Origin of the sequence: Streptomyces sp. NRRL F-525 (assembly GCF_000716605.1) — a bacterium.
Lineage (GTDB): Bacteria > Actinomycetota > Actinomycetes > Streptomycetales > Streptomycetaceae > Streptomyces.
The window spans coordinates 113413-442186 of the sequence record NZ_JNXE01000003.1; the positions used below are offsets into that span (position 1 = coordinate 113413).

The following is a 328774-nucleotide window of genomic DNA, read 5'->3' on the forward strand; positions in this document are numbered from 1 at the left end:
TCCGCTTCCCACAGGCGGCCGTTGCGGTCGAAGGCGAGACCCTGCGGGTTGCGATGGCCGTACGAGTAGACGTAGTTGCCGAACGGGTTGCCGGGGGCCGGCTTGCCGTCCGTCGTCATGCGCAGGATCTTGCCGTTGAGGGAGGTCTTGTCCTGGGCGAGGTCGGGTGTCTGGGCCTCGCCGGTGGAGACGTAGAGGTAGCCGTCGGGTCCGAAGGCGAGGCGTCCGCCGTTGTGGTAGCGGTTCTTCTTGATGCCCTGGAGGAGGACGGTGTAGCCGGTGAGGGTGGTGCCGTCGTACGTCATGCGGACGACGCGGTTGCCCTCGGACGCGGTGTGCATGAAGTAGACGTAGTGGTTGGTGGCCCACTTCGGGTCGACGGCGACGCCGAGGAGGCCGCCCTCGCCGTTGGTGGTGACCGCGTTGGGCACGGTCCCGACCTGGGTCCGGGTGCCGTCCTTGGCCGTCTTCCAGACCCGGAAGTCGTCCCGCTCGGTGACGAGGGCGCTCTGGCCGTCCGGCATCCAGTAGGTGCCCCAGGGGATGGTCCAGCCGGTGGAGAGCGTGGCGATCGACGAGGGGACACCGCCGTCGGTCGCGCAGGCCTTCGTGGTGAAGGTGACGGTGTTGCTCTGCTCGGAGAGGTTGCCGGCCGCGTCGCGTGCGACGACGTTCAGCGTGTACGGGCTGTCGCAGGCCAGGCCGGTGAGGGTGGTCGAGGTGCCGCTGGTGACCGTCTTGTAGACGGTATCCGCACTGCGGATGTCGTATGCGATCACCGCACGGTCGTCCGTCGACGGACCCCAGGCGAGGTCGACCGTATTCGATGTGATGTCGGCGGTCGACAAAGTACCGGGTTTGGTGGGCGGGGTGGTGTCCGAGCTGGGTTTCGTCGTGCAGTCGACGACCGGGCTGGCGGGCGAGGTGTTGCCGGCCGCGTCGCGGGCGATGACGGTGAGGTCGTAGGTGGTGTTCGGGGCGAGCCCGGTGAGCGTCTTGCTGGTCGAACTCCCGGGCGCCTCACCGATCTTGTTGCCGTGCTCGTAGAGGTCGTACGCCGTGACGCCCACGTTGTCGGTCGAGGCACCCCACGTCAGCGTGAGGCCGTCCTCGCCGATGTCCGGGCAACTCGGCTGGCCGGGACGGGTCGGGGCCTGTGCGTCGGTCGCGGTGCCGACGCTGATCCGGTCGAGGTTGGGGCCGCCGTTCGCGGTGGTCGCGGTCGCCCGGATCTTGTCGGTGCCGGCCGTCAGCGGGACGTTCACGGTCTTCGTCGCCCAGGTGTTCCAGTCGGCGGTGGCCGGGAAGGAGACGGCGGGCGCTACGACCGTGCCGTTGACGGAGATGTCCAACGGGCGGTCCACGGCGGTGCCGTTGGCGTAGCGAACGGCGACCGACGCGGTGCCGGTGGCGGCGGCACTCACCGTGAACTCCACATACGAACCAGTCACGTTGGTGTAGTCGACGAAGCCGGTGCCCGTGTAACCGGTGTGGTTGGTGGCCACGGTGCCCTGGACGACGGTGGCGTCCTCGGCCTGGTAGTCGGTGGTCGCCGCGTGCGCGGTGCCGCCTGTGAGACCGGCGAGCGGCACCGCGAGCGCCAGGGTGAGGGCGAGGGAAAGAGCCGGGGAGAGGCCCCGTGCGCCTCGCGCCGGTGTTCTGCCGCGTGTCATGAGTGCCCCCTCAGGGTGCTGTCGACCGGGTTCACACGGATCAGGCGGGTCTCGCCCGGCCGTAGCGTCGCGCTGTACGAGTCCGCGACGGTGCCCTTGTGGGAGCCGGACCAGAGGTCGGTGACGTCGCCGGAGCCGGTGAAGCCGACCTGCGACCAGTTCACGGAGACCGTCGCGCTGCCGGACGTACCTGTGTTGAACAGGGCGACCACATAGGCGCCGTCGCTCTCGCGCTTGCTCCAGACCTGCTTCACGCCGCTGTTCACCACGCGTTTCGCGGCGACACCGTCCTGGTCGACGCCGATGAGGCGGTCGTTGGTGAGCATCGCCTTGTCGACGGGGTCGAGTTGGGTGACGTCGGTGCCGAGCAGCAGGGGCGAGCCCGCCATCGCCCACAGGGTGAAGTGCGAGCGCCGCTGGTCGGCCGTCAGGCCCACCTGGTCGCCGTTGCCGACCTCCAGGGAGTCCAGGTCGTTCCAGCCGCCCGGACCGGCGTACGGCTGCCAGGAGGCGGCGGTGTTGAAGCGCGCGGAGACGTGCGACCAGTCGGTGAGCGGGTAGCCGCTGCCGTTGGCGCCGGGTCCGCAGTAGCACTCGACGTCGCCCTGCGTGCGCCAACTGTTCGCCAGCGAACGCCAGGTGGCGGCATCGGCGATCGGAAGGTTGTTGGAGAGCGCGAAGTTGATGGGCCGGCCAGTCGCCCGCAGTGCCTTGTCCCAGGCCTGGACGTCCGGGATGTCGGCGCTGCCCACGCCGTCGATCTTCAGGTAGTCGACGCCCCAGGAGGCGAACTGCTTCGCCCACGAGTTCACGAACTCCTGCGCGCCTGGCTTCCCGTAGTCGATGTAGTACATGTTCTTGCAGTTGTAGTTCTTCTCCGTCCTGGTCGTGTCCGCGATGTCCTTCGCGTGGTATGAGGTGCCCTCGATCGGGGTGTTCGCGGTGACCGCGTTCTTGGCGATGCCCGGGGTGACGTAGAAGCCGAACTTCAGTCCCTTGGAGTGGATGTAGTCGGCCAACGCCTTGATTCCGGACGGGAACTTGGCCGGGTCGACGGCCCAGCGGCCGTACGAGTCGACCGTGAAGCCGTTGGCATCGCACTTCTGCCAGAAGTCGTCGAGGTTGACGTACACGAAGCCGTGGTTCTTGAGGCCGCTCGACACCAGGGCGTCCGCCTGGGCCTTGATCTTGGCCTCGGTGGGCGTGCGGCGGACGTAGCTCCAGCTGCTCCAGCCCATGGCGGGCCGGGTGGACTGGCCGTTGTCGGAGGCCACGGCCGGAGTCGGGCCGCTCAGGAGGGGAAGCGCGGAGGCGGCCAGTAGCCCGGCGAGCGCCGCCACGAACGGCCTGGGTCCGATGTGTGTCATGACGATCCCCCAGGGGTCGCGTAGGACGTGCCGATCCAGGCCTCGTCGATCCGCAGCCGCTTGTAGCGGGTGGTGTCGGTGGCGGCGGCCCAGGTGGAGTCGACTTCGAGGCGGACGTAGCGGGCGTTGGCCGCGGTGAGGTCAATGCCCTGGATTCCGCGGCGACTTGGGAGCTGGCCGGTCTTGACGGCGCTCCCCCAGTTCGTGCCGTCGTTGCTCAGGAACACCTTGTAGTCCTTGATGCGCGCCGACTGTTCGGTGTCGGAGCGGGCGTAGGCCACGGAGTCCTCGCGCTGGTTGAGCCCGATGTACTGCGCCCTCTTCGAACTGCCCAGGTCGAAGGTGAGGTTGACCGGCAGGGTCTTGCCGTTGTCCCAGTAGGTGAGGTAACTCCCGTCCCCCGCGGCCGAACCCGCGTGTCCGCTCGCCGAGGCGCTCGCGCTCACGGTGACGCCGGACAGGATGCCCTGGCGGCCGGCGGTCGTGACCTTGAAGACGGTGTCGTACGGGTCCCAGCCGCCGAGACCGCTGAGCGTGAGCACGCCGCCGGACTGGGACCACGAAATCGCCGCGCCGGTACGGAGGTTGGTGACGGAGGCGATGCGGTAGCCGTTGTCGCGGATGCGCAGGGTGCTGGTGCCGGGCGGGGTCAGGACGTGGATGTACTGGAGGTCCGGGTCGGTCCGGCTGATGGTGGTGACGCCGTGGGCGCCGTCGTTCCAGAAGCCGGGTTTGAGGCCGCCGTACAGGTAGCCGCCGCCCTCGGTGCCGTGCAGGGACTCCCAGATGGGGTCGAGGTAGGAGTCGGCGAAGGTGTTGAAGGCGGCCTGGTTCGCCGGGAATTTACCGTTGACCTGGGCGGTCTCCGCCATCAGCGCCTTGACCGAGGAGCCGGCGTTGGTGACGAGGCGGCCGAGGGTGAGCGCGCGGTCGACGGACGGGTCGGAGCCGTCGTACCACCAGGCTCCGGTCGACGGAAGCTTGAAGTCGGCTTCCGTCAGGCGGGGTTGTGCGGTGTACACAGCCTGCGGGTAGTCGTATGCGGGCGACATTCCCGTCTTCTGCTCATTGCTGATCATGTCCATGATCGGCGTGTCCTCGTTGTTGTTGCTGAGCGTGTAGTTCGGCCGCTTCTGGTAGATCTGCTGGTAGAGGTCGTGGCTCTCCCAGTACGCGTTGTCGTTGTCGATCCAGAAGCCGCCGAGGTCTGGATAGCGGTCCATGACCTCGAAGAAGTTGTCGTAGCTGAACTGCCCGAAGCCGTCCCGGGTGGTCAGGTCGACGTTCTTGCCCTTGTAGGCGGAGTAGGCGGCCGAGTCGAGCCACTCGTGGCCGCCCTCGTCGTGCCACTGCGGGTCGTCGGTCATGTAGAGGACGACCTTCATGCCCTTGGCCTTCGCCGCCGTGATCAGTTCGCCGAGGAAGTCCCGCTTCGTGGAGCAGGATCCGGGGATCTTCGAGGGCCAGGGGCGGGCGTAGCCGAGGCGGCTGTGGAAGGTCGCCAGTACGAGGTATTGCGTATGCAGTTTCCGGGCCTCGTTCACCCAGTAGTCCGGAGTCCAGCCGCCGTTGGTGACATCGCTCTCCCAGCCGGTACAACTGGTGTGGGCGGGCGCGGTACGCAGACCCCAGTGCAGGAAGAGGCCGCCGACGGAGTTGCGGAGGAAGTCCTGGCGGGGGTTCTCCAGGTCGAGCGGGCGGGCGTTCGCGGCCGCGCAGTTCTCGGTGGAGCCGGTGCTGGACACGCGCGGCGAACCGGCGCCGCTCACGCAGTAGCCGTTCACGTCCTGGAAGCCCAGGTCGTAGGGCGAGTTGGAGCCGCGCTGGGCGGTGAAGCCCGTGAACCGGATGCCGCTCGCCGCGTTGGCGACGACCGCCGGCCGGCCGTCGTCCGCCGCGAACTTCACGGAGCTGTCGGTGAATTGGACGTTGTCGGCGTTGTGCAGATACCAGCCGTAGGCCGGCCGGGTGCCGATGGCCTTCGGGTTGTAGTCCTTGGGGTCGTTGGCCGGCACGCCGGTGGACATGGTGCCGTTGCCGCCGGGGACGGTGATGTCGACGTTCGTGAACGTGATCCCGCTGATCCGGTGACCGGTCTCGCCCCACAGAGTCGGGCTGAACGAGGGGCTGTTGCCGGTGGCCGTGATGTTGTCGTAGGTGACGTCGCTGATCGAACCGACGCCCGGACTGTTGCCGCAGCGTTTGCGGGTGCCGATCTTCTCCATGATCGGTGAGTGGACGCCGGTCATGGTGATGTCGCGGTAGTGGACGTCGGAGATCTTCGCGCCGTCCATGGAGACCATGCCGAGGCCGGACTTGTCGGCGCCCTCGATCCGGATCTTCTGGAACTGGTAGTCCGAGAAGTCGCCGCAGGTCTCGGAGCCGAACATCAGCGCGTTGCAGCACTTGGCCGACAGATACGAATCGCTCACGCGCACATGGCCGTTGGGGAGTTTGGCGCCGAGCGCGTAGTCGCTCTTGAACACGAGGGCGTCGTCGTTCGCCTTGATGCTGGCGTTCGTGACGGTGACGTTCGTCGTGGAGATGATGTTCCAGCCGTCGCGGTCGCTCGCGGTGTCGATGGTCAGGTGGTCCGAGGTGACGTTCGTGCAGCCGTTGACGAGCGCGGCGAAGTGGCCGCCCCGGCGCAGGGTGAGCCCGTCACCGATACGGAGCCCGTCGCAGCGCGTCAGCGACAGGATCTTGTCGGCCTGGCCGGACTTGGGGTTGCCGGTGATCAGGTTGCCGAGCCCGTCGATGACCCCACCGCCGACGAAGCCGATGTTCGTGAGCCGGTCGCCGTAGATCATCGCGTCGTGGAAGTGGCTGTGCCCGTAGTCCTGGTACTGGTCGTACGGGTTGGCCTCGGGGGCGTCGTAGGTGCCCGCGGACGAGCCCTGGATCGTGGCGCCGGTGTCGACCTGGAGCGTCACGTTGCTCTTCATGTGGATGGTGTTCTTGGACTTGTACGTGCCGGCGGGGAAGCGGACCGTGCCGCCGCCGGCCGAATTGGCCGCCGTGATGGCCTTGTTGACGGCCGGGGTGTCGTTGGCGGAGCCGTCACCCTTGGCGCCGTAGTCGCGGACGTCGTAGACGGTGGCGCGCGGTGCGGGAGGCGTGGCCGCGAGGGCCGACGGGTGGGCGAGGCCGAGGACGACGGCGAACGCGAAGAACACGCTCGCCGCCCAACTCCGTTTGTACAGGGGCGATTTCATGGGGGGTTTCATGGAGCGTGCTCCTCACCCGAGCTGGTAGCCGCGGAGATCGGTGAGCAGGAGATAGGTGTCCTGCAGGGACCCGGAGGTGTCGCCGAGGGAGCGGTAGATGCCCCACTTGGGGCGCACCCGATCGGCCAGGAAGGTGTCGACGCCGGTCCTCGACTTGTCGATCACGGTCGTGGAACCGGACTTGAGGATCCAGCGGACCGAACCGGCCGTGCCGTCACCGACCTTGATCTGGAAGTCGACGTCGGTCCATGTGTCGTGGAGCGGTTCGAGGTCGGTACGGCCGACCAGGACACCGGCGATCGGCAGGTTCAGCTCGATGGTCTGCACGCCGTTCACCCGGCGCAGGGACTGCACGACGATCGGCGAGGTGCCGTTGCCGGGCTGCTTCATCTGCATGATGTGCGTGAAGGTCGTGGTCGCCTTCAGGGAGCCGGGGATGTACATCGAGTACGTGATCCGCCAGGTCTGCCCCTGGGTCCACTTGAGGTAACTGCTGCTGCCGGTGCGCAGACCGGTGACCTCCTGGCGCTGCCGGTCGGTCGACGTGTCGCGGTCGACGGTATGCATGTTGAAGCGCCAGTTGTCCCCGGTGGCGTAGATGTGCGGGTGTCCGGCCGGGTGCGAGTCGGCGCGGTCGTCCTCGACGGTCTCGAAGGCGCCGAGGCCGTCGCCGGTCGCGGTCGGCGCCCACTTCTGCTGCCAGGAGGCCGCGTGCGCGGGGGCTGCGGCCGGGAGGCCCACCGCGGCACCGGCCGCTCCGCCCACGGCGGCCCCGAGAAGGGCCCTTCTGGACGTGCTCATGACACTAATCACCTCGCAGTTGTTCGTTCATGATCAGGAAGGCGCCCAGTCCGTGGAAGTCGTTGGTGGCCCGGGTGCGGGCGACGTAGTACGCGTAGTCGCCGACGTTCGTGCCGATGGAGATGTCCGTGAGGTCGGTGCGGCCGTCGGTGCCGACCGAGAGTTTCGCGAGGACGCCCTCGTAGCCGCGCCGGGCGACGTCGGCGAAGTGCCGGTCCAGGTAGCCCTGTTGGGCGCCGCGCGAGAGGGCGTAGGTGAACATGCTGGAGCAGGACGTCTCGGTCCAGTTGTCGCCGCGGGCGCCCTTGTCCATGACCTGGAACCAGCGGCCGGTCGCCGGGTCCTGGTACTTCTCCAGTCCGGCCGCCAACCGGCGCAGGATGCCGAGGAGTTGGGGCCGTCGCGGATGGTCGGCGGGGAGTGCGTCGAGGACGTTCGTGATGGCCATCGCGTACCAGCCGACCGCGCGGCACCAGTGTTCCGGCGCGAGTCCGGTCACCGGATCGGCCCAGCTCGCGGTGCGCGACTCGTCGTAGGCGTGCCTCAACAGGCCGTTCGCGACCTGGAGATGACTGCCGTAGACGTACAACTGCTTGGCCGCCTCGTCGTTCGTGTAGGCGCTGTCGCCGAACTCCTTGCCGTACTCGACGAGGAACGGGTTCACCATGTAGACGCCGTCCGCCCAGAGTTGATGGGCGCGGCTGCTGCTGTCGGCGTGCCAGAAGCCGCCGTCGCTTGTGCGCGGGTAGGTGTCGAGGCGGTCGCGGATCTTCTTGGCGGCCTTGCGGTAGCGGTCCTGGCCGGTCTCGTGGTGCAGGATCACCAGGAGACGGCCGGCCTGCATGCTGTCGAGGCTGTCGAAGGACTGGGCGATCGAGCCGTCGCTCTTCACGAAACGGTCGACGTAGCTCTTGATGTAGGTCAGGTAGCGGGCGTCGTGGGTGCGTTCGTACGTGAGGTACTGGCCGTAGAGGTAGAGGCCGACCGGGTACGACCAGCCGCCGATGGTGCTCGGTGTGTAGCGGGCCGTGGTGGAGTCGACCACGGCCACGGACCAGTCGGGTGCCGCGGCCGGGCGGCTCGCCGCCACCGCCGTTTCGAGCGGCGGGGCCGCCCCGGTCAGGGTGGCGGTGGCGAGGGCTGCCGCGGTCAGGGCCGTTCGCAGTCGTCGGCGTCTCATGTTCCTCCCTTTCATGGTCTGTCGACCGGGGCCTATTGACCGACCGATCAGTCGGTACTGGGCGAAGAGGCAACCGCTCGCCGCCGCGGGTCCGCATGCCGTGCGCGCCCATGGGCGACGAGGCCTTCACCACACCTTTTCATCCGATGTCTCTGGCATACGATGCACCGTCTACGGAATCCTGGGCAGCGCTCTGGTCGGGTGCGCATACCTGCTCTCCTGAGGAATGGGGGTTCTCGGAGTCACAACAGGCGCCAGCGTTCACATGTACGTATCGCGTTCACGGACGCGTCCGGCGGCGTGTTTCAGGGTTGCGGCACGACGGTCCGCGGTCAATGGTCCGGACCGAAAAAGGTCGGATGCATTTCTCGCCAATCTTCAGCGGACGGCGCCGACCCGCCGATGAGTCCGGACGGATTTCGCAGTCAGGAATGCGACACGGCCCGTGATCGTTGACGATATGAGTACCACCCGACGACTGAAGGATCGAGAGCTCGTGAGCAGCAAGGTCCCCCCGATCATCCTCAACAACGGTGTCGAGATGCCCCAGCTGGGCTTCGGCGTCTGGCAGGTGCCGGACGACGAGGCGGAGCGGGCGGTGGCCACGGCGCTGGAGGCCGGGTACCGCAGCATCGACACGGCTGCGATCTACGGCAACGAAGAGGGCACCGGAAAGGCCATCGCCGCGTCCGGCGTCCCGCGCGAGGACCTCTTCGTCACCACCAAGCTCTGGAACAGCGACCAGGGGTACGACGCCACACTGCGCGCCTTCGACGTCTCGTTGGAGAAGCTCGGCCTGGAGTACCTGGACCTCTATCTGATCCACTGGCCGACCCCGGCCCGGGACAAGTACCTCGACAGCTACAAGGCGTTCGAGAAGCTGTACGCGGACGGCCGCGTGCGTGCCATCGGCGTCTCCAACTTCGAACCCGACCACCTGGCCCGGCTGATCGAGGGCACCTCGGTCATCCCGGCGGTCGACCAGATCGAACTGCACCCGCAGTTCCAGCAGCGCGCCGGGCGCGAGTACCAGGCGGAGCAGGGCATCGCGACCGAGGCCTGGTCGCCGCTCGGCTCGGGCAAGGGCCTCCTGGAGGTCCCGGCGATCGTCGCCATCGCCCAGAAGCACGGCCGCACCCCGGCCCAGGTCGTGCTGCGCTGGCACATCCAGCTCGGCAACGTGGTGATCCCCAAGTCCGTGACGCCGTCGCGGATCAAGGAGAACATCGAGGTCTTCGACTTCAGCCTCGACACCGAGGACCTCGCGGCCATCAGCGCGCTGAACGAGGACCGACGCCTGGGTCCCGACCCGTCGACGTTCAACGCGGCCTGAATCCAAGGCACTTGGCCTGAACCCCAGGTAGCGCGAGCGCCCCGGAGCCTGTCGGCTCCGGGGCGCATCGTTTTTCCCCGCGGCTTTCCGTACCGCTCTCCGTGCCGCCGGCCCACTTGGTTCGTACCAGGGTCTTGACGCGGGCATGCCGTCGGGGCCACCTTGTTGCGCACCCGGTAAGGAAACTTTCCTAACAGAAGGGTCCCCCACAGTGCGCATGCGAACACTGACCCTCGCCGCGGCCTCGGCTGCCGCCCTGCTCGCCGCCGGAGTGCTCCCCGCGAGTGCCTCCGGCGCCACCCCCAAGTCGGCGCAGGAGGGCTCGGTCAGCGCGGCCGACCTGCTCTCCAAGGTGACGTCCTGCTCGCAGATATCGAACGGCAAGTACCGTACGGACGACGAGACTTCGGCCACCATCCCGGTCTGCGGCAAGAACGGCGCCGTGTTCTGGAAGGCCGACATGGACATCGACTGCGACGGCCAGCGCACCTCGAAGTGCAACGAGAACGCCGACCCCTGGTACCAGGACGACACGGCGTTCCACCAGTCCAACGGCCAGCCGCTGAAGGCGGATTCACTCCCGTACATCGTGGTGCCCAGCTCCAGCAGCATCTGGAAGTACTCCAGCTACGGCATCAAGGGCGGCGGCGTGGTCGCCGTCATCTACAACAACAAGGTCGAGTACGCGGTCGTCGGCGACACCGGCCCCACCAACATCATCGGCGAGGCCTCGTACGCCACGGCCAGCGCCCTCGGCATCGACCCCGACCCGGCGACGGGCGGCGCCGACTCCGGCGTGACGTACATCCTGTTCAAGAACTCGACGGTCTCCCCCATCGAGAGCCACAGCGCGGCGGTGTCGCTGGGCGACCAGCTGGCGAAGCAGTTCCTGGCGAACAACTGACGTGCGGATGGGGCCTGTTGCCGCTGTCCGTAGCGACAACAGGCCCCATGCGTTTGTCAGTTGGGCTGCCCGATCGGCCGGACGACGACGGTGTTGATGTCGACGCCGGCGGGCTGGCGGATCGACCAGAGGATCGTGTCGGCGATCTGGTCGGCGGTGAGGAGATGGCCGGGCGGCAGGCTGCCGTTGCCGTCCCAGAACGGGGTCTCCACCCGGCCCGGGGCGACCAGCGTCACGCCGATGCCGAACTCCGTGACCTCGCGCCGGGTGTTCTCCGCGAGCCCGGTCATCGCCCACTTGGTCGCGCCGTAGATGTTGCCGGGGGTGTGCACGAACCCCGCGACGCTGCCGATCAGCACGATCCGGCCGTGCGTCTGCTTCAGCGCGTCGACGGACGCGCGGATCAGCAGGGCGGGACCGAGGACGTTGGTCAGCACCATCTCGGTCCACCCGGCCGGGTCGCCCTCGGCGACCGAATCGTGCGTGGCGACACCGGCGTTGGCGACGACCGCGTCGAGCCGCCCGAACTGTTTGAGCGTCGCCTCTACGGCGGCCTGCACCTCGCCGTACTCGGCGGCGCTCCCGGGAATGGTCAACAGGCCCTCGGGGTGGCCCAGTTGGGCGGCGAAGTCGTACAGGCGCTGCTCGCTGCGGCCGGTGACGGCCACCCGGCCCCCGGCGCCGAGGAGTTGACGGGCGACGGCAGCGCCGATACCGCTGCCGCCGCCGGTTATGAGCGCGACGTGAGAGTTGTCGTTCATGGTGGTGGTCCCCCCGTGGGTCGGTGAACTCCGCGCAGTCGGAGGGGCAGTTCATCACCTTGAGCAGGCTCGAAGTCAAGCCGCCGAGATCACGGGCCCGTTCACTCGGCCCGCACCGCCCTGTGCACGGTGTGCGTGGCGAGCACGAACACGTCGGCGCGCCGGTGCACGCTCGCCGGGTCCTCCGGGTCGACGAGCCGGTCGAGGGTGGCCCGGTCGTCGGCGTCGAGGGCCTCGCCGTAGGTGTCACGCACCCGGGTCAGCCAGGTCGCGGCGTAGGCGCGGACGCGGTCGGGGGCCGGGGCGGGCAGGTCGAGGAGGAAGCTGCGGCTGCCGGTGTGCTTGAGGCCGGCCGACTCCAGGAGTGCGGGCCAGTCCTCGGTCTCGGTGACGGCGCCGGGGAGGTCGGCGCGCATCTGCGCGAACCACTCGGCCTCGATCGCGTCGATCCGCGCCTCCAGGCCCGGGCGCCCGATGCCGAAGTCGCGCGGCAGGAACCGGGAGGGCAGGCCGCCCTCCATGATCGCGAGGGTGCCGCCGGGTGCGAGCCGCTCCGCGAACGCGCCGAGACCGGCCCGCTGGTCACCGAGGTGGTGCAGGCTGCGGCCGGCCCACATGAGGTCGGCCGGGTACTCCAACTGCCCCAGAACCTCGGGCAGTTCACCGGTCAGCGTGCCGAAGCGGTCGCCGAAGCCCAGCCGGTCGGCCCGGGCGTTGGCCCGTTCCAGGAGCGGCTCGGAGAAGTCCACCGCGACGACCCGGGCACCCGGGAACGTCTCCGCGAACAGACACGCGACCACCCCGGGTCCGCTGCCCACGTCGACGATCAGCCCCGGATCGGTCCGCTCCTTCGCGAGCCACGCCATCGCCCGCTCGTACAGCGGCGCGAACAGTTCCGCCTGGGTCTCCAACATCGGACCCATGACGGCCCAGTCGAGGTCGGTGTGGTCGTGGTGGTGGCGATCCCCGCCGGGCTTCTGGTCATGCCCGTGGTCGTGATCAGGCCCGTGGTCGTGCTTGTGCTCGTGCGCCATGGTGGTCACCCTCTCGTCCGCGTGCCGCCAGCCTGCGCCGACGCACCGTCCGGCGGCCACTCGCGTTGCCGAAGCGGCAAAAAACGAGGTGCGGAACAGGGCGTCCGTCGCCGAGCATGCCCGTATGGACGACACGGCCGACGTGATGGTGGAACGCTTCCTCGAAGACGGGTTCGTGAAGATCGAGGGCGCCTTCCCACCACGGGTCGCCGAGCACTGCGCGCGGCTGCTCTGGCAGGAGACGGGCTACGACCCCGACGACCCCGGCACCTGGAAGGACCCGGTGGTGTGGGTGAGCGACATGGCCCAGGGACCGTTCGCCGCCTCGGTCAACTCCCCTGCCCTGCATGAGGCGTTCGACCTCCTGGTGGGCGCCGGCCGCTGGCAGTCCCGGTACTCGGTGGGCAGTTTCCCGCTGCGCTTCCCGCACGCCACGGAGCCGGACGACGCCGGCTGGCACATCGAGGGCAGCTACGTCGCGGAGGGCGCGGAGAACGAGTGGCCGTACGCGAACCTGGCCTCACGCGGCCGGGCCCTGCTGATGCTGATGCTCTACACCGAGGTCACCGAGGAGAACGCGCCGACCCGCATCCGGGTCGGCTCCCACCTCGACGTCCCGCGTGTCCTGGAACCGTACGGCGAGAAGGGCGCCTCGTCGCTCACCCTCGGCCCGAAGGTGGCCGAGGCATCCGCCGGGCGCCCCCTCGCGTACGCCACCGGTCAGCCCGGTGACGTCTACCTATGCCACCCCTTCCTGGTCCACGCGGCCCAGCCACATCACGGCACCCGCCCCCGCTTCATGGGCCAACCGCCGCTGCTTCCGGCGGCCCCGTACGACCTGGACCGGTCCAACGGCAACTATTCGGTCGTGGAGTTCGCGATCCGCCAGGCCCTGTCCAACAAGGTCTGACCCCCACGCCCCGTGTCTTTAGGGGCGCGGGGAACTGCGCGACCGGCCCCCACCGGCCGTCAGTCAAAAATCAGCCCTACAGAGGCGGATACGCATTCGCCATCAGCTGCTGGAACTGCGCCGAGAACCAGTGCCCGGACAACGGCGCATTCGGCAACGCACCCGACAGGTTGTTCCCGTTACGCGCATTCCCCGTATACGTCGGGTCGCACATCCGGTCAAACCCCTTGCCCTCGTCGTTGGCGATGGCGGTGCTGGACCCGTCCGACTCCCCCGGCGGCTTCATCCACACATACGCGTCGATCCCGGCGGCAGGAGCAGCCTGCGGCCGCTCACCCAGACCCGCACCGGACTGGTTGCACCAGTTCCCGACCTGGATCCGCCGGTCGTAGCGCCCACCGTCAACGTACGTGTCCACACTGGTGGTTGCACCCGGACCGGTCGGCCGAGCAGAACCACCCCACCCGTTCCGCGACGTGTCGATCAGCATGCCGATACCGGAGTTGAAGCCCACGGACACCAACTCACTGCGGAACGCCTGGGCGTACGACTGCTCGTCCACGTAGCGGTTCCAGTCGACCCACTTGGACTGCCGCACGGAGACACCGTTGACGCTGTCGTTGATGGTGAAGTTGTTCTCCTTCAGGGCGCTGTAGTTGGCCGTGTTGGTGATGAAGCCGGCCACGTCGTTCACGGTCGCGCCCTCGGCGTTCGCGGCCTGGTAGAAGAGGTTCGCGGAGGGGGCGAAGTTGTCGTCCCAGCCGAGCCAGCCGTGGTGTCCGGCGTCGATGTAGTTGTAGACGTTGGGGATCGCGCCGAGCTTGTTCAGCGCGTAGCCGACGCCCTTCACGTAGTTGCCGTTGGCGAGCATCGTGTCGCACTGCGGGGTGGCAGTGGCCTTGCTGCCGGTGTTGGTCACGAGGTTGGGCAGCGAGTCGATCTCGATCGTGGTGACGATCCGCAGCGAGGCGTACTTGCTGTCGGCGAGGATCGCGGCGATCGGGTCGATGAACTCGGTCTCGTAGCGGCCGATCTCGGTCGGGCCGAGCTCACCGTTCGAGGCCAGGGCCGCGCAGTCGCGCCCGGGCAGGTCGTAGACGACGAGCTGGACGACCTCTTCGCCGGTGCCCTTCTGGGCGAGCGCCGCGTCGAGGTGGGCGCGCAGGCCCATCCCGCCGTTGACGCCGTTGATGGCGGCGATGCGGTCCAGCCAGACGCCGGTGGGCTGGTTGGAGACCCGGCTGCCGCCGGTCTCGGCCGCGGCCTTCGCGGACCACTCCGGGTTCACGTACACCTTGGCGCCCGCGTACGGGTTGTCGACGCGCGTGCCGGGATCGGTACCGCCACCGCCTCCCCCACCACTGCCGTCGTCGACGTTGCAGGTCACACCGTCGAGGGTGAAGGTGGTCGGCAGCGCGTTGGTGCCGCTGTAGGAGGCGTTGAAGCCGAAGCTGACCGAACTCCCGGTCCCCAGGCTCCCGTTGTAGGTCTCGTTGGCCGCCGTGACGGCGGTCCCGCTCTGGCTGATCTTCGCGTTCCAGCCGCTGGTGATCTTCTGGTTACCGGCGTACGACCACTTCGCGGCCCAACTCGACTTGGCGGCCCCGTTGTTGGTGATCGTGACGGCGGCGGTGAAGCCGGTGTCCCACTGGTTCTGCACCTTGTAGTCGACGCTGCACGGGATCGCGGCGATGCCGGTCTCCGCCGAGGGTGCGGCGGCGACCGCCGTCCCCGAGGCCCCGGCGACGAGCACCAAGGCAGCGAGCAACGCTGTTCTGGTACGGCTCATGAGTGCGGGTTTCCTTGTCTGTGAAGGAAGGTGGTTGCGGGTGCTGTTGGATCGGTCCAGGGCGCCTATCCGTTGAGGGCGCGCAGATGGTCGCGCAGCCCGATGCCGTACGCGGTGGGCGTACCGGCGTAGTCGGAGATCAGTGACGGACCCGCGGAACAGTCCCAGGTGTTCCAGGTCCAGCCGAGATACGAGAGCCCGCGGTCGTCGAACCACTTCATGACCTGGTCGACGAAGGCGTGCGAGCAGGTGTTCTCGCCGATCTCCCCTGCCACCAGCGGCACTTGGGCCGCGACGGGGGCGAGTGTGGAGTTCCAGCAGCTCTCGGTCGCGCAGGTGTTGAAGTTGTACACGTGGTACGCGGCGACGAGATTGCCGGTCGGATCGGTGGGCTTGTAGGCCAGCCACTGGCTCAGGTCGTTCGAGTACGCGAGCCCGCCGGCCATGATCACGTTCGTGGCGCCGGTGGACCGTACGGCGTCGACGAGATCCTGCATACCGGCGACCTCGTACCCGATGCCGGGGCAGGTGCCGCCGTCGCGCCAGCACTGCCACGCCTGGGTGGTCGTGGAGGTGGCGCGGTCCGGGAAGGGCTCGTTGAACAGGTCGAACGCGACGGCCTGGTCACCCTTGAAGGTGCTGGCGACCGAGGACCAGAACGACGGGGTGTACTGCGCGTCCGGCATCGGCTTCTGGCAGGTGGCGTGCACGTCGGAGCAGCCCGTCGAGTTGCCGGTGTACTGGCCGTAGGTCCAGTGCAGTTCGACGATCGGGGTCATGCCGTGCGCCTCGACCTTCGCCACCAGGTCCTTGACGGCGGCGATGTAGTTGGCGCCCGCGTACTCGGGCTTGATGTTCGAAAGCCCCAGCCAGCACTCCTCGTTGAGCGGAATGCGGACCGTGTTCGCCTTCCAGTCGGCGATCGCCGCGACGGCCGCGTCGTCCACGGGGCCGTCCCAAATGCCGTAGCCCTGCACGCACATGAACTCGCCGCCGGACCGATTGACGCCGAGCAGACGGCGGTTGGTGCCGTCGGCGTCCACGAGCTTGTTCCCGGAGACGTGCAGTGCGGGTGCGGTGCCGCCGGTCGGCGGTGAGGTCGGAGGCGGCGACGTGGGCGGTGTCGGCTCCGAATCGACGTTGCAGGTCGTCCCGTTGAGCTTGAACGCGGACGGTACGGCGTTGCTCCCCGACCAGTTGGCGAGGAACCCGGCGCTGACGCTCGCGCCGGTGCCGAGCGCGCCGTTCCAGCTCTCGTTGGTCGCGGTGACCGTCGTGCCGGACTGGGACCACTTGGCGTTCCAGCCCTGGGTGACCTTCTGGCCGCTGGCGAAGTCGAAGCTCAGGCTCCAACTGCTCACCGGTGCCATGTTGTTGGTGATCCGCACTGAACCCTGGAAGCCGGTGTCCCACTGGCTGGTGACCGAGTACTCCACCGTGCACGCGGGAGTGGCACCGGACGCCGTGACGACCGGAACGACCAATGCCCCGACAAGGGCGGTCGCGCCGGCGACGGCTAAAAGCATTGAACGCGGGGGGTGTCGCATGAGCGACTCCTTGCAGCTCGGGCACGTCGCACGGACGCGTCGACTGACGGAATCGCTCCCACTGGTGTCCAGGAAGGTAGCGCCAAGTGACGGTAAAGGACAGGGGAGTCACAGACTTTCGCTGACTTTCCCTCAACCCGGGCCCGTCGAATCTTTTCGACTCCGTAAGCACCTTGACGGCTCACACCCCCGTCCCCACGATGGGAGCGCTCCCACTGGTTCAAGGCTTGTTGCTGCTCCGCCCCCACCCCTCCGAGCCGCAAGGAGGAACCAGCACATGCACCCCAGAAGGAGACGCCGTTTGACGCGGCGACTGTGGACCGCTGTCGTGGCGGCCCTCGCACTTCCCGTCTCGATGCTCGCGACGGGCACAACTCCCGCTCAGGCGGCGACAGTTCAGTGCAGCGTGGACTACAAGACGAACGACTGGGGCTCCGGCTTCACCGCGGATCTGACCCTCACCAACCGGGGTACGGACGCGATCAACGGCTGGACCCTGACGTACGCCTACGCCGGCAACCAGAAGCTCAGCAACGGCTGGAACGGCACCTGGTCCCAGTCCGGTTCCACGATCTCGGTGACGAACGCGTCGTACAACGGGACGATCGCCGCGGGCGCGGCCGTCTCGACCGGCGCGCAGTTCAGCTACAGCGGCACCAACGCCGCGCCCACCTCGTTCGCGGTCAACGGCACGACCTGCGCCGGCGCGCACCAGCCGCCGATCACCGTGCTGACCAGCCCGAGCGCGGGCGCGATCTACACGCAGGGGGCCGCGGTCCCGCTCGCGGCGACCGCGGCGGCAGCCGACAACGCGACGATCAGCAAGGTGGAGTTCTACGACGACACCACGCTGCTCGGCACGGACACGAGCTCGCCGTACTCCCTTTCGGCCTCTGGGTTGACCGTGGGCAGTCACTCACTGGTGGCGAAGGCCTACGACAGTCTGGGCGCGTCCGGGGAGTCGACCCCGGTCGGCATCACGGTGGCGTCGGGGCCCGCGGTGGTGGCCTCACCGGCCCAACTCGGCGTCCAGCAGGGCAAGACGGGCACCTACGCGGTGTCGCTGTCCTCGCAGCCGGCGTCGAACGTGACGGTGACGACGGCTCGCGCGAGCGGCAACACGGGGCTGTCGGTCACCGGCGGCGCGTCGCTCACCTTCACGCCGTCGAACTGGAACACCGCGCAGACGGTGACCCTCACGGCCGACGCGTCGGGCACCGGTTCGGCGTCCTTCGAGTCGACGGCGACAGGGTTCACCAAGGCGACGGTCACGGTGACGGAGCTGGCGGCGGCGAACGCGTACGACGCCCGCTTCCTGGACCTGTACGGCAAGATCACCAACCCGGCGAACGGCTACTTCTCGCCCCAGGGCATCCCCTACCACTCGGTGGAGACCCTGATCGTCGAGGCGCCGGACCAGGGGCACGAGACCACGTCGGAGGCGTACAGCTATCTGCTGTGGCTGCAGGCGATGTACGGCAAGGTGACCGGCGACTGGTCCAAGTTCAACGGTGCCTGGGCTCTCATGGAGAAGTACATGATCCCGACCCACGCCGACCAGCCGACCAACTCCTTCTACAACGCCTCGAAGCCGGCGACCTACGCGCCCGAGCTGGACACCCCGAACGAGTATCCGGCGAAGCTCGACACCTCGGTGCCGGTGGGATCGGATCCGATCGCCGGTGAACTGAAAACTGCATACGGTACGGACGATGTCTACGGTATGCACTGGCTGGAGGACGTCGACAACACCTACGGCTACGGTGACACGCCGGGCGGCGGGTGCGAGGCGGGGCCGACGGCGAGCGGGCCGTCGTACATCAACACCTTCCAGCGCGGACCGCAGGAGTCGGTGTGGGAGACGGTGCCGCAGCCGACCTGCGACGCCTTCAAGTACGGCGGTACGAACGGGTACTTGGACCTCTTCACCGGTGACTCCTCGTACGCCAAGCAGTGGAAGTACACCGACGCGCCGGACGCCGACGCGCGGGCCGTGCAGGCCGCGTACTGGGCCGACGTGTGGGCGAAGGAGCAGGGCAAGGGCTCCGACGTCTCCACGACCGTCGGCAAGGCGGCGAAGATGGGCGACTATCTGCGCTACGCCATGTACGACAAGTACTTCAAGAAAATCGGCAACTGCGTCGGCCCGTCCACCTGCCCGGCCGGGACCGGCAAGGACGCGTCGGACTATCTGCTGTCCTGGTACTACGCGTGGGGCGGCGCCAATGACACCAGTGCGGGGTGGGCCTGGCGTATCGGGTCCAGCCATGTGCACGGGGGTTATCAAAACCCTCTGGCAGCTTATGCGTTGAGCTCGTATGCCGATCTGAAGCCCAAGTCCACTACAGGCGCGGCGGATTGGGGTACCTCGCTGTCGCGGCAGCTGGAGTTCTACCGCTGGCTGCAGTCGAGTGAGGGAGCCATCGCCGGTGGGGCGACGAACAGTTGGCAGGGTCGGTACGCGAGTCCGCCGGCCGGGACGTCGACGTTCTACGGCATGTACTACGACCAGCAGCCCGTGTATCACGACCCGCCGTCCAATCAGTGGTTCGGGTTCCAGGCGTGGTCGATGGAGCGGGTCGCCGAGTACTACCAGCAGACGGGGAACGCGAGCGCGAAGGCGGTTCTCGACAAGTGGGTGGCCTGGGCGTTGTCCAAGACCACAGTCAATCCGGACGGGACGTATCTGATTCCCTCGACGTTGCAGTGGTCGGGGCAGCCGGACACGTGGAACGCGTCAAGTCCCGGGGCCAATGCGGGACTTCATGTCACCGTGGCCGACTACACCAATGACGTGGGTGTGGCTGCCGCGTATGCCAAGACGCTGACGTACTACGGCGCGAAGTCCGGTAACGCGGCGGCGAAGACGACCGCGAAGGCGCTGCTCGACGGGATGTGGGGCAACTACCAGGACAGTCTGGGGGTTGCCGTTCCGGAGACTCGCGCGGACTACAACCGGTTCGACGACAGTGTGTATGTGCCGAGTGGGTTCAGCGGGACGATGCCGAACGGGGACGCGGTCAACTCCGCTTCTACGTTTGCCTCGTTGAGGTCGTTCTACAAGAACGATCCGGCTTGGTCGAAGATCCAGAGTTATCTGGCGGGTGGGGCTGCGCCTGTCTTCACGTATCACCGGTTCTGGGCTCAGGCGGATGTCGCCTTGGCCATGGGGTCGTATGCGGAGCTTCTCGAATAGCCCCGCCGGGTGCTCCGCGGGTTGGGTCGTTCTTTGACTGCGGGGCCGTTGTGGCTGGTCGCGCAGTTCCCCGCGCCCCTAAAAGCAAAAGACAGGGCGTTGGACAGCGGCGTTTCTCGGAGAGTGCCCCGAAGTTCCGTGTGCGTGGCCCCGTCACCTGACGGCGGGGCCTACCGGCCGGGCGGCCCCCACCCGCACTGGGGGTCGCCCGGCGCTCGTGTCTTGAATCCCTCTTCGTGAGAGGACCTCCCGTGCGAAGAACCCGAATTCTCACGGCCGTACTCGCCCTCGCCGCCGGGCTGTTGGCGGGTAGTCCGTCCGCCCTCGCCGCGAACGCACCCAGGGCGACGCTCGCGGCCGACACGTACACATGGCACAACGCCCGGATCGACGGGGGCGGGTTCGTGCCCGGCATCGTCTTCAACCGGAAAGAGAAGAACCTCGCCTACGCCCGGACCGACATCGGCGGGGCCTATCGCTGGCAGGAGTCGACGAAGACCTGGACGCCGTTGCTGGACTCCGTCGGGTGGGACGAGTGGGGGCATACCGGGGTGGTGAGTCTGGCGTCGGACTCCGTCGACCCGGACAAGGTGTACGCGGCTGTCGGTACGTACACGAACAGTTGGGATCCGACGAACGGGGCCGTGCTCAGGTCCGGTGATCGGGGCGGGAGTTGGGAGAAGACCGACCTGCCGTTCAAGCTCGGTGGGAACATGCCGGGGCGCGGTATGGGTGAGCGGTTGGCCGTGGATCCCAACAAGGACAGCGTGTTGTATCTGGGGGCGCCGAGTGGGAAGGGGCTGTGGCGGTCCACGGACTCCGGGGTCACCTGGTCGCAGGTGACGAACTTCCCCAACGTCGGTAACTACGTGCAGGATCCGACCGACACAAGCGGGTACGCCAACGACAACCAGGGCATCGTCTGGGTCACCTTCGACGAGTCGACGGGGACGGCCGGCAGCGCGACGAAGACGATCTATGTCGGGGTGGCCGACCAGGCCAACGCCGTGTACCGGTCGACGGACGCGGGGGCCACCTGGTCGCGGGTGGCCGGGCAGCCCACCGGATATCTGGCGCACAAGGGTGTACTGGATGCGGTCAACGGTTATCTGTACATCGCATACAGCGACAAGGGCGGCCCGTACGACGGCGGCAAGGGGCAGTTGTGGCGGTATGCCACCGCTACCGGCGCCTGGACCAACATCAGCCCCGTCGCCGAGGCCGACACCTACTACGGCTTCAGCGGGTTGACCGTCGACCGGCAGCATCCCGGGACCGTGATGGCGACGGCGTACAGCTCCTGGTGGCCCGACACGCAGATCTTCCGCTCCACGGACAGCGGCGGCACCTGGACGAAGGCGTGGGACTACACGTCGTATCCCAACCGTGCGAACCGCTACACCATGGACGTGTCGTCCTCGCCCTGGCTGACCTTCGGCGCGAACCCGTCGCCGCCCGAACAGGCCCCGAAACTGGGCTGGATGACCGAGTCGCTGGAGATCGACCCGTTCAACTCGAACCGGATGATGTACGGGACGGGGGCGACGCTCTACGGCACGGAGAACCTGACCAACTGGGACAGCGGCGGCCAGTTCACCGTGAAGCCGATGGTGCAGGGGCTGGAGGAGACGGCCGTCAACGACCTCGCCGCTCCCCCGTCCGGCGGGGCCCAACTCCTCAGCGCGCTGGGCGACATCGGCGGGTTCCGGCACACGGATCTGACCAAGGTCCCCTCGATGATGTTCACTTCGCCTTCGTTCACGACGACCACCAGCCTCGACTTCGCGGAGGCCAACCCCAACACCGTGGTGCGGGTGGGCAATGTGGACTCGGGGGCGCACATCGCGTTCTCGACGGACAACGGCGCCAACTGGTTCGCGGGGACGGATCCCTCGGGCGTGAGCGGTGGGGGGACGGTGGCCGCGGCGGCCGACGGGAGTCGGTTCGTGTGGAGTCCGGCCGGTGCGGGTGTGCAGTACACGACGGGCTTCGGCTCGTCCTGGGCCGCGTCCAGCGGTATCCCGGCGGGCGCGATCGTTGAGTCGGACCGGGTGGACGCGAAGACCTTCTATGGCTTCAAGTCCGGGCATTTCTACGTCAGTTCGGACGGCGGGGCGACCTTCACCACGTCGGCGGCGACCGGTCTGCCCAGCGGTGACAGCGTGCGGTTCAAGGCGCTGCCCGGCACGAAGGGTGACGTGTGGCTGGCGGGCGGGGCGAGCGACGGGGCGTACGGGCTGTGGCACTCCGCAGACTCCGGTGCCGGCTTCACCAAGCTCGCGAACGTCGACCAGGCCGACACCATCGGCTTCGGCAAGGCGGCGACCGGTGCCTCGTACCAGACGCTCTACACCAGCGCGAAGATCGGCGGCGTACGCGGCGTCTTCCGCTCGACCGACAAGGGCGCGACCTGGACGCGGATCAACGACGACGCGCATCAATGGGGTTGGACGGGTGCGGCCATCACCGGTGACCCGAGGGTGTACGGGCGGGTGTACGTGTCGACGAACGGGCGCGGGATCGTCTACGGCGACTCCTCCGCCGCCGGCGACGGAGGGAGCGGGGGTGGTGGCGGTACCGATCCGACGCCGACCGGCGCCTGCACGGTCACGTACAAGATCACGAACCAGTGGGCGGGCGGCTTCCAGGCCGACGTGCAGCTGACGAACACCGGCTCAACCGCCTGGAACGGCTGGGCACTTGGCTGGTCCTTCGCCGACGGGCAGCAGATCGGGCAGCTGTGGAACGCCGACTGGACCCAGTCGGGCGCGGCGGTGACGGCGAAGAACGTGAGCTGGAACGGCACGGTGGCGGCGGGGTCTTCGGTGGGGTTCGGGTTCACGGGGAGCTGGTCGGGGGTGAACTCGAAGCCGGGCGCGTTCAAGGTGGGCGATCAGAGCTGCGCGGTCGCCTGAACACAGGGTGCTTGCCCTCAGTTGCCGCCTCCGGTAAGCAAGTTGCCGTATCTCCTGGTCAGTTCGGCCACCGTGTGGGCGATGCGGTCGCGCAGTTCGGGCGGTGACAGGATCTCGATGTCGGTGCCCAGGCGCAGGAACTCGCCGTGCGCGTGCTCGACGGACTCGATCGGCACCGACATCAGGGTCCAACCGTCCTGCTCCGTCTGCCCGTTGACGGGCACCGCACGGGCGAGCGTCACCCCCGGCGCCAGCCGCACCACCGCCTCGTTCCGGTACAGGCGGTCGTGGAAGTCCCGTTGGTGGGCCGTCCAGTACGCGGCCAGGTCGAAGTCCTCCGGGCGGGTGAACTCCTCGCCGGAGGCGGAGGGGGTGAGTTCGAGGATCTGGTCGACGCGGAAGGTACGCGGTCCGGGGCCGGCGACGACGTACCAGCGGCCCGCCTTCAGCACGAGGCCGTACGGCTCCAGTCGGCGCTCCACGTCGGTCGGCTCGCGCCAGCGTCGGTATACGGCATACAGGACACGGTTGTTCCATACGGCATCGGCGACTGTATGCAGGAACGGTGTCTCGTCGGCGTCCGCGTACCAGCCCGGCGCGTCCAGGTGGAACCGGCCGCTGATCCGGTCGGCGTGCTCCCTCAGCTCGGTCGGCAGAGCCGCGCGCACCTTCAGCTGGGCGGCGGCGAGCACCGGGCCGAGGCCCAGTTCGGCGGCCGGTCCCGGTGCGCCCGCGAGGAACAGGGCCTCAGCCTCGTCCGCGGAGAGACCGGTCAGGCGGGTGCGGTAGCCGTCGAGGAGGCGGTAGCCGCCGACGTGGCCCGCGTCGCCGTACAGCGGGACGCCCGCCGCGCTCAGGGCCTCGACGTCCCGGTAGACCGTGCGCACCGAGACCTCCAGTGCCTCGGCGAGCTGGGCGGCGGTCATCCGGCCGCGGGTCTGGAGCAGCAGGAGGATCGAGACGAGTCGGCTGGACTTCACTGACACAGGATGTCAGTGAAGCCGTCCTAACGTCCCGCCATGCCCTTCACGGAGAAACTGCTGACCGTGCCACCGCCGATCGAGGTGGCCGGGCGGCACATCAAGCGCTACCACGTCACCGCCGACCCCGAGGGCATCGCACCCGAGGTGGAGGAGGCGGCGTACGCGATCCTGCCGGAGCTGCTGCCGGAGCCGGACGGCACTCCGCCGGCCACGTTCGTCGTGCTGCACCGGGGCGGTGACGACGGTGCCTACCTGAACGCGTACAGCTGGGTGTGGGACAACGTCCTGCACTTCCGGGGCGCGTCGGCGGGTCAGCCGGCGCTGGGCTGCCCGGACCTCGACCCGGCCCACTTCGTCACTCCCGACCTGCCGTGGATCGGCTGTGTCTGGGAGCTGCCGCCGATCCTGCACGAACGGGACGCCTGGGTACGGCACTTGCTCGCGCCCGAAGTGCCGGACCTCGACGCCTACTTGGCCGATTCCCTGCCCGCCGGAACCACGGGAGACCGCGCATGAGCAGCCCGCACGACTTCGACTTCCTGCACGGCGCGTGGGAGGTCGCGAACCGCCGGCTCACCGACTTCCTCCAACCCGGCAGCGGCTGGGAGGAGTTCGCGGGCACGAGCCGTTGCCTGCCGTTCTTCGACGGCGCCGCCAACGTCGACGAGATCGACATGCCGTACCTGGGGTCGAAGGGGCTGACCCTGCGGCTCTTCGACCAGGACACCCGACTGTGGTCCCTGAACTGGTCGTCGAGCGGCACGGGGAAGCTGTTCCCTCCGGTGACCGGGCGGTTCGAAGACGGCCGGGGCGAGTTCTACGGCGACGACACGCACGACGGGAAGGACGTGCGGGTGCGGTTCGTGTGGTCGGGGGTCTCCGCGAGCGGCGCCCGGTGGGAGCAGGCGTTCTCGGTGGACGACGGGGCGAACTGGGTGACCAACTGGACGATGGACTTCACCCGGCCGACGGCTTCCTGAAGGCCAGGATCGTGAACTGGGGGTCGGCGCGCGGCCGTTCCTGGTCCGGCAGCGACTCCAGCTCCCCCGCGAACCGTTCGGTCAGCGGTTCGCCGGGTGGCAGCATCGTGAACCAGCCGCGTCGCAGGTCCGCCCTCGTGCTGCTGGGGCTGCGGCCCTGGCCGTGGCCCCGGAAGCGGGCGGTGCCCGCCGGGTGGAGGCCGTGTTCGGCGGCGTAGGTCCGGACGTGGTCGGCGCTGTCCTGGGCGGGGCGGCGTGGGCGGGGTGCCAGGACGGCGTCGATGTCGCTGCCGACGTCGTGGGCGGCGGCCTTGTCGACCGTCGTGATGTACACGCCGCCGGGGCGGAGCACCCGCGCGCACTCCGCGATGATCGCCCTGGCGTCCTGCGGGCCGTCCACCAGGTGCAGCAGCCATACGGTCGTCACCGTGTCGAACACCCCGTCCGGGAACGGGAGTCGGCGGCTGTCCGCGAGGACGATCGCACCGGGCAGCCGGGCTGCCGCCGTGCGGGTCATCGCGGGTGCGGCGTCGAGGCCCGTCACCCGGAGGCCGGGGCGGGCCGCGGCCAGGCGGCGGGTGACGATGCCGGTGCCGCAGGCCACGTCCAGGAGGGTCCGGGCGGTCTGCGGGACGAGGCCCAGTACCGCTTCGGCGGCCGCGGCGGCGCGGGGCTCACCGCCGCGGGTCGCGTCGTACGCGTCGGCTTCCTTGTCGTAGTCGAGCACGCGCCTCTGCCCCCGTCTCTCCCCGTCTCCCCTCTTCGGCCTCCGCTCAGCTCGCGCCGTGTCCCGGGGCCAAGTCCTCGACCCTGCGCGCCAGTTGGAAGTCCAGCTCGGTGATCGCGCCGCCGACGCTGTGGGTGTTCACGGTGAGGGTGACGGTGTTGTAGCCGAGGGTCAGGTCGGAGTGGTGGTCGAGTTCCTCCTGGACCTGGGCGATGTGGACGACCATCGCGGTGGCCGCGAAGTGGGAGGCGAGGCGGTACGCGCGGGTGAGGCGGTCGGTGTCGACGGACCAGCCGGGGAGTTCCGCGAGGCGGTCCTCGATCTCCTTCTGCGACAGCGGGGCGACGGGCATGGCCGCGCTCCTTCCTCGAGGTCGGGTCTCTGTTCAGCGTGCCACAGGCCGCGCGCCCCGGGCAGGTGGTCGCGTCCCTGGTCAGACGGGTGCCCGGCGGTCAGCCCGGTACGCACTCCGCCGCGAGGTCGTCCGCGAGGACGGCGATCGTGGCGCGGCCCTCGACCTGCTGGACCCAGTCGTGCGGCAGGCCGTGGTCGCCGTAGCGGGCGCCGAGGAGGTTGCCGCAGATGGAGCCGGTGGAGTCGCTGTCGCCGGAGTGGTTGACGGCGAGGAGCAGCGCGGCCCGCACGTCGCTCGCCACGAGCGCGCTGTAGACGCCGATCGCCAGGGCCTCCTCCGCGACCCAGCCCGCGCCGAGAGTCTCGACCTTCTCGGCGGTGGGCGAGCCCTCGGCGGCCAGGTCGAGGGCCTGGTGGAGGGCGGCCGAGGTCTCCTCGTGGCCGGGGTGGCGCTCCAGGAGTCGTAGCGCGCGCAGGACCGAGCCTTCGAGGGAGTCCCCGGCGACCAGGTGCGCGACGATGGCGGCGAACGCGCCCGCCGCGTAGTAGCCGGTGGGGTGGCCGTGGGTGATCTGGGCGCCGCGGGCCGCCATCGCGAAGGCACCGTCGGCGGTGTCGACCAGGCCGAAGGGGGCCGAGCGCATCACCGTGCCGCAGCCCTTGGAGTCGGGGTTGACGCGGCCGGGCTTGCCGTCGAGGGGGAGCCATGGGTCGGGCGCGTACATCTGGGCGACCCCGGACAGGCAGGCGTTGCCGGGGGCGCGGCGGGAGTACAGCCAGGGCTGGGCGAGCAGGCCGGACGTGGCGCTGTCGCCCGGGGCCGGCTTGGACTGGGTCTCCAGCCAGCGTTCGTACGCCTCGCGCAGCAGCGTGGACCAGGCGCCGCCGATGCCCTTCTCCCGTTCCCGCGCGTGGGCCGTGGTGAGCGCCTCGACGGTGAACAGGGTCATCTGGGTGTCGTCGCTGATCAGGCCCAGGGCGCCGTGCGCGCCGGGCGCGTACCCGGTCACCCCGCGCTGTCCGTGGCTCGCGCGGATGCGGTCGAGGGAGGCGAACTCGATCGGGTAGCCGAGGGCGTCGCCGACCGCGCCGCCGAGGAGGCAGCCGCGGACTCTGGACCGGTACATCGCCGTGGCCTCCCCCAGAGAGTTCCCGGCGGCCTGCCCGGAGGGGATCCTCGACTCGTTCACGTGCGTGCTCCTTCGACTACGGTCGTGTGTATGACCATTGTCCCGACCCGCACCGACGCCGCTGACGCCGCCCCGGCCGGCAGGGGTGTCGGCCCGCTGCTGCGTGCCTGGCGGGAGCGGCGGCGGGTCAGTCAGCTGGAGCTGGCGTTGCGGGCCGACTCCTCGGCGCGGCACATCAGCTTCGTCGAGACGGGGCGGTCGCGGCCGAGCGAGGAGATGGTGCTGCGCCTCGCCGAGCACCTGGACGTGCCGGTGCGGGAGCGCAACTCCCTTCTCCTGGCGGCCGGTTACGCCCCGCGCTATCCGGAGACCCCGTTGGACGACCCGGCGTTGGACGCGTTGCGCGAGGGTCTGGAGCGGCTGATTCAGGGCTATGAGCCGTATCCCGCGCTGGTGGTCGACGCGACGTACACCGTCGTCGCGGCGAACCGGGGCATCACCATGCTCCTGGACGGCGTACCGGAGTTCCTCCTCCAACCCCCGCTCAACGCGATGCGGTTGACGCTCCACCCGCAGGGCATGGCACCGCGCATCCGGAATCTGCGTGAGTGGCGCGGGCATCTCCTCGCACAGATGGAACGGCAGATCGCGCTGCACCGCTCCGAGCCGCTGCGGGCGCTGTACGAGGAGGTCAGGGCGTACCCGGCGCCCGAGACGGCCGACGACGGAGCCGAACACCCCCCGCCCGTCCCGCACTTCGCGCTGCCGATGCGGATCGGGCACGACGGCCGGGTGCTGTCCTTCGTCTCCTCGATCGCCACGTTCAACACACCCATGGACGTGACGGTCTCGGAGCTGGCGATCGAGACCTTCCTCCCGGCCGACCCGGCGACCGCCAAGTACCTGCACGCGCTGGGAGACTGACGGATGATCACCTCCGAACCGCTGAGAGAGTGGCCGGAACATGGCACACTGCCCCCAGACTTCGGCGCGTATGGGGAGGCGTGGCTGTGAGTGAACGGCGGCCCGCGCCCACGGTGGGTCAAGTGGTGCTGGGCAGAAGGCTGCAGGAGCTGCGTGAGGCGGCCGGCATCAAGCGTGAGGAGGCCGCGCAGGTCCTGCGGGTGGCCCCGGCGACCGTACGGCGGATGGAGATGGCCGAGGTCGCGCTCAAAGTGCCGTACGTCCAGGTGCTGTTGACGACGTACGGGGTGTCCGAGGAGGAGACTGACGCGTTCGTCGCGCTCACCGAGGAGGCGAACCAGCCGGGCTGGTGGCAGCGGTTCCACGACGTGCTGCCGGAGTGGTTCAGCCTGTACGTGAGCCTGGAGGGCGCCGCCGGGCTGATCCGTTCGTACGAACCGCACTTCGTGCCCGGCCTGTTGCAGACCGAGGACTACGCGCGCGCCGTGCTGGAGGCCGGGACGATCGGGCAGACCGGTCCCGAGACCATCGAGCGGCATGTGTCGCTGCGGATGGCGCGGCAGGGGCTGTTGGAACGGGACAATCCGCCGCACCTGTGGGTCATCATGGACGAGACCGTGCTGCGCCGGCCGGTGAGCATGCGCGGCGAGGTCATGCGCGAACAGCTCGACAGACTCCTGGAGTTCGGCGAACGTGACCGGATCACGCTCCAGGTCGCCGAGTTCGAGAACGGTCCGCACCCGGGGACCTACGCCCCCTTCTCGCTGTTCCGTTTCACCGAACCGGAGCTGCCCGACATGGTGTTCACCGAGTACCTGACCGGCGCCCTGTACCTGGACTCCCGTACGGAGGTCTCCGCGCATCTGGAGGTCCTCGACCACATGACGGCGCACGCCGCGTCCGCACAGCGCACCAAGAAGATCCTGCGGGACTACCGCGAGACCTTCTGAACACGTTCCGAGCACCTCCTGAGCACGGCCCGGGCACAAACACGCGAACTCCCGAGGAGACGACACCGCATGACCGGATCCGACGCCGCGTCCACCCGTATCGACACCAGCCGGCCGCACCCGGCGCGCGTGTACGACTGGTGGCTCGGCGGCAAGGACAACTACCCGGTGGACGAGGAGCTGGCGCGCCGGATCCTCGCCACGGACAGCGCCGCGGTGCGCGGGGCGCGGGCCAACCGCCGGTTCATGCACCGGGCGACCCGGACCGCCGCCGAGGCCGGGATACGCCAGTTCCTGGACATCGGCACCGGCATCCCCACCGAGCCGAACCTCCACCAGGTGGCGCAGAGCGTCGCCCCCGACTCCAAGGTCGTGTACGCGGACAACGACCCGATCGTGCTGCGGCACGCGGAGGCGCTGCTGCACGGTGAGGCCGAGGGCAGCACGGAGTACGTGCACGCCGACGTCCGCGACCCGGACACGATCCTGCGGCTGGCCGGCGAGACCCTGGACTTCACCCGGCCGGTCGCGCTGTCCCTCGTCGCACTCACCCACTACCTGAGCGCGGACCCCGACGGCGACGACGTGTACGGCCTGATCGAGCGGTACGTCGACGTCCTCGTCCCGGGCAGCTACCTGGTCCTCTCGCAGGTCACCCCGGACCTCAGCCCCGCCGCCATCGCCAAGGCCGCCGAACACTTCCAGCGCAGCGGCACCCCCTTCTTCCCGCGCACCCTGGCCGAGTTCTCGCGGTTCTTCGACGGCCTCGACCTGCTCGGCCCGGGCGTCATCCCGGTCTACGGCTGGCGTCCGGCCCCGGAGGACGTGGCCGCCCAGGCGGAGGGCATCGTGCCGGTCTACGGCGGTGTCGCCCGCAAGCCCTGACCCGTACGGCTGCGGTGAACGGGTGCGCTCCCCCGCCCCGCCCTAGGTTCGACACCACGGGCGGGCGAGGGAGCGCGGGTGACGGACGCGCGAACTCCCCCGCCGAGCCGGGAGAGACCACGACGCGAAGGATGCCCGATGCCCTCGGACGCTGTGCTGTACCAGGCGGCCGCGCTCTGCCTGACCTACCCCGACGACGACTTCCGCGCCCGGCTGCCCCTATTGCGCGAAGCCGCCCCGCAGCTACGGGAGTTCGCCGACCACGCGGCCCTCACCCCGGCGGAGGAACTGGCCGCGCACTACGTCCAGGTCTTCGACTCCGGGAACCGGCACACCTTGTACCTGAGCCGGTGGCACGACGGCGACACCCGGCAACGCGGTATGTCCCTGGCCCGCGTCAAGGACCTCTACCGCGCCCACTGCCTGGAGTTCACCGGCGAGGAGCTGCCCGACTTCCTCCCCGCGGTCCTGGAGTTCACGTCCCGCACCGGCAGCCTCGACCTGCTCGCCGAGCACCGCGCCGCCCTGGCCCAACTCCGCTGCCACCTGGCCGACTTCGGCACCCCGTACGCCTCCGTCCTGGACGCGGTCTGCGCCACCCTGCCGGCCGGAAGCTAGGCGGCACCGCCCTTCGCGTCCCGTTCGTCGTCGACGATCTCCGCGTCGACGACACCTTCCTCCTCCTCGTGCTGCCGCGCGGAGTCGGGCTCCTCCGCATTCTCCGCCTGCTCCGTGGGTGCCTGCTGCGCCGCCTGCGCGTACATCGCCTGTCCCATCCGCTGGCTGACGGTGGCGAGTTTCTCCACGCCGGCGCGCAACTCGGCCGTATCGGCGTCGTGTTCCAGCAGCGACTTCACCTCCGCGGCCGCCGCCTCGACCTCGGACCTGATGTCACCCGGAACGCGTTCCTCGTTCTCGTGGATGAACTTCTCGGTCTGGTAGACGAGTTGCTCGGCCTGGTTGCGGGTCTCGGCGGTCTCGCGGCGCTTGCGGTCCTCGTCCGCGTACTGCTCGGCCTCCCGCATCATGCGGTCGATGTCGTCCTTGGCGAGGGCGGAGCCGCCGGTGACGGTCATCTTCTGTTCGCGGCCGGTGGCCAGGTCCTTGGCCGAGACGTGCATGATGCCGTTCGCGTCGATGTCGAAGGCGACCTCGATCTGCGGCACCCCGCGCGGGGACGGTGGCAGACCGGTGAGGTCGAAGACGCCCAACTTCTTGTTGTACGCGGCGATTTCACGCTCACCCTGGTAGACCTGGATGCCGACCGAGGGCTGGTTGTCGGTGGCGGTGGTGAAGATCTCCGAACGCCGGGTCGGAATGGTCGTGTTGCGTTCGATGAGCGTCGTCATGATGCCGCCCTTGGTCTCGATGCCCAGGGACAGCGGGGTGACGTCGAGGAGGAGGACGTCCTTCACGTCGCCGCGGATGACCCCGGCCTGGAGGGCGGCGCCGAGCGCCACGACCTCGTCGGGGTTGACGCCCTTGTGCGGGTCCTTGCCGGTGAGTTCCTTGACGAGGTCGGTGACGGCGGGCATCCGCGTCGAGCCGCCGACGAGGATCACGTGGTCGACGGCGGAGAGCTTGATGCCCGCGTCCTTGACCGCCTGGTGGAAGGGGTTCTTGCACCGGCCCAAGAGGTCGGCGGTGAGTTCCTGGAACCCGGCGCGGGTCAGCTTCTCGTCGAGGTGCAGCGGGCCTTCGGCGGAGGCGGTGATGTAGGGCAGGTTGATCGTCGTCTCGGAGGACGAGGACAGCTCGATCTTCGCCTTCTCCGCGCCCTCGCGCAGGCGTTGGAGCGCCATCTTGTCCTTGCCGAGGTCGATGCCGTTCTGCCCCTGGAACTTCTTGACCAGGAAGTCGACGACCCGCTGGTCCCAGTCGTCGCCGCCGAGATGGGTGTCGCCGTTGGTGGCCTTGACCTCGATGACGCCGTCGCCGATCTCCAGCAGCGACACGTCGAAGGTGCCGCCGCCGAGGTCGAAGACCAGCACGGTCTGCTCCTCGCCGCGGTCGAGGCCGTAGGCGAGCGCGGCGGCGGTCGGTTCGTTGATGATCCGCAGGACCTTGAGGCCCGCGATCTCGCCGGCCTCCTTGGTGGCCTGGCGCTGGGAGTCGTCGAAGTAGGCGGGGACGGTGATCACGGCGTCCGTGACGTCCTCGCCGAGATAGGCCTCGGCGTCCCGTTTCAGTTTCTGCAGCACGCGCGCGGACAGTTCCTGGGCGGTGTACCGCGTCCCGTCGATGGCGCCCGTGTCCGGGAAGCGCCAACTCGTGTCGCCCATATGCCGTTTGACCGAGCGCGCGGTGCGCTCGATGTTCGTCACGGCCTGCCGTTTGGCGACCTCGCCGACGAGCACCTCGCCGTTCTTGGCGAAGGCCACGACCGAGGGTGTGGTCCTCGCGCCCTCGGCGTTGGCCACCACCGTGGCCTCGCCGCCCTCCAGCACCGCGACCACCGAGTTCGTGGTCCCCAGATCGATCCCGACCGCACGTCCCATCGCCGTCCCCTTCCGCCAGGCGCTGCCCGATCTCCAGCTGAGAACTTGAGTGCGGGAATGTCAATGCCGCACCCGTTTTTCCGGGCGCGGCATCGAGACGGGAGGGGAAGCGGGGGTCAGGCGGATTCCACCGTCAGCGTGATCGTCGTCCCCGCGAGGGCCTGGCTGACCGGGCAGTTCTTCTTGGCGTCCTCGGCGGCGGCGGCGAAGCCGGCCTCGTCCAGGCCGGGGACCTCGCCGCGGACGGTGAGGTGGATGCCGGTGATGCCCTCGCCGGGCTGGAAGGTGACGTCGGCCTTGGTCTCCAGGCGGGTGGGCGGGGTGCCCGCGCCGGTCAGGCCGTGCGACAGCGCCATGGAGAAGCAGCTGGAGTGGGCGGCGGCGATCAGCTCTTCGGGGCTGGTCCTGCCGTTGGCCTGCTCGGCGCGCGACGCCCACGTCACCGGCTGCACACCGATGCCTGACGAGTCGAAGGTGACCTCGCCGCTGCCCTTGATGAGTTCGCCTTCCCAGACGGTGTGTGCGGTGCGCGTGGTAGCCACGGTGATTCCTTTCGAAGCGGATGTCTTTCGGAGCCATCCGATCACATTCCGCCTCAGCTCACCCGGAAGACCGGCCCACGGGCGGTGAACGGCAGGCGAGCATTCTGCGGGATCAGATAGGCGTGTTCGCGCCGCACCCGCAGCACGTCGCACCAGCCGTCCGTGATGACGAGGATCGGCGCGCCCGGCGGGAAGTCGTCCGCGCGGTGCAGCAGGTCGATCCCGGGCTGCAGGACCGTACCGCCGCGCCCGTGCACCCGGACCCGGCCCGCGATGTCGGTGACCGACACATAGCCCACGTCGTGCGGGGCCGCGTCGCAGAACACGACCCGGGCGGCCGGTACGTCACGGGCCTCGGCGTACGACGCGATGGCGCCCAGCGCCTTGCCGAGGAGGCCGCGGTCCATGGAGCCGGAGGTGTCGAGGACGACGCCGAAGGTGCAGCGGGCGATTTCCTCCGGCGGGAAGTAGCGGCCCGCGCGCGGGATGTCGGGCGTGGACGACTGGCGGCGCGAGGGTCGGGCGTACGACCGTACGGGCTCGGGGCGGGGCACGAACTCGTCGAACCAGCGGGCGAGTTGAGCGTCCCACGGCAGCGGCGGATGACTGAGCGCGCGGATCTCCTCGACCAACCCGCCGGGCAGGAAGCCGCGTTCGTACTGCTGGTGCAGGTCGAGGCCGTGGGCGAGGCCGCGCCGGTAGAACTCGTCGAGGTCCACGTAGTCGCGCGGGCTGCCGAGCGGGCCGCCGAGGATGTCGCCGACGCCCTTGCCGCGCAGGGTGGCCAGGCGGCGCATCCGGCGCAGGTCGCCGGCGATCCGGTCGTAGACCTCCTCGGCGGAGAGGTCCTTCAACTCCGGGTCGTACAGCAGGCCTTCGGGCATCCGGCCGACGTCCATCTCGCACAGCCAGCCGTTGATGACGTAGTCGGCGGCGATGTTGAAGAGGTAGGGGTCGCGGACGCCGCAGCGGTCGCCGTGGCGCAGGGCGGCGTGCAGCATCTCGTGGGCGAGGACGAACCGCCATTCCTCGTCGTCGAGTTGGCGCAGCGGGTTGACGTAGATCTCGGCCGCGCCCGTGTCGACGGCGGCGACGGAGATGCCGTGGGCGCGGGCGAGTTCGGCGTCGGCGACGAGGGTGATGCCGGCCGCGATGCCGCCGAGGAGGGGGTAGGAGGAGACGAACCAGCTCAACGCCCGTTCCCAGGGCTGGAGTCGGGTGGGTCCGCCGCGCATCGAGGCACGCCGGCCGCCCGCCACGTCCATCGCCGTGGCCACGGTGCGGGTGAGGGCGTTGGCGAAGTTGAGCTGCCAGTCGGGGGCCTTGCCGCCCCGCCAGGTGTCCCACGGCACGAGCAGCTGGTCCGGCTCGCCGCCCGCCGTGCCGCAGCGCTCGTACAGCGGCGGGATGCCGTCGCGGCGCCAGCGGGCGGCGAGTTGGTCCTCGTCACCGCCCGGGTAGGAGGCGGGCAGGTCCTCGGGGGTGACCCCGATGGGGAAGCCGAGCAGGAAGCGGTTGACGACGGCGCAGTTGGCCGCGAGGGCGGGGCCGTCGGGCTGGTCGCGCAGCTTCGCCGCGGCCGGGACATGGCCGAAGCCCAGGTGGATGATGCAGTGCGCGATGGCCCAGGCCCACTCGGCGGGTTCGGCCCGGCGGGTGGGGTGGACGTGCAGCACTCCGTCGGAATCGACGCGCACCAGACCGGAGTTGGGCGTGTGGGCGCAGTCGTCCCGGCGGCAGGTGGAGAAGCCGATGGCGGCGAGAGCGCGGTTGGCCCGCACGAGACGCAGCCCCTCCTCGAAGGCCTCGGCGGCGAGGTCCTTCTTCTTCGGCTTCCCCTTGCCCTGAGGGCGGCTCACTGCCGGGCCTCGACCAGCCGGGGCATGTCACGGGCCGCCTCGACCAGGAACCAGGCGGGCAGCAGCGGATTGCCGTCGGTGTCCGGGGCGATGACGCTCTGCGCGACCTCGACCGAGATCTCGGCGAGCTGCACGAGCAACGACTTGGCGCGGTAAGCGGTTTGGAGCCCGTTGGCCGACAAGTGCTCCTTGCTGACCGGGAGTTCCTTGACGAGCCGGCCCCGGAAGGACTCGGCGAGGTAGTACAGCAGGTCGCGGTCCTCGGGGCGGTGCGGCCAGCGGGCGTCGCCCTTGATGATCGCCTCGATGCCGAACCGGCTGCGCACGATCTTGACGTACCCGCAGAACGCGACCGCGTGGGCCGGGGTCAGCGTGCCGTGCGCGATGACCTTGAGGGTGTCCTCGTCGAGGTCGGGCCCGAAGGAGCCCAGCGCGTCGGAGAGCATGTGCCAGGACCGGGGCGTGGAGAAGGCCTCCTCGGTCTTCGGCGGCTTGGACCACAGATGGTCGGGCCGGTCCGTGAGGTGGTCCAGGATCCACGGGTGAATCCCGTTGGCGGCGGCCCAGTTGAGCCAGTCCTTGGGCGACGCCTCAAGGTGCACGTGGGTCAGCCGGTTGATCAGCGCGGAGGAGATCGGCCGGGCCAGGGCGTTGTCGGTCGCCCGGTTCCCCGCGCCGATCACGATCGATCCCTTGGGGAGTTCGTAGTTGCCGATACGGCGGTCCAGGATCAGCGAGTAGAACGCCTTCTGCACATCCGGTGTGGCCGCGTTGAGTTCGTCGAGGAACAGGCAGTACGGCTCGTCCCGCGCGATCGCCTCCGGCGGACAGAACACCGACCGACCGTCCCGGATCTGCGGCACCCCGATCAGGTCCTCGGGCGCAAGCTGCGTACCGAGCAGACTCACGCACTCCAGGCCCAGCGACTCGGCGAACTCCCTTACCAGGGACGACTTTCCGATGCCCGGCGCACCCCAGATGAACACGGGCCGCACGGTCGCGAGACCGAGCAGCAGCTCCGGTATGCGAGCAGGGGTGACAGTAACGGCAGCCTGCAAAAGAGGCTCTCCTCAAGGGGGTTCGACAAGGACGCAAACGCGCTCCAATGCCCCCAGTGTGTGCCTACGACCCACCCGGCGCAGCCGATTTTCAGGCGGCGCGTTCCGACTGCTCGTCCGTCAGCGGCACTTGGGGCCCGTTGCACTCGCGCAGCCAGCGCCGCAGAACCCGGTGGACCTGCTCGGCGCCGACGAGATCCTCGCCGTCGTCGACCGGTGCGGAGAAGGTGTGCGGCGAGAGCAGGAACGGCTTGGCCTGGGCGCCGCCGAGGCCGCCGTGCGAGCCGATCTGCTCCTCGAAGGCGAGGACTTCGCCCTCGGCGGGGTCGTACCAGGAGTTGACCATGATGTCGGCGGTGTGCGGGAAGGAGTGGGTGCGCCGGACGGCATCCGCGACGCCGGGGCCGAAGTCCGCCAACGGGCCCTGTTTGTCGTCGAGTTCGGCCACCGGGAGTTCCGCGCCGTGTGCCCCCAGCACGACCCCTCCGTGCTCCTCGCTGCGGACGAGGACGAAGCCGACGCCGGGGTGGTTGGCGAGGGTCGTCAGCAGCGCCGGATGCCGGGCGTCGATCTCCTCCTTGGTCATGCGGTGCGGCACGTCCGGGAAGGAGACCAGGCCGAGGTTGCCGGAGGCGAGCACGACCGGCTCGGAGTGGCGGCCGTGCGGTCCGTCGCGTTCCTCGACCGGCCGGCGCAGTGCCGCGCGGACGGCGGCGCGGGCCTCGGCGCCGCTGTGGGTGCGGCGGGCCCGGCGCGGCACGGGCAGCCCGCAGCCCGCGCGGACCAGGTCGCCGAGGGTGAGGCCGTAGCGGCCCTGGAAAGTCTCGCCGGGGCTCTGGCCGTGGTCGGAGAGGACGACGATGCGGTACGGGCGCGGGGCGTGCTCGGCGACGTTCTCGATCAGCGCGATGGACCGGTCCAGGCGTTGGAGCACCTTGGCGGCGTCACGGCTGCGCGGGCCGGAGTGGTGGGCGACCTCGTCGTAGGCCACGAGGTCGGCGTAGACGGCGGTGCGGCCGGCGAGCATGTCGCCCATGACGGCGGCGACGACGACGTCCCGTTCGACGACCGTCGCGAAGGCGCGTACGAGGGGGTAGAGGCCGCCGCGCTTGATCCGGGGGCGCTGCTTGGTGAGGCGGGAGCGGGTCGACTGGCCGATCTCGCGGCCGACCTCGGCGACGAAGGACATCGCGGTGCGGACGGCGTTGGCCGGGTCGGAGAAGTAGGCGAAGTAGCCCGCGCGGGAACGGTTCTCACGCCCCCGGCGGCGGATGGCGATGGACAGGACGAGGGCCTGTTCGTCGGCGCCGCCGCTGAACAGGTTGCCGCGGCTGGCGCCGTCGAGCGTGAGGAGACCGCCGTCGCCGGTGAACTCGACGGCCCGGCGCTGGAGTTCGGCGGCGCTGGTCGGGCGGTTGCAGACCATCACCTCGCCGGTGTCCTTCTCGTACCAGCGGAACGCGGGGATGTCGTGGTTGGAACCGTGCAGGATGCCGAGCTGGCTGGCGCCGGTCTGGCTGGACCAGTCGGTGCGCCAGGGGGTGAGGCGGTGGCTGGGGCGGTCGCCGCCGAGGAGCTTCGCGACGGTCGGCATCAGGCCCTTGGCCACGGCGGCGAGCAGGACGTCGTGGCCGACGCCGTCGAGCTGGAGGAAGACGGTGCCCGGGCTGGACGGGCCGGGCGGCATGGCTCTTCGGCGGCGGTCGGCGAGGCGGTAGAGGCGGCGGCGGTAGGCGTCGTCGTCGCGCACGGCGAGGGCACCGCCGGTGGCGGAGGCGACGGCGGACATCACGGCGGCCACGACGACGGCGGTCTCGGGGGCGACCTGGCCGCGCAGCCCGCCGTCCGGGTTGATGCGCAGGGCGATCAGCAGCAGGGACCCGTTGAGCACGAACACGAGAAGGCCGAGGACGAGCGCGGGCACCAGCAGCAACAGCCGTACCAGCAGCGGCCACACGAGCGCCGACAGCAGACCGAAGGCACCGGCGCCGAACGCGGCCGTGACACCGATCCGGGTGGCGCTGTCGCCGTCCGCCGACTGGAGCTTGAAGTCCGGCAGGATCCCGGCGAGCACCAGCATGGTGAGCGTGGAGACCGCCCACACCGCGATGCTCCGCCCGACCTGACTGGCGAGCCGCCGCCAACGCGCTCCACCCACGCCCCGTACACCTCACGTCCCTGGCCCGACGACCTGGCGGGCCTGTCCCCAGCCTGTCATACGGGACGCGGGCGCCCAGGAACTAGCGGCCGTCGTAGCCCGCCGTCGGCATGGACAGCCGTCGGTGCACGCTGGCCTTCATCTGGGCGTCGTAGCAGGGTTCCGCGCGGCCGACCGTCTCGATCCGCACCCCGCGTCGCGCGCACTCGTCGGTGAACTCCTCGACGGAGGACAGCGCGCTCTCCAGGACCCGGCGGCTGGGGGCGACGAACAGGTCGAGGCCGGGGCGGACGCCGTCCCACAGGGCGCAGTGGTCGGGGCGCAGCCCGCGCACCAGCAGCTCGCGGGCGATCACATAGCCGTGGTCGGCGGCCCAGCGGGCGCACATCGCGTGCTGGCTGCGGGAGTCGACCAGGAAGGGGTCGTCGTCCAGCTCCTCCAGCGGCGTCAGGCTGGCGATCGCCGTGACCCGCAGCCGCGAGGGCATACCCGAGGCACCGCGTACCTGTCCCATGGCGTCCCCCTCACCTCCGGGTTTCGCCGCCGACCCTACTCCTGCCCGTAGGCTTCGGGGGAGTCGCGCGAAGGAGGCAAAGAAGGTGCCGGTGGAGATCACCTGGTGGGGTCACGCCACCTGCACGATCGAGGACTCGGACGTACGCGTCCTCACCGACCCCCTGTTCGCGCGCCGCCTCGCGCACCTGCGGCGCCGTCGGGGCGCGGTGCCGCCGGTCGAGGCCCGGCGCGCGGACCTGGCGCTCGTCTCCCACCTCCACGCCGACCACCTGCACCTTCCCTCGCTCGCCGCCCTCGCCCCGGGTACGCGCCTGCTCGTGCCCCGGGGCGCACTCCGCGCGGTGCCCGGACTGCGCCGGCTCCGGCAGCTGCGGATCGACGAGGTGGCCCCCGGCGACCAGACGATGGTCGGTGACCTGGTCGTACGGGCCGTTCCCGCACGGCACGACGGCCGCCGGCTGCCGGTCGGCCCGCACCGCTCCCCCGCGCTGGGCTACGTCGTCGAGGGCGAGGCGCGCACCTACTTCGCCGGGGACACCGGGCTGTTCGACGACATGGCCAAGGAGGTCGGGCCGGTCGACGTGGCGCTGCTGCCGGTGGGCGGCTGGGGCCCGTATCTCGGCGAGGGGCATCTCGACGCGGGCCGCGCGGCCCAGGCGCTGGCCCGGCTCTCGCCGCGCAGTGCGGTGCCGGTGCACTACGGCACGTACTGGCCGATCGGGATGGACGCGGTGCGGCCGCACGAATTCCACACGCCGGGCGACGAGTTCGTGCGGATCGCGGCCCAACTCGCGCCGTCGGTTTCGGTGCATCGGCTCGGGCACGGGGAGAGCGTGCGGCCGGAGGTCGCTCGGTGAGTTGGATCGCGGCCGCTACGGCCACGACGTCACCCGAATCCGCTCAACAGGCCATCGGGTACCCGTCGTTGTTCCTGCTGGTGTTGTTCGGGGCGCTGGTGCCGGTGATTCCGACGGGGGCGTTGGTGAGTTCGGCGGCTGTGGTCGCGTTTCACCAGACGGCGCCGTTCGCGTTGGCGCTGGTCTTTGTCACGGCTTCGCTGGCTGCGTTTCTTGGGGACGTCGCGCTGTATTGGCTGGGGCGGCGGGGGATGGGGTCGAAGAACGGGTCGCGGTGGTTGGAGGCGATTCGGGCGCGGGCTCCGGAGGATCGGTTGGAGCAGGCGCAGGCGAAGCTTGCGGATCACGGTGTGGCGGTGTTGGTGCTGTCTCGGCTGGTGCCGGCGGGGCGGATTCCGGTGATGTTGGCGTGCCTGATGGCCGAGTGGCCGATCCGTCGGTTCGCTCGGGGGAATGCGCCTGCGTGTCTGGCTTGGGCGGTGACGTATCAGTTGATCGGCATCCTTGGGGGGTCGTTGTTTCCGAAGCCGTGGGAGGGGGTTGTGGCGGCGGTTGTGCTGACTGTAGTGATTAGTGTGGCGCCTAGTTTGTGGCGGCGGGTTCGGGCTGCCAGTTGATGGTTCGTTGCGGGGTGCGGGTCGCGTGTGGCTGGTCGCGCAGTTCCCCGCGCCCCTAAAAAAGGGCGTCTAGTCCAGGACTCTTGAGGCTCCTACCGGCAAGTCCCATAGGTTCTCGCGCGCCAGCTCGGCCTTCTCCCAGGCCGCTCTGACCCTCGTCAGGGGTTCGAGGACCGGCTCTGCCGATAGGACGAAGGTGCCCCAGTGCATGGGGGCCATTCTCCTCGCGCCCAGATCCTGTACGGCCCTCACCGCTTCCTCCGGGTCGCAGTGGACGTCGCTCAGCCACCAGCGGGGGTCGTAGGCGCCGATGGGGAGGAGGGCGAGGTCAATTCCCGGGTAGCGGTGGCCGATTCGGGTGAACCAGTGGCCGTAGCCTGTGTCGCCGGCGAAGTAGACGCGTTGGCCGTCGGGGGCTGTCAGGACCCAACCGCCCCACAGGGAGCGGCAGGTGTCGGTGAGGGTGCGCTTGGACCAGTGGTGGGCGGGGACGAAGTCGAGGCGGACGCCGTCGAGTTGGGCCGCTTCCCACCAGTCGAGCTCGGTGACGTGGGTGAATCTGCGGCGGCGGAACCAGCTGCCGAGGCCGGCGGGGGCGAACACCGGGGTGTGGCGCGGGAGTCGGCGCAGGGTGGGGGCGTCGAGGTGGTCGTAGTGGTTGTGGCTGATGACGACGGCGTCGATGGGTGGGAGGGCTTCCCAGGCGACTCCTACGGGGGTGATCCGGGCCGGGGTGCCGAGGATGCGGCGGGACCAGACCGGGTCGGTGAGGATCGTCAGGCCGCCGATCTGGACCACCCAACTGGCGTGGCCCGCCCAGGTGACGGCGACGGTCAGGGCGTCCACCTGGGGCAACGGCTCGGGGGCGAACGGGAGTTGGGGAATGTCGGCGAGGCCCTCGGGGCGGGGGCGCACGGAACCCTCGCGGGCGAAGCGGGCGTAGGCGTTGAGGCCGGGGAGCGGGGCGGTGAGCCGGTCGTGGAAGGCGCGGGGCCATACGCGGCGTTCGCCGAGCGGGCGGGGGTCGGCGAGGGGCGGGGACGAGGGGGGCAACGGGGGCGTCGGGTCGGTGGGTTGCCGTGTGGTCGTACCGCTGGTGGTCGACTCGGACTGCTGCGTCATCGAGGAGGCTCCCATCGCTGAGCGTCGTCGCGGAGATCGTCGAAGATCGACCTCAAGGACATCAACGCGCGTTGCACGTGTGGCAGTTCCAACGGCAAGGGTGACGTGAGGCATTCCGCGCGTTCGGTGTCGGTTCGGCCCAGCAGCGGTCCGGTGGACAGCCGTACCCGCAGCGCGCCCAGGTCGTCGCCGAAACGGTGGCCGCCCGGCGCGGGCATGCCGAGCCGGGCGGTGAGGAACTCCTCCAGATCCTGCGCGTCGCCCACTCCCTGCGGGGTGAGCGCGTGGCGCAACGGTCCGAGATCGACGTACAGATGACGTCCCGCCTGCGGCGGCCGGGAGAACGCGCCTGCCCCGGTGACGGCGGCGTGCGCGGCGGCGGCCACGCGCGCGTGGAGGCGTACGGCGGTGTCGCGGCGGGTGAGGGCGGGCGGGGGTTCGCCGAGGGCGTGGCCGGCCGCGGCGGCGACCGGGGCCGCGACGCGGGCGCCGAGTGCGGTGAGGACGTCGAGCACGCGCGCGCGGAGCGCCTGCCCTGCGCGGCCCGCGGGGAAGCGGGCGACGGCGGCCGGCCAGCCGGACGGGAGGAGCGCGCCGGCCAGGTCGGTGACGACGGTGACCCTGTCGGGCAGCATCTCGGCGGGGCTGAGCAGCATGGTGGCCCGGGGGGCGTGCAGGGTGTCGCGCCAGGTCTCGTCGCTGACCAGGTGCAGACCCTCGGCCGCGGCGGCCTCGACGGTCTCGTGCATGACCTCGGGCGGCGCCACGGTCGCGGTCGGGTCGTCGGCCACCGAGAGAACGAGCAGCCGCGGGTCACCGCCCTCGTCCCGGACCCGGCGCACGGTCTCCAGCAGGACATACGGATCGGGCACCCCGCCGCACTCGGCCGGGGTGCCCACATGGAACACGGATCTGCCCAACAGGCGCGCGTACGGCGCCCACCAGGCGGCGCAGGGTCTGGGCACGAGTACGTCACCGCCGAGCGCGGCGGTCAGCGCGACCAGCAGCGCGGGGGCACCCGGGGCGGCGGCCACGCGGGCGGGTTCGGCGGGCAGGCCCCTGCGTTCGAAGTAACCGCAAGCGGCGTCCAGCAGTACGGGGGCTCCACCCACCGGCTGTTCCTCGGTACGGGACGCGGCGGCGGCAAGGACGGTGGCCAGTTCCGGCAGCACGGGAAGCCCGTCGTCGGGAAACACCGGCCCATACCGGACGGGCCCCTGGCCTACCGCGTCCGCCTGCCGCATGGTGCCTCCGCGCAGTCCCTCGTGCAGTGCCGTGCCGTGTCCCGATCGCGCGCTCAGTGCCCGGGCGTCCGCCTGCGCAGCCGGTACACGGCCCCGCCGAGGGCAGCGGCGATCAGTACACCACCGGCGACCAGAGCCGGAACGGAGTCGGTGAAGGTCCCGCCCTCCCCGGCCTGCACCCCGCGCTGGATGGCGGCGGGCACACCACCACAGGCATCCCCCCGAGGCTCCTGACAAGGCGGCTGCCCGCCCCCACCCTCTCCCCCGCGCTCGATACTGAAGGTCGCGCTCCAGGGCCGCCCCTGTCCTCCGGGCGGCGCGGGACAGGTCCCGTCGACGGTCCACGCGGCATCCCGCTCGCCCCCGTCCGCGGAGATCCGCGCGGTCCCCCGGTAAGCGGCACCGGCACCCCGGTCGTCGTTGCCGGGCACCCGCTGAAGCTGAACGGTCCCGTCGTCGAACCCCTGGGACGTCGCGTCGATGGTCTCGGCCACGGTCCCCCCGATGGCCTCGCAGGTGACGGAAACGGTGACGCTCCCACCCGCCCGCACACTGCTCGGACTGACCTCGGCCCCCGGATCAGCGGCCAGCGCGGGCCCACCGGCGCCGACCAGCGCGACGACGGACAGAGCAACGGCGATGCGACGCATGAGCGGGTCTCCTTAGACCGAGGACGACGGCAACACCCATCGAAGCCCGGTCCGGTCATCACCGCGCGCGGCCAAGCCCCATTGGGATTAAGGAGACCGGCCGAGCGAGTGAAACACGGGCCGGCTGCAGCTTTTTAGGGGCGCGGGGAACTGCGCGACCAGCCACGACGAGCCCGCACCCGACGTCTAAGCCGCACCTTCCAGAACCTGCTCCCGGATCCGCCGACAACACCGACTGATCAACCGACTCACATGCATCTGCGAAATCCCGAACCGCTCAGCAATCCGGCTCTGCGTCATATCCCCAAAGAACCGCAGGTACAGGATCTCCCGATCCCGCTGGGGCAACGCGGCAAGCCGAGGCCGCACAGCCTCCCGATCAACAACGACGTCCAACGCCGGATCAGCAGCCCCAAGAACATCGCTCAGCGCAAACCCCTCCGAACCGCCAGGGACAACCGCGTCAAGCGACAACGCACTGAAACTCTCCAACGCCTCAAGCCCCACCCGCACCTCCTCCTCGGAGAGACACGCGTGCGCGGCGATCTCCGCCACGGTAGGCCGCCGCCCCGGCAAGGTCTGGGCAAGCTCCTGCCCGGCGACCCGCACCCGGTTCCGCAGATCCTGCACCCGCCGAGGCACATGCAACGTCCACATGTGATCCCGGAAGTGCCGTTTGATCTCACCGGTGATAGTCGGCACGGCATAACTCTCGAACGCGTTACCCCGCTCGGGGTCGTACCGATCCACGGCCTTCACCAGCCCAAGGGCAGCAACCTGGCGTAAGTCCTCGGTACTTTCACCCCGATTACGGAACCGCCCCGCAAGCCGATCGGCCATGGGCAGCCACGCCTCGACAATGCGTTCGCGGACGGTGTCATGCTGCGGCCCGGGAGGCAGCGCCGCCAGCGTGCGGAACGCCTCGACGGTGTCGGGGGCGTCATGGTGGGAATGGCGTTTCGTGCTCGTACGGGTAGGCCGAGTAGGCATGGTGCGTCACAACTCCCTTGAGCATGCTCCGGGTTGGACGGTCACCGTCGGTGGGAACGCGTTTGCGATCCAGCGCTGAACGTTCGCCTGCCCCCGGCCTCAAGGCACAAACACACACCATCTCAAGGCACGGACACCCACCGCTCAGTCCCGCTCGCGTGCCCCCAGCCGGGTCCGGCCGGGGGCCACGAGGCGACGCGGATGGCGGCGCAGATACTCGCCCTCCAGTCCGGCCATACGGTCGTTGTGGGCGCGGAGCGCGTCGTTCGAGCCGTACAGCAGGGTGTCGTGGCGCGTGCGGTGGATGGTCTCCAGCTCCTTCATGAGCTGAGCATCGTCCAGGCGCGCAGGGTCGACTCCGGTCATGGTGTGCCCCGCTCGTCGAGTCTCACGGTCCTGAGTCCACTGTACGAACATTCAGGCCCCGCGGCCTCCGCACCGACGGGACCTATCGCGCCCGCTCCACCCGCCGCTCGTCCCACACCGGCTCGGTCGTCTCCCTGACCTTGCCGTCGCTGCCGAACACCAGATACCGGTCGAAGGACCGCGCGAACCACCGGTCGTGCGTGACGGACAGCACCGTGCCGTCGAACGCCTCCAACCCTTCCTGCAGAGCCTCGGCGGACTCCAGGTCGAGGTTGTCGGTCGGCTCGTCGAGAAGCAGCGCGGTCACACCCTGGAGTTCCAGCAGCAGGATCTGGAAGCGCGCCTGCTGCCCGCCGGACAGCCGGTCGAAGCTCTGCTCGGCCTGGCCGGTCAGCTCGTAGCGGCGCAGCCGGGACATCGCGGGACCCTGGGCCTGCGCGTGCTCCTTCCACAGGATGTCGAGGAGGGTGCGGCCCTGGAGTTCGGGGTGGGCGTGGGTCTGCGCGAAGTGCCCCGGCACGACACGCGCGCCGAGCTTCCACTCCCCCGTGTGCTTCACGTCCTCGCCGGCGAGGAGACGCAGGAAGTGCGACTTGCCCGAGCCGTTCGAGCCGAGGACGGCGACGCGTTCGCCGTAGAAGACCTCCAGGTCGAAGGGCTTCATCAGGCCCGTCAGTTCAAGTCCCTTGCAGGTGACGGCTCTTACGCCGGTGCGGCCGCCCTTGATGCGCATGGTGATGTCCTGCTCGCGCGGCGGCTCGGGGGGCGGGCCCGCCTCCTCGAACTTGCGCAGGCGGGTCTGGGCGGCGGCGTAGCGGGACGCCAACTCGTGGCTGATGGAGGCCGCCTGACGGAGGTTCAGGACGAGCTTCTTCAGCTGGGCGTGCTTCTCGTCCCAGCGGCGGCGCAACTCCTCGAAGCGGGCGAAGCGTTCACGCCGGGCCTCGTGGTAGGTGGCGAAGCCGGCACCGTGGACCCAGGCGTCGGCGCCGGTCGGCGAGGGCTCCACGGAGACGATCTTCTCGGCGGCGCGGGCGAGGAGTTCACGGTCGTGGGAGACGAACAGGACCGTCTTGCGGGTCTCCTTGAGCCGCTCCTCGAGCCACCGCTTCCCGGGCACGTCAAGGTAGTTGTCCGGCTCGTCGAGCAGCAGCACCTCTTCGCTGCCGCGCAGCAGCGCCTCCAGCACGAGCCGCTTCTGCTCGCCGCCGGAGAGCGTGCTCACCTGCCGGAACTGCGCCTTGTCGTACGGCACTCCGAGCGCGGCCATGGTGCACATGTCCCACAGGGTCTCGAACTCGTAGCCGTGCACCTCGGCCCAGTCCGACAGGGCCTGCGCGTAGGCGAGTTGGGCCGCCTCGTCGTCGACGGTCATGATGCCGTGCTCGGCCTTGTCGACCTCGGCGGCGACCTCGCGGATGCGCGGCGGGGCGACCGACACGAGCAGGTCCCGTACGGTGCTCTCGTCGCGGACGGAGCCGACGAACTGGCGCATCACGCCCAGGCCGCCGCTCACGGTGACCGTGCCGCCGTGCGGTTTCAGCTCGCCGGAGATCAGCCGCAGGAGGGTCGTCTTGCCGGCGCCGTTGGGCCCGACCAGGGCGACCACGGCGCCTTCGCCGACCCGGAAGGACACATCGCCGAGCAGCGGCCTCCCGTCGGGGAGGTAGTACTCGAGGTGTGCGGCTTCCAGATGTCCCATGACCACGCATTCTGTGGGGCGGCCTCGCGGCCGGGCAAACCCTTATTGTGCCCGTCAGGGCCTCGCCATGACCTGGCCCGGAGCTTCACCAGGACACGGCCTACGGCTTCTGGTCCTCGTCGAGCGGCTGTCCGGCCGGGCCGCCGTCGGTGTCCGGTGCCGCCGTCCCGACCAGGGCGCCTTCCCAGGACAGGGCCTTCCAGCCGTCGGCCGGGGAGCCGTCCAGGACGACGATGCCGGTGTTGTCGAGGGGGCGGGCGGCGGCGAAGTCCACGTCGATGTTGTCGGCGCGGGCGGACGTCCACATCCGGATCGCGGCGCCGTGGCTGATCATGGCGACGGTGCGGGCGCCGCTGTCGGCGGCCTCCGCGATCACGCCGTCGTAGCGGGCGAGGGCCTCGGCGCCGCTCTCGCCGCCCGGCATCCGCAGCTCCGTGTCACCGGCGGCCCACGCGAACACGATCCGCATGTACTCGTGGCCGGGTTCCGTGTCGCCGGGCAGCATCTCCAGGTCACCGGCGGTGAGCTCGCGGATGCCGTCGCGGACGCGGACGTCGAGGCCGCGGGCGGCGGCGAGCGGGGCCGCGGTCTGCTGGGTGCGGATCAGGGTGGAGGCGTAGAGGGCCTCGATGTCCTCGTCGGCGAGGGCCTCGGGGAGGGCTGCGGCCTGGCGGCGGCCCAGGTCGGTCAGGTCCGCGCCGGGTATGGCCGTGTCGAGGCGGAAGTCCACGTTGGCCGTGGTCTGGCCGTGGCGGATGAGGATCAGGCGCATGCGGGGGTCCTCCGATGGAACGGTCCGCCGACGGTCGGAACGAAGCGGTCCGCCGACGGTGAAGGGCGGTGGAGACGCTCCTCCGACGGTCCGCCGGGCAGCAAACGGCCATTTCAGGGTACCCGGCAGCGCATGAGCCCTGACGTCGACCTCACGGTCCCCCTCCCCGGCCGCCACGCCCTGCGCGAGTGGCTGCTCTCCCTGGACAGCCGTCTCTTCGAGGTGGCGGCGGAGCGGAAGTGGCCCGCGGCCCAGCCCGTGCTGCCGCGGCTGAGCCGGAGTGCCAATCACGGCGTGCTGTGGTTCGCGACGGCCGCGGCTGTGGCCGCCAGCCGTACGCCGCGGGCCCGCCGGGCCGCCGCCCGGGGCATCGCCTCCCTGTCCCTGGCCTCCCTCGCGATCAACACGATCGGCAAGCGGAGCGTGCGCCGTCACCGGCCCGCCCTGGACCCCGTCCCGCTGGGCCGGCAGCTGAAGCGGCAGCCGATCACCACCTCGTTCCCGTCCGGTCACGCGGCGTCGGCGGCGGCCTTCGCGACCGGGGTGGCCCTGGAGTCCCCGGCTTGGGGCGCGGTCGTGGCGCCGATCGCGCTGTCGGTCGCCGCGTCCCGCGTCTACACCGGTGTCCACTTCCCGAGCGACGTGGTGGCGGGTGCCGCGCTGGGCGCGTGCGCGGCGTTCGCGGTGCGCGGCATGGTGCCGACGCGCGGGCAGTTCGTGCCGCCGGCCCGCGGGCGCGCCGAGGTCCCGGCGCTGGAGGACGGCGACGGCCTGGTCATGGTGGTCAACTCGGCCTCGGGCAGCGCCGACCGGGCGGACGCGCTGACGGACTTCCTGCCCGGCGCGGAGGTCGTCGCCTGCCAACCGGCCGACATACACGCCGAGTTGGAGAAGGCGGCGACCCGCGCCCGGGTCCTCGGGGTGTGCGGCGGCGACGGCACGGTCAACGCGGCGGCCGCGGTCGCCCTGCGCCACGACCTGCCCCTCGCCGTCCTCCCGGGCGGCACCCTCAACCACTTCGCCTACGACCTCGGCGTGGAGGGCCCGCGCGATCTGAGCAAGGCGATCAGGCAGGGCGACGCCGTACGCGTGGACGTGGGCCGGTTCAGGTCCGGCGCCACCCGGGGCATCTTCCTCAACACCCTGAGCCTGGGCGTCTATCCGGAGCTGGTGCGCGAGCGGGAGCGCTGGGCGCCCCGGATCGGCGGCTGGCCCGCGGGGGTGCTCGCGGCGCTGTGGGTGCTGCGCGCGGACCGGCATCCGCTGGAGGCCGAACTGAACGGCCGCACCCGCCCGTTGTGGATGCTGTTCGCCGGCAACGGCACCTACCACCGCAAGGGGGTCGCCTCCGGCCGCCGCGTCGACCTGGCGGACGGGCGTCTCGACATCCGGATCGTGCACGGCGGCCGCAGGCCCGCCCTGCGCCTGCTCTCGGCGGCGCTCGCAGGCCCGTTCATGCGCTCCCCCGCCCACGCGGCGGCCCAGGTGCACCGCCTGCGCCTGAGTGGCCTCGCACCGGGCACGCTGCTCGCCTTCGACGGTGAAGTCACGGACGTGGAGGGCGAGTTGACGCTGGAGGAGCAGCCCGAGGCACTGACGGTGTACCGCCCGCTGACGGATTCCCTGATCACCCGTCAGTCCACATCGTAAAACGCAGGTCTCATCATCCGACATGCGCGCGTACCGTTCCTCCTACGCCGAAGAAGACGCGAAGGGGTAGGTAGAGCCATGCCGAAGCCGCAGGAGACCGCCGTCTACACGCACGGGCACCACGAGTCCGTGCTCCGTTCGCACACCCAGCGGACCGCCGCCAACTCCGCGGCCTACCTGCTCGGTTCGCTCAAGCCGCACATGAAGATCCTGGACATCGGCTGCGGTCCCGGCACCATCACCGCCGACCTGGCGGCGCTGGTCCCGGACGGCCATGTCACCGGTGTCGACCACGCGCCGGGCATCCTGGACCAGGCCCGGGCGACCGCGGACCGACGCGGCCTGACCAACGTCGACTTCGCGGTCGCCGACGTCCACGCGCTGGACTATCCGGACAACACGTTCTGCGTGGTCCACGCCCATCAGGTGCTCCAGCACGTGGGCGATCCGGTGCAGGCGCTGCGGGAGATGATCCGGGTGACCAAGCCCGGCGGCTTCATCGCGGCCCGCGACGGGGACTACGCGGTGATGACCTGGTACCCCCTGGTACCGGGGCTGGACGACTGGCTGGACCTGTACCGCCGGGTGGCCCGCGCCAACGGCGGCGAACCGGATGCCGGACGCCGTCTCAAATCGTGGGCACTGCGGGCGGGGCTGACGGACATCACGGCCACCTCCAGCACCTGGACGTTCCACACTCCGGACGAGCGGGCCTGGTGGAGCGGCCTGTGGGCGGACCGTACCGTCGCGTCCTCGTACGCCGGGGTCGCCACCGAGGGCGGCCACGCGACCACCGAGGAGCTCAACGCCGTAGCGGACGCGTGGCGGGAGTGGGGACAGCAGGAGGACGGCTGGTTCGCCGTGCTGCACGGGGAGATCCTGGCCCGCAAGGACGTCTGATCCGCGGGATCGGGGGCACTCGGGCGTCAGGAGGTAACACACTATGGTTCCGATCCTGATCGTCCTACTGCTGGCGCTGGTCCTGTTCGGTGCCGGATTCGCTGTGAAGATCCTCTGGTGGGTGGCGCTGATCGTGCTCGCCGTATGGCTGCTCGGCTTCCTGGTGCGCGGCACCTCGGCCGGCGGCGGCAGGGGTCGTTGGTACCGCTGGTAACCGCACTTCCCCACAACCACACAGACGTCGAGCCGGCGTCACCCGAATCAGGGTGACGCCGGCTCTCGGCGTTCAGCGCACGATCGCCGTCTCCACCAGCAGCCGCCCGGCCGCCGCGATCGACTCCGCGTCGATCCCGGCCGCGTGCAGCTGCTCGGCCGGGCTCGCCGAGCCGGGCATGGTGCGGACGGCGAGCCGGACCAGGCGCGGCACCGGCCGGCCGTCGAAGAAGGCGTCCAGGACCGCGTCCCCGAGACCGCCCTCGGGGTGGTGGTCCTCGACGGTGAGCAGACAGCCGGTGTCCTCGGCGGCCTGGCGCAGGGTCTCGGCGTCGACGGGCTTGACCGAGTACAGGTCGATCACCCGCACCTGGATGCCCTCGCGGTCCAGCGCGTCGGCGGCGGCCAGCGCCTCGTGCACGGTCACCCCGGCGGCCACGACCGTCAGCCGGTCCCGGCTGGAGAACCGCAGCACCTTGCTGCCCCCGACCGGGAACTCCTCGTCGGAGCCGTACACGACCGGCCCGGCGCCCCGCGAGGTCCGCAGATAGCGCACCCCCTCCAGGCCGGCCATCGTGGCGACGAGCCGGGCCGTCTGGTTGGCGTCGCACGGATACAGCACCGTCGAACCGTGCACCGCGCGCATCATCGCCAGGTCTTCCAACCCCATCTGCGAGGGGCCGTCCTGCCCGATCGACACACCCGCGTGCGAGCCGACCAGGTTGATCCCCGCGCCGCTGACGGCGGCCATCCGGATGAAGTCGTACGCGCGCGTGAAGAACGCCGCGAACGTGGAGGCGTACGGCACCCAGCCGCGCGCCGCCAACCCGACGGCCGCGCCCACCAGTTGCTGCTCGGCGATATAGCACTCGAAGTAGCGGTCGGGGTGCTCCTTGGCGAAGAACTCCGCGCGCGTGGAGTCCCCGACTTCTCCATCGAGTGCCACGACGTCCCCGCGGGCGGAGCCGAGCGCGGCGAGGGCCTGGCCGAAGGCGTCGCGGGTGGGGACGTCGTCACCCCGGTCGTAGCGCGGGAGTTCCAGGTGGTCGGCGCGTACGGAGTGCAACGCGCGGGCGTCCAGGGGTTCCCGCACCCGGACGCGGAGGTCGCGCAGGCCGCCGAGTTCTTCGACCGCCGCCTCCGCGTCCGGCAGCGGTTTGCCGTGCAGGCCCTCGCGGTCCTGGACGGAGGCGACGCCCTTGCCCTTGAGGGTGCGGGCGAGGATCACGGCCGGCTGACCGCTGATGGCCTCGGCCTCGCTGTAGGCGCGGTCGACGGCGTCCACGTCATGCCCGTCGACCTCCACCGTGTGCCAGCCGAAGGCCCGGAACCGGCGGGCGTACGCGTCCAGGTCGTGCCCGTGCCGGGTCGGGCCGCGCTGCCCGAGCCGGTTGACGTCGACGATCAGGGTGAGGTTGTCGAGGTGTTCGTACGCCGCGTGCTCGGCGGCCTCCCACACCGAGCCCTCGGCCAGCTCGCTGTCCCCGCACAGCACCCACACGCGGTACCCGGTGCGCTCAAGCCGCTTGCCGGACAGGGCGATGCCGACGCCGACGGGCAGTCCCTGGCCGAGCGAGCCGGTGGCGGTCTCGACCCACGGGAGCCGCTGCGGGGTGGGATGCCCTTCGAGACGGCTGTCCAGCATGCGGAAGGTGAGCAGTTCGGCGTCGTCCACGGCTCCTGCGGCCTTGTAGGCGGCGTAGAGCAGGGGTGAGGCGTGTCCCTTGGAGAGGACGAAGCGGTCGTTGCCGGGGTGGGCGGGGCGGTCGAAGTCGTAGTGGAGGTGGTGGGCGAGCAGGACCGCCATCAGGTCCGCGGCGGACATGGAGGACGTCGGGTGTCCGGAGCCCGCCGCGTCGGCGGCCCGCACACTGTCCACGCGCAGTTGCTGTCCGAGTTCGACGAGTTCACCGGTGTCCATGGGGCTCCTTCGTGGGGGTGGTCCTGCGAGGCATTCCGCGTCCCCCTGAGCAGACCGCCCAAACACGTGCCGAACGCTCACCGGGATCGCCCGAAAGGATCACCAAGGCCCGTCCGCCCCAACTAGGCTCGTCCGTATGGAGATTCTGGGAGCCACGCTGCGTATCTGCGTCGACGACCTGGAGACCGCCGTCCCCTTCTACGAACGGCTCGCGGGTGGCACCGCGCTCCGCTTCGAGCGCGGTGGGGTGTCGGTGGCCGCGGTCGGCTGTTTCCTGCTGATGAGCGGGCCTCCGGCGGAGCTGGAGGTGTTGCGCAAGGTGGCCGCCACCATCGCCGTCAAGGACGTCGACGAGACCCACGCGGTCCTCACCGAACTGGGCGCCCACATCGTCGCGGGCCCCATCGCCTCACCGGCGGGCCGCAACCTGATCGCGATGCATCCGGACGGCATGGTCTACGAGTACGTGGACCGACGGGCCTGATCGGCGGCCGCCGGTCCGTCGGCTCAGGGCGTGTCGGGCCGCATCCTGAAGTCGTAGCGCGTCGGCAGTGGTTCGTCGGTGAGCCGGGACCACAGCCGGCCGATCGACTCCGCGCCCTCGCGCAGATCGGCGACCTCGAACCCCTCGTCGAAGACGGCCCACGCGTCGTCGCGCCGCCCTTCCGCGAGCAGCAACTCGGCCTGGAGCAACAGGAATCGGCCGCGTTCCCGGGTCCCGGGATGCAGCATCTCCCACACCGCCCGGGCATCGGCGGTCCGTCGCACCCGCAGCAGCGCCTCGACGGCCTCCCGCCCGAGCGCGGCCGTCGCGGCGGTCCACCGCTCCCCCGCGTCCCGCCGCTCCTGACACAGATCGGCGAAGGCCTCGTTGTACCGGTCCGCGGCCCGCCCGTGGTTCCCCGCCTCCTGATCCGCTACGGCCAGACAGCGCAGCAACGGCCAGAGGGACGGGGCGAGTTCGAGGGCCCGCTCCCAACTGCGCACCGCCTGCGCCCGGTCGCCGGCGTGCCACTGCGCGACGCCGAGGTGGTACTCGGTGAGCGGGGTCGCGGGCGCGGTCTCCAGCATGTCCCGCCAGTGCGAGGCGACCAGCGTCTCCCCAGGCGGCCGGACCCGGCGCGGCTCGGGCAGGACCCCGCTCCGCAGCAGCTCCACCCAGGGCGCCTGGGCCTCGCCGAGCGTGGACTCCTCGAAGGGCGTGCCGGGCAACTTCCAATCGGTACGCAGGACTTCGAGCGCGCCCCACCCGGAGCCGACCGCGAGGATCTCGCCAGGTTCGGTGTCGGCGTGCGGCTTCCAGGAGGCGTAGGCGGCGTCCAAGTCGGCGCGGGGCAGGGCGGTTTCGAGCCGCGCCTCGGCACCGTCCACGACGGTGGCCCACTCCCCCGCCGCCTCGGCGTCCAGCGGCCCGTACGCCTCCAGCCAGGACACCTCGCTCTCCGGGTCCAGCCGTACATGCTCCAACTGCGTTCGCGCCAGGCCTGCTTGGATCTCGCAGTAGCCACCGGTCCCCGGTTCGGTGAGCCACTCCTGCCAGCGCCGGCCACCGCTGCCCGTTCCCCACACGAACAGTTTGCGCCCGCGCAGCACGTCGGTCGACGTCTGCACCAGCCCGTGCCCGTCCGCGTCGAGCGCGGCGATCCAGCGGCGCCGGCCGTCCGGCACCTCGTAGAAGTAGTCGGCGGCGTAAGGGCTGTTGAGGGGGTAGGACCGGTCCACTCCGTCGTACGAGGGCACGGGCACCCGGCCCAGCCGTCGCTCGTACCCGAAGTGCCAGGCCTCCTCCGCCGGTGCGAGGACCCGGCGTTCCTCCGGTACCGCGATGTTGGACCACCAGTAGGCGGGCGCGGGCCTCTCGTGCGGGTTGCGGACGCGGACGCCGACGTAGAGGAAGTCGGAGCCGTCCGGGAGCCAGAGGTCGACCTGGAAGGGGAGGTCGCGGAGGCGTTCCCACTCCCACAGGCGGAGCATCTCGCCGCCGTCGGGGGCGGGGACGCGAGCCGCATGGAGGGGTGCGCAGGAGAGGGTGGTGTGGCCGGTCGCGCCGATGTTCCACTCGATGCCGCCGGAGAACCAGGCACCGTTGAGGGCGAAGTTCGCGGGCTGCAACACCGGGTTGCGGTACAGGAGTTCACGGTCGGTGGGCTTGTGGACGAGGGAGGCGATGCGGCCGCCGAGGGCGGGGAGCACGGTGGCGCGGAGCCGGTCGTTCTCGATCACGAGGGCGTCGATGCGGCGGGGTGCGCGGTCTCTGTCGTAGCCGTCCCGGACGCGGGTCGGCAGCAGGCTGCGGAGGGGTTCGTAGCCGACCTGGCGGGCCATGTCGCGCGGGAGGTCCTCGCGGTCGCGGTCGTCTATGCGGTGTTCCCCCACTGCCTGAAGGGCGTGGGAGGTGCCCCCACCGTCGAGCGGACGCAGTGGGGGCAGCGGGTTGTCGGGACCCAACTCCGCTGCGGGGAGCGTCAGTACCTCACGTCGGATCGTCGTCACGATCACCATGGAACCCGGCAACGGGTGCGGTGGCCAGGGGCATTGCCAGTCAGGATTCCGCAAAGACGGGGGCTCGCGGGGCGCGGGCGGAAAAATCCGCGTGCGGTCGCCGCCCGCCGACGTACAGTCGGCCGTTCGAGGACATGGACCGAGGAGTGGAACGGCTGATGGGCGAGCAGCACACGTACCGGGTGATCGTCCGGGGCACCTGGGACGCGCTGACGGACGAGGCGCGGGAGCGGCTGCTCGGCGAGGCGGCGGAGCACGGGATGCTGAGCATGCGGTTCACCGAGGAGGGCTCGCTCAGTTACGAACCGGCGCCGCTCAAGCACTTCTCGTGGCGGTATGTGGTGGTCTCGGACGCGGCCGACGGCGACGAGATGGCGGCGGCGCTCGCGGAGGACCGCGCCGAGACCGCGTTGAAGGGCCTCGGCTACGGCTTCCGTGACCTGAAGTCGACGGTCACGGACCTCGACACGATGAAGGTCAACCGGAAGCCAGCATCTCGGCGGTGATCGCCCAGCGCTCGTGGTCCCGCCACGCGCCGTCGATGTAGATCATGTTCGGCGAGAGGCCTTCGAGACGGAACCCGCAGCTGCGCGCGAGGCCGATCGACCCGGCGTTGCCGGGCTGCGCGTTGATCTCCAGCCGGTGCAGCCGCATCGGCCCGAAGGCATGCCTCACCACGAGGTTCATCCCCTCGCGCATCAGCCCGCGCCCGGCCGCGTGCGCGAAGGCGCCGTATCCCAGCGCTCCGCACTGGAACCCGCCCTCGACGATGTTGTTGATGTTGATGAACCCGGCGATGCCCCCGCCGTCCAGCTCGCAGACGAGGAACCCGGCCTTGGCCGGATCCTGGATCAGCCGCCGCGCGTAGGCGGTGTACGCGTCCCCGCTGGCCGGCGGGAACAGCCACGGCTGGTGCAGGTCCTTGCTCTCCCTGGCACGCGCGGTGAACTCGGCACCGTCCTCGTACGTGAAGTGGCGTATGCCCACGCGGGGGCTCTCGGCAAGGTAGCGGGACTCGGTGTGCGGCATCCCGTCACCTTAGTTCGGGGTCAGCGGCGCCGTCGCATGAAAACCCATCCGCACAGGGCGCCGATGACCGCCGTGCCCAGCAGCGCCATCCACAGAGGCATGGTGACCTCGGGGATCAGCAGGCGGATCTTCGTGTCGCGGGTGTTCTCGAAGATGAAGATCAGGGCCAGGACGGCGAGCAGCAGAACCGTGATCCGGGCGGGCGTGAGCACGCGTTCCCGCTGGCCGGTCCTACCGCCGCTCTCGGTGGTCTTCGGGCTCATGACTCCAGGGTGAGCCCGAATCGGCCATCACGCACGGTGAGACTCAGTCCGCGACCACCGGCAGCTCCAGCACCCCGGTGTCCCGCGGCGAGCTGACCACCGTCACCGGCTTGATCCCCCGGTTCCCGGTGTACGCGTCGTCGCTCGCCGCGATCACGAACCGCAGCCGGTGCCCCTTCGCGTACCGGTGCACGATCCCCGGCAGGCTCACCGTGAAGCTCTTCGTGACGTCCGGCACGCGGACGGGGGCGACCAACCTGTGGACCAGCGTCTTGCTGCCGTCGGGCGCGAGGTCGTAGAGCTTGGCGAAGAGGACCAGGTTGTCTCCGGCGTCGCCGGAGTTCTGGACGCGCTGCGCCTTCGGGGAGACGACCTTCAGCGTCGCCTTCGGAGCGCCTACGACATCCGTCGTCCGCGTCAGGGGTGCACTGGTCCACCCCAGGTACGTGCCCGGCGTGTCGTACGGCGCCGGGTCCGGCAGGCCGATCGTCCCGCTCAGCGAACTCTCCGAATGACTCGTGGGGACAAGCCAGTTGGTGTAATTCCGGCTGCCGCGCGCAACCTTCGACCGGTTGTCCACGAGCCTGCCGTCGCCGGAGAGGTACAACTTCTCGTCGAGCGCGGGGAGTTGGTTCGCGGTGGCGTAGGTGGCGGCCGGGTCCTTGATCCAGCCCCGGTAGTAGGCGAACGCCGGCCCGGTGTCCGTGTCCGTCCGCCGGAGCAGGTAGCGGTCGAACCAAGCAAGGATGCGCCTGCCGACGTAACTCGACTCCAAGCCGCCCTTGCTCAGGTCGAGTTCACCGGGGGGCGGGACGGCCGTCGCGTTGCTGTGCCCCTGCGACTGCCAGATCATCTTCGCGGTCGTCCCGTGCGCCTTCAGCGTCTTGTACGTCGCCGTCGCCTCGTTGAGGTTGAACAGGCTGTCGGCCTGCCCCTGGACGAGGAGCGTGGGCGCCTTCACCCGGTTCAGATACGACACCGGCGAGACGCTGTGCAGGAATGCGAGCAGGTCGGCCGTCGCCCTGGCCGGGTAGCTACCGGAGTTCAGGGTGCGGAACATGGCGCAGGCCCTGGTGACGAAGTGCAGGCAGGTGAGGGAGTTGATCCGGGTCGGGTCGAGGCTCGGCACGGTCAGGGGCTGGGTCTCGCCGGTGAGGTAGAAGCTGTTGGCCCACTGCCACTTGAAGGCTCCTGGAACGGTCCGACCGTCTTTGCCGACCGCGTTGTTCGGGTCGAGCGAGTATGCCAGGTCGTGCCAGGTGATCAGCGGGACGAGGGCGTCGACCCGGTGGTCCACGGCCGCCGTCGCCAACTGGACCGCGCCGCCGTACGATCCGCCGATCATCCCGACGCGCGGGTCGCCCTTGGCGTCGAGGGTCACGAAGTCGGCCCTGGTCCCGTCGTCGGCGGCCCGTGTCCCCGCCAGGAAGTCGATCAGCCCCGAGGCGGCCGCCCCGTCGACGCGCGGATCGTCGAGCGAGATGAGACACCCCGACTTTCCGAAGCCCAGCCCGGAGTAGACGAGCCCGACATAGCCGCGTCGCGCGAAGACCTTGCCGATGGCGTCCGTCGAACCGTCCGACTTGCTGCCCCCGAAGCCGTTGGTGGCCAGCACGGCGGGCGCCGGGTTGGAACGGTCCACGCCCACGGGCCGGTACAGGTCGGCGTCGACCGTGCAGTCCCGGCCACCCGCGGGAACGGTGAACTTCAGTGCGGTGACGGTGTATTGATCCGCCGCGGTGGCGGGGCCGCCAAGGGCGAGGGGTGCGGTGAGGGCGAGCGGTGCGGTGAGCGCGAGAGCCAGCGCGGCACGGATTCCGCGGACACGACGGGACACAGGGACCTCCACACTGAGGACAACCCGACTGAGGACAACACGACTTGGTGACCGGGTGGCCGTTCGGCCGACTGGCGGCTGGCGGCTGACGGCTGACGGCTGACGGCTGACGGCTGACGGCTGACGGCTGACGGCTGACGGCTGACGGCTGACGGCTGACGGCTGACGGCTAGCGCAGTGCGGGCTCGTCCAGTGTCAACGTGCCCGCGTCCGCGTCCAGTTCGGCCGCCACGCCGAGCGGTATCGTCAGCGCCCCGTCGCAGTGCCCGAAACCGAACTCCTCCACCACGGGCACACCGAGTCCGCCGAGCCGGTCGAGGAGCACCGGGCGCAGTCGCTCGTACGGTCCGCAGCGGTCCCACGATCCGAGGGCGATGCCCGCGACGCCGTCGAGCCAGCCGCTGCGCAGGAGTTGGGTCAGCATCCGGTCGACGCGGAACGGCTGTTCACCGACGTCCTCGATCATCAGCAGCCCGCCCCGCGCACCGGCCGCCGCGTGCGGGGTGCCGATGTCGGTGGCGAGCAGGGCCAGGCACCCGCCGAGCGTGACACCCCGAGCCCGCCCCGGCACCAGCGCGCCACCCCCGGTGGGAACGGCCCGGATGGTCCGCACGGACTCCGGGTCGAACAGCGTCGCCCTCAAGTGCTCTTGTGCGCGGGCGTTCTTGGTGAAGTCGGCACCCGAAGCGACGGGCCCGTACAGCGTGACCAGTCCCAGCCGGGTGGCGAACGCCTGCTGCAGCACGGTGGGGTCGCTGAAGCCGACGAACGCCTTCGGTCCGGCGGCGCGCATCGCCTCCCAGTCGAGGAGATCGACGATGCGCTGCACGCCGTAGCCACCGCGGGCGCACAGCACGGCGGACACGGTGGGGTCGCACCAGGCGTTCTGGAGGTCGGCCGCGCGGTCGGCGTCCGTGCCGGCCAGGTAGCCCAACTCGCCATGGCGGTCCAGGACATGGGGTGCCACGACGGGGTCGAGGTCCCAGCCGCGCAGGATGTCGAGGCCCGCCTCCAGGCGTTCCTCGGACACCGGTCCGCTGGGTGCGACGACGGCCACGCGGGCGCCGGGGGCGAGTCGGAACGGGCGGACGAGCGGTGTCACTTGGTGAGCTCCAGGGTGGGGACGCCGGGCGGGTCGATGCCGAACACCTGGGCGTACAGGGAGAGTTCGGCCTCCAGGGCACGGATCATGGTGTCGGCTCGGCGGAAGCCATGACCCTCGCCCTCGAACGCGAGGTAGGCGTGCGGGACTTGGCGTCCGCGCATCCGCTCCAGGAAGCGTTCGCACTGGACGGGCGGGCAGATCACGTCGGCCAGGCCCTGCATCATCAGGAAGGGCGCGGTGACTTGGTCGGCGTGCTCGACGGGTGAGCGTTCGGCGTACCGGGCGGGGACCTCGGCGAGGGGGCCGACCAGGCTCTCCAGGTACCGGGACTCGAAGTCGTGGGTCTCCCCCGTGGCCCAGTTGGCCAGGTCGAGGACGGGATAGATGATGGTGCCGCAGGCGTAGACGTCGGTCGTGACGAGGGATGCGGCGCTGGTCCAGCCGCCCGCGCTGCCACCCCGGATCGCGAGCCGGGCGCGGTCGGCGGTGCCTTCGGCGGCGAGGGCCAGCGCTACGGCGGCGCAGTCCTCGACGTCGACGACGCCCCACTGCTCGCGCAGCCGGTTGCGGTACTCACGGCCGTGCCCGGTGGAGCCGCCGTAGTTGACCTCGGCGACGCCGATGCCGCGTGAGGTGAAGTAGGCGATCTCCAGGTCGAGGACGAGGGGTGCGCGGCTGGTGGGTCCGCCGTGCGCCCAGATGACGTACGGCGGCAGTTCGTTGCCTGGAGCGGTCCAACTCGGGTTGTGCGGCGGGTAGATGTGGGCGTGGATGTCGCGTCCGGCGGGGCCGGTGAAGGTGCGGATCTGCGGTTCGGGGTAGTGGGCCGGGTCCACCGGGTCGTCGTGGGGGGCGCCGGTCACGCGGGCCCTGCCGGTGCGGGTGTCGAGTTCGACGACCTCGTAGGCGCTGCGCGGGCTGGCCCCGACGCCGACGATCCGCTCGCTGTTCACCGCGAGGGTGGAGGCGAACTCGGTCCAGGGTCCGGCCGCGTCGACGACCTCGCCGGTCTCCGGGTCCAGGACGCCGAGCAGGGTGGCGCCCCGGCCGTGCACGACGGCGATCGGGCCGCTCTCCAGGGGCGCGAACCAGCGCTGGCCCAGTTTCCACAGCGGGCCGCCGAACTCCTCCTCGCGGGCGCACAGCGGCTGGTGGTCGCGGTAGAGGTTCCACCAGCCGGTGCGGTCGCTGGCGTAGAGCAGTGAACCGTCGAAGCCCCAGTCGACCTGCGCGATCGACTCCTCGGGTCCGCCGGCGACGGTCCGTGGCTCCCCGAACGTGCCGTCGTCCGCGACCTCGGCGAGCAGCAGCTCCGTGCCGTCCCACGGCATCCGGGGATGGTCCCAGGCGAGCCAGGCCGCCTTGCGCCCGTCGGGCGAGACGCGCGGCCCGGACACGAACCGGTGCCGGTCGTCGGTGAGTTCACGTACGGCGTGCCGGTCCTCGGCGGCGGATCCGTCCAGCGGCACGGCGGCGAGCACGCGCCGCACGTCACCGGAGGCCTCGCCGGTGAACTCCTCCAGCACGCACCACACTTCACCCAGGTCCAGGCGCATCTGCGGTTCGGCCCAGCGGAGACCGTCGCCCACCCGCGACACGGGGGTGAGCGGGCTCGGCTCGCTTCCGGGGTCGTAGCGGTACAGGCGCTGGTCGGTGAAGTTCACGAAGACCACGAGGGGTTGACCGTCCTGGACCGTTCCAGCCCAGGGCTGTCCGCCGTACTCCATGACCCTGCTGCGGACGTTCCACGGGGCGGGCAGCACCGGCTCCTCGGAGCCGTCCGCGCGGCGGCGGACCAGGGTGCGGCGGCCGCCCTCGGTGGGCCGTGGTTCGGTCCACCAGGCCTCGTCGCCGACGAAACCGACGTACTCGGGGTGTCCGTCGTGCGCGGCGGCGAGTGCCGCGTCGATGGGCGAAGGCCACGAGCCGTACGCCGAACTCTGCACGTTCTCCCCCACTTGCTAGGCCGTCCTCAGGAAGCGGTCCAGGACACGGACGCCGAAGTGGAGTGCCTCGACGGGGACCCGTTCGTCGACTCCGTGGAACAGCGCCTGGTAGTCGAAGCCCTCGGGGAGCTTCAGCGGTGCGAAGCCGTAGCCGGTGATGCCGAGCCGCGAGAACTGCTTGGCGTCCGTACCGCCCGACATGCAGTACGGCACCACATGACCCTCGGGGGCGAACTCCTCGACGGCCGCGCGCATTTGGGCGTAGGTCGAAGAGTCGAGCGGCGCCTGGAGGGCCACTTCGCGGTGGTGGAACTCCCAGTCGACGTCCGGGCCGGTGAGCCGGTCCAGGGTGGTGCGGAACTCGTCCTCGCCGCCGGGGAGATAGCGTCCGTCGACGTAGGCCACGGCCTCGCCCGGGATCACGTTGACCTTGTAACCGGCGTTCAGCATGGTCGGGTTGGCGCTGTTGCGGACGGTGGGCTCGACGAGCTTCGCCGCCGGTCCGAGCTTGGTGAGGAGTCCGTCGACGTCGTCGAGGTCGGCCTCGATGCCGTACAGGGCGGCGAGTTCGGTGAGGGCCGCGCGGACGGTCGGGGTGAGCCGTAGCGGCCACTCGTGCTCGCCGATGCGGGTGATCGCGGCGGCGAGACGCGTGACGGCGTTCTCGTGGTTGACCTTGGAGCCGTGGCCCGCGCGTCCGTGGGCGGTCAACTTGAGCCAGCCGGTGCCGCGTTCACCGGCGGCGATGGGGTAGATCTCCCGGCCGGTGCCGTCGTGGAAGGTGAACGCGCCTGATTCGCCGATGCCTTCGGTGCAGCCCTCGAAGAGCCCGGCGTGCCGGTCGGCGAGGAATCCGGAGCCGTCCTCGGCGCTGGCCTCCTCGTCGGCGGTGAACGCGATCACGAGGTCGCGTCGCGGCCGTACGCCCAGCCGGGACCAGGCGCGAACGACGGCGAGGATCATCGCGTCCATGTTCTTCATGTCGACCGCGCCGCGTCCCCAGACGACCCCGTCGCGGATCTCCCCGGAGAAGGGGTGCACGCTCCACTCGTCGGCCTGCGCCGGCACGACGTCCAGGTGACCGTGGACGAGCAGGGCGTCCGCCGAGGGGTCGGTGCCCTCGATGCGGGCGACGACGTTGGTACGGCCCTTGGAGCGTTCCAAGAGGGTCGGTTCGAGCCCCCCGCCGGCCAGTCGCTCGGCGGCGTACTCGGCGGCGGGTCTCTCCTGGCAGTCGCCGCCGCCCCGGTTGGTCGTGTCGATGCGGATCAGGTCCGAGGTGAACGTCACGACCTCGGCCAGGGCCCGCTCGTCGATGTCAGCCATACTGCTCCTCCACCGCGGCCGAGACGATCGTGGTGACCGCCTTGAAGGTCCGGATGCCCTCGTACATGGTGTCGTGGGTGTACGCCACCTTCCGCTCGCCGACCCGCGCGACGCCGGGTACGACGGTGGCGGCCATCGCGAGGTGTTCGGCGTCGAATTCGAGGGCGACGGTGAACGGGCCGCCCCGCACCGGTTCCTGACGGACCGCCAGTTTCGCCGCCTCCTTCGCCGCCCCGCGGATGTCGGCGGCCGTCCTGGCCGGCGTCCGGCACACGGCCGCGTACCGCGACACATGGTCCTTGACGGCCACCTTCAGCGCCTCGGGCGCGTACCCGAGGGCGTCCTCACAGGCCACGTCGTCACCCGTGACAAGGACCACCGGTACCCCGTACTCGGCGACGACATGCGCGTTGAGGAGTCCCTCGCTGGCGCGGACGTCGTTCAGCCACACGCCGGTGATGGAGTTGGCGAGGTAGGTGTGGGCGAGGACGCCCTCCATGCCGGCGCCCGCGTGGTAGCCGACGAACGCGATGCCGTCGACGTCGCCGTGCTGCACGCCCTCCACCATGGAGAGGGACTTGTGGCGTCCGGTGAGCATCTCGGTGCGCTCGTCGAGCTGTTCGAGCAGCAGGTTGCGCATCGTCCAGTGGGCCTCGTTGACGAGCACCTCGTCGGCGCCGCCGTCGTAGAAACCGAGGACGGCCGCGTTCACGTCCGAGGTGAACATCGAACGGCACCGCTCCCACTGCGGTGTCCCCGGCAACACGTCGGCCGGCCAGGTGACGCCGGTCGCACCCTCCATGTCGGCGCTGATGAGGATCTTCATGGGGCATCACGTTACGCGCCGACGGGGAATCCGCCAGGAAGAAGCGGCGCGGAATTCAACGACATCGGATCGCGCAAGAATTTGCGTGACTTGCGTTCACTTTCGTTCAGCGGCCGCAAGTGCGCGCAAGCCAACTCCCGTGTCACTCCGGGACGATGAGTGTTTCTGGTGAATATTGCGCTGTTCCAGCTGTAGACCCCTTCCCATCGCTCTGCAATATTTCGATGAAACAACGCAAAAACCTGCCTCTCAGGGGCAGCACGCACCTCGTCACCTCGCACCTTTCTGCTCCTGCACCACGCCCCAGGAACGAGCCGCCCTCGCCGCCCCACCGGCGCGCGAGCCTCCGCAGGAAGTGACCCGTATGACTCGACCCACCCGACACAAGAAGAGATCCCCCAGACGCCGCGCGGCGATCGCCGCGCTCGCCTCCGCCGTGATGGTGCTGGGCCTGCCCGCCGTCGGCGCGCACGCGGCCGGCGGTCCGAACGTCGCCGCGGGCGCGAAGACCACCGCGGGCAGCACCCGCGGCGCGCACAAGGCCACCAACATCACCGACGGCGACACCGACACCTACTGGCAGGCCGGGAAGAAGTCGGCCCAGTGGGTGCAGACCGACCTCGGCAAGAGCGAGCGCGTCCGGCAGGTCGTGCTGCGGCTGCCCGAGGGCTGGCAGACCCGCAAGCAGACGCTGGCGCTCCAGGGCAGCGACGACGGCAAGAGCTTCGCGACGCTCAAGTCGTCGGCGCAGTACGTCTTCAGCCCCGGCGACGACAACACCGTGAAGATCTCGGTGCCTTCGACCCTCGCCCGGTACGTACGGGCCGACTTCAGCGCCAACTCGGTCGCCGGAACAGCCCAGTTGGCCGAGATGCAGGTCCTCACTGCCACCGCCGAGACCGCCAACCTCGCCCTGGGCAAGCCCTTCAGCGAGAGCGGGCACGCCGATGTCTACGGCGCGGCCAACGCCGGTGACGGCAACCAGAACACCTACTGGGAGAGCACGAACAACGCGTTCCCGCAGTGGCTCCAGGTCGACCTGGGCTCGTCGGTCAGGGTCAACCAGGTGACGCTGCGGCTGCCGGGCAGCTGGCCGAGCCGCAGTCAGACGCTCAAGATCCAGGGGTCGACCGACAACCAGAACTTCACCGATCTGACGGCCTCGAAGGCGTACACCTTCGACAGTTCCACCGCCCAGTCGACGACGATCGCCTTCGACGCGACGACCACGCGGTACGTCCGCGTGCTGATCACGGCGAACACCGGCTGGCCCGCCGGGCAGGTGTCCGAGCTGGAGGTCTACGGACCGGCGACCGGCGACACCCAGGCGCCCACCGCGCCGGGCAACCTGAGCTACACCGAACCGGCCACCGGGCAGATCGAGTTGAACTGGACCGCGGCCACCGACGACACCGCCGTGACCGGCTACGACATCTACGCCAACGGGCAGTTGAGGTCGAGCGTCGCCGGCAACGTGCTGACCTACACGGACACCCAGCCGGCCGGCAGCGACATCACGTACTTCGTGCGGGCCAAGGACGCGGCGGGCAACGTCTCCGCCAACAGCAACAGCGTCACGCGCAAGGGCTCGACCGGAGACACCCAGGCCCCGACCGCGCCCGGCAGCCTCGCCTACACCCAGTCGGGCAGCGACGTGAAGCTCACCTGGCAGGCGTCGAGCGACAACGTCCAGGTCACCGGGTACGACGTCTACGCCAACGACCAGCTCCTCAAGTCCCTTGCCGGTGACGCGACTTCGTACACCGACACCCCGTCGGCGACGGCCACGGTCACCTACTACGTGAAGGCGAAGGACGCCGCCGGGAACGTGTCGGTGGCGAGCAACAGCGTCACGCGGGCCGGTAACGGCGCGGGCTCCGACCTCGCGCAGGGCAAGCCCATCGAGGCCTCGTCGTACACCTTCACCTATGTCGCCGCGAACGCCAACGACGGCCAGACAGCGACCTATTGGGAGGGCGGGGGCGGTGCCTACCCGGCCACCCTCACCACCAAGCTGGGCGCGAACGCCGACCTCAGTCAGGTCGTCGTGAAGCTCAACCCGGATCCCGCGTGGTCGACGCGGACGCAGAACATCCAGGTGCTGGGCCGGGACCAGGACGCGACCGCGTTCACGAGTCTCGTCGCGGCGAAGGACTACGTCTTCAACCCGGCGAGCGGCAACACGGTGACCATCCCGGTCTCCGGCGCAGCCGCCGACATCCAGCTCAAGTTCGCCTCCAACACCGGTGCCCCGGGCGGGCAGGTCGCCGAGTTCCAGGTGATCGGCACCCCGGCCGCCAACCCGGACCTCAAGGTCACCGGCATCACCCACTCGCCCGCAGCCCCGGTCGAGTCGGACACCATCAGCCTGACGGCGACGGTCACCAACAGCGGCAGCAAAGCGTCCAAGGCCACCGACCTGAACTTCACGCTCGGCGGCACCAAGGCCGCCACGGCGGACGTCCCGGTGCTCGCGGCCGGCGCGTCGACGACGGTCACGGCGAGCATCGGCACACGGGACGCGGGGAGTTACCCGCTCGGCGCCGAGGTGGACCCGTCCAACAAGGTCATCGAGCAGAACGAGGGCAACAACGTCTACACCGCCCCCGACGCCCTCGTCGTAAAGCCGGTCTCCAGCTCCGACCTGGTCGCCGCACCGGTCGCCTGGACCCCGTCCAGCGCCTCGGCGGGCGACAACGTCACGTTCACCGTGGCGATCAAGAACCAGGGCACGGTCGACTCGGCCTCGGGCACCCACGGCGTCACGCTGACGCTCCTGGACGCCAACGGCGCCACCGTCAAGACACTCACCGGCTCCTACAACGGCACCATCGCCGCCGGCCAGACCACCGCACCCGTCAGCCTCGGCTCCTGGACGGCCGTCAACGGCAAGTTCAGCGTCAAGACGGTCATCGCCGACGACACCAACGAACTCCCGGTCAAGCGGACCAACAACACCACCACACAACCCCTGTTCGTCGGCCGCGGCGCCGACATGCCGTACGACATGTACGAGGCCGAGGACGGCGCGGTGGGCGGCGGCGCCCAGGTCGTCGGACCGAACCGCACCGTCGGCGACATCGCCGGGGAGGCGAGCGGCCGCAAGGCGGTGACCCTCAACTCGACCGGCCAGTACGTCGAATGGACCACCCGCGCGTCGACCAACACCCTGGTCACCCGCTTCTCCATCCCCGACGGCACCGACACCACACTCGACGTCTACGTCGACGGCCAGTTCCTCAAGGCAATCGACCTCACCTCCAAGTACGCCTGGCTGTACGGCGCCGAGACCGCGCCCGGCAACTCGCCGAGTGCCGGTACCCAGCGCCACATCTACGACGAGGCGAATCTCCTGCTGGGCAAGACGGTTCCGGCCGGTTCCAAGATCCGGCTCCAGAAGGACGCGGCCAACACCTCCACCTACGCCATCGACTTCATCAACACCGAGCAGGCGACGGCGACTCCGAACCCGGACCCGGCCGCCTACGTGGTCCCGGCCGGCTTCGCGCAGCAGGACGTGCAGAACGCGCTCGACAAGGTCCGGATGGACACCACGGGCAAGCTCGTCGGCGTCTATCTGCCCGCCGGCGACTACGAGACCTCCAGCAAGCTGCAGGTCTACGGCAAGGCGGTCAAGGTCGTAGGAGCCGGGTCGTGGTTCACCCGCTTCCACGCCCCCGCCTCGCAGGAGAACACCGACGTCGGCATCCGGGCCGAGGCCACCGCGAACGGTTCGTCGTTCACCGGCTTCGCCTACTTCGGGAACTACACCTCCCGAATCGACGGACCAGGCAAGGTATTCGACTTCTCCAACGTCTCCAACATCACCATCGACGACATCTGGGTCGAGCACATGGTGTGCATGTACTGGGGCGCCAACACCGACAACATGACCATCAAGAACTCCCGCATCCGTGACACGTTCGCCGACGGCATCAACATGACGAACGGCTCCACGGACAACCACGTGGTCAACAACGACGCCCGGGCCACGGGTGACGACAGCTTCGCGCTCTTCTCGGCGATCGACGCGGGCGGCGCCGACGAGAAGAACAACCTCTACGAGAACCTGACCTCGACGCTCACCTGGCGTGCGGCCGGTATCGCCGTCTACGGCGGCTACGACAACACCTTCCGCAACATCAGGGTCGCCGACACCCTGGTCTACTCCGGCATCACGATCTCCTCGCTGGACTTCGGCTACCCGATGAACGGCTTCGGGACCGATCCGACGACGATCGAGAATGTCTCCCTGGACCGAACGGGCGGCCACTTCTGGGGCTCCCAAGTCTTCCCCGCCATCTGGGCGTTCTCGGCCTCGAAGGTCTTCCAGGGCATCCGGGTCAACGACGTCGACATCGACAACTCCACCTACGGCGGAGTGATGTTCCAGACCAACTACGTAGGCGGGCAGGCCCAGTTCCCGGTGAAGGACACGATCTTCACCGACATCTCCATCACCAACTCCAAGAAGAGCGGAGACGCGTTCGACGCCAAGTCCGGCTGGGGCATCTGGGCCAACGAGCTGCCGGAACCCGGTCAGGGACCCGCCGTGGGTTCGGCCACCTTCGTCAACCTGCGGATGAGCGGCAACGCGCAGGACATCCGCAACACCACGTCCACGTTCACGATCAACGTCCAGTAACTCCCGCCGACAGAAGCTGAAACGGGGCCGCCCCACCTGACAGGGGCGGCCCCGTTTCGCTGTGCGTCCGTGCCTACCAGCCGACGGCGACCAGGAGCCACTGCGGGTTGGCGTGCGAGATGAACGAGGACTGGCCCGCGACATCGTCGTAAGGGAAGCCGTAGGCAAGCTGGTTGATGGCGTTGTCGTGCCAGAACTTGGCGTAGTAGTTGGCGGGCGCCGCCTTGTAGAACTGCGCCGGGTCGGACTGCTGCGACGCCGGAAGCGTGGCCACATGGCGGTTGAGGGCGGCGCACATGTTGGGGTCGGCGGCCAGCGAGCCCGCGCAGCCGAAGATGTCGGAGGTCGCCGCGTTCACGCCGACCGACTGGGCGTACGAGGTGAAGTAGTTGGCGTTGGCACCGCCCGCGCGGAAGCTCGGGTCGCTGCCGGGCGCGATGATCCGGTACGGCGCCTGGGTCTGCGCCAGCACCTTGAACTGGGCCGGCACCGCGTCGGTGAACCGCTGGAAGGTGGTCGCGCGGTCCTCGGCGAAGGTCGCCCGGTTCTCGCCGACCTCGGTGTCGTAACCGTCCTTGCTGTGCAGGCGCATGGCGAGCTTGAGGCCGAAGGCGTCGACGCGGGTGGTGTTGCCGTTGAAGACGTTGGAGCCGACCGTGAACTCGATGAAGTCGTAGTAGGAGCTGGTCGGCGAGCCCAGGTAGAAGTACATGCGGCCCGCGGAGTTGGCGGGCATGTCCAGGTAGGGCTGCTCGGCGATGGAGTGCGTCTGCCCGTTGAAGCTCCAATACACCTGGCTGTCCGGGTACTTGCCGTTGGTGCGGTTGAGGATCTTCACCTCCACGGCGTTGTTGGCCGCCGGGATGTCGCTGGTGCTGCCCCAGAAGTCGTCGGGCGGGGTGGTGCTGCCGGGGCCGTAGACCTGGAACTCCCAGAGGGAGTAGCCCCATTGGGTGGCACGGGCGGTGCCGTACAGGCGGACGTAGCGGCCGCTGCCGGTGACGGTGAGGTTCTGGGTGCCGCCGGTGGCTGTCGTGGTGGAGTAGACCGTGGTCCAGGTGGTCGCATCGGTCGAGGTCTGGATCTGGTAGCCGGTGGCGTACGCGGCCTCCCAGTTGAGCGAGACGCGGGTGATCTGCTGGACCGTTCCAAGGTCCACCTGAAGCCACTGCGGGTCGGCGAAGGCGGAGGACCAGCGGGTGCCGGTGTTGCCATCGACGGCCGCGCTCGCGGGGAAGGACCCGCTCTCGGTCGAGGACGCGGTGGCGGGCCGCCCCTGGGACAGCAACTGGTCGGCGGCGCGGGCGGGCGAGGGGCTCAGGGCGGCGAAGAAGGCGACGATCAGGACGAGGGCCAGACCGAGAGCCGTACGGGAGCGCACGGCTCCGGTCGGAGGTCTGGCGGAGATGCCGGTGGACGTCTGCATGGAGGGTCTCCTCAGTGGGGTTGGGAGCGCTCTCCCCGGGTTGTAGTCCCGCCCCTGCCAGCCGTCAACAACTGAAGCCGAATCAGCGGGAGTTCGTCGACGCGGGCGCCGATGGCGCGACTTCCGTTCAGGACCCGACCTCAGTCCGCGCTCCGACCCGCCCTGTTCCTCCATCACTTGACGCGTCCGGTACGGACCTTTCCGCAGGTGGCAGAGTGGCCACCGGAACAGAGCACGGCACGCACGGCGAGAACAGCCTTGGGAGAGAAGTCCGTTGAACCCCGGAACCCCGGTCCCCGACAGCTACTACGAGCGCATCGACGAGCACCGCTACAAGCCCACCGCTCACGCGGGCGGCGCCTGGGACCCGGACGAGCTGCACTTCAGCCCGCTCGGCGGACTCGTCGTCCACGCCATCGAGCGCCAGTTGGCGACGCGGCCGGGCGGCGACGGGCTCGTGATGGCGCGGATCAGCTACGACATCCTGGGGCGGCTCGCCCTGGACGAGTGCGAGATCCGGGTGGAGGTCGTCCGCCCCGGCCGCACGATCGAGCTGGTCGAGGCGGTGGTGCTGGTCGCCGACCGGCCGGTGGTGCGGGCCCGGGCCTGGTTCCTCGCCGCGATCGACACCGCCGCCGTCGCGGGCGGCCCGGACCAACGGCTCACCCCTCCCGAGGAGTTGGCCCCCTGGGAGATGAGCGCGCTCTGGCCAGGCGGATACATCGCCTCGGTCGACGTACGACCGCTCGCGCCACCCCGGCCGGGCCGTACGACCGCCTGGGTCTCCACCCGGCACACCCTCGTCGCCGGTGAGCCCAGCAGCCCGCTCGCGTCCTACCTCGCCCTCGTCGACACCGCGAACGGCATCGCCGTACGACAGCCGCCGACCGCCTGGATCTACCCGAACGTCGACCTGACCGTCCACCTGCACCGCCAACCCGTGGGCGACTGGACCGGGTTGGACACGACGGTCACCTTCGGGCCCACCGGACAGGGCCTGACGAGCACCGTGCTGCACGACGTCGACGGCCCGGTCGGACACGCGCTCCAGATGCTCACCGTGCGGCCCGCGCCGGAGCAGTGAGCGCGGGCCCTACCGCGCGGTCCAGCCGCCGTCCACCGTGAGGGTCGTCCCGGTGACGAAGCGGGACGCGTCGGAGGCGAGGAAGACGGCGGCTCCGCCGAGTTCCGATACGTCGCCGACGCGGCCCAACGGCGTGCTGTCGACGATGCGTTCACCCCAGCGGCTGGCCAGCAGGCCGGAGCTGAGGTCGGTGTGGAAGTAGCCGGGCGCGAGGGCGTTGACGCGGACCCCGCGGTCGGCCCATTCCACGGCGAGGGACTTGGTGAGGGCCTCGACCCCGCCCTTGCTCGCGGCGTAGGCGGCGATCCGCTCGAAGCCGGTGCGGGCGTGCACCGAGGAGACGTTGACGATCGAGCCGGACCGCTGGTCCAGCATCACCCTGCCCGCCTCGCGGCAACAGTAGAAGGTGCCTTGGAGGTTGACGTCGAGGACCTGCTGCCAGTCCTCGTCGGTGACCCGCTCGCTCCGGGTGAAGTGCGGGCTCGTACCGGCGCAGTTGACGACCGCGTCGAGGCGGCCGGTGTCGTCGGTGATGCGCCCGACGATGGTCCGTACGACGGTGGAGTCGGCGACCGAGCCGGGCAGGACCAGCACCTTGCCGCCGTGGGCGGCGAGTTCGGCCTCCAGGCTCTCAAGGTCCGTCGCCGTACGGGCTGTTGCCGCCACGGTGGCGCCCGCCTGGGACAGGGCGACGGCGATCGCGCGCCCCAGCCCCTTCCCCGCGCCCGTTACCCACACCGTCCGTCCGTCGAGCCGGAGTTGGGCATTCACGTCATTCACGTCGTTCACGTCCGTCATGGCTCAGCCCTTCGCGGGGAGGTCGCGCAGGGTCCGCTTGAGGACCTTGCCGGACGGGGTGCGGGGCAGCTCGTCGACGATGTCGAAGCGGGCCGGCACCTTGAACTTGGCCAGGCGCGCCCGGCAGAACTCCCGTAGTTCCTCGGGCCCCGCGCTCTCGCCGGGCCTGAACACCACGAAGGCACGCGGGACTTCACCCCAGCGGGGATGGTCGATCCCGACCACCGCGGCCTCCAGGACGGCCGGGTGCTCGTACAGCACGCGCTCCACCTCGGGCGTGGCGATGTTCTCGCCGCCGGAGACGATCATGTCCTTCTTGCGGTCGTCGATGAAGAGGAAGCCGTCCTCGTCGACGTGCCCGATGTCCCCGGTGTGGAACCACCCGTCCCGGATCGCCGCCGCCGTGGCCTTCTCGTCGCGCCAGTACCCGGCGAAGACCTTGGGCCCGCGCAGAGTGATCTCGCCGAGCTCACCGGCCGGAACCTCGGCCCCCGTGTCGTCGACGATCCGCACGCGCGTGTGCGGCACGGGACGCCCGACCGAGCCCAGCTTGGACAGCGCGTGCTCGCGGTCGAGGAAGGTGTCGCCGGAGACGGTCTCGGTCAGGCCGTAGGCATCGGCGAACCAGGCGTTGGGGAACGCGGTCATGATGCGCCGGAGCACCGGTTCGGGGGTCTTCTCGCCGCCGCCGAGGATGAAGCGGACCGAGCTGGTGTCGTACTCCTCGCGGCCGGGGACCTCCAGGACCGCGTTGACCATGGCGGGCGCCAGCCAGACATTGGTGACACGGTGCTTCTCGATCTCCTCCAGCACGGCCTGCGGGTCGAACTTGCGCTGCAGTACGACACCGCCGCCCGCGTACAGGACCCCGAGGGCCGGCATGTCCAGACCGCCCACGTGGTAGAGCGGCCCGCAGACCAGCGTGGTGTCCGCCGCCGTCAGCCCGAAGTGGACGATGTGGGCGAGGTTCTTGGCCTGGAGGTTTCCGTAGGTGATGCGGACGCCCTTGGGCCGTGAGGTGGTGCCGGAGGTGTACATGAGCCGCTGGAGGTCGTCGAGCCCGACGTCCACGGGCTCGACCCGCTCCCCCTTGTGCCGGGCCAGCAGCTCCTCGTAACCGATCCACGGCTCGTCGAGCAGGTCGCCGCCGATCACGACCCGGTGCTCCAGGTCCGTCAGACACCCGGCGCTGCGCTCCACCGCCCCCACGAACTCCGGCTCGGTGACGATCACCTTGGCCTGGGCGTGCCCCAGGATGTACTGCCACTCCTCTTCCGAGAGGCGGTAGTTGAGCGGCAGGAAGACCGCGCCGAGCTGATTGGTCGCGTACACCAGCTCCAGGAACTCCGGCTGGTTGTAGAGCAGCAGGCCTACGACATCGCCGCGCCCGACGCCCAGTTCGGCCAGGCCGGCGGCCAACTGGTTCACCCGTTCATGCAGATGACGGACCGTCAGACTGCGTCCTTCCTGCGTGACGGCCACGGCGTCGGGCCGCTGGGCCAGGTGGTGGTCGAGGATGCTCGCGAAATTGTGCACGGCGACTCTCTCGCTCGGCGGCCGGAAATGTCCCGACCGGTCGGTTGCCCGCTCCCAAGATTTAGTGTACCCCTTGGTCTATAAAACCTGGGAGCCGCACTGTACGACGGAGCGTCCGCGACGACAACCGTCCGCGCACACGCAAAGTCGCTTCGCCGACGAGGAGGGTTCTTCGTGCCACGCATCCGGCTCGACACCGATGGACCGGTGGTCACGGTCCGCCTCGACAACCCGCCGATGAACGCCTTCGACTCCCTCCAGAGAGAGGAGCTGGCCACCTGCGTACGCGGGCTGGCCGACTCCCCCGCCGTACGGGCCGTCGTGCTCCATGGCGGCGAACGGCTCTTCGCCGCCGGCGCCGACATCAAGGCCCTGGCCGCGATGGGCCCGGAGGAGATCCGCGGCTGGAACCGCGCGTTGCAGCGCACCTTCGACGAGGTCGCCCGCCTGCCCATGCCGGTGATCGCGGCGGTCACCGGCTACGCCCTGGGCGGCGGCATGGAACTGGCCCTGGCCGCCGACTACCGCGTGGCCGCAGAGGACGCGGTCTTCGCCCAGCCCGAGGTCCAGCTCGGCATCATGCCCGGCTCGGGCGGCACCCAACGCCTGACCCGCCTGATCGGCCCGTCCCGCGCGAAGAACCTCCTGATGACCGGCCGCAGGGTAAAGGCGGAGGAGGCACTGCGCCTGGGGTTGGTGGACGAGGTGGTCCCTACTGGCTCCGCTTTGAAAGCCGCGTTGACGTACGCCCGCCGTCTGTCCGAGGGCCCACCCGCAGCCCTGGAAGCCATCAAAGAGGCAGTGGACCACGGCACGGACGCGAGCATGTCGGCGGGCCTAGCACTTGAACGCGCCCTGTTCACAGGGGTGTTCGGCACAGGGGATGCAACAGCGGGACTCCACAAGTTCCTGAACCGCAGCTCACCTAAGGGGCGCGGGGAACTGCGCGACCAGCCCCCACCGGCCGACAGCCAAACCACGACATGAAAGGGGCGGAAAACATGGAGGCACTCGTCTGGCACGGTGCACAGGATCTCCGTTACGAAGAGGTGGCCGACCCCCCCGACCCGGCGCCCCACGAGGCCGTCGTAGAAGTGACGTGGTGCGGAATCTGCGGCACAGACCTGCACGAGTACCTAGAAGGCCCCCACATGATTCGCGAGGCCCCGCACCCCCTCACGGGAGCCAAGCCCCCACTCGCCCTAGGCCACGAACTCAGCGGCACAGTAGTCGCGTTGGGAGCGGACCTGCCCGGCGTCAAGGTCGGCGACCGAGTAACCGCAGACCCGGTCTGGCGCTGCGGCACCTGCTTCTGGTGCACGCGAGGCGAATACCACATCTGCCCCAAGAGCGGCTCGGTCGGCCTAGCCTCCCCCGGCGCCTTCGCAGAACGCGTCACCGTCCCACTGGCCGGCCTCACCCGCCTCCCGGACAACGTGAGCGACGAACTAGCCGCCGTGGCCGAGCCGTTGGCGGTAGGCCTGCACGCCGTGACCCGGGCCGGCGTCAAACCGGGCGACAACGTCCTCGTCGTCGGCGGCGGCCCGATCGGCGTAGCCGTGGTCCTCGCCGCCCAAATCGCGGGCGCCGCAGGCCTGTTCGTGAGCGAACCCCTCGCCGGCCGCCGAGAGATGCTGCTCGGCATCGGCGTCACCGAGGCCTTCGACCCGCGCGAGACGGACGTACGGCGTGAGGTGTTCGTGCGAACGAACCGCATCGGCCCGGACGTCGTCATCGACGCGACCGGCGTGCCCGCGCTCGCGGGGCAGGCCGTGTCGATCGTGCGGCGCGGCGGACGGGTCGTGCTGGCCGGGGTCGGACACGGCAGCGTCGAGTTCGACATGGGCCAACTCGTGTTCTACGAGCGGTCGGTGGTCGGCACGCTCGGCTACAACTTCGACATCCCGCGCGTGATCGATCTGATGAGCACCGGGCGCCTGGACGCCTCCGCCCTGATCACCGGCCGTTTTCCGCTCTCGGGAGGAGCCGGTGTCTTCGAGGACCTGGCCGCCGACCGGGCCAAGCACCTGAAGGTGCTGCTGACCCCGAAGGGACTGTGACATGGACTTCGACCTGCCCGAGGAGACCCTCGCTCTCCAGGACATGGTCCGCGAGTTCGCGGCCAACGAGATCACGCCCCACGCGGCCGAGTGGTCCGAGAACGAGATCTTCCCGACCAAGGTCTTCACCAAGCTGGGCGAACTCGGCCTGATGGGCATGCTGGTGCCGGAGGAGTACGGCGGGGCGGGCTCGGACACGGTCACCTACGTCGCGGTGATGGAGGAACTCGGCGCCGCCGACCAGTCGGTGGCCTCCTCGTGGAACGCGCACTCGACCATCGGCACGCTGCCGCTGCTCGCGTACGGCACCGAGGAGCAGAAGCACCGCTGGCTGACCCCGTTGGCCAAGGGCGAGGCGATCGGCGCGTTCGGGCTGACCGAGCCGGACGCCGGTTCCGACGCGGCCGGTATCGCGACCACCGCCCGCCGCGCGAACGGGGGTTGGGTGATCAACGGCACCAAGATGTTCATCACCAACGCGGGCACCGACATCAGCCAGGGCGTCACCCTGCTGGCCACGACCGGCAAGGACGCGGACGGCCGTAAGGGCTACGCGACCTTCTACGTGCCGACCGGTACGCCCGGTTACACGGTCGGCGCCAAGCTGAAGAAGCTCGGCTGGCACGCCATGGACACACGGGAGTTGGTGTTCACCGACTGCTGGGTCTCCGACGACCATCTGATCGGCGAGGAGGGCAACGGGCTGCGGCAGTTCCTGTCCGTGCTCGACGGCGGCCGGATCAGCGTGGCGGCGCTGGGCCTCTCGCTGGCCAAGGCGGCACTGGCTCTCGCGGTCAAACACGCCAAGGAACGGCACCAGTTCGGGCGTCCGCTCTCCGACTTCCAGGCCGTGGCGCACAAGATCGCCGACATCGGTACGGAGTACCAGGCCGCCCGGTGGATGGTCTACCGCGCCGCGTGGCTCGCCGACCAGGGGCGCCCGCACAGCACGGAGGCCGCCATGGCCAAGCTGTACGCCTCCGAGGTCGCCAACCGGGCGGCCTCCCAGTCGCTGCAGATCCACGGCGGCTACGGGTACGTACGGGAGTCGGAGATCTCCCGCTTCTACGCCGACGCCAAGATCCTGGAGATCGGCGAGGGCACCAACGAGATCCAGCGCAATGTCATCGCCAGGGCCCTGGTCCAGGGCGCGTGAGCGGGCGGGATCCGCGGTGCGCGGTGGCGCACCGCGGGTCCGGTCAGCTCGCCACGGCGACCGCTTCCCACAACGCCTCGGGATCGAGGGGCAGTTCGGGCCGGGCCCGCTTGAACTCGGCGGCCAGCGCCTCGACGTCCGGGAGGTCGCCGACGGACGCGGCGAAACCGCGGAACAGGGTCGAGCAGTACTCGCCCGACAGGAACGCGGCGTCCCAGCTGCCGTCCGGCCGCACCCACTGGTAGGTGTGGTTGTGCAGGTTGAGGAACTGGAGGGTGGCCAGGTGCGGTTCGACCGCACGGAAGGTCCCCTCCTCGACGGCCTCCGTGAGCAGGCCGGTGATCAGCAGCTCGAAGTCGGAGCGCTGCCGCAGCACGATCTCCAGTTCCTTGCCGCTGAGGCTGCGGTAGTCGTGCTCGTAGACCCAGATGTGGTCGAGCCTGCGGAAGATGATCGTCAGCAGCGACTCGGACAGCAGCCGCAGCCGCAGCAGCGGGACCTCGTCGAGGGCCGCGATCTCCTTGGCGCGGGCCAGCAGCGGGCCGAGCACCCGCGACTGGATCTCGATCAGCAGGTTCTCCTTGGAGCCGATGTAGTAGTACAGGGCACCCTTGGCGAGCCCGACCGCGCGGCCCAGGTCGTTGATGGAGGTCGCGGCGTAGCCCTGTTGCGCGAACAGGGACGCGGCGGTGTCGATGATCTTCTGGCGTCTGACTTCGAAGCCCGGCCCATGACCCGGCGGTCGTGGCATCTCTTCTCTCCCCTTGCCGTGACGACGTGCGTGCTGTCCCGGGGCCGCACAGGCGCCGGATCGTGGCACGCCTGGGGGAAGCAGTCCCGGGGACGTCGCTCTAGTTTGCTAGACCAAACGGTACATTAAAGCGAGGACCGTATGACTCAGGCATCGCATCACACCGGCACCGGCTCCGCACAGACGGACCGGCTCCTGGAGATGTACCGGCGGATGCGCCGCATCCGCCGCTTCGAGGAGCGGGCGTCCGACCTGTACAAGGTGACGGAGATCCCGGGCTTCCTGCATCTGTCGATCGGGCAGGAGGCGAGCGCCGTCGGCGCCTGCTGGCCGCTGGGCCCGCGGGACGGCATCACCTCCACCCACCGCGGCCACGGCCACGTCCTGGCCAAGGGCCTGGACTCGGCGTCGATGATGGCCGAGCTGATGGGCAAGGAGGCGGGCACCTGCCACGGCCGCGGCGGCTCGATGCACATCGCGGACCCCGGTCTCGGGATCTACGGCGCCAACGGCATCGTCGGCGCCGGGCTCCCGATCGCCGCCGGGGTCGCCACCGCCGCCAAACTGCGCGCGGCCGGTGACGTGGTGGTGGCGTTCTTCGGGGACGGGGCGGTGGCCCAGGGCATGTTCCACGAGGCCGTGAACCTGGCCGCCGTATGGGATCTGCCGGTCGTCTTCCTCTGCGAGAACAACCACTACTCCGAGTTCTCCCCCGAGGCCGAACAGCACCGCGCCCCGCTCTCCGCGCGCGCCGCCGGATACGGCATCGAGTACCAACACGTGGACGGCAACGACGTGTTGGCCGTCGCGCAGACCATGACCGGGATCGTCGCGCGGCTGCGCGCGGGCGGCGGCCCGGTGCTGCTGGAGGCGGAGACGTACCGCTGGCACGGCCACTACGAGGGCGACCCCGAGCGCTACCGCCCCGCCGAGGAGGTCGCCGCCGCCAAGGAGCGCGACCCGCTGCTGGTGGCCCGCCGCCGGCTGGACGCGGCGGCGGCCGACGCCGTGGACGAGGAGATCGACAAGGAGATAGAGGCCGCGATCGATTGGGCGCGGAGCCTGCCGGAGCCCGCCCCGGAGACCCTGCACGACTACGTCTCCGCGCCCCGCGTCCCGATCCCCGAGCCGGCGCCGCTCCCGGCCGACGCCGAGATCTTCCGGTCCATGGACGCCGTACGACTGGCCCTGGAACACGAACTCGCCGCCGATCCAAGCGTGTTCGTCGCCGGGATCGACGTCGGCGCGGGCGGCAACGTCTTCGGACTGACCCGCGGACTCGCGCAGGCCTTCCCCGGCCGGGTGCGGGACACCCCGATCAGCGAGAGCGCCGTCGTCGGTACGGCGGTGGGTGCGGCCATGGCCGGCATGAAGCCGGTGGTCGAGATCATGTACATGGACTTCATCGGCGTCTGCCTCGACATGCTGCTCAACCAGGCCGCCAAACTCCGCTTCATGACCGGCGGCCGGGCCTCGATGCCGCTCGTCGTCCGCACCCAGTTCGGCGCGGGCCGCTCCTCGGGCAGCCAGCACTCGCAGAGCCTGGAGGCCATCCTCGCCCACATCCCCGGCCTGACGGTGGTGATGCCGTCCAACCCGGCTGACACCTATGGCCTGTTGCGCGCCGCCATCCAGGACCCCAACCCGGTGGTCTTCGTGGAGAACCGGCTCCAGTACGGCCTCAAGGGCCCCAAGCCCCCGGCCGACCACCTGATCCCGCTCGGCAAGGCGAAGGTCGTCCGCGAGGGCACCGACATCACCCTGGTCTCCTGGTCACGGATGGTCCAAGACGCCCTGGCCGCCGCCGAGTTGCTCGCCGGGGAGGGCATCAGCGTCGAGGTGATCGACCTGCGCACGATCTCCCCGCTGGACCGCGAGACCGTCCTCGCGTCCCTCGCCAAGACCAACCGCCTGGTCATCGCGCACGAGGCGGTACGCGACTTCGGCGTCGGCGCCGAACTCGCCGCGATGGCCGTCGACGAGGGCTTCTGGCACCTGGACGCCCCGGTCACCCGGGTGGCGCCGCCGCCGGTCCCGGCGCCGTACGCGCCCTCGCTGGAGCGGGTGTGGCTGCCGTCGCGGGACACGATCGCGGAGACACTGCGGCGGATCGCCGCGGTCTGAACGGGACGTACGACGGGAGGGCCCCCGGAATTCCGGGGCCCTCCCGTCGTGGATCAGCCGTCAGACGGTCGCGACCGGCGTGAGCGGACTGCCCTGCGTCCCCGGCAGGTTGAGCGGGGGCGCGGTGAGGAGGAAGCGGCTGCGGTCGTGCTCGCGCAGCCAGGCCGCCAGCTTCTCCAGGTACCACAACTCGCCGAGCGGGACGCCCAGTTTGAAGAGGCAGAGGTTGTGGATCGGGAGCAGCGAGTGCGGGGTGTTGTCCTCGGGGCCGACGCCCACGCCCTCGACGGCGTAGTTGTCCGAGACCAGCGCGGAGATCTGCGACTCGGCGATCCACTCCAGCAGCGCCGGGTCGAACGCGTCGAGGTAGGAGGCCGTGGTGTGGATGCCCACGGGGTCCGGGTTCTTGCCCCAGGCCATCACCGCGGTGTCGAAACCGGTGTGCAGGAGGAGCATGTCACCGGGCTCGACGACGATGTTGTCCGCCGCCATGATCTCCTGAAGCGTCTTCAGGTTGACCGGCTGCCAGGCGTTGCCCAGGTGGTGGGCCAGGTCGACCAGGACGCCCCGGCCCTGGACCCCGTGCTCGGCCATGTGCTCCAGGCCGAGGTGGCGGGCGAAGCCGAGGGTGCCGCTGCCGTCGCCCTTGGCGTCCTCCTGCGGTCCGACGATGTCGGTGTCGGCGCGGAACCCGTTGTAGTAGACGGCCTCGGCGACGCCGTCGCCGTCGGCGTCGTATTCCTGGCCCTGGTGGGCGAGCGCGTCCCACTGCGTCGAGTACTGGAGCCAGAGGGTCACCACGTCGTCGGACCACACATCCGTGAGGTGCGGCGAGAAGTGCTCCCGCCCCCTGATGTTGTAGAAGACGTCCTGCTTGTGCTCGAGGTCCTCGGTGGGCCGCAGGATCGGAGGGTAGCGCCGCTGGTTCAGCTCGCTCCCGCCCGGATAGTCGAGCGGCAGGCTCAGGCTGAAGCTGATCCCGTGCTCGACCTCGCGGACCCCCTGCAGAACCTTCTCGGGGGTGAGCAGGTTGATACGGCCCAGTTCGTCGTCCTCGCCCCAATCGCCCCACGTAGAGCCCGGCGGACGCTGCTTCCAACGCTTCGTCATGATCACGCCTCCTTCGGCGACAGTCCCCGTTGACCAGCCGCCCGCATGTTATTTGTGATTGTACCGATCGGTCAACGAATCCGACGCGCACCCCTCCCTTTATCTTCGACTCATCAATAGACTGAGTGGTCGAAACACCCGACCTTGGAGCGAAGAATGAGCGAATCCACACAGGCGTGGGTCGTGGCAGGCGTACGGGCCGTACTCGGCGCGCACACCCAGGCCCAGGACGCCGGCCGCACCGACGACGTCGTCGCGCAGTACGCGCCCGACGGCGTCCTGGAGATCCCGGGCATGGACCCGGTCGAGGGGCGCGACGCGATCCACGCGGCCTTCAAGGGCTGGGAGCCGGTCCGGCCGCAGCTCCACCTGGTCACCAACACCGTCGTGACGTCCACGGGCGAGGACGAGGCCCGCGCCCTGAGCGACGTGGTCTTCCTCCAGCGCGGCGACGCGGGCTGGGCGGTGGGCGTGGTCGGGCACTACGACGACACCCTGCGCCGGCACGACGGCACCTGGCTGCTGCAGCACAGGAAGACCACGTACCAGGCGTAACTGCCGTCCCCCACAGCCTTCTTGACCTTCCTTCCCGACCCTGGAGTGAGATGACCACCACGATCGACGCGTCCGTCACCGCGGCCGTACAGACCGCCATCGCCGCCTACGCCCAGGCCCTGGACGCCGGACGGACCGACGACATCGCCGACCTGTACACGGCGGACGGTGTCGCCGAGATAGTCGGCATGGCCAAGTTCGAGGGCCGCGAGGCGATCCGGCAGGGCTTCGGCGGATTCGCGCCCCAGGCACCGCAGTTGCACCTGATCGCCAACACCGTCGTCACCTCGGCGACCGAGGACGAGGCGACGGCCACCAGCGACCTGGCGTTCTTCGCACGCGGCGACTCCGGCTGGAGCGTCCAGCTGGTCGGGCGCTACGACGACGTGCTGCGCCGCGAGGACGGCGTCTGGCGCTTCCAGCAGCGGGTGACCACCTTCGCGGAGTAGGAGCAACCCGGACGCCCGTGCCGCCCACGTCCAGGGCGGCATGGGCGTCCGGGCGTTCACGCGTCCGGGGTCTCCGCCTTGGAGAGGACGAACGTCGGGAACTCGTTCTCCTTCACGGCCTTGATCGCCTCCAGGAGCGCCCACCGGCCCGTCGGGTTGAGGAGTTGCTTCACCGGCTTGCCGGGGATGTTGCCGCCGTAGAAGTAGCTGCTCTCCAGGAAGGAGGACATGGTGCTGTTGTTCATGCTGTCCGTCCACTCCTCCTCGGCGGCCTCGGTCACCTCGACGACGTCGTAGCCGTGGTCGCGGGCGTGGACGATGGCGTCGGTGACGATCTCCACCTGGTCGCCCGCGTAGCGCGGGTTGTTGCCGGTGGCGCCGTGCGGGCCGCCGGGGAAGAAGAAGTTGGGGAAGCCGGCCGTGGCGACGCCGAGGTAGGTGCGCGGGCCGTCCGCCCAGTACTCCTTCAGCGGAAGGCCCTGACGGCCTTGCACACCAAGGCGGTTGAGGGCGCCGGTGCCGAAGTCGTAGCCGGTGGCCCAGACGATGATGTCGAACTCCTCGACACCGTCGGCGGTTTCGATGCCATCCTCGGTGATGCGGGTGATCGGCGTCGTGTTGATGTCGACGAGCGAGACGTTCGGCTTGTTGTACGTCTCGTAGTAGCCGGTGCCGAAGGGAGGCCTGCGGCCGCCGTAGCCATGACCCTTCGGGATCAACTTGTCGGCCGTATCAGGGTCCTTGACGATGCTGCGGATCTTGTCGGCCATGAACGCGCACCACTCCGCGTTGACGGTCTCGTTCGACAGCATGTCCATGTAGTGCTCGGTCAGCTTGGTGAAGCCGGGACCGTTCCACCGCTCCTCGTAGAACGCCTGGCGGTCCTCCGGGCTGTCGTCGAGGCCGGAGCGCATGACGATCTGGTGCAGGAAGCCGCTCGGCGAGGTGTTCAGCGTCTCGCGGATGGACTCGAAGTTCGCCTTCAACTCGGCCTGCTCCTCAGGCGCGATGGGCCCGTTGTTGAGCGGCGTGAGCCAGTCGGCGTCCTTCTGATACACCGTCAACTGTGCTACGTCGTCGGCGATCGCGGAGATGATCTGCACACCGCTGGAGCCGGTGCCGATCTGCGCCACCCGCTTGCCGGTGAAGTCGACGGGCGTCTTCGGCCAGCGCGCGGTGTGGTGCTGCGCGCCACGGAAGTCGTCGCGTCCCGGGATGTTCGGGATGAACGGCACCGAGAGGTTGCCGGTCGCGGCGACGACGTAGCGGGCCCGCACCTCGGTGCCGTCGCTGCCCCGGACGGTCCAGGTGCCGGAGGGCTCGTCGAAGACGGCCGAGGTCACCTTGACGCCGGTGCGGATGTCGCGCCGCAGGTCGAAGCGGTCGACGACGTGGTTGAAGTAGCGCTCGATCTCGGGCTGGCCCGCGAACCGTTCCGACCACTCCCACCCCTCCCACAGCTCCTTCGAGAACAGGTAGCCGTAGGTGTAGCTCTCCGAGTCGAAGCGCGCCCCGGGGTACCGGTTCCAGTACCAGGTGCCGCCCACGCCGGTGCCCGCTTCGAGGAGGCGCACCGAGAACCCGGCCTCGCGGGCCTTGTACAGCTGGTAGATGCCGGTGACGCCCGCGCCGACGACCAGCACGTCGACCCGGTCCCGGGCCGCCGGGTTCGAAGCTTCGCTCATTTGCCCTCCAAGGCGACTGGGGCTGCGGCTCGCACATGTCCCTGGTTTGATAGTTCGACCAGTCGGTCGAATATTCAGACCGAGAGTAGATGAGGGGCTGGGCCCGATCAATGGCGATGACGGAGAGAGCTTGGACCAGCCATATCCGTTCAGGCATTGATTGTACCGACCGTTTGATCTAACTTTCGCTTGGGACGAATGCAATCGCATGAACCGGGAGTCGGGCATGAGCGCCGAAGACGTCAAGGAAACCAGCGATCTGCGCGTCGCGGGACTGAAAGCCCTGCGGGCCGCGCTGCCCGGGGTGGTCCCCGCGGAGGGTGATCTCGACATGCGGGACGGCAAGCTCGGCGAGGATCTCGTCGAGATCGGCCTGTCCACCGTGTGGGGCGCGCTGTGGGGCCGCGAGGGCCTCGCCCCGCGCGACCGCAGCCTGGTCACCCTCGGCATCCTGATCGCGCTCGGCGCCGAGACCGAGCTGAAGACCCACGTCCGGGTCGCCCTCACCAACGGTGTGACCAGGGACGAGCTGGCCGAGATCCTCTACCACTCCGCCGGGTACACCGGCTTCCCCCGGGCCGTCGCCGCCCGCACCGCGGCCCGCGAGGCCCTGGGCGAATAGCCGAACCACCGGTGTCCGGCCCTCCGGCACCGCGCACGAGCGCAAGGGAGCGCACATGTCACTTCAAGGGAAGGTCGCCGTCGTCACCGGCGGCGGCCGCGGTATCGGCCAGGCGATCGCCACGGTGCTCGCGGCCAGGGGAGCCGCGGTCGCGGTGTGGGACCTGAACAGCGAGGGCGCCGAGAAGACCGCGGCGGCCATCCAGGAATCCGGCGGTACGGCGATCGCCGTCCCCGGCGACGCGGCCGAGGCCGGCGCCGTGGCCCGGGCAGCAGCCCGCACCCGCGAGGAGCTCGGCCCGGTCACGATCCTCGTCAACAACGCGGGCATCACCGCCTACGAGCCGTTCACGAGCATCTCCGAGGCCTCCTGGGACCGCATGATCGGGATCAACCTCAAGGGCCCGTTCCTCGTCACCAGGGAGCTGGTGCCGGACATGGTCGAGGCGGGCTGGGGCCGGATCGTCAACATCTCCTCGTCCTCCGCGCAGACCGGCGCGCCCGCCATGGCCCACTACGCGTCCTCCAAGGGCGGCGTCATAGCCCTCACCCGGGCCCTCGCGGTCGAGTACATCGGCCAGGGCATCACCGTGAACCACGTGCCGCCCGGCTTCATCGACACCCCCCTGGTCCGCGAGGGTCCGGTCGACGTGGAGGCGGCCGCCGCCACCATGCCGATGAAGCGGGCCGGCGAGCCGGAGGACATCGCCTACGCGGTGGCGTACCTCGCCTCCGAGGAAGCCGCCTACGTCACCGGCCAGACCCTCAGTGTCAACGGCGGGCGCTATCTGGCGTGAGCGCCGCACAGACCATCGCACCAACGCTGCAACGGAGCAGAACATGAGCATCGAGGACGACACCGGGTCCGTGGCCCACGTGCTGGTGGTGGGCGCTTCCGCGTCCGGGCTGACCACGGTGGAGGCCCTCCGGCGCAAGGGGTACACGGGCCGGATCACGGTGCTCGGCGCCGAGCCGCACGCCCCGTACGACCGTCCGCCGCTCTCCAAGCAGATCCTCTCCGGCGCCTGGGAGCCTGCCCGCGCCGCCCTGCGCACCGAGGAGATGCTGTCCGGCCTCGACACCGAGTTCGTGCTCGGCGACCCGGCGGTCGCCCTGGACACCACGACCCGGACCGTACGCACCGAGTCCGGGCGCGAGTTGAGCGCCGACGCGATCGTGATCGCCACCGGCGTACGGCCCCGAGTGCTGCCCGGACAGGGCGAGTTGACCGGTGTGCATGTGCTGCGCACCCTCGACGACGCGCTCGCACTGCGCACGGATCTGCTCGCCGGGTCACGTCTGGTGGTCGTCGGCGAGGGGGTGCTCGGCTCCGAAATCGCCGCCACCGCACGGACGTTGGGCCTGGAGGTCACCCTCGCGGGCCCGCTGACGGGACCGCTGGCCCTCCAGGTGGGCCCGCTGGTGTCGGGGCTGCTGGCGGAGTTGCACACGGAACGGGGGGTGCAACTCCGGCTCGGCAACGGCGTCGTGGGCCTGACCGGCGCCCAAGGCCGGGTCACCGGCGTCGAGTTGAGCACCGGCGAGGTACTGTCCGCCGATGTGGTCGTGGTCGCGATCGGGGCGACCCCGGCGACGGAGTGGCTGGCCGACAGCGGGCTCGAACTCGACAACGGCGTGGTGTGCGACTCCCGTTGCCAGGCCGCGCCGGGGATCTACGCCGTCGGTGACGTGGCCCGCTGGCACCACGAACAGCTCGGCCGGCTGATCCGGCTGGAGAACCGCACCAACGCCACCGAGCAGGCCATGGCGGTCGCCGGGGCGATCCTCGGCGAGGACCGGGCGTACGAGCCGGTGCCGTATTTCTGGACCGATCAGTTCGACGCCAAGCTCCAGGTGCACGGGTTCCTGCCGGCGGATGCCGAAGTGGACGTCGTGGACGGGGAGTTGGCTGCCCGCCGGTTCGTCGCGCGCTACCGCAGCGGGGGCCGGGTCACCGGGATCCTCGGCTGGAACATGCCCAAGCAGGCCAGACAGCGCCGTCAGGAGATCGTCGACGCGGTCCCCTCCCCCGCTCCCGCCCACTGAACGACCCGGAACGATCAGGAGAGTTGCCATGAAGGTTGTCGTCGACGAGGACAAATGCGTCGCCGCCGGGCAGTGCGTCGCCGCCGCCATGGACGTGTTCGACCAGCGCGACGAGGACGGCATCGTCGTCCTGCTGAACGAGAACCCGCCGGCCGAACTGGCCGACGACGTACGGAACGCCGCGGCGGTGTGCCCCGCGCTGGCGATCCGCATCGAGGAATGACCGCCCCTCCCCTCATCGCCCTTCCCCCCACCCTCACCTGGAGGAACGACCATGTCCGAGGCCGAGACGGAACTCGCCGCCCCTGACGCGGAGCTCTTCGACTACCCGGGCGCACGCGACCGCGCCTGCCCGTTCGCCCCGCCCGCCGGGCTGCGCGCCCTGAACGAGACGGCGCCCGTGTCCCGGGGCCGGATCTGGGACGGCAGCACCCCGTGGCTGGTGACCGGGCATGCCGCGCAGCGCGTGATCCTGTCCGACCCGCGGGTCAGCTCCGACGACAAACAGCCCGGGTTCCCGTACCCGAACGAGGCGATGGCGGAGAACGCTCCCCATCACCCGCTGACCATCTTCAACGCCGACGGCGCCGACCACACGCGGATCCGCCGCATGATGACGGCTCCGTTCACACGCAACCGGATGGAGAAGCTGCGGCCGGAGATCCAGCGGTTCACCGACGAGCTGATCGACAAGATGCTCGCGGGCCCGAACCCGGCGGACCTGAACGCCGCGCTGTCGCTGCCGCTGCCCTCGCTGATGATCTGCGCGCTGCTCGGAGTGCCGTACGAGGACCACGAGTTCTTCCAGGAGCACGCCTCGCTGGCGACCCGCAGCGACAAGACCGCCGAGCAGGACCGGGCGGCGAACCAGGCGCTCGGCGGGTATCTGGCCGGTCTGCTCCAGAAGCGGATGGAGGAGCCGAGCGACGACGTCATCTCGGACTTCGCCGGGCGGATCAAGGCGGGCGAGGTCACCCTGCCCGAGGCCGTCATGCTCTGCATGATCCTGCTGATCGCCGGCCACGAGACCAGCGCCAGCATGATCACCCTGGGCACCGCCCTGCTCCTCCAGAACCCCGAGCAACTCGCCCTGCTGCGCGGCACGGACGACCCCAAGGTCGTCGCGAACGCGGTCGAGGAGATCCTGCGCTATCTGACGATCCCGGCGCTCGGGCAGCGGCGGATCGCCGCCGAGGACATCGAGATCGAGGGCGTCACCATCAAGGCCGGCGAGGGCATCGTCGTCGCGCTGCCCGCGGGCAACTGGGACCCGGCGGCCTTCCCCGAGCCGGAGAGGTTCGACATCTCCCGCGAGGCGCGGCACCACCACGCCTTCGCCTGGGGCATCCACCAGTGCCTCGGCCAGCAGCTCGCCCGCATCGAACTCCAGGTCGTCTACGGCACGTTGTACCGCCGCGTCCCGACCCTCCGACTGGCCGTCGGTTTCGACGAGTTGAGGTTCCGCCGCGACGACGCGCTCGCCTACGGCCTGCACGAGCTGCCGGTCGCCTGGTAGCACCCACGCTGTCACCCGCACACAACTGGAGTCACCCATGAGCGAGTTCGGCTTCGAAGGACGCGTCGCCGTCGTCACCGGCGCGGGCCGCGGCCTCGGCCGCGCCTACGCCCGCCTCTTGACGGAACGCGGGGCGAAGGTCGTCGTCAACGACCTGGGCGGGTCGATGGAGGGCGAGGGCTCGGACGCCGGACCCGCACAGAAGGTCGTCGACCAGATCGTCGCCGCCGGCGGGGAGGCCGTGGCCGACACCCACGACGTGTCCACGCAGGCGGGCGGCGAGGCCATCATCGACACCGCGATCCAGAACTTCGGGCGGATCGACGTCCTCGTCAACAACGCCGGAATCATCCGCTACGCGGGCCTGCCGGAGATCGAACTCGACAACCTGGAACGGCACTTGGCCGTCCACCTGCTCGGCTCGTTCAACACGATGCGCGCCGCCTGGCCGCACTTCGTCGAGCAGGGCTACGGCCGGGTCGTCCTGACCACCTCCAGCGGCATGTTCGGCATGGACAACAACCTGTCCTACGCCGCCGCGAAGGCCGGCACGGTCGGTATGGCCCGCAGCGCGAAGCTGGCCGGAGAGCCGCACAACATCAAGGTCAACCTGATCGCACCGGCCGCGATGACCCGGATGGGCGGCGGCCCTGAGGAGGAGCCGGCACAGACCGCGGAGGGCATGCCGTACATGCCGTCGGCGGCCGTCGCACCGATGGTGGCCTATCTCGCGCACGAGGACTGCCCGGTGAGCGGGGAGATCTACACGGCCGGCGCGGGCCGGTTCGCGCGGGTCTTCCTGGCCTCGACGGAGGGGTACGCGCACGAGGGGGGCGACGCCTCGGTCGAGGACGTGGCGAAGAACTGGGACGCGATCAACGACGAGAAGGGCTACTACGTGCCCGCGGACCTGATGGCGTGGTCCGGCTCGTTCCTCAAGCACCAGTTCGGGTAGTGCGGGTGGGGGGAGGCGGTGAGCCGCCCCGCCTCCCCCTGCCGTCTCAGGTGGTACGGCTCGCGATCACCCACTTCGACGGCAGTTCGATGCGCGCGCCGTCGGCGGTGAACTCGGTGGTGATCAGCGGAAGTTCACCGCTCGCGAGAATGGTGAGACCGGCCGCGCGCAGGAGTTCCGGCACCTCGTCGTCGGGCACGTCGCCGGGGGCGATGCCGTGGCGGAGGACCGGGGCGAGTTTCGCGGGCGGGCCCGCCGGGTCCTGGGCCAGCTCGCCGATGATCGGGCGGGCGGCCTCGGCGAGTTCGACGAGGAAGGCGTGGCCGCGCTCGCCGATGAGGGTGGCGATCCCGTCGACCAGCGGCTGCCGGTCGTCGGGCTCGACCTGGTGCAGTACGCCCCTCATGTAGACGTTGGCGTCGCCGAGTTCGGCGTGCAGGGTCTCGACCTCGGTCTTGTCGGCGGCGTCCAGCAGCCGGTAGGCCGCCTGTCCCGCCGGGTCGGCGTGCCGGGCGTGATCGAGGGCCGCGGCGGACAGGTCGGCGCCGACCACATGGCTGAACCGGTCCGCGAGGAACCGGGTTTGAGTGCCGTTGCCGCACCCGAGGTCCACCATCCGCAGACCGGGATCGCGCAACTTCGGCTCGAACAGGGCGAGATGGAGTCCCACCGTCTGCGCGGCCGCCGCGTCCCAGAAGACGGCTCCCTGTCCGTCGGGCGCCTCGCGCCAGAAACCTTCCCAGGCCTCCCGGTACCGACTGGTCACGCTCATGCCCAACTCCCCAGGATGCGAGGCCGTTCCGCCGTAAGTGACGGGCCAGTACGGTCTATCGCGCCCCGGTCCCGCTCACAAGCACACGGCGCATTCCTTCACCGCTCATTCGACCGGTGTACGCCGTTGTGCGCCCCTTGCACCCCCTCGGTCGCACCCGCTTCAGCGGCGCGGCAGGGTGAGTTCGAACCACACGGTCTTGCCCGTGGTCGTACGGCTGGCTCCCCATTCGCGGGCGAGCACGCCGACCAGGTGCAGTCCGCGGCCGAACTCGTCGTCGGGGCCCGCGCCGAGCAGGGACGGCAGGGTGGGATCGTCGTCGTCCACCTCGCACAGCAGCGTGTCGCCGCGTATCAGACGCAGCGCGATCCGGCGGCCGTGCGAGTGCCGTACGGCGTTGGTGACCAGCTCGCCCGCCAACAGGGCGGCGTTGTCGGCGAGTTGGGTCAGGCCCCACGCGTGGAGCTGTTCACGGACCGCCGCGCGGGCCCGGCCGGCCTCGACCGGGTCGAGGGAGAGCCGCCACTCGGCGACGTCGTCGGGCTCGATGCCGTTGAGGCGGGCCATCAGGAGGGCGACGTCGTCCTTGCGGCCGCCGCGGGTGTTGAGGGTGCGGATGATGGTGTCGCAGGCGTCGTCCATGGACGCGGCCGGATGCGCGGCCGACTCGCTCAGGGCCGCGAGTCCTACGCCGATGTCCTCGCCGCGCACCTCGACGAGCCCGTCGGTGCACATCACGAGCCGGTCGCCGGGCGCCACCCGCACGCGAACCGCCTCGAAGGGCACCCCGCCGACGCCGATGGGCGCACCCGTGGGCAGGTCGAGCAGCTCGCTGCGGCCGTCGCCGGCTCGCACGATCACCGGCGGGATGTGGCCCGCGTTGGCGATGTGGAGTTCGCTCGCGATCGGGTCGTAGACGACGTACAGGCAGGTCGCGAGGTACGAGTCGCCGAGGCGCTGCGCCAAGTCGTCGAGGTTGCGCAGGAGTTGGGCGGGCGGGAGGTCCATGGCGGCCATGGTCTGCACGGCGGTGCGCAACTGGCCCATCATCGCTGCCGAGTTGAGGCCGTGGCCCATGACGTCGCCGACGACGAGCGCGGTGCGGGCGCCGGGCAGTTTCACCGAGTCGAACCAGTCGCCGCCGACCCGGCCGAGCAGCGTGCCGGGCAGATAGCGGGTGGCGATGTCGCAGCCCGCCATGCGCGGCGGGATGTGCGGCAGCATGCTGTCCTGGAGGGTCTCGGCGACGGACTCCTGGTAGGTGTACATGCGCGCGTTGTCGAGCACCAGGCCTGCCCGGGCGGCGAGTTCGGCGCCGGTGACCCGGTCCATGTCGTTGAACTCGACGCGCTCCGGGTGGCGCAGCAGGATCATGAAGCCGAGGACGACGTTGCGGGCCTTGAGCGGGACGACGAGCATGGAGCGGCCGGTGATCAGCGGCCGGATGTCGCGCTTCTCGAACTGCGAGGCGATCATGTGCCCCATCTGTTCGCTGATGCGCGGCACGAGGACGGGTTCGCCGCTGGTCATGCACTGGAAGAACGGGGTGTGCGCGGGGAACGGCATGGCCTCGCCGACCGGTACGACGTCGTCCCAGCGGCCGGGTTCGTCGGTGTGCTCCAGGGCGACCCGGTGCCACATGGTGGTGGTGTCGGGCACGCCGTCCGGGAAGCCCTCACCGGCGACGACCTGTTCGCGGAGGTAAGTCCCGGCGACGTCCGTGAACTTGGGGACGACGGCCTTGCTGACCTCGATGATGGTCTGCGCGAGGTCGAGCGAGGTGCCGATGCGTCCGCTGACCTCGTTGAGGAACTCCAACCGCTCGCGTACGGCGGCGTATTCGAGGTCCTCGCCCTCGTCCGCGACGTCCTGCGGGAGGGGAAGTCCCTCGGCCGCGGCGAGGGCGGCGCGCTCGCGGCGGGCCTTGCGCTCGGCGCGGCGGGCGACGCCCCAGTCGGGGGTCACCGGCACCCGCTCGTTCTGGCTGAACTCCAGGACGGGATAGCCCAGTTCGAGGACCTGGGCGACGATGCGGGCGCTCTCGCCGACGCTCATGCTGGGCAGGATCTCGGGGAGCCTGCGGGCGAGTTCGTCGGCGCCGGGGAAGTCGGTGTGCAGGGCGAAGCCCGGTGCTATGCGCTCGAAGGCGCGGTCGGCTTCCGGGAGGTCCTGGCGCAGGCCGCCCGCGTCGGCGGCGAGCACCAGCAGCCGTTCCTGTCCGGGGCCGACCAGGGGGTACGCCCACCACAGGACGTCCACGCGGTCGCGCTCGGGGACGGTGAGGCGGGCGCGTCCGGCGGCCGGGTAGGACAGGCGTCCGTCGAGGGAGGACTCCAGGTCGGGACCGAGTCCGTCGTAGGCCGTGAACCCGCCGTAGGGACTGGGCTCTTCGTCGTCGGGCAGGGCGCCGGAGACGGGGAGCAGGTCGAGGGCCGGCTGGCCGATCGCCTCTTCCTTGGTGGCGCCGAAGAGGCGCCGTGCGCCGCGGCTCCAGTGCGAGACGAGGCCGTCGCGGTCGACGAGGATCACGGCGAGGGGGACCCGGCCCGTCGCGGTGTGTTCGAGCACCACGTCGTCCCCGGCCCCGCGGCCGGGAGGTGTCTCCCGCTCGGTGCCACGGTCCATGGCCCAGGCCCTCTCTCCCCACGGCTCCGCAAGATCTGTACCGCCACTCACCACGCTACGGGGGCGACCGGTGGCGATGTGTGGCATTCCTGGAATTGGTTCCACTCCATCGCACCGGCGTGCGCCTGCGCGCTCCGTGGGGCAGGAGTCAGTCCTCGTGGCCCAGTTGGAGATCGCGCTCGGTGCGTCCCCCGCCCGCCACTTGGAGCACGGTGGCCACGGGCGGGTACCCGGCGGCGATCACCGTGTACTCGCCGGAGGACAGGTCGACGAACCGGAACGTTCCGTCGGGTCCCGTGGTGAGCGTGTCCACGACGTTGCCCGCCGCGTCCAGGAGCGTCACGCGCGCGTCCTCGACGGGCCGCCCGCCGCTCGCCCTGACCGTGCCGCGCAGCACGGCGCCGCCGGCGAGTTCGACGTCCTGGCGGGTCTCGCGGGACGCCTGCACGCTGACGGGGAGCGCGGCCGGGCGGAACGCGGGCGCGCTCGCGGCGAGGGTGTACTCGCCGGCCACCAACTCGCTGATGACATAACCGCCTTCACGCCCGCTGCGCGTACTGGCCACGACCTCGCCGTGCACGTTGGTGAGCGTCACGGCGGCCTCCCGCACCGGGGTGCCGTCCGCGGTCAGCACACTTCCGGCAAGGCGTCCGGCGCCGCCGAGGACGACGTCCAGTTCGACCGGCCGCTCCCCCACGGTCACGGACACCGCCTGCGGCTGGTGCCCGCCGGCCGCCGCGATCAGGACGTACGACCCGGAGCCGGGCGTCGACAGCGCGTACCGCCCGTCCGCGCCGCTGGCGCCGCGCCCGATCTGCTGTCCGGAGACGTCGATGAGGGTGAGCGCGGCCCGGGGTACGACGGTCCCGTCGGGGTGCTGCACCGTGCCGCAGACGGGGATTCCGGCCGCGTACGCCGAGCGAAGCGAGATGGGGGTCCCCCCGGCCGAAGGTTGGGGGAGGGCCTGCGGGATCGGGGAGTTGAGGGGCGCGGTCTCGGACGTCTCGGCGGGGGCGTTGTGGGACACCAGCGGTTTCTCCTTGAGGAAGAAGGCGATGAGCAGGCCGAGGGCGAGCACCGGCACCAGGTAGAGGAAGATCCGCGGCATGGCGTCGGCGTACGCCTGGATGTAGCCGTCGCGCAGGGCCGGGGGCAGCGTGTGGACGAGCTGCGGGGTGATGGACTCGGGGTCGGGGAGACCGGCGCCCGCGCGCGCGGGGATGCGGTCGCGCAGGGCGTCGGTGAGCCGGTTGGCGAAGAGGGTGCCGAAGATGGCGGCGCCGACGCTGCCGCCGATCTGCCGGAAGTAGTTGTTGGCGCTGGTGGCGGTGCCGAGGTCGGCGGGCCGTACGGAGTTCTGCACGGCCAGGACGAGGACGGGCATCACCATGCCGATACCGGCGCCCAGCACGGCCATCCAGACGCTGTACTGCAGCCGGGACGTGTCGACTTCGAGCCGGGAGAGCAGCCACATCCCGAGGGTGGCCAGCGCGCTGCCGAGGAGCGGGTAGATCTTGTACCGGCCGGTGTGGCTGATGAGTTGGCCGGAGATGATCGACGCGCCGACGATGCCGCCCATCATCGGCAGCATCAGCAGGCCCGACTCGGTGGCACTCGCCCCGTCGACCATCTGAAGGAAGGTCGGCAGATAGCTGGCGGCCCCGAACAGCGCGACCCCGATCACCAGGCCCACGAGGGCGGTGACGTTGAAGACGGCGTCCTTGAACAGCCGTAGCGGGATGAGGGGTTCGGGCGCGAAGCGCTCGGCGACGAGGAAGAGCACCGCGGCGGCCACGGCTCCCGCGCCGAGCCCGAGGATGACGTGCGAGCCCCAGGCGTACTCGGTCCCGCCCCAACTGGTCAGCAGGACCAGGCACGTTGAGGCGGCGGCGAGGAGGAGCGCGCCGAGGATGTCGAGGCGCGCCTTGGCAGTCGGCTTCGGCAGTTTCAGTACGACGGTCACGACGGCGAACGTCACCACGCCGAACGGCACGTTGATGTAGAAGCACCAGCGCCAGGAGAGGTGGTCGGTGAAGTAGCCGCCGAGCAACGGCCCCGCCACGGAGGCGAGTCCGAAGGTGGCGCCGATCAGGCCCATGAAGCGGCCGCGCTCCCGGGGCGGCACGATGTCCGCGATGATCGCCTGCACACCGATCATGAGTCCGCCCGCGCCGATGCCCTGCACCGCGCGGAACGCGATGAGTTGGTCCATGGACTGGGCGCGGCCCGAGAGCGCGGAGCCGATGACGAAGACGCCGATCGCGAACTGGAACACGCTCTTGCGGCCGAGGAGGTCGCCGAGTTTGCCGTAGACCGGGAGGCCGACCGTGGAGGTGAGGAGGTAGGCGGTGATGGCCCAGGACATCTTGTCCAGGCCGTGCAGTTCGCCGACGATCTTCGGGAGCGCGGTGGCGACGATCATCTGGTCGAGGGCCGCGAGCAGCAGCGCGAGCATCAGGCCGAGGAACACCAACCGCACGCGGCGCGGGCTGAGTTCGGCCTTCTCGACGGGTGCGGGGACGGGGGTCTCCGGGGGTGCCGGGGCCTGTTCGTCCTGCACCAGAGTCGTCCCGCCCACGTACCGCTCCCCTCGTCGCGCCTGCCGCACAATTCCCGCTTTAGGCGACAACTGCGAGCAAGCGTGACGAGTTACGGCGTACGCCCGGCTCGAACGGAGATCCACTCGAACCGGTGAGGAACGCGGTCAGGGCGTCAACGCGCCCTGGAGGCTTGGCCCTTGAGGCCTACTTCTCGACCTCGGTGGCGAGCCGGTCGAGGACCAGGTCGTAGATCCGGCCGAGGCCCTTGGGGGCGAAGGTGCGCTCGAAGAAGCCGCCGATGCCGGTGGCGCCGTTCCACGTGCTGGTCACGACGACGCGGGACTTGCCCTCACCGGCCGGGGTGACCCGCCAGGTGGTGACCATCGTGGAGTTGCGGTCCTTCTCGACCAGTTCGCCGTCGGTCGGCTCGGTGACCTCCAGGAGGCAGTCGCGGACGCGCTTGCTGGTGGCCTGGAGCTTCCAGTGGACGAGGGTGCCCTCGCCGTCGCCGCCCTCGCGCACCTCGTACTCGCTGAACTGCTCGGGCAGCACCTTCGCGCGCGTGCCGCTGTAGTCGGCGAGGGCGTCGAAGACAGCCTCCGCGTCGGCTGCGACGACCCGCTCGGTAGTCGCCTCGACCTGCGCCATCGGTTTCCTCCAGGACATGAGTCAGGACATCGGTTCTCGGGGTCGGTGCAAGCCAACCACCCCCGCCCACGGCCACCCAAATCGGGGTGCCTCAAGGCGCCGGAAGCGATCGGGAACGGCTCGGGAATGACACTTGCACAGTAATTCGAACAAGTGTTTCACTCGGAGGGCAGGCCTACTTAGGAGGCGTCATGCGCTGGGAGAACCTCACCGCCGATTCCGGCGGCCACAGCCGGACGGCCGACGCCGCGCTGTTCGGCGCGGACGCCGTGGTCAGCCGTACCTTCGACACACCCGAGTTCCGCGGGATCACCTTCCACGAGGTGCGGGCCCGCTCGATCATCAACCGGGTGCCGGGGGCGTCCCGGATGCCCTTCGAGTGGACGGTCAACCCGTACCGGGGGTGCTCCCACGCGTGCGTGTACTGCTTCGCCCGCAAGTCGCACAGCTACCTGGACCTCGACACCGGCCTCGGCTTCGACTCGCAGATCGTGGTCAAGGTGAACGCGCCGGACCTGCTGCGCCGCCAGCTCGGCTCCCGGCGCTGGCTGGGCGAGCACATAGCGATGGGCACGAACGTCGACTGCTACCAGCGCGCGGAGGGCCGCTACCGGCTGATGCCGGGCATCCTCGGCGCCCTGCGCGACCACGCGAACCCCTTCTCGATCCTCACCAAGGGCACGCTGATCCTGCGCGACCTGGACCTCCTGGTGCAGGCCTCCGAGGTCACCGACGTCGGCATCTCCGTCTCCGTCGGCTTCACCGACCCGGCGCTGTGGCGCACGGTGGAGCCCGGCACGCCCTCCCCGGAGCGACGCCTGGACGCCGTACGGACCCTGACCGGGCACGGCATCGACGTCGGCGTTCTGATGGCCCCGGTGATCCCCTTCCTGAGCGACCACCCGGCCCAACTGCGCGCCACCGTAAGGGCGATAGCGGCCTCCGGGGCCAGCTCGGTGACTCCCCTGGTACTGCATCTGCGGCCCGGCGCCCGCGAGTGGTTCATGGCGTGGCTCGGACAGCATCACCCGCACCTGGTGCGCCGCTACGAGCGCCTGTACGCGGAGGGCGCGTACGCCCCGAAGTGGTACCAGCGCCGGATCACCCGTCAGGTCCACGACCTGGCGCAGGAGTACGGCATCGGTCCCGCGCGCGCGGGGATGCCGCGCCGGATCCCCGAGCCGCCGGACCCGGCGGACGAGCCGGTGTCCGAGCCGACGCAGCTCACGCTGATCTGAGGGCGTCGACCTGGGGGGCGCTTCTCACCGATCCCAGGGCGTTCGAGCGCATCCGGCGGCCCAATTGGGTCAAGTATCGGCTGAACAGGTTCTTCCGCCCCGGGATTTCGGGACTATGCGGCGAGGACGGACCGCGAAACCCGCGGCCGCCGCCTCTCCGTCCTGGGAGGACGTATGAGAAAACGCGCAGCCGTACTGTGCGGTGCCGCCGTCGTCGTGGCCGGGACGGTCACCGCTCTCCCCGCCGACGCGAGCACCGCGCGCCCCACGACCGCCGTCCAGGTCGCGAACCTCACCTGGAAGTCCTGCGCCACCACCAATTACCCGACGCTCCAGTGCTCGAGCGTCAAGGTGCCCCTGGACCACGCGAACCCGCACGGCAGGCAGATCACGCTCGCCCTGTCCCGCGTCCCGCACACCGCGAAGACGTACCAGGGTCCGCTGCTGGTCAACCCCGGCGGCCCCGGCGGCAGCGGGCTGACCCTCGCGGGATTCGTCGCGTCCTCGCTGCCCAAGGCGGTGGCGTCCCAGTACGACGTCATCGGCTTCGACCCGCGCGGCGTCGGCAAGAGCACCCCGGCCCTCGACTGCAAGCCCGGTTACTTCAACCCGGTGCGCCCCGACTCCGTACCCAGCACCCCCGCGCTGGAAAAGGCCAACCTCACGCGCGTGAAGGCGTTCGCGGCCGCCTGCGGCAAGAAGTACGCGAGCGTGCTGCCGTACATCGACACGATCAGCGCCGTGCGGGACATGGACTCGATCCGGGCGGCGCTCGGCGCGAAGAAGATCAACTACTTCGGTTACTCCTACGGCACCTACCTGGGCGCCGTGTACGCCAAGCTCTACCCGGAGCGCGTGCGCCGCCTGGTCCTCGACTCCATCGTCGACCCCACCGGTGTCTGGTACGACGACAACCTCGGGCAGGACTACGCCTTCAACGACCGCCAGCAGGCGCTCATGGCGTGGATCGCGAAGTACGACTCGACGTACAAGCTCGGCACCGACCCGGCCAGGATCGAGGCCAAGTGGTACGCGATGCGGAAGGCGCTCGCGAAGAAGCCGGCCGGTGGGAAGGTGGGGGCCTCCGAACTGGAGGACACCTTCATCCCGGGCGGCTACTACAACGGCTACTGGCCTTATCTCGCCGAGGCGTTCGCGGCCTACGTGAACGACAAGAACGCCGATCCGCTGGTCGAGACGTACGAGAACTTCGCCGCGATCGACGCCTCCGGGGACAACGGGTACAGCGTCTACACCTCGGTGCAGTGCCGTGACGCGTCCTGGCCGCGCGACTGGAACCAGTGGCGCAAGGACAACTGGGCGGCCTACGACAAGGCGCCGTTCATGGTGTGGAACAACGCCTGGTACAACGCGCCGTGCGCGTTCTGGCCGACGAAGACGAAGCAGCCGATCAACATCGCCAACGGCAAGCTGCCGCCGGTGCTGCTGTTCCAGGCGACGAACGACGCGGCCACTCCGTACGAGGGCGGCGCCACGGTCCACCAGATGCTGGCCGGTTCGAGCTTCGTGGTCGAGCAGGGCGGCGGGAACCACGGCATCACGCTGAGCGGGAACGCCTGCCTGGACAAGTACCTGGCGACGTATCTGACCAACGGCAAGGTGCCGCGCAGTGGCGGCGAGATCGACGCGGTGTGCCAGAAGACGCCGGACCCGAAACCGCTGACCACGGCGAAGGCGGCGACGAGCACGGCACATGGTTCGACGCTGCACGGCCTGTTGGGCTTCCGCGGCTGAGCCCCGCCTGAACGTCCCTCGGGGGCGGGAATCCTCGTTGTCAGACCCATGGTCCACCATGGACGCATGAGTGGACTGACGAGGATTCCCGCCCCCGACGGCGTCGCCCCCGCGGCGGCCTACACGCACGTCGTGACGGGCACCGGCCGCTTCGTCGCGATCTCCGGCCAGCTCGCCCTGGACGAGGACGGCAAGCTCGTCGGCGAGGGCGACGCGGCGGCGCAGGCCCGACAGGTCTTCGAGAACCTCCGCCGCTGCCTGGCCGCCGCGGGCGCCACGTTCGACGACGTGATCAAACTGACCTACTACGTCATGGACATGTCCCACATGCCGGCCGTCCGCACGGCCCGCGCGGCGCACATACCCGACGACCGGCTCCCCGCCGCCTCGGCCGTCCAGGTCGCCGCGCTGGTGCGACCGGAGTTCCTGATGGAGATCGAGGCGTTCGCGGTGGTCGCCGAGCAAGCCGAGTAATTCGGAAGGGGGCGCGGCTAATTCGGAGGCGGGCCCGGTCGGCACCTCCCTAGGGTGCCGCCATGGACGACGCCGATCCCCTCCGCATCCGCCCCATGACCCTCGCCGACTGCGACCGCGTCTCCGAAATCCGCGTCCTGGGCTGGCAGTTCGCGTACCGGGGCCTCATGCCGCAGCCCTTCCTGGACGCCCTCAGCGCGGCGGCCGACGCCGAACGCCGCCGGGCCCGCTTCGCGGAGAGCGACGGCAGCGTGCTGAACCTCGTCGCTTCAGTGGGCGACGAGATCATCGGCTGGGCCGCGCTCGGCCCGTACCGCGAGGGCGAACTCCGCACCGAGGACGCCGAGTTGTACGCGCTCTACCTCGACCCGAAGCACGTGGGCACCGGCGCGGGGCGGGCCCTGATGCAGGAGGCCCTACGGCGAGCCGCTGCCCTCGGTCACGACCACGTCTACCTCTGGGTCGTCCGGGGCAACGCCCGCGCCCGCCGCTTCTACGAACGGGCCGGGTTTCGGGCGGACGGGGTGGAGGAGCCGTACGAGGTGGAGGGGGTGTTGGTGCCCGAGGTGCGGTACGTCAGGGAGTTGAGCGGGTGAGGGGCCGCCGTGCCGAACGCCCGCGAACCCGGATCCAGTCTCCCCACCGACCGCCCACTCACCGCTGCCTCGGAATCCTCCCCAACGCATACACCGCCGCCTCCGCCAACGCCGGGTGCGCGAGCGCGTCGTTCAGTACCGGTCTGGCGCGCGGGTCGGCCAGTTCGCCGAGGCCCTCGACGCAGGCCAGGGCCACGCGGCGGTACGGGTCGTGCGGGCGGAGGCGGCGCTGGAGGGTGGTGATGAGGGCCGGGACCGACTCGGGGGCGTGGAGGTCGGCCAGGAGGCGGACGGGGTGCAGGGCGTAGGCGACGCGGAGTTCGTTGGTGGCGAGGGCGGCGGCCGCGCGGGCGGTGCGGGGGTCGTCGAGGCGGGCCAGGGCGTACGCGGCGGAGGCGCAGCGGGGTGGGTCGCGGTGGTTGAGGAACAGGACGAGGGACTCGAAGGCACGCCGGTCGCCGGCGAGGCCGAGGCGGAACGCGGCCAACTCCCGGGCCCAGAGCGGCTGTCCGACGGCCGTGAGCACCTCCGCCAGTTCGTCGGGGTCGCCGGTCGCCACGAGTCGCTCGTACGGCACCGCCCCTCCCGACTCCTGCCGTAAGCGCTCCGTGAGTGATCGCAACTCTTCGTCCATGAAACCGAGCCTATGGGTGCCACAGGAAGCCCGGGACCTACATCACAAACTCGGGGGCTGGCGCGCTCGTTACTCACCGGTTAAGCTCAGGTGAGCGAGTTACCCACTCGCGTATCTCCTTACGGCGGCCTGGTGACGCAGCCGCCGTGAGTGCAGTCGGTTCGGTGCCTCGTGTACCGCGGTACGACCAGGCCTGGGACAGGGCCGGTCGGAACTCCCTCTTCTCGCCGGGCGTGTGCGCTCGTTGCCCGGCACCACCCGCACTCCTTCTCGCACCCGTGCGCCCCTCGGCGTACGAGCGCGCTCCCAGTCGTCACCCTCATTCCAGGAGTCCCGCGATGGCAGCTCCCCTGTCCGACGCTCCCCTGTCCCCGTTCAAGACCATTGCCGTCGTCGGTCTCGGCACGATGGGCACCGGTATCACCGAGGTCCTCGCCCGGGCCGGCCGCGAGGTCGTCGGCATCGACGTCAGCGAGGCCGCGACCTCCCACGCCGTCGCCGCCCTGGAGACCGCGACCGCCCACGCCGTGCGACGCGGCCGGCTGACCGAGCAGGAGCGCACCGACGCCCTGGCCCGCGTCCGCACCTCCACCGACCTGAGCGCCGCGGCCGACGCCGACCTGGTCATCGAGGTCGCCCCGGAGTCGTACGAGATCAAGCACCAGATCTTCCGTGAGCTGGACGGGATCGTGCGCCCCGACACCATCCTCGCGACCGGCACGAACGCTCTCTCCGTGACCCGGCTGGCGGCCGATTCGGCCCGCCCGGAGCGGGTGTTGGGGCTGCACTTCTTCAACCCGGCGCCCGCGATGAAGCTGGTGGAGGTCGTCTCGTCGGTGCTGACCGCGCCCGCCGCCGTCGCCGCCGTCACCGAGCTGGCGATCGAGCTGGGCAAGGAGCCCGTCGCGGTCGGCGACCGGCCCGGGTTCGTCGCGGACGGGCTGCTGTTCGGCTACCTCAACCAGGCGGCCGCGATGTACGAGGCGAAGTACGCCTCCCGCGAGGACATCGACGCGGCGATGCGGCTCGGCTGCGGACTGCCGATGGGCCCGCTCGCGCTCCTCGACCTCATCGGCATCGACACCGCGCGCACGGTCCTGGAGGCCATGTACGCCGAGTCCCACGACCGTCTGCACGCCCCCGCGCCGATCCTGAAGCAGCTCAGCGAGGCGGGCCTGACCGGCCGTAAGACAGGCCGCGGCTTCTACTCCTACGAGGCTCCCGGCAGCGCGGCCGTCGTGCGGGACGCGCTGACGCCGGCCGAGGGCGCGCGGCTCACGCCGGGCCGTACGGTCCGCTCGGTCGGGGTCGCCGGTTCCGGGACCATGGCGTCCGGGATCGCCGAGGTCTTCGCCAAGGCCGGGTACGCCGTCGTGCTCGCCGCGCGCAGCGAGGAGAAGGCGCAGGTCGCCAAGTCCCGTATCGGCAAGTCGCTTTCGCGCTCTGTCGACCGAGGGCGGATGACCGCCGAGGCCGCCGCGCAGACCCTGGAGCGGATCACGCCGGCGGGTTCCTACGACTCCTTCGCGGACGTCGATCTCGCCGTCGAGGCGGTCGCCGAGGACCTGGAGATCAAGCAGCAGCTGTTCGCGACGCTGGACAAGGTCTGCAAGCCGGGCGCGGTCCTGGCCACCACGACCTCGTCGCTGCCGGTCGTCGCGTGCGCCCGTGCCACCTCGCGTCCGCAGGACGTGATCGGCATGCACTTCTTCAACCCTGCACCAGCGATGAAGTTGGTCGAGGTCGTCCGTACGGTGTTGACGGGTGATGACGTCCAATCAACAGTTCACGAGGTCTGCGTCAAGATCAAGAAGCATGCGGTTGACTGTGGTGACCGAGCTGGATTCATCGTCAATGCACTGCTGTTCCCGTACCTCAACAACGCGATCAAGATGGTGCAGGAGCACTATGCATCGCTTGACGACATCGACGCCGCGATGAAGCTGGGCGGCGGCTACCCGATGGGCCCCTTCGAGCTGCTGGACGTCGTCGGGCTGGACGTCTCCCTGGCCATCGAGAAGGTCCTGCACCGCGAATTCCGCGACCCGGGCCTGGCTCCGGCGCCGCTCCTGGAGCACCTGGTGGCCGCGGGCTGCCTCGGCCGCAAGACGGGCCGCGGCTTCCGCGAATATGCCCGCCGCTGAGCATCCGGAGGACCTGTCCGGGATCGACGGGGACTGGGGCGGGCTGCTCGACCCCACCGGAGGACCCCTGCCCACGGTGGGCGGGGGAAACCTCCGACGTGCGCGCCAAGCTGCGCACATGCAGTACGTTCGGGTCATGCCCCAGCCCGCCAAGCCCTCCCGTACACCTGCCACGCCCGACGCACCGGAGAGTGCCGCGGGCAGTCGCGCCGCCGCCCAGCGCCTCAAGATGCGGCGCGAGTTGGCGGCGGCCGCGATGGAGCTGTTCGCGACCAAGGGGTACGAGGCGACCACCGTCGACGAGATCGCGGCCGCGGCCGGGGTCGCGCGCCGGACGTTCTTCCGCCACTTCCGCTCCAAGGAAGAGGCGATCTTTCCCGACCACGACGACACCTTGATCCGGGCCGAGGCGGTCCTCAACGCGGCCCCCGCGCACGAGCACCCGCTCGACACGGTCTGCCGGGGCATCAAGGAAGTCATGCGCATGTACGCGGCCCAGCCGGAGATCTCGGTCGCCCGCTACAAGCTGACGCGCGAGGTGCCCACCCTGCGCGAGGCCGAGATCGCGTCGGTGGCCCGCTACGAGCGGCTGTTCACGCGCTATCTCCTGGGCCACTTCGACGAGCACGCGCACGACGACGACGCCAACGACGACCCGCTGCTCGCCGAGGTCGCCGCCTCGGCCGTGGTCACCGCCCACAACCACGTGCTGCGGCGCTGGCTGCGGGCCGGCGGCCAGGGCGACGTCGAGGCACAGCTCGACCACGCCTTCGGGATCGTACGGAAGACGTTCGGCAGCGGTATCGGCGCCGGCCGCACCACGACCCCCAAGCCGGCCACCGCGATGGTGCACCAGCAGGGCGAGGTTCTGGTGACGGTCGCCCGCACCGACGCCCCGCTGGACGAGGTCATGCGGACCATCGAAGAGGCGCTGCGGGACCGCTGAGCCCCCGCCCCTGTGTGATGACGGCCACCCTGCGGGGTGGCCGTTTTGGCATGTCAGAGCAGGTTTTCAGGCACCTTTCAGACGCCGTTCGATCGATCATCGCTCATTTGTTACGTAAAGATTTCACCTGAGAGCGATTCATGGCACTCGGTGCCTTGCGAGGTGACACGCAGTGTCATACGTTGAAGGTGTCCGGGCGGCCGGCGTGCAGAGACCTTTCGTACGTCGGCTGTCCCCGCACCTCACCACTGGGGTGCGCGCCCGGACGCCTGCGTCACAGGCACCCTCCCGCGCCACAAAGCGCTGCCGAAGCACCACCCGCCGAACCGACGGCACCTCAGCACCCACCCTCAGCAGCAGCACCGACGTAACCGTCAGCGCCCCTCCCTCAGGGCGCTCACCGCCGGAGGCAACACCGTGACCGTGAAGGACATCCTCGAAGCGATCCAGTCGCCGGACTCGACTCCGGCCGATTTCGCCGCCCTGCCGCTCCCCGAGTCGTACCGCGCGATCACCGTACACAAGGACGAGACGGACATGTTCGCGGGCCTCACCACCCGCGACAAGGACCCCCGCAAGTCGATCCACCTCGACGACGTCCCGGTGCCCGAACTCGGCCCGGGCGAGGCCCTGGTGGCCGTCATGGCGTCGAGCGTCAACTACAACTCCGTGTGGACGTCGATCTTCGAGCCCCTGTCGACGTTCGGGTTCCTGGAGCGCTACGGCAAGCTCAGCGAGCTCACCAAGCGGCACGACCTGCCGTACCACGTCATCGGCTCCGACCTCGCGGGCGTCGTCCTGCGCACCGGCCCCGGCGTGAACGCCTGGAAGCCCGGCGACGAGGTCGTCGCGCACTGCCTGAGCGTGGAGCTGGAGTCGAGCGACGGGCACAACGACACGATGCTCGACCCCGAGCAGCGGATCTGGGGCTTCGAGACGAACTTCGGCGGGCTCGCCGAGATCGCGCTCGTCAAGTCGAACCAACTGATGCCCAAGCCGGGCCACTTGTCGTGGGAGGAGGCCGCCGCCCCGGGGCTGGTGAACTCCACCGCCTACCGGCAGCTGGTCTCCCGCAACGGCGCCGGCATGAAGCAGGGCGACAACGTCCTCATCTGGGGCGCGAGCGGCGGACTCGGCTCGTACGCCACGCAGTTCGCCCTCGCGGGCGGCGCCAACCCCATCTGTGTCGTGTCGTCGCCCCAGAAGGCGGACATCTGCCGGGCGATGGGCGCCGAGGCGATCATCGACCGCACCGCCGAGGACTACAAGTTCTGGGCCGACGAGCACAACCAGGACCCGCGCGAGTGGAAGCGCTTCGGCAAGCGGATCCGTGAGCTGACCGGCGGCGAGGACGTGGACATCGTCTTCGAGCACCCGGGCCGCGAGACCTTCGGCGCAAGCGTTTACGTCACCCGCAAGGGCGGCACGATCGTCACCTGCGCATCGACCTCCGGGTTCAACCACGAGTACGACAACCGCTACCTGTGGATGTCCCTGAAGCGGATCATCGGCTCGCACTTCGCCAACTACCGCGAGGCCTGGGAGGCCAACCGGCTGGTCGCCAAGGGCAAGATCCACCCGACGCTCTCCAAGGTGTACTCCCTGGAGGAGACCGGCCAGGCCGCCTACGACGTCCACCGCAACCTCCACCAGGGCAAGGTCGGCGTCCTCTGCCTCGCCCCCGAGGAGGGCCTCGGTGTGCGCGACGAGGAGAAGCGCGCCCAGCACATCGACGCCATCAACCGCTTCCGGAACATCTGAGGTCACGTAGATGACTGAGCGCCAGACAGCGCCTGCGGCTGAGGGTGCGCCGGTGTCGAAAGAGACGAAGACAAGGGAGCGCAGCGACCGCGGGCTGAGGAACGTCGACACCGGCACAGAGCACCCTCAGCCGAAGGCGCAAAAAGAAAGGGACCGGCCGTGGCTCATGCGCACGTACGCCGGTCACTCCACGGCAGAGGCGTCCAACGAGTTGTACCGGCGCAACCTCGCCAAGGGCCAGACCGGTCTGTCGGTCGCGTTCGACCTGCCGACACAGACCGGCTACGACTCCGACCACGTCCTCGCCCGCGGCGAGGTCGGCCGGGTCGGTGTGCCGATCGCGCACCTCGGGGACATGCGCCGGCTGTTCCAGGACATCCCCCTGGACCAGATGAACACCTCGATGACGATCAACGCCACCGCCATGTGGCTGCTGGCGCTCTATCAGGTCGTCGCCGAGGAGCAGGGTGTGGACATCACCCAGCTCCAGGGCACGACCCAGAACGACATCGTCAAGGAGTACCTGTCGCGGGGCACGCACGTGTTCCCGCCGGTGCCCTCGCTCCGGCTGACGACCGACATGATCTGCTACACGGTCAACCACATCCCCAAGTGGAACCCGATCAACATCTGCAGCTACCACCTCCAGGAGGCCGGGGCCACCCCGGTCCAGGAGATCGCGTACGCCATGTCCACCGCGATCGCCGTCCTGGACGCGGTGTTCGCGTCCGGCCAGATCCCCGAGGACCGCAAGGGCGATGTCGTCGCCCGCATCTCCTTCTTCGTGAACGCGGGCGTCCGCTTCATCGAGGAGATGTGCAAGATGCGCGCCTTCGGCCGCATCTGGGACGAGATCACCCGCGAGCGCTACGGCATCGAGAACCCGAAGCAGCGCCGGTTCCGCTACGGCGTGCAGGTCAACTCGCTGGGGCTGACGGAGGCGCAGCCGGAGAACAACGTCCAGCGGATCGTTCTGGAGATGCTGGCCGTGACACTGTCGAAGGACGCACGCGCGCGTGCCGTGCAACTCCCGGCGTGGAACGAGGCGTTGGGGCTCCCCCGGCCCTGGGACCAGCAGTGGTCGCTGCGCATGCAACAGGTGCTGGCCTACGAGAGCGACCTGCTGGAGTACGCGGACATCTTCGAGGGCTCGCACGTCATCGAGGCGAAGGTGGCCTCCCTGGTCGAGGAGTCCCTCGCCGAGATGGACCGCATCGAGGAGATGGGCGGCGCGATGGCCGCCGTCGAGTCGGGCTACCTCAAGTCGCAGCTCGTGTCCTCGCATGCCGAGCGGCGGGGCCGTATCGAGTCCGGTCAAGAGAAGATCGTCGGCGTCAACATCTTCAACACGACCGAGCCCAATCCCCTCACCGCCGACCTCGACACGGCGATCCAGACGGTCGACCCGGCCGTCGAGGCGCGGGTCATCGAGTCGTTGCAGCGCTGGCGGGACACGCGCTACCAGCCGCCGTTCAACCACCCGCGCCCGTGCAAGGCGCTGGAGCGGCTGAAGGAGGCCGCCAAGGGCACCGGCAACCTCATGGAGGCCACCCTGGAGTGCGCCCGCGCCGGTGTCACGACCGGTGAGTGGGCCGGGGCCCTGCGCGAGGTGTTCGGCGAGTTCCGGGCGCCCACGGGCGTCTCGTCGGCGCCGGTGGCGGTGCCCGCCGAGGAGGGCTCGGCGATGGCCGAGGTCCGCCGCAAGGTGGATGTGACGGCACGCGAGATGGGCGCCGGGAAACTGCGCTTCCTGGTCGGCAAGCCGGGCCTGGACGGGCACTCCAACGGCGCCGAGCAGATCGCCGTACGCGCGCGTGACGCCGGCTTCGAGGTGGTGTACCAGGGCATCCGGCTCACCCCGGAGCAGATCGTGGACGCGGCCCTCGCCGAGGACGTGCACGCGGTGGGGCTGTCCATCCTCTCCGGCTCGCACGCCCAGTTGGTGCCGGACGTGCTCGAACGGCTCCGTGTGGCCGGTGCCACAGACATACCTGTCATCGCCGGTGGGATCATCCCCAATGGTGACGCCGAAACGCTGCGGGCCGCCGGAGTCGCGGCGGTCTTCACGCCGAAGGACTTCGACATCACCGGAATCATCGGCCGCATCGTCGACGAGATCCGGAAAGCGAACAAGCTCGACCCTCTGCTCGACCCCATGGAGGTCCCCGCATGACCACGCCCGCCCCCGTCAACCGGCTTCGCCCGCGGCGCTCCTGTCTCGCCGTCCCGGGAAGCAACCCGCGCTTCCTGGAGAAGGCGCAGGGCCTCCCGGCCGACCAGGTCTTCCTGGACCTGGAGGACGCGTGCGCGCCGCTCGCCAAGCCCGAGGCGCGGCACACCATCGTCAAGTTCCTCAACGAGGGCGACTGGACGGGCAAGACGCGGGTCGTGCGCGTCAACGACTGGACGACCGAGTGGACGTACCGCGACGTCGTCACGGTCGTCGAGGGCGCGGGCCAGAACCTCGACTGCATCATGCTGCCGAAGGTGCAGGACGCCCAACAGGTCGTAGCGCTCGATCTGTTGCTCACGCAGATCGAGAAGACGATGGGCTTCGAGGTCGGCAAGATCGGCATCGAGGCGCAGATCGAGAACGCGCAGGGCCTCAACAACGTCAACGAGATCGCGACGGCCTCCCAGCGCGTCGAGACGATCATCTTCGGCCCGGCCGACTTCATGGCGTCGATCAACATGAAGTCCCTCGTGGTGGGCGAACAGCCGCCCGGGTACCCGGCGGACGCCTACCACTACATCCTGATGAAGATCCTGATGGCCGCCCGCGCCAACAACCTCCAAGCGATCGACGGCCCTTACCTGCAGATCCGCAACCTCGACGGCTACCGCGCGGTCGCCCAGCGGGCCGCCGCGCTCGGTTTCGACGGCAAGTGGGTGCTGCACCCGGGCCAGGTCGAGGCGTCCAACGAGATCTTCTCGCCGTCCCAAGAGGACTTCGACCACGCCGAGTTGATCCTGGACGCGTACGACTACTACACGTCCGAGGCGGGCGGCAAGAAGGGCTCCGCGATGCTCGGCGACGAGATGATCGACGAGGCCAGCCGCAAGATGGCGCTCGTCATCTCGGGCAAGGGCCGGGCCGCGGGCATGGAGCGCACGTCCAAGTTCGAAGCCCCGGAGGCCTGAGCCCATGCAATTCGGACGCACCTACGAGGAGTTCGAGGTCGGCGCGGTCTACAAGCACTGGCCCGGGAAGACCGTCACGGAGTACGACGACCACCTCTTCTGTCTCCTGACGATGAACCACCACCCGCTGCACATGGACGCCAACTACGCCGAGAACACAACGGACTTCGGCAAGAACGTCGTGGTCGGCAACTACATCTACTCGCTGCTCCTGGGCATGTCGGTGCCGGACGTGTCGGGCAAGGCGATCGCCAACCTGGAGGTCGAGTCGCTGAAACACGTGGCGCCGACGTTCCACGGGGACACGATCTACGGCGAGACCACGGTCCTCGACAAGACGCCGTCCAGGTCGAAGAACGACCGCGGGATCGTGTACGTCGAGACCAAGGGCTACAAGCAGGACGGCACGCTGGTCTGCGTGTTCCGCCGCAAGGTGATGGTGCCGACCGAGACGTACATCAAGGAGCGCGGCGGCGAGCAGCCCGGCCGCCCCCAGCTCAAGGAGCAGGAGAAGTAGCCATGGCGCGACTCGCCCAGACCGCCGGTCTCACCGACATCCAGCGGGAAATCCTGTCCACCGTCCGCGACTTCGTGGACAAGGAGATCCTCCCGGTCGCCACCGAGCTGGAGCACCGCGACGAGTATCCGCAGCAAATCGTCGACGGGCTCAAGGAGTTGGGCCTCTTCGGGCTGATGATCCCGGAGGAGTACGGCGGCCTGGGCGAGTCCCTGTTGACGTACGCCCTGTGTGTGGAGGAGATCGCGCGCGGGTGGATGTCCGTGTCCGGGATCATCAACACCCACTTCATCGTGGCCTACATGCTCAAGCAGCACGGGACGCAGGAGCAGAAGGACCACTTCCTGCCGCGCATGGCGGCCGGTGACATCCGGGGCGCGTTCTCGATGTCGGAGCCCGCGCTGGGTTCGGACGTCTCGGCGATCACGTCGAAGGCGGTGAAGGACGGCGACGAGTACGTCCTGACCGGTCAGAAGATGTGGCTGACGAACGGCGGAACGTCGTCACTCGTCGCCGTACTCGTGCGAAGTGACGAAGGACACCCGGAGGGCACCGCGCCCCACAAGTCGATGACGACCTTCCTGGTGGAGAAGGAGCCCGGTTTCGGTGAGGTCCGGCCCGGGCTCACCATCCCCGGGAAGATCGACAAGATGGGCTACAAAGGCGTCGACACCACCGAGTTGATCATGGACGGCCTGCGGATTCCGGCCGACCGGGTGCTCGGCGGCGAGACCGGCCGAGGTTTTTACCAAATGATGGACGGAGTCGAGGTGGGCCGCGTCAATGTGGCGGCGCGTGGCTGCGGCGTCGCTCAGCGTGCCTTCGAGCTGGGCGTCTCGTACGCGCAGCAGCGGCACACCTTCGGCAAGCCCATCGCCCAGCACCAGGCGATCCAGTTCAAGCTCGCGGAGATGGCTACCAAGGTCGAGGCCGCCCATGCGATGATGGTCAATGCGGCACGCAAAAAGGACTCCGGGGAACGAAACGACCTTGAGGCAGGGATGGCGAAGTACCTCGCCTCCGAGTACTGCAAGGAGGTCGTCGAGGACGCCTTCCGGATCCACGGCGGGTACGGCTTCTCCAAGGAGTACGAGATCGAACGCCTTTACCGCGAGGCGCCGATGCTGTTGATCGGCGAAGGTACCGCCGAAATCCAGAAAATGATCATCGGGCGCAGGTTGCTCGAAGAGTATCGATTCCAGGGCTGATTGTCCGTTTCGGGGTGTTTTCTTCGAGAAGAAGATCACACCCCGTCAACGCTCCTCAGCCGCCGACTCGGCTTCCTGGCTTGCCCAGTTGTGGCCCGCGACCGGTACGATCCCGGGAAAGCCGCCGTCCCCCGTTACAGCGCGGCATCATCCGCTACGAAGGTCATCCATGCCCCACAGCCAAACCTCTGCACCACGCGACAGCCTGGCAGGCGTACGCCTCGCGCGCGGAGCATCGCCGTGGCTCCTGCCGACCGTCGCCACCGCAGCCCTCAGCCTGGTACGTGCGCGCAAGTCCGGCGCCGCCAAGGCCGTGGCCGTACCCGCCACCGCGCTCGCGGCGGGCATGCTGTGGTTCTTCCGCGACCCCGAGCGCGAGATCACCCAGGGCCGGGTCATCTCTCCCGCCGACGGTGTGGTGCAGAGCATCATGCCGTGGAAGGACGGTCGCACCCGCGTCGCCATCTTCATGAGCCCGCTGAACGTCCACGTCAACCGCGCGCCGCTCTCCGGCACGGTGACGTCGGTCGAGCACATCCCGGGTGGTTTCGTTCCCGCGTTCAACAAGGAGAGCGAGAACAACGAGCGGGTCGTCTGGCACTTCGACACCGAGCTCGGTGACATCGAGATGATCCAGATCGCCGGCGCCGTCGCCCGCCGCATCGTCCCCTACGTCCCGCAGGGCACGAAGGTCGAGCAGGGCGAGCGCATCGGACTGATCCGCTTCGGTTCGCGCGTCGACATCTACCTCCCCGAGGGTGTCGACGTGGACGTGGAGGTCGGTCAGAAGACGGTGGCTGGGGTGACTCGCATTGACCGTGGTTGATCCGGAGACACAGGCGGGCTGGGTGCCCGAGGCCGATGAGGTGGACGACGAGGAGGAGATGCCTCTTTCTCTCCGCCTCTCAATAGCGGACACCCTCACCCTCGGCAACGCCACCTGCGGCTTCATGGCGGTGTACTTCACCACCACCGGCATCCTGATCCCGCACCTGACGGGCAACGACGAGTCGACCGGCATGGCCCGCCACAGCGCGGCCACCGCGGTCATCCTGATGCTGTGCGCGGCGGTCTTCGACCTCTTCGACGGCCTCGTCGCCCGCAAGCTGCGCTCCTCCCCCATGGGCGCGGAGCTGGACAACCTGTCGGACCTGATCAGCTTCGGCCTCGCGCCGGCGTACTTCGTCCTCGTCTACGGCATGGTCGCCGACGACGCGCACCAGAGAGTGGCCGCGGTCGGGGCGATCGTGGTGCTGCTGGCGGTGGTGCTGAGACTGGCCCGCTTCTCGTGCGTGACACCACCGAACGGCATGTTCCAGGGCATGCCCTCCCCGTTCGGCGCGCTGACGGTGGTCTCGATCGTCCTGCTCGAACTGCCCTTCGTGGCAACGCTGCTCGCGATCCTGGGCACCGCCTGGCTGATGGTGAGCCGGGTCGAGTACCCGAAGCCGCGCGGTCGCCTCGCGGTCGCGATGCTCGCCTGGATCGTCCTGTCGATGGGCCTGCTGGCATCCTGGGCGTTCGACGCCCCGGGCGGTCAGCTGCTCCTGCAGACGGGCTGCGCGCTCCAGCTGGTCATGGGCGCGGTGATCCCGCTGTTCGCGACGGCCCGCCGCGTGAACAACTTCCGCGGCAACCGGCGTGAGGCGCGGGCGGCACAGCTGCCGTAGTTCTTCAGAGCTGACGAAGGGCCCCGGACCGTTTCACGGTTCGGGGCCCTTCGCTCGTGCGGCAGCGGTGCCCGGCATCGGCACGGGCCGTCCTGGGGGCCACGCCCCCAGACCCCCATCGGCCCTGAAGGGGCCTCGTCCTCGAACGCCGGACGGGCTGGATATGAGCGGCCTGTGTCAACGAAGGGCCCCAGCCAGTCGGCTCGGGCCCTTCCCCGTTCCCTGAGCGGGAGTCAGACCAGGAAGTCCCGCGCGATGTTCTCCGCGACCCTCTCCAGGATCGGTCCGGCATCGGCGATGCACTTCACGACGTCCGGCTCGATCGACGTGAGCGGGTACGCGCGGCGGATGCCCGCGTGGCCCAGGGACTGCGGAGGCAGGGCGAGGCGGCCGCAGACCGCGACGACCTCCTTGCCCTCCGCGCGGGCCGCCGACGCGACGCCTGCGGGGGCCTTGCCGTGGAGGGTCTGTTCGTCGAGGGAGCCTTCGCCGGTGATGACGAGGGTGGCGCCTTCCAGGGCGGAGGCGAAGCCGAGGACATCGAGCATGACCTCGATGCCGGGGCGGAAGCGGGCGCCGAGGAGGAGGGCGCCGTAGCCGATGCCGCCGGCGGCACCCGCGCCGGGTGCGGAGGCGTACTCGGCGGCCTTGGTGCCGATCGCCTCCTCCAGGACCTTGGCGTAGTGGCCGAGGGCCGCGTCGAGGGCGTCCACGTCGTCCGGTGCGGCGCCCTTCTGCGGGCCGTAGACCGCAGGGGCGCCCTTGGGGCCGGTGAGCGGGTTGTCGACGTCGCTCGCGAGGATCAGGTCGACGGTGGTGAGGCGTGGGTCGAGGCCGGTGAGGTCGGCCGAGGCCAGGTCGGTCAGGCCGCCGCCGCCCGGAGGCACCGGTTCGCCCTCCGCGTCCAGGAAGCGGGCGCCGAGGGCGGAGAGCATGCCCGCGCCGCCGTCTGTCGTGGCGCTGCCGCCGACGCCGAACACGATCGTGCGGGCGCCCGCGTCGAGCGCGGCCCGCAGCAGTTCGCCGGAGCCGTACGTCGAGGAGGTGAGGGGGGCGAAGACGCCCTTGGGCAGGCGTTGCAGCCCGCTCGCCTCGGCCATCTCCACGACGGCCGTGTCGCCGCGTACCGCGAAGGCCGCGGTGACCTCGTCGCCGAGGGGTCCGGCGACCCGTATCTCCCGTCGCTCGAAGCCCGCCGCGACGGCCGCGTCCACCGTGCCGTCGCCGCCGTCGGCGACCGGCATCGCCGTCACGTCCAGATCGGGTACGACCCGGCGCAGCCCGGCCGTCACCCGCTCGGCGACCTGCACGGCCGTCAGCGACCCCTTGAACTTGTCCGCGGCGATGAGCACCCTCTGGGTGCCCCTCTGTGCAGCGTTCGCCACCTTGCGATCCCCTTGCTCTACGGGCCCCCGCGCGTTCAGGGGCCAGTCGCGCCGCTGCGACCTTAACCGGCGGACGCCCCCGGCGTCATGCCCCGACCGAACGCTGGGACCGGGCTGAGCACACGCTGTGGGAATCGGGTACACCGGAGGTATGACCCCTCTGGGCACTGAGCCGGCGCTCGCGGACCGCATCCTCGGGGGCTGGCTGGGCCGGATCGCGGGCAACATGCTCGGCAAGCCGGTCGAGCAGGGCGACCTGTGGACGCGCGACCGCATCGACCGCTATCTCCGGCAGGCCGCCGCCCTGCCCCTGACCGACTACCTCCCCGAGCCGCCCGGCGACAGCGACGGCTTCGAACTGCGCCCCGAGTGGCAGCGGTGCGTACGCGGCCGGATCCACGGCAGCTGCCGTGACGACGACGTCGACTACGCCATCCTCGGCCTCGACCTCCTGGAGACCCACGGCTTCGGTTTCAGCACCGAACAGGTCGGCGAACTGTGGCTGCGCAGACTGCCGTACCTGCAGACGTTCACCGCTGAGCGGGCCGCCTACCGCAACCTCGCCAACGGGCTCAAGCCACCGCTGACGGCTACGCACGACAACCCGTACCAGGAGTGGATCGGCGCCCTCATCCGCGCCGACATCTACGGCTGGACGAGCCCGGGTGACCCGCGTCGCGCGTCCCAACTGGCGCGCAGGGACGCGGTGTTGTCTCATTCCGGGAACGGTGTCTACGGCGCCATGTGGGCCGCTGCTCTCATCTCGTCGGCCTTCACCTCACCGACCGTCCGGCACGCGCTGGACACGGCGCTGACCGTGATCCCGCCGGGCTGCCGCCTCGCGCGGACCGTGCGCCGGGTGCTCACGCTGCACGAGACCCGGATGACCTGGGAGGACACGCTCACCACGGTGTCCGAGGAGACGGCGGGGCTCGGCTGGATCCACACGATCCCGAACGCGGCCGTCCTCACCGCCGGACTCCTGTACGGCGACGGCGACTTCACCCGCACCATCACCCTGACCGTCCGCGGTGGCCTGGACACCGACTCGAACGGCGCGACGGCCGGTTCGGTGGCCGGGGTGCTGAACGGCGCGGACGCGATCCCGGGGCAGTGGAAGGACCCGCTGGAGGACACCGTGCGCAGTGCGGTGTTCGGTTTCGACGGGGTGCGGATCACTGAACTGGCGGCGCGGACCGTTCAGTTGGTGGAGACCGCCGATGCCTAGACGGCTCCCTGCGCGATCAGGCTCCGGGCGCAGTCGAGGACGGCCTCGCGCGCGGGGCGCGGTTCCCAGCCGAGGACGCGGCGGGCCTTCTCCGTGCTGTGGCGGTTGCGGCGGCCGAGCGCGGGGGTGATCTCGCGCAGGGACGGGTCCCGGAAGCGGGCGGCGAGGCGGACGGCGAAGTCCGGGAGGCGGCGCGTGGAGACGGTACGGCCGTGCTCGCCGAGGCCGTCGCGCAGGGTGCGGGCGATGTCCTCCATCCACACGAACTCCCCGGTGGCCAGGAAGCGTTGACCGGCGGCCTCCGGTGATTCCATCGCCCGGATGTGGACGTCGACCAGGTCGCGGACGTCCACGACTTCGAGGCCGATGCGGGGGACGCCGGGCATCTTCCCGCTCACCATCCGCGCGATGATGCCGACGGAGCCCATGTTCGCGGTGGTGAGGACCGGTCCAAAGACCGCGCCGGGGAGCACGGTGGTCAGCTCGGTCGGGCCGTCGTAGTCACGCATGAAGTCCCAGGCGGCGCGCTCGGCGAGGGTCTTGGAACGCCGGTAGGGGATGAGGGTCGGATCCTCTGGATCGGTCCACAGCGACTCGTCGGTGATGCCTTCGGAGGCGTACGACGAGGGGCTCGCGGCGTTCGCGGCCGAGGTCATCACCACGCGTCGTACGCCAGCCTCGGTGGCCGCGCGCAGCACGCGCAACGCTCCGCCACGGGCCGCGGCGATCAGCGCGTCTGGGTCGTCCGAGGCGGCGCCGAGCGGGGAGGCGACGTGCAGGACGAGGTCGACGCCCTTGAGCGCGGCGTCCCAGCCCTCGTCTGCGGTGAGGTCGGCGACGGCGAAGCTCAGCCGGCCGGCGGGGTCGGCGACGGTCGCGACGGCGTCGGTGACCGCGCGTTCCTTGCCCGGGGCGCGGACGGTCGTACGGACGTCGTAGCCGCGGCGGAGCAGTTCGGCGATGCACCAGCCTGCGATGTAGCCGCTGCCTCCGGTGACCAGGACGGTTTCGGGCATGACGGTGCTCCCTTGCTCCCTGTGGTGTCGGATGGGGATGTGCCAGAATGGAGAGCGAAACGGAGGCCCCTCCGGTACATCCATCAACGTACCGGAGGACCCTCCGCTTAGCAATCCGACACCGGACGGACGCCCCAGACCCGTGAACCCGAAACCGACCCGCCGCGACGCCGTCGACAACCGGGAACGCATCCTGACCGTCGCCCGCGAGGCGATCGCCGCGTCGAGCAGCGCGTCCCTGACCGCGATCGCCAAGGAGGCGGGCGTAGGCATCGGGACGCTGTACCGCCACTTCCCCACCCGGGAGGCACTGATCCTGGAGCTGTACCGGCACGACATACAGCACCTGATCGACCGCGCGCCGGTGCTCCTCGCGGACCATCCCCCACTCACAGCTCTACGCCTCTGGTTTGACGAGGTCGCCCACTACGGGAGGCTCAAATACGGCGTCGCCGAGGTCATCCACGCGGCGACGGACGGGGGCGCGGACGACGAGTACTTCGCGCCCTTCGTGGCCGCAATCGCCGTACTCCTGAAGGCGGGTGCCGCCGACGGGTCGCTCAAGTCCGGGCTCGATCCGGAGGATGTGCTGCTTCAGCTGAGTGTGTTGTGGCGGCTCGATCCGGCGCGGGGTGGGGAGGCGCGGGCCGGGCGGATTCTGGACCTCATCGTGGACGGGCTGCGGGCGACTCCGTAGCCACCGCGCCGCCGAACGCCTCCGCCGTCACGCCGAACGCGCGCAGCACCAGCCGGTCGCGCAGGCCGTCCGGCAGGAAACGCAGCAGGGCGAGGGCGCGGCCGTCCTTGCCCGTGGTGGTGAGGGTGGCGGGGCGGCGGGCGGTCAGGGCGCGGACGACGGCGTCCACGGCCGGAGCGACCGGGCCGAGCTGCTGGCGGGCGGCTGTTGTGCGTACGGCGTCCAGGGCGCGGGCGTAGTGGCGTCGGGTCGCCGGGGAACCGGCCCAGCCCAGGTCGGCGCTCGCCTTGTCCGCGGTGGCGAAGATGGGGGTGTCCATGGCGCCGGGTTCGACGAGGGTGACCTTGACGCCTTGGTAGCGGAGTTCCGCGCGCAGGGCATGGGTGAGGGCGGCGAGGGCGGCCTTGGAGGCGGCGATCGGGCCGAAGAACGGCGGCGGGACACGGGCCGAGACGGCGCCGATGTTCACGATCCGGCCGCCGGACGCCCGTAGCGCGGGCAGGAAGGCGCGGATGACGGTCGCCTGACCGATCACGTTGATCTCGAACTGGCGGCGCCATGCCTCGGCGGGCGTCAGCTCGACGGGGCCCTGGCCCATGATCGCGGCGCTGTTGACGAGCCCGTCCAGCCGCGGGCCGACCTGCTCGGCCGCCGCGGCGACGGAGTCCTCGTCGGTCAGTTCGAGCCGGACGGGGGTGAAGCCGGCGTCCCGGAGCGCTTCCGCGTCCGCGGGGCGGCGGTGGGCGGCGTACACGGTCCAGCCGTCGGCGTGCAGGGCGCGTGCCACCGCGGAGCCGACGCCGCCGGTCGCGCCGGTGACCAGGACGGTACGGGGAGTGGACGGGGACAGCTCAGCCACAAGGGCCGCCTTTCGGCAGGGAGTTGGGATCACCGCGGACCTGCGGGTCCGGTGTCCCTCCCACCCTGCGCCGAGCCGTTCCCCGTTTGAAGAGTGCAGAATTTACTGGTGCCCGTGACACCACCACCAGAAGCCAAGGACCACGGCCGCAAGGCCCTCGCCACCTTCCTGCGGTCCCGGCGCGAGCGTGCCGACCCGGCGGAGACGGGGCTGCCCGCGGGCGGTCGCCGCCGCACCCCGGGGCTGCGCCGCGAGGAGGTCTCGCTGCTCTCCGGCGTGAGCCTCACCTGGTACACCTGGCTGGAACAGGGCCGGGACATCAATGTGTCCCCGCAGATCCTGCTGGCCCTCACCCGCGCGTTGCAGTTGGACGACGTGGAACGGGCGCACCTGTTCCGGCTGGCGGGACGGACCGCCCCCGAACCGGCCGAGCGGTCCCTCCAAGTCCCGGACGCCGTACGGGCGTTCCTGGACACGCTGATGCCAAACCCCGCCTTCGTCATCGACCGCTGCTTCGACGTCCTGGCCTGGAACCGGGCCCAGGAAGCCATCCTCGGCCCCGCTCTCCTCGACCGGCCGCGCCGCGAACTCAACAGCGCCTGGCTGCTGTTCAGGGAACCGGGCATCCGTGGGCTGATGCCCGAGTGGGAGGCGGAGACGGAGTGGATGGCGGGCCTGCTGCGTCAACAGGCGGCGTACGAACTGGACAACCCGCGGTTCGCGGAGCTGATCGCCGAACTGGTCGCCACCAGCCCGCACTTCGCACGCCTGTGGGAGGCGCACGAAGTGGTGGAGTTCCGCTCCTCCCTGCGCCGCTACCACCACCCTCTCGCGGGTGACATCGAGGTGTCGTTCGTACGGCTCGCGGTGCAGGAGGCGCCCTGGTTGAGCCTGGTCTGTCACTTCCCGGTGCCGGGCAGCGAGTCGGAGAGGCGGCTGCGCGGGCTGGTTACCCTTCCTGGATGACCACTACGCAAGACTTCGCCACGTACCTCGCGGGTCTCCCCCGCATCCTCGCCGGGGCCGCCGCCCTCTTCCGTGACACCGAGGGCCAGGTCCTCCTCGTCGAGCCCAACTACCGTGAGGGCTGGGCCCTTCCGGGCGGCACGATCGAGTCGGACGACGGCGAGACCCCGCGCCAGGGCGCGCGCCGCGAGACCTTGGAGGAGATCGGCCTCGACGTCGAACTCGGCCGACTGCTCGCCGTCGACTGGGTCTACCACGGCCCGGACTACCCGCCGTTGGTGGCCTACCTGTACGACGGCGGGGTCCTCACGGCGAACGACCTCAAGTCGATCCAACTCCAGGAGGAGGAGCTGCTGTCGTGGCGGCTCGTCCCGCGCGAGGAAGTCACGGAGTACCTGCCGGGGTCGTTGGGACTGCGGGTTCTGGTCGCGCTGGATGTGCTTGAAGAGGGGGCGGGGACCGCGGAGTTGGAGAACGGGGTGCGGGTCGGCTGACGCCGAGAGCGAGCAACACCGGGCGCGGCCGGGCAAGTTGACGGACATCGGCCGCCCTGCCGCGCAGGGCTCAGCCCTCGACGCCCCGCGGGTTCAGCCCTCGACGTCCCGGGGTTTCACGTCCACCTCGCGCAGCGCGTCGTCGCGGGCCTCGGCCCTGGCCTCCGTGCGGTGGCCTCGCTCGATGTAGTCACGGACGACGAGTTCGACGGCGTCCTGCGGGTTGCCCACGCCCGCGAGCACCATGACTTCCACGACGAGAGCCGCGTCCAGCGAGACGGTCACCTTGGCCATGCGCGGACGGTAGCACCCGCCGCCGCGTCCCGGACATCCTGACGAAACCAGGAGCAACTCCCCGCCGATGACGAGCCCTTCCCCCGTGGACGACGACCGCGGCTGCCTGCGCCTGGTCCTCGCGGTCCCCCTCGTGCTGCTCACCCTTCTCGCCGTGTACTTCTGCTGGGCGGTGCTGACCATCCGCCCGTCCGGCTCCTGGGACGACGACGCGTACGCCGGCATCGCGCTCGCGTGTGTGCTCGCCATCGGTGCCGCCGGTGCGGTGGTGGGGGTGTGGCTGCTGCCGTCCGTTCGGCGGGTCATGGGGTGGTGGTGGGTGGGGCCGGCCGTCGTGTCGGGCCTGGTCGCGGTGATCCGGTACGTGGGAGCCGGCTGACGACGCGGTGTCCGCCGTCCCGTCGTCGCATGCGCCCGTGGATCCGTTGCCGCGGTGGATCCCTGTGTGCCGTGGATGCGACACAGCCCCGGGCCGCAGCGCACAGCCGTAGGCCTCAAGAACCCTGGAGTTCGTCCGGTCGTCAGGCCTCGGCCTTGGCGACACCGATCGATCCCAGGCCCTCCCCCGGAAAGCCGCTCGCCAGTCCCCATGCCAAGTCCCAGCCCCAGCCCCGCTCTCCGCTCTCCGCTCTCCGAATGTGCGGCAGAACATGATCACCGACGTTGACCCCGCACACCCGGCCTGCGCACAATCTGCGGGCCCAAGAGGGCCGTTGGCGACCAGGGAGGCCCAGCATGTGTGGAGATCGCGGTCACCGCGAGACCATCTCCTCGATCGCGCGAAACCCCGCGGCGCCGGCCGACGTCCTGACCAGGCTGCTGTGCGAGGAAGCCAAGGCGGCATGGAGCACGCTCGCCCGGCGGGCTCTGCCGGACGAGGTGGTCGACGCCATCGTCGCGCACCCCGACCGCACACTGCGGGCCCTGCTCACCGAGAACATCTCGGTGCCGGCGGAACAACGCGCCAGGCTCGTGGACGATCCCGATCCGCGCGTCCGCCTCGGTCTGGCCATGGGACCCGACTGGTTCCGGATCCCCACGCCGCCGCTGCCCCTGTCCGCTCAGCGGCGCCTGCTCAACGATCCCGAACCGAAGGTCCGCCGAAGCGCGGCCTTCTGCCACGACACCGCTCCGAGCCTGGTCGCCGGGCTTGCCGACCACCAGGAAGCGGAGCTTCGACAGGCGGCCTGCCGCGAGTGGGCCTCGCTGTCCGAGGACTCCCGAAGCCGTCTGCTCCACGACGCCGATGACGGAGTCCGCCGGGCGGCCCTGAGCCAGGCCTGCCGCGAGGACGCGGCCTGCACGGACCTCCTTCTCGGCCTTCCCGACGATCCCGACGCGGGAATCGGCGGCCTCGCCAGGTGGAAGGTGATCCGCTACGGCGCCATGAGCGCGGCGACCGCCGAACGGCTCGCGGCAAGCACCGAAGCGACGGACCGGCGGGAACTGGCGGCCAACCTCCACGTTCCCATCGACATCGTCCGGACGTTGGCGGACGACGAGGCGCACAGCGTACGGCTGGCGGTATCGGTACGCCCCGAACTGACCGAGACGGAACGCGACTCCATCGACGTCACCATCAGCCCGTCCGACCGGCTCGACCCCGTCGAATGGGTTCGTCTCTGCGCCGATCCCGACGTCCTGCGCCGATGCGCCAAGTCGGCCAACACGCTGCTGCGGCGCAGCGCCGCCTGCAGTCCGCACCTGCCCGCCGACGCCGTCGACCTGCTCTCGAAGGACGAGGACCACCCCGTACGACTCCTGCTGTGCGAGAACCAGCCGACCGTCGACGGCGAGGTGGTGCTGCAGACGTATCTGGAATGCCGGGTCATCACCAGAGGTGCTCTGCAGGCCCACCCGAACTTCCCGCGCGCGGGCAACGGGCAACGCTTCGCCGACGACCCCGATCCGGAGAGGCGCCGGCTGGCGCTGCTGGACCCTGACGTGCCCGTCGACACCCTGGTCCGGTTGCTTGCCGACCCCGACGATCTCGTACGTGCCAGGGCAACCGCGCACCCCGCGCTGCCGGTCGATCTCATCCTCGAGCGCTGCGAGAATCCGGAGACCTCCGCCGACGCTCTCAGCAACCCGAGCCTTCCCGTGGAAACCATGCACCGACACCTCGACACAGCGGGTGTCCCCAACTGACACGGGCGGCAGGGGCGAGGCGAGAAGCGCACCCCGATATCCGTTCGCTCCGCGTGGGCAGGCGTCCTACTCTCGGCCCATGGACAGGCCTCTCGTAGCGATCCTCAGTGGCGCGGGTATCTCCACCGACTCCGGCATCCCCGACTACCGCGGCCCGAACGGCCTCTGGCGCCGTGACCCCGAGGCCGAGAAGCTCGTCACCTACGAGTACTACATGGGTGACCCGGAGATCCGGCGCCGGTCCTGGCAGATGCGGCGCAAGAACCACACGCTCCAGGCCGAGCCGAACGCCGCCCACCGGGCCGTCGTAGAGCTGGAGAAGTCCGGCGTACCCGTGCGGGTCATCACACAGAACATCGACGGGCTGCATCAGCTCGCCGGGCTGCCCGCGCGCAAGGTGGTCGAACTGCACGGCACCGCGCGGGAGTTCAGCTGCACCAAGTGCCCTGCGCGCGGGCCGATGGCGGACGCGATCGCCCGGGTCGAGGCCGGGGAGGACGACCCCGCATGCCTGGAGTGCGGCGGGATCCTGAAGTCCGCGACCGTGTACTTCGGGGAGCGGCTCGACCCCGTCGTGCTCGGCGAGGCCGTCGCCATCACCAAGGCCTGCCAGGTGTTCATCGCCGTCGGGAGCAGTCTCCAGGTGCAACCTGCCGCCGGGCTCGCCGGTGTCGCCGCCGATCACGGGGCGCGGCTGGTCATCGTCAACGCCGAGGAGACGCCGTACGACGAACTCGCCGACGAGGTCGTACGGGAGCCGATCGGGACCGCGCTGCCCCGGCTGCTCCACGGACTCAGTGGGTGACCCGGAGCTTCGACTGGCCGTGCGGGAGTTGCTCCCAGTCGTCCATGAAGTGGGCGTTCAGGCCGTGTTGGGCGGTCAGCGCGACCAACGTCTCGGTGCGGTAGTAGAAGTCCTCGTGGAGGACGTGGTGTTCCTCGCCCTCCGTGCGGTCGAAGGTGAAGTCGAACCAGCCGCCCGGTGCCAGGACGCGGCCGACGTTGGCGAGGCACTCCTCGATGACCGGAAGCGGGGAGTGCGAGAACACGCTGTGCGCGTGGACGACGTCGAAGTGCGCGTCGGGGAGGAAGCGCAGGGTCAGGTCGTGTACGGGGGTGAGGGTGGGGAGGCGTTTCTGCAGGCCCATCTCCACGAGCGTGTCCTGTGCCGCCGCCAGGATGTCGGGCGAGATGTCGATGCCGTAGTAGTGCCCGGGGTCCAGGTGGCGGATGAAGCGCCAGCCGCCGCGCAGGTTGCCGCAGCCGATCTCCAGCATGCGGTGTCCGGGGCGCAGGCCATGGCCCAGGAGGTAGTCGAACTGCAACGCGCCCAGCGCCAGCCAGCGTTCGCGGCTCGCGCTGCCGACCGCCGCGTCCGGGTCGGCCCGGGTGTCGGAGCGCATCACGGCGCGGTAGTAGGAGACGTGGTCCGGGTGACGGTGACGGAGCCAGGCGTCCCGGGTGGCACGGGCCAGGTGGCGGGGCACGCGGTCGGGGTGGCGCAGGGCGTAGGCGATGCGGTGGCCGAGGGCGGCGCGGTTGGCGGTGAGGTTCTTGGTGGGCACGGGGTGGTCGCCTTCCGAGGTGGGGTGCGGGGTGGTGATGCCAGCCTCGGTGCGGGAGTCGGGTCTCCGGCTCGGTCAACGGGCGGTGATCCGGGGGCGGTTCGGGTGATCCGGATGTCAGCCGATCGGTTGATGCGCCGTCCCGTCCGTCGCGTTAGACACGGAGGATGGGACACACGGAACGGCAGAGGAAACGGCAGAGGGAACGACGGGGGACGGGACACATCGGTCCGGACGAGCGGCTCTTGCCCGCGGTGGTGCACGGCGCGTTCTTTCTGCTGCTCGGCTCGTCGTTCGTGCGCTTCCTGACCCGTGACCAGGGTGGGGCGCGCACCAGTTGGGTGCTCGCGCTGTACGCGCTCTTCTGTCTGCTGTACGTCCTCGGGCAGTTCCTGGCCCCGGCGCCCCGCCCGGGTTCCGCGCCCAGCCCGCGTCATCTCGCCTGGCTGGGCTGGGTGTTCGCCGTCTGGACCGTGCTGCTCGCCCTCGCGCCGAGTGCCACCTGGTGCGCGATGCCCCTGCTGTTCGCCGGCCTGTACGCGCTGCCCGCGCGGTTCGCGGTGCCGCTGGCCGCCGTACTCACCGCGCTCGTCGTCGCCTCCGAGATACGGGTGGCCGACGGCGCGCTCAACCCGAACATGATCGTCGCCCCGCCGGCCCTCGCGGCGGTCGCCACCGCCGTACTGGTGCGGTCGCAGCGGCAGGCGGCCCGGCAGCGCGTCCTGATCGACGACCTGGTCCGCACCCGCCGCGACCTCGCGGCCACCGAACGGCGGGCCGGTGTGCTGGCGGAACGGCAGCGGCTGGCCACGGAGATCCACGACACCGTGGCGCAGGGCCTGTCCAGTCAGCAGATGCTGTTGCAGGCCGCCGAGCGGCTGTGGCGGACGGATCCGGAAGCGGCCCACGCGCACGTGCTCAAGGCCGCCGAGATCACCTCCCGCGGGCTCGCCGAGGCACGCCGGTTCGTACACGACCTGGCACCGGCCGACCTCGTCGAGGACTCCCTGCCCGCGGCGCTGCGCGCGCTCGCCGAGCGGGAGAGCGGGCCGGGCCTGACGGTGGAGTTCCGGCTCGACGGCGATCCGGGGGCGCTGCCCGAGCGGACCTCGGCGGCGCTACTGCGCATCGGCCAGGGCGCGTTGGCCAACGTACGCGAGCACGCGGCCGCGACCCGGGCCGCGCTGACCCTGACCTGCCTCGACGACCAGATCTCCCTCGACGTCGCCGACAACGGCCGTGGTTTCGTTGCCAGTTCTCCCCCGGTGTCCGCACCCGGCCGGGCGCGCGGCCACGGACTGCCCGCGATGCGGATCCGGGCCCGGCAGTCCGGTGGCACGCTGAGCGTGGAGTCGGCCCCCGGCGAGGGCACGGTCGTGTCGGTCGCCGTACCTTTCGTCCCCGTCGGCCCCGGCGTCCGTGATTCCCGTGAGGAGCTCGTCCCGTGAGCGCACCCGTACCCGTACGTCTGCTGCTGTGCGACGACCACGCGGTCGTACGGGCCGGACTGCGTGCGCTGCTGTCCAGCGCGGACGGCATCGAGGTGGTCGGCGAGGCGGGCAGCGGCGAGGAGGCCCTCGCCCTGGCCGCCCGGGTCCGGCCCGACGTGGTGCTGATGGACCTCCAGCTCGGCGACGGCATGGACGGAGTGACGGCCACGAGGAAGCTGACCGCCGGTGACGGCCCCCGTGTCCTCGTCCTCACCATGTTCGACACCGACGCCGACATCACCCGCGCCGTGGAGGCGGGCGCCACGGGTTACCTCCTCAAGGCCGAACGCCCCGAGGAACTGTTCACCGCGATCCGCGGCGCCGCGTCCGGCCGTACGGCACTCTCGGCCCCGGTCGCCGACCGGCTCATGGCGCGGATGCGCAGCCCGCACCCCACCCTGTCCGAGCGCGAGCTCGAGATCCTCGGCCAGCTGTCCCGCGGCCTCGGCAACCGGGAGATCGCCCGGGCCCTCTTCATCAGCGAGGCGACGGTCAAGACCCATCTCGGGCGCATCTACGGCAAGTTGGGGGTGGAGACCCGGTCCGGGGCGGTGGCCGTCGCCCAGGAGCGACGGCTGCTGTCATGACACCGCACCGCCCGGATTGCTAGAAGAGCGCCGCCCCGCTCTCGAAGTCCAGCAGCCGCTGCTTGCGGTCGAGGCCGCCGCCGTAGCCCGTGAGGCTGCCGTTCGCGCCTACGACCCGGTGGCACGGGACGATGATCCCGATGGGGTTCTTGCCGTTGGCGAGGCCCACCGCGCGGGAGGCGCCCGGGTTGCCGAGGGCGTCGGCGAGGTCGCCGTAGGAGCGGGTCTCGCCGTAGGGGATGCGGCGGAGCTGGTCCCAGACCGTCTGCTGGAACGGGGTGCCGTGCAGGCGTAGTTGGACCGTGAACTCCTTCAACTCGCCCGCGAAGTAAGCCTGTAGTTGGGCTGTCGTCTCGGCGAAGGGGGTGTCGTCGGGGGTGCCGAAGTTCTCCTCCGGGGGGCGGTGGCGCTGGTCGACCATGTAGAGGCCGCAGAGGGCGCCGTCCTCGTCGGCGACGAGGGTCAGCGGGCCGTACGGGCTGTCGATCACCGTGTGGTGCTTCATAACCTTGACTTTTCTAGTCCGAATGCCCTTATACCGGCAGGAAGTTGATCGGGTGGCTGTCCGTCGCCCACAGGTACTGGACCGCGTACGCCCGCCAGGGCCGCCAGGCCGCCGCGCGTGCGGTGAGGGCCGCCGGGGTCGACGGGAGGCCCAACTCCTGGGCCGCGCGCCGGATTCCGAGGTCGGTGGGGAGGAAGGCGTCGGGGTCGCCGAGGGCGCGCATGGCAATGACGTCGGCCGTCCAGGGGCCGAAGCCGGGGAGCGAGAGGAGTTGGGCGCGGGTTTCCGTCCAGTCGCTCTCCACTCCCAAGTGGAGGGTGCCGTCGGCCAGTTGGGCGACCAGGGTGGTGAACGTGGTGCGGCGGGTCCGCGGCATCGCCAGTGATTCCGGGTTCACCGCCGCCAGTGACGCCATCGACGGAAAGAGGTGGGTCAGGCCTCCCTCGGGGTCGTCGACCGGTTCGCCGTGCGCGGTGACCAGGCGGGCCGCGTGGGTGCGGGCCGCCGCCGTGGAGACCTGCTGGCCGAGGACGGCCCGTACGGCGAACTCCGCCTCGTCGACCGTGCGCGGGACGCGGCGGCCCGGCGCCTTGTCCACCAGCGGCGCCAGCACCGGGTCCGTCCTCAACTGGTCGTCCACCGCGACCGGATCGGCGTCCAGGTCGAGCATGCGGCGGCAACGGCTGATCGCCACCGGCAGGTCGCGCAGGTCGCTGAGGGTGAGGCGGCAGGCGATGTGGTCGGACTTGGGAGTCAGGGACGCGATGCCGTGGCCGTAGGGGAGGCGGAGGGTGCGGCGGTACGCGCCGGCCCGCCACTCCTCCACGCCCGGTACGGCGGTCGCCGCCAGGTGGCCGAAGAGGTTGTCGGGGTTGAGGGGGGTGCGGAACGGCAGGCGGAGGGTGAGGGTGCCGGGGGTCAACACGGTTGTCTTCGGGCGCCTGTTGCGCAGGTCGCTCGGGGAGAGGGCGAAGACGTCGCGCACGGTGTCGTTGAAGGTGCGGATCGAGGAGAAGCCGGCGGCGAAGGCGATCTCCGCCATCGGGAGGGCGGTCGTCTCGATCAACAGCCTTGCCGTCTGGGCGCGTTGGGCGCGGGCCAGGGCCAAGGGACCTGCGCCGAGTTCGGCGAGGAGCTGGCGTTCGATCTGGCGGGTGCTGTAGCCGAGGCGGGCGGCGAGGCCGGGGACGCCCTCGCGGTCCACGGTTCCGTCGGCGATCAGGCGCATGGCGCGGGCCACCAGGTCGGCCCGCTGGTTCCACTCCGGAGAGCCGGGGCTGGTGTCCGGGCGGCAGCGCTTGCAGGCCCGGAAACCCGCCTGCTGGCAGGCCGCCGCGCTCGGATAGAACGTCATGTTCTCCGGCTTGGGCGGAACGACCGGGCAGCTGGGCCGGCAGTAGATGCGGGTGGTCAGGACGGCCGTGAAGAACCAGCCGTCGAAGCGCGCGTCCTTGGACTGGACCGCGCGCACGCAGCGCTCCGTGTCGGTGTGCATCCCGTTCTGCATACGTCCAGCATCCGATACGGGGCGGACCGGGGCTGGCGGGAATCCGACATCAACCTTGCGTGGCCTGGTCAGGCACGGATCACCGTACTCCCGGCGCGGGCGTCAGGGCTGCGGGCGGGTTATGCGTTTGTGGTGTGACCACCGGCTTTGTAGCGTCGGCTTCCGTGACGCCTCCTCCCCCGTCTGCGCACCCCGCAGACTCCCTCCCGGCCCTGCTCGACGCGGCCCGGAGCGACTACGAAGCCCTTCTCTCGAAGGGGCTCAAGCTCGACCTGACCCGCGGCAAGCCCTCCGCCCGCCAGCTCGACCTGTCCGCCGCGCTGCTCTCGCTGCCCGGCGACCGCTACACCTCCGCCGACGGCACGGACTGCCGCAACTACGGTGGCGCGGACGGGCTGTCGGAGCTCCGGGAGATCTTCTCCGGGTTCCTCCAGGTCCCGGCCGAGCAGCTCCTCGCCGTAGGCAACTCCAGCCTGGAGCTGATGCACGACTGCCTCGTGCACGCGCTGCTCGGCACGCTGCCCGGGGCCGCGCGCCGCTGGGCGGACGAGGAGCGGGTCGCGTTCCTGTGCCCGGTCCCCGGCTACGACCGGCACTTCGCGCTGTGCGAACGGTTCGGCATCGAGATGATCCCCGTACCGATGACCGCCGAGGGCCCCGACATGGACGTGGTCGAGCGGCTGGTCGCCGAGGATCCCGCCGTCAAGGGCATCTGGTGCGTGCCCAAGTACAGCAATCCGGACGGGACTTGCTACAGCGACGACGTCGTACGGCGGCTCGCCGCCATGCCCGCCGCCGCGCCCGACTTCCGGGTCTTCTGGGACAACGCGTACGCCGTGCACCACCTCACCGACGAGGAGGTGGAGATCGCGGACATGCTCGCCGCCTGTGCAGCGAGCGGGCATCCCGACCGGGTCTTCGTCTTCGGGTCCACCTCGAAGATCACGCTGGGCGGTGCGGGCGTGGCGTTCTTCGGCTCCTCCCCGGCCAACGTGGCCTGGCTGCGCGGCTACAGCGCCAAGCGGTCCATCGGCCCGGACAAGGTCAACCAGCTGCGGCACGCGATGTTCCTGCGCGACGCCGACGGGGTGCGCGAGCACATGCGCAGGCACCGTGAGCTGCTGCGGCCGAAGTTCGACACCGTGCTGCGCATTCTCGCCGAGCGGCTGGGCGACACCGGGCTCGCGTCCTGGTCGACGCCCCGGGGCGGCTACTTCATCACCCTCGACGTGCCCGACGGGTGCGCCCGCGAGGTGGTGCGCCGCGCGGCGGACGCCGGTCTCGCGCTGACTCCGGCGGGCGCCACGCATCCGTACCGCGACGACCCCAGGGACCGGACGATCCGTATCGCCCCCTCCTTCCCGGACCTCTCCGAGATCGAGGAGATCATCGAGGGGGTGGCCACCTGCGTGCGGCTGGTGGGGTACGAGAAGAGCTACGAAAAGCCTGTGTCCGAGGGGAGTTGACCCGGTTCGCGCACCGCACACCTGACGCTCTCCAGGTGTGCGGTACCTCACGCCCCGGTTACAAATCGCTCAACCTCTGGTTGCGAAGCGGTGCGCAGTCCACGATGGGCACATGACCCTGGCCGAGCGAGCCATGCAGCGACTGGAAGGCTGGCGCGACCTCAGCGCGGTCCCGGCCAGCTGTGGCACGGGGCGGGCGCTGCGGTCCGCCCACAGCGAGATCGTGCATTTCCACTCCGACCACGATGTGGACCTGCATCTCACCGTCGGGGCCATCCTCCGGTTCCATCACGATCTCAGTGAGTCGACCGCGATCCGGATCATCCCGGGCTCCCGCTGGGTGACGGTCCACCTGGACTGCGAGACGGACGTGGACCTGCTGCTGAGCCTGGTCAGCGTCGCCCTCAAGGCACACGGGGGCGGGCCCCCTTCCGGGAGCCCGCCCATGACCGGCTGCAACTTCCACCGGGTGACGCTCGTGCCACGAGACGGCGATTAGGACCGGCCCCGAAGGACCCGGTCCCCGGAACACCGGACCCGGCCCCTAGAACACCGCCGCCGTGTCGTCCTCGCCCTCCTCCAGCAGGTTCGCCGCCGCGCCGACGATGCGGGGGTCGGGGCTGCCGACCACCTCGTCGTCCTTGTCGGCGTAGTCGAAGCGGGCCAGCACGCTGCGCATGGCCTCGACCCGGGCCCGCTTCTTGTCGTTGCTCTTCACCACGGTCCAGGGCGCGTGCTCCGTGTCGGTCTCCCGGAACATGGCGACCTTCGCGGCGGTGTAGTCGTCCCAGCGGTCCAGGGACTCCAGGTCCATCGCGCTGAGCTTCCACTGCCGTACGGGATCCACCTGGCGGATCGTGAAACGGGTGCGCTGTTCACCCTGTGAGACGGAGAACCAGAACTTGATCAGGTCGATGCCGTCGTCCGCCAGCATCCGCTCGAACAGCGGGGCCTGGCGCATGAAACGGCGGTACTCGTCGTCCGAGCAGAACCCCATCACGCGCTCCACGCCCGCCCGGTTGTACCAGGACCGGTCGAACAGCACGATCTCGCCGGCGGTCGGCAGGTGCTGGACGTAGCGCTGGAAGTACCACTGACCGCTCTCGCGCTCACTCGGCTTCTCCAGGGCGACCACGCGGGCGCCGCGCGGGTTCAGGTGCTCGGTGAACCGTTTGATCGTGCCGCCCTTGCCGGCCGCGTCGCGCCCCTCGCAGACGATGACGAGCCGGCGTCCGGTCTCCTTGACCCAGCGTTGCAGCTTCAGCAGTTCTATCTGCTGGAGCCGCTTGTGCCAGTCGTACTCCTTGCGCTCCATGCGCTGTTCGTACGGGTAGTTCTCCCGCCAGGTGTCCACCGTGCTGCCGTCGGGCCGTACCAGCACCGGGTCGTCGGCGTCGGTGTAGTCGACCCGCAGCCCGGTCAGCAGTTCGGTCATACCGGCCTCCTCTCAAGGGGGTTCAGTGGCTCAGAGGTGATCGGTGGTGATCCGCCGTACTCAGTGGAACTGCGGCACGATCAGATAAATGCCATAGGCCACGACAGCCGCACAGGCGAGAAAGCACAACCCCGCCTGCGTGAGACCGAGGGCGTGCGTGCCGCCGTCCACTTCGCGGGCCGCCTCGACCCGGGCGAGGCCCAGGATGCCCAGCGCGAAGATGACGACCACACCGACGGTCACGCCGACACTCACCGCGAAGACCTCGCCGAGGGCGCTCCAGTCCAGACTCATAGCTCAACTCCCTTGGTTCAGGCGGCCGTACGGACGTCCGAGGACGCCTCGCTGCGGATGGTGACCTCGTGGGTCTCGTTCACGTTGTCCGCGTGCACGGGGTTGCGGCGCGAGGCGATCACGATGAACGCGGCCACGGCGGCGGCGATCAGGGCGATCAGCGCCGTACCGAGGTTGCCGCCGTGCTTGACGACGGTCGCGGACAGACCGCCGACCGCGGCGGCGGCCGGGAGGGTGACCAGCCAGGCGATGACCATGCGGCCCGCCGTACCCCAGCGCACCTCGGCCAGGCGTCGGCCGAGACCCGCGCCCAGGATGCCGCCGGAGCAGACCTGGGTGGTGGACAGCGCGAAGCCCAGGTGGGCGGAGGTCAGGATGACGGTCGTGGAGGCGGCCTCGGCCGCGAAGCCCTGCGGGGACTGGATGTCGGTGAGGCCCTTGCCCATCGTGCGGATGATGCGCCAGCCACCGATGTAGGTGCCCAGGCCGATGGCGAGTCCCGCCGCGGTGATGACCCACACCGGCGGACCGGCGTCGTGGCCGAGCGCGCCCACGGAGATCAGGGTCAGGGTGATGACGCCCATCGTCTTCTGGGCGTCGTTCGTGCCGTGCGCGAGGGAGACCAGGGAGGCCGAGGCGATCTGGCCGAGCCGGAACCCCTTGGTGACCGAGTCCTTGCGGGCCCGGGCGGTGATCTTGTAGGCGAGGTAGGTGGCGAGGAGAGCGGCGATTCCGGCCACGAGCGGGGAGGCCACCGCGGGGATCAGGATCTTCTCCACGACCTTGTCGAAGTGGACGCCGTTGGAGCCCGCGCCGACCCAGACGGCACCGATCAGGCCACCGAACAGGGCGTGCGAGGAACTGGACGGCAGTCCCAGCAACCAGGTCAGGAGATTCCAGAGGATCGCCCCGACGAGCCCCGCGAAGATCATCCCTGGCGTGACCAGGGTGTCGTCGACGATGCCGCCGGAGATCGTCTTGGCGACCTCCGTGGACAGGAAGGCGCCGACGAGGTTGAGGGCCCCACTGATCAGGACCGCCGTTTTGGGCTTCAGTGCCCCGGTGGCGATGGACGTCGCCATCGCGTTGGCGGTGTCGTGGAATCCGTTGGTGAAGTCGAAGGCCAAGGCCGTGACGATGACGACCGCCACGAGGAACGTGATGTGGTCCATCGCTCGATGGAAGCAATCGAAGGCGTACATTCGGCCAACCGGAGGCCAAATCCAGGCATGGCCCGGTCAACGTAGGCGTACATACGGCGCCCTCCGGTCCTCGTTCGCACCTTCCTCCACTTCACACGCACACTTCCTTCTTTTTATGGCATGGCCCGGTCAAATCTGCGAAGCTTCCCCCGCGATCACGCAACAGCTACGCGCGTTCCCGCGGCCGCCCACCGGCACACCCAGTCCGGCCGGGCGTCCACCGAGCAGGCCGGTATCCCGGCCGCCGTATAAGGAGTTCCGTGTGAGATCGACCCCCCACAAGGCTCTCGCCGCCGGCGTCTTCGCCGTCGCCGCGGTAGCCGCCCTCTCGCTCCCCGTCACCCCGGCCGCCGCAGCGCCGGCAGCCGCCCCGCTCGCCGCCGCCTGCACCCCGGCGCAGGTGGTCGCGGGCGGCGACTTCGAGAGCGGCACCTCGTCCTGGACCCCGTCCTCGACGACCGTCATCACCAGCCGCACCGGCCAGTCCGCCCACGGCGGTTCCAGCTACGCCTGGCTGGACGGCACCGGCGGCACGCACACCGACTCGCTCTCCCAGAGCGTCACGATCCCGTCCGGGTGCAGCAGCGCCACGCTCACCTTCTGGCTGCACATCGACACCGCCGAGACGACCTCGTCCACCGCGTACGACAAGCTCACGGCGAAGATCGGCAGCACGACGCTGGCGACGTACTCGAACCTGAACAAGGCCACCGGATACGTCCAGAAGTCGTTCGACGTGTCGTCGTTCGCGGGCCAGACCGTGAGCCTCGCCTTCAGCGGCACCGAGGACTCCAGTCTCCAGACGAGCTTCGTCCTCGACGACATCGCCCTCAACACCTCGGGCGACACGGCCCCGCCGGCCGACTCGACGCGCACACCGGCCGCCCCGGCGTACACCGTCAGCCTGAGCAGCAACACCGCCGGCACGGTCTGGACCGGCCACGAGAGCACGACCTTCACCAACGCCTCGGCCACCCCGCTCACCGAGGTGTACCTGCGGCTGTGGGACAACTACCACGGCACCTGCTCCGCGCCGCCGATCACAGTCACCAACGTCACCGGCGGCACCGCGGGCGCCCTCTCGGTAGCCTGCACGGCCCTCCAGATCGCGCTCCCGACCCCGCTCGCGCAGGGCCAATCGACCACGATCGGCTTCGACTTGGGGATCACCGTCCCGAGCGGCGCGGACCGGTTCGGCTACGACGGCGCGTTCAGCATGATCGGCAACGCGCTGCCGGTCCTCGCGATCAAGGACGGCTCGGGCTGGCACCTGGACCCGTACACGAACAACGGCGAGTCCTTCTACTCCCTGGCCGCCGACTTCAAGGTCACCCTGGACCACCCGACCACCCTGCTGGTCCCGGCCACGGGCACCTCGGTGGACACCCCCGGCACCAGCGGCCGCACGGTGACCACTGCCACCGCGTCCAAGGTCCGCGACTTCGCGTGGGCGGCGGGCCCGTTCACCAAGATCTCGGGCACGTCGACGGCGGGCACCCCGATCAACATCTACTCGGTCTCGGGCATCAGCTCGTCCAACGCCCAGTCGATGCTGACCACCGCCAAGTCCGCGGTCGACGCCCACGCAGGTCGCTTCGGCGCCTACCCGTACGGCGAGTTGGACGCCGTCATCGACAACAACTTCTGGTTCGGCGGCATGGAGTACCCCGGCTTCGTCCTCGACCTCGTCAGCACCACGGCCCTCACCCATGAGATCGGCCACCAGTGGTTCTACGGCATCGTCGGCGACGACGAGTACAACAGCCCCTGGCTGGACGAGGCGTTCACGGACTACGCCACCGACCTCGCCCAGGGCCTGACCGGCACCAACTGCTGGAACAGCGTCTCCTGGGCCTCCTCGGCGGAGAACATCACCAACTCGATGGCCTACTGGGACGCCCACTCGTCCCGCTACTCCACCGTCGTCTACGGCTACGGCAAGTGCGCCCTGCACGACCTGCGCCGCACTCTCGGCGACACGGTGATGGCCAAACTCCTGAAGGACTACGCCACTTCGCACTGGTACGGCGTCTCGACCACGGCCGAGTTCAAGGCGGCCGCCCAGGCCGCGACGACGACGGACCTGACGTCGTTCTGGACGACGCACCGGATCGTCGGCTGATGGAAGGGGGTTCGCCGTGGTGGGCGCTCTCCGGCGTCTCCCGCGGCGAACCTCCGACGCCGACCGGCGGCTAGCGGTATCGGTGATGGCCCGCCCGATCCAGCAATGGCGTCAAAGCATCGGCGCTCACGGCGAAACCCCCGCGCGTGGCCGGTGCCCCGTCGCTGACGCAGAGCAGTCCTATGACCTCGCCGAGGTCGTTGAGGAGCGGTGCCCCGGCGTGCTCCGGAGATGGCCGCAAAGTGGTCCTGACAAGGCGGAGTTGTCGTTCCGGAACATTTTCGAGGCTGTCGACGGCTGCCGACAGAAGTGAGCCGGACGTATCGGAGACGTCCGCCGAGGCGGAGACGTTGACCACCGGCGCCCACACCGGGTCACCGATACGGATGAGCGCGGGGTGACCGAGGCGCAGGGAAACGGGCGGGACGGGAGCGGAGAGCCGTAGGACTGCCACGAAGGCGGACTCCGGGCCGTGGGGAACGATCTCGGCGACGGTGGCCTCGAACCCCTCGCCCCGCACGGTGATCCGGCCTGCGGACACGGGGTGTCGCAAAGTGGTGGCGACCAGTCCGTCGGCCAGGAGGAAGCCGCTCCGCCGGGTTCGGACGGCGTCGGTCCCGGTGATGAGAACGCTGACCAGAGCCGACCGGATCGCGGGCGGACACTCGTCGGGACGCACCGGAGGCAGGGGCCAGACCGGCAGGCGGCCGGCGAAGCCGCGGAGCGTAGTGCGGTAGCTCTCAGAGCGGGTGCGGACGTCATCGGTCTCGGCGATGCAGTGGAGCAGGCGCTCCATGTCGTGCGTCTGGTCAAGGCGCAGCGACAGCCCGTTGAGCGCTGACAGCGCTCCTGCGAAGTCGCCCTCGTCATGACGGTCCCGGAAGCGGGTGAGAACGTCCTGGCGACTGACGGCCGAGCGAATGAGCACGGTGTTCCAGGCGGCCAACCTGGCTCGCAGGTCGGCGAGTTCGCCGTGGGCACGTTCCAGACGCGTGCCGAAGTCCTGGGCAACTCGCACCAACTCGGCGGTCGGTCCCCCGTTCGAGAGTTCGTCGAAGAGGGCGCGCACGGTCTCGCTCAGTCGGCGCGACGCACCGCGGGCAGCGACGAATTCGAGTTCCACCGTCCCGGCCTCGGTGTGCATCGTCGCGAGCGCCTCCTGGGTGGCCGGGTCCAGCAACTCCGGCGGGGTTCGGAACGTCTCCAGCCGGTGCCGGAACTCGTCCCACTCCGCACTGCTGTCACCGTCATCGACGGCGGCAAGCAGGCGACGGAGCCGCTCACGCACCTCGTCGCGCTCCCGGCGCAGCCGCTCACGTGTGTCGAACTGCCGGAGGTGTTCCGCCATCCGGTCAACCTGGTCGGAGGTGAGCAGGGTGGCGTCAAGCACCTGGATCGACTTCCTGCGGCCGGTGTCGAGGTCGTGGGCCGTGACCTCCAGCACAGAACTGGCGTTCAAGTCGAACGACACCTCGATGCGGGGCTTGCCCCTTTCGGCGGGCCTGATTTCGTCGAGTTTGAACTCACCGATCTTGGTGTCGGGGCTGAGCACTCCGCTGAAGACCTCGATCAGGACGTCGGTCTGGTTGTCCTTTCCCGTGGTGAAGATCTGCGAACGGCTGGTGGGAATGTTGGAGTTGGGCCCGATCAGAACCTCGAGCCCGTCGTCCTCCGCCTGCCCGTGAGCCCTGATACCCAGAGCGAACGGCGTGACGTCGACGATCAGGGTCTCGGGCAGCCTCTTGTCGAGTTGGGCGGCGTGCAGCGCGGCTCCGAGCGACACAGCGGTACGCGGATCGCCTGGCGCGGTCCTTGTCCGGCCGAAGGCCCGCTCGAAGACATCCGTCACGAGCGGGGCCAGCATGGGGCCGCCGATGAGGACGAGGTGATCCGGCTTGCCGGAGAGGCTGCCACACTTCTCCACGCAGAACCGGCGCAAGGCGTCCAGCGGTTCGGCCACGATGTCGGCCAACTGCTCCCGGGTCAGTGACACCCGCACGTCCTGCCCGTCGACGAAGGACCGGAGGTGGCATTCGGCCTCCAGCCGTGTGGAGAGGGCGATCTTGATCTCCTCGGCGGCCGTCTCCAGACGCCGACGGGCCGCGGCGGTCGGCGGCACCCGGAGGCCGCGGTCCTCGATCTGCCGGGCGAGGGCTTGGCAGATCAGCGGGTCGAAGTCCCGGCTCCCACAGGCGTTGTCCCCGATGACCTGCTCCACGTGGTAGATGCCGCCGCCGATGTCCATGTCGCTGACATCGAGGGTGCCCGCCCCGAGGTCGACGACGATCACCGAGTCCTCCAGCGCGCCCTGTCGCTGGAAGTTCACCGCGACGCAGGCGGCGGTGGGCTCGTGGATCATCCGTACCAGTTCCACTCCCGCGATGGTGCAGGCGTCACGCGTTGCGCTGCGAGCCTTGCTGGGAAAGTTGGCCGGCACGGTGACGATCGTCCTGGGACGTGGCACGCGGTAACTGTGCTGCTGCTCGGCCCAGTTGAGCCAGTCGGGGACTACCTGGTCCAACTCGGCGCGGGCCAGTTCGGCGACGCGCTCCCGTACGTGGGCTTCGAGGAAGTTCTCCACGGTCTGGCGCGCATGGCGGACCAGGTGTGCGGCGACCTCCTCCGGCCGGTAACTGTAACGGCCCGAGAAGGCGCGGTAGTTGATGGCGGTTCCCATATTGCGCTTGGTATCGCGGATCAAGGCCATGGCCTTGCCTGTCTGGATCTCCTCCATGGTCAGGCCGACCAGTTCGGCGCCCTCCGCGTCCACGCAGAGGGTCGAGGGGAAGTGGTCCCGGCCCTTCCAGGAACAGGCGACGGGCTGTTGGGCGACGGTGTCGTAGATGGCGGCCGCACACTGCGAGGTGCCGAGGTCCAACCCCCAGATCTGCGCAAACCGCTCGTCGGTCTCGCGGCGGGCCTGCGCGATCCAGACCGACACCCGCTCCTCGAACCCCTTGCGCGCGACGGCGTCCAGTGAGTCGAGCGCTTCGCGGATCCGGGCGACCAGCTCCGGTGCCAGACCCGACCTGCCCACGAGGTCACGCAGTTCGGCGGCAGCGCGGGTACGGCTCCCTTTGCGTTCGACCGTCGCCAGGCAGAGCCGCACCAGTTCCTCGATCTTGCCGGTGGCCCGCAACCACTCGGCGAGCCGGGGGTCCTCCAGTGCCTCGGCGCCCAGCTTCCCGCGCAGACACCGCACGGCGCCGACCAGGTCCTTCGCCCCGACCAGGAGGGCGATAGCCTCCTCCCACTCCCCCGCCTCCTCACGCAGTTGGGCGGCACGAAGCAGATCGCCGCCAGCGGTGAGGGCGGCGGCCCGGGCGTTCTTCCCCCGGCCCGTCCGGTCGCCGTGCAGCACCCGGTCGGCCTCGCCGTACCGTGCGGCACGCCGATACAGCTCGTGGGCGTGGTAGATCTTGCCGGCGGCCTCCGCACAACGTGCAGCCTCGGACAGTTCTCCGGCCGCTTCCTCGAAGTCGCTCCAGTCGAGGAGAACCCCCGACCGATTGTCCTCGGCCGCGCCGCGCAGCCGCCGTTCGAAGTCCGTCCGGGCCTCCTTCAGTACGGCATCGCGGCGGTCCGTGATCTCTTCCCGACAGGCCGCCACCGCCGGTGTCCCGTCGCTCAACCTCCGGACGGCTTCGGTCAGTTGCTGTGCCTGTCGCGCCGCATCGGCGTACCTGCGCCCGGCAACCAGATCGCCGAGGGGAAGGAGACAGGCATCGACCAACCTGAGCAGGCGGTCGGGGTCGTCGTCCGGGCAGTTGGCGAGTGCCTCGAAGGGGCGGCCCAGCAGTTCATGGCATTCGCCTGCCTGCTTCAGCAGGCCTCTGTCCTGGAAGTGTGGCAGTGCCTCGCGGTAGCGGCCCGCCCTGAACAGCAGTTCGCCGAGGCGCTGTTGCAGATCGTGTGCCGCCAGGTCGTCGCCCAGCGCACGGGCCAGGCCGAGGCCCTCACGCAGTCCACGCTCGTCGTGCAACGTCAAACAGCAGTCGAGAGCCTGTCGTTGCTCCTCCCGGGTGCCGGCGAGTACGGCGGCGTCGGCTCCCCGGCCGAGGAGGAGGTGGACGCTGAACATCCTGGGCAGAAGATCCTGCGGCAGTTCGCCGAGGAACCCGGCCCACAGCTGCGGACGGTGCTCCAACGGCACCCGGATCGCGTGCTGTTGGAGTGCCCAGCCCCAACCTCCACCTTCCAGAAGGCCCGATGCCTGCCACTGCACGAAGTACCGCACCAACGACTCCGCGTCGTAGCTCTGTGCGAGGTGCCGGATCAACACGTCCCGTGCGAGCCGTTGCAGGCCGGAGAGCCGCAGTCGGCCGGCCAGTTTGATCAGCACGGTCAGCGCGTCGTCGTCCCCGCGTGCGGCGAAGGAGGTCAGCCATGGCTCGTCCTGAGGCCGGAAGGCCCCCGCGTAGTGGGCGTCGGGGATGCGCCGGTCGTAGGTGTCGAAGAGCCGGTCCGCTTCTGCGGGCGCATGACGCAGCGCGAGGCGGAGTGCCTGGCGGTAGTACCGTGCGGCTCGGTCGAATTCCACGGCGCTCAACGTCGAGAAGTCCAGGGTGGCGGCCAGTCGGTCGGCGGCCCGGCGCCTTCGCCGCCCGCCGCCGCCTCGCAGCCAGTCGGCGAGCACGGCGCCACCCCGGGTCATCGCGCCGGTCCTCCGCACGCGAGCGGGTGTCGGCGCCATCAGTGCCACCGGCTCCGGTTCTTGGCGTCGTGGGACCGGAGCCTGGGCTTTTCCCGGGAAACCGGGGAACGGGGGTAGTTCGTCGTCTCCGGGGAGTTCGGCGGTGGGCGGGATGAAGCCGTCGAGCCACGCCAGTCTCGTTGTCGACGCCCCTGCCCCGGCCTCCCCGACCCCCTCGAGAAGCGCCTCGCGTGCCTCTTCCACGGTGAGATCACGCAGGTCCACGGTCCGTACCAGGCCCAGCTCGGACGGCGGCTCATGGCCGTCCGTGCGCACCGGAATCACCTTGCTCACGAGTCCCTGCGCATCCGCCTGCTTGGCGACCTGCCATTCTCCCTGTCCGTAGGCGGAACGCGCGTACTCGTCCGACATGACGGCCAGAATCCGGTCGGCTCCGGCCACTCCGTCCCACAGCGGGAACGCGCGGTACTCGCTCTCCGTGCTCGGACTCGGCCGGAGCAGCACACGGCAGGCACGGCCTTCAGCCCTTCGCAGTTCCCATGCGATCCACTCGGCCCAGTCGCGGTCGCGAGGCGCATAGGAGACGCAATAGCCGCACCGGCGCACTTCGTTGGCAAGAACCCGCAGCGTGGACATCGCGGCCCGCGCCGCGTTCCGTGCCGCAGTCCGCTGCGAACCACCCGCGTCGGCAGTGCCCTTGTGTCCGTCGGCCCGGTCGCTGATGCCTCGGACGACAAGGGCGGGCCGCCCTCCTGCGAGATGTGCCGCGTGGGCGATGCCTGCACCTTCCATCTCGATGGCCACGGCGTCGTTGTAGTTCTTCCGCAGGACCTGCCGGAGCGGGTTGTCGTCGGAAGCGTCGAGAACCACGTCGCCTGCCGCGACCGGTTTGAAGTGGATGGTGTCCAGGCGCGAACCGAGCGCCAGGCGAGCGGCCTCAAGGAGTCCATGGTCCGCCTGCCAGCTTTCGGGCCGGGCCAACAGTCCGTCATCGGTCTGCCGTCCGCCCTGAAAAGCGTGCACCCAGGTGGCGACCACGACGTGCCCGAGCGCCACATCGGGCTTGAGACTGCCGGCGATGCCGACGAACAACATCCCGCGTGGTCGGAACATGCCCCAGGCTCGCTCCGCGATGACCGCGGCGCTGTCGCTGCCCCGGCCCACCGCGGCGATGACGATCCGCCAGGGCGTGCCCTTGAGGAATCCCTCTTCGAACAGGGTGCCGCTCTGGTGTCTGAAGGTCCGGACGCAGACGAGTTCGGCCTTCACCGCCTCGTATTCCACCTGAAGCGCGGTGAGGATGACGATGATGGCGTTGGTGTCTGGCATCGACCCGCATCCGAACGCGTAGGCACCGAGAACGAATTGCCACGGTAGAGCACCGATTCACGCGTTGTGACCCGTAAGCGCGAAAACCGTCACATCACACACAAGAGGAACGTGTCGTTCGTGTAGCCGGCCCGCGCGCTGCTCCCCTCCGACTCAGAGGACATCACCCTGTACGGCCTCCTGTCCCCGGAGACCGCCGCCCCGACGACGGTCAGACCCGTCGTGTAGGTGCCGCCGCCGTCGGCGGTACGGCGATCCCGCCGGCCTCCGTCCGCCAGGCGTCGGCGAGTTCGGCGGGAAAGCGCCGGCCGCTGCGGGTGAGGACGACGCCGGGGGCGAGTTCGACCTCGTCGCCGGGGCGGAAGGACCGGTCGGTCCCCGGTGCCAGGGTCTCCCACGGGCCGGGCACGCCCTTGCGGCCTGCCCCGCGCATCCGTGTCCCGTAGGTGCTGACGTCACGGACCAGGACCGTTCCGCCGCGCGCGGAGACCGCCACGTGCCGACGGCTGACCTGCGCGGCGACCTCCGGCGACAGCAGACTGTGCAGGGCGATGCCCGCCGGTCCCGGCAGCCGTCCGACGTGCGCCTCGGAACCCTCGTCGAGGGTGTAACGGGCCACGCAGGTACGGTCGATGACGACCTTGAGCTGGGCCGCGGCGGGCCTCGGCCCTTCGTCGGTCAGCGGGGTGCCGTGCAACTCGCAGGTGGGGACGCCGCGTCGCATCCGGGGCAGCAGGACGCGGTCGCCCCTGTGGATGTCGTAGAGCGTGCAACGGGGTTCCGGGCAGCGCCAGTTGCGCATGATGACCTGGGTCAGCGGGGTGCGGGCCGGACCAAGCAGGCCCTGCTTCTTGAGGGCCGCGAGTTCCATGCGGTAGGAGATCTCGGCCTCCGTGCGCACTCCCATGTCCATGGGGACGACAGCGACCGAGCCGTCGGGGCGGGGTTCGGGTCTGAGGAACTGCCAGGTGTTCCCCTGGATCCAGGGGTGTTCGACGCGATGGTCGACGTACTGGTCGCCGGTGACGACCCGGGTGCCGGTCATCCGGGCCAGGTCCAGGATGCGTTCGTCGGCGTCGTCGACCTCCTCGACCAGCCCGTCCGCGACCCAACGGCGCAGCCTGCGCACCTCGCCCGGATCGCCGAACTCCCGGTGCCCGCCCAGCAGACTGGTGTCGGCGACCAGGTACACGGAGACGTCGGGGTCGCCGGTGAGTTCCATCAACGCCCGCAGCACGAGCCCGAGTCGGCGCAGCGAGCGCGGCCCCCTGGGGCCGATGGAGGCCTGGCGTACGACGTTGGAGAGTTCCAGCAGATAGTCGGCGCCCTCCGCCGAAGGGGTCAGATGATGTTCCATGCGCACGCCTCACAGTCCGACGGGACCTGCCAACTCCCTTGATTCTCCTCGCTCTTCGCCCATTTCCCTTGATCCCCTCGAATACTTCCCGATGACCGGCTCGCGCCGGTACGATCACACGCCTGGCGAGGGGGGCCGAACATCGTGAACAACGCTGGAAACGCTGACCACTTGAGACCTCTGGGCCCCGACGACCCGCGGGACGTGGCCGGTTACCGGCTGCTCGCCCGGATCGGCGAGGGCGGCATGGGTTCCGTCTACCTCTCCCGTACGCGCGGCAACCAGCCGGTCGCCCTGAAGGTGATCCGCCGGGAGTACGCAGAGGACGAGGAGTTCCGCCGCCGCTTCGAGCAGGAGGCGGCCGCCGCCCGCCGCGTGCAGGGCTATCACATCGTCCCGGTCGTCGACCACGACACCACCGGGCCACAGCCCTGGCTCGCCACCGTCTACGTCCCCGGCCTCGCCCTGGACAGGGTCCTCGCCCTGCACGGGACGCTCCCGCTGCCCACGGTGCTCCAGTTGACCGGCTGCGCGGCGGAGGCACTGCACGCCGTGCACAAGGCCGGGGTGATCCACCGGGACATGAAGCCGAGCAACATCCTCATCGGTTCCGACGGTCCCTGGATCATCGACTTCGGCATCGCGCGGGCCGCCGACGCCACTCAACTCACCCGCAGCGGCGGGCTCATCGGCACCCCGCAGTTCATGTCGCCGGAGCACGCGAACGGGCAGGAACAGACCCCGGCCGCCGACATCTTCTCCCTCGGCCTGATCGCCGCCGTGGCCGCGACCGGCCGCCACCCGTACGGCGACTCCGGGGCCATCACGCTGGCCACGAAGATCGCCAACACCGAGTTTCGCCCGCCGGACCTCACGTCGTATCCCGAACCGGTGCGCACGGTCCTCGAACGCACCCTGGCAGCCGATCCGGCCGCCAGGCCCTCACCCTCCGAACTGGCCGCCCTGTGCGAGGAGTTGGCCGAGCGGCCGTTGCGGGACTTCACCGGCTGGTTGCCGGCGCCCGTCGCGGCGGACATCGCCCGGCAGGAGCAACTCGCGAGCGAACAGGGGGCGTTGGAGGGTGGCGGGGATCCCGCGGGTGCCTCCGCGGAGGCCGACGTGTCCGCGGGTTCGGGTGACTCCGCAGGAGCGGCGGGTGCGACGACCGTACCTCCCGGCGGCGGGTCTCGCGGTGCCGTGCCGCCCAACTCCCCGACGCCCGACGGGTATACGCCCACCCAGACGCCCGCCCACGCCCCGGGGCCCGACCAGCCGACGCAGCCCGCCTCCGGTCCGGCGCCTTCCTCGCCGCCCCCGGCCACGGCAGCGGCCCGCAGCCGGACCCCCCTGGTGGTCGGCGCCGCCGCCCTGGCCGTCGTAGTCGTAGCCACCGCCGCCTGGGTCTTCACCCGCGACGACGGCAAGGACACCTCGGCGCAAGGAAGTAGCGGCGGACAGACCACCTCGTCGTCACCCACCGGCGCCTCCGCATCAGCCGGCGCGAGCGGGACGCCGAGCGGCTACACCGCCGTCTTCACGGCCAAACCCCTCACCCTGCGCGCCCAGTTCACGACGGGCCGCAGCTCGTACACCAACGTCGACCTGGACTCGCCGCGGATCGACACCCACGCTTCCAGCTCGACGACCGGAGCCGAGTTGCAGTACGCGGAGTGGGGCACCGCCCACACGCTGAACCTCGTGACGACCACGGGAAAGAGCGCGGGTCCCACCCCTGAGCAGTGTGCCGAGGGCGCGGCGGCGAACGCGCTGCCCTCCCAACTCGCCGACGCCGACCAGGGCAAGGAGCTGACCAAGGGCACGCTGCTGTGCACCGTCACCGACGAGAAGAACCTGGCGATGCTCAAGATCAAGGACGTCGTCGTCCAGAAGGACGCGTCGGGCATCGAGGCCCGCGACTACGTCACCGAGCTGACCCTCTGGAAGACGGACTGAGAGTCGGGTCCAGCAGCGGCTCACCGGTCTCGCGGGCGGCCCCTTCCGCTCGATTACCCTTCCGCCATGACCAGCAACGGAAGCCGCCCGCGCGATCACTCGGTGCAGTCCGTCGACCGGGCGGTGTCGATCCTCCAGGTGCTGGCCACGCGGGGCCCCAGCGGCGTGACCGAGATCGCCGAGGAGCTGGGTGTCCACAAGTCGACCGTGTTCCGGCTGCTGGCGACGCTGGAGTCACGGGGTCTGGTCGAGCAGGACACCGAGCGCGGGCGGTACCGCATCGGGTACACGATGGTCGAACTCGCGGCCGGGGCGAGCACGGTGAGCGATCTGTCCCTGCTGAGCCGTCCCGTCTGCCAGGAACTGGCCGCGGCCGTCGGGGACACCGTGAACGTGGCGATCCACGACGGGCACGACGTGATCAGCATCGACCAGGCGATCGGCGCGGCGGCGATCACGAGCATCGACTGGGTCGGCAGGCGCACCCCGATGCACGCCACCGGCGCGGGCAAGCTCTTCATGGCGCACATGTCCCCCGACCGGGTCGCGGAGATCCTCGCGCGCGGGGTGGAGAAGTACACCCCGTACACCATCGTCGACCCGGCGCCCCTCGCGGCCGCGCTGGAGGCGATCCGCGAGCGGGGCTACGCCACCACCAGCGAGGAGCACGAGATCGGGCTGGCCGTCATCGCCGCCCCGATCCGTGCCCTGGACGGCAAGGTCATCGCGGCCGTGACCCTGTCGGGGCCGACCTTCCGCATCAACGAGGACACCGTGCCCGGTCTCGCGGAACAGGTGCTGGCGGCCGCCGCGAAGATCTCCTGGCGCCGGGGGCACGTGAAACGCGGATGAGCGCCGCGCGCACGGCGAGTTAACACGGCGGGCTCTTGACGGGTGGGGATTCCCAGCTCCACCATTTGTTTCGTATCGCGGAGCTGTTTCGCATAGCGAAACCATCCGCCCGGAGCTTTCCCGAGGAGCTGCCGTGCCCTCACTCGCCGCTGTGCCCTCACACGTCCTGGATCCCCTGCTCCAGCCCTTCCGGCTCAAGCACCTCACCCTGCGCAACCGGGTGGTCAGCACCTCCCACGAACCGGCGTTCGGCGAGGACGGCCTGCCCAAGGACCGCTACCGGGCCTACCACGTGGAGAAGGCGCGGGGCGGGGTCGGCCTCACGATGATCGGCGGCTCGGCGGTGGTCTCGCCCGACAGCCCGCCGGCCTTCGGCAACCTGCTCCTGTACCGCGACGACATCGTGCCGTGGCTGCGCCGACTCACCGACGACGTGCACGAGGCCGGGGCCGCGGTGATGTGCCAGGTCACCCATCTCGGGCGCCGCACAAGCAACTTCACCGGCGACTGGCTCCCGGTGGTGTCCGCCTCGGCGCTGCGCGAACCCGCGCACCGCGCCTTCCCCAAGGCCGCCGAGCCCTGGGACCTGGACCGGATCGTCGCCGACTACGCGGCCGCGGCGGTCCGTTGCCAGGAGGGCGGCCTCGACGGCATCGAACTCGAGGCGTACGGCCACCTGTTGGACAGTTTCCTGTCCCCCGCGACCAACCTCCGCGACGACGAGTGGGGCGGCGGCCTGGCCAACCGGATGGCGTTTCCGCGCCGGGTGATCCGTGCCGTCCGCGAGGCCGTCGGCCCGGACTTCGTCGTCGGCATCCGGATGTCGCTCGACGAGGCACGCCCCGGCGGCCTCACTCGCGAGGAGGCACTCGCCGCCGCCGAGCAGTACACCGCCGACGGCGTCGACTTCCTCAGCGTCATCCACGGCTCCATCGAGAGCGACGCCTCCCTGGCGAAGGCCATCCCGTCCATCGGCACCCCCCTCGGGCCGTACCTGGACTTCACCGGCGAGATCAAGCGGCGCCTCTCCGTCCCGGTGATGCACGCGGCCCGCATAGCCGACGTCGCCACCGCGCGGCACGCCCTGCGCGAAGGGCTGCTCGACCTGGTCGGCATGACCCGCGCGCAGATCGCCGATCCCCACCTGGTCGCCAAGGTGGCGGCAGGCCAGGAGGACCGCATCCGGCCCTGCGTCGGGGCGAGTTACTGCCTCGACGCGATCTACGACTCCGGCGACACCAAGTGCATCCACAACCCGGCGGTCGGCCGCGAACTCCAGGTACCGCACCTCATCACCGCCACAATCGGCCGCCGCAGAAGGGCAGTTGTCGTCGGCGGGGGCCCGGCCGGACTGGAAGCGGCGCGCGTGCTCGGCGAACGCGGCCACGACGTCGTCCTGTTCGAGGCGGCCGACCGGCCCGGCGGGCAGATCAGGCTCGCCGCGTCGAACCCGCGCCGGGCCGACCTGATCCAGATCGTCGACTGGCGCCTCGCCGAGTGCAAACACCTCGGCGTCGACCTGCGCCTGGGCACCTACGCCGAGGCCGACGACATCCTCGCCGAACACCCCGACCTGGTGATAGTCGCCACCGGCGGCCTCCCCAACCGCAGCTTCCTCACCGCCGGCGAGGACCTGGTCTCCGACACCTGGGACGTGATGACGGGCTCACTGCGCCGACCGCGCGGCGAGATCCTCGTCTACGACGACCACGGCGGCTACCCGGCGATGGACGCCGTGGAGGTGCTCACCGCGCTGCCCGGCGTCCGGATCGAGTACGTCACCCCGGAGCGCACCCTCGCCCCCGACGTCGGCAGCATGAACTCCCCTGCCTACCTAAGGGCGTTCACGAAACACGACGTCACCACCACGCTCGCCCGGCGGCTGCGCTCCGTGCGCCGGACCGGGGACGGGCGGCTCACCGCGACCCTCTACAGCGAGTACACCGAGACGGAGACTGAGCGGACCGTGGACCACGTGATCGTGGAGCACGGGACCCTGCCGAACGACGAGCTGTACGTCGGACTCCTCCCCGGCTCGACCAACCTCGGCGAGGTCGACCACCGCGCCCTGCTGGCGTACGAGGAGCAGTCGGTGGTCCGCAACGAGGCGGGCGACTACCAGCTGTTCCGCATCGGCGACGCGGTGGCCGCCCGCACCGTGCACGCCGCGGTCTACGACGCGCTGCGGCTGTGTCTGCCGGTCTGAGCGTCACCCCGTCTGCACGTCAACTCCCCCGTCGTACCGGAGAGATGAGATGAAGCAAGCGACCCCCGACGTCGGCGACCTCGTTGCCCGACGCCCCGCCGGTCAGAGCCTCGAAGCGCCGTTCTATGTGAGCGGGGAGTTCTTCGACCTCGACATCGAGGCCGTCTTCGCCCGGAGTTGGCTGTTCGTGGCCGCCGAGGCGGAGCTCCCCGAGCCCGGCGACTATGTGACGGTCACCATCGGGTCGTACTCGGTCATCGTCGTGCGCGACGACGACGAGGACGTACGGGCCTTCCACAACGTCTGTCGGCACCGCGGCGCGCGCATCCTGAACGAGGAGCGCGGCTCGGTGGGCAACATCGTCTGCGGGTACCACCGTTGGACGTACGGCGTGGACGGCAAACTGCTGCACGCCGAGTCCCAGGCGCCCGGCTTCGACCCCTCGTGCTTCGGGCTGCGTACCGTGCACGCGCGCACGGTCGCCGGGCTCGTCTTCATCTGCCTCGCCGACGAACCGCCCACCGACTTCGACGAGGTCGCCGCCCGCATCGAGCCGTACCTCGCACCCCACAACCTCGCCAAAGCGAAGGTCGCCACGCAGATCGACCTGGTCGAGAACGGCAACTGGAAGCTGACCATGGAGAACAACCGGGAGTGCTACCACTGCGTGGGCCACCCCGAGCTCCAGGCCTGCTACTTCCCCATCTACGGCTACCAGGAGAAGGACATCCCGCCCGCGCTGCGCCCCGCCTTCGAGCGCTTCCTGCTGGCCGACTCCGAGGCCCGGAAAACCTACGAGTCGCTGGGCCTGCCGTACGCCGAGATCGAGGAACTGGACACCCGGCCCACCGGTTTCCGCATCCAGCGCGAACCCCTCGACCTGGCCGGGGAGTCCTACACCCCGGACGGCACGGCCGCGTGCACACGCCTGCTGGCGGACTTCCCCACGGCCCGCCTGGGCCGACTGTCCATGCACCTCCAGCCCAACTCCTGGTTCCACTTCATGGCCGACCACGCGATCACGTTCTCCACGATCCCGCTCGGCCCGGACCGCACCCTCGTCCGCACCACCTGGCTCGTGCACGCGGACGCCGTGGAGGGGATCGACTACGACCTCGACACGATGACGAAGGTGTGGCAGGCCACGAACGACCAGGACGCGGTGCTGGTGGCCCGCGCCCACCGGGGCATCAGCAGCCCGGCCTATCAACCGGGCCCGTACGGCCCGACGGAGGAACAGGTCGAGGCGTTCGTCAACTGGTACGTGACCCGGCTAAAGGCACACCTGGAGCTCCAGCCATGAGCGAGACCGAAGAGCTGCTGGTCTGCCGTCAGGTGCACCCGCTCACGCACGACGTCACCACGTTCGTGTTCGAGTACGCCGAGCCCCGGCTGTTCCGGCACGACCCGGGCCAGTTCCTGACGCTGACCCTCGACATCGACGGCCGACCGGTCCAGCGCTGCTACACGATCTCCTCGTCGCCCACCCGCCCGTTCCTGCTCTCGATCACGGTGAAGCGCATCCCGGGCGGGCTGGTGTCGAACTGGCTGCACGACCATCTGCGCCCCGGCGACACCGTGCGGGCACACGGACCGCTCGGCGAGTTCAGCACGGCCCGGCATCCGGCGCCCAAGTACCTTTTCCTGTCCGGGGGCGTCGGGGTGACGCCGTCGATGTCGATGACCAGGACGCTGTACGACCTGGCCGACCCCGCCGACGTGGTGTTCGTGCACAGCGCGCGCACCCCGGCGGACATCGTCTTCCGCCACGAACTCGACCTCATCGCCGCGACCGCGCCCAACATCCGGGTGGTCCACATCTGCGAGGAGGACCGCCCGTACGCCCCCTGGGGCGGATACCGCGGCCGCCTGACGATCGAGACGCTCCGGCAGGTCGCGCCGGACTTCCAGGAGCGGGAGGTCTTCACCTGCGGTCCCGCCCCCTACATGGCCGCCGTACGGCAGATGCTGGCGGACGCGGGTCTCGACATGGACCGCTACCACGAGGAGAGCTTCACCTTCGAGACACCGGCCACGCAGGCCGAGGCCTCGCCGACCAGCGCTGCGGATACCGGTTTCAAGGTCGAGTTCACTCGCAGCGGGCGCACCCTCGACTGCGACCCCGACACCTCGCTCCTCGCCGCCGCGTCCCGGGCCGGCCTCAGCCTGCCGGCCTCGTGCGCCCAGGGCATGTGCGGCACCTGCAAGACGACCCTGCTCTCCGGCTCCGTCGACATGCAGCACAACGGAGGCATCCGGCCCCGCGAGATCACCCAGAACAAGATCCTGCTGTGCTGCTCGAAACCGCTGGAGGACGTCGTGATCGACGCGTGAGGACGACCCAACCGGCAGACGGCATACGGCCGTTGGTCAGCCGACCTGCCGATCGAACGCCTCGTACGCCGCCTCGTCGAACAGCACGAACGTGACCTCCTCGACCGACGTCTCCGCCGCCCGAACCGTCTCTACGGCGATCCGCGCCGCGTCGTCCATCGGCCAGCCGAAGATCCCGGCCGAGACGGCGGGGAACGCGACCGTACGGGCGCCGAGTTCGTCGGCGACGCGGAGGGACTCGCGGTAGCAGGAGGTCAGCAGTTCCGAGCGGTCCTCGTCGCGGGAGTACACCGGGCCCACGGTGTGGATCACCCACCGCGCGTCCAGTTCGCCCGCCGTCGTCGCGACCGCCTTGCCCGTGGCCAGGCCCTTGCCGTAGTGCGAGGCGCGGAGCTTCCGGCAGTCGGCCAGGATCGCGGGGCCGCCCCGGCGGTGGATCGCGCCGTCGACTCCTCCGCCGCCCAGGAGTGAGGAGTTGGCCGCGTTGACGATCGCGTCGGCGCTCTGGCGGGTGATGTCGCCCCGGACGAGGGTGATGGTGGTGGTCATGACTGCCTCAGTCTGCGCCAGACGGCCTTCGCCGCGTTGTGTCCCGACATGCCGTGCACTCCGGGGCCGGGCGGAGTGGCCGAGGAGCAGATGAAGACGGCCGGGTGCGGGGTGCCGTACGGGGAGAGCGAAAGCTTGGGGCGCAGCAGGATCTGCAGGCCGGAGACCGCGCCGGTGCCGATGTCGCCGCCCACGTAGTTGGCGTTGCGGGCGGCGAGTTCGGGTGGGCCCGCGGTCGCGCGGGCGAGGACGCGGTCGCGGAAACCCGGGGCGAAGCGCTCCAGTTGGCGCTCCAGGGCGTCCGTGAGGTCGCCCGTCCAGCCGCTCGGGACATGGCCGTAGGCCCAGAAGACCTGCTTGCCGGCCGGGGCGCGGGTGGGGTCGACGATGCTGGGCTGCACGGTGATCATGAACGGCTTGTCGGGGGCGCGGTTCTCGCGGGACGCGGCGCGCAGGGCGGTGCCGATCTCCGTGCTGTCGGCGCCGATCTGGACCGTGCCGGCGGTGCGGGCCTCCTTGGCGGTCCAGGGCACGGGCCCGTCGAGGGCGTAGTCGACCTTGAACACGCCTGCGCCGTAACGGTAGTTGGCGTAGTAGTCGCCGAACCCCGCGATCTTCGCCAGGGCGGTGGGCGAGGTGTCGAAGACGTAGGCGCGGGCCGGGGGGAGGTCGTCGAGGCGCTTGACCTCGTAGTCGATGTGGATCTCGCCGCCGAGGTCCCTCAGGTAGGTGGCCAGGGCGTCCGAGATGGACTGGGAGCCGCCGCGGGCCACGGGCCAGCCACGCGCGTGTGCCGCCAGGGCGAAGACCAGGCCGACCGCGCCGGTGGCGAAGCCGCTGAGCGGGGCCATGACGTGGCCGACCAGTCCCGCGAACAGGGTCTTGGCGCGCTCGTCCCGGAAGCGGCTGGTCAGCCAGGTCGACGGGGGCAGGCCGGTCAGGCCGAAGCGGGCGAGGGTGACCGGGTCGCGCGGCAGCGCTGTGCGCGGCAGGGACATGAAGTCGTGGACCAGCGTGTCCCACTTGGGGAGGAAGGGCTCGACCAGCCTGCGGTACGCGCCCGCGTCACGCGGTCCGAACGACGCGGCCGTCTCCGCGACCGACCGCGACAGCACGGCCGCGCTGCCGTCGGTGAAGGGATGCGCCATGGGCAGCTCGGGGTGCAGCCACTCCAGGCCGTAGCGCTCCAGCGGCAGGGCGCGGAACGCCGGGGAGTTGATACCGAGCGGGTGCGCCGCCGAGCAGGGGTCGTGCCGGAAGCCGGGGAGGGTCAGCTCCTCGGTGCGGGCGCCTCCGCCCACCGTGTCCCGGGCCTCGAACACGGCCACGGAGAAGCCGCGCCGGGCCAGCTCCACGGCGGCCGTCAGTCCGTTCGGCCCCGCACCCACCACGACCGCATCGAGCATCGACGGCACCTTGGGACCCCTTCGTCAGCCGATGGCAACTGGGAGTCAGGATATGCCGCAGGACTGACAACACCGGGGCCAGCCCGTCCAGTGTGCGGAACCCGTGACCCTACGACGCGCTCAGCAGCTCCATCACGCGCCGCGCGGTCGCCGCGTCACGGGCCGCCGTGAACGGCAGCGCGTTGCCTCCGGTGATGCGGAACGGCTCGCCCGTGAGCGTGAGGTGGGCGCCGCCCGCCTCCTCGACGAGGAGCAGGCCCGCCGCGTGGTCCCAGGCGGCCTCCCAGGAGAACGCGACGGCGTCCAACTCGCCCCGGGCGAGGGCGAGATACTCAAGTCCGGCCGAGCCGCACGGGCGCGTGTGCACACCGTCCGCCCACAGGCCGAGCAGCGCGCGCTTCTGGGCGTCCGTCGTGTAGTCCGGGTGGGAGGTGGCCACTTCCAGGTCCCGGGCGGGGTCCGGGGCGCCGGAGCGCAGCCGTACGCCGTCGAGGAAGGCACCGCCGCCCCTGACGGCCGTGGCCATCTGGTCGCGGGCGGCCGCGTAGGTCCAGGAGGCGAGCAGCTCCCCGTGCCGGGCGAGCGCGACCAGGGTGCAGAAGCCGGTCTCGCCGCGCACGAACTGCCGTGTCCCGTCGACCGGGTCGACGATCCAGACCGGGGCGTCGCCCTGTATCGCCTCGTACGTCTCCGGGTCGGCGTGCACCGCTTCCTCGCCGACGACCACGGAGCCGGGCAGGAGGGAGCCGAGCACCTTCGTCAGATACCGCTCGGCGTTGCGGTCCGCGTCCGTGACCAGGTCGTGCGGGCCGCTCTTCTGGTCGACCTCGTGCGCCGCGAGCTGCCGGAAGCGGGGCATGATCTCGGTGGCCGCCGCCTGGCGGATGGCCTCTTCGACGTCGGTGGTGTGCTGTACGAGAAACTCGTCGATGGTTTCGGTGTCTTCGATCATGCCTCCATGAGAGCACGCGTCACTGACAATCCCCACCCGCCCGGTGCACACCGGGTGGAATCACCATGAACACCCGGAGCCGGAGATCACCGGGAGCAGCCGTCCCGCGCCGGAGGGTCAGCGCCCCACGGCGTACCCCTGCATGCCCCGCGGATTCGCCGCCGCCGACAGGATCCCGGCCTCCGGGTCCCGGGCGACCGCGCACAGCCGCCCCTCGGACCAGGCGTCGCCGACGGTCACCTCGTGTCCGCGTCGCCGCAGCTCCTCCACGACCGCTTCGTCCATGCGGGCCTCGACGGTGACGCTTCCGGGCCGCATGCCGCGCGGGTAGAAGGAGCCGGGGAAGCTGTCGTTGTGCCAGTTCGGGGCGTCGATCGCGCCCTGGAGGTCGAGTCCGCCGCGTGCCTTCGCGCGCGTGGCGACCGCCAGGAAGAAGTGCAGCTGCCACTGGTCCTGCTGGTCCCCGCCGGGCGTGCCGAACGCCAGGACCGGCACTCCGTCGCGCAGGGCGATCGACGGGGTGAGCGTGGTGCGCGGACGGCGGCCGGGGGCAAGGGAGTTGGGCAGTCCGGGTTCCAGCCAGGTCATCTGGAGCCGGGTGCCGAGGGGGAAGCCCAGTTCGGGTACCACGGGGTTGGACTGGAGCCAGCCGCCGCTGGGCGTGGCCGCGATCATGTTGCCCCAGCGGTCGACGACGTCGAGGTGGCAGGTGTCGCCGCGCGTGCCGCCGTCGGCGCTCACCCGCGCGACGGTCGGCTCCCCCGCCCCCAACGGATCGAAGCCGGACTCCTTGGGCGCCACCACGCGCGCGTGCCCGCACAGCCTCGGAGCGCGCCCTCCAGGACTCCCGGGCCGCAGCTCGTACGACGCCTTCTCGCCGATCAACTCCCGCCGCGCCGCGTTGTACTCCGCCGACAGCAGCTCGCCCAGCGGTACGGCGTCCTCGCCCGCGTCCCCGTACCAGGCCTCCCGGTCGGCCATCGCGAGCTTGCAGCCCTCGATGAGGAGATGGACGTAGTCGGCGGACTCGTAGGCGGGCAACTCGGCCGGGAGCAGCGCGAGTTGCTGGAGGAAGGCCGGGCCCTGGCTCCAGGGACCGGCCTTGCAGAGCGTCCAGCCGTTCCAGTCGTACGTCGCCGGGGCCTCGTAGGACGCGGACCAGGAGGCCAGGTCGGCGGCCGTGAGGGTGCCGGTGTGGCGCTCACCGCTGGTGTCCATGGCGGGCCGCCCGGACTGCCGCACGAGGGCCTCGGCGATGAACCCGGACCGCCACACCTCCCGTGCCGCCTCGATCTGGGCCTCCCGGTCGCCCGCCCCGGCGACCTCGGCGAGGAGTCGCTTCCAGGTGGCGGCGAGGGCGGGGTTGCGGAACAGCTCGCCGGGCCGGGGTGCCTTCCCCTCGGGCAGGTACACGTCCGCCGACGTGGGCCACTCCGTTTCGAACAGTTCCCGTACGGCCTCGACGGTCGCCCCGACGTTCTCCACGCACGCGTGGCCGTCCTCGGCGTACCCGATGGCGTACTTCAGGACGTCGGCCAGGGACTTCGTGCCGTAGTCCCGGAGGAGGAGCATCCAGGCGTCGAAAGCGCCGGGGACGGCCGCCGCGAGGGGTCCCGTACCGGGTACGAGATCCAGACCGAGTCCCCTGTAGTGCTCGATCGTCGCTCCGGCCGGGGCGACGCCCTGGCCGCACAGCACCCGCACCTCCTCGCCCGCCGGGGCGAGGAGGATGGGCACCTCACCGGCGGGTCCGTTGAGGTGCGGTTCCACGACGTGCAGCACGAACGCCCCGGCGACGGCGGCGTCGTACGCGTTGCCGCCGTCCTCCAGGACGGCCATCGCCGACTGCGAGGCCAGCCAGTGGGTGGTGGACACCATGCCGAAGGTGCCCTGAAGCGTGGGTCGGGTGGTGAACATACGGAAAATCTACAGAACGGCGGAATCCAGGGAACCTAGGCGTTCATGAACTGCCCCGGCTTCAGAGCCCGGTTGCTGATCCGGACATCGCCAATGGTCCCGTGGAAGACCTGGCTGACCGCGCCCGCCCACTGGTAACCGCCCAGCAGGAACGGCATGTTGAGGGTGGTCAGGCCGATCGCCGTGCTGGTCGGGTTGCGGCCCTCCTCGCAGCCGTTGACGTAGAGCTTGCTGACGCGGCCGTCGTTGGCGACGGCGACGTGCCACCACTCCTCCTGCTGGAGGAGGTGGCTCCAGGCGGTCGTGGCGCCGTTCTGGTTGAGCGGGTAGGCGTTCCACTGGAGTTCGATGGAACTGGACAGGCTGATGGTCAGGACGGGCTCGTCGGCGGTCGCCGAGGGGCCGTTCTTGCCCGCCTGTGCTGCCGTGCCCGCGCGGCTGAGCATCGAGGACCAGCCGTTGCGGCCGCCGTCCCAGTCGGCGGGGACCTTGAAGAAGACCTCGAAGGTGAAGCCGTGGGCGAAGGTCTCGCGGTTGAGCGGTGCCTGGTCGACGGTCTGGAGGTACGCGCCGCTGACCGGATTGCCCTGGCCCGCGAACACCAGCCCCGCGTGGGCGGGTTGGTCCGGGTGGTGGTCGCCGGTCCAGGTGAGCGCGTGCGCAGGGGTGCCGGGGACGGTCTTGAGGACGAGGTCGTTGCCGTGGCCCGCCTGGTCCTTGACGACCGTGCCGGAGGCGACATCGCTGCCCGCCGTACCGCCCTCGTCGAACCGCCAGTACGCCAGCGTGCCCGGAAGCAGCATCCGGCGCGCCGGGCGCGACTTGCGCGGCGGGACCGGCGCGAACCCGGCGAAGCGCTTCTCGAAGTCGATCTCCATCGAGAAGTAGTCGACCTTGGAGGTGAGTTCGAGCTCCTTCGCCGCGAGGGCGTTCAACTCGCCCTGCTCCGCCAGCTCGCGGATCCACGGCGAGAAGGTCGCGATGTCGATCATGCCCCGGTCGAGGTCGAAGCGGTAGGAGCGGATCATGCCCGCGCCGCCGTAGTAGCGGTCCTGGTAGTTGGTGATGTGCAGGTGGACGTCGTTCCCCGCGCTGTTCTTCAGCACCGTGCTGCCGGGCGGCCAGTAGTGGCCGTTGAGGGTGAGGAAGATCTGGTCGTTGTCCTTGATCAGGCCGTCCCACAACTGCTGTCCGTAGGCGGAGAGTTCGGCGACGCCGCCGTCGTCCGCGCCGACGATCTCGTGCGTGGTGACGATCACCGGCAGCGTCGGGTTCTCGGCGATGACCGCGTTGGCCCACGCGAAACCCTTCGCCGACAGCCGCCAGTCGAGAGACAGCAGCATCCAACTCCGGCCGCCCGCGCGGAAGATGTGCGCGGTGTTGTAACCGTCCGGGCTGGAGGAGTGGTAGCCGGGCGTCTTCTTCGCGCGCGCCGGGCTGAAGGTGTCCAGGTAGGGGGTACGGCCCCGCTGGTCGTCGGCGGAGACATCGTGGTTGCCGGCCAGCACGCCGTACGAGGCGCCCGCGCGGTCGAGCATGTCGAACACCTTGGTGACCGCCGCGTACTCCCCCGTGAGCCCGTTCTGCGTCACATCACCCAGGTGCGCCAGGAACACGATGTTCTCGTCGTTGCCGCCCGCGCGGCCCGCCGGATCGAGGACGTAGCGGAACGACGCCTCCATCGGCACCGGATGGATGCGGTCCTGGTCGAACATGTACTGCGTGTCCGGCATGACGACGACGGTGAACCGGGGGTTGTCCGGATCGGGGTCCCAACTCCCGCGCGGCGCCGGTGACATCGTTGTCCGACCGTACGGATCGCTGTCGCCCTTTTCCGCGTACGCGGGAGCCGCGCCCAGCATCCCCGCGGCGGCCGTTCCCGCGCCGAGCGCACCGGCCCGGTACAGGAACGTACGGCGGCTCGACGCGGCGACGCCGTCGCCGTCGAGGTCGGCGGTGCGGGGGCACTCACAGCCCGCCGTGTGCCGCTGGTGGTCGTCGAGGCCTCTGTCGCCCGTGGGAGAGCTGTCCATGTCCGCTCCAATGCCGAGTACAGGAACGGCGTCACGCTACGGACGGCCGCGGTACGGCGGGCTTGCGCGCCGGGTACCGGTGGCCGAACGCTCCCCCAACACCACCCGCCCCACTAGGCCGTGTCCGCAAAGTCCCGTCGTCCGCCCGAAGGGCGGGCCCCGCGGCGTCCGGTGCGTGCTCTGGGGGTCCCCCCACGCCTTCAGGGCAGTGGGGGAGTGCCGGGCGGAAGCCCTCGTACTGGTTGTACGTGGGCTTTCGTCCGGTGCGGCGAGTGGGGGCACCTCCCACGCCCTTCAGGCAGTGGGGGAGCGTGCCGGACGTCGCGGGGCAGGCGGGACTTTGCGGACACGGCCTAGGACTTGCGTCGGCCCGCGGTGAGCAGATGGCCGCTGGTGCCGATCAGGGTGGGCTCGGACTCGATGTGCCGGGTCGCCGTCAGGACGGCCTCGCGGCGGTCCGGGTCGTCCAGCCAGTCCTCGATGCCGCCCATCAGCCAGGCGACGCCTTCGAGGCCGTACTGGCCCTCTACGGTGAGCGCCGCGTCCGCGAACTCCTCGGGTGCTTCGTGCGGTTGGGCGAAGTAGGCGGTCGTGAAGTGGCCGCCGTCCTCGGAGTCGTGGCGGCCCTCCTCCATCTCGCGGTCGATCCGCGTGCGGTGCGGTTCGGTGAAGTACAGCTCCTGCCTGAGCATGTCGTGCAGCCCCGCGAAACGGTTGATCGTCGCCGCGACCACCAGCCCGCCCGGCCGCACCACCCGCCGCGCCTCGCTCAACGCCCGTACGCGGTCCGCCCGTTCGGGCAGGTGGTAGAGCGGCCCGAGCAGCAACACCACGTCGTACGAGGCGTCTTGGTCGGGCAGCGCCCTGGCGTCCCCGGCGCGGGCGGTGACCCCCGGCAGCCGGCCCGCCTGCTCCACGTGCAGCGGTACAGGGTCGACGAGTTCAACCTCGTACCCGTCCCGCGCGAGCCACTCGGCGTGGACGCCGCTGCCCCCGCCGACGTCCAGCACCTGCGCGGGAGCCGTCGGCAGCAGGCGCCGCAGCACGTCCTGGGTGCGCCAGAACTCCAGCCGGTCGGAGCCCTGTCTGAGGCGGCCGTCCTCCTTGCCCTGGGCGTAGTAGGCGAGGATCTCCTCGCGCACCCGGACGGCGGGGTCTTGCGCGCGTGTGGTCTCGGTCATCGCCCCAGGGTGTGATCCGGCGTGTCCGGCGCGCAACGGGATTCCGGCGTACGGGCCGTCACCAGCCCCGACTCGTAGGCGAACACGACGAGTTGGGCCCGGTCCCGGGCTCCGAGTTTGGTCATCGCCCGGCTGATGTGGGTCTTCGCCGTGAACGGGCTGATCACCATGTGGGCGGCGATCTCCTCGTTGGTGAGACCGCGCGCGGCCAGCGCGGTGACCTCGCGTTCGCGGCGGGTGAGGTGTTCCAGACCCTCCACGGTGGAGCGGTCCGGAGGGCGGGAGACGAACTCGCCGATGAGGGTCCGGGTGACGGCCGGGGAGAGGAGGGCCTCGCCACCGGCGACGATCCCGATCGCCTGGAGCAGGTCCGCCGGGTCGGTGTCCTTGAGGAGGAACCCGCTGGCACCCGCGCGCAGCGCCTCGAAGACGTACTCGTCCAGGCCGTAGTTGGTGAGGATGACGACCCGGACCGCGGCGAGCGACGGGTCCGCGGCGATACGGCGGGTGGCCTCGATGCCCGTCATCACCGGCATCTGTACGTCGATCAGCGCGATGTCGGGGAGCTGCGCGCGGACGAGGGCCACGCCCTGCTCACCGTCGGCCGCCTCGCCGACCACCTCGATGCCGTCCTCGGCGTCGAGGAGGGCGCGGAAGCCCGCGCGCATCAGCGCCTGGTCGTCGACGACCGCGACCCGGATCATCCCGTCTCCCCCAGCGGCAGTTCGGCCCGGACCGAGAAACCGCCCTCCGCGCGCGGGGCCGTGTGCAGCGTGCCGCCCAACGCCGCGACGCGCTCCCGCATGCCGGTGAGGCCGATGCCCGGCTTCGGCGGACAGTCGGGGTCGGCCGCTCCGTCGTCCTCGACCCGTATCGTCAAGTCGACGTCGCCGTAGTCGAGTTGGACGTTGATCTTCGCCGGTCCCGCGTGCCGGGCCGCGTTGGTGAGGGCCTCCTGGACGATGCGGTAGACCGCGCGGTCGACCGTCGCGGCGAGGGGGCGCTCCTCGCCGGTCACCGCGAGTTCGACGGCGAGGCCCGCCGCGCAGGCCCGCTCGACGAGCAGCGCGGGGGTGCCGGTGGGCTCCTCGGTGGTGCGCAGGATCTCCAGGGTGGCCCGCAGTTCGCGCATCGCCTCGCCGCCCGCCTCCTGGATGGCGAGCAGCGCGGGCGGCACCTCCTCGCCGCGCTTGCGGGCGAGGTGGACGGCAACTCCCGCCTGGAGCTTGACGATCGAGATGCTGTGGGTGAGGGAGTCGTGCAACTCCCTTGCTATGCGCAGGCGTTCCTCACCCGCGCGGCGCAACGCGGCCTCCTCGCGGGTGCGTTCGGCCTCCAGGGCACGCTGTTCGGTCTGGCGCAGATACGCCTGCCAGTTGCGGCCGGCGAGGCCGGTGATCACCGCGCACAGGAACCAGCCGGCCAGCAGCGCGGTCCGCTCGACCACCTGCTGGGTCGTCGGCCCGGTCGCGAAGTACGCCACCAGGAACACCCCGCCGCCCACGGCCGCAGTACCGCGGTGTCCCGCACGAGCCGCCGTGAGCATGGCCGCGAAGACGGGCAGACCGGCGACGGGCCCCGGGTGCGCGTGCAGGACGTAGGCCGCCTCCGCCGCCGCGGTCACCGCGAGGACCGCTCGCGGAGCCGTCTGGAAGAACGCCAGGGCCGCCGACGCCACGGCCATCAGCACATAGTCGAGGGCGGTCGTGTCCGAGTCGAAGGCCGCGACGACCACGACGAGGGCACCGATCACGACCGCGAGGGACGCGTCGGCGAGACGCCTGCGTGGGGTCACATCGACCGGGAACCCGCTCATGTCGGCACACTAGACCGCCGCGCCGACACGGGCGTCAGCCCTGTGGACAACTCCCGCACTACTCCCCCCGTAGTACTCCGCGCCGCCCCGGCCCTCCCCGTCGTAGCCCCAACTGCCTTCGCCCGTACGACGACCCGGACCACCCCGGCCGCGCACGCTGCTGCCATGTCCACACCCTTCCGGCACACCCGGCCCCCGTCGCCCAAGTCCGCCACCGGCCGCACCGCCGAGGTCTTCGAGCAGATCGCCGTCGACTTCGGCATCGAACGGCCCCCGACCTTCGTGGTCCTGTCCTCCGCGCCCGAACTCCTCGCGCCCGTCTGGGCGTTGATGCGGGAGTCGCTGATCGCGGGCTCCGGCAGCCGTACCGGCAAGGAGCTGGCCGCGCTCGGTGTCTCGCTCGCCAACAAGTGCCCGTTCTGCGCGGACGCGCACACCGTGCTGCTGCACGCCACCGGCGACCACGCCCTCGCCGAACACCTGGCCCGGGGCGGCACCCCGGAGAACGAGGTCCACGCGCGCGTGCTCGACTGGGGCCGCCGGACACGCGTCCCGGGCGCGGCCCTGACGCCGTACCCGTTCCCGCGTGAACAGGCGCCCGCCTACCTGGGCACCGCCCTCGCCTTCCACTTCATCAACCGCGTCGTGTCGGCCCTGCTGACCGAACAGCTCCTCCCGGGCAACGCCCAGCGCTTCCGGGCGGTACGCAGCCTCGCGGGCCGCGCCGTCTCCCGCACCGTGCGCCGGACCGCCGTACCAGGGGCGGCGCTCCCCCTGCTCGACGCCCCGGGACCCGGCCCGGACTGGGCGGCCGGAACCCCCGTGGGCCCGGCCTACGACGCGCTGCGTACGGCCGCGCACGTGGGCGCCGAGCTGCTCGACGCCGACGACCGGACGCTCGTACGGGAGACGCTGTGGGCCTGGGACGGTTCGCATCCGCCGGTCGTGCTGCGCGGCTTCCCGAACCGGCGGGAGCGGCCCGCGGCGCGCCTCGCGGTGCTGGCCGCGCTCGCGCCGTACCGGATCACGGAGGAGGATGTGGCCGCCTGGCGCGGGGCGCGGCACACCGACGCGAGTCTGGTGCGGCTCATCGCCTACGGGGCGTTCGCGGCCGTCGAACGGATCGAGACGACGATGCGGGTGGCCGCGACTCGACCGTAGGGAGTGGACATAAGGGGACACACAGCCCGTCGACAGTGAGGCACTGTCACCGCACAGGCACGGAGCGAGTTCATACTTCCGCCTCACAGGCAGTCATGTGACACTGGCCGTCCCCGTCCGCAGTGCGGACCCGCTCCGCACCTGATCCCCCACGAGAAGTGCGACTTGCGTTCTCTTCCTCTGCCGCTCGCTCTCACCGCGCGTCTGTCGCCGGTCGTCGTGCTCGCCGCGATGGGCTGGGCCCTGACGTCCGGTCCGTTCGCCGCGACGACGACCGCCGACCACAAGTCGACGCCCGAGTCCGGCGCCTCGCCCGAGGCCTCGGCCCCGTCGGCGACGACCGCGGCCAAGGCGTACTCCACCTCTCCCGCCCCGTGCGGAAGTGTGGCGGTGGCGACGATCAAGTCGCTGGTGCCGGGCGCGAAGACGGCCGGCAAGGAGATCCCGTCGACGGACACGAAGGTGCGCCGCACCTGCTCGTGGAACGCGCTCAAGGGGTACGACTACCGCTGGCTCGACGTGTCGTACGAGATCACGGAATCGGACGCGGCGGCACAGAAGTCGTACACCGAGACGACTACGGAGAAGAGCGGCGGCGGCGCGGTTCCCGGACTCGGCGACCAGGCCTACTCCATCGTGAACCTCACCACGGAGGACAAGCAGCAGACGCGTGAGGGCACGGTCGTCGTCCGCGCGGGCAACGCGCTGGTGACCATCACGTACAACGGCAGCGACTTCGAGAACAAGAAGGCGCCGAGTACGGACGTCATCAACAAGGGTGCGATCAAGGCCGCCAAGGAGGCGGTGACCGCGCTGGAGGGCGGCAGGGCCAGCTAGCCCCGCCACCCTCCCGTCGGCATTTCCTACGCCTCGACCGGCGTCGCCTTCTTGCCGGTCAGCAAGGTGAGCACCACGTAGAGCACCATCGACGTGCCCAGACCCACGGCCCAGCCGTAGTCGGCGAGGGAGGACAGGGCCGGGATGGGCCGGCCGTCGATCAGCGGGTGGAAGTCGGCGCCGCCGACGGCGAGGACGCCACCCACCACGAAGGCGGCGACGGCCCGCCAGTTCCAGCCGCCGTCGTACCAGTAGCGGCCGCCCTTGCAGTACAGGTCGGCGAGGTCGAGCTTGCCGCGGCGCAGGATCCAGTAGTCGGCGATGAGGATGCCGGCGACCGTGCCGAGCAGACCGCCGACCAGGCCGAGCCAGGTGAAGATGTAGCCCTGCGGGTCGGAGTACAGCTTCCACGGGAAGATCAGCACCGCGAGGACGCTGGTCACGAGGGCGCCGGTGCGGAAACTGATCTTCCGGGGCGCGATGTTGGAGAAGTCGAAGGCGGGCGAGACCAGGTTGGCCGCGATGTTCACGGACAGGGTCGCGACCAGCACCGTCACCAACGCGTACAGCAGGCCCACGACGTTGTCCGTCTTCGCCGCCAGCTGCACCGGGTCCCAGATCGCCGTGCCGTAGACCGCCTGCGAACCGGAGGTGACCATCACCGACAGGAACGCGAACAGGGTCATGGTGGTCGGCAGTCCGAGCGCCTGGCCCCACGTCTGGGCCTTCTGGCTCTTGCCGTACCGGGTGAAGTCCGGGATGTTCAGGGACAGCGTGGACCAGAAACCGATCATGCCCATGAGCGAGGGCCAGAACAGCTTCCAGAAGCTGCCGCCCCAACCGAGCTTCGAGGGCTGGTCGAAGAGCGGGCCGAAGCCGCCGGCCTTGTCGCTCATCCACCACAGCATCACGAACGCGCCGACGAGCACGAAGGGCGCCGCCCAGTTCTCGAAACGGCGGATCGTCTCCATACCCCGGTAGATGATGGCCACTTGGAGCACCCAGAACAGCGCGAACGACAGCCACATCGTCCAGGCGTACCCGCCGATGTGCGAGGCGTTGGCCCAGCTGTCCCCGATCAGCTTGCCGGCGAGGAAGTAGATCGCCTCACCGCCGATCCAGGTCTGGATGCCGAACCAGCCGCAGGCCACCAACGCCCGTACGACAGCGGGGAGGTTGGCGCCGCGCACACCGAACGAGGCACGCGCGAAGACCGGGAAGGGGATGCCGTACTTCGGTCCCGCGTGCCCGGTGAGCAGCATCGGCACGAGCACGATCAGGTTGGCCAGGGCGATGGTGAACACCGCCTGCTTCCAGTCCATGCCGACGGCGATGAGGCCCGAAGCGAGCGTCCAGGAAGCCGTGTTGTGGGCCATGCCGACCCACAGCGCGGAGAAGTTGTACGTGGTCCAGGTGCGCTTCTCGACGGGAACCGGCAGCAGATCGTCGTTGGCGTACGGACCGCTGGGCAGCGGAGACCCCGGGGAGAGCTCCACCCGCCCGTCGGCGAGGGTGACTTGAGCGGTCGGCGGTATGGCCGCGGGAGCGGTGTCGGTCATGGGCAGGCCAATCGGATGAGGTGGGACGGGAGAGGCCGTGCGGGCGAGCCGGGGGGTGCGCGTGGGGAGCGCCCTTGACCCCCTTCCCGGGACGGCGGGAAGGGGGAGACCAACGGGGTGTGCAGGCTAGGCGTTGACCGCCGGGATGACCTTCGCCCCGTACGCGTCGATCGTCGCTTCCTGCGCGTCGTGCATGTCGTAGACCGCGAATTGGTCGACGCCCAACTCCTTGAGGGCGTTGAGCTTTTCGATCTGCTTCTCGGCCGATCCGATGATGCAGAACCGGTCGACGATCTCGTCGGGCACGAAGGCCGTGTCGGGGTTGTCGGAGCGACCGTGGTGCGAATAGTCGTACCCCTCACGGGCCTTGATGTAGTCCGTGAGTTCCTCGGGTACGGCGGCGGAGTGCGCGCCGTACTTGGAGACGAGGTCGGCGACGTGGTTGCCGACCATGCCGCCGAACCAGCGGCACTGGTCGCGGGCGTGGGCGAGCGCCTCGGGCGAGTCGTCCTCGGTGACGTAAGCCGGGGCGGCGACGCAGATCTTGACCTCGGAGGGGTCACGGCCGGCGGCGACGGCCGCGTCCTTGACCGCCTTCACCATGTACTCAGTGAGGTAGAGGTCCGAGAGCTGGAGGATGAAGCCGTCGGCCTCCTCGCCGGTCATCTTCAGCGCCTTGGGGCCGTACGCGGCCATCCAGACCGGGAGTTGGGCGTCCTCCTTGGCCCAGGGGAACTTGATGACCGTGCCGCCGAGGTCAGCCTCCTGGCCGGAGCCGAGCGCCCTGATGACCTTCATGGCCTCGCTGATCCGGGCCAGGGTGTTGGGAGTTCGGCCCGCCACCCGCATCGCGGAGTCGCCGCGGCCGATGCCGCAGACCGTGCGGTTGCCGAACATGTCGTTCAGGGTGGCGAAGGTGGAGGCGGTGACCTCCCAGGTGCGGGTGCCCGGGTTGGTGACCATCGGGCCGACCGTCAACTTCGTGGTGTTGGCCAGGATCTGACTGTAGATCACGAACGGCTCCTGCCACAGCACGGCGGAGTCGAAGGTCCAGCCGTACGTGAAGCCGTTGCGCTCGGCGCGCTTCATCAGGCTGATGACCCGCGAGGCCGGCGGGTCGGTCTGCAGGACGAGTCCGAAGTCCATGTGCGCCACTCCTAGTTGAGGTACTGACTGGTGGAGCGCGGGGTGTACACGCCGTGGCCCGCGTGCCCGGTGTACTCCCGCTCGGTGATGACGAGTTCGCCGCGCGAGAGGACGGTCTCGACGCGGCCGGTGAGGCGCTTGCCCTCGTACGCCGAGTAGTCGACGTTCATGTGGTGCGTCTCGGCGGAGACGATCTGCTCGGCGTTCGGGTCGTAGATGACGACGTCGGCGTCGGCGCCCGGGGCGATGGTGCCCTTCTTCGGGTAGAGGCCGAACATCCGCGCCGGGGAGGCGCAGGCGATCTCGATCCAGCGGCGGCGGCTGATGTGGCCGTCGACGACGCCCTGGTGGAGCAGGTCCATGCGGTTCTCGACGCCCGGCATGCCGTTGGGGATCTTCGAGAAGTCCCCGCGTCCCAGCTCCTTCTGGCCCACGAAGCAGAAGGGGCAGTGGTCGGTGGAGACCACCTGGAGGTCGTTGGTGCGCAGGCCCTGCCAGAGCTTGGCCTGGTGCTCCTTGGGGCGAAGTGGCGTGCTGCACACGTACTTCGCGCCCTCGAAGTCGGGCTCGGCGAGGTTGTCCGTCGACAGGAACAGGTACTGCGGACAGGTCTCGCCGAAGACGGGGAGGCCCTCGTCGCGCGCCTTGGCCAGCTCGGCGACGGCCTCCATCGCGGAGACGTGGACGACGTAGAGCGGGGCGCCGGCGACCTGTGCGAGCTTGATCGCGCGGTGGGTGGCCTCGGCCTCGAGGAGGGCCTTGCGGACCTCGCCGTGGTAGCGGGGGTCCCGCTCGCCGCGGGCCAGCGCCTGCTCGACGAGGACGTCGATCGCGATGCCGTTCTCGGCGTGCATCATGATCAACCCGCCGTTGTCGGCGGCGCGTTGCATGGCGCGGAGGATCTGGCCGTCGTCGCTGTAGAAGACGCCCGGGTAGGCCATGAACTGCTTGAAGGAGGTGACGCCCTCCTGCACCAGCAGGTCCATCTCCTTGAGGGTGTCCTCGTTGACGTCGGAGACGATCATGTGGAAGCCGTAGTCGATGGCGCAGTTGCCCTCGGCCTTGGCGTGCCAGGCGTCGAGGCCCTCGCGGAGGGCTCCGCCGACGCTCTGGATCGCGAAGTCGACGATGGTCGTCGTACCGCCCCAGGCGGCGGCCCTTGTGCCGGTCTCGAAGGTGTCGGCCGCCTTCGTTCCGCCGAACGGCATCTCCATGTGGGTGTGGGCGTCGACTCCGCCCGGGATGACGTACTTCCCGGTGGCGTCGATGACCCTTTCGGCGGTCCAGCCCTCGGCGACGGTCGTGCCGGAGGTGGCGAGGGCGGCGATTCGGCCGTCCTCGATCAGGACGTCGGCGTGGAGTTCGTCGGACGCGGTGATTACTAGGCCGCCGCGGATTACGGTACGGGTGCTCATCGATTGACTCCGCTGGGTTGTGGTCTGGTGCGGGTCTGTGGGGGCTGGTCGCGCAGTTCCCCGCGCCCCTAAAAGACGGGGGCGCGGGAGTGCTGCGTGTTTACGGGGCGGTCAGGGGGCCGTACGCGTCCGGGCGGCGGTCGCGGTAGAACTGCCAGCGGTCGCGGACCTCGCGGAGTTTCGCCAAGTCCAGGTCGCGGACGACCAGTTCGGGCTCCTTGTCGCTGGCTACCTCGCCGACGAACTGGGCCTCCGGGTCGACGAAGTAGGTCGTGCCGTAGAAGTCGTTGTCGCCCAACTCCTCTACGCCGACACGGTTGATGGCACCGACGAAGTACTCGTTGGCGGCAGCGGCGGCCGGCTGCTCCAGCTGCCACAGGTAGGCCGACAGGCCGCGCGAGGTGGCCGACGGGTTGAAGACGATCTCCGCGCCCGCGAGGCCCAGTGCGCGCCAGCCCTCCGGGAAGTGGCGGTCGTAGCAGATGTAGACGCCGATCTTGCCGACCTTGGTGTCGAAGATGGGCCAGCCGCTGTTGCCCGGGCGGAAGTAGAACTTCTCCCAGAATCCGGGGACTTGGGGGATGTGGTGCTTGCGGTACTTGCCCAGGTAGGAGCCGTCCGCGTCGATCACGGCGGCCGTGTTGTAGAGGACGCCGGGCTGCTCCTCCTCGTACATCGGCAGGACCAGGACGATGCCGTGCTCCTTGGCGAGCGCCTGGAAGCGCTTGACGATCGGGCCGTCCGGGATCGCCTCGGCGTACTCGTAGAACGCCTTGTCCTGGACCTGGCAGAAGTACGGTCCGTAGAACAGCTCCTGGAAGCACAGGACTTGAGCACCCTGTGCGGCCGCGTCGCGGACCGCCTGCTCGTGGACCTGGATCATGGACTCCTTGTCGCCCGTCCAGGCTGTCTGGAAGAGAGCGGCACGAATCACTGTGCTCATCGGGACCTCCGGTCGCTAGGTGTGTGAGGAGCCTAGGAAGCCGGGTAGTCCGGTTTGAGGTGCACGGTGTCACGTCTGCGGGCTCGCGGCGTTCCACGGTGTCACCCTGTCGTGGGCGCATGTTTCACCGCCGTTTTCCCAGGTAGTCCCATGTTTCACCCCTGTTGCGCGTCGTGCGCGAGGAGCGCGATGTGCACCGACGCGGCCTGCTCGAAGTCGTCGAGGTCCACCCCGAGCCGCCCCTCTATCGCCTCCAGCCGGCGGTACAGCGCGGGCCGCGAGACATGGTGGAGCTGCGCGGTGCGCGACTTGTTGCGGCCGGTGGCCAGGTAGGTGCGCAGGACGGCGAGCAGGTCCTCGTCGGCCGCGCACAGCAGCCCGTCCAACTCCCGCTCTGCGAACGACTGCACCTGCGGGTCGTCCCTCAACAGCCGGATCAGGCCGCGCAGATGAACGTCCTTGAGGCGTACGACGGCGGGGAGTTCGAGGGCGTCGCTGGAGTCGGCCACGGCGTCGGCGACGTGCTGTGCCTCGCGCAGCCCTGCGGGCACGTCGTCCCAGACGGTGCGCTGCCCGGCGGCGGCCACCACCGCCTTCAACGCCCCCGACTCGGTGCGCAGCCGGCTCGCGAAGTGCGCGGCGAGGGCATCCGCGTCCTGGTCGCGGGGCAGGCTGAGCAGCACGGCGGTGACACCCTCGGCCAGTTCGGCGACGAGTCCGGGGAGCCCCAACAGCCGTAGCACCCGGTCGAGTTGGGCCGTGTCGCCGTCCCGCACGACCATCGGGACGAAGGTGCGCCGGTTGACGGGGAGCCCGGCCGCGCGGGCGCGGGGCAGGAGCTGTCGTGCCGGTACGACACCGCTCGCGAGGTCGGTCAGCAGGCTCTGGGCGGACTGTTCCTCCCAGGTGTGGGCGGAGCCGCCGAGCATGCGGTGCAGGACGAGGGCCTCGGCGGCGCGGTCGGCGAGGAGGCGGCCGGTGGCGGTGTCGCCGCGGTAGCCGCAGAGCATGATCTGGCCCCACCGCTCCCCTCGTCCGCCCAGTTCGGCGCGGATCCAGCCGTCGCCCTCGCTGCCGCCGGCCTGCCGGGAGATCCGCTCCCAGTCGCGCAGCACGTCGTCCACCGCCGACCGCTCCCCCGCCGTGGCGAGGACGCGGTGCGCGAGGTTGGTGACGACGACAGGGCAGGCGCTGTGCGCGGCGACCTCGTCGAGCAGGCTCTGCAGCGGGGCGCCGCCGGTGATGAGTCCGGTGAGCGCGGTCCGTACGGCCTCGGAGAGGCTGACGGCGGCGAACTTCCGCCGTACCAGCCGGGATTGGACCTCTTCCGTCAACTCCGCGAAGGGGAAGGGCCGGTGGAGCACGACCATGGGCAGCCCGCACCGCTCGGCCGCGCGGCGCATCACGTCCGGCGGCGCGGGAAACGCCCGACCGAGCCCCAACACCACGGCGGACGCCTCCGCGCGGTGCAGGGACTGGATGTACTCGGCCTGCGCGCCCTCGTCCCCGGCGAGGAGCACGCCGGTGGTGAGGACCATCTCGCCGCCGGTGAGCATCACGCCGACGTCGGCGGCCTCGGCGACGTGCACCCACCGCACGGGCCGGTCGAGTTGGCTCGCACCGGCCACCACCTCGGGTTCCCCGGCGAGGACCCGTTCCAGGCCGAGGACCTGACGCACCGACAGCGCGGGCTCCAGGGGATCCAGGATGGTGGCCATAGCGATGTTCCCTTTTTGTTCGTACTGCTACTGCTGCTGCGTGCTCCTCAGAGCCCGTTCGAGGATCGCGGCGCCCTCCTCGGCCTCCGCGACGGTCAGGGACAGGGGCGGGGCGATGCGCAGGGCGCTGGTGTTGTGTCCGCCGCCCTTGCCGATCAACAGGCCGCCCTCACGGGCCGCTTCGAGGACGGCGGACGCCGCGTCCGGGTCGGCCTCGTCGGTGCCGGGCTTGACCAGCTCGATGCCGATCATCAGCCCGCGCCCGCGTACTTCCCGTACGCCGGGATGCTGGGCGACGACGGCCCGCAACCGCTCGATGAGGAGGCCGCCGACGCGCCGGGCGTTGCCCTGGAGGTCGTGCTCCAGCAGATAGGTGAGGTTGGCGAGGCCGGCCGCCATGGTGATCTGGGTGCCGCCGAAGGTCGAAATGCTGTTGGAGTCAAGGCAGTTCATGATGTCGGCGCGGGCGACGACACCGCCGATGGACATACCGTTGCCGATGCCCTTGGCGAAGGTGAGGATGTCCGGCGGACCGTTCTCCGCGTGCGCCTGCCAGCCCCAGAAGTGGTCGCCGGTGCGCCCCCAGCCGGTCTGCACCTCGTCGGCGATCCACAACACCCCGCGCTCGGCAAGGACTTCACGGAACGCGGCGTACAGACCGTCGGGCGGGGAGGTGAACCCGCCGACGCCCTGGACGGGTTCGGCGATGAGAGCGGCGGGCGGGCGGACATGACCGAGCAGGTCCTTGAGGTCGTCCACGCAGGCCGCGATGAACTCGGCGTCGTTCAGGTCGGCGTAGGGACCGCGCGTCCGCACGCCCCCGTGGACGTACAGCGTCTGGAGCGGGGACAGCGAGGTCGGGGACCAGCCGCGGTTGCCGGTGATGCCGACCGAGCTGAAGGAACGGCCGTGGTAGCTGTTGCGCATGGCCAGGATCTGGTTGCTCCTGCGGTACGACGTCGCCAGCATCAGGGCGGTGTCGTTGGCCTCGGTGCCCGAGGTGGTGAAGAAGACCCGGGCGTCCGGGATGCCGGACAACTGGGCGACGCGCTCGGCGAGTTCGACCATCGGCCGGTTGAGGTAGAGCGTGGACGAGTGGATGATCCGCCCGGCCTGCTCGCTCACCGCCTTGGTGACCTCGGGGAGCGCGTGCGCGGTCATGGTGGTGAGGATGCCGCCGAAGAAGTCGAGGTACTTGTTGCCCTCGGCGTCCCAGACGTGCCGGCCCTCTCCGTGCGTGATCTCCAACGGGTCCTGGTAGTACAGGGCGAGCCAGTCGGGGAGTACGTCCCGGTGGCGTCCCAGCAGGTCCTTGGTCACGGCTGCACCAACCCTTCGTAGGCGTCGGGACGCCGGTCGCGGTAGAACGCCCACTGTTGGCGAACTTCCTCGATCAACCCGAAGTCCAGGTCGCGCACGACGAGTTCCTCGTCCTTGTCGCTGGCAGCCTCGCCGACGAACTGGCCCCGCGGGTTGACGAAGTACGACGTCCCGTAAAAGTCGTTGTCCCCGTACTCCTCCTGTCCCACACGGTTGATCGCGGCGATGAAGTATTCGTTGGCGACGGCGGCGGCCGGCTGCTCCAGCTGCCAGAGGTAGGCGGAGAGGCCGCGCGAGGTGGCGGACGGGTTGTAGACCAACTGGGCTCCGTTGAGTCCCAGTTGACGCCAACCCTCGGGGAAGTGGCGGTCGTAGCAGATGTAGACGCCGACCTTGCCGACGGCCGTGTCGAAGACGGGCCAGCCCGCGTTGCCCGGCCTGAAGTAGTACTTCTCCCAGAAGCCCTTGACCTGCGGGATGTGGTGCTTGCGGTACTTGCCGAGGAAGGTGCCGTCGGCGTCGATCACGGCCGCGGTGTTGTAGTAGAAGCCGTCCTGCTCGATCTCGAAGACGGGAACGACGATCACCATGCCGGTCTCGCGCGCGAGCTGTTGCATACGACGCACGGTCGGCCCGTCGGGCACCGGCTCGGCCCAGCTGTAGTGCTCGGGTTCCTGGACCTGACAGAAATAGGGGGCGTTGAACACCTCCTGGAACCCGATGATCTGCGCGCCCTGGCGGGCCGCCTCGCGGGCGTGTTCCTCGTGTTTCGCCACCATGGACTCGGTGTCGCCGGTCCAGGTGGCCTGGACCAGAGCGGCGCGTACGACGTTGGCCATGAGCTGCTCCTTCGACGGGACGCCAGAGCCTCTACGCCCGTAGACAAGGCCGTAGAGGGATGAACGTAAGCCTCCGGAGGAGCCTTGCCAAGACCATCGCCGTTAACCCGCGGAGTCGATCCTGTTTCACCCTCCGGTGGACGCCCCGCTGGGCCGCCTAGGCGGATCGATTGGACCCCGTGCAGTACAGCGCCCCGTAGGGGCGCGGGGAACTGCGCGCCCAGCCCCCACGCACCCGCAGCCGAAAAACCACGTACCCAACCGCTAACCCAGCGGAGCGCTCACGCGCTGAAGCCCGCCACCCGCAAGGCATGCACCAGATCCCAGTGACACTCGTCCGAGACCCCCTTCGCGGCCTCCACCAGGAGCGGTACGAGCTGCTGCGGGTCGGCAGCGACACTGCGGGCGGCTTCTTCGGGGGTGCGGACCCTGACGTACGCGTCAAGAAGCGCACGGATCTCCCGGCGGCGCCCCTCCGCGGCCAGCGCGAGCACGGCCTCGCCGATCTCGCCCGCGGGACGGGCCACACCCTGCCGCAGGATCTGCTCGCCGTCCGCCGTACGCCCCGCCGCGACCAACGCGTCCGCCGCGCCGACCAGCCGGTCGGCGGGCAGCGAGGCGGCCTCCCACAGCAGCGTCGCCCAGTCCGCGCCGAGCCCGGCGCGCTGCAGCTCGGCGGCGAGCAGCGGGAAGCGCGCGGCGGGCCAGTACGCGGCCTCCACGAGCAGCGCGTGCGCCTCGCCGCTCCGGCCCTCGCGCCGCAGCCCCACGAGCCGCCGCACGGCCTCCACGGTGCTCTGCCGCGCCTCCGCGTCCAACGGCTCCCGCGTCGGCTGCGCCCGCTCGACCGGCCGCGCGGCCCCGGCGAAACGGGCTCCGCGCGGGGTCCGGCGCGCGGCGGGCGCGGGAGCGGGAAGTTCCGGTACGACGGCTGCGGGGCCCGGGGCCGCGGTGGTGGCGGCGTCGTCCTCGGCCAGGCCGGCGAAGCGGGCGCTGCCCCGGCGGCGCTTGCGCTGCTTGGGACTGGGGGCGGCCGTCTCGACCTCGGCGTCGGCCTGGTCGGGGGTCTCGGTCGCGGGGGCGGCGGCGTCGGGGCCCGCGAGGCCGTCCCACGTGGGGTCCGGATCGCCGTAGCCGGGGTTCGCCCGCTCGAACTCCTCGTAGCCGCGCCGGGCGTCCGGGGTCCGCCCGTCGGCACCCAGGGAGCCGCCGTATCCGCCCTGCGGACCAGTGACCGGCACCTGCTCGGCATCGCGCTGGCGGGGCAGCCTGTGCGGGGCCTGGTCGCGGTCGTACGCGGCGCTGTTCTGGTCCTGAAAGGTGTCGTCGACGCGGAACACGTTGCCGTGCCGGTCGCGGTGGATGGCCTGACTGCCCTGCAGATGGGCGTAGTTGTCCAACTGCTCGATGCGGGCGCGGAGTTCGGCGCAGCGGGCGGTCGCGCGATCGTGGTCGTCACGGGCCCAGGCGAGATCGAGGCGAAGGGCGTCGGCCGCTTCCTGAGTGGTGGCTGTGTTGAGCAACCGCCCCAACTTCGCCTGCGTCTCGGCCGCGTACTTCTGCTCACGGAGCATCACGTCGAGCCGGTCGCCGAGCGCGTCCCGGCTGCCGGGCCGGGCGTCGAACGCGGCGAGCGCGGCGGCGTGCAGGGCTCGAGCGCGCTCGCTCTCCTGGCTCGCGACACCGTGGCCGTACTCCGCCGCGAGGTCCTGGAGAAGCGCCTCCACGACGTCCCAGGGCGGTACTTCACGCCCGCCGAGACAGGCCTGCATGCCATCGGGATCGCGCTGCCAGAACACCCCGCACCAGCCGCCGCCCTGATCCAGGCGCGCCAGCAGTCCGTCGAGATAGTTCGCGAACTCCCGCACCTGTCCGGGGAGTTGATCCACAGCCATGCCCCAACTCCCGCCAGACCGGAATGCTCCGATCCGTAGAAAACACCATTTGTGTTACGACGCGGCTACGGAAGCTTTTCGAGCCGGGCGCAGAGGTCTCGGAGCCTACGCCTCCCTACTGTGCGCCCGCCTGGTTGATGGGTGATCTGGCAACTCCCGGACGGGAAAGGGGAGGACGAGCGAACCCCGGAGAGAGCACGGTCACACTCTCCGCCTCAGGCCGCCAACGGCGCGCACCTGACCACGAGTTCGTCCATGGACAGCCCGAGCGCCTCGGCGAGGGCGGACACGGTGAAGAAGGCCGGCGTCGGCGCCCGGCCCGTCTCAATCTTGCGGAGGGTCTCCGCGGAGATGCCCGCGTGCGCCGCCACGTCCGTCATGCTGCGGCGGCCGCGGGCCTCGCGGAGCAGCCGACCGAGCCGTTCGCCGCGTTCGCGCTCTTCGGGGGTGAGAGGGGTGCGTACCATGCCGTCATTCTAATACCGGTATAGTAATTGGCATGGTGGAACTGAAGACGGACACGTCTATCGATGCGATGTACGAGGCGGGCCAGGTCGTGGCCCGCGCCCTCACGGCCGTGCGGGAGGCCGCCGACGTGGGCGTATCCCTGCTGGAACTGGACGAGGTGGCGCACGACGTGCTGCGCGAGGCCGGCGCGAGTTCGCCCTTCCTCGGCTACCGCCCCGCCTTCGCGCCCACCGCGTTCCCCGCGGTCATCTGCGCCTCCGTGAACGACGCGATCGTGCACGGCATCCCGGACGGCTACCGCCTGCGCGACGCCGACCTGGTCTCGATCGACTTCGGCGCCAAGCTGGGCGGCTGGGCCGGCGACTCGGCGATCAGCTTCATCGTCGGCGAGCCGCGCCCCGCCGACGTCCGCCTGATCGACACCGCCGAGCGCGCCCTCGCGGCGGGCATCGAGGCGGCCGTAGTCGGCAACCGCATCGGCGACATCGCCCACGCGATCGGCACGGTCTGCCGTACGGCGGGCTACGGCATCATGGAGGACTTCGGCGGCCACGGCATCGGCCGCCAGATGCACGAGGACCCGGGCATCCCGAACGAGGGCCGCCCCGGCCGCGGCCTCCCCCTCCGCCACGGCATGGTCATCGCGATCGAGCCCATGCTGATCGCGAGCGGCCGCGACGACTACCACGCGGCCAAGGACGGCTGGACCCTCAAAACGAACGACGGCTCAAGAGCGGCCCACGTGGAACACACGGTGGCGATCACGGAGGCGGGTCCCAGGGTGCTGACCGAGCGCCGCTGAGCTCTTTCAGGGGCGCGGGGAACTGCGCGACCAGCCGCAACGGGCGCGCACTCGACAGTCGACCGAAACCATCCCAAACCTGCACATGCCCCACGCAGTGCCCCGTGCCATGGTGGATTGATGACCAGCGGCTACACAGACCCCGAAAACGACCCCTTCGGCGAGTTCCTGGCCCGCTTCTTCGGCGGAGCAGCCCCCCTTGGCCCACGGCACATAGACATCGGCCGCCTGCTGAGCCAACCGGCCAGGGACCTCGTCCGAGGCGCCGCCCAGTACGCCGCAGAACACGGCAGCCACGACCTCGACACCCAGCACCTCCTCCGCGCCGCCCTCTCCGCGGAGCCCACCCGCGGCCTCCTCACGCGGGCAGGCGCAGACCCCGACTCCCTCGCCGCGGAGATCGACGAGCGCTCAGGACCGGTCCAACCCCCGGAGGGCACCGCCCTCTCCCTCACCCCAGCCGTCAAACGCGCCCTCCTGGACGCCCACGACCTGGCAAGAGCGGGCGGCACCGGATACATCGGCCCCGAACACGTCCTCGGCGCGCTCGCCGCGAACCCGGACTCCGCCGCCGGCCACATCCTGAACGCGGCCCGCTACGCCCCCACAGGCCTGCCACCCGAGACCCCGGACGGCACCCAGACCACCCACCCCGACCAGCCACGCCCCACCACCACCCCCACCCTCGACAAGTACAGCCGCGACCTCACCGACCTGGCCCGCCACGGCCGTATCGACCCGGTGATCGGCCGCGACGAGGAGATCGAGCAGACCATCGAGGTGCTCTCCCGGCGCGGCAAGAACAACCCGGTGCTGATCGGCGACGCGGGCGTAGGCAAGACCGCGATCCTGGAGGGCCTCGCCCAGCGCATCACCGACGGCGATGTCCCGGACGTACTGGTCGGCCGCCGCGTGGTCGCCCTCGACCTGACCGGCGTCGTCGCGGGCACCCGCTTCCGCGGCGACTTCGAGGAACGGCTGACGAACATCGTCGGCGAGATCCGCGCCCACTCGGACGAACTCATCGTGTTCATCGACGAGTTGCACACCGTGGTCGGCGCGGGCGGTGGCGGCGAGGGCGGCTCCATGGACGCCGGCAACATCCTCAAACCGGCCCTGGCGCGCGGCGAGTTGCACATCGTGGGCGCTACGACCCTGGAGGAGTACCGCCGGATCGAGAAGGACGCGGCGCTGGCCCGCAGGTTCCAGCCGATCCTCGTGCCCGAACCGACCGTCCCGGACGCGATCGAGATCCTGCGCGGCCTGCGCGACCGCTACGAGGCGCACCACCAAGTCCGGTACACGGACGAGGCGTTGGTGGCCGCCGTAGAGCTCTCGGACCGCTATCTCACCGACCGCCGTCTCCCCGACAAGGCGATCGACCTGGTCGACCAGGCGGGTGCGCGGGTACGGCTGCGGGCGCGCACGAAGGGCACGGACGTACGGGCGCTGGAGCGCGAGATGGAGCAGCTCGCCCGGGACAAGGACCAGGCGGCGGCCGACGAGGACTACGAGAAGGCGACGCAACTCCGTGACCGAATCGCCGAGTTGAAGGTACGGCTGGCCGAGGCCGGCGGCGAGGACCAGGGCGACGAGGGACAGAACCTGGAGGTCACCGGCGAGGCGATCGCCGAGGTCGTGTCCCGCCAGACCGGTATCCCGGTGAGCAGTCTCACGGCGGAGGAGAAGGACCGGCTGCTCGGCCTGGAGGAGCATCTGCACCGGCGGGTCGTCGGCCAGGAGGAGGCGGTACGGGTCGTATCGGACGCGGTGCTGCGCTCCCGCGCCGGCCTGGCGAGCCCCGACCGGCCGATCGGCAGCTTCCTGTTCCTGGGCCCAACCGGCGTCGGCAAGACGGAACTTGCCCGCGCGCTCGCCGAGGCGTTGTTCGGCAGCGAGGACCGGATGGTCCGCCTGGACATGAGCGAGTACCAGGAACGCCACACGGTCAGCCGTCTCGTCGGCGCCCCGCCCGGCTACGTCGGCCACGAGGAGGCGGGCCAACTCACCGAGGTCGTACGCCGACACCCGTACTCGCTGCTCCTGCTCGACGAGGTCGAGAAGGCACACCCGGACGTCTTCAACATCCTGCTCCAGGTCCTGGACGACGGCCGGTTGACCGATTCCCAGGGCCGCACGGTCGACTTCACCAACACGGTGATCGTGATGACGAGCAACCTCGGCTCCGAGGCGATCACCCGGCGCGGCGCCGGTATCGGCTTCGGCCCGGGCGGCGCCGACGCGGACGAGGAGGCCCGGCGCGAACAGATCCTGCGACCCCTGCGGGAGCACTTCCGCCCGGAGTTCCTCAACCGCATCGACGAGATCGTCGTCTTCCGCCAACTGACCGCCGAGCAACTCCGCCTGATCACCGGCCTGTTGCTGGAACACACCCGCCGCCTCCTGCACGCCCAGGGCATCACGGTCGAGTTCACGGCCCCGGCCGTCGACTGGCTCTCCCGCCAGGGCTACCAACCCGAGTACGGCGCCCGCCCGCTCCGCCGCACCATCCAGCGCGAGGTCGACAACCAGTTGTCGCGTCTGCTTCTCGACGGCAGGATCACGGAGGGCGGCCAGGTGACGGTAGACGTGGAGGGCAATCGCTTGGTGTTCAACAGCCAGAACCAGTCAAGCACCGCTCACTGAGGCGCCCTTTAAGGGGCGCGGGGAACTGCGCGACCAGCCCCCACGCCCCCGCAGACCGCGTACTACGGAGCAGGATCCACCACCTGCGCGGACCCACCACCCCGCCGCACCTTCTCCGCGGCCGCCAACCACTTCCCACCAGGCAGCCGCTGCACACCGGTCGCCGCACCAATCTCCGGGTTCAAAGTAAAGGCGTGCCCGATAGCTTGCAGCTGAGTCTTCAAGTCACTGTTGTAGAGCGCGGGTTCAAGCTCAGTCGTGGCCGCGTTCCGCTGACTGGCACGAGGCGCCGCGATCGCGTCCACCAGCGGCAGCCCCCGGTCGAGAAACTCCGTGAGGGTCTGCAACACGGTCGTGATGATCGTCGCGCCACCGGGCGAACCCAGCGCCACCACAGGCTTGTTGTGCTTGTCGAGAACGATCGTCGGGGAGATCGACGACCGCGGCCGCTTGCCCGGACCCGGCAGGTTCGGGTCATGGACGGCCGGGTTGGCCGGGGTGAAGGAGAAGTCGGTCAGCTCGTTGTTGAGCAGGAAACCCCGGCCCGGCACGGTCATCGCGCTGCCGCCGGTCTGCTCGATGGTGAGCGTGTAGGACACGACGTTGCCCCACTTGTCGGCGACCGTGAGGTGCGTGGTGTTCTCGCCCTCGTACGTCGTCGGCGCGGCCGTCCCCTTGGCGGTGCAGGGCGTCGGGTCGCGCGGATCGGCCGGCGCCAGCGGGCTGGTGAGCACCGCGTCGTCCTTGATGAGGCACGCGCGCGAGTCGGCGAACTTCTGCGAGAGGAGTTCCTTCGTCGGTACGTCCTCGAAGGCGGGGTCGCCGACCCAGCGCCCCCGGTCCGCGAACGCGATCCGGCTGGCCTCGATGTAGTGGTGCAGGTACTGGACCTCGCTTGCCTTCGAAAGGTCCGTCTTCTCAAGGATGTTGAGGGCCTCGCCGACGGTCGTGCCGCCGGAGGAGGAGGGCGCGATGGAGTAGACACCGAGTCCGCGGTACGAGGTCTTCGTGGGCGCCTGGAGCTTGGCGCGGTACACGGCGAGGTCCTTGGCGGTCAGCTTGCCCGGGCGGGCGTTGTAGCCCGAACTCGGGTCCACCTTCGGCTGGTTGACCGTGGCGAGGATGTCCTTGCCGAGGTCGCCGTGGTAGATCGCACCCATCCCCTTCTTGCCCAACTCCTTGTAGGTCTTGGCGAGTTCGGGGTTCTTGAAGGTGGAGCCGACGACCGGCAACGCGCCACCCGGCAGGAACAGCTTGGCCGTGTCGGGGAAGTAGCGGAAGCGGGTCTCGTTGGACGCCGTCTGGCTGCGGAAGGTGTCGTCGACCGTGAAGCCGTCGCTCGCGATCCGCTCGGCGGGTTTCAGGACGGTGCCGAGCTTCTCGCTGCCCCACTGGTCGAGCGCCGTCTGCCAGGTGGCGGGCGAGCCCGGGGTGCCGACGCTGAGGCCGCTGGTGACGGCGTCGGCGAAGGAGAGGGCCTTGCCGTTCTCCACGAACAGGTTGGAGTCGGCGCTCAGCGGCGCGGTCTCGCGGCCGTCGATGGTGTGCACCGTACGGGACTTGGCGTCGTAGTAGACGAAGTAGCCGCCTCCGCCGATGCCGGAGGAGTAGGGCTCGGTGACGCCGAGCGCGGCGGCTGTGGCGACGGCCGCGTCGACCGCGTTGCCGCCCTTCTTCAGGACCTCGATGCCGGCGGCGGTGGCGTCCGCGTCGACGCTCGCGACCGCGCCGCCGTAGCCGACCGCGACCGGAACCTTCGTCGGTGTGCTGCTCGTTGCGGCCGGTGGGGCCGCCGCCCCGACCGACACCATGGCGGCCGACACCGCCAGGACCGACAGTTTCCGTGCGACAGGGCGACGCATCCGTACCTCCAGTCAGGACCGTCCGCGCAGCGTAGCCACATTGCCATGACCCCAACAGACCACCTCGCGCCACTGTCACACGAGTGCCACACGTCGAACACCGGTACGTACCGGCCATGCTGGGCCGCTAACATGCGCGCCCATGAATGACGACGTGCGCAACATCGTTCTGGGCCTGGCCGCCGCGGGCATCAGCGCCGCGCTCGGCTGGCTCGCCCGCACCTACCTGTGGAAGCGCAAACTCCGGCGCAAGCAGGCGTTCTTCGGGCTGCCCGACAACTCCGAGTCGCTGCTCGTGGTGAACCGCGAGGCGGGCGGCGCCGAACTCTCGGTGATGCGGCACGACGTGTTCGCGCTGCTCGAACTCGCCGCCCTGATCAAGGACTGCAACGCGCACGCCCAGGTCGTCGCGCACGACGCGGCCCAGCAGGGCTTCGGCGAACGCACCGAGTTCTGTGTGGGCGGCCCGTCCTCCAACCGCCGCATGGCCGCGCATCTGGCGTCCCTGCTCCCGGGCATCCGCGTCAACGTCGACCCCGAACCGGGACCGGACCGGGGCGCGTTCCAAATAGGCAGCGAGCGCTACCGACTTGAGCCCGGCAAGGGCGAGTACGTCCTCCTCGCCCGCCTCACCGCCGGCCAACTGGGCGGCGCGCGGCCGGTGTTCCTCTTCTGCGGTCAGCGCGCGATCACCAACCAGGCGGCGTCCCGCTATCTCGCCCGCAACCATGAGAAGTTGGCCCGCAAACACGGCGGCAACACCTTCGTCCTGCTGCTGAAGGTGGTCAACTCACAGGCGTACGGCCCCGATGTGGTGGAGCTGGTCGCGGACGTGACACGGGCCGCGGAGACCCCGCTGCCCGCACCGGCTCCACGCAGCACACACCGCGCCTCCTGAGGTCGCACACATGTCAACAATCTTTACTGGTACGTAACTTACTGACGGGTTACCCAAGGTAGGGAGGCGCGGTTACCGTCGGGTCACTTTGCAGTGACACGTGTGAGGAGTGACCCGTGCGAACCCATCGCCAGGCCCTGCGTACGACCGCGGTGGGCGCCGTCTCCGCGACCCTGATCGCCGGAGGCGTTCTCGGGTTCGCCCCCGCCGCGCAGGCCGCCACGAACGGCGTCCGGTTCGTCGACATCACCGGCGACGGCGGTACGAAGCTCGCGGCGAACGTCGTCACGCCCGCTGGCGCGGACGGCTCGCACGACTACCCGCTCCTCGTGCTGCCCACGAGCTGGGGATTCCCGCAGGTCCAGTACCTGGCCCAGGCCGAGAAACTCGCGAACTCCGGCTATGTCGTGGTGAGTTACAACGTCCGCGGCTTCTGGCAGTCCGGCGGCGGGATAGAGGTGGCGGGCCCGAAGGACGTGGCCGACGCGTCCAAGGTGATCGACTGGGCGCTCGCCAACACCCCGTCCGACGCGGGGCACATCGGCATGGCGGGCGTGTCGTACGGCGCCGGCATCAGTCTCCTCGCGGCCGCACACGACAAGCGGATCAAGGCAGTTGCCTCGCTGAGCGGCTGGGCGGACCTGATCGACTCGATCTACTCGGGCCGCACCGAACACTCCCAGGCGACCGCCCTGCTGGACGGCGTCGGCCTCGTGACCGGCCGCCCGAGCGCGGAGACGAGCCAGGTCTTCAAAGACTTCTTCGCCTCCGACCTGTCCAAGGAACAGGAGTTGATCGACTGGGGGAAGGAGCGTTCCGCCGCGACCTACCTCGACCAGATCAACAAGAACGGCGCGGCGATCATGCTCGCCAACGCCTGGGGCGACACGATCTTCCCGCCCAACCAAATCGCCGATTTCTACGGCAAGTTGACCGGCCCCAAGCGGCTCGAACTCCGCCCCGGCGATCACGCCACCGCTGAGTTGACCGGTCTGTTCGGGCTGCCCAACGACGTGTGGACGGACACCGAGCGCTGGTTCGACCACTACCTCAAGGGCGACGACAACGGCATCAACCGCGAGCAGCCGGTGGAGCTCAAGTCCCGTACGGCAGGCGGCTACGAGGGCTATCCGGACTGGAAGTCGGTCGGCGCGACCCGGAAGAAGATCGACCTCGCGGGCACGACCACCATCCACACCAACGTCGACTCGGGCGCGGACGGCGGGATCGTCTTCCTGTCCAGCATCCTCGACCAGGTCGCGCAGGTGCCCCCGGTCGCGTACGTCCCGCTGCTCCCGCGCCGTTGGGCCGCCGTATGGCAGTCGGCGAAGTACGCGAGCGCCCAACAGGTGCGCGGCACAGTGAAGTTGCACACCACGGTCACGGACACCAAGGAGAGCGGCACCCTCGTCGCGTACCTCTACGACGTGGGCCCGCTCGGCCTCGGCAAGCTGGTCAGCAACGCGCCGTACACCTGGCACGGGCAGCAGCCCGGCCAACCGTTCGGTGTGGACCTGGAGTTGTTCTCCACGGCCTACGACGTCCCGGCAGGGCATCATCTCGCCCTGGTCGTCGACACGGTCGACCCGCTCTACATCGAGCACAACCCGACCGGCGCGCAGCTGACCTTCTCCTCGCCCGCGAACGACCCGTCGTACGTGTCGATCCCGCTGCGCGAGCAGTGATCTCCGGCTGCCGCCGGACGGGCAGGTGCCCTCTCTACTACTGCACCCGCGGCAGCAGCGTCCCTGGTTCCGCCGGGGCCACATCCACGGCCCCGGTCTTGGGACTGCGCTGCTCCCGGCGGGACACCCAACCGGCGAACCAGGAGAGCAGCATGCACATCCCGATGTAGATCGGCGAGATCACCATCACCACAGGGATGAACGGCAAATCGTAGTCGAGGTTCGACGCGATCAGCTTCCCGGCATGGAGAAACTCCTCATAGGTGATCAGATAGCCCAGCGAGGTGTCCTTCAGCGCGACCACCAACTGGCTGATGATCGCGGGCAGCATGGCCCGTACGGCCTGCGGGACAAGGACGTACGACATGACGTGGACCTTGCGCATGCCGAGCGCGAACGCGGCCTCCCGCTGGCCGCGTTCGACGCTGTTGACGCCGGAGCGGAAGACCTCGGCGAGCACCGAGCCGTTGTAGAGCGTGAGGCCCGCGACGAGTGCGGGCAGCGGCTGGACCTTGAGCGCCACGAAGATGAAGAAGATCATCACGAGGACGGGCATGGCGCGGAAGAACTCCACGACAACCGTGGACAGCCAGCGCACCGGCCGGTGGTCCGAGAGCCGCCCCACGGCGAGCAGGGTCCCAAGTGCCAGTGACAGTACGGCTGCCAGCCCGAAGGCCTTGAGCGTGTTGCCGAGGCCGCGCAGCAGCAGTTCCTGAATTCCCTTGTACTCGAAGGGCATCCACTTCGTGTACGTGAACTGGTCGGTGTCGAACAGGAGATAGAGGATCCAGCCGATCAGCGCGAGGATGACGACCGTGGACGCGATGCCGTAAAGGCGGTGCCGTTGACGGGTCTTGGGGCCGGGGACGTCGTAGAGGGCGTTGGCGGTGGTCATCGGGCGACTCCCCACTTCCGCTCCAGCACGTTGAACAGCGCGCTGATGGCGAGGGTGATGATCAGGTAGCCGACGGCGATCCAGACGAACGTCCAGACGATGTTGTAGCCGAGTTCGCTCAACGTCCGGTAGGTGCCGAGGAGTTCGGTGACGCTGAACGCGCCGGCGATCGCCGAGTTCTTGGCCAGGGCGATGAGCGTGGAGCCGACCGGCGGGATCACCGAGCGGAACGCCTGCGGCAGGACGACCAGGCCCAGGCTCTGCCCGAAGGACATCCCGAGACTGCGGGCCGCCTCCCCCTGGCCCCTGGGCACGGTGTTGATGCCGGAGCGCAGCGCCTCGCAGATGAACGCCGAGGTGTAGCAGCCGAGCGCCAGGACCGCGAACACCTTGAAGGGCAGCACGAGTCCGAAGCGCGGCAGGCCGAGCAGCACCGCGAAGAACAGCAGGGTCAGCGGGGTGTTGCGCAGCACGGTCACCCACACCGTGCCGAACACCCGCAGCGAGCCGACCGGAGCGACCCGGAAGGAGGCCACGAGGAAACCGAGGACGAGCGCCAACACCGATGCGTAGACGGTCAGTTCGACGGTGCCGAGGAAGCCGTCACCGAAGGTGGAGAAGTTGTCTGTCAGTACGTTCACATCTGCCTCCCTCAGCTCGCCGGGTAGCGGTCGATCGCGGGCGGGGTGGGCGCGGGGACTCCGGACAGGCCGAGCGTCGCCTCGTACGCCTTCTTCCAGTCGCCGTTCTTCTCACGGGCCTCCAACGCGTCGTCGAGGGCGAACCGCAGGGCGTTGTCGCCGTGCGGGACACCGATGCCGTACGGCTCCTTCGAGAAGGGTTTGCCGACGACCTTGAGCTGGTCGGGGACCTTCGCCGCGTAGCCGATGAGGATCGCGTCGTCGGTGGTGACGGCGGCGACCTGATAGGTGAGCAGGTTGTCGACACAGACCGAGTACGTGTCGTAGGCGACGAGTTGGGCCTTCGGGTAGTCGTCCTTGATGCGCTGGTACGGCGTGGAGCCGGCCGCCGAGCAGACGCGTTTGCCGGCGAGGTCCTGCGGGCCGTGGATGTCGTGCTCGTCGGTGCGGACGAGGAGCGACTGGCCGGCCATGTAGTAGGGGCCGGCGAAGCCGACGAGTTTCTTGCGCATGTCGTTGATGGTGTAGGTGCCGACGTAGTAGTCGATCTGGCCGTTCTGCAGGGCGGTTTCGCGGTTGGCGGAGGCGATCGTCCTGAAGTGGATCGTCTTCGGGGCGAAGCCGAGGGAGGCCGACATCATCTTGGCGATCTCGATGTCGAAGCCGGAGTAGGTGCCGGTCGCGGGGTCCTTCTCGCCGAGGTAGGGCTGGTCCTCCTTGGCGCCGACATTGAAGTAGCCACGCTTCTTCGCCCGCTTCCAGGTCTTGGAGTCGGGAAGCTGAAAGCCTTGCGCCACTTGGTAGTTGGGGAGCTTCTCGGCGGCCGGGCCCTTGACGGGCGGGCTGCCCTCCTTGCCGCAGGCGCTCGCGCACAGCACGGCGAGCACGGCGACGGCGAGGGACGCACGGGTCGTACGGAACATGGATCGCACTCCCCCGCTCAATGCTTGAGGATCTTGGACAGGAAGTCCTTGGCCCGGTCGCTGCGCGGGTTGGTGAAGAACTCCTCGGGGGTGCGGTCCTCGACGATGCGGCCGTCGGCCATGAACACGACGCGGTTGGCGGCGGAGCGGGCGAAGCCCATCTCGTGGGTGACGACGACCATGGTCATGCCGTCGTGGGCGAGTTGGCGCATGACCTCGAGGACCTCGTTGATCATCTCCGGGTCGAGGGCCGAGGTCGGCTCGTCGAAGAGGAGGGCCTTGGGTTCCATGGCGAGGGCGCGGGCGATGGCCACGCGCTGCTGCTGGCCGCCGGAGAGCTGCGCGGGGAACTTGGGCGCCTGGTTGGCGAGTCCCACGCGGTCGAGGAGCTCCATCGACCGTTTGTCCGCGTCCTCGCGCCCCCGCTTGCGGACTTTGATCTGCGCCAGCGAGACGTTCTGCAGGACCGTCTTGTGGGCGAACAGGTTGAAGGACTGGAAGACCATGCCGACTTCGGCGCGGAGCTTCGCGAGGGCCTTGCCCTCCTCGGGCAGCGGCTGCCCGTCGAGCTCGATGGTCCCGGACTCGATGGTCTCCAGCCGGTTGATCGCCCGGCACAGCGTCGACTTCCCCGACCCCGAAGGGCCGATGACCACGACCACCTCCCCCTTGCCGACGGTGAGGTTGATGTCCTGGAGGACATGCAGCTCCCCGTAGTACTTGTTGACGTCCCGCAGTTCGATCAACGGATCGACGGCCATGCCCAGCCCTACTCACTCTCAGCTGTGTCGTGGTCGCCGCAAACTATCCAGACAAGAGTGGAGTTAAGGCACGACACGCACTTTTCGGGCATTAGCCGTATTTAAGCCCGCCGTTACTCTTCCGCGACCTCGGCGTACAGCTGTGAGAGTTCGGGCACACCGCTGGCGGCCCACTCGTGTCCGGAGGCCACGACGTCGAACTCGCGCCCGGATTCGAGCCGTACGACGGGCTGGCCGTTCGGCCAGATCGCCCAGGCCGCGCCGGGCACCGTGCGCACGATCACCGTCCCCAGATACAGACCGGCGTCGTTGCCGAGCCAGGACAAGGTCTCCTCGTCGTCCCGCCAACGGGGCACCAGTTGGTCGAGTGCCTCCAACGAGCCCACGGAGTCGTCGAGTTGGACTCCCTCCCGGGCCGCGTGGGAACGGAGCAGTTCGCACTCGGACAGCGGTTCGGCGATGCCCTCGGGGTCGTGCGCGGCGCGCTTCTCGCCCCGGTTGCCCAGGAAAGGGATGTTCATACTCCCAGCGTGTCATTCGTACCGCCGTACGCACCACAGGGCGTCGCGAGTGGCGTGTCAGCCCCCGGCCCTGAAGGGGGAAAACCCTTCTGCCGAGGGCGGGTTGGCCGGATGGTGGGCGCGATGTCCGCTTCGTACGGTCGCAGTATGAATCGGACAGGCAAGTTGATGGTGCTGCCGTCGGTGACCGTCGCCCTGGTGGTGAGCGGTTCGGTGTCCGCGGGGGCCGTGGGGGCGGGGGCCGTTCCGGCCGCGTCGGCGCACGGAGTGCCCGATACGGCGCGGGGGCGGCTGGTGTCGGTGGTGCATCTGCGGACGCTGTCCGCGCGGGAGGTGGCCGCCGAGTTGAGAGGCGACGAGGACGGGGCCTGGGACGCCGGGGCGGTCCGCTACGGCGTCGACACCTACCGGGTGGTGTATCGCACGGTGGACCCGAAGGGCCGCCGCACCACCGCCAGCGGGCTGCTCGCGTTCCCGCGCAATGGTGAACGGCGGCTGCGCACCGTCTCGTTCACGCACGGCACCGAACTCTTCAAGGACGATGTGGCCTCGGTGTCGACCGAGGTGTGGAGCCAGGCACCCGCGCTGACCTACGCGTCGGCGGGCTTCGCCGTCGTCCTCCCGGACTACCTGGGCCTCGGCCTCGGCCCCGGTCGGCAGCAGTGGATGGACGTGCCCTCCGAGACGACCACCGCGCTGGACCTGCTGCGGGCCGCGCACTCCTACGCACCCGTCGTGGGGCGGCAGTTGGGGCGGGACGTCCTCATCACCGGCTTTTCACAAGGGGCTTCGGCGGCGCTCGGACTGGCGCGGGCCCTGCAGGAAGGGGCCGATCCGCGCTTCCGAGCGGCGGCGCTGGCACCGGTCAGCGGCGCGTACGCCTTCCGGGACGTCGCGCTGCCCGCCCTGCTGGACGGGCGCGCGGACCCGAAGGACGGCGTCATCTACACCGCGCTGGCCCTCGCCTCCTTCAACCGGCTCCACCACGTCTACGACAGCCCCGGCGAGGTCTTCCGGGCGCCGTACTCCCGCACGATCGAGGGCCTGTTGGACGGCACGCACACCGGGCAGGAGGTGATGGCCAGGACCCCGGACACCGTGGACGAGCTGCTCACGGCGCACGGGCGGGCGCTGCTCGCGCATCCGACGGGCGGACTGGCCGCCGCGCTGCGCGTCACCGACGGGGTGTGCACCGGCTGGACGCCCCGGGCGCCGGTGCGGTTGTACTACGCCGAGGGCGACGAGCAGGCCGTGAACGGGAACAGCGAGCACTGCCAGGCCTCGTTCCGCGCCCGGGGTGTCGAGGTCCCGCTGGTCGACCTCGGCACTCCGGACTACGGTGGCTCCCGCCACCTGGGGTCCCAGCGGGCGGCGACGGCGGCTGTGGTGCGGTGGTTCGCGTCGCTGCGCTGAACAGCGGGCGGGCTCTTCGGAGTTCGGGTCAGACGTCCAGGTCGACGACCACGGGCGCGTGGTCCGAGGCGCCCTTGCCCTTGCGCTCCTCGCGGTCGACGTAGGAGTCGGTGACGGCCTTCGCGAACGGTTCGTTGCCGTAGACCAGGTCGATGCGCATGCCGCGGTTCTTCGGGAAGGCGAGCTGGCGGTAGTCCCAATAGGTGTACGGGTGGTCGTACTTGAGGGGGCGGGGGACCACGTCGGACAGGCCCGCGTCGCGCAGGGCGGTCAGGGCGGCGCGCTCGGCGGGGGTGACATGGGTGAGGCCCTCGAAGGCGGCCACGTCGAAGACGTCGTCGTCCGTCGGTGCCACGTTGTAGTCGCCCAGCACCGCAAAGGGGCGGGTGCCCTGCGCGTCGTCGGCTACGGCCGCCCTGAGGGCCTCGAACCACTGGAGCTTGTACGCGTAGTGGGGGTGGTCCACCTCGCGGCCGTTCGGCACGTACACCGACCAGACGCGGACCGGGCCGCAGGTCGCCGCGACGGCGCGGGGCTCCTCGGTGCCGTCGTAACCGGGGTCTCCGGGGAGGCCCTTGCCCACGTCGTCGAGCCCTACCCGGGAGAGCACCGCCACCCCGTTCCACCGCCCGGTCGCGTTGACCGCCGCCTCGTAGCCCGCCTCGCGCAGCGCGTCGAACGGGAACTGCGCCTCGGCCAGCTTGGCCTCCTGGAGGCACAGCACGTCGGTGCCGCTGCTCTCCAGCCAGGCCAGGAGCCTCGGCAGACGGGCGGTGATCGAGTTCACGTTCCAGGTCGCGATGCGCATGCCCCACAACCTACCGGGCGGGTCTGACACTCACAGGTCCGCCGCCTCACCGGGCGCCAGCCGCAGGTGCTCCGCGCCGCCGAGCGCGCCGATCTGCATGTCGTAGATCGGCCGGGCGAGGTCGGTGAGCAGGGCGTCGTGGATGTCGTAGGCGCGCTGCGGCTTGACCTCGCGGACGTAGTCGATGACCTCGGAGATCTTGCTCCAGGGGGCCATGACCGGGAGCATCAGGGTCTCTACGGTGTGGTCGGGGACGGTGAGGGCGTCGCCCGGGTGGAAGACGCGGCCGCCGTCGACGAGGAAGCCGACGTTCGTGATGCGCGGGATGTCCGGGTGGATCACGGCGTGCAGTTCGCCGTGCACCTGGACGTCGAAGCCCGCCGCCGTGAAGGTGTCGCCGTGGCCGACCGTGTGCACGCGGCCCGGGAACGCGGTGGAGAGCTGGTCCGCGACCGACTTCAGCGTCCAGATCTCGGCCGCCGGGTTGGCCTCCAGGCCGGCCCGCAGCCGGTCCTCGTTGAAGTGGTCGGCGTGTTCGTGGGTGACCAGGATCGCCTCCGCGCCGACCGCGGCATCCCCCTCGGTGAAGGTGCCCGGGTCGATGACGAGGGTCCGGCCGTCCTTCTCCAGACGGATGCAGGCGTGCGACTTCTTCGTGAGCTTCATGGGTCCATCCTGCCGCGCCGGAACGGTGGACGGGCGGGTGAGGCTGGTGCTTTCGGTGCCCGTCTGAAGATCACTGCGTGAGGTCACTCGGTGGGGGTCGTCTCCTCGCGGATGACCTGCTGGGCGACCTTGAAGGCGCTGTTCGCCGCCGGGACCCCGCAGTACACGGCGGCCTGCATCAGCACTTCCTTGATCTCGACCGGGGTGAGGCCGTTGCGCAGCGCCGCGCGGGTGTGGAAGGCCAGCTCGTCCAGGTGACCTCCGGCGACCAGTGCGGTGAGGGTGACACAGCTGCGCGAGCGCCGGTCGAGCCCGGGCCGGTCCCAGATCTCGCCCCACGCGTAACGGGTGATGAAGTCCTGGAAGTCCCCGGAGAACTCGTCGGCCTGCGCCAGCGCCCGGTCGACATGCGCGTCGCCGAGCACCTCGCGGCGGACCTTGATCCCGGCGTCGTAGGGGTCCGGGCGGCCCATGACCTGCGGCGGTACCGGGGGCGGCGGCGCGATCTCTGCGATCGGCGCGAGCTGCGGCGGCGGGGCGAGGACCGGCTTGACCGGGGTCGCCGCGATGGCGAACTGCCCGGTGGAGTGCTCGTAGGCGGGCTGCCAGGCGGTGGAGAAGTGCCGGACAAGGAGGTCGGTCACGGCGGCGGGCTGCTCGACCGGGACCAGGTGCGAGGCGCCGGGTACGACGGCGAGGCGGGCGTCCGGGATACCGGCGACCAGCGTGCGGGCCTCGGCGGGGCCGGTGACCTGGTCGTCGGAGCCGACGAGGACGAGGGTCGGCACACCGATGCGGCCGAGTTCGGACCGTACGTCGAACGCGGCCAGCGCCTCGCACGCGGCGATGTAGCAGCCGGGGTCGGTGGTGCGCACCATCTGGACGGCCCACTCGGTGATCGCTGGCTGCGAGGCGGCGAACCCGGTGGTGAACCAGCGGTCCGGCGAAGTGCGGGCGATCGGGTCGAGCCCGTTCGTCCGTACGATGACGCCGCGCTGGCGGAACTCGTCCGCCGTGCCGAAGCGGGGCGAGGCCGCGATCAGCGCCAGCGAGGCCACGCGCTCAGGGTGGCGCAGGACCAGTTCGAGGCCGACGGCGCCGCCGAGCGCGCAGCCCGCGTAGCCGAAGCGCTGCACGCCGAGGGCGTCGAGCGTGGCCAGCAGGCGGTCGGCCAGGTCGGAGACCGAGCCGGCCGGGTGCGCGGGCGAGCCGCCGTGGCCCGGCAGGTCGTACCGGAAGACCCGCCACTGCTTCGCCAGCTCGGGCACCTGGCGATCAAACATGTGCCAGGTCGTCCCGAGGGACGGGCCCAGGATGAGAACGGGCGCGTCTTCGGGGCCGTCGAAGCGGTATTGCAGGGCGGGGGTCTTCATGTCGCTCACCGCTCCAACGTAACCGCCGTTTCTTACGGTCCGGCTGTGGGGCCCCCGGTCTCCGCACGCTGCTCGCACACATCCGTGGGGAACCCTCACATCGCCTTCACCGGTTACCGGTGGAGCTGTGTCGAAGGACACGCTGGAACGCTCCGCGGTTCCTCGGCGGTTCCTTGGTCGTACCTTGGCCGCTCAGAGGTCGCCGGGTGCGCCCAGGCCCGTGAGTGCGCCGACCGGGTCCAGGTCGGGGGTGCCTCTGGGCCACCAGTCCTCGTCGCCCGGTTCGGACTCGTAGGCGTACCACAAGCCGTCGCGGCCCAGGCGGAGTTGGACGTGGCCGTGAGGGTGGGTGAGGTGGTTGCGCCAGGGGCGGAAGGCCGGGAGGTCGGCGGCGAGGAGGAGCGGGCGGGCCCGGTCGAAGCGGCCGGCCGGTGGGTCCCAGGCTTCTTCGAGCACCGCGAGCCCCTCGATGCCGCCCTGCCGCCAGGCGGCGACGGCGCGCGCCAGCTCGCCCGTGGTGCGTGCGGCGGCCTTGGCGAGGGAGGCGTAGAGGGCGCGGGTGGTGACGGTCAGCCCCGAACCGGGTCGGGCCGCCGCGAGCCGTACCGCGTCCTGCCACAGCGTCAGGCCGCCCACCGGGTCCCGGCCGGTGCTGAGCAGAGCGTGCGCGCGGGCGGCGGCGTCGGTCGCCAACTGGTCGAGCGCGAAGGGGTCGGGGCCGCCGGGCGCGGCCGGATACACGGGAGGCTGCTCGGGGTGGGGCGGGACGGGCAACGGGGGCGGGAGCGGAGGCAGTCGGCGGTCCCCCCGCTCCACGAGAACATCCGTGGCCCTTACGCCGGGGAGGGGCGCCGGTTCCTGTTCCTGGGCGGCGCGGGCCGCACGGGCCGCGTTACGGCGGGACAGCGCGTCGAGGAGCGGGCGTTCGCCCCGGCCGCGGAGCAGGAGGAGGACGAAGGGGTCGGCGTCGAGGAGGCGGGCGGTCTGATAGCAGAGGGCGGCGGCGTGCTTGCAGGGGTGACCCGAGTCGGGGCAACTGCACTGCGGGGCGAGGTCGCCGGGACCCGGAAGCAACGAAACCCCGCACTCGGCAAGGGACTTGGGCATCTCCTTGTCGAGCAGCGCGGCGATGTGCCCGGGCCGGTCGGCGGCGGCGTCCAGGAACCGCTCCCAGTCGGCGTCGTCCAGCGTCCGCAACCGCACCTGCACGCGGTACGGCCGCGCGCGGCTGCCCTGCACGTACCCGAGCACGAGCCCCGGCGTGACGGTGATCGCGTCGACGTGTCCCTTCTCCGCGTAACTCCGGCCCCGCAGAAGCCGCTTGGGATCCAGAGCGCCTTCTTCCAGCGCGGTGACCCAGGCGTTGCCCCACCAGGTGTCGGCGAAGCGGGTGTTGGCGGCTCCGCCGCCGTCTCCGTCTTCGTCCCTGTCCGAGGGGCGGGGTGAGAAGGCGGGGAAGGTGCGGCGGAGGTCGCTGTCTCGGGAGGGGGAGGCCATGGAGGTGGGGGTTCGGGGGGTTGCGGGGGTGAGGTCGGAGTCAGGGGTGGCGGTGGAGTTGGGGTTGGAGATGGAGATGGAGATGGAGTTTTGGAGAGAGGTCGGGTCGGCGGGGGTCGGCTCGGGCGAGGTGGCCGATGGATGTGACGGGTGTTCGGTGAGGTCGGGTGTGGGGGCGGACGTCGGGGTGAACGCCTCGGAGTGCGAACTCCCCGGTGCAGAGCGGTCGTTGTCCGGCGCGGTCTCGTCGGCGAGCGGTGTCACATCGGTCGGCAGCTCCACCTCGGCCGGCAACCGGAAGGCTCCCGCGAGGAAGTCCCGTAGCTCACGGGCTCCGACCTCACCGGCACGCCCACGCACACCACTCCGCCCCTCGGCCCGGGAAGCGCCGCTCGCCCGAGGCCCCCACCGAGGTACCGACTCCCGTCCCCCGCCCCCTACGTCCTCACGAGCCTTCCGCGCCGCACCACGAGCCGCCCGCAACGCCTCACGCGCGGCATCCGCGGGCCGTGCCGAACCACTGTCCGGGACGGTCGCCGACGCCTGGACATCCGCCGGATCCTGAGGAGTGACCGAACTCTGAAGAGTGACCGAGCGCTGAAGGCCGGCCGACTCGTCCCCCATCGCATCCCCGGACCGCCCTACCTCACCGCCCTCACCTTCGCCGGTTTCACCAACTCCCGCGTCCGGAACGGCCGCCCCGGACCGCACCGGGTCCCGCAGCCGGTCCGCTGTTCCTTGTCCGGCGCCACCGCCAGGGCTGCTCGCCACCACGTCCTGGGCCGAACCGTCACCCGGCGCGTGGGCATCTTCCCCTGAGGCGCCGACAGCGCGCCGCTCAGCGACGGCCCGTCGCAGCGCCGCCCGCGCCGCGTCACCCGGCCGGGTGTGGGGCTCGGAGGCCTTGTCAACTGCCGTACGGTCCGCGCCCTGTACGTGAGAAGACCTGGGCGCACGAGAAGACTCCGAGGGCCGGGCAACCTCCGCATCCACCCCTTGGCCCCCGCGATCACGGGCCGCCTGCAACGCCCGCCGCACTACGTCCGCGGGACGCTCCTCCCCCGCCAAATCCCGTGGCCCGTCCGGCGTTTCGCCCACCGGGCTCTGCGCCGCCTCCGGTCCCCGCAGCACCTCCGGCGTTTCTTCCGCCGGGCCCTGCGATGCCTCCGCTGCTGGGTGCAGCTGCGCCTCCGCTGTTTCGCCCGACGGGCCTCGCGGCCTCTCGCCAGCCAAGTGCCGCTCTGCCTCTGGCACTTCTGCCGCCGACGCTTCGGACATCTGACCCCGTGGCCCCTTCGCCGCCAGGCCCTGCGGCACCTCGGCCATGCCTGCCGTCAGACCCCGTGATGCCTCCGCTGCCGGGTGCCGCAGCGCCTCCGCTGTTTTGTCCGCCAGGCTTCGCGGCCCCTCCCCCGCCAAGTGCCCCTCCGCCTCCGGCACTTCCGCCGCCGACGCTCCGGACATCTGACCCCGTGGCCCCTTCGCCGCCAGGCCCTGCGGCACCTCGGCCATGCCTTCCGCCAAGCCCCGTGATGCCTCCGCTGCCGGGTGCCGCAGCGCCTCCGCTGTTTTGTCCGCCAGGCTTCGCGGCCCCTCCCCCGCCAAGTGCCCCTCCACCTCGGGCATTTCGTCCACCGGGCTCTGCGCTGCCTCCGTTCCCCGCAGCACCGCCGCCGTTCCTTCCGCCGGGCTCTCCGATGCCGTCAGGTCTCGGGATGCCTCCACCTCAGGCTGCCGCCGCGCCGACGTTCCATCCACCGAACCCGATAGCCCCTCCACCCCCAACTGCCGTTCCACCTCCGCGACTTCTACCGCCGACGCTCCGGACACCTCGCCCCGTGCCCCCTTCACCACCAGGCCCCGCAGCACCTCGGCCATGTCTTCAGCCAGGCCCCGCGGCTCCTCCCCCGCCAAGTGCCGTTCCGCCTCCGCCGTCTCCCCCGTCGAGCGCACCGGCACCCCCGCCGCGTCGTCCACCGAGCCCCGCAACACCTCCGGCGCTTCTCCCGACGACGCCACCTCCGACCCTCGCTCGTCCTCCACCTCGGCCGACGCCACGTCCGACCCCGGCCCGTCCTCCACCTCCACCGTCGCCTCGGCCCCCTCCACGCCCTCACCCCCACGACGAGAGTCCTCGGTACCGCGGAACCGCCCCCGCCCCACACCCCCCGTCACGACGGCCTCCGCAACGACACCAGGTCGGACAGGTCCCGGTCCGACAGCTCGGTCAGGGACGACTCGCCGGAGCCGAGGATCGCGTCGGCCAACGCCCGCTTGGATTCGAGCATCTCGGCGATGCGGTCCTCGACCGTGCCCTCGGTGATGAGGCGGTGGACCTGGACCGGCTGGGTCTGGCCGATGCGGTACGCGCGGTCGGTGGCCTGTTCCTCGACGGCCGGGTTCCACCAACGGTCGAAATGGATGACGTGGCCCGCGCGGGTGAGGTTCAGGCCGGTGCCCGCGGCCTTCAGGGACAGGACCAGGACCGGGGTCGCGCCCGCCTGGAAGCGGTCCACCATGCGCTCCCGCTCCGGGACCGGTGTGCCGCCATGGAGCAGCTCGACCGGGACCGCGCGGGCCGACAGATGGGCGGTGATCAGGCGGGCCATGCCGACGTACTGCGTGAAGACGATCGCGGAACCGTCCTCGGACAGCACCGTGTCCAACAGCTCGTCCAGCAGGGCGAGTTTGCCGGAGCGGGCGGTGAGGCGGTCGCCGGTGGACTGGGCTGCCGCGTGGTCCTCCTTCAGATACAGCGCCGGGTGGTCGCAGAGCTGCTTGAGGGAGGTGAGGAGCTTCAGGACCAGGCCCCTGCGGGCGATGCCCTCCGTCGTCTCGATCGCGAGCATCGACTCCCGCACCACCGCCTCGTACAGCGAGGCCTGTTCGCGGGTGAGCGGGACGGGGTGGTCCGTCTCCGTCTTCGGCGGCAGTTCGGGGACGATGCCCGGGTCGGACTTCTTGCGACGCAGGAGGAACGGGCGGACCAGGCGGGCGAGCCGGATCACCGCCTCCTCGTCCTCGCCGTTCTCCACGGCACGCGCGTGCCGGGCGCGGAAGGACTTCAGGGGGCCCAGCAGTCCGGGGGTCGTCCAGTCCAGCAGGGCCCAGAGTTCGGAGAGGTTGTTCTCCACCGGGGTGCCGGTCAGTGCCACGCGCGCGGGGGTCGGGATCGTGCGCAGGGCTTTCGCCGTCGCCGAGTACGGGTTCTTGACGTGCTGTGCCTCGTCCGCGACGACCATGCCCCACGGCTGTTGGGCCAACGTGGGTGCGGCCGAGCGCATCGTGCCGTACGTCGTGAGGACGAAGCCGCCGGTCAGGTCCTCCAGCGTGCGGTCCGCGCCGTGGAAGCGGCGGACGGGGACTCCGGGGGCGAAGCGGGTGATCTCCCGCTGCCAGTTGCCCAGGAGGGAGGCGGGGCAGACCACCAGGGTGGGGGCGCGATGGGCCCGGCGCAGGTGGAGGGCGATGAGGGTGATCGTCTTGCCGAGGCCCATGTCGTCGGCCAGGCAGCCGCCCAGGCCGAGGGAGGTCATGAGGTCCAGCCAGGCCAGGCCCCGGAGTTGGTAGTCCCGGAGGGTGGCGTCCAGTCCCTGGGGTGGCTCGGCGGGCTGGATGCCTGCCGTCAGGCGGTCGCGGAGCGTGGCCAGCGCGCCGACCGGGACGGCCTCCACCGTCTCGCCGTCGACGTCCGCCGTGCCGGTGAGCGCGACGGACAGCGCGTCCACCGGGTCGAGCAGGCCGAGTTCGCGTTTGCGGGCCTTGCGGACGAGGGCCGGGTCGACCAGGACCCACTGGTCCCGGAGGCGTACGACCGGGCGGTGGGCCTCGGCCAGCATGTCCATCTCGGCCTCGGTGAGCGGGTCGCCGCCGAGCGCCAACTGCCAGCGGAACTGGAGGAGTTCCTCGCTCTCGAAGAAGCCCGTGCCGTCGGTCGCGGAGCCCGGCGCCGACCGCACCACGGCCGCCGCCGTCAGGTCCTGGGCGAGGTCCCTGGGCCAGTGGACGGCGACCCCGGCCGCCGCGAGCCGGGTGGCCGCCATGCCGAGCAGCTCGCCCAACTCCTCCTCGGACAGGGCGAGTACGTCCGGCACGTCCAGCTCGGAGAGGCGGTCCAGCGGGGGCCACACGCGCGCGGCCCGCCGTACGGCCAAGGCGGCGTCCACGCGCGCGCGGGGCCCGAAGGCGGTGTCCGCCGTGCCCGCCCACAGGGCCGCCGCGTCGACCACGAGGGTCGGGTCGGCGAGGCTGTGCACCTGGACGATCGCCGCGCCCGCGCTGCGCACCCGGCCGCCGTCGTCGAACAGGTCGTACGCCGACAGGTCCAGGCGGAGCGAGATCCGCACGCCCGCGTCCATCCCGGCGGCGACCTCCGCGGCCCAGTCCTGGGCATCACGCAGCCGCTGCGGCGCACGGGCCGCGAAGGGCATCCCGGAGGTGTACGGCGCGGCCGGGGTGCGGGGCAGGGTGTCCGCGACGGCGTCCAGGAAGGACCGCATCAGCGCTTCCGGCTCGGGCAGCCGCAGCGGGCCCGGGCCCGGCAGCGGGACGGCGTGACCCTCGTACGGAAGGGCCGCCGCCACCGCGCGGACGTGCGCGATGTCCTCCGGCTCCAGCGGGCCCGCACGCCAGGCGTCGTGGCCCGAAGCGGTGAGCCCGGGGAGGAGTCGACCGCGGGACGCGAGCCGCAGCGCGTGCAGGGCGGCGGCGCCCCAGCAGGCCGTGGCGGGATGGGCGGCGGGGTCACGGCGGGCGCGCACCAGCAGGGGCAGCGCCGCTTCGATCGGCAGGGTCAGCGCGGGGGCGGACCTGCGGCGGACCGTGGCGCCCTGTCGCCGTACGACGGTCAGCTCGGTCTGCTCCACGCCCTCTTCCGCTTCGGGGAGTGCGCGCTCGCCGTCGGGGTCCCAGAAGGCGACGCGGCCCTCGCGCGGGACGACGGGGGACGGCAGGAAGACGGCGGCCAGCCGTACGGAGATCTGCTCCGTGATCGCCGTGTCCGTCATACGTCCTGTCACCTCCCGCCCGTCAGTCGTGTCAGCTGTCTTCGACTCTACGGGCGGGGTCTGACAATCGGCCCCGGCGACCGGCCGGGGCGACCTGCTAGGGAACCGTGCGGGAGACGACGTAGACCATGGGGAGCTTGGGGTCGGACAGGTTCACCACGATGTCCTGGGTGGGGGCCGGGTCCTTCTGTTTGTTGACGACGCCCCACCAGGGGCCGGGGCCGGTGAACTTCCAGCCGGTGATCTTCTGGTCGCGGGCGCTGATGGTGACGTCGTTCTTCTTCAGCGTCTTCCGGTCGACGTCTATCCCGGCGAGGAAGGTGTCCAGGCCCGCGTCCGTGGTCTCGAACTGGACGTAGAGGCGGCTGGTCTTCCAGTTGTTGGTCTCGTAGAAGGCGACCTTCTCCGCGGGGTGCGGGACCGGTACCTGGTAGAGGCGCCGCTGGACCTTCGAGGGCCAGCCCACGGTGAGTCCGGTCGCCGAGTACTTGTACTCCTTGTCCTTGCCGCTGTTGCGGCTCTGGTTGGCGGAGATCGCCAGGTAGACGGCCGGTACGCCGATGAGCAGCACGATGATGAGCAGGGTGATCGCCCGGCGGCGGGCCTTGTGGCGGGGGTCCTCGGGTGGTCGGGGCGGCTCGTCCCGGGGCATGGCCTGACGCGGCAGCGATGCGGTCATGCCGTGTCCTGGCTGCCGCGGCGGAACTCGGCGAACCGCTCGTAGCGTTCGTACCGCTCGACCCGGCGGCGCTTGGCGCGGCGGAAGCGGCGGGCGACCAGCCGGGCCAGGTCGGCGGCCCCGACCATGCCGGCCTCGGGGCCGAGCTGGGCGCGCACTATGCGGGCCTCGGGGCGGTAGCCGCGGCCGGTGAGCTGGCGCTTGAACGCGTCCCGCGCGGGGCCGATCAGCAGGTCGTCGGCGGCCGAGACACCGCCGCCGATCACGAAGCAGGAGGGGTCGAGGGCGGCGGCGAGGTTGGCGATGCCAACGCCGAGCCACTGACCGATGTCCTGGAGCAGCTCGATGCACATCGCGTCGCCCTCGCGGGCCAGCTCGGTGATCATCGGGCCGGTGATCTCGCCGATGTTGCCCTTGACGTGCTCGATGATCCCGTACGCCACCGGGGAGTCGGCGGCGGCCAGCTCCCGCGCCTCCCTGACCAGGGCGTTGCCGGAGCTGTACTGCTCCCAGCAGCCGCGGTTGCCGCACGCGCAGCGGTGGCCGCCGGGGACGACCTGCATATGGCCGAACTCGCCGGCGACGCCCCACTTGCCGCGCTTGACCTGGCCGTCCTCCAGGATCGCGCCGCCGATGCCGGTGCCGAGCGTGATCATGACGAGGTGGTCCTCGCCGCGGCCGGCGCCGAAGCGCCACTCGGCCCAGGCGGCGGTGTTCGCGTCGTTGTCCACCAGGACCGGTACGGAGAGCCTGCTCGTGATGCGGTCCCTGAGGGGCTCGTTGCGCCACGACAGGTGGGGGGCGAACAGGACGCGGTTGCGGTCGGCGTCGACCCAGCCGGCCGCGCCGATGCCGACGGCGTGCACGTCGTGCCGGTCGGAGAGGTCCAGGACCAGTTCGACGATGGTGTCCTCGACGACCTTGGGGCTCTTGGACTTGTCCGGGGTCTCCGTGCGGAGCTTCTCCAGGATGTTGCCGTCGGCGTCCACGACGCCCGCCATGACCTTGGTGCCGCCGATGTCGATGCCGACCGTGGGCACGCGGGGGGCCGTCAGGTGCGACCTTCGCTCACGGGTGCCGACGGTCCTGAGTGCGGGGGCACGCCGGGAGCCTATGGGGGCGCTGAAGTTGCCGTAGGTGCTCATCGGGCCCGATTCTGCCTCACCGTGACCGTGGGTGCTGTGCGGGGGCGTGAAGGGGGGTTCGGATCGTTGTCTGGTGCGGGTGCGTCGTGGCTGGTCGCGCCCCGCGGCGGAGCCGCAAATCGAAACAGCCCCGCGCCCCTGAAGAAGGGGCGCGATACTGAGCGCCAACTCATTCGCATTGTCCGGACATTATGACGAACAGCGTGGGTGAAGCGGTGCAATCAGGGACGTACCAGGAGCTGGAACTCGAACGAGTAACGCGTCGGCCGGTACGTATGGCTGCCGAACTCGACCGCGCGCCCCGTGTCGTCGAACGTCGTGCGTTGCATGGTGAGGAGCGGGGCGCCCTCGGGCTCGGCGAGGCGTTCGGCCTCCTCCGCCGTGGCGCCGCGGGCGCCGATGGACTGGCGGGCGCTGTGCAGGGTGATGCCGGCGGTGCGCATCATGCGGTACAGGCCGGTGGCCTCCAGTTGCGCGGTGTCCAGGTCGAGGAGGCCGAGCGGCAGGTGGTTGGAGAGGTACGCCATCGGCTCGCCGTGCGCCAGGCGCAGCCGGTCGATGCGATGTACGTCGCTGTCCTCGGCCACGCCGAGCGCCGCCGCGACCTCGGCGGAGGCCGTCACGACACTGTTGATGAGGACCTTCGTGGCGGGGCGCTGTCCGGCCGCCTCCAGGTCGTCGAAGAGGCTGCTGAGTTCCAGCGGGCGCTTGACCTGGCTGTGCACGACCTGCGTGCCGACGCCCCGGCGGCGCACCAGGAGGCCCTTGTCGACCAGTGACTGGATGGCCTGGCGGACGGTGGGCCGGGACAGGCCGAGCCGGGCCGCCAGTTCGATCTCGTTGCCCAGCAGGCTGCCGGGGGTCAGCGAGCCGTGTTCGATCGCGGCCTCCAGTTGCTGCGACAGCTGGAAGTACAACGGCACCGGGCTGCTCCGGTCCACGCTGAGCTCGAGCGGCACGGTCGGGTCCACATCTGGTTTCGGCACGGGGCCGAGCGTAGCTGTGTGAATGGTTGACGGGAAGTGATGTAGTTCGATTGTCCGGACATACGCATTGACAGCGTGCCTGGTCGGCCCTCAGTTTGTTCCCATGCGCATCGGAGTCATCGGTACGGGCCGCATCGGGACCATCCATGCCAGGACGCTCAGCCGTCATCGCGAGGTCGGTTCGCTGATCCTCACGGACGTGGACCCGGTTCGGGCCCAGGAGCTGGCGAACCGGCTAGGGGAAACGGCGGCACCGAGCACGGAGGAGATCTTCAAGTGGGGCGTGGACGCCGTGGTGATCACCACGGCGACATCGGCGCACGCCGAATTAATCGGGAGAGCGGCACGGTCCGGGCTCCCGGTGTTCTGCGAGAAGCCCATCGCCCTCGACCTGCCGGGCTCGTTGCAGGCGATCGCCGAGGTCGAGACGGCGGGAACGATCCTTCAGATGGGGTTCCAGCGCCGGTTCGACGCGGGCTACACGGGCGCCCGGGAGGCGGTGCGCTCGGGGCGGCTGGGACGGCTGCACACGGTCCGCGCGACGACCTCCGACCAGACGCCTCCCCCGGCCGCCTACCTCCCGATCTCCGGCGGGCTGTACCGGGACACCCTGATCCACGACTTCGACATGCTGCGCTGGGTGACCGGGCACGAGGTCGTCGACGTGTACGCGACCGGTTCGGACGCCGGTCCCGCGATGTTCCGCGAGGCCGGTGACATCGACACGGCCGCGGCGGTCCTCACCCTGGACGACGGCACGCTGGCCACGACGACGGCCGCGCGTCTGAACGGGGCGGGCTACGACGTCCGGATGGAGCTGGCCGGAGAACTCGACCAGGTCGTCGTCGGCCTGGACGACCGCACGCCCATCGCGTCCACCGAGCCGACCGGTCCCCCGGCCGCGACCAAGCCGTGGACCGGCTTCCTGGAGCGCTTCGGGCCCGCCTACGAGGCCGAGCTGATCGCCTTCGTGGAGGTCGTCGTCGGCCAGCGCACCAACCCGTGCGACGGCCGCGAGGCCCTCCAGGCACTGCGCATCGCCGAGGCCTGCGAAGTGTCCAGACGCGAACACAGACCCGTCCGCCTCGCGGAGATCGCGGGCGCCTTCCCCTACAGCTGAGCAGCACAGTCGTGTCGTAGACGGTGATCCCTCCTCAGGCACCTCAGGGGGCCGCTCAGGACGTACGGACCGCCAGCACCGTCCCCTGGGCGACCGCGCAGAGGGACTCCGTGCCGTCGTCGGCGACCGCGAGGACGTCGCAGCGGACGACGGCCTGGCGGCGGCCTGCCTGGACGACCTCCGCGTGGGCGCGCAGGACGCGGCCGGTGGCCGGGCGGACGTACTGGATGGAGAGCCCGCCCGTGAGGACCGCGGGGCCGAGTGCCGTACCGCCGGCGAACGTGAGCGCGTTGTCGGCGGCGTAGGCGAGGACTCCGCCGTGCACGAAGCCGTTCTGCTGCGTCAGGTCCTCCCTGATGTCGATCTCCAGCGTGGCGATCCCGCCCCCGAAGGCGCTCAGCCGCGCACCGATCAGCCTGCTGAAGGGCTGACTCTCCAGCGCCTTCCGAGCCATGGTCAGGTCGAACCCGGCGAACTCGGCACTTGCGGTCACGAGGACGGTCCTCCTACAGGATCCATGACTTTCACGGCAGTTACGGCTGCCGTGACTTCAACGACCGCTGCGGCTAAGGCAGTTGCTGCCGAGGTTGCTGTTGCTACGGCCGTCAGGGCTCCGCCGTCGCTACGACCACCCCGTGCGGCCGTTCTACCAGCGCACCGGCAGCGCCCGCATCCCGCGCATCAGCATGCCCGGGAGCCAGTCGCCGGGCGGCCCGTCCAGAGTGAGGGCGGGAGCGCGCTCCAGCAGGGTGCGTATCGCCGTGCGGGCTTCGAGGCGGGCCAAGGGGGCGCCGAGGCAGTAGTGGATGCCGTGGCCGAAGGCGAGGTGGCCGCGGGCGTCGCGGCGGATGTCGAAGCGGTCCGGGGCCGGAAAGCGGACCCCGTCGCGGTCGGCGGCGGTCAGGCCGACCATGACCGGATCGCCCCGCTCCACCGGGGTGCCGGCGATCTCCAGCGGCTCCGCGGCGAACCGGAACGTGCCGTTCTCCACCGGGCCCTCGTAGCGCAGCATCTCCTCGATCGCGCCGTCGAGGAGGGTCATGTCGGCGCGCAGGGCGGCGAGTTGGTCCGGGTGGGTGAGCAGGGCGTGGATGCCGCTGGTGAGGAGGTTGACGGTGGTCTCGTGGCCGGCGATGAGCAGGATGAAGGCCATGCCCCGCAGTTCCTGCGGGGAGAGCCGGTCGCCGTCCTCGGCGGTGGTGCGGATCAGGTCGCTCAGCAGGTCGCCGCTGGGGCCCGCGCAGCGCTTGTCCTCGATCAGGTCGCCGAGGTATTCGGCGAGCCGTACGAACGCGTCGTACTCGGCACCCGAACTGGTGGGCGCCACCGCCTCAGTGGACAGCTTGCGGAACTCCGCGCGGTCCAGCTCCGGCACGCCCAGGAGCTCGCTGATCACCGTGATCGGCAGCGGGTAGGAGAGCGCCTCGACGAGATCGGCGCGGCCGGAGGGCAGCATGGCGTCGAGCAGGTCGTCGGTGATCCGCTGGACGCGCGGGCGCAGTTCCTCGACCCGGCGCATGGTGAACGAGCGGCTGATCAGCCCGCGCAGGCGGGTGTGGTCCGGCGGGTCGGTGGTCAGCAGGTATCTGCCGATCAGCTCCTCGTCGAGGAACGTCACCCCGATCTTGCCGCCGTCCTTGGCCAGTCGCGGGTCGGTGAGCGCCGAGCGCGCCTCGTCGTACCCCACGATCAGCCAGGTCACGTGGTGCTCGTCCGGCGCCGGCAGCCGTACGCGGTGCACCGGGCCCGACTTCCGCAGCATGGCGTACACCTGGTGCAGGTCCCGCCGGAACGCCTCGCCGAACTCCCCCAGATCGATCACTTCGGTCATGCCTGCCCCCTCCTGGTCGATCCCCCGAGGTCTCCCAGTGCCATGAGAACGGACGGCGGCGGCGACTAGTGCCCGCTCTCCCCGTCCTCTTCGAGCAGACCCGCGTCGTACGCCAACAGGGCGATCTGGACACGGTTGTTGAGGTCGAGCTTGGCCAGGATGCGGGAGACGTGGGTCTTGACGGTGGCGACGCTCATGAAGAGGCCGGTGGCGATCTCGGCGTTGGCGAGGCCCTGTCCGACGGCGACGGCGACCTCGCGTTCGCGGTCCCCCAGGGCGGCGATGCGTTCACGCGCGCGTGCCCGACGGGTGTCGGTGGCGGTGCCGGCCGCGTGCTCCATCAACTGCCGGGTGACCGCGGGCGACAGCACGGGATCACCGGCCGCGACCCGGCGTACGGCGTCGAGGATCTCGGCGGGCGGGGTGTCCTTGAGGACGAATCCGGCGGCGCCCGCGCGGAGGGCCCGTAGCACCTGTTCGTCGGCGTGGAAGGTGGTGAGGACGACGATCTGGGGCGCGTCGCCCCGGGCGCGCAACCGCTCCGTCGCCGTCAGCCCGTCGACCGACGGCATGCGGATGTCCATGAGGACGACGTCCGGGTGGACGCGGTCGACGAGTTCCTCGACCTCGCTGCCGTCGGCGGCCTCGCCGACGATCTCGATGTCGGCGGCGCCGCCCATCATGAAGGACAGCCCGGCCCGCACCAGCGGGTCGTCGTCGACGAGGAGCAGTCTGATCGCAGTCATGGGGCTACGTAACCACGCACGCGTGGCGGGCGGTTACCGGGCCGTGCGAGGCCACCCCAAGGGTCGGCTCACTCAGGGGACGGCTCAGGGGGCGACTCAGAGAGAGGTGACTCTCCCGGGACCTCCATCACCCTTGCGCGGCAGCGGAGTTGCCCCTGACGGGCCGTGGACGACTCAGCCCCAGGGCAGCCACGCCCGCACCCGGAACCCCCCGCCCTCCCCCGGCCCGTGCTCCAGCCGTCCCCCCGCCAACGTCGCCCGCTCGGTCAGCCCGATCAACCCCTGGCCGGAACCGGGGACATGGGGCACCTCGCCCTCCGGGGGCGGGTTGTGCACGGCGATCACCAGGCCGTCGCCCGGGGTGCCGGTGAGCGTCACCGTGACCTCCGTGCCCGGGGCGTGCTTGCGGGCGTTGGTGAGGGCCTCCTGGGCGATGCGGTAGGCGGTGCGGCCGACCGAGGCGGGGACGGCGGCGGGGTCGGTGACCCGGTTGGCGAGGGTGACCTTCATGCCGGCCTCGCGGGACTCGGTGACCAGCGCGTCCAGGGCGCCGAGCGTGGGCTGCGGGCGGCCCGTGTCGTCGGGCTCGCCCGCGCGCAGGACGCCGATGATCTCCCGCAGGTCCTGGAGGGCCTCGTGGGCGCTCTCCCGGATGACACCGGCCGCCCGCGCGACCTCCTCGCGGGGCGCGTCCGGGCGGAACTCCAGCGCGCCCGCGTGCACGCTCAGCAGGGTCAGCCGGTGGGCGAGCACGTCGTGCATCTCGCGCGCGATGGCTTCGCGGGCGAGCCGCTGGGCCTGCTCGGCGCGGAGCTCCGCCTCCGTCTCGGCGCGCCGGGCGCGGTCGCGCAGGCTGAGCATGAGCTGCCGCTTGGAGCGGACGAACATGCCCCAGCCGATGACGGTGAGGGTGAGCAGTTCGGTGAACACGACCGCGCCGGCGTACGGCAGGTCGGGGTCCGGGCGCAGCCAGAAGAACAACGGGGCCAGGGCGAGCTGGACGCCGCCGATCCAGGCGACGTAGCGGAAGGGGCGGTGCACGGCGAGCGTGAACACGGCGACCATGGCGGCACCGCCCGCCGTGTTCGACACGAAGCCGACGGGCACCATCGCGACCGCGAGCCCGACCGGCCAGCGGCGGCGCAGCCACACCGCGCCGCAGGCGAGGACGCCGAAGAACTGGTCCACGACGGCGAGGGAGTGCGGGGTCGCGGTGTCGCTGTCGAGGGTCTGCGCGGCGGCGAGTCCGATGCCGACCGCCAGCAGGAAGCAGCAGGTGTCGACGACCCAGTCGCGGGCGGTACGGCGGGGGCGTCCGCGCCGTTCGACGTCGGGGTCGAGTTCGTCGGCCACGGCGGACGGCAGCAGCCATCGGCGCCCCGCGAACGCCTGCGGTACCTTCGCGGTCCTGTCACCTGTCACGGTCGACAAATCTATGCGGCACCGGGCCCGGTCACCCACCCCGTGCGGGGGAACGGCGACCAAAGTCGCGCCATCACAGACTTTCGGCGGACATACCTCGCCCCGCGGCCCCCGAACGTGAGCGCGAGCGTGCTCAGCGGCGCGAGCGCTCCGGAGTCACGGCATCACGCGTACGGGGTTCGCACCGCGCGACCGCGGCGAGACCATGTCGTCCGATGGAGGTGCTACCGATTCGAGGAAGGACACGAAGTCGGCCATCGAGGTCCGCCTCGGATTGGACGTCGGCAACGGCGAACATCACGCAACCGCACTCACCCCGGCAGGGAAGAAGACCTTCGGCAGTCGCCCGGGACCTGGGCTGTCACGTCGCCTACCTGCCTGGATCGCCGACCCCCGTCCCCCGAGGCCAAGACTCGGGCAGGCCGTTCCGGGAGGAAATTCGTTTCCGTCCGTGGCCCTACTACGAGGAAAGCGCGGGCTGCCAAGCCGCCGGCGGAGTTCATCGACCACGGGCTCCCCCGTGCCCGTGCGCAGATCGCGTGGAGACGGCGCGCGCCAGGTTAACTCCCTGAAAACTCATCGGACTTGGCGGGAAAATCTCCGTAGTTGTCATTGACATGCCACTATCTACGCGCGTCATCATGGGCGCATGAGATTCCCCCCACGGATCACCAGCATCGGCGCATCAGCCGCCGTCCTGTCCGCTCTCCTCGTCGGCGGCACCGTCGCCACCGCGACCCCGGCCGCCGCCGCGGTCGGCAGCATCTGTTACAGCGCCCTGCCTTCCCAGGCGTACGACACTCTCGACCTGATCGCGACGGACGGCCCCTTCCCCTACTCGCAGGACGGCGTCGTCTTCCGCAACCAGGAAGGCGTCCTCCCCAGCCAGGCGTCCGGCTATTACCACGAGTACACGGTCAAGACTCCTGGCTCGTCCACACGAGGCGCGCGCCGCATCGTCACCGGAGAGAAGACCCAGGAGGACTACTACACCTCGGACCACTACGTCACCTTCAACCTGATCAACTTCGGCTGCTGAGCCGATCGGTCAGGTGCGGCGCCTGAAGGAACGACGTGTCCGGCCGTAGATCCGGCCCGTAGGCACCCGGGCGCGTCCGGCCCCCACCGGCTGCACCATCGCTCACCCCTCGCCCCGCGGCTCCCCCCACGTTCATGGGTCGCGGGGCGAGGCACGTCCTGCCGCCGGGGGAAGCCGAAGGCCTCCCGTCGTCCCCGCCGACCGCTCCGGTCCGGCCCGGCCGCGTACGGGGGACTCTCAGGTCTCCCGCTCGGGTACGTACGCCTCAGCATCCAGGCCGAAGGTCCAGGCCACCCCCGCTCGGGCTGTGCGCGTCGACGGAGGGACCCGTAGCCAGTACGTGCGGTGGGTGCCGTCGGGCTCCGGTGTGGAGTTGAGGACCTCCACCATGACCACGGGCTCGTCGTCGGCCAGGTCGATCCGCCACAGCGTGCCCGTCCTGTCCCGGTGCAGGGGGCGGGCTCCCGAATCGGCGAGGTACCGGTCGCAGCCGTAGTACTCGAGCATCACGCGGCGCAGCTCGGCGTTCTCCTCGGCGCGGATGCGTTCCGGGGTCAGCGTGGGCAGTTCGGCCAGGAAGGCGGCCGGAACCGGCATGCCGCGCCAGGCGTGCAGGGCGAAGCCGTCCGGGTAGGAGAGCGCCGGGCCGTCCCCGTGGTCCAGTCGTCCCGCCTCGTCGCGGTGGAGGGCCGAGGGGCGCTCCGAGAGCACCGCGACCCGCGCGAACGGCCACCACCAGCCGGCGCTGCGGCACACTTCGGACAGCGCGTCGATCGGGCCGTCGTCGGCGGGGAACGCCGCGAGCCACGGCGCGTCGTGCTGCCCGAGCACGGCGTCAAGGAGAAGCAGGCGGATCTCCGCGGCCTCCTTGCCGGTGTCGCTCCCGGCCAGCTCCTCGATCACGCCCGTACGGATCCGGTCCACCAGGGCCTGCGTCGACGGCCACAGCCGTCCGCCGGTCGCCGCCCAGTGCGCCGACCAGCCCGCGGGCCCCAACTCGGCGTGCAGCAGCCGCCTCGCGGCCGCCCAGGGCGCGCTGCGCACCGCGTCCCGGACGCTCGGGCCACGGTCCGTCAGCTCCCGGACGAGAGCGACCGCCGCGCGCGGTGAACCCGCCCACACCACGCGCTCCGGTTCCGCGAGCCCCGCCAGCCGGTAGGCCCGCCGGACGCCCTCCTCGGCGCGCGCCCGGTCCGCGGCGCCGGTCGCCGAGGACCACGTCCGCCACTGCGCGAGGTCGGCGGAAGGCCCGAACGGCGTTCCCCCGTCGTCGAGTTGGGCCCCTTCGCCGCCTGGGTCGACGATCACCGTCGCGCCCCCCGCTCCCCCGTCCGACTTCTGGTCCATCGCCCCGTCCACTCCCACGTCCGTCCCACTCACGTGCCCCTCCTCCACTCCTTGCCCGGCGCTCCCGTACCGCCGGTGCGTCCCGGTCGCTCAGTCGGCCACGATCCGTACGGACCCGGGCACGTACTCCCGCTGTCTGACGACCCGGAACCACCCCTTGGGCAGCGCGATCGCCGCGTGCTCCTCGTGCACCACCCGGCCGCCCTGGGGCAGATGGAGCAGCAACGGCCCGTAGGCGCCCGGCTCGCGCACCAACTCCCCCGGCCCGACGACCGCGTGGGCATGTCCCGTCACCTCTCCCAGCGCCAGCACGAGCCGCCCGTGTGCGTCGCGCCGCTCCCTCGGGGCGTGGGCCGCGTGAGCGGGCACCGCGTCCTGCGCGACCGGCACGATCAGCACGTCTCCCTGTCGGTACATGGCTGTCCCCTCACCGCCGGGTGCGCCACGCACCGGCTTCATGACCACGACGTTAGGCGTCACCACTGACAACGGCCCCGGGCCCGCCCCCGCCGAACGGCACTGTCAGTGGCGGTTGGTAGAAATGCGGCACCACAGACCACGCACACTTCCTTCTCAGGAGCGGCCGCATGACCATCGGTGAGCACCTCGACGCGCTGTACCGGCTGCCGTCGTTCACCTTTCCCGGGCCGGACGCCCCGGCCGACCGCCTGCCCGAGCCGGAGTCGGTGGCCTGGCGCATCGGCGCCAACGTGTACGACACCGACGAGGCGTGGACCGACACGTTCGCCCGCTTCCGTGCCGACGTCGACACGGCCCGGGTCCGGGCCCTGATCATCGGCGGCTGGGAGGAGGCCTACGACACCGCGCCCACGCCGATCGTCGAGGCACTCGTGGAGGCCCGGAACGCCTTCCCCGCGCTGCGCGCGATGTTCCTGGGCGACCTGGTGATGGAGGAGTGCGAGATCTCCTGGATCCACCAGTCCGACGTCACCCCGCTGCTCAACGCCTATCCGGCGCTGGAGGAGTTCGGTGTGCGCGGCGGCACCGGCCTCGAGTTCACCGCGCTGCGGCACGGCTCGCTGCGCCGGCTGGTGGCGGAGACGGGCGGGCTGCCCGTCGAGGTGGTGCGCGGCATCGGCGCCAGTGACCTGCCCGCCCTGGAGCACCTGGACCTGTGGCTGGGCACGCCGGACTACGGCGGTGACAGCGAGGCCGCCGACCTGGAGCCGATCCTGTCCGGTGCGCGGCTGCCGCGCCTGCGTCATCTGGCCCTGCGCAACAGCGAGATGCAGGACGCGGTGGCCGCCGCGGTCGCCGCCGCCCCGGTGGTGGAGCGCCTGGAGGTGCTGGACCTGTCGATGGGCGTGCTGACCGACGAGGGCGCCGTAGCGCTGCTGAGCGGGCAGCCGCTGACGCATCTCAAGAAGCTGGATCTGCGCCACAACTACCTCAGCGAGGCCGTCGCGGAGCGCGTCCGGCAGACGCTGGTGCCGGTGGGCGTGGACGTCGACCTGGACCGTGACGACGCCGAGGAGGACACGGAGGACGACGGCACGGTCTGGCGCTACGTCGCCGTCGGGGAGTGACCGCGTCCACCGCGGCCGGGCCGGTCGCCGCCGCGTCGTCCGCCCGCACCGCGCCGCGGTTCGCGGTGGTCGGCAACCCCGAGAACCGCCGGGTGTCCCTCTTCGCGGACGCCGTGCGCGCGGCCGGGCTGCCCGCACCCCGCGTCGTCGCCTGGGCGGACGTCCTGCGCGCGCGGGGAGCGGACTTCGCCGCCGACGAGTTCGTCCGGGTCGACTCCCCTGGTGAGAACGGCGAGGTCGACCGGCTGCTGCGGGGTGCCGCGGAGCCGACCCGGGTCGAGGGCTCAGCCCGCTGGTACACAGGGTTCACCGCCGCGCTGCGCACGCTGCGCGGCGGCATCCCCCTCGCCGACCCGGACGACCTGGCGGTGCTGTTCGACAAGCGGGCGTGTCACGCCGTGCTGGACACGGCCGGAGTTCCCGTCCCGGAGTCCCCGACGTCGGGTCGGCACGGCGCGCGCGTGCACGGCTGGGACGACGTACGGGCGCTGATGCGCGAGCACCGGATGCCCCGGCTGTTCGTCAAGCCCGCACACGGTTCGTCGGCGTCGGGTGTCCTCGCGGTAGAGACGGCGGGCGGCGGCCGGATCAGGGCGACCACGTCCGTCGAGACCGGTCCGGACGGCGCGCTGCACAACTCCCTCCGGGTGCGGCGGTATCACGACGAGCGGGACGTCGCCCGCATCGTGGACGCGCTGGCCCCGGACGGGCTGCATCTCGAACGCTGGGTGCCGAAGGCCTCCCAGGCGGGCCGGGCCGCGGACCTCCGGGTGGTCGTCGTGGCCGGCCGGGCCACCCACGCGGTGGTGCGGACCAGTCGCGGGCCGCTGACCAATCTGCATCTGGGCGGCAGCCGCGGCGATCTCGACGGCGTCCGGCGGGCCGTCACCGCCGCGGGCGCCCGGTGGGCCGACGTCCTGGACGTGTGCGAGCGCGCCGCGTCCTGCTTCCCGCGCACGCTGTGCGTGGGGGTCGACCTGCTGCCGGCGGTGGACTGGCGGCGCGCCTTCGTCGGCGAGGTCAACGCCTTCGGCGACCTGCTGCCCCGGCTCACCGGACTGCCCGGCAGCGGCGCGGAGGGTCTGGACACCTACGGCGCGCAGGTGGCGGCCGTCCTGCGCGCACCGGCCGCGAGCGGCGCGCGTCATCCGTACAGAACAGGAACTGCCCATGCCTGAGCCCGACATGAACGCGATCGTCGGCGACCACGACATCCTGCTGGTCACCCTCGACACGCTGCGGCACGACGTGGCCGTCGAGTTGGCGGCCCAGGGTCGCATCCCGCACCTGGCCCGCCATCTCCCTGACGGACGCTGGGAGGAGAGACACGCCCCGGGCAGTTTCACCTACGCCTCGCACCAGGCGATCTTCGCCGGGTTCCTGCCCACTCCGGCCGAACCCGGCCCGCATCCACGGTTGTTCGCGGCGAGCTTCGCCGGCAGCGAGACGACCGCCGAGGGCACCTTCGTCTACGACACCCCGGATCTCGTGTCCGGACTGGCGGCGGCCGGCTACCGCACCGTCTGCGTCGGGGGCGTGGGCTTCTTCAACCGGCGCGGTCCGCTGGGCTCCGTCCTGCCCGGCCTGTTCCAAGAGGCGCACTGGGAGGAGGAGTTCGGCGTCACCTCGCCGCACTCCTTCGAGAACCAGATCGACCGCGTGGAACACGTGGTGGGCCAACTCCCCGCCGAACAGCGCCTGTTCCTCTTCGTGAACGTGTCGGCGCTGCACCAGCCCAACTGGTTCCACCTGCCGGGCGCGACCCGCGAGGCGGGCGACACCCGCGAGACGCACGCCGCCGCGCTGGAGTACGTCGACCGGCACATCGGGCGGCTGTTCGCCGCGGCAAGCTCCCGGCGCCCCTGCTTCGTCATCGTGTGCTCCGACCACGGCACCGCCTACGGCGACGACGGCTACACCGGCCACCGCCTGGGCCACGAGTCCGTGTGGACCGTGCCGTACGCCCACTTCCTCCTCGACCCCGCCGAGGCCGTCCGATGACCACCGCGCGGCAGACCAGCCCGTACCAGCACTACGTGTACGCGTATCCGCACAAGACGGCGTACCGGCGCCTCCAAGACCGGCCCGCGCTGCGGGAGTTGTGGGCGGCACAGGACCGCGCCGCGCTCTCGCTGTACGTGCACATACCGTTCTGCGAGGTCCGCTGCGGGTTCTGCAACCTCTTCACCCGCATCGGTGCCCCGGACGGCCTGACCGGCGCTTATCTGGACGCCCTGGAGCGGCAGGCGGACACCGTCCGGGCGGCGCTCGGTGACGCGGAGCCGGTGCGGTTCGCGACCGCGGCGTTCGGCGGCGGCACCCCGACCTTCCTCACCGCGTCCGAGCTGGAGCGCCTGTGCGACCTCGCCGAGCGGCGCATGGGCGCCGACCTGCGCGCGGTCCCGCTCTCCGTGGAGGCCTCGCCCGCCACGGCCACCGCGGACCGGCTCGCCGTCCTCGCGGACCGGGGCGCGACCCGCCTCAGCCTGGGCGTCCAGAGCTTCGTCGACTCCGAGGCCAGGGCCGCCGTACGCCCGCAGCGCCGCGCCGACGTGGAGGCCGCGCTCGGCCGGATCCGGGACACCTCCATCCCTGTGCTCAACATCGACCTCATCTACGGCATCGACGGCCAGACCGAGCGGACCTGGCGCGACTCCCTGGACGCGGCCCTGGCCTGGCGGCCCGAGGAGCTGTACCTGTACCCGCTCTACGTCCGCCCGTTGACCGGCCTCGGCCGGCACCACGGGGACACCGGAACCGACCCGGAGTGGGACGCGCAGCGGCTCCGGCTGTACCGCGCGGGACGCGACCACCTCCTGGCGCGGGGCTATGTCCAGCAGTCGATGCGGATGTTCCGCCGGGCCGACGCCCCGCCCCAGAGCGCCGACGACTACGCCTGCCAGACCGACGGCATGATCGGGCTCGGCTGCGGGGCCCGCTCGTACACCTCGGCGCTGCACTACTCCTTCGACTACGCGGTCGGCATGCACGAGATCCGCGGCATCATCGACGACTACGTCACGACGACCGACTTCGCGCACGCGGAGGTCGGCTACCGCGTGGACCGACACGAGGCGCGTCGCCGTCATCTCCTCCAGTCCCTCCTCCAGGCCGAGGGGCTGTCCGTCGCCGACTACCGCGCCCGCTTCGGGAGTTCACCCGATGAGGACTTCGGGGCGGAGCTCGACCGGCTGGCCGGGCGCGGCTGGCTGACCGACGCGGCGGGCGAGTCGCTCGTGCTGACCCCGGAGGGACTGGCCCATTCCGACGCCGTGGGGCCGGAGTTGTTCTCCCCCGAGGTGCGGTCCGCCATGGCCGCCTACGAACGGAAGTGACGGACCGTCATGGATCTCACCGTCCTGTACCGGGGGCCGCTCGCGTCCTGCGACTACGACTGCCCCTACTGCCCGTTCGCCAAGCGCCGCGACTCGACCGCCCAACTCCGCGCGGACCGCGAGGCGTTGGACCGCTTCGCGCGCTGGGCGGCGGACAGCGAGGACGACCTGTCGCTCCTGTTCACACCGTGGGGCGAGGGGTTGGTCCGCTCCTGGTACCGGCGCACCCTGACCGAGCTGTCCCAACTGCCGCATGTGCGCAGGGTCGCGATCCAGACCAACCTGAGCTGCCGGACCGGCTGGCTCGCCGAGGCCGACCTCGACACGCTCGCCCTGTGGTGCACGTACCACCCGGGCCAGACCCCGTACGACCGTTTCCTCGGCAAGTGCCGTGAACTGGCCGACCGCGGGGTGCGCTTCAGCGTCGGCGTGGTGGGCCTGCCCGGCCATCTGGCGGCGGCCCGCCGACTCCGCGACGACCTGCCCCCGCACGTGTACCTCTGGATCAACGCGGCCGAGGGGCACACCTACGAGGACGCGGAGGCCGACGACTGGACCGCGCTCGACCCGCTCTTCCCGTACAGCAGGCACCCGCACCGCAGCGCCGGACTCCCGTGCCGTACCGGCGAGTCCGTGATCTCGGTCGACGGCGCGGGCACGGTCCGCCGCTGCCACTTCGTCCGCGAGGAACTGGGCAACCTGTACGACGGTTCCTACCGGGCGGCGCTGCGCCCGCGCGCGTGTCCGCTGGCCGTCTGCGACTGCCACATCGGCTATGTCCACCTGGAGACCCTGCCCTTGTACGACGTCTTCGCGGGCGGCGTCCTGGAGCGGGTCCCGTCCACCTTCCCCGGGCAGGACACCCCGCGCCCCCTGACGCTCACGGCGCGGCCGAAGTAGGTCCCCATGTCCAGGTCGTGTCCTCAGTGATCCCATCCCTTCTCAGGCGTGTCTCAGGAGTGTCATCGGCTGAGGGATCGCCCCAGGGGCCCCGTGATGGAGGGAGAACGACCGCGGGTCAGCCGCGGATCGGCCATCACGGGGAGAACGAGACACATGATGTTCAAGCGATTCGGGACCATCGCCGCGACCGCGATCACCGGCACCCTGCTCCTGACCGCCTGCAACGGCGTCGACGGAGCGGCCGACGCCACCGTCTCGCATCCGGCGGCCGGGGCGACGGCGGCGGCAGGCTCCATCGGCCGCTACGCCGAGAACGCGCCGGGGGCGCGGTACTTCACCACGATCCTCACCGGTGACAACGAGGTGCCCGTCAAGGGCAAGCCGGCGGTGGGCGACAAGGACGGCAGCGCGGTGGCCCTCATGCGCATCCAGGGCGACGAGGTGTCCTTCGCGTTCGCGTGGACGGGTATCGGCACCCCGACCATGGCCCATCTCCACCAGGGTGCGCGGGGCACCAACGGCGACGTGAAGATCCCGTTCTTCATGGAGAAGCTCAAGGGCGGCACGCCGTTCGTGTTCGGCACCGTGAAGGTCAAGGACGCGGACCTGCTGCGGAGCATCGAGGCGCATCCCGACCAGTTCTACTTCAACCTGCACACCGCCGAGTTCCCGGGCGGCGCGGTCCGCGGACAGGCCGTCGCACTGCCGGGCGCCGTCTCGCTGCCCGACGCCATCCGGCACTCGTCCCTGGCCGGCGTCGTCAAGGGCGCCCAGATCTACGCCTGCACCAAGCAGGACGACGGCTCCTACGCCTTCACCCAGGACAACGTCGACGCGACCCTCCAGGGCGGCATCCAGCACAGCTTCGCCAAGCACGGCCCGGCCGGCCCGCCGCAGTGGATCGCCCCCGACGGCTCCTCGGTGACCGGCACCGTCGTCAACAAGTTCGACAACGGCAAGGGCAACATCCCCCAACTCCTGCTCCGCGCCCAGCAGACCGGAAAGAGTGAGGGACTCCTGTCCAGGACCACCTCGGTCCTACGCCTCAACACCGCCGGCGGCGTCGCCCCGGCCGGCACCTGCGACCCGGCCGAGCAGCCCACGGCCCGCGTCCCGTACACGGCCGACTACCTGTTCCTCGCCACCAAGTAGCACCGACGAGCGGCCCCGGCCGAACCGTCGGAGCCGCGCACAGCCAAGCGATGCGAGTCCCGCGCGGACTCGCATCGCCGTGTGTTCCGTCCCGGTGCCGTCAGGTGCCGCTCACCGCTCGACGTCCGGGAGGCGGACGAGGCGGGCTCGGGGTCACCGTGCGGCGCCGCGCCCCCACGCTGTCCCCACAAGTACGAGCACACCGCCCGCCAGCCCGAACGCGCCGAGCCGCTCCCCGCCGAGCGCTATGCCCGCCGCGGCCGCCCACAGCGGCTCGGTGCCGAGCAGCAGGCTGACCCGGGAGGGCGAGGTCCGGCGTACGGCCCACATCTGCACGAAGAAGGCGAACAAGGTGCAGAACACGGACAGGAACAGCAGCCCGGCCCACTCGCGCGGCCCGAAGTCCGCGGCCGTTTCCCACGGTGTGGTGTCGGCGCCGGTCGACAGGACCGCGAACACCGCGACGGCGGTGGCGAGTTGGACGGTGGTCAGGGGCAGCGCGTCGGCGCCCTGGACCGACGTGGTGCGGGACATGGCGAGGACGTGCAGGGTGCGGGCGAGGGCCGCGAGGAGCATGAGCAGGTCGCCGAGGGACGGGCGGGAGAAGCCCGCGCCCTGGGTCAGCAGCAGCACGCCGAGCACGGAGAGGGCCGCCGCGCCGAGGAAGGCTCGGGAGGGCCGGGTGCGGGTCACGGCGGCCTCGGCGAGCGGGGTGAAGATCATGGTGAGGCTGATGATCAGGCCGGCGTTGGTCGCCGAGGTGTGGACGACGCCGTAGGTCTCCAGGAGGAAGATCCCGGCGAGGATCAGCCCGAGCAGGGCCGCGCCGCGCCACTGGGCGGCCGTCAGGGCGCGCAGCGAGCGGTGGCCCACGACCGCCAGGACGGGCAGGACGAGGGCGAAGCGCAGGACCAGGACGGCGAGGACCGTGCGGGCCGTGGTGATGTCCTTGGACGCGAGATAACTGGCGCCCCATACCACCGCGACCAGCAGGACGGGCAGGTCGGTGAGCCAGGCCCGGCGGGGCGCGGCGGCGCGCGGTACGGCGATCGAGGACATGGGGGCGGCTCTCCCGGTCTCCGGCGATGGGGTGGAGACGACGGTGGCTGCCACACGGAACGATCACCGTACCGGCGCGGATCCCCGCTGACTAGGCGTTTTCCGCATCGGCGTCCGCGTACGAGCCGTAGGTCGGACGGCCCGCGAGGTCGTACGACTGGATGGAGACGCCGGTGCTGGTGACACGCCCGCCCGTGTTCCGGAAGGCCATGGGCTCGGTGCCCTCGGGGAACAGGCGCAGGCCGCTGCCGAGCACGACCGGGAAGGTCACCAGGTGGAGCGTGTCGACGAGGCCGAGCGCGAGGAGGGAGCGGACGAGGGCGCCGCTGCCGTGCACCTGGAGTTCGCCCTCGGTGCGCTCCTTGAGGTCGGTGACCTCCTTGGCGAGGTCGCCGCCGAGGACGGTGGTGCCGGCCCAGGAGGGGTCGGTGAGGGTCGACGAGGCGACGTACTTCGGCAGGGCGTTCAGCTTGGCGGCGATCGGGTCGGCGGGGTCGGTCTTGTCCGGCCAGTACCCGGCGAAGATGTCGTACGTACGGCGGCCGAGCAGATACGCGCCGGAGCGGTCGAAGACCTCGACCACGAACCTGCCGAAGTCGTCGTCGCCGTAGACGAAACTCCAGCCGCCGTGCTCGAAGCCGCCGCGGGTGTCCTCCTCGGGGCCGCCGGGGCCCTGGTAGACGCCGTCGAGGGTGACGAAGAGTGTGGAGACGAGCTTGCCCATGTCGGGTGCCTGCTTCCTGCTGCGGGAGCGGATGGTGTCATCAGCTCAGACCCCGCGGGCCCCCGCAACTCATCGGTCCTCGCTACGGCGTCTCTCGGTTCTTCGCGCTACGACGGCTCAGCCCGCGTGGGTCGAGAACATGCCGCCCGTCGGGCCCTGCTTGTCGCCGCCCTGGGCCTTCTTCAGGGCGTTGGCCAGGCTCTCGATGGTGAGGGACTGGAGGATGACGCGGCCGTTGCCCTCCAGGGTGGCCAGGGAGAGGCCCTCGCCGCCGAACACGGCGTTCATCAGGCCCTGGCGGTTGAGGCCGCCGATGCGCTGGACGCCGTACTGGACGCCCTCCTCGAAGGCGACCAGGCAGCCGGTGTCGACCTCGATGCGGCCGCCGAAGTCGGCCGGGTTCAGGTCGATGAAGTTGCCCGCGCCCGCGATGATCACCGTGCCGTGCCCGGTGAACTTCTCCAGGACGAAGCCCTCGCCGCCGCTCATGCCGGTGCGGCCGCCCTGGAAGGCGATGCCGAACTGGACGGTGGACTCGGCCGCCACGAAGGCGTCCTTCTCCGCGAACCACGCGCGCGTGCCGTCCAGCTCCAGGGCGCGCATCTCCCCGGGGAGGACGCCCGCGAAGCCGACGGTGCCTTCGCCGCCCTGGGAGGTGAAGTACTGGAACGCCAGCGACTCGCCCGCGAGCGCGCGCTGGCCGACCTGCATGGCGGTGCCCATGGCCTGCCGGAGCATGCCGCCCATGCCGCCGCCCGCGCCACCGGCACCCTGCTGCTGGCCGCCGCCCGACGGCCCGCTCAGGCGCGTCTCCATGGTCACGTTCGTCGTCTTGAAGAGGAACTTCCCGGCCTCGCAGTACACGGTCTGGCCGGGGTTCAGGTTGACGACCGCCATCTGCATGGCGTTGCCGACGATCTCTTGCTGAAGGGTCACGAGAGGAGAACGCGGGAGGCGGAGAAAAGAGTTCCTACCGATCGACATCGGTGTCCGTTCGCCGCCAGCACCCGGGTGCGGTGGCCGCTGGGATGGACACATGACGACTCAGGGAACCCTTTTGGGCAAGGCTGCTCTGGTGACCGGCGGCAGCCGGGGCATCGGTGCGGCGACGGCGCTGCGGCTCGCGCGGGACGGTGCGGATGTGGCCGTCACCTACGTGGACGGCAAGGAGGCGGCCGAGAACGTCGTGCGGCGGATGGAGGCGCTGGGACGGCGGGCCGTGGCCCTGCGTGCCGACTCCGCGGACGCCGCCGAGGCGGCAGGGGCGGTGGACCGCGCGGCGGAGGCACTGGGCGGGCTCGACGTGCTGGTGAACAACGTGGGGGTGGGGCTGCTCGGGCCGTTGGACGGGCTGTCCCTCGCCGACGTGGACCGCGTTCTGGGGGTGAACGTCCGCGGGGTGTTCCTGACGTCCCAGGCGGCTGCCACGCGGATGGCGTCCGGGGGTCGCATCATCACGATCGGCACGTGCATGACGCAGCGGGTGCCGGGGCCGGGCGGGACGCTCTACGCGACGAGCAAGTCGGCGCTGGTCGGGCTGACCAAGGCGCTGGCCCGCGAGTTGGGCGGGCGCGGCATCACGGCGAACATCGTGCACCCGGGTCCGACGGACACCGACATGAACCCGGCGGACGGGCCGTACGCGGCCGGTCAGGCCGCGATGACGGCGTTGGGACGGTTCGGGACGGCGGACGAGGTGGCGTCGATGGTCGCGTATCTGGCGGGGGCGGACTACGTCACCGGGGCGGAGTTCGCGGTGGACGGCGGCCATTCCGCGTGAAGCACACAGGGGGCGCACCGGTCCTGTCGGGCCGGTGTGCCCCTACGCGCGTGTGCGTCAGCCGCCCAGCTCCTGATGCCTCGCCGCCAGTGCCGCCGCCCCCTGCTCCGTCAGCGAGCCGAACAGCCGCAGCCGCGAGATCCCGCCGTCGGGATAGATGTCCACGCGTGCGTGCGTCCCGATCGCCGGAGCCGGGAGGACGAAGCGGTGGTTCGTGTCGGGCTGGAGGCGGGTGCGCGGGAGGATCTCGTGCCAGTCGCCGGTCTCGCCGTCCCGTACCGATACCGACGCCCAGCCCGCGCTGTTGCCCTTCAGGTACGCCGTGTCGATCTCCACGGCGCGGATCTGGGACTGGGCCGCCAGGCGGTAGCTGATCCAGTCGTTGCCCTGGTCGCGGCGTCGGCGGGTCTCCCAGCCGTCGTCCATCTTGCGGGAGCGGCCGGGCTGGATGGTGTTGCTCGCGGGTGAGTAGAAGAGGTTGGAGGCGTCCTCGGCGGAGCCGCCGTTCTCCAGGGCGACGACGTCGAACGTGCCCAGCGCCGCGAGCCAGTTGGGGTCGGGGACGACCTCGCCGTAGACCCGCAGGCGGGCGATGCCGCCGTCGGGGTGCTGGTTGACGCGGAGGTGGGTGAAGCGCTGCTCGGTGGCTATGGCGAAGCCGTTCGCCGCGTGGCCGCCGACCGGCGTGCGCGGGACCAGGGGCGTCCACTTCACGTCGTCGGCGAGGAGGTCCTCGGGGGACGGGGAGCCCGGGAGCGAGACGCCCTCCACCGACACCGCCTGCGGGTAATTGCCGCGGAAGTGGGCCGTGTCGACGACGATCCCGCGGATCACGCCGGGCGCGCCGAGGCGGACCAGCGCCCAGTCGTGGTCCTCCGCCGTAGGCCACGGGTGGTCCGCCGAGGCACCACGGCGGCGGCGGGTCTCCCAGCCGTCCATGATCTTGCCCTTGTGACCGAAGTGCTCAGGGTCGAACTCGGCCGGCCCGGGCACCAGCAGGTTCTCGCGCTCGGCGAAGAACTCGTCGTTGGCGGCGATGACACCGGCACCGAGCTGCCGGTCGGCGAGGTTGACGTACTGGGTGAAGGGGAAGTCGGCCGTGCGGTAGTCCGCGTACGGGTCACCGCCTCCGTAGGGGTTCGCGTCGCCGGTGAAACTCGGAATCGCCGTCACTGCTGTGTCTGCCTTTCGGGAGTGGGCCGCTGCGGGTGCGGTGGAGGTGGATCAAGGGGTACGGGTCAGGAGTTGGCCCTTCGGGTCGGTGAACTCGCCGTCCAGCACGATGCGTTCGCCGCGCAGCCAGGTCGACTTCACGACTCCGCAGAGGGTCTTTCCGGCGTACGCCGTGACGCGGTTGCGGTGTTGGAGGGCCGCCGGGTCCACGGTGAACGTCTCGTCGGGGGCGAGGACCGCGAAGTCGGCGTCGCGGCCCGCCTCAATGGCGCCCTTCTGGTCAAGTCCCGCCAGCTGTGCGGTCCTTGACGACATCCAGCGGACGACGTCCGTGAGGTCGTGGCCGCGCTTGCGGGCCTCCGTCCACACCGCGGCGAGGCTGAGCTGGAGGCCTGAGATGCCGCCCCACGCGGTGGCGAAGTCGTCGGTCTTCAGGTCGGCCGTCGAGGGCGAGTGGTCCGTCACCACGCAGTCGATCGTGCCGTCGGCCAGCGCCTGCCACAGCAGGTCCTGGTTGGCGGACTCGCGGATCGGCGGGCAGCACTTGAACTCGCTTGCGCCGTCCGGGACTTCCTCCGCCGTGAGGGTGAGGTAGTGGGGGCACGTCTCGACGGTGATGCGGACGCCCTCCGCCTTGGCGGCGGCGATGAGCGGGAGTGCGTCCGACGAGGACAGGTGCAGCACGTGCACGCGCGCGTTGAGGCGCTTCGCCTGCGCGATCAGCCCCGCGATGGCCGTGTCCTCGGCGTCGCGCGGGCGGCTCGCGAGGAAGTCGGCGTACTTGGGGCCGCCCTGCTGCGGGGCCGCCTCGAGGTGGTGCGGGTCCTCCGCGTGGACGATGAGCAGGCCGTCGAATCCGGCGATCTCGGCCAGGGACAGGGCGAGTTGGTCCTGGTCCAGGTGCGGGAACTCGTCCACGCCGGATGGGGACAGGAACGCCTTGAAGCCGAAGACGCCGGCGTCGTGCAGCGGGCGCAGGTCCTTGACGTTGTCGGGCAGGGCGCCGCCCCAGAAGCCGACGTCCATGTGGGCCTTCTCCGCGGCGACTCGCTGCTTCGTACGGAGGTTGTCGACCGTCGTCGTCGGCGGGAGGGAGTTGAGCGGCATGTCGATGAGCGTGGTGATGCCACCGGCCGCCGCCGCGCGCGTCGCGGTCCAGAAGCCCTCCCAGTGGGTGCGGCCGGGGTCGTTCACGTGCACATGCGTGTCGACCAGGCCGGGCAGCAGGACGTCGTCGCCGAAGTCCTCGAACCGTGCCCCGGACGGGACTTGGGCGTCGTACGGGAGGACGGCCGTGATCTTCCCCCCGGCGACCGCGACCGCCGCCGCGCGTGTCCCCTCGGGAGTGATGACACGTGTTGAGCGCACCACCAGTTCAGCGTCGGACACCCGGACCCCTCTCTGCCACCGTCGTCGCTTCCGTCACTTCCGTTTACTTCCGAGAAACGGGATTTACTTCCACGTAACGGAATTCAACTTTCTGTTGAAGGAGTCTTCACTCCCGCTCCCGTACCGTCAAGGGCACACTTCTCCACGATGCGCCCCATCCGCACACTCTGGACGTTTCCACAAAGCGGAATTAAACTTCCGGCAAGCAGAACGTAGCTACGCACAGGCGGGGAGTCAACCGACCCCCGGGTAGGCTTCAGCCCTTCCCGCCCGTGCCGAAAGGAACGCGCCGTGCCGCCGTCCAGCGTGAGCAGCACCGACTCCACCAAGTCCGCCACGGGTGGTGTCCAGTCCCTCGAGCGCGCCTTCGACCTGCTGGAGCGGATGGCCGACGCGGGCGGCGAGGTCGGCCTGAGCGAGCTCTCCGCGAGCAGCGGCCTCCCGCTCCCCACCATCCACCGCCTGATGCGCACGCTCGTGGTCTGCGGTTACGTCCGCCAGCAGGCGAACCGCCGGTACGCGCTCGGCCCGCGCCTGATCCGCCTCGGCGAGTCCGCGTCCCGGCTGCTCGGCACCTGGGCCCGCCCCTACCTCGCCCGACTGGTCGAGGAGACCGGCGAGACGGCGAACATGGCGCTGCTCGACGGCGACGAGATCGTGTACGTCGCGCAGGTGCCGTCCAAGCACTCGATGCGCATGTTCACCGAGGTCGGCCGCCGCGTCCTCCCGCACTCCACCGGCGTCGGCAAGGCCCTCCTCGCCAACACCCCGGACAACGAGGTGCGCGCGCTGCTAGCCCGCACCGGCATGCCCGCGGCCACCGAGAAGACGATCACCACGCCGGACGGTTTCCTCGCGGCGCTGGAGGACGTGCGCCGCCTCGGCTACGCGATCGACGACAACGAGCAGGAGATCGGCGTGCGCTGCCTCGCCGTCTCCGTGCCCAACTCCCCCACCGCCGCCGCGATTTCGATCTCGGGCCCGGCGGGCCGGGTCACCGAGTCGGCGACCGACAAGATCGTGCCGGTGCTCCAGCAGGTGGCCGGCGAACTGTCGGAGGCACTGGCCAGCCAGAACCCCGCGTGAGCGGCGGGCAGTTCTGGCCGGGCCTCTACACCGACCGGCACGGCACCGAGGCCGTCGTCTTCGAGACGGACGGCCGGGAGCTGATCCGTACGACGATCCGGGGCGTCCGCTTCGAGGGCTCCAACATGGACGACCTCGGCGCGCTCGGCGGCGACCCCCCGGACACCCCGTTCGCCTTCTTCGACGGGGCGTTGTGCTCCTGCCTGTTGGAGTGGGAGGTGCCGCTGTCCGTCGCGGTCGAGGGGCAGGGCGTGCGTACGGCGGTGCTGGACTGCGCGCTACGGCTCGGCGGCCCGGCCGGACCCGGGCGCGGTCTTGACGCGGAGACGCTGACCACGACCCTGCGCCTGGACGGGCACGAGTACCGCAACGCCGAAGGCGACGACGACTTCGAGGACGCGCTGAACGAGATCCAGCGTCAACTCCCGTCAGGGGTACGGCTCCGGGCTTGTATCGCGTGCGCCTGGTCCGACTACCACCCAATAGGACACGGGCTGACGGGCGACCTGGCCTGCTTCCGTACCGCCAAGGACATCTACCGGCTGGTCGAGGGCAAACGCGGCCCGGACAACATCTTCGACGCCTGGGACTCGCGCACCGAATTCGTCCAGGAGACCTGGCTCTGCGGGGAGTTCGAGCACCGGACAGCCACGCACACGGGCTACCGGGGACCTTTCCCGGCGCCCGCGTGGCCGTGAACTAGCCCTGCCCGCCCCGGGGTTGACCGAACAGGTCCACCGCGTTGCGTACGTCCGTCAGACCCCGCGCGAGAGCGCTCACGGAGCCGATCGCACCGGCGATCAGGAGCAACGAGCGGCGCAGGCGCGGGATTTCGGGGACGCCGTCGATGGTCATCGCGGCCAGCGCCGCGAGTTCGTCCTCCGCGATGACACGGTCGGGGAACTCGGCCGGATGCGCGGCGAGTTCGCGGCGCAACCGGGACACCGCGGTCCGCAGTTCCGCCACCCTCGGATCCTCGTCACTGCCGGTCACTGACCTCTGCCCCAAGCTCCGCAACACAGCTCTCCCCCCTCGCACGTCGTCGTGCGCAAGAACTTTGTGATCCCGCCGCGTACCCCGCAACACTGGTCGGGCGCCGAGGGACGCGGGCAAGTAAACGCCACCCGGTGCGGGGCGCGCCACTCCGGGGACCGAAATTAAGTAGGAGGATTCCGTCCGGTCGCCGCCGCGTCAGGTATGCAGGACGCATGACGCGAAACGAAGACCAGGTCGCCGGGCTGCTGCTCGCCGCGGGAGGCGGCCGACGGCTCGGCGGGCGGCCCAAGGCGCTGCTACGGCACAGGGGGCGGCCCCTCGTGGAGCACGCGGTCGGGGTCCTGCGCGCGGCCGGCCTCACCCGCGTCCACGTGGTCCTGGGGGCGCGCGCCGACGCCGTACGGGAGCAGGCGGAGCTGGCCGGGTGCGCGGTCGTGGAGAACCCGGAGTGGGAGCAGGGGATGGGGTCCTCGCTGCGGGCGGGGCTCGACTCGCTCGCCGGGACGGGGGCGCGGGCGGCGCTCGTGTCGCTCGTCGACCAGCCCGGGATCGGCGCGGAGGCGGTGGCGCGGGTGCTCGGCGGATTCACGGACGAGGACTCCCTCGTCTCGGCCGCCTACGACGGGGTACGCGGCCATCCGGTGCTGTTCGGTGCCGCGCACTGGGCCGGGATCGCCGAGAGCGCGACCGGGGACCGGGGGGCGCGGGCGTACCTCAAGGCGCACGCGGACGCGGTCGCGCTCGTCGAGTGCGGGGATGCGGCCGAGCCGTACGACATCGACACTGAGGCGGATCTCATCCACCTTGAGTGAGCGGAGTGGCACCGAGCGCCACTTTGACTCGATCCGGAGAATCTCGACGTCAACAAACCATTGAACTTCCACGATGAGGAAACTAGTATCCACTGTTCAGAAGCGCCCGACGGCCCCTCGGGTGCTCCCAGCCCTACCCGGGTCACCTGGCACCCGGTGCCACGCTGAAGGAAGTGACAGTTCATGTCCGCACCAGCGCCGTCCTCGCCGGTCATCGTCGACGCCGAACCCCTGCCCCGGCAGGACGAGGTCCTCACCGCCGAGGCCCTCGCCTTCGTGGCCGAGCTGCACCGCCGGTTCACGCCCCGCCGGGCCGGACTCCTCGCCCGCCGGGCCGAGCGCCGCGCGGAGATCGCCCGCACCTCCACCCTCGACTTCCTCCCGGAGACGGCCGCGATCCGCGCCGACGACTCCTGGAAGGTGGCCCCCTCCCCCGCCGCCCTGAACGACCGGCGGGTCGAGATCACCGGCCCCACCGACCGCAAGATGACGATCAACGCCTTGAACTCGGGCGCGAAGATCTGGCTCGCGGACTTCGAGGACGCCTCGGCGCCGACGTGGGAGAACGTCGTCACCGGCCAGCTCAACCTGATCGACGCCTACACCCGCGCGATCGACTTCACCGACCCCAACTCCGGTAAGTCGTACGCCTTGAAGGCCGAGGACGAGCTGGCGACCGTGGTCATGCGTCCACGCGGCTGGCACCTCAACGAGCGGCACCTCCTGGTGGACGGTGAGCAAGTCCCGGGCGCCTTCGTGGACTTCGGGCTGTACTTCTTCCACAACGCGCAGCGGCTGCTGGACCTCGGGAAGGGCCCGTACTTCTACCTCCCGAAGACCGAGTCGCACCTCGAAGCCCGGCTGTGGAACGACGTGTTCGTCTTCGCGCAGGACTACGTCGGCGTCCCGCAGGGCAGCGTCCGCGCGACCGTGCTGATCGAGACGATCACCGCCGCGTACGAGATGGAGGAGATCCTCTACGAACTCCGCGACCACGCCTCGGGGTTGAACGCGGGACGCTGGGACTACCTCTTCTCCATCGTGAAGAACTTCCGTGACGGCGGGCCCAAGTTCGTCCTCCCGGACCGCAACGCGGTGACGATGACGGCCCCGTTCATGCGGGCGTACACCGAACTCCTCGTCCGCACCTGCCACAAGCGCGGGGCGCACGCGATCGGCGGCATGGCGGCGTTCATCCCGTCCCGCCGTGACGAGGAGGTCAACAAGGTCGCCTTCGAGAAGGTCAAGGCGGACAAGGACCGTGAGGCCGGGGACGGTTTCGACGGCTCCTGGGTGGCCCACCCCGACCTGGTGCCGATCGCCATGGCCTCCTTCGACGCGGTGCTCGGCGAGAAGCCGAACCAGAAGGACCGGCTGCGCGAGGACGTCGACGTCAAGGCGGCCGACCTGATCGCCGTGGACTCGCTGCACGCTAAGCCGACGTACCCCGGACTCGTCAACGCCGTTCAGGTGGGCATCCGTTACATCGAGGCGTGGCTGCGCGGGCTTGGCGCGGTCGCCATCTTCAACCTGATGGAGGACGCGGCCACCGCCGAGATCTCGCGCTCGCAGATCTGGCAGTGGATCAACGCGGGCGTCGAGTTCGAGAACGGCGAGAAGGCGACTCCCGAGCTGGCGCGGAAGGTTGCCGCCGAGGAGCTGGAGAACATCCGCGCGGAGATCGGCGCGGACGCCTTCGCCGCGGGCCACTGGCAGCAGGCCCACGACCTCCTCCTGGAGGTCGCGCTGGACGACAACTACGCGGACTTCCTGACGCTGCCCGCGTACGAGCAGCTGCGGGGCTGACCCTCAACAGGCGTCAGGATCAGCTCACTTGTCCGAGTGGCCCAGGGACTTTCCCGGGGCCACTCGGTCGCGTACGAGCTTCTTCACGGCCGTGGGTTCGGGGAAGCCCTGCTCACGCCGGTCCCACACCACTTCGTCATTGACGCGGACGACGAAGACACCGCCGGTGCCGGGCTTCAGGGAGAGTTCCGTCAACTCGGTCTCGAAGGTGGTGAGAAGCTCCTGCGCCAGCCAGGCCGCGCGGGGCAGCCAACGGCACTGGGTGCAGTACTCGATCTGTACGCGGTTCTCCACGAGGGCGTCGTCCGTCATCCGAGGTGCACCGACCAATCCTGTTCCGCCGCCGGCTTGCCGTGCAGGTCGGGGACCCGCTTGAGCCAACTCGGGCGGCCCTGCTGTGTCTTCGCCGCGCGGAGGGCCTCCTCGGCGGCGCGTTCCTCCCGGCTGGGGAAGTCGGTGGGGAGCCAGGCCGCAGAGGCCCGCACGCGCGCGTGGAGGTAGGCGACGTACGCCTCCCGTACGGCGTCGGGTGCCGCGAAGCCCGGTTCGCCGGCCAGCCAGGCGTCCGGCACCTCGGCGGTGATCCGGCGCAGCAGCTCCTCGGTCACCTTGGGCGCCAACTCGGCGTCGGCGGCACGGGTGTCGGGGCCGTAATGACCAAGAGCGTGATGACGGAAGTCGTAGGACTTCGCAGGGTCGGCGCCGTCCCAGCGGTGGTGGAAGACGAGGGCGGCGCCGTGGTCGATGAGCCACAGGCGCGGGGGTGCGATGCCGAGCGTGGGCCAGATCATCAGGTTCGAACTGTGCACCGTGCGGTCGACGTTGACGGTCAACGCGTCGAGCCAGACGATCTTCCCGGCCTCCAGCGGGTCGACCGTGCACCGGGCGGCGATCTCCGGGGTGAAGTCCCGGGCGCCCGGCAGAAAGTCCATGCCGAGGTTCAGACCGGCGCTCGCGCTGTGCAGGTCCCGCACCTCCTGGTGGGGTTCCTCGTCGGCGATCTCCGGGTCGAAGTGCACGAGCACCAGCTCGGGGAAGCGCAGCCCGAGGGCGCGGGCCAGCTCCCCGACGATCACCTCGGCGACCAGCGCCTTGCGGCCCTGCGCGGAGCCGCTGAACTTGACGACGTACGTGCCGAGGTCATCGGCCTCGACGACCCCGGGGACGGAACCGCCGGAGCGCAGGGGCTCGATGTAGCGGGTCGCGGTGACCTCTCTCAGCATGTCCGGCATGAAACGAGCATAGAGGCAGGTCAGCGCCAGGAGGGGTGGCCCTCCGGTGTGCTGCCGGTGGTGAGCCTGCGTGCGCCCGTGCCGTCGGCGCGGACGGCCCAGATCGCCGGCTGGTCGAAGGGACCCCGGACGAAGGCCACCCACTTGCCGTCGGGCGACCAGACCGGGTCCATCTCCTGAGCGGCGGTCTGCACCAGCGTCCGGTCGCCCGTGCCGTCCACCTTGACGATGTGGATGTCTCCCCCGGTCCCCACGTTCGGCGCCCCGGCGGTGTAGGCGAAGTACCGGCCGTCCGGGGACCAGACGGGGTCGAGCGCGCGCCGGGCCTGATGGGTGACCTGCTGGGGTTCGGCGCCCGGCCGCGTCGGGTCGACGACGTGGATCTGCCAACCCGACGTCTTCTGGAGGCAGATGGCGATGTGCTTGCCGTCGGGGGACCACGCCGGGTCCTCCACCTTCGCGGTACCGGTGGTCAGTTGCTGCGCGGACCCGTCCGCGACGGTCACGACGAACAGCTGCTGCACCCCGTCCTGCCGCCGCAGCACGGCCAGCCGCTTCCCGTCCGGCGACCACGACACCCGCCCACCCGAGATCGCGGCGACCCGACGGACGTCGGTACCGTCCGCGTTCGCCGTCCAAACGGCCGACTCCTGCCCGGAGTTGCGGGTGAACGCGAACGACTTGTGATCGGGTGCCCACTGCGGCAGCGCGTCGCACGTCCCGGCGATCAGCTGCTTCGGATCGTCCTTGGTGGAGTCGCGCCGCCCGATCACGCTGTGGCACGTCGACGACCCGGGGTCCGTGTCCATCCGCACGAGCAGCGGCGCGTCGGGGAACGCGGCGGCGGTCACCCGCGGCGACGAGGACACGCTTCCCCCGGCGGCGCCCTCGTCCCCACCGGAACCCGATCCCGAACCGGTCCAGGGGTGCCACACCAGCACCCCCGCGGCGACGGCCGCGACCAATGCCGCCGCTACGACTGCTGTCCTACGGCGACCTCGTGCCCCCTCGGCGCCGACCGTCGGCCCACCGCCCACCGGTCCCGCACCACCGGGCGAGCCGGGGGCGGGCCTGGGCGCGAACACGGGCGCGGGACCGAAACCGACGCCGGGGCTGAAGCCAGGGTCCGGACCGAAGCCCTGGGCGGGCGACGACTGGACGGTCCGGGGATGGGAGACCCCGGGCGGCCTCTCGTCCGACGTCGGCGCGGCCGTGGGCGCCTCCGCGACCACCGGCGACTCGGGCGACTCGGGCGACCACTCACCGGCCCCCGGCCGCCTCTCCGCGCCCCTCGGCGGACCCGTCATCCCCGTACGCGGATCCGTCGGCACCCCCGGCACCCGATCCGCCCCGACGCCGTACGCCCCCATCTCCTGGCTCCGTACAAGCGCGGTCGCCTCGGCCGGAAGCCACACATCCGACGGATGCCGGACCGTCAGCCGGTCGAGGAACTCCGACGGGGTGGGGCGGTCCCGCGGATCCTTGGCCAGGCAGGCCGCGACCAGGTCACGCAACTGGTCCGGAACATCCGTGAGTTCGGGCTGCTCGTGGACGACGCGGTACGGCCACGCCGCCGACCCCCCGTCCCCGAAAGGAGCCCGGCCCGCCGCCTGGCCGAGGACGACTCCCAGGGCGAACATGTCGACCGCCGGTGTCAGCGTGCCCCCGGTCAGCTGCTCCGGCGCGAGGAACCCGAGCGTGCCGATCTGGAACCCGGTCTGCGTGAGGGCCATACCGTCGAGGGCCCGTGCGATGCCGAAGTCGATGACCCGGGGGCCGTCCTCCGCGACGATGATGTTGGCGGGTTTCAGGTCCCGGTGGATGACCCCGGCCTGGTGGATCGCCGCCAGCGCCTCGGCGAGACCGGCGGCCAGCACCGTGAGCGTGTCCGCGGGCAGGGGGCCGACCCGGTCGAGGACTGCCTGCAACGTCGGGCCGGGGACGTACGCCGTCACCAGCCAGGCCGGGTCGCCCTGCGGGTCGGCGTCCACGACCGGCGCGGTGTGGAAGCCGCCCACGCGGCGCGCCGCGGCCACCTCGTCGGCGAACCTGCGCCGGAAACCCGGTTCCGTGCTCAGTTCGGGCCGTACGACCTTGACGGCCACCGCCCGGCCCGACCGCGACCGGCCGAAGTACACGACGCCCATGCCGCCCTGGCCGAGCCGTCCGACCAGCCGGTATCTGCCCTCCCCGACAGAGGCGGGATCATCCGCTCGGAGCGGTTTCATGACTCCCCCATCTCGCCTCTCCGGCAAGGCGGTTGGACCTCATCGGCCCCGACCCCCGTCCCCGTCGAGCGGCCGTTTCCAGCCGCGAGGCTCCCCCGATACCGGCCACCAGTCTAGGTGCTCCGCTCATGACGTCACCGGGTTCCGAACGGTTCCCTTCCGCCCCGCCCTTCACCCGGCCAGCGGATTCCGCAACGGCAGATAACGCGCGTCGGCGCCGTCCGCCCCGGTCCAGCGCAACAGCAGGTTCGTCTTCCCGGGCAGCGTGGGCGAGGCGAGGAGTTCGGCGACCTCGGGCAGGTCGTGCCGGGCCAGTTCGGCGCGGACCGCCGGCCATGGGTCCAGCTCCGGGTGCCGCTCGGCGAGCACCCCGGCGATCTCGACGAGATGGTTGACGACCAGGCAGTACACCAGCCGCTCCCACCCCGCCGCCCGTTCCACATCCGCCAGCAGCTTCACGCCCTCCGCGTCCCGGTACAGCGCCTGCACGGGCATCCCGTCCGCGTCGACGGCGACCAGCGTGTTCTGCAGATGCGCTTCGAGTACGACGCCGTGGTCGGCGAACGCCGTGATCGCGGGCGGTACGACCTGCCGCAGATACGCCTCCCACCAGGCCCCCGGGTCACCCGTACCGTCGAGCGGACTGCCCTCGAACCCCTCCACCAGCCCCGCCGCGAGCAACGGAGTCGTGCCGGGCAGGAGGTGGTCGTGCAGGCCGTCGCGGACCAGGACGGCGAGTTCCTCGAAGGCGAAGTCGGCGGTGCGGTAGCCCCGGTCGCTCAGCCAGGCCGCCGGGCCGGGCATCGCGGCGAAGGCGTCCCGGACGGCCATATCCGTGCGGTGAAGTTTCAGCAGGTCGTGACGCCATAGTCGGCGTACGTCATTGGTGATGCGCACATCGAGGCTGAACTTCAGGAACAGGTCCTCGACGGGGTCGTACACCGTGCGGATCGCGGCCGTCGGCCACGCCTCGGTCGCCGTCGTGCCGAGCCGGATCAGCCGCCCGTCCGCGAAGGCGGCTGCCAGGCCCGCGCCCACGAGGTCCAACTGCCAAGGGTGCGCAAGCAGCAGCCGGTACCCGGGCGGGGCCTCCCCGAGCGCGTCCAGCGCCGAGACGTCCCCCTCCTCCACGACCGCGTCCTCGCGCAGCCCGAGCAGCACCAGCGGGAAACGGGCGTACGCCTCCGGGGCGTAGGGCAGCCAGCCGGCGACGGGGCCGCCGCCGCGGGCCTTGGGCGCGGGATGGTAGGGATGGCCGGTGATCAAGGACTGTTCGGAGCGGAGATACGGGTCGTCGGGCGCCGTCGCCCGGTCGCGCGCGGTGAGCAGCGCGGCGACCGCGTCACGGCTGTCCGTCATCTCGGCGGGCAGTTCGTGGTTGGAGACTCCGGTGTGCCGGGTCAGTTCCTCGGCGACGAGTTTCACGAGTTCGGTGTGGTCGACTCGCCGCCAGTCGCCGTCCGCGTACACCTCGGGCTCGGCGGGCCGCCGCTCGCCGAGCACCCGCAGCAGCCGACCGCTCCCCGGCAGCCGGTACACGTGCCGCTCCCCCTGGTCAGGGAGCGGCTGGGCCACCTCCCGCAGCAGACAGTTGAGCAGCGGCGCGGCCGCGTACGCGTCGGCGCGCTCCGCCACGTCGTCGCCCGGGGGTGTGAAGTCGACGCGATCCATTCGTTCCCTAAGTCCGTGTCCTGCGATCGCGATCAGTATGTCTCTCGTCGCACTGTGTCCCACCGCCCCGTCTCTCGCCGCTCCGCCCCTCCCCGTCCCGTCTCTCGTCGTCACCGATCATGACGCCCCGTCCGCACCCGAGGAGTCGACCGTGGACCGTCCCCCGCTTCCCGAGACCGAGGTCGCCGAGGAACTCGCCGCCGTACGGCCCGACCTCGTACAACGGTACGCGGCCGAACTCCCCGGCGCTCGTGCGGCGGTGCTCACCCGGCTGTGGCGCGCGCTCGCCTTCGAACCGCTGCCGTGGATCGCCGGCCGGACGCCGGGCCTCGTCCTACGCCTCTCCGACGGCCGCCGGCTGCGCGGCCCGCACGCCGACCCGTACGCGACCGACGCCTACGTCACCGTCGTCCACCTCGACGACCTCGCCTACGACGATCCGGCGCGCCTGATGACCGACCTCGCCGTGCCGCACGGCACCGCCTTCGCCGCCGAACTCGGGCACAGCGTCGCCTCGTTGGCACTGTCCCGCGCCAACCAGCCCGCCCACTCCGAGGATTGGCCGGTGCACGACTGGGAGTGGGAGCAGCGGATCGTCGACGGGCACCCCTTCCACCCCAACTGCCGCTCCCGGCCCGGCTTCTCGGTGGCCGAGCAGTTGGCCTACGGCCCGGAGCACCGGCCCGTGGTGGCGTTGGGGTCGGTGCCGGTGAGGGCGGAGGAGTGCCTGGTGACCGGGGTGTGGCCGGACGAACTGCGGTCCGCGGGACGGCTGTTGATCCCGGTGCATCCGTGGCAGGCGGCTCATGTGCTGAAGCGCGCCGGCGACGCTCCGCTCGACGCGCATCCGCTGATGTCCCTGCGGACCCTCGCCCTGTCGGACGGACCGCACGTCAAGACCGCGCTGAGCGCCCGGCTCACGTCCTCGGTGCGGGACATCTCCGTCTACTCGATCGGCTTGTCGGCGACCCTGTCGGCGTTCGGGGAGTCGCTCGCGGCGCGCTCGGACGGCCTGTTGCACGTCACCCGCACGCTGGGCGCGGCGACCGCCGACTCCCCCGATCTCGCGGCCGTGTTGCGGGAATCGCCGCAGACGTACGCGGACACGGAAGCGGGCGAGCGGGTTCTGCCGGTGGCCGCCCTCGCGGTCACCGGCCTGCCCCGATCGCCCGCCTGGCTGGCCGAGTTCACGCGTCTCGCCCTCGTTGTCTGTCTGCGGCTGCTGGAGTCCGGTGTGGCCCTTGAGGCGCACGGTCAGAACCTGCTGGTGGTGCTGTCCCGCACGGGTGCCCCTCTGCGCCTGGTCTACCGCGATCTCGCCGACATCCGCGTCAGCCCCAAGCGCCTTGCCGAACAAGGGATTCCGGTACCGGACCTCAGCGGACGCATCGTCACCGACGACGAACTCACCCTGCGCCGCAAGCTGTTCGGCTCCCTGGTGGCGGGCGCCCTCGCGGGCACGGCGGGTTCCGGTACGGCGCTCAGGGCGGCGCTGGCGGCCGTCGTACCGGATCTGCCGCGCACGCCGGACCTGCGCACGCTGCTCCAACAGCCGCTGCCCAGCAAGGCGTTGACGCTGATGCGGCTGTCGCCGGAGCTGCCCGGGGACCAGTGGACCGGGCTCCCGAACCCGCTCGTTTTGGAGCCCGGTCCATCTGATCAATAGGATCCGGCGATGATCACAAGACAACGGCTGGCGGCGGGGATCTGTGCCCTGCTCGCCACCCTCACGGCCGGGGTCGCCTTCCCTGCCGGAGCGGTCGCCGACGAGACGGACTCCACGGCCTCCCCCAAGGTCGAACTCGTGCTGGACGTCAGCGGATCCATGAGCGCCAAGGACATAGACGGCGGCTCACGGATGGCAGCGGCGAAGCAGGCGTTCAACGAGGTGCTCGACGCCACACCCGAGGAAGTGCAGCTCGGCATCCGCACCCTGGGCGCCAACTACCACGGCAACGACCGCAAGACGGGCTGCAAGGACACCGCACAGCTCTACCCCGTGGGCACCCTGAACCGCACCGAGGCCAAGACCGCGGTCGCGACGCTCCAGCCCACCGGCTGGACACCCATCGGGCCCGCGCTGCTGAAGGCGGCGGACGACCTCAACGGCGGTGACGGCACCCGCCGTATCGTCCTGATCAGCGACGGCGAGGACACCTGCCAGCCGCTGGACCCGTGCGAGGTGGCCCGCGAGATCGCGGCCAAGGGCATCGGCCTGACCATCGACACGCTGGGCCTGGTGCCGGACGCCAAGACCCGTGACCAGCTCAGCTGCATCGCGGACGCGACCGGCGGCACGTACACCTCCGTGCAGCACAAGGAGGAACTCTCCGACCGCGTGGGCCAGTTGGTGGACCGCGCCGCCGACCCGGTGGTGACCCCGGTCGCCACCGAGGGCACCGCCCAGTGCACCAGCGCCCCGACCCTCAAGTCCGGTCTGTACACGGACCGCGAGGAGTTCGGCAAGCAGCGCTTCTACCGTGTGGACGTCAACCCCGGCCAGGAGCTGCGCGCTTCGGTGAGCGTCGGCGCCGACCGTGAAGTCAACCCGGACTACGGGGTGTTGCTGCGCGCGGTCACCGTGCACGGCCGCGAGATCGTCCGCGGCGAGGGCACCGGCAACGGCCGAACAGACGTCATCTCCACCGGCCTGCGCTACCCGAAGGCGGAGAGCGACGACGACAACGCCCCCGCCGAGACCGTCTGTCTCCAGGTCACCAACTCCTTCTCGGCGGCCTCCGGGGTGAAGACCACCCCCGGTCTGCCCCTCGAACTCACCGTGGACGTCGTGGACGGGCCCAGCAAGGCGAGCGACGTGGCCTCCTTCGGCCTCGGCCGCGGCTGGTGGCTGCTCGGCGCCCTCGTGCTGACCGGCTTCGTCGCGGGTCTGCTCTGGGGCTGGCTGTCCCGCTGGCGCCTCGCGGTCTGGAGGACCAACTGATGCGGATCACACGTGTGTTGAGCACGGCCCTGCTGCTGGCGGGGCTGGCGGCGGCGCCTGCCATGGCGGACTCCTCGCCGTCCGCGAGCCCTTCCGACGACAGTTCGGCGCCCACCCAGGCGGGCACCTCGTTCCGTACGGCGACGGAGCTCGACCAGGGCCAGCAGGCCACGGCGAGCGGCTCCACAGGTGACTACCTCTACTGGTCGTTCGCCGCGGACGCCGGCCAACGCCCCACCGTCAAGGCGACGGTGAAGCTGCCGGACACCCACGCGGGCCAGACCTGGCAGCTCGACGTCTACGACGGGCTGCGGCGCCGCCAGGCCTGCCAGTACGGGGCCGCGACGCGCACCGCCGCGCAGGACGCGACCTCCCTGGACCTGGCGTGCACGCTGCGTACCGTCCGTGCCTGGTCGGAGACCTGGGCCAACGACCCGCTGCCGGGCACGTACTACGTCCGGCTCACGGTCGTAGATCTCCAGTCCTCGGACCTGGGCCAGCCGGTGAGCACCGAACTGCGGGTGGACTCCAAGGACATCGGCGGTTCGGCGGCGGTGGACGGTTCGCTGGCGCAGCCGCTGACGCCGGGGATCGCGGCCAAGTCGGCGTCCGAAGAGGACAGTTCGTCGTCGACCTCGGCGGCACTGTCCAGCATCGAGCCCGACGGCGGCTGGTCCTCCGGCTGGTGGTCCGACCGCTGGGTGTGGACCGCCGTGGGCGGCGTACTGGCCGCGCTCGCGGGGATCGGCGGGTATGCGCTGACCCGGGGTTCGGGACGACCGAGGCGGGTTCCGCCGCCCGGCGTGTAACTCGGTGACGATGCATCAGAAGGCCCGCCCGCAGCGGGCCTTCTGCCGTTCACGCCTCCCGTAGGGTCTTCGCCAACGTCCCGTCACCGCTCACCTCGACGCGCCCGGCACGCACCGCGTCGAGAAGGCTCAACTCCCCTTGCGCGACGGCCGTACAGGTGTCGACATCGAGCACAAGCCGGGCGTCGGGCTCCCGAGGAGCGACACCTTCGCCGTAGACGAGCCCGCCCTCCTCCAGGCCCGCGTACACGTGGAACTCCCCTTCCTCCAGCCGGACTTCGACCAGCCCCTCACCCTCCAGCGCCCGGAGCAACGGCAACGCGAACCAGTGCGCACGCACGGCATCCGTCGGCCGCCGTTCCCCCAACTCGGGCGCGCCCCACGCCCCGAGAGCTTGCAGCACGGGCAGCAACTCCCGCCCCCGCCCGGTGAGTTCGTAGACGTAGGCGGCACCGGGAGGCGGCAGCCGCCTACGGGTCGTCAGCCCATCCCGCTCCATGTCCTTCAGCCGTGAGGCGAGTACGTCCGTGCTGACACCCGGCAGATCGGCGTGCAGGTCCGTGTAGCGGCGCGGTCCTGCGAGGAGTTCGCGGACGATCAGCAGGGTCCAGCGGTCGCCGACGAGGTCGAGGGCCCGGGCCGCGGAACAGTACTGGTCGTAGCTTCGGCGAGGTGACATGCGACGCAGTCTAGACATGTTGTTGGACTTTCCAAGCTCACACTTGGTAAAACCAAGCAACACACGAAGCCGATGGGGCGAGGGCGCAATGGAGTTCCGGCAGTCGAGCAAGCTCAGCGAGGTCTGTTACGAGATCCGCGGTCCGGTGATCGAGCACGCCAACGCACTGGAGGAGGCGGGCCACAGCGTCCTGCGCCTGAACACCGGCAACCCCGCGCTCTTCGGCTTCGAGGCGCCCGAGGAGATCATCCAGGACATGATCCGGATGCTCCCCCAGGCCCACGGCTACACGGACTCGCGGGGCATCCTCTCGGCCCGTCGCGCGGTCGCCCAGCGCTACCAGACCCTGGGTCTCGAAGTCGACGTGGACGACGTGTTCTTGGGCAACGGCGTCTCCGAGCTGGTCTCCATGGCCGTACAGGCACTGCTGGAGGACGGCGACGAAATCCTCATCCCCGCCCCGGACTTCCCGCTCTGGACGGCGGTGACGACCCTCTCCGGCGGCAAGGCGGTCCACTACCTCTGCGACGAACAGGCCGACTGGTACCCGGACCTGGACGACATGGCGGCGAAGATCACCGACCGCACCAAGGCCGTCGTCATCATCAACCCGAACAACCCCACCGGCGCCGTCTACCCCAAGGAGATCATCGAGGGCATCCTCGACCTCGCCCGCCGCCACGGCCTGATGGTCTTCGCCGACGAGATCTACGACCAGATCCTCTACGACGACGCCGTGCACCACTCGGCCGCGGCGCTCGCCCCCGACCTGGTCGTCCTCACCTTCTGCGGCCTGTCGAAGACGTACCGCGTGGCCGGCTTCCGCTCGGGCTGGCTGGTGGTCACGGGCCCCAAGCAGCACGCCAAGAACTACCTGGAGGGCCTGACGATGCTGGCCTCCATGCGGCTGTGCCCCAACGCGCCCGCGCAGTACGCCATCCAGGCCGCGCTCGGCGGCCGCCAGTCCATCCGCGACCTGACCGTGCCGGGCGGACGACTCCACGAACAGCGCAACGTGGTGTGGGAAAAGCTGAACGAGATCCCGGGGGTCTCCTGCGTGAAGCCGAAGGGCGCCCTGTACGCGTTCCCCCGCCTCGACCCCAAGGTCCACAAGATCCACGACGACGAAAAGTTCGTCCTGGACCTCCTGCTCCGCGAGAAGATCCAGGTAGTCCAGGGCACCGGCTTCAACTGGCCGACCCCCGACCACTTCCGCATCCTCACCCTGCCGTACGCGGACGACCTGGAGGCGGCGATCGGGCGGATCGGGCGGTTCCTGGGCGGGTACCGGCAGTAGAGGACGATTTCGCGACGTTGGAGCAGCGGGCCCATAGCCTGTGAGCCATGGGCGATCTTTTCCTCGTACGGCACGGAGAGACCGAATGGTCCCGGTCGGGGCGGCACACCAGCTCGACCGATGTCCCGCTGACCGCGAAGGGGCGGGAGGAGGCGCGCGGGCTGGTGCCGCTGATCCGTTCGCACCGGGTCGGTGCCGCGTTCGTCAGTCCCATGCAGCGTGCGCGGGAGACCGCCGAGCTGATCGGGCTCGCGGACGTGCGGATCGACGTGGATCTGCGGGAGTGGGACTACGGCGGCTACGAGGGCATCACGACCGTCGAGATCCAGCGCACCCGGCCGGGCTGGTTCCTGTTCACCGACGGGGTCGCGCCCGGGCCGCCGGACCATCCCGGGGAGAGCCCGGAGCAGGTGGGCGAGCGGGCCGACCGCGCCCTGGCCAAGGTGGACGCTGCCCTCGCCAACACCGAGGGCGTGGTCGTCCTGGTGGCGCACGGCCATTTCCTCCGGGTGCTCACCGCGCGGTGGCTCGGGCTGCCGGCGTCGAAGGGCGCGTTGTTCCAGCTCGCGACCGGGACGCTGTGCCGGCTGAGCACGGAGCACGGACGGCCGGTCATCGCCGCCTGGAATGTCAGACCCCCGTCGTAGCCTTCGAATGGGACGCGGCTACGACGTCCCGGGTGGACCGACAGTCGGGGAGGAGCACGCCGTGACACGACCGCCGACCGCCGCGCAGCGGCGTGTCATCGACGCCGCCGATCCCGTCACCGGGCGGCTGCGGGGTACGGAGGCGCAGCTCGCCGCGCTGGTGAAGCGGGGGCTGGCGTTCCGGCATCCGCGTCCGCCGCACGATCACTTTCTGACGCCGGTGGGGCATCGAATACGGGACGCCGCGCCGGAAGTCGACGAGCCCGCCGCTGCCGAAACTCCCGCGACCACGGCCTCGGCCTCCGGGGTGTTCGCCGCACGCATCGGTGGCGAGGAGGAGACGGGCGTCGCCCCCGCTGTCCGTACCCGTGAGGTGCACAGCGCCTGGCAGGGGCTGCTGGAGCTGCGCCGGATGACGAATCCGGACGGTTCCGTGGAGCGTCCGTGCGGCTGGGAGCGTACGCATCTGGTGCGGGCCGCCGCGCTCGCCCTGGAGGCCGCCGGGCACCGGCCCGCCGGACCGGACGCCGAGGGCTACCGGGTGCGGACGACCCCGCAACCGGAGGCGGTCGCCGTACGGGATCCGGACGGGGAGGCGCTGCGTGCCTGTGCCGGGACACTGGAGCGGGCGGGCTGGCAGGTGAGCGAGCACAAGGAGCCGCGCACAGGGGCGAGTTATCTGCTTGCCTCACCGCGACGGACGTGAACGGACCCGACCGGACCTGACGGGCATGCCAAGATCGGTGCGGCAGATCGTCCATCAGTGCGAGAAGGGAACGCAGTGAGCGAGCCGTTTTCCGTCCCGGTGACCGTCCGCGGATACGAGACCGACAGCCTGGGGCACCTCAATCAGAGCGTGTATCTGCAGTACGCGGAGCACGCCCGGTGGTCGCTGCTGACCGCCGCCGGTGCGGGGCAGGCCGAGTTGCTCGGCCAGGGGATCGGGCCTGTCGTCCTGGAGACCACCATCCGTTATCTGCGCGAGCTGCGCGCGGACGAGGAGGTGACGGTGAGCTGCGGGTTCGAGTGGGGCGAGGGCAAGACGTTCCGCGTGCTGCAGACGATCACCAAGGCGGACGGCACGGTCTCCGCCGAGGTCAACTCGGTCGGCGGACTGCTGGACCTCGAGAAGCGCAAGCTGGTCACTCAACCGCAGGAGTTCTTCAGGAAGTTGACCACGGATCCGGGTCTGTTCGGCCTCTGAGCCAAGGGCTGGGCGGCCTACCCGTCGGTCAACTCCGGCCGGTGCTCCGTGTCGTAGGCCGCGCGGGACTCGGCGATGTAGTGCCGGTTCCGCTCCGCCCAGTCCGTCAGCCGGAGCAGGGTCTCGTGCAACTCCCGGGCCACCGGGGTGAGTTCGTACTCCACCTTCGGCGGCACCGTCGGGTGCACGGTGCGGGTGACGAGTCCGTCGCGCTCCAGGTTGCGCAGGGTGAGGGTCAGCATGCGGCGGCTGATGCCCTCGATGCTGCGCTCCAACTCCGTGAAGCGGATGGGTCCGTGGGCCGCCGCGACCAGGATCTGCACGCTCCATTTGCCGGAGACCCTGTCAAGAACTTCACGCACCGGGCAGGCGTGCGCGTTCACTACCTGGGCGGTAACACCGGTGTTCCCTCGGGACATTGAAGTGCCTCCTTACGACGACCTCCATGGTTCCTGACGATGTACCCCGTTACAAGTCGTGCACCTAGTTCCCATGGATATCCACGGAGGTCAGACCGCCATGACGGCACTCACCGGGTCCGAGTCGAAGACATCACGGACGCGTCCGTCGCCCCGAACGTACTCCCGCTGGGCGTCGCTCGTCGTGCTGTGCGCGGGGACGCTGATGACGATCCTGGACGGCAACATCGTCACGGTCGCGATGCCCGCGATCCAGAACGACCTCGGTTTCTCGGGGCCGGGGCTGGCCTGGGTCGTGAACGCGTATCTGATCCCGTTCGGCGGACTGCTGCTCCTCATCGGGCGGTTGGGCGATCTGGTGGGCCGCAAGCGGATGTTCACGGCGGGGCTCGCCGTGTTCACCGCGGCGTCCGTGCTGTGCGGGGTCGCGACGAGCCAGGGCATGCTGATCGCGGCGCGGGCCGTGCAGGGTGTCGGCGGGGCGATGGCCTCGGCGGTGGTCCTCGGGATGCTGGTCGCGCTCTTCCCCGAACCCCGCGAACAGGCCCGCGCCATCGCGGTGTTCAGCGCGGTCGGCGCCGGGGGCGGGGCGCTCGGCACGTTCCTCGGCGGGGCGCTGACCCAGGCCCTGAACTGGCACTGGATCTTCCTCATCAACCTGCCGATCGGCATCGTGGCGTGGCTCGCGGCCGTACGTGTCCTGGCCCCGGAACAGGGCGCCGGACTCGGCAAGGGCGCCGACTACCCGGGGGCCGCGCTGGTCACCGGGGCGCTGATGCTGAGCGTGTACGTGATCGTCGGATCCGGCGACCGCCCGCTCACCGCCACCCTGCTCCTGGCCGCCCTCACCCTGGCCCTCTTCGTCGCGTTCACCGTCCGCCAGGCCCGGGCCGCCCGCCCGCTGCTCCGCCTCCGGCTGTTCCGCTCCCGGATGCTGACCGGGGCGAACGCCGTGCAGATCCCGATGATCGGCACGATGTTCGGCTTCCAGTTCATCGGCGCCCTGTACGTCCAACGCGTCCTGGGTTTCAGTGAGTTGCTCACCGGTACGGCGTTCCTGCCGGCGCCGGTCGCGGTCGGCGCCCTGATGCTCGGCCTGTCGGCACGGACCATCGGCCGCTTCGGCGCGTACCGGGTCCTGCTCGCCGGGCTGGTCCTCATCATCGCCGGAATGGCCCTGCTGGGCCGCGCCCCCGCCGACGGCTCCTACGTCACGGACGTCCTCCCGCCCCTGCTCCTGCTGGCCACCGGATTCGCCGCCGCGATGCCCGCGCTGACCGGGCTCGCGATGTCGGGGGCACGAGAGGAGGACACGGGGCTGACCTCCGGGCTCTTCAACACCACGCAGGTGGTGGGTGGTTCGCTGGGGCTGGCGGTGCTGTCGACACTGGCGGCGGGGCGGACCGACGGACTGCTCGCCAGGGGTGTGGAGTTGGTACCGGCAACCGCGGAGGGGTACCAACTGGCGTTTCGGACGGGGGCGTTGATCGCGGTGGCGGCGCTGGGGTTGGCGGCGGTGGGGTTGCGGTCGGGGAGGGAGCGGGGCGGGGCTGACAGCCCTGCGGGAGGGGGCGGGAGCGGGGCTGACTCCCCTGCGGGCTGGAGCGGGAGCCGGGGCTGACAGCCCCACGGGCGGTAGCGGGGGGCAGCCCCACGGCCGCGCGGGCCCGCGCCGCCGCCCCACCCCGCCCCGCGCCCCGCCGCTCACACCCGGGTCACCCCTCCCCGAACGCCGCCCGATGGTCCAGGACCCACTCCCGGTAGGTCCTCGCCGGGCGCCCCAGCGCCTCCCGGACGTCATCCGTGACGACCTCGTTGCCACCCTTCCGGACGAACTCCCTGCTGATCTCGGAGGCGTCGATGAACGTGTCGCTGAAGCCCAACCCCAGCAGATACTCGCGTGACTCGGCCGAGGACAGGTCCCGCACCTCGACCGGGCGGCCGAGGACCCCGGCGAGGACGGCTGCCTGGTCCGGGACGCTGAGCGCCTCCGGGCCGGTCAGCGTGTAGGTCCGTCCCGAGTGGCCCGGGGTGAGCAACGCCGCCACCGCCACCTCCGACACATCGCGCGGATCGACAACCCCCTGGCCGCCGGTGCCGCTCGTGTTCGGTATCGGGCCGCCCGAACGCACGGACGCCGCCCAGCCGAGCGTGTTCGAGGCGAAGGCCGAGGGGCGCAGGATCGTCCACTCCAACTCGCTGTCCCGCACGGCCTGTTCACCGGCCACGTGCCAGGTGCCAACCGGCCCGATCGCGGGGTCGCCGGCACCGATGCCGGAGAGCTTGACGATCCGGCGTACACCCGCCGACCGTGCCGCCTCGACGAGACCCCGGTCGTGCGCGGAGTCGTCCGGGCCGAACACCCCCACCAGGAAGGCGACTTCGGCGCCGGTCATCGCTGCCTCCACCGAGGCCCGGTCGGCGTGGTGGCCCCGCGCTGTCTCAACTCCCGCCGGGAACTGGGCCTTTGCGGGGTCCCGGGTCAGGGCGCGGACCTTCTCGCCGCGCGCCGCGAGCTGTCGTACGACTTCACTGCCGATGGTGCCCGTGGCACCCGTTACGAGGATCATGACCACCACAGTGGGCGGGCAAGCGGGCTTGGTTCTAGGAGATTCCGGCACGTTCGGGGGCCGTGTCGGGGCCGGTGGCGCGCTTACCGTGGAGGGGTGACGAACGCCGTGGCCCAGTGGGCCGTGCCGCTGCCCGACGAACTGCGCCCGTGGATCGCGCGGGTCGGCGCGCTGCGGCTCGACGCCGTGCCGAAGGAACCGTTCGTGCATCTCCCTGACGCGGACACGAAGGTGGTCGTGCGGGTCGAGGGGAACGGCCGGCGCAGCGTCCTGGTCGTCGGGCCGCGCGTCCGGGCCACGTATCACGCGGGCAAGCCGCTCGTGGCGTGCGTGGAGGTGCGGCTGGCGCCGGGGACGACGTTGCCGCTGCTGGGTGTTCCGGCGGTCGATCTCGTCGGGCGGGCCGTGTCCCTGGGTGACCTGCCCGGCCGGAAGGCCCGCCAACTCGCCGAGGAAATGGGGTCGTTGGACGCCGATCCCGAGCGGACGGTGGAGCGGCTCGCGGAGGTGCTCCCCTCGCGGCTCACCTCCGTCGCGGACTCCTCGCGCACCGAACTCGTCCGGGCCGGCGTGGACGCGATGTCGATCCGCACCGGGCACCTGCCCGGCCCTGTGCCCCACGTGGCCCGCGAACTCGCCGTCAGCGAGCGGCAGTTGCGGAACCTGTTCGCCGAGGGGGTCGGCCTCTCCCCCAAGCACTACGCCCGCATCAACCGCGTCCGCGCCGTACTGGCGCACGCGGCCGAGCTCTCCTGGGCCCAACTCGCCGCCGTCACCGGCTACTACGACCAGTCCCACATGACCTCCGACTTCCGCGCCCTGATGGGGGTACCGCCCCGGTCGTACTTCACGGGACGGCTCCCGGACGCCATGCCCTGCCAAGCGATCCGGCGCGGCTGACGCGGGAAGAAACGCGAGCTGCGAGGTGCCTGAATTCCGGATGCGGGCGCCGGCTCCCACCTGCGATGCTCCGGTGCCATGGCAGCCCGACGCGTCAAACCCAGCCTCTACATCTCCGTCGACATCGAAGCCGACGGCCCGATCCCGGGGCCGTACTCCATGCTGAGCCTCGGCGCGGCCGTCGCCGGGACGCAGGACGCCGACGGGTTCACCGCGGCGGATCCGGAGAAGCTGACCTTCTACCGTGAACTGCGGCCGATCAGCGAGGAGTTCGTGCCGGAGGCGCTGGCCGTGAGCGGGCTCGACCGTGGACGGCTCCAGCGCGAGGGGGCCGAACCCGCCGCCGCTCTCGCCGAGTTCGGCGACTGGGTGCGTGAAGTCGCCCCGGGCGCGCAGCCGGTGATGTGCGGCTACCCGGCGTCGTACGACTGGATGTTCCTGTACTGGTACCTGATCCGCTTCACCGGCGCGAGCCCGTTCGGGCACTCGGGCTGTCTCGACATGAAGACGCTGTACGCGGCGAAGGCTCGACTGCCGCTGCGTGCCGTGGCGAAGGGCACCATGCCGCGTGAGCTGCTGTCGCGGCGGCGGCACACGCACCACGCGCTCGACGACGCGATCGAGCAAGCCGAGCTGTTCGCCAACCTCATGGCGTGGCCCGGGAATTCACAGTGACCTGCTAACACCACCCCACAACTCTCCCAAGTTCACGCGCGATTCTCAGCTGCCTTTCACCGTTGCCGTGTACCGCGCCCGCCTTGGAGAGCCACGTGCCGATCTTCCGAAGAAAAGCCGCCCGCCGCACCCTGCTCGCAGCCCTCGGAACGGCGGCGATCGCGAGCCAGTGGCCGTCCGCGGACGCCGCGACCTCGGGTGGGGCGGGGCTCGACGCACCCGCGAAGAAGGACATCGCGATGCGGCTGGTGTCGAGCGCGGAGAACTCCTCCCTGGACTGGGAGGCGCAGTACGCGTACATCGAGGACATCGGCGACGGGCGCGGTTACACCGGCGGGATCATCGGCTTCTGCTCCGGCACCAGCGACATGCTGGCGCTCGTCGAGCTGTACACGAAGCGGGCCCCGGGCAACGCCCTCGCCGGCTATCTCCCCGCGCTACGAGCCGTCAACGGCACTGACTCACACAAGGGGTTGGCCCCCGGCTTCCCCGCCGCCTGGCGGAAGGCCGCGCACACGTCCGCCGCGTTCCGCAAGGCGCAGCGCGACGAGCGGGACCGCGGGTACTTCGACCCGGCCGTGGCGCGCGCCAAGAAGGACGGGGTGGGCACGCTCGGGCAGTTCGTCTACTACGACGCGATGGTGATGCACGGCCCGGGCACGGACCCCCTCTGCTTCGGCGGCATCCGCGCCCGGGCCCGCGGGCACGCGGCCACGCCCACCGACGGCGGCAATGAGACGACGTATCTCAACGCCTTCCTCGACGCCCGCGTCTGGGCGATGAAGCAGGAGGAGGCGCACAGCGACGTGACCCGGGTCGAGACAGCACAGCGGGTGTTCCTGAAGAAGGGCAACCTCGACCTGGACACGCCGCTCAAGTGGCAGGTGTACGGGGACAGTTACGAGATCGGCTGACGGGCGAGGGGTACGGCCGCCCCGGTCGTACCCCCGACCTGCGCGCGGGCCCGGCCGAGGTGGTGGAAGACCAGGTTCAGCGCCACCGCGGCCACGCAGCCCGTGGAGATGCCCGAGTCGAGGACGATCCGGACCGTCTGCGGGAACGCGTGGTAGAAGTCCGGCGCCGTGATCGGGATGACGCCGACGGCCAGCGAGACCGCCACGATCAGGATGTTGTCGTCCCGCTCCAGACCCGCCTTGACCAGGGTCTGGATGCCGCTCGCGGCGACCGAGCCGAACAGGACGACACCCGCTCCGCCCAGCACCGGGCGCGGTACGACGGCGATGAGCGAGGCGGCCATCGGGCACAGGCCCATCAGCACCAGGAAGCCGCCGCCGGTGGCGACGACGTACCGGCTGCGGATGCGGGTCATGGCGACCAGGCCGATGTTCTGGGCGAAGGCGCTGCACATGAAGCCGTTGAAGAGCGGGCTGAGGGCGGACCCGAGGGTGTCGGCGCGCAGGCCGGCGGCGATGGTCCGTTCGTCGGCGGGGCGGTCGACGATCTCGCCCAACGCCAGCATGTCCGCGGTGGATTCGGTCATCGAGACCACCATCACCACGCACATCGAGATGATCGCGGCGACCTGGAACTGCGGTGCGCCGAAGTGGAAAGGGCTCGGGAATCCGATGACGTCGGCGTCCGCGACGGGGCTGAAGTCCGTTGCCCCGAAGGGGATCGCGAGGAGCGTGCCGATCAACAGGCCCAGCAGGACGGCTATTTGCTTGACGAAGCCGCGGGTGAAGCGGCGGAGGACCAGGACGACGACGAGCGTGGCGGCGGCGAGACCCAGGTACGTCCGCGAACCGTAGTCATGCGCCGAGGGGTCGGGTCCCTGCGCCCAGCCGAAGGCAACGGGCAGCAAGGACACGCCTATCAGCGTTATCACGGTGCCCGTGACGACCGGCGGGAAGAAGCGCACCGCCTTGCTGAAGAAGGGCGCGGCGAGGAAGCCGAGGAGGCCGGCGACGATCACCGCGCCGAAGATGACGGGCAGCGCGTCGGACTTGTCCTTGGTGGAGGCGACGATCGCGGTCATCGGGGCGACGCCGGCGAAGGTGACGCCGTTGACGAAGGGCAGCCGGGCGCCGATCTTCCAGACGCCGAGGGTCTGCAGGAAGGTCGCGAGGCCCGCGGTGAAGAGGCAGGCACCGGTGAGGAAGGTGAGTTCGGTGCCGGAGAGACCGACGGCCGCGCCGACGATCAGCGGCGGGGCGACGACTCCCGCGTACATGGCGGCCACGTGTTGCAGGCCCGTGGTGGCCATCTTGAGTGCGGGGAGTTTCTCGTCGACGGGATGGACGACGGGCTCGGCTACGGCTCGGGCCTCGGGTCGGGTGGTCACGGCGGCTCCTCCGGGCGGGTAACACGTCGGCTCTGACGTGGGTTTCAGGAGGTGGTGCGCGGTCGTGCGGGACCGGGACGGAACCCAACAAGGGGGCGTAGTAAGGCCGTTCCGGGGCGCACATGTCCATGCACGCCCCGGTCCCGGCCACCGGACGAGGGCCGTCCCCCTCGACCGGAGATCTTCAACTCGGCGACGCCGTAAGGCGATTCAGGCCGAGCGTGGTCAGCCCTGCGCGGCGATCCGCGCCAGGCGCCGGGCCTCTTCCCGCGTGGAGCGGGCGATCGCGTCCTCGTCGACGTGCAACAGGCGGCTGTTCTCGACGATCTGACGGCCGTTCACGAACGACGCGGTGACCGGGGCCGCCGCGCCGAAGACCAGCGCGGTCACCGGGTCGGCGATCGAGGCATGGGCGAGGGTGTCCAGGTTCCACAGCACCAGGTCGGCCAGCTTGCCCGGCTCCAGGGAGCCGATCTCGCTTGCGCGGCCCAGGACTTGGGCGCCGCCGTACGTTCCGAGGCGCAGCGCCTGGCGGGCGTTGAGGGCCGCTTCGCGGTGGGCGCCGAGGCGGTTGATGAGCAGGGCGTTGCGCAGTTCGGTGTGGAGTTCGCCGGACTCGTTCGACGCGGTGCCGTCGACGCCGAGGCCGACCGGGACGCCGGCGGCGAGCATGTCGGGGACGCGCGCGATCCCGGCCGCGAGACGGGCGTTGGAGGAAGGGCAGTGGGCGACACCGGTCTTCGTACGGGCGAAGGCGGCGATGTCGGAGTCGTTCATGTGGACGCAGTGCGCCATCCACACGTCCTCGCCGAGCCAGCCGGTGGACTCGAAGTAGTCGGTCGGGCCCATGCCGAACAGCTCCTTGCAGAACTGCTCCTCCTCGACCGTCTCCGAGCCGTGCGTGTGCAGCCGTACCCCGAGCCGGCGCGCCAACTCGGCGCCCTGCTTGAGGAGTTCGGTCGAGACGGAGAACGGCGAGCAGGGGGCCACGGCCACCTGGGTCATCGCGTCGAAGGAGGCGTCGTGGTGCTCCCGTACCGTCGCCTCGGTCGCGGCGAGGGCACCCTCCAGGGTCTCGACGGCGAAGTCCGGGGGCAGCCCGCCGTCCTTCTCGCTGCGGTCCATGGAACCTCGGGCCAGCGTGAAGCGGACGCCCATCTCGCGGGCCGCGCCGATGATCGCGCCGGAGAGGTCGCCGGAGCCCTTCGGGAAGACGTAATGGTGGTCCATCGCGGTGGTCACCCCGCCGCGGGCCATCATCGCGAGGGAACCCTGCGCGGCGGCGCGGACCATCGGCTCGTCGATGCGCGCCCAGGTCGGGTACAGCGCGACGAGCCAGTTGAAGAGGTTGTGGTCGGTGGCCAGACCCCGGGTGATCCACTGGTAGAAGTGGTGGTGGGTGTTGACCAGGCCGGGGGTCACCAGGTGCCCCGACGCGTCGATACGGCGTACGACGTTCTCCAGGCCCTCGGGGGCGCGGCCCGCGCCGAGGGACTCGATGCGGTTGCCGGCGACGACGACGTGCCCGTGTCCGTACTCGGTGTCGTGGGCGTCCACCGTCGCGATCGAACAGTTCTCGATGACGATGCGCTGAACTGCTGCCATGGTTCGTCCTATTCGCTGTATGGAATGGGCACGGCAGGACCCGGGGATTTGAGTACCGCGGCCCGCACGGGACGGGCGGGCCACGGGTGCCGCAGGTGGACCGGCCCAACGGGCGCCGGTCCAGAGGGAGTTGCTCAGAGGTTGGTGAGATCCACCGGTATCTTCGGCTCACAGCCGTCCCGCAGGATCGTCGCCTCGATCAGGCCGTAGGGACGGTCCGCGGCGAAGTACACCTCGTTGTCGTTCTTCAGCCCGAACGGCTCCAAGTCCACAAGGAAATGGTGCTTGTTGGGGAGGGAGAAGCGCACCTCGTCTATCTCGCTGCGGTTGTTGATGATCCGCGAACCCATTTGGTACAGGGTCTGCTGGAGCGACAGCGAGTACGTCTCCGCGAAGGCCTGGAGCATGTGCTTCTTCACCTGCTCGTACGACTTCTCCCAACTGGGCATCTTCTGCTCGTCGGCGGACCAGTTGAAGCGCCAGCGGGCGGAGACCTGGGTGGCCAGGATGCGGTCGTAGGCCTCGGGGAGGGTCGTGTACTTGTCCTTGACGTAGCCCCAGAACTCGGAGTTGGTCGAGTTCATCACGACGAGGTCCTTGAGCCCGGATATGACCTCCCAGTTCTCCCCGTCGTAGGTGATCTGGGTGACCCGGGTCTCCTGGCCCTTGCGGACGAAGGAGTGCTTGACCTCGTCGGCGCCGATGAACTGGGAGTTGGCGTCGGAGGTGTCGATCCGCTCCCAGGAGTACTCCTCGATGCGGATGCGCGCGGTCTTGATCGGCTCCTGGCTGGTCACGAAGTGCCGGGCGAGGTGGATGCCGAACTGCTCGGCGGACTCGATGCCGTGCTCCTTGGCGAACGCGTACACCGTGTTCTTGGTGGTGTCCGTCGGCAGCACGTTGGCGTTCGAGCCGGAGTAGTGGACCTCGTCCATGTCGCCGCTCAGCGACACGGAGACGTTGAGGTCCTTGATGTGGTGGGTGGCGCCGTCCCGCGTGATCTTGACGACTCGGTTCTCGGCCTTGCCGTACTGGTTCTGGCCCAGGATCGTAGGCATGTGTCTGCTAGCTCCCTCGGTATACGGAGTAGCCGAACGGGTTGAGCAGCAGCGGTACGTGGTAGTGCTCGCCAGGCTTCACGGCGAAGGTGATCGCCACTTCCGGGAAGAACACTCCGGTCGTATCGCTGTCCCGATTCGCGGGGGCGTCCTGCTGCGCATCGGCTTGCTTCTTTTCGAAATACGGCTCCACGGCGAAGTCGAGCCGTACGTGTGTGGTGCCCTCCGGCAGCGCGGGCAGGTCCTTGCACCGGCCGTCCGCGTCGGTGGCCGAACCTCCGAGCGGCTGCCACTCCCCCAACGGGCCGCTGCGCGCGGCGAGTTGGACGGCGACGCCCTCGGCGGGGCGGCCGGCGCTGGTGTCCAGGATGTGCGTGGACACCGAGGCGGTGGTGCTGGTGCTCATGCGCGGGCTTCCTCTTCGACGATGCGGGCGAGCCGGATGCGGTTGATCTTGCCCAACTCGGTGCGGACGATCTCGCGTTCGCGCTCCGGCGCGTTGCCGATCCGTTCCTTGACCGCGTCGCGCATCTGCTCGCCGGTGCGGCCGGTGGCGCAGATCAGGAAGACATGGCCGAACCTCTCCTGGTACGCCAGGTTCAGTTCGAGCATCTCCGCCCTGAGGTCCTCGGAGGCGCCCGCCATGCCGCGCTGTTCGCGGGCGGAGGTGGGGTCGCCGGGCTTGGGCCGGCCGATCGGCGGGTGACCGGCCATCGCCTCGGCCAGGTCGTCGGCGGTCAGCTCCGCCATCGCGGAGTCGCTCGCGGCGTACAGGTCCTCGGGACCGGCGTACGGACGGGCGGCCAGCAGCCGCCGCGCCCACGCCGTGGAGGCACACGCCTCGATGAGCGCGGCGAACGCCGCGTGCTCCTCCAGAACGTTGAACCGGACGAGCCCCGGCGGCAGGGAAGTCGAAGTCACGGGGGCCTCCGTGGCCTTGTGCTGAACGGGCTGCCCAGTAGCTAACGCCCCGCGGAACACCACGTCAACACTTTGTTGAAAATTCCGGGTAACAAAGCTCCCGGAGCCCCTCGAAGACCCTTTTCAGGCGTCTTTCTCCCGGTTCAGGTAGTTGTACACGGTGAACCGGCTGACCCCGAGGGCGCTCGCCACGGTCTCGACCCCGTGCCGTACCGAGAAGGCGCCGCGCGCCTCCAGGATCCGTACGACCTCCTGTTTGGCCTTGCGGTCGAGGTCCGCGAGGGGCTTGCCCTTCTTGCGTTCCATGGCGGCCAGGATGTGGTCGAGCGAGTCCGCGAGCTGCGGCAGGCGTACGGCGACCACGTCGGCGCCCTCCCAGGCGAGCACGACGTCGTCGGGGCCGGCCTCGTCGGGCGGGAGCATCTCGCCGCCCATCGCGTCGACCAGCGGTTTCACGGCCGTGATGAACGGCTCGTCCCCGATACCGGTCACCGGTCGCCCTCGCCGATCACGTTGAGCTGGAGCGAGACGCGGGTGGCGCCGGCCTCCAGGGTCCGGCGCAGCAGCGCGTCGACGGCGGTGAGCACCGCGTCGGTACCGCCCTCGGCCGTGTTGCCGAACGGCCCGACGTCCACGGCGTCCAGCTCCGCGGCCTCGATGACCTCCCGGGCCACCAGCGCGTGCGCGGGTGCCTCGTCGAGATCGAAGGGTTCTGTCGTGAACTCCACTCGCAATCGCACTGTGCCCCCAAGGCATCGCTCTGACCTGCGTGTTCCCTCAGCCCTCCGCTCGAGAGGGCACATCGGGGGCACATCGTGCCGTCACCTCATGGAGCGTCCGATCCAGCGCCGCCCTTGTCCGCTTCGCCGGTGCTGATGCGTCCCGGTCACTCCGGGACGACCTTAACGGACTGGCCCGCTGGGGTCGGTGCCCTTGGGGGCCATAAAGAGTGGCTTCCGTGACCGCACGGCATCAGGGGCTCGCGGTGCGTACGACTGCCGGCGAGGTCGCCCTCGGCGATCGCGTCAGCGTCCGCGCGCTTCATCTCCGTGGTGATAGACCCCCGAAGCAACGGGCTCAGGCGGTCGCCGGCACCGGATGCGTCGCCCGCAGCGAGCCGCTGCGGGCATGGAAGAAGTAGGCCTGACCGACCACCAGCAGCAGGTTGGCGCCGGCCAGGGAGAGCCACAGGGCGTGCAGGCCGCCCGCGGCGCCCACGGGGACGGCGGCCAGAGCGAGCAGGCCGTAGCAGACGGCGAAGGCGACCAGGCTGGGCAGCGTGCGCCTGATGCCGATCAGGCCGAAGCCGAAGACCGCCTGGACCGCGTCCGCGACCACCGCGAGGAGGAGCAGGGGCAGCAGGTCCAGCACCTGGTCGTGCAGGCCGGAGTCCTTGGTGAACACGGAGATGACCGGCCCGCGTGCCAGGACCAGCACTGCGGCCAGGGCGGACACCGTGCACACGGCGACTCCCACCCCGGCCAGCGCGCTGCGCCGGATCTCCGTGACGTCGCCGCTCCTCACGGGCTCGGTCATCAGCGGCACGGTCGCCTGGCCGACGGCGACCGCGGCCGTGAACATGAGGTTCACCAACGACAGCGCGATGCTGTGCACGGCCGCGCTGTCGGTGCCGGCCCGGGCAGCGGAGAACGCGAGCACGCCCAGTACCGCGAACTTGATGAGCACGGTCGCCGCGAGCGGGATGCCCACTCCCGCGAGGCGAAGCACCTCCGGCAGCCGCGGTCGCCCGAGGCCCAGGGGCCGTCCCGCCAGCACGGTGTTCCGGCGCAACTGGACGTGCGCGAGGGAGGCGTTGATGGTGCTGGAGGTCAGCATCGCGATGCCGGCCCCGGGCAGGCCGAGTCCGTCGAAGGAGCCGACGCCGCCGACCAGGAGCAGCGAGAGCACCACCGCGGCCGCCGTGCCCGTCATGCCCGAGCGCATCACCGCCCTGCCCTCGCCCAGGCCGACGAGCGCCGAGGTGGCAGTGGCACCGATCGACATCATGACGACGGCGCAGGCCAGGAGGTAGGGGAACACGCCCAGTTGGTCGAGGGTGGTCCCGGGGACCCCACCGACCCGGCCGATGACCGGGACGGCCGCGACCGCGACCGCGCCCAGCAGGCCGACGGAGATGCCGAGCCACATGCTGTTGCGCAGCACTGGAAGCAGCCCGTCGGCATCGTCTTTCTGCGCCGAGACGAACGGCATCACACCGCGCATCGCACCGGACACCGCGGCGGCGGCCGGGCTGAAGACGGCCAGGGTGACGGCGAAGGCCGCGAGCGAACCCGTCGCGTGCCGTCCCAGGACGGCGGTGTCCACCAGCGAGGCCGCCGACGACGCGATCATGGTGAGGTAGAGCGGAAGGGCGGCACCGGCGATCCGCCGCATTCTCCCCTTGTCCGGAACGCCTTCCGAAGCGGCGGACTTCTTCTTGTTCACAGCTCAGCACCTTTCTTGTCCCGCGCCGGCCTTCGAGCAGCGCGGTGTCTGCGAGTTGGTCCCAGGACTGACCGAGCAGGTGGGTGAGGACACCGCAGGAAAACCGATGGGCGACCGCCGCGGAGCGCCCTGGCCGGAACCTGGCGGAATGGATCGTCGCCTGCCTCGACCGGGCCGCCGGCCAGGCGGACACCCACGACCACTGAACCTCCGGCCGGCTCGCCTCAGCCACGCGGCGGGACGGCCGTACCGCGCACGGACGGGACACCCGAGACGTCCTCGGCCGACCGGTCGCCCTCGGCCGCGAGGGACTTCGGTCTCCTGTTGAGAAGCGCGACGCCCGCGAGCGCGGCAAGGCCACCGAGGAGTTCCACGAGCCGCGGCTTCTCACCGAGCCACACATACGCCACGACAAGCGCTGTCACGGGCACCAGGTACAGCGCCGCGGTCGCCGCGGTGACGGTGAGCCGGGCGACGGCATAGCCCCAGACCACGAATCCGGCGGCCGACGGCAGGATCCCGAGGTAGAGCGCGGCCAGGGTGGCGTCGGCCGGGGCAGCCAGTACGGCACGGGCGGTGACCGGGGCGAACGGAAGCAGCAGAGTGGTTCCGGCCACCATGGCGTACGTGGCGACCTCGAAACCGCTGTAGCGGCGCAGCAGGGGTTTGACGGCGAAGTGATACAGCGCCTGGGCGACCGCCGCCGCGAGGACGGTCCAGGCCGCCAGGGTGTAGCCGGTCTCGCCGCCCGCCATGGCGATGACGACCGTCCCGGAGAGAGCGAACAGCGAGCCGACGACCTTGGCCGGTCCGAGCCGCTCGCCGAGAAAGACCGCGGCCGGCAAGGCGCTGATCGCCGGGACGGTGGCCATGATCAGGGCGGCGGTGCCGGCCGGCACATGCGTCTCACCCCAGTTCAGCAGCAGCTGGTACGCGCTCATCCCGGTGGCGCCGACGGCCAGGACACGCGGAAGATCACGGCGCGCCGGCAGACGCACCTTCACCCACGGGAGCACCGCCACAAGAACGGCCGTGGCGACCGCGAGCCGGAACAGCGACAGCTCGGTCGGCCCGTAGCCCCCGAGCGCCACCCGGATCGCAGGGAACGCCGAGGCCCACAGGACGACGGTGACGGCGAGAGCGAGCACGGTCTTGTCGAGTTTCACCACGCCGACTCTGCCCCCTACAATCCATTAGGTCCAGTTACCTTTTCTTCCATGAATCAGTAGGTGAGCTTCTTGTTGGACGTACGTCGGCTACGGCTGCTCACCGAGTTCGCGGCCCAGGGCACCGTGGCGGCCACCGCGGAGACGCTCCATCTCACGGGCTCGGCGGTGTCCCAGCAGTTGGCGGCCCTGGAGAAGGAAGCCGGCGTACCCCTGCTGCTCAAGCGCGGCCGCAGGCTCGAACTCACCGCCGCGGGGCGGCGTCTCATCGATCACGCCCACGTGGTTCTGGGCAACCTGGCCGCGGCGGAATCCGATCTGGCGGCCATGCGGCGCGGTGAGCACAGCAGCGTGCGCATCGCGGCCTTCCCCACCGCGGCCCGCGCCCTTCTCCCCCGGCTCTGGCCCGACCCGGACGCGGCGCCCGCGCCCGACGCCCCGCTCGTCCACGTCGTGGAGCACGAACCCCACGCCGCCGAGACCGCGCTGCGCAAGCATCAGGTCGACATCGCCGTCAGCCACACGTACAGCCTGGTGCCGCGCCCGCTGCCCCCGGGCTGCGAGCAACGCCCTCTGTTCGACGAGCCCGTCCTTCTGGTCCTGCACCCCGCCGACGCCGTCCGCCACGGTCTGTCCGCGGGAGCCGTCGCCGACCTCAGGGACTTCGCCGACCTGCCCTGGCTGATGCCGTCCCCCGAGACCGCCTGTCATGAAATGACCCAACGCGCCTGCGGAGCGGCCGGGTTCGTGCCTCAGCCCGTGGCCGTGGCGAACGACTTCACGGTGCTGACGGCACTGATCGCCCGCCGCGCCGGAGCCGCCCTCGTCCCCCGGCTCGCCCTGCCGACCCCCTCCCCGGACCTCAGCGTCCACAGGCTGAACACCCCGATCCATCGCAGCGTCCGGGCCGTCTACCACATGGGAACGGGACAGCGCCCCGACATCCGCAGCGCGCTCGACAGCCTGGTCTCGGCGGCCGCCTCGGCGACCGCCGGCCCCTGGAGCGGAATCTGACCGAGGACCGCGCAACCGGCCGGCCCCTCAGAAGAACTCACGGTCCCACCCGGGTTCCGGACCCGGCTGCCCGACCGCATTTTCGCCGCACCGGCCGGGACATCCGCACCCCCGCCAACTCCCCCAGTTCCACCCTCCGTTCAACGGCCCACCCGCCCCGCGATCGCACGGCCACGACCTGACGCGCGCGAGCGATCTCCGGGCAAGCCGTCAGCGACCCGGGGTCTCGACACGGCCATCCCCCTTGACAATCCGTGACACGCGGCGGCAATCTTCCATTGAGCAGAAACAATATTCCGCGATACGGAATATTGAATGCCAAGACGGCACCCCGACACGGAAGGGAGCGCGACCCTCATGGGATTCGCAGACCAGCGCTTCAACGTCAACCTGTCGATCCTCTTCACCGAACTCCCGCTCCTGGAGCGCCCCGCGGCCGCCGCCGCGGCCGGCTTCGGCGCGGTCGAGCTGTGGTGGCCCTGGGTCGACTCCCCCACCCCCGAGCAGTCCCAACTCGACGCGCTCAAGCGGGCGTTGGAGGACGCGGGCGTCCAGCTCACCGGCCTGAACTTCTACGCCGGCCAGCTCCCGGGCCCGGACCGCGGCGCCCTGTCGATCCCCGGCGAGGAGTCGGAGCGGTTCCGCGCGAACATCGACGTGGCCGCCGACTTCGCCCACTCCGTCGGCGCCACGGCCCTCAACGCGCTCTACGGCAACCGCGTCGCCGGCGTGGACCCGGCCGAGCAGGACGCGCTCGCGCTGGAGAACCTGGTCCTCGCGGCCCGCGCCGCCGACCGGATCGGCGCGGTCCTGCTGATCGAGGCCCTGAACAAGCCCGAGTCGCCGCTGTACCCGCTCGTCAGCGCGCCCGCCGCCGTGGAAGTCGTGGACAAGGTCAACGCCGCGTCCGGCCTCGGCAACGCGCGCTTCCTCATGGACCTCTACCACCTGTCCATGAACGGCGAGGAACTCCCGTCGGTGATCGAGCAGTTCGCCGCGAAGACCGGCCATGTGCAGATCGCGGACAACCCGGGCCGCGGCGCCCCCGGCACCGGCACGCTCCAACTGGAAGACCTCCTCGACCAGTTGAGGAAGGCCGGTTACGACGGCTGGGTGGGCCTGGAGTACAAGCCCGGCGACCGCCCGAGTGCCGAGGCCTTCGACTGGCTCCCGCGCGCAGCGCGCTGAACTCCCCGACGCAGCAGAGCAGTTAGAGAGGCACCCGCATGAGCAAGCTCCCCAAGGTCGCCTGGATAGGCCTCGGCATCATGGGCTCCCCCATGTCCGAGAACCTGGTCAAGGCGGGCTACGACGTCACCGGATTCACCCTGGAACAGGACAAGTTGGAGCGCCTGACCGCCGCCGGCGGCACCGCGGCCGGCTCCATCGCCGAGGCCGTGCGGGACGCCGACGTGGTGATCACGATGGTCCCCGCGTCCCCGCAGGTCGAGGCCATCGCCTACGGCCCCGACGGCATCCTGGAGAACGCCCGCGCCGGCACCCTCCTCATCGACATGTCGTCGATCACCCCGCAGACCTCGGTCGACCTGGCAAAGGCGGCCGTAGAAAAGGGAATTCGGGTCCTGGACGCTCCCGTGTCCGGCGGTGAGGCCGGTGCGATCGAGGCCGTGCTGTCCATCATGGTCGGCGGCGGGCAGTCCGACTTCGAGGAGGCCGAGCCGATCTTCGACGCGCTCGGTAGGACCATCGTGCTGTGCGGTCCGCACGGCTCGGGCCAGACCGTGAAGGCCGCCAACCAGCTGATCGTCGCCGTGAACATCCAGGCGTGCGCCGAGGCCGTGGTCTTCCTGGAGAAGTCGGGCGTGGACCTCGCGGCCGCCCTCGACGTCCTCAACGGCGGGCTCGCGGGCTCCACCGTGCTGACGCGGAAGAAGGACAACTTCCTCAACCGCGACTTCAAGCCGGGCTTCCGGATCGACCTGCACCACAAGGACATGGGCATCGTCACGGACGCGGCCCGCAACGTCGGCGCCGCGCTGCCCGTGGGCGCCGTGGTGGCCCAGCTCGTCGCGTCGCTGCGCGCCCAGGGCGACGGCGGCCTCGACCACTCGGCGCTGCTGCGGGCCGTGGAGCGCCTGTCGGGCGCGCAGCTTTAGCCCCCCCCAGACCCCGGGCGGCGCCGTCGCTGACAACTGTCCTGTCGCGCCCAGGCGTTGGCGCCGCCCGGAACCATGCCCACCAGTTCAACAAAGTGTTGAGGATTGCTCTCCATGTCGAAGCGCGTGCTCACGACCGAGTCCGGCGCCCCGGTCGCCGACAACCAGAACTCCGCCTCCGCCGGCATCGGCGGCCCGCTCCTCCTCCAGGACCAGCATCTGCTGGAGAAGCTCGCCCGGTTCAACCGCGAGCGCATCCCGGAGCGTGTGGTGCACGCCAGAGGCTCCGGCGCGTACGGCTACTTCGAGGTCACCGACGACGTCACCGGCTTCACCCACGCCGACTTCCTGAACACGGTCGGCAAGCGCACCGAGGTCTTCCTGCGCTTCTCCACGGTCGCCGACTCGCTCGGCGGCGCGGACGCGGTGCGCGACCCGCGCGGCTTCGCGGTCAAGTTCTATACGGAGCAGGGGAATTACGACCTGGTCGGGAACAACACCCCGGTGTTCTTCATCAAGGACCCCATAAAATTCCCGGACTTCATCCACTCGCAGAAGCACGACCCCTTCACGGGCCGTCAAGAGCCGGACAACGTATGGGACTTCTGGGCGCACAGCCCCGAGGCCACGCACCAGGTGACCTGGCTGATGGGCGACCGCGGCATCCCGGCGTCGTACCGCCACATGAACGGCTACGGCTCGCACACCTATCAGTGGACGAACGCGGAGGGCGAGGCCTTCTTCGTCAAGTACCACTTCAAGACCAACCAGGGTGTGCGCAGTCTGTCCTCCGACCAGGCGGCGGAGCTCGCGGGCAAGAACCCCAACTCCCACCAGACGGACCTGCTCCAGGCCATCGAGCGGGGCGTTAACCCGTCCTGGACCCTGCACGTCCAGCTCATGCCGGCGGCGGACGCGGCGGAGTACCGCTTCAACCCGTTCGACGTCACCAAGGTGTGGCCGCACCGCGACTACCCCCTCCAGCGCGTGGGCCGCCTGGTCCTGGACCGCAACCCGGACAACGTGTTCGCCGAGGTCGAGCAGGCCACGTTCTCCCCGAACAACTTCGTGCCGGGCATCGGCCCTTCGCCCGACAAGATGCTCCAGGGCCGCCTGTTCGCGTACGCCGACGCACACCGCTACCGCCTGGGCGTCAACCACACCCTGCTCGCGGTGAACGCCCCGAAGGCGACGACCGCGCGGAACTACGGCCGGGACGGCTTCATGGCATCCAACGCCAACTCCCAAGGCCGCGCGGCGAAGAACTACGAGCCGAACTCCTACGACGGCCCGACCGAGACCGGCCGCGCACTGTCCGCCCCGCTGGCGGTCACCGGCTACACGGGCACGCACGAGGCTCCGCAGCACACGAAGGACGACGACTTCTACCAGGCGGGCGAGCTGTACCGCCTGATGTCGCCCGAGGAGCGGTCCCGTCTCGTCGCGAACATCGCCGGCGGCCTCGCCCAGGTCTCCCGCGACGACGTGATCGAGAAGAACCTCGCCCACTTCCACGCCGCCGACCCGGAGTACGGCCGACGCGTGGAGGAGGCGGTCCACGCCCTGCGCGAGGACTGAAAAGACGGCCCGTGTGTGCCGGACGACCCGGATGAGGGGTGGTCACCGGCACCGCGCGGGCAGGGCCAGGACCGCGGCGGAACGCGAGCCAGTGCGGTGGTGAAGGTCCCGTGGCCTCCTTCTCGACCTGAGGGAAGGAGCCGCCACGGTTCCGTCGCGACCGCCGCGGTCCCAGCCGAACGCTTCTAGAGAGGAACTCCCCAAGGGCTCCCTCTTGAGGCCACAGACCCCGTCCGGCGGCGCGAATGCCCTGTCGCGCCCAGCCTCGCGCCGTCGGACGGCCACCACGGCGAGCGCCGGATACGGACAGTCCCGTATCCGGCGCTCTTCGGCGTTTCCGGGTGCGGATCCGCCGTGGGCACAGCAGCCTGAAGGCATGGCACACCCATCGGAACACCCGCACATCGTGGTCCACCCCCCGGCGCTGGACGGCTCCCGCCGGGTCACCAGCGGCGACGAGACCCTCGGTGTCGCGTCGCACCTGGACGACGTCGTCGAGATCCTGCGCCTGGCCGATCTGGACCGGATCGAGGTCGAGGAGAGCGATCTGATCGAGTGGCAGGGTGGCGGGCCGGAGGACTGGCCGGGCCTGTCGGAACACCACGCCGAGCAGCACGATCAGTGAACCTCAAATAATCCTCTGAACCACCCTCGCGAGGCTTCAACCACCCCTGAACGCGGGCACATTCGTCGCACGAGGCCCGCCGGCACGGGGGCGGCGGGCCCCGTTTCAGGGGGTGCCATGAGCGGTGGTCCGACGATACGGCTCCAGCCTCACGAGGTCGCGTTTCTGCGGGGTGGTTCTCGGGCGGCCGTGACGGTGGCGGTGGTTGCCTTGCATCTGCGGGGTGAGGTGCGGGTTTGGCGGCCGGGGACGGTGCGGACGTCCGGGGTGGCCGCGGGGGCGGGGGTGCTGCCTCGGCTTACGAAGGCTGTGCACTCCGCGCTCTACCGTCCGGCGGGTATGCGGGAGTTGCTCGGGCGGCGGGGTGTGGGTGAGGCGCTCGGTGCGTTGCGTGGGGATCTTGTGGCGGTGGGGTTGTTGCGCAGGGTTCCGCCTCGGCGTACTCGCGCTGCGCGCGTGCTGTTGAAATCCCTGCGTGCCCAACACCCTTCCCCTGCGGGGCGGGAGGGGGTGTCGTCGGATGACGTGCTGCTTGCGGTTGCCCTGTACGGGGATAGGGAGTTGGGGTCGCTTGTGCCGCGTTTTGCTGAGGGGGCGGGGTTGGTTGGGCGGGGTGGGATCGCGGACGAAGGGTTGCCGCAGGGCTGGGGTGGGGGGTCTGGGGGTGGGTTTACTTGTGGGGCCGGGTAGGTCCTGCCTGGAGCTGTTCGTTGCGGGGTGCGAGTTGTGTGTGGCTGGTCGCGCAGTTCCCCGCGCCCCTTTTTGTGGCGCTTCGCGCCTACAAAAATAAGGGGGGCCCATCCGTTCCCGGATGAGCCGCCCCTCCCTGCCCTTGCCGCCTCTTAGACCTTCAACGTCCTGATCGACGTCGGTGCGTGGCCCGGCTCGGTTGCGATCTCCTCGAACTCCACCACGTTGCTGATGTCGTTCGTCTTGCTCATGGCGATGTTGGTGACTCGTTCGAGGATGGCTTCTACGACGACCGGGACCCTGAACTCCGCCGCGAGCTTCTTGGCCTGTTCGAAGGCTGCGCCCAGTTCGGTGGGGTCGGTGACGCGGATGGCCTTGCAGCCGAGGCCCTCGACGACCTTGATGTGGTCGACGCCGTAGACGCCCAGCTCTGGCGAGTTGATGTTCTCGAATTCGAGGTTGACCTGAAAGTTGATGTCCAGCGCTATCTGGGCCTGGCGGATGAGGCCCAAGTAGGCGTTGTTCACAAGGACATGGACGTACGGGATGCGGTGTTGGGCCCCGACCGCCAGCTCTTCGAGCATGAACTGGAAGTCGTAGTCGCCGGAGAGGGCGACCACCGACGCGTCGGGGTCGGCCTTCGCGACGCCGAGTGCGGCCGGGATCGTCCAGCCGAGGGGGCCCGCCTGACCGCAGTTGATCCAGTGGCGGGGGCGGTAGACGTGGAGCATCTGGGCGCCGGCGATCTGGGAGAGGCCGATGGTGGAGACATAGCGGGTCTCCGGGCCGAAGGCCTTGTTCATCTCCTCGTAGACGCGCTGGGGTTTGATCGGGATGTCGTCGAAGTGCGTGCGGCGTTGGAGAGTTGACTTGCGTTCCTGGGTCGACGCCGCCCACTGCGAGCGGTCGGGGAGGGTGCCCGCCTCCTTCAACTCCCTTGCCACCTCCACGAACAGCTCCAGCGCCGCCTTCGCATCCGACGCGATGCCGTAGTCGGGGGCGAAGATCTTGCCGATCTGGGTCGGTTCGATGTCGACGTGGACGAACTTCCGGCCCGCCGTGTAGACGTCCAGCTTGCCGGTGTGGCGGTTGGCCCAGCGGTTGCCGATGCCGAGGACGAAGTCGGACTCCAGGAAGGTCGCGTTGCCGTAGCGGTGCGAGGTCTGGAGGCCGACCATGCCGGCGTTCAGTTCGTGGTCGTCGGGCAGGACGCCCCAGCCCATCAGGGTCGGGACGACCGGGGTGCCGGTCAACTCGGCGAATTCGACGAGGAGTTCGGCCGCGTCGGCGTTGATGACACCGCCGCCCGCGACGATCAGGGGGCGCTCGGAGGCGTTGAGGAGCCCGATCGCCTTCTCGATCTGGGCTCGGGTCGCCGTCGGCTTGTAGGCCGACAGTGGTTCGTACGTCTCCGGGTCGAACTCGATCTCCGTGAGCTGCACGTCGATCGGGAGGTCGATCAGGACCGGGCCGGGGCGACCGGAGCGCATCAGGTGGAAGGCCTGCTGGAAGACGCCCGGGACCTGGGCCGCCTCCAGAACCGTGATCGCCATCTTCGTCACCGGGGCCGCGATCGACGCGATGTCCACGGCCTGGAAGTCCTCTTTGTGGATCACGGCGGTCGGGGCCTGGCCCGTGATGCACAGGATCGGGATCGAGTCGCCGATCGCGGAGTAGAGACCGGTGATCATGTCGGTGCCGGCCGGGCCCGAGGTGCCGATGCAGACACCGATGTTGCCCGGGCTGGTACGGGTGTAGCCCTCGGCCATGTGCGAGGCGCCCTCGACGTGGCGGGCGAGGGTGTGGTTGATGCCGCCGGAGGCCTTGAGCGCGGCGTAGAAGGGGTTGATCGCCGCGCCCGGGACGCCGAACGCGTCGCTCACGCCCTCGCGCTTGAGGATCTCGACTGCCGCGCGGGCAGCGGTCATACGAGCCATGGAGTACTCCTGCTTCGGCTGTCGGAATCACATCACCGGCGCGCCCCGCGGTGAAAACTCCTTGCGAGCTTCTGACTTCCGCATCGTTTTCCGTATTGCGGAATCTAACTTCTACTATCTGGAAGTAATGTAAGTGGGGTGACCAAGGCCGTCAAGAGACGGACAAGCAGGGGTTTTCAGGAGGACTATGGGGCTCATGTCCGAGAGCGTGCCGGTGCGCTGTCCGGCGTGCCGACGAGAACACGTCTACGCCGCGCCGTCGTATCCCTGTGTGTGCGGGGCCCCCGTCGCCCCGCCGCTGGACCAGCGCGGCGTGGCCACGGTCGTGAACCACCGCGTGTGGGACGAGGACTGGATCGCGGTCCGCTGCGCGGCCTGCGGCCGACTGGACGAGTGGCCGTACCCGGAGCTGGGCTGCCCGTGCGGGACGCTGCTGCGGATACCGGTCGCGGGCGCGGAACCGACGTCGGAACCCGCCGCGCGGACCACGAAGGTCGGCGGCGCCGAGGTCGAGGGCCGCCCCGCGTTCCAGCCCGTCACGATCCGCACCGCGCGCGACGCGGTCACCGCCGCCGCGCTCTACCTCCGCTGGCTCGGCTACCGGGACATCCGTCGCGCCGACCAGCGGCCCCCGTCCGGCATCGGCCTCGCCGCCCGCGGCATCCTGGCCCAGGTCGACCCGACCGTACGGCCCGCCTCACTCCGCGACGTCGAGTGCCTGTGGCTGACGGCCATGACGGAGTCCACGGAGTGCGTCTACTTCTCCCTCGCCGGTTACGCCGACGACGCCCGCGCCCGCGCGGACGCCCTCCGCGTCCCCCTGTTCGTCCTCGACCTCACGGGCACGCCCCAGCCAGTGAACGAACTGGCTGATCAACTCGACGCGGCGGGGAGTTAGTTGAGCGATCGGGTCCGGTGCGTGGCGGCCACGGCCGGTTCGTGACGGCGGACGTCGCGCGGCGGGCGGCGGGCACCTGCCGGTCCGCGGGGCTAGGGGCGCTGGCCCACGAAGGCCGTTCGCCGACCCCGGCTACGGGCCGTTGCCACAAGGCCGCGCCACAAGTCGCCGTACTCACCGCACTCGCCGACCTCATCGGACTCGCCGCGCACCCCCGCACCCCCGCACCCGGCACCACCACACCTCCCACCAACTCCCGCCCAGGAAGCCCCACTTCACCGCCCCCGAACAGCCCGCTCCCGCAGCTCGATCTTCCGCACCTTCCCCGACACCGTCATAGGAAAGGCATCCATGACCTGAAGCAGACTCGGAATCTTGTAGTGCGCCAACCTCCCCTCGCAGAACCCCCGCACCTCCTCCAGCGTCAACGGCTCCCCCGGATCCCGCAGGATCACGCACGCCAGCACCTCCTCCCCGTAGCGCTCGTGCGGCACCCCCACCACCTGGACGTCCGCGATCTTCGGGTGGGTGTAGAGGAACTCCTCGATCTCGCGCGGGTAGATGTTCTCGCCGCCCCGGATGATCATGTCCTTGATGCGGCCGACGATCTCGACGTAGCCGTCCTCGCGCATCATCGCCAGGTCACCCGTGTGCATCCAGCGGCCCGCGTCGATCGACTCGGCGGTCTTCTCGGGCTCGTTCCAGTAGCCGAGCATCACGCTGTAGCCGCGGGTGCACAACTCGCCCGCCGCGCCCCGGGGTTGGGTCACCCCCGTCGCCGGGTCGACGACCTTGACCTCCAGGTGCGGGAGGACCCGGCCGACCGTGCCGGTGCGGTGTTCGAGGTCGTCGTCCATCCTCGTCTGGAGCGAGACCGGAGACGTCTCCGTCATGCCGTAACAGATGGAGACCTCCGCCATGTGCATCTCGGCGACCACCCGTTTCATCACCTCGACCGGGCAGGGCGAGCCCGCCATGATGCCGGTGCGGAGGGAGGAGAGGTCGTACGACGCGAAGTCGGGGAGGTTCAACTCCGCGATGAACATGGTCGGGACGCCGTAGAGGGACGTGCAGCGCTCCTGCTGGACCGCCTTCAGGGTCGCCGCCGGGTCGAAGGACGGGGCCGGGATCACGATGCACGCGCCGTGGGAGGTGGCCGCGAGGTTGCCCATGACCATGCCGAAGCAGTGGTAGAAGGGCACCGGGATGCAGACCCGGTCCTGCTCGGTGTACGCGATCAACTCGCCGACGAAATAACCGTTGTTGAGGATGTTGTGGTGGGAGAGGGTGGCGCCCTTGGGGAAGCCCGTCGTGCCCGAGGTGTACTGGATGTTGATGGGGTCGTCGCAGGACAACTCGGCCTCGCGGGACCGGAGTTCCTCCGCACGGTCGGCCGCACCCCTGGCGACCAGCGCGTCCCAGCTCGGGTCGCCGATGTACACCGCCTCCCGCAACTCCGCGCACTTGGGCCGGACTTGCTCGACCATCGCCCGGTAGTCGCTGCCCTTGTGCCCGGCCGAGGCGAACAGGACCGAGATCCCCGCCTGGTTGAGGACGAACTCGACCTCGTGGGTGCGGTACGCCGGGTTGATGTTCACCATGATCGCGCCGATGCGGGCGGTGGCGTACTGGACGAGCACCCACTCGGGGCAGTTGATCGCCCAGATGCCCACCCGGTCGCCCTTCGCCACCCCGCTCGCGAGCAGCGCGTACGCCAACTGCTCGATCTCGGCGGCAAATTGGCCGTAGGTCCAGCGTCGCCCGGACGGTACGTCCACGAGCGCCTCGCGGTCGGGCCACGCGGCGACCGCCCGGTCGAGGTTGGCCCCGATGGTGTCGCCGAGGAGCGAAGTCCCGCTGGTTCCATGGCTGTACGAGTTCATCGGCGAGTCCGTCGGCGCGTTCATCGGAAGTCCTCCTCGCGGTACTCGGCCGCCGACCCCGCGGCCGTAGCCTCCCGCAGTTCGATCCGGCGGATCTTGCCGGAGACGGTCTTGGGCAGGTCGGCGAACTCCAGCCGCCGGATGCGCTTGTACGGGGCGAGGACGTCGCGCGAGTGCTCGAACAGCACCTTCGCGGTGTCGGGCCCCGGCTCCCAGCCCGCCGCGAGCACGACGTACGCCTTCGGTACGGCGAGGCGCAGCTCGTCCGGCGCGGGCACCACGGCGGCCTCGGCCACCGCCTCGTGCTCCAGCAGCGCGCTCTCCAGCTCGAACGGGGAGATCTTGTAGTCGGAGGCCTTGAAGACGTCGTCGGAGCGGCCGACGTAGGTGATGTAGCCGTCCTCGTCGCGGGAACCGATGTCGCCGGTGCGGTAGTAGCCGCCGGCCATCGCCTCCGCCGTACGGTCCGGGTCGCCGTGGTAGCCGGTCATCAGGCCGACCGGCGGATCGGACAGGTCGAGCGCGATCTCGCCCTCGGCCGCGCCCGGCGCACCCGACACCGGGTCCAGCAGCTCCACCCGATAACCCGGACTCGGCCGTCCCATCGAGCCCGTCTTCAGCGGCTGGCCGGGGCTGTTGGAGACCTGCACGGCCGTCTCCGTCTGGCCGAAGCCGTCCCGGATCGTGACGCCCCAGGCCCGCCGGACCTGCTCGATCACCTCGGGGTTCAGGGGCTCCCCCGCCGCCAGCGCCTCGCGGGGCGGGGTGCGCAGCTGGGTCAGGTCGGCCTGGATGAGCATCCGCCACACCGTCGGCGGGGCGCAGAAGGTGGTGACCCCCGCGCGGTCCATCTCGGCCATCAGCCGGGCCGCGTCGAAGCGCGTGTAGTTGTGGATGAAGACGGTCGCCTCCGCGTTCCACGGCGCGAAGAGGTTCGACCAGGCGTGCTTGGCCCAGCCGGGCGAGGAGATGTTGAGGTGTACGTCGCCGGGCTGGAGGCCGATCCAGTACATGGTGGCCAGATGGCCGATCGGGTACGACGTGTGGGTGTGCTCGACCAGCTTGGGGTGGGCGGTCGTGCCCGAGGTGAAGTACAGCATCAGCGGGTCGTCGGCCAGGGTCGGGCCGTCCGCCGTGAACTCCGCGGCGGCGGCGTACGCGTCCTCGTACGTCCGCCAGCCCTCGACCGCGCCGCCGACCGCGATCCGCGTGTACGTCCCGGGCACCTCGTCGAACTTGTCGACGTCCCCGGAGCGCACGATCACCTGCCGGACCCGGCCGCGTTCGACGCGGTCGCGCAGGTCGGCGGGGCCGAGCAGCGGGGTGGCAGGGATGACGACGGCGCCGAGCTTCATCGCGGCCAGCGCCGTCTCCCAGAGCTCGGTCTGGTTGCCGAGCATGACGAGGATCCGGTCCTCGGCGCGGACGCCCTGGGCGCGCAGCCAGTTGGCGACCCGGTTGGAGCGCTCGGACATCTCCGCGAAGGACAGGGCGGCCTCGGTGCCGTCCTCCTCGACGATGCGCAGCGCGGTGCGGTCGTTGCCGGCCGCGATGACGTCGAACCAGTCGAGCGCCCAGTTGAAGTGCTCGGGCCTGGGCCAGGAGAAACCCTCGTAGGCCGTGGCATAGTCCGTACGGTGCGCCAGCAGAAAATCCCGCGCGCTGCGGAACGACTCACTCGCCGTCGTCATCTGTCCTCCTAAGTACCGGACCATTGCCGGGCGGCTCTCTGACATCGTGTAATCCGTGATGTGGGTCTCACTACCCCCGTACGGGGGTGTGTGCAGCAGGGCGGCCGCAATGAAGGGGCAAGCGGGTGGCGACGGACGCGGCAGGGATGGTGGAGATTCAGTCGGCGCTGGTACGGCTCCGGCGCGGTACGGGGCTGCCCGTCGCCTTCGGCGGCCTGGTGGAGACCGGCCGTAGGCAGATGCGCATCAGCGAACTCAGCGGCACGGCGACCCCCGCCCTGCGCGCCCTCGCGGTCACCTCGGGCAGCGGCCTCGGCGGCAAGGCGGTCGCCCTCGCCCGCCCGTACGCCGTCGCGGACTACTCGTCCTCCCACCAGATCAGCCACGAGTACGACACGGCGGTCGCCACCGAGGGCCTGCACGCGATGCTCGCGGTCCCCGTCGTCGTACGGCGCCGCGTGCGCGGTGTCCTCTACGGCGCGCTGCGCACCGCCCAGCCGCTCGGCGACCGGATGCTGAGCGCGGCGATGGAGGCCGCGCGGGACGTCGAACAGGCGCTGGTGGTACGGGAGGAGGTGCGGGAGCTGCTGAGCGCGGCGCGCCCGGCACCCGCCCCCGACCCGGCTGCCAGCCCGGCCTGGGAGCAGGTACGGGAGGCGCACGCGGCGCTGCGGGCACTGGCCCCGCGCATCCCGGACCCGGCGCTGCGGGCCGAACTCCTGGACGCCTGCGGCCTGTTGACGGCCGAGGCCGCCGTCGGGGACGTAGAACTCGCGCCGAGGGAGCTGGACGTCCTGGCCTGTGTGGCGGCCGGGGCGACGAACGCGGTGGCGGCTGAGCGGCTCGGGCTGCGGCCGGAGACGGTCAAGGGGTATCTGCGCTCGGCGATGCGGAGGCTCGGGGCGCACACCCGCGGGGAGGCCGTGGTGGCGGCGCGGCGGGCGGGGGTGCTGCCGTGAGAGGGGCGGACGTAGCCCTGTCGGCGGCCCCTGAGGCGGTTCCCGCGACGACCGGCTATTCATTCATCGGAGCTTTGAATTTCCTCATGCCGCACGGTTGTTATTTCCCTCACGACCCCATCCATCCGAATTTCAAGGACTGATTGCCTAATATTGGCCCGGACACGACACACGAGGGGAGCGGTGACCGTGCGACGGGACTTCAAGGAGCCTGCCAGAACGCGCCCCGACCTGGTCATCGGCCGGGAGGAGATGTTCTCCGCCGCCCGTGACCAGCTCGCCGAGGGTGGCAGTGTGCTGCTCCACGGCCCCGCCGGAATAGGAAAGTCGACCCTCCTGCGGGCGTTGGCCGCGGAATACGGCGAGACGGCGCGGACCGTGTTGCGCTGCTCGGCCACGGAGTCCGAATCCCATCTCCCCTTCCTGGCCCTCGCCGACCTCCTCGGTCTGGTCCTGGACGAGGTGTCCGAGCGACTGCCCGCCGCCCAGCGCACCGCCCTGGAATCCGCGCTCACCGGACGCGGCGAGTCCTCGCTCCAGCGCGACGGACTCGCCCTGCGCCTGGCCGTCCTGTCCGCGCTGCGCGCGCTCGCGGCCGACGGTCCCGTGCTCGTCGTAGCGGACGATCTGCAGTGGCTGGACCCGGCCAGCGCCGAGTTGCTCGGGTTCGCCGCGCGGCGGCTCGGGGACACGCAGGTGCAGATGGTGTTCGCGGTGCGGACCGAGGGTCAGGAGTACGACCGGTATCTGAGCGCGTCGCCGCCGGACACCCTGGCGTTCCGGCTCAGTCCGCTGTCGCGGGCGCAGGTGTCGGCGCTGCTCGACCATCGCGGGTACACCGGGCTGCCGCGTTCCACGGTGCGCGAGATCCACCGTACGAGTGGCGGAAACCCGTTGTTCGCGCTGGAGTTGGGGCGCGCGCTGGCCGAGAACCCGACCCCGCCGAGACCGGGCGAGCCGCTGCTCGTGCCGACGTCACTACGCGCGTTGGTGCTGAGCCGGCTCGACATGCTGCCCGCCGAGGCGCGCCGCACCCTGCTGGTCGCGAGCGCGGGCGCCCGGCCCACGGTGGCCCTGCTGCAGACCGCCGGCCGGGAGAACGCGGAGGCGGAGACCGCCCAGGCGGCCGAACTCGGCCTGCTGGCAACGGAACCCGAGGGTCCCGCCGTACGGTTCGCGCATCCGCTGATCTCCGCCGCGCTGTACGCGGAGGCCCCCGCGCAGGAGCGGCGGGCCGCGCACGCGGCGCTGTCGACCGCGGCCTCCGACCCCATCGAGCGCGCCCGGCACCTCGCCCTCGCAACCACCGGCACCGATCCGGAGGTCGCCGCCCGGCTCGCCGAGGCCGCGACCCTGGCCCGGGACCGCGGGGCGCCCTCGGTCGCCGCCTCGCTCGGGCTGCTCGCCGCCCGGCACACCCCGGGCGACAGCGTGCCGGGCCCGGACGAGCGCCGGTTGCAGGCCTCCGAGGACGCGATCACCGCCGGCGAACTCGACCTCGCCCGGGACATCGCGCGCGAGGTGCTGACCCGGACGTCGGTGCCCGCCGAGCGGGTACGGGCCTGGATCATCGTGATCGACACGGCCGGCCACTCCATGGCAGATGTCGACGCCGTCTTCCCACAGGCCCTCGCCGACGCGGGCGACGACCCCCGGCTGCTCGCCCTGGTCCGCTACCAACTGGCCTGGCGCGCCCTGCTGGTCGAGGGCGACTTCGCCGAGGCCCGCGCGGAGACCGCGCGTTCCGCCGAGCTGGCCGCGCGTGCCGGTGACCGGCGTACCGAACTCCTCGCGCTCTCCTTCCAGGCGCAGACCGAGACCCTGATGGGCCACCCTGACGCCCCGCTCACCATCAAGCGCGCGCTGAAGGAGCCCCAGGACCCGAGGGTGGCGTGCCATCACAACGGCGCCGGATCGGCCCGGTTCCGCTGGCTGGTGATGAGCGATCAGCTGCCCGAGGCCCGCGCGACCATCACCGCGCTGCTGCGCGAGGTGCGGCGGCGCGGGTCGGTGGAGAGCGAGGTGCACTTCCTGCGCGGCTTCGCCGAGACCGAACTGCGCTCCGGGCACTGCGGCCGCGCCCTCGACCTGGCCCGGGAGGGCCTGCGGCTGGCCCGCGACTCCGGGATCGGCCAGACGGCGTCCGCGATGCTCACCGCGCTCGCCGAGGCCTCCGGCGGCGACGTCGAGGAGGCGCTGGCGCTGGCCCGGGAGGCGGTCGAACACGCCGAGGAGGACGGCGACCAGATGTATCTGTCCCGTGCCCTCGGGGCCCTGGGATACGCCCAGTTGGTCGCCGGGGACGCCCACGGGACCGTCCGCTCGCTGCGCCGGGTCCGCGAACTGGAGCAGGCCCTCGGGGTGACCGACCCGGCCCGCGGCCGCTGGCACGGCGACCTCGCCGAGGCCCTCGTCCGCGTCGGCGAGACCGCCGAGGCCCAGGACGTCATCGACGTGACCCGTGAGCGCGCCCTGCGCCTCGGCCGCGAGAGCGTCCTCGCCGTACTCGACCGCGCCGAGGCGCTCGTCCGCGCGGCCCGCGGCGAACACGACGAGGCCGTGGCGCAACTGACGTCCGTCCAGGACCGCCTCGCCAAACTCGGCTACGGCCTGGAGGAGGCCCGCGCCGCCTTCGCGCTGGCGTCGCTGCGCACCGGACAGCCCGGGCCGACGTCGTACGACGAGGCGACCCGGCTGTTCCGGCGCTGCCGGGCGCTGCCCTGGCTGCGCCAGGTGGACGAGGCGGCCGTCACCAGGGCGCCGGAGCCCGCGCCCGTGCCCACGCCCGCGCCGACCCTCGAAGGGCTCGACGGGCTGGCCTCGATGGAGCGTCAGGTCGCCGCGCTCGTCATGGAGGGCGCCACCAACCGGGAGATCGCCGCCCGCCTGTTCATCAGCGTCAAGACGGTCGAGGCGACCCTGACCCGGGTCTACCGCAAGCTGGGGATCCGCTCCCGGGTGGATATCGTCCGACTGGCGGCGGGGCGCCGTCCGAACTGAGGACCCTACGGGTTTACTGTGCGGCGACCGAGGGTTTTCCCTGCCCAACTCCCCTAGGGGGTTCCCTCATTGGGAGCAGGGTGTTCCGGGTTCTAGCTTATGGGTGTGCCGCTCGCCCGGGCATACGGGGGTCGGTCCCGCGACCCCCGTTGCACCCCCCACACCCGCGCGACCCCCACCGGCAACCCAATGAGGAGACTCATGTTCGGGCTCAACCGCGCCAAGAGATCCACCGCAGTCGTCGCAGCAGCCGCCGCTGCCGCAGCGACCGCACTGCTCAGCGCCCCCACCGCTGTGGCAGCCCCCCAGCCCATCGTCGGCGGTTCCACGACCACGACGACGACGTACCCGTTCGTCATGCAGATCACGGACGCCTCGCAGAACCAGTTCTGCGGCGGCACGCTCGTCTCCGCGACCAAGGTGGTCACCGCCGCCCACTGTATGGTCGGCGAGACCACCAGCAGCGTCCGCGTGGTCGGCGGCCGCACGTACCTCAACGGTACGAACGGCACCGTCAGCAAGGTCAGCAAGATCTGGATCAACCCCAGCTACACGGACGCCACCAACGGCAACGACGTGGCCGTGCTGACCCTGTCGACGTCGATGCCGTACACCACGGCGAAGTACGTCGCCTCCACGGACACCTCCGTGTACGCGGCCGGCACCACCGCCCGCATCCTCGGCTGGGGCACCACCTCGGAGAACGGCAGCTCCTCCAACCAGCTGCGGACCGCGACCGTCCCGATCGTGTCCGACTCCAGCTGCAAGAGCTCCTACGGTTCGGACTTCATCGCGACCGACATGGTTTGCGCCGGATACACATCCGGCGGCGTAGACACCTGCCAGGGCGACAGCGGCGGTCCCCTGCTCATCGGGGGCGTCCTGGCAGGGATCACTTCTTGGGGCGAGGGCTGTGCCGAGGCCGGTTACCCGGGGGTCTACTCCCGGCTGACCAAGTTCTCCAGCCTGGTGACCACACAGGTCAACTCGTAACCCGGAAGGACTCCTGAGCACTCCTCAGGGAAAAACCAGGGTGCGTTGCGGGCTTCCACGAGCAGCCCGCAACGCACCCTATCCATGTGCTCCATGTGCTCCATGTGTAATGGGCAGCCCTCGGCCCTGGAGCGAACTCCCCGCCTCCTGTTTCAATGAGCGCCGGATGGGAGTGATCGCATGGTGTCCACGGACCGTTTCCTCGCCTTCGCCGCGATGTCGTTGCTGGTGATCGTGATCCCGGGCCCGAGCGTCCTGTTCGTCATCGGCCGCGCCCTCGCCCACGGCCGCCGCACGGCGGTGGCGACGGCGATCGGCAACGTCTTCGGCTCGTACCTGCTGGTGACGGCGGTGGCGTTCGGCATCGGCGCACTGGTGGAGCGGTCGGTCACGATCTACCTGACGGTGAAGCTGGCGGGCGCGGCGTACCTCGTCTACCTGGGCGTGCAGGCGTTCCGCCACCGCAAGGACCTGAAGGCGTCCGCGATGCGGACGAGCCCCACGGCGGAACCCCGGGGCGACCTCCGCACGGTCCTCGACGGAGCCCTGGTCGGCGTCACCAACCCCAAGGGCGTGGTGTTCTTCGCCGCCGTACTCCCCCAGTTCGTCAACCACTCCGCGGGCCGCGTCCCGCTCCAGATGCTCCTCCTCGGCCTGATCCCCATCTCCATCGGCCTGGTCACGGACACCCTCTGGGGCCTGACCGCGTCGGCGGCCCGCACGTGGTTCGCGGGCTCCGACCGCCGCCTGTCCCTGATCGGCGGCGCGGGCGGCTTCACGATGATCGGCCTGGGCGTGACGGTCGCGGTGACGGGCAGAGCGGACTGAACCCTTCCAGGGTTTGTCAGTTATTGGGTTCTACGGCTGTACGACCGTCCCGAACCGGATGTCGTACGAGGTCCCCTTGTGCAGCGTGTCGAGCATCCGCGCCCCCTCGGCGACCACCTCACCCCGCTGAGCCTTGGTCAGCTTGCCGAAGGGTTCGACGACGAGGTCCGTACCGTCGAGCTTCCACACCCCGGCGAGGAACCCGTCGACGAGGAACGTGCGATGGGCGACGTTGCCCCACCAGGCACGGCCCCAGTACTCGGGCGGTACGACGCGTGTGCGGTCGGCGTGGGAGAGGAGCAGGTTGTCGAACTCCGGCAGGAAACGCGGCGGGGCCGGGGTGTCCGCGTCGGGCCGGGGCGCGTCCGGGAGGTCGAAGAGTTCGACGCCGTTCTGGTCGTGGAAGACGACGAGCCGCGGCCGGAGCCGTTCGAAGGCCTCGCGGAGCCGGGTCAGCCCGGCCCAGGTCTGCATGTCCTTGACGGAGGCGGGCCCGAAGGCGGCGAGGTAGCGGAGGACGGTCGCGTCGGGGGTGGGCGCGGGTTCGGCGGCCCGTCCCAGCCAGTGCTCGGCGGTGGTCAGCGCCACCTGTCCGCTACGGCCCCACAGCCCGCGCGGGGTGACCTGGACGAGCGGCAGCTTGCAGCGGGCGGCGATCCCGAGGGCCTGCGGATCGGCGTCGGGCCACTCGACGAGGAGTGCCTCGCGCAACTCCTTCATGGTGCGCGGCTCAGCTTCGACAAGCTCGCGGGCGCGCACGGCGAGCCGGTCCAGGTCGACGCCGACGAGTCCCTTGCGGAAATTACCGAGTTCGCGGTCGCGGGCGGCCTGTACGAGCGGGCGGAGGGTGAGGCAGTCGGCGGCGGTGTGGGTGTGGATGGTGGAACGCATGGTGACGATCCGGACGACCTCGCGCTCGGCCATCAGCCCGGACAGGTCCTCGGGCACGAATCCGTCGAGGCGGGCGGCGAGGGCGTAGTACGGCGGTTTGACGTTCTGGGCCTGGAGGCCGAGGAGATGTTCGACGGCGGCGTGGGCGGAGAGGGAGGAACGGTGGAGGAGGAGTTGGCGGTGGAGGGTGGCGCGGTTGAGGGAGCGGGGGTCGAGTACGGGGTGCTTCGTCATGGTCGCCGCCTTCGTCGCTCTGGTCGGCCTGGTTGACCCGGTTGACCTGGTCGGCCTGCTCGCCCTGGTGTCCTTCATCGCCTTGGTCGTCGTCACACTCCGCACGCTAACGATGATTGCGGACACCTTCTGTCCGCAACTCTCACCGAATCCCGGACCCCGATCACATGCCCAGGCCGTTTGGCCCCGTATATCCTGCTCGTGCTCCGTGATCACGCAGACGTAGGCCCGATCGAGAGGCACCGCGATGCCCCAGCGACGCGCCCGCCCCACCTCGAGGAACGGCGGAAACGGCCGGAGCGCCAGGATGCCCGGCTGGCGCCGCACGCCGGCCCCGCCCCCGGAGCCGGTACCCGAGACCCCGGCGTCCACCACCGACGCGCCGCCCCCGGAACCGTCCGACGCGGGCAGCGTCGTCCAGGCTGCCCTGTACCGGGACGGCGTGCGCGTCTCGGCGCCGGACACCCTCGCCGACACCTTCCGCGAACTGCGCGAACAGCCGTCCGGCATGGCGTGGATCGGCCTCGCCCGTCCCACCGAGCGTGAACTCCTTTCCCTGGCCGCGGAGTTCGACCTCCACCCGCTGGCGGTCGAGGACGCGATGGAGGCACACCAGCGCCCGAAACTGGAGCGCTACGGCGAGACGCTGTTCGTGGTCCTGAGCGCGGCCCGCTACCTGGACACCACGGAGGAGGTCGACTTCGGCGAGCTGCACGTGTTCGTCGGCCCGGACTTCGTGATCACGGTCCGGCACGGCGCGGCCCCCGACCTCTCCGCGGTCCGCCAACGCATGGAGGAATCCCCGGAGTTGCTGAAACTCGGCCCCGAGGCGGTGCTGTACGCCATCCTCGACGCGGTCGTCGACGGCTACGCGCCGGTGGTCGCCGGCGTCCAGACCGACATCGACGAGATCGAGACGGAGGTCTTCCGCAGCGAGCCTCAGGTCTCCCGCCGTATCTACGAACTCTCCCGCGAAATGGTCGAGTTCCAGCGCGCCACCCGCCCCCTGGTCGGCATGCTGCACAGCCTGATGGCCGGCTTCGCGAAGTACGGCACGGACGAGGAACTCCAGCGCTACCTCCGCGACGTGGCCGACCATGTCACCCACACCAGCGAACGCGTCGACGGCTTCCGCCAGGCCCTCACCGACATCCTCACGGTGAACGCGACCCTGGTCACCCAGCAACAGAACGCGGAGATGCGGGCGTTGGCGGAGGCGGGGTTCGAGCAGAACGAGGAGATCAAGAAGATCTCTTCTTGGGCGGCGATTCTGTTCGCGCCGACGCTGGTCGGGACGATCTACGGGATGAACTTCGATCGGATGCCGGAGTTGCACTGGGTGCTCGGGTATCCCTTCGCCATCGTCTTGATGGCGGTTGTTTGCACCAGTTTGTACGTCATCTTCAAGCGGAAAGACTGGCTCTGAGTAATCGCCTCGGGAGGCGCTCCTGGGAGTGGCTGCTGCCCGGATCGCGGGCTCCGACGGCGCTTCAGAAGCTCCTGGGGAGAATCTGGGGAGAATGAGCCGCGCTCCGGTCTGGGCGGTCTTCCGCCATCGAGCGCGTTGACTTGCCGGAACCTCGCTCTTCAGGCACCTCCCGAGAGCACTGATCGGGCACGGAGAGTAGCCAACTTCCCTTGTGGAACGTCGAAACGGGTGGGCACAGCAGATCGCTGTGCCCACCCGTTTCGTGGGTTGTGCGGAGAGGATGTCTACGCGGCCAGTGCAGGCTGGCCGATCAGGGCGTCGATGGCGCCTCGCCCCTTGCCGCCGGCCTCCGGCATGAAGTGGGCGTAGTAGTCCAGGGTGATGGTCGGGCTCGAATGGCCGAGCCAGCGGGCCAGGGTGACGACGGACTCGCCCGCTTCGAGGATGATCGAGGCGTACGTGTGCCGGAGCACGTGGAAGCCGTCCTTGCGCGACGCCTTCCACCGCTCGCCCTTCTTACGCAAGGGGATGACGCCTGCGGCGGCCAGGGCCAGCTTCCACACCTCGACGTTGAAGATGTTCGCGCGCAGGGCGTTGCCGTACGTCGTGGTGATGACAAGCGGGAACTTCTTCGCCTCCCGTTCGGGCTCCGGACCGCCCCACGGCAGCTCCACCTCGACCGCCGGGTACTCCATGAAGTACCGGGCCAGGGCCGCCGCGACCGACGGAGGCATGTCCACGACGCGGGTCTTGCCGCCCTTCGGCAAGGTGAAGTACAGACGCCCGCCAAGGAGTTGGACCTGCCGACGGATACGCAGGACTCCACGGGCGAAGTCGACGTCCTCCGGCGACAACCCGAAGACCTCGCCCTGCCGCAGCCCGCAGCCCAGCGCGAGCACGACGGCGATGCGGTAGCGCGCGTTGATCGCATCCCGTACGCGCTGCGCGGTCTCCAGGGGCCAGGCTTCCCTCTGGTCCTCCGGCGCCTTGGGCCACCGCACGGACTTGGCCCGCATCGGATTGCGCACCAGACGCTTGTCGTCGATGGCGGTCTCGAAGATGTTCGAGAGCGAACCGAGGATCTGCCGGGCATATCGCGGCGAGCATTCGCTCTCCGGCGTGGCGATGTAGCCACGCAGTACCGCCGGGCTGATGTCCCGCAGGGCAACGGTGCCCAGTTGAGGCTGGATGTGGAGGCGGACGCGTTCGTCGATGCGTTTGATCGTGCCGGGCGCACCGCGAACTCCCGTCTGCCAGAAGCGTGTTACGTAGTCGTCCAGCGTGATGGAGCCGTCGCGGGGATCGACGAACTCGCCGCGTTCGCTGTCGGTGCCGGCCCTGCGCAGCCACGCCTTGGCGTCTTCGAGCACGTCGAACGACTTGTCCCGGACACCCGGGATGCCGGCGACCCGGTACCTGGAGCCCTTGCCGTAGCGGGCGGTGCGTTCCCGCTTGCCGGTGTCGGGGTCCTTCTTTTTCTTGATCCAGCGGTCTTCTATGTAGCCGGCCAAATACTTCCCTCGATGGCAGGTTGCGTACGGTGGGAGTCAGCCGGGTCAGGCGCCCGTGGCGTAGTCCGAGCGTTTCTGCGGTGCGGCGCCCAACGGGCTCAGAGTCGTGTTGGAGCGCGAGTCGGCGTGCTCCTGTTCTCGAATCCAGGCGTCGAGCGCTTCTATTCGGTACATGACGCGACCACGCGGCCCCATCCGGAAACTGGGCGGGCCGCTTCGGCGATGCCGCCAGACATAGAGGGTGTGCGGGGACAGGCCGAGGTATTCGGCAGCATCTTTCACGCTCAGGAATGCCTGGCGCGTTGTGGGGGTGGCATCCGGAACTTGGATGGAACTCGGCTTCGGAGCAGAAGGCGGACGTGCAGGCATGGTTGGCCTCCGTGGGCGTGGCGCGGTGGTAGGTGTGGTCTGCCAGGCGGCGCGACATGGAAAGGGGCTCTCTCTGCCGGGCGCGGTCGGCGAACACCATCAATGGTGCGGAGGATCCCCGGTTTCGGTAACCGGGGATCTCGTGCACTGGCGCACGCCCTCCGGGAAACTCGACCAAGGCGAACCCATCCCCATGGAGCGGCCCGCCAACTGCAGGAGGAGACCGGTATCACCGTCGACCCGAGCAAGCTTCGGCTCGTTCAGGTTGTACAGCACCGCCAGGACGGCGAAGTGGAGCGCATCGGCTTCTTCGTCGAAGCTGTCGAGTGGGCGGGGGACCCAGCAACACCGAACCGGAGAAGTGCATGGCACTGACCTGGTTCACCGTCCACGACCTGCCCAGCAACATCATGGAATACCCAGAGGCCAGCCTGCGCGGATACTTGGACGAGTCCGACAACCTTTCTCACTGAGCACGCCTGGTCGCAGTAACCCCAGATTGACGCCCCCGGCCTTCTGAGAGACTGCAGTTGACGTAACAGATTCGTCGACTGCCGCCTCTCTCAGAGTGACCACGGCCTTGGAGCGGGCCCGGATTCTTCATGGGAGACCTGCACGTGACCGCCGAGCACTCGCCCCGTTCCACCACCGCCACGAAGCACCCCCACATGTGGGTTGTCGCCGCCGAGATCGCCGTCGAGGATGCCGTTGCCCGTGTAGCGGACTCCCGTGGCTCCTTCAACGCAAAGGTCGAGCAGCGCATCGACGCCCTTGACACGTACTGCAAGGGCTGCCGTCGTCCCTTCGCCGAAGTTACTGGCGAAGACGGTGAAGCCCTCGTCGACAACCAGTACTTGATCGACGGGAACCAGTCCGTGCGTACGAAACGCAAGCCCGCCCCAACTCCGCCTCCGGGCGCGAAACATCGCGCAGCCCCCACCTCGCCGACCAGGATGGCGCGGAGGGTTGAAGCGGTGGCATCAGACCGGAGGGGGCGGAAGAGACCGCCGGGGCGGTTTCACGGCTCTGGCCGCTGTGCGGCTGATCGCGGGCGCATGGATTCCGAGCATGGGAAAGATGCCTCTCCAGTCGGGATGCCCGACGGCCGAGGCCTGTCCGCCAAGGGCGCGAGTGCCGGCCGCTGAGAAAGCTTCCGACGTGGAGCCTGTGGATGGCTTTTGGCGCCACGGCCTTCCCTTGGGTAGCCAACTTCCCTCACCGGCGGGCGTATTGCCTCGGACCGGCATTGGTGGCGGGTGTCTTGCGCGTCCTCAACTGACCGGCGGCGTCGGTGCTTCCGGCCCGCAACGGCCGAAGTGCCGCCGCCGTAGGGCCGCCTGGCCTGCGCCCTGCTGCGCCGCCGCGATCATGTCAGCGTCCGGCCGACACCTTGGTTCACCGCTGGGCGCTGTCGCGGACGTGATGCTCCAGGTTGGTCCACCAGCCCGAAAGGTCTCGGGCCGGCATACCCCGAGTCTCGAGCTCGGCCACCAGGCGGGTGAGGAGCTCAAGCTCGTCTCCCATGGCGAAGGCGTACACGAGGCGCTTGAGCACCTCGCGCTGGTCGATTGTGCCGTGCGCGGCGTGGACGTGCTGGTGGAACACGGCACGCCAGTAGGTTTCCGGGCTGCGACCCCCGATGTGTCCAAGTGCGTGGACGGCCGCGAGCGCGACCGCCCGGGGAACGCCCCGTGCGAGGGTGAGGCCCGCGACGACGGCGCGCTGGTCGGGTCCTCCGAGAACGCGCAGGGCGTGCAGTATCGGGATGGCGCGGTCCCCGGTACGCAGGTCCCCGACTCGGCGCAGGTCGGCGGCCAGCGCGGAGGCGACCTGGCGTCCGTAAGGGCTGGCGCGCAGCATCATCGCCGTGTAAAGCCGGACGTCGGCCACCGGGTGGTGGAGGAGATCGTCGATCAGAGTGCCCAGGAGGGTTGCTGCCGGTCCATGTCCTGTGTCGTCAAGACGCCCCAGGACGCGGGAGACGGTGATCACGGCCGTGGCCGGGTCGGTCAGCGAACCGTGCGTCACGATGGCGTTGAGGGCGAAACCGCGCTCGGCCGCCGAAGTGGTGAGGCGGGCACGGTGAGCTGCAGACAGCGGCAATCGGTGCAGTAGTACCGCTGCGGCTTCCACTGCGGAAGGCGGCTGGGAGAGGTGCGGGCCGGTCAGGACACCGTCCACCACGTCCACCAGCGTCCGGGTCTGCTCGGCGGTGAAGTGGCGCTTGCGGGTCTTTCGCGCAGCAGCGAGCAGGGCTCCGTAGCCGGTGTCGGCGGTCGTAGGGTCTGTGAGCTGGCGCAGTACGGCACGCCCGGCGTCAGGATGCGGGCTGCCGTCCAGCGCGCACACCGTCTCGATCAGGCCGACGTGCTCGGGTTGCTGCGCGACGTCAGCGCACACGGCGACGGCCTCAGGTCCCCACAGCGGGTCGGCCAGGAGCCTGCTGAGGGCTTCGAAGCGGCGCATCCAGGCGGTGCCGCCGGCTACCACGGTCTCCTCGAGCAACCGCTGCACAACCGCACGACGGACACGGCCCGGAAAGACCTGTCCGCCTTCGTAGGCAGCCCATCGCGTCAGGTCGTCCCAGTCGGTGCCGGTGAGGACTCCTCCGTCCAGGATCCGGGCGAGCAATTGCTCCACGCGAGGCCCGGGGCTTGTCGAGGGATTGCTGCCGCGGTCCGCGCGCAGGAACGCCGCCGCCGTCATGCCTCCCTCGTGGCGGGCTATGGTCTGGATCGGCGCCAGCAGGTGGCAGGCGCTCAGACCGAGCACGTCCTCGTAGCGGCGGACGGCTGAGGCCGGCACCGGGACCAGGCCGTTCTCCCAGCGCGACAGGGAACTGGGAGAGACACCAGTGGTGTGACGGCGGTCCTCGCGATAAGCGCGGGCGAAGCCCACCAGCTGCCGCAGCGCCGGATCAGCATGGCACAGCCGGTGGGAACGCAACAGCCAGCCTGCCCGCACCTGCCATGGTGTCCAGCCGATGACCGCAGGCACGGCCGGGACCGTATGCGTCATGTTCGCCCCCACCTGTGCCTGACCAAAGTCACTCCACTTTGGACCTGCTGTCCCCGCGGCGGTGAGACCGATTCCGGACACGGCGGACACGCTAGGCATCCCGAAGAGACCCAAAGAATGGGCACTAGCAGAGAGAAGGAGCGGTCGCAACCGCTGTTGCACGGGCGTCGGCGGCCTGGAACACGGCGGCCAGAGGGCGGGCGGCCCGCCTACAAAGGGGACTACTCAATAAACCCGCCCACCGGGACAGAGGTCAACATGCTGAAGCTTCCCCGCATCCGTCGGGCTGTGGCAGCTGCCGCAGCCATCGCCGCCTTGAGCAGTACAGGGGTGGCCCTCGCTACTCCCGCTCAGGCCAGCGGCGCCTCCACCAGCGGTGCGTCCGTGTACTCGGACCAGTGGGAGAACGGCTACCGCGGGTACGTATCCGGGGGCGTGGTCCTGATCTGCTGGGCCGATGGCGTGTGGTCCAACGGGACCAACCGCTGGTTCGCCGTCTACTACGGCTCCGGCTCGGGATTCATCAACGCCAACCTCGTGAGCGGTCAGTACACCGTTGGAGCGTGCTGAAGCACCGTGCATGACGGTCCATTAGCAGGCGGCAGCACGCGTCGGGGGTAGGCGTGCTGCCGCCGCCCTCCTCCTCATGGAGAGGCCGGATGTCGCAACAGCCGCCAGACCGCACCGAGCAGAATCTGAGCATGGCCGACAACATGCTGGGCCGGGAACTCGTGCGGCATGACACAAAAGCCAGTCTGCTCATCGCAGTCGACGGGGGCGTCTTGGCCCTGGTCGCGGCCATCACTCATAACGAAGAGCTGGGTTGGGACGTACGCCTGCCGGGGACATTCGGGCTCGCCGTTTTGGCCGCGTCCATACCGATCTTGCTTCTCTCAATCAGGCCAGTCTTAGACGACCAAGCCGGAGAAGGGTGGGAACTATGGTCGGATTTGGATCGCGATAACCTCATGGTTCATATGAGGACGGATCGGCGCCCAGAGCGTGTCCTCTTTCTCTCGCGGATCGTCCGCCGCAAGTTCCGGCAACTGCGGCTCGCCGTTGACCTCCTGATCACCGGGTTGCTCCTCTTGGCCGTCGCCGCGTTCACCGCAGCAGTGGGGCGTTGAGGTAAGTCGCAGGTACGCTCCGCCGACAGCAACGCGCCTCTACTGAACGGTAGTTGGTGCGATCCAGCAGAGGCTGAGACCGGCAAGCAATGGCGGCCATCCCATCGACGGCGCAGCAGGAAGCCCGCGATGGGGCGAGGTCGTCATCCCTCTGGTACCGAACCGGATCGAACGTGAATCTGGTTGTGCGCTGCCCGTGTCACTGAACCATAAGACGGGCGGCCTTCCACGCGCTGGCCAACTACTCGTAAGCAGTCTGGAATCCGGGGGCGCGGGTGCGCCCCGGTAATCCGGCCTCCGCGACGCTCTTGACCGCAGGGACATCGAGTGCGAGGAGTGCCATCACCCGCTCCAACTCTGTGATGAAGTCGCCTACTGTCCGGGCGTGGTGGAACAGTGGCCGCCGTACGCCTCCATCATCTCCAAGACCTCGCTGTGCCCCGGATCGGTCTCCCGTATAGCGCCCACAGTGCCTCCAGTTCGAAGTCCGACACAACAAGCAGACGGGCCAAGAACCTTTGGGCCTCCCCGTCGGCATGGTCCACGATCCGGCCGATCACGTTCGCCGCGATCCGGAAGGTGACGCCGGCCAGGACGTAAGGTTCGCCTTCCCCACGGCCTGCGCCACTTCGGCGGCCGGCCGAGAAGGCCGTGGAGCCGGGCATCCTGGAGTCACCGCAGATCACCAGGCAGACACGCGGATGATCCACATGCTGTCGCTTCGTCACACCGTCAGGATGCGCACCCGCATCGGCCTTACTGATCGTTTCGGAATGAGTTGCGGGCCTCGTGCTCGACGATCTTGGTCATCAGGGTGTCTCGGGTGCGTGCTGATCTTGTCCCTGACGACCTGTGGAAGCGGATGGCTCCGCTTCTGCCACCCGCTCCCGAACGGCGCCATCACCGCCCCGGGCGGTTACCCGTTCCCAACAGAGTGGCGCCGGCTGGTGTGATGTATGTGCTGCGGACCGGTGTCGCGTGGCGTGATGTCCCTGTGGAGACGGTGGGCTGCTACGGAGTGACGTCCTGGCGCCGGCTGAGGGACTGGACCGAGGTCGTCGTGTGGCCGCAGCCCGAGCACGGCCCAGCCGATACCGAGTAGCGGGGACCTCAGTCGCCGGGGGTGACCGGCCCGGTGTCGGTGTCGGTGTCGAGTGCGTCGAGCACCGCGTCGCCGTTCGCCCTCGCCCACTCGGTCAGTGTGTGGATCGGGTCGATCAACGTCGCCCCGAGCGGGGTGAGTTCGTACTCGACGCGGGGTGGCGCCTCGGCATAGGCGTAGCGGTGGACGAGTCCGTGGGCCTCCAGGCGGCGGAGGGTCTGGGTGAGCATCTTGCGGGAGATGCCGCCGATCAGCTCGACCAACTCGCCATGGCGCACGGGGCCCTTGCTGAGGCCGGCGAGCACGACCACCGTCCACTTGTCGGCGATCAGCTCGACCGTCAGACGCGCCGGGCAGTCCGCGAGAAACGGATCGCCGGTACCGAAACCGCTCATGGTGCCACGGTACCCGCCGAGGCACCTGCCGGTTCCTATCGGAAACCTAGCCTGGGTTCTCTCCTCCTTTTCCACCCCCCCCTTCCCCTTTCCCCTTTCAAAGCCAGGAGAGTCATGAGAGTCATCACCCAGCAGACGCTCGGCGGTCCCGAGGTGCTCAGCGTCGTGGAGGTGCCCGAGCCCCGGCCCCTGCCGACCGAGGTTCTCGTCCGCGTCAGGGCGATCGGGCTGAACCCGTTGGAGGCGCGGCTGCGCGCCGGCGAGTTCCCGCTGATCGGCCGGCCGCCGTTCGTCCTCGGCTGGGACATCAGCGGCGTGGTCGAACAGGCGCCGCAGACATGGCGGTTCAGGCCCGGCGACGAGGTGTTCGGGATGCCGCTGTTCCCCCGGGCGGCGAACGCGTACGCCGAGGCCGTGGCGGCACCGGCGCTGCACCTGGCCCTTAAACCGGCGTCCCTCTCGCACGTCGAGGCGTCGGCGCTGCCGGTCGTCGGGCTGACGGCGTGGCAGGGCCTCGTCGACCTCGGCGGCGTGAGCGAGGGCGACCGCGTCCTGGTGCACGGCGGCGGTGGCGGGGTCGGCCATATCGCGATCCAGATCGCGAAAGCGCTCGGTGCGTACGTCATCGCGACGGCCGGCGCGAGCAAGCGGGCGTTCGTCGAGGGGTTCGGCGCCGACGAGGTGATCGACTACACCTCGGTCGACTTCACCGACGCCGTCCGTGACATCGACGTCGCGCTCGACACGATCGGCGGCGACACCGCCGAGCGGTCGCTCGAAGTGCTGCGCACGGGTGGTCACTTGGTGACGGCGGTCGCCGAGGAGGACGCGAAGCTGATCGCCAGGTACGAGGCAGCCGGCATGCGTTTCAGCGGCATCGCGGTCGACCCCGATCCGGTCGCCCTGCGGGGACTCGTCGAACTCGTCGAACGGGGGATGCTACGGGTCCACGTACAGGAGACGTTCCCGTTCGAGCGCGTCGCCGACGCACACCGGCTGCTCGACGCCGGTCACCTCCAGGGCAAGCTCGTCCTCACCGTGTGATCCCGTCGGGAGGTCGCTCTTCGGGGACCGGGCCGAGCAGTCCCGCCCTCCCGTTCCAGGAGATCGCCGACTACGGCGACGATCCCGAGACCAGGCTTCGTCACTCTCCGGATCTCGCGGCGGCCGAGAACACGCGGAAGCGCAGCTTCTCGGGTCGATGCCACGCCTCAGGCCACGGGGAAGTCGGCCCGGCAGCGCACGGCGGAGGGTGCGCGCCCCTCCCGTACTCCAACACTCCCTTACCGGGCGGACAAAGCGCTGATACTACGGACTCCTGCACGAGGGGGGACGAAAGTGACACGCACCGACACAGGCTCCGACGACGGCACCACGGGCAACGAACCGCAGGGTGAGGACGGCAAGAGCGACAACAGGACCAAGATCACGATCGCGTCCATCGGCGCGCTGGCGGCCGTGGCGGCGGCGGCCGCCGGAGCCTGGTTCGCTCATGACGGTGGTGACACCGGGGGACCGCCGACCAGTTCGTCGGTCGCCGCACCCGCCTCGACTGCGGCCGAAGACCCCTGCGATCTGAAACGGCTCGCCGACTCCTGGAATCAGCCGCCGTCCCAGCGCTACAACGAGACGCTCTTCGCGAACCACGACGCGCCCAGCGTCTACACCCAGGTGGCCGGCCCGGCGAGGAGCCCCGAGATCAGCGTCAAGGGGCAGATGAGCCTCAACATCCCGGCAGGCCAGGTCCTTTACCTCGTCACCCGGCCCGACCCGGATTCGAAGGACGAGTTCGGGCACCCGGGCAACGGCCGTTACTACCCGGGCACGCCCGTCAGCCCCACGTCCAGCGGCTGCTGGGAGGACGACAACCACTCGGTCGGCTACATCGGCGTCGAGGGAATCAGCGAGACCTACCTGCTCGTCCTCGTCGGTTCCGACCAGGCCGCGAAGTTCCCGGCCGACCGCAAGGCGAAGGACTGGGACGGGTACAGCGCGGACGACTGGCGGGCGCTCACCAAGATCGACGTCATGAACTTCCACGTCCCCACGACCTAGTCCCGGAGTGGAGTCGCCGCCCCTTCCGTGAGGTCAGCGCGCCTCGCGGAAGGTCTCGCGGACGTCGCCGACGTGGGCCCCGGGATTTTCGTAGTGGCCGAAGTGGCCGCCCTTGCGGTGGGCGTTGACGTTCACCACGTTGAACATGGCGCGGGTGGGGCCGTTCTCGAAGGCGGCGATGCGTTCTTCGCAGGAGGGGGGGGTGACGCCGGCCGGGGGTTCGACCACGGGCCGGCGGTCGTGCAGCGGTGTCCAGGGGCGGCGGACCGTGTTGCGGTACGTGCGGAGGGAGGTGCCGATGGACTGGGTGACCCGGAAGACGGTCGCCTGGGTGAGGATGAAGTCGCGGGAGAAGACGGCGTCGAAGTCGTTGTTCTTGTCGCTCCACTTCTTCCAGCGTTGAAGCAGCCGGGCGAGCATGCCGATCGGGGAGTCGTTCAGGCCGTGGGTGAGCGTCGACGCGTCGAGCGTGTGGACGGTGACGAGGTTGTCCCGGCCTCGCACTTCGCCGTCGCCGTCGCCGTAGTTCCGGAACACGACATCGGGTTGGAAGTACGGGGCAAAGTTCGACGCGTCCCGCTGCGCGAAGAGGCGGCGAGGAAGTCGGCGACGCGGCAAGGGCCGAGCTCTGCATGACCAGGAAGTCCAACAGTGTGCACGCAAAAAAGGACTATCAAGTCCAGCCTGGGTCAGGAAGTCGGCGCCACGGGCCTCATCGGCTCGATCGCGGCCGCGAGGGCGGCCTCCAGATAGTCGATGCGGTCCGTCATCTGCAGGAGCACCACACCCCCCTGAACAGCAGCCAGAACACTCCTCGCGCAGCCGACCGCCATCCCGCGGTCGGGTAGCAGCGCCCCCGTACCGCGCAGCAGAGCCGCTTCCCACACGGCGAACAGATCCGAGACCATGGTTCGCGCCTCGGAGGAGGATTTGCCGAGCTCGGAGATGAGGCTCCCCAGCGGGCAGCGCCGGCCCAACTCGCCGTAGTGGCGCAGCACCGCCCCGCACCACGCCTGCCAGGACTCCCAGGACGTCAGGTCGTCCAGATAGGGCCGCTGCACCTCCAGCACCTGGTCGGCCTCGTGCCGGGCCACGGCCACGAGCATGTCGATCCGGCCGTCCGGGAAGTAGTGGAAGAGCTGGCTCTTGCTCGTCGACGTCGCCGCCCGTACGTCGTCCAGGGTCACCTCCGCCGCACCCTTCTCCCGGATCAGCAGAGCGGCCGCGACCACGATGCGGTGCCGCGTGGCCATGCCCTTGGCGGTCATACCTCGGTTCATGCCCCCATCATCCCACCTGGCCGACACATTCTGAACTTGACGGTCCACTCCTCACAAACCACTCTGGACTTGAAAGTCCAGTCTTTGCGTCCTACGGTGACACCCGCGCCCTGACTGTCAGGGCAGCCCCCGCCCCGCCGAAGGCAACCTGCCGCTACGGCCGTGCGGGTTCATCGCGGAGCCCCAGGCACCGAACACCAAGCACCAAGCACCAAGCACCAACCAACGGAGTGGATCATGTCCATGCGCCTAGAAGGCAGGACCGCCCTGGTCACAGGGTCGACCAGCAACATCGGGCGGGCGATCGCGGAGGCCTTCGCTCGCGAGGGGGCGTATGTCGCCGTCTCCGGGCGCAGTGCCGAGCGCGGCCAGGAGGTCGTCGCCGAGATCCGCGCACGCGGCGGGCGCGCCGAGTTCGTGCAGGCCGACCTGGACGGCAGCGCCGCCGCCTCGCGGACGCTGGCCCAGGAGGCGACGCGGGTCCTCGGCGGGCGTATCGACGTCCTGGTCAACAACGCCGGCATCTTTCCCCAGACCACCACGGCGTCCACCGACGAGAAGACCTTCGACCAGGTCTACGCCGTGAACGTGAAGGCCCCCTTCTTCCTGACCGCGGCCGTCGCCCCCGCCATGGTGGAGGCCGGCGGCGGCGTGATCATCAACCTCGGTTCCTGGATCGCGCGGCTGGGCATCCCCAGCGCCCTCTACAGCTCCACCAAGGGCGCCGTGGAGACGCTGACCCGGGCCTGGGCTGCGGAGTTCGGGCCGCAGGGCGTACGCGTGAACGCGATCTCCCCGGGTGTGGTGCTGACGCTGGCGCCAGGGGAGAGCCACCCGGCCGAGATCATGATGAAGGGCACCCCCGCGGGCCGGATGGGCACCCCGGACGAGGTCGCGAACGCCGCCGTGTACCTGGCCGGCGACGACTCCTCGTTCGTGCACGGCATCGTGCTCGACGTCGACGGCGGCCGCACCACCGCGGCGGTCATCGCCAACTGACGCCCCCCAACGCCGACTTACCTTCCGGACATAAGGGCCCCGAGTCGTACCCGGCAACTACTGAGGTTGAACTCGTGGTGCCGTAGGGGCTGATGACCGGCCGTCAGACCCGCCCGATCAGCGACACGACACCACAAGCTCAACCTCAACCTCAACCTCACGCAGAAGAGTTCAAGAGGAGGCCGTTGGAGAAGCAGCCGGCCGAAACCCATGCCGCCCGAGGGTCCCTCAGCCCGCCATCAGCGCCGCCAGTGCGCGGTCCATCGCGGCGTTGAACTCCTCCGGCGTCAGCGGCAGGCGGGACTTGACGTCCCGGCTCCACTGGTCGGCGAGGACCTCGGCGGAGCCCGCCTCGACACCGTCGAGCGCCGCGTCGGCCAGGTCCGACGGGGCGATCTTGGCCACGGGCCAGCCCGCCGCCATGTCGGTGTCGGCCAGGCCGAGGTGTACCGCTGTGACGAGCGTGCCCTGCTCGGCGAGCTCCAGGCGGACGCCGGTGGTCATGGCCCAGGCGGCGGCCTTGGTCAGGTGGTAGGCATTGGCGCCGCTGCCCCCGAACCAGGACATGGCGGAGAGGACGTTGACGATCGCGCCCCCGCCGTTCCTGGCGAGCGTCGGCGCGAACTCCCGGATCATTCCCAGGTGGCCGAACATGTTGGTCTCCAGCTCGTGCCGCACCGCGTCCAGCGAACCGGTCACCAGGTTGGTCCCCGTCTGGATCCCCGCGTTGTTGATGAGCAGCGAGACGTCCGGGGCGGCCTCGGCGGCGGCCCTCACGGATGCGGGATCGGTGATGTCGAGGGGCAGCACCTCGACCCCGGGCAGGTCCACGGTCTCCGGTCGGCGGGCCGTCGCGTAGACCTTGCGGGCGCCCCGTTCGAGCAGGCGCTGGGCGAAGGCGCGGCCCAGGCCGCGGTTGGTTCCGGTGACAAGGGCGACGGAGTTGTTGATGTCCATGACCAGTACGCTAAAACCTGACGCTAACGTCAGAGGCAAGTGTCGATCGTCGGAGCCAGGGGTGAGAGGAATCACCATGACTGTCACAGAGGCCGCAACCGAGCGGCTGATCCGCATCGGCGAGGTGGCACGAGGCGCCGGCGTCTCAGTACGCGCCGTGCGCTACTACGAGCAGCAGGGGTTGCTCAGCGCGGAACGCAGCCCGTCCGGCCAGCGCCTGTACCGGCCGGACGCCATCTCCCTGGTCCGCTTCGTCCAGCAGATGTACGCCGCCGGTCTCACCAGCCGGAGGATCACCGAACTCCTGCCGTGCTTCGACTCCGGGCACACCGACGCCCAGCAGCGAGCCATGCTGCGGGCCGAGCGCGAGCGCATCCAGGCCAAGGTCGACGACCTGCAGGCCGCCCTGGACCACCTCGACCAGGTCATCGCGATCACGGACACGCACCCTTAGGCACGGTCTGCCAGACGCCTCATCGGCGAGCGGACACGGTCGCGCTCCACCCGTCGATCAGGTCAGTTGCCGCCGATCCGGGGATCAAGAACCGCTGACGTCCGACCACCAGCCCCTACGACACCCCGAGTTGAACCTCAGCAACCCGGCACCGAGCGCGCCTCCACGCGCCACCCTCTCCTCCCCCAGCCCGAACACCCCCAGGGAGAGCGCGGGTTCAGCGACCCGGCCGCCTCGGAGCCACCCCTCACCCCAAATGCCGCGTAGCCTCCCCCTGCCGCCGCGCCGCCTCCCTCATGAACGACACGATCACCTCCAGCTCCTCGTCCGTGTACCGCTCGCACAACTCCCTCAGCGAACCGACGAGTTCAGCGAAGTAGTGCATATTGCGCGCCGCGAACTCCTCGTTGAAGTGCAGCACCACCTTGCGGCCGTCCTCGGGATGCGGCGCCTTGCGTACGGCCCCCTTCTCCTCCAGGCGGCCGACAAGGGCGGTCACTGACGCGGGCTTGAGGGCGAGGTGACGGGCGAGTTCCCCCGCCGTCATCGGGCCGAGCCGGGCGACCAGGTCCAGCGCCTTCGTGTCGCTGGCGTTCAGGCCCTGCCGTGCGGCGAGCGCCGAGTGGAACAGCACCGCGGCCGTGGAGAGCTCACGCCCGGCGAGCAGAACGTCGTCCACCACTGCCGCCCGGCCGCCCTGACCTGTGGAGACCTCTCGATTTGTCACTCCGGCATCCTAGCCCTACTATTTAGTTAGATCCATCTAAATAACTTAACGTGATGGACGCGCGCCTCAAGAAGCGCGCCGAGAAGCGAACCAAGAACCCAGAGCCCAGACCCCAGAAAGGTCACCCGACATGAAGGCATTGATCATCGGCAGCGGCATAGCCGGACCCTCCGCAGCCATGGCGCTCCAGCAGGCCCGCATCGACGCGGTCGTCTACGAGGCCCACGCCTCCGGTGCCGACGGCGTCGGTGTCTTCCTGACGCTGGGCTCCAACGGCATCGACGCCCTGCGCGTCATCGGCGCCGACGCCCCGGCAGTCGCCGCCGGCTTCCCCACCCCGGCGATCGACATGGTCTCCACCACCGGCAAGGCACTCGGCACGGTCCGCACCAGTCGCCCGGACGGGGACATCACCAGCCGCACCCTCAAGCGCGCCGACCTCTACCGCGCCGTACGCGACGAGGCGTTGCGCCGTGGCATCCGCATCGAGCAGGGCAAGCGCCTGGTCGACGCGCAGGACACCGAAGACGGTGTGCGCGCGGTCTTCGCCGACGGCGGCGAGGAGTTCGGCGATCTGCTGATCGGCTGCGACGGGCTGCACTCGACGGTCCGCAAGCTCATCGACCCCGCGGCCGCCGCCCCCGCGTACTCGGGCCTCATCGGGCTCGGCGGCTACACGCGCGGGGTGCCGGTCGACTCCCAAGTGGGCAGCTACCGCATGGTGTTCGGCAAGCGCGCCTTCTTCGGCTACGTCCCCGCCCCCGACGGCGAGGTCTGGTGGTTCGCCAACCTCCCGCACCGGGACGAGCCGGCCCGAGGCGAGCTCGAAGACGTCGGCGCCGAACAGTGGCGGAGCCGGCTCGTCGAACTCTTCGCCGAAGACACGGGCCCCGCCGCCCAGTTGATCCGCGCGAGCCAGGAGATCACGTCGGCCGGCCCCATGCACGCCATGGTGGACCTCCCGGCCTGGCACCGCGGCCGGATGATCGTCATCGGCGACGCCGCACACGCCCCCTCGCCCACCTCCGGACAGGGCGCCTCCCTGTCCGTCGAGGACGCCGTGGAACTGGCCAGGGCACTGCGCGATCTGCCCACGATCGAGGGCGCCTTCACCGCGTACGACGCGCTGTGCCGCCCCCGCGTCGAGCGAATCGTGAAGCAGGCCGCCCGCGTCAACAACAACAAGGCCGCGGGCCCGGTCGGACGAGTCCTCCGCGACCTGGTGATGCCGGTGCTCCTGCCCCGGCTGGCGAACGGCGAGCAGTCACGGCGGACGTACGGCCACCACATCGACTGGGCCGCTCCGATGGCAGCGGCCGAGGGCGTCGGAACAGCCCGGAACTGATCACGCGCCTACGGCACCCCCGCCTCGAACAGCACATACCCGGCGTACGACCCCGACGCGACCGCCGTGATCCCCAACAGCAGGCACAGCATGGGCAGTTGGAGGGTGCGGAGTCTGACGGCCAGCGGGATGAAGAGGGGGAAGCACGGGAGGAGATAGCGGGAGACGTTGCCGAAGATCTGCTGACTGCCCAGGACCAGGGCGAGGGTGAGCAGGGTGTAGACGATCAGGACGACCGGCGGGCGCAGGCGGATCAGGAGGGGGATCAGGAGTGCGGCCAGCAGGACGGTGAGCGCGGCGATGGTGTCTTCGAAGGGGAACGCGAACAGGTAGTCGAAGCGGCCGACCGCCATGGAGCTGAAGACGTCGGCGGTCTGCTTGCCGTAGTCGAAGGTGTGTCCCCAGGCGCCCTTCTGGAGCGCGAAGTAGCCGGCCAGGTTGCCCATGCGGTTGCCGACCCAGAGGAGGTAGCCGGTCAGGCCGAGCGGCGCGATCGCCATCGCGGTCCATGGGCCCGCGAGGTTCTCCCGGCGGCGGTGGAGTGTCTGGAGCGCGGCGACGATCAGGGCGGCGATGAGGGCGACGGCCGTGGGGCGGTTGAGACCAGCGGCGAAAGTGAGGACGCCCGCGGTGAGCCAGCGGTCGGTCATGACGGCGTGGCAGGCCCAGACGGCGAGGGCGATGTAGAGGGACTCCGAGTACGCCGACCACTCCATGCCGGAGCCGGGCCAGACGGCCCACAGCCCGGCGGCGGCCAGTCCCGCCCGCCGCCCGCCGAACCGGGCCGTGACGGCGTAGATGCCGAGCGCCGCGGCGAACGACGCGACGACCGAGACCAGCATCCCGGAGCCGTACAGACCCAGGCCCGTGACGTCGGAGACGAGTCGCATCGTCGCCGGGTAGAGCGGGAAGAAGGCCGCCGAGTTGCCTTCGAGGGTGATCAGGCCGGTGGCGCCGGGGACTTGGACGAGCGCCGGGTGGTAGCCGTGGGCGGCGATCTGCTGGTACCACCAGCCGTCCCACGTGGCGAGTACGTCCCAGACGTGGGCGCCGCCGCCGAAGCGCGGGTTCCTCGTCCGGAAGCCGCCGTCGGAGTCGAGCAGGTACATGAACACGGAGAAGCCGATGAGCTTCAGCACGCCGTACATCGCGAGCACCGGGCCGTAGTGGCGGGCCGTCCGGCGCAGAAACGCACCAACGTCCCGGTGAGGCAGACCAGTTGCGGGCCGGGCGACGGGCGGGGTCAACGTCGTTGTGTCGCTCATATCGCCGTCTCCTCCGCCGCACCGCGACGCCCGGCCGGAAACACCCAGGCCCGGAAGAGCAGGAACCGTACGAGAGTCGCGGCCAGGTTGGCGGCCACCAGCACGCCAACCTCCGTGGTGCGCGCGGGTGTTGGGGTCGTGCGGTGCAGGAGGGCCAGGGAGCCGCTGGTGAGGGCGAGGCCGACGGTGAAGACCAGGAGGCCCTGGGCCTGGTGGCGGAGGGCGCCGACCCGGCCTCGTAGTCCGAAGGTCAGGCGGCGGTTCGCGGCGGTGTTGGCGAGGGCGCAGAGCAGCAACGCCAGCGCGTTGGCGGCCTGTCCGCCCGTCGCCGGGCGCAACGCGACGTACAGCAGGACGTATCCGACCGAACTCACCGCTCCTACGGCGGCGAAGCGCAGGAGTTGGGCGGCCAGCCCGGCCGAGTGCGAGCCGTCGGCGGCGGCCCGGCGCAGGCCCGCCGTCGGGAGCGTGCCGCGCCCCAACTCCCGTCCTATGCGGGCGATTCCGCGCAGGTCGGCGAGTGCGGTGGAGAGGATGTCGACCCGGCTGTCGGGGTCGTCCACCCAGTCGACCGGTACTTCGTGGATACGCAGTCCGGCCCGCTCGGCGATCACCAGCAACTCGGTGTCGAAGAACCACCCCGAGTCCTTCACCAGGGGCAGCAGCCGCTCGGCGACATCACGCCGTACCGCCTTGAAACCGCACTGCGCGTCGGAGAAGCCGACGGCGAGGGTGGACCTCAACAGGGCGTTGTAGCAACGGGAGATGGCCTCCCGCTTGGGGCCGCGCACCACCCGGGAGCCCCGGGCCAGCCGGGTGCCGATCGCGAGGTCGGAGTGGCCGGAGATCAGCGGGGCGACCAGCGGGAGGAGCGCCGCGAGGTCGGTCGACAGGTCGACGTCGACGTAGGCGAGCACGGGTGCCCGTGACGCCGACCAGGCCGTGTGCAGGGCCCGGCCCCGGCCCTTCTCGGCCAGCCGTAGCCACTCCAACTCAGGTAGCTCGGAAGCCAGTTGGGCCGCTATGCGTGGGGTCTCGTCCGTGCTGGCGTTGTCCGCGATCGTGATGCGGAACGGGTACGGGAACGTCTCCGACAGGTGCGCGTGCAGCCGTCGTACGCTCGGTTCGAGGTCCTTCTCCTCGTTGAACACGGGGACGACCACGTCGAGGACCGGCTCGCTGTGGTGTGCCGACACCGGTGTGCGGAGCGGTAGTTGACCCATCCGACTCATCAGCTTTGTCACGTTTCGTCCAGGTATGGTCGCTGCCGCAGGGCATGCCGGTATCGCCTGTCGGCGGTACTGCGGTCAGGGCTTACGGGTGGGGGTGGTCGGCCGGCCGGGTTATCCGGTGCCCGTCGCGCCCATGGACGCGGAGGTCTCCGTCGCCGGTGATGTCGTGGTCGTACTCGTCGAACTCGTCGAAGTGCCGTGCACCGTCGACGAGTTGGCCGTCCCCGTGCTCGAAGGCGGCGGGGCCGTGTCGGTCGAGGGCGGGCCCGAGGACGAGGTCGCCGAACCTCCGGTCGGGGTCGTGCTGGGTGAGGTGGGTGCCTCGGTGGTGCGGGTGGGTGTGGGGCTGGTGGTCCCGCTCGGGGTCGTGTCCGGTGTCAGGCTCGGGGTGGGCCCCGGGAGCGTCGGGCTCAGGGCGGGCCGGGGCAGCGGGGCCTGCGGCCTGTTGTCCACCTGGTCGTGGGGCAGCAGGAAGAAGCCGAGGCCGATTCCGGCGACGGCCAGGGCGGAGCCGACCGCCTTCTGGGCCACGCGGACCCGGCGCCTGGCCCGGACGCCGGAGCGGAGCCGGGTCCGGTGCCTGGGCTCGAAGGGGGCCGGTTCCTGGGTGTCGCGCATCATCCGCGCGAGCTCCCGCTCGAAACGGTCGTAGCGCTCGGGGTGATCGTGGCGGTCGTAGTGATCGTGGTGGTCCATCAACTCCCCCTCCTCATCCCACCGGTTCGATGACATCGCCGAGGATCCGGCGCAGCCGCGCCACGCCCCGTGACGCATGGGACCGGGCGGTGCCGACCGGACACCCCAGCACTTCGGCGACCTGCCGGTCCGGCAGGTCCTGGTAGTAGCGCAGGACCACGGCGGCCCGTTGCGCGGGCGGCAGTTGGGCCAGCGCCGCCTCCAGCCGCGAGCGCTCCGCCACCACGGCGGACACGTCCCCGGTCTCGGCGCGGTCGGGCAGCTGCTCGACCGGGCGCTCACCCCACCAGCGCCGCCGCGCCGAACGGGCCGCCGCCCGCGCCAGGATCTTGCGGACGTACGGCTCCGGTGCCTCCTCCGCGATTCTCGGCCAGGCGAACCAGAGCTTGACCATGGCCTCCTGGAGCAGGTCCTCGGCGCGGTGCCGATCGCCTCCCACGAGCAGACAGGCCAGATGGAACAACGCCGACCAGCGCGCTGCCACGAACCCGTCGAACCCGTCGGCCCGACTCTGTTCCATCCGTACCGTCCACCGTCCCCGTTTCGGGCAAGCCCCTTACACAGAGAGAAAGGCCGTGGACCCCGTACCGCGCTGCACTTCGGGGCTGTGATCCGGGTTACATCGTTCCGGGGTGCGGGTGGTCAAGAGTCCGTCATGTGCGTTCCCGGCTGAGAGGGGCGGGGTCGGCGGACGTATGGGGAGGGCGAGCAGGCAGTACGCACGATCCCCGACGAAGGGCACCTCCTTGATCCCGCGACGCATTGTCCTGAGCCTCGTCGCAGGCCTCGCCTCCACGCTGCTGCTGGGGGCGTGCGGTTCCTCGGACAGCGCCGGTTCCGGCGGCACGGCCACGGTGGCCCCGGCCGCGTCGGCTCCCACGGCCACGGCGACGGCCGCCTCGACACCGGCCGCCGGCGCCACGACCACGGCGTACACCGTGACGGCCAAGGCGGTCGACGGTGTGGGCACCGTGGTCACCGACCCGAACGGAATGACCCTCTACCGCTACGACAAGGACGAGCCGAACCCGTCCAAGTGGACCTGCTCCGGAGCGTGCGTGAAGACGTGGATACCGGTGATCGTGCCGGAATCCGTGCAGACCTCGGGAGTCGAGAAGAGCCTCCTCGGCACGGTCCACCGCGACGGTCAGCCGCAACTCACCCTCGCCGGTTGGCCGTTGTACCGGTACGTCGGCGACACGGCGGCCGGACAGGCGAACGGCCAGGGCAAGGACGGCGAGTGGTACGCCGTCGCCCCGTCCGGACAGAAAACCGCTGCGACGGGCTGACCCTCAGTCCTTGTAGTCGGGGGCGATCCGCTCCACGAGCCGCAGCAGTGCCGCCCACGCGAACTCGTACGCCTTGTCGTCCTGGAGGTCCGAACTGTCGTCCTCGCCGGTGAGTTGACGGGCCGTCAATTCGCAGACCTCGGGGCCGGGGACGACCAGCGGGGTGCCCGCCGCCGTAGCCGCGGTCTGGATCTCGCAGGCCTTGTCCAGGTAGTACATGCGCAGAAACGCCTGCGCGGGGCTCTCCCCTACGGTGAGCAGGCCGTGGTTGCGCAGGATCATCGCGGGGTGGCAGCCCAAGTCGGCGACCAGGCGCCGCTGTTCGGCGAGGTTGAGGGCGACGCCCTCGTAGTCGTGGTAGCCGAGCCTGCCGTAGAACTCCATGGAGATCTGGTTGAGCGGGAGCAGGCCGTGTTCCTGGGCGGCGACCGCGCAGCCGGCCCTGGTGTGGGTGTGCAGGACGCAGTGGGCGTCGGGGCGGGCCGCGTGGACGGCGCTGTGGATGACAAACCCGGCCGGGTTGACCGGGTGTTGGGAGTCCTCGACCGCGTGGCCGGACAGGTCGATCTTGACGAGGTTCGACGCGGTGATCTCCTCGAAGAGCAGGCCGTAGGGGTTGATCAGGAAGTGGTGTTCGGGGCCCGGAAGGCGGACCGAGATGTGCGTGAAGATCAGGTCGGTCATCCGGAAGTGCGCCACGAGCCGGTAGACCGCGGCGAGTTCGCGGCGCAGCCGGAGTTCTTCCGTGGAGACAGTGGTGGCGTACATGAGGACCTTTCGATGAGCTACGGCACGTGCGGGTGCGGGTGGGAACTTCCGGAACAGCGGGTCAGACCACGCTCAACTCCGGTGCGGTGATGGCCTGTTCGCCTGCCAGGCGGCGGTGCCAGGCCTCGACCACGGCTTCCTCCGTCGGCTTGGTGAGGAGGCTGACGGCGACGTAGGCGACCAGGCCGGCCAACAGGCCGTAGTAGATGGGCTCGTTGGCGAGGAGGCCGTCGGTCACCATGAGGACGATGACCGTGGTGCCGCCCGCGATCATCGAGGCCATGGCGCCGGGGAGGTTGCCGCGCTTCCAGACGAGGCCGCCGAGGATGGGCACCAACAGGCCGCCGACGAGCAGGTTGTAGGCGACGGTGAGGGCTTCGATGACGTCGCCGAGGGCGCAGGCGATGCCCATCGCCGCCACGCCGAGGACGACGATCGCGAGCCGGTTGGAGGCGATCTCGTCGTCCTGCGGACCCGTGGCCGTACGGCGGCGCAGGCGGGCCCAGATGTCGTTGTCGGCGACCGTCGCCGAGGCGATCAGCGCGCCGCTCGCCGTGGACATCATCGCGGAGAGCGCGGCGGCCAGGACCAGGCCCCGGACGCCGGTGGGCAGGGCGTGCCGGACGATCGTCGCGAACGCGTCGTCGGCGCTGGCCAGTTGGGGGTAGAGGGACTTGGTGGCCATGCCGATGACGGCGCCTGCCAGGGCGTAGACCAGGCAGTAGACGCCGGCGACCGTGCCGCCCCAGGACGCGACTTTGTCGGAGCGGGCGGTGAACACCCGCTGCCATATGTCCTGTCCAATGAGCATGCCGAAGGTGTAGATCAGCACGAAGGTGACGATGGTCTGGCCGCCGATGGAGGTCGGGGAGAAGTAGCCGTCCGGGAGTCTGTCCGCCATCTCGGCGAAGCCGCCCGCCCGGACCACGGCGATGGGCAGCAGCAGGACGAGCACGCCGAGGCTCTTGACCACGAACTGCACCATGTCGGTGAGGGTGATGGACCACATGCCGCCGAGCGCCGAGTAGCCGACGACGATCGTGCCGCCGATGACGATCGCGACCCAGCGCGGGACGTCGAAGAGGACGTCGAAGACACTGGCGTACGCGATCGTCGAGGTCACCACCAGCATCAGCGTGTAGATCCACATCACCACGCCGGAGATCACGGCGGCGGTGTCGCCGTAGCGCAGGGAGAGCATCTCGGCGACGGTGTAGACCTTGAGGCGGGCGATGCGGGCCGAGAAGAAGACCGACAGGGCCAGCAGTCCGAGGCCGATCGCGAAGACCATGGCGGCGCCGGAGATGCCGTAGGTGTAGCCCAGGCGTACGCCGCCGATGGTGGAGGCGCCGCCGAGGACGACGGCGGCCATCGTGCCGGTGTACATGAGCGGGCCGAGGCGTCGGCCGGCGACCAGGAAGTCGCTCTTGGACGCGGCGCGTTTCTTGCCCCACCAGCCCACGCCGATGATGCCCAGCAGGTATGCGGCCATGACGAAGTAGTCGACGGTCATCGGAGTCCTCCGGAAGCGGAATGAGCGGAGAGTTCGGAGAGAGTCGGCGACCGGGTGCGGGCCGGGCCGGGACAGTGCCCTGCGGGTGGCATGACGATATCGGCGCACGCGCTGGCGTCGCAGTGGCGGAATGGTCCAATGTGGAGGCGCCTGTTGGATGAATCCGGCAGTCGCCCGTGATGCCCCCGCCCGGGAGGATGTCCCCCTCATGACCGAGCCCACCGACGCCGAGCAGCCCTCCGTACCCCTGAGCGTCCTGCTCACCGACCCCGCCCTGGCCCTGCGCCAGATCGCGGGCCCCGCCGCCGGAGAGCACCGGGTCAGCACGGTCGGCACCACGGAGATCGAGGACCCGTCGCCGTACCTGGTCGGCGGCGAACTGCTCCTCACCGCGGGCGTGCGCCTCCCGGCCGACGCTGAGGGCATCGACACGTATGTACGGGGCGTGGTCGGCGCCGGGGTGACCGCGCTCGGCTTCGGCGTCGTCCCCGTGCACGACGAGGTACCACCGGAACTGGTCGCCGCCTGCGACCGCCACGGACTTCCTCTGCTACGGCTGCCGCCCGCCACCCCGTTCGTGGCGGTCGGTCAGGCCACCTACGCGGCGATCGCCGAGGTCCGCAACCGTGAGCTGCGCGAGATCTCCCGGGCCCAGTCGGCGCTGGCCGCGGCCGCCGCCCGCCCGGACGCGCTGCGGGCGGTACTCACCCAGCTCAGCGGGCACACCGGCGCCTGGGCCGTCCTGCACGACGCGCGGGGCAACGAGTTGTTCAGCGCCGGTCCTAGGCCCGCGGCGCCCACACCGGGACGGGTACGCGATCTCGCCCTGCGCACCATCGCCCGGGTCCGAACGGGCGCCGCCGGCCGGTCAGTTCCCACCGCGGCGGCCGATCACGAGGGCGACACCCATCTGACCGTGCACACCCTGCCCGGCGCGGACGGCACCGCGACGGCCCTCGCCCTCGGCCAGGCCGCCACCACTCCCCCGACTCTGGTGCAGCGCCAAGTCACCAGTACGGCAGCGGTGTTGCTGGCCCTGCTCACCAGTCCACGGCACGCCCTGGGCACGGACACGCACAGCGCGGGCGCGCTGGTACGGCTGATGCTGGGCGCGGCTCCGGCGGAGGTCGCGGGCGATCTCACGCCTGCGGGGACTTCGGAGGCGGGCCACTGGGTCGTGGTCCACGGTCGGCACTCGTCCCCGCGCTCCACTCAGGACGACGGTCCGGCCCAACTCGCCACGCTCGGAACGGCGTTGGGCACGCCCTACCTGTACATCGACGGCTCCGAGCTGAAGGCCCTGGTCGCCAGCGCACCGGACGCCCGCCCCGAAGTACCCGCACAGGCAGCCGACTTGGGCTGGGTGCTCGGGTTCAGTACACCCGCGCCCGCCTCGAAACTGGCGCACGCCGATGTCCAGGCCGGGCGGGCCCTGCAGCGCGCGATCGCGGCGCAGGTGCCCGCCGTCGTCCACACCAGGGACCCGCTCACCGTCCATGGGATCGTCCCGTCCGCCGACGCCCGGGAGTTGGCCCGGACCCGGTTCGCCCCGCTCGACGGTGCCGCGTCTCCGGGTGCCGCGATCCTCCTCGACACCCTGCGAACCTGGCTGACCCTGCACGGGAGTTGGGACCGTACGGCGGCGGCCCTGCACGTCCACCGGAACACCGTGCGGCACCGTCTGGCACGGATCGCCGAACTGCTCGATGTGGACCTGCAGGACCCCGGCGTGCGGATGGAACTCTGGTTCGCCCTGGACTGGTTGCCGGACGAGGACCGCTCTTGATGCCTAGCGGTGGCCGTCGGAGCGCTTGCGGTGCAGGGTGAAGTTCTCGAACACCGACAGGTCGCCGTTCGGCTTGTTCACGTTGTAGTAGGTCACGTGCATGCGGGTGGTGTCACCGGCGTGGTTGCCCGGGTCGACGGTGAACGCGGCGAAGCCGTAGGGGTGTTCGGTGTCCCGGACGCCGATCCAGACCGCCTCCTCCTGGGTGTAGGTGGAGGTGCGCTTGCCGTTGGAGCCGGGGGACGCCGAGACGGACGTGATGACCTTGCCGGTGCCGTCCTTGAAGAAGCTCTGGTTCGTGGTGCCCGAGACTCCGCCGCCGCCGAGGATCATGTGCACGGTGCCGAGGCCGGTGTCGATGTTGTCGGTGGCCGTGGAGACCGGGTTGGGGGTCAGCGTCTCGGTGCCGCTGACGACTCCGCGAACCGCCAGCGAGCGCTCGTAGTTGTGCTCGTGGCCGCACAGGACCAGGTCGACGCCGTAGCGGTCGAAGAGGGGGCCGTACTTCTGGCGCAGGCCGAGGTCGGCGCCGTTGGCGTCCGTGGAGCTGACCATGACCTGGTGCATGGCGACGACGATCCAGTCGGTGTCGCGCGAGGCCCGGGCTGCCTTCAACTCCTTCTCTAGGAAGGCGAGTTGGCGTCCGCCGGAGTAGCCGTTGATGTAGACGTCACCGCCGTCCTGGAGGCAGTTGTCGTCGTTCTGCAGCACGATGACCCGGACCGATCCGGCCGTGAACGCGTAGTAGAGGCCCGCGAGTTCGGCGTCGGTCTCGGTGGACGGGAGCGCGAAGTAGGTCTGGTAGGCGCCGAGTCCGATCGGGCCGTTGGCCTTCTCGATCTCGTGGTTGCCGGCCGCCGGCATCCAGGGGCGGAAGCGGGCCGAACGGGTGTTGTTGGTGAAGAAGTTGTTCCAGGTGCGCACCCGGTCGACGTCCAGGTTGGCGTAGCAGAGGTCGCCGTTGAGGAGGTGGAAGAGCGGGGCGACCTGCTCGATGCCGGTGACGATGTCCTTCGTCGCGGGGGTGGAGTTCGCGTCGAGCCCGACCGTGCCGTTGGCCGCCCAGGTGACCTGCGGGGCGGACTGGTCGCCGAAGCTGGTGAAGGTGAGCGGCTTGCGGCCGCGGGGAGCGGTGCGGAAGGTACCGCTGTCGGGGGTCGCCCCGTCGTGGGTGGCGAGGTAGAGGTAGTCGGTGTCCGGGGTGAGCCGGTTCAGCGCGGCGTGGTGGACGTAGACGGTGCGGCTGGAGGTGCCGTCGACGTAGGTGACCGTGCGGGCCTTGGCGCTGGAGCCGAAGCCGTGCTCCAGCGTGCCGTAGCGCACGACGGGTCTGTTCACCGGTTTGTCGGTGATCCAGGAGACGTTCATCTGGGTGCGCGGGTCCGCGCCGAAGGTGAGGTGCAGGCCCTGGACCGGCGTCGCGCCGGAGGAGTCCGCGGTGAGGTGAAGAGCCGGGGCGGCGAGCGGTGCGGCCTGCGCCGTGCCTGCTCCCAGCAAGGGGGTGACGGCCGCGCCGGCGCCGGCCGTACCGAGGATTCCCAGCGCGTGACGCCGGCTGAACCCCTCGGACGACTGCGTCGGCTCGTCCGGTGTCTCGGTCTGTGTGGTCATGGTGCCCTCCCTGGCGAGCAGTTGAGCTGACAACGTCCGCACATTGGCGCTTCCCGGCGGCCCCCGAGTGAACAGTGCGTTGCCAGACGGTCATCGCGGCACGGGGCGTCGGCGCCGGGACGGATTCTTGCCCCGCGCTTTGCCAGGGACCGCCCCTTCGTTGACACGGGCGGTCGGCCGGACGGGAGCTGGGGAGCCATTTCCGGCCACCGCCCTCGCCGCGTCACGGGCGCATCAAGAATCGGCCCTCCGGCGTCAGACGGGCGCCAACAGGGCGATACGTCCGCTCTGTTCGGCCCTTCGATGGGACACGCAGACGTCTGTGTACGCCGAGGAGTGAGCGACGATGAGCAGTGACGGACGGGTCCGTGCCGTGGTCGGAGTGAGCGGTTCGCCGGGCAGCCTGGCGGCGCTGCACCGGGCGGTGCGGGAGGCCCGCCGCACCGGCGCCGAGCTGCTGGCGGTGCTCGCCTGGGAGCCGCCCGGCGGTGAACTCGCCCACGGGCGCTCGATGTTGGCGGCCCCGGCGTCCCACCTCCGACGCGACGCGGCCGACCGGCTCCTCGCCGTGCTCGACACGGCCTTCGGCGAGACGGGTCCCGGGGTCCCGTTCCAGGGTCTGGTCGTCCGGGGCACGGCGGGCCGCGCCCTGGTGGAGACCGCCGACCGTCCCGACGACCTCCTGGTCATCGGCGCGGGTCCGCGCGGACCGCTGCGCGCCCTGTTCCCGTCCGTCGCCCGCTACTGCGTCGCCCACGCCGCGTGCCCGGTCCTGACGGTGCCGCCGTCGCCCCTGGAGAGCGAGTTGGCCGCCCTGCACCGCCGTATCTCACTGGGGCGGGCGGTGGACGCGCGGGAGCTGACGGAGGGCGGGGGCTGACCGGCCACCCGCGCCCCCGTCAGCACCGCGTTATGGCTGTGGCGCTCCCCGTCAAGCATCCGTCAGCGAGGCACCCGTACCCCCGCCCGGCGGGCATAGCTTCGAGGAAGCGCCAGGTCAGACCGACCGGGCCCCGCACATCGCCCTGTACAAGGAGCCGCACGATGTCTCCAGTCGAACCCGCCGAGAAGACCCCCGCGGATCCCGCCGCCGAGGACCCCGAACCCGCCGAACCCGTCCCGGCCGGGCTGCTGTTCGTCCCCGTCCGGTCGGGACCCGCGGGCTGCACGGCCCGTTTCTTCCGCACCCCCCTCGGTGGCCGTACGGCGGTCGGTTTCACCTCGGCGGCGCGGCTCGCCGCCACTCTGGGCGCCGAGCAGGCCTGCATCCGGCTCTCCGAACCCGCGCTGCGCGCCCTCGCCGCACCGCTCGGCGTCACCGCGCTCACCGTCGACCCGCAGTTCTCCGCCCCCGCCGCCGACCGTACGGCGGCCGCCGAGCGGGAGCGGGCGAACTCCTGGCGCCGCTGGCACCCCCAGCACGTCGGTGCCCTGCGCGTGACCGGCGCCGCGGCCGTCGTCGCGTGCCTGAACCTGCTGATCGGCTGAGGAGACCCGCCCATGTCCATCCTGGACGCCCCCGTTGTCCCGGTCGCCGACACCCACGACCTGTCCGTCTGGCCCGGCTCCACCCGTCCCTCCCCCACCGGCGACCTCACCGTCGGCGGTGTCTCGCTCGCCGAGGCCGCCGACCGGTTCGGCACCCCCGTCTACGTCCTCGACGAACAGGAGATCCGCGACCGCTGCCGTACGTACCGCACGGCGTTCCCGGACGCCGATGTCGTCTACGCGGCGAAGGCGTTCCTGTGCCGGGCGATGGCCCACTGGGTGCGGGAGGAGGGGCTCGGCCTCGACGTCTGCTCGGCCGGAGAGCTCGCGCTGGCCGTCACCACGGGCTTCCCGCCGGAGCGGATCGTGCTGCACGGCAACGCCAAGAGCCCCGAGGACCTGCGCACCGCGCTCCGCCTCGGGGTCGGCCGGATCGTCGTCGACAGCACCTCGGAGATCGCCCGGCTGGCCGCGATCACCCCCGCCGACACCCGCCAGAAGGTCATGGTGCGCGTCGTCCCCGGCATCGCGGCCGGCGCCCACACCAAGATCCGCACCGGCACCGACGACCAGAAGTTCGGCCTCTCCATCACCGACGGCTCCGCGCAGCACGCCATCACCCGCATCCTCGACCAGCCCCACCTCGAACTCGTGGGCCTGCACTGCCACATCGGCTCGCAGATCGCGACGACGAAGCCGTACGTCGCCGCAGTGCGCCGTATGGTCGGGCTGTTGGCCCGCGTCCGCGACCAACACGGCGTCACCCTCCCGCAGTTGGACATCGGCGGCGGGCACGCCATCGCGTACCGCCCCGGCGAGGAACGCCTCGACATCCGGGTCCTCGCGGGCCGGGTCCGCGCCGAGCTGGAGGACGGCTGCGCCCGCGCGGGGCTGCCCGTACCCCGGCTCACCCTCGAACCGGGCCGGGCGATCGTCGGCCCCGCCGGGGTCGCCGTGTACCGGGTCCTCGCCGTGAAGCGCACCGGCGACCGCACGTTCGTCGCGGTCGACGGCGGCATGAGCGACAACCCGAGGCCCGCGCTCTACGGCGTGCGGTACGCACCCCGGCTCATCGGGCGCCCGGCCACCGCGCCGCCCCGCCTGGTCACCGTCGTGGGCCGGCACTGCGAGGCGGGCGACATCCTCGCGGACGAGGTGGCGCTCCCCGGCGACGTACGCCCCGGGGACCTCCTCGCCGTACCGGCGGCGGGCGCCTACCACCTGTCCATGGCGTCCGGCTACAACCTCGTCGGCCGCCCGCCGGTCGTCGCGGTGGCCGACGGCATCGCGCGGGTGCTGGTCCGCCGCGAGTCGCTGGACGACATGAACCGCAGGGACATCGGGCTGTAGCCCCTGGCAGGGAGGACAGCACGGAACCCGGGAACCGGTCTAGACCGCGCGGAGAGGTTAAGGTCACAGCCACGTCCTCTGCTGCTCACCTGCACATTTGCCCTAGCATCCGAGCATGACGGTCCTGCCCGACGACGGGCTCTCGCTGGCCGCCGAGTTCCCTGACGCGACGCATGAGCAGTGGCAACGCCTGGTGGAAGGCGTACTGCGCAAGTCGGGCAAGGAAGTCTCGGGGGCCGCAGCGGAAGACGCCCTGTCCACCTCGCTGGAGGACGGACTCCGTGCCCGTCCTCTGTACACAGCCGACGACTCCGCGCCCGAGCCCGGCCTCCCCGGTTTCGCCCCCTTCGTCCGGGGCGGCCGCGCCGAGGGCAACACCCTCGGCGGCTGGGACGTACGGCAGCGGCACACGACCGCCGACAACACCGCGGTCCTCGGCGACCTGGAGAACGGCGTCACCTCGCTGTGGCTGGTCACGGGCGAGCGCGGCATCCCGGTCGCGTCCCTCGGCGCCACCCTCGAAGGCGTCTATCTCGACCTGGCGCCCGTCGCCCTCGACGCGGGCGGCGAAGTCGAGCCCGCGGCAAGCGAGTTGCTACGGCTGTACGAGGAGCGAGGCGTCGCGCCCGAAGCCGCCCGCGGCACCCTCGGCGCCGACCCGCTGGGCTTCGCGGCCCGCACCGGGAACGAGGGCTTCCCCTTCGCACCGGTCGCCGCACTCGCCCGGCGCTGCGCCGAGGGGTACCCGGGTCTGCGCGCGCTGACCGTGGACGCGCTGCCGTACCACGAGGCCGGCGGTTCGGCGGCGCAGGAGCTGGGCGCCTCGCTGGCTACCGGTGTCGCCTATCTGCGCGAGCTGACCGAGGCGGGCCTGAGCGTCGAACAGGCCGTAGGACAGCTGGAGTTCAGGTACGCGGCGACCGCCGACCAGTTCCTCACCATCGCCAAGCTGCGCGCGGCGCGCAGGCTCTGGGCACGCGTGACCGAGGTGTGCGGAGCACCGGGCGGGCAGACGCAGCACGCGGTGACCTCGCCGGTGATGATGTCCCGCCGCGACCCATGGGTGAACATGCTGCGCACGACGGTCGCGACGCTGGCCGCCGGGGTGGGCGGCGCCGAGTCCGTCACCGTGCTGCCCTTCGACCACGCGCTGGGCCTGCCGGACGCGTTCGCGCGCCGGATCGCCCGCAACACCTCGACGATCCTGGTCGAGGAGTCCCACCTGTCCCGGGTGATCGACCCGGCGGGCGGCTCCTGGTACGTGGAGCGCCTCACGGACGAACTCGCCCACGCGGGCTGGGAGCTCTTCCAGCACATCGAGCAACAGGGCGGCCAGGCGGCCGCGTTGCGCTCCGGCAGCCTCCGCGAGGACCTCGCCACGACCTGGGCGACCCGCAGCGCGAAACTCGCCAAGCGCCGCGAACCCATCACCGGCGTAAGCGAGTTCCCGAACCTGACCGAACGCCTCCCGGAGCGCGCACCCGCTCCCGTGGAACCCTCCGGCGGCCTGCCGCGCGTGCGCCGCGACGAGGCCTACGAAGAGTTGCGCGCCCGCTCCGACGCCCACCTCGCGGCGACCGGCTCCCGGCCGCGGATCTTCCTGGCGGCGCTCGGCCCAGCCGCCGCGCACACAGCCCGCCTCACCTTCGCATCGAACCTGTTCCAGGCGGGCGGCATCGAGCCCGTCACCGGGGGCGCGTTCGCGGACAGCGGGGCCACCGAGGCCTGCCTGTGCTCCAGCGACACGCTGTACGAGGAGCAAGCGGCCACGGTCGCCGGGGAGTTGAGGTCGGCCGGTGCCGCGCACGTGTTCCTCGCGGGCCGTCCCGGGCAGTACTCCGGTGTCGACGCCTACGTCTTCGCGGGCTGCGACGCCGTAGCCGTACTCTCCGCCACCCTCGACCGCATGGGAGTGTCCTGATGGCAGCGATCGGGCGCATCCCCGACTTCTCCGGGATCGAACTGGGGACCCCGGCCACCGGGTCCGGCCCCGACGAGTGGCGCGACGCCGTGAAGAAGGCGGCGAGCGGCGACGACCTCCTCTGGGAGACCCCGGAGGGCATCGCCGTCAAACCCCTGTACACCGGGCAGGACTTGGAGGGCCTGGACTTCCTGGCCACCTACCCGGGCATCGCGCCGTATCTGCGCGGCCCGTACCCGACGATGTACGTCAACCAGCCCTGGACGATCCGTCAGTACGCGGGTTTCTCCACGGCCGAGGAGTCCAACGCCTTCTACCGGCGCAACCTGGCGGCCGGTCAGAAGGGCCTGTCGGTCGCCTTCGACCTGCCCACGCACCGGGGTTACGACAGCGACCACCCGCGCGTGACCGGTGACGTCGGCATGGCGGGCGTGGCGATCGACTCGATCTACGACATGCGCCAGCTCTTCGACGGCATCCCGCTGGACAAGATGACCGTGTCGATGACGATGAACGGCGCGGTGCTTCCGGTACTGGCCCTCTACATCGTGGCGGCGGAGGAACAGGGCGTACCGCCCGAGAAGTTGGCCGGGACCATCCAGAACGACATCCTCAAAGAGTTCATGGTCCGCAACACCTACATCTATCCCCCGAAGCCGTCGATGCGGATCATCTCCGACATCTTCGCGTACACCTCGCAGCGGATGCCCCGCTACAACTCGATCTCCATCTCCGGCTACCACATCCAAGAGGCGGGCGCGACGGCCGACTTGGAGCTGGCGTACACCCTCGCGGACGGGGTCGAGTACATCCGGGCGGGCCGGGAGGCGGGGATGGACGTGGACGCGTTCGCACCCCGGCTCTCCTTCTTCTGGGCGATCGGCATGAACTTCTTCATGGAGGTCGCGAAGCTGCGCGCGGCCCGCCTCCTCTGGGCCAAGCTGGTCAAGCAGTTCGACCCGCAGAACGCCAAGTCCCTCTCCCTGCGCACCCATTCACAGACCTCGGGCTGGTCGCTGACCGCACAGGACGTCTTCAACAACGTCACGCGCACCTGCGTGGAGGCGATGGCGGCGACGCAGGGCCACACCCAGTCACTCCACACCAACGCCCTGGACGAGGCCCTGGCCCTGCCCACCGACTTCTCGGCACGCATCGCCCGCAACACCCAGCTCCTGATCCAGCAGGAGTCAGGCACAACCCGGGTGATCGACCCCTGGGGCGGCAGCGCGTACGTCGAAAAACTGACGTACGACCTGGCCCGCCGCGCCTGGCAGCACATCGAGGAGGTCGAGGCGGCGGGCGGCATGGCCAAGGCCATCGACGCGGGCATCCCCAAGCTCCGCATCGAGGAGGCCGCGGCCCGCACCCAGGCCCGCATCGACTCCGGCCGCCAGCCGGTCATCGGTGTCAACAAGTACCGCGTGGAGACCGACGAGCAGATCGACGTCCTCAAGGTCGACAACTCCTCCGTACGCACCCAACAGATCGAGAAACTACGGCGGTTGCGCGCCGAGCGCGACGAACAGGCCACCCAGGACGCGCTGCACGCCCTGACCGGTGCAGCCGGCGGTGAGGGCAACCTGCTGGAGCTGGCGGTGAACGCGGCCCGCGCGAAGGCGACGGTCGGCGAGATCTCCGACGCGCTGGAGAAGGTGTACGGGCGGCACGCGAGCCAGATCCGTACGATCGCCGGTGTGTATCGCACCGAAGCAGGCGACTCCCCGTCCGTGGAACGCACCCGCACCCTCGTGGCCGAGTTCGAGGAGTCCGAGGGCCGCCGCCCCCGCATCCTGGTCGCCAAGATGGGCCAGGACGGCCACGACCGCGGCCAGAAGGTGATCGCCACCGCCTTCGCCGACCTCGGCTTCGACGTCGACGTCGGCCCGCTGTTCCAGACCCCGGGCGAGGTGGCCCGCCAGGCCGTGGAGGCGGACGTCCACATCGTCGGGGTCTCGTCCCTGGCCGCCGGACACCTCACCCTCGTACCGGCGTTGAAGGAATCGCTCGCCGAGGAGGGCCGCGAGGACATCATGATCGTGGTCGGCGGGGTGATCCCGCCCCAGGACGTCCCCACCCTCCTGGAGATGGGCGCGGCGGCCGTGTTCCCGCCCGGGACGGTGATCCCGGACGCGGCCTACGACCTGGTGCAGCGACTGGCCGCCGACCTCGGGCACACCCTGTGATCGAGCTCGACACCTATGTGAAGGGCGTACTCGACGGCAAGCGGGCCCTGGTGGCCCGCGCCATCACCCTCGTCGAGTCGACCAAGCCCCAACACCGGGTCATGGCCCAGCAGTTGCTGACCGAACTCCTCCCCCACAGCGGCCACGCCCGCCGGATCGGCATCAGCGGCGTACCGGGCGTAGGCAAGTCGACCTTCATCGACGCGTTCGGCACGCTGCTGACCGCGCAGGGCTTCCGGGTCGCGGTCCTGGCCGTGGACCCCTCCTCCAGCCGCACAGGCGGCTCGATCCTCGGCGACAAGACCCGCATGGAACGCCTGGCCGTGGACCCGGCCGCCTTCGTCCGCCCCTCCCCCACCGCCGGCACCCTGGGCGGCGTCGCGAAGGCGACCCGCGAGTCCATCGTGGTGATGGAGGCGGCAGGCTACGACGTCGTCCTCGTCGAGACGGTGGGCGTGGGCCAGTCGGAGACTGCGGTGGCCAACATGGTCGACTCCTTCCTGCTGTTGACCTTGGCCCGCACCGGCGACCAACTCCAGGGCATCAAGAAGGGCGTCCTGGAGTTGGCGGACGTCATCGCGGTCAACAAGGCGGACGGCCCACATGAGCGCGACGCGAAGAGCGCGGCGCGCGAACTGGCAGGCGCACTAAGGCTGATGCACCCCGTCGACGCGGCATGGACCCCACCGGTACTGAGCTGCAGCGCGCGCGAGGGCACCGGCCTGGACACGGTCTGGGAGCGCCTGGAACAACACCGTTCGCTGTTGGAGTCCACCGGCCGCCTGGCCGCGAAGCGCAGCGAGCAGCAGGTCGACTGGACCTGGACGATGGTCCGCGAGGAACTGCTGGGCAGCTTGCGCTCAGATCCGACGGTACGTGCACTGACTCCGGACCTGGAACGCCAGGTCCGCCAGGGCGAGTTGACACCGACCCTGGCGGCAGAGGCAATCCTCCGAGCCTTCGAATCCCGGGGACCCCAACCCACCTAGGGGCGCGGGGAACTGCGCGACCAGCCCCCACCGGGCCCGCAGACAAAAATCGACGCATCCAACCCCCACCCCGTAGGCTGACCAACGCAGCTGGTTCGCCCCGTCACCCAGACGGACGCGTCGCAAGAGGGAACCCGGTGAAATTCCGGGACTGCCCCGCAGCGGTGAGCGAGAACGACCGCCGTCATACGCACTGGGCCCACAACAGGACCTGGGAAGCGACGGCCAGTAGGTGACCTCCGGTCCAAACGGAGGCCGTGCCCGCAAGTCCGAAGACCTGCCACCTGCCCGCACGCGAAGCATTCGCGCGCGGAACCCCGGTGACCTCGTGGGCGGGTCGGCGTACACATCGGCGGTCACGACAACCGCCCGATCTGACGTTCCTTCGCGCCCCCGTCCCCACCGGGACCTCAGGGAGACATCTCGCGAAGGAGAGTTCCGTGACAACAAAGTCCGCGGCAGCCCGGGCAACCGTCCACGGCTACCCCCGCCAGGGCAGGGGCCGGGAACTGAAGAAGGCCATCGAGGGCTACTGGAAGGGCCGCGTCGACGCGGACGCCCTCCGGACCACCGCCGCCGACCTGCGCCGCACCAACTGGCAGCACCTTACGGACGCCGGCATCCACGAGGTACCGACCGGCGACTTCTCGTACTACGACCACGTCCTGGACACCACCGTCATGGTCGGCGCGATCCCCGAACGCCACCGCGCCGCCGTCGAACTCGACGCGCTGGACGGCTACTTCGCGATGGCACGCGGCACCCAGGACGTGGCGCCGCTGGAGATGACGAAGTGGTTCGACACCAACTACCACTACCTCGTGCCCGAGTTGAGCCCGGACACGGTCTTCACCACCAACTCCACCAAGCAGGTCTCGGAGTTGAAGGAGGCCCTGGCCCTCGGCCTCACCGCCCGCCCGGTACTGGTCGGCCCCATCACCTACCTCCTGCTGGCCAAGCCCGCCCCCGGCGTCTCCGCGGACTTCGACCCGCTGACCCTCCTGGACCGTCTGCTCCCCGTGTACGCCGAGGTTCTCGCCGACCTGCGCGCGGCGGGCGCGGAATGGGTACAACTCGACGAGCCCGCCCTGGTCCAGGACCGCACCCCGGCCGAACTGAACGCCACCACCCGCGCCTACCGCGACCTCGGCGCCCTCACGGACCGCCCGAAGCTCCTGGTCGCCTCGTACTTCGACCGCCTCGGCGACGCGTTGCCGGTTCTGGCGAAGGCGCCGGTGGAGGGCCTCGCCCTGGACTTCACCGAGGCCGCCGCAGCCAACCTGGACGCCCTCGCCGCAGTCGGCGGGCTGCCCGGCAAGCGGCTGATCGCGGGGGTCGTCAACGGCCGCAACATCTGGGTCAACGACCTCACCAAGTCCCTTGCCACACTGGGCACGTTGCTCGGTCTCGCCGACCGGGTCGACGTGGCCGCGTCCTGCTCCCTCCTCCATGTCCCGCTGGACGCAACCGCCGAGCGGGACATCGAGCCGCAGATCCTGCGCTGGCTGGCGTTCGCGCGGCAGAAGACGGCCGAGATCGTCACGCTCGCCAAGGGCCTGGCGCAGGGCACCGACACGATCGCCGCCGAACTCGCCGCCAACCGTGCCGACTTGGCCTCCCGCGCCGGTTCGGCGCTCACCAGCGACCCCGCCGTACGGGCCAGGGCCGCCGCCGTCACCGACGTAGACGCCCGCCGCTCCCAGCCGTACGCCGAGCGGACAGCGGCCCAGCGCGCGCACCTCGGGCTGCCGCCGCTGCCGACGACCACGATCGGGTCGTTCCCGCAGACGGCCGAACTCCGCACCGCGCGAGCCGACTTGAGGGCGCGGCGGATCGACACGGCCGGGTACGAGGAGCGGATCAGGGCCGAGATCCAGGAGGTGATCTCGTTCCAGGAGAAGACCGGCCTGGACGTCCTCGTGCACGGCGAGCCCGAACGCAACGACATGGTCCAGTACTTCGCCGAGCAGCTCACCGGGTACCTCGCCACGCAGCACGGCTGGGTCCAGTCCTACGGCACCCGTTACGTCCGCCCGCCGATCCTGGCCGGCGACATCTCCCGCCCCGAACCGATGACGGTCCGCTGGACGACATACGCCCAGTCGCTCACCTCGCGCCCGGTCAAGGGCATGCTCACCGGGCCGGTCACCATGCTCGCCTGGTCCTTCGTCCGCGACGACCAGCCGCTCGGCGACACCGCCCGGCAGGTCGCCCTCGCCCTGCGCGACGAGGTCAACGACCTTGAGGCGGCCGGGACTTCGGTCATCCAGGTCGACGAACCCGCCCTGCGCGAGACGCTCCCGCTGCGCGCGGCGGACCGGGAGGCATATCTGGCGTGGGCCACCGAGGCGTTCCGGCTGACCACAGCCGGGGTCCGTCCGGAGACGCAGGTCCATACGCACATGTGCTACGCCGAGTTCGGCGACATCGTGCAGGCCATCGACGACCTCGACGCGGACGTCATCAGCCTGGAGGCGGCCCGTTCGCACATGCAGGTCGCGCGCGAACTGGCCGAGCACGGTTATCCGCGCGAGGCGGGGCCGGGTGTCTACGACATCCACTCCCCGCGCGTGCCGAGTGCGGCCGAGGCGGCGGCCTTGCTGCGCAAGGGACTTGAGGCGATCCCGGCGGAGCGGCTGTGGGTGAACCCGGACTGCGGTCTGAAGACGCGCGGCTGGCCGGAGACCCGTGCGTCGCTGGAGAACCTGGTCGGGGCGGCCCGCACGGTGCGTGAGGAGCTGGCTGGTTCCTGACCCGATGGTGGCGGGGGCGGCAGGGAGGACGCCCTCCCCGCCGCCCCCGCCCTGAGGTGCATGGGGGACGATGACCCGCACAGCCCGCAGAACTGGAGCGACGAAGTGACCAGCCGCATCACCTTGATCTCGCCGGCGATGAACCGGTCCCTGCGGGAGACCCGGTTCGACGACGGCGCCTCACTCGACCCGCGCGGTACGGCCCGTGCCGAGTCCCTCGCCGGTTCGCTCCGGGCGGCCGACCGGGTGCTGGTCTCTCCCACCACACGCTGCCGGGAGACGGCGTCCGCTCTCGGCCTGGCGGCCGTGGAGGAGCCCGAGTTGGCGGGGCTGGACATGGGGCGTTGGCGGGGTCTGACGCTCGACGAGGTGATGATCCGGGAGCCGGACGCGATGATGTCCTGGCTGACGGACCCGGACGCGATGTCCCATGGCGGGGAGTCGGTGCGGGCGTTGTGCGAGCGGGCGGCCCGATGGCTGGAGGCAGCCGCGGAGTTCGAGGGCAGGACCATCGCCGTGGTCGAGCAGGAGTTCGTACGGGCGCTGGCGGTCACGATCCTCGACGCGCCCGGGCCCGCCTTCTGGCGGCTCGACGTACGGCCGTTGACCGCGACCGAACTCAGCGGGCATGCCGGACGATGGAATCTTCAACTCGGGCGGGTGCTGAGCCCGGAGGCCGCGGACCGGTGACGCAGTAGGGCTCGCGAATCCGCAGTGACCCTTGGTCCGGCCACCCTCGCTCCACTATACACTCAGAGTATAATCGTTGTGTATAGTCCCGGCATGCCATCACTGAGCGCTCTGCGCAAGAAGAGGGAAAGACCCCGGGCCGGGTTGCGTGCCGTCGGCATGTTTGTGGCGGTTGCCGTGCTGGGGCTGGGGTCGAGCGGGTGCACCAGGCTCGATACGACCGCGCCGGCCGCCGCCCGGGCCGAGGCCGCGTCCGCCACCGCGCGGGTCGGTTTCGGGACGGTCGACTGTCGTGAGGCGAAGTGCATCGCGCTGACCTTTGACGCCGGGCCCAGCGAGAACTCGGCGCGGTTGCTCGACATCCTGAAGGAGAAGCAGGTTCCGGCGACCTTCTTCCTCCTCGGCAAGCGGCACATAGAGAAGTACCCGGAACTGGTCGAGCGGATGGCGGCCGAGGGGCACGAGGTGGCCAGTCACACCTGGGACCACAAGATCCTGACCCGAATAACCCCCGCACAGATACGCGACGAACTGGTCCGCACGGACGACGCGATAGAGCGGATCACCGGCAGGCGGCCCACGCTGATGCGCCCGCCGCAGGGCCGTACCGACGACGAAGTGCACGCGATCTGCCGGGAGTTGGGCCTGGCGGAGGTGCTGTGGAGCGTCACCGCCAAGGACTACGCGACCACCGACTCCGCGCTGATCACCAAGCGCGTCCTCGCCCAGGCCTCCCGGGACGGCATCATCCTGCTGCACGACCTGTACCAGGGCACCGTGCCCGCCGTACCCGGGATCATCGACGCGCTGAAGGAGCGCGGGTATGTGTTCGTGACCGTGCCGCAGCTCCTCGCGCCCGGGAAGGCGGAGCCGGGGAAGGTGTACCGGCCCTGAGTCACCAGGTCAGGTGCAGGGCGTACGGGGAGCGGTGGATCATCGTCGGGCGCATGGTGACCGGACGGTCCGGTGCCAGCCGTAGGCCGGGCAGGCGGGTCGTCAACTCCTCCAGGGTGAGGCGGAGTTGTTCGCGGGCCAGTTGGGAGCCGGGGCAGCTGTGCACGCCGAAGCCGAAGGCCAGGTGGCGGCTCGGGGTGCGGGTGATGTCGAAGGTGTCGGCGCGGGTATGGCGCTTCTCGTCGCGGTTGGCCGCGCCGAAGGCTACGAACAGCGCTGCTCCGGCGGGGAGTTCGGTACCGGCGAGGACGACCGGGCGGGTGGTGACCCTGCGGAAGCCCTGGAGCGCGGTGTCGTAGCGGGCGGCCTCCTCGATCGCGGCGGGGATGCGATCGGGTTCGGCGCGGAGCAGCTCCCACTGGTCCCGGTGTCGGAGGAGATGCAGGACGGTCGTGCCGATGAGGGCGGTGGTGGTGAGGTGACCGGCGATGAGCAAGTTCTGGAGATGGGCGACGAGTTGGTGCCTGTGCTCCAGGGTGAGGTCGCCGTCCCCCTCGTCCGTCACCGAGGCGATCAGTTCCGTACCGAGGTCCTGGCGGGGGTGCGCGTGCCGCTCCCGCACGTAGCGGTCGAGGGCGTGCTGCATCGCGACGACGTCCTCGGCCGCGGCGATCTGCTCGTCCTCCTCCAGCGGGCGGAAGAGCAACTCCTCGGCGCGGTGGCCCCCGTGGACGACTCCGGGTACGTCGGCGGGGTCGAGGCCGACGATCCTGCCGACGACCTCGCCGGGGAGCCGCCTCGCGTACGCCGACATCAACTCGACGTGCCCGTGGTCGCGTTGCCCGTCCGTGAACGTGTCCACCAGGGCCGCGGCGCGCTCGGCTGCGTACGGGAGGACCGCCGCGACCCGGGACGGCGAGAGGCCGCGGACGATCGGTGCGCGCAGCTGCTGGTGCCGCGCGCCGTCCGCGGTGACGACGACGGGCCGTCCGCCGAACCCGCCGCCGAGGACGGCGAGCGCGGCGGGCGCGGGCAGCACGTCGGGGCGCAGGGCCATCGCCGAGGAGAAGTCCTCGGGGCTGCGCAGGACTTCGCGTACGTCGGCGTCCCGGGTGACGAGCCAGGCGTCGAGTTCGGCGAGGCGGGTGAGGCCCTCGGTCTGCCGTGCCCGGGTGTAGGCCGGGTACGGGTCGCGCTGCAAGTCGTCGAGCCTGGCGTGCAGTTCGCGGTCCACGGGACACCCTCCGGCCGATGGCGTGATGCGGTGCTGGGTGGTGCGTGCAGGTCGCGCTCATCGTGCCGTAGGGCGGTGCGGGTGCGGTAGGGAACTTCCGGGCAGAGCGGCCAAGTTGGTCAGAAGACGACCGTCCAGCCCTCCCGTGCCGCTTGGTCGGCCGTGTAGGAAACGCCGTGCACCTTCAGGCCGTTCGCGTCGAGGAGGGTGATCTCGCCGCCCTGGTTGCCGAGTTGGACACCGTCGGTGAGGGGGACGAGGAGGGTGGCGCCCGGGGCGAGGGGGCCGGGCGGTACCGCGCAGGAGTGGCCGAGGCGGTCCCGGACGAGCCAGCCGGTGGGGTCGAGCGGGTCGGGTGACGCGTTGAGGAGCGTGACGCTCTCCGACTCGGGTGCCGGGCCGCGCGGGTTGACCAGGGCCGCCACTACGCGGACGGGCCGGCTGCCGGGGTCGGGGCGCGAGCCGTCGGTGCCCTCCAGGGTGTGGCCGGTGGTGTCGTCGGTGTGCCAGGACTGGCTCTGGAAGGCGAGGAAGATGCCGACCCAGCGGGACTGTGCCGGGAAGTGGACGAGGAGGCCGCCGTCCTGCCAGACGCCGTCGTCACCGCTGAAGCGGCGGCTGTTGCCCTGGTTCATGTGGATGTCGTGGACGCCGTTGCCCGGCAGGAAGCCGAACACCTTGTCCTTGACGGTCGGTTCGGGGCCGAAGCGCTCGCCGAAGACGTAGAGCCGGGCGTCCGGGTCGTCCACCGCGCGGCGCACGTAGTGGTCGAGGAGGTCGGCGAGGTCGTTGTCGGGGCCGCTCGCGTCCGGCGGGAGGGTGCGGAGCCGCGCCGGGTCGAAGAGGTTGCCGCGCACGAAGTCGAGGTTCGGGCCGCCGGGTCCGGGCAGCAGCGTGTTCCAGCCGCTCGGGAGATCCTCCAGGCGGGCGGTGAGCGGGTGTCGGAAGTCCTCGTCGACCAGATAGAGCAGCTCGGAGGGCTGTTCCGCGGACAGGACGTTGACCGCGGCCCGGAAATGCGTACCCGCATCGTCCGTGAGATGGATCTGGTAGTGCGGTGTACCGGCGGCGCCCTCGCGCCTCGTGTCCACCGCGCGCGTGATCAGTACGCCGTAGGCCTTCAGTGGCATGGCGGTCAACTCCCCCTGCGGGCAGGCGGGATGCCCGCCCATGGGACAAAGCGTAGGGGGGAGGCGTCCCCTCCGGCCGGGACGCGGGGAAACTCGGGGCGGCTGTCCGGTGTACGTCTCCGTACCTATGAACCGCTAGGCCATGGGTGTGAGCCGCCGATGAAAGTACCGCTGATCAAGAAGCGTTCTCTACGATCCATACATGGTCAACTTCCGTCTCGAACGTACGGCTCCGCTTCCCCTCGAGGAGGCGTGGCGCCGGTTGACGGAGTGGCCGCGCCACGCCGATGTCGTCCCGCTGACCCGGGTCACCGTGGTCACTCCCCCGCCGACCCGCGAGGGCACGGTCTTCGAGGCCCGCTCCGGGCTCGGACCGCTCGGTTTCGACGACCGGATGGAGGTCACGGTGTGGCGCCCGCCGACGGAGGACGAGCCGGGTCTGGTCCGGCTGGAGAAGCGGGGGCGGGTCGTCACCGGCTGGGCGGAGATCGAGGTGCGGCCGGGGCCGGGGGGCCGTAGCCGCGTGGTGTGGGAGGAGGAGCTGGCGGTCCGCTTCCTGCCGGGGTTCTTCGACCGGCCGCTGCGGTGGGCGGCGCGGTCGATGTTCGGGCGGGCGGTGAACGCGCTGCTGAGGCGGGCGTGATGCGGCCAGTCCTTAGGGAGTCAGTCCTCAGGGAGTCAGTCCTTACGGCCGGTCACCGCGACCGTCACGCCCAAGCCGATCATCGTGAGCCCGCCGACCCCGCCCACCGCGGACAGCCGTCGCGGTGAGCGGGCGAACCAGTCCCTGGCCGTGGACGCGACCAGCCCCCACACGCTGTCCGAGGCCACGGCGATGAGGTTGAAGACCAGGCCGAGCAGCAGCATCTGGCTGGTGACATGGCCCTGTTCGCGGTCCACGAACTGGGGCAGTACGGCGGCGAAGAACACGATGGTCTTGGGGTTGGCCACCCCGACGGCGACCCCCTCCCACAGCGTGCGCAGCCCGCTGTGGGAGGGCACCTCCTCGCCCGCGAACACGGCCCGCAGCGAGCCGCGTTGACGCCACGCCTTCACCCCGAGGTACACCAGGTACGCGGCACCGGCGAGCTTCAGTGCCGTGAAGACGAGCACCGAGCGTTCCACCAGCGAACCGACGCCGAGCGCGACCGCCACGACGAGCAGATAGGCGCCGAGGGTGTTGCCGACGACGGTCGTCAGCGCGGCCCGGCGGCCGTGGGCCAGCGCCCGCCCGATCACGAACAGCACGCTGGGGCCGGGGACGATGATCAGCAGGAAGGACAGCGCCGCGAAGGCGAGCAGTCGGTCGGTGGACACCATGGGGCCATGGAAGAGCGGGGCGCCCCGGGCCCGCAACTCATTTCCGGGTGCCCCGAGGGCGATGCCCGGTGAGCGGAACGAACGCCCTAGTGTGATGGCGCCTAATGTGATGGCTCTGAACGGCCCTTCCGGGCACGGGAATCAGGAAAGGTGACCGGCGACATGTCGCTTCGCCCCGGGGACACGGAGTCGATCGGTGGTTACACGCTGGTCGACCGGCTCGGCAGCGGCGGGATGGGCGTCGTGTATCTCGGCCGCTCGGCATCGGGACGACAGGTCGCCGTCAAGGTCGTGCACGCCCAGTACGCGCTGGACGAGGAGTTCCGGGCGCGGTTCCGGCAGGAGATCGCCGCCGCCCGCCGCGTGAGCGGAGCGTTCACCGCCCCCGTCGTGGACGCCGACGCGGACGCCGAACTCCCCTGGATGGCCACGCTCTACGTGCCCGGCCGCACCCTGGCCGAAGCCGTCGAGAAGGACGGCCCGTTGGGCGGCCGGGCCCTGCGCACCCTCGCGCTGGGTCTCGTCGAGGCGCTGCGGGACATCCACCAAGCGGGCGTGGTCCACCGGGACTTGAAGCCGAGCAACGTCCTGCTCGCCTCGGACGGCCCCCGCGTCATCGACTTCGGCATCTCCCGCGCCGCCGACAACCAGACCCTGACCGTCACTGGTCGGCTGATCGGCACCCCGCCCTTCATGTCTCCCGAGCAGTTCGCCGCTCCCCGGGACGTCACGGCCGCCTCCGACGTCTTCTCGCTCGGCTCACTCCTCGTCTACGCGGCCACCGGCAACCGTCCCTTCGACGGCGCCAGCCCGTACCTGACGGGCTATCAAGTCATGCACGAGCAGCCGAGGTTGGACGGGGTGTCCGAGCCGCTGCGGAGCATCGCCGAGCGCTGCCTCGACAAGGACGCGGCGGCCCGTCCCCAACTCGCCGAACTGCACGGCATGTTGCTGACCCTGCCCGAGGACGAGACCGGGTCCCGGTCCGGGTCCGCCACGGCGGCGGATCTCCCGAGAACCGCACGCCCGCGCCGATCCCGGCGACTCGTCATCGCCCTCGCCACGGCACTCGCCGTCACCACCCTCGGCCTCACCACCCTGCACTGGCTGTCGGACGACGGCACGGACCCGGGCACGCCCGCCGCTTCCACGTCCTCCTCGTCCCCCGCCGCCGTAGCGCTGCCCGCCGGCTGGAAGCCATGGCGGGCGAGCCTGCTCACCTCCCAGACCGGCGATCCGCTCGACTACACCCAGTCCGGCTGTCTGGCGGGCGACAGCTCCACCGTGTACTGCGCCGGTACGGGCGCCACGGTCACCGCACTGGACGCCGCCTCGGGCCGGGTCCGCTGGCGGTCGGGCACCAGCCCCGAGACCGCACTCCCCGTCGGTGTCCGGGACGGGCGCGTCTACACCTACGTCAAGCCCGACTCGAACGACACCTTCATCACCCGGCGCCTGGTCGCCCTGGACGCGAAGACCGGCACCCGGCTGTGGATCCACCCGATCAGGGACGACACGGACCCCGTCCTGTTCGACGGCGGGATCCTGGCGATGGACGTGGACGCGACGAAGTTCGTGGCCTACGACGCGTCGGGCCGCCGGCTGTGGAGCGCACCCATCTGGTCGAACCTCGGGAACTCCTGCACTCCGACGGTCCTGGGCGGCGCCCCGTACGCCCTCTGCACGGTCGAGGACGATCCCTCCCAGGGCGACTTCGTTCTGATACGCCTCGACCCCGCCACCGGCGCACAGCGGAAGGTCACGGAACTCCCCACGGGGGCTTGGCCGTTGGGCGTCGACAAGGGCCGGCTGCTGTTCCTCGCGCCGAAGCTGGCGCCGGAGGTCTTCGGCAGCGGCCCGGACCAGCTGTACACCGCCCTGGACCGGGTGAACCCGAGCACCGGCACGATCGAGCGGATCGCCCTGCCGGCCGGCACTCGCGGTACGGCCATCCTGGTCAAGGACGTGGTCTACCTCGTCCGGCCGAACGGCACGGTCACCGCCGTCCGCGCGACCGACGGCAAGCGGCTCTGGCAGCGGGAGACGGACACCGAGAACCTGTCGATGCCGGTGTTCTCGGCGAAGTTCAACACCCTTTACTTCTCGAACCAGTTCGGCCGTCTGCTGGCTCTTGACCGGAGCACCGGAGCCGTCAGGTGGCGTACGTCCGCGCTGGCGAACGCCGGCGACTCGACGGACGACACCACGCCGTACGTCGTCCTCGTCAAGGACGCGATCGTGGCCGTGGCGGGCGACACGGCCTATTCAGCCCGTCCCCGTTGAACCGCTCAGGCCACCGACCCGATCCGTCCCGCCGTCAGCACCGTCGCGTCGTGATGGATGGGCGTGTGCGCCCCGGTGAGTGAAACCCCGCTGCCACCACGCCGGTTGGCGACGATCTCGGCGGCGATCGACAGGGCCGTCTCCTCGGGCGTACGCGCGCCGAGGTCGAGCCCGATCGGGGACCTCAGGCGCGCCAACTCCATTTCCGTGACGCCGACTTCACGCAGGCGTTCGTTGCGGTCGAGGTGGGTGCGGCGGGAGCCCATCGCGCCGACGTACGACACCGGGAGGCGCAGGGCGAGTTGGAGCAGGGGTACGTCGAACTTGGCGTCGTGGGTGAGGACGCACAGGACGGTACGGGCGTCGACGTCCGTGCGGGCGAGGTACTTGTGGGGCCACTCGACGACGATCTCGTCGGCGTCGGGGAAGCGGGTCCGGGTGGCGAAGACGGGGCGGGCGTCGCACACCGTCACGTGGTAGTTCAGGAATTTGCCGACGCGGACCAGTGCGGAGGCGAAGTCGATCGCGCCGAACACGATCATCCGGGGCGGCGGGACCGACGACTCGACCAGGACCGTGAGCGGGGCGCCGCAGCGGGAGCCCTGCTCGCCGATCTCGACCGTGCCGGTGCGGCCCGCGTCCAAGTAGGCACCGGCCTCGGCGGCGACCGTGCGGTCCAGTTCGGGGTGGGCGCCGAACCCGCCGTCGTAGGAGCCGTCGGGGTGGACGACAAGTGCGCGGCCCCGCAGGTGAGTCGGGCCCGAGACGATGCGGGCCAGGGCCGCCGCTCCGCCGCTCGTCGCGGTCGAGAGGGCGGCGGTGATCACCGGGCGGGCGGGGTCGCCGACCCGTACCGGTGTGACGAGGATGTCGATGACTCCGCCGCAGGTCAGGCCGACGGCGAAGGCGTCCTCGTCGCTGTAGCCGAAGCGCTCCAGGACGGTTTCGCCGTCCGCCAGCGCCTGTTGGCACAGGTCGTAGACCGCGCCTTCCACACAGCCCCCGGAGACCGAGCCGATCGCCGTGCCGTCGGTGTCCACCGCGAGGGCGGCGCCGGGCTGGCGGGGCGCGCTGCCGCCGACGGCCACCACGGTGGCTACGGCGAAGTCGCGGCCCTGCTCGACCCACCGGTGCAGCTCTTCGGCGATGTCCAGCATCTCTCGGTCTCCTAACGGGGTGGTGGGGAAAGGCTTTCCAAGATCTGTCAGTGCACGCCGAGCCAGCTCTCGACCGGGTTGAGGGCGAAGTACACGAGGAAGATGACCGTCAGCCCCCACATGAAGGCGCCGATCTCCCGCGCCTTGCCCTGGGCGGCCTTGATGGCGACGTACGAGATGACTCCCGCCGAGACGCCCGCGGTGATGCTGTACGTGAACGGCATCACCACCACCGTCAGGAACACCGGAATCGCGGTGGCCCGGTCGGCCCAGTCCACGTGCCGGGCGTTCATCAGCATCATCGAGCCGATGACGACCAGGGCGGCGGACGCGACCTCCTGCGGGACGATCGCGGTGACCGGGGTGAAGAAGAGACAGGCCGCGAAGAACAGGCCGGTGACGACAGAAGCCAATCCTGTGCGGGCGCCTTCCCCCACCCCCGTCGCCGACTCGATGAAGACCGTCTGGCCGGAGCCGCCCGCCACGCCGCCGATCGCGCCGCCGGCGCCGTCGATGAACAGCGCCTTCGACAGGCCCGGCATGCGGCCCTTGTCGTCGGCGAGTTTGGCTTCCGTGCCGACGCCGATGATGGTGGCCATCGCGTCGAAGAAGCCGGCCAGGACGAGCGTGAACACGATCATGCCGACCGTCATCGCGCCGACCTTGCCCCAACCGCCGAACTCCACATGGCCGAAGAGCGAGAAGTCCGGCATCGAGACCGCGCTGCCGTGCAGTTCGGGGGCCGCGCCGCTGGCCCACTGCTTGGGGTCGATGACGCCGGCGGCGTTCAGGACCGCGGCGACGACCGTGCCGGTGATGATGCCGACGAGGATGGCGCCGGGCATGTCGCGGGCCTGGAGCATGAAGATCAGGAGCAGGGTGCCGGCGAACAACAGGACGGGCCAGCCCGCGAGTTCACCCGCCGGGCCCAGGGTGAGCGGGGTCGCCTTGCCCTGGTGCACGAAGCCGGATTTGTAGAAGCCGATGAGCGCGATGAACAGGCCGATGCCCATCGTGATGCCGTGTTTCAGCGCGAGCGGGATCGCGTTCATGATCATCTCGCGCAGGCCGGTGACGACGAGCAGCATGATGACCACGCCGTACAGGACGCACATGCCCATCGCCTGCGGCCAGGTCATCTGCGGGGCGACCTGCGAGGAGAGCACGCCGGAGACGGAGAGTCCGGCGGCGAGGGCGAGGGGCACCTTGCCGACGAAGCCCATCAGGAGGGTGGTGAAGGCCGCCGCGAACGCGGTCGCGGTGATCAGCCCCTTCTGGCCGAGCGTGTCTCCCGCGACGTCCTTGCCGGACAGGATCAGGGGGTTGAGCAGCAGGATGTACGCCATCGCCATGAAGGTGGTGACTCCGCCGCGCACCTCACGCGCGACGGTCGATCCCCGCCGGGATATGTGGAAGTAACGGTCGAGCCAGGACCGGCCGGCCGGGACGCGGGTTCCTTCACCCGAGTCCTCGGCGGCGGTCCTGGGTTCCACTGACTGCTGGGTCATGGGGCCATCTCCCAAGGTTCACAGGGGCACCCGCCATCCGCCTGTGGCGGCACGGGATTTGGGATGGACGACCCGGGGGACGGCCCGAGACGAACAACTAGGGACCCGGAGGGTCACATACCGGTGAGGTGCTCCGGGCGTACCGGTGTCCTGTTCAGTTCCAGTCCGGTCGCGTTCCGAATGGCCGCCAGTACGGCCGGAGTCGACGACAGGGTGGGGGCCTCGCCGATGCCGCGCAGCCCGTACGGGGCGTGCTCGTCGGCGAGTTCGAGCACATCGACCGGAATGGTCGGGGTGTCGAGGATCGTGGGGATGAGGTAGTCCGTGAAGGAGGGGTTGCGCACCTTCGCGGTCTTCGGGTCGACGATGATCTCCTCCATGACCGCGATGCCGAGACCCTGGGTCGTACCGCCCTGGATCTGGCCGATCACGGACAGCGGGTTGAGGGCCTTGCCGACGTCCTGCGCGCAGGCCAGCTCGATCACCTTGACCAGGCCGAGCTCGGTGTCGACCTCGACGACGGCGCGGTGCGCGGCGAACGTGTACTGGACGTGCCCGAAGCCCTGTCCGGTGCGGAGGTCGAAGGGCTCGGTCGCGCGGTGGCGCCACTCGGCCTCGATCTCGACGGCCTCGCCTTCGAGGACGTCGGCCAGATCGGCGAGGACCTCGCCGGCGTCGGTGACCACCTTGCCGCCCTCCAGCAGGAGTTCGGCGGTGGCCCAGGCCGGGTGGTAGGTGCCGAGCTTGCGGCGGCCCATCTCCAGGACCTTCTCGCGGACCAGCTCGCAGGAGTTCTTGACGGCACCACCGGTGACGTACGTCTGGCGGGACGCGGAGGTCGAACCCGCCGAGCCCACCTGTGTGTCCGCCGGGTGGATCGTCACCTGCGTGACGCCCAGCTCCGTGCGGGCGATCTGCGCGTGGACGGTGACTCCGCCCTGGCCGACCTCCGCCATCGCGGTGTGCACGACGGCGACGGGCTCGCCGGCCACAACTTCCAGGCGGACCTTGGCCGTTGAGTAGTCGTCGAAGCCCTCGGAGAAGCCGACGTTCTTGATGCCGACCGCGTAGCCGACGCCGCGCACGACGCCTTCGCCGTGCGTGGTGTTGGACAGACCACCGGGCAACTGCCGTACGTCGGCGGCCTCTCCGGCCGCGAGCCACTGCTGCTCGGGCGGCATGGGCATCGCCTTGACGCGGCGCAGGAGTTCGGCGACCGGGGCCGGGGAGTCGACCGGCTGCCCGGTCGGCATGATCGTGCCCTGCTCCATCGCGTTGAGCTGACGGAACGCGACCCGGTCCATGCCCACCTTGTCGGCGAGCTTGTCCATCTGGGCCTCGTAGGCGAAGCACGCCTGGACCGCGCCGAAGCCGCGCATCGCGCCGCAGGGCGGGTTGTTGGTGTAGAGGGCGATGGCCTCGATGTCGACGTCGTCGATGACGTACGGTCCGGCGCCGAGCGACGAGGCGTTTCCTACGACCGCCGGGGAGGCCGACGCATAGGCGCCGCCGTCCAGGACGATCCGGGCCTTGAGGTGGGTGAGCTTGCCGTCCTTCGTGGCGCCGTGCTCGTAGTAGAGCTTGGCGGGGTGGCGGTGGACGTGTCCGAAGAAGGACTCGAAGCGGTTGTAGACGATCTTCACGGGTTTGCCGGTGCGTAGGGCCAGCAGGCAGGCGTGGATCTGCATCGACAGGTCCTCGCGACCGCCGAACGCGCCGCCGACGCCGGACAGCGTCATCCGGACCTTGTCCTCGGGCAGGCCGAGGACGGGCGCGATCTGCTTGAGGTCGGAGTGCAGCCACTGGGTCGCGATGTAGAGGTCGACGCCGCCGTCCTCGGACGGTACGGCGAGTCCGGACTCCGGGCCGAGGAAGGCCTGGTCCTGCATGCCGAAGGTGTACTCGCCCTCGACGATGAAGTCGGCGCGCTCCCGGGCGGCGGCGACATCGCCGCGCACGATCGGCTGGCGGTGCACGATGTTCGGGTGCGGGACATGGCCGATGTGGTGGTCGTCGCGGCCCTCGTGGATGAGGATCGCGTCCGGCGCGGTCGCGGACGACTCGTCGGTGATGACCGGGAGTTCGCGGTACTCGACCTTGATCTTGGCGGCGGCGCGGCGGGCGGTCTCCGGGTGGTCGGCGGCGACGATCGCGACCGGCTCGCCGTGGTGGCGGACCTTGCCGTGCGCGAGGACCGGGGTGTCCTGGATCTCCAGGCCGTAGTTCTTCACGTCGGTCGGCAGGTCGTCGTAGGTCATGACGGCGTAGACGCCCGGGGTCTTCAGGGCCTCGACGGTGTCGATGGAGACGATCTCGGCGTGGGCGACCGTGGAGCGCAGGATCTGGCCCCAGAGCATGTCCTCGTGCCACATGTCCGAGGAGTACGCGAACTCGCCGGTGACCTTGAGGGTGCCGTCCGGGCGGAGCGTGGACTCGCCGATGCCACCTTTGGTCTTCGAACCCTGGGTGACCTTGGTGGGAGTGCCGATGGGGGCGCCTTTGACAGACATGTCAGACCGCCTCTCCCTGCCGGGCGGCCGCCAGGCGGACCGCGTCCATGATCTTCTCGTAGCCGGTGCAGCGGCACAGGTTGCCCGAGAGCGCCTCGCGGATGTCCGCGTCGGTCGGGGTCGGGTTGTGCTCCAGCATCTCGTCGGCGGCGACGAGGAGTCCGGGGGTGCAGAAGCCGCACTGGACGGCGCCGGCGTCGATGAACGCCTGCTGGATCGGGGCGAGTTCGGTGCCTTCGCCGGTCTGGGAGTCGGTCGGCTTGGGCTGCCAGCCGGGGGACCCTCCCTGGAAAAGCGTGTCACTTTTCGCGGAAGTGTCACACTTTTCCGACCCACATGCCCTCTGCCGCGCGTACTCCGCGAGCCCCTCCACCGTGACGACCTCGCGCCCCTCGACCTGCCCGGCCGCGACGAGACAGGAACACACCGGAATGCCGTCGAGGCGGACCGTGCAGGAACCGCACTCCCCTTGCTCGCAGGCGTTCTTGGAGCCGGGCAGCCCCATCCGCTCGCGGAGCACGTACAGCAGCGACTCCCCCTCCCACACGTCGTCCGCTTCCTGCGGGCGGCCGTTGACCGTGAAATTGACGCGCATCAGGCGACACTCCCCTTCTCGATGGAGCGGCCGTCAGTGCCGCGGTACGACTCCCAGGTCCAGGTCAGCGTGCGGCGGGCCATGATGCCGACCGCGTGGCGGCGATAGCTGGCCGTGCCCCGGACGTCGTCGATCGGGTTGCAGGCGGCGGAGCACAGGTCCGCGAACTGCTTGGCGACCGACGGGGTGATGATCTTGCCGTTCTCCCAGAAGCCGCCCTCGTCGAGCGCGGCGTTCAGGAATTCCTCGGCGGCCTTCGCCCGGACGGGGGTCGGCGCGGCCGATCCGATGCCGGTGCGGACCGTGCGGGTGGCGGGGTGCAGGGCGAGGCCGAAGGCGCAGACCGCGATGACCATGGCGTTGCGGGTGCCGACCTTGGAGTACTGCTGGGGGCCGTCGGCCTTCTTGATGTGGACGGCCCTGATCAGCTCGTCGGGCGCGAGCGCGTTGCGCTTCACGCCGGTGTAGAACTCGTCGATCGGGATACGGCGGCTGCCGCGCACCGACTCGGCCTCGACCTCGGCGCCGGCCGCGAGGAGCGCGGGATGGGCGTCGCCGGCCGGGGAGGCGGTGCCGAGGTTGCCGCCGACGCCGCCGCGGTTGCGGATCTGCGGGGAGGCGACCGTGTGCGAGGCGAGGGAGAGGCCCGGCAGTTCGCCGCGCAGGTTCTCCATGATCCGGGTGTACGGGACCGAGGCCCCGAGCCGCACGCTGTCGGCGCCGACCTCCCACTCATAGAGGTCGCCGATGCGGTTCAGGTCGAGCAGGTACTCGGGCCTGCGGTGGTCGAAGTTGATCTCGACCATCACATCGGTGCCGCCCGCGATCGGTACTGCGGTGGGGTGCTCTGCCTTGGCGGCGAGCGCCTCCTCCCAGCTGGCGGGGCGAAGGAAGTCCATGACCGGCTCTCTTCTTCGTCTCGTGGGTCGTACGGATCAAGCCAGTTCGTGTGCGGCGGGTCCGGCTCGTTCATGCGCTGTTAATGCAGCGTGAGGTCAGTACACAGCGCCGTGCGCGGAGCGGGTCAGTCACGGAAACCATGAAGGAGTTGGCTGGCCAGCGCGGGCATCTTGTAGATTCATATGAACAGAGGTCATCAGTAACCCCTTCGATTCCCTGTGGAAACGTGGGAAACAGCCCCGCACGGCCCTGCACCCACAGCACCTCTTGGTTCATCGTAGTTTTCTAGACAAAGAACGGCGGCGACGGCGATGCGGCTGCGCGCACTTCTGGACACCGATGCGCTGGGGCTGCGGCTGCTCGGCGGCGCGGACGAGCTGGACCGCACGGTCCGCGGGGTGATGACCACCGACCTGCGCGACCCCAGCCGCTACCTCTCGGGCGGCGAGCTGGTCCTGACCGGCCTGGCCTGGCGCCGGAACGCGGCCGACACCGAGCCGTTCGTACGGCTCCTGGTCTCCGCCGGGGTGGCCGCGATGGCCGCCGGCGAGGCCGAGCTGGGCGCGATCCCGGACGACCTCATAGCCGCCTGCGCCCGGCACCGGCTGCCGCTGTTCGCGGTCAACGAGTCGGTGGCGTTCGCGACGATCACCGAGCATGTCGTACGGCAGGTGTCGGGTGAGCGGGCCGGTGATCTCGCGGCCGTGGTGGACCGGCACCGGCGGATGATGACCTCGGGTCCTGCCGGGGGCGGCCCGGACGTGGTCCTGGATCTGCTCGGCTCGGACCTGGATCTGCGTGCGTGGGTGCTGTCGCCGACCGGGCGGCTGATCGCGGGTTCGAAGGTTTCGGGTCCCGCGCTGCCCGTCGACGTGTGCGCGAAGCTGGCCGCCGAGCACCTGGCCGCCGCCCGCACGGGCCGCCGGGGGCCGCACCGGCTGGCGCTGGGCGGCTCGACGTACTCCCTCTTCCCGATCCGCAGTGGTGGCCGCGCCCCGCAGGGTTCGCGGGACGTGCGCGAGACGGTGCTGTCGGACTGGCTGCTCGCGGTCGAGGCGGACGCCGGGGACTGGCCGGACGAGCGCCTCGACCTGCTGCAGGGCGTCACGCAGTTGATCGCGGTCGAGCGGGACCGGCGGGACGCGGCGCGCACGGTCCGCAGACGGCTCGCGCAGGAGGTCCTGGAGCTGGTGCAGACGGGTGCCGCGCCGGCCGAGATCGCCGCGCGCCTACGGGTCGCCGCTCCCGTGCTGCTGCCCGGGCTCGGGGCGGCCCCGCACTGGCAGGTGGTCGTGGCCCGGGTCGAGTGGGAGGGCGCGGACATCGAGGCCGGCCCCGTCGCGCAGTCGCTCCTGGAGGAGATCCTGGTCGACCCGCTGACGACGGGCCCCGAGCCCTCCGACCGGATCGCCGTGGCCCACTCGGGCGACGAGGCGATCGCGCTCGTACCGCTGCCCGCGGTGTCGGCGGAGCACGACGGCTCCGAGTCCGGGCTCCACGCGGACGTGCTGCTGGCGGCCGTACGGGATCCGCTGTCGGCCGGGCTCGACGACGACGGGCGGGTCACGCTCGGGGTGAGCGCGGCGGTGCACTCGGCGGAGGGGCTGCGCGGGGCGCTGGAGGAGGCACGGCACGCGCGGCGGGTCGCCGCCGCCAGGCCGGGCCGGGTGTGTGCGGCGGGCCATCAGGAGCTGGCCTCGCACGTCCTCCTCCTCCCCTTCGTGCCGGACGACGTACGCCGGGCCTTCACCGCGCGCCTGCTCGACCCGCTGCGCGACTACGACCGCCGGCACCGCGCGGAGCTGATTCCGACGCTGGAGGCGTTCCTGGAGTGCGACGGGTCGTGGACGCGCTGTGCGACCCGGCTGCACCTGCACGTCAACACGTTGCGCTACCGGGTCGGCAGGATCGAGCAGTTGACGAGTCGGGACCTCTCGCGCCTCGAGGACAAGCTGGATTTCTTCCTGGCACTGCGGATGAGCTGACCCGAAGATCCCACGACTTTGTGAATTCTTTCACCCACCCTCTTGGCCGGGCCCTACGATCCGTGCTGAGATGCCACCACTCAACAGCTCAATGGTGTGCTCGGGGAGGGCAACGTGGCGCATTCCGCCATGTCTGGACACGGAACGACCGAAGGTGACGATCCCCTCCAGACCGCGGTGTGGCGGCTGCGCTCGCGGGCCTGCTGGGTCGACGCGGCGGCGCTGCTGCGGCCCGACACCGCGGCACCGGCCCTCCAGCGGACCGCGCTGCTCGTGGAGCGGTGTCTCTACACCGAGCAGGGCTGGGAGGATGCCGACGACGCCTTGCGTACGGCGGAGGCACTGGCCCACAGCGACGACGAGCGGGGCGCGGCGGCCTGTGAACGCGGCTACCTCGCCTACGCGGCCACGCTGCACTCGGTGCGCGACCGGGCCGACGAGGCACGGGCCGCGCTGGGGCGGGCGGCGGCGCTGATCCCGCCGGACGGCGCGGGGCGCGCACTGCTGGACTTCCGGCGGGGGCTGGTCGCGGAGAACCTGGCCCGCTCACCGCAGGCCGCGCGGGCCGCGTACCGCCGCGCCCACGCGGCCGCCGTCGACCGGGCCGACCCCCTGCTCCTCTCCTTCACCCACCGCCACCTGGCCGGACTCGCCCTGCGCGACGGCGAGTTGGCGGAGGCCCGCCACGGCTTCGCCGAATCCCTGCGCATCCGCGAGGAGTTGGGCTACCTCGTCGGCACGGCCCCGGCCCTCGCGTCCCTCGCGGACGCGGAAGCCGAGCCGGAGGCGTCCCGGCTGCGCGAGGAGGCGCGACGGCTCTTCCGGCTCCTCGGCGGCGTACCGACGTGGCTGGCACGGCAGTTGGCGGTGCCCGCGCCGGGGGCTGCCACGGCGTAGGTCAGGAGCCGTTCGTGCGGTTCTGCACGACGTTCACGACGTGGTGGACGAACTGCAGGACGGATGACCGGAGTTCGGGGTCGCGGGCCACCAACACCCCTACGGCCACGAGCAGAAGGAAGGACAGTAGGCTGCCGCCGCGGCCGGAGTGGGTGCGGCGGGCGCCCATCTGGGCGGCGCGCATGCCGTCCTGTGCCGCCTGTCGGGCCGACTGCTCGGCGCCGCGCCGCGCGGCCTGTTGGGCGGCCTGCTGGCCCGGATTCGGAAACATCGGCGTTCTCCCCCGCGGATCGGTCATCCCTTTCCGTGGGGCACGTCACCGACGTCCCGGCGGGTTCCCTTTGCGGACCACGGTCGCCTGCCCCGGACCCGCTCGTGACCGGAGTCACATATTCGACGTCACGCCGATCCCGCGAAGTGCTCCTGCACCAGGGACCGCACCACGTCCCACTCCCCCGCGGCCAACGCGTCGAGGAGCGCGAGGTGTTCGGCCGCGTCCGCGACCAGGTCGGCCCGCCCGCGCGTGACGGGACCGCCGACCAGCGGCCATTGGGCGCGGCGGTGCAGGTCCTCGGCGATCTGGACGAGCTGTTCGTTGCCGGCGAGGGCGAGCACCGCGCGGTGGAAGGCCCGGTCGGACTCGGCGTACGTCGCCCGGCACCCGGAGGACGCGGCGCGGACGCTGCTCTCGGCCAGCGGGCGCAGGTCGGCCCAGCGGGCGGCGGGCACGGTACGGGCGAGTCTGAGCATCACCGGCACCTCGATCAGGGCGCGGATCTCGGCCAGTTCGGCGAGTTCGCGGGCACCCCGCTCGATCACCCGGAAGCCCCGGTTCGGTACGACCTCGACGGCACCCTCGGTGGCGAGCTGCTGCATCGCCTCGCGCACGGGCGTCGCGGAGACGCCGAACCGCTCGCCGAGCGCGGGCGCGGAGTACACCTCGCCCGGGGTCAGCTCCCCGCCGACGAGCGCGGTGCGCAGCGCGTCCAGTATCTGACCGCGCACGGAGGGCCGCTGGAGGACCTGACGGGGGCGCGGGATCGGCGTCTCGCTGTGCGTGTGCTCACCGCGCACCGCACCGGTGCCGTCCGCGAGACCCCGGTCCCGGTCCACGTCGGCGGCGCGCTGCTGCGGCGGCACCCGGGAGCCCCGGGCAGGCGCGTCCGGAACACCCGTCCCGGCGGAGCCCTGCGTGCCCTGCTTCACGGGTCCTCCTCCGGACGTGTCGGTACTTGGGGTCATTACGGCGTCTTGTTACTCGTCCGTCAAGCACCTTAGGCGCAGATCGGACTAGTTCAAATCCCGAGGCAGTTGGGTAAGGTAAGCCTTACCTCTAAACCAACGGCGAATCGGTGGTCCCGGCATGCCCCTGCCCTCTTCGGCCGTAGCGGACTCCTACGCCCGCCTCACCGAGGTCATCCCCGGGCTCGCGATCACCGAACTCACCCCGGACCAACCGACTCCCACCGGCGGCGGCTGGATCTCCGCGGCCGCGCTCGCGGAGGGCGGCGAAGGCCTGGAGGCGTTCCTGGCCCGGGACGACGCCCAGGTCCTGCGCGACCACGGCCGCCGGGGCCGCCCGGACGTGATAGCCACCTTCGGCCTGCACCGCTACGCCTGGCCGGTCGTCCTCCTGTTCACCGTCCCCTGGTTCCTGCACCGCCGCGTCCCCCGCCTCCCTGTGACCCACGTCTCCTACGACCGCACGGCCGAGGGTTTCGACATGGGCCGGCTGGCCGTCCGCACCGACTCCTTCGCCTGCCTGCCCGGCGACCCGGCGGCAGGACTGCCCGGCGCCCGGGTGGTCCCGGACGAGGAGGCGCTGCGGGCCGAGGTGCGGGCCGCGGTCGCCGAGCACATGGAACCCGTCCTGGCCGGCTTCGGCCCGCGGATGCGCCGGCGGGGCCGCGCCCTGTGGGGCATGGCGACCGACGAGGTCGTCGAGGGCATCTGGTACGTCGCCGACCTCTTCGGCGAACAGCCGCGCGCCGTAAGGGAGTTGGAGCGGCTGCTGCCGGGCGCGACCAAGCCGTACGTCGGATCGGCCGCGTTCCGCGAGGTCACCGGGCCCAACGGGGAGGCGCTGTCCACCCGGGACCGGGCGAGCTGCTGCATGTACTACACGCTGGACGCGCTGGACGCCTGCCCGACCTGCCCGCGCACCTGCGAGACCGAGCGGGTCACCAAGCTCCTGGCTGCCGCCGCGAGTTGAGGCACCCTCAGTCACACGCTCCACTCAACGCCCGCTAGGATCAGCCGCGAACAAGGCGTCCGTCCGGTTACAGGTGCTTCACAACTTCCTCACTTGCCGCAGGAACTTTCCGTGGAACCACCCGTACGGGTAGTCTTATTCGAACTCAACTCCCGCCCCTCAAGCGGCAGTTCGAGCAGAAAGCCGTCCTGGGCATCCCCTTGCACCTCCTTGGCGGCCTCTTGCCCCGAAAACGCCTGAGGGCCGTTGGGATTGGGCCACTATGGCGGGCGTTACGCCCTATCCCAATGCAAGGGACCCCAGATGAGACTGACCGACATATCGCTTAACTGGCTGCTTCCCGGCGCCGTACTGCTCCTGGGCATGCTGGCGGCGGTTGCGGTGCTCGCGCGGAGCAAGCGGTCCGGCGGGGAGCACGCGAAAGACGACTCGTGGGAGCGCACGGAGGAGCGCCGCAGGCGCAAGGAGGCCATATACGGCATCGCCTCCTACGTCCTTCTGTTCTGCTGTGCGGCGGTCGCCGCGGCACTCTCCTTCCACGGACTGGTCGGCTTCGGCCAGGAGAACCTCGGCCTCACCGACGGCTGGGAGTACCTGGTCCCGTTCGGCCTCGACGGCGCGGCCATGTTCTGTTCCGTCCTCGCGGTCCGCGAGGCCAGCCACGGTGACGCGGCCCTCGGCTCGCGCATACTCGTGTGGACGTTCGCGGCCGCGGCCGCCTGGTTCAACTGGGTGCACGCGCCCAGGGGTGTCGACCACGCGGGCGCTCCGCAGTTCTTCTCCGGCATGTCGCTGTCGGCCGCGGTCCTGTTCGACCGCGCGCTGAAGCAGACCCGCCGGGCCGCGCTGCGCGAGCAGGGTCTGGTGCCGCGTCCGCTGCCGCAGATCCGTATCGTCCGCTGGCTGCGGGCCCCCCGTGAGACCTACAGCGCCTGGTCGCTGATGCTCCTGGAGAACGTCCGCAGCCTGGACGAGGCGGTCGACGAGGTGCGCGAGGACAAGGCGAAGAAGGAGGAGACCCGACTGCGCCGCCGCGACCAGCAGCGGATCGAGCGGGCTCAGCTCAAGGCCATAAGCCGGGGCCAGCGCGGCCTCATCGGCCGGGGCGGCGGCCGCTCGTCGGAACCGCAGGCCCTGGAGCGCGGTTCCGGACAAGCATCCGCGGAGCCTGCTCTATCGACGCCGGAGCAACTGCCGGTTCGCACGCGTCCCTCACTCCAGCCAGTCCGCGGGGCATCTGACCCGATAACCGTCGACCTCACCGCCGAGGACGACACGATGGCCCTGCCGCGCCTCGACTCCCTGGAGCGCAAGCTCAAGGACCTGGAGCAGCAGTTCGGCTGAGCCGAGGGCTGAGAACCTGAATCCGGGACCGGGCGACAATCGGGACGGGGGCGGAGTCCGACTGGACGCCGCCCCCGTCCCGTTGCTCATGCCGCGTCCGGATCCAGCTCGAACCAGACGGACTTGCCGACCCCGTGGGCCGACACTCCCCAGGCGTCCGCGAGGGACTGCACCAGGACCAGGCCCCGCCCGTGCGTACCGTCGTCGGCGTCCGGTACGTGCAGTCGGGGCCTGCGCGCCACGAAGTCCCGTACCTCCACGCGTAGTCCACGGGGTCCGACGGTCGCCGTGAGCACGGCGTCGTGGTCGGTGTGGATCAGCGCGTTGGTGACGAGTTCGCTCGTGAGCAGCTCCGCTATCTCCGATCGTCCCGGCCTCCCCCAGTGCCGTAGCAGTTCACGCAACGCTCTGCGCGCCTCGGGCACCGCCCGCAGGTCCGCGCGTCCGAGTCTGCGCCTCAGTTGAGGCGGCTGCGCCGGTTCCGTGGCGCTGTCGGCCTTGTCCTCCGCCGCTTTCGCCGAGGAGGCCCCGATCGCCATGGGACCGCCCCCTCGTGCTTGCCTCTTCATGACCCCCGCCTGCACGCCGGTTTCCGGTTCCCTCCTGCTCGAACACGTTCACGGGGATCCATGCCCTCGTCGGGAACAGGGCAGTCATGTCGAATCGTCAACGACCGGGTGTTCGGCCATAAACGCTGCGTGACCGCCGGGGCGGAGGAATCAGGGGGAGTACCGTCCGAAGGGTCGAACGGCCACGGTACGGAGCATGCGGCCCGGGTGGGGCGGCCGGGGCGTTCCCCTCCGGAGCGGCGTGGCTCCCGGCGGCGGGACCAGACACCCCGTGACGTCCTGACCACCGGCGATCGAACCGACTGCCGATGCGCGGCTGCCGATCCGGCCGTAGTCCGCGAAGGCGTGGGGCCATTGGTCCCCCCGGACCTCCCCCGAGCCCCACCCTCCGCGAAACTGGCCGGAATCAGCCGTTCGGGAACCGCCAACAGCCCCTCGGCGGGCCCTACTTGCGACCGATGCTCTTCGTGCCGATGTGGATGATCTTGTGAGTCGTGCGGGTCATGTCGACGATCAGCTTGGTGGTGTCGCCGCCGCCCCACGTCAGCGTGATCGTGGCCTCGGTGTAGTCGGCGGTGCCGTTGTCGGTGACCTTCCACCGCATGGGCGTGTTCTGCGCCTGGAGGACGCCGTCCGCGTGGTTCTTCGCCTCCCAGGCCTTCAGCTCCTTGAGGTAGGCGGGGGTGAGGTAGTAGCTGCGCAGCTGTGTGGCCAGCTTGCCGCCGCCGTTGTCCAGGTCGCTCTCGGCGTCGACGTAGGCGCCGTAGAAGTCGGCGATGCGGGTGATGTTGTCGTCCGGCGAACCGCTCACGGTGCGCGGGGCGCCGGCGGAGGCCTGGGCCGCCACACCCAGCCCGAGGGCGAGGGCGAGACCGGCGGCGAGTGCGGTGCGGCGCGTGGCCTTCTTGCTGTTCACGTGTGTTTCCCCGTTTCGGTTCGGTGCCGTGCTGTGGTCGCACCGAGCTTCGGCGTACGGCGCCGACGACCGCAATGACCGACACCGAACCCGCGACGGTGGAACCGTCCCACCCCGTCTGACCTCCTGGTATAGGGAGTCCCTGGGATGCCGTCCTGGGACGCGACACGCACGGGAGCAAGGGTGTCGGGCGAGGCCAACGACAAGGACGTCGAGGAGTTCGCGGCGCTGCTACGGCGCCTGAAGGCACGCACGGACCGCAGCTACAGCCAGCTGGCCCGCCGCCTGAACATGAACGCCTCGACCCTGCACCGCTACTGCGTCGGCGAGGCGGTCCCCCTCGACTTCGCCCCCGTCGAACGCTTCGCGGCGCTGTGCGGGGCGACACCGGAGGAGCGGCTGGAGCTGCACCGGTACTGGATCCTGGCGGTGGCGGCGAAACAGCGGCGACGGGAGGCGGGGACTCCGGTGGTCGAGGCGCGGACCGAGGAGCCGACCGAGGAGCTGGTGCCCGCTGCCGACGAACCCCCGATGGCCGCCGTCCGCTCGCCCTGGTACCGCCGGCGGCTCACGCTCACGGCCGCCGCCGTGTGCACGGTGCTCGCGGTGTGGGGCACCCTGTCGGCGGTGTCCACCCACGACAGGGAGAAGGCCAAGACCGGCGCCACGACCCAGGCCACCCCGTCCGCCCTCCCCGCTCCCCTCACCTGGACCGCCGACTCCCAGGTCTGGGAGATCGGCTGCGACCACGACTACGTCATCGACAAAGCACCGAAGGACGTGCCGCCTCCCCCGGTCCAGCAGGACGCCGGGGCCTGGGCGGCGACCCAGCACGCGGTGCACGGCGGGCAGACGAACGTGGAGATCTCGGTGCAGGGCCGGAGCTCAACGGCCGTTGTCCTGGAGGCACTTCGGGTCCGGGTCGTCGGCCGCACGGCACCCGCCCCGGGCACCGCGTACTCGATGGCCCAGGGCTGCGGCGGGGACATCACCCCGCGCTACTTCGGCGTGAACCTGGACGCCCACCGCCCGCTCGTCAAGCCGGAGCCGGGCAGTGACACGGGTAGGACGGTCCCGGTGGCGCATCTGCCGTACCGGGTCTCGGCCACGGACCCGGAGGTCCTGCTGGTCAAGGCCCGCACCGGGACCTGCGACTGCCGCTGGTACCTGGAACTGGACTGGTCCTCCCAGGGCCGCACCGGCACCCTCCGCGTCGACGACCACGGCAAGCCGTTCCGCACCAGCTCGATCAAGGGCCTGCCGCACTACTGGTACTCGTCCAACGGATGGGCGCCCTACGACGGTTAAGGCCTCGGCACGTTGCGGATGTTGGACCGGGCCATCTGCAGCATCCGCCCGACTCCCCCGTCCAGCACGATCTTTGAGGCCGACAGCGCGAACCCGGTGACCATCTCGGCGCTGATCTTCGGCGGGATGGACAGGGCGTTGGGATCGGTGACGACGTCGACGAGGGCCGGGCCGTTGTGCTTGAAGGCCGCCTTCAGGGCGCCTTCGAGATCCTTGGGCTTCTCGACCCGCACACCGTAGGCACCGCACGCGCGGGCCACGGCGGCGAAGTCGGGGTTCTTGTTGGTGGTGCCGTACGACGGGAGTCCGGCGACCAGCATCTCCAACTCGACCATGCCCAGGGAGGAGTTGTTGAAGAGGACGACCTTCACCGGCAGGTCGTACTGGACGAGGGTGAGGAAGTCGCCCATCAGCATGGAGAATCCGCCGTCGCCGGACATCGACACGACCTGCCGCTCGGTGTCGGTGAACTGGGCGCCGATCGCCATCGGCAGCGCGTTCGCCATCGAGCCGTGCGAGAACGAACCGATGATGCGGCGGCGCCCGTTGGGCGTGATGTAACGCGCGGCCCACACATTGCACATGCCCGTGTCGACGGTGAACACGGCGTCCTCGTCGGCGAGTTCGTCCACCAGGGACGCGACGTATTCGGGATGGATCGGGACGTGCTTCTCGACCTTCCGCGTGTACGCCTTGACGACACCTTCCAGCGCGTCGGCGTGCTTCTTCAGCATCCGGTCGAGGAACTTCCGGTCCCCCTTCGGCTTCACCCGCGGGGTGAGACAGCGCAGCGTCTCCTTCGCGTCGCCCCACACCGCGAGGTCCAACTTCGAGCGCCGGCCGAGGTGTTCGGGCCGTACGTCGATCTGGGCGATCTTCACGTCGTCGGGCAGGAACGCGTTGTACGGGAAGTCGGTGCCGATGAGGATCAGCAGGTCGCACTCGTGGGTGGCCTCGTAGGCGGCGCCGTAGCCGAGCAGTCCGCTCATCCCCACGTCGTACGGGTTGTCGTACTGGATCCACTCCTTGCCCCGCAGGGCGTGTCCGATCGGGGACTTGATCTTCCCGGCGAACTCCATGACCTCGGCGTGCGCGCCGGCGATGCCGCTGCCGCAGAACAGGGTGACCTTCTCCGCCGCGTCGATCATCTCGACGAGCTTCTCGATCTCGGCGTCGCCGGGCCGGACGGAGGGCCGGGAGGTGACGAGGGCGGTCTCGGCGGCCTTGTCCGGGGCGGGCTCGGAGGCGATGTCGCCGGGGAGCGAGACGACGCTCACGCCACTCTGTCCGACCGCGTGCTGGATGGCGGTCTGCAGGAGCCGGGGCATCTGCTTCGGGTTGGAGATGAGTTCGCTGTAGTGACTGCACTCCTGGAAGAGCCGGTCGGGGTGGGTCTCCTGGAAGTACCCGAGGCCGATCTCGCTGGACGGGATCTGCGAGGCGAGGGCGAGGACCGGGGCCATGGAGCGGTGGGCGTCGTAGAGGCCGTTGATGAGGTGCAGGTTGCCGGGGCCGCAGGAGCCGGCGCAGGCCGCGAGCTTCCCGGTTATCTGGGCTTCGGCGCCGGCGGCGAAGGCGGCGGTCTCCTCGTGCCGTACGTGGATCCAGTCGATGGCGGAGTTGCGGCGGATGGCGTCGACGACCGGGTTGAGGCTGTCGCCGACGACGCCGTAGAGGCGCTTGACGCCGGCGCGGACGAGGATGTCGACGAACTGTTCGGCAACGTTCTGCTTGGCCATGGTTCTCGCGTGCCCTTCGGTTTCCTGTGTCCTACGGATCCCTCTGGGTTCCATGAATTCACAGCCCGGGCGCTCACGCCTCCCAAACAGCGGCGGCCGTGCGGTCGTCGGCATAACCCTTGACCCGCACTTGGGTGTCGGCGAGGAAGGCGGCGAGACCGGGCGGGGTGGTGCCTGACCACCGGCCCGCCAGATGCGCGGACAGCTCGGGCTCACCGCGCAGGGGTTCGGCCAGCCCGCCGGTGCACATCAGCAGCGTGTCGCCGGGGCGGGCGACGGAAGCACGGAAGCGGAAGGGTTCGCGGGGCGGCTCGGGGGCGGGTTCGTAAGGGCTCGGGGGCGTCGGAATCCCCAGATCCATGGTGAGCCGGTCCCCCTCGGGCGTCTCGGCGGGCTGCGACCCGAACCCGACGACGGCCTCGCCGGTCAGGTCCCCGACGGTGGGCTCGATGTCCTGCCACTCCCCGTCCCGCAGCCGGAACAGCCCGCCGGCCCCGACCCCGAAGAACACGCGCGTACGGCACTCCGGGTGGGCGGGGAGGAGAAGACACCGCAGGCCGGCCGAGTACTCCTCGGGGTCGATGCCCTGCTCGGCGGCGCTGGCGCGGAGCTTGCCGAGGCTGCGGTCGGTGAGCCGGTGCAACCCGGACTTCAGATCCCCGCGCCGCGCGGCCCTTATGTCCTCGGAGAGCCGCGCGTGACTCCGCCCCACGGCCCGCGCGATCCAGTCGCAGGCCTCGGCGGCGGCCCGATGCGCCCCCGGCGTGGCCCGCGCCCCGGTGGCCATCGCCACCAGCACCAACGCCTGCTCCCCCACCCCGAACCGCGCCGTCAGCAACGAATCCCGCCGCGGCTCCCCCCGGAACCGCGCGGAGTCCCCCCGCACAGAAGCAGCCCTGATCGTGCTCGCCCCGTACCGCGCCCCGTCCAACACGGTGTCCGCGACCAGATCGTCGAGCTCGTCCGGGTCGGCGAGGGGGAGGGCGGTGGGCTCGGGGTCGTAGGTGGGGGGTCCGGAGCCTACGTAGTCGGGGGTGAGAGGGGCGGAGGAGGGAGGGGGCG

Annotated in this window: 281 protein-coding genes, 1 pseudogene and 1 riboswitch (1 of these 283 cut by a window edge); of the genes and pseudogenes, 131 read left to right on the top strand and 151 right to left on the bottom strand. The window is 70.4% G+C overall.

The window, feature by feature from the left end; genetic code table 11:
* The 5 genes in view from OO69_RS05785 to OO69_RS05805 are tightly spaced (at most 24 nt apart) and all read right to left on the bottom strand, a layout consistent with a single transcriptional unit that may run on beyond the window.
* Positions 1–1673, bottom strand: partial view of a PQQ-dependent sugar dehydrogenase gene (locus OO69_RS05785; protein WP_033279313.1) — the 5' portion only. It extends 394 nt beyond the left edge of the window; the window shows 1673 of its 2067 coding nt (coding positions 1–1673); it begins with the start codon at positions 1671–1673; the stop codon falls past the left edge of the window.
* On the bottom strand, positions 1670–3040 hold the full coding sequence (locus OO69_RS05790) for a glycoside hydrolase family 27 protein (protein WP_051800791.1): 1371 nt from the start codon (positions 3038–3040) through the stop codon (positions 1670–1672). The genes OO69_RS05785 and OO69_RS05790 overlap by 4 nt, the downstream gene beginning before the upstream one ends.
* Positions 3037–6255 carry a glycosyl hydrolase family 28 protein gene (locus tag OO69_RS49950; RefSeq protein WP_078652305.1) on the bottom strand — a complete coding sequence of 1073 codons (3219 nt, stop codon included), beginning with the start codon at positions 6253–6255 and terminating at the stop codon, positions 3037–3039. The genes OO69_RS05790 and OO69_RS49950 overlap by 4 nt, the downstream gene beginning before the upstream one ends.
* A gap of 24 nt (positions 6256–6279) precedes the next feature.
* The gene (locus tag OO69_RS05800; RefSeq protein ID WP_033279314.1) at positions 6280–7068 is read right to left on the bottom strand and encodes a hypothetical protein; all 789 of its coding nucleotides are present in this window, start codon (positions 7066–7068) and stop codon (positions 6280–6282) included.
* 4 nt (positions 7069–7072) lie between these two features.
* Positions 7073–8248, bottom strand: coding sequence for a glycoside hydrolase family 88/105 protein (locus OO69_RS05805; protein ID WP_033279315.1), 1176 nt, complete (start codon positions 8246–8248; stop codon positions 7073–7075).
* 496 nt (positions 8249–8744) lie between these two features.
* Here OO69_RS05805 and OO69_RS05810 point away from each other — a divergent pair, with 496 nt between their 5' ends.
* Positions 8745–9581 carry an aldo/keto reductase gene (locus OO69_RS05810; protein ID WP_033279316.1) on the top strand — a complete coding sequence of 279 codons (837 nt, stop codon included), beginning with the start codon at positions 8745–8747 and terminating at the stop codon, positions 9579–9581.
* 211 nt (positions 9582–9792) lie between these two features.
* Positions 9793–10485: a glycoside hydrolase family 75 protein gene (locus OO69_RS05815; protein ID WP_078652306.1), complete on the top strand. Its 693-nt coding sequence runs from the start codon at positions 9793–9795 to the stop codon at positions 10483–10485.
* A 56-nt stretch (positions 10486–10541) separates the two neighbouring features.
* On the opposite strand, the gene OO69_RS05820 is transcribed toward OO69_RS05815, so the two are convergent.
* Entirely contained in the window at positions 10542–11246 is a 705-nt protein-coding gene (locus OO69_RS05820; protein ID WP_033279318.1) for an SDR family oxidoreductase, read from the bottom strand.
* Between the two features lie 101 nt (positions 11247–11347).
* Entirely contained in the window at positions 11348–12280 is a 933-nt protein-coding gene (locus OO69_RS05825) for a class I SAM-dependent methyltransferase (protein WP_033279573.1), read from the bottom strand.
* A gap of 124 nt (positions 12281–12404) precedes the next feature.
* Between OO69_RS05825 and OO69_RS05830 the strand changes: the two genes are divergently transcribed.
* Positions 12405–13190 carry a phytanoyl-CoA dioxygenase family protein gene (locus OO69_RS05830; protein ID WP_051800792.1) on the top strand — a complete coding sequence of 262 codons (786 nt, stop codon included), beginning with the start codon at positions 12405–12407 and terminating at the stop codon, positions 13188–13190.
* A gap of 76 nt (positions 13191–13266) precedes the next feature.
* Here the strand turns inward: OO69_RS05830 and OO69_RS05835 are convergent, their stop codons facing one another.
* Together OO69_RS05835 and OO69_RS05840 are read right to left on the bottom strand one after the other, a co-directional pair.
* A complete protein-coding gene (locus tag OO69_RS05835) occupies positions 13267–14979 on the bottom strand; it encodes a glycoside hydrolase family 6 protein (protein WP_033279320.1) in 1713 nt (570 codons plus the stop codon).
* A gap of 65 nt (positions 14980–15044) precedes the next feature.
* On the bottom strand, positions 15045–16505 hold the full coding sequence (locus OO69_RS05840) for a cellulase family glycosylhydrolase (RefSeq protein WP_234444347.1): 1461 nt from the start codon (positions 16503–16505) through the stop codon (positions 15045–15047).
* Positions 16506–16803: 298 nt separating this feature from the next.
* On the opposite strand from OO69_RS05840, the gene OO69_RS05845 reads away from it, so the two are divergent.
* Both OO69_RS05845 and OO69_RS05850 read left to right on the top strand, forming a co-directional pair.
* Positions 16804–19722, top strand: a complete 2919-nt coding sequence (locus tag OO69_RS05845) for a glycoside hydrolase family 48 protein (RefSeq protein ID WP_033279321.1) — start codon at positions 16804–16806, stop codon at positions 19720–19722.
* Positions 19723–19973: 251 nt separating this feature from the next.
* Entirely contained in the window at positions 19974–22637 is a 2664-nt protein-coding gene (locus tag OO69_RS05850) for a cellulose binding domain-containing protein (protein WP_033279322.1), read from the top strand.
* A gap of 17 nt (positions 22638–22654) precedes the next feature.
* Here the strand turns inward: OO69_RS05850 and OO69_RS05855 are convergent, their stop codons facing one another.
* Positions 22655–23617 (bottom strand): helix-turn-helix transcriptional regulator, encoded by a 963-nt coding sequence (locus OO69_RS05855; RefSeq protein ID WP_033279323.1) that lies wholly within the window; start codon positions 23615–23617, stop codon positions 22655–22657.
* A 39-nt stretch (positions 23618–23656) separates the two neighbouring features.
* On the opposite strand from OO69_RS05855, the gene OO69_RS05860 reads away from it, so the two are divergent.
* Together OO69_RS05860 and OO69_RS05865 are read left to right on the top strand one after the other, a co-directional pair.
* Positions 23657–24136, top strand: a complete 480-nt coding sequence (locus OO69_RS05860) for a hypothetical protein (protein WP_033279324.1) — start codon at positions 23657–23659, stop codon at positions 24134–24136.
* A complete protein-coding gene (locus OO69_RS05865; RefSeq protein WP_033279325.1) occupies positions 24133–24600 on the top strand; it encodes a hypothetical protein in 468 nt (155 codons plus the stop codon). Before OO69_RS05860 ends, OO69_RS05865 begins: the two co-directional genes overlap by 4 nt.
* Here the strand turns inward: OO69_RS05865 and OO69_RS05870 are convergent.
* The 3 genes from OO69_RS05870 to OO69_RS05880 all read right to left on the bottom strand — a co-directional run bounded on the left by OO69_RS05870 (position 24578) and on the right by OO69_RS05880 (position 26808).
* On the bottom strand, positions 24578–25327 hold the full coding sequence (locus OO69_RS05870; RefSeq protein ID WP_033279326.1) for a class I SAM-dependent methyltransferase: 750 nt from the start codon (positions 25325–25327) through the stop codon (positions 24578–24580). The genes OO69_RS05865 and OO69_RS05870 overlap by 23 nt on opposite strands.
* Before the next feature lie 46 nt (positions 25328–25373).
* Positions 25374–25679, bottom strand: coding sequence for a 4a-hydroxytetrahydrobiopterin dehydratase (locus OO69_RS05875; RefSeq protein ID WP_033279327.1), 306 nt, complete (start codon positions 25677–25679; stop codon positions 25374–25376).
* 100 nt (positions 25680–25779) lie between these two features.
* Complete coding sequence (locus OO69_RS05880; RefSeq protein ID WP_234444358.1) at positions 25780–26808, bottom strand: ADP-ribosylglycohydrolase family protein; 1029 nt, start codon at positions 26806–26808, stop codon at positions 25780–25782.
* Positions 26809–26901: 93 nt separating this feature from the next.
* Here OO69_RS05880 and OO69_RS05885 point away from each other — a divergent pair, with 93 nt between their 5' ends.
* The 4 genes from OO69_RS05885 to narJ all read left to right on the top strand — a co-directional run bounded on the left by OO69_RS05885 (position 26902) and on the right by narJ (position 30188).
* Positions 26902–27735: a helix-turn-helix domain-containing protein gene (locus tag OO69_RS05885; RefSeq protein WP_033279328.1), complete on the top strand. Its 834-nt coding sequence runs from the start codon at positions 26902–26904 to the stop codon at positions 27733–27735.
* An 86-nt stretch (positions 27736–27821) separates the two neighbouring features.
* The gene (locus OO69_RS05890; protein WP_078652307.1) at positions 27822–28685 is read left to right on the top strand and encodes a helix-turn-helix domain-containing protein; all 864 of its coding nucleotides are present in this window, start codon (positions 27822–27824) and stop codon (positions 28683–28685) included.
* Between the two features lie 69 nt (positions 28686–28754).
* Positions 28755–29570 (top strand): SAM-dependent methyltransferase, encoded by an 816-nt coding sequence (locus tag OO69_RS05895; RefSeq protein ID WP_033279329.1) that lies wholly within the window; start codon positions 28755–28757, stop codon positions 29568–29570.
* A gap of 138 nt (positions 29571–29708) precedes the next feature.
* On the top strand, positions 29709–30188 hold the full coding sequence (narJ, locus tag OO69_RS05900) for a nitrate reductase molybdenum cofactor assembly chaperone (RefSeq protein ID WP_033279330.1): 480 nt from the start codon (positions 29709–29711) through the stop codon (positions 30186–30188).
* On the opposite strand, the gene dnaK is transcribed toward narJ, so the two are convergent.
* The 6 genes from dnaK to OO69_RS05930 all read right to left on the bottom strand — a co-directional run bounded on the left by dnaK (position 30185) and on the right by OO69_RS05930 (position 38199).
* Positions 30185–32068, bottom strand: coding sequence for a molecular chaperone DnaK (gene dnaK, locus OO69_RS05905; RefSeq protein WP_033279331.1), 1884 nt, complete (start codon positions 32066–32068; stop codon positions 30185–30187). The genes narJ and dnaK overlap by 4 nt on opposite strands.
* Positions 32069–32184: 116 nt before the next feature.
* Entirely contained in the window at positions 32185–32610 is a 426-nt protein-coding gene (locus OO69_RS05910; RefSeq protein WP_033279332.1) for an OsmC family peroxiredoxin, read from the bottom strand.
* Positions 32611–32663: 53 nt separating this feature from the next.
* Positions 32664–34469 carry a DUF2201 family putative metallopeptidase gene (locus OO69_RS05915; RefSeq protein WP_033279333.1) on the bottom strand — a complete coding sequence of 602 codons (1806 nt, stop codon included), beginning with the start codon at positions 34467–34469 and terminating at the stop codon, positions 32664–32666.
* Complete coding sequence (locus OO69_RS05920; protein ID WP_033279334.1) at positions 34466–35527, bottom strand: ATP-binding protein; 1062 nt, start codon at positions 35525–35527, stop codon at positions 34466–34468. Before OO69_RS05920 ends, OO69_RS05915 begins: the two co-directional genes overlap by 4 nt.
* Positions 35528–35618: 91 nt before the next feature.
* A complete protein-coding gene (locus OO69_RS05925; protein ID WP_078652308.1) occupies positions 35619–37685 on the bottom strand; it encodes a phage holin family protein in 2067 nt (688 codons plus the stop codon).
* Between the two features lie 82 nt (positions 37686–37767).
* Positions 37768–38199, bottom strand: a complete 432-nt coding sequence (locus OO69_RS05930) for a hypothetical protein (protein WP_051800794.1) — start codon at positions 38197–38199, stop codon at positions 37768–37770.
* 85 nt (positions 38200–38284) lie between these two features.
* Here OO69_RS05930 and OO69_RS05935 point away from each other — a divergent pair, with 85 nt between their 5' ends.
* Both OO69_RS05935 and OO69_RS05940 read left to right on the top strand, forming a co-directional pair.
* Positions 38285–39058 carry an MBL fold metallo-hydrolase gene (locus OO69_RS05935; RefSeq protein ID WP_033279337.1) on the top strand — a complete coding sequence of 258 codons (774 nt, stop codon included), beginning with the start codon at positions 38285–38287 and terminating at the stop codon, positions 39056–39058.
* Positions 39055–39675, top strand: coding sequence for a DedA family protein (locus OO69_RS05940; protein ID WP_033279338.1), 621 nt, complete (start codon positions 39055–39057; stop codon positions 39673–39675). The genes OO69_RS05935 and OO69_RS05940 overlap by 4 nt, the downstream gene beginning before the upstream one ends.
* Before the next feature lie 69 nt (positions 39676–39744).
* Here the strand turns inward: OO69_RS05940 and OO69_RS05945 are convergent, their stop codons facing one another.
* From OO69_RS05945 to OO69_RS05975, 7 genes are all read right to left on the bottom strand, one after another.
* Positions 39745–40797 carry an MBL fold metallo-hydrolase gene (locus OO69_RS05945; protein WP_033279339.1) on the bottom strand — a complete coding sequence of 351 codons (1053 nt, stop codon included), beginning with the start codon at positions 40795–40797 and terminating at the stop codon, positions 39745–39747.
* Positions 40794–42041: an aminotransferase class I/II-fold pyridoxal phosphate-dependent enzyme gene (locus tag OO69_RS05950; RefSeq protein WP_033279340.1), complete on the bottom strand. Its 1248-nt coding sequence runs from the start codon at positions 42039–42041 to the stop codon at positions 40794–40796. The genes OO69_RS05945 and OO69_RS05950 overlap by 4 nt, the downstream gene beginning before the upstream one ends.
* Before the next feature lie 53 nt (positions 42042–42094).
* On the bottom strand, positions 42095–42691 hold the full coding sequence (locus OO69_RS05955; RefSeq protein WP_033279341.1) for a hypothetical protein: 597 nt from the start codon (positions 42689–42691) through the stop codon (positions 42095–42097).
* Positions 42692–42877: 186 nt separating this feature from the next.
* Positions 42878–43681, bottom strand: a complete 804-nt coding sequence (locus tag OO69_RS05960; RefSeq protein WP_033279342.1) for an RNA polymerase sigma factor SigF — start codon at positions 43679–43681, stop codon at positions 42878–42880.
* A 144-nt stretch (positions 43682–43825) separates the two neighbouring features.
* Positions 43826–44098 carry a DUF6158 family protein gene (locus OO69_RS05965; protein ID WP_234444348.1) on the bottom strand — a complete coding sequence of 91 codons (273 nt, stop codon included), beginning with the start codon at positions 44096–44098 and terminating at the stop codon, positions 43826–43828.
* Between the two features lie 31 nt (positions 44099–44129).
* Positions 44130–45749 carry an ABC-F family ATP-binding cassette domain-containing protein gene (locus OO69_RS05970; RefSeq protein WP_033279344.1) on the bottom strand — a complete coding sequence of 540 codons (1620 nt, stop codon included), beginning with the start codon at positions 45747–45749 and terminating at the stop codon, positions 44130–44132.
* Positions 45750–45849: 100 nt separating this feature from the next.
* Entirely contained in the window at positions 45850–46521 is a 672-nt protein-coding gene (locus OO69_RS05975; protein ID WP_033279345.1) for a histidine phosphatase family protein, read from the bottom strand.
* A 132-nt stretch (positions 46522–46653) separates the two neighbouring features.
* Between OO69_RS05975 and OO69_RS05980 the strand changes: the two genes are divergently transcribed.
* The 3 genes from OO69_RS05980 to OO69_RS05990 all read left to right on the top strand — a co-directional run bounded on the left by OO69_RS05980 (position 46654) and on the right by OO69_RS05990 (position 49285).
* Complete coding sequence (locus OO69_RS05980) at positions 46654–48171, top strand: bifunctional phosphatase PAP2/diacylglycerol kinase family protein (protein ID WP_033279346.1); 1518 nt, start codon at positions 46654–46656, stop codon at positions 48169–48171.
* 78 nt (positions 48172–48249) lie between these two features.
* Positions 48250–49071 (top strand): class I SAM-dependent methyltransferase, encoded by an 822-nt coding sequence (locus tag OO69_RS05985; RefSeq protein ID WP_033279347.1) that lies wholly within the window; start codon positions 48250–48252, stop codon positions 49069–49071.
* Between the two features lie 43 nt (positions 49072–49114).
* On the top strand, positions 49115–49285 hold the full coding sequence (locus OO69_RS05990) for a hypothetical protein (protein ID WP_033279348.1): 171 nt from the start codon (positions 49115–49117) through the stop codon (positions 49283–49285).
* Positions 49286–49357: 72 nt separating this feature from the next.
* On the opposite strand, the gene OO69_RS05995 is transcribed toward OO69_RS05990, so the two are convergent.
* The gene (locus OO69_RS05995; RefSeq protein WP_033279349.1) at positions 49358–51205 is read right to left on the bottom strand and encodes a transketolase; all 1848 of its coding nucleotides are present in this window, start codon (positions 51203–51205) and stop codon (positions 49358–49360) included.
* A 136-nt stretch (positions 51206–51341) separates the two neighbouring features.
* Between OO69_RS05995 and OO69_RS06000 the strand changes: the two genes are divergently transcribed.
* Positions 51342–51689, top strand: a complete 348-nt coding sequence (locus tag OO69_RS06000; protein WP_033279350.1) for a VOC family protein — start codon at positions 51342–51344, stop codon at positions 51687–51689.
* A 23-nt stretch (positions 51690–51712) separates the two neighbouring features.
* On the opposite strand, the gene OO69_RS06005 is transcribed toward OO69_RS06000, so the two are convergent.
* Positions 51713–53707 (bottom strand): DUF5107 domain-containing protein, encoded by a 1995-nt coding sequence (locus OO69_RS06005; protein WP_033279351.1) that lies wholly within the window; start codon positions 53705–53707, stop codon positions 51713–51715.
* Between the two features lie 158 nt (positions 53708–53865).
* Between OO69_RS06005 and OO69_RS06010 the strand changes: the two genes are divergently transcribed.
* Entirely contained in the window at positions 53866–54213 is a 348-nt protein-coding gene (locus OO69_RS06010; protein WP_033279577.1) for a DUF6204 family protein, read from the top strand.
* On the opposite strand, the gene OO69_RS06015 is transcribed toward OO69_RS06010, so the two are convergent.
* The 7 genes from OO69_RS06015 to OO69_RS06045 all read right to left on the bottom strand — a co-directional run bounded on the left by OO69_RS06015 (position 54185) and on the right by OO69_RS06045 (position 62039).
* On the bottom strand, positions 54185–54736 hold the full coding sequence (locus OO69_RS06015) for a GNAT family N-acetyltransferase (RefSeq protein ID WP_033279352.1): 552 nt from the start codon (positions 54734–54736) through the stop codon (positions 54185–54187). The two genes, OO69_RS06010 and OO69_RS06015, sit on opposite strands and share 29 nt — an antisense overlap.
* 20 nt (positions 54737–54756) lie before the next feature.
* Entirely contained in the window at positions 54757–54999 is a 243-nt protein-coding gene (locus OO69_RS06020; protein WP_033279353.1) for a LapA family protein, read from the bottom strand.
* A gap of 43 nt (positions 55000–55042) precedes the next feature.
* Positions 55043–56836, bottom strand: a complete 1794-nt coding sequence (locus OO69_RS06025) for a CocE/NonD family hydrolase (protein ID WP_199810891.1) — start codon at positions 56834–56836, stop codon at positions 55043–55045.
* Positions 56837–57005: 169 nt separating this feature from the next.
* Positions 57006–57938 (bottom strand): S66 peptidase family protein, encoded by a 933-nt coding sequence (locus OO69_RS06030; RefSeq protein WP_033279355.1) that lies wholly within the window; start codon positions 57936–57938, stop codon positions 57006–57008.
* Positions 57935–59887, bottom strand: coding sequence for a prolyl oligopeptidase family serine peptidase (locus OO69_RS06035; protein ID WP_033279578.1), 1953 nt, complete (start codon positions 59885–59887; stop codon positions 57935–57937). The genes OO69_RS06030 and OO69_RS06035 overlap by 4 nt, the downstream gene beginning before the upstream one ends.
* Before the next feature lie 15 nt (positions 59888–59902).
* On the bottom strand, positions 59903–61213 hold the full coding sequence (locus OO69_RS06040; protein WP_033279356.1) for a M20/M25/M40 family metallo-hydrolase: 1311 nt from the start codon (positions 61211–61213) through the stop codon (positions 59903–59905).
* Positions 61206–62039: a M55 family metallopeptidase gene (locus tag OO69_RS06045; protein ID WP_033279357.1), complete on the bottom strand. Its 834-nt coding sequence runs from the start codon at positions 62037–62039 to the stop codon at positions 61206–61208. Before OO69_RS06045 ends, OO69_RS06040 begins: the two co-directional genes overlap by 8 nt.
* A gap of 364 nt (positions 62040–62403) precedes the next feature.
* Between OO69_RS06045 and OO69_RS06050 the strand changes: the two genes are divergently transcribed.
* Positions 62404–66684, top strand: coding sequence for a discoidin domain-containing protein (locus tag OO69_RS06050; RefSeq protein ID WP_051800795.1), 4281 nt, complete (start codon positions 62404–62406; stop codon positions 66682–66684).
* A 73-nt stretch (positions 66685–66757) separates the two neighbouring features.
* Here the strand turns inward: OO69_RS06050 and OO69_RS06055 are convergent, their stop codons facing one another.
* A complete protein-coding gene (locus tag OO69_RS06055) occupies positions 66758–68110 on the bottom strand; it encodes a beta-1,3-glucanase family protein (protein ID WP_033279358.1) in 1353 nt (450 codons plus the stop codon).
* Between the two features lie 274 nt (positions 68111–68384).
* On the opposite strand from OO69_RS06055, the gene OO69_RS06060 reads away from it, so the two are divergent.
* Entirely contained in the window at positions 68385–69194 is an 810-nt protein-coding gene (locus OO69_RS06060) for a thioesterase family protein (protein WP_033279359.1), read from the top strand.
* A gap of 9 nt (positions 69195–69203) precedes the next feature.
* On the opposite strand, the gene OO69_RS06065 is transcribed toward OO69_RS06060, so the two are convergent.
* On the bottom strand, positions 69204–69992 hold the full coding sequence (locus OO69_RS06065) for an SDR family NAD(P)-dependent oxidoreductase (RefSeq protein WP_051800796.1): 789 nt from the start codon (positions 69990–69992) through the stop codon (positions 69204–69206).
* A gap of 3 nt (positions 69993–69995) precedes the next feature.
* Positions 69996–71528: an acyl-CoA synthetase gene (locus OO69_RS06070; RefSeq protein ID WP_033279360.1), complete on the bottom strand. Its 1533-nt coding sequence runs from the start codon at positions 71526–71528 to the stop codon at positions 69996–69998.
* 174 nt (positions 71529–71702) lie between these two features.
* On the opposite strand from OO69_RS06070, the gene OO69_RS06075 reads away from it, so the two are divergent.
* Genes OO69_RS06075 through OO69_RS06085 form a run of 3 tightly spaced genes read left to right on the top strand, consistent with a single transcriptional unit; the run spans position 71703 to position 74744 of the window.
* The gene (locus tag OO69_RS06075) at positions 71703–72515 is read left to right on the top strand and encodes an enoyl-CoA hydratase/isomerase family protein (RefSeq protein ID WP_063744410.1); all 813 of its coding nucleotides are present in this window, start codon (positions 71703–71705) and stop codon (positions 72513–72515) included.
* Between the two features lie 14 nt (positions 72516–72529).
* Positions 72530–73588, top strand: a complete 1059-nt coding sequence (locus OO69_RS06080; protein WP_033279361.1) for a 2,3-butanediol dehydrogenase — start codon at positions 72530–72532, stop codon at positions 73586–73588.
* A gap of 1 nt (position 73589) precedes the next feature.
* A complete protein-coding gene (locus OO69_RS06085; protein WP_033279362.1) occupies positions 73590–74744 on the top strand; it encodes an acyl-CoA dehydrogenase family protein in 1155 nt (384 codons plus the stop codon).
* 43 nt (positions 74745–74787) lie between these two features.
* Here OO69_RS06085 and OO69_RS06090 read toward each other — a convergent pair whose 3' ends face one another.
* Positions 74788–75495, bottom strand: coding sequence for a TetR/AcrR family transcriptional regulator (locus tag OO69_RS06090; protein ID WP_033279363.1), 708 nt, complete (start codon positions 75493–75495; stop codon positions 74788–74790).
* Between the two features lie 141 nt (positions 75496–75636).
* Here OO69_RS06090 and OO69_RS06095 point away from each other — a divergent pair, with 141 nt between their 5' ends.
* Positions 75637–77619 (top strand): alpha-ketoacid dehydrogenase subunit alpha/beta, encoded by a 1983-nt coding sequence (locus OO69_RS06095; RefSeq protein WP_033279364.1) that lies wholly within the window; start codon positions 75637–75639, stop codon positions 77617–77619.
* Between the two features lie 60 nt (positions 77620–77679).
* Here OO69_RS06095 and OO69_RS06100 read toward each other — a convergent pair whose 3' ends face one another.
* A complete protein-coding gene (locus tag OO69_RS06100; protein WP_033279365.1) occupies positions 77680–78729 on the bottom strand; it encodes a cyclase family protein in 1050 nt (349 codons plus the stop codon).
* A gap of 156 nt (positions 78730–78885) precedes the next feature.
* Here OO69_RS06100 and OO69_RS06105 point away from each other — a divergent pair, with 156 nt between their 5' ends.
* Together OO69_RS06105 and OO69_RS06110 are read left to right on the top strand one after the other, a co-directional pair.
* Positions 78886–79284 (top strand): nuclear transport factor 2 family protein, encoded by a 399-nt coding sequence (locus tag OO69_RS06105; protein WP_033279366.1) that lies wholly within the window; start codon positions 78886–78888, stop codon positions 79282–79284.
* A 50-nt stretch (positions 79285–79334) separates the two neighbouring features.
* Positions 79335–79733 carry a nuclear transport factor 2 family protein gene (locus tag OO69_RS06110; protein WP_033279367.1) on the top strand — a complete coding sequence of 133 codons (399 nt, stop codon included), beginning with the start codon at positions 79335–79337 and terminating at the stop codon, positions 79731–79733.
* A gap of 56 nt (positions 79734–79789) precedes the next feature.
* Here OO69_RS06110 and OO69_RS06115 read toward each other — a convergent pair whose 3' ends face one another.
* Complete coding sequence (locus OO69_RS06115; RefSeq protein WP_033279368.1) at positions 79790–81418, bottom strand: flavin-containing monooxygenase; 1629 nt, start codon at positions 81416–81418, stop codon at positions 79790–79792.
* 226 nt (positions 81419–81644) lie between these two features.
* On the opposite strand from OO69_RS06115, the gene OO69_RS06120 reads away from it, so the two are divergent.
* Genes OO69_RS06120 through OO69_RS06145 form a run of 6 tightly spaced genes read left to right on the top strand, consistent with a single transcriptional unit; the run spans position 81645 to position 86556 of the window.
* Positions 81645–82040, top strand: a complete 396-nt coding sequence (locus tag OO69_RS06120; RefSeq protein WP_033279582.1) for a carboxymuconolactone decarboxylase family protein — start codon at positions 81645–81647, stop codon at positions 82038–82040.
* Between the two features lie 55 nt (positions 82041–82095).
* The gene (locus OO69_RS06125) at positions 82096–82836 is read left to right on the top strand and encodes an SDR family NAD(P)-dependent oxidoreductase (RefSeq protein ID WP_033279369.1); all 741 of its coding nucleotides are present in this window, start codon (positions 82096–82098) and stop codon (positions 82834–82836) included.
* A 43-nt stretch (positions 82837–82879) separates the two neighbouring features.
* Positions 82880–84085: an NAD(P)/FAD-dependent oxidoreductase gene (locus OO69_RS06130; RefSeq protein WP_051800797.1), complete on the top strand. Its 1206-nt coding sequence runs from the start codon at positions 82880–82882 to the stop codon at positions 84083–84085.
* A 28-nt stretch (positions 84086–84113) separates the two neighbouring features.
* A complete protein-coding gene (locus OO69_RS06135; RefSeq protein ID WP_033279370.1) occupies positions 84114–84308 on the top strand; it encodes a ferredoxin in 195 nt (64 codons plus the stop codon).
* A 51-nt stretch (positions 84309–84359) separates the two neighbouring features.
* Positions 84360–85601, top strand: a complete 1242-nt coding sequence (locus OO69_RS06140; RefSeq protein ID WP_033279371.1) for a cytochrome P450 — start codon at positions 84360–84362, stop codon at positions 85599–85601.
* A 37-nt stretch (positions 85602–85638) separates the two neighbouring features.
* Positions 85639–86556, top strand: a complete 918-nt coding sequence (locus tag OO69_RS06145) for an SDR family NAD(P)-dependent oxidoreductase (RefSeq protein WP_033279372.1) — start codon at positions 85639–85641, stop codon at positions 86554–86556.
* A 46-nt stretch (positions 86557–86602) separates the two neighbouring features.
* On the opposite strand, the gene OO69_RS06150 is transcribed toward OO69_RS06145, so the two are convergent.
* The 4 genes from OO69_RS06150 to OO69_RS06165 form a co-directional block, all read right to left on the bottom strand.
* Entirely contained in the window at positions 86603–87328 is a 726-nt protein-coding gene (locus tag OO69_RS06150; RefSeq protein ID WP_033279373.1) for a class I SAM-dependent methyltransferase, read from the bottom strand.
* Positions 87329–87490: 162 nt separating this feature from the next.
* A complete protein-coding gene (locus OO69_RS06155; RefSeq protein WP_033279374.1) occupies positions 87491–89953 on the bottom strand; it encodes a SpoIIE family protein phosphatase in 2463 nt (820 codons plus the stop codon).
* Between the two features lie 148 nt (positions 89954–90101).
* Positions 90102–92531 (bottom strand): MFS transporter, encoded by a 2430-nt coding sequence (locus OO69_RS06160; protein WP_033279375.1) that lies wholly within the window; start codon positions 92529–92531, stop codon positions 90102–90104.
* A gap of 166 nt (positions 92532–92697) precedes the next feature.
* Entirely contained in the window at positions 92698–93141 is a 444-nt protein-coding gene (locus OO69_RS06165; RefSeq protein WP_033279376.1) for an SRPBCC family protein, read from the bottom strand.
* Between the two features lie 191 nt (positions 93142–93332).
* Between OO69_RS06165 and OO69_RS06170 the strand changes: the two genes are divergently transcribed.
* The 4 genes from OO69_RS06170 to OO69_RS06185 all read left to right on the top strand — a co-directional run bounded on the left by OO69_RS06170 (position 93333) and on the right by OO69_RS06185 (position 97204).
* Positions 93333–94379, top strand: coding sequence for an Rv2578c family radical SAM protein (locus tag OO69_RS06170; protein ID WP_033279377.1), 1047 nt, complete (start codon positions 93333–93335; stop codon positions 94377–94379).
* Between the two features lie 174 nt (positions 94380–94553).
* Positions 94554–96134 (top strand): alpha/beta hydrolase, encoded by a 1581-nt coding sequence (locus tag OO69_RS06175; RefSeq protein WP_033279378.1) that lies wholly within the window; start codon positions 94554–94556, stop codon positions 96132–96134.
* Between the two features lie 66 nt (positions 96135–96200).
* Entirely contained in the window at positions 96201–96608 is a 408-nt protein-coding gene (locus OO69_RS06180) for a RidA family protein (protein ID WP_033279379.1), read from the top strand.
* A gap of 62 nt (positions 96609–96670) precedes the next feature.
* Positions 96671–97204, top strand: coding sequence for a GNAT family N-acetyltransferase (locus OO69_RS06185; RefSeq protein WP_033279380.1), 534 nt, complete (start codon positions 96671–96673; stop codon positions 97202–97204).
* 58 nt (positions 97205–97262) lie between these two features.
* Here the strand turns inward: OO69_RS06185 and OO69_RS06190 are convergent, their stop codons facing one another.
* Positions 97263–97838 carry an adenylosuccinate lyase gene (locus OO69_RS06190; RefSeq protein WP_033279381.1) on the bottom strand — a complete coding sequence of 192 codons (576 nt, stop codon included), beginning with the start codon at positions 97836–97838 and terminating at the stop codon, positions 97263–97265.
* Between the two features lie 338 nt (positions 97839–98176).
* Here OO69_RS06190 and OO69_RS06195 point away from each other — a divergent pair, with 338 nt between their 5' ends.
* The 9 genes from OO69_RS06195 to pssA all read left to right on the top strand — a co-directional run bounded on the left by OO69_RS06195 (position 98177) and on the right by pssA (position 109225).
* Positions 98177–99982, top strand: coding sequence for a 3-hydroxyacyl-CoA dehydrogenase family protein (locus OO69_RS06195; RefSeq protein ID WP_033279382.1), 1806 nt, complete (start codon positions 98177–98179; stop codon positions 99980–99982).
* Between the two features lie 118 nt (positions 99983–100100).
* Complete coding sequence (locus OO69_RS06200; protein ID WP_033279584.1) at positions 100101–100928, top strand: TetR family transcriptional regulator; 828 nt, start codon at positions 100101–100103, stop codon at positions 100926–100928.
* Between the two features lie 423 nt (positions 100929–101351).
* A complete protein-coding gene (gene ccrA, locus OO69_RS06205) occupies positions 101352–102689 on the top strand; it encodes a crotonyl-CoA carboxylase/reductase (RefSeq protein WP_199810899.1) in 1338 nt (445 codons plus the stop codon).
* 94 nt (positions 102690–102783) lie between these two features.
* Entirely contained in the window at positions 102784–104862 is a 2079-nt protein-coding gene (locus tag OO69_RS06210; RefSeq protein WP_078652324.1) for a protein meaA, read from the top strand.
* The gene (locus OO69_RS06215) at positions 104859–105830 is read left to right on the top strand and encodes an HpcH/HpaI aldolase/citrate lyase family protein (RefSeq protein WP_033279385.1); all 972 of its coding nucleotides are present in this window, start codon (positions 104859–104861) and stop codon (positions 105828–105830) included. Before OO69_RS06210 ends, OO69_RS06215 begins: the two co-directional genes overlap by 4 nt.
* Before the next feature lie 4 nt (positions 105831–105834).
* The gene (locus tag OO69_RS06220) at positions 105835–106347 is read left to right on the top strand and encodes a MaoC family dehydratase (protein ID WP_033279386.1); all 513 of its coding nucleotides are present in this window, start codon (positions 105835–105837) and stop codon (positions 106345–106347) included.
* A 2-nt stretch (positions 106348–106349) separates the two neighbouring features.
* Complete coding sequence (locus OO69_RS06225) at positions 106350–107555, top strand: acyl-CoA dehydrogenase family protein (protein ID WP_033279387.1); 1206 nt, start codon at positions 106350–106352, stop codon at positions 107553–107555.
* Between the two features lie 169 nt (positions 107556–107724).
* Positions 107725–108381 carry a phosphatidylserine decarboxylase gene (locus OO69_RS06230; RefSeq protein ID WP_033279388.1) on the top strand — a complete coding sequence of 219 codons (657 nt, stop codon included), beginning with the start codon at positions 107725–107727 and terminating at the stop codon, positions 108379–108381.
* A 22-nt stretch (positions 108382–108403) separates the two neighbouring features.
* Entirely contained in the window at positions 108404–109225 is an 822-nt protein-coding gene (gene pssA / locus OO69_RS06235) for a CDP-diacylglycerol--serine O-phosphatidyltransferase (RefSeq protein ID WP_019062931.1), read from the top strand.
* Between the two features lie 233 nt (positions 109226–109458).
* Here pssA and OO69_RS06240 read toward each other — a convergent pair whose 3' ends face one another.
* Positions 109459–110577, bottom strand: a complete 1119-nt coding sequence (locus OO69_RS06240; RefSeq protein WP_033279389.1) for a glycerate kinase — start codon at positions 110575–110577, stop codon at positions 109459–109461.
* Positions 110578–110761: 184 nt separating this feature from the next.
* Between OO69_RS06240 and OO69_RS06245 the strand changes: the two genes are divergently transcribed.
* On the top strand, positions 110762–111838 hold the full coding sequence (locus OO69_RS06245; protein WP_033279390.1) for an ADP-ribosylglycohydrolase family protein: 1077 nt from the start codon (positions 110762–110764) through the stop codon (positions 111836–111838).
* Here the strand turns inward: OO69_RS06245 and OO69_RS06250 are convergent.
* Positions 111835–112854: an NAD-dependent epimerase/dehydratase family protein gene (locus tag OO69_RS06250; RefSeq protein ID WP_033279391.1), complete on the bottom strand. Its 1020-nt coding sequence runs from the start codon at positions 112852–112854 to the stop codon at positions 111835–111837. The two genes, OO69_RS06245 and OO69_RS06250, sit on opposite strands and share 4 nt — an antisense overlap.
* Before the next feature lie 142 nt (positions 112855–112996).
* Between OO69_RS06250 and OO69_RS06255 the strand changes: the two genes are divergently transcribed.
* The gene (locus OO69_RS06255; protein ID WP_033279392.1) at positions 112997–113551 is read left to right on the top strand and encodes a TetR/AcrR family transcriptional regulator; all 555 of its coding nucleotides are present in this window, start codon (positions 112997–112999) and stop codon (positions 113549–113551) included.
* Here the strand turns inward: OO69_RS06255 and OO69_RS06260 are convergent.
* Positions 113520–114410, bottom strand: coding sequence for an SDR family NAD(P)-dependent oxidoreductase (locus tag OO69_RS06260; RefSeq protein ID WP_051800798.1), 891 nt, complete (start codon positions 114408–114410; stop codon positions 113520–113522). The two genes, OO69_RS06255 and OO69_RS06260, sit on opposite strands and share 32 nt — an antisense overlap.
* A 114-nt stretch (positions 114411–114524) precedes the next feature.
* Between OO69_RS06260 and OO69_RS06265 the strand changes: the two genes are divergently transcribed.
* Complete coding sequence (locus OO69_RS06265) at positions 114525–115376, top strand: helix-turn-helix transcriptional regulator (RefSeq protein ID WP_033279586.1); 852 nt, start codon at positions 114525–114527, stop codon at positions 115374–115376.
* Entirely contained in the window at positions 115373–115870 is a 498-nt protein-coding gene (locus OO69_RS06270; RefSeq protein ID WP_033279393.1) for an NUDIX domain-containing protein, read from the top strand. Before OO69_RS06265 ends, OO69_RS06270 begins: the two co-directional genes overlap by 4 nt.
* A gap of 93 nt (positions 115871–115963) precedes the next feature.
* On the opposite strand, the gene OO69_RS06275 is transcribed toward OO69_RS06270, so the two are convergent.
* Positions 115964–116164, bottom strand: coding sequence for a type II toxin-antitoxin system VapB family antitoxin (locus OO69_RS06275; protein ID WP_019062937.1), 201 nt, complete (start codon positions 116162–116164; stop codon positions 115964–115966).
* A 67-nt stretch (positions 116165–116231) separates the two neighbouring features.
* Between OO69_RS06275 and OO69_RS06280 the strand changes: the two genes are divergently transcribed.
* The 3 genes from OO69_RS06280 to OO69_RS06290 all read left to right on the top strand — a co-directional run bounded on the left by OO69_RS06280 (position 116232) and on the right by OO69_RS06290 (position 119117).
* Complete coding sequence (locus tag OO69_RS06280) at positions 116232–116543, top strand: hypothetical protein (protein WP_033279394.1); 312 nt, start codon at positions 116232–116234, stop codon at positions 116541–116543.
* 356 nt (positions 116544–116899) lie between these two features.
* Complete coding sequence (locus tag OO69_RS06285) at positions 116900–118312, top strand: hypothetical protein (RefSeq protein ID WP_063744412.1); 1413 nt, start codon at positions 116900–116902, stop codon at positions 118310–118312.
* 79 nt (positions 118313–118391) lie between these two features.
* A complete protein-coding gene (locus OO69_RS06290; protein ID WP_033279395.1) occupies positions 118392–119117 on the top strand; it encodes a Sir2 family NAD-dependent protein deacetylase in 726 nt (241 codons plus the stop codon).
* Here OO69_RS06290 and OO69_RS06295 read toward each other — a convergent pair.
* Positions 119107–119877 carry a class I SAM-dependent methyltransferase gene (locus tag OO69_RS06295; RefSeq protein ID WP_033279396.1) on the bottom strand — a complete coding sequence of 257 codons (771 nt, stop codon included), beginning with the start codon at positions 119875–119877 and terminating at the stop codon, positions 119107–119109. The genes OO69_RS06290 and OO69_RS06295 overlap by 11 nt on opposite strands.
* A 167-nt stretch (positions 119878–120044) precedes the next feature.
* On the opposite strand from OO69_RS06295, the gene OO69_RS06300 reads away from it, so the two are divergent.
* Positions 120045–121325 (top strand): sensor histidine kinase, encoded by a 1281-nt coding sequence (locus OO69_RS06300; RefSeq protein ID WP_420707852.1) that lies wholly within the window; start codon positions 120045–120047, stop codon positions 121323–121325.
* Positions 121322–121954 (top strand): response regulator, encoded by a 633-nt coding sequence (locus OO69_RS06305; RefSeq protein WP_033279397.1) that lies wholly within the window; start codon positions 121322–121324, stop codon positions 121952–121954. The genes OO69_RS06300 and OO69_RS06305 overlap by 4 nt, the downstream gene beginning before the upstream one ends.
* A gap of 19 nt (positions 121955–121973) precedes the next feature.
* Here the strand turns inward: OO69_RS06305 and OO69_RS06310 are convergent, their stop codons facing one another.
* The gene (locus OO69_RS06310) at positions 121974–122459 is read right to left on the bottom strand and encodes a methylated-DNA--[protein]-cysteine S-methyltransferase (RefSeq protein WP_033279398.1); all 486 of its coding nucleotides are present in this window, start codon (positions 122457–122459) and stop codon (positions 121974–121976) included.
* A 28-nt stretch (positions 122460–122487) separates the two neighbouring features.
* Positions 122488–123966, bottom strand: coding sequence for an AlkA N-terminal domain-containing protein (locus tag OO69_RS06315; RefSeq protein WP_324604530.1), 1479 nt, complete (start codon positions 123964–123966; stop codon positions 122488–122490).
* Between the two features lie 164 nt (positions 123967–124130).
* On the opposite strand from OO69_RS06315, the gene OO69_RS06320 reads away from it, so the two are divergent.
* Both OO69_RS06320 and OO69_RS06325 read left to right on the top strand, forming a co-directional pair.
* Positions 124131–125432, top strand: a complete 1302-nt coding sequence (locus OO69_RS06320) for an aminotransferase class I/II-fold pyridoxal phosphate-dependent enzyme (protein ID WP_033279399.1) — start codon at positions 124131–124133, stop codon at positions 125430–125432.
* Between the two features lie 112 nt (positions 125433–125544).
* The gene (locus OO69_RS06325) at positions 125545–125931 is read left to right on the top strand and encodes a luciferase family protein (protein ID WP_033279400.1); all 387 of its coding nucleotides are present in this window, start codon (positions 125545–125547) and stop codon (positions 125929–125931) included.
* Between the two features lie 45 nt (positions 125932–125976).
* On the opposite strand, the gene ppk2 is transcribed toward OO69_RS06325, so the two are convergent.
* The 3 genes from ppk2 to OO69_RS06340 are packed head-to-tail and all read right to left on the bottom strand — an operon-like array spanning position 125977 to position 128333.
* Positions 125977–126867: a polyphosphate kinase 2 gene (gene ppk2, locus OO69_RS06330; RefSeq protein WP_033279401.1), complete on the bottom strand. Its 891-nt coding sequence runs from the start codon at positions 126865–126867 to the stop codon at positions 125977–125979.
* Positions 126868–126927: 60 nt separating this feature from the next.
* Complete coding sequence (locus OO69_RS06335) at positions 126928–127161, bottom strand: hypothetical protein (RefSeq protein WP_033279402.1); 234 nt, start codon at positions 127159–127161, stop codon at positions 126928–126930.
* 17 nt (positions 127162–127178) lie between these two features.
* Entirely contained in the window at positions 127179–128333 is a 1155-nt protein-coding gene (locus OO69_RS06340; protein ID WP_033279403.1) for an inorganic phosphate transporter, read from the bottom strand.
* 292 nt (positions 128334–128625) lie between these two features.
* Here OO69_RS06340 and OO69_RS06345 point away from each other — a divergent pair, with 292 nt between their 5' ends.
* Complete coding sequence (locus OO69_RS06345; protein WP_033279404.1) at positions 128626–130485, top strand: M1 family aminopeptidase; 1860 nt, start codon at positions 128626–128628, stop codon at positions 130483–130485.
* Positions 130486–130555: 70 nt separating this feature from the next.
* Here OO69_RS06345 and OO69_RS06350 read toward each other — a convergent pair whose 3' ends face one another.
* The gene (locus OO69_RS06350) at positions 130556–136468 is read right to left on the bottom strand and encodes an Hsp70 family protein (protein WP_033279405.1); all 5913 of its coding nucleotides are present in this window, start codon (positions 136466–136468) and stop codon (positions 130556–130558) included.
* Positions 136469–136679: 211 nt separating this feature from the next.
* Positions 136680–137825, bottom strand: a complete 1146-nt coding sequence (locus OO69_RS06355; RefSeq protein ID WP_033279406.1) for an FHA domain-containing protein — start codon at positions 137823–137825, stop codon at positions 136680–136682.
* Positions 137826–138071: 246 nt separating this feature from the next.
* On the opposite strand from OO69_RS06355, the gene OO69_RS06360 reads away from it, so the two are divergent.
* The 5 genes from OO69_RS06360 to OO69_RS06380 all read left to right on the top strand — a co-directional run bounded on the left by OO69_RS06360 (position 138072) and on the right by OO69_RS06380 (position 145170).
* Positions 138072–139778: a serine/threonine-protein kinase gene (locus tag OO69_RS06360; protein WP_420707853.1), complete on the top strand. Its 1707-nt coding sequence runs from the start codon at positions 138072–138074 to the stop codon at positions 139776–139778.
* A 66-nt stretch (positions 139779–139844) separates the two neighbouring features.
* Positions 139845–140630: an IclR family transcriptional regulator gene (locus tag OO69_RS06365; protein WP_051800801.1), complete on the top strand. Its 786-nt coding sequence runs from the start codon at positions 139845–139847 to the stop codon at positions 140628–140630.
* Between the two features lie 133 nt (positions 140631–140763).
* Positions 140764–142836, top strand: coding sequence for an FAD-dependent oxidoreductase (locus OO69_RS06370; protein WP_234444350.1), 2073 nt, complete (start codon positions 140764–140766; stop codon positions 142834–142836).
* 49 nt (positions 142837–142885) lie between these two features.
* Positions 142886–144139, top strand: coding sequence for an aromatic ring-hydroxylating oxygenase subunit alpha (locus OO69_RS06375; protein ID WP_033279408.1), 1254 nt, complete (start codon positions 142886–142888; stop codon positions 144137–144139).
* On the top strand, positions 144136–145170 hold the full coding sequence (locus tag OO69_RS06380; RefSeq protein ID WP_033279409.1) for a hybrid-cluster NAD(P)-dependent oxidoreductase: 1035 nt from the start codon (positions 144136–144138) through the stop codon (positions 145168–145170). The genes OO69_RS06375 and OO69_RS06380 overlap by 4 nt, the downstream gene beginning before the upstream one ends.
* A gap of 36 nt (positions 145171–145206) precedes the next feature.
* On the opposite strand, the gene OO69_RS06385 is transcribed toward OO69_RS06380, so the two are convergent.
* The 8 genes from OO69_RS06385 to OO69_RS06420 form a co-directional block, all read right to left on the bottom strand.
* Entirely contained in the window at positions 145207–145719 is a 513-nt protein-coding gene (locus tag OO69_RS06385; RefSeq protein ID WP_033279410.1) for an O-acetyl-ADP-ribose deacetylase, read from the bottom strand.
* Positions 145716–147125, bottom strand: coding sequence for a phytoene desaturase family protein (locus tag OO69_RS06390; RefSeq protein ID WP_033279411.1), 1410 nt, complete (start codon positions 147123–147125; stop codon positions 145716–145718). Before OO69_RS06390 ends, OO69_RS06385 begins: the two co-directional genes overlap by 4 nt.
* 109 nt (positions 147126–147234) lie before the next feature.
* On the bottom strand, positions 147235–148077 hold the full coding sequence (locus tag OO69_RS06395) for an inositol monophosphatase family protein (RefSeq protein WP_033279412.1): 843 nt from the start codon (positions 148075–148077) through the stop codon (positions 147235–147237).
* A gap of 117 nt (positions 148078–148194) precedes the next feature.
* Positions 148195–149994, bottom strand: coding sequence for a gamma-glutamyltransferase family protein (locus OO69_RS06400; protein ID WP_033279413.1), 1800 nt, complete (start codon positions 149992–149994; stop codon positions 148195–148197).
* Between the two features lie 35 nt (positions 149995–150029).
* Positions 150030–152027: a LamG-like jellyroll fold domain-containing protein gene (locus tag OO69_RS06405; protein WP_078652311.1), complete on the bottom strand. Its 1998-nt coding sequence runs from the start codon at positions 152025–152027 to the stop codon at positions 150030–150032.
* Positions 152028–152380: 353 nt separating this feature from the next.
* Positions 152381–153208 carry a class I SAM-dependent methyltransferase gene (locus OO69_RS06410; RefSeq protein ID WP_033279414.1) on the bottom strand — a complete coding sequence of 276 codons (828 nt, stop codon included), beginning with the start codon at positions 153206–153208 and terminating at the stop codon, positions 152381–152383.
* The gene (locus tag OO69_RS06415) at positions 153205–153912 is read right to left on the bottom strand and encodes a response regulator (RefSeq protein ID WP_033279415.1); all 708 of its coding nucleotides are present in this window, start codon (positions 153910–153912) and stop codon (positions 153205–153207) included. Before OO69_RS06415 ends, OO69_RS06410 begins: the two co-directional genes overlap by 4 nt.
* Positions 153909–155024, bottom strand: coding sequence for a sensor histidine kinase (locus tag OO69_RS06420; RefSeq protein WP_033279416.1), 1116 nt, complete (start codon positions 155022–155024; stop codon positions 153909–153911). The genes OO69_RS06415 and OO69_RS06420 overlap by 4 nt, the downstream gene beginning before the upstream one ends.
* 165 nt (positions 155025–155189) lie before the next feature.
* On the opposite strand from OO69_RS06420, the gene OO69_RS06425 reads away from it, so the two are divergent.
* Both OO69_RS06425 and OO69_RS06430 read left to right on the top strand, forming a co-directional pair.
* Entirely contained in the window at positions 155190–156185 is a 996-nt protein-coding gene (locus OO69_RS06425; RefSeq protein ID WP_033279417.1) for a carboxymuconolactone decarboxylase family protein, read from the top strand.
* Positions 156186–156350: 165 nt separating this feature from the next.
* On the top strand, positions 156351–157022 hold the full coding sequence (locus OO69_RS06430) for a hypothetical protein (RefSeq protein WP_033279418.1): 672 nt from the start codon (positions 156351–156353) through the stop codon (positions 157020–157022).
* Between the two features lie 26 nt (positions 157023–157048).
* On the opposite strand, the gene OO69_RS06435 is transcribed toward OO69_RS06430, so the two are convergent.
* From OO69_RS06435 to OO69_RS06475, 9 genes are all read right to left on the bottom strand, one after another.
* Positions 157049–158581 carry an NCS1 family nucleobase:cation symporter-1 gene (locus OO69_RS06435; RefSeq protein ID WP_033279419.1) on the bottom strand — a complete coding sequence of 511 codons (1533 nt, stop codon included), beginning with the start codon at positions 158579–158581 and terminating at the stop codon, positions 157049–157051.
* Positions 158582–158707: 126 nt separating this feature from the next.
* A complete protein-coding gene (locus OO69_RS06440) occupies positions 158708–159727 on the bottom strand; it encodes a TIGR03842 family LLM class F420-dependent oxidoreductase (RefSeq protein ID WP_033279420.1) in 1020 nt (339 codons plus the stop codon).
* Positions 159728–159738: 11 nt separating this feature from the next.
* Positions 159739–161142, bottom strand: a complete 1404-nt coding sequence (hydA, locus tag OO69_RS06445) for a dihydropyrimidinase (protein WP_033279421.1) — start codon at positions 161140–161142, stop codon at positions 159739–159741.
* Between the two features lie 100 nt (positions 161143–161242).
* The gene (locus tag OO69_RS06450; protein WP_019071248.1) at positions 161243–162085 is read right to left on the bottom strand and encodes a nitrilase-related carbon-nitrogen hydrolase; all 843 of its coding nucleotides are present in this window, start codon (positions 162083–162085) and stop codon (positions 161243–161245) included.
* 155 nt (positions 162086–162240) lie between these two features.
* Entirely contained in the window at positions 162241–163803 is a 1563-nt protein-coding gene (locus OO69_RS06455; RefSeq protein ID WP_033279422.1) for a PucR family transcriptional regulator, read from the bottom strand.
* 27 nt (positions 163804–163830) lie between these two features.
* On the bottom strand, positions 163831–165123 hold the full coding sequence (locus tag OO69_RS06460) for an aspartate aminotransferase family protein (protein WP_033279423.1): 1293 nt from the start codon (positions 165121–165123) through the stop codon (positions 163831–163833).
* A complete protein-coding gene (locus OO69_RS06465) occupies positions 165120–165962 on the bottom strand; it encodes a nitrilase-related carbon-nitrogen hydrolase (RefSeq protein ID WP_033279424.1) in 843 nt (280 codons plus the stop codon). The genes OO69_RS06460 and OO69_RS06465 overlap by 4 nt, the downstream gene beginning before the upstream one ends.
* Positions 165963–166243: 281 nt before the next feature.
* Entirely contained in the window at positions 166244–167857 is a 1614-nt protein-coding gene (locus OO69_RS06470) for a hypothetical protein (protein WP_033279425.1), read from the bottom strand.
* A 215-nt stretch (positions 167858–168072) separates the two neighbouring features.
* Positions 168073–168324 carry a helix-turn-helix domain-containing protein gene (locus OO69_RS06475; protein ID WP_033279426.1) on the bottom strand — a complete coding sequence of 84 codons (252 nt, stop codon included), beginning with the start codon at positions 168322–168324 and terminating at the stop codon, positions 168073–168075.
* A gap of 32 nt (positions 168325–168356) precedes the next feature.
* Here OO69_RS06475 and map point away from each other — a divergent pair, with 32 nt between their 5' ends.
* Positions 168357–169127, top strand: coding sequence for a type I methionyl aminopeptidase (gene map, locus OO69_RS06480; protein WP_033279427.1), 771 nt, complete (start codon positions 168357–168359; stop codon positions 169125–169127).
* Between the two features lie 120 nt (positions 169128–169247).
* Positions 169248–171773, top strand: a complete 2526-nt coding sequence (locus tag OO69_RS06485) for an ATP-dependent Clp protease ATP-binding subunit (protein WP_033279428.1) — start codon at positions 169248–169250, stop codon at positions 171771–171773.
* Between the two features lie 62 nt (positions 171774–171835).
* On the opposite strand, the gene ggt is transcribed toward OO69_RS06485, so the two are convergent.
* Entirely contained in the window at positions 171836–173635 is a 1800-nt protein-coding gene (gene ggt / locus OO69_RS06490; RefSeq protein ID WP_199810892.1) for a gamma-glutamyltransferase, read from the bottom strand.
* Positions 173636–173777: 142 nt separating this feature from the next.
* Between ggt and OO69_RS06495 the strand changes: the two genes are divergently transcribed.
* Positions 173778–174533, top strand: coding sequence for a hypothetical protein (locus OO69_RS06495; RefSeq protein ID WP_199810893.1), 756 nt, complete (start codon positions 173778–173780; stop codon positions 174531–174533).
* Positions 174534–174649: 116 nt separating this feature from the next.
* On the top strand, positions 174650–176218 hold the full coding sequence (locus OO69_RS06500; protein WP_033279430.1) for a CocE/NonD family hydrolase: 1569 nt from the start codon (positions 174650–174652) through the stop codon (positions 176216–176218).
* Positions 176219–176255: 37 nt separating this feature from the next.
* On the opposite strand, the gene OO69_RS06505 is transcribed toward OO69_RS06500, so the two are convergent.
* From OO69_RS06505 to OO69_RS06525, 5 genes are all read right to left on the bottom strand, one after another.
* A complete protein-coding gene (locus OO69_RS06505) occupies positions 176256–177113 on the bottom strand; it encodes an amino acid ABC transporter permease (protein WP_033279431.1) in 858 nt (285 codons plus the stop codon).
* Positions 177110–177754 (bottom strand): amino acid ABC transporter permease, encoded by a 645-nt coding sequence (locus tag OO69_RS06510; RefSeq protein WP_033279432.1) that lies wholly within the window; start codon positions 177752–177754, stop codon positions 177110–177112. The genes OO69_RS06505 and OO69_RS06510 overlap by 4 nt, the downstream gene beginning before the upstream one ends.
* An 11-nt stretch (positions 177755–177765) precedes the next feature.
* Entirely contained in the window at positions 177766–178677 is a 912-nt protein-coding gene (locus OO69_RS06515; protein WP_033279433.1) for a glutamate ABC transporter substrate-binding protein, read from the bottom strand.
* Between the two features lie 17 nt (positions 178678–178694).
* Entirely contained in the window at positions 178695–179438 is a 744-nt protein-coding gene (locus OO69_RS06520) for an amino acid ABC transporter ATP-binding protein (protein ID WP_033279434.1), read from the bottom strand.
* Between the two features lie 113 nt (positions 179439–179551).
* Positions 179552–179959 (bottom strand): DUF6278 family protein, encoded by a 408-nt coding sequence (locus OO69_RS06525; protein WP_033279435.1) that lies wholly within the window; start codon positions 179957–179959, stop codon positions 179552–179554.
* A 147-nt stretch (positions 179960–180106) separates the two neighbouring features.
* Between OO69_RS06525 and OO69_RS06530 the strand changes: the two genes are divergently transcribed.
* Positions 180107–181372 carry a lipase family protein gene (locus OO69_RS06530; RefSeq protein ID WP_234444351.1) on the top strand — a complete coding sequence of 422 codons (1266 nt, stop codon included), beginning with the start codon at positions 180107–180109 and terminating at the stop codon, positions 181370–181372.
* Between the two features lie 28 nt (positions 181373–181400).
* On the opposite strand, the gene OO69_RS06535 is transcribed toward OO69_RS06530, so the two are convergent.
* The 8 genes from OO69_RS06535 to OO69_RS06570 form a co-directional block, all read right to left on the bottom strand.
* A complete protein-coding gene (locus OO69_RS06535) occupies positions 181401–182180 on the bottom strand; it encodes an exodeoxyribonuclease III (protein WP_033279437.1) in 780 nt (259 codons plus the stop codon).
* A 30-nt stretch (positions 182181–182210) separates the two neighbouring features.
* Positions 182211–182846: an MBL fold metallo-hydrolase gene (locus OO69_RS06540; RefSeq protein ID WP_033279438.1), complete on the bottom strand. Its 636-nt coding sequence runs from the start codon at positions 182844–182846 to the stop codon at positions 182211–182213.
* An 83-nt stretch (positions 182847–182929) separates the two neighbouring features.
* On the bottom strand, positions 182930–184219 hold the full coding sequence (gene pcaC / locus OO69_RS06545) for a 4-carboxymuconolactone decarboxylase (RefSeq protein WP_420707854.1): 1290 nt from the start codon (positions 184217–184219) through the stop codon (positions 182930–182932).
* Between the two features lie 192 nt (positions 184220–184411).
* Positions 184412–186076 (bottom strand): SWIM zinc finger family protein, encoded by a 1665-nt coding sequence (locus tag OO69_RS06550; RefSeq protein WP_051800802.1) that lies wholly within the window; start codon positions 186074–186076, stop codon positions 184412–184414.
* 1811 nt (positions 186077–187887) lie between these two features.
* A complete protein-coding gene (locus OO69_RS06555; RefSeq protein WP_033279440.1) occupies positions 187888–190722 on the bottom strand; it encodes a DEAD/DEAH box helicase in 2835 nt (944 codons plus the stop codon).
* Positions 190723–190819: 97 nt separating this feature from the next.
* Positions 190820–191401: a hypothetical protein gene (locus OO69_RS06560; RefSeq protein ID WP_033279441.1), complete on the bottom strand. Its 582-nt coding sequence runs from the start codon at positions 191399–191401 to the stop codon at positions 190820–190822.
* Positions 191398–192546, bottom strand: coding sequence for an ROK family glucokinase (locus OO69_RS06565; RefSeq protein WP_033279442.1), 1149 nt, complete (start codon positions 192544–192546; stop codon positions 191398–191400). The genes OO69_RS06560 and OO69_RS06565 overlap by 4 nt, the downstream gene beginning before the upstream one ends.
* A gap of 221 nt (positions 192547–192767) precedes the next feature.
* A complete protein-coding gene (locus OO69_RS06570) occupies positions 192768–193505 on the bottom strand; it encodes a GntR family transcriptional regulator (protein WP_106970975.1) in 738 nt (245 codons plus the stop codon).
* Between the two features lie 130 nt (positions 193506–193635).
* Between OO69_RS06570 and OO69_RS06575 the strand changes: the two genes are divergently transcribed.
* The gene (locus OO69_RS06575; RefSeq protein WP_033279444.1) at positions 193636–194652 is read left to right on the top strand and encodes a Gfo/Idh/MocA family oxidoreductase; all 1017 of its coding nucleotides are present in this window, start codon (positions 193636–193638) and stop codon (positions 194650–194652) included.
* 55 nt (positions 194653–194707) lie between these two features.
* Here the strand turns inward: OO69_RS06575 and OO69_RS06580 are convergent, their stop codons facing one another.
* From OO69_RS06580 to OO69_RS06595, 4 genes are all read right to left on the bottom strand, one after another.
* Positions 194708–195106 carry a PaaI family thioesterase gene (locus tag OO69_RS06580; protein ID WP_033279595.1) on the bottom strand — a complete coding sequence of 133 codons (399 nt, stop codon included), beginning with the start codon at positions 195104–195106 and terminating at the stop codon, positions 194708–194710.
* A 192-nt stretch (positions 195107–195298) separates the two neighbouring features.
* The gene (locus tag OO69_RS06585; RefSeq protein WP_033279445.1) at positions 195299–196483 is read right to left on the bottom strand and encodes a cytochrome P450 family protein; all 1185 of its coding nucleotides are present in this window, start codon (positions 196481–196483) and stop codon (positions 195299–195301) included.
* Between the two features lie 65 nt (positions 196484–196548).
* The gene (locus OO69_RS06590) at positions 196549–197229 is read right to left on the bottom strand and encodes a response regulator transcription factor (RefSeq protein WP_033279446.1); all 681 of its coding nucleotides are present in this window, start codon (positions 197227–197229) and stop codon (positions 196549–196551) included.
* Between the two features lie 174 nt (positions 197230–197403).
* Positions 197404–198651 (bottom strand): sensor histidine kinase, encoded by a 1248-nt coding sequence (locus OO69_RS06595; protein WP_033279447.1) that lies wholly within the window; start codon positions 198649–198651, stop codon positions 197404–197406.
* Positions 198652–199300: 649 nt separating this feature from the next.
* On the opposite strand from OO69_RS06595, the gene OO69_RS06600 reads away from it, so the two are divergent.
* Entirely contained in the window at positions 199301–199690 is a 390-nt protein-coding gene (locus tag OO69_RS06600) for a ribonuclease (RefSeq protein ID WP_033279448.1), read from the top strand.
* Between the two features lie 237 nt (positions 199691–199927).
* On the opposite strand, the gene OO69_RS06605 is transcribed toward OO69_RS06600, so the two are convergent.
* A complete protein-coding gene (locus OO69_RS06605; protein WP_106970976.1) occupies positions 199928–201037 on the bottom strand; it encodes a DUF6745 domain-containing protein in 1110 nt (369 codons plus the stop codon).
* Positions 201038–201127: 90 nt separating this feature from the next.
* Entirely contained in the window at positions 201128–201454 is a 327-nt protein-coding gene (locus OO69_RS06610) for a hypothetical protein (RefSeq protein ID WP_033279449.1), read from the bottom strand.
* Positions 201455–201624: 170 nt separating this feature from the next.
* On the opposite strand from OO69_RS06610, the gene OO69_RS06615 reads away from it, so the two are divergent.
* The 6 genes from OO69_RS06615 (at position 201625) to OO69_RS06640 (ending at position 207974) form a co-directional block, all read left to right on the top strand.
* Positions 201625–202584, top strand: coding sequence for an STM4015 family protein (locus OO69_RS06615; protein ID WP_033279450.1), 960 nt, complete (start codon positions 201625–201627; stop codon positions 202582–202584).
* Positions 202581–203762, top strand: a complete 1182-nt coding sequence (locus OO69_RS06620) for an STM4014 family protein (protein ID WP_033279451.1) — start codon at positions 202581–202583, stop codon at positions 203760–203762. Before OO69_RS06615 ends, OO69_RS06620 begins: the two co-directional genes overlap by 4 nt.
* A gap of 7 nt (positions 203763–203769) precedes the next feature.
* On the top strand, positions 203770–204585 hold the full coding sequence (locus OO69_RS06625) for an STM4013/SEN3800 family hydrolase (RefSeq protein ID WP_199810900.1): 816 nt from the start codon (positions 203770–203772) through the stop codon (positions 204583–204585).
* Positions 204582–205919 carry an STM4012 family radical SAM protein gene (locus OO69_RS06630; RefSeq protein WP_033279453.1) on the top strand — a complete coding sequence of 446 codons (1338 nt, stop codon included), beginning with the start codon at positions 204582–204584 and terminating at the stop codon, positions 205917–205919. Before OO69_RS06625 ends, OO69_RS06630 begins: the two co-directional genes overlap by 4 nt.
* Before the next feature lie 9 nt (positions 205920–205928).
* Positions 205929–206819: an STM4011 family radical SAM protein gene (locus OO69_RS06635; protein WP_033279454.1), complete on the top strand. Its 891-nt coding sequence runs from the start codon at positions 205929–205931 to the stop codon at positions 206817–206819.
* A gap of 156 nt (positions 206820–206975) precedes the next feature.
* Entirely contained in the window at positions 206976–207974 is a 999-nt protein-coding gene (locus OO69_RS06640) for a CHRD domain-containing protein (RefSeq protein WP_033279455.1), read from the top strand.
* A gap of 153 nt (positions 207975–208127) precedes the next feature.
* Here OO69_RS06640 and OO69_RS06645 read toward each other — a convergent pair whose 3' ends face one another.
* From OO69_RS06645 to OO69_RS06655, 3 genes are all read right to left on the bottom strand, one after another.
* Entirely contained in the window at positions 208128–209033 is a 906-nt protein-coding gene (locus OO69_RS06645) for a DMT family transporter (protein ID WP_033279456.1), read from the bottom strand.
* A 91-nt stretch (positions 209034–209124) separates the two neighbouring features.
* On the bottom strand, positions 209125–209757 hold the full coding sequence (locus OO69_RS06650) for a dihydrofolate reductase family protein (protein WP_033279457.1): 633 nt from the start codon (positions 209755–209757) through the stop codon (positions 209125–209127).
* A gap of 117 nt (positions 209758–209874) precedes the next feature.
* Entirely contained in the window at positions 209875–210693 is an 819-nt protein-coding gene (locus OO69_RS06655) for an AIM24 family protein (protein ID WP_078652313.1), read from the bottom strand.
* A 100-nt stretch (positions 210694–210793) separates the two neighbouring features.
* Here OO69_RS06655 and OO69_RS06660 point away from each other — a divergent pair, with 100 nt between their 5' ends.
* A complete protein-coding gene (locus OO69_RS06660; protein ID WP_033279458.1) occupies positions 210794–211537 on the top strand; it encodes an SDR family oxidoreductase in 744 nt (247 codons plus the stop codon).
* Between the two features lie 57 nt (positions 211538–211594).
* Here the strand turns inward: OO69_RS06660 and alc are convergent, their stop codons facing one another.
* Positions 211595–212710, bottom strand: a complete 1116-nt coding sequence (gene alc, locus OO69_RS06665; protein ID WP_033279459.1) for an allantoicase — start codon at positions 212708–212710, stop codon at positions 211595–211597.
* A gap of 51 nt (positions 212711–212761) precedes the next feature.
* Entirely contained in the window at positions 212762–214099 is a 1338-nt protein-coding gene (gene allB, locus OO69_RS06670; protein WP_033279460.1) for an allantoinase AllB, read from the bottom strand.
* Positions 214100–214390: 291 nt separating this feature from the next.
* Here allB and OO69_RS06675 point away from each other — a divergent pair, with 291 nt between their 5' ends.
* A complete protein-coding gene (locus OO69_RS06675) occupies positions 214391–215185 on the top strand; it encodes an IclR family transcriptional regulator (RefSeq protein WP_033279461.1) in 795 nt (264 codons plus the stop codon).
* Entirely contained in the window at positions 215182–215883 is a 702-nt protein-coding gene (locus OO69_RS06680; protein WP_033279462.1) for a DUF6304 family protein, read from the top strand. Before OO69_RS06675 ends, OO69_RS06680 begins: the two co-directional genes overlap by 4 nt.
* A 1-nt stretch (position 215884) precedes the next feature.
* On the opposite strand, the gene OO69_RS06685 is transcribed toward OO69_RS06680, so the two are convergent.
* Positions 215885–216205, bottom strand: a complete 321-nt coding sequence (locus tag OO69_RS06685) for a DUF5955 family protein (protein ID WP_033279463.1) — start codon at positions 216203–216205, stop codon at positions 215885–215887.
* Between the two features lie 188 nt (positions 216206–216393).
* On the opposite strand from OO69_RS06685, the gene OO69_RS06690 reads away from it, so the two are divergent.
* Both OO69_RS06690 and aceB read left to right on the top strand, forming a co-directional pair.
* A complete protein-coding gene (locus OO69_RS06690) occupies positions 216394–216993 on the top strand; it encodes a nucleotidyltransferase family protein (protein ID WP_033279464.1) in 600 nt (199 codons plus the stop codon).
* Positions 216994–217176: 183 nt separating this feature from the next.
* Positions 217177–218799, top strand: coding sequence for a malate synthase A (gene aceB, locus OO69_RS06695; protein WP_033279465.1), 1623 nt, complete (start codon positions 217177–217179; stop codon positions 218797–218799).
* 24 nt (positions 218800–218823) lie between these two features.
* On the opposite strand, the gene OO69_RS06700 is transcribed toward aceB, so the two are convergent.
* The 4 genes from OO69_RS06700 to OO69_RS06715 all read right to left on the bottom strand — a co-directional run bounded on the left by OO69_RS06700 (position 218824) and on the right by OO69_RS06715 (position 223930).
* Entirely contained in the window at positions 218824–219111 is a 288-nt protein-coding gene (locus OO69_RS06700) for a SelT/SelW/SelH family protein (RefSeq protein WP_033279466.1), read from the bottom strand.
* Positions 219108–220022, bottom strand: a complete 915-nt coding sequence (locus tag OO69_RS06705; protein ID WP_033279598.1) for a HipA family kinase — start codon at positions 220020–220022, stop codon at positions 219108–219110. The genes OO69_RS06700 and OO69_RS06705 overlap by 4 nt, the downstream gene beginning before the upstream one ends.
* Positions 220023–220051: 29 nt before the next feature.
* The gene (locus tag OO69_RS49355; protein WP_051800803.1) at positions 220052–222259 is read right to left on the bottom strand and encodes a protein kinase domain-containing protein; all 2208 of its coding nucleotides are present in this window, start codon (positions 222257–222259) and stop codon (positions 220052–220054) included.
* A 171-nt stretch (positions 222260–222430) separates the two neighbouring features.
* Positions 222431–223930 carry an IucA/IucC family protein gene (locus tag OO69_RS06715; RefSeq protein ID WP_033279467.1) on the bottom strand — a complete coding sequence of 500 codons (1500 nt, stop codon included), beginning with the start codon at positions 223928–223930 and terminating at the stop codon, positions 222431–222433.
* Between the two features lie 151 nt (positions 223931–224081).
* Here OO69_RS06715 and OO69_RS06720 point away from each other — a divergent pair, with 151 nt between their 5' ends.
* The 3 genes from OO69_RS06720 to OO69_RS06730 are packed head-to-tail and all read left to right on the top strand — an operon-like array spanning position 224082 to position 227680.
* Complete coding sequence (locus OO69_RS06720; protein ID WP_033279468.1) at positions 224082–225596, top strand: IucA/IucC family protein; 1515 nt, start codon at positions 224082–224084, stop codon at positions 225594–225596.
* A gap of 9 nt (positions 225597–225605) precedes the next feature.
* Positions 225606–226871: a VWA domain-containing protein gene (locus tag OO69_RS06725; RefSeq protein ID WP_033279469.1), complete on the top strand. Its 1266-nt coding sequence runs from the start codon at positions 225606–225608 to the stop codon at positions 226869–226871.
* Positions 226871–227680, top strand: coding sequence for a hypothetical protein (locus OO69_RS06730; RefSeq protein WP_033279470.1), 810 nt, complete (start codon positions 226871–226873; stop codon positions 227678–227680). Before OO69_RS06725 ends, OO69_RS06730 begins: the two co-directional genes overlap by 1 nt.
* A 49-nt stretch (positions 227681–227729) precedes the next feature.
* On the opposite strand, the gene OO69_RS06735 is transcribed toward OO69_RS06730, so the two are convergent.
* The gene (locus OO69_RS06735; protein ID WP_033279471.1) at positions 227730–228359 is read right to left on the bottom strand and encodes a winged helix-turn-helix transcriptional regulator; all 630 of its coding nucleotides are present in this window, start codon (positions 228357–228359) and stop codon (positions 227730–227732) included.
* A gap of 88 nt (positions 228360–228447) precedes the next feature.
* On the opposite strand from OO69_RS06735, the gene OO69_RS06740 reads away from it, so the two are divergent.
* The 4 genes from OO69_RS06740 (at position 228448) to OO69_RS06755 (ending at position 231507) form a co-directional block, all read left to right on the top strand.
* Positions 228448–229656, top strand: a complete 1209-nt coding sequence (locus tag OO69_RS06740) for a pyridoxal phosphate-dependent aminotransferase (RefSeq protein WP_019061942.1) — start codon at positions 228448–228450, stop codon at positions 229654–229656.
* A gap of 47 nt (positions 229657–229703) precedes the next feature.
* The gene (locus tag OO69_RS06745; RefSeq protein ID WP_033279472.1) at positions 229704–230303 is read left to right on the top strand and encodes a histidine phosphatase family protein; all 600 of its coding nucleotides are present in this window, start codon (positions 229704–229706) and stop codon (positions 230301–230303) included.
* A 61-nt stretch (positions 230304–230364) separates the two neighbouring features.
* The gene (locus OO69_RS06750) at positions 230365–231009 is read left to right on the top strand and encodes a hypothetical protein (protein ID WP_033279600.1); all 645 of its coding nucleotides are present in this window, start codon (positions 230365–230367) and stop codon (positions 231007–231009) included.
* Between the two features lie 75 nt (positions 231010–231084).
* Entirely contained in the window at positions 231085–231507 is a 423-nt protein-coding gene (locus OO69_RS06755; protein WP_033279473.1) for an acyl-CoA thioesterase, read from the top strand.
* A gap of 17 nt (positions 231508–231524) precedes the next feature.
* On the opposite strand, the gene OO69_RS06760 is transcribed toward OO69_RS06755, so the two are convergent.
* Positions 231525–231926, bottom strand: coding sequence for a winged helix-turn-helix transcriptional regulator (locus OO69_RS06760; RefSeq protein WP_033279474.1), 402 nt, complete (start codon positions 231924–231926; stop codon positions 231525–231527).
* Between the two features lie 100 nt (positions 231927–232026).
* Between OO69_RS06760 and OO69_RS06765 the strand changes: the two genes are divergently transcribed.
* Complete coding sequence (locus OO69_RS06765; protein ID WP_051800804.1) at positions 232027–233547, top strand: MFS transporter; 1521 nt, start codon at positions 232027–232029, stop codon at positions 233545–233547.
* A gap of 94 nt (positions 233548–233641) precedes the next feature.
* On the opposite strand, the gene OO69_RS06770 is transcribed toward OO69_RS06765, so the two are convergent.
* Positions 233642–234496 (bottom strand): SDR family oxidoreductase, encoded by an 855-nt coding sequence (locus OO69_RS06770; protein ID WP_033279602.1) that lies wholly within the window; start codon positions 234494–234496, stop codon positions 233642–233644.
* A 96-nt stretch (positions 234497–234592) separates the two neighbouring features.
* On the opposite strand from OO69_RS06770, the gene OO69_RS06775 reads away from it, so the two are divergent.
* The 3 genes from OO69_RS06775 to OO69_RS06785 all read left to right on the top strand — a co-directional run bounded on the left by OO69_RS06775 (position 234593) and on the right by OO69_RS06785 (position 236985).
* Entirely contained in the window at positions 234593–235396 is an 804-nt protein-coding gene (locus OO69_RS06775) for an AraC family transcriptional regulator (protein WP_033279475.1), read from the top strand.
* 78 nt (positions 235397–235474) lie between these two features.
* Entirely contained in the window at positions 235475–236071 is a 597-nt protein-coding gene (locus tag OO69_RS06780) for an exonuclease (protein ID WP_033279476.1), read from the top strand.
* A 95-nt stretch (positions 236072–236166) separates the two neighbouring features.
* Positions 236167–236985: a chitosanase gene (locus OO69_RS06785; RefSeq protein WP_078652314.1), complete on the top strand. Its 819-nt coding sequence runs from the start codon at positions 236167–236169 to the stop codon at positions 236983–236985.
* Here OO69_RS06785 and OO69_RS06790 read toward each other — a convergent pair.
* The 9 genes from OO69_RS06790 to OO69_RS06830 form a co-directional block, all read right to left on the bottom strand.
* A complete protein-coding gene (locus tag OO69_RS06790) occupies positions 236970–238295 on the bottom strand; it encodes a nucleobase:cation symporter-2 family protein (protein WP_051800818.1) in 1326 nt (441 codons plus the stop codon). The genes OO69_RS06785 and OO69_RS06790 overlap by 16 nt on opposite strands.
* 303 nt (positions 238296–238598) lie before the next feature.
* The gene (locus tag OO69_RS06795) at positions 238599–239978 is read right to left on the bottom strand and encodes an 8-oxoguanine deaminase (protein WP_033279478.1); all 1380 of its coding nucleotides are present in this window, start codon (positions 239976–239978) and stop codon (positions 238599–238601) included.
* A 134-nt stretch (positions 239979–240112) separates the two neighbouring features.
* On the bottom strand, positions 240113–241036 hold the full coding sequence (pucL, locus tag OO69_RS06800) for a factor-independent urate hydroxylase (protein WP_033279479.1): 924 nt from the start codon (positions 241034–241036) through the stop codon (positions 240113–240115).
* A gap of 7 nt (positions 241037–241043) precedes the next feature.
* Positions 241044–241442: a hydroxyisourate hydrolase gene (gene uraH / locus OO69_RS06805; RefSeq protein WP_033279480.1), complete on the bottom strand. Its 399-nt coding sequence runs from the start codon at positions 241440–241442 to the stop codon at positions 241044–241046.
* Positions 241439–241957, bottom strand: a complete 519-nt coding sequence (uraD, locus tag OO69_RS06810; protein ID WP_033279481.1) for a 2-oxo-4-hydroxy-4-carboxy-5-ureidoimidazoline decarboxylase — start codon at positions 241955–241957, stop codon at positions 241439–241441. The genes uraH and uraD overlap by 4 nt, the downstream gene beginning before the upstream one ends.
* Before the next feature lie 123 nt (positions 241958–242080).
* Positions 242081–242449, bottom strand: coding sequence for a helix-turn-helix domain-containing protein (locus OO69_RS06815; RefSeq protein ID WP_033279482.1), 369 nt, complete (start codon positions 242447–242449; stop codon positions 242081–242083).
* The gene (locus OO69_RS06820) at positions 242446–242697 is read right to left on the bottom strand and encodes a hypothetical protein (RefSeq protein ID WP_033279483.1); all 252 of its coding nucleotides are present in this window, start codon (positions 242695–242697) and stop codon (positions 242446–242448) included. The genes OO69_RS06815 and OO69_RS06820 overlap by 4 nt, the downstream gene beginning before the upstream one ends.
* 337 nt (positions 242698–243034) lie before the next feature.
* Complete coding sequence (locus OO69_RS06825) at positions 243035–244402, bottom strand: MATE family efflux transporter (protein WP_234444353.1); 1368 nt, start codon at positions 244400–244402, stop codon at positions 243035–243037.
* A 224-nt stretch (positions 244403–244626) separates the two neighbouring features.
* Complete coding sequence (locus OO69_RS06830; protein ID WP_063744416.1) at positions 244627–245568, bottom strand: DMT family transporter; 942 nt, start codon at positions 245566–245568, stop codon at positions 244627–244629.
* A gap of 63 nt (positions 245569–245631) precedes the next feature.
* On the opposite strand from OO69_RS06830, the gene OO69_RS06835 reads away from it, so the two are divergent.
* The 6 genes from OO69_RS06835 (at position 245632) to OO69_RS53830 (ending at position 251592) form a co-directional block, all read left to right on the top strand.
* The gene (locus OO69_RS06835; RefSeq protein WP_234444354.1) at positions 245632–246582 is read left to right on the top strand and encodes a LysR substrate-binding domain-containing protein; all 951 of its coding nucleotides are present in this window, start codon (positions 245632–245634) and stop codon (positions 246580–246582) included.
* 357 nt (positions 246583–246939) lie between these two features.
* Entirely contained in the window at positions 246940–247770 is an 831-nt protein-coding gene (locus OO69_RS06840; protein WP_033279484.1) for a TIM barrel protein, read from the top strand.
* Between the two features lie 38 nt (positions 247771–247808).
* Positions 247809–248699, top strand: a complete 891-nt coding sequence (locus tag OO69_RS06845) for a 2-hydroxy-3-oxopropionate reductase (protein WP_033279485.1) — start codon at positions 247809–247811, stop codon at positions 248697–248699.
* 114 nt (positions 248700–248813) lie between these two features.
* A complete protein-coding gene (locus OO69_RS06850) occupies positions 248814–250277 on the top strand; it encodes a catalase (protein ID WP_033279486.1) in 1464 nt (487 codons plus the stop codon).
* Between the two features lie 376 nt (positions 250278–250653).
* Positions 250654–250902 (top strand): hypothetical protein, encoded by a 249-nt coding sequence (locus OO69_RS06855; protein WP_033279487.1) that lies wholly within the window; start codon positions 250654–250656, stop codon positions 250900–250902.
* A 117-nt stretch (positions 250903–251019) separates the two neighbouring features.
* On the top strand, positions 251020–251592 hold the full coding sequence (locus OO69_RS53830) for a TIGR04222 domain-containing membrane protein (protein ID WP_078652315.1): 573 nt from the start codon (positions 251020–251022) through the stop codon (positions 251590–251592).
* Between the two features lie 152 nt (positions 251593–251744).
* Here OO69_RS53830 and gcl read toward each other — a convergent pair whose 3' ends face one another.
* Positions 251745–253529 (bottom strand): glyoxylate carboligase, encoded by a 1785-nt coding sequence (gcl, locus tag OO69_RS06860; RefSeq protein WP_033279488.1) that lies wholly within the window; start codon positions 253527–253529, stop codon positions 251745–251747.
* Positions 253530–253716: 187 nt separating this feature from the next.
* On the opposite strand from gcl, the gene OO69_RS06865 reads away from it, so the two are divergent.
* Positions 253717–254427: a hypothetical protein gene (locus OO69_RS06865; protein WP_033279489.1), complete on the top strand. Its 711-nt coding sequence runs from the start codon at positions 253717–253719 to the stop codon at positions 254425–254427.
* A 275-nt stretch (positions 254428–254702) separates the two neighbouring features.
* Here the strand turns inward: OO69_RS06865 and OO69_RS06870 are convergent, their stop codons facing one another.
* The gene (locus OO69_RS06870) at positions 254703–256310 is read right to left on the bottom strand and encodes an AMP-binding protein (RefSeq protein ID WP_033279607.1); all 1608 of its coding nucleotides are present in this window, start codon (positions 256308–256310) and stop codon (positions 254703–254705) included.
* Positions 256311–256330: 20 nt separating this feature from the next.
* Positions 256331–258001 carry an AMP-binding protein gene (locus OO69_RS06875; RefSeq protein WP_033279490.1) on the bottom strand — a complete coding sequence of 557 codons (1671 nt, stop codon included), beginning with the start codon at positions 257999–258001 and terminating at the stop codon, positions 256331–256333.
* A gap of 146 nt (positions 258002–258147) precedes the next feature.
* Between OO69_RS06875 and OO69_RS06880 the strand changes: the two genes are divergently transcribed.
* The 4 genes from OO69_RS06880 to OO69_RS06895 all read left to right on the top strand — a co-directional run bounded on the left by OO69_RS06880 (position 258148) and on the right by OO69_RS06895 (position 263781).
* On the top strand, positions 258148–258960 hold the full coding sequence (locus OO69_RS06880; protein ID WP_033279491.1) for a helix-turn-helix transcriptional regulator: 813 nt from the start codon (positions 258148–258150) through the stop codon (positions 258958–258960).
* A gap of 183 nt (positions 258961–259143) precedes the next feature.
* Positions 259144–261960: an ATP-binding protein gene (locus tag OO69_RS06885; protein WP_033279492.1), complete on the top strand. Its 2817-nt coding sequence runs from the start codon at positions 259144–259146 to the stop codon at positions 261958–261960.
* Between the two features lie 201 nt (positions 261961–262161).
* On the top strand, positions 262162–262953 hold the full coding sequence (locus OO69_RS06890) for a S1 family peptidase (protein WP_033279493.1): 792 nt from the start codon (positions 262162–262164) through the stop codon (positions 262951–262953).
* A 180-nt stretch (positions 262954–263133) separates the two neighbouring features.
* The gene (locus OO69_RS06895) at positions 263134–263781 is read left to right on the top strand and encodes a LysE family translocator (protein ID WP_033279494.1); all 648 of its coding nucleotides are present in this window, start codon (positions 263134–263136) and stop codon (positions 263779–263781) included.
* A gap of 30 nt (positions 263782–263811) precedes the next feature.
* Here the strand turns inward: OO69_RS06895 and OO69_RS06900 are convergent, their stop codons facing one another.
* The gene (locus OO69_RS06900) at positions 263812–264906 is read right to left on the bottom strand and encodes a winged helix DNA-binding domain-containing protein (RefSeq protein WP_033279495.1); all 1095 of its coding nucleotides are present in this window, start codon (positions 264904–264906) and stop codon (positions 263812–263814) included.
* A 247-nt stretch (positions 264907–265153) separates the two neighbouring features.
* Between OO69_RS06900 and OO69_RS06910 the strand changes: the two genes are divergently transcribed.
* The gene (locus OO69_RS06910; protein ID WP_033279497.1) at positions 265154–266332 is read left to right on the top strand and encodes a magnesium and cobalt transport protein CorA; all 1179 of its coding nucleotides are present in this window, start codon (positions 265154–265156) and stop codon (positions 266330–266332) included.
* Positions 266333–266619: 287 nt separating this feature from the next.
* Here OO69_RS06910 and OO69_RS06915 read toward each other — a convergent pair whose 3' ends face one another.
* The 4 genes from OO69_RS06915 to OO69_RS06930 form a co-directional block, all read right to left on the bottom strand.
* Positions 266620–267846: a tyrosine-type recombinase/integrase gene (locus tag OO69_RS06915; RefSeq protein WP_078652316.1), complete on the bottom strand. Its 1227-nt coding sequence runs from the start codon at positions 267844–267846 to the stop codon at positions 266620–266622.
* 45 nt (positions 267847–267891) lie between these two features.
* Entirely contained in the window at positions 267892–268215 is a 324-nt protein-coding gene (locus OO69_RS53480; protein ID WP_078652317.1) for a helix-turn-helix transcriptional regulator, read from the bottom strand.
* A gap of 563 nt (positions 268216–268778) precedes the next feature.
* A complete protein-coding gene (locus OO69_RS51870) occupies positions 268779–269141 on the bottom strand; it encodes a hypothetical protein (protein WP_158713353.1) in 363 nt (120 codons plus the stop codon).
* 469 nt (positions 269142–269610) lie between these two features.
* Positions 269611–271233, bottom strand: a complete 1623-nt coding sequence (locus OO69_RS06930; protein ID WP_033279498.1) for a helix-turn-helix domain-containing protein — start codon at positions 271231–271233, stop codon at positions 269611–269613.
* Between the two features lie 315 nt (positions 271234–271548).
* Between OO69_RS06930 and OO69_RS06935 the strand changes: the two genes are divergently transcribed.
* The 3 genes and pseudogenes from OO69_RS06935 to OO69_RS49980 all read left to right on the top strand — a co-directional run.
* A complete protein-coding gene (locus OO69_RS06935; RefSeq protein ID WP_158713354.1) occupies positions 271549–271803 on the top strand; it encodes a hypothetical protein in 255 nt (84 codons plus the stop codon).
* A gap of 131 nt (positions 271804–271934) precedes the next feature.
* Positions 271935–272360 carry a Pycsar system effector family protein gene (locus OO69_RS06940; RefSeq protein ID WP_158713355.1) on the top strand — a complete coding sequence of 142 codons (426 nt, stop codon included), beginning with the start codon at positions 271935–271937 and terminating at the stop codon, positions 272358–272360.
* An 862-nt stretch (positions 272361–273222) separates the two neighbouring features.
* Positions 273223–273429 (top strand): annotated as a pseudogene (locus OO69_RS49980) (transposase); the annotation flags it as partial.
* Between the two features lie 41 nt (positions 273430–273470).
* Here OO69_RS49980 and OO69_RS06945 read toward each other — a convergent pair.
* Complete coding sequence (locus tag OO69_RS06945; protein ID WP_033279501.1) at positions 273471–273857, bottom strand: winged helix-turn-helix transcriptional regulator; 387 nt, start codon at positions 273855–273857, stop codon at positions 273471–273473.
* A gap of 114 nt (positions 273858–273971) precedes the next feature.
* Between OO69_RS06945 and OO69_RS06950 the strand changes: the two genes are divergently transcribed.
* Both OO69_RS06950 and OO69_RS06955 read left to right on the top strand, forming a co-directional pair.
* Positions 273972–274901 carry an NADP-dependent oxidoreductase gene (locus tag OO69_RS06950; protein WP_033279502.1) on the top strand — a complete coding sequence of 310 codons (930 nt, stop codon included), beginning with the start codon at positions 273972–273974 and terminating at the stop codon, positions 274899–274901.
* 294 nt (positions 274902–275195) lie between these two features.
* Positions 275196–275912, top strand: a complete 717-nt coding sequence (locus OO69_RS06955; RefSeq protein WP_033279503.1) for a hypothetical protein — start codon at positions 275196–275198, stop codon at positions 275910–275912.
* Between the two features lie 33 nt (positions 275913–275945).
* On the opposite strand, the gene OO69_RS06960 is transcribed toward OO69_RS06955, so the two are convergent.
* The gene (locus OO69_RS06960) at positions 275946–276449 is read right to left on the bottom strand and encodes a hypothetical protein (RefSeq protein WP_234444355.1); all 504 of its coding nucleotides are present in this window, start codon (positions 276447–276449) and stop codon (positions 275946–275948) included.
* A gap of 152 nt (positions 276450–276601) precedes the next feature.
* Positions 276602–277192 (bottom strand): TetR/AcrR family transcriptional regulator, encoded by a 591-nt coding sequence (locus OO69_RS06965; RefSeq protein ID WP_033279504.1) that lies wholly within the window; start codon positions 277190–277192, stop codon positions 276602–276604.
* 237 nt (positions 277193–277429) lie between these two features.
* Between OO69_RS06965 and OO69_RS06970 the strand changes: the two genes are divergently transcribed.
* Entirely contained in the window at positions 277430–278191 is a 762-nt protein-coding gene (locus OO69_RS06970) for an SDR family NAD(P)-dependent oxidoreductase (RefSeq protein ID WP_033279505.1), read from the top strand.
* 228 nt (positions 278192–278419) lie between these two features.
* Here OO69_RS06970 and OO69_RS06975 read toward each other — a convergent pair whose 3' ends face one another.
* Positions 278420–279148 carry an SDR family oxidoreductase gene (locus OO69_RS06975; RefSeq protein ID WP_033279506.1) on the bottom strand — a complete coding sequence of 243 codons (729 nt, stop codon included), beginning with the start codon at positions 279146–279148 and terminating at the stop codon, positions 278420–278422.
* Between the two features lie 76 nt (positions 279149–279224).
* Between OO69_RS06975 and OO69_RS06980 the strand changes: the two genes are divergently transcribed.
* Entirely contained in the window at positions 279225–279602 is a 378-nt protein-coding gene (locus OO69_RS06980) for a MerR family transcriptional regulator (protein WP_033279507.1), read from the top strand.
* Positions 279603–279849: 247 nt separating this feature from the next.
* On the opposite strand, the gene OO69_RS06985 is transcribed toward OO69_RS06980, so the two are convergent.
* Positions 279850–280329, bottom strand: a complete 480-nt coding sequence (locus tag OO69_RS06985; RefSeq protein WP_063744413.1) for a MarR family transcriptional regulator — start codon at positions 280327–280329, stop codon at positions 279850–279852.
* 130 nt (positions 280330–280459) lie between these two features.
* Between OO69_RS06985 and OO69_RS06990 the strand changes: the two genes are divergently transcribed.
* Complete coding sequence (locus tag OO69_RS06990) at positions 280460–281674, top strand: FAD-dependent oxidoreductase (RefSeq protein ID WP_033279509.1); 1215 nt, start codon at positions 280460–280462, stop codon at positions 281672–281674.
* An 8-nt stretch (positions 281675–281682) separates the two neighbouring features.
* On the opposite strand, the gene OO69_RS06995 is transcribed toward OO69_RS06990, so the two are convergent.
* From OO69_RS06995 to OO69_RS07010, 4 genes are all read right to left on the bottom strand, one after another.
* Positions 281683–282939 (bottom strand): glycosyltransferase family 39 protein, encoded by a 1257-nt coding sequence (locus tag OO69_RS06995; protein ID WP_033279510.1) that lies wholly within the window; start codon positions 282937–282939, stop codon positions 281683–281685.
* Positions 282936–284162: a glycosyltransferase gene (locus OO69_RS07000; protein WP_051800806.1), complete on the bottom strand. Its 1227-nt coding sequence runs from the start codon at positions 284160–284162 to the stop codon at positions 282936–282938. Before OO69_RS07000 ends, OO69_RS06995 begins: the two co-directional genes overlap by 4 nt.
* 120 nt (positions 284163–284282) lie before the next feature.
* Positions 284283–284867 (bottom strand): hypothetical protein, encoded by a 585-nt coding sequence (locus OO69_RS07005; protein WP_033279512.1) that lies wholly within the window; start codon positions 284865–284867, stop codon positions 284283–284285.
* 13 nt (positions 284868–284880) lie between these two features.
* Complete coding sequence (locus OO69_RS07010; protein ID WP_033279513.1) at positions 284881–285387, bottom strand: SigE family RNA polymerase sigma factor; 507 nt, start codon at positions 285385–285387, stop codon at positions 284881–284883.
* A gap of 226 nt (positions 285388–285613) precedes the next feature.
* Between OO69_RS07010 and OO69_RS07015 the strand changes: the two genes are divergently transcribed.
* Positions 285614–286156 carry a hypothetical protein gene (locus OO69_RS07015; RefSeq protein WP_051800807.1) on the top strand — a complete coding sequence of 181 codons (543 nt, stop codon included), beginning with the start codon at positions 285614–285616 and terminating at the stop codon, positions 286154–286156.
* Between the two features lie 3 nt (positions 286157–286159).
* Here the strand turns inward: OO69_RS07015 and OO69_RS07020 are convergent, their stop codons facing one another.
* Together OO69_RS07020 and OO69_RS07025 are read right to left on the bottom strand one after the other, a co-directional pair.
* Complete coding sequence (locus OO69_RS07020) at positions 286160–286924, bottom strand: class II aldolase/adducin family protein (protein WP_033279514.1); 765 nt, start codon at positions 286922–286924, stop codon at positions 286160–286162.
* A gap of 61 nt (positions 286925–286985) precedes the next feature.
* Complete coding sequence (locus OO69_RS07025) at positions 286986–288437, bottom strand: sodium:solute symporter (RefSeq protein ID WP_033279515.1); 1452 nt, start codon at positions 288435–288437, stop codon at positions 286986–286988.
* 208 nt (positions 288438–288645) lie between these two features.
* On the opposite strand from OO69_RS07025, the gene OO69_RS07030 reads away from it, so the two are divergent.
* Complete coding sequence (locus OO69_RS07030) at positions 288646–290223, top strand: PucR family transcriptional regulator (protein WP_033279516.1); 1578 nt, start codon at positions 288646–288648, stop codon at positions 290221–290223.
* A 3-nt stretch (positions 290224–290226) separates the two neighbouring features.
* On the opposite strand, the gene OO69_RS07035 is transcribed toward OO69_RS07030, so the two are convergent.
* Entirely contained in the window at positions 290227–291834 is a 1608-nt protein-coding gene (locus OO69_RS07035) for a purple acid phosphatase family protein (RefSeq protein WP_033279517.1), read from the bottom strand.
* 346 nt (positions 291835–292180) lie between these two features.
* Here OO69_RS07035 and OO69_RS07040 point away from each other — a divergent pair, with 346 nt between their 5' ends.
* The 9 genes from OO69_RS07040 (at position 292181) to OO69_RS07080 (ending at position 304105) form a co-directional block, all read left to right on the top strand.
* Positions 292181–292714, top strand: a complete 534-nt coding sequence (locus OO69_RS07040; RefSeq protein ID WP_033279518.1) for a universal stress protein — start codon at positions 292181–292183, stop codon at positions 292712–292714.
* A gap of 164 nt (positions 292715–292878) precedes the next feature.
* Positions 292879–293322 (top strand): SAV_915 family protein, encoded by a 444-nt coding sequence (locus OO69_RS07045; RefSeq protein ID WP_033279519.1) that lies wholly within the window; start codon positions 292879–292881, stop codon positions 293320–293322.
* A gap of 12 nt (positions 293323–293334) precedes the next feature.
* A complete protein-coding gene (gene lysA, locus OO69_RS07050; protein ID WP_033279520.1) occupies positions 293335–294672 on the top strand; it encodes a diaminopimelate decarboxylase in 1338 nt (445 codons plus the stop codon).
* Positions 294673–294787: 115 nt separating this feature from the next.
* Positions 294788–296593, top strand: coding sequence for a methylmalonyl-CoA mutase subunit beta (locus OO69_RS07055; RefSeq protein ID WP_033279521.1), 1806 nt, complete (start codon positions 294788–294790; stop codon positions 296591–296593).
* On the top strand, positions 296593–298779 hold the full coding sequence (gene scpA / locus OO69_RS07060) for a methylmalonyl-CoA mutase (RefSeq protein WP_234444356.1): 2187 nt from the start codon (positions 296593–296595) through the stop codon (positions 298777–298779). The genes OO69_RS07055 and scpA overlap by 1 nt, the downstream gene beginning before the upstream one ends.
* The gene (gene meaB / locus OO69_RS07065) at positions 298776–299768 is read left to right on the top strand and encodes a methylmalonyl Co-A mutase-associated GTPase MeaB (RefSeq protein WP_033279522.1); all 993 of its coding nucleotides are present in this window, start codon (positions 298776–298778) and stop codon (positions 299766–299768) included. The genes scpA and meaB overlap by 4 nt, the downstream gene beginning before the upstream one ends.
* Positions 299769–299842: 74 nt before the next feature.
* Positions 299843–300068: riboswitch (cobalamin riboswitch) on the top strand.
* 140 nt (positions 300069–300208) lie between these two features.
* Positions 300209–302521 (top strand): 5-methyltetrahydropteroyltriglutamate--homocysteine S-methyltransferase, encoded by a 2313-nt coding sequence (gene metE, locus OO69_RS07070; RefSeq protein WP_033279523.1) that lies wholly within the window; start codon positions 300209–300211, stop codon positions 302519–302521.
* Positions 302522–302626: 105 nt separating this feature from the next.
* On the top strand, positions 302627–303211 hold the full coding sequence (locus OO69_RS07075) for a histidine phosphatase family protein (RefSeq protein WP_033279613.1): 585 nt from the start codon (positions 302627–302629) through the stop codon (positions 303209–303211).
* Positions 303212–303370: 159 nt separating this feature from the next.
* Complete coding sequence (locus OO69_RS07080) at positions 303371–304105, top strand: polysaccharide deacetylase family protein (RefSeq protein WP_033279524.1); 735 nt, start codon at positions 303371–303373, stop codon at positions 304103–304105.
* A 1-nt stretch (position 304106) separates the two neighbouring features.
* Here the strand turns inward: OO69_RS07080 and OO69_RS07085 are convergent, their stop codons facing one another.
* Complete coding sequence (locus OO69_RS07085; RefSeq protein ID WP_033279525.1) at positions 304107–305339, bottom strand: cytochrome P450; 1233 nt, start codon at positions 305337–305339, stop codon at positions 304107–304109.
* 119 nt (positions 305340–305458) lie between these two features.
* A complete protein-coding gene (locus OO69_RS07090) occupies positions 305459–306469 on the bottom strand; it encodes a DUF2278 family protein (RefSeq protein WP_033279526.1) in 1011 nt (336 codons plus the stop codon).
* A gap of 202 nt (positions 306470–306671) precedes the next feature.
* Between OO69_RS07090 and OO69_RS07095 the strand changes: the two genes are divergently transcribed.
* Positions 306672–307112, top strand: a complete 441-nt coding sequence (locus OO69_RS07095; protein ID WP_033279527.1) for an SRPBCC family protein — start codon at positions 306672–306674, stop codon at positions 307110–307112.
* 35 nt (positions 307113–307147) lie between these two features.
* Here the strand turns inward: OO69_RS07095 and OO69_RS07100 are convergent, their stop codons facing one another.
* Complete coding sequence (locus OO69_RS07100; RefSeq protein WP_033279614.1) at positions 307148–307789, bottom strand: LysE family translocator; 642 nt, start codon at positions 307787–307789, stop codon at positions 307148–307150.
* 162 nt (positions 307790–307951) lie between these two features.
* Between OO69_RS07100 and OO69_RS07105 the strand changes: the two genes are divergently transcribed.
* Positions 307952–310072 carry a protein kinase domain-containing protein gene (locus OO69_RS07105; RefSeq protein ID WP_033279615.1) on the top strand — a complete coding sequence of 707 codons (2121 nt, stop codon included), beginning with the start codon at positions 307952–307954 and terminating at the stop codon, positions 310070–310072.
* 5 nt (positions 310073–310077) lie between these two features.
* On the opposite strand, the gene OO69_RS07110 is transcribed toward OO69_RS07105, so the two are convergent.
* The 5 genes from OO69_RS07110 to OO69_RS07130 form a co-directional block, all read right to left on the bottom strand.
* Positions 310078–311229, bottom strand: a complete 1152-nt coding sequence (locus tag OO69_RS07110) for an XdhC family protein (protein WP_033279528.1) — start codon at positions 311227–311229, stop codon at positions 310078–310080.
* A gap of 47 nt (positions 311230–311276) precedes the next feature.
* Complete coding sequence (locus OO69_RS07115) at positions 311277–312737, bottom strand: NCS2 family permease (protein ID WP_033279529.1); 1461 nt, start codon at positions 312735–312737, stop codon at positions 311277–311279.
* Between the two features lie 113 nt (positions 312738–312850).
* The gene (locus OO69_RS07120) at positions 312851–315247 is read right to left on the bottom strand and encodes a xanthine dehydrogenase family protein molybdopterin-binding subunit (RefSeq protein ID WP_033279530.1); all 2397 of its coding nucleotides are present in this window, start codon (positions 315245–315247) and stop codon (positions 312851–312853) included.
* Between the two features lies 1 nt (position 315248).
* The gene (locus OO69_RS07125; protein WP_033279531.1) at positions 315249–315842 is read right to left on the bottom strand and encodes a (2Fe-2S)-binding protein; all 594 of its coding nucleotides are present in this window, start codon (positions 315840–315842) and stop codon (positions 315249–315251) included.
* A complete protein-coding gene (locus tag OO69_RS07130) occupies positions 315842–316741 on the bottom strand; it encodes an FAD binding domain-containing protein (RefSeq protein WP_033279532.1) in 900 nt (299 codons plus the stop codon). Before OO69_RS07130 ends, OO69_RS07125 begins: the two co-directional genes overlap by 1 nt.
* A 312-nt stretch (positions 316742–317053) precedes the next feature.
* Between OO69_RS07130 and OO69_RS07135 the strand changes: the two genes are divergently transcribed.
* Both OO69_RS07135 and OO69_RS07140 read left to right on the top strand, forming a co-directional pair.
* Positions 317054–318727, top strand: coding sequence for a PucR family transcriptional regulator (locus OO69_RS07135; RefSeq protein WP_033279533.1), 1674 nt, complete (start codon positions 317054–317056; stop codon positions 318725–318727).
* Positions 318728–318841: 114 nt separating this feature from the next.
* A complete protein-coding gene (locus tag OO69_RS07140; protein ID WP_033279616.1) occupies positions 318842–319624 on the top strand; it encodes a hypothetical protein in 783 nt (260 codons plus the stop codon).
* 1 nt (position 319625) lies between these two features.
* Here the strand turns inward: OO69_RS07140 and OO69_RS07145 are convergent, their stop codons facing one another.
* Together OO69_RS07145 and OO69_RS07150 are read right to left on the bottom strand one after the other, a co-directional pair.
* Positions 319626–319895 (bottom strand): hypothetical protein, encoded by a 270-nt coding sequence (locus tag OO69_RS07145; protein WP_033279534.1) that lies wholly within the window; start codon positions 319893–319895, stop codon positions 319626–319628.
* A gap of 128 nt (positions 319896–320023) precedes the next feature.
* Positions 320024–320830, bottom strand: a complete 807-nt coding sequence (locus OO69_RS07150; protein ID WP_033279535.1) for a GntR family transcriptional regulator — start codon at positions 320828–320830, stop codon at positions 320024–320026.
* Positions 320831–320987: 157 nt separating this feature from the next.
* Between OO69_RS07150 and OO69_RS07155 the strand changes: the two genes are divergently transcribed.
* Together OO69_RS07155 and OO69_RS07160 are read left to right on the top strand one after the other, a co-directional pair.
* A complete protein-coding gene (locus OO69_RS07155) occupies positions 320988–321836 on the top strand; it encodes a (2Fe-2S)-binding protein (RefSeq protein WP_033279536.1) in 849 nt (282 codons plus the stop codon).
* Between the two features lie 303 nt (positions 321837–322139).
* Positions 322140–323180 (top strand): DUF2637 domain-containing protein, encoded by a 1041-nt coding sequence (locus OO69_RS07160; RefSeq protein WP_033279537.1) that lies wholly within the window; start codon positions 322140–322142, stop codon positions 323178–323180.
* Between the two features lie 86 nt (positions 323181–323266).
* On the opposite strand, the gene OO69_RS07165 is transcribed toward OO69_RS07160, so the two are convergent.
* Positions 323267–323719: an ATP-binding protein gene (locus tag OO69_RS07165; protein ID WP_033279538.1), complete on the bottom strand. Its 453-nt coding sequence runs from the start codon at positions 323717–323719 to the stop codon at positions 323267–323269.
* Between the two features lie 475 nt (positions 323720–324194).
* On the bottom strand, positions 324195–324665 hold the full coding sequence (locus OO69_RS07170; RefSeq protein ID WP_033279539.1) for a hypothetical protein: 471 nt from the start codon (positions 324663–324665) through the stop codon (positions 324195–324197).
* A gap of 147 nt (positions 324666–324812) precedes the next feature.
* Between OO69_RS07170 and OO69_RS07175 the strand changes: the two genes are divergently transcribed.
* Positions 324813–325973: a helix-turn-helix domain-containing protein gene (locus OO69_RS07175; protein WP_051800809.1), complete on the top strand. Its 1161-nt coding sequence runs from the start codon at positions 324813–324815 to the stop codon at positions 325971–325973.
* On the opposite strand, the gene OO69_RS07180 is transcribed toward OO69_RS07175, so the two are convergent.
* Both OO69_RS07180 and OO69_RS07185 read right to left on the bottom strand, forming a co-directional pair.
* Positions 325970–327712 carry a pyruvate dehydrogenase gene (locus OO69_RS07180; RefSeq protein WP_033279541.1) on the bottom strand — a complete coding sequence of 581 codons (1743 nt, stop codon included), beginning with the start codon at positions 327710–327712 and terminating at the stop codon, positions 325970–325972. The two genes, OO69_RS07175 and OO69_RS07180, sit on opposite strands and share 4 nt — an antisense overlap.
* A 73-nt stretch (positions 327713–327785) precedes the next feature.
* Positions 327786–328774, bottom strand: a 989-nt coding sequence (locus OO69_RS07185) for a protein phosphatase 2C domain-containing protein (protein WP_033279542.1), incomplete at its 5' end; no start/stop codon positions are given.

Excerpts from the sequence above, each read along its gene's own strand:
- OO69_RS07135 (WP_033279533.1), top strand. The coding sequence starts at position 317,054 with ATGCGGCTGCGCGCACTTCTGGACACCGATGCGCTGGGGCTGCGGCTG.
- pcaC (WP_420707854.1), bottom strand. The coding sequence starts at position 184,219 with ATGAAGACCCCCGCCCTGCAATACCGCTTCGACGGCCCCGAAGACGCG.
- OO69_RS06270 (WP_033279393.1), top strand. The coding sequence starts at position 115,373 with ATGACCACTACGCAAGACTTCGCCACGTACCTCGCGGGTCTCCCCCGC.
- OO69_RS06275 (WP_019062937.1), bottom strand. The coding sequence starts at position 116,164 with ATGGCCAAGGTGACCGTCTCGCTGGACGCGGCTCTCGTCGTGGAAGTC.
- OO69_RS06650 (WP_033279457.1), bottom strand. The coding sequence starts at position 209,757 with ATGGGCAAGCTCGTCTCCACACTCTTCGTCACCCTCGACGGCGTCTAC.
- OO69_RS05865 (WP_033279325.1), top strand. The coding sequence starts at position 24,133 with ATGAGCAGCCCGCACGACTTCGACTTCCTGCACGGCGCGTGGGAGGTC.
- OO69_RS49355 (WP_051800803.1), bottom strand. The coding sequence starts at position 222,259 with ATGAAACCGCTCCGAGCGGATGATCCCGCCTCTGTCGGGGAGGGCAGA.
- OO69_RS06190 (WP_033279381.1), bottom strand. The coding sequence starts at position 97,838 with ATGGACGAAGAGTTGCGATCACTCACGGAGCGCTTACGGCAGGAGTCG.
- OO69_RS07100 (WP_033279614.1), bottom strand. The coding sequence starts at position 307,789 with ATGGTGTCCACCGACCGACTGCTCGCCTTCGCGGCGCTGTCCTTCCTG.
- OO69_RS06900 (WP_033279495.1), bottom strand. The coding sequence starts at position 264,906 with ATGACGAAGCACCCCGTACTCGACCCCCGCTCCCTCAACCGCGCCACC.
- OO69_RS06105 (WP_033279366.1), top strand. The coding sequence starts at position 78,886 with ATGAGCGAATCCACACAGGCGTGGGTCGTGGCAGGCGTACGGGCCGTA.
- OO69_RS05825 (WP_033279573.1), bottom strand. The coding sequence starts at position 12,280 with ATGGCGCACGAGCACAAGCACGACCACGGGCCTGATCACGACCACGGG.
- OO69_RS06740 (WP_019061942.1), top strand. The coding sequence starts at position 228,448 with ATGGAGTTCCGGCAGTCGAGCAAGCTCAGCGAGGTCTGTTACGAGATC.
- OO69_RS05790 (WP_051800791.1), bottom strand. The coding sequence starts at position 3,040 with ATGACACACATCGGACCCAGGCCGTTCGTGGCGGCGCTCGCCGGGCTA.
- uraH (WP_033279480.1), bottom strand. The coding sequence starts at position 241,442 with ATGAGCACCAGCACCACCGCCTCGGTGTCCACGCACATCCTGGACACC.
- OO69_RS06615 (WP_033279450.1), top strand. The coding sequence starts at position 201,625 with ATGACCATCGGTGAGCACCTCGACGCGCTGTACCGGCTGCCGTCGTTC.
- OO69_RS06525 (WP_033279435.1), bottom strand. The coding sequence starts at position 179,959 with ATGAACATCCCTTTCCTGGGCAACCGGGGCGAGAAGCGCGCCGCGCAC.
- OO69_RS06300 (WP_420707852.1), top strand. The coding sequence starts at position 120,045 with ATGGGACACACGGAACGGCAGAGGAAACGGCAGAGGGAACGACGGGGG.
- OO69_RS06980 (WP_033279507.1), top strand. The coding sequence starts at position 279,225 with ATGACTGTCACAGAGGCCGCAACCGAGCGGCTGATCCGCATCGGCGAG.
- map (WP_033279427.1), top strand. The coding sequence starts at position 168,357 with ATGGTGGAACTGAAGACGGACACGTCTATCGATGCGATGTACGAGGCG.
- OO69_RS05985 (WP_033279347.1), top strand. The coding sequence starts at position 48,250 with ATGCCGAAGCCGCAGGAGACCGCCGTCTACACGCACGGGCACCACGAG.
- OO69_RS06590 (WP_033279446.1), bottom strand. The coding sequence starts at position 197,229 with ATGACTGCGATCAGACTGCTCCTCGTCGACGACGACCCGCTGGTGCGG.
- OO69_RS07030 (WP_033279516.1), top strand. The coding sequence starts at position 288,646 with ATGACCGAGCCCACCGACGCCGAGCAGCCCTCCGTACCCCTGAGCGTC.
- OO69_RS07110 (WP_033279528.1), bottom strand. The coding sequence starts at position 311,229 with ATGCTGGACATCGCCGAAGAGCTGCACCGGTGGGTCGAGCAGGGCCGC.
- OO69_RS05945 (WP_033279339.1), bottom strand. The coding sequence starts at position 40,797 with ATGACGCAGCAGTCCGAGTCGACCACCAGCGGTACGACCACACGGCAA.
- OO69_RS05830 (WP_051800792.1), top strand. The coding sequence starts at position 12,405 with ATGGACGACACGGCCGACGTGATGGTGGAACGCTTCCTCGAAGACGGG.
- OO69_RS06285 (WP_063744412.1), top strand. The coding sequence starts at position 116,900 with ATGTGTGGAGATCGCGGTCACCGCGAGACCATCTCCTCGATCGCGCGA.
- OO69_RS06455 (WP_033279422.1), bottom strand. The coding sequence starts at position 163,803 with ATGGCCACCATCCTGGATCCCCTGGAGCCCGCGCTGTCGGTGCGTCAG.
- OO69_RS06280 (WP_033279394.1), top strand. The coding sequence starts at position 116,232 with ATGACGAGCCCTTCCCCCGTGGACGACGACCGCGGCTGCCTGCGCCTG.
- OO69_RS06170 (WP_033279377.1), top strand. The coding sequence starts at position 93,333 with ATGCGCTGGGAGAACCTCACCGCCGATTCCGGCGGCCACAGCCGGACG.
- OO69_RS06890 (WP_033279493.1), top strand. The coding sequence starts at position 262,162 with ATGTTCGGGCTCAACCGCGCCAAGAGATCCACCGCAGTCGTCGCAGCA.
- OO69_RS06045 (WP_033279357.1), bottom strand. The coding sequence starts at position 62,039 with ATGAAGATCCTCATCAGCGCCGACATGGAGGGTGCGACCGGCGTCACC.
- OO69_RS05885 (WP_033279328.1), top strand. The coding sequence starts at position 26,902 with ATGACCATTGTCCCGACCCGCACCGACGCCGCTGACGCCGCCCCGGCC.
- OO69_RS05800 (WP_033279314.1), bottom strand. The coding sequence starts at position 7,068 with ATGAGCACGTCCAGAAGGGCCCTTCTCGGGGCCGCCGTGGGCGGAGCG.
- OO69_RS05970 (WP_033279344.1), bottom strand. The coding sequence starts at position 45,749 with ATGGGACATCTGGAAGCCGCACACCTCGAGTACTACCTCCCCGACGGG.
- OO69_RS06880 (WP_033279491.1), top strand. The coding sequence starts at position 258,148 with ATGGTGGAGATTCAGTCGGCGCTGGTACGGCTCCGGCGCGGTACGGGG.
- OO69_RS06145 (WP_033279372.1), top strand. The coding sequence starts at position 85,639 with ATGAGCGAGTTCGGCTTCGAAGGACGCGTCGCCGTCGTCACCGGCGCG.
- OO69_RS06945 (WP_033279501.1), bottom strand. The coding sequence starts at position 273,857 with ATGAGCGGTTTCGGTACCGGCGATCCGTTTCTCGCGGACTGCCCGGCG.
- lysA (WP_033279520.1), top strand. The coding sequence starts at position 293,335 with ATGTCCATCCTGGACGCCCCCGTTGTCCCGGTCGCCGACACCCACGAC.
- OO69_RS06140 (WP_033279371.1), top strand. The coding sequence starts at position 84,360 with ATGTCCGAGGCCGAGACGGAACTCGCCGCCCCTGACGCGGAGCTCTTC.
- OO69_RS05805 (WP_033279315.1), bottom strand. The coding sequence starts at position 8,248 with ATGAGACGCCGACGACTGCGAACGGCCCTGACCGCGGCAGCCCTCGCC.
- OO69_RS06250 (WP_033279391.1), bottom strand. The coding sequence starts at position 112,854 with ATGCCCGAAACCGTCCTGGTCACCGGAGGCAGCGGCTACATCGCAGGC.
- OO69_RS07165 (WP_033279538.1), bottom strand. The coding sequence starts at position 323,719 with ATGGCGATCGGGGCCTCCTCGGCGAAAGCGGCGGAGGACAAGGCCGAC.
- OO69_RS06515 (WP_033279433.1), bottom strand. The coding sequence starts at position 178,677 with ATGTTCCGTACGACCCGTGCGTCCCTCGCCGTCGCCGTGCTCGCCGTG.
- OO69_RS07040 (WP_033279518.1), top strand. The coding sequence starts at position 292,181 with ATGAGCAGTGACGGACGGGTCCGTGCCGTGGTCGGAGTGAGCGGTTCG.
- OO69_RS05955 (WP_033279341.1), bottom strand. The coding sequence starts at position 42,691 with ATGCGTCGCATCGCCGTTGCTCTGTCCGTCGTCGCGCTGGTCGGCGCC.
- OO69_RS06780 (WP_033279476.1), top strand. The coding sequence starts at position 235,475 with ATGGCAGCCCGACGCGTCAAACCCAGCCTCTACATCTCCGTCGACATC.
- OO69_RS07090 (WP_033279526.1), bottom strand. The coding sequence starts at position 306,469 with ATGCCACTGAAGGCCTACGGCGTACTGATCACGCGCGCGGTGGACACG.
- OO69_RS06090 (WP_033279363.1), bottom strand. The coding sequence starts at position 75,495 with ATGCCACGACCGCCGGGTCATGGGCCGGGCTTCGAAGTCAGACGCCAG.
- OO69_RS06995 (WP_033279510.1), bottom strand. The coding sequence starts at position 282,939 with ATGAGCGACACAACGACGTTGACCCCGCCCGTCGCCCGGCCCGCAACT.
- OO69_RS06360 (WP_420707853.1), top strand. The coding sequence starts at position 138,072 with ATGGGTTCCGTCTACCTCTCCCGTACGCGCGGCAACCAGCCGGTCGCC.
- OO69_RS06840 (WP_033279484.1), top strand. The coding sequence starts at position 246,940 with ATGGGATTCGCAGACCAGCGCTTCAACGTCAACCTGTCGATCCTCTTC.
- OO69_RS06175 (WP_033279378.1), top strand. The coding sequence starts at position 94,554 with ATGAGAAAACGCGCAGCCGTACTGTGCGGTGCCGCCGTCGTCGTGGCC.
- OO69_RS06120 (WP_033279582.1), top strand. The coding sequence starts at position 81,645 with ATGAGCGCCGAAGACGTCAAGGAAACCAGCGATCTGCGCGTCGCGGGA.
- OO69_RS05845 (WP_033279321.1), top strand. The coding sequence starts at position 16,804 with ATGCACCCCAGAAGGAGACGCCGTTTGACGCGGCGACTGTGGACCGCT.
- OO69_RS06435 (WP_033279419.1), bottom strand. The coding sequence starts at position 158,581 with ATGACCGACACCGCTCCCGCGGCCATACCGCCGACCGCTCAAGTCACC.
- OO69_RS53480 (WP_078652317.1), bottom strand. The coding sequence starts at position 268,215 with ATGCCTGCACGTCCGCCTTCTGCTCCGAAGCCGAGTTCCATCCAAGTT.
- OO69_RS06735 (WP_033279471.1), bottom strand. The coding sequence starts at position 228,359 with ATGTCACCTCGCCGAAGCTACGACCAGTACTGTTCCGCGGCCCGGGCC.
- OO69_RS06215 (WP_033279385.1), top strand. The coding sequence starts at position 104,859 with ATGACCACGCCCGCCCCCGTCAACCGGCTTCGCCCGCGGCGCTCCTGT.
- OO69_RS07025 (WP_033279515.1), bottom strand. The coding sequence starts at position 288,437 with ATGACCGTCGACTACTTCGTCATGGCCGCATACCTGCTGGGCATCATC.
- OO69_RS06315 (WP_324604530.1), bottom strand. The coding sequence starts at position 123,966 with ATGCAGAACGGGATGCACACCGACACGGAGCGCTGCGTGCGCGCGGTC.
- OO69_RS06335 (WP_033279402.1), bottom strand. The coding sequence starts at position 127,161 with ATGAGTCTGGACTGGAGCGCCCTCGGCGAGGTCTTCGCGGTGAGTGTC.
- OO69_RS06505 (WP_033279431.1), bottom strand. The coding sequence starts at position 177,113 with ATGACCACCGCCAACGCCCTCTACGACGTCCCCGGCCCCAAGACCCGT.
- OO69_RS06415 (WP_033279415.1), bottom strand. The coding sequence starts at position 153,912 with ATGATCCGGGTCGCGGTCGTCGACGACCAGGCGCTGATGCGCGCGGGC.
- OO69_RS06585 (WP_033279445.1), bottom strand. The coding sequence starts at position 196,483 with ATGACCGAAGTGATCGATCTGGGGGAGTTCGGCGAGGCGTTCCGGCGG.
- OO69_RS05835 (WP_033279320.1), bottom strand. The coding sequence starts at position 14,979 with ATGAGCCGTACCAGAACAGCGTTGCTCGCTGCCTTGGTGCTCGTCGCC.
- OO69_RS05880 (WP_234444358.1), bottom strand. The coding sequence starts at position 26,808 with ATGTACCGGTCCAGAGTCCGCGGCTGCCTCCTCGGCGGCGCGGTCGGC.
- OO69_RS06180 (WP_033279379.1), top strand. The coding sequence starts at position 96,201 with ATGAGTGGACTGACGAGGATTCCCGCCCCCGACGGCGTCGCCCCCGCG.
- OO69_RS07130 (WP_033279532.1), bottom strand. The coding sequence starts at position 316,741 with ATGGACTTCCTTCGCCCCGCCAGCTGGGAGGAGGCGCTCGCCGCCAAG.
- OO69_RS06405 (WP_078652311.1), bottom strand. The coding sequence starts at position 152,027 with ATGGACAGCTCTCCCACGGGCGACAGAGGCCTCGACGACCACCAGCGG.
- OO69_RS06705 (WP_033279598.1), bottom strand. The coding sequence starts at position 220,022 with ATGCTGAGAGAGGTCACCGCGACCCGCTACATCGAGCCCCTGCGCTCC.
- OO69_RS06565 (WP_033279442.1), bottom strand. The coding sequence starts at position 192,546 with ATGAGCACCTACGGCAACTTCAGCGCCCCCATAGGCTCCCGGCGTGCC.
- scpA (WP_234444356.1), top strand. The coding sequence starts at position 296,593 with ATGGCAGCGATCGGGCGCATCCCCGACTTCTCCGGGATCGAACTGGGG.
- OO69_RS06580 (WP_033279595.1), bottom strand. The coding sequence starts at position 195,106 with ATGGCTCGGAAGGCGCTGGAGAGTCAGCCCTTCAGCAGGCTGATCGGT.
- OO69_RS06630 (WP_033279453.1), top strand. The coding sequence starts at position 204,582 with ATGACCACCGCGCGGCAGACCAGCCCGTACCAGCACTACGTGTACGCG.
- OO69_RS07045 (WP_033279519.1), top strand. The coding sequence starts at position 292,879 with ATGTCTCCAGTCGAACCCGCCGAGAAGACCCCCGCGGATCCCGCCGCC.
- OO69_RS49950 (WP_078652305.1), bottom strand. The coding sequence starts at position 6,255 with ATGAAATCGCCCCTGTACAAACGGAGTTGGGCGGCGAGCGTGTTCTTC.
- OO69_RS06555 (WP_033279440.1), bottom strand. The coding sequence starts at position 190,722 with ATGACGGACACGGCGATCACGGAGCAGATCTCCGTACGGCTGGCCGCC.
- OO69_RS07105 (WP_033279615.1), top strand. The coding sequence starts at position 307,952 with ATGTCGCTTCGCCCCGGGGACACGGAGTCGATCGGTGGTTACACGCTG.
- OO69_RS06365 (WP_051800801.1), top strand. The coding sequence starts at position 139,845 with ATGACCAGCAACGGAAGCCGCCCGCGCGATCACTCGGTGCAGTCCGTC.
- OO69_RS06085 (WP_033279362.1), top strand. The coding sequence starts at position 73,590 with ATGGACTTCGACCTGCCCGAGGAGACCCTCGCTCTCCAGGACATGGTC.
- OO69_RS06185 (WP_033279380.1), top strand. The coding sequence starts at position 96,671 with ATGGACGACGCCGATCCCCTCCGCATCCGCCCCATGACCCTCGCCGAC.
- OO69_RS06870 (WP_033279607.1), bottom strand. The coding sequence starts at position 256,310 with ATGAACTCGTACAGCCATGGAACCAGCGGGACTTCGCTCCTCGGCGAC.
- OO69_RS07000 (WP_051800806.1), bottom strand. The coding sequence starts at position 284,162 with ATGGGTCAACTACCGCTCCGCACACCGGTGTCGGCACACCACAGCGAG.
- OO69_RS06195 (WP_033279382.1), top strand. The coding sequence starts at position 98,177 with ATGGCAGCTCCCCTGTCCGACGCTCCCCTGTCCCCGTTCAAGACCATT.
- OO69_RS06560 (WP_033279441.1), bottom strand. The coding sequence starts at position 191,401 with ATGACCGCATCGCTGCCGCGTCAGGCCATGCCCCGGGACGAGCCGCCC.
- OO69_RS06520 (WP_033279434.1), bottom strand. The coding sequence starts at position 179,438 with ATGGCCGTCGATCCGTTGATCGAACTGCGGGACGTCAACAAGTACTAC.
- OO69_RS06975 (WP_033279506.1), bottom strand. The coding sequence starts at position 279,148 with ATGGACATCAACAACTCCGTCGCCCTTGTCACCGGAACCAACCGCGGC.
- OO69_RS06420 (WP_033279416.1), bottom strand. The coding sequence starts at position 155,024 with ATGAGCGGGTTCCCGGTCGATGTGACCCCACGCAGGCGTCTCGCCGAC.
- OO69_RS06940 (WP_158713355.1), top strand. The coding sequence starts at position 271,935 with ATGGCCGACAACATGCTGGGCCGGGAACTCGTGCGGCATGACACAAAA.
- OO69_RS06535 (WP_033279437.1), bottom strand. The coding sequence starts at position 182,180 with ATGCGCATCGCGACCTGGAACGTGAACTCGATCACCGCCCGTCTGCCG.
- OO69_RS07180 (WP_033279541.1), bottom strand. The coding sequence starts at position 327,712 with ATGGCCAAGCAGAACGTTGCCGAACAGTTCGTCGACATCCTCGTCCGC.
- OO69_RS07035 (WP_033279517.1), bottom strand. The coding sequence starts at position 291,834 with ATGACCACACAGACCGAGACACCGGACGAGCCGACGCAGTCGTCCGAG.
- OO69_RS06475 (WP_033279426.1), bottom strand. The coding sequence starts at position 168,324 with ATGGTACGCACCCCTCTCACCCCCGAAGAGCGCGAACGCGGCGAACGG.
- OO69_RS07080 (WP_033279524.1), top strand. The coding sequence starts at position 303,371 with ATGTTTGTGGCGGTTGCCGTGCTGGGGCTGGGGTCGAGCGGGTGCACC.
- OO69_RS06715 (WP_033279467.1), bottom strand. The coding sequence starts at position 223,930 with ATGGATCGCGTCGACTTCACACCCCCGGGCGACGACGTGGCGGAGCGC.
- OO69_RS06325 (WP_033279400.1), top strand. The coding sequence starts at position 125,545 with ATGACCCTGGCCGAGCGAGCCATGCAGCGACTGGAAGGCTGGCGCGAC.
- OO69_RS06065 (WP_051800796.1), bottom strand. The coding sequence starts at position 69,992 with ATGACGGACGTGAACGACGTGAATGACGTGAATGCCCAACTCCGGCTC.
- OO69_RS06380 (WP_033279409.1), top strand. The coding sequence starts at position 144,136 with ATGAGCGAGACCGAAGAGCTGCTGGTCTGCCGTCAGGTGCACCCGCTC.
- OO69_RS06385 (WP_033279410.1), bottom strand. The coding sequence starts at position 145,719 with ATGACCACCACCATCACCCTCGTCCGGGGCGACATCACCCGCCAGAGC.
- OO69_RS06765 (WP_051800804.1), top strand. The coding sequence starts at position 232,027 with ATGACGGCACTCACCGGGTCCGAGTCGAAGACATCACGGACGCGTCCG.
- OO69_RS06290 (WP_033279395.1), top strand. The coding sequence starts at position 118,392 with ATGGACAGGCCTCTCGTAGCGATCCTCAGTGGCGCGGGTATCTCCACC.
- OO69_RS06350 (WP_033279405.1), bottom strand. The coding sequence starts at position 136,468 with ATGCCAGACACCAACGCCATCATCGTCATCCTCACCGCGCTTCAGGTG.
- OO69_RS06990 (WP_033279509.1), top strand. The coding sequence starts at position 280,460 with ATGAAGGCATTGATCATCGGCAGCGGCATAGCCGGACCCTCCGCAGCC.
- OO69_RS06910 (WP_033279497.1), top strand. The coding sequence starts at position 265,154 with ATGCCCCAGCGACGCGCCCGCCCCACCTCGAGGAACGGCGGAAACGGC.
- OO69_RS06690 (WP_033279464.1), top strand. The coding sequence starts at position 216,394 with ATGACGCGAAACGAAGACCAGGTCGCCGGGCTGCTGCTCGCCGCGGGA.
- OO69_RS06155 (WP_033279374.1), bottom strand. The coding sequence starts at position 89,953 with ATGGACCGTGGCACCGAGCGGGAGACACCTCCCGGCCGCGGGGCCGGG.
- OO69_RS06790 (WP_051800818.1), bottom strand. The coding sequence starts at position 238,295 with ATGGCCACCACGGGCCTGCAACACGTGGCCGCCATGTACGCGGGAGTC.
- OO69_RS06950 (WP_033279502.1), top strand. The coding sequence starts at position 273,972 with ATGAGAGTCATCACCCAGCAGACGCTCGGCGGTCCCGAGGTGCTCAGC.
- OO69_RS06625 (WP_199810900.1), top strand. The coding sequence starts at position 203,770 with ATGAACGCGATCGTCGGCGACCACGACATCCTGCTGGTCACCCTCGAC.
- pucL (WP_033279479.1), bottom strand. The coding sequence starts at position 241,036 with ATGCCTACGATCCTGGGCCAGAACCAGTACGGCAAGGCCGAGAACCGA.
- OO69_RS07145 (WP_033279534.1), bottom strand. The coding sequence starts at position 319,895 with ATGTTTCCGAATCCGGGCCAGCAGGCCGCCCAACAGGCCGCGCGGCGC.
- ggt (WP_199810892.1), bottom strand. The coding sequence starts at position 173,635 with ATGCGTCGCCCTGTCGCACGGAAACTGTCGGTCCTGGCGGTGTCGGCC.
- OO69_RS06875 (WP_033279490.1), bottom strand. The coding sequence starts at position 258,001 with ATGACGACGGCGAGTGAGTCGTTCCGCAGCGCGCGGGATTTTCTGCTG.
- OO69_RS06895 (WP_033279494.1), top strand. The coding sequence starts at position 263,134 with ATGGTGTCCACGGACCGTTTCCTCGCCTTCGCCGCGATGTCGTTGCTG.
- OO69_RS06700 (WP_033279466.1), bottom strand. The coding sequence starts at position 219,111 with ATGACGGACGACGCCCTCGTGGAGAACCGCGTACAGATCGAGTACTGC.
- OO69_RS06645 (WP_033279456.1), bottom strand. The coding sequence starts at position 209,033 with ATGTCCTCGATCGCCGTACCGCGCGCCGCCGCGCCCCGCCGGGCCTGG.
- OO69_RS07175 (WP_051800809.1), top strand. The coding sequence starts at position 324,813 with ATGCCGTCCTGGGACGCGACACGCACGGGAGCAAGGGTGTCGGGCGAG.
- OO69_RS05840 (WP_234444347.1), bottom strand. The coding sequence starts at position 16,505 with ATGCTTTTAGCCGTCGCCGGCGCGACCGCCCTTGTCGGGGCATTGGTC.
- OO69_RS06245 (WP_033279390.1), top strand. The coding sequence starts at position 110,762 with ATGACCCCTCTGGGCACTGAGCCGGCGCTCGCGGACCGCATCCTCGGG.
- OO69_RS06465 (WP_033279424.1), bottom strand. The coding sequence starts at position 165,962 with ATGGCCAACGTCGTACGCGCCGCTCTGGTCCAGGCCACCTGGACCGGC.
- hydA (WP_033279421.1), bottom strand. The coding sequence starts at position 161,142 with ATGAGCACCCGTACCGTAATCCGCGGCGGCCTAGTAATCACCGCGTCC.
- OO69_RS06485 (WP_033279428.1), top strand. The coding sequence starts at position 169,248 with ATGACCAGCGGCTACACAGACCCCGAAAACGACCCCTTCGGCGAGTTC.
- OO69_RS05980 (WP_033279346.1), top strand. The coding sequence starts at position 46,654 with ATGAGCCCTGACGTCGACCTCACGGTCCCCCTCCCCGGCCGCCACGCC.
- OO69_RS53830 (WP_078652315.1), top strand. The coding sequence starts at position 251,020 with ATGAGCGGTGGTCCGACGATACGGCTCCAGCCTCACGAGGTCGCGTTT.
- aceB (WP_033279465.1), top strand. The coding sequence starts at position 217,177 with ATGTCCGCACCAGCGCCGTCCTCGCCGGTCATCGTCGACGCCGAACCC.
- OO69_RS06930 (WP_033279498.1), bottom strand. The coding sequence starts at position 271,233 with ATGACGCATACGGTCCCGGCCGTGCCTGCGGTCATCGGCTGGACACCA.
- OO69_RS06970 (WP_033279505.1), top strand. The coding sequence starts at position 277,430 with ATGTCCATGCGCCTAGAAGGCAGGACCGCCCTGGTCACAGGGTCGACC.
- OO69_RS05995 (WP_033279349.1), bottom strand. The coding sequence starts at position 51,205 with ATGGACACCGGTGAACTCGTCGAACTCGGACAGCAACTGCGCGTGGAC.
- OO69_RS06640 (WP_033279455.1), top strand. The coding sequence starts at position 206,976 with ATGATGTTCAAGCGATTCGGGACCATCGCCGCGACCGCGATCACCGGC.
- OO69_RS06600 (WP_033279448.1), top strand. The coding sequence starts at position 199,301 with ATGAGATTCCCCCCACGGATCACCAGCATCGGCGCATCAGCCGCCGTC.
- OO69_RS06965 (WP_033279504.1), bottom strand. The coding sequence starts at position 277,192 with ATGAACCGAGGTATGACCGCCAAGGGCATGGCCACGCGGCACCGCATC.
- gcl (WP_033279488.1), bottom strand. The coding sequence starts at position 253,529 with ATGGCTCGTATGACCGCTGCCCGCGCGGCAGTCGAGATCCTCAAGCGC.
- OO69_RS06610 (WP_033279449.1), bottom strand. The coding sequence starts at position 201,454 with ATGTACCGACAGGGAGACGTGCTGATCGTGCCGGTCGCGCAGGACGCG.
- OO69_RS07120 (WP_033279530.1), bottom strand. The coding sequence starts at position 315,247 with ATGTCTGTCAAAGGCGCCCCCATCGGCACTCCCACCAAGGTCACCCAG.
- OO69_RS06635 (WP_033279454.1), top strand. The coding sequence starts at position 205,929 with ATGGATCTCACCGTCCTGTACCGGGGGCCGCTCGCGTCCTGCGACTAC.
- OO69_RS06770 (WP_033279602.1), bottom strand. The coding sequence starts at position 234,496 with ATGATCCTCGTAACGGGTGCCACGGGCACCATCGGCAGTGAAGTCGTA.
- OO69_RS06010 (WP_033279577.1), top strand. The coding sequence starts at position 53,866 with ATGGGCGAGCAGCACACGTACCGGGTGATCGTCCGGGGCACCTGGGAC.
- OO69_RS05930 (WP_051800794.1), bottom strand. The coding sequence starts at position 38,199 with ATGGGACAGGTACGCGGTGCCTCGGGTATGCCCTCGCGGCTGCGGGTC.
- OO69_RS06450 (WP_019071248.1), bottom strand. The coding sequence starts at position 162,085 with ATGAGCACAGTGATTCGTGCCGCTCTCTTCCAGACAGCCTGGACGGGC.
- OO69_RS06100 (WP_033279365.1), bottom strand. The coding sequence starts at position 78,729 with ATGACGAAGCGTTGGAAGCAGCGTCCGCCGGGCTCTACGTGGGGCGAT.
- OO69_RS07160 (WP_033279537.1), top strand. The coding sequence starts at position 322,140 with ATGAGACTGACCGACATATCGCTTAACTGGCTGCTTCCCGGCGCCGTA.
- OO69_RS06795 (WP_033279478.1), bottom strand. The coding sequence starts at position 239,978 with ATGGCAGCAGTTCAGCGCATCGTCATCGAGAACTGTTCGATCGCGACG.
- OO69_RS06355 (WP_033279406.1), bottom strand. The coding sequence starts at position 137,825 with ATGGAACATCATCTGACCCCTTCGGCGGAGGGCGCCGACTATCTGCTG.
- OO69_RS06095 (WP_033279364.1), top strand. The coding sequence starts at position 75,637 with ATGACTCAGGCATCGCATCACACCGGCACCGGCTCCGCACAGACGGAC.
- OO69_RS06125 (WP_033279369.1), top strand. The coding sequence starts at position 82,096 with ATGTCACTTCAAGGGAAGGTCGCCGTCGTCACCGGCGGCGGCCGCGGT.
- OO69_RS07005 (WP_033279512.1), bottom strand. The coding sequence starts at position 284,867 with ATGGACCACCACGATCACTACGACCGCCACGATCACCCCGAGCGCTAC.
- OO69_RS06845 (WP_033279485.1), top strand. The coding sequence starts at position 247,809 with ATGAGCAAGCTCCCCAAGGTCGCCTGGATAGGCCTCGGCATCATGGGC.
- OO69_RS06340 (WP_033279403.1), bottom strand. The coding sequence starts at position 128,333 with ATGGACCACATCACGTTCCTCGTGGCGGTCGTCATCGTCACGGCCTTG.
- OO69_RS06410 (WP_033279414.1), bottom strand. The coding sequence starts at position 153,208 with ATGACCGAGACCACACGCGCGCAAGACCCCGCCGTCCGGGTGCGCGAG.
- OO69_RS06605 (WP_106970976.1), bottom strand. The coding sequence starts at position 201,037 with ATGGACCAGAAGTCGGACGGGGGAGCGGGGGGCGCGACGGTGATCGTC.
- OO69_RS06055 (WP_033279358.1), bottom strand. The coding sequence starts at position 68,110 with ATGCAGACGTCCACCGGCATCTCCGCCAGACCTCCGACCGGAGCCGTG.
- OO69_RS06150 (WP_033279373.1), bottom strand. The coding sequence starts at position 87,328 with ATGAGCGTGACCAGTCGGTACCGGGAGGCCTGGGAAGGTTTCTGGCGC.
- OO69_RS51870 (WP_158713353.1), bottom strand. The coding sequence starts at position 269,141 with ATGTTTCGCGCCCGGAGGCGGAGTTGGGGCGGGCTTGCGTTTCGTACG.
- narJ (WP_033279330.1), top strand. The coding sequence starts at position 29,709 with ATGCCCTCGGACGCTGTGCTGTACCAGGCGGCCGCGCTCTGCCTGACC.
- OO69_RS06725 (WP_033279469.1), top strand. The coding sequence starts at position 225,606 with ATGATCACAAGACAACGGCTGGCGGCGGGGATCTGTGCCCTGCTCGCC.
- OO69_RS06495 (WP_199810893.1), top strand. The coding sequence starts at position 173,778 with ATGAATGACGACGTGCGCAACATCGTTCTGGGCCTGGCCGCCGCGGGC.
- OO69_RS06040 (WP_033279356.1), bottom strand. The coding sequence starts at position 61,213 with ATGGCTGACATCGACGAGCGGGCCCTGGCCGAGGTCGTGACGTTCACC.
- OO69_RS05965 (WP_234444348.1), bottom strand. The coding sequence starts at position 44,098 with ATGTTCGTACAGTGGACTCAGGACCGTGAGACTCGACGAGCGGGGCAC.
- OO69_RS06575 (WP_033279444.1), top strand. The coding sequence starts at position 193,636 with ATGCGCATCGGAGTCATCGGTACGGGCCGCATCGGGACCATCCATGCC.
- OO69_RS06855 (WP_033279487.1), top strand. The coding sequence starts at position 250,654 with ATGGCACACCCATCGGAACACCCGCACATCGTGGTCCACCCCCCGGCG.
- OO69_RS05975 (WP_033279345.1), bottom strand. The coding sequence starts at position 46,521 with ATGCGCCTGATCCTCATCCGCCACGGCCAGACCACGGCCAACGTGGAC.
- OO69_RS07125 (WP_033279531.1), bottom strand. The coding sequence starts at position 315,842 with ATGCGCGTCAATTTCACGGTCAACGGCCGCCCGCAGGAAGCGGACGAC.
- OO69_RS06230 (WP_033279388.1), top strand. The coding sequence starts at position 107,725 with ATGCCCCACAGCCAAACCTCTGCACCACGCGACAGCCTGGCAGGCGTA.
- OO69_RS06165 (WP_033279376.1), bottom strand. The coding sequence starts at position 93,141 with ATGGCGCAGGTCGAGGCGACTACCGAGCGGGTCGTCGCAGCCGACGCG.
- OO69_RS06540 (WP_033279438.1), bottom strand. The coding sequence starts at position 182,846 with ATGAAGCTCACGAAGAAGTCGCACGCCTGCATCCGTCTGGAGAAGGAC.
- OO69_RS06005 (WP_033279351.1), bottom strand. The coding sequence starts at position 53,707 with ATGGTGATCGTGACGACGATCCGACGTGAGGTACTGACGCTCCCCGCA.
- ppk2 (WP_033279401.1), bottom strand. The coding sequence starts at position 126,867 with ATGACCGAACTGCTGACCGGGCTGCGGGTCGACTACACCGACGCCGAC.
- OO69_RS06050 (WP_051800795.1), top strand. The coding sequence starts at position 62,404 with ATGACTCGACCCACCCGACACAAGAAGAGATCCCCCAGACGCCGCGCG.
- OO69_RS06470 (WP_033279425.1), bottom strand. The coding sequence starts at position 167,857 with ATGGCTGTGGATCAACTCCCCGGACAGGTGCGGGAGTTCGCGAACTAT.
- dnaK (WP_033279331.1), bottom strand. The coding sequence starts at position 32,068 with ATGGGACGTGCGGTCGGGATCGATCTGGGGACCACGAACTCGGTGGTC.
- OO69_RS06310 (WP_033279398.1), bottom strand. The coding sequence starts at position 122,459 with ATGAAGCACCACACGGTGATCGACAGCCCGTACGGCCCGCTGACCCTC.
- OO69_RS06745 (WP_033279472.1), top strand. The coding sequence starts at position 229,704 with ATGGGCGATCTTTTCCTCGTACGGCACGGAGAGACCGAATGGTCCCGG.
- OO69_RS05860 (WP_033279324.1), top strand. The coding sequence starts at position 23,657 with ATGCCCTTCACGGAGAAACTGCTGACCGTGCCACCGCCGATCGAGGTG.
- OO69_RS07055 (WP_033279521.1), top strand. The coding sequence starts at position 294,788 with ATGACGGTCCTGCCCGACGACGGGCTCTCGCTGGCCGCCGAGTTCCCT.
- OO69_RS07095 (WP_033279527.1), top strand. The coding sequence starts at position 306,672 with ATGGTCAACTTCCGTCTCGAACGTACGGCTCCGCTTCCCCTCGAGGAG.
- OO69_RS06530 (WP_234444351.1), top strand. The coding sequence starts at position 180,107 with ATGAATCGGACAGGCAAGTTGATGGTGCTGCCGTCGGTGACCGTCGCC.
- OO69_RS06400 (WP_033279413.1), bottom strand. The coding sequence starts at position 149,994 with ATGTTCACCACCCGACCCACGCTTCAGGGCACCTTCGGCATGGTGTCC.
- OO69_RS05960 (WP_033279342.1), bottom strand. The coding sequence starts at position 43,681 with ATGCCTACTCGGCCTACCCGTACGAGCACGAAACGCCATTCCCACCAT.
- OO69_RS06135 (WP_033279370.1), top strand. The coding sequence starts at position 84,114 with ATGAAGGTTGTCGTCGACGAGGACAAATGCGTCGCCGCCGGGCAGTGC.
- OO69_RS05950 (WP_033279340.1), bottom strand. The coding sequence starts at position 42,041 with ATGCGGCAGGCGGACGCGGTAGGCCAGGGGCCCGTCCGGTATGGGCCG.
- OO69_RS06200 (WP_033279584.1), top strand. The coding sequence starts at position 100,101 with ATGCAGTACGTTCGGGTCATGCCCCAGCCCGCCAAGCCCTCCCGTACA.
- OO69_RS06395 (WP_033279412.1), bottom strand. The coding sequence starts at position 148,077 with ATGATCGAAGACACCGAAACCATCGACGAGTTTCTCGTACAGCACACC.
- OO69_RS07155 (WP_033279536.1), top strand. The coding sequence starts at position 320,988 with ATGCCCCTGCCCTCTTCGGCCGTAGCGGACTCCTACGCCCGCCTCACC.
- OO69_RS06015 (WP_033279352.1), bottom strand. The coding sequence starts at position 54,736 with ATGCCGCACACCGAGTCCCGCTACCTTGCCGAGAGCCCCCGCGTGGGC.
- OO69_RS06850 (WP_033279486.1), top strand. The coding sequence starts at position 248,814 with ATGTCGAAGCGCGTGCTCACGACCGAGTCCGGCGCCCCGGTCGCCGAC.
- OO69_RS06220 (WP_033279386.1), top strand. The coding sequence starts at position 105,835 with ATGCAATTCGGACGCACCTACGAGGAGTTCGAGGTCGGCGCGGTCTAC.
- OO69_RS05820 (WP_033279318.1), bottom strand. The coding sequence starts at position 11,246 with ATGAACGACAACTCTCACGTCGCGCTCATAACCGGCGGCGGCAGCGGT.
- OO69_RS05875 (WP_033279327.1), bottom strand. The coding sequence starts at position 25,679 with ATGCCCGTCGCCCCGCTGTCGCAGAAGGAGATCGAGGACCGCCTCGCG.
- OO69_RS06440 (WP_033279420.1), bottom strand. The coding sequence starts at position 159,727 with ATGGACTTCGGACTCGTCCTGCAGACCGACCCGCCGGCCTCGCGGGTC.
- OO69_RS06115 (WP_033279368.1), bottom strand. The coding sequence starts at position 81,418 with ATGAGCGAAGCTTCGAACCCGGCGGCCCGGGACCGGGTCGACGTGCTG.
- OO69_RS06660 (WP_033279458.1), top strand. The coding sequence starts at position 210,794 with ATGACGACTCAGGGAACCCTTTTGGGCAAGGCTGCTCTGGTGACCGGC.
- OO69_RS05990 (WP_033279348.1), top strand. The coding sequence starts at position 49,115 with ATGGTTCCGATCCTGATCGTCCTACTGCTGGCGCTGGTCCTGTTCGGT.
- OO69_RS07010 (WP_033279513.1), bottom strand. The coding sequence starts at position 285,387 with ATGGAACAGAGTCGGGCCGACGGGTTCGACGGGTTCGTGGCAGCGCGC.
- OO69_RS06865 (WP_033279489.1), top strand. The coding sequence starts at position 253,717 with ATGGGGCTCATGTCCGAGAGCGTGCCGGTGCGCTGTCCGGCGTGCCGA.
- OO69_RS06110 (WP_033279367.1), top strand. The coding sequence starts at position 79,335 with ATGACCACCACGATCGACGCGTCCGTCACCGCGGCCGTACAGACCGCC.
- OO69_RS06760 (WP_033279474.1), bottom strand. The coding sequence starts at position 231,926 with ATGTCCCGAGGGAACACCGGTGTTACCGCCCAGGTAGTGAACGCGCAC.
- OO69_RS06080 (WP_033279361.1), top strand. The coding sequence starts at position 72,530 with ATGGAGGCACTCGTCTGGCACGGTGCACAGGATCTCCGTTACGAAGAG.
- OO69_RS07115 (WP_033279529.1), bottom strand. The coding sequence starts at position 312,737 with ATGACCCAGCAGTCAGTGGAACCCAGGACCGCCGCCGAGGACTCGGGT.
- OO69_RS06375 (WP_033279408.1), top strand. The coding sequence starts at position 142,886 with ATGAAGCAAGCGACCCCCGACGTCGGCGACCTCGTTGCCCGACGCCCC.
- OO69_RS06425 (WP_033279417.1), top strand. The coding sequence starts at position 155,190 with ATGTCCACACCCTTCCGGCACACCCGGCCCCCGTCGCCCAAGTCCGCC.
- OO69_RS06390 (WP_033279411.1), bottom strand. The coding sequence starts at position 147,125 with ATGCTCGATGCGGTCGTGGTGGGTGCGGGGCCGAACGGACTGACGGCC.
- OO69_RS06000 (WP_033279350.1), top strand. The coding sequence starts at position 51,342 with ATGGAGATTCTGGGAGCCACGCTGCGTATCTGCGTCGACGACCTGGAG.
- OO69_RS07020 (WP_033279514.1), bottom strand. The coding sequence starts at position 286,924 with ATGTACGCCACCACTGTCTCCACGGAAGAACTCCGGCTGCGCCGCGAA.
- OO69_RS05895 (WP_033279329.1), top strand. The coding sequence starts at position 28,755 with ATGACCGGATCCGACGCCGCGTCCACCCGTATCGACACCAGCCGGCCG.
- OO69_RS06225 (WP_033279387.1), top strand. The coding sequence starts at position 106,350 with ATGGCGCGACTCGCCCAGACCGCCGGTCTCACCGACATCCAGCGGGAA.
- OO69_RS06130 (WP_051800797.1), top strand. The coding sequence starts at position 82,880 with ATGAGCATCGAGGACGACACCGGGTCCGTGGCCCACGTGCTGGTGGTG.
- OO69_RS06020 (WP_033279353.1), bottom strand. The coding sequence starts at position 54,999 with ATGAGCCCGAAGACCACCGAGAGCGGCGGTAGGACCGGCCAGCGGGAA.
- OO69_RS06730 (WP_033279470.1), top strand. The coding sequence starts at position 226,871 with ATGCGGATCACACGTGTGTTGAGCACGGCCCTGCTGCTGGCGGGGCTG.